Raw genomic sequence first — 461373 nt, forward strand, 5'->3', positions numbered from 1 at the left:
CAAAATCATTGTACTCCTTTATAGCTTTATTTAACTTGTCCTGATTTATCTTTCTTAATTTTTCTGCATTTGCGGATTCATTTACTGCCTTTCTAAAATCCGATGCTGCTTTCTTTAAATCAGAAGTATTATCAGCATTCCTAGTAGATTTAAACGTATCTCTGGCTTTGTTATATGCATCTTTCTTTGTATTTGCATTTCTACCAGAAAATTTAGCTTCTTCTCTAGCTTTATCAACATTAGATTTTAATCTGTTTATTTCTTCTGAAAAAGGCTTAGATGCTTTACTGGAAGTACTTGAAGCTTTTGAAGCACTTCCTGCTGTACCTGCCATTTCTTCGGCAGCATTTGAAGCAGTTTTGGCTCCCTTCTTACCAACAGCCCACTTACCTAGCTTAAATGCACCTTTGGCAGCTTTTGCACCGCCTTTTATTATAGCGCCACCACCTGCGGCATATAAGCCATAATCTAATATCATAGCTTTAGTAATACTTTCAGCATTTGGATTTTTTACAGCATTTAAATTAGCATCTTTAAAAGCAGTTAAAAGCTTCTTTATAATTTCATCAGTATTAAAAGCTTTGAGAAATGCATCTAAGAAGGATTTACCTGCTGTATTTCCAGTTTTATTTATATCATCTCCACCAGAGAAAGCATCTAATACAGCTATTATTCCCCCTCCAAGTACACTTCCTATACTAGAACCCATTTCACTGGCAACTTTATTTATTTTAGGTCTACCATCACCACTCCACCAACTTGAAAGAGGTTCAGCTATAACCTTATCCCAAGCAAGCGTTATCTTTCCCCCAAAATCAGCATTTTTCCACTGGCTACTATCCATTAATTTACTTAACCTCTGCTGGCTTTTCTCAAGTCCACCACCTATAAAAGTACTTACATTTTCTCCAGCTTTTCTGAATAGTTTTCCAAGTTCAGTAACCTTTTTGTCATTTTTATCAAGCCATGTTGTAACTTTAGTTAGCCCTGGTTTTATTCCAGTCCATAATCCATTACCCCATTGAGTTAAAAATTTATTATCCAGAGTATCTTTAAGGGTAGACATTAATCCAAGTGCAGTTTTGGCTTGATTCTGCATCATTCCACCAAATCTTTGATTCATTCCCGTAAGCAATGCTTTTATAGCTTTATCTGATTCAAGCCCTTGCTTACCTATTTCACCTACTTGTTCAGCTGTCAACCCAAGCTGTTCCTGAAGTATTTTAGCAGCTGGAACTCCTGCCTCTGTTAATTGAAGAATCTCATCCCCTTGGACTCTCCCTTTTGCTTTCATTTGCAATTTTGTTATCTATGAGACTTTTTATCCTCATAATCTGGAGGTTTCCCTCATTGGTTATCGGTATGTCATTTCATACCCAGTTCGGCGTACATTTTCAACCAATAAAAAGGACAACCTTTAATATTAGTTGTCGGGTACTCTTGGAAGGATTATATTTATTCACCTTCTACGCTCTACACTACTTATAGCCTTTCGTAATCTATAAGCTTAGCACGGTATTACCATAGGTTTTATTAAAACCTTTAGGATTCACCGTTTTTATCCGATTTATAACTCGGCCAAATAATATTATTAAACCGAGTGCCAAAGTTATTTGATTTATTCCTTCGGCTCCAAGCCCCAGTCCAGATGCAGCATCTCCTATTGTAGATAAATCAGGCAGAATACTTTTAACATCCCACCCAAAGGCAAGCATTTTCTTACTTGCATCAGCTAATTGTGGAAATTCGAAAGGTGTTGCATTCGCCATATTTTGAGCTTGAGTCAGGAATGAATTTGCCTGCTCTGCACTTTTAAGCATTGTAGTAAATGCTATCTGGGTTTGTTCAAAATCCCCAGATAGCTGCATGGGTTTTATTATTCCAGCCCATGTACCACCAACTCCTAAAAGTACACCTTGGAGTGATGTGGCTGCAGATATTACTTTATTTATTCCACTTCTCATTATACTCAATGAGCCAGATACCTTATCTTTAATCATTACAGTAGGAGAAGCTACAAGCCTATTTAACTTGTTTAAAGTTGAATTGATTTTTTCAATCCTGCTGGTAGCTCTATCGTTTATCTTTGCAGAAGGTGACACTGACATTTTATTTAATATATTTGCTCTTTTTTGTGTCTGTTCAAAATATCTGTCAAGAGCACTTATCTTCTTTTTACTTGATTCATCCCCCTGTACACCGATCACAATGTCCAAGTGATATATTTCTCTTTCAGCCAAACTCTCGCCTCCTTCCTGAATGATTTATTTGATTATTTCAAAACACTATAATTTGGCACTCACCTCCTTATCCCATTATCTTCTAAAGGTTTGGTATTTATTTGTAGAATTATCACTTTAAAAGGTAGGTGATAATGGTGATGAAAGTTAAACTTACTTGCCAATGTGGCGAAAGTTTTAATATTGATGCAAATAATTTTAAAGATAAAACTACAATAATCTGTCAAAATTGCGATTCCAAATTTCCTGAAGATAAATTTCAAGATTTCAAAGACTCAATAATAAAACTTAATGATATACATGAATCTCTTAATGAAATTACAGACGGTTATCGTAAACCTCACTGGACTTTTGAATTTGAATGATTATTTTTTATTCCAAGGATAAATATTTTCTAAAGCATCAACAGTTTCTGTCATAATTTCTTTGGCTTGTTTGATTGAAAGATTATTTTCACTAAAAACAGAAAAAATCTTACGTGTTATTTTGTATTTCTCATTTTGATTTAATTCTTCCCGTATAGGAGGTTGGTTCTCCTGTATGGGTTTTTCTCTGATTTCTTGATTTTCCATCATTCTCACCCCTTCCACTAGCTTATGGGGAAATAATTCATCCATACTTATTATCATAGGTAATGCTTTATTCACAAGGAAACTTGCTGTATTCAAGATAGAAAATAATTCAGATTTTATATCTTGACTTTCTAATGGCTGTGCTTGTCCTTCAAGTGCAGCCACTCTTTTTTCTAATTCCTCATACTTTTGTTCTAATGCTTTGTCCACTAGCCTCACCTCCTTATCCCATTATTTGTTAAAGGTTATAATATTTATTTGTAGAATTATCATCTTTGGGAAGGTGATAATATATGGCAGAAAGCTTTGAAAAACAACTTATTTTTGATCTATCCAAGGAGTATGTTTTTAGAACCTTTGATTTCCAAAACAGTACTCCTGAGGATTTAATTAAAAGCTATCAAGATACCTCAGCAAAAATTGAAAAAGTTCTTAAAGAACAGGATTCTAAGAATGATGAATATCGTGGATTATTAAATAAAATCATTAAATAATACTACACCACGCTATGCTGAATAGCTTTTAAGCAAAATTCTAAAATAGAAGTAGCTCTAATTACCACAGTTCCTTTTAAGTTATCTAATATTTTTAGAGCTACTTCCTTTTCCTGTTCATCAAGAAGCCCTGGTTTACCGAAATCATGTGTAAGTATTATTTGTAATTGTTCTTTAGTCATTGAAATTCCTCCTTAATCAAGACATTATTAATAGCTCAATTTAAATTCTTTAATTTGAACCTGAATCAATTCAAGCTCTACCGAACTTAAATTTTGTAAATCTTTTTATTCATCATGCCACCTCCTTCCACCCCATAACAAAAGCACCTGCCATTACAGCAAGTGCTTATTTATGTTCTATTTATTTAGTTGCCTTTAAATATTCAATTTCAATGCAGTTATTGCCAGTGGCAATCTTAACTTTTTTAATATCTTCCTTTATTTCATCCTGACCCTGTTTTAGTTCTTTAACGTCCTTCGAAATGTCTTTAACTGCTGATGAAATCAAGCTGTCCTTATCCTTTATAGAATTACTAATACCCTGAAATCCCCTTACATCTTGTTCCTTGTGTGCTGTCTGCACCTCTGCTATTATATCAATCTTCTTTTCAATACTTTCCAGTTTAATTGAGTTTTTTCTGACTTCGCCTTTAAGACTGCTAACTTCATTCGTAAGATTATTTTGACCCTCAGATAAATTATTTACTTTATCATTGACATCTTTAATATCCTTCTGCATTGACTTTAGTAATTCTAATATTTCCTTATCCAACAAATTCACCCTTTCCACAGCTCACATATTTATTTTATTATATCATATCTTATTGCCTAAATTATACAGCTGTTTTTGTATTTTGTCTTGACACTTCAATTACAATATTAAAAAAAGTGTAGCATAATTTCTTTAACTTGCCTTGTTAAAGATATAAATTCACTTTCAGAAATACGTTTTTCTTTTATAGCTATTATTTCATCAGTCGTGAAGTTGTCCAAATAATTTTTAGAAAGTTCTTTGAGATTATATATAAGTTCTTGAGTGGTAGGTACTCTTCGTAAACTTTCCTCCATCATCATATAGCCACCTCTCTAAGTGGTTTGTAAACCACATGAAAGGTTTTGTTCTTGCTTGGTATGTCCACAGGATATCCATTTTCTTTAAGCCACTTGTTGACTTTATCAGATACAGATTCAGTATATTTGATCACAGTACCCTGCCATGAACCACTACTTTCCCATACAACCTCTTTCTCATGTTCTTCAATATCCAGCTTTTTAATTATCTGTCCTACTGCTCCAAATGCAGGATTGCCTGTTTTAGAATACATTCCAACCATTTTGGCTATCTGTTTGGTATCATAGAACTTTTCCCTTGCTTCTATTTCTATGGGTATGTCCACTCCTGCTTTAGAGAATAATGTTTTAACTACCAGTAATTTAATAGTATTATCTACCCCGGCAACATCTAACAAAGGTGATACAAGCTCTACTGATTTATTTATGGTTTCTAGTTTTTCAGGTTGGTTGTTTTCTTTTAAGGCTTCTGTGTTAGCCTTCTCTGAAATGTAAGCTCCTGTTTGCCTTATAGAAGGAAGAACTTCATCAGTTACCCAATCTGTAAATTTTTCTGCTTCTGGTTTTTCGCTCTTAAATGCTATTTTATAAACTCCGCTTTCAGTAAGAAACTTCTCCCCTGCATTATTTAATTTTCGGATGTTTGCTAAACCAACATCCGAATTTGTAAATTTAACAGCTTGTTTATTATTCATTTTAGTTAGATGATATCTTACCGTTTCCTTCGCTATACCTAGACACTCTCCTACATGATAAGGGTTAAAATAAACCATCCCATTTATCTCAAACACTTCTACGTCATGTCCTTCAAACAGCATTAAATTGTTGCTCATTATTATTACCTCCAATTTATTATTTTAAAAAATGTTTTAAAATAACTCAAAATAGTATATAATAATGAGTACAGAGTACTATTTTGAGTTAAACCCTTTGTTGAGTCGCCAAACTGGAACAAAGGGTTTTTAGTTTTCTTCATTGAAAAACAGATCCTTTACAGTTGAATCAAGTGCTGTTGAAATTCTTTCCATCAATGACTTTGTCACATTTCCATAGTCTCCTCTTTCTATAGCAACTAACTTTTTAGGACTTGTTTTTACTATCTTACATAATTGAGCTTGTGTAAGTCCTTTTTTTATTCTTGCTTTCTTGACTTCCATATTACCACTCCTATTTTGTTTTAATACCATATTGGTAATCTATATTCATATATTATATCCATTTCGGTATGAAGTCAATACTAAATTGGTACTTTTTTAAAAATATTATATAAATATATTCCGTTTTGGATATAATACATATATAATTACTATGAGGTGGTAAAATGAATGTTGGTGCAAAGATCAAAGAAATAAGAGAATCTAAAAATTTAACACAAAAACAATTAGCCGAAAAAATTGGAGTTACGCCAGTTACTATAACTAGGTATGAAAATAACAAGAGAGAACCTAGCATAGAAACTTTAAATAAAATAGCTAAAGCTCTTGATGTAACTATTAACGATTTAGCTGGTGAAAAAGATACCGTTACTAAAAAAGTTTTAAAACAACTCATATCTGGAGGTGTAAATTTAGAACAATTATCTACAGATACAAAAATTCATATAGATAGATTAAATTCCCTACTTAAAAACGATGATGCAACTTGTGATGAAATTCAACAAATAGCTAAATATACTGATTGCACAGATGAAGAAATTGCACAGTGGATTCTATCAGATGCTGTTACAACAGCTGTATATAACAATAAAGACAAAAATAATCATCAAGCTGAATTATTAAAAAAAATTTTTTTAAATGGTAGAATCTCAAAAGACGATTTATTATCAGAATTAACTAATGATGATAAAGATTTTATCAATCAATTCTATCCATATATAAATAATAAAAATAATGAAGATTACATACAAATACCAGGAGGTTTTTTTGCAAAATCTGAGATTTTACATCCTGGTGCATTTTATGAAGCTATCGCCACAATTTGCTATTACGTAGATAAGGACTTCACGAAATTAAATTTATCAGATGATGAATATAAAAGTTTGGGCGAAAAATTAAAAAACCTAGTTGAATTTGAGTTATTTAAGATATCTAAAAGTAGAGACAAATAAACACCCACACTCGCCTTTAAAACGGGTGTGTTTTTCTATGAAAAAGTTTAGTATAAAAATTAGAATTATGCTAATACTATAATTGATCTTAAGCAAAGGAGTAATTGATATGAATTCTATTATTCATAACTTAAAAACTATATTAGAAACATATAATTTACTAATTTCTGCATCAATATCAACAATTATTATTTATAGAATAGTTAGGAGACAAATAAAAAAAAATCCTTTAGTATTTAACTGCTAGAGGGTAGTTAATTAAAGATTAAATAAAAATAATTATTTCAATAAAATTTTTGCAATACGCTTCAAGCGTTGTGCAAAACCCTAGAACAAAATTAAGCTATTAATCTTTGCATTGGTAAGTAAGCATATTTAACTATTTGCTCTGCTCTTTCTTTGCATATAGCATAAATATCATGGTATTCTGTACCATTTTCCATTTCTTCCCTTACTGTATTTAATATCATATCTTCTATAAATGCTATAGTGTCTAATACCTTTCTAGTTGCATATTCTCTTTGTCCTTTTTTAATACCTACTTGGGTGTTTACCAATCTTGAATAATTAGTAAATATTAAATCTGGATTCTTTTCATATGTTTTGCTACCTTGATTAATTGCATATTTTAGTAATTCATCTAGAGAATCCGTCTCACTTCTTCTTACAAGCTTTCCATTCTTTCTTGTTTGGAGCCATTCACTGGATTGCTTTTCTTTAATAAAGGCTTCCATTTTATTAAAAGCTTCAATATATTTTAATTTCCACTGCAAGGCTTTTTGTCCTGTAAATCCCATAACAAGCAAGCTAAATCCATCACGTGTCATAATATATTCTGGGTATTTCTGATTATTTTGTTCATGCAAATAACTACTTTTTATAAAATAATTCCTTATAGGGGTTTCCTCAATTTTGTGGAGACCCTTAATAATATTTTCAATATCTCTTAATACCTGATCGTGCCTTTTATCAAAATTTTTAGCAATAATCCTACTGCTTACTAATGCTCTTTCTCTCTTTGTAAATAACCCTAAATCTATTAATTCTTTCATTAAATTTTCCTCCTAAAATTTATTTATCTAGGAGCGACCGGAACATACCCGGTCATTCCTCTCTCCTAGGAGGTTCAGCATGTCTCACGACGTTCTTTGCCCCAAAATAAAAAACACCCCAAAAGGTGTTTTTTATTATTTTTGAATATAAAAAAGAACCACATGAGTGATTCTTTTATTACTATTATTGTATGCTCTTAGTCGAATACGCTACTTAGCTGCTCTAACTGTCCCAATTGCTGTAAATTAGTTTTAGCATATTGATTATTAGAATCTAATTGTATAGCTTGATTAAAATACTTCTTAGCATTTTCATAATCTTTGTTACCTTCATAGTCTAACCCTAATATATTATATGCATTTGACTTTTCTTCATTAGATTTAGTATTTTCTATATATTTATTTGCAGCACTGATTGATTCGTCATATCTTTCTAAATGTGAATAAACATATGCTAAGGCATAGTAACTTTCATTATAACTAGGAGATATTTTGATCGCTTCATTTAAGATTGTTGCTCCCTGATTTAAGTCTTTATCTTTTCCTTTTCCTTCAATATACATCCAAGCTAGATCATTCATAGAATCTGTCAACACATCTTTTCCATTTTCTTTTTCCCGATATACTTTCCATCCACCATTGTCATTGACAATATATCTTTTATAATTTACTGACGCATCCTTGTTATTATAATTATCATGGCTACTATCAACTACATTAAATTCAACAGCATTTTCATAAGTAATGTTATCTAATTTTTTATTTTTGTACTCATTACCTTTATCTATTTTTGCACCTTTAAAAGTATAAGTTTCTTTTTGAGTTTCAACCCATTTTATAAAATCTTCTTTTTGAAAATTCTTCTTACTTGCCTCTGCCAAAGTATCATAGGCTGCTTCTGCATCTCCATTTTTAATATTGTCATAATAACTATTCAAGACTTGAACAGGATCTCCTTTAGGTGTACACCCCACAAATCCAACTGATAAAATTACTATTGACATTATTGCTAGTTTAGAAAGTAATTTTTTCAACATAATCTCCCCCTTAATTCATACTTTATCAACAATATTGTAACAAATTGTATATATTTTGTCCAACCTATTCCATAATACAAGATTTATGGGGTAATTTCTATTAAAATGCATTTCAAAGAATGTATCATTATTCCACTTAAAATAGCGTTAATTATACTACTTCTTTGTAAGCTTATTTTCTGCTTCTATTTCAAGTTCAGCACTGGCTAGATACAACTTTTGTTCATATTCAGGCATATTATAAAATTCTCCGAATCTTAAATTATGCCTTACCCAAAGAAAATTTATTAAATAAAGTTTGTATCTAGCCCTGATGAGTTTTTTATATCTTCTATATCCTCAGCTTCATCATTGTATCCACTTAAATCAAAGATCTTGTTTATTAAATCATCCATTTCTCCTGCAAGTAATCGCCTTTTTATAACTTCTTTTCCATTACTAACGCTTAAAGCAGCTTTTAATTTCTCATTATTCCAATTAGGGGACACCGTAGCTTTTTCAATTATATCTGCATTAAAATTTTCATCATCAAATACATCTTTTTCAAGCTTAGAGCCTTTTACCTTTTCTGAATGTGTATTGTCCTTTCTTATTTTACTTATCTGCTTGCCTGTTAGAGCCTTTAATTTTATTGGTATTCCAAGCCTCTGTATAACAACTGTCCTTGTAGGTACCTCTATTTCACCTAAAAGCGCATCTATAATATCATCTTCACTCATGTTTTGCATTTTTTCTATATCCATATCTTAAATTCCTCCTAAATAATTATTTTAAAACATAAGAAAAGAACCGCATTTAAGCGATTCTTTTAAAATTATTAACTATTAATTTCTAATATTAAGCCTTTCTTTAATGGCTGATTGTAATACCTGTGAAAAGTTAATTTTATTTTCTTCAGCTATTTTATTTAGCCATCTTGGTAAAGTCACATTTTTGTTGACAGATTTATTCATCATTTCGTTTCTAATATCAACCATATGGGCTGTAATAGGAACAACAAACTGACCTTTAGTAACTTTCACATCTTCAGGATTAGTTGCTGCAGGTATTTTTTCACCTTCATCCTCTAACCCCCACAGATAACCTTCAAGTAAATCTTTTGCCATATACATTGCTTCATCTAAGTTATCCCCAAACGTAGCACATCCTAAATCAGGAAAATTAACACAATATTGATTTTCCTCTCTTTCAAATACAGCTGGAAAAGTATATTTATCTTTCATAAACAACACCTCAATAATTATTAGTATATTTTATTGCAGCAAGAACTATTTAATTCCTGCCTGTTTAAGTATCGCGTTTAAAGTGCCTTTAGGAATATCACCTTTATGATTAGGAACTGGCACTTTATTAGGTTTATCCTTATGTTTGAAATACATATGAGATCCTCTTTGATAAGAATAATACCATCCAGCTTTTTCTAGCTTTTTAACCAGTTCTTTGATTTTCATAATTTTCCTCCTAACACCTATAATTTTAAGCGTGTTGTTTATGCGTGTCAAGATATATAAATATACTTATTTTCATCTAAGCAACTTCTATTTTATCCAAAAGCTCATAACCACTGAAATTGAAAGGTGTTTCCTCTTCTACGAGGTCTCCTGCTTTTAAATTTATTAACTGCAGCTTTGTAGCCATGCAATTTTTTAACCTTATGGATTCATACCCATAAGCTTCGGGGTCGTCAAGTTTAGTTATTATTTCGAATCTCTTGAATCCTCTTTCTATCATATCACTTGTTACTTTATAACCTTTCATGGTTCCAGTACCTTTTTTTATCCCTGATTTATATTGAACCCAGTCCGCCCCCAATAGATTGAGCTCTTTAATATCTGGTTCCACATCTGCTGTACACTCCTGCAGGTTGGTCTGTTTAACTCCATCAACTAAAACTTCTCCAAAACGTCCATGTATCGCCCTTCCTGCCTCTAATACATCTGTCATAATTTATCCCTCCTATTCCTAGCTTATATAGCCAGTTCCGTATATTTTCTTCATTACATTTACGTAATCCGCAGCCCATTTCCAGTAGAATTCATCATCTTTTGCATTTACCTGCAGGTCAGTGTCAACTTCAACTGAAAAATCTCCTATCACTCCATCAATTTGCAGTGTTTCGAAGTACTGCTTTAATGCCGATAAAACAACTTTCTGCCCTAAATCTCCATTAGGAGTTTTTCCTATATAGTCTCTTTTTGTAATAGTTGTATCTGCATTTACTGTGTGCATGAATCTAACAGCTCTAATATATCCAAGAGACTCACTCTGGTCTTCTCCATAGGATTTTAATGTATTCACATCATCAACCACTATGGCATTTGTAGCAATACCATCTCCTGCAAATATCAAAGTTCCTGATTTCAAACATTGTACTATCTGTTCTCTGTTTAATTTTGGGTATACATCTGAAAAGATAGTTTCTTTATTGCAGATACTTTCCTTCATAGTTGCGGCTGCTATTATTCCTGCCACATAACAAGCACTTTCTGCAGGGGTATAAGTTACGCCCTCATAAATGCCCCCATTACCTACATTCACTACGCATTCATCATTAAATGCCTTTGATTGTGTATTGGCAGCATCAATACTAGTACTAGATGAACCTCCAAAACAACCTATAACGTCATAGCCTACAGCTTTATTTCTGTCTATCCATGCCTGAACTGTTGTTTGAAGGGCAGTATCTGCTATACCATCCAATGTAAATACATTTATCTTGTATTGTTCAAAAGCTGCCATAGCATCCACGTAGTTTTCATTTGTTATATTCTCAGTTCCATTGCTGCCACCTTCCAGTGGTTGATTTACTATGCTTGCCAAAGTATCGTTGCCATCTGCAACTTTAGTAGCTTTAAGCCATATATTTTCACTGTCTCCATTTATCTGTTCTACAATTTCACTTATGCTTCCGGATACCTTGAATGTATATAACTGTCCAGTTCCTTCATATAAAGTTACATCTATTAAGGTTTCATCTGCAATATCAGGCTTTACTGAAACATTAAAGTTCCTAGTTGTAGGATATAAAGTCTCAAGTTTTATAACATCCACAGGAGTTCCAGTAGTATCCTTTAATGTTATGCTTGCAGCTTTTTCACTATCATCGCCCATCCTATATAAGAGAAGCTCTGAGGGCTGCCCCAAAAGAACTAATCTCCCAAGTCTATAGGCACTTAATGTACTATTACTTCCAAATGCCTTTATCAATTCCGATTCTGTACTTACAGAAGTAACTTTCTTCATAGGCCCCCAATCGCTCTTGACCGGCATAGCCACAACTCCCTTAGTGCCTTGTGTCAGCCTGTTTTCAGCCATCCATTTAAACCTATTGTAAAACCCTGGTATAATCTGTTTATTCGTTTCACTCCAAGTTCCTGCCACCTTATTTCACCTTCCTTTTTAGAAAATCTTCTATTAATTTCTTAAAACTTTCTTTTGTAAGTTCCTTTTCTTTACAATCAAACAAAGCACCCACTGCCACTTCTCTTTTATGGCCTGTAAGTGCTTTACTATTTTTAATTAAATCCTCAATTGGGTATTTAACTTCTGGCTTAGTTGTATTGACCTCCACTGTAGATATTGGCACACTTGAACTTGTACTACCACTTGATAATGTACTTGTTTTTATATCCACATTTGTAGTTGAAGCTTGTGTCTGAATATTTGCCCCACTAGAAATAGGTTTATCTTTTTTATCATCTACAGCACTATTTACAGATGTAACCGGTGTTGAACCTATACCACTAATTGATGAAGTGTTAGCACCTGTGGTACTTTCAGTTGAAGTGGCTTTATCCTTTACGTTATCTTCTGCCATAAATTACTCCTCCTTTATCGAACCCCTGCCATAGATTTTATTCATGACAGGAATATTTTTTCTCTTGATATTTTCAAGCCTGAAAAAATCCACGCTAAGTTGACCCACAGTAAATGGGTCTGCTTCTCTATCTTCCCTTATGCTGCTTATGGTCAAATACCTTCTATCTGCTATATCCAAAGGTATCTTTGTATCCTGGATTAATTGACTTTCTACAGTATCAATAAATTTATTGGCCATACTTTTATCTCTGCTCACAAAATGGCATCTTATAGTCTTCATAACCCTGTTAGCTCCAAGTGTTGCAGGAGATAAATCAGTTTTAAGTACCCTGCACAATACAGAAGGTACCGCAAAATTTTTTACCCAGTACTCAGGATACACAGGAATATTTATAAGACCATTTATATAATTGGATACAGCTCCAACCCACGAATCTACATAGGATTCACTTTCTTCATGAAGAGCTATAACGTTGAATTTAAGCCCCCTTGCAATAGCATCCCATTCTTCGTCTATAACATCATCACCAATGGTTCCATTAAAAACACATGTATAACTTTCCCCTGTATCTTTTGTTATAGTCTGTAAATCCAATGCTGCTATAACTTTTTCCATCAAACTATCCAGGGTATTGAATGTCAGCCTCTTATCATAAAGCCATATCTGTATGCCTCTACTGTAGGATGTAGGATTGTTCTGTTTATCATCAGAGCCTTGAAGAATTACAGCATAAGGCTTTTCTGTGGATTTATCAGGAACAGTAGGTTCATAACACTCTTTAAGCTCTGGAATACTATCCAGTAACTTTTCCCTTATTCCGTCACGCATATACTAATCCTCCCATAATCTAATCACATCATCTCTGATTTTATATTTATTTTTTTCCATAGTAGGACCTACTGTTGCATATTTCTTGGTACCTGGATGATGCACAAGCTTAACTGGATGATCTGCATCCTTCCAATATAAGGCTTTCTTATTCTTTGGCCTTATTATATGCGGTTTCGAACCATCTTCAAGCACTCCCCCGTATTCCACTCCATGACTTAAAGAAATAGTATATTCCTTATTTTCAACTTTCACATCTCCATGAAGCGACTGTCTGGCATGTGCTGACCTATCTTTCCATGGTGCATTCATTTTAGCTTCATTTTCTAAATTTCTTGCCCAATTATCACAGAAAGAATGCATTAAGGCATTTTTCCTATTTATAAAATCCAGTACATTATCACTAAAAGCCATTACATCACCTTCTCCAAGCCGCAATCATACCCACATATTTCTCCATTTATTATCTGTGGATACACATTTTTTACTTTCATATGACCATAAGAACAGTCAAATTCTATTGAAGTTTTACTGTCTACACTTAAATCTGCTTCGCTGTCTGCAAGCATTCCATAGGCTGTATTTTTATAAGAAGTACCTATTGTACCTGAAGAAACTGTTATACTGCTGTCATAAGTTTTCTGTGGAAATATCCTAACTGTTAAAGTTATATCTTTGGACACTTCTGCAAAATGACCATTTACAATCTCTTTGACAACCTTAGTAAAAGATATTTCTGTAGGGTTTTGAGCTATGCTCCAGTTTATATCCCTTTTTCTTCTCTCTGCTGTAATCATAGGTTTATCTCCACATCTGAACCAATTATAAAACTGCTTCTTCCGGTACACATTGACTTATATTTCTCTGCATTTTTGTAACATAGGTTTGCCACGTCAGTGATAGTTGAATATTGATATCTCTCTTGTCCAACTTGATATTGATTAGGAGTATCGATATTACTCTCCTGCATAGTGGCTTTCATCATCCATCCTTCGCTGGCGGCACAATATATACAGTCTGCATCAGATATTAGAGAATCCAGTTCATCATCAGTGAACGTCTTGCTGTCCCTATCGTTTAGCAACATTCTTAATTTTGTTCTTAAACTATCAGTGGGTGTCACAATATCACCTCCATGAAAATAGAGTCCATTTAAAATTAATGAACCCTATCCTAAAGTTATTTCCTGTACATTTTCATCTATGGCAGCATAACATCCCCTGTAAGCATATCCTACAATCTGCTGTTCCACTAATCTTGAAAGATCCCCCGCCTGTGATTCTATTTGAAGGTCCTGTTTCAAAAGCTCCTTGAATCCTCTCTTAGGTCTTATCAGGTAACACTTTCCATCAGCTACTCCTGGATATGAATAACTCTTTCTTCCAACTTGAGTAGCCCATCCATCATAGTAAACTATTGAACTTATTCCACTTACAGCAGGATAAGTAGTGCCATTTATCTGATATCCACCTTTAAGCGCCATTTCAATATTATCCTTATTCATACTGGATGCAAGTAAAACAGTACCTGGCCTTTTAGCCTTGTTACAATCAATTATTGCCTGGGTCAATGTTTTATAGTACCTTACCCACACGTCCTCATCAGCTGACCCCTGATATGGAGTTTTATTAGCTGTCTTGTAAGTATAGTTGATTATCGGAGAAAGATATATGTGGTTAAGAAGAGCATTATACGCTTCACCCATAGACCTGTTCAGTATATCCACAGAGAAATTATCATTAAAATCCTTCATTTCCTTTGTATATTCAAAACCAGCCGTATAAGTTAAAAGCCTTGCAGTTGGCCCATATTCAACTTGAAGGGCACCAAATTTAACTTCTTCCCCTTCCATATGCTCTGTAAATACTACCGTTCCGGTCAAAGCCCATTTTGCATCTATAAGCTTTGGCATGGTTGGGTCTGAAAGCAAATCATAAATAGGAGAATATAAAAGTGGTATCTGCTCACGTCCAAGTTCAACGTCAAGTACCACTTTTTTTAACAAATCCTTATATTGTGCCAGGCTGTTGCTTCTTAGCATTTCCCCTATAGGTTTTGTAAGAACGTAAGTTTCCATTTCACCATTGACTATCTTTTTAGGAGCTAAATACTCTTTACCATTTAATTTAAAAGGTATTACGGTATCTATAGTCTGTGTTTTCTTTGCTTCTCTTAATGAATCTATACTATAAATTTTTACCATGTTTTATAAGCCTCCTTATACTTGTGGTCCTAATATGAACCATATTACATTGTTGCTGTCTTTGGCAGAGGATACAATCCCAACTTTTTTATTGGTACCAGCAGTTTCAGTTAAAACTTTACTGGTAGCATCAAAGTAAATCGAGGTACCTACTGCAAATTCCTCATCAGTCTTTATCTGATTTGTTTCATATTCTGCCTGTTCAATTGCAAGCACTACTTCTTCTCCCACTGCTGCATCTTGATTGGCAAGTCCAAAGAATCCTCCTATCTGATAAAAGTTTCCTTGTGCAACTTCCTCTGTAGCTGTAAGTCTGACTGATTTACCATCACTGATTTTTCCACTTGATATATTTATTATCGTACTTGGCGTAGGTTGTCCTGTAAATGCCATCTATAATCACTTTCCTTTCCTTAAATTGATATCCTTCTAGTCTTTAATATACCTGATGTTTCGGTTTTATTGTCAATTGAAGTACCTATTCCCGGTGCCATGTCAATATGTTCACCAGATATGAAGCTTTTTACAAAATCATCTTTTAAGATATTATCAATTTCACCTGCTATAATTTCTTTTGTAGCTCCATCTTCAACTTTTAACATCTTTTTAACTAAGTTCTGAGCTATCTCTCCTGCAACTTTTTCTTTTACCAAATCATCTACGACCTTTTTAAATTCTGCTTTTTTAGAATTTTCTACAGCTTCATGGGCTTTTTTAGCTACATCTACTATATCTATCTCACCTGTAACCCCTAGAACTTCCTTTACTTTTTCAAGTGTCTCATTTTCCTTCTTAATAGTATTTACTATATCCATCTCACCAGTTATTTTAAGATTGTCTTTAATCTTATCAAGTAAATTTTCAGCATCAACAGCACTTTTGACATCTGCCATTTCTCCGGCTATTTTTTCTTTTGTAAGTCCCATCTCCCCAAGTACCTGGGAATAGGTAACTTTTCCAGTCTGTAATAATCCATTTAAATTAGCCATAATCTCTTTAAATTCCATAATCGTATTTCCTCCTTTATTATCCATTTCACTTGAAGTTACAGGCTCATATATTCTTTTTTCCATAACTTCCGTCTTATCTCCAAGGGCTATTTTATTATCTTTGTCTATGGAAAATGGTATGCTGTAAAGTTTTGTAGGTTGATCCCTTTGTTCGTGCTCTACTATAACGGTGTTATTATCATATCTGATATTTCTAACCCATACATAGTCTTGACCATCTTTTACGTTTAAAGCACTTTTAACAGATTCCTTCAACTCCTGTTTAAGTTGTTCAAAGGTTCCGTCAAGCTGTTCCCCTTTTGCATCTAAATTATCCATCTCCATACCTACCACATTTGTAGGCATACCTGGCCTGTGAAGTGGTGTCCAATCAATAGACAATGGATTGTATCCCACTACATTTACCCCAGAAGTATCCCTTTTTATCTTTGGATAGCCAAATATACTGACTTCCTTAATTCTTTTGGTTCTTATCCATCTCTTAAGATCAGGAGCAGCCGCATCAACTATTCCCCTAAAATATGCCTTATTGTCTTTCATCTCTGCCCCTACCCAGTGTGTTACAGGGATTTTGAATTCGTTGGACAGGTTTTCTGGTTTTTGGTGCCCCAAAAATCCACTTAATGTATTTTGATTTACATAGTTTACTATATCCTGCAAAGCTTCGGGTTTGTAATTCCAACCTCTCTTACTCTTAGCAGCAGGTATTTCTACAACTACTTCCAGAGGATCTTTGTCCATTGATTTCATTAAATCTATATCTGCCCCTGGAGCTGCTGGAATAGTACCCGGCTTTATTTGAGATATACTTGCATTTATAGGATCTATTTCTCCATAAACTTCACTATCCATCTCTCCTATAGGTTTATATAGGAACATTATTTATCACCTACCTATATTTATATCTCTGTTTTCTTTTTCCATATGCAGAGGCATAAATTAAACATATTAATTTGTATCCAAGCCTCTGCATATCTTTTCCCATTTTCCTCGTATTTTGTAATGTAGTGATGCATTTTTTTCCCTCCTATCTTTTCATATCTTGAAGTGTCTTTCTGAACTCTGTAACAAATTTATTAGTAGCTTTATTGACTAAATCATCTACAAAGATATCATCATCTATTTTTGCATCAACGCATATATTACTCTGAATCAATTCTTCATTGAATACACTTGGATTATCTCTAACAAGCGCATAAATCGCAGTTTCTAAATCATAGATTTGTTTATGTTCTAATCCCACATTGTAAACAAAATTAAATTGTTCAAGTATTTCATGGATAAATACTGATTCTTTCATTGATTGTGGTAGGCTTTTATCAATGTCTATACTTAATTTATCAGCACAGCTTTCACCAATTCTATCCCTATCTCTAGCCAAATTTTCAGTATAATTAACTGTATAGATATGTCCTCCAATTTTAACTTTACCAGGTATATTCAAAACAATTCCTCCTTAATTTTAAGCACAATAAAAGCACCTACTATTTTTTAGTAAGTGCTTATTAAATAATTTCTATTTCTTTAGCAATCTCATTTAGAGATTTACCATTAAAAAACGGATCCTTTAACAGTATATCTACGTCATTATAACTTTTATTAACGTTACCATACGACATTGAAATATTATCATGGCTTAACGGAATAATTGAACCATTCACATTATTATAGTTAAACTCTATATCCTGTGTTAGTGACAATATTAAATCTTTAATTGATTGTGCATTCATAAACATCACTCCAATATATCCTTGTGAATTTTCCTTTCCTTTTCAGTTAACTCTCTGGCAGGTCTTCCAACTATTTTTCCATTTTCCCAAATAATATCATGTGCATGTTCTCCGTTTTTACCATATGGGTGCATCTTAGGATTTCCATGATTAGTTGGATTTATTTGTGTTTTCATTTTCCCTTTATTGTCATATATAGTTCTATTATTAACTTTGCCATCCTTACTTAACTTATCTATAATAGAATTAGGTGTAGTTTCTGCCGGAATCTTACCTTTGCTATCTATTCTCCTAATACCATTATAAGGTATTTTACTGATATCATCAATATACATGGAAGATTTCTTGTAAATATTTTGATACCAACTTTCAAGTCCTGGTTCACTTCCTGGATTCTTATTCCACCTTTTAAGCCTGTCAACAAAATCACTGGGGTTTTCATTTACTGTAAGTGTTACGCAGAGGCAATTCGGGTGGAAGGGATATGCTGGAGCTTTATCAACTGGGTAACAACCAATTCCAAGTCCGTATTCATCAACACCACATATATGGTCGCATATATCATATTTGGGATGTGAACCTGATAGTATAAATTTGACTCCACTGCATGAAGGGCTTACCATAGCACTTTGAATGGTAGCTTCACCGTATGCAGCAGTCATTTCGGTTCTTGCAAGTCTTAGAGATTCATAGCATATATCCTCTGGCACCCTGCTTCCCATTCTTTCCATCATATTAGGATACTGTTTTGCCAATGTTTTTTTGCCAGTTTTTACATACTTCTCAAGCATCCTAGCAGTCTTTACACAGTCTTGCCCTTCAGCCACTGCACCCTGGATTATCTCAGTCATATTGACCCTGTAATGTTTTGATTTACTCCATATCCTGTCTGAAATGTATAAACCCTCATGAGTTCTTGACCAACAGGTTTCTATAGCTCGTTGATTTGCACTGAAATGTAAATTTCTAACCTTAGATGCAGATACCTTAGATACTCCAGCTTCCTGAACTGCTTTAATATCTATGGCCTTTGCATACTCTGTAGCTGCTTCTGCATTTGCCTTGATATATTTTTCAAGATTCATAGTGAGCTGGCCTTCCAGTTTATCCTGCTGTTTCTTAAGAGCAGTAATGAGAGTTTCCAGTTGTCTTCTCCTAATCTTAGAGGTACCTTCTTTTTTAAGCTCATTAGATATATCATGGACAAGTCTTACATACAATGCTCTTATTTCAGTTTCATTGTTAAGTCTCAGGTCTATATACTTACTTCTGGCCTTAAGTGCCCATGTTTTGTAATCACCTGCTGTCTTTTTAAGATCGTCTATTTCCTTACTCATTTACAGTACCCTCCTGAGTACTTAAATTATTTATTTCATCATCAAGCTTTTTCTTTTCATCATCAAGGCCGCCTGAATCCTGCATCCTAAAGTTGAGCATCTTATCTTTAATTATCTTTTCCCTTTCACCAACTATACCCTCATCACTAGATATGTAATCACTCATGGTATCAACATACCCTGAAAGGAAATTAGCAGCAGATTCCACTGAAATAAATCCTCCTGTAATCGCAGTTTCAAGGGCAGTTGCAATATAGTTAAGAGTTTCAGCACTTTCCTTATTATCCTTAGGAGTGACTTCATCCCACCCCAAGGTAACATCATAACTTGCAAAATTACCACCTGCAGATTGAGCAGACATTATGAGTACCATCCTTGCAAGTATACGCCATTGTTCAGTGAATTGTTCCCTCTTACGCCTTATCTTATTGGCCATTATAGGCATCTGCTCTTTTACACTGGCAAGAGCACTTGGAGTATGTACCCCAAATACAAATTCAGGGACTTCACTAACATCAACAATACAATAAAATAAGAGGCTTAACAGTACCTTTGCATCACCTGTGGCACTATTAACCTCTACAAATCCTGCATCTTCATCAGATGCCATAAATAAGACCTCATGTCCATCTAAGTTTATTTTTCCACCATCTTTTGCAAACTTTACTGGATCTTCAACTCCAAAATTATTGGCCAAGAAACTTTTAACATCCTTAAGTTTCATCTTCAATTTAGGAGTACTATGCATTTTGCTTCCCTTTAATGCATGAAGCATAACATCATGATAGGCTTTTAGTAATGGTTCTATAGGTTCAATATCACTCTGCCCATACTTTAGTGTTTCATCAGGTTCATTTTTAAAATGCACTATAGGAATGAAACCCCAAGGATTAGGTATTGTACCTGCTTGTATACCTTCTGGAGTATCTCCTGTTATTTGTATAGTCCTTTCAGTAGCTGTTATGGCTTGAGTGATATCACATTTAAATTTATTGCCCTCTATGTCCTGCCATTCCTGATGGCTTTTTAAAATATATGCGGTTGGTTCCCCTGTGGTAGGGTCAAGTAATATATCCTTAATTTGCTCTGGAGGGATAAAATTATAAACCAATCTATTAGGTTTATCGGGGTATAGTGGATTGGCAACCTCTTCCCTTGTAATCCATACATAGCTGTCACCAAGTTTCAAGGCATCAGTATGTGTCTTAAGCATCTGCGAGGTATTATCAAGAATAAAATCATCAAGAATCTCCTGTGCTGATTCATCTGCACAGTCAAAGTGAGGTACCCCCATAAAACCTACAGTGGAATTTATTATAGGTCTTACAAAAGGAGCACCCAATTTATAGTCGTCATTATTATTCTGATATAATTGCCTTGCAAGTTCATAATCCACCTGTGAACTATCCAATTGATATGTTGATGTAGCAGCTCCACCAGATATACGCATCTGCTCACCTTTCGGATTCAGCAGTTTCAATTTTACACTTTTAATAAAAGACTTTAACCCCATATTCTCACCCCTTTCAATAAAGATAAATCACTACTTGATACTGGATACAATGTTTGGATTAAATATCTAAGTGCATCCATAGCATGGTCATTCTGCTTTAATGGTTTATCCTCACCATGTTTTTGTGCTTTATCATCCCATATATAAGACTCAAATTCTTTTATGAGATTAGGACACCTGTTCTTAACTATATGAATTCTTTCATCATTGAGCCATGTCGTTACATTACTTATTCCATCTATTACGGTATTATCTGCTTCAAGTACGGATATTCCATCTTGTCTAAATAAGTTAATTAGTGATGTAGCTGATGGGTCTATTATTACGTTTCTAGGTTTTATACCTTTAGCAAAATCTTTGTAATCCGATAGGAATAAATTATCTGTCTTAGGGCTACCGCCATCACCTTTGTTATAATATTCATCAACTATGAATATATGTGGTATATGTTCATACAACCTAACTGCGGCTTTCAAATACACGTGGGGATTTGTTATCCCATAATCGCATGGGATATAAAATATTAAATTGTCTCTAGGAACCTCATCTATTGATATACAATGCTTTTTCTCATCAAATCCAGGGTATATAACTCCATCTGCCATTACCCATAACCCTTTGATAAATCGATCATAAAATAATCCCGAATAAGCTTTTTTTATATTTTCCTTATATTCCTCACTTAAAGTTAAATTATCATCTAAATCAAAGTGCCAATGGCAATATTCATTCTCCTTGCACTTATCAATATATTCAGTTCTTATATAGTGATAAGGACTATCTGGATTAGTTGTCCAAAAAGCCTTTGCGCCTTTTAAACTCATTCTTGATAATGCTTGTTTAACGAAACTCTCATGATGCAGCGTTATTTCATCAGCCATCCATCCACCAATAGTGATACCTCTTATCTTCCCCTCGTCATTTGCTTTGGAGCCTCCTCTGCAGTAACATATTTTTGTTCTGCCATCATAATTTATTATAAGTTGGGCTCCACCTTTAGAACTATCCTGATAAGACGCTTTATTTTGGCCAAGAATATATATCATATCTCCTATAACATTTCTATATAATGAATCAGTGCTTTCACCTGACATGAGAAATTTATCATACGGAGAATTCAGTATAAATAAAGTCCATGCTAGATTTACTATAAATGTTTTACCACTCCTTACACTTCCTTCAAGAATATTAATAAAGCCCATTTGATTATTTAATAATTTCTTCACAACATCCTTTTGTTTAGGAGAATATTTATAACTCATTTTTCAAACCTTCCAGCATCTCTTTTAATACTCCATCATTTCCTTTATCCTTATCAGGATTTTTAACCTTCTCCACCTCAGCCCTAAGCTTTTCCATCCTCAACCTCTGTTCTTCTGTTGCCATGTCTGGGTTGTTATGAACCATCTCATCATGTTGCTTGATAAGGCTCCTTAACTCTGCCATAGCCCTTGATTGAGCTTTAAGGAATGTGGCTTGTCTGTCCCATGCAAATTGGAACTCATATTCAAATTCTTTTTCTGATTCATTAGTGGAAGTTTTCTGCGTGCTTCTATCTTTAGTCTTAACCTTGGACTTTTTAAGTTCCTTAATCATTTCCTCTTTACTCTTAACATCCATAATTCTCTGAGACCTTGCTATGGCCGTATATTGAATTATTATATTTTCCCAGAGCATATCCAAAGGATTTTTAATCATAATATCCTGCACCACCTCCATTGTTTCAGGCGGAAAAATCTTAGAAAAAAAGCCATGGGATTCAGCGTTTTTGTTTCCCTTTGGTACGCTGCTCACATGACCTTTTGAATTCTTATTTTGTGGTTGGCCGCCCTTTTTTCGTTTAGTTGCGCAACTATTCCCGTTTGATTGCGCAACTTTATTTTTATTGTCCCAATTATCCTGAGCTTTCCAATTTCTAACCTGACTTTCGGAAACATTTAAAACCTTTGCTATATCCTTACATAATAGTGTTTTACCCGATTCTAAGTACATTTGTTTAGCTTTATCCCGGTTCGGGCTTCTCTGTCTCGGCATCTCTACATTGTCACCACCTGCCTCATTCGTTTTGTTTGGGGGATGAAGAAAGAGCCCTGTTGGGGGGCTCTTTGAATACTATAAAAATATATCTTCTTCAAAACTAGATTCTTCTTCAATTTGATTCTTCAGTTTAACACATTCATCGTAATTGAATATATATTTTTCACGTGATAGATTAATCTTATTACTATGGTTGAAAACAATTAAAAATTCATTAAGCAGACCAAAAGTTTCTTCTTCATTTGTGGTATTTTCATTTTCTATACTTAATATATATTTATCACTATCAAAACTTTCAACAGATCTATATAAATCAATTAAATCATCTTCACTTCTAACCCTCTTTACTATAGAAGAATTTTTGCTAGTCAATAAATCTATCAGCACATCCAAATCTTTATCTTTGCTATAGCATCCAATTGCCATATTAAAATACTTAGTGTGTATAATGCGACGTTTACTTAACCTAGACTTATCCCATTGTTCAAAAATATCACTGCTTATATACCTTTTTCCCGATTTATCTTTATCAAAAAATCCTATATAAACTTCATCATAAATAAAATTTATATTTTTTCTTATATCCAACACTCGTCTATCATAACTCTCATATTTTTTGTCTGTATACGAACTATCATAATATTCAATAAACTCTTTTATAATTGGATAAACTATTGCTTTTCTAAACTCCTTATAATCTATATCATAACAAAAATCTAATACATTATAATACTTAGATATTTTTTCTCCTTGTATCATTGTCCATAAATACACATCTTGTTTCTCCTTTGAATCATAGCAAATATAACTCGCCGCAAAATATTCTTGAAATGACTTGTGAATCCATCTATATTCAACGCCATCTTTTATAAATATCGGAACAGCATGAACAATATCATAAATGAAATCATTTGCTTTAAACTGTATTCCTACCGCCATTGATTTCGCTTTATTTACTATTTTAATAAGCTCCTCCTTGCAATAACTTATCCCTTTGCTTAATGTAATAAATCCTAATATTCTAAGCACCCTATGAAAATCCTCTATATCAAGTTTGCTATTTTTAGGATGTACATAGGCTCCTCCTTTAGTTCTATCATGATCCTGAAATAAAGCATCATATACTTGCCTATAAAATATTTGTTTTTTGTAAGGAACTACCCTTTTATATTGAAAAGCTATATAAAGTAATGAAACCATTAAAGGATTTACCAAAAATTCATCAATTATTCTTAAATTTTCTTCACCATTAAGACTTCTTATTAATTCTTTTGATAGTTCTCCATTATTGTCATATTTACAAATTAATTCGTATGCTTCCTTTTTAGTTAATGCTTTTATATCAAACCTTTGAAAATCTGAAAAACAACTGAGAGCATTTTCATCTCTAGATGATATCACAAAATTATTACTCAAATTTTTTGTAGTTGAAGTTTTTGATATGAAATTTTGTAGATTTTCTGTAACTTCTTTCTTGTTTTCATCTATTATCTCATCATATCCATCAAAGAAAAACACGAAACCACCTTCTTCAATTAAATCTAAAATCTCCTTTTTACTAAAATATTCTTTTATGCCATTAATTTCACTAACAATAAAATCAATTATAGAAGTATCTACTTTTAATTTTCTTAGTTCTATTAACACCGGAATACCCTTATTTTCTTTTATAATACTCAGATATAAATATTTTAATATAGTTGATTTCCCCATTCCAGCACTATCTACCAATAAAACTTTGCTATAATGTGGTACAAAATTATCATGATATCTATCTATACAAATTCTAACATTATCTTTATTATTTGTTGAACATTTTGATACATTTAATGGTATGTATAAATCATCTATAGTCTTTTGCTGATTTTTAAAAGCAATAGTATTCATATATAAATTGCTATTATACGAACGCTCCATATATTCATTAAATTTATCTTCAAAGCCCAATTTATTATTAATATTTAGTAGTTCTAGCCGCGGCTTTATATATGTACTTATAACTAATTTTATCATTTCACTTATACCAGCAGTAACTGCTATCTTTGTAAATTCTTCCATACATTGCTTACCCCCTTGTTTGTATTAACCTTCTACAAAATAACCCAAAATTCCTCCTAAATTTTAGAGGAATTTAACATTTTATGTTGAATATTGGTATTGAAGGAGGTGATTGCTGTGGGTAAAAATCAACATGTTACTTATAATAAAGATGATAACACTTGGAATGTAAAAGGTGAAGGCAATTCTAAAGCAACTAAAATTACCAACACCAAACAAGAAGCTGTTAATATTGCTAGGAAAATAGCCAATAATCAAGATTCAGAATTAGTTATCCATGGAAAGGATAATAAAATCCAATCCAAGGATAGCCACAGACATGATCCTTTTCCACCAAAAGGTTAATTTCTATCATAATTAGGAGTTAGCCTTATCCTATAACCACTAGCTGCGTCAGCATCTTCATTTGTTATTTCAGCTATGGTTGTATGATTTTCTTCGTCAGTTTCAACAACTATTTTAGTATATTTATCTGATAACACATCTATACTCTCCATTATATTCTCACCTCACCCTCCTAACAGCACCCTTGACCCTCCTGTAGCACTCATGCCGTATCAATTTTTCTATATCAGAAAAGGAGAGGTATTCGCCTCTCCCTGGTTTGTCTTTATTTAGTTTTCTATCCTGGTTAAGCTTTTCTTTTAAGATTTCTCTTATCTTCATACCTCTCACCTATTTCTTTTTTACGTAAGAAGAGTATATCTGAAATTTAAATATTAGTGTAAAAAGGAGATATGTTAAACAGATATACTCATAGCAAGTAACTATCTGGAGGTTAGTTACACTTATATTCATATATATGCTCTAACTTTAATATTTATACACTCTCTAATGATTCTCAACTCTTATTCACAGATTTGATATTTTACTCATAGTATGACATTGTAAACAAACTTACGGAGGTACCTATGAGTATCAATGATTCTAATGACAACTCCAATGACAAAGTTGAAAATTCTTATGACTTTGGAGCTTCCATGTATTGCCCATACTGCTCAATGCCCTATACTGGACCAATCCAAGATGAATATATAGATGTAGATCCTTATGATAAAGACTTTGATGAAAATTTTGATGATGACTTCAATCCCGGATATAGACAAAGACGTCGTAGAAGACGTAGGCGTAGACGCAGAAGGCATAGACGTGGGTTCCCTCTTTGGCCATTAATATTTTTCTACGACGACTGGTATTGGTAATAAAAAATATTTTACACTTTATAAATATACTTAATTTAATCATTATAAAAAATAAGCACCCTAAATAATGAGTGCTTATTTTAATAATATTATTTTTTAAGGATAGAATCTTGATACATCAATTTCTGGCGGTTGCATTTTAAGTTTTAAGTGCCCTGCAACCACAGACACAGACTTAAATTTACATTTGGTGGGAACCTAATTTATAAGCCATTTTTTTATTATATACATTACTTGTTACAATCCAATGTCCTATGTGACAACTATTTGTAAACAATGCAAAATAGACACTGCATTAACAGTGCCTATCTCTGACATACACATATATAGTTTTATTTTATTTGCGGTTTCCCGCATTGGTAGCTATACTTTAGGCTATAGCCAAACCTGTATACTTAAGAAAGAATAATTCTATATTTCATGCCACCATTAAAATTAAAAATCAATTCTTTATTCGTAAAACTAATATCCAAAACTCCATCTTCCGTTATCGTGACCATTGGAGCAATAGACTTTACGCCAACGTCACACCCACACTCGAAAAGTGTAATCGTTGATTCTGCTACACCTTTACTTTTGGGTTTTCCCCAATCTTCTTCCTTGAAATCTTCTATGCAGAATACTCTCTCTATTTTATTATTATCTATGATATTACATGCTTTCTCAAAAGAAATGTCCATATTTTCCCCCATACATCCTCTTTAATATTATCCTAATATATAGTACTATTTCCTTTGAGTAAAAGCAAGGCCCCATTTAACCCTGGAGCCAGAGGTTTATTTTAAGAGGGTATTAAAATTAAAATTTAACTTTATTTTCATTTGCCAATCTTCTCGGAGTGTCCCATGTAACTACAGGAGCAACCTCTTTATTTATTACTATATCCCCGTCAGGATTCGTTTTATATATAGACCTATTCTTTTTTACAAACGCACTATCACCTATATATTTATTTGCTTCATAGTTAACTGCCTTTACCACCTCTCGTCTACATGTTAAGGCAACCCTATGTTCACATTTTAAATTACTAAAATTTCTTTGGATGCATTTTTCTACAGTATCTTTTTTAATATTTAATTTTCTAGCAATCTCAGGGGCTGTTAACCCATCTAAATACAAAATCTTAACTTCTTCTTTATTTAACACAGCTCTCAAATCATCAGCTCCTAAAAAAGAATATAGTTCACCCAAACCATAAAAGTGGACATGTTTTATTTTTACCAAATTGAATTCTTTGAATTTCATTTATATTATATACTATTTCTTAATGTATTTTGTCCCAACTTTGTCCTATTTTTGTCTCAAATTTGTCTCATTTTTGTCCTATTTTTGTCTCAAGATTTTTTAAGATTAAAAAAGGCAACAGCATTATTTTTCAGCTATTACCATACACCCCTTCCCACTTAACAATATCCTCCAGTATATCCTCTCGCCACCTATAGGCAGTGCTTCTCACGCCACCATACATTTCATTTGCTATCCACCCAACACCCTTGTTTAGCTTGTACTTATAAATAATAAATTGCATAATTTCTTCTGATAGTGGAGGGACTGTCAGGACTTTCTTCAACAGAGCTGTATTTCTTTTTAACTGCCTTATCCTGGACATATTCTTACGGAATTTTCTATTTACATATTTTAGTTCACTCTTAAGCTCCTTAATTTCTTTTGCATCTTCCTTTTCACTCGAGTGCTTTATATCCCACTGGATACTTTCCTCCTGATCCTGCAGGTCTTTACATTCCAATTCCAAAGCTTCCATCTCTTTCAAATCCCTAAAATAGCCATACAGCTTACCTTCTGTTCTTTTAAATGTTTCTTTGTCCAACATACAGTTCCCTCCCATGTACTTATTTAATTATGTCTAATTTCTAACCCCTCACTTACCCATCTGCTTCAAATCATCCTTAAAAGCCCTGGAATTACAAATCATATTGACATATTCTTTTATTTTAAGCTTCGGAACCTTAGTACTTTCCTTTTTCTTCTCTATATCAACATCAATTTGTTTTATGGTTAGGTTAAGAGAATTAATTTCTTCCTGCAGCAATTGGATTTTATCAAAATACCTTTCTCTTTCCAGAGTTTTGGCATTTACATAATCGACTATGGATCTTTCACTTTCTTCTAAATCTTCCTTCAGTAAATTTATTTCCATCAGAAGATCCTTAACAATATTTCTATTGGTTTTCCCAGGGAACCCAAAGTCTACTTTAATAAGTGTAACAATTACTGATTCATCTTTACTCAAAACAAGGAGTATATCATCCTTCACGTAAAATCTCCTGACTACCTTATCCTCACCAATCCGGTCCTCTATTAAGAAATCAGAATAAGTAAATATCTTATTTACATCCTGTATTATACGTTCATTATTGGCTGCCACATATTCCTGGACAGCAAAGTTACCAGTTATACCTTTCACTCTTTCTACATATCTCGTTTTGCAGTGTTTGGTCAAATCTATATGTTTACGTTCTGCCATTACTTCCATACAATCCCTCCATGCCCATTCTTTTTAAACTAACTTTCTACCGCATATAGGACAATACTTTATCTTAAAATGTCCTTGTGCAAGTCTATGCCTAAATAATACTATTCTAGGTTTATCACCTTTCAGTTGAAATATTACAGCTTCATTAGGTTGTGTTTCTTTACTGTCAGGGCTTTTATTTACAAGAATGCTTTTTCCATATTCACCGTCACAATATTGGCACATAAGCTATTCCTCCTTAACTTATTTACCTCCCATGCCTGTCCCATTCCTTTTTAAAATTCTTATAACTCTTAGCACTTTCCTTCCTGCAATTCCTAACAACTACATAAAGGCCTATTATCCCAACTATACTCAACAGAACCCATGCTCCCAAAAACACATACCCTAATTTTATTAAATGTTCCATCTACTCACCTTTTCCATAATCATCTATTTAACATTTCTAAAAAGCTTTATCTTATCTACCGTATTTAAAAAATCATATATGGTTTTCCTTTTCATTTCTCTTGTAAAGGCCATTTCATAACGCTTAACAAAATCATCTGCTGCAATATCTAATATGTTAAGATTATTTCCACTTTCATTTTTTGTATTTGCTTCATTGGGTGTATTTGCTTTATTGACTTTTGCTAAATTATTTTTTAACCATTCATGAGCCTCATTAACTTTTTTCATTTCTTCATCTTTCCCTGTAATATCAGGATGAACCTCTTTTGCTTTAGCTCTATATGCTTTTGAAAGCTGTTCTTCTGATATCGGAAACTTTTTTTCCATTCCTAAAACCTTAAAGGCTTCATTGGCATTCATCTAATCACCTTCCTTCAATTTAACGCTTACAACCAAAGGATCATCCTTTAGATGCTTTCTAGTATAAACCAAGCTATATGGTAACAAACTTGTCAAACACCCTTTTATACCCCATATAATTAAAAATGGTGCTGTAATTATAACTCCAACAACAGATAAAATAAGTTTGAATAACCCAAGATATGTTTCCTTTATATTCTTAAAATAATATCCTTTATTTCTAAAAACAAATACATACTGAATTCTCTTATTTGGATTATATTTAATTCTAATTTTTTTCAATATTCTCTGCTGCTGAATAGTTTTTATTATAGTCATCTACTCACCTTCTTTAAATTCCCATGTATAATAAATCCAATTTTGCACATACTATCTTTGTGTTCCATTATGTAATTATGTTTTAATGTATGTGTAACATAATTAATCCTTATGCCGGGGATTATTTATCCCCGGTGTTTAGTTTTATTACAAAGTATTTGTATCACGAATCAACTTCTAGCCACTGATCAATTAATCCATACAATTGAACAGCATCCCAGGAATATTCAGCCTCTATACAAATATGTTGACCACCAAGCTCCCCAAATGTAATTCTTACAGTCCCTCCTATTTCATCATCCCATATAAATTCAAAGCCATTTTCAATAGACATTACATTGTCTGGTGTTGCAATGTCTTTAAATTTCATTTCATCTATACTTAAACTTGATTCATCAGCTATATGCTTTTTTAAAGAATTATTGATATCTTTATCCATATCATGGTATATGAATAAGACGTTTTTTAACTCCATATTTACACCTACTTCCTACTTGCATTAAAATTAACCTCTGCACAAGCCTCACAACCCCTGTCAACCAACTTTTTATTATGCCTATGGAATCCCTGGACTATGTCAAAATTCTCTCTAAAAAGCTTGGCCAAGATTCCTATACCCACCTGAATAACGTCCAGCACCTCTTCCATTATCTTTTTCTTATCTCCAGAGGAGAGAGCTTCACACAGCTCTCCTGCTTCCTCCAAAACTTTCTTTTTCCAATCCTGCCAGGTCATTGTCCTGTGGTCTATTTTATTACCTTTGCGGTCTATTAGTTTTCTAAGCACCATTAGCTTTAGTTTCAATGTGTTCACCTTCTCAATTCTTCAATTTGTCTTATATATCCAGAAGCCATAGCTTTATACTGTTCTGGCCTATCTGGTAATAGCTTTTCTTTTAGGCATTGCAAGCTCTTTTCTAGTCTATCTATTTGTTCCTTCTTGGATTTATCCATACATCACACTTCTTTCAATTAGCTTTATCAAATATACTTACTTGCCTATCTGCCTTTTTAAGCATACTGAAATCACTATCATCAAACCCATCAAGTATGTTAGGTATTGGACTCATGGTAGTTTCCCATCCATAACCCATGGTCCCTATTATCTCTTTCTATCCTTTTACATCAGGTGTTCTTAGTTTGTCCCCATCTATTTGCTTTAGGCAGCTATAAATCAACGCAATTATCTGTTCTTTAGAGATTCTCTCCGTCCAGAATTCTCTGCTTTCAATGATGAATTCATAACCTGTAAGAATTGTAAGCTGCTTTGGAGCTTTCTTAATCCACATGACATCATCATCACGCTTTAATTCATCTCCCATATAGTCCGTATCCTCAATGAATAAAATCTTATTTATATTTACACTTGTAAATTCAGGAACCTTCTCTTTGAACTTGTCTTTTATTTTTTGAGCTAGAGGAGCATAGAATTCATTCTTTATCCAATGTCTAGAATCATATTTTCCGTTATTCAATTCTCTTATCTTTTGTATTACCCCATTTCCAGTGGACTGAACATACTGCAAATTAAATCCCGAACATTCTATTTCTCTCACATGTCCAGTGCGGTCATCAATTATCTTTATTCTAGGCATTTTTCTTACTCTCCCTTCTTCTTTTCTTCAACTCCTTGAAGTCTATCCAGCCACTTTCACTGTACTTCAGGCTTCTTGAAACCCACCTGAAATCCATAGTTGGATGAAGATATTTAAGCATTTTAAATTTAAGCTCTCCTTGTGGTGTACTATCACCCTTAACATCAATATAAGTTTCCGTACCATCAAGGTTGTATATTAAAAAATCCAAAGTATACGTAGCCGGTCTTTCCTTTTTGCCCTTATATTCAAAAGCCGGTATAAGAGTAAACTTAGGCTGCAATTCAAAATTTTCTATTTCACCTTTGGCCTTAAGTTTTTTCAGATATTCATAATACCTGGCTTCATCTTTAGAATCAAAGGTTATTCCGTCAACCATTGATTTTTTAGCATTATATTTACTTCTCATGCCATCACCTTCTATTCACCAGATTTTCCGCATATCTAAGCTGCTGCTTAATGTATGGATCATCAATGCTACTTCCTTCTCCACTCATCCAATCGGTAATTCTTTTATTTATATCCTCTATAGCTTGAATTGGCAACTTGTTTAAATTTCTATTCAAATCTTCCATGGATTTAATTTCTATCCTCACATAACCACTTCCTTAAGCTCCATAAATTCCTGAATTTCTGCAATTATATCTTTTAAATCTTCTATTTTTACATCTATACTTTTGGACTGTGGCGTATACAAAGTAACATATTTGCCTTCTATAGAAAAACTTAACTTTTCGCCTTCCAATCTAACTATTTTCAATCTTTTCTTAGAATCTTTCGCCGGTCCTTCGCAGTCCTTCGCCGATTTATCAGCTGGCTTCGCTGGCTTATTATTCACAGCAGCAGTCTCTTTTTCAAACTTAGTATTTTCACACAACTCATTTATTTCATCCTCTGTCATCTTTGTTACCTCTAATTTTTTATTTTCTTCTTTGGTTTTTCTTTTCTTAGCCAATTCCTCCAACCTGAATTTTGCAGTATGCTCTTCCAAGTTAAATTTATTTGCAATGCATTTAATTGTTCCGGGACTTATCGAAGGATAGCTAAAGCCACTTTTCTTCAATTCCTCAAGTATCATTTCATCTGTTAAATTTGGTTTCTTTTCTATTTCTTCCTCTTCACCTTCTCCAAAAATATAATCTGCTGCTTTTTCTGCCACCTCATCAACGGAACTTGGATTTTGAGCTTTCCACCTGGAGTAATAGTTCTCTGCTGTCAACCTAGTTATTCCAAATTTACTAACTGCACCTTTTAATAAATCTCCTTTTTCTTGTCCTTTGTTACTGCTAAAATATTCAAAGCACTTTTCTTTATAGCTCATTAATATTCACTCCTTTTTATTTAACAATGCAATATTCACCGCATATCAAACATCTTTTAATAATTCCACCCGACCTAGTTTTGCCAACACTTTTCCAGTAATGATTGCACATCTTAGGACTTTTCTTTTTCATCTTTCTCACCTACTACACTATTACTCTAAAACTCTAATACAGCCTTTTTAAACCTATCTTAATTTCAAGACGATTAATTATACTACTTGTCCCCTTTCCTTTTGAATTTGCTATGCCTATGGCTTGAATTGGCTGTTATTTATACAATCCTTTGGGACTAAACTTATTTACATTGCATTCATCACAACTTTGAGCAGTGTTTTTAATGACTTTCTTGCTACTCCTCCAGCAGTGCAGACATTTATTTTTAATTAACTTCTTTCCACATTTTGCACAAAAGTTGCATGGCATTTTATTTTTATGGCCACAATGAGGGCATTCAAACATTGTGGAATATTTGGATTTATAAATCATACAACCTGCACCTCTCCCACACAGAACTCCGCATACCTAAAACTTTCCCGTCTGTTGTTTTCATTCTTCTTCCATTTAACTAGCACAAGGTAATCTGTACTATCAGCCACGATACCTTTTATGACTTTATATTTTCCACGACTGATTCCCACTTTTAGAGTTATCTTCTCCCCTAGCCTAAAATCCTTCTTCATCCTCCGAATACTCTCCGTAGTGTAGAATGAATCCCTGGGAAGTGTAGGTAATTTACGTTGTATGGGTAAACCTAATTCAGCCCCTATCATGCTCACAAGCGAAGCACTGCACCCCAATTTCTTCGCCATATCCTTCTTAGGTATGATTTCCCAGTTGTCTCTTATAAAGTCCAAATCTTCTTTTTTTCTTTCGAATGCAACTGCCATTTTTATCACCTCAATCAAACAATTTTCATCTGCTCCTCTACCTGAGGCTTATAGTTCATGAGAATTAATTCAGTCCGGACCGGACACTTGTCTCCATCACTTCTGACCTCAATCTGTGAAGCTGTATTGTATTCAACCCTGTACCATCCGGAATATAATTCATCAATCAATGGATCCGGATAATAACAAACCATGGCTTTGCCTTTTATTTTTTCAAGTCTCCTTCTTAGCCTCAAATGGTCCTCTGGTTGAAATCCACCTGCATAAATATTTTCATAGCCTACATAGGGTGGGTCCAGGAAGAACAATGTATCTTCCGTATCGTAGAAATCAATTACCTCCTGAAAATCCCTGCAGAGTATATTCCATGTCTTGATTATTTGGGCCATCTTAGGTATTAAGTTAACTGCGGACCTGTAAGTCCCAGCCTTGTCCTGAGTCTTTGAAAGTCCCAATCCATTTCTATACTTGTGGCCTCCTCCTGAGAATGTCAATCGCATCTTGTAGAAGAACCTGACAGCTCTCTCTAAACTGTCCTCAGGTAGGGGGTCCCATTTGTATTTTTTATAAAGAGCTTCACTGTATGGCAGCCCATCACATGCATGAAATAATTCTTCCGGTCTATCCCTTAAAACAAGCATGTAGTTTATAAGCTCATCATTTTTATCATTGACAACTGTTATTTTGGCCGGAGACTTAACACTCTTGTAAAAAGTCACAGCCCCACTTCCAAAAGTACAGTCCGCAAATATTTTATGTTTAGGCATAAGCTCCAGGTACCGTTCTTCCTTGCCATGTTTGCCGCCAATCCACTTTATGTTGGTTAAATTCTTAAGTTTCACTATCCACCATCCTCACTTTCTAACAAATTCTCGCATCCTGTAATTATGCTCGGCACCTTTAAAAACTATCTCATTGCTCTCTCTTTTTCCTCACGCATTATTAAACGCTTGTATAATATAAACTCTATTAAGCCTTCCCTAAGTTCTTCTACTGGAGCCCTTTCTATGTCTTTCACGCTTATTTCATTGCTTCCACCCTTCAGGTAATTATAAATCTGCCACCTATTTACCATTTACTATTCCCCTCTTCCAAATATTTCAGGGTTATAACTCCCCTCATGAACATAGTCCAGTTCTCTAATCCTCTGGGTATTGCCATCCCAATACAATTTAACAGTTCCTGTCTTTCCATCCCTGCTCTTAGTTACAATAGCTTCCATGATATTTTTTTCCTCTGTTTCTGCGTTATAGTATTCATCCCTGTACAGCATAATAACTATATCTGCATCCTGTTCTATTGACCCTGATTCTCTTAGATCCGAAAGCATAGGTCTATGGTCCGATCTGGCCTCCGGTGCACGAGATAACTGGCATAAAACTACAATTGGTATTTTTAGTTCTTTAGCCAGATTCTTTAGTGCATCTGATATCCTGCTTAATTCCTGATTCCTGTTTTCACCCTGTCCCTGTATTTTCCCAATGTAGTCTATTACGATTAAATCCAGGTCATATTGCAGCTTGGCTTTTCGGGATTTGGAACGTATTTCATTTACCGTCTGGCCACCTTTATCGTCAAAGTATAATTTCTGCTGGCATATGAAATTGGCAGCACTAGCAAGTTTATTCCACTCAGGTGAAGTCAATTCTCCGGTCTTTATTCTCTCAAGTGGTATTTTTGTCAGACTTGAAAACAATCTGTTCATCAGTTTTTCTTTGGTCATTTCAAGACTAAATACCAACACTGACTTACCCTGTTTTGCCACGTTTTCAGATATTTCAAGCATCATGGCACTTTTACCCATGCTGGGTCTTGCCGCAAGTATCACGTAGTCCCCTGGTTCCAGTCCTCCAGTCATGTTATCTATGGACTTTATGCCAGTTGCCAGGCCTGCCAATCCTCCGCCCTTATTGTAATTTTCTTCTATTTTTTCATAGGCATTCATAGCAACTGTCTTGGCCGTGACTATCTCTGAATCCTTATAGCTGTTTATATCCAGAATCTTACTTTCTGCTTTATTTAAAATATCATCCACACTAGAGTTATTGCAGGCATCCAGCATCATTTCATTGGCTATTTTTATTATTTTTCTTTTATTGCTTTTGTCTTTTACTATCAAGGCGTACTCTTTTACGTTTGAAGTCGGAGTGTAGGCTCCCATAAGCTGTGACAGGTAAGTAATTCCCCCGATTTCTTTCAGCCCGTCTTTCAGCTGCTCACTCACTGTTAACAGGTCCATAGCTGCATTTTTTTCATGCAAATTCACTAGAGCTTTAAATATCACCTTGTGATTTTCTCTGTAAAAATCTTCAGGCGTAATTAATTCCAGAGCTATGTCCATGGCCTGATTATTGTTTAGTATAGTGCCTATAACTCCCCTTTCGGCCTCAATACTACTTGGCAAAGCTGTCACGTTATTCAATTTCTAACCTCCCCTGCACTTAGGACATTCCACCCATTCATTGTTTTGTCTCACCACTCCTTTACCTCCACAAACAGGGCAACACCCTTGATTTACAACCTTGTAAGATGGCGGTTTAGGAGCATTCTTTTCTTTCTTGGAAGTTCCACATTCCTCACTTTTTCCTTCCACAAGCCAATTTTTTAAAATTTTCTCCATGTAGCTTAAAATAAATTTATTTTTGTTCTTGACCATAATCTGCATTGCTTCTTTGCACCAGTCATAGCCATAAGTGTTTATAAATATCTTTAAAGCTGCCAAGTGTGCAGTTATATTTTCACCTGGTTTCAGAACTTCCCAATATTTACAAAGTTCTAAAGCGTTATTATCGAGAGAGAGATCTTTTTTCTCTCTTCTCTCTCTCTTATTATCTAGATCTAGATCTTCTTCTCTCTCTCTCTCTCTTATAGCGTGACTGTCACGTGACATTTCGTGACTATCTTGTGACATCACAATTTCCTCTCCTTCTGTCACGTTTTCTTCACTGTTTTTTGGCTCTTCCAGTAACTCCTGCTGTTTTTCTTTTTCCCTTTGCCTTCGTTTTCTAAGTCTATTTCCTTCTCTGATTTTATCCATACTTTCCACATTTTGATGTTTGTCCCAATTAGTTATTTTTAAATCGTTGTTTTCGGACCTTTGAATCATTCCGAATTTTTTCAAAGTATCCAAGGCAAGTCTTACAGTATTAAGAGGTCTATTAAAGATTGCCGATAACATCTCATCAGTGTAGGGTATATCCTCTGCAAGGAATATATACCCTCCTGCATTTGTCTTGCCTGCCTGTACCAAAAGACGCATCCAAATGTAAAATATAGTATCATGTTCAGGCATTGCATCTATTATTTTAATTTTTTCGTCATCAAACATTGCTGTACTTATTTTAATCCACTTAACTTCTGCCATAATCTCACCTTTTCTACTAAAATAAATTTGTTTCTAATTTCTAAAACTCTGAATAATGGAAAGTCCTATCTAGTTTCTTTGTACTTCTGCAATAAGCACATTTACCACATCTTGTAGGCTTCACAAGCCCATTCTTAACTTGTAAAACACGCTCTATATTCCGTTCAACCTGATTCATGCCTATTTCATAATCTTCTGGCCTGAAACCCAGTATTACCTTGTCGGGTGGTTTTTGTTTGGTTACAGCAATTATAAAACCCTCTAAGTCATTAATTCCTATATTTTGTCTTAAAATTTCTTTGTACACAGCAATTTGGATTAAATAACCCCATCTTTCCACAAATGTAACCCATTCATATTCCTCATCATGTTCCACTTTTTGTTCCTTGAAATCTCTAGTGCTCTTCAAGTCTATAAAATACCCATCTTCAAGATTTAATAAATCCACTTTGATTTTCCATGGGACTCCGAACAATTCTCCAGTAAATATCTTTTCTCTTTCTCCAACATAAGCCTGATTAAAATATTCATCTGTTTCTAGGCAATTTATCATTTCATTAGCCTGTCTATAATTTGCTTTAAGTTCCCCTTTTGTTGTAAATATTTGTGGATGTTCCTGTTTGAATCTATCCAGCGTTCCTTCGAAATGACTGTGGAAGTAACTTCCTACTAATAATGCTGTACTCTCTTCCTCTTTCCATTCTCCATTCAGGGAAGCCAGGGCAGCTGCTTCACAGCCGCCGAAAGCTTTAAATTGTGATACTGACATATATTGTTGGTTGGCTTCCTGAGAAAAGTAATTTTCATCTGTAAGTTTTATAAGTGTAGCTTCCATTACTCATCAGCTCCTTCAAAAGGTGTACCTTTAAATAAATCTTCTTGCATATCTTCTGAAGGGGTATCATCTTTTTTCCTATCTTGTGCAGAATCTTTATTAGCTTTTTTAAACTTATCATCAAGTTTAGTCGTAACTTTTTCAGAATCCACTTCCTCAAATTCTGTATCTATACTATCAGGATTATCAATGTAATCTAGGTTTACCTCCACAGGCTCACCATCAAGTACACCTTTCTTAATTACCGCCTGGTCTGCTTGTAGTGCCAATTGCATGTCTATACTTAAAATACCCCATTTACTTAGAGTATTTTTAAGAACTGTTTTTTCAGCCATTCTATTAAAATTTGTCTGCCAAGGACCATCATTAAATGCTTTAGAAAATCTCTTTGCATGGGTTATTACTTCTTCTTTACTCCAATAAACATATTTCTCAAAACCACTAACCAAGCTGAAATATGCAGCATATCCTATGACCTCATTACTTTCCTTATTTTCAAAATTAAGTTCAATCTTTTCTGTAAGAGGATTCCAGCTTTTTAGTTGTCCCTTATAAATACTGATAGCATTTATATTCTTATATTGCCCTGTTCTTAAACCCAATTGCACAAAACCTTTATATCCCATCTGAAATTGTGCTTTCTTTTTATAAGGAACTATCCATGCAAAGCCTAGATTAGGATCTATAGGTAAATCCAAAGTTGCTGCTATCATTGCGGAAGATACAACGCTGTAAGGCTCTATCCCCTTTAATTTGCCATTAGATACGTTTATGAGACTCGCCATAAACCCTGCAGCCTTTTTACCTAGAATCTCCTGAAATCTCTTTTGCACATTTACATTCGCCAGAATATTTTTCACTTCCACAGGCTTACCATTTATTAGATTACCCACGTTTATTCCTCCTCTGCTATTTCTTTAAATTCATCTATACAATCACTACATATTTCTCTATTTCCGATCCTATAATAAGAATCCCCTGAACAAATATCCTCTCCGCATATGTCGCATACTGTTATTATTTGTGCCTGTGGAGCCTCATATCTGTAATCATAACAACAATCTGGTAACATACTTATACCTCCATTTCCTTTAAAAAATTATCTATAAGTCTGTTTTGAATTTCTGCTACATCTCTAAAACCTTTGTAATATCCTCTTTTATAGTCATCATCATTCTTGCCGACATCTTTTGCATAGGATTTAATATGAATACTATTGTCGTTCCTGATACTCTTTAAAAATCCTATAAGCATATATTTGTCGGTGGCATCTTTATCATAAATTTCTAATTCTTCAGGATACAATTTCTCCAATTTCTACCCCTCCACAACTATTTACTTTTTCTATAGAAGCAATAAATCCTACTCACATAAATTACACTGCTACATAGTATATAAAGAAATCGCTTATCATGCTCTCCTCTAATATTTGATTTTTCCCCCATTCCGGTGTAGAATGGGGATAATGAAGTTTTAATTTTGTGCCCTTTGGCGAGGGCGTTTTTTACTTTTCTGGCATTTCGTATACTTTAGCAATAACATTCTCATCAACATTTAAACAATCCCATAAGCTCTCTTGTATCTCATCCAATACCTCAACAGCTCTTTCTTCGCTTTCGTACTCTCCTAGAGGTCCAGTATCGGCTCTATTTCCGCCTATACTTGCTCTTATTTCAATACTATAAGCCCCAATTGCTTTTATATCTGCCAAAAGCTTTCTATCTTGACTTCTAATCCACATCTCCTATCCCTCCATAAATATTTTTACTTCCTCAACTGTCAGTTCATCAATATCCTTAAAAGTCTCTCCAGATACCGGATCATAAAGTTCTCCGTTGTTATCCAGCTGGCACTCTCTAAGCTTCTTTACTGTAAGTGCATCCATGTTATTCACCTTCCTTTAAGAGCCTTGGATTTTCGTAGATATTGCCTATAACTTCAAAGGTAACTATGGGTGTATTATAACTATTAAAGTAGTTAAAAATTTCACCAACAAATTCATCTTGCCATGTAGCCACAAGCGACCCTTCTTTGTATTTAACTATAGCATTATGGGTGTTAGTCTTTTTAGTTACTTCATTCAAGTTATTTACTATTTCTATAATATCGCCCTCATAAATCTCTACGCCCTTCTTATCTTTCAAACCTGTATACTGCATAACCTCAAAATCTTCTCTATTCTCCCATTCAGCATGTTTAATCCTTAGTACTTCGTCTCCTAAAAGCTCTACTTCTTCCATAGACTTATTTTGCTTATCCCATGCACGAAACTTAAGTTCTCTTTGCATCTGTTACACCTCCTAACTCTTCTTAATCTCCAACGGCTTGTACACATCCTCCTGACACTTGACCTTTTCCACGCAAATTTCCGCAAGTTGAATACCTTCCCTTAAAAGTTCCCTAAGCTTTTTGTTTTCCTTCTGCAGCTTCACAAACTCCTTATCCCTCATCTATTGGCCTCCTTTAAATAACATTTGCCAAGAATATAATTACAGGTATTAGAACAACTATGGTTAATTGATTCTCTGTGTCATCTTCTCTTTTAAATCTGATTGTGTGATATATAGCTAGTGCAATAACTGCCATAAGGCTATAAACTCCTAATACTTGAACTCCTAGCTGTGTCATACTTCCCCTTCTTCCCCTCCATCATTTTTCTCATTTCTTCGTTAACAAACTCGTCCATTTCTTGACTAGCCTCTAAAGTTCTAATATCTGATAAGTCATATAAATCCATACATTCATGTAACTTATCTCTAGCAGCTTCTATGGTCATGACTGCACCTGCTTTCTTCTATTAATCCTTGAACGCACAGCATCCCTTGATATGCCATATACTTTTCCAATTTGCCTATATGTGTATCCTTCACTTTTCAGACTTTCCATACATTCAATATCATCTTGTGTGAATTTGGAATATTTCTTCTTCCTTCCTATTGAATCCCCATTCATTATTCTAAAAGCCTGTTCTACACCAACTGGACGTTGTGAAGCTATTAGAAGCGCATACCAATTTTCCTTCACTGTTCTTCCTCCTCTCTTTTTCCCTATCTAATACCACTCACAATCCTTAGTAATGTGCAACCATACCCCATCCTTTAGGGTTACTTTTAAATAATTCTCCACTCTTTGTATTTTCACTGGTGCATGTTGCTCTGGGAATTCCCATACATCATAAAACTTTTTGCAAAATCTTTTGAAAAGCTCCTTGTCTGCATCATTTAGTCTGTTGTATCCTTTTACCACAGTAGCATCAAACATCTTCTTTACCTCCTCAACTGCCTTCAATCCATTTTTCCTAGCCCATAAATCCAAGTTCTTTTGAGCTTCTTCTCTGGATGAAGCCATTGGCATCATTGGGGATTTTACACGGTGAAGTCCTCCTGCTTTACTCTTTCTAAATGAACCATATTCTTTCATTCCTAAGCCCTGGCTAACAAATACTTCCTTGCCCTTTTTATCTATATACTTCACTTATTCCTACTCCTCTCTATATCCTTTGCCATTTTCACCTCTAAGGATAAGTTCCATACGATACCTTTCTACATCTAGTCCTCCAATTGGAACCATACCATTGTTATAGGTCCAAATAGCGTTTTTTAAATCATCAACAGATAATTTACTTAAATCCATTTATACTCCCCTCCTTCTCCTCCTGCATGGTCGTTCCATACTCTCCAATTCCTTGGAATATTCATCTAAGGGTAAATTTCCTAAATTGTTAGTATAGTAATCAATATTTTCATGCGGGTAATTCAGTTCTTGAATAATAGTTTGAGCCAATTCCCTGCGTGTTACCTGCTCCCCTGCAAATACACCCATTTTAATTTTTCTTGAGTTGGTCATTTTGTCGCCTGCCTTCCTTTGCTTCCCTGCCTCCTATCAAATTCAGAGATTAAATACCCAAGCTCCTCATGCGTGAGTTCCTCGGATACAGCATCCGCAAGTAGTATAGAAAACTTTTTAACAAGTTCTGTCCTGTCCTTCGGTAGTGATACAACTGCTGAATACATATAAGTACCTCCTATCTTTTGATGTATTTTCTACTAATGAGCTTTTCTTTCTGAACTTTAAACATTTCCTGAATGTTTAAATTAAATTCTTTACACATGACTGCTATATAGATTGCACTTGCGTTATATACATCTATGGTTTCTTGAATACTTTCAACTATGTTTTGAACATCTTCCATAGTGCAAGTCTTTGGATTTTTAGAAGTTTTGACCAAAGATATAGCCTGTATTGCTTCGTCAAATTCTTCTACCACTTTTTCCCTTACTGCTGCCCTATGCAAATCAGCAGCTTCTCCATCCAGCCAATTAATATTAAATACATCTCCTGTCACTTCACTAGCAGCTTGAAAATATATGAAGGGATTGTCCAACTCCTTACATATAATTCTTAAATTATCCTTTGTAAGATTTCTTCTGCCTGTTTCTATTGCTGAAATTGTCTTGTCTGATAAAAAACTCATCTGACCTAATTCCTGCTGTGTCATTCCTTTTTCTTCCCTGGCTTCTTTTATCGCAGTTCCTATCATTCTTTATGTCACCTCCCTTCGCTGTAGAGTTTTAGATAGATATTTTTTGAAATGTAGATTTTTACATATTTGTATCTACATCAAATTTTGATATATTTAAGTTAACTAAATGAGTTGGCTATACTACTTCCTTTTTTTATTTCGGTTTCCTCTAGCTCTAGTAGCTTACTTATCGGTACTTCTAGGGCTTTGGATATTGCTTCTAACTTCGGTATAGGTGGTATTATAATTCCGTTTTCATACCGGCTTATAATTGATTGCTCAATACCTGTTATTTCTGCTAGTTCTTCTTGAGTTATATTTTTTTGAATTCGAATGTTACGAATATTTTTTCCTACTTTCATTGCTGTCACCTCCTGCTACTTATAATTTAATTATATGCGTTTTAGGCATATTGTCAATATAAAAATATCTTTTATACGCATATAAAATTGATTTATGTCCATTTCCCTTGCAATATCTCTTAATCTCTTATATCATTAGATTATATAAATATGCTTCTTACGAATATTAATGTACAGGTGATAATATGTTTGATTTAGGTGCTCGTATTAGAGAATTAAGAAAACTAAATAACGTAACTGCTGTTAAATTATCAGCTAAACTTGGTATATCTCAAGGTCAACTAAGCAGAATAGAAAATAATGTTAATACTGCTCAATTTGATACCATTATGAGAATATGTGATTTTTTCTCTATAACTCTTTCTGAATTTTTCAATGATGATAATTCAGAACATATAGTTCTCACTTCCGAACTCAAAGAACTTTTAAACAGTGCTAAAGATTTAACTCCTTCCCAACTTGAAGCTATACAATCAATAATCAAAGCTATCAAGGAAGGGAGGTGAATAATTATGTCCGTAGATTTTGAAAAATTAATTACTGATTACCTACAAGAAATTAAAGCTAAAAACCCAAACCCTGACAATGACCCATATAAAGGTCTTTCTACAGTTATCTGTGAAACATCTGCAAAAGTTTGCGTAGACTTACTTAGAAGATATGAAGAATTAAAATCTAAAGAAGAAAGCTAGATTTCAATTTTTCAGCGATTATCTTAACAATTTCTTCTGTGGTTGGCTGTCCTTGAACTTGCTCTTCAAGTGCAGCTACCCTTTGCTGTAGTTCTTTAACTTGTTGCTCTAAATTGTTCATCACACGACCTCCTTTTGGATTAGCTCTGTTTCTTTATTAAATAAAGGTTTATCATAAAAGTTCGTTATTAACATTAATATATACGCATTTTTAGATACTCCTAATTCTTTAGCTTTGTTTGTTAGTTTTTCATCAAGTTCTTTAGGTATTCTTAATGTAGTTTGATTTCTCTTTGATGAATTCACTATGATTTCACCTCCTATATTTTATATTTTAAAGTGAATTCACTTTGTTGTCAATATAATTCTTATAATATTTCTAAAAAAATGTTATTATGATGTCATACTGCTATCATTACGAGGTGTTAAAATGGCTACAGATAAAAGACAATTCACTTTAAGGTTACAAGAAGAAAATTTTAAAAAAATAAAATATATTTCTGATAAAAATAAACGTTCCATTTCCATGCAGATAGAATATTTAGTTGAACAATGTATTAAAAACTTTGAAAAAGAAAATGGAAATATTGAAGTTAAAGAAGATTGAATTCTACCTTTAGCTTTAAGGATTGGATTTAAAATCTAATCCTTGGTTGGCTGTCCTTGAACTTGCTCTTCAAGTGCAGCTACCCTTTGCTGTAGTTCTTTAACTTGTTGCTCTAAATTGTTCATCACACGACCTCCTTTACTTCGCTTAACCCCAAAAGTTCGCTTATTGATATTTCTAGGGCTTCAGCAAGTTTTAAAACTATATCTATTGATGGATTAGTATATTTACCAGATTCTATTTCACATATATAGGATTGAGATATACCACTTTTTTTAGAAAGACGATATTTAGTGATACCTTTTATTTCTCTTATTTTTTTTAAATTATCACTTAACATTTAATTACCTCCTATACTATTAATTATATCGGTATAGCTAAGTATTTCAAACTAATTATAACGGTATAATTAAGTATTTAAACTGTTTAGCTCTCATTTACTTTAATTATCTTGACCTTACTATAACAAACATATAAAATTATAATTAAGTATACCGAAGTAACTTAAAGGAGCCTTTGTTATGAATTTTGGAACTAGACTTTCTGAACTTATAGATAAATTTAATATTAGTACATATAAATTGAGTAAACTTTCTGGAGTAGCTCAATCAACCATAAGCGATATAGTCAACGGTAGAAATAAGAATCCTTCTCTTGAAACTCTGCTTAAATTTTCGTCATCTTTAAATATAACTCTTTCAGAGCTTATAGGTGAAACTGAACTTAAGTTGACTCCAGATCTTAAAGAGTTAGTAGACGGAGCTAAAGACCTTACCCCAGAGCAATTAGAATTACTATCTAAATTCATACAATCTCTAAAATAAACCGAAAGGAGTCTTTACTATGAACAATGAAGAAAAAATATTAAATGTATTAGACAATCTTTCAAATAAGGTTGATTCAATTCAATCTCAAGTTCAAGAAAATACTCAAATACTCAAAGCTTTAGAGCATAGTTCACAAGAACATAAAGCTTTACTTGATCAACTCAACCATAGGGTCGCATCAGTTGAAGGTAAAATTGATACCATATCAAAAGATTTAACTATGGTGGAAGCTGTTGCTGGCAAGAACATGACCGACATAGCTTTTCTTAAGGGTGTTAGGTAGATGGAACTATATCTCTTTAGCTCGCTACCTCCTCATTTTTCGTTCTTGTAGGAACGCAATTGGGTAAAAAAATAAAGTCTTTAAAATTTAATTCATTGTTTTCACAATATACCATAAGTTTCCCAAAAAACTGCGCTCCGGCACCAGTGCCATCTTTCAATATCTTTGATACCTGACCTCTGTCAATACCTAAAGCTAAGGCAAATGATGTTTTATTTCCCTTAAAACACTGGTTTACTAAATTTCTTAGAGCAGAAATATTAGGCTGCATTATATCATCTCCTTTCGTTCATATTTTCACGTTTCCATACTTGAATAATACCATCTTCCTGTTAAGGTGTCAATACTTTTTACGTGAAAAAAAGTTACACTATAAAATGTTGCTTTTTTTCACGATTGATATAAAATTAATCTAAGGAGTGATTTAATTGTTTGATAAAGTACATTTTAAAAATATATTAGAAACGGCACTTGGTAAAAGAACAAAAGAGGAATATTCTAAGGACAGTGGCGTAAGTCGTGGATATATTTCAAAATGTATTAATATGAAAATATCTAATCCGCCCTCTCCTGAAATTCTAAAAAGATTAGCTTCAAAAGCTCATAATAATGTGACCTATGAAGATTTAATGAGAGCTGCAGGTTATATTGACACTGATAATGAAGATGAATATATTACAACTGATAATTTTAATAATAATCCTTTTGGTAATAAGATAAAAGAATTGAGAGAGGAAATGAACTGGACTCAAGATCATTTAGGTAAATTATTAAATGTTAAAAGGGCTGCTATATCAAAATATGAAAATGGTAAAGTTCCTCTTACGGATGAAATATTAATTAAATTATCTAAAATATTTGATGTTTCATGCGATTATATATTAGGTGTTTCGAACAAAAGAAATGATTCTAAAGTTGAAAATAAAAAATCTTTCATGGAAAAAATTGAAGACCTAAGTCCTGAAAGTAAAGAAGAACTTGAAAAATATATTGAGCTATTAAAATTAAAAGATAGCCTGGATAAGAATAAAGACGAACAATCAGCTACCTTGGATCAAGGCGTTTGTTGAATGAATTGAAGAAAAAGAAGAAAAAATACTGAAACCTTTATAGCTATAAAGCTAATTGGATATAAGTTTAATAAACAAGGGGGGAGATGTTTATGGGATCATTCAAAAATGAAAAAGTTTTGGCTTTAGAAAAAGAAATATTCAATTTAAAATCTGAGTTTGAAAAACTAAAACTAAAATATCATAAAGAAGAAATTAAATATCTTGATTTAAAAACTGAACTATCAGAGTTGGATAATGAAATTAAGATTAAGAAAGAATCTCTAAAAGCTTTAGATTACGCAATTGAATTAAAAACTAAAAGAAGTCATGAACTTAAAGAGACATTAGACAGAAAAGAAATTAAAATAAAAAAGGAAAAATTAAAATCATATTATCGCCATACTTCTAAATAAAATTCGTTATAAATGGAGGTAATTGTTCATGAAGAAGAAATGGTATTTACAAACTTGGATTATTGCATTAATGTTTGCTTTTTGGTTTTTTATAATTCCCGGAATAATAGGAATTATTTTGCTGATTTTAAGTATAAAACAAGATAAATTAATTAAAGAAGACCAAAAAACTTTATTTTTAAAAATTGAAAAATTAAAGAGTGAATCATTAGGCGCTAAAAAAGAAGAGTTGGGAAAAATTAATGTTGAAATTAACAATTCAAGAGAAAAACTAAAAAACATAAATGAAGAGTTAAATAATATTACGGAACTATTCAATAAAAACAAAAATGAAAATAGCAAACTCTCTTCTGATAATGAATCATTATTAAAACAAAATGAAGAGTTATTGCTAAATGTCCATGACTTAAATTCAACAATAGCTGAACAACAGTCATTAATTAATAAAAATAACGAATCTATCAGACTTGCCAAAGAATTAGTTTCTAAAAAAGAAGAACTTGATCACGAGCTACAAGAAAAGCAAAAGGAATTATCTGTTAAGAAGAAAGAAATTGCACATGAATTAGAAGAAAAACGAAAAGAATTAATTATACTAGATGATGAACTTTTATTTCAATCAGTTGGATTATATACTCCTCAATATAACTTAACCAGTTCTACAGCCTATAAAGTTAAACTTGATGAAATAAGAACCTCACAAAAACAAATGGTAAAAAACAAAACGGCAGTATCATTTTTTGATGGCTGGATAGTAGAAGATAGTGTTGCAAAAGGTAAAGCTATGACTAACGATAACATAAAACTTATACTACGTTCGTTTAACAATGAATGTGAAGCTGCTATATCAAAAGTGAAATTCAGTAATATTGAAAGCATGAGAAAAAGAATCAATAAGTCGTTTGAAACTTTAAATAAATTAGGGGAAAGAATGAAAATATCAATAGAACCAGAATATTTAAACTTAAAAATTCAGGAATTAGAACTTGCTTATGAATATGAAGTTAAAAAGCAGGAAGAAAAAGACGAACAATTGGCAATACGTGAACAGATGCGTGAAGAGGCTAAAGCTCTCAAAGAAATTGAAAATGCCAAGAAAAAGATTGAAAAAGAGGAAAATCATTTTCAAAATGCAATTAAAGATATCAATGAGCAATTATCTACAGCTAACCAAGATGAAAAATCTAAATTATTAGATAAATTAAACGCACTTACAATGTCATTGAATCAATTAGGAAAAGATAAAGAAGATATAGCTAATAGAGAGAAAAATACCCGCGCCGGCTATGTATACATAATCTCTAATATAGGATCTTTTGGAGAAAATATATATAAAATCGGAATGACTAGACGATTAAACCCTGATGAAAGAGTTAGAGAATTAGGAGATGCCTCAGTTCCTTTTAAATTTGATGTACATGCTATGATTTTTAGTGAGGATGCTCCCTCTTTAGAAAATGCTCTACATAAAAAATTTGACGATAGACGTGTTAATAGAATAAATGCTAGAAAAGAATTTTTTAAAGTTTCTCTAAAAGAAATTGAAGAAGAAGTAAAGAAAAATTTCAATGAGGTAGTTGAATTTACCAAGATTGCGGAAGCCTGTGAATATAGACAAAGTTTAAAGATGATAAATACAGATGATAACCCAATAGCTTCTTAAAATAGTTAGTTCAATATAAATTTAATAAATAAAAGAGCCTATTTTTTTAAAGGCTCATTTGTATCCGTAAATTTTACATCTATCAATTTTCTTGCAGTTTCCTCTGGAAATATTGTCACTAGTAAATGATTAATTTGATACTCTAGTATAACTATACGTTTAAGTGCCGAAAAAAGGCATATAATTAATCCTAAAATAACAGCACTAATAAAATAAATATACAAAATCTCACCACCTTTGGAGGTATTTTAATGAATGATATAGATCAAAATATGATAACTGCAATATTTAAAGGCATTGAAATCTTTCTAAAAGGATACTCAACCTTTAGAAAGAAAAACTCTGAGCAATTCATTGGTAAAATATTAAACGGAGATTTATCAAAAGAGAATATTGACAAGTTACTAGACAAAATACATTCTGACAATAATCTTAAATTACAGTTACATTATATCATAGATAAAGTAAGTAATGAACTAATTGGAGATAAAATACAATTGTGGGCAAATGCTTATAAGAATTTATCTAACGACATATATACAAATGAATTTTTCTTAAAAACACTTAGCAACATGAGCTATCTTGAATACATAGTTTTGCAAAGTTATAGTGATAATTCTCAACCTATGAACACATACTCTGAGAGTACCACTATAGTTGCTAAAAATAAACTTGTAGCTATGGGACTTCTTATATATAAAAATTATACCAACCCTTTTAACTGGGGTGATCTTAAAACTGGCACAGATATAAAAACAGAATATATACTATCTGAATTCGGAACTAAAATGCTTGAGTTTTTATCTGATTATAAAGATTAGGTTTAGTAAAAATTCTAGTAGATACTCTTTTTTAATTATTTTTTTCAATAATACTTTTGAGATGTCTACATATTTTAGCTTCATCCGAAAATTCGTATTCATTACAGGAGCTAAATTCAGAATCAGTAAATTCTAAAGCTTCTATAATTGTTTGGATTTGTTCTAACGTTAAACTAACATTTATAGTTTGCATAGCAAAAACCTCTCCATATTTTATTACATTATATCACTTCTTAATTTAAAAGAGAAATAATTTCTATATATGATATAATATAGATCAAGAGAATAAAAATGTTTTTTAGTTGGCCATCTCCCAGTGTTTTATCTCTTACAAAAGAGGTCGTTGCGGTTAATTTGACAGCAGAGGAGGTGGCAGTGTGGGTGGATATATTGTTATTGCAGCTATGGTATGCGTTACTATAATCGGCATAGTAGGTATTTTTGCTATGCTTGCATACTTAAAAGAAAAAGCTATTCTTAAATATAAGAACAGCTCTAAAGTTGGCGATAATGAAATTTCAATTACCGTTGACGATAACAAAGATAAAAACTCAAAAAACTAAAAATGCACCCTTCGACTAAGTGCATTTTTAAACGCTAAAAATAGTTAACTTTAAAAACCGTAACGGCTTCTTTTAAATATATTATACCACAATTATATTAAATTTAAACTTGTTTAGCCTTAATTTTAAAATCAAATTATAAGATGTTTATGTATCTATGGTTACTCATTTTATAATCTTTCAAGTAATTTACTTATTATTTTTAATTCCCTTTCTCCTATCAAATTCAGATATCAAGTATCCAAGCTCCTCATGTGTTAATTCCTCTGTTACCGCATCTGCAAGAAGTTCTGCATATCTTTTTTTCAGTTCTTCTTTATTTTTTGGAATTGAAATAATAACTGAATACATTCAAACAACTCCTGTATTAAAAACATATCCATCTTATGTTATGTTAGATTTACTAATATTGTTACTTCACACTAGATAATTTTAAGTTTATAAAAAATGATATAATAAAATAAATGCTACAAAGGGGGTTAAAAGTAATGCTAAAAGTAGCTATATACAGCAGAAAATCAAAGTTTACCGGCAAGGGGGATTCTGTAGAAAACCAAATAGAAATGTGTAAGCAGTATATTATGAATCATTTAGAGGGAGATGTCGATTTTTTAATTTATGAAGATGAAGGCTTTAGTGGTAGCACAATAAACAGGCCTCAATTTAAAAAGTTAATTCAAGATATAAAACTTAAAAAGATAAATTATTTAGTATGTTATAGGTTGGATCGTATCAGCAGAAATGTATCTGATTTTTCCTCTACTTTAGAATTATTGCAAAATTACAATGTAAGTTTCATAAGCATAAAAGAACAGTTTGATACAAGTACCCCAATGGGAAAGGCCATGATATATATTGCCAGTGTCTTTGCACAGCTAGAAAGAGAGACGATCGCAGAACGTGTAAAAGATAATATGCTTGAATTAGCTAAGAATGGTAGATGGACCGGAGGAAAAATACCTTTAGGATTTACCTCTAAAAGAAAAAAATACAGAGATAAATCTGGTTTAGAAAGAGAATTTTCTATTCTTGAAATAAATAAGGAGGAAATGGACTTCGTTAAATTTTTATATGAAAAATATTTAGAAGTTGGTAGCCTCCATAAGTTAGAAGTATATATGACTGAAAATCAAATAAAATCAAAAAATAATATTTTATTTGAAAAATCCACTTTAAAAATCATCCTCCAGAATCCTATATATGTAAAAGCTAATGCAGCAGTAATTGAATATTTGGAATCGAATGGATGGAACATTTATGGTGAAGCAGATAATATTCATTCCTTACTCACATACAATAAAACTAGACAAGTAATAAGAAATGGTAAGCGTACTAAATCCCTCAATCCCGAAAGCGAACGATTCGCTTCTGTAAGCAATATAACGGGAGCACTGGAACCTGACCTATGGTTAAAGGTTCAGAGTCAATTTGATAGAAATAAAGATACTTTTCCTAGATTAGGTAAAACCCATAATGCTTTATTGACTGGAAAATTAAAATGTGGCCGGTGTAAAGAATATATGCTAGTACAACATGGAAGAGTTTCTAAACTTACTGGAGAAAAACTCTTCTATTATGTGTGCTCACTAAAACGAAAATCACACAAAAAATTTTGCGATAATAAAAATGCTAAAGCTGCAGAACTTGAAAGTTTGGTATTATTAAGCTTAAAAAAGCTGGGCAATGAACAAAAAGAATTTATGGATAGGTTGAAAGAAAATTATAATTCTAAATTAAAAGATGATAGCAAAAGCGAAAAAATGTTACTAGATAAAGCTTTAACCGAAAAGAAAAATCAAATTGATAATCTACTAAATATGCTTTCAAAAAGTAAGGATATAGAAGATGTAATGATTGATAAAATTAAATCTATAAAAAATGAATGCATAGAAATCGAAAAGAGGCTAACTGTTCTTGATGATGAAAGCAAAAAGGATAAAGTGGAAAAAATCAACTTAGATTTAATAGAAAATATATTATGCGATTGTGCAGTAATAGATGAGCTCCCACGTGTCAAACAAAAACAGATTATTAATACATTGATAGATGTTATATACTGGTACGGAGACAAAAACAACAACGGAAAAGTATTTATAAAATTTATAGGTTCCGATAAAGATGATTTTGAAGAAATTGAATTACCTGATATAGATTTTTCCAATACTATGTTGCAGTTTTGTTCACCTAGCACACGTAAAACTTATGACCTCTTATTACCCCTTAGATAAATTAAGAAAAATACCTGGTTTAGAAAATGCCAAATTTATAGATCCTTATTCTGGAGGTAAAGGAAATTCTATACGATATTTATCTGTGGCACCAGTTTCTGATGACTTAAAAGTAAACAACGTAGAAAATCTATTTTGTGCAGGAGAAAAAAGTGGATTATTTGTAGGTCATACTGAAGCTATTTGTACAGGTTCTCTTGCAGGACATAATGCTGTAAGATGTGCACTTGAAATGCCTACTTTAATCCTTCCAAAAGACACAGTCATAGGGGATATAATAGGCTATGCAAATTATAAAATACGTACTAAGGAAGGACGAAAAAACAGGTATACTTTTGCCGGTTCGGAATATTTTGAGAGAATGAAAAAAACAGGATTATATACCATAAATTCAGTAGATATTAAAAATAGAATATCTGCCCTTGGTTTATTAAATATATTTAATAAGAGTCTAATTTAAAGGTAAGGTACTTAGATTTGATTTTACATAAATCTAAGTACTTTTTTACATCTTATATATTGCCTGTCTTTCTGTTATTCATGTACAATAAGTTCAAATACATCAGGCCTGGAATAATGACCAAATACATCAAAATCTATTCTGCTCTGAACAATTTTATCTAAGTCCAAATCTGCAACAAGTATGTCCTCCTTATTATAAACAGGTTCAATTACGTATTGTCCAAAAGGATCAACTATACAGCTTCCCCCAGGACACATAATTTCAGGTTGTGATTGCAATTCATAATAATAATTAAGATCTGTTGGATACATACTTTTCTCCACATATTGGTTGCATCCAATTACAAAGCATCTTCCTTCTAAAGCAATATGTCTCATTGTACACTGCCATTCTTCTCTTGAATCTGCCGTAGGTGCTACATAGATTGTCACTCCCTTTGCATACAAAGCCGCACGGGCTAAAGGCATGTAATTTTCCCAACATATTAATGATCCCATTTTGCCATAAGGTGTATCAATTACTGTAAGAGTACTTCCATCCCCTTCACCCCACACACAACGTTCTGTTCCAGTTGGTTTAAGTTTTCTATGTTTTCCCAAAAGTTTTCCATCAGGTCCAAAAAATAAGTTTGTACAATAAAGTGTTCTGTTTATTTCTCTGCTGTCTTTTTCTACAACTCCAATAGATAAGTAGACATCTGCTTCCTGAGCTGCTTTTCCAAGAATATCTGTAATATCTCCGGGAACTGCTACGGAACTTTCATAGTAACGCTGCCAATCTTTACGTCCTTCCATAGTTCTACTTCCTACAACAAATCCAAAAGAAAGTCCCCTTGGATACGCAGAAATAAATGCCTCAGGAAAAACTACAATACTAGCTTCCATTTCCCCTGCTTTCTTAATTAATGTAAGAGTTTTCTCAACAGTATCATCAAGGTTCATAATAACTGGTGATGTTTGAACAGCTGCAACTCTCACTGATTTAATAGAATTTTTTGCCATAATATCACTCCTATAATAATTTAACAAATTATTTTCTCACTGATAAACTTTAAAGGTCAGTGCACTTAACTCTAATGACAACAAAAATAAAGATCCCAAAAACTAAAAATGCACCCTTTGCCAAGTAGTGCATTTTTAAGCTAGAAACACTTTAATTACTTAAAGAGTTCATCCCCACTTTTAAAATCAAATCCAGGATGATGGTCAAATTTTACAGCGCCAACAGATGCTTTTCCCCTTACAGCCTTACTCACAAGTGCTATACCTTCATTTCCAAATCCTGCACAAAGTTCTATAGCCTTTACACCTTGAGAAACCAGTTCCACTGCAGCTGTTTCAGCTTCACTATAGTTCTTTACTCCTACTACAGTTAACTGCAAAACAGGTGTATCTATCACTGTTCTATGAATTTTATAATCAACTTCTGGAGCAACAAATATAAATGCAGCATTGACTTTCATTTTTATGATCATTCCTTTCACTTCATTCAAGGCACAAAACATAATAAAATTCAGTGCTATGAACAAATTTTATTTTATAATTTATCATATATTGATATATATACATGCCTTCCCAATTTAACAATCTTCACGTATAATTATACTATATATGTCAATATCACACTAATGAATTTTCTAAAACCATTTTTCCTATTAAATCTTTTAATCTACTAAGTATATATCAATAATCATTTGTAATATTTTAAGTATCTGCTCCTATATTCAGAAGGAGTACACTTCATATATTTTTTAAATACCCTACCAAAATAACTTGTCCCATTAAAACCTACCTGAAAAGCAATATTAGAAATAGAATCATCTTTACTTTTTAAAAGCAATTCACATGCTTTTAAAATTCTATATTCCATTAAATATTGAAATGCAGCGACAGCCACTATACTTCATTTATCACCCATAATAATTACCTTTTATCTAACTATTTCCACCAAAAAATCCCAACACTGCAAGAAAACCTATCTGTCATACTAGCAATATTAGGTACATTTTTTATCATTACAAAAGGCAATCCTCACAGCGAAAGTTTAAAATATATACAGCCAACAGAAACAAGTATATTATCCTCTGTTGAACCTTTATCTGCAGCCTTTTTATCCGTGATATGGCTGCATGTTCATTTTAGTGTATTCCAATGGTTAGGAACACTATGTATTATAGTTGCAATTATAATTTTATTCGCTGTAAAAAATAAGGATCTGGTATATGAATAAAATTAATCATATTGTATTCTTGAACTATTTAAATTTTATACATAAATCAAACATGTGGTAACTATACTTAATTTATTTTAATATAATAAATCTGAGGTGAATTGTAATGTCACTTTTTGATTCAATAACTCCTAAAGATCTGTCCATTTTAGCAAATCTAATTGCACTTGCACTTACAGAAGGAAAATCTTCTGATGAGAACAATGTATTGGGAAATTTTTTAACTGCAGTTTCATCTAACATACTTAATATTGCATCCCAACAAGAAAATCTTAAATCTTCTGAAGAAAAAAAGAATCAAATTAAAGACCTTCAGAAACAAATTAAAGATCTCAAAAAATGATTTATAGCACATGGATAATTTTTACTATCCATGTGCTTTTATAATGAAATTTTTTACAAAAATTAGAAGGAAATAAAAAATTTATATGGAATAATATGTAATTATAACTTATTTTTAGGAGGAATTCTATCATGAAAAATTTTCTTAAACTAACCTTTATTGGTATATTAATTTTAAGTTTCACAACAATGCCTTGTAAATCCGCCAGCAGCATTAAGCAAAAATATATAAGCTACAAAAAAGTAAAAATATATACTGAAGCCTATAATTACTCTCCAAATAAAAAAGAAGCAATTATATTCTTACATGGTCTGGGAGGTAATCACAATCATGGGGAATTTTTGTATGATAAAAGCAACCCTTATATGACAATAACTTTAGATTATCTAGATCATGGCAACAGTGGTCATATACCCCTGGTTTCATGGAATACTCAACTGGACTTAATAAAAGAAGTTTTAGATTCATACGGTATAAAAAAAGTACATCTGGTAGGGCATTCTTTTGGCGCAGATACGGCCATGATGTTTGCTAAAAAATATCCAGATAGAGTAAAAGATATAGTGCTGCTTGATAGAGCCTACTATAATTTCAAAGATCTTGAGCAATTTAATATGACAAAAAATCTTAGTGCTATTCTAGAATATGATCCAGAATCAGGTTTATCAAAAGATGAGCAGATGCAGTATATAAATATGTTCTGGGATAAGGATATAACCAAAACCTGGAATATAAATAAAAATGTACTGCTGGTTTCCGCAGATACAAAAAATTTCACAGGAGATCCTTCCACAGACACTCCCTCATTAGCAAAAATTATATCTATGATTAAAGAAAATCCATCGGAATTTGGGATAGATCCATCTGAAGCAGAATTGCTTCCAGATATGACAGAAGATAATGTATTAGACTTAGTTAACTTTTTAAAGACAAAATCTGATAAATTTGACCATGTAAATAATAAATTTAGTGTAGTACACACTTCCTACACCCATGGTGAAATGGTAAGGGATTCTAATGCCATGAATGAAATGAGAACTTACGTTATGAACTATCTCAAAAGTAAAAATCATACTATCAAGTGATTCAGAGCTTCAGATGGAGTTTGCAGTCTGGAGTGCTTTCTCCATCTGAATATAAAAATCATCATTTCAAAATCATAAGAGCTATCTTCCATAAAACAGGTGCTATAAGAACAGTGACAATTCCTGAAATAGCCATAGCTAGTCCACTCATGGCTCCTTCAATTTCTCCTATTTCCATAGTTTTAGCTGTACCAATAGCATGAGAAGAAGTACCCATAGCAACTCCAAAGGCAACCTTATCTTTGATTTTTAAAATCTTAAATAAAAAGGGTCCTACAACTGAACCTAATATTCCCGTCATTATAATAGCAATAACTGTAATAGAAGGCACTCCTCCCAGCTGTTTTGACAAAGCCATTCCAATAGGAGTAGTTATAGATTTAGGTATTAAAGACTGTATGAGTACGTTAGATAACTTGAAAAATTTTGAAAACGCAATAATACACACAATTCCCATAATACAGCCGCACAATATGCCTGTAAAAATAGGTATAACATTTTTCTTAAATAAAGAAAATTCTTTATACAAAGGCACTGCCAGTGCCACTGTAGCAGGATATAAAAAAAATGATATTATATCACCTCCAATATTAAAACTTTCATATTTTATATGAAAGCTTGTTAAAAAAAACATTATTAAAGCTATTGCAATTAATAATGGATTAAAAATAGAAATATTGGTCTTTTTATTTATGTACATCCCTATTTCATAAGCAATCAATGATATTAATATTCCAAATACCCCAGTGTTAATTAAATTATTCATTTAAATGCACCTTTCTTAAGAGAATAACTACATAAGCAGTCACAATCCAAACTATTATAGTAGAAATAACAACTATAAACATAAAAATTATCCATTTCCCTTTTAATACATTAAATGATATCATCAGGCCTACTCCTGCTGGAATAAATAAAAAAGACATATGTGACAATAATACATTACTTATATCTTCTATCATTTCAATCTTAATTATACCTGTACATAGTGCTAAAAAAAGTAAAATCAACCCTATGACAATACCTGGAATAGGTATAGGACATATCCTCTCTAATAACTGCCCTAAAAAGCACATTGCTAAAATAATCATTAATTGCCTCAAATATTTCATTATACCACCTACTTACTTTTATGTTTTATTTAATCCCTCCACTATAAATAATTTATTTCTACACAAAACTCTATATTCCTTCTGATTTTTATGCCAATATAGAATTAATAATATTTTTGATATACTGTATTTTATGTAAATTCCTTATTTTTAGATTTAATACAAATTTCTTAAACTTATTATTGAATAAAATTTATTTTAATGATATCATTTACTTGCAAGACTATATTAATCATACTAAATATAGTAAAAACCTGCACTGTAACTATGGTGCAGGTTTTATTTAAACATAAACTATTAATATTTTTCTGTAAATATCTCGAAATATGCTTGAGGATGTGCACAGGCAGGACAAGCTTCTGGTGCTGAACTTCCTTCGTGAATATATCCACAGTTAGAACACTTCCATTTAACTACTTCATCTTTCTTAAATACAGTACCATTTTCTACATTTTTAAGTAATTCTAAATATCTTTCTTCATGGTGTTTTTCAACTTCAGCTATTTTTCTAAAAACCACTGCTATGGCATAAAATCCTTCTTCATCGGCTACATCAGCAAATGCAGGATAAAGCTGGGACCACTCTTCATTTTCCCCTGCAGCAGCAGATTTTAAAACGGTTTTAGTATCCCCCAGAGAAACTGGATAAGAGGCATTTATTTCTACAGATTGCCCTTGTAGATCATTATTTAAAAATTTGAAAAATCTCTTTGCATGTTCCCTTTCATTTTCCGCAGTTTCTAAAAATATATTGGAAATTTGGACATATCCTTCCTTCTTAGCAATAGACGCATAATAAGTATATCTGTTTCTTGCTTGAGATTCTCCTGCAAAAGCTTTCATTAAGTTTTCAGCGGTTCTTGTACCTTTTAAAGATGCCATAAAAATTACCTCCTAAAATAAATTTTATTATTAAACAATTTTTTCTTGATTTGTGGTTATAATAATATCTTATAATATATTTACATTATATTCAACTATTATAAACATCTTAATTTACATATTAACCCTTATTCTTATAAAATGTACAAAATATTTAAACAAAAAATCGGAAACACCCTTAAATAGTTATATTAGTTTAACTAATATGAAACTAAATACAAGGTGTTTCAAAGTGACATATATGTATGTATTATATTACTACATATATGAAAATAATTCTACAAGAAATACTATTTTAAATCAAAATAATCATGGGATTATTCACAAGAATCGCCAAATCAATATTAATTACAATCTTCCTATATAATCTTCTAATAAATATTCAATTGAATAAGAAATATTATTTATATTTTTTAAAAATTTATAAATAAAAAAACTGATATACTTATAATGTGTATTATAATAGATATATAATTATTGAAGAGCCTTTCATTATACAGGTCTATGGTAAAATAGTTTCAAAAATATTCAGATGTGAAGGAGATAGATCATGGATAAAGATAAAAAAATTGCTGTTTTAATCGATGCTGATAATGTATCTGAAAAATATATAAAGTACATTTTTGATGAAATTTCAAATCATGGGACGCCAACTTATAAAAGGATTTACGGTGACTGGACCAAGCCTCAGTTAGCTTCATGGAAAAATGTATTGCTCAATTATTCCATTAGTCCAATACAACAATATGGTTATACTACAGGAAAAAATTCAACAGATGCCGCTCTTATAATTGATGCTATGGATATACTCTATTCAAATAATGTTGATGGGTTCTGCATCGTATCCAGCGATAGTGATTTTACTAAGCTGGCAGCACGCTTAAGAGAAGCGGGTATGTTTGTTATTGGCATGGGAGAGAAGAAAACCCCTACCCCTTTTATATCTGCCTGCGAAAAATTTAAATACCTTGAAGTATTGGCTTCAATGGCTTCAAAACCTGCTGAAAATACAAATAACAAAGAGTCCCAAAAACAGGAAGAACCAAAGGTGGGAATGACAAGTATGGATAAATTAATAGAAGCCATAAAAACTATTATCACCGAAATATCCGATGAAGATGGCTGGGCATTTTTAGGTGAAGTGGGCAGTACCCTTAATAAACGATATCCAGACTTCGATACCAGAAACTACGGTTACTCAAAACTTACTCCTTTTGTGTCTTCCTTAAAACATTTTGAAATTAGATCTATAAGGACCAGTAATCCAAGTATAAGTCTTAAATATATTAGAAATAAAGACTGAAAGAAATTGATTAAAGTTAGGCATAAATTAAGTTTTATACCTAACTTTTACAATCTGAAAATCACATTATTTTAACATAATTATGCCATTATTTCGCTACATTCTCCTGTTATTATTTAAATATATAAATTTAGGAGAGGTGAAATATATATGACTATTATTAAAAATATCTATAATACCTTTGTGAATAGTAAAAAATTTAGACATATTACAAAATTCAGTTGTGTAGGCGGTTTAAACACTATAATTGATTTTATACTGTTTTGTATATTAAATAGTCTGTTTGGTGTCAACTATATTATAAGTCAGATAGTTTCCTATGGTGGCGGTACCTTAAACAGCTACATTCTAAATAAATTCTGGACTTTTAAGGATACAGAAGTAAAAAAGAAAACACTAAAGGAAATTATTCAATTCATTGCAGTTAACTCTGCCTCTTTGAGTATCAGCTTAATAGGATTAAGTATATTAATGGATAATTCTTTCAATTCTCTCTTAGCAAAAATTATTTCTATGGTATTAGCTCAAGGGGTTAACTTTTTAGGATATAGATTTTGGGTTTTTGGCAGATTTATAAATTCAGTGCATACTACTAAAAAGGCAGCATAAAATTTAAATCTTATGAAATAAATTCCTTCATAGTTATTCTTTTCTTAAAAAATTTTCTCTTAATTTCTGCAAAATGGTTTTTAAGTATAAAATATGTTAATTATACCAATAGTATTCTTACATTTTTTAAAAAAGTGTATGTTTTTAATTTAATGAAAAAATTTATATTTCATTTTATATATATGATTATTTGTATTTTTATAATTGGGTTCCACATATATTCATGTTTATCATTGTATATTACTATGTTTCATACACTTATAAAATAAGGTGATTTTTATAGCTATTTTCCATTGTATTGTATGTATTCCAAAAAATATATTACCATAATTAGTTTATATATAATTAAATTTCCTTGACAGCTTATTATATATAATGATCAAATTTGTTTTAAAGCATTTTTACCCCTTTAAATCCATTAACTTAATAATGATACACCCTAAAAATACTGTTAATATAACAACCATAGATAAGCCTAAATTTCTGAAAATGAAATCTAAAGGTGAAAAACAAATTAAAAATTATTATGATAATAGAAATTAGGAGGAATTAAAAATGTTAAAATTCAAACACAAATTGCTTTCAGCTTTAATACTTGCAGCACCATTATTATTAAATACAGGAATTGCCACAAGTGTTCATGCATCCGATGCAAAAAATATATCCCTGCTCTGTCAATCTTCATGCCCTTCAACGGCATCAAATAATTGTACAGACCCTACTAATTGCAAAGATTCTAAAAACTGCACCACATCTTCTAATTGTATAAATGTCAATGGAGTAAACTACGATTGTGGAAACTTTGATTATTCAGCACTTAGTAATTTAGGAGTTAACTGTACAAAATAAAATTAACATCTATTTAAATTAAAATAACCATCTAATAATTATTTAGTCACACGTAAAATATTATTTACGTGTGACATAAATTCTAATATCCCTCGATTTAAAAAGTATTTCATAATCAAATTGATATATATTAATAATCTCCCCTGCCTTCAGTATTTACCTTGAATTTCACATTAACCTGTATTTCAGAATCGCATATCACTTTATCCCAATCCGTACCGGTACCTCTTCCATATTTTGATATTGCAATTTTACCCAAATCTAAAACATCCGTTTTATACTTGCATTTAATATTTTTTATAGCTTCATTAGCTTTTTTTTCTACATAATTTCTCATATCTGATTCATATTTTTTTAATAGCTGAGGATTTGAAGATAAATCGCTGTATAATTCATTGGACATCATGTTCCCTTGTATATCTAAATATATTATAAATTTATATTTTCCATCTTCTTCATAACATTTAACTTTTCTTTTTGAATATGCATAACAATTTATATAATGTTTTGAATCCTTTTGTAATGTTAATATTCCCCTAACTCTGCTTTCCTTTAAAATATTAATTATCCTTGTTTCATTCATATCCGCTTTTCCCACCATAACATCTCCTCTGAATATGGCAAGACCCGTAGTTTCTATGCTATTATCCTTTAACTCTATATAAGGTAATAATACATTTCTTCCCTCTGCATCCACTCTAACTATTAAATCCATAGCAGTATACTGCATAGAAAAAAAGTTGTATTCACGCAGATTTTTTATCATTCCCTCAATATATTCCGCAGCATTAGAGTACTCTTTAGTTTTATATTTGAATATGTCTTCAGCTTTTCCTTTACATACTGCGCATAACGCCCTGTCATTTGTAGCTTGATTCTTTACCCATATATCTAAAAAATTTTTTATCCCGAACATTGCAGTTTCTTCACTAAATAAAAATACTCTATTAAGCCCTAAAGTTGATTTTTTTCCCTCTTTTAATTGTCTATTTTGAATTGTCTGTCCTAAATTGCCATTACTTCCAATAATAGTAGTACTCATTACTTGATTTACATTTTCAAAAGAATATACTAAAAGAGGTATACTATAAGATATATTATTAGAACTCTTTTCTATATCAGCTCCCACTCCCACTGGTATTTCCATGTTTTCTACAAGCATTCCACTTGTGCCTAAAAAACACAAAATAAATATTATAACTACAGCAATATGCAAGAAAACCTTGAATTTATTCATAACTATCACCTTTTAAAATCGAATTTATATTTATAATTCCCTAAAATTATTGAAATATTTATCCGACTAAATCACTTGATTTACTGTCATAACCAGAAATACCGCAGTATTCAAATATATATGAACACTGCGGTATTTTCGATGGTTTAAGACGCTGGGAACATTAAGCTAATTGTATATTTCAGATAAATTTAATATCCTAAATCTTCATTAAATATAAATACGTAAATCCTCGAATCATCAAGTTGGTTCCTTATTAAAGTATACTCGTTACATATTCTACTTTTGCTGCTGCAATCCATACAACGGCCTGTAGTAGTACAGGGGGTATTGCAGTTGAGTCTCCTGGCATTGGCAGGAGCAGACACTCTCTTATTTCTCTCTATGGCTTCTTCTAGATTTTTTACAATTTTATTTACTCCACAGACTACAATAACCTTATCAGGCCCAAAGAGCATAGCTGCTACTCTATTGCCTGTACCATCTACGTTAAACAGTTCTCCTTCTTCAGTTAAGGCATTAACACTAGTAAAAAATGCGTCTGCAAAAAAAGTTTCTCTGTGTATCTGCTTTTTTTGCTCTGGAGTTACACCCTCTGCTGCCCTGTCTAAAAACTTATACCTGCCACCTCTTAGATATTCCAGTATACCGGTTTGCTCTAAGGTAGCAGACCCTCCACAACTCACCACAGAATCTTTTTTCACCAACTGCTCTATTTTACTGAAAAATTCCTGTCTATCTTTCACATAAAACCCATTCATGTTGTTCTTTTTCAATGCCTCAATAGTTCTTTTTATTTTTTTGTCATTTACCCAGAAAATATTTTTATCCATAAGGCCACCTCCAAAATTTACTTCAAACTATAATTATTACATTGTCCTATTCATATAATTGAAATATGACATATTATATATTATAATGATTATATAATAATTAAATACTTAATGCTAGGGGTGCCTTGTGGCTGAGAAACACCAGTTGTTAACCCTTCTACCTGATCTGGATAACACCAGCGTAGGGAAGCGGATTTTTAGAAAAATAATGAGTCGTATTCCCATGGAATGCGGCTCTTTTAGCACCTTAGCTGAGTAAAGGAGGTTTTTAATGTCTTTAATAAAAAATTTTACAGAGATTTTATCTCACCCAACTTCTATTTTTGCACTAATCGCCGTTATTATCTTTATCCTGTTCTGGGCGAAAGTTAAAAATGTTAAATTTACTACGCAGCTTGTCACTCAAATAGGTATAGCACTGGCACTGGCTACCATACTTAAAATATTTAGAATATATCATCTTCCTCAAGGTGGAAGTGTAACCTTGGGAAGCATGGTACCTATACTTCTTATGGCTTTGCTTTATGGCCCGGAAGTTGGTTTTATTACTGGATTTTTATATGGAATTATAACCTTAATACTAGATCCATACATACTTCATCCTATACAAGTTATATTTGACTACCCTCTGCCATTTATGGCCTTAGGTATAGCAGGATATTTTAGGAACAGAAAAATTGTAGGTACATTTCTAGCTATTTTGGGAAGATTTATATGTCACTTTATATCTGGAGTAATCTTTTTCGGAAGCTTTGCACCCAAAGGAATGTCTCCTGCAATTTATTCTCTCACCTTAAATGGCATATTCATAGCTGTTGAAGGTGCAATATGTATTGCAATAATGATAGTACTTCCCGTAAAACATTTAGAAACAATTATAAATAAAAAAATGATATCTAATTGAGCTAACAAGGCTAATAGCTCTAAGGCCATTAGCCTTGAAATTAAATTTTAAATTTCTGCACCATTTCATTGAGACTTTGAGAAAGTTCTGCCTGATTTTGTGCAACTACAGCTACCTGTCTTATTTCTTCAGTTGTCTCATCTAACCTGGATTTTATAGTTTCTGCATTTTCACTAGATTGCTCGGCAATTTGTGACATATTCTGCATTGCTTGATTCACTTGATTCACTGCTGCGGTAATCTCTTCAGACATAGCTGCTATATCCAATGACATGGTGCTTAAAAAACTTGAATCATTTTGGTATTGATCTCCCATGATTCCAAACTCTTCTAATCTGCCATGAATGTTTTCGTTTATAAATCTTAATACTTCATTGCCATTTTCGGATAAATTTTTAAATGCATTTTCAGCCTTTATAACAGTATCCTTTATATTTGTTACAGATTTAGAGGATTGTTCTGCAAGCTTTTTCACCTCTTCTGCCACTACAGCAAATCCTCGGCCCTGTTTACCTGCTCTGGCTGCTTCTATGGCAGCATTTAATGCCAATAAATTTGTTTGCTCTGCTATATCCGAAATAGTGTCTGCCATAACTTTTATATTGTCAACTACAGTTCCTTCTTTAATTGCCTGCAGCATATTATTTTTCTTCTTGAAATATAAATCTTTAGATTCTTTGATGGCTTGTTTCCCTTTTTGCTGAACCAAAGCTGCCCTTTTTTTAGATTCATTTGCATTATTACTTCCCTTCTCTGCTTTTTCAGATAGTTCATTGATACCTGAGTTAACTTCTTCTACAGAAGATGTTATTTCCTCTGAGGAGGAACTTGTGTCCTGAATTCCAACAATTATATTATTTAATGAATTATCTATTTTTTCAATTTTTATAGACAATTCTTCTACGGTTGCAAAAAGTTCTTCACTAGATGCACTAATTTCCTGAGAATTTGCCATAATATCCTTGATAAGACTATCTACATTTAAAAGAGCAGTATTTAAAGCTACTCCTGTTTTACCGAATTCATCACTTCTCGTAATAACAATGGGAGCAGAAAAATCGTACAAAGCAAGTTTTTCTGCAAAGGATTTTATTTTCATCAAAGGAATGTTTATATCCTTTGAAATAATAAGTCCAAGCACCACTGCAAGCAGTAATCCTCCAATCATAAATACGAGCATAATTTTATTGTTTTCTAAATATAAGGAATTATTTTTTAAATTTGCTTCTTCCGCACTTTTCACCTGTTTATTCATTAATTTATCAACATTTCCCACCATTATTTCTCTAAGAGTTAGTATCTTATTATACTCTTTAATTGCTTCATCAAAATTTTCATTATTAATAAAATTAATAATATTATTTATTATATTTTTATATTCATTAAACTGGCTTCTATAGGTTGGCCATATTTGCTTTTCAACATTATTCATAACAAACTTTTCATAGTCAAGCATATTTTTCTCATTTAACGCCATATCACTTTTTATATTCTTCTCCAGTTCACTCCTTTTAGAAGAATCCTTTTCATAGATGAGTTGAAAAATATCACTTTTAATTTCAGTGAAATTTTGTTTCATATTTGTTAACATATAGATTCTCTTCAATTTGTTATTATACATATCATCAGAATTTGAACTTATGGTTTTCAACGACATCATTCCTATAACTCCAACTACTGTAATCAATATAGCAACAATGGCAAAGGATAAAATTAACTTTACTTTCACCTTCGTGTTTTTTAGAAAATTCATATTGATTTTCCTCCTCTGTGGTGTGAATCTGTCAATTTGTAATAATTAACTTATCCTTATAGATTATGTTCAACTTTAATATAGGGTGTAATATTAAGAACATATTTTTAATACTTCATTTATCATATTTTTTCTTATCCCTTTTAAAAACTTTTCTTCTCTCAATGAATTCTTTAGAAAGTTCCATAAGAAAACCAGTTTTACGTTCTTTTGCATTAAATTTATCCTTCAATTCACCGTGTTTTTTAATTTTTATGTAGTATTTCATAATTGTGTATGCTGCTGAATAAAAGGCAATAATTATAATGCCTGCTATGAGACCTGATGCCTGGCCAGGAATAAAAGGCATGCTTAAAATGATAACAATAAGACTTATAACAGTAATCCATGAAATATAGCTGTACTGTTTTTTTTCTATAACATACACATGATTTTTACGCATCCGAATTTGTGAAGCTACAATCATTACATATGTAAAAAGCAGAGAAAATCCTCCACAGCTCACTAAAAATAAATACACCCTTGGAAATAAAAGCCCCAGCATCAATCCTAAAAACATAGCTGCACCAGAAAACGCCATACCTTTGTAGGGAATATTTGTGTTATCCTTTAGCCATCTGGGAGCATAAGCTTCATCTGCAAGAGAGCGAATCATCCTTCCTATACCAAACATAGCCGCCAGCATTGTAGAAAGTATTGCTATAACCATTACTATATTTATCACATTTCCAGTCCAGTTCATTCCCCATCTGTTAAGCGCAGCTACCATAGGACTTACATTTTCACCAAGAATATCAGTAGGAATTAACAAAAGAACTGCATAAATGGAAGCTATATAAAGAATCACAAGACTTAACACAGTATATTTTATAGCCCTTGGAATCGTCTCTTTTGGATTATCAGTCTCTGAAGCTGCCAGGCCTATTATTTCAAAGCCTGCATAGGCAAACATAACCGTAAGCATACTTCCTGCAATACTTTTTATTCCTCCTGGAAGCAAAAAAGAAAGTTTTACACCTTTAACATCCACTGCACCGGTATTCAGCCTTAAAAGACCTGTAATTAAAAGAAGGGCCATAATTATAAAGGATACCACTGCAAGCAATTTAACAGCAGCAAGACCACTTTCCAGCTTACTTAATTTATCAGCACCTAACAAATTAAGCAGCGTAATTATAATGATAATTATACTTCCTAAAAAAGATATGGATATGCCAGGAAACCATCTGCGAATCAAAATAGATACAGCTGCAGCTTCACTGGACATAGCAAGAACCATACCAGTCCAGTAGACCCATCCCACAGTAAATCCAGCTCTTGAACCAAAGGCCTTTCTGGTAAACGTAAAAAAAGAACCAGGTGACGGATCTGCCACTGTCATCTCTGAAAGTGCGGAAAGAATAAAATATACTAAAATTCCTCCTAATACATAGGAAATAATTATAAAAGGACCCAGAGCATGAATAGCCACAGAAGAACCCAGAAAAAAAGAACCTCCAATTATAGTTCCAAGAGCCATCATTGTAAGCTGTAACACAGATAATCCCTTATGCTTTTTTTCCATAGTTCACCTCCAGCTTATATAATTCTAGAAGTAGTATGTCTCAATAATAAAAAAATATACCCAAAATATAAAAAATGGGTACCTAAACCCATTTTATAGAAATACACCAGCTATTTTTTATTTTTCCTTCAACTTTACCCTTATAGTATATAAATTAAATTTATAAAGTCCTTTTTATTTAATTATTAAGAATTTGACCCTGCTTCTTAGCTTCCTTGTGTAAATTAAATCCCTGCCCTAAAACCTCATAAGTATCACTAATTATTATAAATGAGCCTGCATCTATACTTTTTATAAGACTTTTAAATATATTTATTTCAGATTGATTCATAACCACCATCAGAATTGTACGTTCTTCTTCAGTATATCCTCCAAATCCTGATATTTTTGTCACTCCCCTATTTAAATCCTTTATAATGATATCTTTTATAAGTTCCGATTTTTCCGAAACTATAAAAGCTACCTTTGATCCTCCGAAACCTAATTGTATTAAATCAATAGCCTTACTTGTTATGACTAAGGATATAATGGCATAAAGAGCTTTTTCTGCATCAAATACGAAAGCTGCAGCAATAATTACAGCTCCATCTATTATTCCCTGAGAATTACCGATACTTATTCCTGCATACTTATTTATAATGCTTGCCACTATGGAAGTACCTCCTGTGGAAGCATCACTTTTAAAAACCAGTCCAAGACCTACACCCGAAAGTAATCCTCCATATATGCTTCCCAAAAGGGGATTTAATGTAATTGGATGTAGGTTGGTAGTAAAAAATATAAATAAGGGTAATACAAGAGAACCAAAAACAGTTCTCATCATAAATTTTTTATTTAACACCAAAAGACCCACAAAAAATAATACTATATTTCCAACCCATTGGGTAATTGCCGGCTCTATATGTGATATATGTTCTATTAACAGGGATATTCCAGCTATTCCACCGGAAGCTATCTGATTGGGTTTAAGAAATAAATTAAATCCAAGGACTGTTATAGCACATCCCACTATCAACTGAAAACACTGCATAATATAATAATGTTTAGCAGCCTTACCTGTAATAAATCTTCTTCCAGTCATTAAAAACCTCCTTTTTCAAGATAGTATAAATTATAAACATTTATTCTATATATTGAAAAATAAGTAAGCAGTGATCGTTGCTTTATATTTTTGAATTTGCCATTTCACTTAAAGTGTCTGACATTTCGGAAACTTGTTGAACACTAGATGTAATCTCCTGTATTGCCGCCGTTTGCTGTTCCGTAGTTTCAAGAGTGGAATTAGAGGTCTCAATAGTGTTATCCACTGATTCTTGTATTTTTTTAGTTAGATCTACTATGGTAGAAGCTGTCTGCTTTGAATCTTCGGATAATTTTCTTATTTCACTGGCTACAACTCCAAAGCCTCTCCCTAATTCCCCGGCTCTAGCCGCTTCTATAGCCGCATTTAAACCAAGCATTTTGGTCTGCTCTGCTATATTTTTTATAGCATTTAATACACTGTTTATTTCTAAAGAAATACTTTTTACTCTGGTAATTTCCTCATTTAAAACTTTCTGGTTACTACTTACATCTACAGAGGATGCTGCCAATTCCTCCATGGTAGCTGAAATCTGTTCAAAGTTTTCAGAAAGATTTGACGCAACCGTTCCCACTAATATGGATTCATAGCCTATTTTACAAAGTGCATTAGCAACTACATACAGCACTTCAGATGCTGCCTTTACATTTTTTTCATCTACCTTGTAAACATGATTTGAAGCCTCCACATACTTATCCGCATTCACTCCTATTTCAGAGGCAGTATCCCTAAAACGTGATTCTCCTGGATGTGAATACATAACTTGTCCACCTAATATGGTGCCTATGGTTTTGCCTTTTATCATTATAGGTGCAGCAAAATCAATCAGCCCTGCATGACAGGTATAAACATAAGGCTTTCCAAGTCTTGTAGCCTCTTCTCCTCCCCTTTTATGAGACTCTGCACAGCGTGCCTCTCCTGCAGAAGTAGACTGGGTAAGATCCAAACAAAAATTAGTGTAGGAACTAGGTTTTGTTACAGGCTTTCCATTCTTATCCACTGTTACACTTGCAATATTCATACCATCAGCAAAATTATCCTGAAACTTTTGCAATATATTTATATCTATAACATCCTCCACTTCTAATAAATCTAAATCTACTTCTCCATTATCCAATATTTTTATCATTATAATGCCTCCCTTTACAAATAAAATTTTTTATTATAATATACATTATATATTATATACCGGTGAAATTCTTAACTCTATATAAAGTTTTAATACCCACTTTACACTTGTATTTATAAGAATTTTCAACTATAATGTAAACTATATTATAGTATAATATATGATTTTTATCTATATATTTATATTCGTATAACTTATAAAAATTATTATATCTATATATTATATAAAAAGTAATTTAAAAAGATACAGGATTCCTGAATTTAAACTTAATTTACACACAAATTAAGTTTAAAAACAGAAATCCTATAAATTACGGCATTTACTTTAATGCTTTAAAGGGGGGAAGATAAAAATATAACTGCAGCCAGGTAAATACTTAAATTTAAATATGGATTTTTCTATAAGTAATCTAAAATTATCGGCTCTAAACTGTAAATTAAAATAAATAGGGGGTAAAAAATGAGTGCATCATTAATAATTATTATACTTTATATAGCAATGCTATTTGTAATAAGTTCCTTTGCCAAACGAAGAGTGTCCAAAGAGGGAGAAAGTTATACCCTAGCAGGTAGAGAACTTTCAACTCCTCTTATAGCCTGCTCACTTATAGGTCTTGCCATTGGGGGTGCTTCTACCATAGGTGTTGCAGAACAGGCCTATGGTATAGGTCTTGCTGCAGGATGGTACACTGTAGCCTGGGGATTTGCAGCTATAGTTATGGGACTTGTTACTGCTGAAAAATACAGAAATTTCAATGTATCCACGGTACCGGAGCTTTTTGGAAAGTTCTACGATGAAAAAGGAAGATTTATCTGCGTTATATGTCAGATGATTATCCTCATTGTAGTTGTGTCACTTCAGTATATTGCCGGCGGTTCCATTTTATCTTCACTTTTACCTGGCGTATTTACATTAAAATCTGGTATGGTAGTCAGTGCCTGTGTATTTATAGGTATAACTTTTATGGGCGGAATGTGGTCTGCAGGATTATGCAATTTATTTAATGTACCTTTAAAATATGCAGGAGTTATACTCTGTACCATATTAGCGGTAATATCCACCGGCGGATTCCAAAATATAAAATTGAATTTACCACAAAATGTACCTTATTTCAGCTTCACCCAGGGTACTGGCATATGGATAATTTTAAGTTGGTTTTTAATTATGCTGACTCAGGTCATGTCTATGCAGGGACCTGTACAGATAGCTTTTGCAGCTAAGGACTCCAAAACTGCAAAAAAAGGATTTATAATAGGTGGACTATGTATGATTCCCATAGGATTTTTATGTGCGCTTATAGGTATGTCAGCCAAGGTGGCTTTTCCAGATGTAAGTGCAACATTGGCACTGCCTAAGATGATATTGTCGCTAAATCCTGTAGCAGCAGGCATAACTCTTGCAGCACTTTGGGCTGCAGATGTATCTACTGCCTGTAATCTATTATTGGGAGCGTCTACACTATTTTCACAGGATATATACAAAAAATCCATAAATCCAAAAGTAGATGAAAAAAAATATCTTATAATAAATAAGGTATCAGTTATTGTGCTTGGAGTATTTACTTTTGTATTGGCTTCGTCCATGTCAGGTATATTAAAAACTATCTCCATAGGTTTGAGTCTCTGCACTGCCTTTACAATAGTATTTTTATTTACCATATTTTGTCCTAAACTATGCAGAAAGAGTTCCGCTTTTTACACTACTTTAGTAAGCATAATAGTTTTATTTGTATGGCAAATAGTACCTTCATTTAGAATATTCCCTCATGTAATATTTATGGAATGGCTAGTATGTCTTTGCACCTTCCTATTGATAGCAGTACTGGACAGACACAATATATTTACATCTGAACAGTTAAAATCCATTGAAGATGTTGTGTAAATTTAGAATGATCTAAAAATCATACATATACATTGTTAAAACAACATTGGACAGAAAATATATTTTTAATACATTTCTGTCCAATTTTTATTCTATTAATTTTTTGAAACATATTTTTCCCACAAAACTCTAATCTGGTTAAGGTGGTGTAAAATATTTAAAATGTAATCCGCCTTCTTTTGAGAGCCCATAATTAGCCCTTCAAATTCACCTCTATCATTATTAGACTTTTTAAGTATATTGGTAAGTTCATAATTTATCTTTTCTACATCACTTAAATTATTTTTCTGAGAACCTTTTACATTATCAAAATGTTTTAAAAATTCTCCCTGTGACAATACAATGCCATCCATCAATACATCTGATTTTTTAATACCCTGAACTGCACTGGAGACTTTGTCCATTCCTTCCTTTGACTTTCTGCTGAGCTGTTCTATAATTTCTGTCATACCTTTTAGAGAGTTTATTATATCTTTTACATTTTCCTGAGAATTAACAGATAATTTTTTTATTTCATCTGCAACAATGGAAAAACCTCTTCCATATTCTCCTGCCCTTGAAGCTTCTATAGATGCATTTAATGAAAGCAATTTTGTTTGTTTTGCTACATTTGAAATAACATTTGTAAATTGTTCAATACTTTCATACTGTGTCTTTAATTTATCACACAAAATTATAAACTCATTAAACATTTTCTCTATAATATTCATTTCCCCATCCATAAGGGCATTTTGCTCTTTTACATTGCTGACCTTTTCCGATTCTTTAATGGAACTTTTAAAAAGTTTTTCTATTAAATCATTAATATTTTTACTGCTTTCAGCTAAATCCTGGAGATGTTCCTCAACTTTTTTTATCTGACGTTCTGTATAACCCGACTCATTTAAAAGCATGTCTATGTTAGATGTAGATATTTCCTCTTCTTTTATTATACTATTAGTTTCTTTTTCTATTTCTTTATTTAATTCAAATACCTGAGTTATATATGGGAATATGTACTTTGTATTATCTTCATCAATATTTTTGGGATGTATCTTCCTATTAAAATTTTCTGTCATATGCTTAATCACCCCTATTCCACCAACAGCATTACCATAGTTTGATTTAAATGTTTCTTATAATATTGTTCCCCATAACTTATAAATCCGGCAGTATTTCTACAAAATGAAGTCATTTCCCCATCAAAATCTTTCCATATATTATCTTTAATAAATAATAGTTTTCTAAATATACAATTTATAGAAAATACAAAAGAAGGCTTAAAAGATACATTTTTTAATGTTCCTCTCAATACACCAATAGGATCTACAGGTTTTAAAAGATATACAAATGTATTTATCATAAGTTCACTATAAAATGTAATAGACTTATCTTCATTTACTTTCATGGGAGAAGCAATAAGTATGTCATCTTCATATAATTTTCCAAGAGGGTTGCTCATAAAATATTCTGGAAGTCTACTTTCACTTACTCCCACTGCACGAGCATATTCCGCACTTGCAGGATTATTATTAAAAGTCACTACCCTTCTTTTTACCACATCGGCTTCAGTAACTCTCAATATTTTATCCGTTTTTACATATATATTTTCCTTGATAATATCCGTCCTTCTCTTCAAGTTAAAAAACAAGGCAATATTCATAACCCTTTTATTTCCCATATAAATATAAGTCTCTTTGAATTTCTCATTATCCCCTGCACTACCGCCTATAATTTTAAAATTAGATTCTATAAAATAAAAAGTACTTAAAATACTTTCTTCAATTCCCTTCAGTCCATCACACAACAGCAGCATAAATGCATTTTTATTACCTCTTACATTTTCATAGGCCTTTTTAAGCTCATTTATACTCAATATGGGTGGGTATGATATCTCTACCACCTCTACCTCTTTTTTATTATATTGAAAACCGGTAATCACCCCATCTGTATATCCTCTATATGTATATTCTCCTGCAGTTGAACAGAGTATGATATCTTTATAAACATTTTTAGATAATTCTTTTATATTATCCACAGAGGAAAATAAGACAATCCCCTTATCTTCATCAGCCTCTCCCATGAATTTAACAGCTTCCTGCACTTTCGAAAAACATAAAGCTTTCATATCCAATCTCCTTATTTTAACAATTTATGCTAATTTAAATCATACTAAATATTATATCATAATTAATAAGGATTTTCCGTACATAATATGAATTATTTATAATATATAACTAATTTTTATACATTTTGCCATTTAAATTAATTAAATATATAAATAAAAAGATATTCCCACAAGATAGCAGGAGCATGTGATTTCCAGTTACCACAGTGTTAAAGTTATCTTCCATAATGACGATATTACTAATGATTACTTTATAAGGGGGATTATAACTTTGATTACGTTTAAAAATGGAGTTATCAACTTTTCTAACATAATTGGCAATGGTTACGTTAGAAATAAAACATCATCATTAAAACCAATTGAAGATTTATCTGCAAAATTAAATAATAGTTTACTACATGATATAGGCCACATATCCGACGATGCAAAATTACAATATGAATACATGCAAAAATTAACAGGAACAGAAAATAATACGGAAAATAAGTCTACTGCACAAGCCCCAGAAAATATACACAACAGTGGAAATACATTTATATCTGAAAACTCTGTAGATGCCGACTTTATAGAAAAATATGCTTTAAATTATTCAAAAATAAGAAAAGAAATTATGGAACAATTTTCTCCAGAAGAATCAGATGAAAAAATAGCTATTTTAGATAAAGCCTATAATGATGCCATTAACACCGCGGCCCAAAGCGTAACTAATGATTTTCGATATTTTTTTGACTATGCCTCTACAAAATGGAGCTATGGAAATATTTCAAATGATAATAGATTTGATGTAGAAGCCTTTAAAGACAGCCTACTTTCCCTGGCTGACAAAGCCATTTCTGTAGTAAGGCAATCCTTTGAAAATAAGGATTCAGACATATTAAATAATCTGGAATATAATATTGAAATAAAACTTTCCGGTAATGAATCAGTTACAAATATTGAAAATATCAACTATAATGACATAAAAGAAATTCATAATTTTTTAAAGGAATTACCTAAATTCAAAGATCATGTTAGAGAATACTCCTCAGATGGCACATACAATCCAGTTCCCGGCAATTGGTCTACAGAAGATGCAGCAAATGCCATAAACAAGGCATATACTATGACGGAGAACTTACTAAAATCAGGTAAAATTTCTGATTTTGCAGAAAAAAAAGTTTTTAATACCCTGTTAAAGAACATATCAGCCTATCATAAAAGTTTTGCATTTAGTTCTCAATCAGATGAATATCAAAATCAAATCAATAAAGATAAATCTTACTATGAGCTGTTAAAAAAACAATATGAGAAATATGAAAAAAAACTGGAAGAAGTTGAAAAACAGAAAAAAATGAAATTAATGCTGATTTATCTCGAAATAATGTCTCCTATTAAAGATCAGCTAACAGAGGCAAAAAATAGATTGGATGAATCTATGGCTAAGAAGGAGGCCCTAGAACAAAATCCTGAAAGTGTAGTAAATACGGGAGCTTACAAGGACATAAGCAGCCGTGAGATATTCGATGAAGAAGCCCTGTTGAATAATTCTTGAATTTAAATTTTACTATAAGGGAAAGTGCTGAAAAGGTTCATATGGAGAAAAGCCTTCTCATAGGCAAATCCCCTGAACCTCTGAAGCACTTGATATTCCATCACGCCAGTATATTTATTGACAACCCCTGGCCTGCAGTAAAATTTCCATTTTCAGCTTCTTTTGAAATATCCTCTGAACTTTTCTTATCATCCTCATTGACCTTATGTGAATTCTCTTCTCTTGTTTTATCTGTTATATCCCCTACACTATCACCTATATCACTGTTTAATTTGCCAATTTTAGATTCCAGCACATAGGCCTTGCCCCTGAGTGAAGCAGCTTCCGCACTTTTTCTTTCCGCTGACTTCGTATTGCCCCTTTGGGCATCAAGGGAAGCTTCTGAATTCAATACATTGGACTTTCCCATTAAATTTTTTCTTATGGAATTAACATTTCTAATTTGTTTATATGTGCTTGACATATTAAAAAATAAAACATCTCTTGAAAGTTTGTTGCTCTCTTCTGTGCTGGCTGAAACAGATTCTTTTTTTACTTTTACTTGTGGCTGATTATCTTTATCACTGCTTTGTTCTATTTGTTTCTGCTGTATTTGTGCTTCAATGCTCTGTATTTGCTCCTCTAAAGGCGCTATAAGCTGCTGCTTAGTTTTTGGATCCGCATCTCCATTTTTTATATTATCTATCTGTTTTTGAATTACATCTTGCTGATGTCTAAGCAATTTTATCTGATCATCGGATTTATCATTTCTATTCTGTATTACTGCTTGGCTATTGCCGGATATGATTGAATTTATTATATATATCACTTCCTTTTAACTATCTGTAGTTATACCTTAATAGGACTGTGCTTAAGTTAAAGTATTCTTCCATGCTTTGTTATTCTGCTTTCTTCATCCAGTGCTCTTACCTGCTGAGCCAAATTATTTATGCTGTGGTTTAACTCTTCAATTTTTTCCATGAAAACATTATTATACTGTGCTTGTACTACAATTTCCTTCATCTTTATAAGCTTTTCTTCTATGATATTCAGCATTTTTTGCCTATATTGAATCCACTGCAGTTCCTGATCTAATATTTCCTTCAATTTTTCATTTTCATCCATAAATATTATGCCTTTACATCCAGTTTGCTTCCTAAATTAGGATCAACTGCCATACTATTTATCATATCTGTCACATTTACAGCATTCTGCTCTGATGCATTCATAGCCATTTTTGTAATGGCTATACCTGCTGATTGTTTAACACTATACTCACTCATTGCTGCAGAAAGTGCCGCTATATCCATAATATCCCTCCTCTAATATTTACAACCTATATTAGTTTTCGTATATTTTAATATTTACTTTAAATTACTAAATATTTCTTGCAGCCATCTATATACCATAATTAGTTAACGTGAATCATTTGATTTGCAAATTTTTTTAAATCATATATATGGCTAAATCTATGGAAGCCCTACAAGCTCTTTGAATATTCAGAATTATGGAATCCTGCTTAGTATAATTTCTTAAATTTTCAGGATTATTATCATATTCTTCATTTATCCTGTTTATGCATCTTTCAATAACGGATATTTTATTCAATATTACATCATTCATATAACCCTACCTCTCTTTTTTATATTTTGTAATATTACTTCTCTTTCTTCATTTCAAAAATTACACATATTCTATTATTATTTTTACGAACTCTTCTATATCTTTTAAATCATTGTTTATTATTCCATACACCAATTCCCTATCTAACTTTATATAATCATGCACTAAGATATTTCTAAAGCTAGCCATATTACACAGATTTATTTTTATTTTTTCATCAAGTATATTATTTTCATATAAAACTAAAAATATATCTCTGTTATTCTCTGGTTTTCTATATCCCATATCTGATATAACATGATTTCCTATATCAAGAATACATTCAATACTCAAATGAAGAAACCTTTCAGCAGCTCCATATATAAGAGGATCTTTAATATATGTTTCTTTATCATATTTTTTTATAGTTTTAAGTATATTTACATATTCATTTAATTGATTTACCCTTGAGATTACTATTTCTCGTTTAACCATAAATTTTATCCTCCAAAAAATTCTCCCTTTTTTATTTTTTCAATCATAACATTATCATATATATCAGAATAATACTTAAAATCAAAATACTCTCTTAAGGCCAAGGATTCAAAATCCCCTATTTCATCATGATCTTTAATAACTATTCCATTGTAGATTATTTCATATTTTAATAATAAAGGTGCATTGTTTAGAGAAACTATATCTACATCTTTTTTAAAAAAAGCTTTCCCCTCTTCTATAATATCTCCCCTTATATAAGCCTCTTCTATAAGAGAGCTTTTTTCCTCAAAATATATTGCTATATCTATATCACTATTTTTCAAAGCTCTGCCATTTGCTTGTGAGCCAAAAATATAGGCAAATTTTATCTTGTATTTTTTATTTATCCTTTCAATAAAATATTTAGCTTTATCTATAATATAATTCACCATATACCCTGCCTCTCTTTTTTATATTACTTCTTTATTTAATCTGCAAATTCCAAATCCACTTCTTTTCTATTGTTATATTCCTTTTATTTCTTACATTTTATCACATTATCCATGATTTAAACACTTAAAAAATATGAGGGTAACTTATGCATTTAAAAGTAAAATTAATAAAAAAAGATGGCAGCTGCAATATACTGCCATCTTCTTTATTACAAATTTGTTTTTTCTATATAGTGACAATTAACATCAATATGATTTAAAAATAGTAATAACCTTTCATAAATTGGATGAATTTTATCACCATACTTTACTTCTAGATTTTTTCCAATATCTTTTACAGTTTTATTGCCATCTATTTGTAGAAACACATAACTTCCGTACTCATCCATAGTAATTCTTTTATATCCTGGAATTCTGAATTTAAGCTTTCTGAAAAACTTTTGGAGCTTGTGATCTTGCTTTTCAAGTATAGTCACAATATGGTCTTTATCAACTTCATATTCCAAATTATCCGAGATTTTAAATATTATATTTAAAACTTCTTCGTTGTTATTCATTATTTTTTACTTTACTTTTCAGTATAGGTATCATGGACGCTATTACAAGAACTATTAACATTACAAATGCCATTCCATTAGTAGCTGCAAATCCGCTTGGACCATTTCCTTTTACAATTCCTGATACTTGAAGTATTATACCAATAAGTCCTATTATAGATCCACCAGCAACAAGTCCAGATGATAAACTTACACCATTAGAAACTTTAGCTTCTTTCTCTTTCTCAGTTTTAGAAATTTTTTCTACAAATAAACGGACGAATGCACCTATCAATATTATAGAAGTTGTAGATATAGGTAGATAGAATCCTATAGCAACTGTCATTACAGGAAGTTTTACCAAGAATAAAACAGCTCCGATAACAGCTCCAACAATTATCATGACCCATGGTAATTTATTTGACATTATACCTGCAGTCAACGTTGACATCAAATTAGCCTGAGGTAATGCAAACGGTACGTTATCACCAGTCATTGCAAGTTGACTTGAAAGTAATAATATGACACCAGTAACTACTGCAACACCAACTACACTAGCTACGGCAAAATATTTTTGCATTTCATTCTTGTCACCGCCAACTATAAAAGTAACTTTTTGTGATTGACTGTAACCACCCGCTGCAGCTATGGCAGTAACTATAAATGTACCAAATAATAGCAGAGATCTGTTATCTCCAATGTCTTTCCATCCCATTCCCACAAATAACAATGTAACAATAACTATAGAAGCTATAGTCATACCAGATACAGGAAGATTTGAAGTTCCTATAGTACCAGTTAAACGACCGGAGACTATAACAAATAGCAAGGATAACAATAGTGATAAAATACAAACAATTATTGCCATCAATATGTTACCACCAGACACCAGAAAACCACCTATAAAACCTATTAATATACCACCAAGTAATATTAGGTTTTCAGCAGATGAACTACCAGTACCCTTTGAAGACTTGGCATTAACAGTTTCCTTTATAGAAGACCCTATAGTTGGTATAAGTCTTACAGCACTTATCAAGCCGCCAGAAAGCATCATACCCGCTCCGATATATTTTACATAACTACCTGCTATATCTTTAACCTGCATGGCGTTTATAGCAACATGCGGATTATTCCATACAGATGGACCAACTTGTCCTAGAGAAGTAAAGTAACCTATTAAAGGCATAATAGCAAAATTAGATAATATAGAGCCAGCAAACATAGTCAATGCTACTTCCATACCAACTATAAACCCTATACCTAATAATAGTGGGTTAACTTCAATTTCAAATTTCCATTTGTAGAAGGATTCGTTTACATAACTTATAACATTGTTAGCCACATTTAGAAATGAACTGGTTATAACAGTTATAACACCGCCTATTCCAAATCCAATTCCCATGTACTTGATTGATTCTTTAGCACCTTCTGAAGCAACAAGTGTTTCAGATATAGCCATTGACTCAGGATACATTAATTTACCATGTTCTTCAACTATTAAATAATTATAAACAAGGGAAGCTATTCCTATACCAAATAGTGCTCCACCTACACCAACAACAAAACCTTCTAAGAAAGAAACTTTTGAACCTATTAAAAGGACTGCTGGTAAAACAAATATCATACCACTGGCAATGGATTCTCCACCACTTGACATACCTTGAAGTAAGTTTTTACCAAGGATACCTTTTTGTTTAGCAAATACAGCTATAAATACGGAACCTAATATAGAGCCCGGTATGCCAGCGGCAACTGTAAGCCCTGCTTTCATACCTGAATAAGCAGTAGATGCTGCAAATAGTACAGCTAGAAGAATACCTATTATTAACACAGCAGCATTTCCACCAGATTTAGATCCACTAGAAATATAAGGAACATAATCTTTGCCAGATATGCCGCCATAGGCATCTTTAGATAATTTTTTATTCACAATATGTACCTCCTTTTATAACAATAATTATAAATAAGATCAGATATTTATAAGATAATGCCTACTTATATTTCATCACAAAAGCAGAAAAAAATCAATACATTTAATTATTTGATTTTTCATTTTTTTAACTATCTAGGTATGAATATTAAGATTTAAACACTAAAAAAATACGAGAACTGAATCTCGCATTCCATTTATCTACCATAGAATTGATAACACTATATTAATAATTTTAATGACAATGATATAATAACAGGAAGCGTAACTATCATTAAAATCATACTCTGTATAACGGTTCTGGCAGCATACTCTGGATTACAATTATATTGTTCAGCTAATATAACATTTAAAGAACCTGATGGTAATCCAGTTAAAACAGCAATTATTACTGCCACCTCTCCTTTAATACCTATTAATAATAGTATTCCAATCACTGCTAAAGGGAATATCAGCAGCCTTAATAATGATACAAGATAAGAATATTTATCCTTTAATATTTCTTTTGGTCTTATATCAACTAACGTGCATCCAATTATTATCATGGACAGTGGAACCATCATTCCTCCAACTGTGGACAGGGATTCATTTATAAATACAGGAAATCTATAAGGAGATAAGTATATTATAACTGCTGCAAATGATGATAATGTAACTGGACTTTTAAATATTGAACTTATATTAAATTTTCCTTTATTACTTAACAAATTAGTTCCATAGGTGAAGAAAAATATTTGATAAAACATATTATAAATCACGGTATAAAGCATTCCATTACTGCCAAATAATTCATCAGCTATTGGAAAACCTATAAATCCAACATTAGCAAATACAGACATTGTGATAAATATTTTCTTGGTTGAATTATCTGTTTTGAATGTACCTGTAATAAGATGGGTGAGTATTAATGTGGAAATATAATACATAAAGCATAATAAGGCAGCAATTAAAAGCCCTCTGGATAATTCTTTTGAAAATGGATTGGATGCTGATGAAAGAATACTTACTGGCAATATAGCATTTAATAATAAATTGGATAACCCTTTTTGAAATTCATTGGTTATAATACCTGCCTTTTTCAACACAAATCCAAATAGAATCATGAAAAATATTTTTCCAATAATCTCAATCAATGTACTTATTATCATACTGTATATGTCCTTCCATAATTCATAATTGTGCTCAAATAAAACCGTTATATGGCTTTTGAGCAACGCTATTGTGAAGCCATTTAATTAAAGTGGTGAAATCAAAAACAGGTAATTTAACCGCCTTTTGAATTGCTGCTGCATAAGGAGGCATATCACTGCATTCTAATAAAATAGCTCCTGTATCTGGTGCTTTTTTAATGATCTCCATGGACTTTGCAACTACTTCTTGTTCTACAATACTATTATCAAACTCTCCCCTGCCTTCCAATATACATGAAAATTCTGGTTCATGCCTTAGATCTTCAATAATTAATTGTTCTTTATTTACAATTCCGCAATTTTGTAATAGTTTATCCGTTAGGGATGATTTATCTGCAGTTAAAACGCCAATCTTTTGATTTGGTTTTATAATAGCAGTAATCCATGGTATTTGTATCAAACTTGAAATAGCTACAGGTACATCTAGAGCTTCCGATAGTTCTTTTTGAAAATTTCCAAAAAAACCACAAGCTGCACTAATAGCTCGTACTCCTTCTTTTTCCAACTGTTTTCCTGCTTTTATTAAATCATCTAAAACACTTTTCTCTGCTTTAAACAACCTGAGTATATCTAGTCCATCTACTGCCTTTAATCTAACTGGAAAATCAAATGTATAGGCATTGACAATATTGCCTGGTACCATAGGGTACCAGACATGTTCAATATATAAAATGCCGATGGAATAACCTGCTATATTTTGTCCTTTTAACATTTTAACTTTACCGCAAGAATTTACTGAAGATATATATCCATATGTTCTATTATTCATCAACATTCTCTCCCATCTAATTGAGCTGCTTTAGCCTTAAACCTGCTGAATTTCAGCTGACTGATATCAAAGTCTGTTTCTTCACCGGCCGCCATTTGTGCCATTAGCTTTCCTGTAATAGGTGACAGACAAATTCCATCACCTTCATGACCTGCTGCTATATAAAAACCTGGAATTTCATTCACTTCAGATACTATAGGTAAATGATCTTCTACAAAGGGTCTGACACCAGCATAACTTCTTATACAATTGACATCTTTTAAGCAGGGAAAAAATCTCAATCCCCTTTCAGCAATAGCTTTCATAGCTTCAATTTCTGAGCGGTTATCAAATCCTCTAAATCCTCTGTATCCCCCTAATAATATATTCTCAGCATGGGTGTATTCAATATTAAATGCTACATTGTATTCTTCAACTAAAGCACTCACATTTCTTTTGAAATTAATATCATCAAATTTACTCATCATATATCCAAATTCTAATATTTTGTGAAATACAATTTTTTTAGTTTTTTCTGATACTAAATTCATGCCCTTTCTAGGCTGTATGGGAATGTCAATCCCCACCATATCTCCAATTATAGGTGCCCACACTCCAGCACAGTTAATTATTTTCTTAGTAATTATTTCTCCTTCATCAAAAATAATTTTTTCAACTTCATTATTACTTCCTAATTTAATCTCCTTAATATTACAGTATGTAAATACCTCTAATCCCAACTTTTTTCCCTCTTCAATAAATGCAAAACATACTTTATAAGGACTCATTGCCGCATCTCCCGGAGTCCAAATTCCACCTACCATATCCTCTGCTAAATAGGGCTCCATATCCTGCAGCATTTTAGAGTCAATCATTGACATATCATATCCATCTCTCTGCTGCTCAGCCACATAACTGGAGGCAGCTTCATATTCAGCTTCAGTTTCACAAACATACAAACATCCTTTTTGGTCAAATTCAAAATCATAGCTGAACTTTTCTGATAATTCCTTATAATGGGCAATACTTGCAGCTCCCATTTTTGTATCAATTCCGGGTTTTTTATCACATATAAGTGCCACTGCGTCACAATGACTTGACGAACCATGTGCTATATCTCCACTATCAATTATTGCTACACTAAAGCCTTTTTCAGCCAGATGGTATGCAACACTTGTTCCTATTGCACCTGCTCCAATTACTGTTACATCAAATATATTATTCATTGTACTTCCCCCTCTGCAAGTTCTCCAAAAGAAATTGGTCTCACCGGCGGCCTTGCAGTTGAACTCCCTGCTTCCTTAAGTGTAATTCCAAGTTCCTGGCACAAAATTTGCTGAACCAACTTTTCGCAAGTTCTTCCCTGACATAACCCCATGCCAGCACGCACACGCCGCTTTACGCCAGTAACATCTTTTGCCCCTTGTCTGATTGCCTCTTTAATTTCTCCTAAAGTGACTTCTTCACAGCGGCATACTAATATATCATCAGTGAACTTCCCACTCACTACAATACCTCCCTTTTTATGCTGCGAACTTCATCAGCAAACTCCTGCGGTATTTCTAAAGTAACAACACAAGTATGATCATAAAATTTAGGATTCATAGTTTTAACTATCTTTCCACCACAAACAACTTCCCCTTTCCTGTTTACTCCCTTCACAAAACTACCTACTTTGGGAAGGGGATAATACTCATAGGGAAAAGTAACTGCTGCAGTAGTTTCAGAATAGGATTTATCAACAATAAATATTGCCATACCAGAACATTTAGCAACACATATTCCACATCCAACACATTTGTCAAAATCAACAGTAGGCAAATTTATTATAGGTTCACCTATTTTTATAGCTCCTTTTAAACATGCTGCCTCGCACGGATTACAAGGTATCTCCTGTACACACTCTATAACAGCTACAGGCCCTTTACTATACCTTTCATTACCGGGTAATTTTTGAATTGATTTTAATTCTTCATATTCCAAATAACCTGTATCAATTAATGCCATTTTATCCACCTTCTTATAATCTTATTTACAAATTGGTATCCTTATTTTGTCTTCATATTCTTTCATAATTTGTTCTTTTGCCCTAAGACGTCTTTCTCCAAAAGGTCCTAATCTTAAACTTTTCAAACGCTGCCAAATTTCTTTTTTCTTATTTTCTGCAATATCATCATCTATATATCCAAGCTTTTGAGCAGCAGAAATGCCTGCAATACGTCCTTCTTCAAGCGCTGTATTAGCTTCTTCCACACCAGTTGTATCTCCCGCTACATATATTCCTTCATTTGATGTTTCCATATCTTTATTGTGTAGAGGTACCTCACCGCCAAATAGGGCATTAAATGTAAATTGGCATTTCAATAGTCTGGCCAATTCAACAGAAGGTTTTAATCCTACTCCAATTGCAACCACATCAGCTTTAATTATTTTTTCCGTCCCTACAATAGGCCGATACTTTTCATCTACCTCTGCAATTACCACTTCACAAACTTTATTGTCTCCTTTGACTTCAATTATAGTATGTCTAATATATATTGGAACCCCTGCTCTTTTGATCTTAGCAGCATGCACACCATATCCTCCTATTTTAGGAGCTGCTTCAACCAAAGCCACAACTTCACAGCCTGCCTGCATAAGCTGATAAGATACTATTAAGCCAACATTGCCGCTTCCAAGCATGACAACTTTCTCACCTGGCTTTACATGGTTAACATTTACCATGGTTTGTGCCGCACCAGCTCCCATAACTCCAGGCTTAGTCCATCCTTTGAATCTAACTACATTTTCAGATGCTCCAGCTGCAATTATTATTTTTTTAGCTTTAACAGTGATAAGCTTTCTTTTTTCATTATCATTACCTTTTTCTATTCCGACCTTATTACCTGGAAACAATCCTATAACAGTACTTCCAAGCCAAATTTCCACTCCATTCTCTTCTGCTTTTTTCACTAGCTCTCTGCCAATATCCATACCCCTTACACCAGACCTATGAGCAGAAGAACCAAAAAACTTGTGTATTTGCTTGAACAACTGACCTCCAGGTTTCATATTCAAATCTACCATTAAAACTTCAGCCCCTGCCAAAGACGCTTCGATTCCTGCAGCTAATCCAGCAGGACCAGCTCCAACTATTACAATGTCCTTTTCTATCATAATTAAAATCTCTCCCTCCCCAAACCATACTGGGTTTCTATTACCATACCAGTTTTTACAGGAGTAATACATGTTCTTACATTTGGCGTTCCATCTACAATCATGGCACAATCCGTACATTGACCAATTCCACAAAACAATCCTCTTGGTTCTTTGCGTTTTAATGTATACCTGTTAATAAAAATATTATTTGCAAGTAATGCTGCAAGTATAGGTTCTCCCTCCCTAGCCATTATAGTTTTGCCATCAACAGTTATTTCCACCATAGTTGAAGGCTCATTAACATCCAGTACAATATGGTTTTCTACTCTTAAACACACATCCATGACCTGCCTTCTCTTTTAAATTTTTATATTGCTGCTGTAATTGACATTTCTACTACAGCTCCACCTGACATTCCAGCTGCTTGTACACAGCATCGTGACGGATACGGTTTGGTAAAATAGCTTGCATACACTTCATTCATAAGGGGGGCATCTTCCATATTTACAATATATATTGTGCATTGAATAATTTTGTCCATGCTTGAGTCTTCTGATTCCAGGATCAACTTAAAATTCTCCATAATCTGCTTTGTCTGTTCCTTAATTCCTCCTTCCACCAAGTTGCCTTCTTTATCTATTCCAATTTGAGAGGCATAAATCATTCCATTATAAACTAGTCCTTGGACATAAGGTCCTTGTGCTAATGCACAACTATCAATGCTTATTTCTCTTTTCATAACCAAACACCCCTTAAAATTTAATTTCTAATTCTTTATTTACCAAACTTTCAGGTTTTTCATTTTTCGCCAATCTCAAAACTAGCTGTTTTAAAGCTCTCCTTCTACCTTCATAAAATGAATCTTCAGATATAAATGCTGCATGGGGAGTAATAACTGTATTTTCTAATGAAAATAATTCACTTTGTTCATTATCTTCATCCTCAATAACATCTACTGCAGCTGCTTTAATCCGCCCTTCTTTTAAAGCTTTTATTAATGCGGTTTCATCTACAACCTTACCTCTGGCAGTATTTATAAGATATGCACTCTCCTTCATTAATTTTAGTTCTCTCTCTGAAATTAAATGGGTTGTGGATGCCATTAACGGACAGTGTAATGAAACAAAATCTGATTTTATTAACAATTCATCAAATGTTTCTACCTTTTCTGCACCAAACTCTTCTAAATATTCTTTTGTTTTTGTAGGGGCATATACCAAAACATTTAATCCCATGGCCTTTAGCATTGGCATCATAGCTTTGGGAATACTCCCAAAGAAATATAATCCTATTGTTTTGTCCGTTAATCTGTATGTTTTATATCCACATAAAGGATCCCATTTGCCTTTTCTTACCAACCTATCCAGAAATGTTATTTTTCTTACCAAATCAATAATCATTCCAATGGTATGCAGGGCAACTTCTTCTGTACAAAATCCTGGAATATTGGTGACACATACATTATTCTCAGTAGCTGCAGAAATATCTACATTATTATAGCCAATGCTTTGAAGAGTAATTATTTTCAGATTAGGCAGACTCTCTATAATTTCTTTTGTCATCTGCTGGTACTCTACTACTACACCATCAAAATCATAGGCATATTCAATAAAAGGCTTTTTTCCTTCTCTGTCCTTAATTTCAACAAGTTCCAGACTGTCAATGCCCCATTCTTTTAATAAAGAATTTTCATAATCTAAACTGTCATCAATGTTATAATAAAGTACTCTTTTCTTATCCATTATTGTTCCTCCTATTTCTTCCATATTTCACCCAACACTTTATCAATAATTGTTATACCTTTATCTATTTCATCTTCAGTAACATTTAAAGGTGCAGCAAATCTCAGTCCATTTCCATAAACCCCACATGCCAGAGTCAATAGTTTATTCTTAAAGCATTTATCTCTAACTTTTTCAAATAAATCACCTGCCGGAGTGCCATCTCCATAGGAAAATTCTATAGCTACCATTAACCCTAATCCTCTAATATCAGATATGCAGCTGTACTTTTCTTTTAAAACTTCCAGCTTCTTTCGCAAATATGCCCCCATATTATTGACATTCTCTAAAATATTAGCGTTCTTGTATTCCTCCAATACTGCTAATGCAGCTGCAGCACATACAGGATTTCCTCCAAAAGTAGTGCCATGCATACCGGCATGCCATTCATCCATTATCTCCGGAGTAGATATTACTGCACTCATTGGAAGCCCTCCTGCAATTGCCTTTCCCACGGTCATAATATCTGGAACTACATCAAAATTCTCTCCTGCAAACATCTTGCCAGTTCTGCCGTAACCAGATTGAATTTCATCGAATATCAATAAAATTCCATGTTTGGTGCAAATATCTCTAACACCCTGTACAAATTCCTTGGTAGGTACCACATAACCCCCTTCACCTTGTACCGGCTCCATTATAATTGCCGCCACCATCTCCGGAGCCACAACATATTTAAACAAACTATCTAATTCATTTAAACAATACTCTGTTCTTTGCTTTTCATCAAAGCCCTTTGGGCATAGATCTTTAGAGGGATAAGTGGAAAAATAAACTGATCCAACCATAGGTTCATAATATTTTCTATACTTTGAGTTAGATGCAGTAATAGTTGTTGCACCTAAAGTTCTACCATGAAATGAGCCTTTAAAGGCTATTATTGCAGGTCTTTTAGTATATGCTTTAGCCAATTTTAATGCTCCATCAATTGCTTCTGCACCACCATTTGAGAAAAATATTGAATTTAAATTTCCAGGGGTTACTTCAGATAATCTTTTAGCAAGCTTTAGAGTGGTTGGAAAATTAACTAAATTAAATGAACCATTCATCAGTTTTTTGGTTTGCTCTACAACAGCTTGTACAACCTTCGGATGGCAGTGTCCTAATGCATTAACTGCAATACCCTGTACAAAATCCAAATACTCATCACCATTAATATCTGTCATATAACATCCTTTACCGCTTTCCATAATTAAATCTGTAGCTTTAGCTAAAGCCGGACTTAAATACTGTTTATAATTTTCATAATTCATTTTTTACTCCCCTTTATTTACAAATTTTTATACCAAAACATTCAATATTTCATATACATCCTTTTCTTCCAGTTTAATTGGATTTAAAGGTAATAATCTATACTCCATTGTTCCCTTGACTATTTGAGGAAACATCTCTTTTTTTACATTTACCTCGGATAATTTACCAGGTATTTTTAAATCTAAAGCCATCTCCCTTATTCTCTCAATAGTCTTTAAGGCTCCTTCTCTGACAGTGAGTCCCTCAACTTTCTCACCTAACAGTTTGGCTATTCTATAAAATTTTTCTAAATTTCCAACCATGTTCTTTTTGATTACAGCTGGCAACAGCATAGAATTGGCAACACCATGGGGTATATGAACTATCCCTCCCATAGCCTGGGAAATTCCATGTACTGCACCAAGTCCAGCATTTGCAAAAGCTACTGCAGCAAGTGTACTTGCAACAGCCATTTTCCCTCTGGCTTCTAAATTATCAGGTGTAAATACTGCAGTATAAATATTCTTTCCTATAAGCTCTATTGATTTTTCTGCATATGTATCGCTAATTATTGATGCATTTTTTGAAACATAAGCCTCAATAGCATGTGTAAGTGCATCCATTCCCGTACTTGCAGTTACCAATTGGGGCATACTTGTTTGCATGGCAGGATCCAATACTGCAATTTCTGGTATTAGATAATTATGGGTTACTGACAGCTTTATATTATTTTCCTCATCTGATATTACACTTGCAGCAGTCACTTCACTGCCGCTGCCTGCTGTTGTGGGAACCACAATTAAAGGTAGTGATTTATTTTCTACAGTTTTATTTCCATTGAACAAATATTCTTTTACAGATCCTTCATTATTTTTTAACATACATATTGCTTTACAAATATCAATAGTACTTCCTCCACCAACTGCAATTACAACATCCGAGCAGCTGCTCTTTAATACCTCCGCAGCCCTGTCAACTACTTTTACAGTAGGTTCTGGAATAATATCTGTAAATAAAGTTACATCAAAATCTTTATCCATTAAATTAGATATGAATATCTTAAAACAATCTGTTTTTTCAAAAGACTTACCTGAAACTACAAATATTCTTTTAAAATTTAATTCCTTTAATAAACTATTTAATTTTAACGCTGAGTTAACCCCAAAAATAATTTTCGTAGGCATTTTAAATGTAAATTCCATTATTTTATCCCCCTATACAAGTTACTGTGCTAACTTTCTTCTATATTTTCCAGTATTTGCTTCAATCAAAGCAAAAAGTTTATCAAATGCTATACAAATAATCCAATATATTAATGCTGCTACTATATAAGTTTCCATAAATCTCTGGGTACCAGTAGCATAATTTTTAGCAGCTCCCATCATTTCAATAATACTTACCATATATGCCAGTGAGGTGGCTTTCAATATATTAACAAAATGATTGCCAAAAATAGGCACACATACAACTACCATCTGTGGAATTATTATTTTTTGCATAGTTTGAAAGGTTGTAAATCCGATTGAATCACATGCTTCAGTTTGTCCTCTTGGGATGGTATCATATGCTGATATTATCATGTCACACATATAGGGAATATAGGTTATTCCAAATGCAAATATGCCAAACATCAATTTGGGTGGATTTTTTATATCATATTTAAAACCTAAGCTATCTCCTAATGAAACCAGTATAGTGGGCATTGAATAATATAAAATATATAATATCACTAGTACTGGAATACCTTTTAAAAATGAGTTGATAAAGTGTATTACTTTAGACAATAAAAATATATTTTTCTTGACTATAACTGAAAATATCAAGCCAACTACTAATGCCAGAATTGTAGCAGTTACAGCCATATATAATGTAATTGGGAACTTGGATATTATAGGTTTTATACACTGAATCATATATTCCATATCTAAATTCATAGTAAATCCGCCTTTCTTCTATTTGCAACGATTTTTAACTTGCTTTCCTATTAGCTAAAACAGGATTATTATATCTATTAAGTCTAGCTGTTATATTGCTAGAGACAATGGTAAGTATTAATCCCATTATCCAATATATAAATGCTGCCACTATGAAAGTTTCCGTTTGTCCAACACCATAATTGTTGTATGAAATTTGCTTGGCCATTCCCATTAAATCCGTTACTCCTATGGCTATACCTAATGAAGTATTTTTCATAAGTTCAATAATCATATTGGTTGTATTTGGGAGTGCCTTTGCTGCTACCTGTACAAATATTATTCTTCTAAATGTCTGGAACTTAGTCATTCCAATACTTTGTCCTGCTTCTATCTGTCCTTTGTCTATATCCAGATAGGCCGAGCGGAATATTTCAGCAAAAAATGCAGCTTCATTGAGACTAAAAGCAATTATTGCATAAATTATATTGTTCCAATTTGCAGTTGATATTCCAAAACTATCTAAAATCAGTGGAATCCCGATAAAAGCCAATAAAAGTTGGACAATCATTGGTGTACCGCGCATAAATGATATATATATACTGGCAATACATCTAACAACCTTATTCTTACCTACTTTTGCATATGTTAATATCATTCCCACTACCAGTGCTATTACCACTGAAAAAAATAATATTTCTAAAGTAATGGGCAGTGCATTTAATATAATTGGCATTTTACTAATCATAAATTCTAGTTTTTCCACAAAATACCCCCCTACTGAGCATATTTCTTTAATTTTGCCAGAGGAGACCATAACTCCCCGGCATTTTTAGTTGAGTTTATTTTTTAAATACATCTGATAAAGCACCAGTTTGTTTTGCAATCTCCCAAACGTCCTTATTTCCTAACCATTTTTTAGATAAATCAGATAGTTTACCTTCTTCATACAATTTAACTATACATTTATTTATCTGGTCTCTTAAATCAGTATAATTTTTATTTAATACAACTACACATGGAGCACAGTATATAGGTTCTGAACAAAAAAGATCCATTGGTTCTTTTTCCATAATGTCATAAAACATTGTATCCCCGCCAAACCAACAATCCCATTGTCCATTTGCCACGCCGCGGCATCCATCTGCATAAGGTATATAGTTCGAAACCTCTTCCTGTGTGAATTTAACATCAGGATATTTCTTAGCTAAATCATGCAATACTACATATAATCCATCATTAGGAGGATTGGGAACTAATGTTTTTCCATTTAAATCTTCAAATTTAGTAAAGCTATCGGCTTTACGGGATATCAAATTTACAGGATAATAAGATTGTGGATATGACAAAATAAAATTTTCTTGTCTTGCAGGAGTTATAAAATGTGCCGAGCAAGATAGGGCATAAGTACCTGCCTTAACTGCCGCTGCACCTGCATCTGGCTCAACAGAATTATAATGAAATTTGTACTCAGGCAACATATCGTCAACCATAGTCAAAAATTCGTAATCATAGCCTTGAAACTTACCATTATCATCTACATATGTATAAGGTGCCATTCCAGTCAAAATAGCAATCTCTACTGTTTTTGGATTCTCTGCGGTAGGTTTGGCTGAAGTATTATCTGCTGTATTAGATTTACCACATCCCGATAAAAATATGGTAGATATCATTATTGCACCAATTAGCACATTAAATATTTTTTTCATTATCATTGCCCCCCAAATACTTTTATTCTTTAAAATTCATTAACAATTTGCTAACTATACACGGATTTTCCCTCTTCCTTCATAATTCTGGATAAAAATTGTTTTGTCCTTAATTTTTTTGGATTATTGAATATTTTTCCAGGTAATCCTTCTTCAACTATTACTCCATTTTCCATAAACACCACATGTGTCGCAATTTCCTTTGCAAAAGCTATTTCATGAGTTACCACCACCATTGTAATACCTGTCTTAGCTACTTCTTTTATGGTATTTAATACTTCTCCCACTAATTCTGGATCTAATGCCGAAGTTGGTTCATCAAATAATATTACTTCAGGATTTAATATTAAAGCTCTTGCTATTCCAGCTCTCTGCTGCTGCCCTCCTGAAACCTGTGAGGGGTAGTTATGCAGTTTGTCTCCGAGTCCTACACCTTGCAATAACTCTATACTCTTTTCCCTTGCTTCAGCTTTAGGCACCTTTTTTACTACTACTAGTCCCTCCATGACATTTTCAAGAATTGTTTTATTTCTGAATAGATTATACAGCTGAAAAACCATTGCAGTTTTGCATCTTAATTTCCTTATATCCTTTTTAGAGCCATCTTTACAATCAACCTCAAAATTATCCACTGTTACACTGCCAAGATCAGCTCTTTCTAAAAAATTAATACATCTAAGTAAAGTTGTCTTACCAGAACCGCTTGGACCAAGTATTACCACGATCTCACCTTTTTTTACATTCATATTAATTCCTTTTAATATTTCACTTTTGCCAAAAGATTTATGAATATTATTAAGCTGTACCATATAATTCATACATATCCTCCTTGCCGCAATTGGTATTACCGGTAATACCAATTATTAATTTATTAATAATTATATCATGATTTTGATAATTGTCAATATTTTTTCTGCATTTTTAGAAATTTTAATATCAGAGCCTCTATGCAAACCCTATTTTTACCAGAAAAGTAATAATATAAACAAAAAGCTTCACAAGCAAATTCAATCTGAAAAAAGTGGATTCACAACAAATACATACTACACCACAAAATATTGGTGAAAATGTGGACGTTCCTAAAAACCTACGATATAATGTGATTAAATAAAAATGTTCTTGAAATTAAAAGGGCTTATTAAAAAATGCCCTTGACAATATATAAAAAAGGATGTACTGTTGATATAATCTCTTAGTATAATATAAAAAAATCTAAATATTTAATATAACAATAAATTCTCAAAGAAAAAAACTTTGAAAAATGCAGAAAAGTATGAGGATTTTATACAAGTATTAAATTATTTTTCATATAATTAATCTACAATATTAGGAGTAGACTAATGATCTATCAACTGGTACTACCGGTATTACAAATTTAAAGTATTGGAGGTAATCACTATGAGTAAATTCTTATATGCCAATATTGTAGATGATTTAGAATCAAAAATTAAAAAAGGTGATTTAATTGATGGTACAAAATTACCATCTGAAAGATTAATGGCTGAAAAATATAATGTGAGTCGTAATGTAGTTAGAGAGGCTTTTAAAGTAATGGCTGAGAAGGGCCTGGTTGAAATACATATTGGCAAAGGCGCTTATGTATCTATTCCCAAGGAAAATGTAATAACCAGTAAACTGCAAGAAGCTATAAGTATTAGCAAATCAAATCTAAATGAAATTTTGGAAGTAAGAAAAATTTTAGAAGAGGCCGTGGCCAAAAGAGCTATTCAAAAAGCTACTAAAGAAAACATAAGAAATTTAGAAGAAATATATAATAGAATGGAATCTGCAATTGGAGATACATCAAAATTTACACAGGAAGATATTAATTTTCATATAGAATTGGCAAAATGTACAGGCAATTTGACTCTAGTGTTACTTATAAATACATTTAACAATATTTCAGATAAAAAATTATACAAACTAAATTCTTTATACCCTAATAGAGCATTAAAGGCTCAAGCTGAACATAAAGACATGATAAGATCCATAAAAAATATGGATGAAAAGAAAATGATGATGGCTGTAGATTCACACATAAATTGCCTTGCTTCAGAAATGGAAATGTTAAACAGTTCTTTACGGAATAAACATATGGCAGATAAGTTGTAAAAAAGCACCCACCCCTTTCACCTACCAAAATAGGAATAGATTTACAGGGACGTATCTACATTTGAGTTTACAAATCTAAGTGCGCCCCTTGTTTCCTCAATTTATCCGATCGCTACCATTGCTAACACCCCCATCTGTAAGGTATGCAACACAGTATTTAACCCTAAAAATTATTTTCAAAAGTCCGTTATTTTAAGATGAAGTCTCAAAGGAATACAAGACCTTTAAAACATATAATTGAACGTCTTAATAGAACCTTTAAAGGCAGTTATAGGACAACCTGTGGTTTTAATAGTTCAGATGGTTCTGTAGCATTTGTAACATTATTTGCTGCATATTTTAATTTCCTAAGAACTCATTCAGCACTTAATCAAAAGAAAATATTTAACAATAGACTTCTACTATATTCTTTTCCCTATCACCTATCTTTACCCTTACTTCATCCACTTTTCCTGCTTCACCTTTAAGTTTTCTCAAGTCAAATATCAAAAGATATCCTCTATGCAGACTGTATTGATCTAAATATTCTCCAAGTTGGACAAGTCCTTTTTTATGGTATTCTTCCCCTTGCCATCTCTTTAACTCCAATATATACATTTTTTTATTATAGGTTATAACTATGTCAAACCTTTTTTCCTCTCCACCCTGCACTTCTTTAAATGCAAATCCTGTGCCATTTACTATGGGACTTATAAAGGCTAAAAATAATAACCTGCCATCTGCTTCCAAGAAGGATTCTCTTTTTCTTGAGTATTCATGTTTCATAAACTCCTGGAACTTTATAAGTACCTTTTTCACATCTAAACTCCCGTCTTCTTTTATAAATTTTGACTTGTAATTATATTTAGATATTTCAGCATATTCATTATTTCTTATCACTTTCATCATCATGTGGTTATATATCAGCTGCTCATAAATTTTATTATTTATTTTACAATTTCCATTTTCTTCTTTTAAAATACCATATAATGTTCCTAAATTTACTATCTCATCACTTTTTACATATGTTATATCTTCTCCATCTAAAACTATATTTCTTACAAAATCATATAGTTCTCTATTGTTTTCAATATTTTTAATTAAACTCTGAAAATTTGTATTATCATCATTTAAAAGTTTCTTCACAGCCATATCCATATATTCTTTTTTCCACTTCAAATCGCCCTCTGACATTATTTTTTCATCCATTATTTTGCAGAGCTTACTTACAAGGAAAGGATATCCCGAAGTATAGAAATGGAGTCTTTCTGAGAAATATTCTTTATCCAGTACTACCCCTTTATTTTTTACATAGTCATCCAGCATAGTACCTATTTCTTCTTTTGAAAAACTCATGTCCACATCAAAATCCGAGGCTATATTCCAGGGACTGTTATATTTATGTTCTTCATCCGGTCTTATCTTTATCTTTAAACTTTTCACATCGTGCACCCCTGCCAGTATTACGCTGTGAAATGTAATATCCATTCCTTCATTTCTGAGTAGATACTTGTTTCTAAGCATTCCCAAAAAATCTAAAAACAATTGATTGTTACTGCTTTTATCCACCTCATCTATAATAAAAACTACTTTTTTTTCAGCATATTCTACTAGGTCTGTTATGAATTCACTGAATTCATCCATTTTATTTACCTTATTATTATATTTTCTAATAAACTCCACCATATTTTTTTCTTTACTAAACTTAAAATAATTTATTATCTGTGTCATTACACTTTTTAAAAAACTTTTCATTTCATTATAAGTCTCTGAATCTATTGCCTCAAAGCTTATTTTTATAGGTAAATAATTATTATCCTTTTTTAGTTCCCTATTAAGTAAAAATAATGTAGTAGTCTTTCCATACTGCCTTGGTCTATTTATCACAAAATATTTTCCCTTTTCAATAAGTCTAAAAACTTTATCTAATTTATTTGATATATCTACCATATAGTGCATTTCTGGTATACAGGTTCCCGTTACATTAAATTCCTTTTCCATAACTTTTACACCCCACTTGTATCTATTACCAACTTTATCAGTATATTCTGCCATATATTTTTTTAATTCCTGCATCTATCTACTTATCTTCATCTTCTCCCTTATTATAATCTATAACAATAATATCTTTCCATTATAATTTATATTTTTATTATAGTCATAGAAAGTTAACTTTGTACAAACATTTATTCTTTTTTACAATCATCTAAAGACGACAAAAAAGAACATCCACTTCTGACTGTTCTTACAATAATATACATCTTTTTGATCCTTTCAACTATGCTTTTAGCAGATAAACACTTTTATAGATTTTTTTACTCATAGTGTGACCACATTCTTAAAACTTTTATCATCTTCTCTTCTTCTAATACTTCATAAACTAGCCTATGCTGTATATTTATTCTTCTTGAATAAATTCCTTTTAAATCCACCACTAACTTCTCATATTTAGGTGGGATTTGATAGGGATTTTTAATCATTATCTTTAGTAATTCCTTAGCTTTTTTGTCTAATCCACAAGCATCTAATTTTTTAGCATCTTTTACTGCCTGCTTTGTAAAAACTACTCTATATTCCATCCTATATCCTCTAATGTTTTACATTCTTCAACGAGTTCCTTTTTACCTTCAAGAATACTTTCTTTCATCCCAGGTATTGATACAAGATTCAATGTTTCCTGTATTGCTTCCCAATCTTTTAGACTTAACATAACAACATCTCCATTTTTACTAGTTATCTGTATAGGTTCAGAATTTACTATAGTTTGGTTTATTATATTATATATATCACTTCTAACTGAAGTAACATTAAAAGTCTTCATACAACCACCTCTTTAATTACATTATATGGCACGTTTTTACGAACGCCTATACTTTCAGTAATATTTTATATATTAATTAAATTATTTTTTATCTATACTAAATAAAGAATTGAATGAAATACAAAAAGAGATATTTGACAATGATCTTTATAATTTTGTAACAATCTATATGCAAAAAATTCATAGACTTTTTCAGCATTAATAGCTTTGTTACTGTTGTAATATTGCATAAATATCAACTATTTTAAAATTTCACGATTAATGATGCTTTTATTTCTTGCATCCTTTTTCTATTTAACTATTACAAATTACAAAATCATCTTTAACCTTCTAATTAGCTTTTTTGAAATTTCCTCATTTTCTGTTAATATATACCATAACATAAGTTCTTATGCATCTCTCAATAACGGATATTTTATTCAATGTGGCATCATTCATACACTTTTAATAACTTTTCCAAATCATTAAATTCATTAATATACATTTTTTTGATTCTTTCAACTATGCTTTTAGCAACTGTTTCATCATACATATGAGATGTCCTATTTCTATCTAACATCATCTCAATCCACAAATCTCCATTAGATATTATTTTATGCTTAAAAGCCACTTTTATAGTGCTTCTTGGCGATAAAGCTTCATCTAATACTCCTTGATCCTCTAAATATAGCTTCATAACCTTCCAACTCTGCTCGAATGTAAATTCAAATCTTTGAATAATACCATCTATTATTATATCATCTGTAATGTCTTTTTCTAAAGCTTCTCTTAATCGGCTTAATGCATTTGTAAAATCATATATTCTTTGATCTAATCTCTTCATTATATATAATGACACCTTCTTTTAGTATATTTTTTATTAATTCTTCTTTGCTAAGCTCATTAATGGATAATATATCAAAACTTAGACAAGTATCTAATTCATTTATATCCATATTTATCTTTGCTAAAATTAAATGAGTTACACCTTCACCAAATATACATAAATCTATATCGGAATTATGCCTATTATCCCCTCTAGCTCGGGAGCCAAATAATAAAACTTTTTTAACCTCTGTATATCTACTAAAAATCACTTCTAACTCAGTTTTTAATTTATCATCTATCAATTTTAATCACCCATACTAAAAATATTCATTTTTTATCAATTATATCATATAATTCCCTTATCCTCTTTTTATAAAAGCCGTGAAAAATATGTGTCAAATAAGAAAGTAGATAAAATGCATTAAATGGTTGAATCATAATTAAATTCTCCATAAAATTTTTATTAAAGATGGTAAATCATATCTCTTACCTGTGAAAACCTTCTGAAATTTCTTCTATAGTATTATAATTTTCTATAAATCTTCTTCATTATATTTACTACTTTTTCCATTTTATCTTTATTCTTTTCTAAAAAAATTATGATTTCTTCTATACCAGGCTGTTTGTAAACATGTGCTATTCTATTTCTGTATCTTCTATATACATTTAAAAAATCCAGTAAGTTTTTATCTATAATTTTATTTTCATATAGTTTTATTAAAGATTTTTCCATATCATCACTAATCTTATATAATTTTAGTTCTTTTAAACACATAGATGTAAAACTCTCAATTAATATAAAATACTCTAGAAAGGTTTGTTTTATGGATGATTTTATCAAACTACTTAAATCTTCATCTTCAATTTCCTCTAATTTAAATAGTGCCTTATTTAAAAGACTTATTGTTTCCTCTATATTTTTTATCAAATCATACAATCTAAGCTTATTCATCAAAAATCAAATCCCTTTCTCTGAAGAATCTAAAGGTTTCATTTTCCTTATATACCCTTTCCACCTCCATATAATCTAAATTGTATAACTTACAATGATCATCATCATATATAATTTTTCCATTATCATATATACTAACTTTCATATTTAACTGAGTATCTTCTGATTTTAAATCAACTATATCCACATCTCTACCTAAAAGTTTTTCAAGGGATTCTTCCATAATCATTATTACATCAGTAGTAATTTTATTTTTACTTAAAATTGCAATATCTACATCAGAATATTCTTCAAAATTCTCTGTTAAAATACTGCCAAATACCACAGCTGTGTTTATTTTATTTTGTTTAAATATATCTATTGCCTCTTTTGATTTTAGCTTATCTAATATATTTATTTTACCACTATCCATAGTAATCTTGTCACTTCCTTATTTAATTTTGATATTTCTTTTTTTAGTTGTATTACCTTTTCTTCAGGCAGCTCAGTTATATCAACTATATCTGCTATGCCATCTCCTCGTTTTAGCATTTTTTCAGCTATCTTTATTGTTTTTTCAGTTTCTCCTTCTTCTCTTCCTTTTGTCTCAGCAGCCTTAATTTCTGATTTTTGAATACGGAGTCTTTTTAAATCATTTTCATATATTTCTCTTTCTTCTCTATACGGATACATGATATCAAGCTTTTCTATTGCCTTTTTCACTGCACTATCTTCTGCCAGTTGCTGTGGTATTTTTTCTTTATCTATTTCATAGGCTCTATTTAAAAAAACTGCTCATCCTCTGAAAGTACTGAATTTATAAATGAAATTAATATGTCCTTATTTTCAGGGCTTGCAAATAATTTCTTAAATGCAAAATCTACCTTAGGATTTAACCTGCACATTACAAATCCACCTCTTTTCCATGATTCTCGGCCATTTCTTTCTTACATTTTATCACATTATTTAGAATTTAAACACTAAAAAAATAGCTACTATAATTACATGTGATTATTGACAATTTTACTCTTTTCAAGTGCCTGTTACCCTGGTTTATGATACAATATTGATGACTAATCAAAAACTGCACTGAAATAAGGGGGATACATTTCATGAAAAAATATATAAAAAAGGTACAAGCTATTCTTACAGCATTATTTTTTGTTTTTTCTCTGGTAACACTAAATAACTTTACAGCATTTGCGGCATCAAACAATGAAGTTAATGAATTTCCAGCCAAAAAAAATATATCCATATATAAAAATTGGACAGTTGTTTTTACTTCACCTATAAACCTTAATACTATAAATAACGAAAATATTACAGTAACAGATTCAAATTCAAACTTACAGTCTGTGGATATCAAGCCGGGCAATGATAACAAATCAATTATTATAAATTGCCCTGTTGGAGGATATTCTTCTAATCAAACATATTACATTAACATTAGTAATAAAGTGACTTCTGCAAGTAGCAAACCACTTAAGAAACCAATAAAAATGACATTTACTACATCATCTGAAAAAGAAATTTCTAATATTAATACTGCAGTAATATCAAATAATGTTATTCAGATTGACAAAAATGATTCTGAAAATATTGAATCTCATATTATAAATAAAACTGAAAATGAAAATAACAATCAAGTTATAACTCTAGATAGCACAAATACAGGTCTGAGCAGTTCAAAACCTGGAGACATCTTTTTAATGAAACCCACTAAAGACAATCCTTTGGGTTCTGCCTGCAAAATAATTTCAAATAATACTACCAGTGATGGTAAGAATGTATTAGAAATTGCCCAGCCAAGAATTGATGAAGTGCTCTCTGAAGCTAACTTCAATATTGAAAAATCACTGAATGAAGAAAATTTAATATCTTCAACATTTCCAAAGGGTACTACAATAAGTTTTGTAAAAAGCATTGATTCTGGTAAAAGTGATTTAATAGCCTCATTACATAATAATACATTGGCAGATGTATTTCAGGGTGAAGATATTCATATATCACTTCCACCTAAAGAATATTCTTTAGATGGAATAGAAATTGATAATGAACCTTCTATAGTATTAAGGAGTCCTAAAATAATGACAGCATTGGATATAAAAAAGGTAACAGGAATACCCACCGAAGTGAGAAAACTTGAAGCCAGGCTAAATACTACAATAGAATGTGAAGATAATCTTAACGTTAAAGGAAATGGTGAAATACAAGGTAATAATATCAGTAAACTTTTAGGATGCGACAATAGTAATAAACTAGCATTAGGTAATATAACCCTAAGTGGGGTTGATATGAATAATAAAATAATTCTAGGAAGTATGACTTATCAAATAGGAGCCCTTCCGGTTGAAACAATTTATGGTATAGAAAAGATTCCATTTGGCGCTACTATCTTTTTATATTTGACTTTTGATGGCAAAATTGAAGCTGAAGTAAATGTAAATATGAAGGCATCTTGTTATGTTGATAAAGGCATAGATATAAACGGTACTACAGCAAATAACGAAAAATCCGATAATACCAAAACTAATTTCACAATAAACGGTACTGCCAGCGGCGATTTAAAAATGGGAATAGGAGCAGGTATGGGCCTAATAGCAATGGGCATAGTTCCAGCTGATATAACAGCAGATGTCATAGGAGATATTAATGGTACTGTAAGTGGTGAAGCTGATATACTCAACCAGACATATTCCGGAACAATTGACTGCAATGTATCACTAAAATTATTATCAGAGGGGAATTTTAAAATAGCAATAACAGATGGGAATTTATCTAAAGAACTATCTAAAAAAATAAATTTCCTGGATAAGACTTTGTACGATTGGAAATATACATATCCTAAAACCTCTATTATTCAGGACAATGTAACAAAATTAATAGATTATTTGCCTACTACAGTTAATGGAGAAAAGGGAGTTACATTTGAAACAAGAGATCAACATGGAGTTTATAAAAACATGATAAAAGTTGACAAATATATTGATGAAGAAAGCCATGTATATTGGGGGACTGATAATCCATATTATTATTTACCTGCAATATTAAATGTAGATATGGATAATGAACAATTTCTTGCCCACCCTTCAGCTATTAATAATGCCGGAGTTAATCTAGATAATATAACATGTGTAAAATTAAATGGAAACTATGGTAAAGTGAATGTTTCTGGAATTGCTAATTTAAATAATAGCAGTGGTTCAGTTAGATTCTATATTTATAAAGGAAAAGATAACTACAGTAAACCACTATGGCAATCAATAAATGGTGGAGACTTTAATTTAGACATTCCCTACAATGACGGAGATGAATTATATTTTGGCGTAGATGCCAATGGTGATGACTTATATGATTGGGCAATTTGGCAAAACGTAAGATTTCAAGCTAAAAGCAATAATACAAATTAATATCCTAAAAACAGGGGAATCTTCAATTCACTTGCAGGCATAAAAAATCATTATTAGAATTGTTGAAAAAATAACAACTATATGAATGGAGGATAAATAAGATGAAAAATAAATTTATAACAGGAATTTTGATCAGCACTTTTTTACTATTGGCACCTAGTGTAAAAGCAGCAAACTTTACTGACAATCAAACAGTAGACTCTAATAAAACATGGACAATCAAATTTACGGATGAAGTTAGATTTGATAATACAACCAAAGAAGGAATAACTGTAACGGATACCAAAGGTGCCACAATAAATATAGGTATTCAATTGGGACAAGACAGTAAGACAGTTATAGTGACGGCTCCAGAAAGTGGATATACAAAAGGTGAGAGTTATATATTGAATGTTGGAAGCAAAGCCCATTCCATTAAAGGTAAAGCATTAAAGAATGAATATAAATTACATTTTAATATTAAAAAAGATACTAATAATAATATAGTAACATTTAAGGATGCAAATTTAGAACAAGAAATAAGAACTATAATAAATAAGCCTACTGGAGATATTTATAAAAGTGATGTTGAAAACATTAAAGAACTGGATATTGAACTAGGTGGAATACAAGACATAAGTGGAATTGAAAGTTTAACCAATTTACAAAAACTTGATTTATACGGTAATAAAATCAGTGATATAACTGTATTAAAAGATTTAACTAATTTACAAGAATTGAATTTAGGTTATAATAAAATCAATGATATAACTACACTAAAAAACTTGACCAATTTACAAAAATTAGATCTATATGTCAATCAAATAAGTGACATAAGCGCATTAAAAGACTTAACTAATTTAAAAACCCTTGATTTAGAGGACAACCTAATTAGTAATATAAGTATATTAGAAGGATTATATAATTTAAAAATACTTGATTTAGATTATAATAAAATCAGCAATATAAGTGCACTAAAGGGATTATATAACTTACAAAATATTAGTGCATACAAAAATCAAATAAGTGACATAAGCGCACTAAAAGGATTGTATAATTTAAAAACGCTTGATTTAACAGATAATCAAATAAGTGACATAAATGTACTAAAAGGACTATATAATTTAAGAACACTTTACCTGGGAGATAACCAAATTAGTGATACTGATAAACAATTATTACAAAATGCACTTTCAAATTGTACTATTAAATATATAAGAGATTATAAATAAAAAAATACTAGGGACCTTGGGACAGGTCCCTAGTGTGTTATGCCCCTTTGTTCAATATTTTTAGAGCCTTTAAAAAATTTTGTGTAAAGTGAATAAAAAGTACTCTTTCACAGCAATAATTTTAGATGATAAGTTTACAATTATTTACATGAAGGAGTGATTTTTTATGTCGAATATTTCTAAAGAAATTTTAAGGAATTATGTCAATGAACAAAAATTTAAAAGCCCTGATGAAGTATTAGCTGCCATGAAAGAAATGTTTAAGGATGTACTTCAAGAAGCATTGGAAGCAGAAATGGATACACAACTTGGATATAATAAATACAATGTAACTGAAAAACAAACAACTAACAGTAGAAATGGATACTCTAAAAAAACTATAAAATCTGAACTAGGTCCTGTTGAACTCAATATACCCCGGGATAGAAGTGGTGAATATAAACCTAAAATTATTCCCAAGTATAAAAGAAATGTGACTGGCATTGAAGATAAAGTCATGGCTCTATATGCAGCAGGAATGACTACAAGAGATATATCAGAACAGGTAAAAAATCTTTATGACGTAGATCTTTCTCCAGAAATGGTATCCAATATAACAAATAGAATTCTTCCAGTGGTTGCAGAATAGCAAAACAGAGCACTTGAAAAAACTTATTCTTTTGTATTTATGGATGCAATTCACTATAAAGTGCGGGAAGATAAGCGAATTATAGTTAAGGCTGCCTATGTGGTACTTGGTGTAAATATGGATGGACAAAAAGAAGTACTTGGTATATGGATAGGTGCAAATGAAAGCAGTAAATTCTGGCTTTCAGTACTCAATGACCTTAAAAATAGGGGAGTTTGCAATGTGCTTGTATTCTGTGTAGATGGACTGAATGGATTTAAAGAGGCAATAGGAGCTGTATATCCTTTTGCCAAAATCCAGAGATGTATAATCCATCAGCTGAGAAGCAGTATGAAATACATACCATATAAAGATAAAAAGGCATTTGCAAAAGACTTAAAAGCTGTCTATGGTGCAGTAAATGAGGATGCCGCACTTGAGAATCTCATGGATGCAAAAGAAAAATGGGAAGGTAAATATCCAAATGCCATAAAAAGCTGGGAAGACAACTGGGATAACCTTGTAACTTTTTTTATGTTTCCTGATTATATCCGTAAAATCATGTATACTACAAATGCCATAGAGAGCCTTAACAGTCAGTTCAGGAAAGTAACCAAAGCTAAACTTATATTTCCAAATGACGATAGTCTCATGAAAATGCTGTACCTTGCCACGCAGAGAACAAGCAAGAAATGGACTCGTTCCTATGAAAATTGGGATATGGTTGTAAACCAGCTTAATATATTATTCAGCGAAATATTGAACAAAGGAGCATAATCCACCAGGGACTCTGTCCCCGGACCCCTGAGGTTTATCGCATATGTTCTGCCAGGAACGGATAAAACGGATAGTTTTCATCCTATCCGTTCCTGCATAGAACACCAATAGTCGCTCAGGTTGCTCCTCAGCATTGCCCTATATTATTATTGGCATGTATATTATTAACCAAAAGTGGATATAATATACAATATAATACTGATTAATAATTCGCAGTTATCCATATCAATTTGCATTAACTTACAAATCACAACATCTCAAAATTATTTGTCTAAAGAAAGAGAATACACATAATTATTTTCACGGCCTATTTTCATGAAATTCAATTTAAAAAGTATTTTTCCAGTTCCTCCACCTTTTCCATATCAAACAGATTCACAGCTATAATATCCAAGGCTTCATCTGATAAACTATTTATTTTATGGGTATAACCATCTGGAAGTTTAGTAAATTTCTTAACAAGCATTTTAGTAATCAATTCTGACTTACCTTCTTTTCTACCTTCTTTTCTGCCTTCTTTTCTACCTTCTTTTCTACCTTCTTTTCTACCCTCTCTTCTGCCTTCTTCCAACCCTGTTTCTCTGCCTTCCCTTATGATATTATCTATAGTTTTACCTAAATTAGATACCATAGAATCAACCTCCCCTTGACTGGATTTTTCCAATATCTCTTCTATCTTTATTTTAGATTCACTGTCTAATCTCGGCTTTATTATACTTTTAAGCCATGCTTTAAGAATGTCAAATTGTTCTGGAGTTATCTTTTTAAGTACATATGCTGTCAATCTCAGTCTCTTTACCAAATCTTCCTTACTTATTTCCTTGTCAAGCAAAAATACCGTAGATACCATGTTCGCCATATCTTCAAGCTGTTCTTCATTATATCTGTAAATATCAAACAACATATACCTGAAGTCTATTACATTTTCACCAAACAGCTTGCTTCCACTCAATACATCCTTGAAATTTTTACAGGCAGTCCATGTATTTTTACCATTGTAAAGTACCATAGGAATAATAGATGGAAGTTTAAAATCTTTTTTACTCCTGTCATTCTTTGAAGTATTTTTAAGTATTTCTCTCCATATCTCTACCATATAAAATAGTAATCTCATGGGCATCCTGTAATCCACACGAGATTGAAATTCTAAAAAACAGCTATCAGAATGTGCATTACACCTGACAACTATTTTAGACAAATTTAAAATAGTTATACATTTTTTAGAGGTGACTGTCACCCTACGAACTTGCTACTACACCTCTGGGGTACTTGCGAAGGTTTGCCTGAGTTTGCTGTGAGGTACTATCTGCTAACTGATTAACTTCATGACATCACTACTATCTAGATTTGAACTCTGAGAATATAATGCTTTGTTCGCATATACTATTCTTCCGCCTGACTATTTCTAAGCTGAGTCTTTAATCTATCTATTTTAAAAGTATCAGAATCTATTATATTTTGATTCAATAGTCTATCATTCAAATCGCTAATCTTTTTAACTTTTTTGTTATGAGTATTAACTAATTTAATTTTATTAATTACACTTGAAATTCCAATCATTTATAATTGCATTATCGTACACTAAAAGAAAATATTTAACAATAGACTTCCACTATATTCTTTTCCCTATCACCTATCTTTACCCTTACTTCATCCACTTTTCCTGCTTCACCTTTAAGTTTTCTCAAGTCAAATATCAAAAGATATCCTCTATGCAGACTGTATTGATCTAAATATTCTCCAAGTTGGACAAGTCCTTTTTTATGGTATTCTTCTCCTTGCCATCTCTTTAACTCCAATATATACATTTTTTTATTATAGGTTATAACTATATCAAACCTTTTTTCCTCTCCACCCTGCACTTCTTTAAATGTAAATCCTGTGCCATTTACTATGGGACTTATAAAGGCTAAAAATAATAATCTGCCATCTGCTTCCAAAAAGGATTCTCTTTTTCTTGAGTATTCGTGTTTCATAAACTCCTGGAACTTTATAAGTACCTTTTCACATCTAAACTGCCGTCTTCTTTTATAAATTTTGACTTGTAATTATATTTAGATATTTCAGCATATTCATTATTTCTTATCACTTTCATCATCATGTGGTTATATATCAGCTGCTCATAAATTTTATTATTTATTTTACCACCATCCATAGTAATATTGTCACTTCCTTATTTAATTTTAATATTTCTTTTTTAGTTGTATTACCTTTTCCATGGTTCTCGCCCTTTCTTTCCTACATTTTATCACATTATCCATGATTTAAACACTTAAAAAATAGTTATCACAATATACAATTTCAACGCGTCAATATTAGATAATGTTTAATATTGGTTATAAATGTGATAAAATGTAATTATTATAGGAAATTTATTTGATCACTACCATTGCTAACACCCCTATCTTCTATCAAAGTGGGGGATTAAGCACTGCTACGCACCTCGATAAGTTCTTCTAAGGTTTATCTGGAGAAAGGTCTTCTTTATAATCAAACTTCATCTGAATCTAAGGATCACTTGATAATGTTGTATTTAACTATTATATGTTGATTATTCCAAACTTTACTTTTAATCTATATGATGGTAATATATATACTATAATTTAATATTATACGAAAGGAAATGATATTATGAATAACAAAATTAAATTTCTAATTCCGGTTTTATGTGGCGTACTTTTATCTTCTAATCTAGTCATGACAAAAGTACATGCTTCTGAAAATGTTAATGAAATCCCAAAAATATCAACTAATTCTAATACTACAGAGGAAAATATTGTTACTGAACCAATTTTACCCAAACTAAATTTAAAAGAAATCTCTAATGAAATTCTAAAAAATTCATCTCAGAATAACAAAAACTATTCCAACACAAAATCTAATGGGTTAGCTGCTGAAACAAATTATACACCTTTTATCAACTATCTAGACCAAGTATTACAAAATAAATATAATACACCACAAAATGAAAGCGTTGCTACAGCCTTTGAAAAAATAAAACAAGCTAATCCATCTATAGATTATTCATCAAGACTCACAGCTATTGCTTCCCAGTATGTTTATAGTACTACCATTAACGGTGTCACCCAAGATTTTTATGTAATGGAAATTGTGTATACTACTAGTTTTTATGTAGAAGATCATGGTCTTATTATTTATAATCAAAATCACAAAAGTCATCCTCTCTACGATAATGGACTTTATAAAAAAGGATTTGATGGCCTTTGCTATGGTAATCCAAATGGTAACTATACTTATCTAAGTGTTAGAGCTGGGACTTTATCTGCTTATGTTCCAATTTATACAAGCGATGGTTCTGGGGGTAAAATATGGGGAGAATATAGAGATTTTTATTTATTTGACTTTTTCAATCCATCAATTAACTTAAAGACAAGTGGTGGATATGACCCTAACGCAGTTCATCCTTACTTTGTTAGCTGGGTAACTGCAGGAAATAGAATTATTTATGGTAGGGCATTTTGGTTTAATGATAACAGCGGCAGTAATATTCTTAAAAGAATTGATAGAATAACTGGCGCTGAAGTATCAAATAATAATATATCATTTAGAACAAATAATGAATTCGAAAGCGGTACTGCACTAACTTATGATACATATACTTACACCTCTACCGCTCCTGAAAATCCCGGAACATATACAATAGATTTAAATACTTTACAAGTTCTTAATTAACATATTAAAAAGTATCCTGAGCAATATAGATACTGTAAAAACGGATAGGATTAAAACTATCCGTTTTATTCATGCTCTTTTCTATAAGTTTTTTTCACTCCATAAAAAAAATCTACCTCAAAAGTTTAGTCCCCTCTATCCATTTCCTTGTTTCCTCAATTCCTTGTTCCAGTGTATACTTAGGCTGCCACCCAATAAGTTTTTTAGCTTTAGAATAATCACACTTTAATTTCATTATTTCGCTCTGAGGATGAATGTGTTTTACATGATTTATTTTAATTTTAGAACCACATATAATATCTGCAAGTTCATTTATAGTAACATCCCTACCAGTTCCTGCATTAACTATTTGTCCATTTACTTTTTCAGAATATCCAGATTCAACTACAAAATCAGCACAGTCTTTTACATAGAGTAAATCCCTGGTCTGTTCACCGGAACCATATATATTTATATCTCTACCATGAAGTACATTATTTATAAATATAGCCACAACCCCACCTTCACCTCCAGTTTTTTGAAAAGACCCATAAGTATTAAAAGGTCTTATAACCACAGCAGGAAGCTTATATGCATTATAATAAGAAAGCACCATATTTTCCGCGGCAATTTTACTTCCACCATAGGGTGATACTGGTTTTACCGGATGTGTTTCAGAAATTCCTTCATCTTTTGATACATCATATACCATACAGGTACTCATAAATACTATTTTACAAGGATAGGTATCTTCATTAGGATCAAGTACCCAGCTGTTTCCATCCATTCTTCCTCTTTTTCCAAACATCTGATATCTGGCCTTTTCAAGTATATTGAAGGTTCCTAAAGTATCATTGAAAAATGTAGTTTCAGGATCATCGATACTATCCTGTACATTTATAGATGCCGCAAGATGATATATTATATCAAATTTATTCTTAAATACCTCATCCAACTTGTTTTTATCCTTTATATCCCCACCTATAAATTTAAAATGGGTATTATTTTTAAATTCTTCTATATTTTCAAGTGTTCCATTGGAAAGATTATCTAATACAGTAACTGAATCATTTTCATTTAACAATCTTTTTGTAACCCAACGACCTATAAATCCTGCTCCTCCTGTTACAAGTGTATTCATATAATTAACCTCCCCTTGAAGTTACAAATCATTTATAGTTTTATTATCGTCATTTTTCTGTAAAAATTTATAATTAAAATTTTTTATGAATATACCAATAATTTAATATGTTTATCTATTCTAAAATTACTCAGAAAAAAGGTAGACAATGTTGAATCTAGATATACCTTATAATAGAATTTTTTACAATACAAGTACCACAGATTTTTATTTTGATGGAACATCCTTTTCAAAACTGGATCTCACACTATCTGCATCAAACATTAATTTTTTACATGATATCAGTGAAATTTTTGATGAGGTACATATTCAATATGGATATATAAAAGAACTGCTCAATTCCGCCAATCCTGATGATCCTGAATTTATTGAAAATTATGCTCTAAGATATGTAAAGATAAGATCGAAAATTTCAAAAGAATAAACCTTCTGGATAAAAGTCTCTAATGATGCATTAAATTGCACATCAGATAAGCTATCCCTTAACTTTGAAAATTTTTTTAATCATTTATCCAGGAATGGCCAGAAGAAAACTCAGATTCTAAAATATTTGATAGAAAAACATTAAAAAATAATGTATTATCCATGTCAGATGAAGTTATTTCAATAGTCAAACAAGCATTCAAAGACAAAGTATTAAAGGTTATAAAAATCAGGAAAACTGATGCAGCCGATTTAAGTTTTCTTAACTTAATAGACGCACTAGTTTTAAAAACAAAAATATTGTACTTATAGACAAATTACCTGAGAGTTTTAAAGATAAACGGAAATAAAATAAGCATATACCTTTGCAAATACTTATTCTATTGGCAATTACAGCAAAGATGAAACGAAAGGGGGCTGTCGGCATTAGGGAACGTACCTAGGATTGTGTAAAACAAATCAAGGTACGTTATTTAAATGTATGGGTAGCTGGTAATAATGGTAATAATAAGTATGAAATATTACTAGAGAGGAGAAAAGAAAAATATGAATGTATTGGAAATAGCTGATATAGATTTAAAAAAAGAATTGAAAAAATGCAACAGCATGGAAGATTTAGTAGGAAAAAACGGGCTGATGCAAAGATTATTTGGAGGTATAATACAGCAATTCCTAGAGGCAGAAATGGAAGAACATCTTGGAAGAGAAAAATATGATAGGCTATCAGGAGAAGACAAAAACTATAGAAATGGATATAGTTCTAAAAATATTAGAACTAGCTTTGGCGGCGTTAAGGTGGATGTGCCAAGGGATAGGAAAGCTGAATTTGAGCCTAAGATAGTGAAAAAATATGAAACAGTCTGCAATGAACTTGATGCAAGGATTATATGCTAGGGGAATGTCTGTAGATGATATCAAATCAGAAATAGATGAACTTTACGGAATAGATATATCTCCTTCAATGATATCTAAAATTACTGATAAAGTTATGGATACAGCCGCAGCATGGCAGAATAGATCCCTTGATGAGATCTATCCAATAGTATATATGGACGCTATACATTTTAAAGTAAGAGAAGAACATAGAATCGTTAGTAAAGCTGCATATATATGTATGGCACTTGATGTAAAAGGACGTAAAGACATACTTGGTATATGGATTGGTGGAGCTGAAGGTGCAAAGTACTGGCTCTCTGTATGCAATGACCTTAAAAACAGGGGAGTTAAAGATATACTAATAGCATGTATGAATGGACTCAAAGGACTACCACAGGCCATAAAGGCAGTCTTCCCTGAAGTAAATATACAAAATTGTATAATACATCAGATAAGAAATTCTATGAAGTATATACCTTCAAAAAATATTAAAGCTTTTATGAAGGATTTAAAAAATGTATACAAAGCAGTTAATGAGACAATGGCTGTGCAGGCACTTGAAGTATTAGAAACTACATGGGGAGACAAATATCCTGTAGCTGTACAATTATGGAAGAATAACTGGGAAATCTATCCACTTATTTTGATTTTCCACCAGAAATAAGAAAAATAATATATACTACTAATGCTTTAGAAGGCTTCAACAGGCAGCTTAGGAAGTTCACTAAGGTAAGAACTGTATTTCCTACGGACGATTCCCTTATTAAAGCTCTTTATCTAGCCACAGAGCAAATAATGGTCAAATGGACATCGACATCTCCTAACTTGGCTAATACCCTGGCTCAACTGACTATAATGTTTCAAGATAGAATTGAGTCCCATATATAAAGCCTGTACTATTTTGCATAAAAGTGAATAATAATATTATTATTGCAAACAATACTATTATTACAAAGCTACACTATCTCATTATTTAGTTATTCCCTAAAAAATAAAAATTACTATAGAAACGTATCCCATAGTAATTTCCAATTAGCTTTTATCATTTCTATTCTATTTTACACATACCTGTGTATGTTCTCTCGCATTAGCATTTTTTATGCTAATGCGACAGCCCCTATCTATGTTATTATTTGTCAAATTAGGATCTGCTGAAATATTAGACATTATCTCAGTTATCTGCATTGCATTTTCTAATCCTTTATTAATAGTCATTTTCATAATTACTATTCCTACTATATCCTGCCAAAGCTTTGACTGATTCATCACAATTGACATTTCCGCTATATCCATATAAACACATACCTGATAACTATTTTTAATTCAACATGGACTGATTTACAGATTCTTCTATATTTTCAACTATGGGAATCAACTCATACTGCAATAAATCCCCTATAAGTATGGTGTCCTGATTTTCCATAGCCTCCACTATTTCTTCCAATTTTTCATTCAAATCATCTACTGATATTTTCTGTTTCAATACATCTTTTGATACTGCCAATGCCTGCGTCAGCCAGTTAAACCCTTCAGCAATAGCTGTTACAAGATTGAATCCTTTTTGTTCATCCCCACTTTGAAAGTACTCCGCAGCTTTCGCTATCCCAGATTTTAAATTTACTATATAATCACTTGCCGTTTTCAACAGTTCCGTTTTTTCACTCATGTTTTTTATTCCTCCGGTAAATTTACTATATTATTTATCGTATAAAACAATTTATACTTTAAATATTTTTATCTATCCATCGTGATAACTGCATATATTCAGTTCCAATTATATCTGCACCATGGCTGCAGTTTATAAATTTCACCTGTGGATTATGCTCTATTTCCCTTTCAATGGAATATTTAAAATTGAGATATTCAGATCGGGTATTTAAAAATTCACCATTTACACCTTTAACCTTTTTATACAATTTTGACTCATCCTGAACTCGATCTTCAATTCCATATATTTCGCTATAAGAACTAGTATGAGTCCTGTTATTCAAAAAAGCCAAGTCCTGCCCAACAAGTATTATTTCAACAGCACCACCTTTTACTGCTATATCAATGGTTGGAAGTGCGACCGTTTTTGCAGTATTTATTATTATTTCATCTGTTTGATTTCCATCATTATAAAAAATATATTTAGGCCCCATGTATTTTGAAACAGCCCATCTTGAGGCCGTACTTAAAAAGCACAGTGGCACATTGAAGTCTTCACAGCCCTTCAATTGGTTATATACTATTTCCTGACAGTCAATTATACATATCATATCTGGTATTATTCCAGCATCTACAAGAGCTCTCAGGGCACTTCCTACACAAAATATTTTAACTTTTCCATTAATTTTTTTAAGCAAATCAATTTCACAATCAAGAGATGGCCCTGTTGAAACTACAACGGCATCATCCTTAAAAGTATACTTTTTAAAAAATTCTTCCATTGAAAATGCATTCTGCTTAATATTATGTGTATAATTTTCAGACATTATATCTTTATATTTCTCAATTCCCTGCCTTGCCATTATAAAATTTTAAAATATAAATTCAACTTTATCATATTTGTTCGGCAATACTTTTAAACTTGGATTGTATATCATAATATTATCTATATTCTCTATCCCAGACATATTTTTCAAGGCATCAATTCCTATATAAAATCTGACTCTTTTATCTTTCAATATACTTCTCAGCCTCCCTTTCAGGATAAAATCTGCTGTGAAGATATATGCTATCACCTTTAATACAGGTTTTCCATCCTTACTGTATTCCAATTGTATAGTCCTATCTTGCACAATATCACATCCTACTTCATAACTATCCTCAAATTAAATGCATTCTCCATATTCATTAACATAATTTTAAATTAATTTTTCACTTACCAGAAGCTCTCTTACCTCTTCCTTTGTTATAGGAACTGAATCATATGAATTATAGCTTCCTATCCCAGCCTTTTCCCCTGTACTGTAATATTTACTTAACTTATCTGCATAGGTATCTGATATAACAGCATACATACTTCCTAAATCATAAGCATTTTCAGATTCCTCATGAGTCATAAGCTCTTCAAATTTCCTCTCTCCTGCCCTTAAACCTATATTTTCTATTTGTATATTTTTAGGATCAATATCATACTTATTACAAACTTCTTCAATTACTATTTCCACCAAATCCAATAATTTTATAACCGGCATTTTTAAAACAAATGCTTCACCGCCATGAGATTTTTCTGCAGTTTCCATTATTAAAGAGACCGACTGTGATAAAGTCATCATAAACCTAGTCATATTACTGTCAGTAACAGTTATATACCTTTTCTCCAATATCTGCTTCTTAAATAACGGTATAACTGAACCACGTGAACCCATAACATTTCCGAATCTAACAGCTGAAAATCTTGTTTTAACTTTTCCCTTGCTAAAGTTAGCTGCCTGTACTAATTTTTCAGCTAAAAGCTTGGTAGCTCCATATGTATTTGTAGGATTTATGGCTTTATCGGAACTTGTAAAAAGCACAGAATCCACATTATTGTATATAGAAGCTTTTATAACATTTTCCATTCCCTGTACATTTGTCTTAATAGCTTCTGTTGGGTTATATTCACAAGAGGGTACATGTTTCATGGCAGCCAGATTAAAGACTACATCTATATTATTCATTGCCCTTTCCACTCTTTCATAATCCCTAACATCACCAATCAAATATCTGAATTTTGATATATGATCGAGTTCCTTTTGCATTATAAACTGCTTGTATTCATCCCTGCTAAAAATTCTTATTACCCTAGGTTTTTGATAAAGTAATTTTTTTGCAAGTCCTCTTCCAATGGTGCCAGTACCACCTATTATAAGAATATTTTTATCTGTGTAATACCCCATTTAACTATCACTTCCTATATTATATAAATTACATCCTATCGTTATCAAATTAGATATTGATTTTTTCACCATATAATTACTCTATTTTCAGTATATACCTTGACAAGATTCCATTGAGTTCTTTTTCCGCTCTTATTTACGACTGGGATAAACACCATAACTACCTCTTATATGTTTCTTCAATACTCTTCTATTCAATTAAGAGAAACAACAAAATTACAGACTATAGCTAATTCTTTTTCTAATTGTTCTATGACTTTATTTTTCAATAAATCTATTACTTATGTATTTTAAGCACCCATACTAAAGTTGCCCTTTATACAATTATTATTCGACAAACTACCCTTTTTACTGTTTTTCGTTTAATACAGACGAAACTTAAGACTTATTGCATTTAATCTTAAGCTTTATAAAAAATTACTATTATTCTTTTACTTCATCACAATACCAATCATAAAATTTCTTAATACCCTGTTTTATATTAACCATTGGATTATACCCAATAAACTTTTTTGCCTTGCTTATATCAGCATAAGTAACAGGAACATCACCTTTTTGTATACGCACTCTATTAATAATAGCTTTTTTACCTACAATATTTTCTATGGTTTTTATCAAATCAAGAAGAGATATGGTTTGACTATTGCCAAAATTAAATACTTCAAATTTAAAATCTTTATCTATTAATGACACTATTCCATCTACAACATCATCTATATATGTATAGTCTCTTTTACTTGAGCCATCTCCAAACATATTTATAGATTTACCCTCATATATACTTTTTGTAAACATATGTATAGCCATTTCAGGCCTTTGCCTTGGTCCATATACAGTAAAGAATCTTAAACAAGCAATATTTATATCATGTAATCTCGTATATGTAGAACAAAATAATTCTGCAGCTCTTTTAGCCGCAGCATAAGGAGAAATTTGCAGTTCTACATTATCTTCTTCAGAAAATGGTATTTTATGGTTAATACCATAAACAGAGGATGAAGAGGCATTTATAAATTTCTTTACCCCTCTTTCAACACAAATTTGAAGTAAATTCACAGTTCCTTTAATATCCACATCTACATACTCTAGTGGATCTTTTAATGAATTTCTCACCCCCGCCATAGCAGCCAGATGTATTACCAGTTCCACATTATTTTCATCAAATATATTATTTAATAAATCCTTATTAAGTATATCTCCCCTATATAAAGTATATTTATCGCTTTTTAAAGCTTTCTCAATATTTTTTTCTTTTATTTTAGGATTATAATAAGAATTAAAATTATCTAAATTTACTACTCTATAATTTAAATCCAAGAGTTTATCACATATATTGGAACCAATAAATCCTGCTCCTCCTGTAACCAATATTATTTTCATTTTCTTCCAACTCCTTCATATTCAAAACCAAGTTTCTTCATTTTTTCCGGTTCATAAACATTTCTAATATCCAAAAATAATAATCTTTTCATTTTATCTTTAATTCTACTTAAATTCATACTTCTAAATTGATTCCACTCCGTAGCTAAAATAACTGCCTCTGCATTTGTACAAGCTTCATATTCATCTCTACAATAGTTGATTTTAAGTTCTGGATAGAGTTTTTGGCAGTTAGTCATGGCCGCTGGATCATATACATTAACTTCTGCTCCCTCTTCAACCAATCTATTTCCAATATAAAGAGCTGGTGATTCCCTTAAATCATCTGTTTCAGGTTTAAATGATAATCCTAAAAGTGCTATATTTACTCCTTTTAAATTACCACTAAATTTACATTTTATTTTACGAATCATTCTCTCTTTTTGATTTTCATTTACCTTTATAACTGTTTCTACAATACTGGATTTTGCTCCAAATTCTCGTGCCGTATAAGCTAGTGCCCTAGTATCTTTTGGAAAACAGCTGCCGCCATATCCGGGACCTGGATGTAAAAATTTTGAGCCAATTCTACCATCATGTCCCATGGCCTTAGCCACATGATGAACATCTGCACCAATTTTTTCACATATATTAGCCATTTCATTTATAAATGAGATTTTAACTGCCAAAAAAGCATTGGAAGCATATTTTATCATTTCTGCTGTTTCTAAATTAGTTATAACAAAAGGAACACTTATAAGATATAAAACATTATATATCTGTTTCATTATATACTCTGCCCTTTTACTCTCAACACCTATAACCACTCTATCGGGGTGTGTGAAGTCTTTCACCGCAGCACCTTCTCTTAAAAACTCGGGATTGGACACTATATCAAAAATATCATCTGCTCCCCTTCTATCCAAAACTTCTTTTACCTTAGCTTTTACTTTTTTCCCTGTTCCCACAGGAACAGTACTCTTGTTTACGATAATTTTATACCCATTCATGTACTCAGCTACCTCTTCTACAGCCTTTAGTACATATCCCAAATCTGCCGAACCATCCTCTAGTGGAGGAGTACCCACTGCAATGAATATAACTTCTGAATTTTCAACAGCATATTTAAGATCATTTGTAAAACTCAACCTTTCCATATTCACATTTTTCTTCACTATATCATAAAGTCCTGGCTCATATATGGGTATTTCTAATTTCTTTAATCTTTTTATTTTTTCCTCATCTTTATCTAGGCATATAACATTCATGCCAAACTCTGAAAGACAGGCTCCACTAACTAACCCCACATATCCCGTTCCAATAACTGAAATACTATTATTAAACTCAAACATTTAGCTCACCTTCTACATTTTAGATAAAAAATATTTCATTGTTAAATATATTTGTTTCCTTACAACCTATAGACATTTTAAATTTTCCATGTCCTCTCCAAAATATACTCCCCGTATCATCAGTTTCACTTAAAGAATGATATATCCTCAGCATATACTTCTCATCTATTTCCCTATATTCAATCATAGGAACAGTATACAATAAAGAATTATCTCTTTGTATTACAATTTTTTTATCATTATCCTCCAAAATTAGCTTTTCCTCCGTAGCTCCTATGCACCCATTGGCAGATACATTTAAACTTACCATATCTGTTTGATTGAAATTTTTATCTTTTAATTTATATTCTTCTATGCTGCCACCATTATTTGTCTTATATTTTAAGGTATTTATATCAAAAAATTCTGGATTAAAGGTCAATATGCCTGTCCTAAAAAATATTGGACAAATATCTTTAAATCTAAAATTATATTCTATATCTACCCTACTTTCATTCATATATATATAATATATTTTCCAAAGTTCCCCAAACTCCCCAGTTATCTTGGATTTTACAGGTATTCTTATATTAAAGTTCTCCTCTTTATCTGGATATATTATGCTGCTTTTATCTAAATCCGTTATCTGTCTTAGAGAATTCTGCCTTAAAATAGTATGTCCTGAAAAATAATCTGGTGAATACCTTATGTCATCATAATATCCATGCTCAATATGACCTAAGACACTGTTTTTGCTTACATCTTTTAATACTAAATTTTCAACGGTACCCTTTTTTGTTTTTGAAAATTCTATTTTTACACTTTTAGTTTCTATTATGTTATCTTTTATACTCCAGTTGTTATAATTATAATAGAGGTAATTTTTGAATTCACCATAAATATTTTGTCCTGGTTTTAATTCAGGTAGTTCCATTACAATACTACATTGTCTTATACTACCTTCTCTATAGTATTCCACATTTTCAAATTGGAAATTAACAGGATTGCCATTTAAAAATAATTTATGTTTTTCTTCAAATACCTCTCCCTGCTTAAATTTAACATTACATTCATATATAAATCCCGCCTCTACAACAGAACTCCTGGTATTTATTAATTCAAAAGCATAAGCTTTTTTATGAGAGTTCTTTATATCCATTAATTCTCTTTCTATCATGGCCTCTGTCTTACCAATAAGAGAATAATATTCGGTAAACTTTGATTCTGTGGTCTTAGTTCTATAGTCCGAACCATACAGTAAGGATAAATTTCCCCAAAGTTCATCATTATCTTTATTAAATTTACCTAAAAAATTTAAATTTTCATATATTCTATTGCATTCAGTATTCATTTTAGTATTTTTAAGTCCACTTACAGCCCATCTTACTGCATTATATTTAGGCTGCTTTTTACATACTAAGGGGTACTCTGGTGTAGATATACTTATAAATTTACCTGAATTAATTTCTTCTGCCGCATCTTTTGGAAGTATAAATTCAAATTTATCGTGGTTATTTAAAAACTTAAATATTTTTTTGATTCTATCTATTTCTACAGATGCTTTTGGGTTATAAAACCAGTCATAATTTCCAGGTTTGTAATCAAATATTTCTAAATCAGAGCCGTACATACATAAAATTCTCTCTTCTTTTTCATTAAACTGGGCATTTAAATATCTTAAATACTCCTCCATAGTAATCTGCCCAAAAGCATAACGTTGAAACTTCTGAAAAGCAATAGAATTGTTCCAAAGCAAATTTAATTCTCCACGAGATGTTTTTATTTTATGAGATTTATATTTAAACTCTTTGGGATATGTATTGAATAAATTTGAATTATCATAATCCATAATTAAATTTCTATATCCATTAATACAATAAGCTTCTGCTATACCATCTGAATAACACTGTTCATTTACATAGGAAGTTGAAGGTACTTCTCCTAATATGTCTTTATATACTCTATTTCCCATTTCTAAATTTTTTATATTAACTTTTTGAGGAATTAAAGGAAATATAGCCTGTGACACACCTGAACCCAGTATCTCACATCTTCCTTTATTATATAGTTCCTTTAATTTTTCTATAAATGTATAATCTATTTCTTTAATCTTTTTAAGAGTATAAGCTGTAAGCTCTATACCAAATTTTATATTATGAAATTCTTCTAGTATACTTATAATAGGCCAGTAGCATCTATCAATAGCAAGTGCATATTGTTCTTCCGGAATAGAAGAAAAGGCTAAATTTAAATGGAATGCTGTATACAATTTTAATTTTTTCATGTTTATCTCTCCTAAAGAATAAAATTGATGTACTTAAAATTATTCAAATGTAAATTCTACAGACTTTACAGCCTCTTCAGCAAATTTTACAGCTTCATTTTTATCTTTTCCCACAGCTATAACATACCCTACTCTAGTAGTGTGATTGGACTGCTTTTCTATTAAATCTCCTTCCTTTATAAAAAAATCAACCTTTACTATATTTTTCATGTTCTTCACTTTATCAAGGCCAGATATACTTTTTATTTTTCCTATTCCGGGAAAAAAATATCTTTGTGCTACCCCTCTCTGGAATTTAGGTTTAAAACAATCTGTATTTATTGAATTTCCCACTGCCATATCAATATAGGCATCTACTATATCCACTCCTGTGCCTAAAGGCACATGATCATAACAAAAATTTCCGCCGCTTAATCTGGCTGCAATTTCAACCACATAGGCCCTCCCATTACTATAAATCATATCTCCTTTGCCAGGTCCCCAATTTATATCTAACGCTCTAACTGCTTTTTCAAATTCACTATTAACTAATTTTTTGGCATCCTGTGATAACAAAGTAGGTGAATCGCCGCCATTTTCTATAATATTAGGTGAAAATTTTTCTAACATTTCATAATTTCTATCTGCAAATCCTGTAATATAAAATTCATCTTCATACATAATGCCCTCTGTACTTATTTGGTTACCCTCTAGAAATTTTTCTACCATTACATCTCCACTTCTAGAATTACTTTTACTTTCATTTAAAGCCCATGTTAAATCCACTGCTTCAGTTAATCTTAAAACCCCTCTAGCTCCAGAATTATCAACAGGTTTAATAACTACAGGATATGCATATTCATTTATAAACTTTTTCAAATCATTTAATGAATTTATTTTTCTAAAGGGAGGCACATTTATTCCAGCTTTTTTTAAAACCTCTTTCATTTTAAGCTTATCTACCGTTAAACAAGCAGCTTCTATAGGTATATGTTTTACCCCTATTTCTTCTGCAACTTTTGATACCATATGAGGTATATCGCTGGCTATGGTTATCACTCCATCTATTTTTCCATCACAATTTTTCACAAAATCTATCAATGATTTTTTATCTCTTGTACTGATTATATGATATTCATCTGCATATTTAAGTCCCTCCGCCTGGGGATTCATATCCAACACTACAGTGTATATACCTTTACTCTTGGCTCTTGTTATAGCTGGAACCTGTTCTTTTCCCGCCCCTAGTATAAGTAATGTTTTCACTTAAATAACCTCTCTTTCTAAAATAGGCAAGTGAACCTCACCTGCCTATAAATTATATACTATTATTTTACACATTAAACAACATTCCACCATTTGCATTTAAAGTTTGACCTGTTATATAGCTTCCATCTTCACTGGCCAAAAATACCGCTATTCGTCCTATTTCTTCAGGGGCAGCAGGTCTATTTATAGGAATGCCTTTTAATTTTTCTTTTCCAGCTTCCGTAGCCATTTCTTTAGCAGACATTTCAGTTAATACTAATCCCGGTGCTATGCAATTTGTATTAATTCCATCTTTAGAATATATTCTAGCTAAAGATCTGGCTAAACTTATTATACCTGCTTTAGTAGCTGAATAGTGAACTGCTAAATTTCCACCCCACTGTCCCCCTATAGAAGATATATTTATTATCCTACCAAAATTATTCTTTAACATGTATGGAATACATTCTTGGGTACAAATAAAGGCTCCCTTCATATTAACTTGAAACATTTTATCCCATTCATCATCTGTAATACTTTCAAAGGGCTTCTGTTGAAGAATACCAGCATTATTCACTAGTATATGTATTTCTCCAAAATTTTCAACGGCTATATCTATCATTTTTTTAACTTCATTTCTCTTTGATACATCTGCCTTTACAGCTATGGATGTTCCTTTTATATCTTCTATTTCTTTAACAACTTCTAAAGCCTTCTTTTTACTATTATTGTAATTTACTATTATTCTAGCTCCTTCTTTTGCCATCTCTATAGCTATAGCCTTTCCTATTCCTCTGCTGGCACCAGTGACTATAGCAACTTTATCCTTTAATTTCATAAGATCCACCTTCTATTTAAGAATTATAAGGATATTGATCATCTATATAATGTCCACCCTCAATTTCCGGTATTGCCAACTCATTACTATCTATATAACATTCCACTATAACTGTGCCATCATAATTTAAAGCTTCTTTTACAATACCTTTAATTTCACTAGCCTTTGATATTCTTAATCCTTTTATTCCATAAACCTCTGCCAATTTAATAAAATCCGGATTATACTTAATAACAGTAGATGTAGCTTTGCCTAAAAAGGTTTTATCCTGAAATTGTTTAACTAAACCCAGGGTATTATTTTTTAATATAAATATTTTTACTGGCAAATTATACGCCACTGCAGTACCTAATTCTTGCATATTCATTTGAAAACTTCCATCGCCAGTTATGTTTATTACTTGAGCATCTTTTTTAGCATATTTAGCTGCTATAGCTGCCGGTAAACCATATCCCATATTTCCAAGTCCACCAGAAGTTAAATTAGTTCTTGTATATCTATATTTATAAAATTGTGCCGTCCACATTTGATTTTGACCAACATCTGATGTAATTATAGCCTTTCCATTGGTTAAGTTACTTATTTCTTTTATTATGTACTGTGGTCTTACTTTATCATATTCATCAGATAATCTATATTCTCTATCTAAATTAAATTTATATTTTAATTCTGATATATAATCAAGCCATTTTTTTGTATCTATATTAATTTCATTTAATCTATCTATAATTAGTTTTAATACTTCTTTCACATCTCCATTAATAGCTAAATTAGTTTTAACTGTATTATTTATTTCTGCCTTATCCACATCAACATGAATTATAAATTTACCTTCTTGAAACTTATTAATCTCTGTTCCTATAGCTCTTACATCAAATCTATTTCCTAAAGCTATTATTAAATCTGCTTCTGCCAAAATTTTATTGCAAGCTCTACTTCCATAGCATCCCATAAAGCCTAATGCCAATTTGCTATTCAAATCAAAGCTACCAAGTCCCATTAAAGTATTTGCCACCGGTATTTGTGATTTTTCTGCCAATACTTTAAGTTCATTTTCTGCATTGCCTAAAATAACACCACCACCTGCAATTATAACAGGTTTACTACTTAAATTTATTTTTTGTATTAGTAAGTTTATTTTTTTTTGTTCTACAATACTTCTTTTTTCTATTATATCTACCCTATTTAATATATCAAGCTTCTGTAACATACTTCTCTGAACATCCATAGGAATATCTATTAAAACCGGTCCCGGCCTTCCTTCTCTTGCAATTCTAAATGCCTCATCAATAACCTGGTTTACATCCTCCGGTTTTGTTATCATACAAGACCATTTTGTAATTGGCTTTACAATATTGACTATATCAACCTCCTGAAACCCTATTTGTCTTGTTTTTTTTATTCCTTTTAATGATCCTGTACCAACCTGACCCGTTATAGCGACTAATGGTATTGAATCAAAATAAGCATTTGCAATACCCGTAACTAGGTTAGTTGCCCCAGGACCTACTGTAGCCATACACACTCCAACTTCACCTGTAACTCTAGCATAAGCATCTGCCATAAGAGAAGCCGCCTGATCATTTCTAGTAACTACTAAATCTATAGTTCCATCTAATTTTACAGCATCAAGAATTGGTGCTACATTTCCACCCGGGTATTCAAAAATTACCTTACATTTATTTTCTTTTAATTTATTGGCAATCATTTTACTTATATTTATCATAGAGCCTTACTCCTTCCATGAAATTTATGTATTATAATGGCCATTTATATTTGCCAAACTCTTCCTCTAATTTATCATGTATGTATTTACTTTCCATAAATTCAAAAAGTTTAACGTCCAACATTCTTTGACAATTCAGCCAACATTTATTACATCCTAAGCTTTGTTTTTGTAATTCTATAATTTTATTATCAGTAATAATATCTTCTAATGAATGTTCATACAAATTTCCTAGTACTATTTCATCTCTCATATGACATAACGGGATATTACCATTAGGATATACCACAATAGTTTCTCTAACATTTAAGCAAGGTAAATAAACTTTACCACAAAAATAATTATTGGTGTTACTTATGAAACTACTATTATGCAACAAGTCACTAACATCAAAAATGTATTCAGAAAAATTTTTATCGTCATTATCAAAAAAATTAATTGGATACATTGGTTGAATAGCCCACATAAAATTATTTTTATCACAGAATTCCTTAACCCATTTTATGTCCTCATATGTATTCCACGGATTAATAGTTGAATTTATATGTATCTCTGTTTTTGATTTAACACTTTCAATAGTATTCATCAAATTATCAAAACCATCAATTCCTCTTACATTTTTATATGTTTCCTTTGGTCCATCTAACGAAAAAGCTATCTTTTTTATATTAAATTTTAAAACAGAATTAATTATTTTTTCAGTAAATTGTCCATTAGATATTATACAATAATCTACATCTTGAGCCATTTCTAGAATCTTATCATATTGAGGATGTAAAAAAAATTCTCCTCCTTCAAAATATATAATACAATCCTTACGATTAGAAACAAAATTTATTATTGTTCTAATAGCATCTAAACTTATATTTTCATCTTCTTTATTATATATATTGCATGTATTACATTTGGAATTACATCTAGTTGTGCTATATACAAAAATTTGTCTTAATTTAAATTGTGTTTCTTCTAAAAATTTTATTCTTACATTATCATAAAAATCACTTTTCATCTATTAATATAACTTCTTTCTACAAATTGCCATCATTCCATTACCCTTTTCATCATCAGTATATATTCCATTTTTAGAACCATAAACTTTTTCCAAATAAAAATATTTTGATAATATCTCTTTAAATTCTTTTAGACTATATTCTTTTATATGCCAGGGAACTAAAGGTATATCTCCATTATCATTTTGTGGTGTAGTACATATAAAAATGCCATTATTTTTTAGTATTCTTTTTATTTCATGTAAATAATTATCAATTAGGTCTAATGGTATATGTTCAAAAGTTTCCATACTCAACACAACATCAAATTGATTTTCTGAAAATGTAGTCTTTGTAGCATCCTGTACCTGAAATTCAATATTTGAATAATTTTCTTTGTCATATTGAATAACTCTTTCATTTAAATCTGCTCCTATAATATTTTGTGTAATTTTATCAAATATGTATTTTGTTCCATAGCCACTACCACAAGCTATATCTAATACACAATCTTGCTTTTTTATAAATTTTCCAGAAAATCTATATCTTTCAAGAAAAAAATTGCCATTTTCTATTTGATTTTTGTAATTTATACCTGTAGTTTGACCTTCTTCATAAATCTGTTTGGCTTTCTCTCTGATATTAATTAAATATTCTTTATTATATTTAGGGATATTTTTATAAATCTCGACATTAAATTTATCCTTATTAGCTTTAACAAAAGACATAGGTCTTGCTAAATAATTTTTTATTTTTTCCTTATCTTCATTATAAATACATTTCTTTATATTTAGTAATAAATTACTTTTAAAAATTTCAGCTGTAAACTTTGTTTCAAAATCATCTGGAGTACATACAAATTCAACATTTTTGTTTGCTTCTATAATTTTTATCATTGATTTCAATAAATTAACATCAATAAAGCAATTTTGACCTAATGTTTTTATTACATACTTAGATTTTGAATCTTTTAATGCACAAATAAACCTTTCAAGGACATTATCAGCTGAACCGAAATAACATTTTACATTATTTTTACTAGCTATATCAAGAAAAAATTTATTTTTTTCAATATCTGCTACAGTTATAATTATTTTATTTATATTTTCAATTTTCTTTAATTTTTCTATTACATATTCTATTACATATTTATTATCTATTTTCTTTACACAATAATCTTCTGTACCATCCCAACCAAATCTATTAGCTTGAATTATACAATCAAACTCAATTTTATCATGTTTTATACTAGACATATTTATTACCTACTTTCTAATATTAAAAAATGCTACCCTAGAATCATCTAAATTGGATTTTTACATATATAATTTTATTATATTTTTATCAGGAAATTTTTTTATCAAATATTCATATATTTCATTTTGATATTCATTGGAAGAAATAATAATATCTTTAAATTTGATTTGATCAATCTCATCTATACTACAAATGGTAAAATCAGCTATTTGTATCCCATATTTATTTTTATCTGAATCACATATTCCAACTATATTAAGTTTACTAAAATCAATAAGTTGCAAAAATTGTGTGGTATGTGTGCCTGCTCCATATATAATCAACCCATCTGATTCTAAGTTTCTAATTTTATTAATAATTTTAGAAATACTTTTATGTCTTTCTCTTATATAAGTTTTAATAATTTCATTATTAATTTTATATTCATTTATTAGTTGAATTTTCTCTTCTTTTATTTTGTTACAAATAATTTGAATAGATTCTCCAGTTTGTCGATATTTAACTACACCATAACCTAATTTTTTTATAAAATACAATAAATTATTTATGGTGAAATAATTTAAATGCTGAAATGAAAAAAAATCTGAAATATTATTCAAGAATTTTTTATTAATACAAGCCCCAATCTTAGGAACACTACAGAAAAGATATCCATTGTTAGAAATCTTCTTAAAAATATCTTTTAAAACACTCCTTGGATTTTTCATATGTTCTAAAACGTTAGTTAATATAATAAGGTCAAATTGTTCTCCTTTAAGTATATCATTACTAAACATTTCATTTATAACAGGAATATGTGCTTTTTCGCGAAGATATTTTACATTACTTGAGGAAGGCTCTATTCCTAACACATTTTTGTAATCACTCTTAAATAATGTAAGAATCTCTCCTCGTCTACATCCAATATCTAATACTTTATTTATATTATTATACTCAACATTTTCTTTAATAAAATCATATGTTTCATAATATTCTTTGCTAATAAAATTTGATTCATCATTACATTCAGATTGTCTACTATAATATCTACTAAGACTTTTTTCTGTTGGAACTAAATATTGAAAAATAAAACCACACTTTTTACATATGCCTATATTAACTGTTACAGGTAATATTCCATCTAATGTTGATTCATTTATATTATTGGTATAGACTTTATCAATATAATTATTACCACATATAGAACAGTTTACATATTCATACTCTATTTTTTGCATACTTTCTCCTTTATTTATATTATCTAATTAGTTCTCTTATAAATTCAATTTAAAAAATGCTACCATAGAATCTCCTAAATTACATTCTTTAGTAATATCATAATAAAAATTAGATACATTTTTACTATGAATAAATTTTTCTTTAGTAGTAAATCTATCTAAATAAATTCCCTCAGTTTCAACTTCTAACATCTCATATCCACATTTATTCATAATTCTTTCTAATGTATCTGGTGTAAAGTCACACATATGATCCTCGGGATGCTGTCCTATCCATTTATTTAAATTACTTCTAAATGTTATTCCATCTGCATTGGGAACTTTTATTCCTATAATTCCATCATGTTTAAGCCATTTTCTTATCTTTAATAAAATATCAACAGGTTTTACCATATGTTCAAGTACTAGCCACATTGTTATAACATCAAATTTTTCATCTTCAAATTCAATATTTTCTATTGTTCCATTGAATATATTTTTAGTATTTAATAATTGTCTAGCATAATCAGCAGCATATTGTGATATTTCTACCCCATATATATCCCAACCAAAATTTTGTGCATATTCAAGATAAAATCCCATGGCACAACCTATGTCTAATATAGTTCCTGGATTTTTGTATTTATGTATAGTGTTAAATCTTTTTTTTACAAATTCCAGTATATTAGGTTTATCTTTCAAATAATCATAATCTACCTTTTCATTGCCCTTAATATATTTTTCTTTAAAATAATCCTCATCATATACTTTAAATAATTCTTTATTATTAAATCTATACAGCATATATATATGACCGCATAGCATACATTTCACAAGAAAATTATCTTTAACTTTACCTAAAATTTTATAATTGTCATTTCCACATAAATCACAAGTTGATTTATACAATTACAACACCTCTACAATTTTATTGTAAATATACTCAAAATCACATATTTTCAAACCTAATAATCTTAGATTACAATCTACTGGAATATTATTCATATAATGCTCTATTTTTTCTGAATTCAATTTATATTTAGTTCCACAATAATTCCCTATTCCCAATTTTGATATTTTCATAAACTCATTTTCATAAATTCTATCTGAAACTATATCAATAGTAGGTATCCCTAAAAATTTGAATTCATAAAAACTTACTCCATAAAATATAATTCCTAATTTACAATTTTTAATTTCATCAGCCATATTATTAGGATTAATCACTATTTCATAATTATATTTAAAGTTCTTGAGCTCTTTTTGAAACTCCTTTATGTATTTAAAATAAGGTCCAAGGATAATTTTATAAGTATAACATTTATTAATATCCAAACTATTTATTAAATTAATTATTTTAGTGGTTACATTATTAACATCTGTACCTCCAAAAGAAATTACTATTTCATCCTTTATACTTCTTCTGATTTTTCTAAAGTCATTATTTATAAAAACACAATTTAACCCATACAGAACCTTGTCATTTCCTTTAACTTCCTCTTCAAACTCATCACTTTGTATACCTTGAATTATCATTACATCTACAAAATCATCTTTGATATATTTATCTATTAACACTATTTTTTTTATATTTGTTTTGTCTTTTATATTTTTAAAATTATAACCTGTGCTTCCTTCTAACTTTTGCACATCAATTACGAGTATATCTGATTTATAATTGTTTATTAGTTCTATTAATTCTTCTTCTGTTTCTCCATCACTGTAATCATAAATATATCCTTCATCCTCTAAAATACTTTTAGCTGTTTCATCCTTATTTATGACATATATTACTCCATTATTTTTATTTTCATTTAAATACTGTCCTAGTACCATCATTCTTTTTAGATGACCAAGACCTTTTTCTTTAGAAGCTTCAGTTTTAATTAAAAACTTGTAAGTTTTTTCTCCTCTTTTTTTCTGCTGTACATGAGAATTTATATCAAGTAAGTTTCTGTCTTTTTCCACTAATTCAAAAACATTATCTATATTAAACTCTTTGTTTTCACTTTTAAGTTTGTAATATACTTCATTCATAAATCTTAAATCTGCCATATTATCTACAGATATTCTAAAAATATTTTCCGTGTATTTCTTATCCAAATCTATAAATCCTATTTTAACAAGATTTAAATTTTCTCTTATAATTACTCCATAGTTTTCCCTTTCATAGGAAGTTTTACTATTATCATTTAAAAACTTCACACAATCCATGGAATATGAATCTATTCCTTCGTGTATACATATAGTACTAGGTCTTGTATAAGAATAACCCTGTTCTAATGTATATAACTGTTCCTTTATAAATTTTTCATGAATCAAAGGACAATCCCCTGAAATAATCACTATATAATCTGCATTTTTATTTTTAACTGCATTATAATGTCTTCCAACTACATCGTTTATATCTCCATCATATCCATAAAAACCAATCTTCTTTTTTTCAGCATATGTCTTTAAGGATACATCTGAAATATCACCAGTAGTAGATATTATTATTTCATCTATTTCATTCACATTTTTAAGTCTATCTACAACCCAATCTATAAGCATTTTATGGCCAATATACCTAAAATGCTTTTTAGGTAGCCTTGTAGATGTGCACCTTGCCTGTATTAAAGCTATAACTTTTTTTCCTTTTAGCATTATTCTCATCTTCTCCAATGCTTGCTATTATATTAAATCTTCCCAATGTATTGGACTGTCCACATCTATATTTTTATTAACTTTTCTTCCTATAACTTCTTCATAATATTTACTTTCTATACCATCTACTGGCCTTACATAATCCAAATATTCTTCTTTTATAACTTGTCCTTCTTTTAGATTACAAGCTGCAATTATTCCCCTTCTTGCATAATGCCTTTCTGCAAATTCTGCTTTCACTGGAGTTTTAATCCCCACACCCATAGATTTTTCTACTTTTCTTATTTCGATTACCATTTGCTTTAATTCCTTAGGTTCTAATGCATAAAAGTGATCCATACCTTCTAACTTTCTTGAAATAGTAAAATGTTTTTCTATAATATTTGCTCCCAGGGCCACTGCTGCAATAGGAACAGTTATTCCCATGGAGTGATCTGAAAAACCTACTGGAACATTAAACTCCTCCTTTATGGTTTGAATAGCTTTAAGATTTATGTCTTCATCTTTAGGAGGATAATTAGAAACACAATGAAGTATAGCAATATCTTCAGTTTTTCCATTTTTTATTCTATTAAATGCTTCCTTAACCTCATCCATATACGCCATACCTGATGCTAAAATTATAGGTTTTCCTGTATTTGATATGTAATCCAAAAGGGGATAATAATCCATATCTCCTGATGCTATTTTATACCCTTCTATATTTAATTTTTCAAGTAAATCCACTGCATCTTTTTGAAAAGGTGTAGTAATAAACATTATACCTTTTTTATCGCAGTATTCTTTCATTTCTTTATGCCATTCCAGTTTAAATTCAAAATTTTTTACAATTTTATTTGCAGGATGATTTTTAGAAAATAGTTTGTCTGCTGTAAAAGTTTGAAATTTAACTGCATTTGCTCCTGCCTCCACTGCAATATCTACCAATTCCTTAGCCTGTTTTATATCCCCATTATGATTACTTCCTGCTTCAGCTATTATAAAACAAGGATGAGTATTACCTATAATTTTATTACCTATTTTTATATCATTCATAGATTGTTTTCCTTTCTTATAAATCTTCTATACACTTTTCTATTTTGGGTACTACATAATCTATAGTTTCTATAATATCATTGTATAATTTTTTAAAGGCATTTAATATATTTTTTAAATTTTCAACTTCGTATTTGGATTCCTGATATCTAAAATATACAGAAGTCCTATTCATCACATCTGATATTAAAAAATCTATAAAATTAAATGAAGAACTATTATCCAACTCATCATTCAATACAGATATTTTCTTATAGGCATACTTCATTTTACTAATTTTATTACTTAAAAGTGCTGATATAATATTTTCTCTGCATCTTTTTATCTCATCATTTATTTTCATAAGTCCTTTTAATATATTTTTCATATTATCTATAACTTTAATTCTATCAATACCAGGTTGTTTTTTGAATATATCATTTACTACTTTACCAATTCCTTGAGATACTGCATATTTATCAAGTGCTTCTTTAAGTGTAATAGTTTCTACTCCTTTAATTAATGCACCGCCTTCTGTAGCATTTATAAATTTTATATTTTTCATACGTTTTATATATTCTTCCAATGCATCCCTATAACCATTCAATACACGAGTTGTCAAAACTTTGTCTCCATATAGTCCATCAACTTGAATCAAATTTTCATTGCTAATTGTTTTATTATAACTTTGCATCTCAGCTATCTGAGCATGTTCCATATCATTTGTATAGGCAAGATCCTGACCAATAAATATAATCACCTTGCATCCTATATATCTTGCAAAATCCACACATGTATGTGCCACAGATCCTCCAGAATATAGAGAATCTATATTCTTACCAGTTACTTCTTGTATAGATGTCTTTGCAGAACCATATCTGAAAAATATTTTACCTTTTCTTTTATTTAATACCAATTTTGAATTGCTTGTTTCTGTAAAAATCAATGGTATATTACCATAATTAAGATATTTTTTGCACATATCATAAACTGCATCACTGCAATCTACCGAGCACATAAAGTCTGGTATTATCCCCTTTTCCATAAGAGGCTTTAATGTCCTGTTTCCACAAATAATTATTGCATTGTCATTGAAATTTTTAAGTTCATCTATATTCTTTTCAAGGGATGGCCCTGCCGAAACTACCACCGCAGTATAATCTTTAAATTTATCCTTAAATTCATTTAGATAATGACTTGAAGCTATTGATTTTATGTTATTCAGATAACAACTCATAAAACTTCTTCCATGTACATATTTTGTTATTAAATTACCTTCAAACAAAAGTAATACTTCTTTAATACTTCTTAAAAAATACAGATATTCAATTTTATACAATATACTGTAATTTCCATAAGCAGCATATCTTATATTGTTATAATTATTTTCATCACATATAAACTCAATAATATAACTTCTTATATTCTCCTTTTCAAATCCTACTATATCTATCTTATCATCTTTCAGCAGACTCTTAGAATATTGTAATTTGAAAAATTTCTTCAGTATTCTTCTGTCAGGCTCCACTACAAGTACCCTGTTAAATGAATTCAGTTTATCAAAAAGTTTAAGTATATGTTCTCCTGTTCCCAGTCCAAATACTATTATTAATGTATCTATACCTATATTTCCAACTTCGAATAAAAAATTATCTATATCTCTTTCTACATTATATTTGCTTCCTATGTATTTAAAACTGCCATTATAATTCACTTTAAAAATATCCTTATTATCTTTACTCTTTTCAAGTTTTACTTCCTCATCTTTTGTAAATTTATCCTCTAAAATATCTTTAAGATAATCAGTTAAATTCTCCATAATTCCTCCATAACTAAATATACTACTATATTAGTAATTATCGGTTTTATTTTTTACTTCTTTAAATAAAAATAGAGCTTATAGAAAATTCTATAAGCTCTAAATAGCTTATTATCTTAAAAGTTGAAGCACACCCTGAGGCTCCTGATTAGCTTGTGCAAGCATTGCCTGTGCAGCCTGCTGCAATATATTATTCTTAGTGTAATTCATCATTTCACTTGCCATATCTACATCTCTAACTCTGGATTCTGCTGCCTGCAAATTCTCAGATGAATTATCCAAGTTTGCTATAGTATGCTCAAGCCTGTTCTGGTAAGAACCCATCTTGGATCTTGACTTTGATACGGAAATTATGGCACTGTTTATTTTAGTTATAGCAGACTGTGCAGAAGTCTTATCACTTACAACAACTGCAGAAATATTTATAGCATCTTCTCCCAAACTTGCTTTTGTTTGAGCCTTCCAGCTCAAAGTAATTCTTTGGTTAGAATCATTATTGGCCCCTACCTGAATGTCAAGGGTTTGAGCTGTTTTAAGTATATCCTGTTCATTGAACTGGGTAGCATTTGCTATTCTATCTATTTCATCTATCAACTGACCCATTTCATCATTCAATGCTGATCTATCAACAGTAACATTTGTATCACTGGCTGACTGAACTGCAAGTTCTCTCATTCTCTGAAGAATACTGTGGGTTTCATTTAAAGCACCCTCAGCAGTCTGTATTAAGGAAATACCATCCTGTGAGTTTCTTGAAGCCTGGTTAAGACCTCTTATTTGAGCTCTCATTTTTTCTGATATGGAAAGACCTGCTGCGTCATCTCCTGCCCTGTTTATTCTAAGACCTGAAGATAATTTTTCCATTGATTTTGCCCCATTACCTGTGTTTATTCCCATCTGTCTGTGGGCATTCATAGCATTTAAATTATGATTTATTATCATATCTATTCCTCCTTGATTCTAGAAATTCAGACATCCATGTCTAAATTTTATGTTTTATTGTATCCTATTAATAAAATCGTATATATTAATATATACTTTACACTTTCTTATATTTTTTTATTAAAAAAAATTGAAGAGTGTATACCATTTTTATTATAGGCATTTGAAGCATTCTTGCTTTTAAAAAATGCTTTCATATCAGTTCCAAGTTCATCTTTTTTTCTATTGATAAGTTCCGCCATATTACTGTCCAATTTTCTCAATTCAAGCTTTAAAAATACTTCTTTTCCCTCTTCCAAGGTATAATCTATATTTTCAATAGAATCTAATATTTTTTGCCTTATGTTAAAAAGGCTATTCAATTCATCCAATTTCCCCTCTTCTATATACTTCATTATTTTAAAACTGAGTTGCTTGTATTGTGACATAGCTTCAATTAATTGTGAATTCATAATATCATACCAACCTCTTCAACTTAAATTAACTGCTTTGACCAAGTTGTGCCAAAAGCTGCTGCTGCTGTGCCTGGAGCTGTACCAATGCCTGTTCAAGCTTGGAATATTGATCATAATATTTATTTTCCTTGTCATTCATAGCATCTGTAAGCTTGGTTATCTGATCGTCTTTTTCATTCATCCGTTGTGTCAGATAATTGGTAGTATCTGAAAGATCCCCAGATATTCCTGCCTGTTCAAGAAATATACCCTTTCTTCCATTTGAATCTCTTGTAGTTCTTGTATAATCCTGTATTATATCATTTATTCTCTGGAATACTCCTTCATCATTATATCTTTCATCCCTCTGGGATGAAGTCAAATTAGGACTGTAATATTTATTTACACTGGAAGTCTGCTTTGTCAGAAGCTGTGATACTTTATCTCCATTATTCTGGAGGGCACTTTTTAGTTTATCCTCATCAACAATTAATTTTCCATTTTCACTCCAATCAGATGAAGTAGTTATGCCTATATCTGCCATAGAAAGTCCAACTCCCTCAACAGGTGTATATATTGACTGCCTTAACTGTATCATGAAATTATTCAATTCAGAATTATTTTTCAAAAGTCCCTGCTTTGCTTTGTCTTCCCAATTTTTTATATCATCATCCTTCATATCAGCTTTCTGATCATCAGTAAGAGGAGTGTAACTATAATTTCTTTTTTGATTTAATTGGTCATTAAATGCCGTAATCATGGAATTATATTGTTCTACAAAGCCTTCTATATTCTTTACAATCTCATCTGTATTTGAATTAAGTGAAAAACTTATATCCTGATTTAATGTAGTATTTGAATTTAATTGATAATTAACTCCATCAATAACAAAATTATTGCTATTTTTTGTTACTTTAATAGCCACCTGTCCAGGCGAAGTTATAGTTAAAATTGCATCATTTCCATATTCATTTACACTACCTGTTCCAAACAGAGTATTAATAAAATTTCCACTAGCATCTGAAACAGATATTGTGTTATTTGAACCCTCACTTTGAGATGATATGCTGAATTTTCCTGTAAGCTGGCTGTAACTTATATTAACATTTGACTTACTTGATATATCATACATTATATCCTGTATAGTTTTATCTTTTTGTTCACCACTATCATTAAAATCATAGTTAAAATCTACACCATTTACTTTAAAGCTGACTGCTCCATTGACCAAGTCAGACATCTTCTGAGAGGTACTCATCGTAAGCTCCTGATAATTTGAAGCACCAATTACACCATTTGCACTTGCAGTAGAACCCGCTGTAATTATCACCTGCTCTGCAGATTCAGACTTAAACTGCAGTGTATTTCCATCCGATAGTTGTGCTGTTAAATAATTCGAATTTATACCACTACCTGTCAGTGCTGTATTTATTCGAGATACAAGATCACTTAAACCACTCACAGCTCCTGATGATAGCTTAATTCCATAATTTGTTTCACCTATTTTCACATTAAAACTGTCATTAAAACCTTCTATGATTTTATTATCATAACTTAACAAGTTCCCATCAACTTTTACATTGCTTCTAGAAGGATTATCTTCAGTACCACTTGTACCTGAGAGATCCACTGCAATTGGAGTCACAGTAGTACTCCCTGCAGTTATTGTTGCACCTCCAAGTTCATTCTTATCCTTATCCACAACAGTAAAGCCTGAAAAATCACTTTTAGCAGTTAAAGAAGCCTCACTGGTAAATTTCACAGAAGGATCTTCTTCAGAGGCTTTACCGCTTAATGCAGAACTAACTGCAGATGCAAGAGTATCCTTTGTGTAATTCCCCTCAGACAATGTAACTTTATAGGTGTGTCCGTCATAATTTACAGTTATGTCCTTGTTACTGTCGTCTATTTTTATAAGATTTTCAAAATCTATTTTTCCATTGCTGTTTACTGCTGCTGACACTTTGCCTTTTAAAGCGTCATTCTCCTGTACTTTGGAATTTATGGCACTTGCTACATCATTTATACTGCTATATTTTGCTTCAGTATCAAGAGTTATCTCAGTACCATTTATTGTAATTTTATTGTTAGTGCTGTCTATCTTTACTCCATAAACAGGACTGCTCATATTCTGAACTTTTAAAGCTGAATCTGAAACATATGTTGCCTTTTGAGCCAACTGCTGTACATTAATACTGTAATTTCCAGAAACTGCATCTGCCCCTGCAGATACAGTAATGCCATTTGTATCTGCTGAACCTGAAACAGCCAATGCAGATATATTTTTAGAAGACAGCATATAACTACTTCCCTTTAAAACATCAAAATAGGTGCTCTGAAATGTTTTTACAGTACCTATAAGACTTCTATATGTGTCCTGCTGCCACTGTAATAATTGCTTCTGCTGCTTTACTTTATCGACTTTTGCCTGTTCTGTCTTCATTAGACTTTGTACTATGCTTTCTACATCAAGTCCTGAAACAAGTCCTGTCATTCTCATTATATTATTATTATATGACGCCATATATATCTCTCCTTCTTTATTAATTCACAGAAACTAAAAATTCATTTATTCATTCCTACAGACACCTTATAAGCCTTATTCCAAGCATCCTTTACATTTTCTATTAATGGAATCACCTCATCTATTATTTTTACATCTTTTTTGATATTTGCATATACAAGTCTTCTCACTATAAAATCATATACACTCATAAGCGATTGTCCCCAATCTCCTGCTTTTGAAACATCCAGTGTAGCCATAAGCTCATAAAATATGTTTTCAGCTTTAATTATATTTTCATGGGCTTCTTTTATATTTTTATCTACTATAGCCTGTCTTCCTATTTTTACAAACTTAACTGCTCCATCCACCAGCATTAAAAGCAGCTGTTCCTTGGATGCATAATTTATACTGTTGGTTTTATATGCATTATAGGCATTAGCTGTATACATTATTCTAGGCCCTCCTTTTATTCAATTCACAATTCACATTTTTAATTTATAGTTTACATATAACCTATTATAGATTTTTCACAGAAAAATCATCCTAAAATTGTGAACTGTGCATTATAAATATGCATTATTTCTTCACATCTAAAATAGTTCCTCTTTCCCTGTCCCTTGAAATGTTATCCTTTGGTTCTTTAAAAGCCTCTACCTGTACTTCTTCTGTCTTAACAGCTTTTACTAGGATAGGTTTTTTATTTTTTCCCTGTTTATACTTGTTAAGCTCGGAACTAAACCCCCCCTGTCTGTCTTTTCCCCTATCTCTGTAATCTTTGTTTATAAAAATTCCTCTTTTATTGTGGACTTTTCCTGCACTTGTAGTATCTTTTACTCTTTGACGAACTTCCGGGTCTACTTTATTCAATCTAAATTCCATTAAAATCACCCCGTTTTATTCAATTTACAATTCACTATTTTTAATTCACAGTTTACATATAGCCTATTATAGATTTTTCATAGAAAAATCATCCTAAAATTTTGATTTGTGAACTGTGTATTGTGCATTAAATTGTGATTTGTGAACTGTTAACTGTGAATTGAAAAAACTATTAGACTTTCTTGTCCATAAAAAGTCCTGCCAGTTCACATAGTTTATCTACCATATCCACTATCTTTTTGGGAGGTATTTCTTTTATAACTTCCGTGGTATTGTCATCTACTACTTTTATCACAATATCATTTAATTTTCCATAAACCTCATATTCTAGATGAGTAGGTGTATCCTCTAATAACTTATTTAGCTTGTCTACAGCTTTTTTTGTATCTTTTGAATCTATATTTTTATCTCTAGTACCAATATTATCATCTACTGAAACTACATCAGCAGAAATTACTTTACTTTCACTGTTACCAGATGTATCAAAAGATACTTGTCTTCCCTGACCTATATCCTTAACTTCCATGCCAAAACACCTCTTAAAATTTACTTTTTACCTTTTAATTTTTTTAATACACTTATATCTGAAGCTGCTGAATTTTTATTTTCCTCTTCTATCTCCCTGTAAAGTTCTTTTCTAAGTATGGTAACACTTCTAGGTGCAGATATGGAAAGTTTAACAGCACCCTCTTCTATTTTTGTAACTGTTATTTCTATATCTTCCCCTATGAGCAGCGATTCTCCTTTTTTTCTGCTTATAACTAACAACTGACCTCCCCCTTAAAAAGTGGGTATTTTATAGGATATTCCACCTTATCCAGTATTAATTGTTCCCCAATGTTCTCTTTTATATTTATTACTATGGGAGCTTTTAAATTAATAGTTATATTCTCTAATACAGAATTTAAAGTAACTGTATTTACTATAAAAATATCTTCCATATTTTCTATTTTTAATTCAGCTGTCTTATCTTCATTTAGTTCAAATTCATAGTCCTTTAATATATCAAAAGGGGACGCTACTATAATTCCAATATTCTCATCTTCAATAGAATGAAGTATATAAAATAAATTGTTTTCCTCTGCAGGAACCAGTATGAATTTTTTTAAATGTTCAAAACCCGGAATACCTTTTCTAAAAACTACAATATTTTTTTCATCATATTCCAATAACCCGTGGTATTTCGTATTTAACTTCATAAGTCCTTCTCCTTCTTTAAAGCTTCCATTTAATTAAGATAATCCATAAGAGTAGACTGCATTATTTTTGCACTGGTTTGAAGGCAGGCTATATATACTGTAATCATAGTGGCATACTCCACGGTTTTCTCCGTTACATCTATATCCTCTATTTTAGAAAGAGTTTCAGTTAAATTTATCTTTGTAGAACTATTTTGATCACTTAAATCTTCCATCCTTTTTTCTTTTGCTCCTATTTCAGAACGAACCTTAAGTACCTGTTTTGAAGCTGCATCTATATCCGCAAGATCTTCATTTGTAAGTTTTCCTTTTGCTGCTGCTTCATCCTCTTTCCATATATAATACTTCCCATCAGAGCCTAGTATGGCACCAGCTGTATTTTCATCTACGGTATTACCGCTTGAATCTGTATTAGATTCTACCTGTCCAGCTAAGTGATGTACTATTCTGTCCATAAGTGTCCTTATATCATTTCCTTGTCCTTCTCCATACTGCATTACTTCTACTGCTGTAGCATTATAACTTAAAACTACTCCCTGAGACACTTCTATATTTTTATCTAAAGCTATATTGTCCATGGCTACACTTGAAAGTTGTTTATCGGAACTAGATGCCATATCTGATATATCTGTAGTAATTTTTATGATGTCACTTTTATCTACAGCTAAAAATTTTATATTCCCATCATTGGTTTTTACTACATTTATTCTATCTTTAAGATTAGAATTATTCTGTATCTGGCTATTTAAATCTTTTACCACATCATCTACTGTTTTATCTGAAGAATTTACGCTTAATGAATAATCCGTACCTGTTGAATCTGAACTGCCCTTTACATTAAAAGTTATAGATTTTCCAGTCCAGTTATTTACATTAAAATCATCTGATACCACCTGAGGAAGTGCTTCCAATACACTTCCATCCTTGTCTGCATATTTCAAAGAAATACACCCTTCATAGATATCAGTGGTTGTATTGCCATTATCATCTGTTACTTGCCGGGTTATACTATATGTCTCTGTGGTCACAGGCTTTGATAGTCCCTGAGTACCTCCAAATATATATTCTCCTCCCAAATTTGTATTTAAAAGCTGTGCCAGTTGGGATACCTGCTGGTTTACTTCATCATTGATTTTATCCCTGTCATCCTGTCCATATGTTACATTCCCTGCTTTTACTAAATTATCCCTTATATTACCGAGGACAGTTCCTATTTGCCCTAGAGTAACATCTGTAGTGTCCATCCAGGTCAGTGCTGTTTTTATGTTTGTACCATATTGACTGTTTGCAGTTATGGAAGTATTAAGCTGCATTGACTTTTGTACATTCAAGGGATCATCAGAGGGTTTGGAAAAATTTTTAGTAGAGGAGAGTTGCCCTTGTATTTTATTTAAATTATTAAGATTTTTCTTCATATCTGAAAGAAAACTATTTGTAAGGTATTTATTTGTTATTCTCAAAACTTTACCTCCCTTTCTTGTTCAATTCACAATTTTTAGTTCACAATTCACTATTTTAGAGTTCACAGTTTTTTCTTGTTGTTTTAACTATTGAACTTAATATTTTACATATTTCCTTACATTCTTTCAACAGTTTATTTTCTTCACTTACATAATGCGTTCTGATTAATAACTCCATCCAATATTCTGTTTCGTTAGCTTCTTTTAATGCTATATTCGTTTTTGATAAAAAGTCTTTTTTAGATTGCCCTTTTAATCCTTCTTTAACATTTGCTCCAATGCTTGTTCCTGAGCGAAGAAGCTGCCTAAACAAAATATATTCTCTGTTTTTCTCATATAACTGCTTATATAAGCTTACTATTTCAACTGCAAATCGAAAAGATTTTTCTTCTATTAAATTCGAACTCACTTTTAAACTCTTTAGTTAATATTCATCTTAAATATTAACTAAATTAAAAATAAATATACCGAATTCAATTCACGATTCACAGTTCACAATTCATAGAAATTACATAATTATAGATTTTTCATAGAAAAATCCTCCTAAACTGTGAACTGTGCTCTGTGAATTATCGTTTAAGTCCATTTATTACCACATCCAAAAGTTCATCTACAGTGGATATCATCTTTGCATTGGCCTGATAGCAGTGTTGAAACTGTATGAGATTTGTCATTTCCTCATCTAGTGAAACCCCTGATGTGGATTCTCTGGATTGGGTAAAGCTCTCAAGCTGGGTAGCTTCATAATCTACCTGCTTTTTAGCTTCTTCCTCATGCATGCCCACCTTATTTACCAGATTATTAAAATAATTATCCAAAGTTGAACCGCCATTCACACTTCCTACAGCATACACATTATTTAAAGTGTCCTTTGTAGCAAAAATATCTCCTATGAGATCTTCTCTTGAGGAATCTTCTGTAACGCTTTGAATATTCATAAGACTGTTTGCCAATTGTGCTATAGCCAGTGCCCTGTTGCTGTCTGTATCGGTGCCCAGAGAATTTCCATTTGAATCATATTTGGTAGCTATTTTTATCTTGGATGGGTCGTTTAATATATCTATATTTACAGTTATATTGCCTGCATTTATATTGTTTTCATCCTCCTCAGAGTTATTTCCATCAGTATCTCCATTTACAAAGAAATTATTGATTCCTCCCTCAGGGGAACCGCTGTTATCTGCCACCCAGGTGCTGCTTTGACTTACTATGGCATTTACTGAAACAGCAAGGGATTTTGCTAGCCTATTAAGCTCATCTTGATATTCTGCCACATTATTTTGAACAGATACATATCCTTTTAATTCTCCAGAAGGGGGTGTAAAAAGTGCCAGCTGGTTAAAACTTATAGGACTGTCAACTGTGGTACTGTTATTATTTAAACTGCCGTCAATTACTTTGGCGTCTTTTCCAGAAGCATCTTTCCCATCTTTCACCTTGTAGGCAGTTCCTTCATTATTGGCCCAGAGCACCCTGCTTGTATCTAATTTGTCTGCTTCCTCTTCAGTCATACTTACATAAATAGTAACCTTATTATCGTCTGAAAGTGTATCTCCTTTTTTGTAATAAGATACCTCATAGGTGGCTTTTCCAGTGGTTCCATCAGCATCTGTCTTTTTAGTTATGCTGGTGACACAGGAAAAAGTGGCCACGTTTATATTATCTGCATCATTTGCCTGGACTATGTTAAGAGGGGAGCCTCCCTCTGAAATCAAAGGTGCCGCACCATTGTCATCTGCATCTCCATATATGGAACTGTTGGAGGTGGTTACATCTATTCCCTCATACTTTCTAGGATCAATACTTATGCCAAATTTCTCACTTAATTGATCCAGCAGTAGATCTCTACTGTCCATAAGATCATTTGGATTATTGCCGGACATCTTTACATCCTTTATTTGCTGGTTTAGCTGTGAAATCTGAGTAAGCATACCGTTTATATCCACTACTGCACTTTTTATTTCACTTTTAGCATTGTCTTTTATACTTGTAAGCTGAGAATAAACGCTGTTTAAATCATTGGTAAGCTGATATGCCTGTTGAGCTACTGTACTGGTGTTCTGGGGTGAGGATGAAAGATCCTGCCAGGAATTAAAAAACTCACTCATAAGAGAGGATATACCACTGTCTGTGGGCTCATTTAATACATTTTCTACCTGACTTAAATATTTATCCTTAGCAGTATAATGACCGTTAACTCCATTTTCCACTCTTATCTGGTAGTCTAAAAAACTATCCCTTATTCTATCTATGGATGCTACCGTTACTCCCGTTCCCAGCTGTCCTGCAATAGTTGCCGCATTCATGGAAGGCATGGTGTAAGGAGTAGTAGTAACAAGTGTAGCTCTCTGCCTTGAATACCCTTCTGTTTCTGCATTTGCTATATTGTGTGAAGTAACATTTATTGAGGTCTGCTGGGCAAAGAGTCCGCTTTTTGCCGTATTAAATATTGAAAACAACCCCGGCATTTAATCATCTCCTTTTTTTCAATTCACAGTTTTCAATTCACAATTCACAGTTGAGGAAGATTTTTCGTAGAAAAATCCATAATTTAATTTTTATAAATTGTGAATTGTGCTCTGTGAATTGTGAATTGTCTTAATCATCTGCTCCTTCCAATGGAATTATAGGTCTTTGCCTCCACATTTGGATTAAGAGCTCTTAACATCTGATGGGTAAAAATCATACCGTGCTTTATAAGTGCTTCATTGGTATCCTTTTGAAATTGCATTTTTTGAAGTACTTCTACTATGTCTTCATAAATCTTTTTTAAATTGTCGTCCTTTGCTTCTTCTATTATTTCTCTCATAGGTCTGTTTTTAGTAAGTTTTCTTCTCTTCATTTCAAGAAGAGCTACGTTTTTGCTTCTCTCCTCCAGTATTTTTACTATTTTATCTAAATTAAAGGCTTCTCTTCTTACAAGATATCTGTTTTGTTCTCTTAAGGCTTCCAAGAGCTTTTTTAAAACTGTATATTCCTCTTCCATTATATGCTTTAATTCTAAAAGCAAACTGTTTCACCTCCCCTGTGGGGCATATTACAATTTTCCCTTCATAGCTTCTATAATTTTAGCCGCAACTAATTTCTTATCCACATTATAAGTGCCATTTTCCACAGCTTTTTTGATATTTTCTACTTTTTCCTTAGAATTTATGGTTTCATCCCCCTTAACATAAGAACTTAAACTCTTTCCAAGGGATGAAATTTCAATGGAATCTTTTTGCCCTGCAGCCCTGGTTGTTTCATATTCTTTTTTACTTTTTTCATAGATATTCAATATTTTGTTTAAACTGATTCCATTAATCTTCATATAAAATACACTCCTCAAACTTAACAGCTTTACATGTTCTTCTGTAATAATTACTAATATTATCGGGTATATAAATTTAATATTTATACTTTTATAAGAAGATAAATAGGTTAATTTTATGCCAAAATCCCTTTATCTTCCCACTTTAATGAAGCCATAAATTTAATAATATAAAAGATTAAAAGCAGAGAATTACCTCTGCTTAAATTAAGATCCGATGTCCTCTATTTAAGAGAACTAATTCTATCTTCACTACTTATAATGCTCTTTATTCTCACCCCGAAATTTTCATCTATTACAATTACTTCTCCATAAGCTACCTTTTTTCCATTTACCAATATTTCCACCGGTTCTTCTGTTAGTTTGTCCAACTCCACCAGAGAACCTGTACCAAGATTTAAAATATCTTTGATACTCTTTTTAGTCCTCCCAAGAACCACAGATATTTCAAGTGGTACATCCAGTATCAGATCTATATTTCTTGGTATATTACCTTTTGAAGGAGCAGCATCTAAAGACTGAAATACTGCCTTTTGCACCTCCACAGGCTGTTTGTTTATATTGGTTTCTATAGGTTTTTCATATATATTACTTGAAGCTTCCGCCTGCGGCTGCGGACTTTTAGAAGGTGAACTAGTATTTTCAGTTTTAACAGGTGCTGCTGGTTTAGAATCTTCTACTTTTTCTTCTTCCTTTTCTTCTTCCTCTTTTCCCATCATTATGGCAATTATCTTTTTAGCCGTATTCACCGGGAATAACTGCATTATATTACTGTCCACCAATTCCCCAATCTTAAGAGAAAAGGATACTTTTATAATAGTTTCATCCTCTGATATCTCCTGGGACAAAGGTTCTGTAGCATCATCCCATATATTGGATACAGGAGGAGAAATATTTATTTCCCTCATAAACATGGTTGCCATGGAAGTGGCTGCAGACCCTATCATCTGATTCATGGCCTCAGATACCGCACTGGTTTCTATCTCACCTAGTTCTTTCACTTCCCCTTCAATTTTTCCCTCTCCACCCATCATAAGATTTGCTATTACATAGGCATCTGTAACCTTCATAACCAGGAGATTTTCCCCGATTATGCCTGCTGTATATTTAACTTCCAGTGCCACATTTGGAATTTCAAATTCATCTTTTAATTTTCTCAGTGTGGTCAAAGTCACCACCGGAGTAGTTATATTTACCTGTTGGTTTATTATTGTAGAAAGTGCTGTGGATGCAGAACCCATGGATATATTGCCTATTTCCCCAAGTAAATCTTTCTCTACATCTGACAATTCTGACCCATCTTCACTTTCTATTGCTGCTTCCGATGGAGAAGTATTTTCATCTTCTTGTCCCCCATTTAAAAGTGCATCTATTTCTTCTTGTGAAAGGAAGCCATTACTCATAATTTTCCACATCCTTATCTATAATATCCAATATTTCAATCCCCATATTTTTCCCTATTATGCCAGGTTTTCCATAGTAGTATATCTTATCCTCCAGCATAAGTTTCACAGGATCTGTAGTTTTCTCCTTCAATGTCAGTACATCTCCTATATTCAAATTCAAGAATTCATTTACCGTTACTTCTACAGTTCCAAGGACCGCTGTAAGGTGAATTCCTACTATGTTTAATCTCTCTCTAAGTTTTTCCCGGGATTCAGCCAGCACTTCTTCATCTCCATCTTGAAACCAGTATTGAACCACTAGTTTGTCAAGTACTTTTTCTATACTTAAATAAGGAATACATATATTTATGAAGGTAGTACTTTTACCAAGTTCCACTGAAAAACTTATAAGAGCAATGGGATCATTAGGTGCAAGGGTCTGATTCAGTGCAGGATTTGTCTCTATTCCCTCTACTTCCGTTTCCACTTCCATTACATCTTCCCAGGCCAATTTCAAGTTTGATATGAGTCCTTCATTTACCACTTTTATAATATTCTTATCTATATCTGTAAATTCCCTGGCCTTATATTTTCCTGTTCCACTTCCACCCAGAAGTAAATCTATAATCTCAAACACAAACTGAGGGTTTATCTCAAACAATACAGTTCCACTTAAAGGCGGCATTTTAAATATGGTCAAAATAGTAGGGTTTGGCACAGAATGAATAAACTCTTCATAAGTTATTTGCTGCACGGATTCTACTTTTACTTTTACATTGCTTCTAACCTGTGCAGTTAAATAATTGGAAATTATTCTGGCATAGTTGTCATGAATAAGCTCCAGAGTTCTTATATGATCTTTGGAAAATTTCTGGGGACTCCTAAAATCATAAGGTTTTACCTTCTGCTGTTCCTCCTCCTGAGGTACCTCATCCGGGGTAAGTTCCCCTGTGGAAAGAGCCGCAAGAAGGGCGTCTATCTCATTCTGCGATAATACATCTGCCATTTTCTTCCCCCATTTCTCGAGAAAATTTCAAGTATATGAAACTAATAAACGTAAAGGTCAATTTAATCCGAAAGAAGCTTATCTATATCAATCAAGGTAATTATTCTGTCTTTTAAATTTATTATTCCTTTTATATAGGCCTGCTTTTTCTCATCATTTTCCTTTTCTACAATGCTATCTTCTAAATCTAAAACTTCATCTACTTGATCTACACTTATTCCTACCAGTTCATCTTCCATTTCAAGTATTATTACATTTCCTTCGCTTCTGTCATTTTTAGGAATATCCATTAAAAAATTTATATCTAAAAGGGATATCACATTTCCCCTTAAATTTATAAGACCTTTTATATAAGTTGGTGCCTTAGGAACTCTAGTTATTTCCATAGCATCATTTATACTTTGAACTTTGGCTGTTTCTACAGCAAATTGCTCATTGTTTAATCCGAATATAACAACCTGCATATTTACCCCTCCCTTTATAGAGATATACAAGACTATGTATATAAATAACATTTATACATAAAATAGCAGGTTTAACTTTTTTTGTTTAAATCATACAAATATTTATCTGCACTGCATTAAAGTTTAATAAAAATTTTATCCACTTTAATGTTTTCGTTATAAACCATGCTATCTTTATATAAATTCAAAAATTTAAATCTTAAAATTTCACTTTAATTTTTAAGACGCTACAACTTTATTTATAGCTTCCAGTACTCTGTCTGGCTGGAACGGTTTTACTATAAAATCTCTAGCTCCTGCTTTTATGGCATCCATAACCATAGTCTGCTGTCCCATGGCAGAACACATTATTATCTTTGCACTGGCATCAAAAGCTTTTATTTGCTTTACAGCTTCAATGCCATCCATATCAGGCATGGTTATATCCATGGTAACCACATCCGGTTTTTCCTTTTTATATAACTCCACAGCTTTTATACCATTATTTGCCTCCCCTACTACCTCAAAACCATTTTTCTCCAGTATATCCTTTATCATCATTCTCATAAATGCAGCATCATCCACAATTAATATTTTAGCCATTTTTTTCCCTCCAAACTATTTACTACTAATATTATCATATTCCTAAAGCATTAAAAATTTTCTCAAGTGAACCAGGCATAGGGACATAATAAAAATGTCCGCTTATCTTAGAATTATTTTGTATAAACAATGTTTCTATATCCAGCACATATTCATCAAACTGTCCAGACTCTATAAATGTAGTGGAAAGTATTGCTCCCAGCATATCACATGTAACTGCAGGCACTGAAGGTATCATGTACAGTCCCGTAAGTTTGGATATTGCATTCATATAAGAACTGGATGTTATATTGCCTACCTCACAAAGCACTGAGTTTCCCATATCATTTAAATATTCTTCTTTATAACCCATTAACATAGAGATAAGCTCAAGGGCAGTTTCTTTTTCAAATATGAATAATATATTTCCCGGTGCATCTCCTAAAATTCTTACTATAACTCCTACAACTATTTCATCTCCCTCAATACTGGTAAAGATGTCGTCAAAGGGTACTATATTTACATCTGGCACTGTAATATCCACCTTTTTATTTATAAGCTGGGATAAGGCTGTAGCTGCATTTCCCGTGCCTATATTTACAACTTCTCTTAGTGCATCAAGCTGCATGGATGTAAGGCTTTTGTAGTCCATATATATCCTCCTTATACCAGAGCAGCAACATCCAATATCAATGTTACAAGACCATCTCCAAGTATTGTTGCTCCCATGTATTCCTTCAGATTTTGTAATGTTTTTCCAAGAGGTTTTATAACCATTTCTCTTTGTCCAAGCAGTGAATCTACCATGAGTCCCACAGTTTTTTCCCCTACTTTAACTATTACTATATAATTTTTATTGTTTTTAGATTTTTCAACTCTTAGTTTATCATATAACCTTACAAGAGATATTACATTTCCATTGTATATTATGACCTCTTTATTGTTGGTCATTTTTATCAAGTCCTCTTTATAGTCTATAACTCTATCCACATAACTTAGGGATATTGCCATAGTCTCATTTCCTACTCCTACCAACAACACCTGTATTATCTGAAGTGTAAGAGGAAGTCTTATTACAAAGGCAGAGCCTTCATTCTTTTCACTTACCACATCTACAGTTCCCCCCAGGGCGGATATCTTTGTCTTGACTACATCCATACCTACTCCCCTGCCTGAAATATCCGTTACTTCAGTATTGGTGCTGAATCCCTGCAAGAATATGAGGTTTCTCACATCATTGTCTGACATACCCTCGGTGTTTATACCCATATTTTCTGCCTTTTCTCTTACTTTGTCCACAGGTATTCCACTTCCATCATCTACAACTTTTATTACTGCCTTGGTACCCTCCTGATAGGCGATAAGACTTATTTTTCCAACAGGATTTTTACCTTTTGATATTCTCTCCTCTTTTGATTCTATACCATGATCTGCCGCATTTCTAATGAGATGGATCAAAGGTTCCCCTATTTCATCTATTACAGTTCTGTCAAGTTCTGTATCTGCTCCTTCAATTACGAGCTCCATTTCTTTGTCAAGTTCCACAGATAAATCCCTTATCATCCTTGGAAATCTGTTAAATACCGTATCAAGGGGCAGCATTCTAATTTTCATAACCAGATCCTGAAGATCTGAAGTAGTTCTGGCCACTTGCTCTAAAGTTTCATTTAATTCATTCAATTTATAGTTACTGCTTATCTGTTCAAGTCTTGTTCTATTTATAACAAGCTCTGATACCATATTCATAAATTTGTCCAGTCTCTCTAAATCCACTCTCACAGACTGATGCACCTTTTTGTGTGGTTCTTTTTTTGCCGCCTTTTTATTTCCTTTGTCTTTATCAGGTACAAGGGCAGGCTTTGGCTTTATATCCTCTACTTTGGATGAAGCCTCCTTTTGAATTATGGACTTTATTTGCTCACTTTGTTTATCTTTAATCTGCATCTTTTTTATCTTTTCTGCTTCTATATCTATTTTTTCTATGGACACCTCTTCCACTTCAGATATATTCATCAGATTTTCATACACTTTATTTTCATCACTTGTGGTAACAAAGGTAAGGTCTACTTCAAAATCAAAATTTTCATTTTCCAGGTCTTCTGTATTTGGAACAGATTTAATTATCTCCCCCATTTCCTCAAGACTCTTGAATATAAGAAATACTCTAGCAGATTTCAGCAGGGTATTTTCACTAATAGTTACCCTTATCTGATAAGAATTAAATCCTTTATCTCGGGCCTGCTTAACTACGTTTATATCATATTCATTTAATTCTACCTGTATGTTTTTAGTACCCTTTGCACTGTCATTTTGTTTTTCTTCCTGTATATCTTCCTTTGATTCTTTCTCTTTATCATCATTTTGTAAATTAGCTATATTCTCCAGTTCTTCTATGATACCCTTTATAGGAACTTCTTCTTCCACACCATCTTCTATATTTTTTATCATCTGCTCAAGGGTATCCAGACATTTAAATAAAACTGTCACCACATCTTGAGTAACCTTTAGTTTGCCATCTCTAAACCTGGACAATACATCTTCCATTTTATGTGTTAACTCTCCCACTTCATTAAATCCCATGGTAGCCGCCATTCCCTTTAATGTATGTGCAACTCTAAAAATTTCATTTACTTTGTCTATGTTGTGAGGCTCTTGTTCAAGTTGAAGTAGTGACTCATTTAAAATCTGCAGATTGTCCATTGCTTCTTCTAGGAACATAGACATATACTGTGATGTATCCATTTTTTTCCCTCCCTATAGCTTTCTATATATAAAGGTAGAAGCTTTCTCAAAGCCATAATCCTTAAAATTATATATACTTTCAGTAGCTCCAACAAACAATAACCCGCCTTTTTTCAAGGATTGGCTAAATTTTTTATATATGTTGTTTTTTATATCTTGATTAAAATATATTACCACATTCCTGCATACTATTAAATCAAAATTACTTTCATAACTCTCTAATATTAAGTCGTGCTTTTTGAAATTAACTAAACTCTTTATATCAGAATTTATAATATATTTATCATCTCGTAAAGTAAAATATTTACTCAAATACTCCTTACTTACATTTTTTACTTCAGATATTGTATATTCTCCTTTTTTAGCCCTCTCAATTATAGTATTATCTATATCTGTAGCCAGTATTTTATGCCTTGCACCTCTAGATAATTCATTTAGATATATAGCTATGGAATAAGGTTCTGCCCCAATTGAACAAGCTGCACTCCATATCTTTAAAGAGCTGTTTTTGGGGAGCAATTCTTGTTTCAGCATAACTTTAAGTTCTTCAAATATATCAGGATTTCTAAAAAATTCAGATACATTTATTGTAATGAAATCTAAAAATTTTTGTCTTTGAGAACCATCTTTTTTTAAAAGCATTACATATTCATCTATACTGCTTACTCCCACCCTGGACATCAAACTATTTATCCTTCTATGCAGTTGATTTGATTTATAGGCTGACAGATTTATATTGAATTCTTTTAAAACCCACTGCTCAAAATAAGCCATATCCATAAAGTCTACCTCCTACCAGATGTTATTATTTTCAACATTTCTTTTGCTATATCATTTAGCGGTAAAACCAAATCTACTTTTCCCGTTTCATATGCAACTTTTGGCATGCCATAAATGGTACAGGTAGCCTCATCTTGCGATATGGTGATACCTCCATTTTTTTTAATTTCCACAGTTCCTTCTGCACCATCTTTTCCCATTCCCGTTAAAACTACACTAACTATATTTTCCTTATACACCTTTGAGGCAGATACAAATAGTTTATCCACCGCAGGTCTCACTCCCCATATTGCAGGTTCTTTATTCAGGTGTATTTTTTTATCATTCCATACTTCCATATGATACCCGCCTGGAGCTATGTATACAACATTTATTTCAGCAGTCATTCCTTCTTGTGCTTCTACTACTTTTACATGAGAACTTAAATTCAGCCTCTCTGCAAAAGCTTTGGTAAAACCTACAGGCATATGCTGTACCACAAATACAGGCACTCCTATATCTTTTGGCAGTTCTGTTATAACTGAAGTAAGTGCCTTAGGTCCTCCTGTAGACGCCCCCATTACTACAGCATCTATTCTTCCTGGTTGAAATTTACTCTCTCTTGCTTTTTTAGTATTTTCAGCTGAAATACGCACTGTGGCAATCTCTTTATAACTTTTATTTTCAGCTGCACTTATGGTTTTAATAGGACTATTTTGATTGGATGTACCAAAATAAGCCACTTTAATTTTTTGTATCAATTCAACTTTTACTTTATCTATATCAAGGGATATGGTTCCAGAGGGTTTAGGTAAAAAATCAAAGGCTCCTGCTGCTAAACATTCCATGGTGAGCTTTGTACCTTCTTTTGAAATACTACTTAAAATTATTACAGGTATATCTATATTTTTCTTTTTAAGCTCTCCAAGTGCAGTTATGCCATCCATTTTTGGCATCTCTACATCCATGGTTATTACATCTGGCATAGTTTTATAAAAATTAGAAGAAAATTTATCCATAAGATCCTGTCCATTTCTGGCAGTACCTATTACTTCTATGGAACTGTCCTCTTTTATCATGTCTGAGATAATTTTTCTCATAAGTGCTGAATCATCTACTACTAAAACCTTAATCTTTTTCAAACTATTATCACTCCATTAAATTTTAAATTTCTTTTATTCCCATTCCTACAGTACGTATTTTTACCCCACCCTGGGAGGTATCAAATATCATAGTCCTTCCTTTATTACCTCCCAGATCTTCGGATAATATAGGAACAGAACATTTTTCTAATATTTTCTTCACCGCAGCACTATTTCTATTGCCTATATCCATAATCATGCTCTTATCTGAAAAATTAAACATAGATGCTCCACCTGCTATTTTGGCTTTTAAATTTCTTTTATTTACTCCTAATTTTTCTAAATCTTTTATTAAAAGAGGGACAGCTAAATCCGCAAATTTTACAGGGTTTTTTATATTACTGAATTGTGTGCTGTCCGGCAGCATTATATGTGCTAGTCCACCTATACCTTTCACTTTATCATACAAAGCTATACCAACACAGGAACCAAGACCTATAGTTATAAGTCTATGAGGGGAGCCGGCAGTATTCATATCTGCTATTCCTACCTTTATCTCTTTTATCTCCATAAATATTGCACCTTTCAATTTTAAATTATATAAGTTCCTTCTCTTGCTCTGTTAATATTTTAGAAAGATTTAAAAATATTATTATTTTATCATTTATTTTAATAAGTCCCTTAATATATCTTTTAGATATTCCAGCTATTATATCCGGCGGAGCTTCAATGCTGCTTACATTTACATCCCTTACTTCAGATACCACATCAACTATTATACCTATCTTATTTCCGTCTTGTTTTGTAACTATAATCTTAGACTCGTCCCTTTTCTCCTCTCCACTAAATCCAAATTTTTTGGTAAGGCATATTACAGGAAGTATATTTCCCTCATAATTTATGACTCCATCTACAAAATCAGGAGAATCCGGTAATTTTGTAGTTTCTTCATATCCTAGAATTCTCTCTATTTCCATAATATCCGTAGCATAATATTCTTCATTTATACTAAATATTAATACTTTTATTTCTTCCTGGCTCATTCAAATATCCTCCTTAAATAATATTTAAAACTAGCATTTAATTCAATTTGTTACACAATTATAGCATAATTTCATGTATTTATAATAGGTTTTTAGAGAAGAAATTTGTCTACTACAATATTGCCTTCATTAAAATAAGCATGCAAATTTTTACTTGGAGAATCCAACATAACTTTTTTCTTTCCCACTTTGATTACAGTATTGTGATATGCAATATCCGCCCATATATGTCCTCCATCTTCTACATGAAGTACTGTAGACACTCCTGCCATACTACCTACAATTTTACATTTAATTTCTTTTTTCGCTTTTAATGTTCCCCCTCTTGCTACACTTCTTTCCTGCAAAAATTCAATAGAATCATTTGCAGTAATTTCAGATATATACTCCCCCTTTCCAGTGATTACTACGCTTCCGGAACTTTCTATATGAGAATCCTGACAATAGGCTATAGTTAAATTTACAGGAAGAGCAAGACATTCATTTAAATGTTCAATTTCAGCTTCAATTTTTTCTTTTAGATAATTTAACTCTGAGTAGTTTTTTATATTTATAGGTCCCATACCCATAAAACTTGTCCTTATAATTTTTACTATTTCCTTTGCTAAATTTTGTTCACATTCTTCAGGGTCCATATTTAAATCCGCAATTATATTTATTCCAAGCTTTAAAAGTCCTTTAAATTTATTTTCCAATAATATTTTTATTATCTCCCCATCTTTTTTATTTTTGCCAAGTAGATCATACATTTTTATTTCTCTCACGGCTTCAATCATCTCTTCCAGGTTAACCTTAAATTCCAAAAGGTGATCTATGGTTTTGATTTTATTTACACAATCTCCCCCACCATATATTTCCGAGCCCACAATACTTCCATTTATTAAAATATCCCCCACGGCTTTAATCTTAGCTCTTTCTACTTCTTTATATATACTAAGGTTGCCTCCACATTCAACTTCCATTCCTTCTTTTACGTTACCCTGTACTATTACATCTCCTGTAAACTTTATATTACCCGTACTTAAATCCACATCCTTACTGATTTCATGAACCTGATGTACATAAAAAGTACCATTTTTTATAAAAGGCTTTCCTTCTATAACTGCTTCAACTTTATCCTCATCTTTAATCATACACCCTTGTCCTGCAGTAAGTTTTTTATGTTTAGCTTTTTTAAATTTTAAAGTTTTCCCATTTACATCGAATCCATTTTCCCCTTCAAATCCTTTATGCCTTTCAGCAATAATATCACCTTTTTTTACAGTACTTACAATGCCTATACTTTTAAAATCTATATTCCCTCCCACATCCTCTTTGAAGTCTACAGAATCTTGAAAGTTGATATTTATAACATCATCTTCCCCATCTACAGGCTTTTTACCTTTTGCTATTAATACTCTTTTTCCACTTTCTAGAACATCCTTAAAATTTTCCTCAATTATGCCATAAACAATTTTATTACTTACAAGTTCATTTTTTACGTCACTTTCATTGTATTTAGGAGGTTCCACAGTTTCAACTATATAAACTTCCAGATTTAATTTGTTGCTTTCTTTTGTATCTTTAAGTACATAAACATTTTTAGATGTGTAATTAACCTTTGCATAAGCCTCCATGGCATCTCCTGAAATATCTATCTTCAGTTCCCTTTTAGGAACATTTTCTTCTAAGATCACTTCTATATTACTGCTGTTTAAAACTTCACATTCTTCTTTTATTTCAACTCCATCCACAAAAATGGACATATGTTCTCCCTTTACTATTACAGCTGGCTTTTCCCCATCTATAGGGTCTTTTACAATTATCTTACCTTCTATAACTTTTACAGTACCTTGATCCTCATTTAATTTATCCTCTTCTTCCTCTTTAGAAATTTCTTCTACTTTCTCCTCACCATAGGTCACCTCTATTACTACTTTTCTCCTAAAAAAGGATCTTTTATTTTCAAGTACTTTATACTCCAATTTATCCTCTGGTATATTTAATTCATATCTTGCAAGCTGCAGACAATTTTCCAGTGAAGTGTCCTGAAATACTTTTTTCATATTTTCCCTCCTTAAATTTCAGAATATGTAAAGCTTTTTATATCCTTTTCCATCTCATGGTCATATGCATTCATTATACTTATAAGCGCCTTGTTTTCAGGGGAATGGAAGGCTATATTTTCTACCCTTTTTATAGGCAGTACCTTAGGAGAAGTGCCTGATATAAAGAGAGCATCAAACCTTTCTATTTGTTTATAATTTATTTTTTCCTCCTCAACTTCAAGCCCCATATCTTTACAAATTTTTATTATAACATCTCTTGTAACCCCTGGAAGTACATCTCCCACCGGAGCAGTTATTACCTTTTCACCTTTTATCATAAATATATTGGACTTACTTCCTTCTGTAATATTTCCCTCATTATCTACAAGTATTGCTTCAAACACATTATTTTCTTTAATTTTTTCATTGACTTTTTCCCTAAATGCAGTATTTATTACTTTGGCATTGGGATCTTCTCTTTCCCCGTGAAAAAAGATAGTATCTACCCCTGTTTTATAATATTTTAGAGGTGGATAAAAATGTTTTGAAAAATATGCCACAAATACATTTTCACGAGAAAAATTAAAAATAATTTTTATATTTCCAATATAAGCCTTATTCACTTCCACCAGCTTTTTTATTCTATTTTTAATCTCATCTCCTGTAAGCCAGATCTTTAAACCAGTTATTTTACAAGAATTTTCCATGCGCTTTAAATGAGGTTCCAAAAATAGAGGTTTACCATCTATTATCCTTATAACTTCATAGATAGATTTTCCCTTATATGATATATCCTCTAGAGATTCTCCTTTGTTTTTTATTTCATCATTATACAAAAAAAATTTATTTGAATATTGTTCCATTTTAATCCCTTCTTTTAAATAAATTTAATCAAATATTAACATTATTTATATTTTATTTTATCATTATCTGAAAAATTTTTCCTTAAGTATACTAATAAATTGTTTATATTTTATCTGACAACATGTCAAATTCACCTTATAATTTCTTATTTATTTTATCGACATTATTTATTTAAAATACACTCTATGTAAAAATATAAATTATATTTTTAAATATTTTTAAATTTATGATATCATATTATAGTATGAAGGAGTGATTTACTTGGAAAAACTGGCTATATTTGATGTAGATTTTACTTTGACCAAAAGGGAGACTTTAATGGAATTTTACATATTTATGGTGAAAAAGTATCCTAGACTTATAATATATGCACCTTTTAGTATTTTTTCTGCTATTTTATATCTCATAAAACTATTTCCTGCGTCAAAGGCCAAGGAAAATTTCATTGCATTTATAAATGGAATAAGCGAAAATGATATGAAACTTCTAGTAAAAGAATTTTATGAAAAAAGATTAAGTAAAATAATTTATGAAGATGCCCTGAGTACTATAAAAAAACTAAAAAAGAGAGGATATAAAATATACCTTATATCTGCATCTGCAGAGTTTTATTTAAATGAATTATACAGAATAAAAGAAGTAGATAAAATAATAGGCACCAGATTTACTATACTGAATGGGAATCACAATAAAAAAATCTCAGGTGAAAACTGTAAAGGGGAAGAAAAAGTAAAAAGACTTATGAAATCTTTAAAAGAAGATAATATAGATGTGGATTTTAAAAACTCCTATATGTTTTCAGATTCACTATCTGACTTACCTCTTTTTAATATGGTTGGAAACCCCTATCTTATAAATTATAGAAAAAGACACCCTCATATAAAAATACTAAAATGGAGATAATAAAAGGCTGCAAACAACAATATTGTCTGCAGTCTTTGATTTTAGATCAGTTATTTAAAAACGCCTTAATCCTCTGACTCTTCTACCAACTCTGCATAGTGGGCAGATGCTTCTTCAAATTCCTTATCCTCTGGTATAATAAGTTCTTCCCCATTGTCTCCCATCTCTACTTTAAATAAATATACAGAATTATTTTCAGGATTTTGAACTAAAACATACTGATTATCTTTATATTCAAATTCATCAATTATTTCACAAGAAACTAAATTTCCATTTTCATCTTCTAAATCCACCACGAGATTTTCATGTTCTCCACAATCGCAGCCACAATCACAATCATGTTCATGTTCATGCTCTCCACAATTTTCTTCTTTAGAATCGCAGCCGCAGCTATTTAAATTTTCATTATCCATAAAGTCTACCTGATTTACTTTTTAGCACAATTATGTTAAAAATTAGAATATTTTTTGCGCACAGTCTATCAGGAATCTTCACCTCCTTTTACTATTATGTTCTAATTTTAACCTTAATTGCACTATAATAAAAGTATTTTTAAAAAATATTTTTAAATTTAAAAAATGCCGGACTATAAGTCCAGCATTTTTTTATATATTATATTTCATTTGCCAGTTTTTCATAACCTGCAATTCTGTCAAAGGCATCTTTTTTAGTCTTTTCAAATAATTGTTCTGCTGTTTCTGGGAATTGTTTAGCAAGGGAAGAATATCTAACTTCGCCCATTAGGAATTCCTTAAAGTCTGAGGTTGGTTTTTTAGAATCCAAACTAAAGGATTTTTTACCCTGTTCCTTCAATTCTGGGTTGTATCTGTATAGTGCCCAATATCCAGACTCAACAGCTTTCTTAGATTCATTCTGACTTCTACCCATTCCATCTCTTAATCCATGGTTTATACATGGTGCATAAGCTACTATAAGTGATGGTCCTTTGTAAGCTTCTGCTTCCTGGATAGCTTTTAATGTCTGATTTTTATCTGCTCCCATGGCAATTTGTGCTACATAAACATATCCATAAGTCATAGCCATCATTCCAAGGTCTTTCTTCTTGGTTTTCTTGCCGCTGGCAGCAAATTTAGCCACTGCAGCTGTAGGAGTTGCTTTTGAAGATTGTCCACCTGTATTTGAATAAACTTCTGTATCAAGTACAAGTACATTCACATCTTCCCCAGATGCCAGAACATGATCCAATCCACCGTAGCCTATATCATAAGCCCATCCGTCTCCACCGAACATCCAATGGGATCTCTTAATTAGAAAATCCTTATTTTCATATATTTCATTTAATAATGCATCTTCTTTTTTCTCATTTTCCAGTAATTCTATTATTTTATCCGCTCTTTCTCTGGTATCTTTTCCATTATCTGTATTTTCAAGCCAGTCTTCAAAAGCAGCTTTAAGTTCTGTGCTTAAATTACCTTTTAATGCTTCTTTGATATTTAATGCAACCTTATCTCTTACCTGTTTAACTGCAAGGAACATTCCAAGTCCGTATTCAGCATTGTCTTCAAATAAAGAATTACCCCAGGATGGTCCATGTCCTCTGTGATTTTTTGTATAAGGAGTAGCCGGAGCTGATGCACCCCAAATTGATGAACATCCTGTAGCATTTGCTATCATCATTGTATCCCCAAACAATTGAGTTACAAGTTTTACATATGGAGTTTCTCCACATCCTGCACAAGCCCCGGAGAACTCAAGAAGTGGTTTTTCAAACTGACTTCCCTTTACGCTGAATTTATTAAGAGGATTTTCCTTGTAAGACACAGACATTGCATAATCCCAGGCATCTGTTCTATTTAATTGTGTATCTATAGGCTTCATAACAAGAGCCTTTTCCTTTGCAGGACATATATCCGCACAGTTTCCACATCCTGTACAATCAAGAGGTGAAACGGCTATGGTAAAGTTTAATCCTTTTGCTCCAGAAGCAGCCTTGGATTCAAAACCTACTGGTGCCTTAGCCAATTCCTCTGCATTTGTAAGAACAGGTCTTATAGCTGCATGAGGACATACAAAGGAACATTGATTACATTGTATACATTTATCTGCCTGCCATTCTGGAACATTTATAGCTATTCCTCTCTTTTCATAAGCTGCCGTACCCTGTGGGAATGTACCATCTTCCATTCCAACAAAAGTACTTACAGGAAGCTTATCTCCATCCTGTCTGTTCATTGGATAAACTATTTTGGATATAAATTCCGGTACTTCAAGTGCAGCTGCAGCTTCACCTTCTTTTGCATCTTTCCATGAAGCTGGAACATTAACTTTAACTAGGGCATTAACTCCCTTGTCTATGGCTGCATTATTCATATCTACAATTTTTTGTCCCTTTTTACTATAGGAACCTTCCACAGCATCCTTTAAGTATTTCACAGCATCTTCTACAGGTATTATATTCGCAAGCTTAAAGAAGGCAGCCTGACATATCATGTTTATTCTTCCGCCAAGACCAATTTCCTCCGCTATTTTAACTGCATCTAATATATAGAATTCAATGTCATTGTCTGCTATATATTTTTTCATGGAAGCTGGTAATTCACCTTCCAGTTCTTTCTCTGTCCAGTTGGTATTAAGAAGGAATTTCCCTCCTTTTTTAAGTCCTTCAAGTACATTGTACTTATGAACATAGGACTTATTGTGAACTGCAATAAAATCAGCCTTGTCTATAAGATATGGTGATTTTATTTGAGATTTACCAAATCTTAAATGTGAAACTGTTATTCCTCCAGATTTTTTGGAGTCATAAGCAAAGTAGCCCTGAGCATACATATTTGTATGATCTCCTATGATCTTTATAGCACTTTTGTTTGCCCCAACAGTACCGTCAGAACCAAGTCCCCAGAACTTACAAGCTGTGGTTCCCTCTGGTGTGGTATTTATGTCTTCTGCTATATCTAAAGATGTATTTGTAACATCGTCAACTATGCTTACTGTAAATCTATCTTTTGGACTTTCTAATTTTAAGTTTTCAAATACTGAAAGAATGTGTGGTGGAAGTGTATCTTTTGACCCAAGACCATATCTTCCTCCAACTACTACTGGCTGTCCTTCTTTTCCATAGAATGCATTTTTAACATCTAAATACAAAGGTTCTCCTGTTGAACCTGGTTCTTTTGTTCTGTCTAGAACTGCAATCTTTTTAACAGTGTCTGGCATTTGATCAAGGAAGTGTTTTATTGAAAACGGTCTGTATAGATGAACTGTAACCAGGCCAACTTTTTCCCCTTTTGCCATTAAATAATCTATTACTTCCTCTATGGTTTCACAAACAGAACCCATTGCAACTATAACTCTTTCTGCATCTTTTGCACCATAATAGTTAAATATATGGTATTCTCTTCCAGTAAGCTTGGTCATTTCTTTCATATAATTTTCAACTATTTCAGGAAGTGCTTCATAGTATTTATTGGAAACTTCTCTTCCCTGGAAGTATATATCAGGATTTTGAGCTGTACCACGAGTTACTGGATGATCAGGATTTAAAGCTCTTCTTCTAAAATCATTTACAGCTTTATAATCTACCAATTTTGCCAAGTCTTCATATTCAAGTACCTCAATTTTTTGGATTTCATGTGAAGTTCTAAATCCATCAAAAAAGTTTACAAAAGGAACTCTTCCCTTTATTGCAGATAAGTGTGCCACTGCAGCAAGATCCATAACTTGCTGAACTGAACTCTCTGCAAGTAGTGCAAATCCAGTCTGTCTTGTAGCCATAACGTCCTGATGATCTCCAAATATGCTAAGAGAACTTGCAGCTATAGCTCTTGCAGTTACTTGGAATACGCCTGGCAATAACTCACCGGCAATTTTATACATATTAGGTACCATAAGCAGTAATCCCTGGGATGCAGTGTAGGTAGTGGTAAGTGCTCCTCCCTGCAGAGATCCGTGTACAGCTCCCGCAGCTCCTGCTTCTGATTGCATTTCCATAACTTTTACCTGTTGTCCAAAAACATTCTTTTTGCCCTGGGCAACCCACTCATCAACATGTTCTGCCATAGGTGATGATGGAGTTATTGGATAAATAGCCGCTACATCAGTAAAAGCATAGGATATATAAGCTGCTGCGGTATTTCCATCCATAGTTTTCATTTTACTCATAAAAATTCCTCTCCTTTTTAATATTTGATATACAATTGAATTTTTTATAAATTAAGATTGCAGTATAAAACAACTGCATTTTTATAAACTAAATTAAAGCAATATTAAATAACAAATATGTGTATAAAGATAAGTTTTATTTATTTTATATTTTATCAATCTAATATAAAATAATATAGCATAAAGATATCATATATGAGGTATATTAATTTATAATATAACATTTATAGTGATATGTACATACTATTTATTTTATTTATGCTAAATATTTTAAATTATTTATATTTTTCTATTAAATTTATAATTTTATTTGTTGCATCTTGTACGGCACTTGCCTTCATTTTATTTATATAAGTATGCTTTGACATGTCTAATTTTTTTAACTTGTCTAAAAGCAGCTTTGGGGTCATATCCTCTTCCTTAAGTACCATACTGTATCCACTTTTCTCAAAAGATGCAGCATTTAAAATCTGATCTCCTCTACTGGATTTTCTAGACAGAGGAATAAGTAAATTGGGTTTTTTAAGGGCTAGAAGTTCAAATATAACATTTGCTCCGGCTCTTGATATTACTATATCTGCTGCATTCATTATGTGAGGCATTTCTTCACTTACATATTCAAATTGTACATAGCCATTCCTCTCTGTAAGCTTTTCTTCCAAATTTCCTTTTCCACATATATGAATTATATTATAAATTTTCAAAAGTTCATTTAAACAATTTCTCACCGTATTATTTATAAATTTTGATCCCAAACTCCCTCCTATTATGAGCAGCACAGGCTTGTCATTTTGAAAACCGCACATTCTTCTACCTATTATTCTGCTTCCATCTAAGAGTTCCTGCCTTATTGGTGTGCCTGTAAGTACAGCATTATCACCTTTTATAGACTTTACAGATTCCGGAAAAGTAACACAGACTTTGGTGCAATAAGGTGAAGACAGTCTATTTGCAAGTCCTGGAGTTATATCGGACTCGTGTGCAATAACAGGAATACCATTTATGTATGCAGCAAAAACCACAGGTACTGATACAAATCCTCCTTTTGAAAACACAACATTTGGTTTTTCCTTTCTCATTATGAATATGGCTTGAAATATTCCTTTAATTACCTTAAAAGGATCCGTAAAATTTTTTATATCAAAATATCTTCTAAGTTTTCCACTGGAGATTACATGATATTTTATTTTTTCATTTTCTATTATTTCTCTTTCAATGCCACTTTCTGTACCTATATATTGTATTTCATAGCCTAATTCTTTTAACTTTGGAATTAATGCCAGATTTGGTGTAACATGGCCGGCAGAACCTCCTCCAGTTAATATTATCTTTTTCAAAACATGATTCCCCCTTAATACAATGCACAATTCACAGTTCACAATTTATCATTTGCAGTGCTTAGCCCTATTTTTAAACAGTCAGGATGTGCTATAGTCCTCTAGATTATACTTCTAAAATTTAAGGGAAATCTTACAACTTGCAAGTTTAATTTTATAATTCTCGTACATACAGAAAATTCTGTGATTTTTTTAATGTATAATAATCTTAATAGAATTCCATTATAAAGAATATTAAAATTATTATTTAAAAGTGTCAAGTGTTACTGTACACTTTAAATTGTCTCATGTCAACTGCATACCATGTAATTCTATGTTAAATTAAAAATTTATTTAAGTCTACCTTTTTTTTATTTATTTTTTGACGTGAGTCTAAAATCTTTTATTACAAGTTGAAGATTTTTAACACCATTAAATTCATTAATACAGGGTAAAAATATAAAATCCATTTTTAAACTGGTAAAATTATTATTAAAAATTTTATTTGCACCACTACTTCCATAGACTTCAAGTATTAATTTTTTAAATTTTTCTCCCCCATCAAAGGCTATTGCATCAATTTTTTTTAGGCTATTTTTCAATCTGCAAAATAATTTTAATACATTTTTATCCTTTCCCATAAAATAAATTTTAAATACATCTATATTTTTTTCTCCAAATAAAGGAGTGGAATTACCTTTTCCAAAAGGTTCCAGTTTTTTTATATCTTCCAGCACGTGAAAAGATATGTTCTCAAGAGGCAGTTTTTTATCTATCCTGATTTTGGGTATTAAATCCTCTTCTGTAAGATTACAATTTTTATTTAAATTTTCTCTTAATCTATTTATATTTTCTTCTGTTATGGATAATCCCGCTGCCAAAGGATGTCCACCAAACTTTTCCATTAATTCTTTGCATTTTACAAGTTCTTCAAACATGTTATAGCCCTCAATTGATCTGCCTGAACCTTTTGACATAATTCTTCCCGATGTTATTACTATAGAAGGTACATTATATCTGTCTTTAAGTCTCCCTGCCACTATGCCTGCTATACTTTCATGAGTTTCTTTTTCATATACTACAAGTACCTTATCCCTTTTTAAATTTGAATTTTCCACTTTATCTATTATATTATTTAAACTTTTAACCGTCATATCCTGTCTCTGTATATTTAATTCATGAAGTTTTTTTGCAAGTTTACCGGCCTTTTCTGCATCTTTACACAGCAAAAGTTCCAATGCCAAAACTGCACTTTTAAGTCTTCCCGTGGCATTTATACAAGGGCCTATAATAAAACCTATATGGTAGGAAGTGATATTTTTACCTTTTAACGAAGTTTCCTCTATAAGTGCTTTTAACCCCAGATTCTCAGTATTATTTATCATATCAAGTCCCTTTTTAACTATAATTCTGTTTTCATCTATTAGATCAACTATATCACATATAGTTCCTATAGCAGCATATTGAATAAATTTATAACACTGTTCTTTTTTAAAATTAAATTTTTTATAAAGTACCTGAATAAATTTAAAAGCCACCCCTGCACCACAGAGATGTTTAAAGGGATATGAACAATCCTCCTGTTTAGGGTCTATAACTGCATCTGCCTCGGGTATTAAATATGTCTTTTCCCCATTTTCCCGTTCCTCAAAAAATATATGGTGGTGATCTGTAATCACCACGGCAATGCCAAGCTCTTTAGCTCTTTTAACCTGAGCCAGTGCAGAAATACCATTGTCACAGGTTATTATAACTTCACATCCTTCTTCTTTTAACTTTTCTATACTTTTTATATTTATACCGTACCCCTCTTCTATTCTATCCGGTATGTGATATTTAACTTTTGCTCCGCATTTTAAAAGACCACAGTATAATATATAGGTACTCATTACTCCATCCACGTCATAATCACCATATATGGCTATATTTTTATTATCCATTATGGCCTTATATATTATATCCGTACCTTTTTCCATATCCTTCATAGACAAGGGGTCTTGTAAATTGTCTACAGAGGGATTTAAAAAGTCTCTTATTTCTTTCTCTTCTACAATACCTCTATTTGCAAGAATAGTTGCCATAATTTCACTTATTCCTGCCTTTTTTGAAATATATTTTACATCTTTATTACACCTTTTAAGCATCCATCTTCTCTTCAAATATTACATCCCCCCTTCAATTGCAAAAAATACTATTTTAAACCTAACCCCTCAGAATCTGTATGGAAGGCCCATTCATAAATTTACCGGCGACTTCATTTATATGCCAGGGTTTAATTTTGAATGCCTCTTCCCCTTTATCAAGAGAATAGTTCTCATCCATAAGTTCTTTTATGACATTTTCCTTGCAAAACTCAATAGATTTTTCTCTTTTAATTTCATCTTTTAATTTTATACTTTTGATCTTATGCTTTATTTCCTGGTTTTCAAAATGCAAAGTGGAATACTTAAACTTCTCTATAACACTATTTACTGTAGATATAGCCCTATCTATATTTTCCGCAGAAGTTCCCATTTTTATAGAAAAAAGTTTTATTCCCCTTTCATTTTTCATACTGCTCCCCACCTCATAGGCAAGACCCTGGCAAGTTCTTATTTCATTGAAAAGCAAACTCCCCACTCCCTGACCAAAAATGGTATTAAGTACAGGAAGAACCCTGGCTTCTTTAAAGTTCAAGTGATGAATATCAAATATATATTGTATTTTTACTCCTTTTATGCCCGGTACACTTTCTATAAATATACCTTTTTCATTTTTTTCATACAGTATCTCTGAATTTTTATCAGACTCTACAAAACTTTTTTCACAACTTTTTTTCCAATGTCCAAAATAGCTTTTTATAAGATCATAGATATAATTAAATTCCATGGAAGAACAAATGCATATAACACAGTTTTCAGGCACATAAAATTTATGATAAAATCTTTTTATTCCATCTAAAGTGATATTTCTAATACTATGTTCATTTCCTATTATGGTTTCCTTTATGCGCCTTAATTTAAATGAATTTTTAAAAAGCAAGTCTTCACAGTGCTGATAAGAATTATCCTTCCATTCTTTTAGTTCCTGAAATATTATATTCATTTCTTGTTCAAAGCCAACCTTTGGAAAAGAAGCATTTAAAATCATATCGCTGTATAATTCAATTCCCCTATGCAGATCTTCAGAAAAGCAAGTTCCATAATAAATGGTATAGGGATAGTTTGTCATAGCATTTTCAAATCCAAATATCCTGTCAAGCTGAATGTTTATATCATCCTCATTTCTATTTTTAGTGCCCTTTGATATAATATGCTCCAGTGCATGAGCAGTACCTTTTGAAAAATCCTCCCCTTCTTCTAAAGCTCCTGCATTAAATCCTATACAAACAGAAGATACTTTCCCAGGTCTATACTCATATAATAATTTAAGTCCATTTTGAAATATATATTTTTCCACTATTTCACCAGCCTTAAAAGTTAAGAGTTATGATTTAATTTGCTCTTCACCATTCATTCTTAATTCTTAACTAAATCCAACAGCATATCTTTTCTTAAATTTTCTACACCTTCCGTGCCTGAGAGGTTTTCTAAAACTTTAAGGGCAAAATAAGGTGCTGTAGCAGGACCTCTGCTCGTTATTAAATTTCGCTCTTGAACTACTATTTCTTCACTGTAATTATAAGCTTGAAGTTCCTCTTCAAATCCAGGATAAGAAGTTACTTTTCTGTTATAAATTATTCCCGCCTTCTTTAAAACTATAGGTGCTGCACATATTGCAGCTATTATTTTATTTTCCCTGTCAAATTTTTTTACTATCTCTATAACTTTTTCGTTATCTCTTAAATTTACTGCTCCCGGCATACCCCCCGGAAGTATAATGGCCTCATATTCATCTTCATTTATATTTTGAAGTAAAATCTCTGCTTTAACTACTACTCCGTGTGCTCCTTTTACATCTTCTTTGCCACTTATAGAACAAATTCTACAATCTATATTTCCTCTTCTTAAAACATCTACACAGGTTAAAGCTTCTATTTCCTCAAAACCCTCGGCAAGTAAAATTATAGCTTTTTTCATTATAAACCACTCCTTATTATTTTATATATTTAACTTCTGCAATTCTATCTTCCATAATTACAAGCATGACATTCGAACCCCTGCCCCCTCTATTTTGAAGGATAATATTCTTTGATTTTATCTGTTTTTTATTTCCTTTTACAGAAGTTAAATTTAATTTGCAATTTGCTTTTTCTTCCATAACCATAGAGTATATTACACTATCTTCTCCCTTTAAATTTATAGCTGTCACTCCAGAGGCTGACTTTCCCATAGAATTTATAGAGTCTCCCTGAAATTTTATAGCCATACCCTTTTCAGTTATTAAAAGTATTTCATTTTTTTCTTTTCCATACTCCACATTTACAAGAAAATCTTCATTATTTTTAAATTTATGTGCTGTATTCCATCCATTTATATCTTTAAACTCATTCAGTTCTGTCCTTTTTATCATACCATATTTAGTAAAAAAATAAATATATCCGTAATCAAAATTTTCTATAGAAATCATTTTTAATATATCTTGAGCACTTATTCCCATTAGTTCTCTAATATTTATGCCGCTGCTTTCAATTTGTTCAAACATAAAAGAGGGCATAGAAAAAACTCTCCCGCAAACTGTAAATACCAATATATTGCTTGAAGAATTTGTAAATACATTTTTGAAGGTTCTGCCGCTGTTTGAAATTTTAATTATCCCTGATTTATTTATATTTATATAAAAGGTTTCATACCCTGATTCTTCTGAAAGGTCCATTTTTACTATCTTATCCCCTTTAACCAGAGAACAAAGTTCATTGGCAATTATATTTCTATCCTCTAGGGCAAGTTCCGGTACTTTTACAGTAAATTTAAGTCCAATTTTTGTTTCTACTTTAATAAAATTTAAGGATTCATTTCTATTCACCAGCTTTACATCTATAAGTTCTTCTTCTTTTTTTAGCCTTAGTGCCATAAGTTTGGTATACTTTGTAACAAATGCATTTGTTTCAGTTCTCTTTATACCTGCCATATTAGTGAAAAATATAAAATCCTGTGGTGAACTAAAATCATCTATACTATAAACTGCCACAATATTTTCTTCTGAAAGATCAATACCTTTTATTATATTTTCCAGTTTTTCTCCTTTTTCTCTCCACTTAAACTCTGGAATATCCATTCCCTTTATTTTATACATATTTCCTTTGTCAGTAAAAAACATAATTGTATCTTTTGTACTGGAATTTATAACATATTTATTAAAATCTCCCTCTCTATATTCTATATCCTTAACTTCCCGGCTAGAACGATTGTAACTTTTCAAAGAAATTCTCTTTATAAATGCTTCCTTAGATATGGTAATAACTATATCTTCATCTACTAAAATTTCTTTCACATCTATTTTTGCCTCTTCTTCCTCTTCAATAATGACAGTTTTTCTTTCCTCTCCATATTTTTCTGCAATCTCTGCCAATTCCTTTTTTATAACTTTTAAAATTTCCTTTTCACTATCCAATATTTTTGTAAGTTTTTTTATAATTTTTAAAAGTTCTCTGTGCTCCTTTTCAAAGGATACTATTTCAAGTCCTGTGAGTCTATACAGCATAAGTTCTAAGATGGCCTCTGACTGTTCCCTTGTAAATTCAAATTTTTCCATAAGATTTGAAGCTGCATCTTTTTTTGATTTAGAACTTCTGATAGTCTTTATAATTTCATCCATAATTCCAATGGCTTTTATGAATCCTTCCACAATATGGAATCTGACTTTTGCTCCCTCTAATTCTTTTTCAGTTCTTCTTTTTATAATTTGTTTCTGATATTTAATATAGTGTTTTAATATATCCTTTAATCCCAGTGTGACAGGCTTTCCATCTGCCAGGGCCACCATATTAAAAAATATATTGCACTGCAGATCCGTCTTTTTTAATAAATATTTTAAAACTTTTTGAGCTAAATTTTTATCCGTAGATTTTTTAAATTCTATTACCGCTCTTATACCGTTTCTATCAGACTCGTCTCTTATATCGGATATAGGTTCTAAGGCCTTTATGTGCCTTTTATCTGCCGTCATCTCCGAAATAGTCTGAAGTAACCTGGCCTTACTTCTCCTATATGGAAACTCTGTTATTACTATTCCAAGTCTTCCATTATCAAGCTTTTCTATGGAAGTTTTAGCCCTTAAAGTAGCTTTTCCCTCTCCTGTAGTATAGGCACAAATCAGGGACTGTCTACCTATAATTATTCCTCCCGTAGGCAGGTCAGGTCCTTTAATATACTCCATAAGTTTTTCCGTACTTATATCCTCACAGTCAATATAAGCACAGGCAGCCTCTATTACTTCCTTTAAATTATGGGGCGGAATGTTGGTTGCAAGTCCCACGGCTATACCAAAAGCTCCATTTACAAGCAAATTGGGATACCTCGCTGGAAGTACTTCCGGTTCTTTTTCAGAGCCTGAATAATTATCTACCATATTTACTACATCTTTTTCTATATCTCTTACCATTTCCATAGCAATAGGTGTGAGTCTTGCTTCCGTGTAACGCATAGCTGCAGCACTGTCTCCATCCTGACTCCCCCAATTTCCGTGGCCATCTATAATAGGCATTTTGGTTGTAAAATCCTGGGCCAGTATTACCATGGCGTCATAAACAGAAGTATCTCCATGGGGATGGTATTTTCCAAGTATATCTCCTACTATTCTTGCAGATTTATAATAGGGTCTCTCTGGAAATGCCTTTAACATATACGCTCCATAGATTATTCTTCTATGCACAGGTTTTAATCCATCTCGTACATCAGGAAGTGCCCTGTCCTTTGCCACTTCCACCGCATAGGGCATATAATTATCCGGCATGGCTTCTTCTATGGGAATTTTTATTATATTATTATCTTCTGGAATCGATGTATTTTTTGCCAAGAAAATCCTCCTCTTTTCAATTCACAATTTACAGTTCATAATTCACAATTATTGAAGTTTTTCAGGTCATACTGAAAAACTGATTAAATTTATTTTGCCTGAAGGCAAAACTTCATTAATTGTGAACTGTGCATTGTGCATCGTGCATTGTCAATCCTGCATCGTGAATTTTGAATTGTCTAAAATTCTGCATGTTTGTACATATATTTTTTTCTAGGTGCCACCACGTCTCCCATGAGCAAAGACACCATTTTTTCTGCCTTTATCACATCATCTATAGTTATCTGCTGCAGTGTTCTACTTTCAGGATTTAAAGTAGTATCCCAGAGCTGATCCGGATTCATCTCTCCAAGACCTTTATATCTCTGTATCAAAGCTTTAGGACCTATTTCTCTTTTTGCCTGCAGGAGCTGATTATCACTGTAGGCATACTTTACTACCTCCTTGCCTCTTACCTGTTTATACACCTTATAAAGGGGAGGCAGTGCGATATAAAGATGTCCATTTAAAATAAGTTCTCTCATATATCTATATATGTAAGTCATCCAAAGGGCTCTTATATGATACCCATCTACATCTGCATCACTTAATATTATTATTTTGTCATATTTAAGATCTTTTTCATTATAATTTTTCAGTATCCCCGTACCTATGGCAGTATTAAATATTTTTAACTCCTCACTGCCTAGAACATTTTCAAGTTTTTGTTTTTCTGTATTCATTATTTTGCCCTTAGAAGGCATTATAGTCTGAAACCTTCTGTCTCTGGCCTGTTTTGCAGATCCACCTGCCGAATCTCCTTCCACCACTATAAACTCACATTTTGAAGAATCTTTTAAAGTACATACTGCAATCTTACCTGCAAGAGGTGCCGCCCCTTTACCTATTTTCTTCTTTTCCGCATCATTTATCTTTTTTATTTTTTCTCTCCTTGCGGCAGCATGAAGGGCATTATTTATTATAATAGAAGCAGTATTTTTGTTATCCTCTATCCATTCTGAAAGTTTAGTATAGGAAAGCTCATTCATTATAGTATATGCTTCACTATTTCCAAGCTTTGTCTTAGTCTGACCTTCAAACACGGGATTGTTTATACTCACCTTAACTATAGCTGTCATTCCCTCTCTCAAGTCTTCTCCTTCAAATTCCCTGTCTTTTTCCTTTATCAAGTTTAACTTTTTAGCCCATTCCTTAAAGGCTCTGGTCATACCTGTTTTAAATCCACTTTCATGAGTTCCAGACTCTGTAGTTGGAATATTATTTACGTAACTTGCTATGTGATATGTAGTAGAATCTGTAAACTGTATACACACCTCCCCTTTCATTTTTATGCCTTCAACACTTCTCTCTCCTTGAAATAATATAGGCTCTTTGTGAAGAGGTGTTTTGCTTTCATTTAAATATTCTATAAAGTCTAAAAGTCCTCTATCTGAGTGATATTCTTTTTCAACTTTATTTTTTTCTTCCCAATGTATAAGTTTCAAAGTTATACCTTTATTCTGAAAAGCCAGTTCTTTAAGTCTTTCTTCTATTATGTCCAATTTGAAATCTACTGTAGAAAACACCTTGTTATCCGGCATAAATGTTACTTTAGTTCCCGTATCATCAGTATTTCCTATTATTTCAAGGCCTGTTACAGGAGTTCCCGGCATGATTTTTTTAAGTGTGCTATCATAGGCATATTCAAATTTCTGTTTATATATATGTCCATTTTGTTTTACTTCAACTTCCATCCAACTGGAAAGGGCATTTACTACCGCTCCTCCAACTCCATGGAGTCCTCCAGAAGTCTTATATATATCATTATTAAATTTACCTCCTGTGTGAAGGGACGTAAACACCATTTCAACTCCATTTTTTTTGGTTACAGGATGGGTTCCCGTAGGTATCCCCCTGCCATTATCTATTACAGACACACTTCCATCTTCATTCAATATGACACATACCTTATCTCCAAATCCATTGGAAATCTCATCTATGGAATTATCTAGTATTTCCCATATGCAATGGTGGAGACCTTTGCTGCCGGTAGATCCTATATACATACCTGGCCTGACACGTACTGGTTCAAGTTTTTCTAATGAAGTTAATGAATTAACATCATAAACGCTGCTTATTTTATCTCCCACAAAATTCCTCCTTCAAATACTAAGCTGTTCTAAGAAAAAATACCCTCTATTTGTTAAAGAAGGTATGCAACTTTAAAATTATTATATAAATAATACTCAGAACATGCAAATTTATTTTACAGGAAAGGTGATTTTTATAACTGTTCCTATATCAAGTTCACTCCATACATCTATTGTACCCTGATGCATATCAAGTATCCATTTTGCAATAGAAAGTCCAAGTCCTGTACCTCCGCTGGATTTTGTTCTTGACTTATCTGCTCTATAAAACCTTTCGAATATATGGGGAATGTGCTCTTTGGAAATGCCTATACCTGTATCTGCTACGGTTATAACAGCAGTATTTGTATGCTGTATAAAATGGGAATCTAGTTTGATGGTTCCCCCTTTTTTAGTGTATTTGATGCTATTATCCATAAATATCCTTAGTGCCTCTTTAATAAGCTTCCTATCTGCGTATACACTAAATTTTTCATTATGATCACTTTCTATGTGGTGATCTTTATGGACTAATTTTGTCTCTCTTATCAATTCATTAATAAGTTCACTAAGTATAAAATCTTCCTTTTCAACTTTTTGAGCGTTTTTATCTCCCCTTGCAAGGAATAAGAGCTTTTCCACTAGCTCCTTCATGTTTTCCGATTCACTTTTAATTGCATTAATGGATTCTTCTAGAACTTCCCTGTCATTCTTTCCCCACCTGTACAGAAGATTTGCATATCCTTGAATTACAGAAATGGGAGTTCTTAGTTCATGAGATGCATCGGATACAAATTGATTCTGTTGTTCTACAGAACTTTCAATTCTGTCCAGCATTTCATTAAATGTCTTTGCAAGGTCCTTTAATTCATTTTTTGAACCCTTTACATTGAGACGTTTATCCAGGGCATTTATAGATATTTCCCTTACAGTATCTGTCATACTTTTTAACGGAGATAAAAATTTTTTACTGGCTTTTGAAACTACAATGGCAATGATAAATAATCCTATAACATTGGATATAAATATAATACCTCCTAAAATCGACATATAATCATCATTTATTCCCTTATCTATATAGTATTTGAAGCTGGCCATTATACAAACTCCTATTAGTGAGAAAACCATGATGAAACTAAATACATAAGTTATTGTAATTTTAAAAGTTAATGAAAATCTAAATTTTTCTAAAATATTCCAAGCAATATCTTCTATAAGATCATATGAAAATTTAAAAATCATCTTTGAAAATGAAAATAGTATTTTTATGATTTTAAACAGTATTTTATACAGAGGTTTTCTATTATTCATACCTAAATTGATACCCCAATCCACGAATGGTATATATATACTTTTTGTTGAATTTATCATCAATTTTACTTCTTAAATAACGAATATACACATCTACTATATTTGTATCCCCTAAATAATCATATCCCCAGACTTTTTCTAGGATATTTTCTCTGGAAAGTGCAATATCTTTATTTACCATTAAATATTTTAAAAGATCAAATTCCTTTTTTGTTAAATCTATTCCTGAATTTTCATATGTAACAATATGTCTGCCAATATCCATTTGCAGACTACCTGCGTTAATAATATTATTAACTTTTACATTATTATTGCTTTTATGTTTAAACACCACCCTAATTCTTGCAAGAAGTTCCTCTATAGCAAAGGGTTTTGTCATATAATCCTCTGCACCTATATCAAGTCCCATAACCTTATCCATAATCTCATCCTTTGCAGTAAGCATGATAACGGGAATTTCCGAGATTTGCCTGAGTCTTCTAAGTACTTCCATTCCATTGAGGGAGGGAAGCATAACATCAAGTATTATAAGGTCATAGCCTCCTTTTAAGGCTTTTTCCAATCCCACTCTCCCATCTCCAGTCTGATCAACCATATACCCTTCATGTTCAAGTTCCAGCTGAACAAATCTGGCTATTTTTATTTCATCTTCAACAATAAGAATTTTTTTACAGGCCATTATATACACCCCTTTTCAGTTCACAATTCACAGTTCACAATCTATTGTACTTAGTGTATGCTAAATTCATTATACTATAAAATTTAGAGCCTGCTTTATGAAAAATCACAAGCAGGCCCCGGTTTAGGCATTATTAAATTCTTTTGTTATTTTATCTTTGACATCTGTGACTACATTTGTAACCTTGTCTATTTTTCTGTTGATATCTAAATCTTCTCCATTTTCTCTATGAAATTTTATTTTACAACCTGTAACTAGGGCAATTATAAGGGATACTATTGCCACTGGCATTGCCACTATAACAAGTATTGCTGCTAAAGTAGATGGTATATTCAATATGGTCTTTTTATCCTTTGATATTACAAATTTTATTTTATTGGCCCTAGTAATCAATCTTTTTACTTTTCCCATAAAATCTGAATTGCCAGCACATTCCTTTTCCGGTTTAATCTTATCTTGTTCTTCAAGATAGGAAAGTGCTTCAACTATATCCCCATTACATTTTTCCAGTGCCTCTTTTGCTTCTTTATATCCTACATTAGCTCTTCTCCTCAATAGGTCAATCTGTTCAATACTAATTGACATTTTAAATTCCTCCAATTCATTTTTACTATGATATTAAACTTTTTTATCTGCAAATACTTTTTATAGTTATATGATAAAGATTAATGATTAAAACAAAATTAGTAAAAGATTAAAATCTCATTAGAAAATTAACACAAAAATATATTACATCAATAAAGATTATTCTTAAAGCTTCTTTTTTTCTTCGTATTTATTATTGACAAAAATTTTTAAAAGCTTTATATTAAATTTATGGATAAATGATATTTATAAATCATATATATCGAATAATAAGTATTATTATAAGAATATAACTAGGAGGTTTTATTATGTCAAATAACAAAATTTGTGAATCAGCAGATAAAGTATTAGAAAATTTCATAAGTTCTCTAGATAATGTACAAACTTCACACCATAGAGTGGACAGTCAGAAAATCAAATGTGGTTTTGGACAACTGGGAGTATGCTGTAAACTATGTGCCAATGGTCCCTGTAGAATAACCCCTACATCTCCAAAAGGAATATGTGGTGCTAATGCAGATACCATAGTTGCCAGAAATTTTCTACGGGCTGTAGCTGCAGGAAGTGGCTGTTATATTCATATAGTAGAAAATACAGCTAGGAATGTGAAATCCCTTGGAGAAGCCCGTGGGGAAATAAAGGGAATGAATGCCTTAAATAATTTAGCAGAAAAACTAGGTATAACAGAACCTGACCTCCACAAAAAAGCTGTCTTAGTAGCGGATGAAGTATTGAAAGATTTATATAAACCAAAGTTTGAAAAAATGGAAGTTATAAACAAAATAGCCTATGCACCTAGACTTAAGAATTGGGAAGAATTAAATATAATGCCTGGAGGTGCAAAATCAGAAGTTTTTGATGGCGTAGTAGAGACTTCCACAAATCTAAATAGTGATCCTGTCAACATGCTTTTAACCTGTTTAAAGCTTGGAATATCCACTGGAATTTACGGTCTTACCCTTACTAATTTATTAAACGACATCATTTTAGGTGAACCTGAAATAAGACCTGCAAAGGTTGGTTTTAAAGTAGTAGACTCAGATTATATAAACTTGATGATAACAGGTCATCAGCACTCCATGATTGCCCATCTTCAGGATAAACTCATAGAACCTGAAGTTATCAAAAAAGCTCAGGCAATCGGTGCCAAAGGCTTTAGATTAGTAGGCTGTACTTGTGTGGGACAGGATTTACAATTGAGGGGCAAACACTATACTGAAGTTTTTTCAGGTCATGCTGGAAATAATTTTACAAGTGAAGCTCTAATAGCTACAGGAGGTATAGACGCCATAGTATCAGAATTTAACTGTACTCTTCCCGGTATTGAGCCAATAACTGATAAGTTCCTGGTTAAAATGATATGCCTTGATGATGTAAGTAAAAAATCCAATGCAGAATATGTAGAATACTCCTACAACGATAGAGAAAAAATAAGCAGTCATATTATAGATGAAGCACTTGAAAGCTATAAGGAAAGAAGAGCTAAGATTAAAATTAATATTCCTAAAAATCATGGTTTTGATGATGTAATAACTGGTGTAAGTGAAACTTCTCTTAGAGAATTTTTAGGAGGCAGTTGGAAACCTCTTGTAGATCTCATAGCCTCCGGAAAAATAAAAGGTGTAGCGGGAATAGTAGGCTGCTCAAATCTAACTGCCAAAGGCCATGATGTATTTACAGTAGAACTTGCAAAAGAACTTATAAAGAGAAATATAATTATTCTCTCTGCAGGGTGCTCCAGCGGCGGTCTTGAAAATGTGGGGCTTATGTCACCTGGTGCTGCAGAACTTGCGGGAGACAGTTTAAAGGAAGTATGTAAAAGCCTTGGCATACCTCCTGTATTAAATTTTGGTCCTTGTCTTGCCATTGGAAGACTTGAAATTGTGGCAAAGGAATTGGCAGAGTACTTGAATATAGATATTCCTCAGCTTCCACTAGTTCTTTCAGCCCCTCAGTGGCTTGAAGAACAAGCTCTTGCAGATGGAAGTTTCGGACTTGCACTTGGGATTCCTCTTCATCTTGCCATATCCCCATTCATAGGAGGAAGTAAAGTTGTTACAAAAGTTCTCTGTGAAGATATGGTAAACCTTACAGGTGGAAAACTTATAGTGGAGGACGATATAGTAAAAGCTGCGGATAAATTAGAAGAAACCATACTTGAAAGAAGAAAAAGTTTAGGTCTTAATTAAAATTTAAAGGGTGGTTTTTATGAAAAGGATAATGATAAATAAAGATTTATGTACCGGATGCTTAAACTGCACCTTGGCCTGTATGGCACAGCACAACAAAAATGGTAAATCCTTTTTTGATATGGATCTTGAGGACATTTCTCTTGAAAGCAGAAATCATATATCCAAAGGTGAAATGCGATTTGTGCGGTGATAGAGATACTCCAAGATGTGTTGAAAATTGTCCTACGGGAGCAATTTATATGGAAAAGGAGGAAGGGCTTTTATGAAGAATTTAATAAAAAAACTGCACCCCAACAAATATTTGATAATAGGAGCCAATGCCGCTGGAATAAATGCCGCCAAAACCTTGAGAAGACTAGACAGTAATTCCCGCATAACAATTATTTCAAAAGACAAAAGTGTTTATTCAAGGTGCATGCTCCACAGAGTACTTGATGGAAGGTGTACGTCCTAATATAGACTTTATAAAAAATATGGATATAAAAGCTGAAAAGGGAATTTTAATAGATAAGCACTGCAAAACTACAGTGGATCATATATATGTAGCAGGAGATGTGACCTTCACTGCACCAATATGGCCCATAGCAGTAAAACAAGGTATAATCGCCGCTTACAACATGGCATCTATAAAAAAAGAACTGGATGATAATTTTGGCATGAAAAATTCTATGAATTTACTTGGGGTTCCCTGTGTATCCCTTGGGAAAGCCAATGCTGCCAATGTGAATGAAAATGGTGAATACAGCTATAAATTGAGCGTATAAATAATGGGAACTGTATAAAAGGTTTATTTATATTTTTATACAGTTCCCTTATTATCAAATTACACAATTCTTATTTCGTAGAAGCCCGGAATTTTTCAATCTTTCATGGCAGTTTACTGATTTCCCACATAACTGGATTCCATCTGTTTTTAATGCAGTCTTCACGATGGGAACAGCCTACATTAACAATTACTCTTTTAATATACTCTTGATTTTCAAGATACTCAAGCTGTGCTTTTACAATGGCTACATCTGTTTTTAACATATCTGCAATATCTTCTAGGGAATGGGTTTCTCCCTGATTAAATATATTTAATAATTTAATCAACATAAAAAATTCCCCCTCTTAAAAAATAAATAGTCCAATATGGTAGGCAATAAAAGACATAATCAATGCCACAACTATATAATAGCCTACAATGCGCAGAGTCCATTTTATGGAATGACTTTCCTGCTGAGTGGATGCAACAGCCATGATGCATGGTACGTTAAAGAAAAATGCATAAATAAAAGCAAGGGCTTCTGCCTTGGAAATACCACTTATAAGAGCTCCTGCAAGACCTGATGTATTTACAGCTGCCTTACCTGATATGGAACCCCATATTCCTGCCACTGCACCAGAACTGTTGAATAAAGAAGCAAGTACACCAAGTGCTGCTTCCTTCCCCATAGCAGAAGCTATAAAAGCCATAAATGTCTGCCACCTTAGTCCAAACCACATAGTAACAGGTTCTATAAAAGTACCCACTTTATAAATAATACTATCTGTCACATTCCCATCTGGAGTATAGGACAAAGCCCAAAAGAAAACAGATACAAGAACAATAATTTTTAATGCACGTTTTAATACATCACTCATACGATTAAAAACAAATCGGAATAAATTTTTGTACTTGGGCTTGTGATAAGGCGGCAATTCCATAATTAGACCACTTCTATCACTTTCCTTTATCAAAGATTTTCCAAATATTTTAGATGTAACAATCATGTGTAAAAGTGCCACTGCAAATAAGGATATAATGACAAAAACAGCACCTCCTCCAAAAAAAACGCTGCTCATAAGTCCTACAACTCCCCATGTAGCAGCACATGGAATTACCCAGGAAAGAGCCATTGTAATAACCCTTTGTCCCCAAGAATCTATTACCCTAGTTCCAGATACTCCTCCAATATTACATCCGAAACTTACCAAAAACGGCATAACGGCCTTACCCTGTAATCCCAATTTAGACATAGTATTGTCAAAAACATAGGAGATACGTGCCATATAGCCAACTTCCTCTAGAAAGCCAAATACCAGACTTATACCAAATACAAAACTTACCATCATTAATGCAAAAGATATTGCTGTTATCACTCCATCACAAAGCAGGGAAATAATGACTGACGGCATTCCCATATAGAAAAGTCCCTTTGAAATAGGATCATAGAAAATATTGGGGAAATATCCAAACAAACTCATAAAAGGCATGGCGATTGCCATAGAAAGGATAAGTCCTAAAATAATAATCCCTATGGCAAGAGGTTTTCCCCAAGTTTTACTCGTGGCAATTCTATCAAAAAAACCTATTTTAGGTTCCCTTGTTTTACCTTCACTTACATTATATTTAAGTAAATTTTCAATCCACCTGAATTTACACTCTCCTGTTAACAAGCTGCCATTTTTAACTTGTTCCAATATTAAAGATATTCTACCCCAAGTGTCATCACTTACATAAGATTTTACTACGTTCACTGCCATAGAATCCTGTTCTACGAGCTTCGAGGCCAGCCAGGCGGAAGAATAGGTATCAATACCTTCCTCAGGCAGTAATTGAAGTATTTGTTTATACCTGTTCCCTATAGTTACAGTATATAAGTTTAAAATATCTTTTTCATCCAGCACCCCCTGAATTTCTTGTATTTTTTCCAATACTTTAAAAAAGTCATCATAACATTTTTTATCTGCTGCTACAATGGGAACTACGGGAATACCCAACTCTTTGGATATAGCTGCACTATTGATGTTTTTTCCCTGCTGCTGAGCTATATCCATCATATTTAAAAGCAAAACAACAGGAGTTTTTATACCTGCATAATCTGCCAGCATAAACAAACTTCGCTGAAGTTGAGAAGCATCTGCCAGAATACAAACCAACTCTGCCTTTCCACTTGATATATACTCTCTGGTTACAATTTCTTCTTCAGAATTTGCAGATAGACTGTATGTACCGGGTAAATCTACAATAGTATACTTTTTATTATGGTAGGTAAAGTAGCCTTCTTTTTGTTCTACGGTTTTTCCTGGCCAATTTCCTACATGCTGATGTGAACCGGTAAGGGCATTGAACAAGGTTGATTTTCCCGAATTTGGCTGTCCGAGCAGTGCAATAGTCGTGCTGCTCATTTTTCCATCACCTCCAACAGGATCTTTTCACATTCTTTACGATTAATGGCAATCATAGTATCTCTGGCATGTACCAGTATTGGACGTTTATTTTCATTCTGAATCACATTAATGGCACTTCCTATGGTAAGTCCCATAGAAGTAATTCTGCTTAAAAATCGATTATCTCCGTGAACTGATACAATTCTTCCCTCATCCCCACTGTTTGCCATACTCAACTTTTTCAACAACAGTTGTTTTTCGGCAGTTATATTAGATTTTTTCATCACAATCCCCCTTCATGTTTCAATACTCAGAACAATTAAACTATAGATATAATAGCAGTTAGTTAGAGCATTCTAACTAACTGCTATTATACTACATAAAAAATACATTTTCCGCTCCAAAAAGCCCTCACTGCTCCAAAAGGCCAATTATTTTTTTCGATATTCCAGGGGGGGCATTCCCATTATTTTCTTAAAAGCTGCAGAAAATTTACCCGGATTTTCATAGCCCACCATCCCTGCAATCTGTGTAATAGGCAGGGGGGTATCCTTAATTATTTCCGCTGCTGTCTGCATCCTATACTCCCTGCAAAATGCATAAATGGTTTTTCCATATATGGCCTTAAAGCAATTTTTTAAACTGGTAAGACTTATTTGATGTTCTGCCGCCAATTCTTTCAATGTGATATGTCTATCCAATGATTTAATTAAATGCTGCCTTATATGTTTTACCTTTTGCACCTGTTCCATTGAAAAATAAGGCGATATTTTAAAAGAAGGAGAAGGCAGGCTACTAAATATGAGTAACAGTTCCAATATCTTTAATCTCAAATACCCCAGCTGAATTTTAGGTTCCACTTTATAAATCTCCTGAAATATATGTTCTATTTTTACAGGTGCTTTTAAAACCAAACAACCATTCTTAGGACATAATTTATCCCTTAGTTCATATAGATTTATGGAAACTCCCTCTATTATATTAGAAAGCATATCCCGAACCATTTTTATATCAATTAAAATTGATACTCCTTCATAAATGCCAAGAGGAAAGCTGGAATAACAAACCTGATTTTCCAGCATATTTATGGCCATATCTCCTTCCCCCAGATATGCAAAAGAACTTCCCTTGAATTCACATTCAAAACGTCCCCTCCGGCAGTGATTAATCTCAATAACATCTGCCAAAGATTCCGCCATATGAACACAGGTAAATGAACTAAAATTATTATAGACAAGTTCCACTCCAGTAAATAGCTTGAAAGCTGTCATGGTTCCCTGACCTTTTCCATAATCCATGTGATATATGGTTTTTGCTCCTTTTCGTTCCTTTATTTGTACACTCTGGCCATAGAGATCCCTTTCTCTCAGCGTCACCTCCATACCTCCTCCCATTTGTTTTTAAATAACAAAACTCATGCAATTTACATATTTTTAATTATCAGCTCTCCCATTTCCTCTGTTCCTACAATTTTTGAACCTTCTGTGGCAATATCCAAAGTTCTATACCCTTCTTTTAAAACTTTTGATATGGAATTTTCTATATTATGTGAAATCTCATCCATATTAAAACTATATTTAAACATCATAGATATGCTCATAAGAGTACCAATAGGATTAGCTTTATTCTGCCCTGCAATATCCGGTGCAGAGCCGTGTATAGGTTCATATAGTCCAAAAGAATCCTCCCGTACACTGGCAGAAGGCAGCATTCCGAGGGAACCCGTCAGCATTGAGGCTTCATCACTTAAAATATCTCCAAACATATTTTCTGTTAAAATTACATCAAACTGCCCCGGATTTTTAATAAGCTGCATGGCAGCATTATCTACATACATGTAATTAAGCTCCACATCATCATACTCTTTTGCAATTTCAGCTACAACTTCCCTCCACAGTTTAGAGCTTTCAAGTACATTGGCTTTATCTATCAAGGTGAGTTTCTTATTTCTCTTTCTAGCAATTTCAAAAGATCTTCTGGCAATTCTATCTATTTCAAATGTGGAATAGCTTATAGTATCCCAGGCTTTTTGTCCCCCTTCTACATTTATCCTGTCTTTTTCTCCAAAATATGCTCCTCCGGTTAACTCTCTCACTATCATTATATCAAGTCCTTCTCCAAGCACTTCAGGTTTTAAATTTGAAGCAGATTTAAGCTCTGGAAACAATATGGCAGGTCTTAAATTGGCAAATACCCCAAGGGCTTTTCTTATGCCCAGAAGTCCCGCTTCAGGCCTTAAATTTCCGGGCAGTTTATCCCATTTAGGTCCTCCTACCGCTCCTAGAAGTACTGCATCACTGCTCTTGCAAATCTTTATAGTCTCCTCTGGAAGAGGTGTTCCTTTTTCATCTATGGCACTTCCTCCTAGCAGTACCTCTTCATATTCAAAATCAAATTTATATTTATGTGCTGCAGCCTTTAAAACTTTTTTTCCCTGTGCAATTATTTCCTTCCCAACTCCATCTCCTGGTATAATAGCTATTTTCACTTACTTTCCACCTCCTTTTTTATATAGTTTATAAGTCCTTGAGATTCTATTATTTTCTGCATAAACTCTGGAAAGGGTGCTGCTTTATAAGTTTTATTTTTAGTTATATTGGTGATTGCCCCTGAATTTACATCAATAGATATCTCATCATTTTCTTCTATATCCCTTGCAGCTTCTCTGCATTCCATTATGGGAAGTCCAATATTTATAGAATTTCTAAAAAATATTCTGGCAAAGGTTTCTGCTATTACACAGCTGATTCCCGATGCCTTAATAGCTATAGGTGCGTGTTCTCTTGAGGATCCACATCCAAAATTTTTACCTGCTATAATTATGTCTCCTTTATTTATCTTCTTTGAAAAGTCCTTATCCAAATCCTCCATACAGTGAGAAGCAAGTTCCTTTTCATCACTGGTATTTAAATATCTAGCCGGAATTATAACATCTGTATCAATATTGTCTCCATATTTAATAGTTTTTCCCTTTATCATTTTATACTACCTCCTCTGGTGATGAAATTTTTCCTGTTACAGCAGAAGCCGCTGCTACTGCCGGACTGGCCAGATAAACTTCACTTTCTACGTGTCCCATTCTACCTGTAAAATTCCTGTTTGTGGTGGCTACAGCCCTTTCTCCTTTTGCAAGTATACCCATGTGTCCTCCGAGGCAGGGACCGCATGTAGGTGTGCTTACCACTGCTCCCGATTCTATAAATATTTCCAAGAGTCCCTCTTTCATGGCTTGAAGGTATATGCTCTGAGTTGCAGGAAATATAATAGTTCTTACATTGGAATTTACTTTTCTGCCTTTCAGCACTTTAGCTGCCACCCTTAAGTCTCCTATTCTGCCATTAGTACAGGAGCCTATGACTACTTGATCTATTTTTATCTCTCCCACCTCATCAATAGTTCTGGTATTTTCAGGTATATGAGGGAATGCCACTGTAGGAGGAATTTTTGACAAATCTATTTCTATTGTTTTAACATATTCTGCATCTTCATCTGCTTCATATACAGTATAACTTCTATTTGAATGCTCTTTTACATATTCTATAGTTTTTTCATCTACTGGAAAAATTCCATTTTTAGCTCCTGCTTCAATAGCCATATTAGCTATGGTGAATCTGTCATCCATAGATAATTCTCCTACCCCTTCTCCTGTAAATTCCATGGAATTATAAAGAGCTCCATCCACTCCTATCATTCCAATAATATGGAGAATAATATCTTTTCCACTTACCCAGGGGCTTAATTTACCATTTAGTACAAATTTTATAGCTTCTGGCACTTTAAACCATGCTTCTCCTGTGGCCATTCCTGCAGCCATATCTGTGCTTCCAACGCCTGTGGAAAAAGCTCCCAGTGCACCATAAGTGCAGGTATGGGAGTCTGCACCTATTATTACATCTCCACATACCGCCAATCCTTTTTCTGGAATAAGGGCGTGTTCAATTCCCATTTGACCTATTTCAAAATAATTTTTAATATCTTTGTCCTTTGCAAATTCCCTTACACATTTGCACTGCTCTGCTGATTTTATATCCTTATTAGGAGTAAAGTGATCTGGAACAATTGCAACCTTTTCCTTGTGAAAAACTTTATTGCTTCCAATTTTGTTAAATTCATTTATAGCTACCGGGGTAGTTATATCATTTCCAAGTACTAAATCCAATTTTACTTTTATTAATTCTCCCGATTTTACACTATCCAGCCCTGCATGGGAAGCTAGTATTTTTTGCGTCATGGTCATTGCCACATAAATCACTCCTATCAAAATTTTATATTAATTTATATAATATCTACTAATTAGCTGAAATTTTTTGTAAATCCTTTGAATAGGTTTCATAATACAATTTATTTACAGCATTTATAAAAGCTATACCGCTGGCCTCTACAATATCTGTACTTATACCTTTTGCTGAAAATATTTTCCCTTCCTTTTCAATTCTTACAGTTACTTCTCCCATTGCATCTTTCCCACTTCCTACAGCTTTTATAAAATAGTCATTTAAAGTAACGTCTATGCCAGTGGCTTTTTCAATAGCTTTAAATGTAGCATCCACGGGTCCGTCTCCACAGGAAGCTTCGCTTAATTTTTTTCCGTTACATTCAATCTCCACAGTAGAAGTAGACACTACAGTGTTTCCTGTAAAAACTTGATAGTACTTTAATTTAAATACTTCTGGGACATGAAATATTTCATTCTTCACAAGACTTTCTATATCCTCATCTGATATATGCTTTTTCTTATCTGCCAGTTCTTTGAATTTTTTAAAAATTTCATCTGTTTTTTCTACACTTAAATCTTTATATCCCATTTCATGTAAATGCTCTACAAAAGCATGTCTTCCAGAATGTTTGCCTAAAACTATAAAATTTTTCTTAAGTCCTACGGATTCTGGTGTCATAATTTCATAGGTTTCTCTGCAGTTTAACACCCCATGTTGGTGTATACCGGATTCATGAGCAAAAGCATTGGCTCCCACTATTGCCTTGTTTCCTTGAACCTGCATACCTGTCACATGGCTTACTATACTGCTGGTTTTAGTTATCTCCTCTGTTACAATATCCGTATGACAATTGAAACTATCTGCTCTTGTACTGATTGCCATTACAATTTCTTCAAGGGCTGCATTTCCTGCCCTCTCTCCCAGTCCATTTATGGCACATTCAACTTGCTCTGCACCACTTTCAATAGCTGCCAGAGAATTTGCCACAGCCAGGCCCAAATCATTATGACAGTGTACACTTATAATTGCATCTTCAATATTTTTTACATTTTCTTTAATTCCTCTAATAAATGCACCATACTCCACGGGAGTAGTATACCCTACCGTATCTGGTATATTTACCACATCTGCACCTGCTTCTATAACAGCCTCTAAAACTTTATATAAAAACTCTGGTCTTGTTCTTGTAGCATCTTCTGGTGAAAATTCTATGCTGGGACACAACCCCTTAGCATATCTTACCATATCTGCTGCCCTTTTTAAAACTTCTTCTGGTTTCATTTTCAACTTATGCTCCATGTGAATATCTGATGTGGCAAGAAAAATATGAATTCTTGGTTTTAAGGAACCTTTAAGAGCTTCCCAGGCACAGTCTATATCTTCCTTTGAAGCTCTCGCAAGTCCCACTATGACGGGTCCCTGTATACTTTCGGCAATAGCTTTAACTGCCTCAAAATCTCCATGGGAAGCTTTAGGAAATCCAGCTTCTATAACGTCTACAGACAATTTTTGAAGTTGTTTTGCAATAGTAATTTTATCATTTATATTAAGGCTCACCTTAGGTGTCTGCTCTCCATCCCTCAACGTAGTATCAAATATATATATTTTCTTTGTCATAAAAATTCCTCCTTTTTATAATTCAAAATATAAAAAACAGACTTCTCCATGGGGCGAGAAGTCTGTCGCGGTGCCACCCAAATTTTTTCTCAATCAAATAACGGCGTAAACCGATAGAGCCTACTAAAATTTCAGCTTATAACTCCAGGGCGAGTTCAACCTGCATGATTTATGGGTTTTCACCTATTCCCACTCTCTTTTAAATCCATTGACATGTTTACTATTCCCTATCATAGTTTTTACAATGCACGGTTTACAATGCACAATGCACAGTTCACGATGCACAACTTATAGATCTTTTCTTTTTAAATATAAAAACAGACCTCTCATGGGGCGAGAAGTCTGTCGCGGTACCACCCAAATTTTTTCTTAATTAAATAACGACAATACTGCCGGCACAGCCTACTAAAATTTCAGCCTGCAACTCCAGAGCGAGTTCAATGTGTACTATCTATGGGTTCCCACCTTTCCCCAATCTCTTTAAGATATAAACACACCTACTGTTCTCCATCTTAGTTTTTATAATCATCTATATATCTGTCAGTATATTATAAATTAAATTTGCTGTCAATAGATAAATAACTTTTCTATAACAAAAACTTATTTACTTTTTCTTTCAATTCTCCGGAAACCTGTTCCAAATCCACTGTAAGCTTTTTTACATCTTCCATTCTCTCTCTTACCTCAAGGGTAGAAGCTGTTATTTCCTCTGAAGATGCTGCTATTTCCTGTGTAACTGAAAGTATGGAGTCCATAGAAGAACTAACTACATCCTTATTTTCATAAACTTCCTCTATCTGGGCCACATTTTTTTCAATTACCTTTGGCATATTTTCCATAAAGTCAATTACCTTGCCTAATGTCTGTTTTGTTTCATTTATAGTATCAACCTGAGATTCTATCACTTTACTTGAAGTTTCCACGCTTCCTGCAGAAACATTAACCGTATCTATAAGTTCCTTTATGAGTACGTTAATTTGTTTCACAGATTCAAAAGTTTCATCTGACAGTTCTTTAATCTGTTCTGCCACCACTGCAAACCCCCGCCCGGCTTCTCCGGCTCTGGCAGATTCTATGGATGCATTTAAAGAAAGCAGATTTATTTCATTTGAAATTCCTTCTATAGTTTCTACTATGCTTACTATGTCATTGGATTTGTTCAATAATTTTTTTATATTACTGTTGGTTTCTTTGGAAGCTTCTATATTCTCTTTATTTTTATTTTCAAGTTCATTAAGTATGTTTATAATATTTGAATTTAACTGACTGGCCTTAAATACATCTTCTTTCATAGTAATACTGTTTTCTTTCACCATATTTATATTTTCTGACAAAATGCTCATGCTTTCAATACTATTTTGCATGTCTTTTGCGGAATCACTTACAGCTGAAGATACTTGTTCCATTGCGTCTTTTATACTACTTGAATTTTCAGAAGTAACCTCAGTAAAGGAACCTATGTTGACTACTTTTTCATCTATTACAGATGAGGTATTTTTTATCTTTATAAGAACATTTTTTATCTCATCTATCATTTCATTAAATATTTGTGCTATAATTCCTATTTCATCTTTATTCTTTATATTTACTTTTACAGACATATTACCTTTAGATGCCATTTTCATAGAATTTATTATTTCACCTAAAGGTCTTACCTTGTTTTTCATAAGGACGCCTATAAATAGCACAGAAATTAATATTATAATTGCAGATATTGTAACTATGATTATTAAAATTTTATATAGAGGTTTATAAAAATCTTCATCATAACATCCTACATTTATGTACCAGTCCCAAGGTTCAAAATAAGCTACAGCATTTATTTTAGGTCTTTCTCGGGTTTCTCCCGGATTTTTCCAGTTAAAGTGTACTATTCCTCCACTTTTAGGATTCTTAGCTTCATCCATTATAAGCTGTACCAAACTGTTTCCATCTGAATCTTTAATACTTGATATATCCTCTCCCTCCTTGTAAGGGTGCATCATCTCAACTCCCTTACTATTAACAGCATACATATAGGCTTCTATATTTAATTCTAAATTTGAATTAAGTCCCCTTGTTTTTCCATCAGACTGCTTGGGATTTAACATTTTACTTTTAAATACCTCTTGAGCTTCATTCCGTGTAAGCTTTCCTTTTTGAACCTGTTCTTCAAGCGCCTCCATCATTACAATACCCATTTGAATTCTATTTTTTATAGCAGTTTCTCCTAATTTTGTAAGTTCATTTTTAGTATTATAAAAACATACAGAGCCTATTATAATTATAGAGATTACAATTATACCTAAAAACCATAAATAAGAACTAAAAAAACTCCGGCTTAATTTGTCGTTTTTTAGTTCATGCCCTTTAGATCTTTTTTCTTTCATAAGCAACTACCCCTTCCCCAATACAAATACACATTAATTACAAATTGATTTACTACATTACCTTATTATACCGTATACTTGTGTATAATCACAATATAATGTTATAAACCCCTCCATATATTCCTGTATGAGGGGTTTATAACAAAAAATTTCCTTGCATTTTTAACCATTTCATTTTAAAATTTTCAAGCTTCTATTTATCAGATATTTCAACAAGAGGTATTATATTTATTACAGGTTCTTCATAGGGATGAACTTTTTTTATGGTACTAACAGCTTTATATACTATTTTATTTCTACAGCGAAATTCTACCTTACACTCCTCTTCTTTACTTACTTCATTTACGGTGCCTTGAAAAGGATCTGCTCCCTGAAGAGGCCTCCAGTATCCTGTAACCTTAGAAACCGACATACAATTATCATAATTTCCACCTACATTAAGCGCCCCTATATTATTTAAACTTTCCCTCAATTTGTCCACATAATCTTCAGGTATAAAAGTTTCTATTTTAAAATTTTCATAATCCATAAATATCACCTTGAAACCTTAAAATAAACCGCTGAAAAAATTTTTAATGGCCTCTATAATTTTAGCAAAAAATCCTTTAGCTTCCTCAGAAGATATACTTCCCTTCAATTGACTTGCCACACTGTTTAATTGATCTTTCAAATCAGAAAAATTTAAGTTCAAGCCATTTATTTTGCTCATTAGAGATACTATTTTATCTACATCCTCAGAGGATAAATTAAAATTATAATTGTTAACCACATTTTGAACTATGTTTTTTATTTCTCCTTCTGTTTTAGGATTTTCTTTAACTACCTCAGTTTTTATTTCATTTATTAAACCCGCAGCCTCATCTTTCCCTATTTTATCTCCCAAATTTCCTGTGGTTACCAGTTCATCATTTGCAACCTTTTTGGTCTCTTCATCAATTTTATTTCCCGCAGTACTGTTTTCAAAGCCTTTTAAAATACCTGTAAGAGCTGCAGTTCCAGATACATTGAAAGGGGCTGATGCTTTAACATTGGCATTTTTTATCCCTGCGGTTATAAGGGCATTTTTTATCATACTGCTGCTGACCCAATATATATTATTGGTGGATACCTGAAGACCTCCACTAGAAGTTGGTTCTACATAGGCACAAGATATGGATTTAGTTCCTATCTGTTCACTGCTTGCCACATCTCCTAGATACTTTTTTTCCTCATCTATATTTACTTCTATCACGTTAACTTCCTGTTTGTTAACCTTGAAATATTCCAGCATATCATTTTTTTGCTGTTCTGTAAGATTTCCTCCCAAGGTAACCACTTTATATGCATCTGCCTGTACTTTATTTACACCCCCTACTAATACCACCGATAAGACCATAAATAATATCAACAATTTGTTTGTAAATATTTTACATTTCATATTTAAAATCTCCTTTTTAATATACTAATAAATATAATAATATACTACATTTATCAATATAGAAAGTACCAAATTGTAAAAACATAGAGTACTTTAAGAAGATAATATCTTTACTACCTTTGTAATGCCTATGTCGTTTTGAATCAATTTCAAAAAATTATGCTTTGATCTATTATAATTTTCAAAGACCTCAAGGGCTTTTTCTCTGTCATTATAAACCTTCCAGTAGCCGCAGCATACACATTCCTTTTCACTGCAATTTATAAAATCTTCTACATCTTTAACTGGTATACCTAAAAATATCCCCATCTCATGTGGACAAAAATTATATTCATATCTATTTTTAAGAAGGTTTAGCTTGTCAATTAAAGGCATAGAATTTAAATATCCAAATTTACTTAAAAATTCAGCATTATCCCTATCACACAATACTTCAGAGAGCATTTTTCCATTATAAAATAAAAGTACTACGGCATTTTCCTTTCTATTAATTTCAAATACTTTTAAATTTATATTTTCTAAATATTCACTTCCATATTTGCACCACAGATCATACATATTTTTATTCTTATTGGATATAGTAATTATAGAAGATGGTTTGTATCCCGCAATAGTAGGGGACAAGGCATAGGTTATAAGACTCATCATATATTCTTTTTCATCTGCATTGTACATAAACTTAATAAATTCCTGATTTAAACTTCTCACATTCTACCAACTCCCTTTAATATAACACTAGGATTCCAAGACAAAAATATTTGATAAAAAATATATTTAAACTCAGAATCCTACAGGTATTATCATATATCCAATTTTTAAATTTAATCTTATAAAAATTTCGCTATTTACCTATGTTAACATGAAAATATACCCTACAATATTAATAGGCAGCTGCTTCCCGTCCAAAATTTCTGCATTCTTCTTCTGAACTTCCTTCTGGGGCTTCTTGTACAATTAATCCTTCATTTAATAGATTAGCTCCATAGCCTTCCATTCTCTCTACCCAGCTTCTCATCCATTCTCCATCGCCCCATCCATAAGAGCCAAATAAACCTAATTTTTTGCCGGATACGGAAGAAGCAATAGAATCCACAAAAGGCTCCATTTCACTTTCCTCAATAACCTCTGCACCCATGGCAGGAGAACCTAATAACACCATATCTGCACCTTTTACATCATCAACACTGGCTTCTGAAACATGTAAAAGTTTAACTTCTGCACCTTTTTCCTTAGCACCTTCTTCTATTAATTTAGCCATAGCCTCTGTATTACCTGTTCCTGTCCAATAAATAATATTTACTTTACTCATTTTTATCATCTCCTCAAGCTCCTGAAATAGTCGATAATGAAAATCATTATCATATATATAATGATATATCTGTTTATTACAATTGTCAATAGTTACATAAAATATTTCATATAACAAAAACAGGTCATTAAAAGTATACATACTTCTAATGACCTGTTTAAAATATATTCTCTATTCTAACTCCCTGATTAAATTAGCCATTTCTATAGCAGCCATAGCCCCATCATATCCTTTGTTTCCACTTTTAGTTCCTGCCCTTTCTATAGCCTGTTCTATATTGTCCGTAGTGAGTACGCTAAATATAACCGGAATATCACTTTCCAGTGAAACATGAGCTACACCCTTTGAAACTTCACTGGATACATAATCAAAATGAGGGGTAGATCCTCTGATTACAGCTCCTAAACATATCACTGCATCATATTTTCGAGAAAAAGCCATTTTCTTTGAAATCATAGGTATTTCAAATGCTCCCGGTACCCAGGTTATATCTATATTATCCTCTTCTGCTCCATGTCTTTTTAAACAGTCTAAGGCTCCAGACAATAATTTAGATACTATAAATTCATTAAATCTTCCCACAACTATTCCAAATTTTAGCCCTTCTGCATTTAACTTTCCTTCATAAACTTTCATATTTTCAGTCTCCTTTGATATATTAATAATTTAAAATATGCCCCATTTTTTCCTGTTTTGTTTTAAGGTAAAAAGTATCATAGGCAGATGCCTTCATTTGGATTGGTACTCTTTCTGTGATATTTATACCATAATTGGATAACTGTTCTATTTTATCTGGATTATTTGTCATAAGTCGTATATTTTCCACACCTAAGTCTTTTAAAATTTGTGCAGCAGCATAATAATCTCTTAAATCCTCCTCAAAACCCAGTGCAATATTTGCTTCAACAGTATCTAGACCTTTATCTTGCAGTGCATAAGCCTTTAATTTATTAATTATACCTATGCCCCGTCCCTCCTGATTCATGTATAAAAGAATGCCCTGTCCTTCTTCTTCAATTTGGGTCATGGCTCTTGCATACTGCTGCCCACAATCACATCTAACAGAGCCGAAAGTATCTCCTGTAAGACATTCAGAATGTACTCTGCACAAAACTGAATTCCCTTTTGAAATATCCCCTTTTACAAGTGCCATGTGATGTTCTCCATTTATTTTGTTTATATATCCATAGGCTACAAATTCTCCATATTTTGTTGGCAGCTTTGTATGCACTACCTGTTCTATAAACTTTTCCCTTTGTTTTCTATACTCCTGCAGAGCCTTAATTGTAATAAACTTTAATTGGTATTTTTCCGCAAATTCTATTAGTTCGGAAGTCCTCATCATGGTACCGTCATCTCTCATGATCTCACAACAAAGTCCACATTCTTTCAGATTTGCTAGTTTCATAAGATCAACAGTAGCTTCTGTATGTCCATTGCGCTCTAGAACTCCATATTCCTTTGCACGTAGTGGAAACATATGTCCAGGTCTTCTAAAATCCTCTGGCTTTGCACCTTCTTCTACAGATTTCAATGCAGTTATGGAACGTTCTGCAGCTGAAATGCCAGTAGTTGTACTTACATGGTCGATTGATACCGTAAAAGCTGTTTCATGGTTATCTGTATTATTTGAAACCATCTGTGGAAGGTTTAATTTAGAAATCATTTTACTACTCATAGGCATACAGATAAGTCCTTTTGCATGTGCTGCCATAAAATTAACATTTTCCTGGGTTGCAAATTCTGCTGCACAGATTAAATCTCCTTCATTTTCCCTATCTTCATCATCAGTCACCAGAATCATTTTACCCTGTTTAAGATCTTCTAAAGCTTCTTCAATACTATTAAATTTATTGCTCATAATTTTCAACTCCTCTTTTAAAAATACTATTAATCAATCATGTTACTTTAGTTACAACACAAATCTAAATTTTTGCTTACCAAAACCCATTTTCCTTTAACAGTTGTTCTGTTATGCTTGAATTTTTTACGGGTTCTGTTTCTTTTCTTAAAATAAGATTTTCAATGTATTTTCCTATCAAATCACATTCTACATTTATTTCATCTCCTGCACTTTTATACTGCAGAATAGTTTGTGCTTTAGTATGTGGGATTAGGGATACACTAATACAGTCTTCATGCACTTCTGCTATGGTAAGGCTCACTCCATCTAAAGCCACAGAACCTTTTGAAACCATATATTTCAATAATTCCAAAGGAGGTTTTATAACAAGCCAGGTGGCTATATCCTCTTTTTTTATATCCTTTACCCTGCCGATTCCATCTATATGACCTGTTACTATATGTCCTCCCAGTCTTTCTCCTACCTTCACTGCCCTTTCTAAATTCACATTACTGTTTCTTCTTAAAAGTTTTAAATTGCTCTTTCTTAGTGTTTCAGCCATTACATCTACTGTAAAAGAATTTCCTGTAAAACTTGTTACCGTAAGGCAGGCTCCATTTACAGCTATACTGTCTCCTAATTTAACCTCTTCTAAAACTTTCCTGGAAGAGATAGTTATTCTAGAAGAATTTTCTCCATTTTTTATTTCCAATATTTGTCCAATTTCCTCTACTAAACCTGTAAACAATATTCCCCTCCCCTTTTTTAATTACTTTTCTACATATCCTTGAATCATCATATCTTCTCCTGATTTTAAATAGCTAATATTTTTTAATTTAACGGCTTTATTTAAATCTTCAATACCTTTTCCTTCTACAGAAGTTTTGGCCTCTAATCCACCTATTATTTTAGGGGCTATAAAATAAATAACTTTATCTACAATTCCTGAACTTAAAGCAGAAAAATTAAGTGAGCCCCCTCCCTCTATAAACAAACTATCTATACCAATATTTCCTAACTTTTCTATTAGAATCTTTAGATTCACATGACCAGATTCATCTTTAGGACAGATAATTACATCCACTCCCATTTTCTCAATTTCATACTTTTTATCTTCATCATATCCCTCTGTACAAGCTATTATGATTTTCCTATATTTAAGTGTATCAAAAATCTTACAATCCAGAGGTATTCTTAACTTAGAATCTAAAACCACAGCTATAGGACTTTTACATTTTTTCTCAAGTCTTGTGGTTAAAAGTGGATTATCCGAAAGTATGGTACCTATCCCCACTGCAATTGCCATAACCCTATTTCTTATGTGATGTACAAAATTTCTGGATTCTTCACAGGTTATCCACTTTGACTGTCCTGTAACAGTTGCTATTTTACCATCTAAAGTTACTGCAGATTTCAATATTACAAAAGGAAGCTTATCACTGATATATTTTATAAATATTTCATTTATATTTAAGGCTTCTTTTTCTAAAACGCCTGTAACCACTTCTATTCCCTTATTCCTTAAAAACTCTATGCCTCTACCTGAAACTAGTGGATTAGGATCCTTTAATGCAACCACTACTTTTTTTATTCCTGCTCTTACTATAGCTTCTACACAGGGTGGAGTTTTGCCGTAATGAGAACAAGGCTCCAAAGTCACGTATATCTGCCCGCCTGCAGCTTTATCACCTGCTTCTTTTAATGCATATACCTCTGCATGAGGTCCTCCATAAAATTTGTGATAACCTCTTCCTACTATGTTACCTTCTTTTACTACAAGGGCTCCCACCTGTGGATTTGGATTCACAAAACCTTCTCCCTTTGATGCCAGCTCTAAAGCAATTTCCATATAATGTTCATCTTTATTGTCATAATTCATAAAATTGAATCCTCCACTCCAAAAGAATATTATTACTTTTTATATAAATTTTACAAGTAAAAGGGCAAAACCTATGCAGTTCTTATGTACAAGCTACCAATACCAGTATCTCAGCTTCTCAAATATGGAAATACACTGCCTGCCCCTGGATAAGTTACAGCTATAAGCAATTATCTTCAGATTTTTCTCATGCAAAAATCCCCCTGAAAATACTTTCAGGGGGATAATAAACACAATAAAAACAACCTAGCACATAAAATACATACTACAAAAAACTTCCACTTTCTCCATCCAGACTTTACTGTCGGTACTGGAATCCAACCAGTTCCTGCTGATAATCAGCTCGCGGACTATACCGCCGATCGGGAATTTCACCCTGCCCCGAAAGCATATTATTAAGTTTTAACTATGATTTTAATATATACTTCTTTTTTTCACTTGTCAATAGAAACTTTTAAAAAAATTGTAATCTTTAATACAATTTTATTGACTTAAATTATAAATACTACAAAAATTTACATTGATAACTAACAATAACTTAAGATTTTACTATGACAACATATTTTGCTCCTGAAATTTCATCTGAGTAAGTAGTTATAGTAACTCCCTCTGAAATATTGTACTTTTTGCATATTTCATTTAAAATCTGGGTTATATCATACTCACTTGAATTATAATTCAATATTTTTACACTTACAGAATTTTCCCCTTGTGATAATACCTCTTCTACTGCACTATAAAAATCATTATAGTTATCAACAACTTTTATATCATTGCCGTAAACATCCTTCTCCACTACATTAAGATTATCAAAACTGTATTCTGTGCTGGTACATTCAGGATAATCATCTGTATTCCACCTATGATTTTTGGCAATCTGATCATCGGTTATGTTAAAATAGGAGTGAGAAAGCCTATTTGAGCCATCACTTATAACGGGATCATCCCAGGTAGAATCCAATTGATAATACTCCCCCTGTATTTTCACTATATTCCATGCATGTCCAATCCATTCAGTACCATTATTTGCATCCCCTATCACCATCCTGCACTCTACCCCTGCCGCCATAAGAAGTCTATCTAAAGCATCTGCATAACCCTGACATACTCCAACTCCATTTATCAAAACGCCATAAGCCGTATAAGAGTCTTCCGGCATATTACCTTTATATGCTCTTTCATCATATTTACTGTTATTAACTACATAGTCGTGAAGTACCAGTTCCTTTTGATAGTCTTCCATATCAGAAGTAATTAAAGTATCTATAATTTCACTAACCTTTTGCTGCACGATTTTCTCTTTTTCTATTAAATTTTCCTTTGTATCTGTATATTTAAAATTTATAGTAACCTTTGTAGGACTTGTATATTCAACATTGCTTGCTGCCCCTGAATATCTTGTCCTTAAATCAGAATAGTCAATTAATATCTTATTTATAACATCTAGGTTATATTTATCTTTGTCATAATTACTTATATTTAAAATTAAAGTATCTTCATAATTATGCAATGCATCTTTTAATGCATTATAGTATTGTGAATAATTTTCTATATCAATTGAGTTATTTGAATTACTTTTCTGTACTGTAAAATTATATTTTACCCCTTCATTTAATTCTTTACCTTCAACAGATTTTAATCCACTATCTATTACCAGAACATATTGTTTTCCCTCTGCATATGAACTTATAGGAGAAACCTGTATTGTATCTGAAGAGGTATTTACAATATTAACTTCTAAAGGCGTACTACTCCCCTGTTCATATACTTTTATAAAATTTCTTGCAGAATCTAAATCAATATCTTTATTAAAAGTAATAGTCCAGCTCTTTTTATCGCTCACAGTAGAAATGCTATTATTGTTCCAAATTTTATATTCTTCTGCAGCGTAACACTTTTTACCACAAAATAACAATATAACTAACATACCTATTATCATAAACTTGTATATTTTTTTAAACACTTTATCACCTCCATATAATATTTAAACAAAACTTTTTTAATCAAGTCTAGGTGGAGTTTGCTATTTGAAATAAATAGTTTAGAATAACTATATTATAGTTATATTACAAATCAATTAACATTTTTGAACATTTTTATTAACACATTCTATGTTTTAAAACTTTAATGTGTTTTACCTCTTTTTGAATTGTTGTTGATTTTAATGTGCCTTATTTAACCATTAATTAACTGGTTACAGTACATATTGTAATATATGCCCTTTTTCCCTATTAAATCACTATGATTTCCCACTTCCACTATTGTTCCTCCATCTATTACCATTATAATATCTGAGTCTCTAATAGTACTCAGCCTATGGGCAATTATAAAACTGGTTCTTTTCCGTATAAGTTTACGCATAGCTTTTTGTATTTTAAGTTCCGTTCTTGTATCCACATTACTTGTAGCCTCATCTAAAACAAGTATGTAAGGATCTGAAAGTATAGCTCTTGCTATAGCTATTAGCTGCCTCTCTCCCTGACTTAAATTGCTTCCCCCTTCCTGTAACATAGTATCATACTTATGAGGAAATTTTTCAATAAACTGATCTGCACCTGCTGCCTGTGCTGCCTCTTTAACCTGAGAAAAATCTGCATCCAATCTACCATATTTAATATTTTCAAGTATTGTACCTGTAAAAAGATATGTATCTTGAAGAACTATGCCAAAACACTTTCTAAGACTATCTCTTGTATAATTCCTTATGTCTATTCCATCAATTAAAATTTTTCCACTGGATACATCATAAAACCTGACAAGCAAATTTACAATAGTTGTCTTTCCTGCTCCTGTAGGTCCAACAAGGGCAACACTTGTGCCCTGATTAATATTAAAATTTATATCCTTTAATATTAGAAAATCTTTTCTATAACTAAAATTTACATTTTCAAAAGTAACCTGTCCGCTTGTATTTTCAAGAGTTACAGCTTCAGCAGTGTCTTTTATCTCCTCTTTTTCATCCAATATATCAAATACTCTCTCGGCACCGGCAACAGCAGACTGAAGTGTATTAAATATGCTGGCTATATCATTTAATGGTCTTGCAAATTGTCTGGAATAACTTAAAAAACTGGCTATAATTCCTATGGTTATAATATTTTTTACAGCCAGAATCCCCCCTACACCAGCTACAGCGGCAAAACCTATATTATTTATTACATTCATAATAGGCATTAAGAATCCCGACCAAATTTGAGCTTTCAATCCTACCTGACTTAGACTGTAATTTATTTTTTTAAATTCTTCTATGGCCTTCTGCTCATGATTAAAAGCTTTTACCACATGGATGCCGGATATATTCTCCTCTATATGTCCATTGAGTTTTCCAAGTTGTACTTGTTGCTCTTTAAATAATACACTGGTATTTTTTGCGATACCCTTAGTAAGAAAAAATACCATAGGCACTGTAATAAGAGTCACAAAAGTCAAAATAGGACTTAAAACAAGCATCATAATAAAAGATCCCAGCACTGTCACCACTGCTGACATAAGTTGAGTAGTGGATTGCGATATGGTAGAACTTACATTTTCTATATCATTAGTCAATCTGCTCATTATCTCTCCATGAGTATTCCTATCAAAAAAAGAAATTGGTAATTTTTGAAGTTTGTCAAATAGACTTCTTCTAAGATTCATCACTATTTTCTGAGCAGTGCCAGCCATAAGCCACCCCTGAAAAAAAGTCAAAATGGCATCTAATACATATGTAAATAAAAGCAATATGACCATTACAGATAGTATATCAAAATTCACTTTTCCCTTTAATTCTGACATAGCATCAATAGACTTTCCTATAAGATAGGGTCCAAGAAGTCCTATGATAGAATCTATTATTACAGATATAAATATTATAATTAAAAGTTTTCTTTCACTTCCAAAATACTTCCAAAGTCTAAATAATGTTTTCTTAAAATTTTTTGGTTTTTCCACAGGACCAATACTTCCTCTTCCTCTTCTTCCTCTTCTCGGTCCCAGAGGCATTTTTATATCTTCTTTATTATATTTCCCCTCCATATATCTAAATTACCTCCTTTCCAACCTGAGACAAGAAAATATCTTTATAAACTTCACAATTTTTCATAAGCTGGTCATGGTTTCCCATACCCACCAACTTTCCTTCATCCAGCACAATTATCTTATCTGCAGATATTACAGATGATATTTTCTGGGCAATTATTATACAGGTTAAATTATTTGAATATTTTTTAAGTTTTTCTCTTATCTTAACTTCAGTTGCTGCATCTACAGCACTTGTACAATCATCAAGTATGAGTATTTCAGGTTTTTTAATCAAGGCTCGAGCTATGGAAACTCTCTGTTTTTGACCTCCTGAAAAATTCACTCCTCCCTGTCCAAGTTTTGTATTGTATTGTTCCGGAAATCTAGAGATAAACTCATCCGCTTCTGCAGTTTCAGCTGCCTCCTTAACCTCTTCCAGCGAGGCATTCTCTTTACCCCATCTTATATTTTCCAGAACACTTCCTGTAAACAGCATTGTCTTCTGGGGTACAAGGGCTACTTTTTCTCTTAAAATTCTTTTATTTATATCCTTTACATCTACTCCATCAACCTTTACCCTTCCAGATGCAGCATCATAAAATCCTGGAATAAGATTTACAAGACTGCTTTTACCTGAACCTGTAGCTCCAATAATGCCTAGAGTTTCCCCCGGCATGCAGGTAAAACTAATGTTATGGATAACTTCATGGCCATTTGCATAAGAAAAACTCACATCTTCAAAATCTACCCTTCCACTTTCTCTTAAATTTGAAACACCCTCATTAAAATTAATACTGCTTTTTTCCTCAATTATTTCAAAAATACGTATTGCAGAAGCTTTGGATCTTACAAACATATTAAAAACTGCAGATATCATCATAATTGAAAATAATATTTGGGTCATATAATTTGTAAATGCAATTATTTGTCCTACCTGCATACTTCCACTATTGACATATTTCCCTCCAATCCACAAAACACATGCTATTCCTATATTTATAACTAGGCTTCTAGTAGGAGAAAATACGGCCATTACACGCATTGCAAGGGCAGATAATCTTCCTAACTCCTCATTTGCCTCTTTAAATCTTTTATTTTCATAATCAAACCTGCTGAAGGCTTTTACTACCCTTACACCGGATAAATACTCTCTCATCACAGAATTTACCCTATCTAAAGCTATCTGGACCTTCATAAAATACGGGTACCCTATATTCATATTGAAAAATATAAACACAGCTACAATTGGTATTACAATGAAAAGTATTACTGCCAGGTGTAAATCAAGCCTTGATGCCATAATAATACTTCCAATACACACAAGAGGTGATTTTACAAATATTCTCATAAGCCCATTTACAAAATTTTGCACTTGAGTTACATCATTTGTAAGACGTGTTATAAGAGAACTGTTTTCAAATTTATCAATGCTGTCAAAAGAAAAACTTTGAATCTTTTCAAATAAATCTGCCCTTAACTCCGCACTGAACTCTTGAGACACCCTCCCAGATAGTATATTGCGTCCCGAAGCTCCCAATGCTCCTACAGCTGTGACCATAAGCATTATCAAACCTTTTTGAATTACATAGTCCATCTGTTTGTTTGCTACGCCTATATCAACTATTTTAGACATTATAGTGGGCTGCATCAAATCACATAATGCCTCAATAGAAAGAAAAAATATAGCAAGGCAGAATCCTTTCCAGTAATTATTTATATATTTTTTCATAAATTCCAATTTATACACCCCTAACATTATTCTATCCATTAATAATATTATTTCTAGAAGATAAATTCAAATATAATAATTTTAAATAATGCAAAAATGAAGATTATATTGTATAATTATCTAAAAATATATTGTTTTATTATGTAAACTCATATATGATTCTAAAATTTTATTCCCGGAGGTGGTAACTTTGAACAAATTTTTAAATAAAATTTCCTATTATTTCAGAGACAGCTATGGTATGGATAAACTTTCTAAACATCTTTATATTGGAGGAATTATAATTCTCCTTATAAAACCTGCCTACACATTAGGCCTTGTATTTATAATATACAGCAGCTGGAGATGTATTTCAAAGAATAAATATAAAAGGTTCAGGGAGTTACAGGCTTACGAGAATTTTATTTCGCCTTTAATTTATAAAGTAAAAAATTTTATAAATTCAAATAATCCACATAATCCCTATAAAGTATTCAAATGTCCAAATTGTGCTCAAAAATTGAGAGTGCCTAAAAAAAAGGGGAGAATAACTATAACCTGCAAAAACTGCGGAACTTCATTTAAAGGTAAATCTTAACAAATAAATGTAAGGTGAGCATTATTAATTGAAAAAATGCTCACCTTACATCTTAATTATATAATTCATTTTAATGTTTATTGGCTAAATGTAACTTTTCAAGTATTTGTTTTCTGATTTCAATAAATTCGGATTCATTTCTATTTCTAGGTCTGTTAATTTTCACTTCTACCACATCCTCTATTTTTCCTGGACGTGGAGTCATAATTACTATTCTATCACTGAGATAAATTGCCTCATCTACATCATGGGTAACAAGTACCATAGTTGTTCCTCTTTTCTGCCAGAGTTCTATTAATTTATCCTGTAAATCCATTCTCGTAAAAGCATCCAATGCACCTAAGGGTTCGTCAAGAAGAAGTACTTTAGGGTTATTTATAAGTGCACGGGCAAGAGAAGCCCTTTGAGCCATCCCTCCTGAAACCTGGTGAGGATATGATTTCTCAAATCCCTGAAGTCCTGTAAGTTTTATATATTCTCCAACTTCACTTTTATGTTCTCTATAAATCTTTCTGGCTTTAAGTCCTGCTGCAATATTATCTTCAATGGTTTCCCAGGGAAATAAATTTGCCTGTTGAAATACATATCCTCTTTCAAAATTAGTGCTTTCTATCTTTTTATCATCTAAAAACAATTCTCCAGACTGAGGCTTATCAAGACCTGCTATAAGTCTCATAAGCGTTGTCTTGCCACACCCGGATGATCCTACAAATGAAATAAACTCTCCCGCTCTGATACTTAGATTTACATTACGCAAAGCTTCAACTAAATTGCCATTTGCATCTATATAAGTTCTATCTACATTTTTTATTTCAATAGCAGCATTATTGAAAGCTATAGATCTTGTCATTTTAACAGCCCCCTTTGCCATATAAGTACCCTATCTCTAATTTTAAATATAATTGCCAATACGATAGAAAAAACTACTGCCATTATGACTATGGCCGCATAAACTTTTGCATAGTTGGACCAGCCTTTAGCCCAGTTTATATACCACCCCAGCCCTGCCTTTGCCCCTAACATTTCAGAAACCACCAGTGTAGTAAATGAAAGTCCTGTAGCTGTATAAATACCTGTAAATATAGATGGCATGGCACCGGGTATAGCTATCTTAAATATTAAAAATCTTTCATCTGCTCCAAGGGTCTTAGCTGCTTCAAAATAGGATTTAGGTATATTTTCTATACCTCCAGAAGCCATAAAAGCTACTGGAAACCATACACAAAGTACAATTAGAGCTGCTTCTGAAACCAAAATTGATGGAAATATTATCATTACTACAGGTATCCATGCTACTGCAGGAACTACTCCTATTACTTTAAGTACAGGGAAAAACCAATAATACCACTGTCTGTACCATCCCATTAGAATTCCTGTTACCAACCCTAAAAATGTTCCTACTATAAAACCTATAACTAAAAGTCTCATAGAATAAGCAGTACTCATCAAAAGTGTGCTCCAATCTTCAACAATTACCTGAATTATCTGAGCTGTTCCAGGGAAAAATGGCAGAGGCAGTATATTAGTTTTAGTAGACAATATATCCCATGCTGTAAATCCAATTCCTATAGCAAAATAAAATTGGGCTTTATGATTAAACTTTGCTCTTAGTCTTTCATTTGAAAAAGATAGGATATATAATACTCCCAGGTAAACTATAAAGAGTATCAGCATAATTCTATAGGGTAGTACATTAACTGCCTGCACTGTAGGCAGTGCAAAGTTTTCAATTAAAGCCACAACAAAAGCAATAATTTGTAAAACTGTCCAAACTTTTGATTTGGGTTTCCAGTTTACTGTATCAGGTGCTTTTACTACATCTATTTTATCAGTGCCCTCTGGTAAAATTTTTGATTTGGATACAGCCTTTGAATTCACCAATTCACTTAAAATGCTCACTTTAATTCTCCTTCCTACTAGATATGTGAAAGTATGCCAATACCTTACTTGCCTGATGCATCATAGTATACATCATTAGCAAATTTTTCAGGATCTGTATCTTTTTTTAAGAATCCAGTTTTATTTAACTGCCCTACAAAATATTTAACATCTTCTTTTGCAGCATCCGTAGTATATTGGAAATCATAATTTTTTATAAGTTCAGTAACAAGTTTTACATCCGTAGTTGATACATATTTTTTATCAACTTCAATTTTGGCAGCTTCTTCCGGATTTTTTGCTATCCATTCATCTGCTGCTTTATACGCTCTTACAAGAGCTGCAATTTTTTCCGGATTCTTTTTGATTTCTTTATTAGATGCATATAAAAAACAACATGATTTTCCTTTAAACAATGGATCCTGTGCAATATCCGTTATAACTTTATAGTTATTATCTCGTTCAGCTAGTGTAGCAAATGGATCCCATGCAGCAAAAGCATCCACATCGCCTTTATCTACAGCTTTTGTCAATTGATCAAGTGGATAAGGTACCCATTTAACATCTTTGGTGATCAATTCCTGCATTAGCCAGTACAAGAGTAGTAATAGCCATTGGAGTTCCTCCTATTTCATCCACCCCTATTCTCTTTCCCTTCAAATCATTTGCAGTTTTTATAGGGGAATTAGGAGGTACAACCAATTTAATACAACCTTTATGCAGTCCGCCTATAACTTTAATATCAAGGCCTTGTTGAACTGAAGGAAAAAATTGAAAATCACCATTGGTAACAGTGAACTCACCACTTGCAAGTCCGGTTTTTTGTTGCTCAAATGTTCCACTTACAAGAGTCACATCGAATCCTTCTTTGGCGAAAAATCCTTTTTCCTTGGCTATATAAGCTGGAGCACCACAAACTCCTCCTCCAAGGGCCTGAATTTGAAGTTTTCCATATTTGTATTTTCCTGTAGATTCAGTAGAAGAGTTATTTTGTCCACATGCAGTAAAAACTGGAATAGAAGCTGCAATTAAAAAATAGCAGCCAAACTTTTAAATCTTTTCATGATAATCCCCTCATCTTTCTATTTTAATACTTCCTGAAGCTGTTCCGAGAAAGTTTTTTCAAATGCCTGCTCCAAATCCCAAATAAGATCTTCTGCATCTTCAAGTCCTATGGAAAGCCTTATTGTATTGGATTCTATATGTGAAAATTCTTTTTCCTCCGGAGTAAGCTCACTGTGGGTTGTCTTAGGTGAATTTACAATCAAGGATCTGGAATCCCCTATATTGGCATGATAACTAAATAATTTTATTGAATTTAAAAATTTATCTATTTCATCATCTGTGCCTTTAAGTCCAAAGGAAAATACAGATCCAGCTCCTTTAGGTAAGTATTTTTTACTGAGTTCTTTATAGGGACTATCATTTAATGAAGGATATTTTATCCACTGAACATTATCGCTTTCTTGTAAATAGCTAATTATTTTTTTAGTATTTGACAACTGCTTTTCTATTCTTTCAGATAAGGTTTCCAGGCCCAATAACACCAGATAAGCATCAAAAGGACTAAGTGCTGCACCAAAATAATTCAAATAATTAAGCCTTATTCTTGTAATAAACGGAAAATCCGGAAATACCTCAATAAAATTCCTTGCTCTACCTTCAGGGTCTCTTAGAGTATAGTACGGTTCCAAAAATTGTGGAAATTTGCCATTTTCCCAATTAAATTTGCCACTTTCCAGTATAATTCCAGCGATTACATTTCCATGACCATTAAGTGCTTTTGTAGCGGAATAAATTACAATATCGGCTCCATATTTTATTGGATTAAGAAGATATGGTGTAGCTAATGTATTATCTACAATTAGTGGTATATCATATTCATGAGCCACCTTTGCAATTTTTTCTATATCTGCTACAGCAGCATTTGGATTACTTATGCTTTCTACGAATATAGCCTTAGTATCTGGTTTTATTTGCTTTGCAAGAGCTTCTGGATTATTGAAGTCTTCAAATTTATCTATTTTGATACCAAATTTAGGATATAACTTTTTAAAACCATCCAATGTTCCTCCATAAAGATAAGGAGTTGTAAGTATCCTTCCTCCATCTTCAGCTACATTAAGAAGTGTATATGTTATAGCAGCCATGCCGGAACTTAGTGCAATGTCACCAGCTGCTCCATCTAAAGCAGCCACCCTTTTTTCTAATACTTCAACTGTTGGATTACTGAGTCTTGAATAGATAAATCCCAGTTCTGAAAATGAGAACAATTTTCCTGCCCTTTCTGTACTTCCTAAATCAAATGCTGCAGTTTCATAAATTGGAACTGATACAGAGTGATTATGTTCTTTAGAATTATAACCCCCTCTTATTTTTATGGTATCAAATCTTAAATTTTCTTTTGACATTAAAAAACCCCCTTAAAAATTTATTAAAATTGATTTTACATAAAAAGGCTGCATCTTTTTAGGGATGCAGCCTCTGGTTTACCAGTGAGCTTTGCAAATATTATTTTTTAAAACTGTATATTATTTTAATTATATATGACTATATAGCCAATTATGCAGATCTTTTATTACTTCATCTCTATTTACCTCTCTAAGCATTTCATGCCGTCCATTTTCATATATTTTATAAGTTGCATCTTTAATACCATATTGCCTATATATTTTAAACAGTTCTTTTATACCTTTTCCATTATCCCCAAAGGGATCTTTACTCCCCGATATTGAAAATATAGGTAAATTCTTAGGTATTTTTTCGATAGTAGAAGGCTTGTGTATATCCTTTAAGGAATTAAATAAATCCTCAAAATAGCCGACCTTATATTCTACTGCGGCATAAGGAGAATTTAATGTATCTTCAAGCATTTTAGAATCACTCGTCAGCCAATCATAATCTGTTTTAGACGGTTGAAATTCATCATTAAAATGTTCAAAAAATATATTTGAAGCCTCAATACTCACAGCCTTTCTTCCAATCTTTCTGGCCTCTTTACTTGCTGTTTCAATTAACTCTGCTATTTTTTTTATGTGAATTGGCCCTGTAGTCCCGGAATATATAATTCCATTTACTTCACTGCCATATTTATAGGCATATATCTGAGCTAGAACTGAACCCAAGCTATGACCCAAAAGAAAATTTGGCAATGCCGGGTTTTGCCTTTTCACAATATTTGTCAATAATTTTATATCTTCAACCATCCAATTTATCCCATCATCTCCCATATATCCTGCACTTTCTGCATAGGATGCTTCGTTTATGTCTCCTGCTGTTCTACCATGTCCACGTCCCTCATTAATATATACAATAAATCCAGCTTTAACCATCTCCTGGCTAAATTCTCTATAATAATCAGTAGTTTCTCCCATACCATGGGCTACTTGTATAACACCATATATATCCTTACCTTTAGCCGGATACCACTTTTCAGTAAAAATATCCACTCCCTGGGCATTCTTATAAAAAAATGTTTCAGATATATATACAGTATTTGATTTCACAGTTGGAGTTACTTCTATATTATTTATACCCATATATTACACCTCTATATTTTTAAAATTACCTATTTTAGACTCTATCTAAAGCCTGCTGAAAATCTGCTATTATATCTTCAATATCTTCGATTCCCACAGATACCCTGATTAATTCAGGTGTTACTCCTGCTTCTCTTTGTTGTTCTTCCGATAATGCCAAATGGGTTGTACTTGCAGGATGGATTACATAGGTTCTTACATCACCTAAATTAACAACTATGGAAGCTAATTTTAAATTTTCTCCTAAAGTCTTTGCCGCTTCAATTCCTCCCTTTACCCCAAAAGTTAAAATTCCACTTGCTCCCCCATTTAGATATTTTTCTGCTCTTTCATATTCTGGATCCCATTCCAGATAGGGATATCTAACCCACTGAATTTTAGGATGATTCGAAAGGTATTTAGCTAGATTTAAAGCATTATATGAATGTCTTTCCATTCTTAAATGTAATGTTTCCAATCCCATATTTGTTAAAAATGCATTAAATGGAGCTGGCGCGGCACCAAATTCTTCAACTAAATTGGTTCTTAATTTTCCTGAGAAAGCACGTTTTCCGAATTCATTGACAAATATCACGTTGTAGGGACCAGTAGGAGTAGTATAATCCGGAAATTTTCCATTTGCCCAATTAAAGTTTCCTCCATCAATAATTATCCCTCCAAGGGACACTGCATGACCATCTGAGTATTTAGTAGTAGAATGAACCACTATATTTGCTCCATACTCAAAGGGATTTATAAGATAAGGTGTTGCTATAGTGTTATCAACGATAAACGGTATATCTAATTTTTTTGCCACAGAAGAAAATTTATCAAAATCCAATACATTAAGTCCTGGATTTCCTATGGTTTCCCCAAATATCAGTTTAGTATTTTCTGTTGCTGCCTCTAAAATCTCTTCTTCAGAAGCTGTGGGGTCTACAAAGGATACATTAATTCCTAATTTAGGTATAATTGTGTTAAAAAGGTTGTATGTGCCTCCATATAGGTTTGAATTTGCAATAATTTGATCTCCTGAATTTGCAATATTTATTATGGAATAGACCACTGCTGATTGTCCCGATGCAGTGGCAATTGCTTCAACACCGCCTTGTAATTCTACATATTTTTTTTCAAGTGCTGTCACCGTTGGATTTCCTACTCTTGTGTACAGATATCCTCCCTGTTTATTTAATGCTGTTACATCTGCACTCACTGCCGCTACATTTGCCACTTCATCAAAAGTGTCATATTTATATGATGTACTTTGAACTATTGAAGCTACCCTTGGATCACCTGACTTAGGCGAATATCCTCCTTGTACTGCTCTTGTTCCTATTTTAAATTTTTCACTCATGAAAATCTCCTCTTTTCTAAATTTAGATATACTTTCATAAAGTACTATATATAATAAAGAAGAGGCCAAATTCTAAATATCATAGAGATTACACTTAAAAAACTCTATGATAAATAAAATTTGACCTCCAGTTTGTCTAGCCAATCAAATAAAAAAACTTTCTACAGAGAAACTATAGAAAGTTATATTAACTGTTTCTCTCATCTTTCAGGTTTAACCTGCTGGAATTAGCACCATTGAATATATAAAAATATTCAGGTTGCCGAGTATCATAGGACCAGTCCCTCCACTACTCTTGATAAGAAATTTTCTTTTGAACTTTAATCATTAACTTTTAAATTTGTAGTTAATAATATACTTTTTTAATCATTTTGTCAATAGTAAATTAGAACATATCAAGTGATTCTTAGGTTTAGGTGGAGTTTGCTGTAGAGAACTGCTTATCTCCATCTAAACCTTAGAAGAACTTATCCAGGCGCGTAGCAGTGTTTATCTCCCACTTTGAAGAAGATGGGAGTATTAGCAATTCTAGCGTTCGGATAAAGAGACAGGATAGTAATTCCTGTCTCACATGTTTAACTATTCAACTTATCCCCTTCACTGATTAAAAAATCCTGGCATGTACTGCCTAACTCATCAAAGGACCATAATCCAGTAGAATTGAATTTATACCCAGCATAAGTTTCATAGTCATTGTAGTCCACATTATAGGTTTGTATTAAAGGATATATAGGCTTGTCTAGACCATAGTATTGGTAATCCTGAATCATTTTATCCATACATGCAGTGACCGACCATTTCATTTCTCCCCAGTAACACTGCGGAGCAGCAAAATCGCAATATTTATTGAAAACTGAATAAGGTATATCCTGGTGATAACTTGCTATTGGAAAAGTAGTATAGCCAATAATAGCATTAGGACATTTACTCCTTACAATCTGGCATATTTCTTCTGCTTGTTCTGTCTTACCTGACACCGCATCTTCAGGATCAAAAACATAATAATCGCTATTATTAAGGGCATCTACTATTATATTAGCTTCTCCTTCAACGTCATCAAAATGGTTATATCCCCAGGTACCTACTTTAAATCCTGCTTCTTTAAAATTATTGACATACTTTAAAAAATCCTCTCTAAAATTCATGCCTCCGCCAGAAGCCCTTTCCCCTTCATTATACTTAATACAAACATTAGCTATTCCCAATGATTTTAATTTGGATATTAAATTATCTATACCTCCATATGCATCCACTTCATTTTGAAGCTGCCATATCCATGCAGATGTAGAAGTGACACTTGATGGAGCAGTTTCCGCAGAAGCATTTATTATTAGATTTAAATTCACCTTTTTATCATATCCTTCAACCTGGCCTTGATAAACATAATTTCCTGGTATATTTAAATTTCCAAGATGCTTGTCCCAAGTAACACTTACGGACTTTTTTTCTCCATTAGACATGTTGGCAGTAACCACATCCGGCAATTGATAGCTATCCCTTTGATTTATAGATACACTTATGTCATTTATTGAGGTTATTATTGAACCGGTTTTAAAAGTCATATTAAAGGAAGCTTTTAAAGTTCTATTATACGCAGACATCAATCCAGTACCTACACTTAACGAATATTCGCTGTCTGGATCATAGGAAGTACTGCTCGATATATCCACATAAAAATTATTCTCGCTTAATGATATGTTTATTGGAACTTCTTTATTAGTTTTTTTGTCTACAATCTTTATGTTTTCCTCAGCGGAGGATAAAACTATAGGCTGATTGAATTGTATTCTCCAGGTTTTATTTACTGATACATCATTAGCCTCATCCACATTGGATGCTGAAGTAACAAAATTATTCTCTACGGTGGTAGAACCAGAAGAACTTTGTGATATTGAATTCTCACTCATATTTTTTTCATAAGAGCCAGACACATTCTGGGACGTTGAGGATTTGGCTCCGTTCTGGACTAACGAAGAATTGTCACCATCCTGTGGGCTTTGAGTATTAGATGCATTCTGAATTGATGTAGTTTGAACTTCAGAGGTAGGGGAAACATTATCTGCTAGCACTAAATTACATGGATTTAGCTGATACATCGCAATAATACTTGCAAACATTAAAAAATTTTTTAGTATTTTAACCAATTTTCTCTCTTCTTTCTATGTATGTAAATTTTAAAAAACACCTTTTTTCATTTTATTACTTTAAAATGAACTTTTTATAAACATAATATAGATATTTTGTTACAAAAGTAAATTAATTCTTTAAAAAATAAATTTTATAATTTATTATAATAAATTTTTATTTTTGAATAATTTCTCTTTTAATATGTAATAATAATTACTGTAAAAATCAAAAAAATTCAGGAGGTATAAATAATGATACAAATGAACACTAATACTTTAAATGAACAGAGAGTCAATACACAACAGCTAAGATTTACCCCAATATCATCAAACCACTTAAATTCATGTACTGCTTATAACTACGGACTTCCTATGCAGTCTTACAATAACCCTCAAGCCATGGGAACTCAGATAATGAGTTGTGGAATTAGTCCTTATCAGATGATTACACAACCATATACCTTATCATACCAGGGTGCCCAGATGAGAAGTGGAAATTTTAACAACATGGTTCATCATCATCCAATCACAAGAAGCATTATGGTTCAGCCTACGGTAGATATTTCAGAAACATCCAGTGACATTATGATATCTGCATATGTATCAAATACACCATTAAACGATTTAAATCTCAATGTTAGTAACGATTCATTAACCATTTCAGGCACGCTGTCAAATGGAATCAATCATTTTGTACTAAATAGAACAGTTCCTCTTTCCACAAGTGTAAGAGCAGAAGCTGTAGAGGCTACTCTGCAAAGCGGAGTTCTTGAAATCAGATTGCCAAAATCAGAAAAACTCGCTAGAACAGTTCATACTTGTCAAAACACCGGCAATATGATAACAAATAATTAATTCTATATGTACTTTTAATTATTTAAAAGAGTGCCCTACATAAAGAAAATTCTATTAAAATTGGAGCTGTTGGAGTATTTTTTACCTACAGCTTCAATTTTATTTGCCTATATTTACATATTTACTCCTCATTAAATTCTAAAATCATATCATACCATTTAGCTCCTCCATGTACTGATTTTGATATACCTTTATTTTTATATCCAAATTTTTCATAATATTCAATAAGATTATCTTTACAGGTTAATATAATTCCTTTACGTCCTGACAATTTTGATGATTTTATCATATAATTCATCAACTGTGTAGCAATTCCCCTGTGGCGATAATTTGGCACTACATCAAGTCCAAAAATAGTCTGATAGTCTCCTTCTGGCACATGTAATGTAGAATCCTTATAGAGTTTATCATAGATAACAGTACCATTTATCACACATCCATTTATAAATCCAATTATTTCATTATCAATTTCTGCTACAAAAAAGCTCTCTGGGAATGTTTTAATACGCTCTTTTAAAGATGATTTCGCAGCCGCTTCTGCCTGTGGGAAACACTCTGCCTCCACTTTTGCTACTGAGTCCAAATCATTTATATTTACTTTTCTAATTGTAATATTCATTATACTCTTCCTTTCCATATTTACTTTCACGGCAAAATCAACCATTATAATCTTTACAATGGTTGATTTTTATACCTAAAAATATTTTACTATTTCCAAACTTCCTCTGCAATTTTCTTTACAAGCCTTATTTTATTCCACTGTTCTTCTTCAGTAAGTATATTACCTTCCTCAGTAGATGCAAATCCACATTGAGGACTTAAACAAAGTTGATTTATAGGAACATATTTAGAAGCTTCTTTAATTCTTGCTTTAACAGTTTCCTTATCTTCTAATTTAGGAGACTTAGAAGTAATAAGACCTAAAACTACCTGTTGATTTTTTATAAATCTAAGAGGTTCAAAGCCTCCTGCACGTTCACTATCATACTCCAGATAGAAAGCATCTACAGCTACTGTTCCAAACAAAATTTCAGCAATAGACTCATACCCTCCAGAAGATGCCCAGGTGGAATGGTAGTTACCTCTGCAAACATGCATTGTAATAATCATATCTTTTGGATGATCTTTAATGGCCTCATTATTTACACGGGCATATAGTTTTGCTATTTCTCCAGCATCAACATTTTCTCTTTGGCGTGATTTCCAATAGTCCGTATCACAAAACATACCCCATGTACAATCATCTAATTGAAGATTACGACATCCAGCTTCATAAAACTGTTTAATAACATCTCTATAGGCTGCGGCAATATCTACTATAAGTTCCTCTAAATCCTTATAAAATGATTCGGTAATTTTTTTATTCTCTCTTCGCTGCATTTCAGCAAGAAATTGTGCAGGAGCCGGAATAGTCTGTCTTGCTATTGCATCCTCTCCTGCAATACTCTTCAAGAATTTAAAATGTTTTACCATTGGGTGATTTTTGGAACTGATTTTTCCCGTTAATTGAGCAGTTTCAGCCCTAGTTTCTAATCCATTGAACTGATATCCTTTTTCAATGACATGCTTCTTTACACCTTCCAAGCCCCACATAAAGTCAAGATGCCACCAGGAACGTCTAAATTCTCCGTCAGTAACTGATTTTAAACCTACTTTTTTCTCCATTTCGACCAGTTTTATTATTTCTTCATTCTCTATTTTATGTAAATCATTTTGAGAGATTTCCTTATTCTCATACTTAGTACGTGCCTCTTTAATAGATTGTGGTCTTAAAAAACTTCCTACTATATCCCATCTAAAAGGAGGAGCATTCCTTACTACTGTATTTTCAAATGTTACACTCATTTTTTATTATCCCTTTCATGAATTTAATATTTTTAATTACACTTTAAGATATCTTAAATATAACATACTATCACTTAACTAGCGTAACTGAAAAAAACTATTGCCAGTTATAAATATTTACTATAGCTGGCATAAAAATATCTATGATACTACCTCTCAAAATTATTGAATCCAAATCTCCTTTGCAGTTTCAACAATAAGTTCCAGTTTAGCCCACTGCTCTTCTTCTGTAATAAGATTGCCTTCTTCTGTAGATGCAAAACCACACTGTGGACTTAAACAGAGCTTATCTATATCTACATACTTACAGGCTTCAAAAATACGAGCTTTTAATTCTTCTTTACTTTCAAGACCTCCATGTTTTGTGGTAACAAGTCCTAATACTACTATCTGATCTTTTACAAACCTTAATGGAGAAAAATCTCCCGAACGTTCATTATCGTATTCAAGAAAAAAAGCATCTACCTTGGTATTTGAAAAAAGTTCTTTGGAAACAGGTTCATACCCACCTGCTGCAAACCACATAGAATGAAAATTTCCTCTACATATGTGAAGTACAATTGTCATATCCTTAGGGCAGCACGAAATTGATTCATTAATCAACCTCACATAATCTTTGGCCAGTTCATCTGGATCTACACCTAACTCTACATACCGGCTCCTGTGAATTTCACTGCACAATGTACCCCAGGTGGTATCATCTAGCTGAAGATACCTGCACCCAGCGTCATAAAAGGCTTTTATGGCATGTTTATAGACATCAATGATATCACAGAGAAATTTTTCATTATCTTTATAAAATCTATTTGAATTATAACTTTCTACAAAATGAAAGAGTGCAGGAGAAGGTATTGAAAATTTAGGAATACACCCCTCTGTAATACCCTTTAAATATTTAAAATGATCAATCATGGGATGATTTTCAAACTTTATATTGTCAATAACACGAAATGTTTCAGCTTTCATGAGTTTATTGTAGGAATTGCTGCCCTGATTTATTTTAATCCTTTCAGTTCCTTTGATTCCCAAAAAAAAGTCCAGATGCCACCATCCCCGCCTGAACTCTCCATCAGTAACAGCTCTCAGTCCTATTTTTTTTTGTTTTTTTACAAGTTTTGCAATTTCTATGTCTTCCACTTCTTTAAGTTCTTCTTTTGAGATTTCTTTTTTTTCATATTGTCTTCGGGCTAATCTTATTTCTTCTGGGCGCAAAAAACTTCCTACAATGTCATATCTATATGGGGGAATATCTCTTTTTCTACCTATAACTTGATTATTCATAATTTCCTCCTTCTCACTATAGTAAGCAGTAATTAAACTCCAAATATTTAGTTGCAATATCATAGTTTAAAATTTCTATATACTTGGCTGCAATTTTACTAAGTTTTATATTCTTATGGGAAATCCATCCAATTGTAACTATTTGATCACTTTCAATTGGAATAGATTGAATTTCATCTCCATTAAAGGCTGGAACTAACACTCCTGTTCCTACAGTGTATCCATCACTTCCTGTTAATAAGTTAGATAATGTTGCCCTGTCATTGACTACAATACTCTTATTGGTATTTGAAAAATTCAAAATCTCCTCTGAAAAATTCAATGAATTTTTTTCTCCTTGATCAAATACTATAAAAGGAAAGGAAGCCAAATCCTCCATTGTAACAACCTTTTTATTTAATAATGGATGATTCTTACCCACAAATACATGGGGTGTTACATTAAATAAAGGTGTGAATTTAATATTACTGTCACTAAAAAGTTTATTCATCACCTTTGAATTCAAATCATTTGTATATAATATACCTATGTCGCTTTTTAATGTTTTTACATCTTCAATGATCTCATAAGTTTTAGTTTCCTTTAAGGTAAATTCATATTTTGAATTATCATTGCTCTTCATAAGCTTTATAAAGGCGTCTACCACAAAGGCATAGTGCTGAGTTGAAAGGGAAAAATGCAATGCTTTAAATCTTTCTCCATGATATCTATTTTCCAATACCTCTGTCTGCTCTATAATCTGACGTGCATATCCTAAAAATTCCGCCCCATCTATAGATATACTAATTCCTCTGTTGGTTCTCTCAAAAATGCCAATTCCAAGTTCCACCTCCAATTCCTTTATGGCCTTGGAAAGACTTGGCTGGGATATAAAAAGTCGCTTTGCAGCTTCGTTAAAAGAACCACAATTGGCAATTTCTATTGCATACTTTAGCTGCTGCAGTGTCATAACATTTCTCACCTTCTTTTAATTCATTTTTAATACTATAAATATAATACCATGACAAAAATATTTTATATATAAGATATAAATAAAATGACTACACCAGCCTCCTGATTTTTCTCTTGAATTAACACAATATTAAAATTATAATAATTATATTATTATTTTCAGAAAGGACATACTAAAATGAAAAATTATAAAATAAATACAAAATGCGTACAGGCCGGTTATAGACCCGGCAATGGAGAACCACGTCAAGTTCCTATTATCCAAAGCACGACCTTTAAATATAATACTAGTGAAGATATGGGAAAATTGTTTGACCTTGAAGCCAGCGGCTATTTCTACAGTAGGCTGCAAAATCCAACAAATGACTATGTGGCTCAAAAAATTGCCGACATGGAAAGCGGTACTGCTGCCATGTTGACTTCTTCAGGGCAAGCTGCCAATTTTTTTGCCCTGTTTAATATTTGCAACTGTGGAGATCACATTGTTGCCTCTTCCAGTATTTACGGAGGCACTTTCAATTTAATTTCCGTAACCATGTCCAAAATGGGCATTACCACTACATTTGTTTCTCCTGATTGTACAGAAGAGGAATTAAATGCTGCCTTCCAAACTAATACAAAGGCAGTTTTTGGTGAAACAATTGCTAATCCCGCCCTTACTGTACTGGATATTGAAAAATTTGCAAAGGCTGCCCATGCACATGATGTTCCACTTATAGTAGATAATACTTTTCCAACACCTATTAATTGTCGTCCTTTTGAATGGGGTGCTGACATTGTTACCCATTCTACTACAAAGTACATGGATGGACACGGTGCCGCTGTGGGAGGAGTCATTGTAGACTCTGGAAATTTTGATTGGATGGCTCATGCTGATAAATTCCCGGGACTCTGTACACCAGATGACAGTTATCATGGTATTACCTATGCTGAAAAATTTGGCAAGGAAGGAGCTTTCATTACCAAATGTACTGCTCAACTGATGCGTGACTTTGGTTCTATTCAATCCCCACAGCATGCATTCATCTTAAATCTAGGACTGGAAAGCCTTCATGTCCGTATGCCGCGTCACTGCGAAAATGGACAAGCTGTTGCAGAATTCCTCCAAAATCATCCAAAGGTTGCCTATGTTAATTACTGTGGTCTGCCAGGTGACAAATACTATAAGATTGCACAGAAATATCTACCAAATGGTTCCTGTGGTGTTGTTTCATTTGGTTTAAAAGGTGGACGTGAAGAAGCTGAAATCTTTATGAAAAACCTTAAGCTTGTGGCTATTGAAACCCATGTAGCAGATGCCCGTAGCTGTTGTCTAAATCCTGCAACAAGTACACACCGCCAGATGAATGACGAAGAGTTAAAGGAAGCTGGAGTTCCAGCAGAATTAATCCGTATCAGCTGCGGCATTGAAGACAAAGAAGACTTGATTTATGATATTTCACAATCACTAGATTGTATTGAATAGGTTTACTTATAATCAAGTGCTTCAGAAGTTCATATGGAGTTTGCTATAGAGAAATGCTTATCTCCATATGAACCTTAGAAGAACTTCATGTTAAAATCAATAAAAACACAGAAAACTATTTAAAACTTTCTGTGTTTAACAAACTCATTACTCTTCTATATGAAGTTTAACCCTTTCTATTCTTTTTTCTTTCACTTCCTCTATATCAAATGTAATATTTTCATACTCAAGTACAGGCTGCTCTCCATCCTCTGGTATGCGACCTATAATTTTAATCAATAATCCTCCTAGTGTATCGTAATCTTCAGAATCTTCATTCAGATTTAAATGCAAATTCTCATTTAATTCATCTATGGAAATACTGCCTTTCACCATGAATGTTTTATTATCAATTTTTTTTACACAGGGCTCATCTTCATCGTATTCATCGTTTATATTTCCCATTACTTCTTCAATTAAGTCTTCTATAGTTACTATTCCTGAAAATCCTCCATATTCATCTATCAATATAGCCATATGCTTTCTATAATTTTGAAGTTCCTTAAATAGCTCGTCTATATTTTTTCTTTCAGGTACAAAATATGCAGGATGAATTATATTTCTTATATCTACATTTTCAAAGCCTACTCTATGGGCTTCAATTATAAAATCTTTCATATAAAGTATACCTATAATATTATCACTGTCTCCTTCAAATACGGGAATCCTAGAATACCTTTTTTGGAGCAGTTCATCTATATATTCACTCAAAGGCTTATCTATATTTATTAAGTATACTTCTGTTCTAGGTGTCATTACTTCTTCTGCCAATTTATCGTCAAATTCAAATATACTATTTATCATTTCTTTTTCAGTGGAATTAATAACTCCATTTTCTTGTCCTATTTCTACCAATGACCTAATCTCTTCTATTGAAACTTTCTCTTCCAAATTACTACTGTTCATTCCCGTAATTCTTATTAAAAGATTAGTAGATATTGAAAGCAGTTTAACAAAAGGTATCGCCAATTTTGATACAAATAAAATTGGTCTTATGGAAAGCATGGCAATTTCCTCTGATTTTTGTAGTGCCACTCTCTTTGGAAACAATTCTCCAAAAACCAGCATGATATAGGATAAAATAATTGTTACTAAAAAAAATGAGATCTCTTGACCATAAGGAACATTAAGTTTATCTAGATAATTTCCAATTCTGTATGAAATACCAGTTGCTGCTGACGCACTTGAAAAAAATCCTGCAAGGGTAATTCCCACTTGTATAGTTGATAAAAACTTAGTTGGCTCCTTCAATAACTTTTCCAATAGTTGTGCCTTTTTATTACTCTGTTCCGCTAAAAGCTTTATCCTAGTTTTATTAAGTGATACAATTGCCATTTCTGCAGATGCAAAAAAAGCATTTAACAGAGTGAGTAATGCAATCAATCCTAATTGAGGCATTAAACCGGCAGGTTCTGGGTCTGATTCCATTTATTTCTTCCTCCTTGAAATAAAAATTTATTAGTTAATATTATCATAATAAAATATAAATATCAACCCATTTACTAATTTTACCAAGGAATAAACCCTTCTATTATAATTGAATAACACCTTTTTTACTCCCTAGGATCTTTATTACAGGACTTACATTTGCCAAAAAAGTCTACACTATAATCTTCCACTTGAAAATCATACATATCATAAATTTGTTTTTTTAATTTATCAAGCATATAATATTCCCTGTCAGTAACTCTGCCATCAATTATTTTTCCACAATCTGAACAGATCAAATGATAATGATTATGTCCTAGATGATTACACAATTCATATCTTGTATATCCATCCCCTAAATCCACTTTCCTTATAATTTTCATCTTCTCCAGCATTACGAGGGTTCTATAAATAGTTGATTGGCCTATATTTAATCCCTTTTGTTTTAGAATTCGATTTATATCTTCACTATTCATATGAAGATCTTTATGCCCAATTATAACATCCATTACAAGCTGCCTTTGATCCGTATATTTGTATCCAAATTCATGGAACTTTTCTTTAAGATTATCCATTCCAAATTCTTTTTTCACAAAAACATCTCCAATAAATTTAAAAGCACAAATGATATTGAACATCATTTTCAATTATAAGATAATAGCTATATAAAGTCAATCCAAAATTTATATTTAAAAATCCTTATTGATATTGAATATCAATATCGTTTATGTTATCATTGAATATATTTATAAAACTACATAAGGAGGAATTATTTTAGTATGGCAACTCGCAGAGAACCTAAATTTAAATTATGCAGAAGATTAGGCGTAAATATCTATGGACATCCCAAAGCTATGGACAGAGTAAAAAAAGTAAATTCACGGCACGGCTCTAAGATATCTGAGTATGGCCGCCAACTATTAGAAAAACAAAAGATCAAAGCATATTATGGATTATTTGAAAAACAATTCAAAAGATATATAAGACGTGCAGAAAAAAGTAAAAATGTAACAGGTACTGCACTTCTAAAAATTTTAGAATGCAGACTTGATAATATAGTGTATAGAATAGGATTTGGAAATTCTATAAGACAATCAAGACAAATGGTAAACCATGGTCACATATTAGTCAATAACAAAAAAATCAATATACCTTCCTATGAAGTACATGCAGGTGATGTAATTTCCCTAGTACAAAAATCTAGAAATAATAAAGAGTTCTGTTTTAATTTTTTAGACCTAAGAAAATTTGAGTTACCCTACATAGAGAAAAATTTTGATAATTTTCAAGGAATATTGATAAGGCTTCCTGAAAAAGAAGAATTACCTATAGAAGTAAATGAAATTGCAGTAGTGGAATTGTATTCAAAATAAATGTGTATTTTAATAACGTAACTTCTCTATTTGGATGATAGCTGGATTCATATATAAATCCAGCTGATTTTACTTATGGCCAATAAATTTACTACCAGACTAATTTTTATAATTCTTCAATACCTCAAATATTCTCTTTGAAATGGCATCATAGCCTGCGGCATTGGGATGAAAATTATCAGGAGCAAGATAACTTGTAGTATTATATTTAAAAAGGTCATATGTAGGCACATATACAGAATTATTATCTTCAGACACCAATTCATCAGTTTTATAATTCCAATTATTTAATAATTCTACCTTATCTGGAGTTATGTCACTACCAAAGGGATTGTACAGGCCAATAAACACAATAATACAATTTTGATTTTTACTTCTTATTAATTTAAAAATACTTTCTAAGTTATTTAAATATTGATTTTCAACTGACTTTGCATCATTTGGTGCTGAAGATGATTCTTTCGATTCTGGTAAACTTGAATCCACAGAGGATATATCTACATTTTTAAAGTTTTTAATCTCATTACCTCCAATGGAAATAAATATAATACTGGAATTCTGTATATATTTCAGTGTCTGCTCACTATGCACAACATTAAGAAGACCAGATGAAGTATCACCATTAACTGCAATATTAGTAAGTTTTAGGGGTTTTGAAGTTTTAGCTTTCCAGAGCTTAACAAAACCGCCTGCAAAACCTTCATTATTTTCATCTCCCGTTCCCTTTGCAAGAGAATCCCCCATGACTAACACATTATATGAGTTGGCATCCAATTGATTCATAACTTCTTCAGTTTTATTTTCACTATTTTCACTATTATTCTTAATATCACTTTCATTTACAGAACTATTTGTAATGGAAAGTGAATACGCAAAGCCTATGCTGAATATACAAGTACTTGCTGCTGCAATAGCTAATATGGTGAGCCATTTTACCTTTTTATACATAATACTCTGTCTCCTTTCCCATATCTAAACTAATACATCTTGCTTGGTAAATACAATAAAACTAATTACTAAAGCTATTAATGACCATATACATAACACACCCACAGAAAAGGAAAGGCTCATTCCCGCTATTGGTTCATAAGATGCTGTTAAATATTTAGGTAAATCTAAATTAATGGCAAAGAAATACTTGACTAAAGGCCAATCAGATAAAAACAACTGAAGAAATTCACCCCCAATTAGCGAAGCTAACATTATACCAATAGAAGTTGCCGTACTTCTAACTAATGTAGAAATCATAAAGGCTAAAGTTGCAATATTCACAGAAGAGAACCATCCTAAAGAATATATTAGAATTGCATATTGCCACTGATACACCTTTACTACTCCTGACGAATCCAGTTTATCTGCTATAACCCTAAAGCCAGTTGCTACAGGTTCATTCCATCCCCAACTATGAAATATAAAAGATGATACTAAAATACACATAATAACTGCCTCTAAAATAACTATACAAGATAAAATCAAAACTGCAATATACTTACTTAATAATATTTTCCATCTAGGAACAGCCCTGGTCAATAGAACTTTTATAGTCTTTGAAGAAAATTCTCCAGATACCACATCTGCCGCTAAAATTACTATAAGCAAAGGTAAAAATAAATAAACAGCCTGCTGCATAAATTCAATAGTAAATTTTCCAGTATTTGGGGTAATGGGGTTTATATTATGCTCCAAATAATACTCCAACTGCTCAATTTGTATATTTATAGAATTTTTTCTATTATCATTTATATATGGCCTATTTAAAGTATCTTGCAAATCCAATATTTGCTGATTCACTAATGACTTCCAATTATAACCCTGGGCTTGTCCTGAGGCTTTTGTATACCTTTGTATTGTATTTTTATAAGAAGAGTTCTCTCCATAACAAAAAAGTGATACCAATATTAACAAAATGACTGAAATAAGTATAAGCTTCTTTTTAGATAGCATTTTAACTACTTCGTTTTCCACTAATTTTAACAAATTAATCATCCTAACTATTAAATTATTTCACTTTGTCTTGTCAGACTTAAAAATAAATCTTCTAGAGTTTTGTGCTTTTTATCTACATATTTTAGTAATAAGCCCTGTTTTAAAAAATAAGAATTTATTTCTTCCAATTTAGCTGAATCCACAGCAGCTTCAAGTCTGTCTTTAACTATTTTGCTTTCCAACGCCCATACTTCACTTAGTAATTCTTTTCCCTTTTTATTGTCATCCAGTATCCAAAATACCTCTTGATTATTTAAAAGTTCACTTACATCTGCATTTTTTAAAATTGTTCCATTCTTAATTATAGTTACTTTATCACATATGAGTTCTATTTCAGAAATAAGATGGCTGGATACAAGTACGGAAATGCCTTCTTCTTTTGCAATTTTCTTTATTAAATTTCTCATTTCACTTATTCCAGATGGATCAAGACCATTGGTAGGTTCATCTAAAATAAGAAGCTTAGGGTTATGCATTAATGCCTGTGCAATCCCCAATCTCTGTTTCATTCCCAGAGAATATGTGCTCACTTTATCTCTTATTCTATTTTTTAATCCTACTAGTTCTACTGAACTGATAATATCATCATTACTGACATCTTTACTCATAGATGCCAACATATTTAGATTATCAATGCCACTCATGTAATTGTATAAATCTGGTCCCTCTATTATACATCCAACATTTGACATAGCTTTTACATAATCATTCACAATAGAATGTCCACATATTTCAATTCTTCCAGAAGTAGGTTTTAAAAGACCTACGATCATCCTCAAAGTGGTAGATTTACCTGCTCCATTTGGACCAAGGAAACCTAAGACCTCACCTTCTTTTATTGAAAAGCTTATCCCATTGATAATGCGTTTCCCTTTTATAGTTTTGCATACATTATCTAAAAGCAGCACTTCTTCCCTCATATGAAGCCCTCTCTTTCTTTCAAATAACTCTTATACCTTTAATTATTAATTATTGTCCAATTATCTTTACTAAAGCCCTCTTTTTTCTCATTCCATCAAATTCTCCATAAAATATTTGCTCCCAGGGTCCAAAATCCAGCTTTCCCTCAGTTACTGCCACTACTACTTCCCGTCCCATAATAGAACGCTTTATATGGGCATCGGCATTGTCTTCATACCCATTATGATAGTACTGGTCATGAGGTTTTTCAGGTGCAACTTTCTCCAAAAAATTTTCAAAATCCTTATGCAGTCCACCCTCATCATCATTTATAAATACACTGGCCGTTATATGCATGGCATTACATAAAAGCAGTCCTTCTTTTATACCGCTTTCTTTTAAACACTTCTCTATTTGTGGAGTTATGTTGATAAAGGCTCTTCTTTTTGGAATATCAAACCATAATTCTTTTCTATAACTTTTCATAAATAATCACTCCTCGTAACTAATATATCTATTTTACATCAATTAAAGTTTTCTAAACAGTTAATTTTTATTGAAAACCAAATATATATATACTAATATTATATATGAGGTGATTTTAATAAAAGATAGAATATCCATAACAGATTTAGCAAGACTTAGAAACGTAACCACTGAAACTCTAAGGCACTATGATAGAATAGGTCTTTTTAAACCCACTTATGTAGACCCCAAAACTGGTTATAGATATTACTCTGTGCTGCAATATGAAAAATTAGGTACAATTAAAGAACTGCGCCAGCTTGGCATGAGTCTTAAAGAAATAAAAGAATATTTTAATAACAGACATGTAACCAAATCCCTTTCTATACTTACGAATAAACATGAAGAGTTAAAAGAAAAAATAAAAGATTTACAGTTATTGGAAGAAACCCTTTCTGAAAAGATAGAATTTTTAAGGAATGTTATTGCCGAGTCCAAAATGAAAGAAATCATGATCAAACAAATACCTGAAAGAGAAATTATTACTTTTGGCAAGGCTATTAACAATGAAATAGAATTAAGCTATGGATTTCTTCATCTTGAAAATACCCTTGAAGAAATTTCACCCATTTTAGCCAGTAATAGATTAGGGTTCATTATATCAAAATCTGATATTGAATCCTGTGAGTTTAATAAATCCAGTGACATTTTTGTATTTACAAAATCACCTAACCAAATTAATAAAAAAAATATACAGAAAATAAAAGCGGGAAAATATGCTTGTATTTATAACAGCGGTAAACCTTGGGATAGAGAAGAAAGTATAAAAAAGCTGCTGCAATTTATCCATTACAACCATTATATTATAGATGGTGACTTTATAGAAATAGCCCAGGTAGACATTACAGTAACAGATATTGTAGAAGAAGAATGTTTTGAAATTCAAGTTCCAATCAAAAACTCTATAGATACCTAAAAGCTTAATTAACTTTTTAATTAGGCTATTTTTATCTTCTAAAATAATTAGAATTTGATATTGACCCTTGTGCAGCACAAAGCTTTATAATTACTATTAATAAAATTTAATCATAAAAGGGGAAATCACCATGAGAAAAAGTTATGTAAAAAATTCAACAAATACCTTAAAAAAAGTACTTCTGTGTGCTCCCACATATTTTGAATTTGAACCCATTAATGTAATAACAGAGAAATGGATGGAAAAAGGTGAAAAATCCAATAGGGATATTTGTTTGAGAGAACACGCAGAAATTGTGCAGGCTTATAGGGAAAATGGAGTAGAGGTAGTTTTAATGGAGCCAGATCCTAATTTACCCTACCAGGTATTTGCCAGAGATTTTGGAGCTTGCATATCTGAAGGTTATATAATGGGGAAATTGAGAGAACCTATACGCAAAAACGAAACTACAGCTTATGAAAATAAAATGAAAGAACTTGACATTCCCTGCGCTGCCAGGTGTACTGCAGGTGCCTTTGAAGGTGGGGACTTCTGGTTTTTAGATGACTATGTAATGGCTCAGGGTATAATTGCAAGAACAGATTGGCATGGATTTGAAAATATCAAAACCCAGGTACAGGAATTAGGTTATGAATTAATTTCCATACCTGCATTAAGACAAAATCTGCATCTTGACATGTGCTTTAACATAGTAGCAGAAAAGGTAGCTGTAATATGCAAAGAAGCTCTCCCCTACAACTTTCTAAGAATGCTGGAAAAACGGAAATTCACCTTGATTGATGTTCCCCAGGAAGGGGTTTTCAAACATTACTGTAATCTTCAATGTCTTGGAAATGACAAAGTATTAACTTTTATCAATAACAAGGATGTAAACCACAAACTAAGAGTACTTGGTCTAGAAACCATTGAAGTGGATCTGGTTGAAATATTAAAAGGAGGAGGAGGTCCTCACTGTATGACATTTCCTTTGGAGAGAGAATAAAGGTATATTTTCGTTAAAATGCTTTGAAATAAATAATCAGCAAAGCACACCTTGTTATAATAACTTAATAGGATATTTTTAAAGACTTAGCTGATTATCTATTTCTACATGATGGTAACTTATTATATCTTCAGACAACATAAGATTATTAAATTGTATTTTTATTCTCCTAATTAAATCTTTATCTTTTTGTAAATTCAAGCCATGATATCTTGCACCATTGTACTCACCATCATAAGTAAGAACATCCTCTACAGAACGATTCTTATTATATATCTCCTTGATTTTTCTACATTCTTTATCCTTGGAATTTATAAGTAAAATAGAATAAAAAATAGCACAAGCTGCACCAAATTCAATCATAGGAGTAGGTATGTTAAACTTTTGTGCCAAAGTGATAGTTCCAAAAATTCTTTCTCCACACTGTAATTTTCTCATAGGATCACGTCCTACACGAATACAATTATCTTTAAAAGAACTCCTACATCTTTTAATGAAATTCGAGATAAATCCATCAATATATTCAGATAATTCGGAATTATCTTTAATAAGAGAAGGCTTAATTTCTTTTTCAATAATACTCCTCACCAATGAAAGTACTTTTTTATCCCCCATTCCCTGTCCAATTGTTTTGTAACCAAGTAAAGCAGAATACCATGCTATTATTGCATGAGGACCATTTGAAAGTCTATTTTTTATCTGCTGCATTTTTTCAATATTATCTACAACTTTAACCTGCCGTAATCTCTCAAGTAAAGGACTTTCATTACTTGCATACAACGGAATATATGGTTCGCTGCTAAATAAAGATACATTAAATCTTGAGATATATTTATCAAATTGAGACATAATAGATAATTTTTTTGATATATCTCCAACCTTTAACAGAGTTTTTTCATCAATTTTTTTTACTGTTTTTTTAGGATTAATTAAAACACTTTCACCCTCTTGAAAGTATTTGAAGAGCCCTGTAATATCCGGTTGAAAATAAGAAATAGTCCTTTTAAGATTTGATAATTTTTTTTGAATTTGTGTAAGTAATGTTTTTTCAGGTATTGCAGAAACCATTCTATTTACAACAGTCTCACAGAAATATGTTCTAGATATTGTTTCTTCTGCTTTTTCTTCACCCACTAAATTCTTAAGGGCATTTTTAACATTTTTTCTAATAAATTTTGCTCCTTTTATTTTATTTAGAACCACAAGTATTGTAAGATTGGTGTTATTTTTGCTATAGCGTTCAATAAGACCTTTAGCTATAATTTCAGACTGGGACTTCACTGCCGTTTCTGGAATAGCAAGACCGATGATTTGAGACTCCGTATACATCTTTATCATTTCCGTTTCATCATCCATATCAATAATATGAACATTGCTTATACTTTGAAAATATGCCCTGCTTTCATACTTCACATTAAATTTTCCTAATGAATTTATTAATTCTTTAATTACAACTTTTTTAGTTGCTCCAATTATTTCCTTAGGCCTGGTATAACCATCCCAGTGGGAAAAAATCTGTGTAAGATATCCTCCTCCTATTGCACCAAAACCGTGAATTCCTGCTTTTACATACCCAAAGCTTTGTGGAAAATGTTCATTCAGTTTGGGCATGGACATTTTGGGTGTAAATTTAACTAGATCTTCATGAAATTCTACCATACTATTATATGCTTTAAAAACACGATTTTTTATGTGTTTTTCAGGCTCCTTTATATCTTTTATAAATATAGGGATTCCTCCTGAATCTGCTGCTGCAATCAGACCATTTTGAGAGTCTTCAAATATAAGACAATGTGATGGATGACAGTTTAATTCATCTGCTGCTTTTAAAAATATTTCCGGATCAGGTTTCCCTTTTGTAACCTCGTTACCACATACAATAACATCAAAAAATCTCATCACTCTTGCATTTAAAAGATATTCTTCTGCTATGGCCCTTCTGCTTGAAGTTGCAAGAGCAATTAAAATCCCGCTTTTCTTCAATCTTTCCAGTACATCATATAATCCTTCTTTGACAGGTATGCCATTATGTCTTATATATTTTACTTCGTATTCATCAGCTTTTTTTCTTATATCCTCATAAGGATAATTCTCTCCATATTGTTTTTTTGCAAGTTCTTCTGCCATTTTGGCATTGACTCCCAATGAATCTAAAAGAAGCTTGTCTGTCATACTCTCTCCATATATAAGTTTAGATGACGACTTTAACATATTAATTCTCAGTCTTTCAGTATCAAACATAGTTCCATCCATATCAAAAATTGCTGCATAAATTTGTTTACTTTCAAAATTTATAAGACATTCTCCTCTCTGTACTTTTGACATCTAACAACTTTATTATATATAACAAGTTGTTAGATGTCAAATTCAGTTACTTTCGTTTCAACTCTATTTTAATATTTTTATCTACACCATTTTTCTTATAAGTAAATCCCAAATACAGCTTTTTTATATCTTTAAAATATGGACTTTGAAAATTTGCTGTTATTTCCTTAGTTCCCCCATTGTTATCTCCTTCTCCAAAACTTTTGCATCCATACACATTACCTTCATCATCTTGAAGATAAGGGTTTTTAAATGTCCAATCATTTGGTATAAAAAAACTGCCATATGCACTGATAGGATATAAATTTACACCCTCTATTATTATAGAAGAATTTTCACTTGTTTCTCCTGCCTTTACATATTTAATTTCTTTGGCATTTATGAATTTATCATCAATTTTTACATTTATGGACCAGTTTCCATTGACTATTTTAGGGGACTTATGAAAAATCCTATAAACATAGCCATGTCTATAATAATCCCTCACACTCATAATATCCCTATCAGAGCAGTAAGTAAATTTAATATTGATGCTCTTTGGAATGGTACTTAACTTTGTGCTTCCTGTAGATTCAAATCCTATTACCATTTGTTTTTTTCTGGAACTTTGAAAATCCTCTTGATCTGTAAATATTTTACTAGAGCCATTATAAAAAACTATCTGGTCATATGTTTTTCCTGTATTTTTTTTATCATTTATAATTTCATCAAAATCTCTTCCATCTTTTTATAGCCTTATGAATATGGGTCTTTACTGTACCAATGGGGCATTCAAGTATATCTGCTATTTGTGAAACAGTTAAATCTTCAAAATATCTAAGTATTATTACTACTTTTAATTTGCCATCTAACTTATCAATAGCTTTGTATAAGTCTAACCTGTCCTCTAAATTTTTATCTTCTCTGCTTCCTTTACATATGTTGGCAATATTAATACCCAAAAGGCTGACCCTTTTCTTCTTGTTTAAATAATTTATACATTCATTTATGAGTATTCTCATAATCCAAGTATTAAAATATTTACCCTCTTTCAATTTTTTAATTGATACATAGGCTTTATAAACAGTTTCATCTAATATTTCTAATGAATCATGTTTATTTTTTGTATAAAGATAAGCAGCTTTGTACAGAATCTCTTTATTAATTTTCATAAGTTCACAAAAAGCATTTTCATCACCACTTTTTGCATTTTTAACTAATGTCTCAACATTCATCTATAGTCCTCCAAACAATTTATCAAGTTATAACCGGTAATAACTTTCACTTATTAGACCATGAAGTGTTCAATTTGGTTTTATCTTTTCAAAAATTTTTTCAAAAATTTATGATATAATATGTTTAATTGTAGATATTCCCTTTTCCCGATTGCTAGATAGTGACTTTATAGTTCAATTATGAAATGCTTTTAAAGATAAGTAATAATGATAAGCAGGATAAGTTAAATCAAAAACTAAAGATTCTCTTATTAAGGAGGTAATCATGTTAAGTATAATTGTAGCTCTTAATGAAAATTACGCAATAGGATATAATAATAAGCTTATATATCACATATCTGGAGACTTAAAAAGATTCAAAAAAATCACCTATGGTAAAACAATTATAATGGGACGAAAGACATTCGAATCTCTTCCAAACATATTATTAAATAGAAAACATATTATTATTACAAGAAATCCTAACTATAACATTAAATCCGAAAATGTATTCGTAGTACACAATATTAAAGATGTGATAAAATATGAACACTCTAAGGAAGAATACTTTATAATAGGAGGAGGGGAAATCTACGCCCAATTACTTCCTTATTGTACCAAATTATATTTAACTAAAATAGCTTCTGAAGAAAAAAAAGGTGATACATATTTCCCTAAGTTTAATATACATAATTATAATATAATTGAATATGAAAAACACAATGAAAATAATATTGAATACAATTTCATAACTCTTGAGAAGATTTAACATTAATTTTATCATATACTCGGTACAAAAATGGACTATTTGTAGTTGAACTTAAATTACCCAAAAACTTTATAAAGGTAGAAATTTGACACATTTCTACCTTTGTTTTCTTGCAGATTATTCTCTTTAACACTGAAATTGTTTGCCAAGATCAGTTTAGTTTCTATTGCAATAATCTAAACTCCCCACTTCAGATTTCGTACATCTTTAATTGTATCTACCATATTTTCTAAAAAAAATTTACTTCTCCAATCCCAATGCTCACTTATTCCAAGTTTATTACATACTATTTTTCTAATATATTGTGAAGGAAAATATTTATTAAATAAAACATATCTTCTGCCAAAATTATCTTCATAGAAAATATACGGATTATTATGTTTTATCACTACATTCTTTACATCATAAAAAGATTTTACCAATTCATGCTTAGTATCATCCTTTATAATCTCACCAATAATATCCCCATTATAAGGTAAAATATGTAAGTGTACATGATCTACACAACATCCTCCCCTTTTAAACTGAGAAATGGCCCCATGTTCAAACATAATAGCAGGAGAATTATAGACATTGATAAATACTCTTTTTACTGCCTTGACTAGATATTCTAATTCACTAAATAATTCTTCAGGGCATGTTGAAATAGATATAAAATGCTGTTTAGTGACAATTAATAAATATCCTTTAATGAATCCACCTAAAGTTGGCATAACAACCCAGTTTTTTGTTTCATATACTATTCTATCATTTAATCCAATAGCTGGATAAGTAATTTTATCTATAAGATTATTATAATCATCATTATTTATTTCTGAACAAAAACTGCACCCAAACAAATTACACGCCTTCTTTAGTTTTATTGTTTATAAACATCATCCCAATATCATTATCAGATAATTCAAGAATAGCAAAAACTTCAATTCCTTTATTATTAAGTTCTTTCTTCCCCTCATGATCAGTCCTATTTACTAAACAAAAAATACCTATGTTTTTATGAGGACTTGGGAAATGTTCTATACTTTCTATAATCTGTTTTGCCGTGACTAAAACATCATGAACTATTATAATGTTTTCATCGGACTTAAATGTACCTTCCCAATATTGCTTTTTAATTATTCTTGGCTCAGGAAGCATTTTAACAAAAGCTTTATTAAGTTCCTCACTAACTCCTAATCCCAATAAAAAGTTTCCATTTTCTGATACAACTATTTTTTCTACTTTATTTATATTTTTACCAAGTTTTTCTTTTATAAAAGCCGCTAGCATACTACAAATATCACGATTCAATGAACTATACATTATATCCACAAAATTTATGTAATACCGCACAGCATTATACACCAGTTCTGCTGATTCATAATCAGATCTTTTTACTAAAACAAATGGTTGAATAATAATTGCCTTTAATTTATCTTGGATTTCTTCAAGGGTGCCTTCTTTCATAAGTCTTATTTTAAGAATTTCAAATTGAACATCTTCGAACTGTTCTTTTGTTAACCCTAATTGATTCATAAAATATTTTATTCTATCATTGCTACGTTTTTTTTAAAATGTACTTTCATTTTTAAAATATTCATACATTAGGTTATTTATATCTCTATTTTGTTGACTTTGTTTCTCCTTAAGAAGTAAATTGGGAATAAAAATCCTAAAATTGCAATATTGAAATATATTAATAAGTCCTGTAAAACCTAATGTCAATAATATAAGTTGCCCAAATAATCCGCTTAAATTGTTAATTCCATTTGTACATAAAAATTGAATGGAGGTACTTATAATCATAGCAATAAATATACCAAAAATAATAACATCCTTAATCCATCTTTTCATTCATATCACTTTTCCCTACTTAATATACTATTAAATTCTTGTATAATTTCCTCCATTCTTCCACATGTAAGTCGTCCTTCTGGACATTTATTATCAACTACACAACTTGGTCCCATTTTATTAAATAAACAGGGCATTTCATTTCTTAAAGTTTTTAACATTTCTCTGGCAATATTTCTAATTTCCCATTGTGCCCTATTACAACATCTCAGTTTGAAAAATAACATTAATTCCCTAGCATTCATTGTAGTCATTACATCTAGAGTATTCCCACTTAAACAAAGATAAATCTGTTCTTCTTTATTTAAACCCAAATTATTTAATTGTTTTTTAATTTTACTGGTTTTATTAAATGCTTCTTTATATCTGAGCAATAAGCTTTCATTCCCACAAATAGTTTTAGGAACAATATATCTATTTGAATTTACATACATCAATGATGGAATTATAATTGACTGCATTCTATGCCTGACAATATGTGTTATACCAGATAATGATAAATTGTGAATTATAAAAGAACATGAAATTTGCTCAAGTTCCCTAGGTCGACTACTACGTAAAATGTTTTCCAATATGACGTCATATTCTCCCCTATTAGTGTTATAATCGCCAGTTAAAGAAATATTTAAATTATGAGTTAATGTATATGCACCTATCATACTTTTTAATGCATTTTCTGTAGACATTTGAATGAGTTCAGTGGAACCATTTACTATTTGAGGTAAGCCCTGTTCTTTTAAATTTTCACTTTGTTTTTGTCTATGAGAATATTCAGCACAAAAAGAAAAATCTTTAAAAATCTCTTCTGAAACACTTGGAAATCTTTCATTTAATTGTTCTATTATCTGATGAGCAATACTTTTTAATTCATTTATATTTTTACCACGACCAAATAATATTTCCTGTAAAATATGAATAAGTTCTCTTGCATTCACAGTACAATAGAAATTACTAAAAAAACAGTATGGTAGTACAAAACGGGCATCTTCTTTAGGAATTCCTTGTGTAACAAAATAATTATACTCTGAAAACAGATAATTCACATAATTCTTATATATTTCCCGTGTTTTTTCAGTTAAATATTCTGGAATATAATAGCCCATATTACTAAAATCAACATATCTTCTTGATTTTACAGTAAATGACGCTAATCTAAATTCAATAAAAAATTGTTCTACAACGGCGGAGACATTACAAAAAGCAATAGTAAAAACAGCATGTTCAATAATTGATTTATGACCTGAATTAATAACATTTTTAATTAATTTACGATCTTTATCTATATGTATGGATTTCTCGAATATATCCATTGAATTTCCACTAGTAGTGGATATACGTGCTGCACTGGCACAAACACGTTCATTTTCGTTATTGTAACTAATTATATTAGCTCTGGAAATATATGACATTATGGTTCTCCTTTTAAAATTATTACTATATTTAAAAATTCATTTTTAAAGAGCAAATATATTATAGCATAATTATTTCAAATAATTATATCACGCAGTAATATTATTTACAACTTTGTAAAATTTCCTCCATATATTCAATTAAGAATATATCAATAGTCACTATTAATATTATTTCTACATATTAATAAACTAGAACAATTATTTTATGGAGAATCCTATGAATTTATATCCCTATGAAAACTATTTTTTCCTTCGCAGCCCCAATGTCACATATAGTATTACAATCAACAGGGCTGCCCGCAGACTTACTTTATATAAAAATGGCAAGGTATACAAAACATATCCTGTAGCTGTTGGCAAAAGTGGGACTCCTACCCCTGCAGGAACATTTAGAATAATAAATAAACAGATTAATCCCGGTGGACCTTATGGTGCCCGCTGGATGGGATTAAGTGCAAAAGGTATAGGAATACATGGTACAAACAATCCCCATTCCATAGGCAGTTATGTATCCAACGGATGTATAAGAATGTATAATAAAGATGTAATTGAACTATTTAATATAGTTCCAGTAGGCACTGTAGTAAGAATTATTTAGATTCAAAATTATTTCTATAGGCATAGTCTTTTTAAAATATCCTGTTGATTTTTTACAACAGGATATTTTAAATTTGTTAATTATTTTTTTCTATTGAAATGTTAATTTCAACTGGAAGATCATCTACAAATAATTCAACACATAATATCTTGTCACTAGCGGCAGTGGCTTTAAATTTACCGTACATTAAAGTAGGTGTGGATATTTCTATATTAACACCCTCTTCTGAAAATAAAGTACAGGCTCTTGCAGTTACCATATTGGTCATCTCTGAAATAGCACTTTGAGCCATTTCATTCAATTCTTCAACAGGCATTCCCATCATCATTTTGGAGGCAATATTTTTTGCACTTTCCATGGTAACTCCATATATAATATTCCCTTTGAGATCTCCTACGATTCCAATTATGATTAATACCCCAATACTATCTATGGTTTTATTCTTAACACTAAGTTTGCCTTTTTTTATATTACCTACACCAAGCTGAGGCATTATATCTATAAATGAATCTATAAATGGATTTATATACCTGACATCCATTCTCCCGGCCTCCTTTGAAAACCTATATTTATATAAATATCCCCAAAGTTTGTTTTAGCTGTAGAAGAAGTAGTAGTGTCTAGTTCTGCTTTAGATATATTTATAGAATTTCCATAAAATATAGTCGGAGGTGCTACTCTTAGCCCCATTAATTTATTGGTCCTATTCATTACAGAAGATGCATTTCCTGCTATCATATTGGACAATTCCCCCATGATATTCAACATTTCCTCTGAACCTTTAGGTTTTCTCTTCAACATAAATGTAGAAAAGCTTTCTGCAGTATCATAAGACATGTCCAGTAACATCCTACCTGAATATTTCCCTATAATGCCCATAACAATAGATACTCCTTTAGATACATGTTCTACATTTGATTTGTCCTCTTTTTCAAATTCAGGAATGGACTTTACCAGTTTATTGAATATATCCATAAAAGCTTCTTTATATACTTTATAATATACAGCTTCCAGTTCCTTAAAAAGCTCTTCATCTGCCATTATTCTATTTATTAATAGAGAAAGCTCTTCTGGATCTGCAGGCTTTTGAATGTATCCAGAAGCATGATTTTTTCTTGCTTTTTTTACTATTTCATCATCCATCATAGAACTTACTATTATAACATTTATATTTGAATCTATATTATGAATTGCCCTGGTACATTCAATACCATCTGTTCCAGGCATAGTCATATCCATAGTTACAATATCCGGTTTAAGTTTACTTACTACTTCAATTGTTTCTTCCAGTGAAGTTGCCTCTCCCACAACTTCAAAACCATTTTCAACAAGCATATCTCTAAGCATTGCAATCGAAAATGGAGAATCATCTACAATAACTATTCTAGTTTTTTTCATTTTTGCACCAGCCTTCCTAATTTTTGTACAATAACATCTTCTATAATATATCAATTATGGAGATAACTTTTTATTATTTTCTACTACCTTTATTATGTTCAAAAATGTTTTATTAACAGGGGTATCCATGTCATATTTTTTCCCTAATTTGCAAACAGTTCCTGCAAACATATCTACTTCTGTTTTTCTTCCATATGTAATATCTTGAAACATTGAAGTTTTGCTGCTTGGATTCATAGTATCTAATACTTTATACCATTTGTCAATATCTCCTTTATCTAAATTAACCCCCACCTTTTCAGATAATTTTACTACCTCCCACATGGCAGATTCCATAAGTTCTCTGGCCTCTTTTACCTTTTGAAATACACCATAGGTACCTTTAATTACTGCTGATGCTTGATTTATGCCTACATTTATCATAAATTTCCACCACAGTGAATGCATCATATCCCTGGGAATTTCATAGGAAATTCCCGCCTTACGAAAAATTTCTTCAACAGCTTGTACCTTTTCACTATAAGTTATATTCTTTTTCTCTCCAAAAATTATACTGCCATAGCTTGAAAAATGAATATTATTTTCCCTGCGGTTAGCATCAATGGCAATACATAGTGAATACAGCACCTTGTCCATGCCATATTGCTTTCCTATAATTTCTTCACTGGTAATTCCATTCATAAGGGAAATAATAATTGTATCTTTTCCTACATGATTCTCAATATCCATGACAGCCTGTTCCAATTCATTTGCTTTTACTGAAACAATAATTAAATCCGCTGGTTCACATTTTTCCTGGGGAGATACATATGTAAAATCATATTTTTTACCATTAATTACAAATCCATTCTTTTTATATCTATCTGCCCTTTCTCCTCCTGCTATAATCTTTATTCCTTCTGGATTCATGTCATATAATTTACTGTTATACGCACATCCAATGGCACCCAGCCCTATAGCAGATATATTTTTTATGCTTTTCATAAAAATATCTCCTCTCTTATATCAGATATACTTAAAAAATAGCTGCCTTAATATCTATTGTAAAGCAAATGCTTCCTTTATAGTATACTTTTTTCTAAAATCATAAAATATTTATATATTATTTTTTAAAAATATTTGATAAGCTTTCTAATAATTTTTTTGGTTTTAGTGCCAAAAGGAGGATATACCATTGATAGCAAAGAAATTTTGCCTTGCTTCATATAGGAACGTTCATGGGTAAATGCCATAAAGCCATAATATCCATGGGATTTTCCAATACCACTGTTGTTGAATCCCCCAAAAGGCAGATTGATATTACCAGCATGCACTACTACATCATTTATTACTGCATCTCCAGATTCAGTATTATCCAATAAATAATTCACTGCTTTTTTATCTCTGCTAAATATGTAAATAACTAAGGGTTTAGGTTTAGATTTTATATACTCTAAGGCTTCATCCATAGATTCATAGGATATAATCGGAAGTACTGGACCAAATATTTCTTCTTCTAATATTTTAGAATTTAAATCTACATTAGTGATTATGGTAGGATATATAAAATTGTCACATTCATTAAAATATCCCCCACATCTTATCTTTGCCCCTTTATATACAGCCTCTTCTACAAGTTCTTTTATTCTAAAAAAATGTTCTTTTGTAATTATTCTAGAATATTTTAAATTATCCATATCCTTTTTAAAAGTACCATAATACTGAATAATATATTTAACCATCAGTTCAGTAAATACTTCTTCTTTATTTTGTGGAATCAATAAATAATCAGGAGCTACACATATTTGGCCTGCATTTAGACATTTGCCCCAGGCTATCCTTCCGGCAGCTTCATCCAAATTCGCAGAGGGATGAATTATTACGGGAGATTTTCCTCCAAGTTCCAAGGTAACAGTGGCAAGATTTTTGGCGGCAGCTTCCATAATCATCTTTCCCACAGTAGGGCTTCCCGTAAAAAATATATTTTCAAAAGGCTTTTCCAAAAGCATTTTAGAAATTCTATAGTCTCCTTCAAATACAGCCACTTCATCCTCTTGAAATATACATGAAATCATTTTTTTTATACAGTTTCCTGTAAGAGGTGTATACTCTGAAGGTTTTAATATTACACAATTTCCCGCTGCAATAGCAGAGACAAGTGGTGATATTGCCAGCTGAAATGGAAAATTCCAGGGAGAAATTATTAGAGAAACACCCTTTGATTCATATTTTATTTTGCACACAGCTCCAAAATATGTAATAGGAGTTTTTACTTTTTTGTCTTTCATCCATTTATGTAAATTTTTCATGGCATGGTTAATCTCCCATATAACGGGATAAATTTCTGTCAAAAGCACTTCTTCTCCTGGCTTTTTAAAATCATCATAGAGGGCCTTTTCAATTTCTTCCATACAATTTATTATATAGCTCTTCAGCATTTTTAATTTTTTAATTCTATCCCTGGCACTACTTCTTCTTAACTTCCATTTATTATTTACCTGTAAATTAAAAATCCTATCCATTTCTTTTTTTATTTCAATTAAATTTATATCCACTTTTATAACCTCTTTAAATATTTATAAAATTAATAACAATTTCAATCAAAGATATACTGTATATTGTACTTAAAGAAATTGTTGTGATATCATTATAATGTTGGTTTAAAAACATAATATTGCTTAATATAGAATACTTTGAATCAGGCGGGTGAGTGTAAATGAAAAAACAGGAATTAAAATCCAATATACTCCTTTTAATAACAGCAGCCATATGGGGACTAGCTTTCGTGGCCCAAAAGGTGGGCGCAGAGTATATAGGACCCTTTGCTTTCAATGGAATTAGATTTGCACTGGGAGGCATTTCTCTAATTCCCCTGTTATTATACTTTAGTAAAACTCAAAATCAAACTATAAACAACTGTAATAAAAAATATACATTTATAATTGCTGGAATAATAACTGGATGTGTACTTTTTTTGGGAGCCTCCCTTCAACAAATAGGTCTAAATTACACTTCCGCAGGAAAAGCTGCCTTTATAACAGGATTATATATGGTATTTGTACCCATTATAAGCATTTTTTTTAAAAAAAATATACCCTTAACTATCTGGGTCAGTGTAGTTATGACTGCAATTGGTTTATACTTTTTAAGTATTAAAGAAAATTTTTCCATAAGCCAAGGAGATTTATTAGAAATTATAGGTGCACTTTTCTGGGCATTACATATATTAGCTATTGATTACTTTATCAAAAAAATAGATGCATTAAAATTATCTTTTGTACAAACTCTAACTTGCTCCATACTCAGCATAATAGCATCGCTTATTTTTGAGAAAACAGCTATTTCCAGTATATATAGTGCTCTTATCCCTATACTTTACGGTGGAATATTCTCTGTAGGAATAGCCTATACCCTACAAATAGTAGGTCAAAAGCACGCCAGGCCTTCCCATGCGGCAATAATACTCAGTATGGAATCAGTTTTTGCAACCCTTGGAGGTATGATACTTTTAAATGAACATTTACAATTAAGAGAATATCTGGGCTGTTTTTTAATGCTGTCAGGAATGCTTTTATCCCAGGTTTCTAATTTTAATAATACTAAGACAGTCAAGGAATAATTACCTATTTAATTACCTGATCTAGTTACATTAAATTTTACCTTATTTACACTATCTCTATTTAAATCCACCTTAGGTATGGTAAGGGTAAGGGTTAAGAATACTGCAATAATAGGTAATATAGTTAAACTAGATAGAGCTGTATGAATTCCATAGTTATCTGATATCCATCCGAGCACAGGTGAAATTACCCCTCCCATGGTAACTGCCAACCCCAGTGTAACACCTGATGCCAGTCCCATATGGTTTGGCAAATACTTTTGGCCCAATACCACCATAGGACTATAGGGTGCATAGAGAGAAAGACCTATTGGAATTAGCAGTAAAGTCGCTAAAATGACATTTCTTACATTTATAAATACAAAGAGAAGTGGTATAAGTGTAAGAAAACCTGTCATTATTACTTTTCTGTTCCCAAATTTATCTGCCATCCGTCCTGCAATAAGAGTCCCAACCGCACCTACAATTATAAGTGTAGACAGCGCTATACTCCCGCCTCTTTTAGACTGATTCAATACATGTATCCAATAGAGAGGCAAAAATGCATTAAGTCCAAAAAAAATCATGGCTCTACAGGTAAGTGTTGCTGTTAAGCGGCTAAAAGGCTTCCATTCATCTGCTGTATTCTTAGCCTGTACCTCTCTTTTAACCGTGACTTGTGCTTTATTTTTTGTCAATTTCGGTAATTGAATCAAAAAAATTATACACATAATTAGAGCAGGCAGAGATAATATAATTGTTCCTTTTAAACCAAATAACAATAAAACTTCTGTAGTTATTATGGGACTTACAGCAAACCCTATATTTCCTCCCGCAGCAAATCTGCTTACACCTGTTGCTTTATTTTCTCCAGCAAAAGTATTTGCAAGCTTAACTCCTTCTGGATGAAAAGAAGCTATTCCAACCCCACTCAATGCTATAAATACAGCCATAACCCAGTAATTGTCCACAACACCTGACATCCCAAAACTAATTCCTGCCAGTAATACTCCAAGAGGTAATGTCCAAGGTACAGAAATTTTATCTGAACATATGCCAAATAGAGGTTGTATTATGGAAGAACTCACATTAGCTGAAAAAATTAGAAAGGCAGCAGCAGCATAACTAAAATGCTTGTCAGAAACCAAAAAAGGAAGCAGTGCAGGTAATGCACCTTGATAAAAATCCGCCACAAAGTGTCCAAAAGTCAAAAGATTACCATAAAATCGATTCATTGTTAGCTCTCTCCTTTACCTACAAGCTACAGGGCTATCTATAATATATCTAAAATAACTGATGATTTTTTAAAGATGCTTTATGATATACTTGCTGAGTTTATAGGAATTAAATATATATGTAAATACTTCAAAATTTGTATAAACTTATTTAGCTATTGATTAATAACATTTATAGTAGCATAAAAAATTAATAAATACAATAATAACTATAAAGCAAATTACAGGCAAAAAGAGAACCTATATTTCAAGATTCTCTCTTTTTTATATTATTTAAATCTTTATCTAATTAAAGAACACACATCATTTGCAAACTGTACAGGATCATCTACAGAGAGCCCCTCAATTAATAATGCCTGGTTATAAAGCACATTGGAAATCATTTTTAATTTGTCTTTATCCTCTGTAAATGCCTGTTTAACAGCATTGAACATTTCATGGTTTGTATTTATCTCAAGAATTTTATCCGCTTTAATATTTTGACTTTCTGGCATCATATTAAGTACTTTTTCCATCTCAATCGAAAGTTCGCCACTGCTTGCAAGACAAACAGGATGGGTTTTCAAACGTTTGGATGCCTTTACTTCCTTCACCTTATCCTTTAAAACTTCCTTCATAAAATCAAATAACTCTTTATTATCTTCTGTTTCCTTATCACTTTCCTTATTGTCTGATTCAAATCCCAAATCCTTGCTGGAGACAGATTTAAATTCTTTTTCGTTGTATTTTACAAGTATTTTAATGGCAAATTCATCTACATCATCAGTAAAATATAATATTTCAAAACCCTTATCTTTAACCAATTCAGTTTGAGGCAGTTTATCAATTTTTTCTATACTTTCTCCTGATGCATAATATATGAATTTCTGCTCATCTTTCATGCGAGATATATATTCATCAAGACTTACAAGCTTTTTCTCTGTGGAAGAATAGAACATAAGCAGTTCTTTAAGTACATCTTTATTCATTCCAAAATCAGAATACACCCCATATTTAAGCTGTCTTCCAAAGTTTTCATAAAATTCATTGTATTTTTCCCTATCATTTTTCATCATAAGTAAAAGTTCACTTTTAATCTTATCTTTTATTTTCTTAGCAATAAATTTAAGCTGTCTGTCATGCTGCAAAAGTTCTCTTGAAATATTAAGGGAAAGATCCGCAGAATCTACCAACCCCTGTACAAAGCCAAAATAATCCGGTAATAAATCAGCACACTTTTCCATTATCAGCACACCATTTGAATAAAGTTCTAATCCCTTTTGAAATTCCTTTGTATAGAAATCATAAGGTGTCCTTGCAGGAATAAAAAGCAAAGTATTATAGCTTGTTACTCCTTCTACACTGGCATGAATTGTTTTAAGAGGTTTTTCATAGCCAAAATGTTTATCCATATAAAACTGCTCATAATCCTCAGGCTTTAGTTCGTTTTTATTTTTTCTCCAGATAGGCACCATGCTATTTAAAGTTTCATCTTCAAAATAGTCTTCATAATCCTTGTCGCTGCCTTCTTTCAATTTACTCTTTTTCACCATCATTTTAATAGGATATTTTATAAAATCAGAGTATTTTTTTATTAAGGATTTTATTTTATATTCGTCTAAAAATTCACCATACTTTTCATCCTCTGTATCCTGTTTAATTTTCAGTATGACTTCAGTTCCCACATCTTCTTTTTCACAGCTTTCAATAGTATACCCTTCTACTCCCTTTGATTCCCATTTATATGCCTTATCTGAATTAAGGGCAAGGCTTTTTACCGTAACTAAATCAGATACCATAAAAGCAGAATAAAAGCCAACTCCAAATTGACCTATAATATCTACTCCTTCTTTCAATTCATTCTCATTCTTAAAGGCAAAAGAACCACTTTTTGCAATAGTCCCCAGATTATTTTCAAGTTCTTCTTCTGTCATGCCTATTCCCGTATCAAAAATTGTAAGTGTTCTGTTTTCCGTATCTGCAGTAATTCTAATATAAAAATCCTCCTTGTTAAAACTAACATTTTCATCAACAAGCGAACGATAATAACTTTTATCAATTGCATCACTGGCATTGGATATAAGTTCTCTTAAAAATATCTCTTTATTGGTATAGATAGAGTTAATAACTAAATCAAGCAGCCTCTTTGATTCTGCTTTAAACTGTTTTGTAGTCATTTTATCATTTCCTTTCTTTAATATGTAAAATGTATGGCTTTAAATTTTAATAACACATGGATCACATAAAATCTATGTAAATATACGTACTTTTCGTCCATACTATATTATTACATAGATACTATTTATGGTTTTCATATAACCTTTACCTTAAAGGTGTTTAAATTTATTTTTGTTAGCACTTATAATACTTGAGTGCTAATTTTATTTTAGCAATTATTTTTTCTTTGTCAATACATTTTTAAATTAAATTTTCCTTTAAATCTATTTTAACTATTATATTTTCCACATTTTTTATCTTTTTCTCTGGTAAACTCAATAAGAATTCAATAAAATAATTTTGCCATTCCGATTCCATATTATGCCTATATTTAATTAATTCTTCATAGGATAAATTCAGAGAATTACAGTTTAAATCATCATAAAACACTGTTTTCCCAAGTACAGCCAGGGACATATCATTAAGTGTGCTAAATACTTCTATATATTCACTGCCAAATAGACACTCAGAATCCAATAGATCTATGTAGTCTTCAAGGGACTTTAAATTTGAAGCTATAATATTAATTTTATCCTTAACATAGCTACATTCCATTATCTCCTCTACAATAGAGGCAAATTCATAATCATTCATTTTGCTGCCTTTTGTAAATACAATTTTATCTTCTCTGGATTTTTCCTTTTCTATAATGATCATATTTGACAGATTTCCATTATCATAAGCTTTTAAAAATCGTATTATAAATGGATTTTCATACCTTTTTATATAATCTATAAGCTTTTTATCTCTAATATTAAATTTAACGATTACCCCTTTAAAGATTTCCTTTAAGATACTTTTTAGTTCCTCTCCATTTTTTTCAAGTAAACTTCTTTTCATTATTTCCCTGTCATGTGGTGAAATTTCAAGAGTAATTTCATTGTTTCCACACAAAAATACAAAAATAGATTGCTCCAAAAGCACTTGAAATACATTGATTGGAGACTTTATAATATCGATTCTATATTTTCTACCATAATCCCTGAGTATTTTTCTAATGGAGGATTGTTTAAAAAAATTACAAAAATCAGTTTCCATTTTTAATTTTTCAATATACTGTTTTATATAAAAAATCCCTGTTAAATTCATATTGTCAAATGTAAGTGGGTAATCAATACTGCAGGGTATATCATAAGCCCCAAAGACCTCGTCATAATTATCAAAAAAGTCTTTTAGATTATCTATTGTATCATTATAAACCTCCAGAGGAATGTTGAGTTTATTTTGTTTTATATTTTTATAAAGCTTTCGGCACTCTTCAGTATATTTTTTAACAATTTCAACACCTTTTTTGTATATGAAATTAACATCTCCTGTATAAATTAAATCAGAACATATCTCTTTTTTTCCATAACACTGCATATAGGCATTTATAGAATAGTATATAGAACTTAAAATATTAAGGGCATTGTCCTCTTTTATAGAACTACTTTTTCCTTTTGTATACCTTATAATTAATTCTTTGAAAATTAAAGGAACACCTGCTTCCATACTCTTGGGCAAAGTCTTCAATACTCATCTCCCTCCTCATCTTCTATACTGATAAGTTCCCTGCCATTTCTAAAATTATTTACAATTCTTTCAATACCCTTTCCTTTCATAAGTTCCGTGGAACCATTATAAACCTTGTTAAAAAGAAATATTACAGCTTTAAATATTTCTTCATCTCCTAAAAAATCTGATGTGTGATTTTTTATATAATGGAATATTTCATATATATCATTAATATTTTCAACCAGATTGTGTTGATTTATATAAGGAGAATATGCAAGCTCTCTTACAATATATTTTAAAATATCCATATCAAGTTCCAATCTACCCTGGGCTTTCAAAGTAATATTTCTTGTTTCTATAATATCTTTTACATCCCATTCTTTAAGAAAAAGATTGCGTTTTTTAAGATGTTCATTTAACTTTAAGATTTCAGTGATGCCCTTTGATTTTTCAACATCATTAATAGAACTAAACATTTCGGGTAGGTTCATAATTATCACTCCTTAAAAAATAAAACAAAATACTTGACATATGATTCATAATATGATAAGATAATATTATGGTATAATTGTGTGTTTTGATATATTTTATTATAACACACTTAAATAGAAATTCAACATAGCGGCAGTTAATTTTGCTGTTTTTTATTTTCTAAGTATTAAAATTAAAGGAGGTTGCATCCTCCTTATATAACTTGCCAGGGATTTTGTTCCCCTTCCATAAATAAGGTACAACTTAAAATGGAGTTTTCTACCATATCGCTTACGGATTGATCCGTATAAAAGGCCGTATGGGGTGTAATAATTACATTAGGATAGGATTTTAAAATTGCCAACTGCCTATTATTTAATATTTCACACTTTAGATCATTGTAATATAAATCTGATTCGTGTTCGATAACATCTAAAGCCGCCCCTGCAATTTTTTTCTTTTCAATGCCTTCTATTAAGTCCTCTGTATTAATAAGGGAGCCTCTGGCTGTATTAATAATGAATACCCCCTCTTTCATCATATCTATAGAATTTTTATCAATGATGTGATAATTATTTTTTCTGGCAGGAATATGTAATGTAATGATATTGCTGCTTTTTAAAAGTTCTTCCAGAGATACATAGTCAGCATATTTTTTCACATCTTCATTCTCATGGGAACTATGGGCTATTATTTTACATCCAAATCCACTTAAATTTTTAATTACCCTTTGTCCAATTTTCCCCGTACCAATAACACCCACAGTTAAATTATGAAGTTCTCTCCCCTGTACACCTTTTAAGGAATAATCCTGCACACTTGTACATTGCATAATAACTTTCATCTTCCGTATTGTCATTAAAATTACCATGACTGTGTGATCTGCTACACTGCTTGGAGAATAGGTTACATTTCCTACATGCATATCCAATTGTCTGGCCTTTTCAATATCTATATGATCATATCCAATAGTTCTTGTAGATATAAACTTTACCCCCATTTCATGAAATTTTTCTACAAGTTCTCCTGAAACAGGGGTAGTAACTATGCTTACACATTGAAACCCTCTGGCCAGTTCTGCATTCTCCATATTGGGAGCATCATCACATAACACCACTTCAACTTTATACTTTTTACTGAATTCTTGAAAATACACGGTTTCATCAGCCCTATAACTATAAGCTAGTATCTTCATCCTCTTTCACCTTCCTTTGCTAGAGAATATTATACCATATTAATAATTCACGATGCACAATTATCTCATATTGTATATAATTCACCTTTGTTTTATACCGTTTATCAACAAATCACAGTATTCTTCTGTAATTTCATCTATAGACTTTTCATACTTTTTATATGCAGCATATCCTTTAGAAAATTCTGTTTCTGGTATATTAAGTTTTTCTATAATAAAATCCCTAAGCAGTACCATATTTCTAAATATATAAAATATCATAATGTTTTTATCCAAATCCATACGTATTAGCTTTTTGTCTTGCAGTATATCTAACATATCTATAAATTCTTTTCGATTCATGATTAAATATGACTTAAATTGACTGCTTTTACGGGCATAGAAAAGAAAGCTGGCATAATTGTAATACATAAAATCAAATTGTAGTACATGAAGTACAATTTTCTTTGAAAGAGTTATTGCATCTAATTGCTCTTCTTCCGGGTTAAAATCAGTTACATAAGTCAGCTGCTTGTTTAAGGTATAATCAATAAGAAATATATACAAATCCGTTTTATTATTAAAATACCTGTAGAAACTTCCTTTAGCAATTTTTAATTCATTTATAATTCTATTTAAGGAAGATGACTCAAAATCCTGATTTGCAAATTCTTTAATAGCTACCTGTATAATTTCTTCCTGCCTTTCTTCTGGCAAATTAAAAAAGGTTTTACTAGGCAAGTTTACCACTCCTAATTTTATAATTTTATAATTGATAAAACTTAAGTAAAATATATCCAATTATGTAATCTCTTCAATATCAATTATAACATTTATGAAAAAGTTTTCTAGTATTGACAATGTAAAGGGTGTAATGGTATAATCTACTATGCTGACCGAATGGTCGCGACTTATAATTCTCATTTAGGAGGTTTTTTCTATGAAAAAAGGAGGCTTAGTTTTCACATTCCTAGTTATAATAATAAGTTTTTTTACAGGATGCGGTAATATAGCTGCATTAACTGGAGATGATTTAACACAAAAAAGCAATTCTAATTTAATCGTTCAGGGAAATATAGAAACCAAGGAAGTAAATATAAACTCTAAAGTTGCAGGAAAAATAACAGCTATAAAGGCAGATGAAGGAGACAGTGTAAAAAGTGGACAAGTTTTAATAACTATAGACAATAGTTCATTGGTTGCAAAGGAAGCCCAATCCCAAGCTGAAATTGAAGCGGCCACCGGACAAATGAAAGCAGCCCAGGCAGCAAAAGAAGCAGCTCAGGCTAAACTTTCACAGGCTCAAAATGGAGCAAGACCAGATGAAATTGCTTCCGCCAAATCCCAATACGATTTAGCTAAAGCTACATATGACAGAATAAATACATTATTTCAACAGGGATATACAACCAAAGAAAATTTAGATAAAGCTGAAACATCTATGAATGTAGCAGAAAATCAATATAATATTGTTAAAGATGGAGCAAGAACTGAAGATATAGCAGCATTACAGGCACAGGTAAGCCAGGCAGATGCAACAATACAAGCATATCAGGCTCAAATTAAACAAGCCCAGGGTGGAAAAAGTGAAGTACAAAGTTATATAACAGATACTACAATTACAGCACCGGCAGATGGAATTATAAATCAAAGAAATGTAGAAGTTGGTGAACTGGTGTCCACAGGTATGCCCCTCCTTGTAATAACAAATACAACTACTCCATGGATTGAATGCAATGTAAAGGAAACAGACCTTTCAAAGGTAAAATTAAATCAAACCGTTTCAGTAAAACTTTCAAGTTATCCTAAACAAAAATTTAAAGGTAAGGTAGTAAGAATAAATGAAAAACCGGATTTTGCAGTTAAAAGAGCTACAAATGACAACGGAGATTTTGATGTATTATCTTATGGGGTTAAGGTTGAATTGACATCTGTAAACAAAACCCTTTATCAAGGTATGACAGCCTTTGTTGATTTTGGAAAGTGAAGTGATTGACTCATTATGAAGGGTAAAATATTGAATTTTATAAAAACAAGTTTAAAATTAAAACAAGTTTTCATCTTTATTTTCTTTATATTTGTAATTCCTATTGCCAGTAGTTTCATTCTAGGAAATGAAATGCATGAAGGTGAAATCAAAAATATTCCAACCATAATTGTCGATCATGATAATTCTTCCTACAGCCAGATGCTTGTTAAAGAAATAAAATATAATGAAATATTTAATGTAAATAATTATGGTGAAAATGATTATGATGTTAAGACTTCAATAGAAAATGGTAAAGCCTCAGTGGGTGTTATTATTCCTCAATCTTTTTCAAAAGATTTAACAGAAGGAAATGCCCCTAAAGTTCTTGTATTTTATGATGGTTCACAAATGTCAATTACCAGTGCTGCTAAATCCAGAATGGATGAAATACTTTTATCTATAAAAACGGCGTACATACAGCAAACTATGCAGGGAAAGCTTGGAATAATGCCAGAGGTATCCAGAAATTATATAATGCCCATGTATTTTAACTATAGAATTTTAAATAACCCTGCTAGAAATTACAGTAACTTTTTAAATATAGGAATGCTGATTTCTATTGCTCAAGTGTGTATTGTAATGCTTGGAGCAGTTATTCCAAAAAAAGAAAAATACTATTTACCTATATGGATTAAATCTATTTTAGCAGGCTTGGCAGGTGCAGCTTCCATCCTGCTAACCTTATGGATACAAGTGAAATATTTTGGAGTGCCCTTTAGAGGGACATCTAAAGAAGTTATTATACTAACCACATTATTCTCTGTTGCAATAGCAAGTTATGGCGTTTTGGTAAGGCTTATCATAACACAAGAGTTGCTTTCAATACAAATTAGTGCAGTAACAGTGCTGCCTACAAGTGTACTTGGAGGATATACTTTTCCACTACTTGCAATGCCCAAATTTTTTCAGGATTTATCAAATATCCTTCCCTTCGTGCATTATGCAGATCCTATGAGAAGACTATTCCTTTTAGGCATAGAAATGAAATATATCACTCCAGAAATAATTTGGTTTATGAAGTTTATACTTTATATGTGGTTATTTTCTTTGGGAGTATTCTACATAAAGAAAACAATCAAAAAAGTAATTACCAATACTAAAGACAATGAAAATAACACCCAAAATACTGGAGAGGTGGTAAAGGTATGATTAAAGGAGAATCTATTAAAGTTACAGCAGAAAAAATAAAGAATATTGGAATCATTATAATAACACCTATTTTTTTCACCTGTCTTTTCTGTTCAGTATTTAGCAAAGTGTTTGTTGAACAAATACCTCTTGGTATTTTAGATTTAGATAATTCCTCCACTTCCCGAACTATTACAACACAATTTCAAGATCATGCAGGTTTTAAAGTTGATTACTACGCTCAATCCTATGATAATATCAATGAAAAATTAAAATCCGGAAAAATTCAAGCAGCTATTATAATACCAAAGAATTTTGGCAGGGATGTATCGGAAATGAAGGCTCCAAAAACTATACTGTTAGTGGATGAGACCAATATAGTTATAGGAAATAATGCATTATCCTATGGCAGTGCCATATTAAATACTTTAAATGCAAAAATTCAGCTCAATGTTCTACAAAATAACAACATGATGCCTTATGTAGCCCAGCAATCAATTAGTTCTTTATCTTTTGTTGAGCGTATACTATATGATCCACAGATGTGTTATGGTAAGTATTTAATTTATGGTCTTATAGCAGTGGTAGTTCAACAATGTTATTTAGCTGTAATAACACCTATTTTAATTGTGGAGAAATCCAATATAATAAAAGTTAAACTTCGTTCAAAAAAAGGATTAAAAAAGGTGGCAGTTATCTGCTTGAGAATTTTTTTATGTATATTATGTGCTTACATAGGATTTGCCATCAGTTTATATTGTGCTGGAAAATATTTTAGTATGCCTCTTAGAGGAACTATAGTAAATTATTTTAAATTGATAACCATATTTATTACAAATCTTACTGCAGTATCCTTTATATTGTCTATAATTTTCAATAAGGTTTCATACTTCACCAGATTCTCCATGTGTTTGTCTGTTCCAACATTTCTTACTGCAGGTTATACCTGGCCCGGATATATGATGCCTGGCGGATTTAGTCATATTGTTAAAGTCCTATGGCCTATTATATATACAGCAGATCCTTTAAGATCCATAAGTTTAAAAGGAACAAATAATATGGAATTTTTACTTCCATATATACAACAAGGAATTCATTATGGATTAATATGGCTTCCCATAGGAATATTACTTTATATTGTTAAAATTATAATACTTAAATATATGTATAAGAGGTTTCCTATTTCCATAGAATTATTAGAACATTAATAAATATCAAGAACAGCTTTGCCTTAAGATGATCCTTTACTATGAAATGAAAAGAAGCAGGTGGTTACAATAGATAGAAGTATTTCAAATTGTAATATCTTAATATATGTTTCCTAAAACTACTCTATTTAAATATTTTCTTCCCACTGCTTCTGCTTCTTTCATGAAGTTTATATCCGTAGGAGGATTTTTAAATTTATACCTTGGAAAATATCTTGAAAGATGCAGAGGAATATTATTATCTATAGAGCTTAAGAACTTTGAAATACTTTCCACTTCCTTTAAATCATCATTTTTTTCACTTACCAAAAGTGTGGTAATTTCAACATGGCAAACTCCTGCGGCTTTTTCAATAGTTTTTAGTACCGGCTTTAGACTTCCCCCGCAGAGATTTTTATAATACCTATCATTAAAACTTTTTAGATCAATATTCATGGCATCTATATAATGAAGAAGTTTATCTAAAGGTTCCTCGTTTATATAGCCATTAGTAACAAGTACTACTTTCAAATGGGGCTTTTTTTCTTTTAATAGTCTGGCACAATCATATACATATTCATACCATATTGCAGGTTCATTATAAGTGAAAGCTATGCCTATATTATTCTTTAATTTCACTGCAGTTTCCATTAAATCTTTTTTAGATATAAACTCACTCTTAGCTCTGAACTGGGATATAGTATAATTTTGACAAAAATCACAGGTGAAATTACATCCAAAGCTCCCTACTGAAAAAATATAGCTGTGCGGTTTAAAGTAATGAAGAGGCTTTTTCTCTATAGGCTCCAGTGCCCCAGAGGTAATTTCTCCATAATTTATAGTAAAAAGTTTTCCTCTTTCATGTATTCTCACATTACACTTTCCAAATCCCCCCTCTTCAATTACACAATTGTGTGGACATAAAAAACAGTGAACCCTATCTTTAAATTTTTCATAAAATAAAGCTTCCACCTTCATAGCATCACCCTTCTTCTCAATGTTCTTTATAACGAACCACTTTAAACCTTTCTATTTTATATTCTTCATCAGGTTTTATACCTGCCTTTTCCAGAGCAATTAAAAGCTGTTTTTCCACTGTATCTACCCCTTCTAAATTAGGAAGCAAAAGTCCCGTTTTTCTCCCTTTTCTCACAATGACACCATATTGCTCCGGATCCAATTCTTCCTTACAAGAGGGTTCAGGTTCTGTTAAAATATCCACTGAAAACACAATATCTAAAAGTTCCTCTTTTTCCACTTCATAAAATCTTGGATCATTGAAGGCCGCTTCAACAGCATTACGTATAATTTCTTCTGCCACATTATCTGCAGCAGGGAATATTGTACCTATACATCCTCTTAAATCTCCATATTTTTTTAAGGACACAAATACTCCTCTTTTAACATTTATCATTTCATCTGTTATATAATCCGGAATTTTTTTAAGCACTCTTCCCTTATTTAAATAAAATTCAACACTTTCTCTTGCAAGTCTTACATAGGGATTGCTTTCCTCTTTTCTCTTTTCCAGGGCATGACTTTGAAGTAATTCTAATTGCTTTAATTTTGAGGTATCCTTTGATAACACATTAAACCTCATCACTCCATAACCCACTCCAAAAGTTCCCTCATAACTTAAAAGTTCCCCATTAAATTTACTCTTATCTAAAGCTCCCAGTAAGGTTAAAACAGAATTTCTCCCACACTCTGCTGCATTAGCTATATTCTCCCTATCCATATTAAAAATATCCTTCACATATCCATCTTTTAAATTTTCAAGAAACTCCATATCAAATTTTTCTCCAAAAGGACTGTACCCATAAGGTCCTTCTTCTTTTAATTTATGGGATAAGTCTCCACTTGCTATAAATACAACTTCTTCTCCTGACTCTTCTACTGCTTTATTTATATACATGCCAAATTTATATAGATTAATATCACCTAAAGGTGCATAAGTTATGTGTACAAGTTTATAGTCCTTATAGTATTTATCAATAAAATACAGAGGAACTATAGCTCCATGATCTAAATAAATAGAAGTATTATATTTATTTAAAAGAGAATTGGTAGCCATTACAACAGGTATATGATTTTTATATGAAAGTTCATATATTTTACTGGTAATGGATTTGTTAATTTGTAACTCCATAGAAATGCCTGATGCACCAAAGTTTTTTAAATCCCCTGATATTTTATTTTCATAGCTTAAAGAAATAGCATCTTTAAACATGACACCATGGGGAGTCACAAGTATAATGGTATCTGGAGCCTTTTTGGCAATCTCTTTTCCTATTACATTAAAACCATCACCGGTATTACCAATCCTTTTCTCCTGCCCTTTTCCTATCTCTGGAATTACAATGGGGGGATGGGGCAGTAAATAAAATCCTTTTAAGCTCAAAGAATCACCTCCATAAATAATATTTACACTTTTCTATAATAATATTAGAAAATTAAATATTATGCAATATATAACCAATAAGACAGTTACATAAATTAATTTTTGAATAAAATTTTTCATAAAACTCAAACTAACTTTATATGATGTGTAAATTACTATATTTTATAAAATTAAGGGGTGTTTCATTTGAACAAAAAATTAAATCTACTTATATTTAGCGGAGATTATGACAAAGCTCTTGCGGGACTGATTATAGCCAATGCTGCCAGAGAAATAGACATAGATGTATCAATATTTTTTGGTTTTTGGGGACTTCTCCTGGTACGTGATCCTAAAGCCCCTCCTTGTGAAAATAAAACTGTTTATGAAAAAATGTTTTCCATGATGACGCCAAATGGCATTGAAGAACTGCCATTATCTAAAATGAATTTTAGCGGCATAGGGAAGGAAATGCTTAAGGCCATGATGAAAGAAGAAGATACTCCAAGCATCACAGCTTTTTTAAAAGGAGCCATAAAAAAAGGAGTAAAATTTTATGGTTGTAAACTTTCAGTAGAAATTATGGGATTTAAAAAGGAGGAACTTCTTCCTGAAGTCGAAATAATCGAAGCAAAAGATTATTTAAAAGATGCCGTTAATTCAAATATGCAGTTGTTTATCTAAATATAATTTATGAATAAAATATAAGTTTTAAAAAATTGTGTCCTAATTTTACTCCATAAAAAATAACCACACTGCCGCAAATTATACTTATTTTCCCAAGTATATTTTCATTGAGATTATTTTTAAAAATCGAAAAAACTGTGGCAAGAAAAATAAACCATATAAAAGATGCCAGGCATACTCCGGTAATAAAAAATTTACAGGCATATAAAGGCATGGATGCCCTAAAGCCCCCCAGCAGCAGTGAGCCATCTATTATAGCCTGAGGATTAAGCCAGGTTACTGTAAAGCAGGCCGCCACCAATTTACATAAGGGCATGTCTACATTTATATTATCCTTTGACAGTTGAGGCTTGGACTTAATAAGTAATATTCCTATATAGATAACAACAATAGTTCCTAAAAGAAAAATCAACAGCTTTAAAAAATAAAAATTATCTATAAGTATACCTATTCCAAAAAAACTTGCAACAGATAAGGTTATGTCAAAAAATATAGTAATAAATGCTGTTTCATAAGCTCTTCTTTTATCCATAGCCACAGCTGTATTTATCACGTATAAATTTTGCATTCCTATAGGTGCCACATAGCTAATTCCAAGTATAAATCCTTGTATTAAATATTTCATCATAATTATCTTCCCCTTGTTGAATTGATTTTTTAGTGTCTTAAAAGAGACATATTACAAATTATAATAGTAATAGCATCTGTTATCTCCATCCAAGAAAATAAAACTTATGCCAACCAAACACACAAAGATAGTTGTTAAATCTTAAAATCACTTGATTTAACAACTATTTTGTTCTTTTTCCAATTTTCTAATTATATGGGATAGTTTTTTAAGTCCCATTTCCATTTGATCCATTAAAGCATAAGAATAAGATATTCTCAGATTTTGATTATTAGAAAAGCTATACATGCTTCCAGGATTAATAAGAATTTTTTCTTTTATTGATTCTTGGAATAATTTATTTATAGATATATTGGAGTTTAATTTAAGCCATATGTAAAATCCACCTTGGGGAATATTCCATGAAGCTATGTCTTTAAAGTTATCCTTTAGAATTTCTATAGTTTTATCTCTACGAAATTTAAGTTTTCTCCTGAACTCTTTAAGATGTTCCTCATATAATCCACTGCTTATCCACTCCATTAACACCATCTGAGATATAGAACTGGAACCATAATCAGTTTGCATTTTTATATCCGCCAGTCTTTCTATTACACTTTCAGGGCCTACAATCCATCCAATCCTAAAGCCGGGCGCAAGACATTTTGAAATACTACCAAGATACAGTACATTTCCATTTTTATCTCTACTCTTAAGAGGCATGGGAGGAGATTTTTCTATCCACAATTCTCTATAGACATCATCTTCTACAATGGGAATTCTTAAATCCCCGCAGTATTTTAAAATTTTTATACGCCTATTTTCACTCATTACAATTCCTGTTGGATTATGAAAGGTAGGAATGGTGTATAACATTTTATCAGCATTCTTTCCTCCATTTTTTTGTATTTCTTCCAGAATAATTCCTTCACCATCCATTTTCAAACCGGTCAGATTCATTCCAAGAGATTGGAATATGTGCAAAGATTTCAAATAGGATGGATCTTCTACCAATATTTTAGATCCTGGAGGTAAAAGGGATAGTGATATAAGCTGCAATGCTTGAAGTGCTCCAGAAACAATAAGTATGGAAGACGGCGGTACTTGTATTCCATATTTTCTCATATATTCACTAATTACCCGTCTTAATTCCAACAACCCTTTTGCTTCAAGATAACCTAAAGAAGTAATTCTATTTAAACATCTATTTAAAACTTTATTCATCATATGCCTGGGAAATAAATCAGGACCTGGTTCTCCTGTTCCAAGTCTAATTATATTCTCTGTGTATTCCAATCTATTAACCATTTGAATGGTACGGAGATTAGGCTTATGAATACTTCCTTCAATATAATTCTTCCAATTTAATTCTGGTTTTGAAGAAAGCAGAGACCACGTATTATTTATTATTGTAGTACCTCCTCCTTTATTGCCTTCAATAAGTCCCCTACTTTTTAGCTCATCCAAAGCTTCAACTATAGTACTTCTGTTTACCTCAAATATCTCTGCAAGTTTTCTTTGAGAAGGAATTTTAGTCCCTATGGCAAAGTTTCCTCTGGCTATTTCACTGATTATATAATCTACAATTTGTCTATATAATGCTTTAGAAGAATTTTTGTTAGGTTTCCAATTAATATCTATCACTTATATTGCACCTTCTTTAGTCTAAACACTTACTACATAATATCATAAAGGTACATTTTTAAATATATGTAATTAAAATTTACTAAAATACTATTGATAATTAAATTTTGGGAAAAATCCATTTAATTCTTTCATTAAGAATTAAAACTAAAATGGAATTTATTGTATTTATTGATTTCGCAGCGAATACACTGAATCCTCCTATTAATGCAAAAGCGCCAAATGTAATATTATATAAATTTGCTATTTTAATATTCATATCTATTATTTTATAAGAACTTTTAGACAATGTAATTAAATCATTCAATCTACCCATATTATCTTCAAATATTATACAATCTGAATTTAACTTGATTTGATCACAGGATGAATCTGCAAAGCTCACGCTTACATCTGCAGCCCTCATTGCAGACACATCATTTAAACCATCTCCTACCATCATCACTATATTATATATTTTCTGCTTTTCTATAATCTTTACTTTTTCTTCATCATTACAATCGCCATAGATATTATTTATATCTAATGTATCAGAAACATATTTACCTCTGTCATAACTATCACTTGTCAATAAAGATAAATTTGTTATACCTTTAAGTTTAAGCTTAGGAATTAATTCGTAAGAACTATGCCATATACTTTCTCGCATTATGATTATGCCTGTAAGTTTGCCATCTAAGCTAATGAGAATAGGTGTATATAGCTTATTCTTATAATGTAAGTATTTATCCAGTACTTTATCTAAAGCTATGTTATTTTCCATGAAAAATTCATCATTTCCTATTAGAACTGTATGATTATTGTATACGGCTTTTACTCCTTTTGACGGTATCAATATGGAATTTTGTACATTTTCTAAGATATAATTATTTCTATAAAATTCATTTTCTACTAAAGAATCCTCAGCTACCTGCATTTTATCTATATTATGTAATTTTTGTAACTGACTTTTGAAAGTATTAGATATAGGATGATAATTAGATGCTTCACAGGATGAACATATTTTAAGTATAGCTTCATCAGTATAGTTTTTATCAAAGGACTGTATATCTATAATCTCCATATTTCCATAAGTTAATGTACCTGTTTTATCAAAAACTATACTGTCGGTATCTATAATTTTCTGAAAGGTGTTGGGATTTCTAAGGTATATATTATACTTACTCAATAAATGAATATAATTTTTTATTCCAGTATTTAAAGCTAATTCAGATGATTCCGGGCACAAAACCAATATTATTGATAAAACATTCAATATATCTCTTGTAAATATATAACATGTAATTCCTAATAAAGCAGCAATAACTACAATTCTATCTTGAAATTTGACTACTCTCTTATTTAAATTTAATTGTTCAAAAGAGATATCATCTTTATTTGACACCTGTGGAATTTTTGTTATGCGAACTTTTAAATTACCAGATAAAACTACAGTACCCTGGTATACTGTATTTCCTTTACTTATAGGAAATACAGTGGGTTGGCCTGTGCGATAAAAATTGCTAATGAAACTACTGCCATCTAAAACTTCTCCTTCCGCTGGAACTAGTTCACCCTTGTGGATATATATAATATCGTTTAACTCTACTGAATGAATTGAAGTTAACATCTCATCACCAGTACTTGTGATAATCCATGCGGTATTAGGAGGGGTAACCATATTATGCTTTAATAATTTCTGACATTTTAAGTCAGCAGATAATTTTATGTAATTGTTAAAATCAATTAAAGCAATTAATAATAAACCTTCTGTACTTTCTCTTAAAACAGTAAGACACATAGCCGCTAATTTTAAGATGAATTCTGAATTTAAATAAATATGTTTTGTAAACTTCTTATAAACGTTTTTGAGAAAAGGATATCCCGCTACAATAGTAATTGCAGAAGCTGTCCCTAACGCCCTTATACTACTGCTAATAAAAAATTTCCCAAATATAGAATTTTTAATTCTAAATAACAAATAGACTAAACCAGACCATACAAGTTTAGTCTTAACTTTATTTGTTTTTTGCTTAATCTCATAATATGAATTATAGGAATCCAGATTTTTAGAGTCATAATTTATTTTAGATGATAAAACTTGTTCTATACTATGTTTAATTAATTTCATATTTGTTTTTGCTTCATCATATACTATGAGAATACTTCCAGTATTGCAGCTTACATTACTATATTTTACTCCATATATATTTCCAATATATATATCCGTATATTTAGCTAATACTTTGTTTCTATAGATTTTATTAGTTTTAAATCTAATACGCCCAGGTAATATATTTACTTCTTTCAATTTTAAGATACAGCCTCCTTTTTAAAGTTAAAAATTATCAACTTTATCAGCTATACTTTCTAACTGTTTTTTTAACGCAGACATTTTATTCAATGTATGCCTTTGTTCTTCTAAAAATTTAAAATCCTTTTGTCTATCTATTTTAGAAACTGTATTACACATATTATTATTTTGCTTTTGCACTTCTATTTTTATTTCATCAATAAAACTTCTTGTATTTTCCTTAATTGCCAGAGTATTTCTTATTATTTTCATGGCCATAGGCCTTATATTATTTTTTACGTTGTGATAAAATCTATAGCTAACTAAACCAGCTGCAAAGCCATATAAAAATTTTTTGTTTAACATAATTAAAATCCTCCATGGGCAATTATTACAATTTTATTCTTTTATTGATTAAAGTTCTATGAATTTGATTCTACTCTATAAATAAGTGCTTTTAAAATTTATAATTATCAATGTTTAAACATTACTAACCTCATTATACGTTTATACAACTTCTTATTATTTGTCCTCTCAAATTCTTGGAAAAAGAAGTCATTAAAACTTTTTATGGAATTACACCACAATGTTAATATTTTCTCTTCAGAGGATGGATTATTTTTAATCTCCTCTAAACTAGAAATCAACAAATCTTGTAATATTTCTTTTACTTTATCTAAATTATTATTTAATAATACTAAATTAGCTGAATTATCCTTATTATCTTTCATACACTAACCCCTTGTGAACAATATTTTAGTATATTAATTTATAAAAATATAACTTGTGCTTCACATATGACAAATTATTATTTTTTTCGATATTATAAAGTTTTAATCTAAATTTTAAAGTTAAAATTGAAATCAAAGTATTAAAACTATAAAATATTATGGACTTTAATGGATTTAAATAATCCATAATTGATAATAACATTCCAATTATATTCAGTGTTAAAGCAACATTTTTAGTTTGAATATCTATTTCACTACAAAAATGACTTAGTTCTATTATTAAAGGTAATTTATCCATATAATTATATTTAAAATTAATATTACCTTTTAACATATCTGTCATAGCAGCATAATTCTTATATACGCATATAACCAGATCATGATATAAATATTCCTGAAATTCTCCTAAAAATTCATTTGTAACCAGAAAAGCTTCTTTTTCTTTTGTTTTATTATTAAAACCATAGTTAGCATTATATTTCAAAACCTCATAATCTAATATATCTATTCCCAAATAATAGCTAATATAGTTTATAACAACATTTTTACAATTTCCAATTATGGATATATTGCTAATTCCTAACAAGCGTATATTTTCTATAATTGATTTCATTCTATCAGAAACAGGATTCTCTAATTGCTTTAGTATTATAAGTTTCTCAAAATCCATTCTATCTAAATGTGATAATGATTTATTGTACTTATAAAACTTATTTAAAAATAAGCTGCTATCTATCAATAAAGTATTTACATCCTTTATTAAATAAAAAGAATGATAATCTTTAAAATATATACCATTATATTTTAGTTTGGATGATGCATAATAACATGAAACTAAAGCTATAGAAAATAAAATTCCCGGATAGCCTAAAATAAACACTGAAAAAGCTTTAGATATACTATTAGTAACTAAAAGTGTAATACCCGACATAATTAATGAAATATTTATTATCTTCTTAGAACCTATATATTCATTTCTATATATTTCTTTAGCCCGTTTTTTCTCAAATAATGATAGAGGATTTAATGCATGGAATATTATTTTACATAATGAACCATTATTTACATCTTCAGCAATCTTTAATTTACTTTTAATATTCAAACATTTGTCTAAAATAATTATAATTTCATTTTCAGATATATGGGCAGTATCATAATTAATAAGGACATTTCCAGTTACTTTACTTGGTTTAACAGAAAATATACCCTTTGATCTGATTAGTATAATTTTTATATTAAACGCTATTTTATCATTTCTAAAGAGATTAGATATATTAGCTCTAAGCCTTCCCGGTAGAGAGGATACAATTTTTATCCTGTTATAATTTAAATTGATCATTTTACACTTTCGGGTTCATCCATGTTAGCCATGTGTTTTTTCCTGCGTTGATACTGTACCTCCGCTACTATATCCTCTAATCCTTCTTTAGCTCCACAGGTTAGTTCAGTTACTTTATCCGTTACTGCAAGAACTGAAGCTATAGTTCCCACTGCCAGTTTTCTTAGAGGATTAAATATTATTTTTTTCATTGAAATATCAATTCTATCATCTTCAATATGATCATCATTTAATTTTTTATCCTTTATATTAATATTATCAAGCTTAGATAATATATTTTCAACATTTTTACTCATATGGCTAAAATTATCGTTCATAATTTTAATACTATTTTTTACATCCAGTTTATCATTTTGCAGCTCTTCTACTTTCTCGTTTATTTTACTATAGCTTTGCTGTAAATCAACAAGTTCCTGCTGCATTTTCTTCTGAAGCTCTTCAATTTTTTCTGTTGAACTGTTTTTTCCTTCCATTGAATGTGTCCCGTTATTATCCATTTGCTTACAACCTCCTTAAACTATATATATTTTATTATGCTCGGATCTTCTTTTTCTATACCCGAACAAGGTAATTTTAACCATAGAATATATCTGTAATAATTCATGATTTTATAAAATATTTTAGGCATAAATTAATATAATGAATGGCATTATATATAATATAAAATTTAAAATAATTAGTGTGGAGGAATTTAATATGAAAGTTCGCAGAGGAGCAATCCCAACCTTTCTGGGAACAGCAGTTACAGCTACTGGAGCTGCTTTAACAGCTATGGAAATAGTACCGTTGGTTGCCGCTGGAGCAGTTGGTTTTGGATTAGCACATATAGTCCTTGGAGGAATAGAGATGAGCAGAAATAAAAATAATAGGACAAAAAGGATGAATTAGATATAACGTTAATTTTCTTATCATTTTTATGACATTCACAAAGAAGCCTTTGACTACTGCCAAAGGCTCTTTACAATTTAATTATGCAATTGAAGCTATTTCTTCCATATTCTCAATGCTGTTTATAGATGTAATATATACTTTAATTAACTGGTTTCTTAAATTTACTTTTGTATTAATTAAAAATCCTTCTATTTGCTTGTAAATTAATCTCTGATGTCTCTCTATTTGATTTTGAAGATTATTGTTATGCAATATTTTTTTACCGGAAATTATTTTTTCACATAAATTATTTATCACTATGTTAGAAAATAATGCATCGAACATACATGAGATTGTAAAATCCATAATTTTTTCACTGACTTTTGTCACTATTTGAGTAGTTGTAAAATTCTTAATAGTATTTTCAAGAAAATTACCGAACTTATTGAAATCAAATGAATTTATACATTCATAATTTACACATATACCATTCATATTATTCTTAAATTGCTCATTAATTTTTAATATTATATTTTCTAAAAAATTTTTAATTGTTTCAGGAGATAATACCAGTTGCTGAAACATCTCTTTATTATGTACTAAGGGCTTATCAGCTATAATCACTGAATAAGTTTCAGCTGATTTTAAGCATTTCGAAAAGAAAATGTCTAATTCTTTTTCTATTAACAAAATATAAGTTTTTTCAAATTCACTTACATAATATTTAAAATAAATACTTGAATCTATCATAATTATCTCCTTTTATTTCAATAGTTTTATATCAAGTGATTCTTTTGGATTCAGGTGGAGTTCGATTATTGATTTTCATTTTACGCTAACAAGGTAAAAGCAATATAAAATCTATGTTAAATAAATTTAAAAATATTAAGGAATAGCTGGCAAAATATTGGGGAAACTTATTTAGATATATACTAGATTAACTTTAAATAAAGATAATGGGAGAGTGTTTTATATGTTTAACAATAGGGCAAATATCAAAAAATTAGATGACTACATTTTATATAAAAGAGTAAGAATGCCTGTCAAATCTGTATATAGAAATGAAAACATGTCAAAAAAAATAACTAATTTCATTATGTCTATTAAAGGAGTAGCTGAAGCAAAAGCTAATCCCATAACAGGCAAAGTACTTATAATATTTGATGAAAATATGGTATCAGAAAGCTATATAGAAAGCCAAATTAACATCTATATAAGAAAGTCAAAAATAAAATATAACTCTAATGTAATCAAAATCAATAGAACTTATGAGGAAATGTCAGAGTCTATTGCCTTTGAAGATATTAGAACTCCCCCACTTAGCAAAAGTACACCAGCTGACGGCCTAACAACATGGCATACCATGGATAAAAGCCAGATAGAGAATATGCTTAAAACAAATTTTCAATCTGGTCTAACCAATAAAACTGCAAAAGAAAAGATTAAAGAATTAGGCTTAAATGTTCTATCAGAAAAAAAGAAAAGTTCTTTAATTTCTAAATTTATAAAAAATTTAAATGAATTTTCAGTAAAGTTATTTTTAGGTGTTAGTGCTGTTTCATTTTTTTTAGGCCAAATACCTGATGCCATAGCTGTACTTGGTATAGTACTTATAGAAACCATACTTGGAACAGCCCAGCAGTATAAGGCAGAAAAATCTTTATATTCTTTAAAAGATATGCTTGTACATAAAACTAAGGTACTCAGAAATAGTAAAGAAATCCATATAAATGCTAAACATCTAGTACCTGGTGATGTTATCTTACTGGAAGCAGGAGACAAAATTCCCGCTGATGCTAGGATAATTGAATGTAATGATTTAAAAACTACAGAAGCTTCACTAACTGGCGAATCCACTGCTGTAGTTAAGTCCATAGATGCCTGTAACAAATATACTGAACTAGGAAACAGATATAATATGTTATTTATGGGCACCGATGTAATATGTGGAAGAGGAAAAGCAGTTGTAGTGGCTACAGGAATGAATACTGAAATTGGGAAAATTGAAGCAATGCTTCAGAACATAAAATCGGAGGCTACTCCTCTCCAATTGAAAATACAAAATTTTACTACAAAATTAACTAAGGTATGTTTAATTTCGTGTGCTGTTATCGGTTTTGGAGCACTGCTGGCTGGCAGAAGTCTAGCTCAAGTATTAACCATGGCCGTAAGCTTCTCCATGGGGGCATTGCCTGAAAGTCTTCCAGCTATTGTAACTGTTTCAATGGCTCTGGGAGTACAGAGAATGAGCAAACACAATGCAATTGTAAGAAGATTAAATTCAATAGAAACTTTAGGTTCTACTAATGTAATTTGCTGCGATAAAACAGGAACACTTACCATGAATGAGATGACAGTGAAGAGAATTTATACAGATAAATGTTTATACGACGTAACCGGTTCAGGATACAGTCCAAAAGGAGAAATTAACCTTATTGAAGGTGATCCAACAAAAAAGACTAGTTTGGAAAAATTGTTAACTGCAGGAGTAGTTTGTAATAATGCTTCTTTAGTAAATAAAGAAAATAAATGGATCATAGAAGGAGATCCAACAGAAGGAGCACTAATAACCGCTGCACATAAGCTGGATTTAGATGAATATGTAATAAGAGAAGCCAATCAGCGACTAAAAGAAATTCCTTTTGATAGCTACAGACGGTTTATGACAGTAGTGGTGGAAAACCCTGATGGGAAAACAGCATATTGTAAAGGTTCTTTAGATTGCATTATAGAAAAGTGTAAAACAATATATGATGATGAAGTTGAAAGATTGCTAACATCAACAGATAAAGAAAAATTATTATCTGTATGTGATGAAATGGGTGAAAATGCTCTTAGAGTTTTAGCTTTTGCATACAAAAAAGTAGGTAATAAATCTTCCGAAGATATTGATAATAATTTTGTCTTTCTAGGACTGGTAGGAATGGAAGATCCTCCTAAAGAAGGTGTTAAAAAGTGCATACAAAAATGTCATAATGCAGGTATTAAAGTTGTAATGATTACGGGGGATCATAAAAATACTGCATCTGCTATAGGGAGAGAACTGGGTCTATTAACTGACGGATTGGTTATGTCAGGAAATGAACTGGAGAATATGACTGAGGAAGAACTAGATTCTAAAATTCAAAAAATACAAATTTTTACCAGAACATCACCAGAACAAAAACATAGAATTGTAAAAGCCTTTAAGCGCTTTGGATATGTGGTTGCCATGGCCGGTGACGGAGTAAATGATGCACCAGCCATAAAAGAAGCCAATGTAGGTATAGCCATGGGAAGCAATGGAAGTGATGTGGCAAAAGACGTTGCATCTATAACCCTTGTTGATGATGACTTTTGTACTATAGTAAACGCCATTGAAGAAGGAAGAACTGTAAATAACAATATAAAAAATTCAATGAGATATTTATTGGCAGGCGGCATAGGTGAAATAATAGCTATTGCATTAGCTTCAACTGTAGGAGGAATTTTGCCTCTTATATCCATACAAATATTATGGGTAAATGTAATTTCAGAAAGTATTCTAGGCTCTGCACTGGCAACAGAACCTTCCAGTGAAGAAGTTATGGATAATCCACCTATAAAAAGATATGAACCATTAATTGATAAGAAACTAGGATCACAGATTGTTAGAAGAGGTATTGGAATAGGTTTAACCACTTTCGCAATATTTGAAGGTTCCATATTATTAGGTGCTGGATTAAATAAGGCAAGAACTTTAGCTTTTTCCAGTTTAGTATGTTCTCAGCTTGCTAATGTTTATGATTGTAGAAGAAACAAATCAACGCTGCCTAATAGGTATACTAGTATTGCATCTGCTTCTTCCATAGCTATGCTGCTAGGTACCATATACATACCATTTTTAAATCCTTACTTTGGAACCCAAGCTCTTACTCTAATGGATTGGGGGGCAATAGCTGGGGTAACTATGCTCAGCAGGATATAAAATTATATAATGCTTTATATTAACTAAATCAATTGTTAATTAAAAAATAAATGCTGCTGTTCAAATACTTTTTAAAGATATCTGAACAGCAGTATTATTTTTATAATAATCCATATGTGTTAATTAACTTTAAATTCAGATATTCTACTTTGTAATTCTATCACTATTTGTGTCAATGATTGGGCAGCACCCGCCACCTGTTTCATAAGGGCAGTCTGTTCTTCTGAAGCTGCTGCTACATTTTCAATGTAATTAGAAGATTTAGTCGAAACATTAGAAATATTTTGTACTCCCTTCACCATATTATCAGAATGACCATATAATCCTCCAATAACCTCTTCTATTTGCCCCATTTGTTCTGAAACATTTTTAACAGAGCCTGCTATATTCTTAAATGAATCACTAGCTTCATTTACCATACTTTTCCCCGTATCCACTGATATATTTCCCTTATTCATGGCTATAATTGTACTTGTGATATCTTGTTGTATTTCCATTATAATATTGTTAATTTTCCCTGCTGCAGTCCCTGATTGTTCAGCTAATTTTTTAACTTCTTCAGCAACAACTGCAAAGCCTTTTCCCTGTTCTCCTGCTCTAGCAGCTTCTATTGCAGCGTTTAAAGCAAGAAGGTTCGTTTGTTCAGATATACTATTTATTATAGTAATGATACTATCTATTTCTTTAGATTTTTCACCTAGTGTATTTATAACATGTGTTGATTCAGAAACTTGTAAACTTATATTCTCCATTTGCTCTATTACATTATTCATTATATCGCTGCCATTTTGAGCTATTTTAGTAGAATCAAAAGATAATTGAGTTGTTAAGTTCACATTTTCTTTTATATTTTTTATACCATTATGTATTTGCTCGACTGATTTGGATATATCTCCTGTCTCTTTAGTTTGCAATCCAATGTGATGGGATACTTCCTGTATTGATACAGCTACCTGTTCAGCAGCAGTCTGAGTCTGCTGTGCACTTGCAGTCAATTCTTCAGATGTACCTACAATGTGATCAAGGTTATGGATAATAGAATGAAAAGTTGTTTTCAAATTTGATGACATTTTATTTAAATCTTGAGCCATATGGCCTAATTCATCTTGGGAATTAACATTCAAGGTATATGTCAAATCTCCATCACAAATATTAGAAGTTAATTTAGTAACCTGACCTATATTTTTCGTAATATAGCTGCTATAAAAAAATATGACAACAGCAATAATTATTATTAAAAGTACGCTAAGCAGAACAAGTGTAGTCACCAAGCTGTTTAGTGGACTATATAATTCTTTCTGTGAGACGGTGATGCCCAATACCCAATTTGTTGAAGTTATAGGTGTATAATAGATAATCCTTTTATCATTACCATCCATATAAGAAGCATTACCATTTTTTCCACTTAGTATGTTTTTGCTGATAGCTGAAAACTTGGAATCATCTGTTATCTTGGATTTCATTACTTTTTTTCGGTCTACCCCAGCAATGTATAAGCCGTCACTCGTGGTCAGAAAAACTTTTCCTGATTCACCAAATTTAATTTCATCCACCATTTTTTCTAAATTGGTTAAATCAATATCCGCACTAATTTCTCCAATAAAATTGCCCTTTCCATCAAAAAATGGTGCTGAGGCAGTTGCCATAGTAATTTTGGTATTATCATCATAAAAAGGAGGAGTCCAACTTACTTTATTCTTTGTGGTTTTTCCTGCCTTATACCAATCCTGAGAAGAATAGTTATAATCATCTTTCATATAATTTTCCGTATATACAACTTCATTACTATCTTTATATGCATAAGGGCCAAAAAATTTTATATTCTCTTTATACTTATAAGGTTCAAACCATACTCCTACTCCAAAAGTATCTTCATTAATTGCAGCATATTTTTGTACCAAATTTTTGTATTCATCTTCAGGCACGGTGTTTGGTGAAATTTCAACAGTTCTTGCTAAAACTTCAGCAATTCTGCTGTGGGAAGCAATTCTGTTATTAACTGATAATTTTAGTTCATTTATTTTATAGGATATTTGTCTATTAATTTGCTGACTTATAATTTTTCTTCCAGTATAATAACTTAATACGGATAATATAATTAATACCATTACTGTAACAGGAAGAATAGTTATAATAGTTCTTGTTCTAATACTTTTAATTTTTATCAATTTACTTCACCTCCAATTAATCATTTTACAGTCTTTTATTACTTAATTTTTAATACATTACTTTTCGACACAATTATTCATAACTTTACATTTTTATTATGTTAAAAGATTTTAACATATAATTTACATCATCGCCAACGATACATGATATACTTATGTCATAAGTATCTTATATACTTATTTTTCACTTTGTTTTAATAATATAATAATTCGGGGGCATGTATAATGTCATGTAAATCATTAAATAATCTCCATGATAAAGAATTTTATGAGCTATTAAAGATAATTGAAAATGCAGATATTTCTACTGTATATCAGCCCATTGCATCTTTAACAGATGGAAGTATTATTGGATATGAAGCATTAAGTCGTGGTCCTGAGAACTCCTTATTGCAAAGTCCTGGCAAATTGTTTTCTGCTGCTAAACTTCATAATAGAACCTGGGAGTTAGAACTTTTGTGCAGGACAAAAGCTATCGAAAGGGCATCGGATATCCCGGATGACAAATTTCTCTTTATTAATGTGGATCCATATATTTTTAAGGATGAAAAATTCAAGCGTGGATTTACAAAAGAATTTCTTTCAAAAAATAATATATCTTCTGAAATAGTAATTTTTGAAATAACTGAAAAAACTTCCATAGAAGATTATAAGAATTTCAGAGCCGTACTTAATAATTATATAGATCAAGGATACAAAATTGCCATTGATGATACTGGTTCCGGTTACTCAGGTCTTAAAATGCTGAGTGAGATACAACCACATTACATAAAAATCGATATGGATTTAATTAGAAATATCCACGAAGATACTTTTAAACAAGCATTAATAGAATGTTTTGTACGATTATCTGAAGTGACTAATATGAAACTAATTGCCGAAGGTATAGAAAATAGAGAAGAACTTAAAACGTTGATTAATCTTGGAGTTTATGCAGGACAGGGATATTTTATCAGTCCGCCTGCAGGAGCATTTTTAGATATCCCTGATCATGTAAAAAATACTATTTTATCTTATCATAAAATGAAAAATGCCAGATTTATTTCTTCTTCAAATAATTACATCGGTAAGATTACACGTTTAGACAAACCATTTAATACAAATACTACTTGTAGGATTATAAAAGAGTATTTTCATAATAACAATACTATCACAGGAGCATGCATTGTAAATGATACATTTCCTGTGGGACTTATAATGAAACATTCTTTAGATTCAGTGTTTGCAACTCAATATGGTGCTGCTATTTTTTCCAAACGTCCCATAACTTTGGTTATGGATTCCAATCCTATAATAGTAGATTATTATATACCTGTAAATCAAGTTTCTAAAATTGCCATGGAACGAGAAATTGATAATATATATGACTATATCATTGTAACTAAAAATAATAAATATTATGGAATTGTTACCATAAAAACACTCCTTAATTATACTACAATGCTAGAATATAATTATGCAAAACAGCTTAATCCCTTAACAGAACTGCCTGGTAATTCAATTATAGAAAATAAACTTAGGGATATTCTTTCCTTTAATAAGAAATGCTGCATTTTATATTTTGATTTAGATAATTTCAAAGTCTATAATGATACCTATGGATTTGAAAATGGAGATAAAGTAATTAAATTTACATCTGAGGTAATAAGATCAGAAATCGGAGGTTTATTTCCTTATAATAGCTTTGTAGGCCATATTGGAGGGGATGATTTCTTTTCTATAATAGAAAATTCCTTAGATAACTGTTTACAATTATGTGAAAATATTATTAAAAAATTTGATACAGGTATATTGGATTTTTTAAATGAAAAAGATAAAGCTAACGGATATATTAAACATATAGACAGGAAAGGAAATGAAGATATATTTACACTTCCTTCCATATCTATTGCAGGCATCTATGGTAATATTGGAAACTTCTCCAGTATTGAGGCCATTGGTGAAAAAACAGCATCTATAAAAAAAGAAGCTAAAAGTATAAAAAAGAGTTGTTATATAATAAAAGAGTGTTACTAAATTTAATAGATAATTATTTGGAAGCCTTTTCCTTAATCTCATTAAAATATTCTTTTGGAGGATATCCTGTATCTAACTTTAATCCTTTTTCCGCGGACTTCAGGGCTCCTTTTTTATCCGCTGACTTTAATTGCGCCTCTGCCAGGTAGTACCAATAAAAGCCAGCTCCTGGCATTTCCTTTACCTTTTGCTCATAATAAGGTACCACCGACTGTTTAAAATAATCAGGACAATCAATTTTTTCTGGAACAAAGATTTTTCCATTCCACTTTAAAATATCTATCATGTAAGCATCCCCAGTATCATGCTGCCACACAGCTATATCTTTTATATCTTTTCCTGGAACATCTACTATATCTAGCTTAGAATAATATACCCCCTCATCTGAAACTTTACTCAACACATTGTTATTCCATTGATACACAAAAATCTCTCCTGCAGTTCCCTCAATTCTTCTACTTAAAAGTACTTCTTCTCTTCCATCTCCATCTATATCTGCAGTTAATACTAAATCCAATTTGAAGCCCTGTCCAGATTCATCTAAAGCTTTAAACCATTTCTCTCCCACTTTTTTAAGAACGAGTAAATTTATTTTTTCATCTTCACTAATTGGTTGTCCTGATGATTTATAAGCAGTTATAATTTCTCTTTGGCCATCATTATCTAAGTCCTTTAATAAAATATTCTCTTCTTCCTTTGTATTACCAGAGGTTACAATTTGTGAATTTGCAGGTAAAAATCCCTCTACTATATTTACATAGTCTATATTACTTTGTTCTTTTTGCAGTAATTCTCCTTCATTTTTTAACACTGCAGCTTTAATAGGTGCATTGGTTATACCAGTTATGCACACAGCTATTAAAATACAAATTACAGCTATTGACCATTTATATGGACTTTTTTTGAATTTTTTCATCATAATTATCCTCCTCTTTATATTTGAATTGCCTTTAATTATCCCTGTGGCTCCAGGAATATATTTTATATCTGATACAAACTTTGCCATATCGATAATTGTCTTGCCGTATTCCCCTTGTTCTTTCTCTTTTAAATGAGATAATACATAAGCATCACAAGCTAATTCACAATCCTCCCACATTTTGTGAAGGAAAAACCATATTATAGGATTGAACCAGTTAAGTATTCCACAAAACAACATTATCCAGCTTATAAAAATATCTTTTCTTTTAAAATGGGAGAGTTCATGTAAAAAAATATACTTTTTCTGTTCAACAGAAAGCCTATGTATAAAATCTGAACTAATTAAAATTTTAGGTTTTATATTCCCAAAAAGAGAAGGTACCTTTACATATCTATCACAAATTATTGGTATATCTCTTGAAATATTCATAATGGATTTACATTTCTCCAGCACCTTAAGTGTATCTTTATCCTCACAAAAAGGCTGTTTATATACTTTAAATATAAATATACAATTTATAAATAATATAATAAGAAAAGCAAAAACAGCACCTGACACCCAAATTATACTGGCTATATTAAAATAGTAGTTAAAATCTTTAGATACTGTTTCTTTTAAACTGCCCTCTTCATTTAATTTTAACCCTGAAACTTCACTGACATTTTGTAAATTAATTTCACTTACACTTTCCAAATCATTGGTAGTTTTAGATGAATTTGAGTGTGACTGAATTTTTTCAGCAGCAAATTCTATATTATTAAATTTACTTAAAGGAGTTTCAAACCCTGTAGGTATAATTAATCTTATAATAAGCAAGAACCATATATAATATTGCCAGAAAGCATTGAGCCTATTTTTAAACACCCCTTTTATTACAAAGATGATAATTGCAATTACACTTCCTATGACAGATGATAAGATAATCATTTTAAATATAGAAGAAAGATTCATATAAATCATCTCCTTCTGCTATCTTTTTCATCTAGTATTTTCCTCAATTCCTCTATCTCCTCCTCTGATAATTTTTCGTTTTTTATAAAATTAGAAATTAATAGATGAATTGAGCCGTTATAAACCTTCTTGACAAAAGATTTTGTTTCTGTTTTTCTACATTCCTCCTCAGACACCTTAGGATAATATAAATAAAAAGGTGTATCTTTTTTCACTTCAATGGCATCCTTTTTTACTAGTCTACTAATGAGAGTATGAATAGTCTTTGGATTCCATGAAATATATTCTTTTAAAATTTCAATTATTTCGCTAGAAGTAAGGGGTGATTTTTTCCATAATACTTTCATTATCTCCCATTCTGAATCAGATATTTTTGGTGTTTTACTCAACATTTTCCCTCCTTTCGTACTACAGATGTAGTCTTCAATGATATATTACACCTGTAGTACGCATTTGTCAACTACATTATAAAAAAATTACAATAAAAACCCTATAAGATTAAACTCCATATAGGGCTTACAATGTTATATTTTTTTTACTTTTAAGACAAACTGCTGTAAAATATCATTCTCATTCTAAAAGACTGGAAGCTGCTGCACTAATCTCTTCACTATTTGCAGATATTTCTTCAGTAACAGAGGAAATATCATTTATAGAGCTATTGACACTTTCCATCTTTGTATTTAAAACCTTTGATACTTTATATATTTGTTTTATAAGCCCAATCATCACAGCTTGATCATTTTGTGTGGATGAAGCTACATCTTTTGATTCATAAGATAATTTTTTCACTTCATCTGCAACTACAGAAAATCCCCTTCCCATTTCTCCGGATCTTGAAGCTTCAATAGCAGCATTTAAAGCTAAAAGATTTGTCTGATTTGCAATATCTACAATTTGTTCTGAAGCTTTGGAAAATTTATTTAATTTATCCCTTATTTCCCTGATATTATCTTTAAGTATATTAGTTATATTTAATACCTCTGCTATATCGTTAGATATATTACCAATAGCTACTGCACTTTCTCCATTACCCTTTGTAACTTCTTTAACTGAAAGTATTATTTCTGAAACTTTCTTCTTTAATTCCTCCGCATTTTTAACCTTTTCCTCAGATAATCTATTTAATTCTTCCAATGCCTTCATTTCTTCATTTTTATAATTTAAAAGCTGCTGCTCATGATTGACTTCCTGTTTATTATAATCAATACAATTATAATATGCATTTAATCCATTATGTATTGCCCTTGCCATATCCCTGCATGTGCCATAGCCACAGGAAGAACAGTTGATATTTTTCTGTGTTTCAGTAAATTTATTTAAACGTTTAAATATTTCATTATATTGAACTTCCGTTGGTTCCTCTATATCAAATACAGCCTGATTTTTATTATATACCCTCATAAAATCCTCTAATTTTAGGGTTTTATCAAACATACCAGAAAGATCCTCTTTATTTCTTTTTATAAATGATCTATTATTTTTGGGAAGCTTAATTTTTTTCAGATTGTTAAACTTATTGTCACAGTCATCAATAGACAGTTTATTCTCATATGGTACGGCACTTCCAAAATTACATCCATTAGAACAATTTAAAATATCTACAATCAAAGGAACTGATTCTCCTTTTGCAATACGCTTTCCATACTCATTTAAGTAGTCATAGGCAGAATGTTCACCTTCAACTTGACGAACCCAGGTATCCTGAACTCTGGCCTCGATATTTTCCTTTAAACCCCCGGGTCTGCTAAATAAGAATCCCAATTCACATTTAATATCATCAAAATCACACTCTTTATAAGAACTTATATTTATAAGATTTTTATTTAGATACTCCAAAAGTTTTTTAAAAGTCACATTATAATTTACATACCCAAAAGTATTTTTATGGTGAATTTCATCTGACTTTCCTATACAGGGTGATATAAAGGCAATATTATCAGCAATATTTCTATATTTTTTCATATAAATGGAAGTACATATCATTGGGCTCTGAATTGGCGCCAAAAAATCTATTAACCCCGAATTATACTTTTCTATATAATTAACTATAGCTGAACAGGGTTGTGCAATAATAGAAGATAATTTATTGTCCTTTATAGCTTTTAAATATGCCCATACAGTTATATCCGCCCCCAAAGAAACATCATATATAAAATTGATACCTATGGACTTAAAATATCCAAACAACTTTTTATAATTTTCAATATTAACTCTAATAGAAGGTGCTACTATTAAAGATATTTTTTTCCCCGATGACAAGTCATTAAAAAAATCTTCAGTATCGTCATTAAAGTCTCTTGCAAAATGGTCACATACCTTTATACACTCACCACAATGTATACATTTTTCTCCATTTATTTTTACTTTGTTTTTTCCTTCTACTATATATGCGATGTTAGCACCTATCACAGGGCAATTAACTATACATTTATTGCATCCAACACACTTTTCCTCTTTTAAATAAATCAATTTATCATATTCATACATTTTAATACTACCCTACCCTCTACATAATATGTATAGCTTTTCAATTAAATTTTACCATACTTCTCAGCAATTTGGCAAATTACCAAAAAGTATAGTTTGTATTAAATTTTAAATAGTCAAGCTCCATTCAACATATTAATTTTTAGTTATAGATTGTACTGTTATTACAGGAAACCTTTTACCATCCGCATCAGGTCCAGGATTATTCTGCATGCTTCCATCCAGTACTCCAGTAACAGTAACAGGTACTGGTTTCATCTTATCTGATCCATTATTAAGTTCAACTTGATGCTTAACTATATTCCATGCATTTAATTGTGATCCCGTACCGTCAAATACCCACTTATCTCCTTCTCCATCTTTATTATCCGTAGCAATATTCCCATCAAAATAATAAAAAACCCATTCACCATTTTCTTGAAAAGTTATTCCAAGTCCTGATAACGCCATTAGCCTCATATATATCATAGCTGCAGTATCTTCTTTAAGCCCTGCTGCAAAATCATCTTCTGTAGTAATATATCCTGTAAATGTCTGCAGCTGTGGATTAGAAGCATTTTCTGATTCTGACTTAGATTGTGATTCCAATTCAGCTTTCAATATTGCTGCAGATTTTGATATTGATGCTGATGTGCTGGAATTTGCTGAACTTTCAGGTTGAATTTTATCCTCTGCCTTATCTGAAGATTTAGTTTCAACTTGATTTGAATTTTCTCCATTTTTTGATACAGTACCTTTAGATTTATTACTAGTATTTGAATTAGTAGTAGTATTAACAATATCAGATGATTTCAATGATTTACTCTTTGTATTCCATATAATTGCCAATACAGATATGCAAATAATTACAGATATTCCTATAATAATTATTTTTTTTATTTTCATTAACATTTCTACTATAAAATTATAGCAGTTTTCACCCCCCCATTTAATTTTAATTTGCACTTATGGATTCTACAGTTATTACAGGAAAGTTTTCACCATCTGCATCAGGTCCAGGATTTGTCTGCGTATTTCCCTTTAATATTCCCTTTATAATAACAGGTACAGGACTTATCTTATCCGAACCGTCATTCCTTTTAATCTGTTCTTCAACTATATTCCACGCATCTAACTGCGATCCTGTACCATTAAATATCCATGTACCCCCTTCTCCATCTTTATTATCTGTAGATATATTACCATCAAAATAATAAAAAACCCACTCACCATTTTCTTGAAAAGTTATTCCAAGTCCGGATAACGCCATCATTTTCATGTGTATCATATGTGCGCTATCCTCCTTAAGACCAGCTGCAAAATCATCCTCTGTAGTAATATATCCCGTAAATGTCTGTACTTGTTCTTCTGAACCATTTAATGTATTTATTTTATTTTCAATGGCTTCTGGAACTACTCCCGTTCCTCCTAAAATTTCTACTTTTGATGAGGAAGTTAAATTGGTCTTTAGATAATTTAAGGCATTTGATGTAGCTGTAGAATTTTCTTCATCTACTAACACAAGAGGAGAATTATCTCTTCCTGCTAAAGCGGATGCTGTAAGGGCATCTGCATAGCCATTTCCACTGGCACTTACCACATAAACTTTATCAAATTTTATATCACTTTTAAATGAATCAAGTACTTTGAGATTTGTATCAAATCTATTATTTCCTCCATCTATCCTGTTAACTCCATTGACAGCCTTATATGTAATGTCATTTATAACAGAAGTTGTACCAACTACAGTGGAATTGGATTTATGAGAGTTTACAAAATCCGTAACTGGCTTTATACTATTCAGATCATTGGTACCAAGCAATAGTATTTTACCCTGTGAAGCTGCAATAGAAGCCACAGTCAATGCATCTGAGAATCCTTCTCCTCCAACTAATACTACATCAGAAGCATCCTCTCCCTGTTTCACAAGTTCATCAGCTACAGCTGTATTTGTAGCATACCTGTCATCTCCTTTTAATTCAATAATATTATAGGATTTCTTTAATAGCTCCCTAATTTCCTTAGAAATTACTGCGTCTCCTCCTATGATATATACATTTTTTGGTTTCAATGCAGAAAATGCAGATTGCGTGCAAGGATTCAAACTTTTTAAATTTGTTAAAAGAATAGGTGCATCTAACTTCTTAGCCAACACAGAAGCACTTATTGCATCTGCATACCCTTCACCTGACACCAATACCACATTATCTGTACTGCTCCAATTTGACAGGGCACCTTTAGCAGCGGTGTCATATCTATCCTGTCCGCCTATTCTGCTTACCCTGTTTTCCTCTGCTTTAACTGTTGAATTTATAGAATTTCCTAAAACTGAAGCTGTCAAACCTGCCAAAAGTACTAAAGACACTAATTTTTTGCTTTTCATAATTTTATTCCCCCTTAAATTTAAAATGAAAAAGGCCAAAACCTTCTTTTTATACTTAAAGAAAGTTTCAGCCTCTAGCTTTCTAGTTAGCTACAAAATCATACAATCATATAATTGTTATTGAATATGTTAATATAATTTTTGTCTATTGTCAATGAATAAAATATGTAGATTACATGTAGAAATTATCAATATTTTATTAATTAAATATTAATATTCAGTTAATTGATCTAAATACTTTTTTAATTATAAATCATTGACACCAACTTCCCATCATGCTAGAATACAAGAAATTGTATTTCGTTGACCAGAAATCTGGAGACCAATAATCTATTTCTATGGATTATTGGTCTTTAATTTTATCTTAAATTATAAGGATATGGTAGAATGATTAAGAATGCTTCATTAAAAGTTTACGGTATGACTTGTACATTATGTTCCACTACAATAGAATGTGCTGTTTCTGAAATTGAAGGTATAGATAAAATAAATGTAAGCTATGCTGCTGAAAAAGCAAAATTTCAGTACGATAATGATAAAACAAACTTAGAGGACATAAAACAAAAAATAGAATTATTGGGTTTCTCCGTGGGAGAGGAAAATGAAAAAAATACAGATAAAGGCCTTACAAGACAGGAAATTGAGAGAAACAAACTTAGAAATTTATTTATAATATCCGCTATTTTAAGTACTCCATTAATAATAGGCATGATACTTGGCACCACAGGTTTCTGTCACAATACTTTTGACCCTAATTCAGCTAACAAGTGGGGAAACACTATTGAAATTTTAAGATTAAAGTCCTCACAGCTCCACAACTGGAAATTTCAGCTTACACTGGCAACTATAGTTCAATTCATAATAGGTTTTAGATTTTACAAAAGTTCCTTTTATGCATTAAAGGCTAAAGCATTTACCATGGACCTATTGGTTGTCATAGGAACTACCGCTGCATATTTTTACAGCTTATACATTGCACTTTTTGAAACTGTAACATATACTTTAGGAATGGTAAATTTATATTTTGAATCCTCCGTTACTATAATTACCCTTGTACTTCTTGGAAGATATCTGGAATCCATTGCAAAAAGTAAAACAGCTGCTTCAATAAAAGCCCTGAACAAGCTCCAGCCCAAAACAGCCAGAATATTAAAAAACAATATTGAACATGCAGTTCCTATTGAAAAAGTATCCATAGGTGACATTCTAATGGTAAAACCAGGTGAAAAAATACCTGTAGACGGCATTGTACTTACAGGTTACTCTTCTGTTGACGAATCAATGCTTACAGGAGAAAGCGTACCTGTTGAAAAGAAAAAAGATGATTTGGTAACAGGTGCTTCTATAAACAAAAATGGTACTTTTACTTTTAAGGCTACTAAAGTTGGCAACGATACTGTATTCTCAAACATAATAAAGTTAGTCGAAGAAGCCCAGGAAAGCAAAGCTCCTATTCAAAAAATTGCAGATAAGGTATCAGGATTATTTATACCTGCTGTACTCACTGTATCAGCCCTTACATTTATTATATGGTATTTTGTGATTTTCAATCAGCAGATATTTATTATAGACATTGCTATAATTCATGCTGTTTCAGTTTTGGTAGTATCCTGTCCATGTGCATTGGGTCTCGCCACACCTGCTGCATTGATGGTAGGAATGGGAAAAGGAGCAGAGAACGGAATATTAATTAAAAATGGTGAAAAGCTAGAACAATGCTGTAAAATCAATACTGTGGTATTTGACAAAACGGGAACTTTAACCACAGGAAAACTTCATATTACCGATATTATTCTATTTAATAAAAAACAAATTTCATCTTTAAATATCATCAAAGAAAAAGATCTGATGATTTTAGCTGCAGCAGCTGAAAAACCTTCTGAACACCCTCTCGGAGAAGCCATATACAAATATGGAAAATATAATTATGAAGATGAGATAAGTACTCTGGATTATTTTAAGTATTTTCCAGGCAGGGGTATAACTGCACTTGTAGATGACAAAAAGGTTCTTATAGGAAAGGAAACCTTTTTAACGGAAAATTCAGTGGATTTATTGGAACTTGAAGATAACTTAAGTAAACTTCAAAAACAGGGAAAAACATCTGTGCTGATAGCAGTTAACAATATTTTAGCTGGAGTTATTGCCATGCAAGATAAAATAAAAGATACTTCAGCAGATGCCATTAAATCTCTTAACAAAAAGAATATAGAAGTTTATATGATCACAGGAGATAATAAAAATACAGCTCTATCAGTTGCAAATAAGCTTGGCATAAAAAATATAATAGCAGATGTACAGCCGCAAAACAAAGCTCAGGAAATTTCCAAATTAAAAGATAAAGGAAAAGTGGTAGCCATGGTGGGAGATGGTATAAACGATTCCCCTGCTCTTGCTACAGCAGATATAGGATTTGCCCTGGGATCAGGTACTGATGCTGCCATTGAAAGTGGTGACATAGTACTTTTAAAAGAAGATTTAAGAGCCTTACCGGAGGCAATAGAACTTTCAAGGATAACTATGAGAAAAATAAGACAGAACTTATTTTGGGCTTTTATTTATAACATAATTGCCATACCAATCGCAGTAACAGGACATTTAAATCCTGTAATAGGTGCTGCAGCCATGTCATTTAGCTCCATATCTGTTTTATTAAACTCACTAAGCCTTAAAAGATTTAAATTTTAGTTCATTCCAATACTGGTGGTTTCTGCTCCAAATTCTTCTTCAAGTTCCTTTTTCATGAAATAAATTGAAGTCAATATCACCACTCCATCAGTTATTGGATATGCAATAATAGCACCCTTCACGCCAAAAATTTATACAAGAAACAGTGCAAGAGGTATAAATATTATAATTTCCCTATATATAGATAGTAAAAAGCTTTTTTGGACTCTCCTATTGCCTGATAATAATACATGGTAACATAATATATTCCAAGGAGAGGGATCATTGAGATACTTATTCTAAAAACACTGACAGTTTGGTAAAGCAGTGCTTTATCCTTTAGGAAGAATAATCCTATTATTTCATAGGAAAAAAACAGAAAAATTGCCCAGAACACTATAGAGAGCACAATAACAATCTTAATAGAACTTTTTAAAACTTCTTTAACTCTCTCATATTTTTCAGCTCCAAAATTATATCCTACTATGGGCTGCATTCCAGAACTTATACCTATAATTGCACTATAGATAAACATAGATACTTTTTCAACTACTCCCACAATAATTATGGCAGAATCCCCACCAGTACTATAAATCACATTATTTAACACCCCAGCCACCACTGCATCTGAAATCTCAACTATAAAAGTGGAAAACCCACAGACAATTATTTGATTTAAGATATCTATGTTTAAATATTCCAGAACAGATTTGTTTGAAAATTGAATATGAAGTGCCTTACTTATATCAATAAATTTAAATAATGCAAACATACAAGAAACAATCTGTGCCACTACTGCAGCAATAGCACTTCCCTCTATTCCCATTGCCATATTTGCAATAAGTATATAGCTAATTAAAATTAAAAAAGTTAAAGTTAAAATAAAAGAATTCACTATTATTTTTTCAATTCAGATATATCTTTTTTCCCTATTATCCTGGCGGCATAAGTTGACGTTCCAACTGCTATTAAAAGGCCAAGAGCAATAAAAAATCTCTGTATGGGAAATTCTACTGTAAGTGCACCTATGGCATTTGTACCTATATACCTTCCTGCAAACACTATAGCAATTATATTATAAAACTCACCTACAAGTAGAGAAAAAATTGCAGGAACAGCAAATCTAAAAAGTAATTTGTTTACTTTATCATTTAAAAAACTTTTGTCATCTGCTCCCATAAAACCACCTCAATTCCTGAGGTCTGAGCTAGCCAGACTTCTAGGTTAAATTATAACCTTTCAGCCCGGTGGATTTCATCAACTAAAATGCTGCTATAAAAGTACTAATATGCTATATGAATAAAATATATTTTTTATGGCAAAAGCATAAAAAGCCATGTTTTTTATTTATTTATACCTCTTTTATTACTATAAGCACTACACCATACCCTTGAATTTTAGCTTGTATATTAAATACCGTACTTTTTTTATACTCTTAAAACGTATTTGAGGGAAAGAGGACTTATAAAGTATTTCCTTTAGCTTCTTTGCTCAGCCTCTTTGGCTTGCCCATATCCGCCCAGTAATTATAGGAAGAACCCACTTTTTCATTTATATCATAAGTTATTATTCGCACAGCAGAAGATATCCCCACAACATTTAATGAAAATTTCCTTTCAGTAATATCCTTACTGCCTCTAAACTTAGAAAAATTTTCAGAAAAATTAATATCTTCTATGTCCTCATGATAACTATAGAGCAGAATCTGATATTCTCTATAACTTTTAGTGACTATTAATCCTTTATCCTTTGCAACTAAAGTATTTCCCATTTTATTCATTAAAAAAATTGCTTTTTTTATTTATAATACTGTTAATTGTAAAAGGAAGCATGTATGTTGTATCATAGATAAAATTCACATTATCCCCATAAAAAAATCTACTTTTTAAAACTTCAAATTCATGGTTTTTAAGCAAAAATCCAGTTATTTCTTCTACACAACTTCCATCCATTTCAGATATAAATTGAAATTTAAAAGAAGTAAAATCTATAGTATCAAGCTCACTAAAATAATCTAAAAAGGATTTTAATACTTCTTTAAATTCTTCCTGTGCAAAAGCTGTATTATCAAATACCAATTGTCCCTATTCCAGTTATAAAAATCAGAGCCTTTAAATATACCCATGTCCTCACTAAATACATTTAGAACTCTTGCATATTTTTCTTCATAATTAAATCTGTCATAATCTTCAAGATAATAGGTTATAAATTGAAGACTATCTGAAAGCTCCTGAAAAACTATTTTTTTGTTTCTTAAAAATTTCTTCATCTACTTTGAATTTTTTTCTGTATTGGGAAGGTGTACATTTAAATCGAATTTTAAAATGTTTATTAAAATACCTTGTATGTGAAAATCCTACTTCCTCTGATATTTCAGATATATTTTTATCAGTATCTAAAAGAATTTTCAATGCTTCATCAACTCTAGTTAAATTAAGTAAATCTGTAAAACTGTATCCTGTAGTATTATTCGCTGTAAATACTATGGGCTTCATCTATATTTATTATTTCTATATCCTTCTCCACCAGTTCATACTTATCTGAATCTATGGTTACATAAAATTTGCCCTTAAGTACATAGAGTATTTCTATAGAATTGTGCCAGTGTATGGGATATTCAATTATATTGGCACAGGAAATTAAAACAGGTACATCTTTTGGATAATTTATATATTCTCTTCTCATAAGATAATCCCTCCAAATATATAGAAAATAAGGACATATACCTTTTTTTAGGAATATGCCCATTAGTTAAATATTTTATTTCCTTCTCTGATTTTTTCTAGAGGCTTTTACCTGCTTTCTTTTTTTCTTCTTTTTATCTGCAATTTTTCTTTGAATATGGGTTCCATTTTGTGGTTCAGATTTAATATTCTGCTGAAAGCATGGCCAATACTCCAAATCTTTAATGGTATCTCTTATAAATTCATATCCTCTCCTCTTTAAATTTAAAATTCTTTCATCATCTTCAATATCAAAATTCTCTTCTACCTCTTCTAAAGATATGTAGAAATTTTCTATTAAGTTATCCTTATACGCTTCCTTAATTTCCTCATATAATTCATCTGGACATATTTCACAACAGCTGCTTACCAGACTGCCCCAAACAACAGAACGTTCTCTTTTCAATTTTTCTTTCAATAAACTTCTATAATATTTAATTATTTCATCCTTGGATATAACACCTTCCACCCATAATACAGGAAATGTCTTAATTGCAGCAACTCTTATATACTCATTAACATTTTCATTTTCCAATAATTCTTTTACTGGCTGGACATTTCCTTTGCAGACAGATGCTAAAATTCTATGTAAATCTTCTGTGACAACATCGCCAAATATCTTAAATACAATTTCATCCGGTAAACTAATTAAATCTATGATTAAGGAAAAACTTTGTTCTTCATTAAACTGTGCCAATAAATATGCTGCATATATATGCAAGAAATAATTAGGTTTTCCTAGAATCTCATTATAGTTATCTTCAGCAGATCTCAGTATTTCAATTAATTCAGGAATAAACTCTTCTTTTCTACTTATTATCTGTCGTATCTGTTCCTCTGGAAATTTGCCATTAGCGTATTTAATTTGTTCTAACAATGCATTCATAAAAGCATACTCTCCCCTCTGCAATATTTACTTTTAAAATTGTCACTACATATATCCCTTTATATATCTTATGATTTGGGGAAACCTTTATTTCTATTATATACTACTGATTATGCCTTGTCAGCAGTCTCTATTTCATATTATTTATCAGGTGATTCTTGAGTTGAAATTGTAAACCAATATATATTATTCGTTGACAATTCACTGTCCAGTTATTATAATTATATTGTTACTATTTTTTATAATTCAGTTAACGATACTTGAAAGGAGTAAAAAAATGAACTTAAAAATAAGAGATATTACCATAATAGCTATTTTTACAGCTTTGACAGCTATTTTAGCTCAAATTTCCATCCCCCTTCCCTTTAGTCCCGTGCCAATTACTCTCCAAGTAATGGCAGTGTACATATCTGCAATAATATTAGGTAGTAGACTTGGAACACTATCTCAGATTATATATATACTTTTAGGTGCAATCGGCATTCCTATTTTTGTAAATTTTCAAGGGGGATTAAATGTGGTATTTGGCCCCTCAGGAGGGTATCTTATATCTTATCCCATTGTAGCTTTTATTGTAGGAAAAATATCCGATAAAAGCTTATCCCATATACAATCAACTACGCTGCTAATTACATCCCTGCTGATTTGTTATGGAATGGGAATAGTCCAACTGTCATTTATAACAAATATCGCAATTAAAAAAGCCCTAGTAATAGGTGTTCTTCCCTTTATACCTTTAGATATTATAAAAATTGCATTAGCCTATTTATTAGGAGGCAAAGTAAGGATGGCTCTTATAAAAACCCATCTCATAAAATGTTAACGCTTAGAGCCCATCATCTGTTATGCATACAGGGATATAAGGGATATGGCTACAGCAAGAATTTTACTGAAAATATGGATAAAATAATTTGCCGGTTAAAAAAGATACTCTTACCAGAATAAAAGTTATAGCTGGTGTAGATGAAATTTGTTCCTGCTGCCCAAACAACACAGAAGAAAAATTATGCCGATATGAGATTAAAATTAAATCCATTGATAAAAAGATATTAAATTTGTTAGATTTAAATTTAAATGAAATTTATACTTATAAATATATTTTAAATACTATTCATGAAAAAATAAATCATAAAAATTTTGAAAATATATGTGGCACCTGCCAGTGGTTTAAATATGGATATTGCCAAAAAGGACTGGGGCTATAATAAAAAAACGCAAAAAATTTTTGCTTAAACTGAATAAAGAACACTCTTTCCAGACAATAATTTCAAATGATCAAGTGATTCTTCGGATAAATTCACGATTATTTCTATGGAAGGGTGCTTTTTATATTGTATTTTATATTTACTCCATTTATGTACATTTCAAAAAAAATTTTAAACAAAATAAACATTTTGTACAATTAATTATAACATTATTATACATTTAAATCTGATTTTTATCTAAATTTTTAATTAAAATCATTTCTTCCAAAATATTCTGCCAATTTTCACATTATTTTGCTCAAAAAATGCTGACTGATTTACTTTAAATTTAAAACAAAGAATATTATTACATAAGAATCGAACTAAATGTTTAAAAAGTGCAATATTATAAGTTGAGGTGAAAATTTTATGAAAATATTATCAAATTGGAGTATTTTTAAAAAACTGTTACTGTCATTTGTTGTAGTGGCATTATTGGGATCTATAATCGGCATTACCTGCATTACCAGAATGAAATTAATAAACAAAGACCTAAATAATATATACACTGTAAATTTAAAGGGAATAAATTTATTCTACAAGCTAAAAATAAATATGCCAAGTGATAAAGAAGATGATATGCTAATTGTTATAGCTCCTGAGAATAGAAAAAATTTAGAAGCTGCAATAACTAATATGAATAATATATCAAAACAAAATGATGAACTTATTTCAAGTTATGCTTCCCTCATCACAGATACTGAGGCTAAACAACTAATTTATGAGCTTAAACAGCGCATACAAGCATGGAACAATTCCCGTGAAAATTGTATTAAATTAGCACAAGATGGAAATTATACAGGTGCTCAAGAAGAATTTTTAACAGCCTCAAAATATAGAAAAGAAGTACTGTCAGTACTTGACAGAGGTATAAACTTAAATATGAAATTGACACAAAATGATTACAACAACAGTATTAAACATTATAATTCAACTTTAAAATTTACAAATATATTAGTCATATTCACTTTAATTATTTCCATAGTCCTAGGAATTATAATTTCAAGATATATAAATACCCCCCTTTTACAAATTAAAGAATTTTCAAAAAGATTTGCTAAACTTGATTTTTCTACAAAAATAAATACAAGCCATAGGGATGAATTTGGTGAAACTGTTGAAGCACTCAACACTGCACAAGAAAATATAACTACTTTACTCAAAAAAATCATAGAAGATTCTCAAGAAATGAGCAGTTCCAGTGAAGAGCTATATTCTACTGCAGAAGAACTCTCTTCAAAAACCGAAAATATGTCTGGTGCTATAAAAATTATAACAGACAGCATACAAGAATCATCCGCTGCATCAGAAGAAATAAATGCTTCCATAGAGGAAATTAATTCGAATATAAATGAATTATCTCAAAAAGCTTTAGAAGGAAGTGCCGATGCAAATGCAGCAAAAAAAGCAGCTATAACTATAAAAGACAATGGAAAAACTGCTGTTGAAAATGTACATACAATATATAAAGATAAAAAATATACAATAATGCAAGCCATCGAACATGGAAAAATAGTTGAAAACATACATATTATGGCCAATACTATTGCCGATATAGCAGAACAGACTAATCTTCTTGCCTTAAATGCATCCATTGAAGCTGCTCGTGCCGGAGAACAGGGAAAGAGTTTTGCCGTAGTTGCAGAAGAAGTGGGAAAACTTGCAGAAGAATCTTCCCAGGCAGTGGGTGCTATTGAAGATACTATTGAAAAAGTAAGAGAAGCTTTCAAAAATCTTTCTGCAGGCAGTCATGAAGTACTGTCCTTTATTAACGAAAAAATAAATCCACAATTTGAGTTATTTGAAAATATGGGAGAACAATATTACACTGATGCAAAATTTATAGATAATATGTCAGAAGAAATAGCTTCTATGTCAGAAGAGTTATCCGCCACTATATCAGAAATCAGTAAAGCCATATACAATATGGCATCCAATGAAGAAAAATCTTCTAAGTATGCCTATGATATAAAGGACAGTATTTATGAAACAACCAAAGCCGCAGAAAAAGTTGCCGCGGCATCCCAAACCCAGTCAAAAATGGCACAAGAATTACATACTTTAGTACAGAAGTTTAAAATATAATTATAATTTTTTCTACATACTCAAAAATGCACCTGAAAGTGTTAGTTTTATATCTAACATTTAGGTGCATTTCAATTTAGTATAGTTCATTTTTTATCTAAATTATTATTAATTAACTTTAAATTTATTTACTATGTGGGTAAGCTTCTCTGCAAGTTCTGCCTGGCTTTCAGAGGAGGCAGATATATCTTCAATAGCTTTAGTTACCTCATTTATACTGCTCGATATTTCCTGTGATTCAGAAGAAGATTCTTCTGCTGTTGAAGCAACTCCCTGAATGGCGTCATTCACTTTAGACACCAATTGTTTCATATGTTTAGAGGCACTGTCAATTTCCTGTGATATATTGCTTATGAATTCTGCATCTTTTTCATACTGAACTCCTGTATTCATAAGAAACTCATAGCTAGGTTTTACATTATTGGCTATATAATCTAATATTTCTTCTCCACTTTTAGAAAGATTTTTAAAAGCAGTTTCCACTGAAAAAACCATTTTATTAATAGTATCTATAGTACTCGAGGATTGTTCTGCAAGCTTCCTGACTTCATCTGCAACAACAGCAAATCCCCTGCCATGTTCGCCAGCCCTTGCAGCTTCAATAGCTGCATTTAGTGCCAGAAGATTTGTTTGTTCAGCTATACTGGAAATAGAAGCAGCCATAATTTTAACTTCAGATACCACCTTTCCATCTTCAATTGCTTTTATAATATTACCTTTCTTGTCATTATATATATTTTCTCCTTCTTCTATATTCTTAGAAGCTGTTTCTTTTATATTTGCAGCGCGCTTTTTTATTTCCAATGAGGATTTTGCAGATTCTTCTGCTTTATTTGAGAGTTCAGATATACTACTTTCCATTTCCTCTGAGGATTGACTAATATTTTCTGTAATACTACTTAAATTTTGAGCTCCTTTAGCTATATGATCTGTAGCTTCATTCACAGATATCATCATAGAAGAAATCTCCTGAGCAGTGGCAGAAAGTTCTTCACTAGAAGCACTCATATCTTCCGTTCCGTGTAATATTTCCCCTACTAATCCCTTTATGCTCTCATTTGCATCATTTAATTTTTCAGCTATTAGCCCTATTTCATCCTTGCTGGATGAATTTATAGTTTCACTTAAATCACCTTTACTGATTAGCTCTGTAAAAGATAATATTTTAAAAACTTGTGATGAAATTGAAGAAGAAATTTTAAAGCTTACAACCAGAGATATAATTAAAGCTGCTGCAACTATTAGAATTATTATGTACAGCGAGGTATTATATAAAGAAGTATTTTCCATATTGCTGTCTTTAGCTTTTTTATCTACAATCTCAACCAATTGTTCAATACTTTTTGTTAACTTGTCTCTATAACTGGCTGCTTCTTTATTTAAAGCCATGGCATCATCATATTTGTCATCAGCCATTAATTTTACAATATCATTACAAATATTTCTCCAATCAGTTAATTCACTTTCTAATCTAACCAATATATCTTTTTCCTGATTGGTTAAATTTCCTTTCTTATATTCATTTAATATACTGTTGTTTTCACTTTTCAGATTATCCATAGAAGTTATTGTATCTGAAACTTTACTATTATCTCTACTCTCTACTAGATTTATTATACTAAGGCGCAGGTGCAGCGTATTAGCATCAAATTTATCAAGATTTCTAAGAGTTCTTAAATTATTACTATAAAGCTGATTAGAACCTGTATTTATTTTTCCCATATTAATCATACTAATCAAAGCAATTATTACGATAAATAAAACTATGCTTAAAAAACTTACTAGCAATTTACTCCTGATTCTTAAATTATTAAACTTCTTCATAGTTACCCCTCCTAAAATGCAAACAATTGATATTAATTAATTTTTGATATTAATTAATATCAATTGTTGATAATGTCCTTATTATATCACTTTGCTTTTATATTTACAATACTATTAATACATTATTTGAATTTATTTATCTCATTAAATACTCGGTAATCCATGATTTTAAACGTTCTATAAAGACACTCCTTCACAATTAATTTTGACACCACAAATAAAAACAGCAAACTTTAATATTAAATTAATTTTAAAGTTTGCTGTTTTTATCTATGGATTAAATGAGTTTAACTATGAAAATTTTTCGTTGGAAAGTACTGGAACAAATCCTTCTTCCATCCATTTTGCATTAGATGAAAGATACTTATTATTATATTCACTATCTTTCAATGAAGCACGGGAAAAAAATTTCTGGCTGTTAATAAACTCTTTTCCTCTTCTATCAATACTTGTATAATAACCATTTGAGCCTAAAATTCTAGCTTTCACTGTATCAATTAGAGAAACTTCTAAAATTTGTTTTACCTTTTTCTTTACGGAAATATCTTCAACAGGAAATAATAACTCTACTCTTCTATCTAAATTTCTACTCATTAAATCCGCACTGGATAAATAGATAGATTCTTCTCCTTCATTATAAAAGTAATAAATACGGCTGTGTTCTAGAAACCTTCCTACTATACTTCTTACAGAAATCCTATCACTTATTCCCAAAATTCCTGGGGTCAGGCAGCATATTCCTCTAACGATCAAATCTATAACTACTCCCGCACAGGATGCTTCGTATAAGGCTTCTATAATTTCCTTATCAACTAAAGAATTTATTTTAATTATAATTCTGGCCTTTTTACCTTCTCTGGCATTTTGCCTTTCCCTATTAATTAAATATAAAAATCTTTCTCTTAAGTGCAGAGGAGCTAAACTCATTTTAAATAATTTTGTTGGACTTGAGTACCCAGACAACATATTAAATACTCTAGAGGCATCTTCACCAAAATAAGGATTTGCCGTAAATAAACCCAGATCTGTATATATTCTAGCAGTTATGTCATTATAATTTCCAGTAGCCATATGAACATACCTTTTAATACCATCATTTTCTTTTCGGACAATAAGCAATAACTTGCAGTGAGTTTTAAGTCCCACAAGTCCATAAATTACATGACAGCCTGCCTTTTCTAAATGTTTTGCCCAATGAATATTATTTTTTTCATCAAACCGTGCTTTTAATTCCACAAGCACTGTAACTTGTTTGCCATTTTCAGCTGCTTCTATTAGAGCATCAATAATTGGAGAATTTCCACTTACACGATATAGTGTTTGTTTTATTGCAAGAACTTTTGAATCTCTGGCAGCTTCCCTTACAAGGTCAACTACAGGCTCAAAACTTTCATAAGGGTGGTGCAATAAAATATCTTCTTTTGAAATAGAAGAAAATATACTCTCTCCTTTTGAAAACTGGTGTGAAACATATGGTTTAATAGGAGGGTATTTTAAATGTTCATAATTTTTCATATTACTTAATTTCATTAAAAATGTTAAGTCAATAGGTCCATTGATTTCATATTCCCTGTCTTTTGATATTTCCAATTCCTTTTCTAAAATTTTAAGTAGTGACCTATGAATACCATTTTCCACCTCAAGACGAACGGTACTTCCACGTTTACGTTGTTTTAAGGATTCTTCAATAGTTTCAAGTAAATCCTCTGCGCCTTCTTCATCTAGAGTCAAATCGGCATTTCTTGTTATTCGATAGCAACTGCAATCTAAAATAGGATATCCACTAAAAAGCTCATTTAAATTCATCTTAATTATATCTTCTAAAAATACAAAAATCTTTTCAGTGATATTTTCATTATCAGAAGGGACCTCAATAAAACGTTCAAGTACAGAAGGCACTTGAATTGTTGCAAAAATGCCTTCATGCCCTTTTTTATCATCCTGTAGAAGTAAAGCAATATTTAAACTATGATTTAATATAAGTGGAAAAGGTCTACTTTGATCAACTACCATAGGTGTTAGTACAGGATAGATATTTTTTAAATAATACTCTTTTAAATATGTCAATTGCCTTTCACTAAGTTCTTTAGGTTTTAAAAAAGCAATATTTTCTTTTTTTAAATGAACTTTTAAAGACCTGTTATAACAATTTATTTGATCATAGACTAACTTGTGTGCCCTAATTAGAATCTTCTCCATTTGTTCCAATGGAGTCAGTCCAGAAGGGTCTGGCTTATCAAAACCTGCCTCAATTTGAGTAGCCAAGGAACCCACCCGAACCATAAAAAACTCATCTAAATTGGAACTTACAATAGATGCGAATTTGAGTCTTTCAAAAAGAGGATTACTATTATCCTTTGCCTCTTCAAGCACTCTCTGATTAAATTCAAGCCAGCTAAGTTCTCTATTAATAAAATTCTTTGGTGAACTATATTTACTCATTTTAATATATCCCTCCTTGATCATATAATAGGTCTTACTCCAACAACCTCCTCAAAGAAATCTACATTCTTTTTAAAATTCCACTCTTCTAAAATTATTTCATCTTCACTTTCCAAATTAAAAAATAAAGTTTCCCCAGATAATACAAGCTTTAACTTTTTTATTTTTTGCAGATGAGAAGAATCCAGACACTCAGCTAATTTTAAAATTGCTGCCAGAGTAGATACAATTATCTTGGACTTATCATCTAATACTTGATAACTATTATGAGCTCTCATAGGAATTTCATAAGAATGATATCTGGCTATATTGGCAATTAAATCTATTTCTTTACTCGAAAATCCTAAAATATCTTGATTTTTTATAATAGTATAAGAATGAATATGGTGATAAGTATTATTTATTATGTTCCCCACATCATGAAGAATAGATGCCACCTGAAGATACATTCGTTCTTTATACCCTAATTTATGCAATTTATAAGTCTGATCAAATATGCTTAAAGATATTTTTTCTACAAAAGCAGCATGTGGTTTATTTATTCCATACTTATTTCCAATATGCCAAACTGAACTTATAATATCCCGGAAAGATTCCTCTTTACCTGTGGTACCCATAAGTTCATCTACTAAATCATACAATATCCCCTGCCATAATGATATTTTGGGGATATATATCCTGTCACTATTGGTAATTTTAAAAAAATAGTAAAATATTGAAATAGAAGGCATTAAAAGTTCTGTTTCTTTTTTAGATAAATTATAGGTAAACATAAGTTCGTCCTCACTCATGTCTTTAATTTTATGGTATAATTCCAAGAAATTTTCCTTCAAAATAAAATCTTTATTAATACTTTCATCATTTGATTTGTTTAAACCTTCTATCATTTTAATGACAGTTTTTAGCTCTCCTCCCAGTCCAATAAAACAGTCCGTCTCATATTTTAATATAACATCTTTTAATAAATAAAGTTTACTCTCAATATGTTGTTCCATAACCTTTGAAAAATGTAGTGTTTTTTTTTCTAATTCCCATAGATTTTCTTTAAGTCTCAGTGCACCTAATTTCTTATATTCAGCAAATTTAAGTTGATTTTTCTTATATATCAACATCTCCAGTCCGCCAGAAGTAACATTTACAATTAAAGTGTTTTTTAAAATTTTAAAGTTTGATTTTAAAAAATGTTTTCTAATGGCCTTAAGCATAAAAAACCGCTCCTCCGCAGCGGTAATAGCCTGTACATTAATCCCAACCCTGAGCCTAATTTTCTCCAGCACATATTGTTTATTTTCTGCCTCTCTAATTCCACTAGTAGAAACAGCCTTATAGTGTCTAACATTATAATCCTTCATTAAATTTACAAAACCTTTTAAAGTATCACAAGTTTCATGAATAGTATTTATAGAAATTCTTCCCGATATAAAGGTATCCCTTCCATTTTGCGTGGGCTTTATAACACTTTCCAGAATTTTTATATTAGTCTTTTCATCCACTTGTGTAATACTCATCCTTAAGTAGTTTGATCCTACATCAATAACTGCAATAGGTTCATTTAAAATTCCTGTCATCATGCAAAATCTCCTCATATATAACAATTTTATACAAAAATAGACTTATTACCTTTAATAGTATATGTACAATGTTAAATAAGTATTTACTTCGTGTTAACAAAATTTAACCCATGTAAATGAAACAATGTTATCTTATCATTATTCTTTATATGATATACTCTTTATTAACCCATAAAGTTATATATGAAAAAGGAGATAAGATTAATGATTAGACTAGGAATTATTGATATAGGATCCAATTCTATGCGTTTGGTAATAGCCCATATTCATGAATATGGTTCTTTCAAAATAATAGAAGAATCAAAGGAAACCATAGGTCTTGGAAAAGACATGAATTCAAAAGGAGAACTTAACATTATAAGAATGAATAAAGCAATATCTGCATTATACTCCTTTAAACATCTTTGTACATATAAAAATGTAACCCACATTATACCAGTTGCCACAGAAGCTGTACGTAAAGCATCCAATCAGACAGAATTTTTAAATAGAGTAAAAAATGAGCTTGATATGGAAATACGTGTATTATCAGGTAAAGAAGAAGCCTATTATGCTTACCTTGGTACGGTAAATAGTATAGATTTTTCTGAGGGTCTTTTAGTTGATATAGGAGGAAGTAGTACTGAACTTATTTGGGTAAAAGAAAGATATATAAAAGAATCTATTAGTTTACCCATAGGCGCAATAAATCTTACTGAAAAATTCTCTCTGTCAGATTCTATTGATAAATACATCGAAAGTAAATTAATAAAATTTATACTTTCCTATTATAATGATGTTCCCTGGTTAAAAAACTTAAATAATATCCAATTGATTGGCATAGGAGGCAGTATTAGAAATATAGCTCGAATTAATCAAAAAAAAGATAATTACCCTTTAAATAATCTTCACAATTATAAAATAAAATCAAATGAGGTAAAAGAAATTTATGAAAATATAAAATGTAAAGATTGTAACGAACGCAAGAAAATTAAAGGGCTTTCCAAAGACAGGGCCGATATATCCTTAGGTCCTATGGCTGCCTTATTAACTCTGCAAAAATTTATTCATTCAGATGAACTATGTATAAGTTCAAACGGTATAAGAGAAGGGTTGATTTATGAATATATTTTAAAAGACAAAATTCCCCTAGTCAATGTATTGGATTTTTCTTTGAATAATTATATCTCAAATCTTCATATTGATAAAATTTATGTCATGCAGATATGGACTATTATACAAAAGTTATATAAGGGTGTAAAATCTCTAATTAACGCTTCTCCTGAAAATTTGTATAAAATTTTAAAAACAGCTTCTTTATTATATAATTGTGGAATTAATGTAAGCTATTACGGTCGCTTTAAACATTCTTTTTATATAATATCAAATTCTAGAATTAATGGTCTATCTCATAGGGAGCAGCTTATTTCCTCTTATGTGGCAGCTTCCCAGGGAAAGGGTACCTTAAAAATACAAAGCGATCATTATGGAAATATAATTAATGAAGAAGATATTGAAATAATTGAAAAGCTTTCAGTTCTTTTAAAAATATCTAGAAATCTTCATAAAATGACAGATAAAAATATTGATAAAATTCAATGCACCCTACTACAAAAAGAAGTAATTATAAATATTACAGTTCCATCAAAAATATCTTTTCGATTAGAAGATGCCTATGATTTTGAAAAATTTTTCAATCGAAAATTAACTTTGGAAATACAATAATATTGAATATTTTTCTCTGGTATTTCATATAATTTAAAATAAAATTATGGTTATATTAGGAGAAAAATATGAAAGTTATTGAAAGCTACTTAAGCAAATCAGAACAAATATTGGTTTTAAACAAATATAATGTACATAATATTGCTCTGCACCAACAAAAAGTAGCGTACTATGCCTTAAAGTTATTCGATTATATAAATAAATATTATTCCTTTACAAAAGAACATAGAGATATATTGTATTATAGTGCTCTTTTACATGATATAGGGTATTTTATCAGTAAAAAGTTCCATCACAAACATACCAAGCAGCTTATTTTAACGGATCCAATACTATGCAAAATACCAGATGACATAAAAATACTAATTTCTTTTATTGCAAGTGGACATGGTAAATCAATTGACTCCGGTATAAAAGTTTATTCCGATGAAGTTGAACTAAAAATACTTCAATTGATTGCTTTATTGAGAATTGCCGATGTATTAGACCATACCCATAAATTGAAAATATCCTTAGAGAAAATTGAACTTAAAAATAAAATTTTGAAACTTTCAATTAATGGAGAAAATGTTATTAAAATTATAAATAAATTTGAAAAAAAGTCCTTTTTGTTCGAGAAGGTGTTTAATATGCCAATAGAATTAGAGCACCATTACGATGATTTTAATTCCATCTGAATTTTGTAAAACTTTTATTTAAATCCTAATATAATATTGTATCTAAAATAATAGTCTGTGTATTTTTAGAATATTTCACAGACTTTGATTATTTTTAGTTATTATTTAATTTTCAAATTTGATTCTCCATTTTCTATTAATATTTTACTGCTTATTAAGAAAAAACTTTGAATGAACATAAATATACCCGTACCTATAAGTAACCATTCTATTTTAATCATATCTGATATTGGTCCAAATATAAGCATTCCAAGGGGCATCATAGAACTGGATATCATAGTCAGCACTCCAAATACCCTACCCAAAAAATCCTCCTGTACTTTCTCCTGCAATAATACCATAGAAGGAGTATTAAATAGTGGTATAGCTATTCCAACTAGACCCATAAAGGTTAAATACAACACAAAATTAGGCGTAACTCCAAGAAAAAAAGTACATGCTCCTATGAGAAAACTTGACAATGTCATGGTATAAATTCTATTTTTAAATCCTCCCCAGTAGGCCATAACTATCCCTCCCAATATCATACCACTAGAAAAAGCAATTTCAATTGAAGTTAATCTCCATACATCATTTCCAAAACTTCGTGATACCTGCAGAGGAGTTAAAAATGCAGCAGGAGCCGATAAAAAGAAAAATCCAATACAAAATAAAAAGAACTTTTTTATATACTCATGATTTTTAATATATGTAATTCCTTTTTTCATATCTATAAAATAACTATTGGTCTGTTTTCTTAATGCTTTATTATGGGCAGGAACATGTAAAAATAAAACTAGCATAAAAATTGCTGCAGCCGCAGTGACAACATCTATAAAAAATATTATCTCTATTTTAGTTATAGTAAGAAGTGCTCCACTAACCATAGGAGATATCAGCATAACAATTGATTGTATACTTCCATTTACAGCATTAATTTTAGTAAGTTTATTTTCAGGTATAAGCTGCGGGATAAATGCGCCTATTGCAGGAGTTTGAACCGCTGTTCCAAGAGCTCTTATGGCAGATATAACAAACAACAGCCATACTTTGTCATATCCCAGAAGAAATAATATTGCCAGAATAAACGTTGACATTGCAATAAAAGAATCAGATAAAATAATTAATATTTTTCTATTATACCTATCAGCCCACACCCCTGCAAGAGGAGAAAGAAAGAATATAGGGAGAAAACCACTGACAATTGATATGGTCATCATAATTCCAGACTGTGTTTTTAATGTAATAAACCATATAATCGCATATTGAACTAAGGATGTTCCAAAAAGGGATATGGTTTGACTAGCCAAAAAAATCATTATGTTCTTTTCCCAATTTTTATTCATATATAAACTTTCACTCCCATCATATTTAATCACATTTCATTATACCAGAAAATTTTTAGGTACATATCTTAATGGGATGAAATTAAGCACTAACTTTAAGAAGTATATTTTGATAAAATGAACACTTTCCTGCAAATACAATAATTAAAGATTATAAAAAAACAAAGTACATCTATATATACTTTAATAAAAATTAAACATTATACTTTGGAAATGAATCATACTATAAAAAATCACAATAGAATATAGGGAATATATAAAAATTTTTTATAGTTTCTTAAAAAATAAATGTATGTCCATAATAAATTAATAAAAAATAAGTACTACAAATATAAATAACTCAATAGTCATTTCCTTTCTCCCACTGTAGTTTATCTAAATTGTAGGCCAAATATTCTGCTATATATTTCTAATCTATCATATTTTCTACCATAATATTATAAAAATAATAAGCCAATTTTAAATTTACATAACCCATATAAGATGATATAATTTAGTTAATACAAGAAATAAATTTCATTTTAGGCTTAAATCAGAATATTTATTGAATGATTTTACAGATGATTTGCCTAAAAATGAATAAATAAAATCATAAAATACCTATTAAGTACTGTATTATATGTTTAAATCGGCTAAATACGGTTGAAAATATTTTGTAATCTGAAATGTTAAATTTTTATCATTCCAATTTTCAGAAAACGGTTTCGATTGTTAATATAACTACTAACTTAATTTATAGCAATTATTTTTAAAAATTTATATTAAATTTAAAATGCAGTACTTAAGGAAAATATTTAAAAGGAGTATTTAAATGATTACAGTTATTTTAGATGGTAAAGAAATAAAGGCAAAGGAAAACTCAACTATATTACAGGTAGCAAGAGATAATAATGTGGATATACCTACACTATGTTATCTAAAGGATTGCATGAATATTGGTAAATGTGGAGTCTGTCTTGTGGAGGCAAACGGTAAAATTATAGTGGCCTGTGCCACAAAAATTGAAGAAGGTATGGTTATCGATACTAAATCAGAGACTGTGAAGGAGAGAATTAAAAAGAGAATATCTTCACTTCTAGATACCCATGAATTTAAATGCGGGCCATGCCCAAGAAGAGAAGATTGTGAGTTTTTGAAACTTGTAATCAAAACCAAAGCAAAGGCTTCAAAACCATTTTTGCCGGAAGATAGAGAAAAATATATAGACTCAAGAAGCAACGCACTTGTGCTAGATAGGACTAAATGTATATTGTGTGGTAGATGTGTAGCAGCATGTAAGGTACATTCTGGTACTTCTGTAATGCAATTTATCAAAAAGGATGGCAAGAGAACTGTTGGAATTGAAAATAACCCTTGCTTTGATAATTCAAATTGTCTATTATGTGGACAATGTGTTATTGCATGCCCTGTAGGTGCTTTAACTGAAAAACCTCATATATCCAGAGTACAAGAAGCGCTAAAAGATCCTAAAAAACATGTAATAGTTGCCATGGCACCTTCTGTTAGAGCCGCTATTGGTGAATTATTTAACATGGGATTTGGCAAAGATGTAACAGGTAAAATTTATACTGCTTTAAGAATGCTTAATTTTGACAAAATATTCGATATAAATTTTGGAGCTGATATGACTATAATGGAAGAAGCTACAGAACTTTTGGAAAGGATAAAAAATGGAGGTCCTTTTCCAATGTTTACATCCTGCTGCCCTGCCTGGGTAAGACAGGCTCAGAATTATTACCCTGAATTGCTTGAAAATCTTTCATCTGCAAAGTCACCACAGCAAATATTCGGCACTGCAACTAAAACTTATTATCCATCTATATCCGGTATAGAAGCAAAAGACATATATACTGTTACAATAATGCCTTGCAATGACAAAAAATACGAAGCAGATCTTACTGATATGGAAGTCAATGGTATGCGATGTATAGATGCTGTGCTGACTACAAGAGAACTTGCTAAAATGATTAAAGCTGCCAAAATTAAATTTACCTCTCTTGAGGATAGTGAAGCAGATGCTGCTATGGGTGAATACAGCGGGGCTGGTGTCATATTTGGTAATACCGGTGGAGTTATGGAAGCTGCTCTTAGAACTGCAAAAGACTTTGCAGAAAATGTGGATCTTAAAGATATAGAATATACCCAAATTAGGGGATTAAAAGGCATAAAAGAATCTTCTGTTGAAATATCCGGCAACACCTATAATATAGCTGTAATTAACGGTGCTGCAAATTTATTTGATTTTATAGATTCCGGAAAAATAGGAGAAAAACAATATCATTTTATAGAAGTTATGGCCTGCCCTGGCGGTTGTATAAATGGCGGTGGACAGCCTCATTTAAATTCACTCAACAGAGAACTTATAGATTACAGGACCTTGAGGGCCTCTGTATTATACAATCAAGATAACCACCTGCCAAAGAGAAAATCACATAAAAACACCGCAATAATAAAAATGTATGACACTTATTTTGGTAAGCCAGGACATGGACTTGCACATGAGCTTTTACACTTTAAATATACAGAAGATTCCTCTGAATCTAAAATTGTTTAAAAGATAGAAAATTACAAGTAAATCTATGCCCCTTTACAAACTTGTAACTTTAACAAATACTGATATTTTATATCAGCAAATATTATGCCAATATATTTTTTATTGTGAGGAGTTTGCTATAACTAGGTATTTTATAAAACCTAAAATGTCCTTATAAAAAATGTTGTAAAAAACAACATTTCCCTCAAACAACACCGTTGTTTTTTACAACAGTGTTGTTTTTTCATACGCTTTACAGAAAGTTTCTAAATCTTTTAATTTTATAATATCTAAACAGTTGTATAATTTATATACTTATGATATAACTTCTTGTAAGAATCACTTAATATGGAGAATATAGCTTATGAAAATTTTGTTTATGAAAATTACTTTAAGAGCCTCCTGGGTACATTCACTAAAAGAAAAGAGAATGATTGTAAAAAGTATAACTCAAAAACTAAAAAATAAATTCAATATATCCGTATCAGAAATTGCCAAACAGGATACTCATAAAACCATAATTATAGGCATTGCAGGAATATGTGCAACTATGGCTCAGGCAGATTCTACCATGGAAAATATTATAACTTTCATAGAAAATAACACTGATGCTGAGATAATTCATATTGAAAAAGAAGAACTTAAAATATAAGCAATATATATAATTTTAGGAAAGAAAGGGAACTAAAGATGAATCCACTAAAACATATTTTAAAAGATTTTAAAGTTATTATTTTAGATGGTGCTCTCGCCACAGAACTTGAAAAAATAGGCTGTAATATAGATGATTCCCTATGGTCAGCAAAAATACTTTATGAAGATCCCAAAATAATAGAAGGTGTACATTATGACTACTTTGTATCAGGAGCAGATTGTGCTATTACCTCGAGTTACCAGGCTACTATTCGTGGTTTTATGGAAAAAGGCTTTAAAGAAGATGAAGCCATAGAACTTATAAGGCTTTCTGTACAAGTAGCAAAAAAAGCACGAGATAGATTCTGGAAAAATCCCTTAAATAGAATAAACAGACCCAAACCGCTAATTGCAGGTTCAATAGGTCCCTATGGAGCCTATCTCGCAGATGGTTCTGAATATATAGGCCATTACAATATTTCCGAAGAAGAATTAATGGAATTTCACAGACCCAGAATGAAAATTTTAATAGAAGAAGGAGTTGATATTCTGGCCTGCGAAACAATTCCAAGCCTTGTAGAAGCTCAAGCCATTTTAAAACTACTGGAAGAATTCCCTTCAGTTTGCAGTTGGATAAGTTTTAGTGCCAAAGATGAATTAAATATAAGTGAGGGAACCTCTCTAGCTAAGTGTGCCAAATATCTGGATTCAAACCGCCAAGTGGCTGCCATTGGAGTAAATTGTACTCCACCTAAGTACATAAATTCATTGATTGAACAAATTTCAAAAAATTCTTCAAAGCCCATAATAGTGTATCCAAATTCCGGAGAAGAATATGATGGTATCACCAAGACCTGGCATGGAGACTCCTCCAGCAAAGCTTTCAGCTGCAGTGCCAAAGAATGGTTTGATGGAGGAGCCAGACTTATAGGCGGCTGCTGCAGAACAACTCCTGAGGATATTAAATCTACCTGCAAAGTTCTTAAAAACAACCTTTAAAAAATAATGGTTCCAGTGGAGATAACCATTTCTCTATGGCAAACTCCATCTGAACCCCTAAATCACTTCATAAATATTACAGTTTCAAATTTTCATAAATAACCTCTCCAATATATTCATATCCTTTGTCACTGGGGTGGGCCGTGTTTTTTCCGCTATTTCCAGAATAGTCATTCTTATCCACTCCAAATAGTCCTAATTTTTGTGCAGCAGTATAATCTTCAAAATAAGCCTTGTAAATATCTATAACACCTACATTATATTCATCTGCTATTTCATACAATACTTTTATGTAATCTGGCCAATTATTTGTCCATGAATCTGCAGGCTTTTGGTTTGACACCAGGCATACATCACTTCCTCTTTTCTGCCAATAGCTCACTAACTCTATCATACTTTCCTTATACTCTTTAAAAGAAACTCCATTTCCCGCTTCATTAAGTCCAAAAGATAAAAGTACCAGATCCGGTTTCTGGGAAGCATTCCACACCTCTTTTGTGAAATTTCCTTCAAAATAACTTGCCATTTTACTGGAAATTGCTATTTTATCAATTTGAACTCCCATTTTGCTGGATGAAGCAACTGCACCCTCTATAAAAATATTTGAATTTGTACTTGGAATTACCCTCAATTCATGTTTTTCATCATTTAAACCAGAATAATGAACTTTATTTGAAAAAGTTACTGATTGTCCTAAACAATTTATAATTCCTACTTTTTTACCATCTATTACTATGTCTGCTGTACCCCCATCCTTTGCTCTGGAGTATAATAATTCCAAATCTGTTCCAATAAATTTTAAAGTCAAAGGGGATTTATTCCCAGAAGAAATTGCGAAACATCCTCCAAAACCTCCTACATTAGATGTGAATTCTTTAGATGCACCAGAGACACTCCATCCACTACCCAGTGTCCACCTTGGCTTAGTTCCTTCAGGCAAGGCGCCTTCATAAACACTAATAAATCCTTCTCCTGCATTTCCATATTGGTTTTGTAATAATGATTTCATTACACCTACCCAGGACTTGTTTATCTCATCGCTGGAATATTCCCCTCTTGTATTGGATTCACCTATGCAGTATATCTTTACCCTTTTTCTATTGACATTTTTTAATGCATTTTTATATTTATACAGACTGCCTTCTATATTATATCCATATTCTCTATAGCTTATCTGTTTCTTGGTTGTTTTTTCTTCATAGCTAGTGTTAACTGGAAAATTGGTTTTCACCCATGAACTCATAGGAAAAATCACACAAAATAAAACTATGAAAACAATAATAAATATTTTTTCTCCCATAATTATTCCTCTTTTAAAATTTTTACCTTTCATCAATATTATTAGCTTTTTCTATAATATTATTGGTATTGCCTTGCATATTAAACTAACTGGTGTTATAATTCACATTATTTATCCAAAGGCTATCATTTTTATACTTCCACCTTCTTCAAATTGGGAGATAGTACGTCTTTTGATAATTGTAATTTATAATTAATGATACTTTTACTCAGGAGGAGAAATAATTGAAATATGGCTTTTAATTGGCTTAAGATTTATTCAGGGATTGTCTGGTGCAGCAGGCCTTGTAATCTCCCGGGCAATTGCAAGAGATTTATACCAGGGCAATGAACTTACAAAATTCTTTTCACTGCTAATGGCCGTAAATGGTGTGTTCCCTATTTTATCTCCTATCTTTGGAGGCATGGTATTAAAATTCACTGACTGGAAAGGTATTTTTATAGTTCTTGGCATTATTGGTACAATTTTATTTTTAGCTACCCTTTTATATTTTAAGGAAACACTGACAATTGACTATTCACAAGAAAATGATCCTAAAGTTATATTTACTGCACTTAAATCTTTGATTAGCGATAAAATATTTATGAGCTACGCCTTAGTACAGGGATTAGTTACAGGTGCCATGTTTTGTTACATTTCCGGTTCTTCTTTTGTGTTACAAAACATGTTCAGCTTATCTGCCCAGGGGTTCAGCCTGGTATTTGCAATTAACGGTATCGGCATAGTATTTATGTCTCAAGCTGCAGGTAGACTGTCCTATAGATTAGGAGAAAAATTATTACTTCAAATAGGCTTATCTATTGCGGTCTTTGGCAGTATAGCCCTATTTATAAGCTTGTTTCTACCAAAACACTTATTAGCCGTAACTATTCCACTTTTCTTTATAGTATCAATGGTAGGTATGGTAAATCCCCCTGCTTTTTCTCTAGCAATGCAGAACCAAAAAAAATGGGCTGGAAGTGCTTCTGCCATACTGGGACTTGGCATGAATCTAATTGGAGGATTACTTTCTCCTTTAGTAGGTATAAGAGGAAACCAAACTTATGTACCTATGGCCTTACTTATTTTAATTTGTAATATTGGTGCCTTTTTAATTTTTTATTTATATCTAAACAGGCAAATTCCATATAATAGCTCTAACGGCATCTAAAATTTTATTCCTCAACAAGCCTGTATCCTACTCCAACCTCTGTATATATATACTCAGGTTGAGAAGGATCCTTTTCTAGTTTTCTCCTTAAATTGGCCATGAAAACTCTAAGTGACTGTGTTTCATTTCCAAGGGATGTTCCCCAGATTTCCCTGGTAATAAAATTGTGAGTCAATACTTTCCCTGAATACTTACAGAGCAATTCCATTATTCTGTATTCTATGGGGGTTAAATGTATTTCATCATCATTTACAGTTACACGTCTCTTATCAAAATCCACAAAAAGCTGTTTTACTTTGAAAGTATGCATTGCTGTATTTTCCTTTTCATTCGATATACTATGCCTTAAGGATACACGAATTCTAGCTAAAAGTTCCCCTATTCCAAAGGGCTTGGTTAAATAATCGTCAGCTCCTTTGTCAAGAGCTTCAACCTTTTGTCTTTCCTTTTCTCTGGCAGATACAATTATAATTGGAATATTTGATAATTCTCTTATTTTTGATATAACTTCAATTCCATCAATATCTGGAAGGCCCAAATCAAGTATTATAATATCTGGATTATTTGCCATGGAAAGTGCAATGGCCTCCTTTCCCTTGTCCGTTTCAATATATTTATATCCTTGCGATGATAAGGCTGCTGCTATAAAATTTCTTATAGGTTTATCATCTTCAACTATAAGAATATAAGGCTTATCTTTCATAATTAATTTCCTCTCTCTTTTCTTTTGGAATATTAAATTTAAAAACAGCTCCTCCTTCTTTTTTGTTGTAGGCTGTAATTTTTCCTCCATGTAGCTCCACTATGGACTTACAAATGGCAAGCCCTAGACCTACTCCCCTTCGTGAATCGGATACTTTACTTCCATTTGTAAAAAATCTGTCAAATATATAAGGTAATATTTTCTCAGGTATACCATTGCCATTATCGGCTACTTCAAAAATTACATCTTCACTTTCCTCGTAAACCTTTATCTCTACAAGTGAATGTTTGGGAGAAAATTTAACAGCATTGTCAAAAAGATTTATAAGTACCTGTTCAATTAAACTCCCATCCATGGAAACCATTATAATCTTTTCAGGAATATTTACTTTTACCCTATGGTATTTGAAGCATTTGGAACTTCTCTGAACTGCCTCGGATACTACTTCTTCCACCAATTCCATATTCTTAGCTATATTTACATTTCCTTCGTCAAATCTTGTCATACTTAGCAGGTTTTCAACTAATCTTATAAGCCATTCCGTATCATTATAAATTCCAATTAATAAATCTTTTTTTGTATTTTCATCTATGAATGCACCATTTTCCAGTATTGTACTTACAGAGCCCTTTATACCTGCAAGGGGGCTTCTCAAATCATGGGAAACTGATCTTAAAAGATTGCTCCTAAGTCTTTCCCTTTCAATTTGAACTTTAGAAGCTTCCTGCTGACTTGAAAGGATTTCTCTATCTAAGGCCACCGCCATCTGTCCCACAATAGTTTGAACAATAAACTTCTGTTCCCTGTCAATAATTCCCTGAGAGGAAGAGATTCCAATTACCCCCAGCACCTTGTTATGTACCTTTACAGGTGTGTAATACACATCACATTGACCAAAAACATCCGTACCTTTTCCCGATTCCTTTCCATTTAAAAAAGTCCAATAAACTATTTTCTCATTATTTAAAAATATACTTTTACTATCTGATTTATTTTCATTATATATTAAAAGGCTAGATAGTTTATCCTTTTCTTCTAAATACCCTACTACATTTCTGTTAATTAATCTGGAAATATATTCTATACCTGTGGAAATCACATCATAGGTACCCACTGTACTTAATAATTTACTGCTGGCCCTATAAAGTATTTCCGTTCTCTTTTCTCTGATGTAGGAATTATAAGCCTCCTTTTGTATTCTATTTGTAAGACTGCCAATTACAAATGAAACTATAAGCATAATTGCAAATGTAGTTATATAATTTTTATCGTAAAACTGCAGTGAGCCCTTGGGCTGTACAAATAAATAATTAAATATCAATACCCCTACTATGGAAGATATTATTCCCATTAAGTATCCCTTGGTCTTTATATATACCACTATAACCCCTAAAATAAAAATCATAATCTCATTCACATCAGTAAATCCCATATAATTAAGGAATTTTGCAATTACAGTTACAATTGTCATAATAATTATGGTCTCAATAATTTCTCTAAATGATAACATTTCATTACTGAATTCTGAAATAAAATTACTCTTCTCTTTCTTGTAAAAAGGACTTGGTATAATGTACACATCAATATAGTCATTGGAATCCATAATTTTATCTACCAAATCCCTTTTATAGAAATGAGATATACTGGTAAACTTTTTATGATTTTTTCCTATTATTATTTTAGTAACATTTCTCAATTCAGCATATTGTATTATCTGTTTATCCACACTATCTCCATACACTGTGACCATTTCTCCTCCAAGCTGTTCTACCAAATTGAAGTAGGAATTCAATCTTTTCTTCTCCTCCCGGCTCAATGTTTGGGATTTTATAGACTCTACATACAATACTATGAATTTTGAATTATAACTTTTTGCCATTTTTACAGCAGTTTGTATCACTTTTTCCGAAGATGGAGAGGGACTTATACAGGCCATTATCTGTTCAGAAGACTCTATTGAAGTGTTCTCCTCCTTTGACATTATTTTCACCCCCTCCACAAACTTCTAAATCTATATTCCTTTCAATTATACCCAACTAACATTCATCTATTATATAAGGTATGGTAACTATAGCTATATTTCTTCTCTTTAAAAGTATGGTTTTAATCAATAGTGCAGTTTGATTATGGAGTATGTTACCCCACCATTTGGTGATGACAAACTGCGGTATTACAACAGTTACCGTATCTTCAGGCCCCGCATAATATTCCTCTGACTCTATAAATTTAACAAGTGGTCCTATAACACTCCTATAGGAAGATTTTTTTACAACTATAGGTATGTCAATATCATACTCATCCCATTTTTTTAAAAGCTTATTGGTACTTTCGCCATCTATGGAGACATGAAATATTATTATATTTTTAGATATAGTTCTTGCATAATTTAAAGCCTTTAAAAATGATTTGTTTAAGGTATCTATAGGAACTATTACATATCTTTTCTGCTCCGAAAAATTAACTTTTTTAGGCATTTCATCCACAGACAACTTTAACTGTTTCGCAACCTTTCTATAGTGTTCATTTATTTTCAGCATTATATAAACTAATGCAGGTATAAGTATAAAAACTATCCATGCACCGTGTTTAAATCTAGTCACTCCTATAATAATGGTTGTAATGAAAGTTAATAATCCTCCTACTCCATTTATAACAGCTCTATACTTCCATCCTCTCCCCTTATTTCTAATCCATCTTGTAAACATGCCAAATTGAGACAATGTAAATGATATAAACACTCCTACCGCATAAAGAGGCAATAGAAAATGAGTATCTCCTTTAAATATTATAACCAGTATAGATGACAATACCCCAAGTACTATTATACCATTAGAATAACTAAGTCTTTTTCCCCTCTTTGTAAATTGTCTTGGAGCATACCCGTCCTTAGCTATAAATGCCAGTAAAAGCGGCAATCCAGTAAAAGCAGTATTGCTGGCCATGATAAGTATAATTGCCGTAGTACATTGTATTACATAAAACATGATATTGCCCCCAAATATTTGGTGTGAAATCTGGGCAACTACAGTTACTTTTGAATTTGGAACAGCATGATAAAGTGTAGCCAGGTATGAAATTCCCCCAAAAACCATAAGCACTATCAATGATAGAAGCAGCAGCACAGTTTTAGCATGTTTTTGAGAAGGTTCTTTAAAACTTGGCACACCATTACTTACTGCCTCTATACCTGTTAATGCAGTACATCCTGCTGCAAAAGCATTTAAAAGTAAAAACCAGGTTACCTCTCCTGAAACAGCAGGTACATTGTAAACGGGTTTTGGAACATACCCTCCAAAGTGTACTTTAATTATTCCCCATAAAATCATAAACAATATTGAAAATATAAATAAATATGTGGGAACACCAAATAATTTTGAAGATTCTCTTATACCTCTTAAATTCCCAATAACCAGAAATATTATAAGTATCAAAGTTATGGCTACTTTATGAGAGAGTAGGGCAGGTACAGCAGAAGTTATGGCTGCAGTACTTGCTGAGGCACTTACAGCTACAGTTAATATATAATCTATAATTAAAGAGGCTCCTGCTACAAGCCCTGTATTTCTTCCAAAATTATCCTTTGCTACAATATAGGAGCCTCCCCCTTCTGGATAGGCATCAATAGTTTGTCTATATGAAAACGTAAGCATAAACATTAAAAACACAATACATAATGACACATAAAGCATATAATTATATGACAATATACCAATAATAGGAATAAGCTTCCATAATATTTCTTCCCCGGCATAAGCTACTGAAGAAATTGCATCGCTGGACATTATAGGCAGCCCCCAAAATACATTAAACTTTTCTTGTGCTATCTCTTCAGTTTTTAGTCTTTTACCTGTTAAATTATCTAATAAATTACCTAACTTCAAGCTCATTTTTAACACCTCTATGAGTAAATTTTCATCTTTTACTGCTATGATTTATTATATTATCATCTTGGATATAAATCTGTTATTAAGATTGTGTCGGTGTATATAAAGATTTTATAAAGATTTTATAAATATTTGATATATAAAAATATTCTATTTACAGTGTTTAAATTTGTAATAAAAACCAGTATAATGGTATAGGAGGATATAAAATGGTAGTTTTAAACGCTTTAGAAAGTGTATTTAGTATTGTCTTGATGATTTCTACAGGATTTTTTTTATGTCATAAAGGATGGTTTGATGAAAATACCTCTAAACTTTTTTCCAAAATAGTATGTAATCTAGCTATCCCTTGCCTTATGATATCTCAATTTAATGAAAGTTTTGACAGACATAAATTGATTACTCTTGGCAGAGGGGTATTTGTTCCATTTACATCTATGGCAATTTGTTATTTGATTGCTGTGGTAGTTTCTAAAATTATCAAAGTAAAAAAAGGACGAATAGGTGCCTTTAGATCCATGTTCTTTGTATCTAATTCTATATTTATTGGACTTCCAGTAAATATATCTTTATTTGGAACACAAAGTGTACCTGATGTTTTACTATATTACATAGCAAATACCGCTTTTTTTTGGACTATTGGCTCCTATGAAATAAGCAGAGATGGAGAATACGGGAATGCACATATATTTTCTTTTGATACACTGAAGAGAATTATGTCCGCCCCCCTTTTAAGCTTTATCCTGTCAGTTGCACTAGTTTTATTGGATGTTCATCTTCCAAAATTTATCCTGGATACTTTCAGGTATTTCGGCAATTTAACTACCCCTTTAGCTATGCTATTTATAGGGATAACCATTTACTCTGTTAATTTGAAACAATTTAAGTTTAGTATTGACATGTTAGTATTATTTTTAGGAAGATTTCTCATTTCACCAATGACAGCTTATATACTGTGTGCCCTTTCAGGTACTCCTTCACTTATGAAGAAAGTATTTGTTATACAAGCTGCCATGCCAGCAATGACCAATACTGCTGTAGTTTCAAAGAACTATAATGCGGATTATGAATACGCATCTATAAATGTAGTAATAACCACAGTTTCCAGCATGTTGATTATTCCCATTTATATGCTGCTATTAAGCTGATTGTAATTATTTCATTAAGTGGAGATGATATTTGTGAAAAAGAAAAAACTTTTTAAAAACACAAGATATACTGCTATTACAGTAATTATGTTATTGATTTTTTCAACTATGGCTGGAAGACTTTTTTTCCTTCAGGTGGTACAGGGGAAACAATACATGGAACAATCTAATAACAGAGCTATAAGAGAAATACCTGAAGCCGCTCCCAGAGGGGATATTTTGGATTGTAAAGGAAATAAGCTTGCTACAAGTGCTCAAGGTTATGTACTTGTATACAATCAAACAGATGAGAGTGATAAAACCTTTTTTTCTACCATGGACAAAGTATTTAAAATACTGGATGAAAATGGGCAAAACCAGCAGGATGATTTTGAACTTAAGGTGAATCCTTTTCAATTCCAATTTAGAAGTGATGATGAAAATACCCGAAATTCCCTGGAGATAAAATTTAAAAGAGATAGAGGATTAAATGAGGCCATACAGAAAAAAATTAAAAGTAAAAATGAAGATATTTCAGATGATAATTTAAAAACACAGGTTAACAAAGAACTTTTAAAAATATCTGCAGAAGATACCTTTAAGGCACTTTTAAAAGAATATAAAATTCCAAATGGATATTCACTGGAAGAGCAGAGAAGATTTATGATTATAAGGGATACATTAAAGATGCAGAGTTTTTCTGGCTATAAGCCAGCAACAATAGCAAATAATATAAGCAAAGATACCGCCTTTAAATTTTTACAGATGTTAAATGAACTTCCAGGGGTAGACGTAAACACCCAGCCTATAAGATCATACCCAAATAAGGATCTGGGTTCTGCTTTCTTAGGGTATATATCAAAAATAGCCTCCAACTATGAAAAATATAAAGACAAGGGCTACGACATAAGCAGTGATTATGTGGGTCAGGGAGGACTTGAGGCGGCTTTTGAAGACAGATTAAAGGGCTCCAAGGGCGGCAGAATAGTAAAACTTAATAAAAATGGAAGGGTACTTGAAGAACTTGGCAGCAGAGATTCCTACCCTGGACAAACCCTGCAGCTTACCATAGACAAAGATGTACAGGCAGCGGCAGAAAAATCACTGGATGAGAGGATGGAAGAATTAAGACAAAATGCTTATGGCCAGGAAAGAGCTGATACTACAAATGCAACCAGAGGGGCAGCTGTAGCTATCAATGTAAATACAGGAGGTATAATAGCTCTTGTCAGCAGACCAGGATATGATCCAAATGATTTTTCAATCCCTGGAAAACTTACTACGGAACAATATAACCAATATTTCAATCCCAACTTAGAGGAATTCGGAATAAAATATATTAGACAGAGAAACATTACAGCTAATTATGCTGGAAAAAGTGAGGATGAAGTACTGAATATACTTTTTCCTATTGATAAAAGCATAAAAAACAATACTACCATAAGACAGGATCTATATGACATATACCCAAAGCCTTTTTATAATTATGCAACCCAATCTCTAATACCTCCAGGTTCCACATTTAAACCCATGACTGCCATTGCAGGGCTGGAAAGCGGTGTTATAACACCTTATTTCAGTTACTATGATAATGCTACTTATAATCAAGGTGGAAGGATTGCAAGATTTGACTTAGATGGAGCAAATGGATGGGTAAACCTCACGACTGCCATACAAAAGTCCAGCAACCCCTATTTTATGGAGGTGGCAAGACTTATTAGAAATGCTTTTGGAGATGATACCCTGGCTAAATATGCCTGGAAATTCGGCCTTGGAGTACCTTCAGGCAGTGAAGAAAAACCCTCTACTGGTATAGAAATTTCAGAAAATTACGGTCAGGTATATAATACTGTATTCAATGAAAATACCTTTGCCAGGAATTACCTTGCAAATACCATGTCGGTACTTAAAAATGGAGTAGATGATAGAGGCAGCAGCATAGTTAAAATAGACCTATACGATAATGAAAATGATTCTGACAAGGTTAAATCATTAAAAAATGATATAAAAAACCTAATACAAAATTCCATAAAAAGTGGAAAGACTGCCTTTGATAAAGAAAAGTACAAAGAATTATTTTCAAAGCTCACATTAGAAGATTCAAATAACAAAAAAAATATCAGTGATAAGGATATGGATAGTTTAATTCAGGCCATATACTACATAACTGTTTCAGATGCCAATTCTCAGCTGGATGTGCCTGCTAATATAGAAAATGCTGCTATAGGACAGGGTTTAAACCAGTTTACCCCCCTTCAGATAGCAAATTATATTGCCACACTGGCAAATGGAGGGACAAGATATAAACTTCACCTTGTGGACAAATTTTTAGATTCTGATGGAAATGTTATTGAAAAGGTTAAACCTGAAGTTCTTGAAAATACGGAAGTTAAAGCTGAAAATATAGAGGCGGTTAAAGCGGGAATGGAAGCAGTTAATGAAAAAGGTACTGCAGCCAAAGCCTTTGCAGACTTTCCCATAAAAACTGCGGGAAAGACAGGTACTGCAACTATAGTCAGTCAGGAACATCAAACTCAAATTGGAAGAACGGACTATGCAGAGTATGTGGGTTATGCACCTCTAGACAAACCTGAAATAGCCGTATATGTAGTGGTATTTGACGGAGGTATGGGCTCCGGTTCTGCCTATATAGCAAAAGATATTTATTCTGCATATTTTAGCAAACAATTAAGCACCAGCACCAGTTCCGTAAATAATTAGATTGAATACTGCAGAATATTAATATAATTCTGTAGTATTTTTATAATATCATTTTATCAAGATCATATGAGCCATTTTTTTATTTCCCTCTGAGTTCAAATGAAGACCATCTATATAATATTCTTCTTTTCCTCCATCATCTTTTTTTACAAATTCACTGTAGAAATCAATGGTTTTTATATTATAGTTTTTACAGAAGCTTTTTAAAGAGTTATTAAGTTCTTTCAAGTCCCTGTTTATATTTTTAAAATCACCGACAAATCCCCATCTGTCCAGAGCAGCTTCTACACAAATAGGTACAGAAAGTCCTACCAAAGGTTTTATATTATTACCCATACTTTGAAAAACTATGGAAGTTACATTTGCCATTACCTGCCCTACTGGCAAATTCCATATAAAATCATTTGTTCCCCCCATAATTATTACATGGGATGGTTTCTCAAGTATTACATCACCGTATACTCTGGAAAGCATACCCGCAGAAGTATCACCAGATATTCCCTTGTTTAAAACTTCAATTTTTAATCTTTTCTCCAACAAGTTAGTCCATACTTCCCTTCTTCTAACACCATAGCCATAAGTTAAACTATCTCCAAGACAAACAACTTTTATTTTCACCACTCCCCTTATATTAAGTCATTTTTAAGTTTATCATAAAACTATTCCAAGCCTCAATCAAATTATCAAGGCTTAGAAGATTAAACTTTAATTTACCATATTCAGTGCTCTTTTCTGGACAGCCAGTGCAGCTTCCTTAAAGGCTTCTCCGATAGTTGGATGGGCATGTACTGTAGTAATTATCTCATCTACAGTAGCTTCAAGTCTAAGTGCAAGAGCTCCTTCCGTTATAAGATCCGTAGCCCTGAGAGCTAAAATATGAACTCCAAGTATTTCCTCGGTTTTTTTATGTGAAATAATCTTGATAATTCCTTCTGTCTCACCGGATATCATGGATTTGCCATTGGCGGCCATTGGGAAAATACCAACTTTATAATCTATGTTCTTTTCCCTAGCCTGTTCTTCTGTAATTCCAACTGAAGCTATCTCAGGTTTGGTATACACGCAAGCAGGTATAGTTTTATAGTCTATAAAAACATTTTTACCGGATATATTCTCTGCAGCTATAACGCCCTGCTCAGAAGCAACATGTGCCAGCATGTTTTTCCCTGTACAATCTCCTATAGCATATATATTGTCTACATTGGTCTTCATTTTATCATCTACACATATATGCCCTTTTTCTACTTTAACTCCAATTTTATCTACATCTAAATCTTTTATATTGGGACGTCTTCCTATGGCCACCAATACTTTTTCTGCTTCTACACTGGAATTTTCATTTTCTTTTGAAAAATTCACTTTAAGATTATTCCCGCTTCTTTTTATTTCGGTAACTCTGCATCCGGTATTTATAGCAACACCTTGTCCTGCCAACTTATTGGAAACAAGATCTGAAATCTGTCTATCTATAGGAGGCAGAATAAATGGAAGCATTTCTACAACAGTCACTTTGCTTCCAAGCTCACTGAACAAAGTTGCAAATTCAATTCCAATTACTCCCCCTCCTATGATTGCTATTGAATCTGGAATAGATTCAAAATTCAATGCACCTGTGCTGTCCACTACTCCATCCAAATCAACTCCAGGTATAGGTGGTATAAAAGGCAGGGAGCCTGTTGAAATTATAATATCATCAAAATCAACTTTTTCAACGCCGCTATCCTTTTTCACAACCTCAATGGAACTTTTTGACTTAAAACCAGCAATTCCCTTGATGACCTTTACCTTATTTGCAGAAAGAAGTCCCTTTACTCCTGAAACAAGTTTTTTGGTTATCTTGCCCTTTCTTTTCTGCACATTGCCCCAGTTTATACTTACATCACCTACATCAATTCCAATATCACTGCTATTTTTAATCTCAGTAAACACCTCTGCAGAATGAAGAAGTACCTTAGTTGGTATGCATCCTACATTAAGGCAGGTTCCGCCCAGTTCTTCTTTTTCAACAAGTATTACCTTGTGTCCAAGCTGTGCACTGCGGATTGCGGCTATATATCCTCCTGGGCCTCCTCCTATGACAACCACTTTTTTAGATAAATTCTTCTGCTGATTTTCCTGTTTTTCAGGATTTTGTTTCTCTTTTTTCTGTTCACTGTCTTCTGCCCCAGATTCTTTTAACAAATCTGAAATATCTTCATCCGCCCCTGCAATTATAGCTACTGCCTCAAGGCATTTTGCAGTTTCTCCTTCTTTAACCAGTATTTTTCTCAATATACCGCTTTCCCTAGCTTCCACTTCATTTGTAAGCTTATCAGTAGTTACGTCAAAAAGAACTTCTCCCTTTTTAACTTCTTCTCCTTCACTTTTATGCCAGGATTCTATCTGCCCTTCTGTCATTGTAAGTCCTAGCTTTGGCATTACCTCAATGCAGCCCATTAAAATACCTCCTAAATATCTAAATTTGTTTTGAATATGAGAATTACTCTATAAAAGCAATAATTCCGGTTTTTCTATATATTCTTTGATTTTTTGCAAGAATTTAGCTGCATATGCACCATCTATTGCTCTATGATCCGCTGTAAGGGATAATTTCATAAGTGGTTTTACTACTATTTTTTCTCCTTCTACTACAGGAGTATCTACTATTGTATTAACTCCAAGAATAGCAACCTCAGGCTGATTTATAATAGGAGAAAAAGAATCTATACCAAGCATTCCAAGATTTGTTATAGTAAAAGTGCCTCCTGTCATATCATCAGGGCTAAGACTATTACTCTTGGCCTTTTTAACTATTTCCTTAAACTCTTCTGCTATTTGCTTCAATCCTTTTATATCGGTATCCTTTACTACAGGAACTATAAGCCCTTCATCCAGTGCAACTGCTACTCCCATATTTACATAATCCTTCAAAATAAATTTACCTCCCGATATGGAGCAATTTACAAGAGGAAATTGCTTTAATGCTGCCGAAACTATTTTTATAAGAAAATCGGTATAAGTTAATTTAAAGGTATCCTTTAAATTATTTTTAAGTCTTTTAAGCTCAGAAATATCAATATTTATATTATAAGTGACAGTAGGTGATATCTTCACACTTTCGCTCATTCTTGCAGAAATCACCTTTCTCATAGATGACATATTAATTACTTTTTCACCACGTCCTGCTGCCTTGCTGGTTACTGCTTGATTTTCAGGCTCTTGTACAATAGTTTTTTCCTTCTGTTTAGCCTCTTCTGCAGCCTTCAATACATCCTCTTTCATTATTCTTCCTTGTTTATTTATACTGCTCAAATCCACATTTAATTCTTTTGCAAGTTTCGCAGCAACAGGAGATACCTTTACTCTATTTTTATCTATATATTCTTCAACATCTTTCTTAACTATCCTGCCAAGTGGACCTGTTCCCGTTATAACCTCATAATCCACTCCACTTTTTTTTGCAAGATTTTTAGCTAAAGGTGATATTCTTATCCTGCCCTCTCTCTCAACAGGAATATCTTCCCTAATAGAAGGCTCTTCTACCGGCACTACTTCCACTTCTTTTCCCACTGATTCTTTTAACAAGGAAGAAATATCTTCATCTGCTCCTGCAATTATAGCTACAGGTTCAAGACATTTTGCCGTTTCTCCCTCTTTAACCAATATTTTTCTCAATATACCGCTTTCTTTAGCCTCAACTTCATTTGTAAGCTTGTCAGTAGTTACATCAAAAAGTACTTCTCCCTTTTTAACTTCATCTCCTTCACTTTTATGCCAGGTTTCTATTTCCCCCTCTGTCATTGTAAGTCCCAGTTTCGGCATCACTTCTACACAACTCATTAACTTCCCTCCTAACTCTACATTGAATACTAAAGCTTATTAGAACAACTTTTTAACGGCATTAACTATTTTATCTGAATTTGGTATTACATAGCTTTCCAGTTTTGGTGTAAACGGTATAGGAACATCCAAACTACCTATTCTCACCACCGGTGCATCCAGATAATCAAATACTTCTTCACTTATAACAGCTGAAATTTCTCCACCATATCCTCCTCTTTTTGTTTCTTCTGTAACTACCACTGCCCTATTTGTCTTTTTTATTGAATTAAATACTGTGTCTTTATCAAAAGGATATAATGTTCTTGGATCTATTATTTCTACTTCTATACCCTCTTTTGAAAGTTTATCCGCAGCAGCTAAAGCTTCATGTACCATCCTTCCAGTGGCAACTATAGTGGCATCCTTTCCCTCTCTTTTTATATCCGCAAGTCCAAATGGTATTGGTTTGCTGTTTTCTTCAAATTCTCCCTTCATTGCATATAAAATCTTGTGTTCAATGAATATAACCGGATTCTCATCATCTATGGCAGTAAGCATCAATCCATATGCATCCTGTGCAGTTGAAGGATATACTACTTTAAGTCCGGGTACATGAGTTACCCATGCTTCTAATGATTGTGAATGCTGTGCAGCTGCCTGTGTTCCTGCACCACATGGTACTCTGACTACCATTGGAAGTTTTATCTTTCCTCCAAACATATATCTCATTTTTGCCGCCTGGTTTACAAGCATATCCATTCCTACTGTAAGAAAATCTATAAACATCAATTCCGCAATCGGTTTTAGCCCTGTGGCAGCTGCTCCAATTGCACAGCCAATAATGGCACCCTCTGAAATAGGGGTATCTCTTACCCTCATTTCTCCAAATTCATCATGCATACCCTGGCTTACTCCAAAGCACCCTCCAAAAGGTCCTACATCTTCACCAAAGAGAAGTACACTCTTATCTTCTCTCATCTTAACTGACATTGCTTCCTTTATAGCTTGAGAATAAGTTATTTTTTTCATATTACTCAACCCCCTCTTTGATATCAGTATATACATCTTCAAATACGGAACTTAATTCCGGTTCCGGACTGTTAAGTGCAAAGTCAACTGCTTCTTTTATCTGGTTATCTACAGATTCTTTCATAGCTTTAAGTTTATCATCACCTAAAATTTTATTTTCCAGAAGATATCTTTCAAACCTTGGAATAGGATCTTTTTTAATCCACCCTTCCTGCTCTTCCTTTAGTTTATACGGAGCAGAATCTCCTTCAAAATGTCCCCTCTGGCGATAAGTTTTACATTCTATAAGAGTAGGTCCTTTTCCAGCTCTTGCCCTTTCTACAGCGGTTTTAGAGGCTTCATACACCTCAACTGGATCATTTCCATCTACTACAACACCAGGTATGCCATAAGCTTTTGCCCTGTCGGCTATATCATTTATATTCTGATGTCTTTTCTGACTTACCGATATTCCATATCCATTATTTTCACAAACATACACCACTGGAAGTTTCCATGCACTTGACAAGTTGAGAGATTCATGGAAAGTACCTTGATTTGTAGAAGCATCACCGAAAAAGCATACGCAAACCTGGTCTGTACCTCTATATTGAATACTCATTCCAGCTCCTACAGCTATGTCTTGTCCAGCTCCTACAATACCGTTTGCACCCAATATACCTTTTGTGGCATCTGCAATATGCATTGATCCGCCTTTACCTTTACAATACCCAGTGGCTCTGCCAAAGAGTTCTGCCGCCATATATTTAAGTTCTCCGCCTTTCGCTATTATGTGCCCATGTCCCCTATGGGTACTTGTTATATAATCTGCATCAGTTAAATTTTCACAAACAGCAGACGCTATTGCTTCTTCACCTATATAAAGATGTACAAAGCCAGGAATCTTTCCTTCTGCAAAGTTGTCTTTTGCCATATTCTCAAATGCCCTTATTTTCAACATTTTGTCGTAAATATCTATGAGAGTGTCACTGGCTATGATTTTCTTTTCTTCTAATCTTCCCAAAATAATCACCTCTGAATTAATATTTGTTTTTTATACTTTTATATAAAGCAATATCCATGCCAATGCTTTAAAGCAGAATATAAGCCGTTTATATATTCCATTTTCTTATTTTGGGATATCATATTGAAAAAACGTTTTCAATATGGGAAAAATAAAATAGTCCAAATAAACTATGGATAGAGTAGCTTATTTGAACTATTTTTCTATTTCATTTCAAACTCCAGATTATATTTTTTTATTTTTCTGTATAAAGTAGATTTTCCCATATTAATTAGTTTGCTGGCATTTACTACATTTCCATTACAATACCTAAGTGCCTTTATGATAAGTTGTTTTTCTACCTGATCCAGTGTTTGAATTTCTGGTTTAAATTCATTATATGAATCACTACTGAATTTCATATCATCTTCTGTACTGCTTTTCTTATAGTTCATAATATAACCTGGCAGCAGTGCTTTGGTTATTCTGCCCTTCTCCGATAAATAATAAACTCTTTGCACTACGTTTTCAATCTCCCTTACATTTCCCAGCCATTCATAATTTTTAACCACATCCATAAATTCCTCATCAATATTATTTATCTTTACCTTGTTTTTTTGTGCTAACTTCTCTAAAAAAAACTTGATGAACATTTCTATATCTTCTCTTCTTTCCCTTACTGGAATTAAATTTATATTAAATACATTTAATCTGAAATATAAGTCACTTCTAAAATTTTTTAACTTCACCTCTTTGAAAAGGTTTCTATTGGTAGCAGCTATAACCCTTACATTTAAGTCTCTTTCATACTTTCCGCCAATTCTTGTTATGGCATGATTATCAAGTACTCTTAGAAGTTTAGGCTGAATTTCAAGTGGAAGTTCACCAATTTCATCTAAAAATATAGTTCCTCCATTTGCCAATTCGAATTTTCCCGGATTACCTTCTTTTGACGCCCCCGTAAAAGATCCCTTTTCATATCCGAACAATTCACTTTCTACTAGATCTTTTGGAAGTGCAGAACAATTTATGGCTACAAAAGGTCCGCTGCATCTTTTGCTGCCATTATGAATTGAATGTGCAAATAATTCCTTTCCTGTACCACTTTCCCCTGTTATAAGAACAGTACAATCATTTTTAGCAATTCTCCTTGCATCCTCAATTATGCCCTTCATTCTGGCATTTTGTGTAAGTATATTGTCAAAATCATACTTAGAAGAAAATCCGGCTATTTTGTTTACCATAGTACGCACGGTATCAGCTTTTTTTACAAGTATTACAAAGCCAGTATGTTTTTCATTCATCACAACAGGATTTATGCTTACATTGCACTCTACTCTTCTATTTTTTACATACATGGTAATCTCCCTGTAAGTTATCTTATTTAACCTTTTTATATCACCCATATCCTTTATTACATCTTTCAGGAGAGATTTCATAAATAATTTATACATTTGATTTTTATCAATTCCTAATATATTGCATATATTTTCATTAAAATATTCCAATTTGAAATCATTATCTATGACAAGTATCCCCTCTTTTATAGAATTAAAAGCTACTTCAGTCCACTTTCTATGCTCAGCTACGGAAAATTGTTCTTGTATGGTATTAGAAGCCTCTACAACTATTCCCAGTGTATGGGTATGAAAATCTTCAAAACTCCCGGATAAATCAATACAGCCTATTATATTTCCTTTGCTGTCGTGTATTGGAGAAGCAGAACAGGTCCACTTTTGCTGTCTTTTGGAATAATGTTCTGCACCAAGTGTTTGAATTGGTTTATCCAGATAAATACATGTGCCAATTGCATTGGTACCTACATCTTCTTCTTTCCATCTTCTCCCTTCCAAAAAATCCAGATCTCTATTTTGTGCCATTATCTTCTCATTGCCAAGTATCTTAAGTATAACTGCATTCTCATCTGTCAATATAATAGAATAGTTTGTATTTTTTAGTATTTCATATAAATTCAGCATTATAGGCAAACAAATCTCTATGAATTCTTTTTTCTCATCAAGTATGGCGTCAAATTCATCTTTGGGAATAATATTGGGTGGATTATTATCCTTTTCCACACCATATTTTTTACACCTTATCCATGAACTTAAAATATCTGGTTTGATATCTTTAGGTATTTCATTGAATTCTATAAACCTTCTTCGCTGCTCTTGAACTTTTTCTATATAATTCATAGTCTACCTCCTAAACTCTTCTATATAAAACAAACCCTTTCTTGATTTTATTATACAATATTTTTATATTCTAGTAATAAAAATTTGGCAATAATAAAAGATAGACACAATAACTGTCTATCTTTTATACTAAAATTAATTCTATAATCTTTCAATTATTTTATTTTCTCAAGGGTCTTTATTCCTTCATAAGCCCTATAGGAGCTTCTTACATAAGGTGCTGAAGCTACAAATTTAAATCCTTTCTCAATTGCAATTTGTTTATATTTTTCAAACTGTTCCGGAGAAATATATTCATAAACGGGTATATGGCTTTTAGAAGGTCTCAAATACTGACCTATTGTCATTATATCACAGCCTACCTCCAACAAATCATCCATTACTTTCATAACCTGTTCCTCGGTTTCCCCAAGTCCCACCATAATTCCACTCTTTGTATATACACCTTTATCAAAAATCTTTACCTGTCTCAATAATTCTATGGATCTACTGTAAACTGCCGTTGGTCTAACCTTTCCATAAAGTATCTCTACAGTTTCAACATTGTGATTGAGTATATCCGGTTTTGCATCAATTATCTTTTTTAAAGACTTCCAGTTGCCTCTTAAATCCGGTATTAGAAGCTCGATTGTGGACTGGGGATTCTCTTTTCTCATTCGTTTTATAATTTCAACAAAATGATCTGCTCCTCCATCTTCTAAATCATCTCTTGTAACAGAGGTTATTACAGTATGTTTAAGCCCAAGCTTTTTACTGGCAATAGCTACATTTTTAGGCTCTTCTATATTCAGTGGTTCAGGATGTCCCTTATTAACTGCACAAAATCTGCAGTTTCTCGTGCACGTATTACCCAAAACCATAAAAGTAGCTGTGCTGCTTTTAAAACATTTTCCTATATTAGGACAAACTGCACTTTCACAAACTGTATGAAGAGAAAGATTTCTTACCATATTTTCCATCTTAGTCAATACTTTTTCATCAGGCACCTTCATCTTGAGCCATTCCGGTCTTTTTCCCACTATAACCACTTCCCTTTCAATCAAGTTATTCTTAGGTTCAGATTGCTGCGTTCAAATAAATTATCTACAGTTTCTTCCTTTATCAAATCCGTTTCAAAAATCATTTTAAAATTATTTTCAATCTTTTGAACCACATCGTTGTAATCTACATTGGCTGTAAAATCTTCCAGAGAACATACTCCAAATTCTTTTATTCCACAAGGTACTATTAATTTAAAGTGCTCTTTGTTTACAGAAATATTTATGGCAAAACCATGCCTTGTTATCCATTTCCTTATTCCCACTCCAATTGCAGCTATTTTCCTGTCGCCTACCCAGACCCCGGTATATTTAGGTTTTATGCCAGCTTTTATACCATATTCTCTAACTGTGTTTATAAGAATCAATTCAAGCTGTCTAAGATACAAGTGTATATCCTTTTGAAAATTGTTTAAATTCAGTATAGGATAGCCTACTAACTGTCCCGGGCCGTGATAAGTAACATTCCCTCCCCTGGAAGTATGGCACAAATCAATGCTGTACTTGTCCAATTCATATTTTGAAGCAAGTATGTTGTTTTTTCCACCACTTTTGCCTATAGTAATTACAGGTTTATGTTGAAGAAGCAGCAAAATTCCATCTATATTGTTTCTAATCACAAAATCAAAGGCCTTTTGTTGAATTTCAATTCCTTCTGAATAGCTTATTAATTTATGAAATTCTTTAACATAGCATTTTCTCAATTTAAACAATCCCTTCCAAAATTCATCTTCCAAGTTCTCTTTACTATCATATACAAGCACAATTCATGCCAATGCACAAATGTTGGATTTACTTGTATCTAATATATGTGCAAAATTCAAATATGGGAAAAAATAATACCATAATGGGAACAATGAAACTGATATTCCCACTATGGTATATAATTAAATTCACCCAAACTCACACTTATTATAAAATACTTGAATTGAATCCCCTGCCATCTACTTCTGAAGCATCTATTATTGAGATTAAAGCATCCCTGTCTATTTTCTGTACCCAATACTTAAACTGGGGCAGTCTCGATATATGTACTATACAGTATATAACTTTTCTCTCCCTGCCTGTATTTTCCCTATTAAATAGAGTATTAATTTTCACACTAATCTCCCCATTTTTATTTATTTTAACCATGTTTAATGCAACAATATTTTCTCCAAATTTTCCCCATTATACTCTTTGGTAAATATAAATGGTAAAAATACCACACCACATATAATTATATTCAACACTAAAGATTTAGGTGTAAATACTATTCCACTTAAATTGTTACTCGTAAGCGCCATGGAATTATTTATCAAATGAATAATTATAACCGACCAAAGATTGCCTGTCTTCATATAGGCAAAACCAAAAAAAATTCCAATAAACATGCAATAAAAAATATGAAATATTACACAGTAAACAGGAGTCTTGGGGCTATAAAACATAAAGCAAAGAGGTAGATGCCATATTCCCCATATAATTCCAAGTACTATGACCCCAAATCTTTTTCCAAATAAAATTTGAAGCCTTGGCTGCAGATATCCCCTCCATCCCAGTTCTTCTCCAAAAAAAATTACAAAGGATATAAGAATACTAAGCAGTACATTAAAAGGAAGAAATCCTAAAATACTTATACTCTTTTTTATACTTTCAATAAAATTACCATAAAACGCTCCATTTATAATTGATATTAAAAATTGAATTCCTATAAATGCTAAACATAAGATTAAAACTTTCTTAAAATTCTTTTGAAAAACCATATTGATTCTTTCAAAGCAATTATCTTTATTATTAACTATCAAGGAGAAAAGAATGACACTAAATATATATACCAGTATATTTAATACTTTGGATACATACTTAGGAAAGATAAAAACTCCACCAATTAAAACAACTATAGACAAAATACATAAAACAATATAGATTTTTAAAAAATTACTCAAGGTTCTATGTATATTGTCTTTTTTATGGATAATTATTAATATAATAGCCACCAAGGCAGGATAAAGCATCTGCACCAATCCAAAACTTGACATGATATCTTTATCAAGGTGCTTGTACACCCAAAACATAAGTATTCCCATGGAAAATGTAATCACAAAGGTGGTTAATAAAAAGACTACTATTTCATTTTTAATTCTAACCAATTCTATTTTCATACTATTCCCCCTAATAATTCTTACTGCACTTAGTCCTGCAAATTAAATAGTAAGTATATTATATCATTTTATACAATATTTTGCTATTCATCTGTAAGTGATCCATGTTTTGAATATCCTGAATTGTAAAACGAATTGCAGCCCATTAACTTTATTTGAGTTATAAAATTTTAAGTTAAATATATATGTCTAATTTTTTTACCTATGAAGAAAGACTTGAGTTGCAGAAATATCTGAAAAAAAGTCTTTCCTTTAAAGAAATCAGCTGCAAATTGGATAAAAATCCAACTACGATATCAAGAGAAGTACGTAAATACTGTTCTGAAGTTGCCACCGGTTATCCTGGTTTCCCTTTTAATTCCTGTAAGAATCGTTTTAACTGTCGAATGAAAAAAGTTTGTGGCAAGGAATGCTCCAGAAAATCAGATATCTATTGTAAACTTTGCACTTCGTGCAATGACAACTGTTCTCAATTTGTAGAAGAGATCTGTACCGCCAGATTCAGAGTTCCCTACGTTTGTAACGGATGTGAAACGATTGGTAAATGTACACTTTTGAAGAATATTTACGATGCGGAGCATGCCCATATTAAAGCTTATGAAGCTATTTCAAAGTCACGAAGTGGCTTGTGTGTATCTGAAGATGAAATCAGCAGACTTAATAAGATTATTTCACCTCTGGTTCAAAATGGTCAGTCTGTGAATCAGATCTATATCAATCATAAGGATGAACTGATGTGCAGCGAAAAGACCATTTACAATTATATTGATGCATGCCTGTTTGATGTCAGGAACATTGATCTTCCCAGAAAAGTTAAGTTTGGTGAGCGATACAAGAAGCCTGAATTTAAAGTAGATAAAGGCTGCCGCATCGGTCGCAATTATGAATCATTTGGAACTTTTATGGATAAGAATCCTGACATAGCAGTAGTACAAATGGATTCTGTCATTGGTAGTAAAGGGGGTAAATGTCTTTTAACTATTCATTTTGTAGAATGCAGTCTTATGCTTGCTTTTTTAAGAGAAGCAAACACATCAAAATCTGTGATTGATGTATTCAATCAACTTGATAGTACCCTTGGGAAAGACTTGTTCAGCAAACTATTTCCAGTTATTCTTACTGATAACGGAAGTGAATTTTCTAATCCCAAATCGATTGAATATAGTAATACATTTCCTTTGCTGCGTACGCATGTATTTTACTGTGATGCGGGAAGTCCCTATCAAAAAGGAGCTATTGAAGTAAATTATGAACTTATACGTCGTGTACTTCTAAAAGGAACGAGTTTTAATCAGCTTAAACAGGATGATATTAATTTAATGATGAATCATATCAATTCCTACAAAAGAAAAAAGCTAAATAATCGTAGTCCCTACGAAACATTCAGCTTTTATCATGGAAAAGAAGTTTTACATAAGCTTGGATGTGCACCAGTTGCCCCCAGTGATATCATGTTAAAACCTGCTCTTCTCAAAAAATAATAAATTTGCGTGCCGCCAACCATCTATTTGTCTAAGGAATAAAGGGGTGGATTCTCCGATTACAAAAAAATCGAGAGGGAGTTGACTCCTCTTTGGCATGCCTGTGATTATTATAATACTCCAATAAAAGTTGAAGATCAAACTGCATTTGTTTACAAAAGTGGCTTCTCGTTTACAAAAACTGTGATTCCAGTACAAAAGTGGCATTTCGTTTACAAATATTCAGTTGTCGTTTACATATATTGCTTCTCACTTTACAAAGTGGCTTCTTACCTTACAAGTAAGTTTTTAGTTCAATAATCTACAAGCACACTTGTCGTTTTGATAAGTATACTTGACATAGATATTATCATATGATACCATCTAACTAATGGAGGTGTTACTTTGAACACTAATATAAAATTGAATAATCGTTTAAAGGTTGCACGTGCTGAACTTAATATTTCTCAAGGTCAGCTTGCCAGTATGGCTGGAGTAAGCCGTCAAACAATAAGTTCTATAGAAACAGGCCAATACTGCCCCAGTGCTAAATTAGCACTTATTCTTTCAAAATGCCTACAAAAAAATTTTGAAGATTTATTCTACTTGGAGGAGGAATAAAAAATGTTTAAAAAAAGTAACAAAGAGAATGAAGGTACCCCTATTTACGGTATTGTAGATGAGAGGACAAAAGCTATTGTATATCGTGGAGATGCTTATACCGGCAGATTTATGTTGTTTGCAATTCTCATAGATGCCTTTATAAGGGGACTGCACTTAAATAGTTCGTTTATATCATCAAACTGGGATTTAATATTAATTGTAATAATTGGAGGCTTAATATCGACAATTTACCAGATTAAAAATAAAGTTCTTTCCTATGGCTCTTCTGCCCGTGCTTTTATTGCCATTGCATTATTTACAGCACTTATTGCATTTTTAATAATATCTTTTTTATAATTACACCCCTATCCATCAGATTTAAGTGGTAATTCCAGCATTCGTATAAAATAGTTTATATTTTTGTTATATTTTAGTTAGTTAAAATTAAGAAATATGTTGTAATATAAATCATATAAGGTATTTTATACGCATTATGGTTTCATATGGATAGGAGATAAAAAGAATGACGAGAAAAAATAAAAGAACTAAACGTATTAAAATTTTAAGAAATAGATGTCTGCTTTTGTTAGGGACAGTTGCAATTCTTATTATATCATATAAAAGTTATAATTATTTTCATATCAATAAGATAAAAGATGGTAAAATAATATCTACTGCCCAATTAAGCACAAATAAAACTTATAAAAATGAATCTTTTAAAAAGGCTAACGAAAATAATGACCAATCAAATGACAATAAAGAAACTAATATTAAAGAAAATACAACTGAAAATAAAGACGATAGTACTAATAAGAGTAATTTATCTAATAATGTAGAAAATAATACTGATGGTAATGTATCAAGTGATGGAAAACAATATGCTTATGATGCACAAAAAGTAAAGGATATACTGGACAACAAGTTTGAAAGTGATGGTGAAAAAATTGCATTTCTCACTTTTGATGATGGTCCATCTACTTCTGTAACACCGCAGATATTAAATACATTAAAAGATTATGGTGTAAAAGCTACATTCTTTTTAATAGGACAAAATATACAAGCAAATGAAAGAAGCAAGCAATTAGTAAAGCAAATATTTGAAGATGGACATGCTATTGGAAATCATACCTATTCTCATAACATGAGAAAATTATATCCTGGAAATAAGCTTGATGTAGATTATCTTATGGGAGAAGTTGAACAAACTGATACCGATATAAGAAATATTGTTGGACAAAGTTTCAATACAAGAATATTTAGACTTCCCGGAGGATATATGTCAAGAGTATATTACAATGATCCTAATCTAAATGAACTTAATGCAAGATTAAAAGAAAAAAATATGTATAGCATAGATTGGAACGCCTATGACTTTGACGCAGAAGGTAGATGGAAGAATTCACAAGAACTTTTAGAGTATGTAAAAGAAAGTGTGGGCACAAAAGAAAAAGTAGTTATATTAATGCATGATACTTATGGTAAAGAAGAAACAGCTAAGGCATTGCCCCAAATTATAGAATATTTAAAAGCTCAAGGATATGAATTTAAAACAATTAATTAAAAATTATTTTTGACGAATTTTTGACGGCAAAAATAGAAACTCTAACTTAAACTTAAGTTGGAGTTTCTTATTTTTATATTAACATTAAGTTTTATTAAATTCTACTTTAGTTCAATAGTAAATCTGAACGCATTATTTATTTTATAGAAATTCTCTAATCCCATAGTACCTATTTTATATTTCTTATTTTGAGAAATTCCCTTAAAGCACATCTCAAATTTATATTGATTCAAAGGATCTTCCTGAGTAGAAAATCTATTTTCAGGTTCGATTAATTTCCCTTGTTCATCGAATAAACACAATCCCTCAGACCCGGTTATAGGAATTTCTCCTTCTGCAGTATATGAGATTTTAAGCGTATCATTGTCCCGTTCAATATTGTTAACTATAAGTTTTCCTAAATTTCCTTGTGGTAATTCAAGTGGTAATTTATCTATATCATATGTTCTCGGGTCAGGTTTATAGTTATCATTATATTCAAATGGTATAAATGTTAAATATTTTGTATTCCTATTTATCAAACTATTAAAATGCATCTCTCCTTCAGATCCATCTGAAGAACCTCCTCTAGCTTTTATTTCATTTCCCTTGTCATCCAATAAAAAATAGTGCCATTTTTCAAGTGCTCCCTTGAACTCTACAGACGTAGATATAGGAGATACACTTATCCTCTTAATAAAGAGAGTATCTTCTCCAAGATTTATATTCTTGTTCATTTCATAACTCTTAGTTTCTTTCTGAATATCATTTTTATTAACCTTAATCTTAAACTTCCAGTCACCCTGCAGCTCACCTATTGATTTCACATCCATGTCTAAATAAAATGTGTCAGTAATATTTTCTCTCATTGTATCCAATTCTAAAACTGCATCATATCTTTTATTATTAACAAACTCCCCAGATTCTCCATATCCTCCTCCTAACCTTTTTCCATTTATCTTAAATTCTATTAAACCCATATTGGGATTTTTAACCATTTCATCTATTTTTTTATCACTAATTATAGAATATGAAATCCATATTTCATTGTTATCACTTACTATTTCATTAACTCTAAATTCAACACCTTTATCGTAAGAAGATAAGTTAACATTATTAGTATATTTTTTGTAGTTTGTATAATCACCTCTCAGCATTTGCATAGTTTGAATTATTGAATTCTGTATATTGGTTGCTAATGTTGGATTTACTATAGTAAAACTACCTAAACTTATTAATAAAAGTGCTACTGCAATATATTTTCTTATTTTATTAGGGTTTAATTTTTTCTTAATATTATTTTTTATTCTTTTAGAAGTAGCTTCATCTAATTCGAAATCTTCAATACTATAATTCTCTACTTTTACGTAATTTAAAAGATCATAATCCACTTCATTCATATTCATTATAATTTCATAAAAAGTAGTCATTTGGCTATTTCGAATTATCTTATCTTCTACGCTGTCTTTTTCCATACTTATATTCTCTTCCAACTCTATAGTTTGTTGATACTTACTAAATTTTCTCAAATAATCAATAGCTTTATATTTAGACACCGCTATTAGCCATTTATTGAATGATGTAACACTGGGATTATATTTTGATATGTTTTTCCAAACCCCGATAAAAATATCACTCACACATTCTTCAATATCTTCTTTAGTGGCAATATCATTCAAAATACCAAGTACAATTTTATAAACCAAATTCAAATATTTAGAATATATATAATCCAATGCCATCTCATTTCTACACTTTAATTCATCAATAAAATTATTTTCATTTATTTTCATTCTATGATACCTCCTGAAGAACTCTTCATTAAATAAATACGAATATTAATTAAATTTCTATCATAAAAAACAAAAAAAATCCCCCTTCTAGGAGGAAAATTTAATAATTAGTTTTTCATACTATTTATTTATCACTGTATTTACATAAATGTAATTACTTTCAATGTCTCATATACTATAAATTCACAGTCTATATAAAAATAATTCCCAAAAGTATTATACTAACATAATATAAATATTGAAATAATATATAAGGAGAAAATAAACATTGGAAAATTATTATTGTCCTTTTGACTATTATGATGATTACTATGACTATTTTAGACAACGTATTACTCCTGAAGTAATACAATCACATGTTGGGCAAACTGCACTTGTTGATATTAGGGGGCGTGGCACAGTCACAGCGCATATAAATGGTTACAATCGGCGTACGGACATAGTATCTTTAACCATATTTACGCATTCTGGTAACCAACCTATTCGTGTTCACCGCCGTGACATATTACGTATTACTCCAATTCATGTACCTCCACCTCAAGGCGGAAGACCCCCTCAGGGAAGGCCACCTCAAGGCGGAAGACCGCCCCAAGGAGGAAGGCCACCCCAAGGAAGGCCACCTCAGGGCGGAGGTCGATATTTAGCTGAAGATTTCGAGTAGTTATCTCAACTCCTTTTTTTACTTGAATGCGTAATTTATTAAACATCAAAATTGAAAACCTAGTAGGATTTTTTTCCCACTAGGTTTCTATTATCATACTTTATTTTAAACCCTGCTCATAAGCTTCAACCATTTTCTTAACCATGTTTCCGCCTATAGAACCGGCTTCTCTTGAAGTAAGATCTCCATTATATCCATTTTTTAGATTTACTCCTACCTCTCTAGCTAATTCCATTTTAAATCTATTTAAAGCTTCTCTAGCCTGTGGAACTACTAAATTATTACTGTTACGTGCCATAACCAACACTCCTTTACATAGTAATTTTTACTGCTTATACTTAAAGTTTGTACATTTCTATAAAAAATACTCCAGGTAATTGGATGAATACATGGAATATAAAAACTATTCTGTAATGTAACATGAATATTATTAATTATCAGGCTACACTTTTCTTATTCATGGTCATTTATCGTTAATAAGAATATCCGATATAATATAAGATACGTATTGTTAAAAAAATAGTATGATTATTACTCAATCATACTATTTGGAGTGTGAATTTGAAAAAAATTAAATTATATTGGTTGTAAAAAATTAATTAAGGCAATTAACCTTATAAGTATATGATATATGATTTTATCATACATGTAAATGATTTCAGATATAAATATTTATATAAATCAATCGAATATATAATTTAAGTACACAAATATTTAGTATTTAAATTTTTATTGAAATAGAGGAACTACCAAATTATAGATAATTCCTCTATTTCTTGTTTTAACAGCATTTTATTAACCTTAAAAAAGGAGATGAATGTTTTTATGAAAAAAATCAAATTAATACTAAGAGAATTAGAAAGACAACGAGAGCTACTTGAACAGAAAATGAATGAAGGTAAAGATTTATCTAACCCTGAAATAATTAAAGAAAGTCAAAAGTTAGATTTAATTTTAAATGAATATGCAATTGCCATTAGGAATTTAAAAATATAATTATAAATTAGCAGAGTATAGATTAATTTCTATGCTCTTTTTAGTCCTACGACATAGCTTCTATGTGGTAATAAAAGTAAAACCTATCAGAAAAATCTCTGCTAGGCTTTACCTTTATTATCTGGAGTGTGAATTTGGAAAAATTAAACTTACATTAGGTTGTAAAAAATTAATCAGGAATGTTGACCTCATAAATATATAATATACTATTTTACAATATATGTAAATAAGTTTTAGGCAAAAAATATAGTGACCTGTTAAGACTATTAATAAACTATCCTTATATTAAAATATTTCTTGCTCCATCTTGAAATTCATATTTACTCATAGCTCCTTCTAAGGCATTATTAAAAGCTATATTGTAAAACTCATCCACTTTGTCTAGAGTACAATAATCATGTGACATCCGAAATATTTTTTTCCTTTGTGTGAACTTTAAATAATAAACATTAATATAATCAGGGAAGGAGAGGTGCTAACCTCTCCAAGGGATAATTACAAGCAAATGTTTTAATTTCATCTAAGGTTATTCCCTTAGAGTACTTATAATTATATACGGTATTTGTTACGGTCTAATGTCATATATAACAACTATTTGTAAACAAATTTCATTATTTTATAAAAATAAGATAAGCACTAGTTTTCCCAGTGCCTATCTCCCACATACATATATATAGTTTAATTTTATTTACGGTTTCCCGCATTGGTGGCTATATTTAAAGGCCATAGCCAAACCCTTTTGGTACCCCTATATACCCATGTAACTCAGAATTCTGTATCTATTCATACCTAGAATACATATACACTCCACCAATGACAATTATACTCCCTATAATTTGTGAAATCTGTGGGATTTCCCCATAAATCAATGCTGCCAGTATGGAAGCAAATACCGGTTCTAACAATTTAGCTGAAGATACATAAGAGGGACTTAAATACTTAAGACACCAGCTAAATACACTATGGCCTAATAATGTACAGGAAATGCCAAGTAAAAGTCCAAGAATGATTTCATTGATTCCATACCCATAAATTGGCGTATAACTTATAAAATCAAATATAATAAGTGTAATAAAACATGCACTATAGGTTACAAATGTGTATACCGTGGTGCTAAGATGATCCCTTTGTTTCCTTCCAATTAATGTGTATACTGCAACCATAACAGCTGCAAGCAGTGCCAGAGCATCTCCATACAATACATTTTTTCCGCCGCCATAATCATTTGCGGCAATTACTATACTTCCTAAAAAGGTAATTATAATTGCAAGTATTCCATATCTATTTATTCTACCTTTAAATACAAGCACAAATCCAAGGGCAGAAAAAATAACTTCCGTACTTACGAGCACTGTGGAACTGGCAACTGATGTGAATTTCAAGGATTCAAACCAAAGTGAAAAATGGACTGCCAGGAAAAATCCGCTTAGTATATTCCACAAAATATCATCTTTTTTTAATTTTAGAATTTCTCCACGAAATTTCATTCCTATTAAAGGAAACAGGATGAGAACTGTCCACCCCAAACGATATGTAGCTATAACCAGGCTGGGAGCATTTGAATATTTTATAAATATGGATGAAAAAGATACTCCAAATACTCCCATCAACAAAAGTACTTTAGGGTTAATTCTAGTCAATTGTTTTTCCAAAGCTTTTTCTCCCCTTATCAAACATTTCTTCTAATTTAAATAAAGCTTGTTTTCATTTTATCATACCCTTTTTCAATAAGAAATCCATATTCATGAGGATCATAATTATTTAGGATAAGTTTATTAAGACCTATTTTACCCTTTTCATAAAGATGGACCAGTTTTGCACTGGTTCCAGTACCACAGGGTGAGCGATCTACCTGTGCATCTCCAAATATAAGAACATTTTTTAAATTTGCTTCTGGATTATGGGACATTCCGTAAAATTCAACTAAATCTACTGTAGTTATATCAAGATATGGATGTGTAATCTCTATTGACTCATTGATTTACATGTTCAAATATCCACCGCTGTCCATAAATTATGCTTTTTCCTTTAAGAGATTCTTCAAAGAATAATCAAGATAAAATATTCGATGCTGAAAGACAAATCATACTTAACCTGGCTGATAAAGAAAGCTGTATTATTGTAGTCTAAGAGATCATAAAAACTGCATGAATATATTCATATATGCTCCAAAAGAAGCACGTTTTGAAAACTGTGTAGGGCTGAATCCTGTATTGAACAGGACTTAGTCCTTTTAATTTACCCCTAATAAGTTAATATGCCATCAAGTTTTACTTCTTGAACTCATCCAGAATTCTATAAGCACCTCCCCAGCAACTGCAAACAGAAATACTACCCAGGAGTATTTAAAGCCAATTACAAAGCCAAATACTACAAAAAGCGCTGCTGCAAATAACCAAAGTGCTCCAGACAAAAGCCCCCTTTGTTCCATAACTTTGGGATCCTTATAGACTTTAGCATAATTTTCCCTCCACACTTTTTCTCTTTCCAGTACCCAGGGTTTATGTCTATCCTTTTCAGTAAGCAGTAGAAATACCAGCACACAAAGTCCCGGGATCACAAAAGGTATAAGACTTCCAGATACAGATTCAAGCACCATTCCTTTCATAAAATACAACGTAGCCGAAATACAAGCTCCAAAGGCAATTGCAGCTGATGAAATTCCATATACCAGAGCACGCTTCCACTTCATAGGAAAATCACTGTCCGTTTCCTGGGTAAGACCCAAAAATACAAACATAGCTGTGGAGATTGAAATAAATACCGATAAAATAGATACTCCCGTAGATATATCACCTGTACTAAAATAAGCAGTAAATGCAGAGATTATTGCAAATAGTGCAATAGCACCTGCAATTACATACCCTGCAGCATGTTTTTTATCAATTGGTATTTTTGAATGTACATACATCTTGTCAATTACCTCCTTTCTCTTCTGGCGGCTGATCTGATCTGCAATCTCAGTAATATCACCTAGTTCAGCCGATGCCTTATCAAAGGCCTGATCAGGAGAATCACCCTTGCTTTTAAATTCTTTAATACGCTCCTGCAAATTGATTGCAATTTCTTCCTTAAAATCCTTAAGTTCTGGGGTATCTTCATAATCTTGAAATAACCTATCTATATAAACCTGTACTTTCATATCCATTTATCATTCCCCCTCCAACAATTTATTGAGTATTCTCTGTGAAAATTCCCAATCTTCTTTATTTTGTCTGTACAGTTCCTTTCCCTTTCCAGTAATTCTGTAGTATTTACGGCGCCCTCCCTGGGATTCATCTCCCCAATAAGCAGTAATATACCCACCCTGCTCCAGCCTTCTATAACTTGAATACAAAGTTGCTTCTTTTAATTCAAACTGATTCTCAGCTTTTTCCATAATTGCTTTATGAATTTTATACCCATAACTGTCTCCTTTAATCAAAATGGATAAAACAATAGTATCTGTATGTCCCCGCAGTAGATCTGATGGTGTTTTTAAGTCCATCCTATCACCTCCCATTGTATTTCTTTGATTGCCCAATTACAATATATATCAAACTACTATGACTGTCAATATACTTTGATGGAAATTATATATTTTGAAGATTTATTACAGTTTGACTTATATAAAATTAAGTATTATAATGTGACTAATAAGTCATATGACTTATTAGTCACATTATATGGAGGTATAGTGTAATGCCAAAAAAAACATTTTTAAATTTGGAAGAAAAAAAGAAAGAAAACATAATGCGTTCTGCTGTAAATGAATTTTCAGAGCAAGGTTTTGAAAAAGCAAATGTAGGTAATATAGCTAAAAACGCCAATGTATCAAAAGGTAGCATATACCAGTATTTCAACAATAAAAAAGAACTATTTTTCTTTTCAGTAAAATGGTCTACAGATTTTATCGGTAAAAAATATGGTAACCATTTTATCTCTGATAATAAAGATATAAATATTTTTGATTTATTCCATAAAAATTCTAAATCCCTGTGGGTTCAGATGAGAGAGGAAAGAAAACTTATAATATTTGTCCAGGATGTATTCCTTGGAAAATATAAAAATTTAACTGATGAATCCATGTCCTATATGATGGATATTTTAAATGAATATACACTAAAATTAATCCAAAATGGTAAAAAAAATGGTTCTATAAGAAAAGACATAGATGACAACATGCTTTCCATATTCATTACAGCGGTATCCATGGGATTTAAAGAACACATGATGAGAAACTCAAGGGAAAATGGAAGAGATATTATAGATGAAGATTTTGAAATAAATGAGAAAGAGATTAAGTCCATGATTGAGCTTTTAAAGAATGGAATGGGAGGAAAATAAAATGTTCATGCAGGTTAATAATTTAAAGAAAAGCTATAAAACAGGTAATATAGTTACTCCTGTCTTAGACAATGTAAATTTGTCTCTCGACAATGGGGAAATTGGTGCAATTCTTGGTCCTTCAGGCTCCGGCAAATCCACTCTGCTCAATATAATAGGCGGACTGGATTTTTGTGATCATGGATCAGTTATAGTAGATAACACAGAAGTCACCAAACTTTCGGATAAAAGGCTTACTGAATATAGAAGAAAGAAAATAGGATTTATATTTCAGTTTTATAATCTTATACCCCACCTCACTGTAGGTGAAAATATTGAAGTTGTTTCAAATATAAGCAAACATCCATTGTCCACAGATGAGATATTAAAGGATGTAGATATGCTTGATAAAAAATACAGATTCCCAAATGAACTCAGCGGAGGTGAGCAGCAGAGAACTGCAATTGCAAGAGCTATAGTTAAAAATCCATCCCTTCTTTTATGTGACGAGCCTACAGGAGCACTGGACTTTTTAACTTCAAGGGAAATATTGAAACTGCTGCAGAAAATCAACAGAAATTTTAGTACAACTATACTCATGATAACCCACAATGAAGCTATAAGTTCCATGGCCCATAGAATCTATAAAGTGAGAAGTGGAAAAATTTTAGAAAACAAAATAAATAAAAATATAATTCCTGCAGAAAGGATTGAATGGTAATGGTCATAAATAAAAAAATTAAAAGAACCATTATGGAAAATAAGTCACAATATATGGGTACTCTGCTGCTTATCATTTTAAGCTGTGTTCTATTTACTATGTTCAACTTGCTTTCCAGCAATATATCAAGTATATCATCTTCTTTTGAAAAAAACTACAACCAGGAAGATGCAGATTTTATTTTGGATAAAAGATTAAACAATCTAGATTCTCTTAAGGCAAAATTCAACATGGACATAGAAGAGACTTTAACAGTTGATTATACAATGTCAAATAACAACATTCTTAGGACATTCAGTCAAAATACAAAAATAAACATTCCCGCAATCATTGAGGGAAAAAACTTAAATGGAAATGATATTCTGATTGATCCTGCTTATGCAAAGGCAAATGCTCTCAATATCAATGACCACATAAAAATCTATGGGAAATCCTTTAAGATATCAGGCTTTATGTCACTACCCAACTATATATACCCTCTGAAATCGAAAACGGATTTAATAAATGATCCAAATAGTTTTGGAATAGGGGTAATAAGTAAGAAGGATTTTAGTAATTTTAAAGGCGAAAACAGTTTCTATAGTATAAAATTTAATGACAGTGAAGGAAATGTGGATTCTAAAATACTGCAGTTTAAAAACTACCTAAAAAGTCAAGATATAATTGTACTTCAGTGGACAAATACCAGTGAAAATCCAAGAGTAACCTATGTAAGTGCAAAGCTCAACAGCATAGATCAAATAAGTTCCTCCATGCCAATTGCCTTATTACTCCTAACCTGCATACTCACAGGAGCTGTTATATGGAGGATGCTAAAAAAGGAATCTGCAATTATAGGAACCCTTTATGCTCTTGGATATAACAAGGGGAAAATCACAAAACACTACCTTATGTATCCCCTACCCATTGCATTTACAGGTGGACTAATTGGAACCGTACTTGGAGCCATCTTCTCAAAACCCATGGTCAATTTAATGCTTCAGTATTTTAATATGCCTATGGACTCCATAAACTTTACCGCAAAATATATAGTATCAAGTATCCTTCTACCTGTAATTTTTCTAGGAACTTGCAGCTATTTTGTAATAAGATCCACCCTCAAATATTCTCCCATACAGTTGATAAGAAACAACTACGGGAAAAATAAGGTAGGCTTTATGGAAAGAAAATTAAAACTTGACAGATTCAAATTTTCCACCAAGTTCAAGATCAGAGAACAGCTTAGAAACATACCCCGAAGTATATTTCTTTTATTTGGTGTTATATTTGCAACAATGTTTCTGCTCTTTGGATTTGCCGCCAAAAGTTCTATGGACTATCTTATGAAGGATGCTTTCAATGAATCATTTAAATACAATTATGCCTACATTTTTAATTCTATCCAAAGTGGAGAACCTACAGCAGGTGAAGCCTTTTGCGAAATACCCTTAAACTTGAAATATGACAACAAGATGAATATCACTCTATACGGAATAAGCCCCAATTCAAAATACGTTTCATTGAAAGACAGTGCAGGAAATAAGTTGGATACGGATAAAGTTATTGTCACAAGACCCCTTGCAGACAAACTTGGATTAGGGCCAAATGATACTGTAAATGTTATAAACAAGCTTGATTCAAAAGAATACAACATAAAAATAGATGATATCGCAGAAACTTATTTGGGGCAATATGTATATATGCCAATAGAAAAATTTGATCATATGTTTGGCTATCTACCTCACAGCTATATGGGCCTTTGGAGTTCAGACAAACTGAAAATTTCAGAAGACAAGCTACTTACTACTGCTTCAGTGGAGGATATAAAAAAATCTTTTAATGCAATGATACAGCCCCTTAAATTAACCATAGGCTCTATATCAGTTATATCCTTCATAATAGGTCTCATAGTTATATATGTAGTAACTTCTTTAATCATAGAAGAAAACAGAAAAAATATAGGACTGCTTAAAATATTGGGATATAGAAAAAAAGAGATTTACTCTCTCATATTAAACAGTTCTTCACTTATGGTTTTTGTAGGTTATATTCTGGGAATACCACTGATCCTTGTATTTTTGAACTCACTATTTAATTCTGCAACCAAAGATATGAGCATTTCATTTCCTGTAACTATAAACTATATATACATCATTTTAGGGTTTATCATAATATATCTGACCTATGAATTGTCCAAAACTCTAAACAGGAAGAAAATCAACAGAATTTCAATGACTGACTCTCTAAAATCGGAAAATGAATAAAAAATATATTCATGAAAAGCTGCTTCAAAAAATTTTTAAAGCAGCTTTTCATGATTTTTCCATAATTGAATTAACATAAGTTATTATTTCATCTATATTCTTCTTTCTTGTAAAATCCACTGGTTTGTCATATACGGCAAGCATACCTATTTCATCAGTTGTCAATTCTTCTTTCTTTTTATTCTTTATCTTCCATTTCAGTAATGTCATAAGAAATTTATCAAAAGTGTTCAATTTACTATAATTAAATCCTCCCCTTAAATAAAAGAACTTAATATATTTTTGTTGATCTAAAGTAAAATTTTTACCTTTAACTTCACTTATTACACTATCTCTTGGTGGTGATGCCCCTGTTGCAAAAACAACTATCTTTTTATCTTTAAGTTTATCAATATTTTTTGTTATTAACCCTACCCCATTTATACCTACTGCATACAAACTCCCTCCATAAATTATGATATCATATGCAGTCACCATATTTATAGTAACTTTTGATATATCAAAAATATCAGCTGATAACTCTTCTGCAATCCATTGTGCATATTTCTTTGTAAAACCTGTTTTTGACTTGTATATTACCACGGTTCTCATTATTTACACCTCGTCATAACCTAATACACCCTTACTTACAACTGCAGTTCATTTCTAAAATAATAATATCATTACATATATCCATTTACAATAATTTATATATTCCAATTTTAAGTAATCATTTATTTATCCGAAGCATCGAGTTTCTTCCAATGGATTAAAGGATTTAGAGGTAGAAAAAAGGCACCAGGAATATGGATACAACATTTTTAAGCAATGTTGAAAGTGCTCTAGTCATATTTGCAGTTATAATTCTCAATTCAATTTTAGGTACTATACAGCAGGTTAAAGTTGAAAAATCACTGGATAGTTTGAAATCTCTCTCCTCCCCTAGAGCGAAAGTGCTGAGAAATGGAACACAGGTAGAACTATCTTCTAGGGAAGTTGTAGCAGGAGATACATTGTATCTAGAAGCAGGAGACTATGTAAGTGCAGATGGCAGAATAATAGAAAATTACAGCATTCAGGTAAATGAGAGTTCACTTACAGGAGAATCAGAAAATGTGTTAAAAACAACAAATACAATAGAAGAGGAAAATGTACCTATTGGACATAGAAAAAATATGCTTTTTTCCGGCAGCCTTGTAACCTACGGAAGGGCAGTTATGGTTGTAACCAGTATAGGTATGAATACGGAACTTGGAAATGTAGCTTACCTTTTGAAAAATACTGAGGAGAAAAAAACACCCCTTCAGATAAATTTGGACAATTTCAGCAAAAAACTTTCAACCATCATACTTATCATATGTGCTTTAATCTTCATTTTAGATGTATTCAGAGGATACTCAATCGTAGACTCCATAATGTTTTCAGTAGCACTGGCAGTAGCAGCCATCCCGGAAGCTTTAAGCTCCATTGTCACTATAGTTCTTGCCCTGGGTACTCAAAAAATGGCCAGAGAAAATGCCATTATAAAAAACTCAAGACTGTGGAGAGACCGGGAAGTGTTCCCGTAATATGTTCAGATAAAACAGGAATTCTGACACAAAATAAAATGACTGTAAAAAAACTATATGTGAATCATAAAACATTGAATTTCAAAGATTTAGATATGAACAACAACATAGAGAAAAAATGGGTATAACAGGTACGGAAGTATCCAAAGATGCAGCTTCTATGGTTTTAACAGATGATAATTTTGCCACCATAGTAAAATCAGTTTCAAACGGAAGAAATATAAATACTCCTATTCTAACAAAAACTTTTGGAAAGGAAATATTGACTTAATGTCCAATTATTGCTTTATATACCATAATTTTCTTCTGTATAGGATTAAATATGGGAGACAAAATACTTGCAAGTACCATGGCATTTTCCACATTATGCCTATCAAGACTATTCCATGGATTCAACTGCAGATCTAAAGAATCAATTTTTGAAATTGGCATATTTTCCAACAAATACGTATGGATTGCCTTTGGATTAGGACTAGTACTTTTAAATTCAGTGCTATTTACACCTTTATTGAGGAATATATTTCAAGTTAAAGAACTCACCCTAAATCAACTTGGCATTATATACCTGATGTCTTCCATACCTTTTATATCGGTACAAGCTTACAAATTTATATTTGTGAAGTCTACAAAGACCCTTTAGAAACATTCAACATAAAATACCCGCTGCTAGCTAGTGGGTATTTTATATATCAGAGATAGTACTTTTCAATTTTAACCTATTAAACTTAAGTATCTTATACTTTTCTACCACAAGAGTACAAGTCTTTATGGAATGAATTATAAAAACGTTAAAGGTCAAGATAACATTATTCTTTTAAATCTATAATATTTACACTAAAGTGTTCATTTGTATTTAAATCCTTAACCTGTATCTTATCATCTTTATCCGTACTTATACTTTCAAGCCACACAGGATTATTTTTATACTTTACTTCTATAATTCCTTTAGATTCAAGTATTTCTTTCACTCTATTTTCATCCAAGCCTATCATCTCCTATATGTAGTTTTACATATAAATTGCTGAATTATACTCCTCACAGATTATCTTAATAACTTTTTTAAAGATGAAAAAGAAATTATCATAAGCAACAGAATAGTTTAATACTTATACCATAATCTGATAAACATTAATATCACAATATTGTCCAAATTTATACCCTGCTTCTTTAATTTTCCCACAGTAGGTAAATCCAAATTTTTCGTGGAGCCTATCACTAACTTCATTGCCTGCAGTTATAATAGATATGATTGTATGAATTCCATCAATTTCTTTCGCAAGATTAAGAATTGCTTCCATTAACTGTTTCCCGATCCCAATTCCTCTATAGTCTTTATGAATATAGATAGAAAGCTCCACACTTCCATCATACGCTTTTTTCTCTCTATAAGTAGACAAGCTTGCATATGCAATAGCTTTTTCATATTTTTCACATACCAATAAAGGATGTGTTTCAATATGATCATAAAACCACTGCTTCCTATCTTCTAGAGTTTTAGGTTCTAAATCAAAAGTTGCTGTACCATTTAATATGGCCTCATTATATATATCTAGTAAAAAAGGAATATCTTGTTCCTCTGCCTTTCTTATCATAAATAGCTTCCTCCAGTCTTATCCATATTTATTTACTTTATTACATCATGGCTATAAAAAATGTAGAGAAAATAACCAAATTATTGACTTTTGACAGTAGAACATTTCAAAAATCTATATTAATTATAGCAAATGAAGTCAATAAAGTTAATCAAGTTCTTCTAAGATTCAGGTGGAGTTTGCTTGTAAGAGCTGATCTACTACCAAATTTATTAATTTCAAAATAAATATTAAACCAATTCATGTTTGCAATAGGACAAAATTGTGAGGGCTACAAACAAAGGAATGGAAATAATCGCTGCGCCAGTTATTACATATGGTGCCCATAAACTAAAAGAACCTAATTTAAGAAAGGTAAGTCCCACAAGTTCACAGCCAAAACTATTTCCAAGACCTGTACCCCCAGATGGCAAAATCATTCTAATCCAATTCATAATATTGCTTCCGGAAATAGAACTAAGTATAAGGGGCAATATACAAAATACAACGCTTATTATAATTGAATTGGCTATATTCTTACATCTTGCAGATAAAAACAGTGTAAAGCTGACAACTGCAATAAGTGTCAACATGCCTGCCACTGCAGTAATCATCTGGGTTTCACCAACACTTATAGGAGGAAGACAGATAGCTTCTACACTTTGAAGTGATGCCTTTAGACTATCCCATCCAAACACCTTGTTTTCAATAATACTAAATATAGAAATACAAATTGCAAAGGTTATGCTGCAAATCAAAATAGCAGAAATTACTTTACATACAGAAAGTTTTACTTTGCCATATTTAGTACACCTCAATATACTATCTGCTCCTGTCTGATACTCTGCAGAGAATATTGGTGCAGTAATAAATGTGCATATAATTACTAAAAGAAAAATCAATATAATAAGATAGCTTCCAGCATCACTGCTGCCATAGCCATATATGAATTTAAAAGGTTTATCTACTTTTTCATACATAGAAAGCGCCTTCTTTTGTGATACAGGATCCAAAACTCCATTTTTTATCTGTTCAGTATATTTTTTATAGAAATTTGCCGCAGCTTCTTCGGGAGAAATCTTACTTAAATCTACAGGTGCCTTTGTATTTGGGTCTGCATATACACTCTCCAACCGATCTATTATATATCGAACCGGAAGTATCTTTTCATTATAGATATCTTGGGGAATATCCTCACTATAAATACTTCCATATTTCTTTGTAACTTCCTGGTAATTTTCAACTGCTTTATGTATTTTATCTGGTGTAATCTCTCCCTGTACTATAATTCTTTTATTTGCTTCTATGGCCTTTGTTCCAGAGGTGTTTACAATTTCTCCAATTTTATCAATATAGGTATAATGAACATATGATATGGGAAAGTATGACATAATTCCAGTCAATAAAATAGCTGCCAACAGCAAAATCCATGTTGAACGAGTTATTAACACCCTCTTCAATTCCAAATAAAAAATGCTCATATCAAATTTTCTCCTTTCCTGTTCCATCTTCAGGGAAAAGCCATAAATACAAATCCTCAAGCCGTGGAATAGCATGTTTTGAATTAGGAACATCTGGTGTATTTGACAAGTACCTTATAGAAAGATTTCCATCTTCCTCATTTAATACATTTACAATACGGGCAATTTTTTCATAATGGGTAAGTTGTCTAGGTGATATTATGCTCTCCCATACCTTGCCTTCAACAGTTTTTACAAGTTCTTCAGTAGTCCCCGTGGAAATGATTTCTCCATCTTTCATAATGGCATTGCAGGTAGCAATATATTCCACATCAGAAACAATATGAGTAGAAATCAACACAATTCTATCTTGAGCAAACTCAGAAATAAGTTTGCGAAATTTCACACGTTCTCCTGGATCAAGACCACTGGTTGGTTCATCTAATATTAAAACTTCCGGATCATTCAAGAGGGCTTGTGCAATACCTACCCGTCTCTTCATTCCTCCAGAAAGTTTAGAAATTTTCTTTTTTCTAACTTCAGTAAGAGTAAGTATTTGAAGCAATTCATCTATTTTTTCTTTTGTATCATATTTAGTAAGGCCTTTTAAAGCTGCAATATATTTCAGATAATCCATCACTGTAAATTCAGGATAGAAACCAAAATCCTGGGGTAGATACCCTAAAATATCACGATAAGCTCCCTTAAGTACACCAATTTCAATCCCATCATATAATATCTTTCCTGAAGTTGGTACCATAATGCCAGCAATCATTCTTATTAAAGTAGTCTTTCTAGCACCATTTGCACCAAGAAGTCCCCATACACCAGGGGATATATTCAAGCTTACATTGTTAACAGCAATTTTATCTTTATATTGCTTGGTCAAATTACAAATTTCAAGTTCCATGGTTATCACTCCAATCTAGAAATTAAATTTATTAAACGACAGAATAATCATATATCTTGTTTGATTTTGCTATTAATTGATATATTTGAAAAGCAAGAATTACTGCAAAAAAAATACTAAGTACAATCCATCCGATTAAAGATGTTTGATAGTAAACCTGTGGTACTAATCTATGGAATAAGGATTGTAAAGGTAATATAAGCAAACAGAAAATTTCACAAATAAATACACCATATTGCTTATGATTACAGCCGAGAATAAAAATACAACCACAACAACATATTAAGAATGGCAATAGTAAATAAAATATTATAAAAATAGTGGAGATATTCACTTTATTCAACATAATAAGGACAATAGTAATCAAAAAAACACTATCCCCAATGGCAATGATAATTAGTCTGCTTGATACTAATTTAGATATTGATATACATGCAGCTAATTCCACTTCATACATCCTGTATTGTCTTGATCTATGGAGAAATGGTAAACCAGTTATAGTAATAAAAACTGCATAGAAACAAAGCAGATCTGGAATATGACGATTCACAATATATTTAAAATCTCCATCAAAGATTATATTTAGCATCAAAAACATGAAAATCAATATTACTCCCTGATACATCCATACTTTTCTACCTATAAATAAAATTTGACGAAATAAAAATTGAATATACCCAATTCTCTGTCTTCCTTTATAATTTTCATATTCTTTACACACTACGTTGATAGTCTCATTAACATGATTCTGTGAATATATTGGATATGTATTAAGAACCTTTTTTAAATCCAAACATAGTTTTTTATTCATGAGCCTGTTCTCCTTTTCTAACATTTTTCTTAATTTGTTTCAGTGCCGCCCGTAAACGCGATTGTACAGTTCTAAGTGGTATATTTTCTATTTCTGCAATTTCTCTCATGGATAAATCCTGTGCAAACCTTAGTAATACAATTTCTCTATATTTTTCAGGCAAATTTTCTACCAGACACTTCAAGTCCAAATCAAATTCAGTTTGTGCAAATCCATTTTCCATATATGCCAGATTTTCAGGCAGAGACTCCATTCCCTTTTTACGCCAAATATCAATACATACATTTGAAGCTACTTTATATACATAAGATTTAAATTTTCCACAATGAATATATTTTTTAAAATAGCGAATAGTCTTTAAAAATGTTTCCTGAGTAGCATCTTCTGCCGCTTGACGATTTGGTGTATGCCAAAGGCAGTATCGAAATACATCTGGATAATAAAGATTAATCAAATCTTCCAAACAAATTGTATTGTCATTTTCAATTTTTTGTAATATATTATATTCCTGAATCAAGTTTTATCCTCCTAATATCCCTCAAAAAACATCCTCTACATTATATAACGTTTATAAATGCCCAAATGATTTAAAAATTATCAATCAGGTCCAAACTATTTATCTAAAGAAAGATAATACATAAAATTTTTACATGATTTTTTAAAATTATTTGTGATTTTTCACACTAAAAAAGTACAGTCACAATGTTAATGACTGCACAAAATACAATTATATTAAATGTTAACCGTCTTCATAGCTCTCATGGAATTCAATACCGCAAGTAAAGTTACTCCCACATCTCCAAATACAGCTTCCCACATAGTACCTAAACCCAATGCTATAAGTACCAATAAGATTACTTTAATACCTAATGCAAAGATTATATTTTGCATTACGATGTGTCTAGTTTTCCTGGCTATTTTTATGGCTGAAGCAATCTTTGAAGGCTCATCGGTCATTATAACTACATCAGCAGCTTCAATTGCTGCATCAGATCCTACTCCTCCCATTGCTATACCTATATCCGCTCTGGCTAAGACAGGAGCATCATTTATACCGTCCCCTACAAATATCAATTTGCCTTTTGATGATTTTTCTTTATCAAATAATTCCATCTTTTCAACTTTTTCGTCCGGAAGAAGTTCAGTATAAACTTCATCTAGCCCTAACTGTTTGGCAACTTTAGTTCCAACTGTTTTATTATCGCCAGTGAGCATAACTATTCTCTTAATACCTATATCCTTTAAAGCCTTAACTGCTTTTGCTGAATCTTCCTTAACTTCATCAGATATTATTATATATCCTGCATATACTTTATCTACAGCAACATGAACTACTGTACCCACTGTTTCAACCTGTTCATAAATTATATTTTCTTTATTCATCAGTTTATAGTTACCCACTAGCACTTCTTTACCTTGAATCATAACTTTTACGCCATGACCTGATATTTCTTCATAGTTTTCTATTGAATCTTTAACTATTTCCTCTCCATAAGCATTTAATATAGAAGTTGCTATTGGATGGTTAGAATAACTTTCTGCATGGGCCGCATAAGCTATAAGTTCATCTCTTGAAATATTGTTTTGTGATTTTACCTCCGTTACCCTAAATACACCTTTTGTAAGTGTCCCTGTTTTATCAAATATTACACCCTCAACACTATTTAAAGCTTCAAGGTAATTTCCACCTTTAACAAGTATCCCATACTTTGAAGCCCCACCTATTCCTCCAAAGAAACCAAGAGGTATAGATACCACTAAAGCACAAGGACAAGATACTACCAAGAATGCTAATGCTCTATATATCCACTGTGAGAAAGTAGCACTTTCAATAAATAATGGAGGTAGTACAGCTAAGGCTACGGCTGAAAAAACCACAATAGGAGTATAGTATCTAGCAAACTTTGTAATAAAATTTTCAGTTGGAGCTTTTTTACTACTTGCATTTTGAACTAAATCAAGTATCTTTGCAATAGTAGAATCTCCAAATTCCTTTTCTACTTTAATAGAAAGCAATCCATTTTTATTAATGACTCCTCCTAGTATACTGTCTCCTGCTCTTACTTCTCTTGGGACTGACTCACCAGTTAAAGCAGATGTATCTACCATTGAATTCCCTTCAACTACTTTACCGTCTAGGGGTACTTTTTCTCCTGGTTTCACCAATATGATATTGCCCACACTAACCTCTTCCGGTGATACTCTTTTAATATCATCGCCTATCTTTAAATTAGCAAAGTCAGGTCTTATATCCATAAGATCCGTAATAGACTTTCTCGAACGATTAACAGCTATTCCCTGAAACAGCTCTCCTAACTGGTAAAAAAGCATAACTGCTACACCCTCTGGATATTGGCCGATAGCAAAAGCTCCAATAGTTGCTGTACTCATTAAAAAGTTTTCATCAAATATTTGGCCCCTGCTTATATTTTTCAATGCTCTTAAAACTACTTCTCCTCCCACAAGTATATAGGTTATTAAATACATTATAAGTTCTATGACATTTGAGAATTTAAAAGCAGTTGCTATTCCAAAAATTGCTGCACCAACAACCAATATAAACATTTTCTTTTTGCTGTTTTCTCCGTGCTCTTCTTTACGTTCATAAATTTTATTTTCGATCTCAACAACATTGGCATCTGGTTCTATTCTTTTAACAATTTCTTTAACTTTGAGAATAATGTCATTTTGCTTGGATGGGTTCTCTATATCTAAGATAAGCTTTGTGTTGACAAAATCTACCATGGCAGATTTTACGCCCTTTATATTATTAGATTCTGTTTCTATCTTTGCAGCACAGTTTCCACAGCATAATCCTTGTAATAATAATTCTTTTCTCAATTGTTTGTGTAAGCTTTTTTCAATTATCTTTACATCAGGTTCTAGTTTTTTTACCACATCCTTAGCCGCCTCAATCAGTTCTTTTGTTCTATTAATTTCCCCGATCTCCAAAGTTAACATTTTAGTTGGAAAGTTTACATTAGCAAAGTTGATTCCCTCTATTTTGCTAACCTTCTCTTCTATCTTGGCAGCACAGTTAACACAATCCAATCCTTCCAACACAAACTCTCTTTTCATATTGGAGTTAAACTCCTTCGCTGTAACACTGGCACTACTTTTAATAATATTTTTAGTTACCAATTTTATATTGTTCCTATTAGCATTTTTAACTACTTTATCCATTCTCCCTTCCCCCTAATAGTTTAAAATTTTCCCATATATAAATTAATACCCAGTAAAAAAATCTTACTATGATCATCATCTAAAATAAACAATAAGCTTCTTTTCCATAATCCCTACATCTCTTATGAATACATAAACATATGAGTTATTGTTCATATGTTTATTATATGCAATTATCTCATTAATGTCAATAAACTATAAGTTTCAAGTTTAATTTTATTATTAATAGGACAAAAGAGTTTTTGAATAAAGTTCTTTAAAATAAGAGGTCAGATTATTTTAATCTAACCTCTATTTTTGTATTGAAGTAAATTGGTATGGTTTTATATGATATTGCTCCATACATTAGTTAGCCTTTTTCCATTGTCTTCATAGTATATATATGCTGGCTGCCAGTAATTTCCTATATATTCACGCTGACGAGTGTTTACAGATACAAGTATTTTATTTGGAATATCTGTTTTGGATATTTTTATTATATTATATCTTCCCGGGACACCTGGCCATAAACCATTTTTTCCAACGCTTAAAGCTCCGGCTCCAATCATAATCATGTTGGGATTTATATTTTGAGGATTTAAATAGTCAAGGCTTATACTTCTATGAACATGACCATGTAAATAAATCTTGAAATTCTCATTTTGCAGTACATTTGCAAAAGGAATATTATTGTCATATCCACTTATAATATTTACAGGATGATGCCCTACTGCTATTTTTATTACGTTATTTTGAGGCAGTTGTCTTGAAGCCTTTATCAAACCTTCCGTATCAAAATAAGTTATTTTACGATGAAAATGGTCAATCTGAGCTGAGGTATTCAACATAAAAAATGCTAATTTTTTATTATCTATAAAATCTCCTAGTATAACTTTAAGCTGCTCTTTAGGGTTCTCTGGGAAAGGTACTTTATATAATCTTTCATATAGATATTTACTATAGTTTGTAAATTTTTTATACCACTCTTTACTATCTCTTCTTAAATAAAATAAGTCAGTTCCAATATTAGTAACTACTTTATCTTTAGGTCTGGGAGTACCAATGGCTAGATGATAGCTATTCATAGTGACATTCCAACTCAAATCATGGTTTCCAGGTACTATGATTATATTTTTATATGGTACATTAAGCTGTTTGCTCAATATATCTATAAAATGAAATGCCTTTTCAAAGGATGCTTCTGAATTACCACCTTCAACAAAATCTCCACTAAATACTATATAGTCGATATCATTTAAGCTTAAACTGTTTTCAGGACTATCAAAATACACCTTTTTTAAATCAATAATTAAAAGATATGCCTCATTTTTTTCATCAAGATCCAGTATATAGTGTAAATCACTTAGATCCAGTATTATTCCTTCTCTTTTAGCCTCTCTACTAATTTCCTTCTGTAATGGAGCTTTTACTTTCTCCTTCAATTTATAATCCACAGCCTCATCCCCAAATTTAATAGTATTTAATTTCTAAAATTTCTATATTACTACTATATAATACTCATCAATGTAGACAAGGTTCTAATGATTTACTTTCATGTTCTAATCTTAAAATTTGGAAAATATTCCTATGATGTCTCTTGATAATTCCCTTGATTTTATATGTATTATTAGTTCTTCCACAGCAGCTATGCTTGCAATAACACAAATCACATATCCTATAATATTTATATCCAAAAATCTATATAAATATGGAAAACAAAACAAGAGCAATCCTGTTATTTTATTGGCGTATGTGTGAAGAATAGCAAAGGTATGATATTTGAGATAGACTATAAGCAGTGAAATAACTCTAATAAAGAAAATCCATATTATCCATATTAATATTTTCATTGGAATGCGTATTATTGGTAACAAAGCAATAAGTGCAGAACTCATAAATACAATATCTCCAATACTATCAAGTATTGTTCCCAGCTTAGTTGTTGAATTAGTCTTTCTTGCAATATATCCATCAACAATATCACTAAATCCACATATAGAATACACAATCCAAAATAAAGGACTAAATGGTTTTAGAAATAATAGGATTACGGATAGTACCATTCTTAATATGGATATGATATTTGGTATACTTTTCATTTTATGCTGTTCTCCCCTGTAAAATTACGAACAATTTTCCTCATAAGTTTTAATAATTCTTCCCTCTCCTCCCATGTATCCAGACATCCCATTATTTTATTATAAACTTTTTCTTCCAATTCAACATGTTCCTTTTGTGCTAATATCCCATCTTCAGTAAGCACTAATCTATAAGAACGTTTATCTCTACTGCTTATAGTTCTTTTAATAAGATTTCGCTTTTCCAGTCTATTTATCATGCTTGTAAGAGTACTTTTAGGAATGTTCAAAACTTCAACTATATCTCTTATAATAACATCCTCTTTTTCAAAAATAATTCTTAAGACTCCTATCTCCGTGGTACTTAGCCCCTGTATCCTTGAAAATCGTGATTCTGCATTTTTATAGTCAGATACCATTATCATAGAATGCCATATGCTACTTAACTCTCTAATCTGTTTTTCATACTTTTTGTCCAAACTATCACCCCACAATTATTTCTAAGCAGATGCACTGATAACAAAACTTTTATAATTTATCTTTTTAAATTCAAAAGGTCTAAATCCGCATCTTCTTAGAAGTTTTTTCATCTCTTTTAAAGAATATATTTTATAATCCCCATTATGACATATACCAAATATAAAATTCAATACTTGCCTTATTAAAGGTGGAGCAGTAGGATCCCCTATAATCAATTTTCCATCTGCTTTTACCACCCTTTTCATTTCCAAAAGTACTTTTTGGGGATTAGGATAATGATGAAATGAAGCATTACATAAAATTATATCAAAAGTATTATCCGGCCAAGGTATAAATTCTGCATCTCCAACTTTTAATAGGATATCATCATTAAGATTCCTCCTAGCCACTTCAATCATTTTATTTGAAATATCAAGTCCACATAAATGTAATTTTTTATTTTCATATAATCGTGATAATATATTTCCAGTACCACAGCCTACATCTAATAAAATTCCATTTTGAAACTTATCTATCCTTTTAATAATTTCATCATACATCACTCGTACAAATCTTCCATCAAATCCATCATCATAGTTTTCTGCCTGTTTATCAAAATTCATTCTAGAGTTTTCCTTAAAAGTATTTTTATTATTCATCATATATCCTCCTCTATATTAGTACTATAATAAAATAATACTATTAACGTATTATTTTATTATAGTACTATTTTTCAATATTGAAGTCAATAGGTCAAAAATCTCCCCATTAAAAACAACATTTGATTTTGATCATAAAAAAATAGTAGTCTCAACGGATAATTGAGAGCTACTATTTTTTCAAACTTTCCATAAAAATATTATCTTATATGTTTAATCATTTACTTTTTGAGGTTCATCATATTTTTTATCAAAGTTTTCTACAGTTAAACTCTTCATTCTTTGATCTTCATAGGGCTTATCATTATAATCTCTTTTCTGTGACACTATTTTGTATACTTCTTCAATACCTTCTATAACTTTTCCAAAGGCAGCATACTGTCCATCCAGGTGGGGTGCATTATTTGCCATTATAAAAAATTGTGAACCCGCTGAATCGGGAGCCATTGTTCTAGCCATGGAGATCACTCCTTTTTCATGCTTTAAATCATTTTTAAAGTTGTTAGATGAAAATTCACCTTTAATTGAATAACCAGGGCCTCCCATTCCTGTGCCCTCAGGATCTCCTCCCTGAATCATAAATCCTGGTATAACCCGGTGAAAAATTGTACCATTGTAAAATCCTTTTTCTGCCAATGATATAAAATTATTTACAGTATTAGGTGCAATATCTGGATAAAGCTCTATTTTTATAAATTTCCCATTTTCCATTTCAATTGTAACTATAGGATTTTTCATTTACTTACCCTCTTTCTATAATATGTAATACAGCATATGCCGCATTTATACAATAAACTTTATTAAAACTACTGTCAAGTGAATAATTTTCATTAACTGAATAATTTATTTTGAAAATTAATCCATTTATATTATAATATTAGTAAATTTAAATGCATTGGAGGCATATCATGAAATTTAGTGAATTCAAATATGAAAGACCAGACTACGATGAAGTCAAAAAGTCCATTAACTCTCTTGTTGATGAATTAAAATCAGCTAATAGATGTGAAAAACAGCTTGAATGTATAAACCATATAAATAATATAAGAAATCACCTGCAGACCGTGGGAACCCTGGCTCAAATACGACACAGTATAAATACAAAAGATAACTATTATGATAAAGAGAAAAGCTATTGGGATAAATATTCCCCTCTATACGATGAACTGGACTCTACATTTTACAAAGAACTGGTTCAATCAAAATTCAGAAAAGAATTGGAAGAAAAACTAGGCAGGCAATTTTTCACTCTGGCTGAATTTTCTTTAAAGTCTTTTTCTCCCAAAGTAATAGAAGACCTTCAGCTTGAAAATAAATTGTCATCGGAATATACCAAACTGCTCGCTTCTGCAAAGATCCCTTTTATGGGTGAAACAAGAAATTTATCTGGTCTCACCCCCTTTATTCAAAGTAAAGATAGACAAATAAGAAAAAATGCTTCAGATGCCAAATATAAATTTTTTACAGATCATGAAGATGAAATTGACAAAATATATGATGATCTGGTAAAGGTGAGAACTAAAATAGCACAAAAATTGGGCTTTAAAAGCTTTGTGGAACTAGGTTATATAAGAATGAAAAGAAGTGACTACACTCCTGAAATGGTAGCTAAATTCAGAAAGCAGGTGGAAAAGTACCTTGTACCTGCAGCTTCAAAGCTTTATGATAGACAGATAAAAAGATTGGGACTTGAAACTCTTACCTACTATGATGAAAAATTTGAATTTACAACAGGAAATGCCAAACCAAAAGGCAGTCCGCAATGGATAGTTTCAAATGCCAGTAAAATGTACTCTGAATTATCTGCAGAAACTGGAGAATTCTTTAGCTTTATGCTGGAGGGAGAACTTTTAGATCTGGTAACTAAAGAAAACAAGGCTGGAGGCGGATACTGCACCTATATACCAGAATATAAGGCACCTTTTATATTTTCAAATTTCAACGGAACTTCAGGAGATGTGGATGTTTTAACCCATGAAGCTGGCCATGCCTTTCAGACTTATCTATCCAGATGGATTGAAATTCCAGAGTGCATATTTCCAACCTATGAAAGTTGTGAAATACATTCAATGAGTATGGAGTTTTTCACCTGGCCCTGGATGAATCTATTTTTTCAGGAAGATGCAAATAAATACAGATTTGCCCATCTTGAAAGTGCCGTGAAATTCATACCTTATGGAGTTACAGTAGATGAATTTCAACACTATGTATATGAAAATCCAGAGGCAACCCCTGAAGATAGAAAAAAAGCCTGGAGGAATATAGAGAAAAAATATCTGCCCCATAAAGATTATACCGGCTGTGACTTTTTAGAAAATGGAGCATGGTGGTTCCAGCAGTCCCATATATTCAACGTACCTTTTTACTATATAGATTACACTCTTGCCCAGATATGTGCCCTTCAATTCTGGAAAAAAGCAATGAACAATAGAAAATCTGCCTGGGAGGACTATATAAGGATATGCAAAGTTGGAGGTACAAAGTCCTTTTTGGAACTTGTTGAAATCGCCAATCTCAAGTCCCCTTTCCATGATGGATGCATAAGTTCAATTATTAAAGCTATAAATAACTGGTTCAATTCAATAGATGATAAAAAACTATAATTTAAATTTTCATAATTCAATCAACTTTATAACTAATTTTTTATAAAAATATAAATATATGCCATAGGTTTAAAGCCCATACTTTTATGATTTTATCAAAAAAAATAGCAATTTAAAATAAATTTTATTCTATATGCTTGTTATATTATTAACATTGATAATTTTACTTATAAAAAAGTATTGACAAAAACATATATACGGTTTAGAATTAAACTCATCGAAGAAAAGCTATGATGGAGACAAGTAGGAAAAATATTCCACCAACAGTGAACTGGGGACAGTGTGAACCCAGGAGGCAGGATTTTTTTGAATAACACTCCGAAGTTGCAAACCGAAATATTTGTGTATTTAATTTAAACCTCTTAAAGCAGGTTCAAATAAAGTAGGAGCGTCGTATTCCATGCGTTATTTGGATACCAGTATTAGCTGGAAAGAGACCAATTATATTATGGTAAATTAGGTGGCACCACGGATAAGCGTCAATTCGTCCTATTATTAAGACGAATTGACGCTGTTTTTATATCTAAAATAAATTATAAAAAGTCGGCTGACTACACTTTTGTAGGGGAATTAAAACTTCAGTATTTCAGCTTTGTAAATAAAATTCAAAAAGATAATTATTAAACTTATTGTATTAGGAGGAATATTATATGTGTACGATCATGTGTTATACAGGAACAGATATGAAGCATGGAAAATTTGCAGAGGCTCTTCAAAGAACAGAGTCCAGAGGGCCGGACATGATGGAAATTCTTACTTTGCCCTCTGGTATTTTGGGCTTTCAAAGACTTTCTATTATGGATTTAAGTTTTAGCGGAATGCAGCCATTTACCAGAAAAATGGATGCAGCTATCTGTAACGGTGAAATTTATGGCTTCCGTGAGATTAAAAAAGATCTTATAAAAAAAGGACATAAATTTATTTCCGATAGTGATTGCGAAATATTACTTCCCATGTATTATGAATACGGGCTGGATATGTTTTCAAAATTGGATGCGGAATTTGCAACTGTTATCTATGATGGAAAAAAGGACAGCTACATTGCAGCTCGTGATCCAATTGGAATTCGTCCTTTATTTTATGGCTATTCTGAATCAGGTAAAATTATATTTGCAAGTGAAGCAAAAAATTTAATTGGTCTTACAGACAAAATTATGCCATTTCCACCAGGACATTATTATACTGACGGTAAATTTACATGCTATTGTGATATAGCAGCAAAAGAGAGTGACTATTGTAAAGATGACTTGGACGTTATATTCAATAAAATTCATGATAAATTAGTGGCCGCTGTGAAAAAACGTATGGATGCCGACGCTCCTGTAGGTTTCTTATTAAGCGGCGGCTTAGACAGCTCATTGGTATGTGCAATTGCCCAAAAAATGAATCCTAAAAAACCAATTAGAACATTTTCTGTAGGTATGACTGAAGATGCCATTGATTTAAAATATGCAAAAGAAGTTGCAGATTACATTCACAGTGATCATACCGTTGTCTATATGACAAAAGAAGAGGTACTCAATTCACTAGATGAAGTTATTAAAATTCTCGGAACCTATGATATTACCACAATAAGAGCAAGTATGGGAATGTATTTAATCTGCAAGAAAATACATGAAATTTCTGATATAAGAGTTCTTCTCACCGGTGAAATTTCCGACGAATTGTTTGGATATAAATATACCGATTTTGCCCCAAATGCGGAAGAATTTCAAAAGGAATCGCAAAAGAGAATTCGAGAACTTTATATGTACGATGTACTTCGTGCAGACCGCTGCATCAGCTCAAATTCCTTAGAAGCAAGAGTACCCTTTGGAGATTTGGATTTCGTAAAGTATGTTATGTCCATAGACCCTGAAAAGAAATTAAACAAATACAACATGGGTAAATATCTTTTAAGACGTTCATTTGAAGGAAGTTATCTGCCACATGATATCTTATACCGGGAAAAAGCAGCATTTAGTGACGCTGTAGGTCATTCCATGGTGGACTATTTAAAGGAATATGCAGAAACATTCTATAGTGACGAAGAATTTGAAAAAATATGTGAAAACTATGAATATCATGCTAGACCATTTACAAAGGAATCATTGTTATATAGGGAAATTTTTGAAAAATACTATTCAGGCCAAGCAGAAATGATAGTAGACTTTTGGATGCCAAATAAAGAATGGGAAGGCTGTGACGTAAATGATCCTAGTGCGAGAGTATTATCAAATTACGGTGCCAGCGGTAAGTAATTTATGACAAATAACCAGCATGCCAGACTATTAAGTTAGTAACATGCTGGTTTGCTTATAGCCTATCCTTAAATAAATTTGCCCATTCACTTGCCACAGCATTTTTTGTACTTTTTGCCACTACCACAGGGACAAGGGTCATTTCTTCCCACTTTAGGTTCTTCTCTTATGTAAGTATCTTGAATCCCCTGCCAAAGATCACAATCCCCGTTATTTCCTACATTATTAAATAACTTTTCCCCTCCTATGCCTTCAAGGGCCATTTCAAGCCTGCCTCCACGGCTTTTAAAATATTTCTCATGTTCTTTAATCATTTTATTTCTCTCACTACCATTAAATGCTTTTTCAAAAAAATCTTTTAACTCCTCATATAAATTAGAATATTTTTTTGAAAGTGATATAACATATTTTCTATATTTATTTATATGCGTTAAAAATTGATGTTCCGCCCCACGAATATAAAGTTCTGAACCCATTGACTCCTCAGGCAATATTTTACTGGATACAAAACTCACAAAATCTTCATGGTACTCCTCATCTTTTTCCAGACTCAAAAGTTCTTCTTGAAATTTACAGAATCTATCCACCTTGAATTTAAGTTTTCTTATTTCTTCATTACCCGGTGTAATTTTTTCTGCCTTTTCTAAGATTTCTTCAGCAAGTCCAAACATTTCGGCTTCAACCATCCGTTTGGAAATCATAAGTAATATCCATGCTACATGTTCTTTTTCATCTTCTTGTTTAATTACTTCTTCTGATAACTTTTCAAGATTTTCTTTCATACTTTCAAAATTACCTTCTTTTAAATCTATAATGAAAATGGCAAGATAAGCACTTATAATAAAGTTTTCATTTTCTTTTCTTTCAATTAATTCATAAAGGACTTCTTTAGCTTCTTTAATATTGTTTCCTTCCATGTGTGCCTGGCTAAGACCCATCCATAAGGAAATATTGTCTTCATCTAATTCTATGGCTTTTTCAAAACTTTTAATTGCCTTTTTATGCCATCCTCTCATTAAATATGTCTTAGCTAGATATCCGGCAAAACTTGCATTATCAGGTTCTGCTTTCACAAGTTCTTCAAATATCTTTATGGCCTTACCATTATTGTTATTTTCAATACAAACCTCACCAAGAAAACTTTGTATTACCAATATGCTTGGAAACTCCTTATGTAATTCCTCTAAAATTTTAATAGCCTTTTGATTTTTACCTTCTTTAAAGAGTTCATTTGAAGCATCAAATCGTTCCTTTGCATTGCCAGGTATATTAATAAAACTATCATACTCTTTTCTAGTTTTTTCATTACTTAATATTTCATAAGCCTTTCGAATTTCCATAGACTTTTTTGCAAATCTTTCTGACGGGTATTTTCTAACCATTTTAAAATAAGATTTTTTTATTTGTGCAGAATTGGCATCCTGGCCTATTTCTAAAATGTCATAATAGGTATTCATTCAATTTATCTCCTCAATTGTTTATTAAAAAGTTTCTTTTATCATACTAATAATCCTTTAAATTTTTCACTTTCCAAGATTCGGATAAATAGTATCGGTTTTATTATACCATATTAAGGCACCGCTAAGAGACTATATATTCTCCTTTTTTATCTCCAATAAATAGTTTTTTCTTATTCTTTATTTTTATATCTCCTGATGTAGGTTTATGTCCCATTAAAATCTTATTTAAATTATTGACTTCTAAAATATTCACCTTAATCTCTCCACTCTAAACTGTTAATTTGATAACACCAGTAAACACCAATATACCAAGTAATAAGCCTGCTATAATTCTGTATATTGCAAATATTTTCATTGGTTTCCTCTTTAAATAGTCAATAAATTTTTTCATCACTATAAGGGCTACAATAAATGACACAACAAATCCTAATATTAATGAGATCCACAAAGTGGTGCTCATTATTGAGTAATTAAATTCAAACAGATCCTTTCCTGTGGTTCCTATCATAGCTGGAATTGCTATGAAAAATGAAAATTCTGCTGCTATGGGTGTTGATAATCCTGCAATCCATCCACCCATTATTGTAGATGCACTTCTTGACATACCTGGCCATACGGCAAGTATTTGCAATAAGCCTACTTTAAATGCTTGTATAGAGGTTATACTATCTATACTTTTCACTCTGAATTTTCTATTAGCATGTATCTTTTCAACTGCCAATAATAATAATCCTCCAGCTATAAATCCTGCTATAACTGCCTCTGGTGTAAATTTGGATTTTATTTCACTGTAAAATATCAGTCCTACAATTCCCATAGGAATAGAGGCCGTAATAATATTTATTCCAAATCTAAATCCTGTTTTTCCTTTTTCTCCTTTAGTACCTATAAATGTAAAAAATTCTATTATACTATCTTTTATCTTTCCCCAATACAAAACAACCACTGCCATTATGGCACCAAGCTGGATTACCACTTCAAACATCTTTGCAAACTCCCCATTAAAACCAATTGCCCATCCAACTAATATCATATGCCCTGTGGAAGATACTGGTATAAACTCAGTAATACCTTCCACTATTCCTATTATAATTGCTTTTAATATAAATACTATATCCATAAATAATTACTCCTTAAATATTATTTATTAAATTCAACTTCATTCCCTGTTTCTCTATCTAGTCTATCACAACAAATTATACTATAGTATCTATAAAGCTTACAGAAATATGACATAACTGTAAGCTTTAATATTTAAACATATAAAAATAGTAAATCAAGCAATTTTTAGGACCAGATAAAATTTGCTTATAAGGAATATACATCCTTATCTGAACCTTATTAACATTCATTAATTCTTATATTTAAAAATTAATATCGCCTAGTATATTTTTGATGAATTCAATACATATTCACCACAAAAGAAAAATAGAGCAGACTATCTATTCCATTTTCCACTTTGCTTTACTTTTTCAACTAAAAATCTGCCTCTTTTTACAAAGTACCTAATCAGAAATTATTTTTATGTCTAATATATCAAGTAAACTTTTTGCTATTTTTATCTTCTCTTCTTTTCTACCTTCTTCTCTCCCCTTTTGTGTATAATGTATTTTTCTTATTTCATCAACAGACATATTGAATACACCTCCCTGGTATTTTTTTAATTGCTTATATTTGTTTTCCAGCTCTGAATCTTCAATCAAAAACAAATATTCCAAAAAATCTACTAATACCTTCACCTGTTCATTGTTTTTTACTTTATCATAACTTTTAAGTTCCCCTGCAAGCTCTATTTTTGCATTACATATTTCTTCATCTGTTACTCCTGTATTTAATAATTTTTTACCCATTTTAAATACCAATTTCAACGGATTTTCATTCCTTATACTTTCAAGTTCTATTTGTTCAACATCCATAGTCCTGAAATTATATACAAGTACATCTTCTGAAAGTTCCGGCAATTTATATACATATCTTTTATCTTTTCCTCTTTCTCTTTTATAGGTATAGATTACTGCTGCCACTATTTCCGACTTGTCATCATATTTATATCTAAATCTATCCCATATCCTGTAAAAATATCTGAACATCCTCTCCCCAAAAACTTCATATCCACTGCTGTAACTTTGTACCTCCACATGTATAAATAGTATTTTACTTCTCCCACATTTTAATTTGGTTTTTATGATTTTATCCGAAATTATTTTTTCACTACTCTCTTTATCAAATATCTCTTTTTGTATTTCATTTAATTCTTTGTCCAAAAACTCTGTTCCAAGTTCCCATGCTATTTCACAAAAAAGTTCTGGAAAAAGCAGTTCTACTATTTCTACTTCAAAGGTTTCCAATATTGTCTTCCATGCTGTATCAAAATCATATTTTTTTGTCAAATCTTGTTAAGGTTCAACAAGCAGTAAAGATAAATCTTTAAGGATTAAAAATGGATTTAAATACAATCCTTGTTAAGGTTCAACCAACCACCTTCTTAACCTTATAAAATTGTGTTCATTTAAATACAATCCTTGTTAAGGTTCAACTTATACTGCCTGAAAAGCCAAATATCCATAAGCATTATTTAAATACAATCCTTGTTAAGATTCAACAATTACCAATATTTTTACCTAAAGTTTTTAATCTTATTTAAATACAATCCTTGTTAAGGTTCAACTTTTTAGTAAGAGGACTTAACCATTTTGGCAGCTCTATTTAAATACAATCCTTGTTAAGGTTCAACACACTATATTTTTGAATATCACCTTGTAGTATTTTAGATTTAAATACAATCCTTGTTAAGGTTCAACTTGTATCCCCATCAATTCCTCTATTCTTTATAGATATTTAAATACAATCCTTGTTAAGGTTCAACCAGCAAAGATTATGGAATTATAAGGAGGAAATTTAAATTTAAATACAATCCTTGTTAAGGTTCAACTTTCCTATATTAATCAACATTTTATTTTCTCATGTTATTTAAATACAATCCTTGTTAAGGTTCAACCTTGTGGTATTAAAACAATCCTGTCTGGTACTCCATTTAAATACAATCCTTGTTAAGGTTCAACCTAGGATATGCATTTTTATTCTTTTTAATAATTCTTATTTAAATACAATCCTTGTTAAGGTTCAACCAATGTAAATTAGCCATTCTTTATTTTTATTATAACCCTAAATACATTGGCAATAAAGAGTTTGTTCGAAATTTTTCCAACCGTTTTTTATTTTTCAAAATCATCATAAAAAAAGCCTCAAACATTGTATTTAAATGAATAGAGGTATTTTTATTTTAGAAGTCGGTTGGAAAAATATTTAACTATTTCTTTTTATTTTTAAATATATTATCCATAATTTCTCACCAGAACCTCGTCAATTTCTCCCCTCTTATTTCCATTAGAATTAATAAAGCGTTTTGCCTGTATTATTTTAGTATTATAATCTTTATATAAATCTAAAATAAAATCTGTTGAAGAATTAGACAGTAGAAACTTAATTCCCTTGGAATTTAATTTATCACATACATTTCTTAGTCTCCATTGTTCATCCCTATTAAATCCCCCTTTAGCATAGCCAGTGAAATTCGAACTATTTGATACAGGATCATATGGAGGGTCGAAATATACAAAAGCTCCTTTTCTAATAGATTTGAGAGTTTCTTCATAATCACAATACTTTAATTTAATATTGGCTTCATTTAGGTACTTACTAACAGCTCTTATAGTTATTTCATTAGTTATATTAGGATTTTTATAATTTCCAAATGGAGAATTGAATTGTCCTGCCATATTAACCCTAAACAATCCATTATAACAGGTCTTATTTAAATAATGAATTCTTGAAGCTCTTTCTACTTTTGTGAGTTTCGAATAAATACTTGTCTCTCTATCTAATCCTCTAATTTTATAAAAATAGTCTGGCGTGTTTTTATGTTTTTTTAAATCCTCAATTAACTCATCAACATTATCTCTTATAGCCATATATAAATTAATCAGCTCTTCATTTATATCACTTACAACTGCTTTCTTAGGTTGAATATCAAATAAGACTGCTGCTCCGCCAAGAAAGGGTTCATAATAAGTTGATATATTTTTAGGAATATATTTTTTTAACTCAGGCAATAGTTGCCTTTTACCGCCAGCCCATTTAACAACAGGTTCAACTAACTTATCGTATTTCAATTTTACTCCTCCATCCCTACTTTATATACCAATTATTATAACCTATTATAAAAAACAGAACATATGTTGCTAAATAAAATGTTAATAAAAAATAAAAACCCCCAGAAATTCTTAAAGTGGATCCCTTTGCCAAGGCAACTTTTTAATATATTTATAATTCCTTTCAGGATTAAAGGTTGAATATCTATAATTACAAACAAATTTTGGTTAAAGAGTAAGCTTTATTATTTTCAGTTAAAAGCATTTTTCTCCAGATCCTTAGCCATTTTTCGTAATGATTCTATAGACCTTGAAATATTTTGAATAGAAGATTTAACTCCAGCAATCAGCTTACTTATATTACCAATCATATCATTAAATGATTTTGTAATGTAAGCAATTTCATTGTTTCCTTTTATTACTGTTTTTACAGAGAAATCCCCTTCCTCAACCTCTTGAATAATTTTTCAACCAGTGGTTTGGTTTGTTGCAAAGGTTACTATTTTGCTATTTGCAGTATCCTTATATACCCCGGATTGAAGTGCATAAATTTTGTTAACCCAAGGGCTTTTAGTAGCATTTAGCTCCTTATTATTGTTACTTTTATCACTGCTTGAAACAACAAAATGTTTACCATTTTTATTATCTAAATAAATAAATTACTTTTGTCCATCTTTTTCAACTGCATCTTTATACCAGCCGCGTTTTTCAGCGAGCCAATCAGGACTTTTTGCAAGTTCATTTGTACTATCAAGCCATGTGACCAGTTTTTTATTTCCAAGTAAAATTTTATTTGGTCCTAAGTATGTAAATGCTGCTGATTTATGGGAGTCTTGAAATGATTTAAAAAGATACATCGTATTATCATAATATTTATCTGGTTGATTAAACTACTTCTTGTACCATTTCCGTATTTAAAAACATATTTACTGAACTAGTATAAACATTTAGAAAACTTCTAATGATAACTCCAAAAATAAAGATAAAAACAGCAAAATAAATATTCATGTGAACTCTCCAATTTTTATGTAATTTTACAGTACATACATTCATTTACATTATTAATCTGTTTTTCTGGCAATTGTTTTACAGGGATTAATATTTGGAATTCTCGTTATAATGTTTTTCAAACAATCAAGCATAGATTAAATTGACACCTCTATAAAGAACAATATATACTGGAATTATATAAAATGGCAGATGTAATACAAACTCTTAAAATTCAGGAGGTTATCAATGAAAAAATTTCTTCTAGGTCTTTTTGTACTGTTTTTCATAATTTCTGTTAACCCACTCAATGTTTCAGCTTCATCAGAGGAAATAGCTCTGTCCAAATTCAACATAGAAACTACCATAAAAGAAGATGGTTCTATTGATATGGTTGAACTTATAACTTACAATTTCAAGAAAAAATTCAATGGAGCTTATAGGGACATATCCATCAGAAACACAGATGGTATATATGATATAAAAGTGTCATTTATATCCGAAGCCGGACAGGAAACACCTTTTAGGAAGGTAACTGACGCCAAAAACGGAGATAACAATGTGTTTGAAATATCAAAACAGAATAAGGATCTCTACAGGCTCAAAATCTACTCACCTTCAAAAAATGAAGAGAAAACTTTTAAAATAGTCTATACCATGAAAAATGTTGCCACAAAATACAAGGACACAGCTGAGCTTTTCTATGAATACTGGTCAGATTACAACGAAACTAAAATAGATAATCTAAAAATTCACATTAACTTGCCGTATAATATGAAAAATCAAGATATTAAAGCTTACTACCATACTGTTTCAGCTGGAAATATATCTGTCAAAAACGGGACTGTAGAGTACATCTTTCCCCATATCAATTCAAAAGAGCTTGTAGAAGCAAGGGTGCTTTTCCCCGCTAGTTCAATTCCACTGTCCCCTAAAACAAAGAATGAAAATGCCCTGAACAGAATTTTAAACGAAGAAGCAGACTACAGGGAAAAACAACAGCAGAAAATAGCCCTTGCCCTTGCAAGAAAAAAGACTTTCAATTATGTAAGTATAATTTCAGTATTGTTTTTTCTCATATTCATTCTCATAGTATGGAGAAAATTTAGAAATAATAACCAGGATATATACAGTATATACTCTCCACCAGAACTCCCTGAAGAATGTACTCCTGCAGTAGCAGCTTATCTGGTGAACAGGACTGCAACTGGAAGAACTATATATGCAACCTTACTTGATTTATGGAGAAAGGGTTATTTAACTATTAAAAAAGCAGAACCTGAAAACAAAAAAGATAAAATTAATTTCTCAATCAATAAAGTTGAAAAAGATAGTGGAGAACTTTTAAATCATGAGAGATATTTTATGAACTGGTTATTTGACAAGCTTGGTAACGGTAAAAGTGTCACTACATCCTCCATAAAAAAAGCCAACAAGAAATCTCCCTTTTATCATGATTCCCAGGAATGGTCAAATCTCATAAGAGAAGAAGTCAAATCTAGAAATTATTATGACAAAAAAGCCAACTGTGCCGGCATATGGTTAATTGCATTTTCCATTATAGGAATAATTATTTCCATTGTATCTCTGGCTTTTGGAGCTGGTATGGGAATATTGAGCTTGCTTGCATCGGTTATTACTATGATCTGCGGAGTATATTATTGTGTCAAAAAAAGCCCCAAAGGCCAGTCTAGATATAATAACTGGATGAAATTTATAAAATACATTAAAAATACGGACTTCACCTATGATCTCAATACCCATTATATAGAATCCTATATTCCCTACGCAGAAGCCCTAAATATTAAGAAAGAGAGTATGTCAAATCTCACGGCATCCTTTCACAATCCTTCACAAAACATGGGCTGGATATACTATTACCTTCTCTTTGACAGCATGAATTTAAATAGGAAGGAACAATTCAGTTACTATATATACGCTTCCTTCAATACCGGATCCTCAGGCAGCTCAAGTTCTGGTTCAAGTAGTTCCAGTTCAGGCAGTTCCGGTGGTGGAGGTGCCGGTGGATTTTAATTGATTGTGTTATAAAAACGCCTTTACAGGCCATATTGATATTAGATTTAAACAAGCAGCAGGTAGTTAATTGTTTTCTAACACAGTTAACTACCTTTTATTCTCTTCTCTCTTAGAATCCACCGGCTTATCATAAATGAGCAGATTTAATTTTCTCAGGTAAATGAAATTCATATAATTCCATAGTGATCTAACGCATGCCTTATTCCATCTTCTTCTATGTCTTTTGCAACAAATGATATCAAATAGTGCAGGTGTTCTATCCAGTGCTAACAATCTATGAATACACGCAGAAGCATCAATTTCTTGTATTTTCAGCCACGCCTGTTCTGCACCAATATCTTTTAATTCATCATAAGTAAATATGCCTACTTCATTCAACTGCCTTTCAATTTCTTTTCCGATATTAGGCAGTCCTGATAATTATCCCATATATGCCTAATAATATTTTATCTGCGTTTTATGCTCAAAACATGAGTTAACGCTGCAATTATTTGAAAAATTATTCCAACGGCACACACTCCAATCCATCCAGACAATCCCCATAGTAATGTCCCCAGTAATGACCCTAATGCCCCACCACAAAAGTAAAATGTCATATATACAGCATTATTACGACTGCGAGCCGCAGCATCTAAAGCATTTATGCGTGCTTGATTTGAAATTTGACCAGACTGAATGCCTAAATCCAATAGGACTACTCCAATGACAAGTCCCCATATTTGATATCCAAAAATTAAAAAACAAATATATGACAAAAGTGAAAGTATTATAGCTATAGTTAAAGTAAATTGAGGACTTTTTTTATCAGCAATTCGTCCCACTATTGAAGCTGCCAAAGCTCCTAAAACTCCCACTAATCCAAACATTCCAGCAGCTTGAGCTCCTAAGTTGTAGGTTGGTGATTTAAGTAAAAAAGATAGTGTAGTCCAAAATATGCTGAAAGTCCCAAACATCATTGCACCAATTAACGAAGATTCCCTTAAAACCGGCTGATTTTTCAGTAATCCAATTAAAGATTTGAGTAATTTTCCATAACCCATAGAAGTATCTGGAACAGATTTGGGAAGCCACAAATTGAATATTATAATTAGTAATCCCATCATCCCTGCAGCTATCCTATAAACAACCTGCCATCCTAAAGTTGAACCTATAATTCCACTAAAAACACGAGATACTAAAATGCCGATCAAAAGACCACTCATTACAGTTCCAATCACCTTACCTCTTTCTACTGGATTTGCCAGATGTGCAGCTAAAGGCACAATCAACATTGGAATAATAGAAGTTAGTCCAACCAATAGAGAACTACCCAATAACCAATATATGTTTGAAGCAAATGAAAGAGAAATCAGCGATATTGCTGAGCAAAATAACATTGTAATGATTAAACCTTTACGTTCTTTAATATCTCCCAACGGAACCAGGGAAATCAGTCCCAGGGCATAGCCAATTTGAATCAACATGGCTGAAATTCCAATCATAGATGATGACACATTAAAGAATCTAGAAAGTTCTTCTAGCAAAGGCTGAGAATAATATAAATTAGCTACACTAACTCCACAAGCAATTGACATCAGTACAATTAAAAATCTGCTCATCTTAACCTCTTTATGTATATTTATATCTGCATGCTGGTTCATAAAAATCAATCCTTCAGTTACATCTCATATTAACGTTTAAAACATAGTATAAATGTCAAAGTATTATCATGATAATCTGCATTTATAGTACTTAGTTGTAATTCCATCAGCTCTTTGGCAATGGCCAAACCCAAACCCGAAGAGTACTTAGAGCGATTACTATCAGCCTTGTATGTACGGTTAAAAAGTTGTAATACATCTTCCTCACTTAAAGGCTCACAATCGTTGCTGATGCTGATATTAACATACTCATCCGTTACTCCCAAATCAACTTTGCAGTATGATTTAGCATAGCGTATGACATTTTGGAGTAAATTCAGCAATACCCTATTGGTAATTTTTTCATCCAACAACACCAAGGGAACTTTTTCATCAAGACTCAACTGTAATAAGATACCTCTATCTTCAAAGTCTTGATAAAACAGTAATAAACTATCACACAGCAGCTGATATAATGAGTGTGGATTTAACTGCACTGGATACTCCTTGGCATCAATTAAAGACAAATCATATAATGAATCCACCAGGTTGTTTAAAGTTTTCAATTTATATTGCACAGTCTCTAAATATTTTTCTTTATCCTTTTCCGATAGGTCTAAATGTAAAATTATGTCAATATATCCCATGATGGAGGTTAGTGGTGTCCGTAAGTCATGAGAAAAGTTAGCTAAGATTTTTTTGTACTGCTGCTTTTCTTTAATATTTTTCAATTGTAATGCCTTATAGCAATCAACTAAATGATTAATTTCAATAGCCAGCTTCTCTGTTGTCTTATCAGGGGCAGCCAACTTAATTTGTTCATTACTTTCAGAAATAAGTTTGTTCAACTTGTTAGTTTGTGAAATTAATGCATGGATATTCATTCTAGTAAAATAATATTTTATCACACAGAGGATAGTTATAACTAACAGTATACACACAATATAAAGCATAACTCTCCTCCTTCCCTTAGGCTAAATCCTTTTTTTTGAAAATTGTCTGTCCAATAATCAAGCTTATAAAAATAATCATCAATCCCAGCACCCAACACTTCACATCAAAATAAACATTATTGGACATATAATGGACTAAATTATTATCAAACAAGGTAGCAGGTGTCCATTTAGAGATGGTCTTTAAGGCACTTACTCTGCCCACTAAAGTATTGATTGAGACGCCTAAAATTCGATAAATAAATAACAAAATAAGCAGATTTAAAATTTCTGAAACCCCATTAACGGCCAAAACATACCCTAGAATAAAACTAGAAGCAACAATGGGAAATATATTGCTAAAGGCAATTAAAAATTGACCTAGAGTTGAATTATTTGCCAAATCAAAAATGACATTACCACTTAAAATAGTAACTGATAAAATAATAGTGCCCATAATAATTACCCCAAAAGATAAAGTAATCAATTTTGCCCAGAAAACAGCCTGGCGAGAATGTCCAAAGGAAACTGCTGCACACATTTTTGTCTTACTTTTTCGTGTTAATATTAAAATAACCAACAGGCATAAAATAATAATCAAAGTAGGCATACCCAGCACGTTGCTATAATAGAACATTCTTGTGCCATAGGGAAAAGTTGGTTCTTTAAATCTAAAATGCTGTAATACCCCTGCAGCAGCCATGACAAGAAAAGTACTAACTATAATAAGTCCGTAGTATGGCTTTGAACGTATTAAGCGGTAGAATTCACTTCTAATTAGATTCAACATTCTCATCACCTCCTACCAGACCTAAGAAATATTCTTCTAAATTCTTACTTTTAACCGTCATTTCTAAAATATCTACATTACCTTCATTTAAGAGCCTATTAATTTTTTGACGCTGCGGAATATAATTATAAATCTCCAACTGCTCACCGGCTAAAACCCTATAGTCCATATCTACAAAATGATTTTCTAATATAAAGCAAGCTTTCTTAGCATCATTGACACGAAGAAAAATAAACTGCTGACTCATTCCCAATAATTCTTTCCGGGATAAATCTTGAACAACTTTACCTTTATTTAAAAAAACAAAACGTGTGGCAATTGATTGAAGCTGTGATAAAATATGACTTGAAATCAAAATTGTAATTTGATGTTCTTGATTTAATTTAAGAAACAGTTGACGCATTTCAACCATTCCTTCAGCATCCAAACCATTGGTTGGCTCATCTAAAAGCAAAAAGTCCGGTGAAGACAATAAAGCCAATGCCAATGATAACCGCTGTTTCATTCCTAATGAATATTGGGAAAATTTCTTCCGATTATGTTCTGCAAGTCCTACCCTATTTAATACCTTCCCAATTACTGCCTTTTCAGGAATTCCACGCAGCAAACGGTAATACTCTAAATTTTGGTGGGCATTAAAGTTATCAAAAAATACATCAGTTTCAATCATGACACCCATTCTCCTGCGGGAATTATGCTTTCCATAGGGTTCGCCAAACAAAGTAATCTCACCTTTTGTAGGAAATATTTCCTCAGCAATCATCTTGAATAAAGTTGATTTACCAGCACCATTTTTTCCGATAATAGCACATATTTCCCCTTTATATAGTTCAAAGTTAGTACTTTCCAAGGCAACCTGATCTTTATACCTTTTCTCTAAATTAGTTGTTTTTAAAATTGGTGTTTTCATCTTCAATCCTCCTTTACACTTCTTAGTTTACAAACTGTTTTTTAAGAAGCCTTAAGCAAATTATAAAGAAATCATAAAGATGGTACCTAAACTAGTGAAAAACCAATTCCCCAAATAGTTTTGATATATTCTTCACTGGTAATAGCAGAAATTTTTTTACGAATATTGGATACATGGACACTGATACTATTGTCATTTCCCTGATAAATATCGTTCCACAACAGTTCATACAGCTTAGCTTTGGAAAATACTTGTTTGGGATGTCTTAACATAATTTTTAAAATATCGAACTCAACATTGGTAAGATTTAATTCCGATTTTTTGACCATTACCCTATGCTGGCTTTCATCCAAAGTAAGTTCTTTCCAGCTTAGACAGTCTCCTGTTTGTTGTAAATAATTTTTACGTAGTTGAACTTCAATTCGTGCAGCAACTTCTTCACGGGCAAAAGGTTTAACCATATAATCATCTGCACCTAATTTTAGCAAGTTCACCTTATCTTCAATAATACTTTTCGCAGAAATAATAATAACCGGAATAGATGATTGCTTTCTAATTTCCCTCAGCAATTCTTCTCCAGTTAGTCCTGGCAGCATGATATCCAACAAAATTAGATTAAAGGATTGTTGTTGAAGCCTTAATTGAGCCTCTGTACCAGAAAAACAGCACGTTGCTTTGTATCCTTGTTCTTTCACAATTAATTCCAATATTTTATTAATATCATTATCATCCTCCACAATCAATATTTCTATTTGTTTCAAATACTTCACCTCATTGTACTACTATTTCTCTAATCCATAATTTTTATTATAAACACCTTCAAGAACCTTTTTCAAAAAGGATACCTTCATTCTCCATCATATCTACTCTTTTAGTATTAATCTAATACTAAAATTATGCAAAAATCATACTTGTTATTTTAAATATAAGAGTTAAAATGATTATATCATACAAATTGAAAGGAGTAATTAAAATGAATGAAGTTTATAACTATCTAAAAGATATCGGTACCTATTACCTAGCAACATCCGAAGGCGATCAGCCAAGAGTTCGACCTTTTGGTACAATAGCTATCTTTGAAGGAAATCTTTACATTCAGACTGGAAACGTCAAAAAGGTATTTGCACAAATGAAAAAGAATCCTAAGGTTGAGATCTGTGCTATGGGAAAAGACCAAACTTGGATACGTATTACAGCCACTGCTGTCCGGGATGACAGAGTTCAGGCTAGACAACATATGCTTGATGAATATCCAAATCTTAAAAATATGTATGCTGCTGACGATGGAAATTGTGAAGTACTTTATCTTAAAGATGCAACTGCCACCATATATTCCTTTACAGAAAAACCTAAAATCATTAACTTTTAAACTTACATTTAATAAAATTATATTTTATTATAAATGACATATTTATACTAATTACGTCATACAAAGTACAAAAACAAAATATTTATATTGAATTTTGTAAAATTTGTGTGTAATATAGTTTATATAAATATTGATAATAGCACACTTATCGAAAGGTAGGGTCGCAAAGCTATGGGTCTTAAGAAAATTATTTTTCTATGATTGCCAGGTTGCCAAAGTTTATCTAACTATAAAAAATCATGTATATTTTGGTGCCTATTATTAATAGTAAATAATGGGCACTTTTAATTTTATAAAAATAAAATTTATAAAGTGCCATTTTAGGGAGGACATAAATTGGGAGTAAAATTAAGTTATATTGATGTATACCATGGATCAAAAGTTGTTTCAAATGATTTTTATCTTGAATACTTTAGAAAACAAGACAAGGATATTAAGCACCTACTTACAGATGTAATGGGAAGAGATAAAAGATATATGCTAGATGATGGTGAGTCGGCCTTTCAACTAACTATAGAGGCAGGAAAATCCGTGTTAAAAAAAGCCAATCTTGAAGGAAAAGATATTGATGCAATTATATATTCCTCCATATTGCCAGAATATATATCACCTGCAACGTCAATTTTAATACATAAGGAATTGAATATGAGTGCTAATGTAATGTGCCTTGATGTCAATGCAAATTGTGCAGGTATGACTGTTGCTCTTGAAAACATGTCAAATTATCTTATGTCATCAAAACGTGCAAAAAGAGTTCTTATCATTGGATGTGATGATGATAATGCTATTATAAATCATGACAATGAACTGTGCTATGGTAATTACGGTTATGCAGCATGTGCAATAATTTTAGAAAAAGTTGATGAGGACTATAGTTCTAATAATTTACATGGTATGTTGCATTATGTCTTTTATATGTTTTTCTGTTATGAAATTGATTGGTATAAACAACGAAATAACTTCAAATACCTTGATTGTACTTGGAATACTTGTTGCTATTTATGGAGCAGTATTTTATAAGTGCTATAAATGGGTAGTTGCTTGTGACAGTATTAATCCAAAAGCTTTAAATGTAACTAAAATCTTAGTCTTAACAATAACGTATTTTCAATATTTATATCTTAATTTTACTATGCATTTGAATTCTGTGTGGTTAATAGCTATCTTTTTTGTTATCCTCGGAGCTCTGTTTTTTGATCTTAAAATGATAATAGCTTCAGTAGTATTAAGTGCTTTATGTATTGTAATAGTATTTATTCATAATCCATCTATTCTTAAGTATGAAAAATTGGCAAGTGCAGAAATATATATGACTATGGTTACTGTGGTTATTACTTTTGTACTTCTTTTTATAATGGTTTATATGGCATCAAAGCTCTTGAAATCAATTAGTGAAAAAGAAGCTGAAATTAGAGAAGAAAATGAAAAATTGCTTAAGTTATTTAAAAGAATATCTGAGATTTCAAATACTGTCTTATCATCTAGTGAAAATTTAGGTGCTGCTATTACAGAACAGACAAGTTCTCTTGTTGAAGTTTCAGATGTAACAAGCCTCGTATCTCAGAATTCAGATGAAATGCTTGACAAATCAAATAACAATGAAGATATACTCCATACTTTGTTAAATACAAATGAAGGTGTTGTTCATAAGATTGAAGACAGCAAAAGTAAAATAAATAATCTTATAGGAATTACAGAAGAAAATCAAAAGTCCTTAAATGCTACTCTTTCAATTATTTCAAATATAAAAGATGAAATAGCAAATACATTTGAGTCAACTAAAGACCTTGAAGAGAAATCTGCTAAAGTTGATGAAATATTGAATCTTATCGGAAATATATCTGAGCAGACCAATCTTCTTGCTTTAAATGCTTCAATCGAAGCAGCAAGAGCAGGTGAATACGGCAAAGGTTTTGCAGTAGTAGCAGACGAAATCAGGAAACTTTCTGAAGACACAAAACAATCCTTAGATCAGGCAAGTACAATAGTAAGTGAATTAAAGGACAAAATTAACATAGTACAGGATCAAATGAAGGGAAATAACAAAAAATCTCAGGAAGGAAACAGCATTATAAATGAAACCGTAAATAGAATAAATGATATGAATGATCATTTAAAATCATTTAGCAGTAATATCATTGATATAAATGAAGCCTCCAATACTTTATTCTTACAAACTAAAAATGCTGTAAAATTCAATAAAGAAATATCAAATATAACTAAAAACACAATATCACAATATAACACTGTAGCTGAAACAATTTCTCAAAATGCTTCTACATGTGAAGAAATTGAAGCAAATATAAATGAGCTCAAAAATATAGCTGAAGATATGAATAAACTTGTAAAATAAAAAATAATAAAAACAGTATATGGAATAGTCATAGATTTTGTGAGAACATACACAGATCTATGACTATTCACTAACCATAAAACGAGTGTGCGGTAGTAATCAATCCTGGTGCTAAATATTTTCACACGTCGATCCTCTTATAATATCCTCAACCTTAACATTTGGATTGTGATATCTTGTACGTCCGATTGTGCTTTTGCCATACTCTATCGCCTCATATGGACACCACTGAATACAGGCAAGACACCGCTCACAATGATGCTGCCAAATCGGATTTCGTTCTTCCATTTTTATATTGTTTACAGGGCACACTCTAGCGCACAGACCGCAGCCGCTGCATTTTTCGCTCACCTTAAATTTTTCGTCCCATTCGGAGATGCCTTTGTATAGATAATTGCGATTTACCATCTTACTAAAAAGCCTGGCCTTTCTTTTAACCGGATGAAGCTTGCCATCAGCAACTGCCCCGGCAGCTTCATCCGCCTTTTCCATTGCTTTTTTTATCAGCTTTTGTACAACGTCGTGAGCAAAGGCCTGATACTTCACAATATAATTCCCCGGCATCTTTACTCCAGTTGCGTAGGACAGATAAACACCCTTTTCTTTCAAGATATCGTCCAGCATTCCCAAAGTGTCTGCCCCGTTTCCGCCGAAATTTATAAATGCAAAGCAGTAAGTTCCTTTAATGATATTGACCTTTTGTACAAAGCGTTTTACAAGTCTCGGTAACCCGATATAAAAAACGGGAAAAACGAAACCAATGGGATTATCAGGGCCACCAGCAGGCTCATCCGTCGCCCCTACAGCCATAGACTTAATTGTGCAGTTTCCAAGTCCCTTTGCGATTTGTCTAGCTATTGTCAGCGAATTGCCCGTAGCGGAAAAATAATAAATTGTCGGATTCATTACATACTCCTCCTTCATAGATCATCTGTAAAAGTAAATATTTTTTAATTTTATTATCTAGCTTATTAAATAACAGTAATTGTAAAATCAAATAAGTCATCACTTTATGATATAACATTTTCGCTGAAAAACAGAAAACTATCAGTAAAGGATGACTTCAGTTATGATTATAACATTAAATATTGACAGCGAAAACATCTATTATAAAATTTATAAAGCAGTTGAAATTGCAGTTACTTTTTGAAGGAGGATTATTCCTCACTTCTCTTTTAACATTTATAGTATTACTTATTAAAGAAATAAAAAAATAGTAGCCCCGTCTTCAAATGGAGACTACTATTTTTTGTTTCAAAAATTTAGTAATACCAGTTGCCTGAGCAACCAGATTGTACACTACAGGATGTTAACAGCATCCTGTTTTTATTTTACTACTATTCTTTATTTATATTATAACACATTTTACAATTTAAAATCATATACTTATAAAATTTTTATCAATATTAACTTCAAGTCAATCTCTCAATGCCGCTTATATCAACCCATTACGCAAAAAAGCTACTTTATTTGTGGTAAGGTTCTCCCTTCATTATCCTAAACCCCCTATAAATCTGTTCAAGGAGCATTATTCTAAAAAGTTGGTGTGGAAAAGTCATTTTTGAAAAACACAGTTTATAATCAGCCCTTTTCAAAATTTCACTGGAAATGCCAAGGGAACCTCCAATTATAAAGGCAATATTGCTTTTTCCTGAAAGTCCTAGATTTCCTACAAACTTTGAAAACTCTTCAGAACCCATCATACTTCCCTTTAAATCAAGAGCCACCACATACATATTGTCATTTATATACTTAAGTATTCTCCTACCTTCCTTTTCCTTTATAATATCCTGTTCACTACTTGAAGCATTGTCAGGAGTTTTTTCATCTTGTACTTCTATTATATTCAATCTACAATATCTAGAAAGCCTTTTTGAATACTCTTCCACTGCAGCTTTAAGATATTTTTCTTTCAACTTTCCTACGGCAATTATGGTAATGTTCATGTTATCTCCACTTTCATATATTTTGTCTAGTTATGAATCACTTGATTTAAATATGCCTTAATTGATTTAAAATACTTTTATACTCTTCTTCAAGCATTTCCTTATCACAATTTGGCAGTGACATTTTAGAAATAATTTCAGTAAGTCTCATCTGCAAGATGGACTTTTCCATGTTGCAATTACTGCTGTTATTTTTCAGCTCTTGCTTCTCTTCAAATTCTTTTAGATTCCCATGAAATTCTGTTATTTGTCCATTTTTCAATAACATTAAGCTGTCTGCCACCGAATTTATAAATTTATTATCATGGGATACAAATAAAACTGTACCTTCATAGGTTTTAATAATATTTTCAAGAGCCTCAGTAGATTGCATATCAAGATAATTTGTGGGCTCATCAAGAAGTAATACATTAGCCTTTGAAACAAATAATTTTGCAAATGAAACTTTTATCCTTTCCCCTCCGCTGAGTACGCAAACTTTTTTATATACATCATCACCAAAAAATAATAATCTTGCCAAGATTGTCCTTACAGAACTTTCACTTTGAATTGAATCTTCCATTACATTTTCAATTAAGGTTTTATTATAGTCTAAATTTTCAAACCTCTGACAGAAGTAACCTATTACCGCCTTAGGTACAGCATATATTGGATTAAAGTGATTATTTATAAGATTTAGCAGTGTAGTTTTTCCCGAACCATTATTTCCAACCAGAGCAGTTTTACTTCCATTGTATATTTTAAAATCAGTATTATTTAAAATAACATTACTGTCATAGCTGAAACATATTTTATTTCCAGATATGACTACTTTATTTCTAGGAGGATCAGTCAGTGAAAAATCAAACTTTACTTCTGGAATTTTATCTGGTTTTTCCTTAACCTCCAGTTTCTTCAGACGGGTTTTTATAGTTTTTGCCGTCCCTTCTACTTTTTTTCTTTTTTCATTACTCTCTCTCTTGTGAAGTCTTGCTTCTGAATTTCCCATTCTCTTTGGGGCTTTTTTCATAGATTTTGATTTATTTTCTCTCCCTGTAATAGCCTTCTGAAGCCTTGATTTTTCACTTATATATTTGTCATATTCATTTTGAATGCTTTTCCTCTCTCTAAACTTCTGTTTTATATATGAGGAGTAATTTCCCTCATAAAAGACAAGTTTTCCATTTTCTATTTCAATAATTTTATTGCAAAGTGAATCCATAAAGTCCCTGTCATGGCTTATTAACATAAATGTTTCTATATTGGACAATTTCTTTTGTAAAAGTTTAATACCATCATAATCAAGATTGGAAGTAGGTTCATCTGCCAGAAGCAGCTCCCCCTCCTTACTCAATGCAGCTGCAATATTGAGTTTGGTATATTCTCCTCCACTTACATTGTCTTTATCAATTTTTTTATCCACTTTAAACTCTTTTAATATTTTTCCATCAGCTGTTATGTCCTCATTTGAAAATTGTTTAATATATGCTATGGAACAGTGCCTGTAAATGATCCCCTCGTCTTCTTTTGCATTTCCTGCTAAAATATTCAAGAGAGTACTTTTACCTGCACCATTTCTCCCTACAACTCCTATCTTATCTCCACTTTCTATTTTTAAATTCTTAAAAGATAGAATCAATCTATCTCTATAATATTTTTTTAAATTCCTAGCTTCTAAAATAAGCATAAAAAAATCTCTCCTTTGCAAAAGCTGGAAAGATAAATGAAAAACAGGTACATAAATAATACACTACAATTAAACTTATAGTACTGTTATTATAATACTTATATTATTGTTCCATTTAAACTAATCCAGCAAAATAAAGGCATGCCTTGCCCATAAAATTTAAATTTAACTTTTCTTAAAGCTGAATTAGTTTATTTTCATTAATTACATACCCTGCCCTTTCATAATATTAATTACATTTTATCAGATTTAATTTAAGATATCAATTATAAAGATTAATGTTCTTCCACTTCATCCCATATCATTTTAGCTCTTGGAAATGGCATCAAGGCTCTGTCCAGTATACCCTGAACATAGGCAATAAGTATACCATAATTAACTATAGGTACTTTAAACTCCCTGGCAGTATTAATTCTATGCAGCATTGCAGATTTATTTAACATACATCCTCCACAGTGAACTATAAGAGAATATCTCTTTATGTCATCTGTAAAAGATACTCCCGAGGAAAACTCAAAATCTATTTTTTTACCTGTAATCTGCCTTATCCATCTTGGTATTTTCACTTTTCCTATATCGTCAGACTGTCTGTGATGGGTACACCCCTCTGCTATTAATACTTTATCTCCGTCTTTTAATTTGCCTACAGCCTTAACCCCTTTTATAAGTTCTATTAAATCACCTTTAAATCTGGCAAATAATATAGAAAAAGAAGTCATCAAAATATCCTTTGGTGTATCTGCAGCTACTTTTAAAAATGCCTGGGAATCTGTAACCACTATTTTAGGTTTTTTACCTAAGCTTTCCAATGTTTCTCTAAGTTCATATTCCTTGGTAACCACTGCAATGGCATCACTTTCAAGTACATCCCTTATGGTTTGCTGCTGAGGCAGTATAAGTCTCCCCTTAGGTGCGGCCTTGTCTATAGGAGTAACCAGCACCACAAAATCTCCAGGACTTATTAAATCCCCAATTATCTTGAATTTATCCTCTTCCTTAGGCAATATACCGGCTATCTGATTTTTTAATTCTTTTATTCCCTTTCCTGTAACAGCAGATACAGCTATAAGGGGAATATCCAATTCCTCCTTTATATTTTTAATATCTTTCTCATCTATATTAGATATATCCCACTTATTTAAAATCCCCATAAAAGGAATTTTCTTACTTTTGATTTCATCAATTATATATCTGTCATACTCTGTAATCCCTACCGTTGAATCTATTACTACCAATGATATATCTGTCTTATTCAAAACTTCCAAGGTCTTTTTCTTCCTCAGTTCTCCAAGCTGTCCACTATCATCCAGTCCTGCTGTATCAATTATGACACAGGGGCCTATAGGAAGAATTTCTATAGATTTATACACCGGATCCGTAGTGGTGCCTTTCACACTGGATACAATAGCTATATCCTGCCCTGTTATGGCATTTATAATACTTGACTTACCTGCATTCCTCCTTCCAAAGAGAGTTATATGTACTCTAACGGAACGAGGGGCTTCATTTAAACTCATTTGTTATCCTTAGTGAGAGAAATTCTCTATAAGCTTCAAACTCTCACTAAATTCACCTCCTCTTTATATTCCTGGTATTCCAGGCTTTGTAAGTTGATATGGATTTATTATTTCATCTATCTTTTCCCTTGGAAGTACTTCCTCTTCATATAAAATTTCTCTTATTGTCTTATGTTCTTTTAAAGCTTTCTCTGCCAGCTTTCCAGCCTTATCATAACCTATATAATGTACAAGAGCCGTTGCCAGGGCAGTAGATGCTTCCAGGTTTTTTCTGCAATTTTCTTCATTTACTTTAATACCCTTAATACATTTTTCTCTAAATATTATAACTGTTTTTTCTAAAAGTTCCAATGATTCAAGCAAACACTCCGCAATTAAAGGAGTAAAAGCATTTAGTTCCAGCTGACCTGAGCTGCTCGCCATGGTAATGGCAGTATCGTTTGATATTACCCTTATGCTTACCTGGGCTGTCATTTCAGCTATAACCGGATTAACTTTTCCCGGCATAATAGTGGAACCGGATTGAACTTTTGGAAGTATGATTTCTCCAATTCCCCCTACAGGCCCTGAATTTAAAATTCTTAAATCATTTGAAATTTTTAAAAGGTTAACAGCCAGAGACTTCAATAATCCTGAAACTTCCACAAATATATCACAGTTTTGAGTTACATCCATGGGATAATCTGACCTTGCAATTCCAAGTCCCGTTAAATCCTGAAGTACATCTGTTATCTCATATATAAATTTATTGGTGGCATTAAGCCCTGTACCTATGGCAGTACCCCCTATATTAACTTCTCTAAGTCTTTCTTCCACCTTATATATTCTCCACCTGTCTCTGGCTATTGCTTTTGCATAGGCTCCAAATCCCTGTCCTACCATCATAGGCAGTGCATCCATAAGCTGAGTTCTTCCAAGCTTTATTATGTCTGAAAATTCATTTTCCTTTACCTGCAATTCTTCCTGCAGATCAGCCAGACAACTGCTCAGCCTTCTTATGCTCCTGATGGCTGAAATTCTCAAAGCCGTGGGATAAACATCATTAGTGGACTGTGACATATTTACATCATTTAAGGGATGCACCAGATTATAATCTCCCTTTTTCCCTCCCAGTATTTCTATTGCTCTATTGGCTATGACCTCATTTACATTCATATTTGTAGATGTGCCGGCTCCTCCCTGAAATGCACTTAGGAAAAATTGGTCATTAAAATTTCCTTCCATAACCTCTTCACTGGCTTTAATTATGGCTTCTGCCTTATCTTCTGGAAGTTCTTTTAAATCTTCATTTACTATAGCAGCTGCTTTCTTTATAAGTGCAATTTCTTTTATCAGATTTAAATTTACGGTTTTTCCTCCCAGATTGAAATTTTCAAGAGCCCTTTTGGTATTAATGCCAAAATAAGAAGAATTATCAATTTCTTTTTCTCCGAGTAAATCCTTTTCTATTCTAATTTGCATACCAAACCTCCTAATACTAAGCTGAAAATTATTATATAATTATTTTTCTAGGGTTTTCACAAGAGGTAAAAATTTTTTGTAATTGGCAATTATGCCTAAGTCTAATTCTATTTCTATGTTCATATTGGCCTTGCTTATCAATATTTCATCATATATATTCAATTCATACTGTTTTTTATAAAGGCTCTCTAGTTTTTTCCTTATATCCTTCTTTTCTTTTTCACATGGATTTCCTATCTTATAGGACAAAGATTGTATATCTTTATATATTTTATCCTGAATATTATTTACATAACAGTTCCTTATTACAGATAAAATTCCCTTATGGTACCTGTGTACATAAACCAAACAATTGAAGGCTTTATATTTACCTGATGTAAACAACCAATATATAGGCCTTTTTTTATATATTTGAACATGGTCTTTAAAAAAATCATTTATAAAATATCTTCTTAGGGTGTCTTCATCTGTTTCCCCTTCCTTTTTTCCAAGGGTGTTTGCTATAAAACTTAAATTTTCACATAAAGTTTTTTTGCCAAAAACCACAGATACAAACTGTATAAATCTATCTACTATATCATTTTTAAAACAGCTGTTACAAAGTATGGGAATAATATTATCTTCATCTGGTAAATACCTTGTGAAATCTGTATTTTTCTGCCCGTCAAAACTATAGATGCCTTCATCAGAACAGATAATACCCTCTCTATCGATAGAATACCTGCCAAACATACATCCCACCCCATAGGAAATAAATGATTTAACATCCCTTTTTTTATCCGCTCTCCTAATAGTAATGTCTTTATCCAAAATTTCCGGTGTCAACTCATCCTGCAGACCATAAATACCGATAAATATTTTATTTAGTTCTTCTTCCTTTTGTTTTAACCTGTTGAACTGATTATTTGCAAATGACTCCCAAATATTAAATGCACGGTATATATAATACTGCTCCTGTGAATCATAATTGCCGGATAGATCCTTTTTATCTCCACATACCAACATAAAAGGATGCTTTTTAAAACTCCAGGATGTCTCAAAAAAATCCCACTCCATTTTTGATATACTTATACATTCTTCACACAGGTCATTAATTTTCTTTTTCATATCTGGATTTTTTTCAATATATATGGGAATTTGCTTAACCGTTCCTGCAGTGAGATTTAAAGTGGGAGATATAAATTTAAATATATTCATCATTATCTTGGTGTTAAAAAAAGCCAATATATAATTATAATCCTCTGGATTTTTCACAAATATGGAATCTGCAGACTGGTCAAAAATAAATCCTTTATTTAAAACTCTTATGGTATTATTTCCTGAGGTTATTCTCTTCCAGCTTATACCCTTCTTGAAAAAAAATTTTTCATTTCTTATAAGGGAACCTTTCTCCCTTCTTACCTTTTCTCCATTGTTTCTCCAGTAGATTACCTCTGAAATATTGCCATACCATTTTCGGGCTTCTCCTCCCATCTGATAGGGTATCCAATATTTTATATTATTACTTTCTCCCTTGAAATTTATAAGTTTATATTTTACTTCAAACCAATGTCTTATATATTTATTATTATTTCCAGTTTGCATACCGGTACATGGAAAGGCCACATCTCCTATTATACTTGCCCTGCTTAGTATTTCAATTTCCCCTCTGGTAAGCCAATACCCAAACCTGCTTCCGGGAATGCTTTTCATTTTGTCTTGATTTAAGGTAAATCTATAATTCACATGTGGATCATCTACAGCTTCCCTAACCTTAACAGGTTGATTATTAGCTCCTTTAAAATCTGACAACTTAATATAACTGCCTTTCATATTAACTTTATAATTTCTTAAAGTAAATGTACATATGGGTACTGTGGCTTCTTCAAATCCTGAATACTCCAATTGAATTAAACTAGTTATACTTTTATGGTCAATTATCTTTTCCCTCAACTTTTGATAAGACTGTATAAACATCCATACAAAAGGAGTCATAAATGCCAATTGACCATTATATTTTACCTTCGAAAAGCCATATGCCATAAAAGCAGAAAATATATCGCTTTTGGCCTCTGGATAATTTTTTCCAATATACTTTGCCAGAAGTTCAGGTAAATATTTATTACTGATATAAGGAGGATTTGTTACTAAAATATCATATGTATACCACATTATGCGAGCCTGTTTTATTAATTTTGACAGCTCTCCAATAATTTGTTTTCTTCTTTTTTCCCTAAGTAAGTTACTTTCTCCTAAGCTTTTTATATATTCCAGTCTATTTAATAGAATATCCTCTTTAAACTCTCTTAATTCTATAAGAGAGCCATATATCTTTGCATCCTTAAATTGGTCTATGAAATTTTTTAAAATATTATAATGTGTATTATAATTATCACCTAATACATACTTTATATCCTCATCACTGAAATTATTAGTTTCCCTTATAGATACTATATTAAATTTTACAGCTTTTCTCTTAATTTTTTCAAGAAGACATCTGTCATATTTCATTCCTTCCATACCAATAATGAAACAGGCAAGCTGGCAGGCTCCATCATGTATATCCATACCATAAATATTATTTTGTATAATCATCTCCGGTATTTCATCTTCACCATATCCACATTTTCTATATATCTGATATAATAATCGAAACATATATACCAGTATGTGCCCAGATCCACAGGCAGGGTCAACACATTTTATGTCCCTGGCCTTTAAATCCTTATCTATGTAGGATTTTAATTCCTGCTGCGGCTCCAAATTTTCTATATAAAATTCCCATCTTTTTTTTAAGGCCTGATGTTCTGGGTGAGCTTCTATCCAGTACCTTCCCAGTGAATTCTGAACCATATATTTTACTATCCAGTCTGGAGTGAACAGTTGAGTGGCGTAAGGTATTTCTTGTTTTGTATATTTTTTTTTTGAGCTTATTATTCTATTTTGTTCCTCAGATATGTAATATTCATAAAGCCATCCTATAATCTCCACATCATACCACAACTTTTCTGGTATGGTATGGATAAGTCTAAATACAAAATTTTTTTCACCTAAAAGTTCCTCTGGAAATAGTAATTCTGTATAATCCGGCCATCCTTGAAATACAAAAGGTAGAAACTCCTTTAAATCACTGCATCTTGATAATACCATATACTTTAGTAGGCCTTCTGCATCCTCGCTTAATCTCATGCTCTGAATTTTTTTCAAATCCAGAGAAAAATTTATTCCATTAATATTCTGCATTGAATTATATTCATTATATTTTACAATAAAGGTTTCAGGTATGTATTTATTAACTTCCATAAATCTTAAGGCAATAAATCTATTGAACCAGGAATAGGCAATTTCTTCAATAACTATGTCATAGCCTTTCTCTCCATTTTTATTTAAGGATTCTATTCTGTTTATGATCATTTCTATCTGCAGCTTTTCCTTTTCACTACATATTGTTTCTTCAAATCCTCTAATTGTATGTAGGTTTTCAATATAATCCTTTTCTATACCTTTTGTTGCAGCCCTTATTTTAACTTTTTCTACAAGTTCCTTTCTGCTTTTAACTGCAAAATTTTTTAATACATTCTTATTCATATACCATATCCTCATTTTTAAATACTTATAAACAAAAACACTATTAAAATCAACGAATTTTAATAGTGTTCTTTAATTTTAAGCTTTATTAAAATCCTTTTCCTCTTCAGAATTTAATGTATCCTTAATAGAGTCAAATATTGATTTTATAGTCTTACTGGTGAAGTCCTCTATTTCATTCATTATTTCATCTTTACTTTTTAATTTAGATATATATACATCCAGCTCCCCTTTATGCAGATCTTTTATGGTTCTAACCACTGCATACTCTCCGCTATTATCCTCAGGTATTATGGAATCCCCTGATTGAAGAGTTAGATATATAGGGTTGGTTGTCTTTATCTGACTATGGAATTCCTTTGAAGTCTCCAAAATATCGTCTGAAATAATATAAAAATTTACAATAATTTCCATGATATTGTATACCCTCCTGTTTTCAATCTGTTTCACTGTATTATATTATTTCAAATTAGAAAATGTTACCTTTGAACTTTTAAGCTAGCCTTTTTTATTTGAATACGATTTAACTAGTATTGCAGATACAACTGCAGTAATTGGAACTGCAAAAACTAACCCAATGCTGCCTGCCAGAGCTTTTAATATCTCTGCGGCTATAATATCCTGATCTATGGCAGTAGAAATAGATGTACTATAGGAATATGCAGAAACCATAATCATTATATACATGGCTCCTCCTGCATAGGCAAGTATAAGGGTATTTGCCATAGTACCCATGATATCCTTCCCCACATTCATCCCTGACTTTATAAGCTCTTTTACAGTCATATCCGGTTTGGCACTTCCAATTTCTTTTATGGAAGAGGCTATAGACATACTTACATCCATAACTGCCCCTAAAGCCCCCATAATTATGCCTGCAAAAAGCAATCCTGAAAAGTCAAAATTGGCATTTTGTGCCGTATATATAATGGATTGCATTTCTTCATCGGTAAGTCCATTAACCCTTATTATAAAATTTGAAAATACTGCTATAATTCCTGCAATCAAAACTCCTCCGGAAGTTCCTATAATAGCAGCCAGAGTCTTTTCATTTTTTCCACTTATTATGAGAAGATTTACTACAATTACAAAAATACATACTAGAGAAGACACCAATGTAGGATTAAATCCCTGTATTATAAGAGGTATAAGTACTTTTATTACCACAAATCCAGTTATAATCAATGTTATAATGGATTTTAGTCCTTTTTTCCCTCCAATAACCGCCAAGGATATAATAAAAAACAATGCCAGTCTGTATAAGTACTTATACCTTACTATTTCATATATATAGGCATCTTCTACATTTCCTTTTTGATCATACCTATCTATGTTAACTAATACTTCATCTCCTACTTTTACAAAACTCTGAGTACTGCTGCTCTCATCTTTAATCTTTCCCCCTACAAAATTTTGAACTGTAATTACCTTGCCTTTAAGTTTTCCTGAGATTATTTTAACATCTGCATTGGAAAATCTCTCAGAACCCTTATTTTCTGTGGAATGTATTTTGATAACTTTTCCATGAACAGCACTGTTATCTCCATCTTCACCGCTTAAAGATGACCTTACAAAAAATATAACTATGAGTATTACAATAAATGCTATTAAAAAAATTACATTTTTTTTATCCCTCTTTAATATTTTAACTCATCCCTCTCAACATAAGCCATCTTATAAGCTATTGTTCCTCACTTTTAATTTTTATACTATCATTTTCTACATCTATAATACTAATTGTATTTTCAATATTATCATTAAAAAGTACTTTATCTACAAAATAAGGTTTTATATCCTGCTGAACTATTCTAATTATTTCTCTAGCTCCGTACTCCAGTGATACCCCTTTTTTAGACAGCCATCTATAACATTTATCTGTTACATTTATCTTTATATCTTTAGATAAAAGCTGTTTTTCAAACTGACCTACAACTTTTTTTGCAACTAAATATGCCATCTTATCATTCATTGAATTAAAGTATATTATATCATCTAATCTATTTCTAAACTCTGGAGAAAATATCCTATTTACCTCTTCACTAATAGCATCTTTTTTTACAATTCTCTCTCCAAATCCCATAAGTGCTTTTCCCACAGATCTGGCACCGGCATTTGAGGTCATTATAATTGTGGTGTTTTTAAAATCGGTTTTCTTTCCTGTATTATCCGTAAGAGTTGCATAATCCATGATCTGAAGCAGTATATTCAATACATCTGGATGAGCCTTTTCTATTTCATCCAAAAGCAACACGCAATAAGGAGTTTTTCTTATAACATCCGTCAAAAGTCCTCCTTCTTCGTAGCCTACATATCCCGGCGGGGAGCCTACAAGCCTAGCTACTGTATGCTTTTCCTGATACTCACTCATATCAAATCTAATAAAAGGAATATTTAAAGCCTTTGCCAGCTGTTTACTTATCTCTGTCTTTCCCACCCCTGTAGGGCCCACGAATAAAAGACTTGCCACAGTTTTATTATCTTCATTAAAACCCGCTCTGGATCTTTTTATAGCCCTTACCAGAGAATCTATAGCTTCTTCCTGACCAAACACTTTTTTCTTAAGAACCTTATCTAAATCTTTTAACACCTTGGTTTCATCTTGAGATAATGTCTGCTCCGGTATTTTAGCCATGGCAGCTATAGTTTTTTCTATGTGTACTTTATCAATAACTATTTTTTTATCATCACTGCTGTGAAGTCTTACATAAGCCCCTGTTTCATCTATTACGTCAATAGCCTTGTCTGGAAGGAATCTATCATTTATATATTTTACAGATAAGTCTACTGCAGATTTTAAAGCCTCTTCTTTATAAATTACATTATGAAATTTTTCATAATGTTCTTTTATACCTGAAAGTATGCTGTAAGTATCCTCTACACTAGGCTCTGGTACTTCTATTCTTTGAAATCTTCTAGCCAGTGCCCTGTCTTTTTCAAATATCTTTTTATACTCATCATAGGTAGTTGAACCTATAAATTTAATCTTTCCACTGGTTAAAAAAGGTTTCAAAATATTTGCTGCATCTAAAGACCCTCCAGACACAGAACCTGCCCCTATTATAGTATGAATCTCATCTATATATACAATAGGTTTATCTTCCTTTTGAATTTTTTTAAGTGTATTTTTTATTCTATCTTCAAAATCTCCCCTATATTTGGTCCCTGCTAAAATAGACCCCATATCCAGAGAATATATCTTACTATCTTTTAATAAATTAGGTACTTTATTTTCCACGATTAGTTTTGCAAGACCTTCTGTAATGGCAGTTTTACCTACCCCTGGCTCTCCAACATGAATAGGATTATTTTTATTTCTCCTTGACAGCACCTGTATAGTCCTGTAGATTATATCCTCCCTTCCGATTAGTGGATCCATGTCTCCCATTTTAGCTTTTTGTGTAAGATCTACTGCAAAATCTCCTATATTTAAAACACTTTGTGTATCTTCTTCATCTACTAAGTATTTAGAATCTTCTTCAATGTTATAATCAAACATAGTTGCTGAGATTCCATGGGTTATATAATTTAATATGTCAATTCTCCTTATGCCCTGTTTCCTAAGAAAAAAACTGGCAAAACTCTGTTCCTCATCATATATGGATATAAAAATATCCCCCAGCTTTATCACTTCTTTTTCAGCAGCTAAAACATGTTCTCCTGCAGAAGTCAATATATTTTGAAGACCTATGGTTTCAAGAGGTTCTTTTTTTTCTGTAGTTTCTATATTATCGTTGAAATACTGTAATAAATCTCTTTTGATATTCTTAACATTACCTCCACAACTTTCTATTATATCTATTCCTTCTGGAAAAAATAACGCAGCATACAATACATGTTCAGGCGTAAAGTATTCATGTTTACAATACCTTGCTTCATTATAAGCTGCAGTTATAATTTCATTTACTATTTTATCTAGTTTCATAACAACTATTCCTCTTCCATACTAAATTTTAGTGGAAATCCACTATTTCTTGCCATACTGATAGCCTGCGCCGTTTTAGTAACAGCTATATCATAAACATATATGCCAGCTATACCTATACCTTTTCTGTGAACATCATACATTATTTGTACAGCCTCTACATCACTCTTTTTAAATATTTTTACTAAAACATTCACTACAAATTCCATGGTAGTATAGTCATCGTTGTATATAATAACCTTATACATAGGTGGTCTTTTAATTTCAACTTTTGAATTTTGTTTTAAAATAGTTTTTTGCGGCATCTCAAACAACCCCATAAGCTTTTAAAATATACTTATACTTAAAATCATTTTAACACACTTTAAATTTAAAGTGTATAATATTTAAATTAAAGAAGCCCTTTGCAAGACCAATCACTTAATTAATCCTGAAAAAGCTCCCTCTATACAATTAAAATTGTTTTTCAATATATATATTACTTTCTTTTTGCTCTACAATAACCTTAATTGTCTGATCTTTATTTATATAAAATGTAACCGGTATATTTAAAGTTCCCTTTGGACTTTCCTTTAATCCCAAAACATTTATTACCCCTATCTTCTTATTATGCTGACATTCTTTATGTTCTCCCTGATAGATTTCTATACTTATTTCCCTCTCATTATCCTGTGAATTTGTAAATGTCACAGTTTCCTTGTATGGAATTGCCACATTCTTTGGAATAATCTCTACAAAATCTCCCTTATCATCTTTTAGCCCTAATGCATGGGAATTTATAAGAGTTACCTCCAATTTTTTATTTTGGGAAGCTCTGTTGTTTAAATAAGCTCCATAAATAGCTGCTCCCTGACAAACTGCAAGTTCTGGATTTATATCTCCGTATATTTTTCCATCTCCTACAACATCATTTATGATCTCATCTATAAATTTTATTTTGCTGGAGCCTCCTATTTTTATTACCTTGTCAACACTTCTAGGGCTTATTCCTCTTTCTTCAAACATCTCTCTTATAATTCTCTTTATTTTCTGGGTATATTCTCTAATACAATTTTTTAGTTCGTACAGAGTAACAGTACAATCTACAAAATTTCCCGGCGGCACATCAAAGGCCTGTATATACGCACTATTGTCAAAAGATAATGCCTCTTTTGCCCTTATAATCTGCTCCATCAATTTATTTTTAGCTATGTTCTGCTGCCTTTTATCCTTACAGGCAGAAAGTCTGATTCCCTCTCTATCTACTATATAATTGTAAAGTTCCTCATCAAAATCCATACCTCCTAGTCTATCATCACCACTTGTGGCTAAAACATTAAAAGATATTCTATTTGAGGAATTATTTAAATTAAATAGTGTCAGGTCAAAAGTACCTCCTCCAAGGTCAAATACCAATATATTTTCATCTTTTAAGGCATCACTGCTTAAATGAAGTCCGTAAGCCAGTGCTGCAGCTATAGGTTCTTGAATTATTCCTATTAAATTCAATCCTGCCATTTTAGCGGCCTTTATTGTATTTGAAATTTCATTTGCCCTAAAATGATAGGGAACAGTTACTACCACTCCTTCTGATTTAAACTTGCCCTGTGGAAACATTTCCTCCACATTTCTATAAAGGTATTTTAAAATTTCTGCTGATATCTCTATAGAATTATAATCCTTATCTCCCAGTTTTATGGGAGCGTACTCATTTCCAATTAGACGTTTTACCCCTCTGCACATATTTTCAGGATTCATAATTCCTTTCATAAATGCAATTTTTCCTATAACAAACTGACTCCCATCATTATATACTACAGAAGGAATGTTATATTCTCCTTTCAGAGAATAAACTTCTGCTTTAGTTCCAGTCCATCTGGCAATGGAACTAAAAGTTGTTCCTAAATCTATTCCTACTACAGGTGAATGTACACTATCATAAATCACTAAAATATCCCCCCATTTTAAGTCAACTTCATTACTTCAGTTTTATTTATCCCGCTTTGTATTTCTTCAATTGTTACTTTCACTTCTTGAGAACGTCCTACTTCAAAGGTAATTTTTATTTCCAGTTGATATTTAGCCACAGCTTTAAGTCCCATAACTCTCACAGTTCCTACATGCTCATTGTCTCTGGCTCTTTTAGCTGTACCCTGATATACTTTAACATCAATTTCTGTCTGGTTATCTTCGTCTGTTGTAAAAGTCAATGTTCTCTTTGCCGGTGTCTTCTGATTCTGGTGAATAAGTACAACAAAATCTCCTCTTGAATCTTCTACCCCAAGTGCATGGGCAGCTGCAGTTTCTATTTTTATGTTTTTATTGTAGTTTAAATTATTTGAAATATAGGCAGCATATATAGCCGCTCCTTCCCCCACACACAAACTAGGATCAATATCTGAATAAGTCTTGCCCTCTCCCACTTCATCTTCTATTATTTTATTCATTATTGGTATCTTACTGGATCCACCAACCTTTATTATCTTGTCAACTTCATAAGGAGCTATACCTGCACTTGCTATAGTCTTTTTTATAATATTTTTGATTTTAGATATGTAGGGTTCTATGGAAGTTTCAAAATCTCTCCTGGTATATTCAGCATCTACATGTACTCCAGGCACTACATCAGGCACTGCAACATAAACACTTTCTGTAGCACTTAAAGTCTCCTTGCTTTTTATAATTGAATCAAGAAGTTTTTTCTTCCCTATTTTTTTTATCTTTTCATCTTTTACACTTCCAAAATCAATTTTCTCCCGATGAATTACATAGTCCATAAAAGCCCTGTCAAAATCCATTCCACCTAATCTGTCATCTCCCCCTATGCCTAAAACATCAAAAGACAGATTCTCATCATCTTCTTTTACTTTTATTATAGTCAAGTCAAAAGTACCCCCGCCAAGATCAAATATTAAAAGTTTTTCCTCTCTATTTAAATGTTTATTTGAATGATGAAATCCATAGGCCAGTGCCGCTGCAATAGGCTCCTGTATAATTCCCAGTAATTTAAGCCCTGCCTCTTTAGCAGCTTCAGAAGTATTCTGAAACTGATGAGCTTTGAAATAATAGGGAACTGTAACCACTACCCCTGAAGCTTCGTACACTCCAGAGGGAAACATGGATTTTACATTGTTATATAAATTTCTCAATATCATAGAAGATATCTCTATGGGATCATGTATTTTACTTCCAAGCTTTATTTTTGCATTTTTATCATCCATGAGTCTTTTAACTCCTACAATTACATTGTCAGGATTTAATATACCACTCATAAATGCTGTATTTCCAAAAATATATTTACTGTTTTTTTCATCATAATAAACTACGGATCTTATCATTCTTTCACCCTTTGGACTGTAGGTTTCCGCCTCTTCTCCAGTCCATCTGGCAATGGAACTGAATGTAGTTCCAAGGTCTATTCCAATTACAGGTGAATTTTGAGCATCATAGGTCAATTTTCACACCTCTTCCTTTTTAAACATCTTTAAATTCCTACATTATACAGAAGTATTTTCAGGTGCCTTAAATTTATAAGCTATAACTTGCACTTGCCTTACAATATAATTAATACCGGTACTGTATATATCTTCTAAGTATTCATATCCTTTTCTAATAACTTCTGCCACAGTTTCGTCCATTTCCTGTATTCTTGTATATTCTATGTCTATGGCCTGATGTAAATTAAAATTTATGGTCTCACTTTTATTTGTCTTTATCTCTCTTATCTTGATATTTTCCAGCAACTCTTTTAATACCTTATCCATATTCTCATATATGTCTGATATTATATATTTCAAAGCTGTTATATTGTTTGTATTCAAATATTGAATGCCGGAATCCACCCCATCAATTATAGGTAACAGCTGGGAATTTATAAATTTAAAATATGACCTCACAATAGAATCCTTTTCATTTCTAATACTAGTTATGATATTATAATTTGAATTAAATATATTGGTAATTTGCTCTTCTGTTAAATTTTGAAAATCCTCTATAAAGAATAGCTTATCATAACTTTTTTCCTGAATATTTTTCATTTTATTCAATCCCATATTCAACATGTTTCTGCACATTTTATTTATCATATTTATACCTTTTATTCTATTTGTTAAAAGTTCTTTGTCTTTTTCCTCCAACATATCAATTTTATGCTCTATACTGGCATTGAATTCTTCTATAATACGGGATATATCCATACAATTTTTTTCAAGGTATACGACTAATTCCTTATTCCTTACAATCCATGTTTTATACTCCAATAAACTCTTTTCATAGGCTATATCATCACTTTGAAGCTGTTCTTTATACTTTTTAATTTTTTGTAATTCTCTCTGTTTTTTTTCTTCAATATCCGTACCTATAGATGATTTAAAATTGAAATTATCTATAAGAGGAAATATATAAGAATTTACAAGAACAAAATATATCTCAATAAGACTATCCCTTTCTTTTATACCATCTTCTATTATATTACGGTTAGCATTTATATAGCTTTTAACTTGTTCTTCTGTTAAATTTTCAAAACCATCCACATTGAAAAGCTTATTGCAGCTTACTTCATCTATCTGGATCATTTTTTCTAATTTTATATTCAATTCATTTTTTCCTGATTCTTTTTCAATATTTTCATAGCCTTTTTTAATATACGCCACAAGTTCCTGGATTCTGGATATCCATTTTTTATAGTCTAATATTACATTTTCATATAATACATGCTGGTTTTTAAATTTCTCTTTATATTTCCCAACTTTATCTGAAGAAAACTGAAATGTTATATTATGTTCTCCTGAAGAATCAATTGCCGTTTCATCTATTTTTTCTCCTATTTCAGCTTGTTTTTTATCTTCACCTTCTTCTATAATCTGATTTCCCTTTTCCTCTGACTTTTCAATGTTTTCAGTTTTCTCTTCAAATGTATGTTCTTTTTGTATTTTTTCTACATTTTCAGGTGAATTTTTAGCTAACTCATTTAGAATTTTCATATGGATGTAATCTTCTTCAAGGGGCTTTTTATAATCCCTATAGTTTTTTTCAAAATCATTGGATTTTTCATCATAGACATTATTTTCTTTTTCATTATCCAATAAATTTCACCACCTTAAATTCTGTCTACTTTAAGTGTTATTTCATTGCTCTCATTATTACTTGCACAAGTTGCTTTTATCCTGATCATATTTTCTTCATTAACTTCAAATTGAACCGTTATTTTTTCCTTTCCTTTAACCGCTTTTGGTATATTCTTTAATTTAAATTCACCTATACATACAGCCTTGTCAGTATCATCCTCATTTTTCTCATTTATATATTCAATATCCTCATCACATTGATATATGATTATATTAAGCTCCGTTTGATTGTCAAATTGTGTAGAATACTCCTTTTCCTCTATAACAGACCCTTCCTCTGGTATTTCCGTTCCCTTTTCTATAAGCTTAGAAAACCTCATACCGGAAATCATAATACCTAGATTATGAGTAACTATCTGGTTTATATTTATATCTCCTTCTGGTTTTTCCTCATAATTGTCTATACAATCTGAAGGAACCGATAGTGTAGCTCCAAAAATAGCAGCCCCTTCTGCCACTATGGTTATAGGATTAAAATTAGAATAAGGTTCAACTCCGAACATTTCCTTTATTTTTTCTTTTATTATAGGAACAAGAGTAGACCCCCCAACAAGTATGATTTTATCTATATCGTCAATAGTAAGCCCTGCATTTTCTAAAGCTTTTTTTACAGTATCCTCAGTTTTATAAATTAGATTCTCTATTCTATCGTTAAATTCTTCCCTTTCAATTTCTACATCTACATTAAGCCATTCCCCTTTTTCATTTTGAATTATATTAGGTATCATAACATTGCAGGCATCTGCTTCGCTTAATTCTATCTTGGTCATTTCTGCAGCTTCTTTTAGTTTTTGCATGGCTTCTTTTAATTTTTTTCTGCTTACTCCCTGATCTTTTTGTGTATCTAAAAGGTCCATACCACATTCATCCTGGAATTTTTCATTAATAAGTTCCATCAATTTTCGATCAAAATCATCTCCGCCTAGTTTATTAATGCCTTCCTTTGCAAGTATTTCATAGTTGGCATTTCCCTCTTCTTGAGTTTCAGCTTTTAAGATGCATACATCAAAAGTTCCACCACCTAAGTCGTATACTAAAATGTTTTGATCCTTCGAGGAATTAAACCCATATCTTATAGCCGCTGCTACAGGTTCTTCCAGTAGGTACAATACCTCAAGACCTGCAATTTCAGCAGCTTCCATAGTTGCTCTTTTGGCATTATCTGTAAAATTAGCTGGTACACATATAACTGCATATTTCAATTTTCCCATGGAATCAAAATCTTCCGAATTCATAGCAGCTTCCACTATTTTTTGAATTATTTCTGCGGATATCTGCTGAGGGGTATATTCCTCATCAAATATCTTAACTGTATAGCCATCTTCCCCCATATGCCTTTTTATAGATTCTATAGTATTTTCTGAGTCTATTATAGCCCTTCCCTTGGCCTGTGACCCCACAATTATAGTTTCACTATCTAAAAATGAAACTACAGAAGGTATATACTCCTTGCCATCTATTTTAATAATTCTGCTTTTACCTTTTGTATATACGGACGCAATAGAAGTAGAGGTTCCTAAATCAATTCCTAAAACATACGAACTCTTTGTTTCCACTATACCCATAATTACCCTCCTATTTCAAATGAGCTTTTGCATCAATTTTTATTTTTTTGCCCTTTAATTTGCCTTCAAGTAAATATTTATTTATTAAATCCACATCCATATTTCCACCATCATTTCCTGAACTGTCCATGAGTTCCCTATATTCCTCTGTCATAGGTATTTCAATACTTGTAAATGTAATTATCATATTTTCATCTATTTCAAATAAAGCACATACCGGTACATTCTTCTCAGAAACATTCACTATGTCAAGTTCCAATTCTCCCAAATACTGATTTTCTTTTACAGATTTAGATTCTCCCCGATAAATTGTTATAACTACACTTTTTTGAAGAGGTGTTGAAGTATATCCAAGCACTGCTCCTTTGGCAGGCAGTGTAGACCCTCTTTTAATTATAGGCCTAAAATATAATTTACGATTTTCATCCAGCATATCTATTCCATAGGTAAATACCACTTTTTCTTTTACTATAATTTTTTTGTCTAAATTGACTCCATTAATTTCATTAACTCTATTGACTTCATTGGTTCTATTAACTTCATTATTTATCTGTGCCATATCATAAGTTTCGGGTACACACAAACTTGCAGCCATTATAGCTGCACCTCTTGAAACCACTTCATCCACATTAGGTGCTACATAAGGATCTTTAACTGAATCTCTCACCTTTTCCTTCACTATAGGCATTTTTGTAGAACCCCCTACAAGGAGCACTCTATCTATGTCATCCCTAGTAAGATTGGCTAGTTTAAGTACATTATAAATTTTATCAATAGTTTCCTCCATCAAGGGTTCTACAAGCTGGTTGAATTCATCCCTTGTCAAAGTCATTTCAAAAGAATAGTCATCTATTAAATTTGGAATTATTATTTCAACTTCTTCCAAATCAGATAAATCCATCTTTGCTTTTTCTGCATTTTCTCTTATCTTCATAAGGGCAGAAATATATTTTTTATCTTTCTTTGAAGTAATATCCTCCCCTAACTCATCATTTATTTTATCATATATCCGGCTGCAGATTAATTCATCAAAATCATCTCCACCAAGCCTTGAGTTACCATCGACAGCCAATACTTCAAACTCATTTTTATCTACTTTCATTATTGAAATATCAAATGTTCCCCCACCTAAATCGTACACCATTATAATTTGGTCTCTCTGCTGATCAATACCATAGTCTAGAGCAGCCGCTGTGGGTTCTGGCATAAGTCTTAGTACATTAAGTCCAGCCCTTTCCGCTGCTCTTTTGGTAGCTTCCCTTTGTTCTGAAGTAAAGTATGCAGGTACAGTTATTACTGCCTGATCTATTTTCTCTTCTAATATGCTGCCTGCTTTTTCTTTTATTGTTTTCAATATATAATAAGCTACATCTTCTGGTGTAAACATTTCTGTTCCAAGATCATAGGCGATATCTTTTCCCATATCCCTTTTAGTGGAACATACAGAGGTCTCTGGAGACAACATCATTCTGGCCTTAGCTTGACTTCCTACAATAATTTCTCCATCTCTTATAGATAAAACAGAAGGAAAAATATTCTTTCCATCAATAGGTATTACTTCCGCTCTTCCCCTTTTCAAATATGAAACCACTGAATTTGTAGTTCCTAAATCTATACCTACAACTACTGACACATAAATTCACCCTTTCAAATTGTTTCTCATATGAAAATTCAATATTAGTCTAATTACCTTCACTGTTTAAATTTTACCATTATATTATTCACTTTTCCAAAACTTTTTATTTTTAAGTTTATTGTAAACCGATTTTTTAATACACACATAAATAAAAAAAGCACATTTACATTTGTTGAATAATATCAAATATATCCTGGTAAATTCAGATATTTGAAAACAGACAACAAGTCAAAAATGCTTTGAATATTTTTTTAGACGTAGAAACAGACTCCATTTAAAGTTTAACTATAACAAGGAGGCTTGTTTAACACTATACTGTATACTGTAAAACAAGCATTTAACTAGTCATTACTTTGAGTATAATTTACCCCAAATTCTTCGCATAATACAGCTAACCCACCTTTAACCCCCTTATTTATTTCTCCAAATTTCCATGTTCTAATATATTTATATAATTCTCCTATAACCACAGCAGTTTCATCAGAAAATTTTTCACTTAAATCATATTTTAATAATTCTTGATTATTATTTGCGTTAACTATTCTAATATAACAACTAATGCCTTGTCCAAATTTTTGATTCTTAACTCCTGCCCTATATATTGCAGCTGCAAAAGTTATATTACAAATGTCAGAGGGTACATAAGCTAAATCTACAATTATTTGTTCACCTTTTCCATCTCCTAAAAGATTATCCCCTAAATGTTCAACAGCTCCCGAAGGATGTTTTAAATTGTTATAAAATACAAAATCCGAATCCTTATGAACTTTTCCACCTTTCCCAAGGCAAAAAGCTGCTATATCTAAATCAATATCCTTATTACCTGAGTTTGTATCCCACTGCAGCTCTATCAATATTTTTCTTAACAAATCATTATCTCCTATAAAATCCATGTCTTCCGTTTTTTTAATCATTATCCCCATAATATGCCTCCACTTAAACATTAAGCACTTTTATTTTCGATTTCATTATACTTTTGCAAGAGATACTTGTCAATTTTCATCAATTTAATAATCTAAAAATTATTAGTAATGAAATAACTCTAACTTAAGTAAAGGATTACTATAATGAATTTACTCTTCTTCCCACACTCTTTCACCTTTTCTATTAATATAAATATATTTATCATCACATATTACCATAGCAAGCCCGTTAGAAAAATTATTTATGTGTTCAAATTCAGGTTTGACTATAAAGTTACCTGATTTATCAATACATCCCCAACTATCTTCTACTTTTACAAAAGCTCTTTCTTCTTTAAAATTAAGTGCATCATCAAAATTAGGTTTTATAATAACCTTATCTTCTTTATCTATATATCCCCACTTTGCGTCTATTCTTACATTAGCTAGTCCTTCCGAAAAGCCATCTGCAATATCATATTTAGGCTCTATTAATAGTTCTCCTGATTTATCCATAAATCCATATTTGAAATTCGACATAATTTGAGCTAGATTTTCATGAAAATCAAAAACACAATCAAAATCACATTTTAAAACCACCTTACCCTTGGTATCGATATATTCCCAATAATCTCCTTCATTTACTCTGGCAATTCCCTCCGAGAAGCCAAAAGCGTTTTCATAAATAGGTTCTATAACACAATTTCCTCTTTGATCCATGAATCCGTACTTTTTATTTTTCATAACAAGTGCCAATCCATTAGAAAATTCATCAATAAACCTAAATATTGGCTGTACTACTACATTTCCTTGTCTATCTATAATCCCCCATCTATCATTTATTCTTATAGATGCAAATCCTTCGCAAAAATTCCATGCTTCATCATAGATATAATCTATTACCCTATCTCCTTTTGCATTAATATATCCCCATTTGCTATCCATCTGAACCGAAGCCAAACCTTCGTTAAAATCCCATGCATATTGAAATACAGGCGGTATAATAATTTTGCCAAGTTCATTAATATATCCCCATTTGTCATTAACCTTAATTCTAAATAAATTTACACATTCCTCCATATAAATTCCCTCCCATTCGTAAGTTTTTGAATTTTATATAACTACTCATTTAAATTTAATTTTAACACATCTGCAAATTAAATAAAATAAAAAAGTCAGAATCTTCAACGTTTAACATTGGATTATTCCCTAATTTAACATTCTAAATAGATAATTTTTTTAATATAAATAATATAGCTATAAAAACCATATTATATGATTAAAGTATTTATATTATAAAATTTATATGGTACAATAGATGTCATAAATAAGTTCTTCTATAACCTGATTTATGTCTTATAGAAATCTTTATCATATATAAAAGGAGTAACCAATATGGATAATTTAACAGTTTTTCTAATAGGGGCCCTTCAAATCACTTTACTAGATATAGTTTTAAGTGGTGATAACATAGGTGTTATAGCCCTAGCCACTAGAGATTTACCAAAAAAACACGCTAAGTCTGCATCAATTATAGGAGTATTTGCTGCAATTTTTTTAAGAATAGTATTTGCTTGTCTAATTACTTATATACTTCTTATAAAATGGCTTCCAATAAAACTAATTGGAGGAATACTGCTTATAAAAATCACATGGAACTTTATAAAACCAGAACCACCAAAATTGGAAGAAGCAGCTGTAAATACATCAAACAAATATTGGAGCGCAGTATCTAGTATAGTTTTAGCAGATGCAGCCATGAGTTTAGACAATGTACTCGCCATTGCAGGTACAGCCCAAGGGCACATAGGTCTTATAATATTTGGTCTTGCACTAAATATTCCCATTATATTTTTCGGAAGTCAATACGTAGCAAAAATTATGAATAAACATCCTATAACCATATATATAGGTGGTGCAATACTTGCCCATACATCCTTCAAGATGCTTCTTGAGGACAACCTTCTACATAACTTTACTTCTCCTATGATGATAAATATAATATCTTTCAGTGCCGCCATAATAGTTCTCTTATATGGATTATATACTATAAACAAACCTGTATCCTACTCTCTGAAAGAATTTAAGGATCAACACTTTTAAACTTTAACAATATAAGGATCTGTGGTAAAACAACCTGTATTTTACAATAGATCCTTATAGATTTTCATCACCTTCATTATACAGATCACTATATACTATTTTAAACACCTCCAATGATTCTTCAATTTTATTTTTTAAAAGATTTTTTCTTTTTTTAAATTCACAGATTCCAAGGTCTGTTATTTTATATATTTTCTGCATTTTATTTTTAGAGTGATCCCAGTTCCCTTCAATCAGTTTATCTTTTTCTAGTTTTTTTAAAAGGGGATAAATCCCTCCAGTGCTTGGAATCCATCTGCCTCCAGTCCTCTCTCCTATTTTGTGAGATATATCATTTCCATTGGTAGCATTAATATTTAAAATATAAAGTACATATATAGGGAGAAGACCTTTTGTAAAAACCTGACCTACAGCATCCTGTTCTTTTTTTATTTTTTTCAACTCCAAAAGTTTTTTCTTATACTCCTCATATAAAAGCTTCTCTTTTTCCTCTGTCTCTCTTTTAAAATTAAATTTACCCATAAAAATTATTCTTCCTCAAACAATATTAATCCCACCAGTCCCGGCCCGCTGTGCACACCGGATACAGGACTTAAAGCCCCTCCAAAAACTGAAGAAACTATATTTGGATGTTTCTTTAATTCCTGAAACATTTTCTGTGAATCTTCTAAAGCACATCCATGCACAACACATAATCTGCATTTTTTAGTTTTGAGGATATTTTCTCCAATCTCAATCATTTTATTTAGAGACTTCTTTCTTCCCCTTACCTTATCATAAGTATAATATTTACCGTCATTTATATCAATAGATACTATAGGTTTTATATTTAAAAGTTCTGCAATAGTTCCTGCCACTTTACCTATTCTGCCGCCTTTTTTGAGATATTCCAAGGTATCCACTACAAAAAATAAATTTAATCTTTTTCTTATATCAGGTATTTTATCAACTATTTCACTAAAACTGGCACCTTTTTCTATAAGTTTTCCACACTCTTCTATTATTACTCCTTCTCCCATAGAAATGGACTTAGAATCAAATATGTAAGTTTTTATTTCAGGATGGTTTTCGCTAACCACTCTTATTCCATTATAAATCCCTGTTAATCCAGCAGAAAGCGTTACAGCTATGGCATGGGTATATCCTTTCTCCTCCAATTCTTTAAATACCTTCTCCATTTCATCCATAGAAGGTATTGAAGATGTAGGTATCTCCCTATGTAAATTATTATACACGTATTCTGGGGTTATATCTATTTTATCTATAAACTCTCTATTTTTATATATTATTCTGTAATGAAGCATTTTTATATTGTATTTTTTTACAATATTATCAGGCAAATCACTGGTGCTGTCTGTTATCAATGCAATTTTTTCCAATTATTATTCCTCCTATTTTTCAATATATTAAAACATATTTAGTGTCTATATTTTAAAATATACATAATTATATCATTTTTTTAGTTATTATCAATACTGATATATCAGTATTGATAATAAAATTTAAAATATAAAAGAACTTAAATTTTTAATTTGCTTAAAGGTTACAGCCACCGTATCCCTGTGAATAAGTTCTTCTAAAGTTCAAATAGAGAAAATCCTTATTTACAATCAAACTCTATCTAAACCTTAGAAGAATTGCAGCAGAGTATCAAAATTCTAAGTTCTTTTAAGATTTACTTGATTTTTTAACTTCGTAATAATCTACATCTATAATTTTTTTATGAGAAAAATCAAAGGGTTCCTCTTTATCCTTCTTTATGTTCTGTTTATCTTGGCTTTTAAATACATAATTTTTTTTGTCTTTAAAATATCTTTTTACTTTTAAAATCAAGAACAGTAAAACTCCTGCCACTGCTAATAAAGGTACTATTCTTATAAATACAACCACTATTATTAAAGCCAATATTATTTTCCAAACCACAGCAAAATTTTTACCTACAAAGTCCATATTATTTCCTCTCTTTTCTATTTGAAAAAGTTAAATTACCTGCCACTTTTTCAGTTATCATTTATATTTTATATTATAACACAAAATCCTTAAAAGAGGTATGAAATACCTCTTAACAATTATTAATATTTTCACTTTTTTTTGTGAATATTCTGCAGTTTTTTTTTAAATTCATTGAAATCCGTTAATATCAATACGATTAAGCTAACAGGTATAATAACTATAAATATAATAACTATAAGCTGGAATATACTTTTTAGTATCATAGTTGAATTTTTCCTTTCAAAACAAAATTCTCCTACATAAATACTATGCTTAAAAGTTAGTTATATTATTGATTTAATGAAAATAGAGACAGAACGCACACACTCCATCTCTATTTTCTAATTTTTATTCACTTTTTCTCTGTGAAGGTCTTTATTAAGTTGTGATTTAGCAAATCATCACAATACTGTAATTCTTTGGTGTATTGATTTTTTTCTTCTTTCAATTCTTCCGTTTCATTTATCTTTTCTCCTGACTCCAAACTATAATATGTATTAGTCCAGGATACATATAAGTTTTTCCCATCTATAAAAGAGCCATTTCTAAAAATAACTTTTTCATCATCTCCATTGAGCATGTCCTTTCCAAACATATAATTTCGAGGTAGATTGTATAGATTAGCCAATGTAGGATATAGATCCATCTGACAGCTGTACTTATGATTTACTCCTGCATATTCATCCTGTGGAAAATGCAGTAATAAAGGTACTTTCTGATATTTAAACCAGGTAAAATCATCACTTTCCTCTTCATTTTCAAACTTGAAAAGCTCTTCTGCATTGTCCTTTGGAATAGCAAAATGATCACCATATAACGCTATTACAGAGTTATCCATTATTCCCTGCTGTTCAAGAGCATCTAAAAATTCTCCCAACTGGGCATCTGTGTAATGTATTGCCTTCAGATATTTTCCTATAAAGGTTCCTTCATACTCTCCTACATCAAATTCTCCATACTTATCTACAGCCTCATATGGAAAATGGCTGGTCAAAGTAACTAAGAATCCATAATAAGGTTCTTTAAAACTCTTTAACTTCTCTAGAGATTGATTTAAAAATGATTTGTCACTAAGTCCCAATCCTATTTTTTCATCTATATTAAAACTATGTTCTCCAAAAAAGTCATCAAAATTTTGTGCCTTATACATAACATTTCTATTCCAGAATCCTTCACTATTTCCATGCATGGCTGCCGTATAATAATTTTTATCTTTTAGGGCACTTGCCAGAGAATCATATTTATTTCCACTATAAGTATAGTAGGCAGAACCTGATTGTGCAGGATAAAGTGAATTATTTGACATAAATTCCGCATCGGATGTATTTCCCCCTGCAACCTGATAAAAATAATTATCAAAATACATGCATTTATTTACCCATCTATTCAGATTGGGGGTTATCTCCTGTCCATTCACTTTTTGGTTTATTACAAAATTCTGCAGTGCTTCAACCTGAATTACTATTAAATTTTTCCCCTCTGCTTCTCCTTTTAAATTAATTTCTCCCGTACTCTTATTATTATTTTCTAAAAAGTTTTTAATTTCATTTTCTCTATCCTCAGATAATTTTTTAGAATTCTTAACGCTGGTACTTATATAGTTATATGAATCCACCATGTGAAAATTTATATTTCCTATCATAGTAGTAAGATATATTCTATTACTCATAGCCGTTAATAATGTAGGCTGCACTTTAGACACCCAACGAAAAATAGCAGCATTAACACTAGCACCTAAAATGAACATTGCCAAAAAACTTACTAATCTTTTTGATATAGGCTTTATGTTTTTTATTCTTCTTTTATAGAACCTAACTGCAGGTAATAAAATGAATATATCCAGTAGGTAGTATAAATCTTTAATATTTGCCACACTTCCTACACTATCAGATACTCCTTGAAGTAATTTAGCATTTTTTACTGCTGCTAGTGTAGTAATATCTTTAAAATATCTATAATACATCAAATCCGCTATAAGTATTAAACTTACCACCACATCTGCTATATATAAAAAAGTAACTCTGCTTTTTTTCTTAAAGATAAGAGAAAAGCTGACCAGTATCAATGCTGAAGCTGCTATGGGGAAAAATACAAGCCCACTCAGATAGCTAGAGGATATATTTCTAGCATATGACATGACTTTTATACAGATTAATGTAAAAAATAAAATTATATCTATATTATTATTTAAGAAATTTAACAATACCTTAAATAACTTATTATTTTTTATATATTCAAGATTCATTTTTCTTCCTCTTTCTATAGAACTATTTTAAAACTTAAAAAAGATTTTACAATACTTACATGACATTAACATGTCAAGTTTATTAATAAATTGTTAATAATTCTATAATATATTCTAAACAAATCTATATATAATTATATTTTATCCATTATAAAATAAAATCTTACACCTGTATCTGTATTTTCTACACCATACTGAAAATCATGAAGCATCAGTATATTTTTTACTATGGAAAGCCCTATACCTGTTCCCCCCAATTCTCTATTTCTAGATTTATCCACTTTATAAAAACTGTTCCATAAATTATTCAATTCCCCTTCTGGTATATTTTCTCCTGTATTTTCTATGGATACAATAATCTTATCTTTTTCCTTATCTTCTATAACAAAATTTATATATCCCCCTTCTTCTGTATTTTTTATGGCATTAGTTGTGAAATTATCTATAACTTGTTCCATCTTATCCCAGTCTGCATATACTCTGATTTTAGGTATCATATTAAAATTTATAGTTATATTTTTATCTTTTATAACCTTAGAAAATTTTTTCAATGAATACATTATAAATTCATCCATAAAAAATTCTTCTTTATTAAGTTTTAAAACACCGGATTCTAAATGAGAAAGATTTAACATATCTGCCACCAAATTTGCCATCTTATTACTTTCATCTATTATAATATCAATATAATGATCCTTTTCACTAGATTCAAATATATTATCTTTCAAACCCTCTGCATAACCTCCTATTAAATTTATAGGGGTCTTGAGTTCATGAGAGGCAGAGGCTATAAATTCTTTCCTGATTCTTTCTATTTCTCTTTCTTTTTCTATATCTTTTTCTAGTTTCACATTAGCCTCTTTAAGAGAGGTCAATGCCTTATCCAGATTATAAGCTAAAAAATTCAATGTATCTGCCAGATTCCCTATCTCATCTCTGCTTTTTACAGTGCATTTTTTAGAAAAATCCATTAAAGCCATCTTTTTTGCAGTATCATTTAATTTAACCAAAGGCTTTGAAACTGTATTTGTATATATTAAAGATGATATTAAAATAAGCACTATTGCGCCCATATAAAAATAAATATAGAATTCTTTTATTACAGAAGAAGCTTCATCTACCGGCTGAAGAGAAGTTACTGCAAATAGTATTTCCTGTCTATTATTATCGGGAACTACGGTTATTATATTTTTTGTTCCATTGATTTTCTTTTCTGTAATAAATGTTATAGATTTATTATATCTTTTTATTTCATCTAGTAAGTTTGAATCTCTTATCCATGTAACTATGATATTCTGTATGATTTTTATTCTTTCTTCATCATATCCCCTATCATCTAATTTTGTTATAAAATTTATTTTTCCTTCACTATCCATTATAACTATTTTAGCATTATTGCTATCTTCAAATTTCCTTATAAGCTCTGTTACTTCATTATCATTTTCTGTATTATTATAAAGCGCTCTGAACTTTTTAACTTCACTTTCTATTATTCTTTCCTTCTTGTTTATATAAAACTTACCAAAGAACAGAGACTGAAAAGTTAAGGTACTGCTTATAAATATAGTAAATATCAAAGCAGTAACTATAAATAATTTCCATGTTATATTTTTTCTTATTTTCTCTATAAGTTTATTTTTATATATGATGCTCCTTATTTTCATTCCTTCTTTACCTCAAATTTATAACCTACACCCCTGACAGTTGTTATTAAATAAGATTTAACACCTAACTTTTCTCTCAGTCTTTTTACATGGGTATCTACTGTTCTTAAATCTCCATAGTAATCTATGCCCCATATGGCATCCAAAATTTTTTCCCTACTTAAAACTATATCCTTATTCTTAATTAAATAGCATAGAAACTCAAATTCTTTTGGAGAAAGATATATATTTTCTCCATCTATTTTTACTTCATGGCCCTCTTCATTTATAAAAAGTCCGTCATAGGTATTGTCTTTAACCTGATTAATTTCATCATAATAAGTCCGTCTTAAAAGGGCTTTTATTTTAGCCACTAAAATTTTGGGACTTACAGGCTTTGTTACATAGCTGTCTGTTCCAAGTTGAAACCCCAAAAGCTGATCTTCATCCTCCCCTCTGGCTGTAAGCATAATTATAGGCACATTTGAAATCTTTCTAAGTTCCCTGCATACAGTCCAGCCATCCATCAAAGGCATCATTATATCAAGTACCACTAAATCCACATGATTTTCTTTAAATTTTCTAAGTGCTTCCTCTCCATTTTCCGCTAAAAGCACTTTCAAACCCTCTCTTTTTAAATATGCTTCTATAAGAAGTCTCATTCTTTCCTCATCATCTACCATTAAAACAGTTTTATTCATTCTAAATATCTCCTAAAATATTAATTTTTTGATCAAGTAATTCTTAGGTTCAGGTGGAGTTTACCTATGAGAAATGCTTTTTTCCACCTGAACCTAAGAATTACTTATCCAAACGCATAGCATTGCCTATCTTCCATTTTAAAGAATACGGAAGTATTAGCTAATTGATGCGTTTAGGATAAAATCCTATACTTTTTAAGTATAGGATTTTAAATAGTTTTTATCAATATGAATTATTGCTTGATTTTCTCTGTGTATTCATATAACTCATTTACACTCTCTGTTAAATACTTATCCACCACCGAAGCTTCATCTACATGTAATGTAATTTGATCATTTGTATCTTTCAATATGGTATCTATAGTATCTATTTTTTCCATAACTTCACCTACATTATCTATTTGCATGGACATTGTATCCGTTAAATTCTTTACTATATCCTCTAAAGTTTCAAAGGAATTTAATGTATCGTCAATCTTCTCTTTGGCTTCTACCGAAACCTTAATTCCATTTGAAATCATATCCGTGTTTTTTTGGGCATCTTTCAAAACATTTTTAGTTTCTCCGTTAATAGTGTTTATAAGCATGGATATATCTTTGGTACTGTTGCCGGTTATTTCAGCTAGTTTTTTCACCTCTTCTGCAACAACCGCAAATCCTCTTCCACTTTCTCCAGCTCTAGCTGCTTCAATAGCTGCATTTAGAGCCAACAAATTAGTTTGATTGGCTATTCCACTTATAAGGTTGGTTATATCATTTACTTCCTTAAATCTGTCCGCTAATTTACTCATGCTGTCAAATGTTTCTTTTATTCCATCCTCTAGTGAGGTTATTATACCCATAATAGATTCTACTGCTTCTTTTCCTTTTATAGATTTTTCAATAATACTTTCAGTTATATTATGAAGCTTATTTCCTTCTTCATACAACTCGCTGGTAGATTCTTTGGTTTGATTTGTTATGGAAGATATACTTTTCATATGATTTTTTATATCCTCTGTAAGTTCAGCCAAAATTTCATGTTCACTATTTACTGCATTATGTTGTTCTATTATATTTTCTAATTTTTTATGCAGTTCATTTAAGAATTCAAAGGTTTGTCGATTTATATCATTTTTTTTCTTTTCATATTTTTGTTGGTAGTGAATTTCAATATCACGAGAATTAAAATTAGAGGTAGAATTATCTTTATCTTTTAACTTAAAAAAACTCATATTACTCATCTTTCCCTTCTATAATTTAAAAGATTGCTTTCTAAATTATTCTATTTGTTATTATAATAATATAAGAAATAAGTCGATTTGTACAGCATTGATTAATACATATGTAAATAATAAAAACATTAAAAAGAACACATTCTTTTTAATGTTTTTAGAACATTTAAATCTAAGAATCACTTATAGTGCTGATATAATTGTTGTAAATATTTTCAAGATACTTATCTGGTTCAGGCATAGGGTACTTTTTCCCCTTTTTGGATAATCTTTTATGTTCCTTATACCGTTTTACTATACTGTTCCAATCTTCCGGATAATTTTCCTTAAATGTTTTTATGAATCCTTCCAAATTTAAACTTTTACCTAAATCACTAAATATTTTCTCTATCTTATCTTTTTTATCCTTTATTATTTGTGATTTTACAACATGTTTTTTCCCCATAATAACATTCACCTCTTTCTTAATATACTATATTCTTCTCTTTTTCAATAATTCCTTTTATATTTATATAATTTTAAGAAAAATTTAAATATTTATAAATATCATAATAGTTATTTAAAATCTTCATTATAATATTGCACAATTTTAAAACAATCTAAACAAATTCCTTAACTTTACATACAATTTTATCTATAATTCTATCCACGCACTCATTCATAATAAGATGTTTATCTTCATCAAAAATCAACATTTCCTTATGGGGAGCTTTTATCAGTTTAAAAACCTTTTTAGTATATTCAAAGGGAAATAAAGGATCTTTTTTTCCTACTAAAACTACAACAGGACATTTTATACTGCCATCATATACCTGCTTTAAATCAGCACAAAACAGACTAGTTAAAAAATAAATCGGATATTTCATAAACCCAATGGGATCACGCTCTAGCTTGCCATATATTTCTTTATCTCTTGTAACCTTTTTTACATCAAGATAAAAAGAAACATGCAGTTGTAATCTTGGAACTACTTTTCTTCCCATTTTCATTGTCATAATAATTAGATTATATATGTGCTTAAAACTATTTGGGAATCTTGTTACACAAATTGAATCTGGAAGAGCTGGAATTAAAATATTATGAGGGAAAGCAGCTTTAATTCTGTTATCAAGCCCCGCTAATGCTATAGTTAAAATTCCCCCCTGACTTGAACCCATAATAAATATCTTATTATTAAATCTACCAATTGCATAGGAAATAGCATCCTTTCCATTTTGAAGCATTTCATCAAAACTATACAACTCTTTCACTCTTGGACTTTTTCCATGACACACCAGATGCACTCCAATAACATTGAAACCATTTAATGAAAGTAAATTTAAAAATTCTTCATAGAATAAAGGGTGAGTCATTGTTCCCGGAAAAAAAATTATGCAAGGGTCTTCCTTTTTACTCTTCCATATGGATAGTACAATGGGAACAGAATTAGACTTTATAGTAACTTCCTCATAATATTCTGGCCTGGATACACCTTTTAAAAGCACCTCGTCATAGTCTTTCATTATTTCACCTCCAGCTGGTAATCAAATAATTTTTTATTCTAGATAAAGTCTACTTCTCTGCAATAATTTATCATATTTCTTATATAAAAATTATCAACCTTAGGCCAATAAAACCCCATGTTCCTTAAAATTAAAACGGTCTTTTCACAAACTATTTCAAAATCAGTATTTTTAGTAGATTCTAATACCCTGGAATGAAGTAGTATATTCTCAACATAATTTGTCAAGTTTTTGTTTTCATGATTCTTATATAAAAAATCCAAAAATTTATTAAAAGGCATAACTTCCAGATTAAAACCACAGTATTTTAACAATTCACGTAAATCAAATAAACTTATATAATTATTATTGTAGATGTGAAATATATCATCTTTCAAATTTTTTTCGTTCATTATTAATATAAATGCTTTACTTACATAATCAATAAAAGAAAAATCAAGTTTTTTTAATTCAATATCCGGAACTTGTCCTAATTTTATAAGTGACTTTATTATTTTATAAAAACCATTATCGTTCATATTTTCCTGGAACTTTCCTGTCTGGGAATTACAAATAAGATTTCCTACTCTATAAATATTACACATTAATCCTCTGCTTCTGGCCATTATCAACTTTTTTTCCGCTTCAAACTTTGTCTGTATATAATAGTTGCTATCTTCTTGTCCCACATCATGGTCATATTCAGTATAAATATAATAATCTACACCAGGTATTTTTCCGCTAGCCACACCTACTGTTGAAACATGATGAAAATCCTTTTTATTGCCCTTAAGTGCAAATTCAATTAATCTTTCAGTACCCTCTACATTCACATTATAAAAATCATCATAATTTCCATAGTGTTTAACATTTGCAGCTGCATTAACTATACAGTCTATTTTTTGTAACAAATAATTATATTCTTGAGTTTCAAGTGCAAAATTTTTCTCTAACAGATCTCCACATAATACATTAATTTTATCCCTATAATTTTTAAAAATATCTTCCTCAAAATAAAATTTCAATTTTTCTCTGATTCTTTTTTCACCATCTTTTTTACTTCCAGACCTTATCAATAAATAGATAATACTATCAGTATTTTTTAGCAGCTGATAAAGTAAATTTACACCCAGGTATCCGGTACTTCCTGTTATCAGGATATTTTTATACTTGTTCCTAATAAAGCTGGTAGATAAATCGCAATATGATTCGATACTTTTTTTATATCGATAGATTTTATCCTCATATTGACTATAATTTCTATCTTCTTTTTTCTCTCCAATAGAAGATTTAATTCCCTCGATAATTTTCTTTAGATTATCTTTCTTGTATAAAATGTTTTCTGATAGTTTAGATATAGTCTGAAATTGAAATAAATCATTTATTTCAATTTCAAAATCCATGGACATTTTGGATATAACCCTCACAGCTTTTAGGGAATTTCCACCCAAGTCAAAAAAATTATCCAAAATTCCTACTTTATCTATACCCAGTATCTCTTCCCATACCTCCACCATTCTTTTTTCCATTTCATTTCGCGGAGGAATGTATTTTATGTCCATAGAGGAAATCTGATCAGGTTCAGGTAGAACTTTCCTGTTTACTTTCCCATTTATCGTTAAAGGAATTTTATCTATTTTTATAAAAAAAGCTGGAATCATATAATCTGGCAGCTGCACGGACAAATAATACTTTATATCATTTATATATAATTCCATATCTGAAACATAGTAAGCACACAGGTATTTATTTTTATTAAAATCTTCCCTGTCAATAACTACAACATCTTTTATAAATTCATATTTTAAAAGCCTGTTTTCTATTTCTGCCAATTCAATTCTATAAGCACTTATCTTTACCTGTTGATCCATTCTCCCTAAAAATTCAATATTTCCATCTGATGTCCATCTGGCAAGATCTCCTGTTTTATACATTCTTTCTCCTATCATAAAAGGATTTTTAACAAACTTTTCTTCAGTAAGTTTCTTTCTATTTAAATAACCTCTTGCCAATCCTCTGCCGGATATACATATTTCTCCCTGTGTACCTATGGGTTGAATTCTATTATATCTGTCCAATATATAAATTTGTATATTGGAAATAGGTTTGCCTATTGGAATATTGTAATGTTCCTTATCTACGACAACACTGGTTGTTACTACTGTATTTTCCGTAGGTCCATAATTATTGACCAATGTATAATTGCAAGGTTTGAAAAATCTAAGTTTGTCACCTCCTGTTAATAAAAACCTCAAAGAATTATTTTCAATTTCCATGAATTGCTCACAGATCTGTGTAGGGAGAAAACTTATTGTGATATTATTATTTTCAAAATATTCATTAAGTCTTATAATATCTAATCTTAAATTGCTGCTTATAATATACACTGCAGCTCCCTTGACCAAATAAGGAAACAATTCCCATACAGATGCATCAAATCCAAATCCTGCATACCTTGTAGAGTTATCCAATTCACTTATTTCATAATAGTTGTTATGCCAGTTACATAAATTCACCAGAGATTTATGCTCTATCATTACCCCTTTAGGTGTCCCCGTAGTTCCCGAAGTATAGATAACATAAGCTAAATTTTCCGGTAATACTTTAACAGAAGGATTACTGCTGCTAAATTTGCTTAAAATATTAAGATCATGTTGATATTTGTATTTATGTACTGTCTTAGACTGCTTTCCCTGTAAACTCTTATCAATATATATAATGGCATCAAATCTGTACTTTGTAAGTTCATTTTCAATAGTACCTATCTTATCTGAAAAGACAACTTTACTTATTTCTTCAAATTCATATTTTAAATCCCTAAAATAATTTCTTGATAAAAACAGTTCTTCAGTCCAGTCTGTCTTGGCTTTAATATCCTCATTTAAATGTTTATATTTAAATTCCTCCAGTGAATTTACCAATTCATATTTTAAATCCTGATCCATTATATCTCCTATAAAAACCTTTCCCTCTTTATTAATGAGATCTACAGCTTTTTTTAAAACCTTTCTAAAATAATTATGTCCATGAAAGCATTGAATAACACTATTTATGATTATAATATCAAAATCTTTCTGATGGATTTTATCAATTTCATGTGCCATCAATACATCTAATTTAATATTTGTAATATTTTCTTCTTCATTTCGCTTTATATTTTTATTGATTATTTCACTTGACATGTCTGTACCATAATATAAGCCTACCAAAGGAGCTATTCTATACATGGAAATTCCAGAGGCACAGCCTATCTCAAGCACTTTGGTATCATTTTTTAAAAAAGGCATTAGTTTTTTTAAAACATTATCCCCATATTCATCCATTTCCTTCTTTGTGAAATTTTCACCGGTATAACTATTAGTCCATCCTCCTCCTGTGATTTCATCCTCAGCTCTACTCCCTACGTATTCCCAGAGCTTTTTATCCATTAATCCATTTTTTTCTTTCTCCTCTTCATTGTATACATCATCTGTATCAATACAAATATAGGCACTTAAAGTTTCACACTCCCATTGAAGTCTGTTTAAGGTTCTTATATGCTTTTTACCGGAAATGATTACTCTGGCACCCGAATCATTTATAATACTTTTTATTCTTTCTTCCGGAGTATCTGCATCAATTGGAATATATGCCCCTCCGGCTTTTAAAACTGCCATAACTGAAATCACCTGGTTTATTGAATTCTCAAGTAAAATGCCTACAAATTCATCCGCATGTATATTTCTGTCATTCACCAGATAATTGGCAATGGAATTAGCTCGTTCATTTAGCTCCATATAAGTAATTTTCTCATTTTCATGAACCAGGGCAGTTTTATGAGGAAATTTTTCTACCTGTTGCTGAAACATTTCAACTATAGTATCCTTTGAATTAAACTCCAGTGTATTATTATTAAAATCACACAATAGGCACCTTTTTTCATCTTCACTGGAAACTTCAATATCCATAAGCTTTGCACTGGTATTATCCACCACAAAAGTATAATAGTTAATTAAGTTATTTCCTATGCTTTCAATAATTTTTTTGGAAAATAATACCGAATTATATTCAATATTGAGAAGGATGGACTGTTTAAGAAGATTAAATGAAAAAATCATATCTGACTTTATATATTCTATATTACTTTTATCTTGAATATTTTCCAGTAACACAATGGTTTTAAATAATGGTGTATACTCGTCATTTTTAATATTTAAAATATCTGCAATTTTATCTAGGGGAAAATTTTGATTTTTATCTGCTTCTATGACGGTTTTCTTTACAATTCCCAAAAAATCCTTAAAACTCATATGACCATGTATATAGGTTCTTATAGCCAATATATTATTAATATATTCACCTTTTTCTTTTTGTCTGAAAATCGGCATTCCAACTATAATATCTTCACTGCCTGTATATGTGCTAAGCAAAAATTCCACCCCTGAGAGCAGTATCATAAATAATGCATGCTGAGAATTCTTACTAATTGATAATAAGCGATTAAAAGTATTCCCCTTAATTTCAGCATGAAAGCTTGTCTTTAAATACTGGCTCAATCTAGGCCTTGTGGAAGTTGTTAAAAATCCACTCATTTCTACATCTCCCTCCAGCCTTTTAATCCAGTAATTTTTTTCATCTTCAAACTTTCCACTAGATATTAAAATATTCTTTGAATATTTGCCCACAGCCATTTTTATCACCCCTAAAATATTTCATTTACAATTTGTCTAAAAATCAAATTCCACTTCATCTAAAGAAGCTTCTTCAAGCAATTTAAGATTATATTCTATATCAATTTGTTTTAATTTTATATCTGGATTTTTAACCACAGTTTTTAATATATTAATGTAGTCTCTTACGAATCTTTCCATAGTATCCCTCTTAAAAAGTTTCACACAATATTGTACATTTAAATTTATAACATCCTCCCTTTCTATTGCTTCAAAAGTAATATCAAATTTACACTTTTTATTTTCATCAAAAGGTGTTAATTTAAGTCCATCTATCTTAATATCTGGAATATCCATATTTTGCAGTGCAAAAACTGTATCAAATATAGGATTTCTAGCCGCTTCTCTAGTGGTAAGAATACTGTCCACTAAATCGTCAAATTGATAATCCTGATTTTCAAAAGCCTCTAAAACATTATATTTTACTTCATATAAGAACTCCCTATAGGATTTGTCCATAGAAGCATTATTTCTAAGTGCAAGCATATTAACAAACATTCCCACAATATTTTGTAAATCTGAATTAGGCCTACAAGCTACCGGAGAACCTACAACTATATCTTCCTGTCCACTATATTTTGATAACAAAATATAATAGCCAGATAATAAAACCATAAACAAAGTGTTTTCAGCTTTCATACAAAAATTCAAAATACTAGAGGTCAATTTTTCATCCAGAGTAACTTTAAGTATATCCCCTTGAAAACCCTGGATTTCAGGTCTTTCATAATCTGTAGGCATATTTAAAATCGGCACTCCTGATTTAAATAAATTATTCCAGTATTTTTCCTGCTTTTTCATATATTCAGATTTACTGAATTGTCTCTGCCAAACTGCAAAATCTCTATAGTACAGCTTTGATTCACTTACTTTTAACCCATTATATAAGTCTGCAAAATGCTTAAGTAAAATTCCCATAGATGTTCCATCTGAAATTATATGATGCATATCAATAATCATCACATATTTATCCTCATTGATTTTTAAAAGAGCTGCCCTCAATAAAGGAGCCTTATCTAGATCAAAGGGCCTCACAAAATTTTCAATGAACATTTCAACACTATCTAAATTCAAATTTTTATGATACACTTCAAATTCCACATTTGAACTTATTTTTTGAACAGGCTCTTCATTTTCAATATGAAAGGATGTCCTAAATGCCTCATGAATTTTAATCAATTCTTTAAATGTATCGTCAAAACGCTTAGTGTCCACTTTTCCATGGATAACAACTGCAAAAGGCATATTATAGTTTATATCAGAGCGATTTAATTGACTCAATATATAAAGCCTTTTCTGTGCTGAAGATAAGGGATAATACTCCATCTCTGCTGCCTTGGGTATTTCATAACAACATTTAATATTATCAGACTTACTGTGAGTTAAATATCTGGCAAAATCATATATTGTCTGATATTTTAATACCTGTGAAATATTAATTTGTTTTCCTATTTTTTTATTTAAACTATTTACAATCTTTACAGCCATTATGGAGTCTCCCCCAAGTTCATAAAAACTCTCAAATATATCTATTTCTCTAAAGCCAAGTTCTTTTCCCCAAATCCTAGCTAATAATATTTCAATATCAGAATATTTCTCGTTTTCTTTCTTTCCTTTTAAAATCACCTCATAATCCTCTAATTTATTTTCCAAGTGAACATTTTTTTCAATACCATCAGGTATTTCCAGCCAACATCTCTCTTTTTGAAAGGAATAAGTTGGTAAGCTTATTTTTTTTCTCCTTTCATTTTTATAAAATCTGCTCCATTTAAAGTCTGCTCCTTTAACATACATACTGCAGATCTCTTTTAACACATCCATGGATTTACTGTGGTGAAAAAATCTATTCATTACATCTTCCAAACTAATATTAATCTTTTCTCTTTCACCAGTTAAGATATTACAGCCATAGAAAATATTACTGTTATATTTAACGGATTCATAACTATCAGTGCAGCACAAATAATCCAGTTTTTCTCTTAAATCAAGAGTATCTTTTGAAATAACAGCTATCCTAAAATTATAATGCTTTCTGCCTGTTGAGGCAGTATAACAAATATCCTTAAAATTTATGTCCTTTGCATTCTTTAAAAAAGTATTATATTTTAATATAAGTTCCTTTAAAGTTTTTTCTGTTTTAGCAGATATCACAAAAATATTATGTTCAAAATTAACTTCTGGTTTTTCTAAATTATTTTCAAAAGGAGCTTCTTCTAAAACAATATGACAATTTGTCCCACTGAATCCAAATGAACTTACCCCTGCCCTGAGGGGGCCGCTCCTGATGTTCCACTTTTTTAATCTATCATTCACATAAAGAGGACTGTCTTCAAAATTTATGCTTTTATTGGGGGTAAAAAAATTTATGCTTGGTGGAATATATCTGTGCCTTATAGACAATACAACTTTTATAAAACTTGCAATTCCTGCACAGTCATATAGATGGCCTATGTTAGATTTTACAGAGCCTATTCCACAAAATTGCTTTTTATGGGTGTATCTTTCAAATGCCTTTTTTATTCCATCAATTTCAATAGGGTCTCCAAGCTTTGTTCCGGTTCCATGAGCTTCAATATAAGAAATGGTCTCAGGATTTATCCCTGCATTCTTCCATGCTTTTATTATTACACTAGACTGGGCTTTTACATTTGGTGCAGTTATTCCAATTGACTTTCCATCCTGGTTAACTGCACTTCCTTTAATAATTGCATATATATTATCTCCATCTTTTAAAGCTTTGTTTAATGGTTTTAAAAGTACTGCAGCTACTCCCTCTCCTATACCTGTACCATCTGAATTTTCATCAAAAGCTCTAGTCTTACCATCTGAAGATTCTATCCCTATTTTTTCACTACTTTCAAGAGGCATAATATAAACTTTTACTCCTCCTGAAAGAGCTAATTCACATTCTCCATTTTGTATAGATTTGCAGGCCATGTGAATAGCTACTAGAGAAGAAGAGCAGGCAGTATCAATCAGCATGCTTGGTCCTTTTAAATCAAGCATGTAAGAAATTCTGCTGGGTATAATTGAGGAAAGATTTCCCACTATAGAAATAGCACTATTTGATTCATCAATTCTAGAAATCATATCTCCATACTTGTCTCCCTGAAAATCTCCTATGTATCCTACAAACACACCAGTATTACTTCCAACTAACCTATTGCCCCCGTATCCTGCATCTTCTATAGTCTTCCATGCAGTCTGAAGAAACAGCCTTTGACTGGGATTCATTAAGCTCGCTTCCTTAGGTGTTAAACGAAAAAACCTACAGTCAAATTTGTCAATTTCATCTAAATATCCTGCTTGTAAATATTTTATTTTATCTTTTGACATTCCAATGTAATTGAGATATTTGTCAATATCTTCTTTTCTTTTTTCAGGGAAATTACCTATACAATCTTTTCCATCAACTAGATTACTCCAAAATTCATTCAAATCCTCAGCTTTCGGAAATGTTGCCGCCATACCTATTATTGCAATATCTTTAGTTGAAGTAATTCCTATAAATTCACTGCTATATGATTCTATTCCATTGAAACTTTCCACAGATAATGAATTGTGTTCCATTTATAATAAAACCTCCAATTTTAACTACTATTCTTATGATTTTATTACATAAGAAGATATTTGTTTCATATTTATTTCATTTAAAATTTCATTCAGTCTTTCTTTTCTCTCTTCCATAGGCACTTTTTTTGTATCAAATACCATTTTCAACATATCTAAAGCTTCCTCTACTTTCTCCAAATTAGATTTACATGCTGATTTTTCAATATCTTCTCTCATCTTTTTAATTTGTCTGTAGGGTATAATTACTCCCTTATAATATTCAGTGCCGTTCCAATTATTATTTTCAGTACAGATGGCAGCAGCTAGACACCTGTCAATTAACTTCAGAGCAGTACTTTTTTCTTCATTATAAATATTCAATAAAAAATCTTTTCTTAAAATTTCAAAGTTTTCTATGGATTCAAATGAATGTACAGTTATATCACTTGTTATCTGTCTGGTTAAATTTTTTAAAACAGTTCCAGGGCCCATATCCACACAAATATGAATGGATTGATCCTTTATGTAATTTATTGATTGCTGCCACATTACAGGATTAGTCATTTGTGCTGTTAAATTATATACAATATCCTCTGTCTTCATATAAGGTTTTCCAGTTACATTTGATATTACAGGCCATTTAAAATTATTGTATTTATATTCTTTTAATGCCTCTTTTAATTTATAGGCAGCACCATACATGATATCACTATGAGAAGGAACACTAACTTTTATAGGTATTACTTTTCCCCCTAAATTTTCTATTTCAACTTTAAAAATTTCAAACATATTATCCTGCAGGGACACTGCTACCTGTTTCGGGCAATTATAGCATGCAATACATATTAAACTATTTTTTCTTTCATATATTGACTTACATATTGTCCTAATATGCTCTACTTCCATTCCATGTACCACAGCCATCATTCCCCCGCTTATGGCAGCTGCTTCCTGCATCAACTTTCCTCTCAAGCTCACTATTTCAAGTGCATCAGAAAACTTCAGCACTCCACTGCAAGTTAATGCGGAATATTCCCCCAAACTGTGTCCTGCACAAAACTCAGGATTGATACCTATTTCTTTCATATATACTTGAAAAGCTGCATAACTTACAGTTAATATTGCCGGTTGAGTAATTTCAGTTTTACTTAATTCTTCAATATCTCCCTGAAAACACATTTTAGCCACATTATATTCCAAAGTATATTCAGCTTCTTGAAAAATTTGCTTTACCAAAGGGTATCTATCATACATGGCTTTTCCCATGCCTACATATTGTGAACCCTGTCCTGGAAATAAAAATGCTAATTTACTCATTTTACACCTCTCATATATTGCTTAAAATACTATTTGCATAATCATTCATCATTTTGCTTATTCCATGTGCACTTAATTTTAAATTATTGTACTCACAGAAAAATTCTATCTCATCATCTTTTGTATTCATTTCCATAAGAATGTCATAAACATTAAGCAGCTCTACATTGCAGCTCATAAATTCTCTATTGTATAGCAATATGGCATATGATGATTTATCTCTTTCAAGTCTCACCTGGTCTACATCATTTATAGAATACCAAAAGCCTCCTTCTGATATTTTATCTGGAGATAAATGGGAAAATTCTTTCATTTTTGAGATATTGTAACTGCCCGAATAAACCATATCTTCTTTATGGATCATAAGTTGAATTGAAACCACAGGCTCTTTTGAAACCCTAGAAAGCATAAAAATATACAATGATGTCATAAAATCCTCTACACTAATATTTTTATTACGGCATAAACCCTGTACACTTTTATACTGCTCTTGGTATAACTTGAATTGAAACATCACCGGCGCAGATATAATATCTCTACGTTTATTAATAAACTCCTCTGGAATTTTAAGTATAGGTAAAGTTATAGCTTGTCCTTTTTCTAGAAAAGCTGCAAGCTTTGCAATAGTGGGATATGCAAATAAGTCCATAACTGAGATCTTTTCGGGATATATACTCTCTAATCTATGAGTTATTTGATTTAATATAATTGAACTGGCTCCTATATCGAAAAAATTATCATTTATATTTATGGAACTTACTGGTAAAAATTCCCCACAAACACTTACTAAAGTTTTTTCTATTTCTGTGATGGGATTTTCATATATTTTGTCTTTACATAGTCTTTCCTTAAGATATTCCATTTCTTTTAAAACATCATTATATTCTCCTTGAAGATACATCTCACCCAACTTGTATCTTTGAATTTTTCCACTGGTAGTTTTGGGAATATGTTTTACCGGTATGATAAAATCCAAATTTACTCCCCGATTATAACTTATATACCTTTTAAGTTCTAAAGCTAATGGCATAAATTCTTCAATTTTCTTTTTAAACATTATAAATGCCAGTATAACATCTCTTTGAAACCTATTATCGAAAACGCCACATAGGGCAATTTTACCAAGTTCAATTCCCTCTACTCCTTCAGATGCCTTTTCTATATCATGGGGATAATAATTCTGTCCATTAACAAAAATAATATCTTTAGCTCTGCCAGTAACAATTAGACGGTTGTTCTCTATGAACCCCAAATCACCTGTATCCAGCCAACCATCTTTTAAAATAAGTTTAGAGGTGGCTTCTTCATTGTTATAATACCTTTCTGTTACATTATCACCCCTTATTTGAATATTGCCCAGAGTTTTATCAGGCAGAATTTCATTATTATCATTACAAATTCTTACACTGCAATCTGTTACCGGACTTCCCAAATCTGCAAGTCTTATACTGCCATTGCCCTTACCTTCAATTACCTTATCTCCAACAGATAAACTGCCTCTTAAAACATGTACACTTGCCATTTCTTCATTAACAGAAGGAAATGTTACTGCAAGGCTTGCCTCTGCCAGACCATATACATTAAATATTGATTTTTTATTTAACTTATAACATTCCATTTTATTTAAAAATTCCTCACAAAGATCTATAGAAATAGGCTCCGCTCCATTGAATATTAGACGAATACAGGATAAGTCCCATTCTTCAGCAGATTCAGGTTTAAAGTGAGATAAGAAATATTTGTATCCAAAATTAGGAGATGAGGTTAATGAAATTCTATGCTGGTTGACTTTATGCATCCAAAGATTGGGTCTTCTGATGAATAAAGTTGTAGGTATTATATATTGGTTTATTTTTAACATTGTAGTGGTCAGATGAAATCCTATCAATCCCATATCATGAGTTAGAGGCATCCAGCTCAGTGCCCTGTCCCCATCTGTAAGTTTTGCACAGTTTATTATGGCATTAATATTGGTCAATAAATTTTTATGAGTTAGCACCACCCCTTTTGGATCTCCCGTAGAGCCTGATGAAAATTGAATAAAAGCTATATCATCCAAAGAGGATTGCATTAATTGGCCGCTGCGTTCATTTTCTTTTATTTCCTCTAAAAAAATAGTATTGTGTTTAATTGCTTCATACTCTTCAGTGCTGTGATTTTTGAAAAGATACTTTTCTATTGATAAAAAAATCTTTTTATCTGTAATAAGAAAGGGATTATTTAATATTTTCCATACCTTTAATAATTTAAGTCTATATTCATCTTTATTTGCAACAGTAATAGGTACTGGAATAATTTTCCCCAGTATGCATGCCCAAAATACAGATATAAATTTTTCGTCATCCTCAATCTGAAAAACCAATTCAAACCCAGGTTTAATTCCATCCAATTGAAGTACTCCAAGAATTTTACAAGCCTCTAAAAACAGTTCATCATAATTCAAATGCTTTTCCTTGTTTTTCCCAGATACAAAAGTAATTCCATTAGGACTTTTTTTTGCCGACTCAATTACTTCCAGCAAACTATTGTATACCATATAAAATCTCCTTTAACTAATAATCTACATCAAGGCCTCCATATAGCCCGACTCTTAAATAACTTCTTCTAATCTCTATTCATTAAAGCTTCACTTAGGGATATTTTATTTATATATTTTTTTAGTAAAGTAATACTTGTAAAGTAGGAACCTAATATAACTGCAGCTATAAAACAATAGTCCTTAATTGTTAACCCTATTTGAAGATAGGACTGCATATTTGCTATTAGACTGGGATAAATAGCTTTTAAAGCAATATAACTTAAAGGAATGGCTATTATTGAAGTAAATATAACTGTGTAAAGGGAAGTACTTAAATACAATTTATCAATTTCCTTTTTATTGAATCCAAAAATTTTAACCAGAGATATACTTAGGGTACTTTTATCAATCATAAGCTTTAACAGCAAATATAAACTTATAACAAAAAGCATGGTTGAAATTGCTATAATTATTACAATCATAGGTAACATTATTGAAGTCATGCTTTTAGCTGATTTTATAACATTTTTATTTGTTGTAAGCCAGTATACATAATCTTCATTAATGTTAAGTTTATCCTTTGATATATAACCATTAAAATAATTCTCTGATTCATTTATTAAAGAATTTAATTGTTTTTGATTCATAAATACATATAGACCAGAAGAATATTTAACAGTTCCCTTGACTTTTAGATTATATATTTTTGTCTCTGTAGTATCCTTTAAATTTATAGAATCTCCCACTTGCAGTCCAAATTTTTTACCTACGCTTTCAGATATGTATAGCCCCGGATCATCATCTTTTATTTTAAAATCATAAAAATTGGTATCTTCCTTTATTCCTTGAAGCACAATATCCATATCCTGTGATAAGACTTTATAATATATTGACAGATTCTTAAGTGTAATTTTTTCAGTCCTTTCATTTTCTGTGATTTCAATAGGAAGTTTTAGTATATACATGTATTCAAACTTTGATTCATTTTCAATGTCCTTTATATATGTAGAAATGCCAGTATTAATTCCAATGCCAAATACAAGCAGAAAAGTAGCTATGGACATTCCACAAAATAAAATTATATTACCTTTTATTTCTCTTAAAAATTCTCTTAATCTAAATTTTGTTATGAACTTGAATTTTTTAATTTTAATTGTGTTTAGTTTGTTTTGTTTTTTTTCTCTCCTCAGCAGTTGAAGAGGTGAACTTTTCAACCTTTCCGATAAAGTTTTGTAATTAACTATAATTACTATTAGAATTGGAACTACTATACCTATGAAAAATAGATAGGGAGGATACACTCTCCTTATAATGGGAAGACTATAGTATGTTGTTATAGTCTGCGAAAAAGAGGCTTCTATTATAAACCCTATGCATGTACCTGCAATAGCTCCTACTGAAACTATAATTATGGGAAGAATCATAAAATGTCTTAAAAGCTCTTTTTTTACATATCCCAATGCATAAAGAGCTCCAATTGTAGGACTTTCCCTGTCAATATTGTTGATTATGGACATAGATATCATAAAGGCTATCATTATAAACAATATAAATCCAAACATTACTGCAATATTTTTATTTCTCTGGCTGTCATGCATATATCCATTTATTCTAGGATTATCTGTTGAATTTATAAAAGATATTAACTTTCCGTCCCTTTGCAAAATATTTTTTACCTTGTGATATGATATTCCATTTAATCTAAATGTATAGGAATATTTTTTATCTTTTAATTCAATAAAATCTTCACTGGTTAAAAAACCAATGCCAAAATTTTTGGGATTTGCCACCACATCCTCTAATTTTTCAATCACAAGAGTATAATCTGGAACCGCTGAATAACCCTCTATAATATATTTTTTATTACCTACCTCCAAGCTGCTTCCCAATGCATAGTTATTTTCTTTTCCAAAGTGGGTATCTATAATCACCCTGCCATTTTGTCTTGAATTTTTACCTTCTACCATAGATACTTTATTTATATATTTTCTCTCTTCAAATAACCTTATCTTCTGATTGTCATTTATTTTATAGTCAACATAAAAATTTTCATCTACAGTTACACCTAATTTTCTGATTTTTTCTAAGATCCCATTGTCCAATCGTGACTCTATTTCAAAGTTACCATCTTCAATATTATTTTTTAAAGCGGCTTCTCTGCCGCTTTCAATAATACAATCCGATGAGTTCGCAAAACCTACAATTGCCATAGAGCTTATTAAAACCAGAAGCATCATTCCTACATATTTAACTATATTATCTTTAAATTCCCTTAATATTCTTTTGTTTAATATCATAAATCTAGCTATCCTTGTTAAAAAAATTTGATTTACCAGTTAATATCCTTTGCAGAAATTACTTCTTCATTTTCATAAAATTCCTCAATGCCTCCATCTCTTACCCTAACAACCTTATTAGACATGTGTTTTATAGCATCATTATGTGTCACTATAATCATTGTAGTGCCATATCTCTTATTTACATATTCTATTAATTCAAGAATTTCTTTGGATGTTTTATAATCTAAAGCCCCTGTTGGTTCATCACAAAGCAACAGCTTTGGATTTTTAATTAGTGCCCTAGCTATAGCTGTTCTCTGTTGTTGCCCTCCCGATAACTGCCTTGGAAATTTATCTCTATGCTCCCAGAGTCCTAATGTTTTTATTAATTCTTCTTTATTTAAAGGTTTTTCTGTAAGATATTCACACACTTCAATATTTTCTAGTACAGTAAGGTTTGGTACCAGATTATAAAATTGAAATACAAATCCCAATTTACTTCTTCTGTAAGAACATAGACTATCAGACTCCAAAGTTGAAATTTTTATTCCATCTACTATTATTTCTCCTGAATCTATGGTTTCCAATCCTCCAATTACATTGAGAAGTGTGGATTTACCTGAACCAGATGGCCCCAACACAGTACATATTTTCCCCTGTTCTAACTGAAAGCTTGTACCTCTTAAGACTTGTATCTTACTTTCTCCATATCCATAGGCCTTCATAGCATCTTTAATCGTTAAAAACATTTATTTTACTCCATCACCTTACTTTCACTTGATTTTAATGGTTTCTCCAACTTCATGATCCAAAGGATTATTCAGCACAATGACTCCATCTTTTATGTGTTTTCCCGTAACCTCTACATAGGAATCCGATTCCGTACCCTTTGCCACCGATACATGTTTAATCAAATAGCCTTTATTTTTCTTTTCTGCTATGTATATACAATTATTATCATTTTTATCTTTAAAAATACTTTCATAGGGAACTTTATATACATTGTTTTTTTCTTCTAAAATAATATCTGCTGTTGCCTTCATACCTATCTTCAATTTATGATTTAAATCCTTTATTTTTATCTTTACCTCAAATTTTGCCTCTTCATCATTAGAATCATCCTTGAGCTTAAGCATATCATTATCTTCTTCTTTAGCTATGTCCTCTATTTTTATAATTTCCCCTTGAATAATTTTATCCCCGGTTGAATCTGTTTTCACTTTCACTTTTTGTCCATTTTTAACTTTATCAATATCGGCTTCCTTAACTTCCATAATTGCAACTATATTATCTGTGCTTTGAATTTGAAGTAAACTTCCAGAGGCAGGATTCCCTTCAACCCCATTAACACTGCTGATTATTCCATCAGCAGGAGCCAAAACTGTACAATCTGAAAACTGTTGTTTTTTTCTTTCAATTGCTATTTGCTGCGACTTATCTTCATAGAGGAATTTAGCCTGTTCATAATTACTTTTAGCAGTATTCAAATCCAAATTCACCTTATCCTTTATATTGTTTAAAGCTACCGAAGATTCACTATAGGTATCCTGGGCATTTTTAAAGGAGATTTCACTTTTATTTAAATCCTGCTCTGATATTGCACCACACTGAAATAAAACTTTGTTATCTTCATAAGTATTTTTCTTGTCATCAAGATCCAGCTTTGCTGCATTTACTGCCCCTTCTGCAGCTGCAATTTGCGAATTTTCACCTTCCCTACTTAATTTTTCTGCATTGTCATAGGCTTTTTGGGCATTATCCAGTTTACTTTTATTTGTTGCCTGTGTAGTTTTTAAGGAAGCTTCCATTTGTTCAATTTCTTTTTGCAAGTCTTTGGTATCCAGTAAAGCTAATATGTCCCCAGACTTTACCTCATCCCCTATCTTTACTTTAATTTCCTTAATTATATTAGATGAAGTTGTATAGACTTCAGCAGTATTGTCACTTTCAATTTGGCCTTTAACATTTATTTTATTTATACTGCTTCCTTTTTTAAGTACCGTATAAGCATCACTCTGTAGACCTGACTTTAAAATACTTGCCATTACTACAGTAGTAGATAAAATTAAAATAATTATTATAAATATAAAAAATTTTAGTTTCCTATGTACATTGAAATTAACACTAATCACCTCTTTAAAATAACAATTATTGATAATGAATTTCAATATCAATAATTATTATATCACTGATAATATTAGCAGTAAAGATAAATAATTCAACATATTTTTACTTTATTTTCTTTTTTAATTTTAAAATACTCATAGAATATACCTTTTACATATAATAAAAGCCATGTACATAAAATAAGTTCAGATAGAGAAAAGCTTTTTACGAGCAAAACTCCATCTGAACTGCTGAGTGATTTAATACATTTTATAACAATCTATTTAATTCTTACATTTATAGATCTAATTTATTTTCTATAAAATATGCTATAGCATAGAACATAGCCACTATTATTATTATGGATAAAACTATAAGTGATATATTTAAATCAATTCCCGAGGGTAACACATCTATAAATATATTATTTACATTTTTCACTTTCAAATTAAATGTTTGTGGAAATATATTTAAAAATATATCTTCCAATTTAACTTGTACTAAAGACAATAATATAAATATACCAAAAGCACCTAATTTACCGAACTTCCTATTTTTTATAGCCACCCTTCCAAGTGTTACGGATAGATATACGGTAAGTAAAAATGTAATATATACTGCTAGAACAGACAATATGGCTAATACCCAAAATTGAGGGGTAAAGGCATTAATAAATTGTCTGAGGGCTGTAATATCCAATGCTATAAAATTCTGGGTAAGTTTTAAAATCTGCAGCAGGATGACTGTAAAGATTCCAACAATAATAGAAACTATAAGACATTGGATAATAGCTGTTACAATTTTATTCATCAATATATTCTTTCCACTTTTAGGTGTTGTAAATACAAGATAGGATGTATCTCCATATAAATCCCTGCTAAATATAGTTATATTCCATATTAAAACCACCACTGACGCAACAATCCCTATAAGTAAGCTTAAAAAAAATATAGCATCGGAACTCCATACATTTATTCTGGTAAGCAGTGCCAAATTTAAAATTATTATGGTAGAAACCATTATTATAAAATCTTTAAAACATCCCTTAAGATCATATTTTGCTAATTTAAACATTACTAAACACCTCTCTGTATATCTCATCTATGGACATTTTCCTTTCAGCTCTAAGCTCTTCTGCATTACCTGACAGTATTATTTTTCCTTCAGATATAAAGGCTACATCATCAAACAATCTTTCAATATCACTTACCAGGTGAGTAGTTATAACTATGGAACTATTCTCCGTATAATTTTCAAGTATTGCATCCAATATCTTTTCTCTGGTTACAGGATCCACTCCTCCCAAAGGTTCATCCAATATATATAACTTTGCTTTTCTGGAAAGCACCAGTGTAAGATAAAATTTTTCACACATACCTCTAGATAAAGTCTTAACTTTACTATCCCCTTCCAGGTTCATAAATTTTAAAAGTTCTACAGCTCTATTTTTATCAAAATCATCATACATATCCTTAAAAAAATCTATGGCATCATTTATTCTCATCCATTTGAAAATATAATCCTTATCCGGCAAATATGACACCTGGGATTTTGTCTTTACTCCAGGTTTATTTCCATTTATAAGTATTTCCCCAGAGCTCTGCTTTAATATTCCTGCTGCAATTTTCAAAAAAGTAGTTTTGCCGCTTCCATTCGGTCCCAAGAGTCCTGTTATTTTTCCTTCCTCAACTTCCAGATTAAGTCCATTTAAGGCTGACTTTCTAAAATAAGATTTCTTTAAATCCTTACATTTTAAAAGTGGTTCCATTTTTACACCTCCTGTACTTTTTCTTCTACAATTTTAATTATTTCATCAGAAGAAAACCCTAGTTCCTTCATTCCCTTTATAAAATTATATATAATATCTCTTGCCATTTCCCCTTTTAATTTTTCTATCATAGATACATCCTCCCTTAAAAAAGTACCCATTCCTCTTTGTTTATATGCAATATTTTCTCTCTCTAGTTCCAAATAAGTTCTCTGAATGGTATTTGGATTAACCTTTAAAGAAGCAGATAATTCCCTTACAGAAGGAATTTTATCCCCAGGTTTTAATTCCTTATTTACTATTTTCCTCTTTATAATATTCATTATTTGAATATATATGGGTGTATTAGGTTCAAATTCATCATTCATTTTATCACCTCCACGCACTATAGTGTTCTATTATAATAATACACTAATTCTATCATTTAGTCAATATTTTTAAATACCAAAAGTTTAAGTAAGCAATGAATTAACCTGTATGGCAACAAAAAATAAACGGCCACTAGTTACAATGACCGTAATCATGTATTCTTTGTTACGAAGATACCATTTTTAAATATTTTCTCAACTGAAAAAGAAAAAAAGTAAATGATTATAAATATAAAGGGGAAGGTATAACGACCTTGACCTTCCGTGATAAAATATACAGAAGTGAACATATAAAAACAAATCAAGCTATAAAGATCATAAGAATTAATATTTTCTTTTTTTAATAAGTTAACAATTACTTTTTTGCTGTATATAATTATATATATAATTGCTATTGTAAATAATATTGCTTTTGTCAAAAATACATAAATAATTAATAATATTTCAATATATCTATTTAAACTTGCTCCATTTAAACTAAAAAATATATCGTCAGCAATAAAATATGTATTAAATAATCTTTTAAATCCAAGTTCTACAAATTGTAATGGGTGATTGATTATCCATTTTTTAGCTGATGTAGTTAAAATTTTATTTTTTTGCGTCACATTAGCTTCAATATATTCTTTTTTTAATACAACTGAATTTTCTACTTTTTCAGCGGATATCCATCTACCATATTTATTTTGTGAATTATTATTTATGTAAAGTACAATACCTCCATTATTTGAAATAAAAGTAAGCTGACCTATAAATTTTGTATTTCTATATATCCATGGTGAAATACAAATAATACTGATTAGTAATATTATAGTGGTATGTTTTAATACGTGTACAATACTATACTTTAGAAACAACTCTACTATAAAAATAACTAAAAAGAAAATAATAAAAAAAGGCTTTATCATAGCGTTAATAGCTACAAGTATTCCAATTAAAACATATTTTAATTTAGTATTACTATAATATATCAATGTTATTGTAAGTAATATGGTAGTAAATAATATTTCAGTTGCTATTATACTAGTATAAAAAATATTATTAGGGAAGAAAACAAATACCGTATAAATAACTTTTCGTCTAATTTCACTTAAATTTATTTTATTCAATATTTTGTAAATTAATATATAATTTATAAGCGTCAAAGTTATATTAAAAATTTTAGCTACTGTTAAATCAACCCCAAAAATTGAATATATAAATCCTAAAATAATTGAATATCCAACACTTGTATATGTATCTCCCCATTCACCACCCTCAGCAATTTGTTGTGCAAGTTTATTGTAGTAATCAAAATCAGAAAATGGTTGTGTATTAACTGTTATAACCCAAATAATGCAAATTAACAATCCCAATATTGCTATTGTATTATAATAATTTTTTCTAAGAGTATTCATTGGTATCACTCCTTAAATTTTATAATTATTCAGATTTTATAAGTTCTAGATGTTGTTAAAGTAAGCTAGAGGTGTAGTCAGCAAAACCGACAAATCTCACTTTAATAAAATCCATAAATATTATTTTTATGGATTTTATTAAAAGTATTGAAACCTGAGTAATTCATAATCTAATATCTTCTGTTATTCTCCCATCACTTATATATACTTTTCTGTCACAATATTGAGCAACCTTGGTAATCCTTCTAGCACCATAGGTTTCACTCGATTGTTTATGCACTCTTTTTATTTGGACAGCAAGCAAAGCATTATCTCTTTTTCTTTTAGTAATAGGTCTTTTTAACCAATCGTAGTAAGAGCTTCTCTTAATATCCAGTACCTCACACATCTTTTCCACATGAAATTCGGAGTTATTGTCATAAATGAATTTATATCTTATTTCTCGGGCCTTGTGAAGATACGTATAGCCTTTTTTAATATGGCATTTTTCTCCTCTAAATCAGGCCATTTTCTTTTTAAGTAATCTTAACTCTTCATCCTCTCCGAAGCTTTCCTTTACCAGGAAATGCGCTATCCCCATGCGTTCCATATTCCTTTACTCATCTTCTAACTGCTGCTTCACTAACACCGATTTCCCTTGCTACATGAGTCACTTTTCTACCTTGTTCTGTAATTAATTTTATTATTTCTTTTTTATATTCTACAGAAAACTCTCTTCTTTTCCCCATTTGTTAGACACATTCTTTCCCATGTGTTTATTATACAGTCTTTTCTATGTGTCTACCAAATCGGGTATACTCCAATATCTTAAAACGATTGAATGTTAATATTAAAGCTCTACTTGATTATTTGAAAAATAATCTCTTACTTACAGGTATCGTGTTCTTAATTATACTTGGGTGGTATCGTACAATGCTTCATTATACTTCTATAATCAAAAGCACTCTTAACAAGAATTAGTACAGGTGAGAACTTAAACAATTACTTGAAACTACCAAACGGCATATAAAAAAGTCATTATTTAGCAGACGCTACTTTGCAGTCAAATACTGTGAAACATTGTCAAAAGGCGGCTTTGGAAATCAAAGCCGCCTTTTGCCTTTTTTAGTCGGACATTTATTTGCCCTCTTGACTTTCAGCCCTAATTCGTATTATGCTATATATAGTACGAATTAGGATTATATTTTGCCAAAGAAAGGGAGGTCATAAATGAAAGAATATCGGGAGGAAATCAGACGGATTATGATTTCTGTCAACGTGATTGATGGAATCTATGCTATTGGTGCAAAAAAAATAGGAATTAAAGACAACACTCTCTCTTTGCTTTATGCGTTAGATGACGGGAAACCTCATTCGCAGAAAGAAATTTGCGAACATTGGCTTATTCCCAAAACAACAATTAACACTATTGTCAAGGAATGTGTTGATGCAGGATATATTGTTTTAGATGCGAGTAATCACACGAAAGAAAAGGAAATCCGTCTTACCGATAAAGGACAAGAATATACAAGAACAATACTTAATCAAGTTTACGAATTAGAACGGCGGGCTATGGAAAAGACTCTTGCCAGTTATTCGCCGAAATTCGTGCATGCAATAGAACAATTTACAGCTTATTTGAAAGAAGAGGCCGAACATTTCAGCTATGGAGAGTGAATGATATGAACAGTACAGACAAGGAAGAGATTTTTCCTTACCGCATACGAGATTTGACAACGAATGATATAGATCAATACAACGCATTACTCCGTTATGCTTTTCAAGTAACGGAGCAGGATTTGATAAATGCAGGTTGGCAAGGTGATGAAATTAAGCAATCAAAATTTCCTGTATTAGAGCGTGCCGATATACTCGGCTGTTATGACGGTGAGACCCTTGTTTCGCAATTTGCCGTATATCCCCTTAATATGAATATTTATAATGAAATCTACCCCATTGGATTTGTCACCAGTGTTTCCACCTATCCCGAATATTCCGGGAAAGGTATTATGTCAATACTGATGAAGAAAAGCCTGATACGCATGAGAAAAAAAGGGCAATCGTTAGCGCTGCTATACCCGTATTCCATTCCGCTATATAGGAAATATGGATGGGAGATTATATCTAACAAAATTTCTTACAGCATTAAGGACAGGCAAATACCTTCAAAATCAAAAGCTCCGGGAAGCGTTCACCGTGTGAACTGGGAGAATGAGGATTTTATGAACCTGCATATGCAGTTTGCAAAGCAGACACATGGTTGCCTATTCCGTAATGCTTTAGCTTGGGAGGAATATTGGCGGTGGGATTACGACGATACGGTAGTTGCGATTTATTACAGCGTGGAGAACAAGCCTCTTGGATATATGGTGTACCTAATTCGGAACGATATTATGCATATCAAAGAGATGATTTATCTCAACCGGGAAGCCCAAAAGGGATTGTGGGAGTATATACACGCTCATGACTCTATGATTGACGAAGTGCGTGGAAATACCTACTTCAATGAACCCGTTGCGTTTGATATGGACGACGGAGATATTAAAGAAACGATACGCCCTTACATTATGGGGCGCATAGTAGATATAGAGGAGTTTTTTTCTCATTATCGCTGCGATCCTTTAGAAAAGAATGTATGTATTTCTTTTGAAATCACTGATGGGATATTGGATTGGAATAACCGTACATTTAACATTCTGTTTAACGAGGGGCACTGTTCACTGACAGACCAAAAAGCTGATTACCATGTTGCCCTGTCGATTGCCACTCTGACGACTTTGTTGCTCGGCTATAAAACCGCGATACAGCTTTATCGCACGGAGCGTATACAAGGGGACGAACATTCAGTGCGAAGATTGGACGATGTAATTTTGCACGAAGCTCCCTATATTTCAGACTATATTTAATGCTTCAAAGAAAGGATTTGTTATTTTGTTTGCACATATAAAGCCGAGAACTTGTGTGATTGCACTTTTAGGAAGTGCAATCGAATTAACCCCCTAATTTTGGACAGAATCTAATAAATTCTTCATTTATCTTAAATTTAGACCCTTATTTGAATATTTGTTAGGTTTTCTCCAAAATAAAGGTTATAAAATTCATGTGGAGCCATAAATCTTAAACTTGAGTGTAATCTCTTATTATTGTAGAATTCCATAAATTCATTTACTATTTTATATGCTTCCGCATAGCTTTCAAATTTATTAATTCCTAAACATTCATCCTCAAGTATTCTGTGAAATGATTCTACATGTGCGTTTTTATTTGGTGTCTTCACTGGTATTCTCTCATGTTCAATTTTAAGTTCTTCACAGCATTCATTAAATTTATGGCTTATAAACTGAGGTCCGTTGTCTGTTCTTATTACTGGCTTTTTAGAACCTTCCTCAAACAAGTTTCTTCTTATTAAGCACTTTCTAAGTAGTGCGGCAGCATCTTTAACCTCACAGTGTAAACCCATGTGGTAATCTATAATGCTCCTATCAAAGATATCAATTAAATTTAGTAAGTAGAAGAACTTATCTTCACCTTCTATGTAGCCATATTTTATATCCATTTCCCATAATTGATTTGAGCCTGTTATAGTTCTGTTGACTGCAATATATGGTTTGTGTTCCTCAGACCGAGTCCTTCAGATTTCACCTCACGATGGACACCCTTGTCTTTGACTAATGGTTGCTACTACCAAGCCCCACAACGGACTTTCACCGTCAAGCTGTTGCCCAATGCTGGGCGCACCTAAAAAATGACTATGGTTTGAACCATAATCATTTAAAATACGTAATTAAATTTATTTAGCATATACAGATTTATATAAATAGAATACTATCATTTACCATATATGAAATAGCTCCTCTCTTGTGTCCTGGAAATACAATAGCTTTTATTTTTATATTTCCTATATTTAATACATCTCCATCCTGTACTTTTATATATTTTGTTCTGTTTTTCTTCTTCTTATTGAATTCCATATATTTTAATTTTTTATCAAACACTTTTGAGGGTATGTAAATATTTGAATTTTTGAATAATTTAATACCTCCCATGTTATAGAAATGGGGATAAGTTATAAATACATTAGAAATAGATTCAGGTTTAATGTCTATTTTACCTAATTCCCTATTTACAACACAGGGAATAAAACCCGAATTAAAACATACAGCAGCTCCATAATTAGAATAAATAAAAAAGTTAGAAACAAGTGTTCTCACTACATATACATTACCTGATATCTTACGAGTCTTACCTAATTTAAATACCATATGTTTTCTCTCCTATTTATACCCTTCGTTATTCATGGTAAAATATTTTTTCTAATTGTATCATATCCCATTTCTATTAATTTATACACCGTATTATCAATTCACAATTCACAATTTACAGTTCACAATTATAGATTGATTTCAGTTATTTAATAATTCACGTGTATTAGCCAAAATTTTATATTTTTGTCACTCCATCCAAGATCCCAAGGTACTTTATTTCTGTCTGTATTATGACAGCTTACCAGAGAATATCCTCGGCAGTCTGCACCTGTCACCATTGATATATGAGTAATATCCCCTTTTTTTTCATATGCTACAAAATCTCCTGGAAGAAGCTTGTAAGAAGCCTTATAAACTTTCTCATAGCTGCCATGGGCAATAACTGAAGCTCTTCCACTGTATATCATATAATCTTTAAATCCATCTGCATTCAGCCAGGCACTAGTGGCTCCTGAACTATCATAATTCCAGGAACGATTTTTTCTGAATTTGCCTCCTTCATGTAATATTTGGGATGCAAAATTGGCACAATCTCCCCCCTGAGAATTATAATTTCTATATTTTTTATTATATACATAACCATGTTTTTTTTCTGTAGCTATGCCGCAGTATTTATCCGCATATTCCACTGCAGATTTTCTTCTATCTCCTATGCTTGAAAGATCCCTTTCATTTTGAGATAGTATATATTGTTTTATGGAATCAACCTTTAAATTATCTAAATTAAGAGAATCTGCAAAAGGATCTTTATACCACTCTTTAGTTATTATCCATTTATTGTCCTTTTTGGCTACATTTAATACATGAGAGGTTCCTATTCTACATCTATTTATAATTTCAGGACAATTTTCATATACATATTTATATTCTGTTGAGCATATCAAATTTACAGAAAACTTGTCACCTTTTCTCCTAATTCTTTTTATTACTATATCAGGAGTAATATCTGTGAACTTCACTCCCTGCTTTTCTTCCCAATTTTCAAGATATTTTTTCTTGGTCTCTTCATGTTCATAGGCCCAGGTGCCATATTTTGTGTTTTTGTCATAGCTAACTTCTATTAATTTTAAATCTCCATTTAATATGGCCTTATTTCTATTTCGAAATATTTCCTGTATGGAATTTGATATTTCTTCTTTAATAAGAGTTTCCTCTTCCTGTGCTCTTATATAAGGCGATATGCAAAATATAAATAGAATTATTACAATAAACTGTATAAAATGTTTCTTTGGAAAAAATTTCATAATTGTACTCCTCATATAATTATAATTTAACAGTTATCAGAGTTCATATAATTTTACAATTATTATTCCCATTAAAAATAATAATCACTCTGTAAATTTCAGGTGTTAAATATGTTAATTTATAGCTTTTCATCTATTTTTTTTATACAGTTTTTCACCATTTCATCTTCACAGGGTACATTTTCATACCAGAATTTATCATTTTTATTCTCATGTCTAAAATATTTAGTTTTCAAGATTATTTCCGGTCTATACTCAAAATGCAAAATATCAAAGTGACTCCACTTACCTCCCCAAACAAAATTATTTTTTTCAAATATTTCTACGATCTCTTTAGGATATTCTTTCAGTCTGCTATCTCCCTCTTCCTTGGATACCCACTTCCAATAATCTCTTCTATCTCTAGCGAGATCTATAGCTATTCCAAAAGCATGAGGACTTAATAAACTAGTTCCGGAAATACACCTATAATTAAATGTACCACTACCTGGAAATAAGCATCTTGAAATATCTGCCCTTTTTTGTGACAGCGGAATAAGCTCCTTCATAACACTTTCCAGAGATTTTGAAGCATCATTGTTTCCATTAAACTGAAAACTACCATATCCTAGGTTAACTCTTTTTAAATTAGCTTCTACAGAACTTTTATTGAGTCCATATACTTCCTTTAATAGTGGATAAACTCTAAATCTCCCCGGATCCATATCCTTATCCATAACTTTATTTATGAATTCCTCTGGATAGGACTGTTCCATCATATCCTGCAGATCTGTGTTATTCAACTTTTCTTCAAAACTTTTTTTCTTTTTATCATCATATAAAACTCTTTTACCGGATTTAGTAATCAAATATACATCTTCATTACTGTCTTTTTCTATATCAACTATATAATCCTTATATGCCATCATAAGACATAAAATATCCTGTTTCATTGTAATATCATAATTACTTGACAGAGCTTTTACAGGACTTACCCACAGACAGCTGAACATTATGATTAAAATCATTTTTTTCATAAAATATGTCCTCCAATCTTTGAAATATATAGAGTAAATATTACCTTTAATTTATGTTGTACACTCTATATTAAGCTTATACATTGGAGTTATTACCGAATTTAGCTTATATAAATATTGTAGCCAATGGTATAGAAATTTTAACATTTTACATGCAAATTTCTATACCACTGGCTACCTATCTAATATAAGGTAAAATAAGTTTCACCATGCTTTCAATTAAATTTAACTCTTTAGGAGAGCATGTCTCCAGTAACTTATGTAATACACTGCTGCTTTTTTTATCAGCTGCTGAATTATATTCTTTAAATTCCTCTTTTATAATATTTTCATTATTTTTACATTTATCCTTTCCATATATCAAATAATCTGTTGTTACACAAAGAGAATTTGCTATTTTAACTAATGCTGTAAGACTCATTTGTCGTTCACCTCTCTCTAGTTGTCCAATATAAAGTGCGGAAAGATCCACAATTTCAGCAAATCTTTCTCTTGTTAAATCTAATTTTTCTCTATTTTCACGAATTCTAATCCCCATTTCCTGTTTATTAATTATATTTATCTTCTTCATTTGTCTTCACTCCTGTCTAACCTCTTAAGATAACTTTATACATAACCATTAATTAGATAAATAAGCTTACTGTAAACAAATATTATTTGCATTTAGCATATTTATTGTGTAAAATTAATTATGTAATTAATCTGCAAACTTAAATTTTAGAATAAGATACAATTATATGTAAATTAGGGAGAAGCTATCTGATATTTCAAATTTTAAACTATACATTTGGAGTGTTAAATTTGTCAAAAAAAGATATTTATAAACTAAGAAAAAAATTAAATTTATTAATTCGTGAAAGAGATAATTTAGATCGAGAAATTTTAGAAGTAAATAATAAACTGGACAAAATTATAGGAGAGCTTATGCATGAAAATATAAAAAGTACTCTGGATACAGAATAACTTCTCAAAAATCTAGTTTGTAGAATTAAAATGATAAAATCGTTGATGATTTACAATTTATCAACGATTTTATTATTTTTGTTTACTGGAACTATATATTTATAATTTTTTTATTTAAACTTCCCTGTAGATATTCGCTCATAGTTCTATATTCTACAGTTCCTCCCTTTTTATCTACGAATATGGCATCTGCATAAACGTCAGCCGTATCTATGCAGGTAAATACCACTTTGTCATGAGCCAGGGCCATATGCCTTAATTTAAACCCTTCTCTTGTACCATCATATCCTTGAGTAGGTATATTTATAACTATATCTATTTTATCTTCTTTAATATAAGATATTGCATCTTCTATAGAAAGCTTGCTGCATTTTATGCCATTTTCCTTTAAGAACTTAAATGTTCCAGAAGAAGCAATTATATTAAAATTCAAAGAATTATACTTCTTAATTACCTCTAGAGAACTGCACTTATCCCTGTCATTTATACATACATATAAATTGCCTTTCTTAAAAATTTCAACTCCCGCAGCTTTAAATGCCTTGTATATTGCCTTATCTTTATCGTAGTCAACTCCTAGAACCTCTCCTGTAGATTTCATTTCCGGTCCCAAAGCTACATCTACTCCAGGCAGTTTTTTACTGGAAAATACAGGCATTTTTACAGCAAAAATATTACTGTATTTATACATATCCTGTTTATAATTAAATTCTTTTATTTTTTTACCCAGCATAACTTCCACGGCTATTTCCACCATAGGAACATCAGTAACCTTACTCAAAATAGGTACAGTCCTTGATGCCCTTGGATTTACTTCTATTACATATATTTTATCTCCATCAAAAGCGTATTGAACATTTAAAAGACCTTTAACATTTAATTCTCTAGCTATATTTACCGTATACTCTTCTATTCTCTGACACACCTTTTCAGGTAAATCGGAAGCAGGATATATAGCTATGCTATCCCCTGAATGTACTCCTGTTCTCTCCACATGTTCCATTATCCCTGGGATTATTAAATCCTGTCCATCTGATATGGCATCCACTTCTATTTCCCTTCCAAGTATATATTTATCTACAAGTACAGGATGCTCTTTAGATAAATTTACCGCTTCTTTTAAATACCTTTCTAATTCTTCAGGATTATAAACTACCTTCATAGCTCTTCCGCCTATTACATAAGATGGCCTTACAATAACTGGATACCCTATTTCAGAAACCAGTTTATAAGCTTCTTTCAAACTGGTTACAGACCCTCCTATAGGAGAATTTATATTGAGCTTTTTGAGGAGTATTCTGAATTTTTCCCTGTCCTCTGCCAGATCTATGGACTCAAAAGAAGTTCCAAGTAAATTTACTCCCCTGTCATTTAATTTTTTAGATAAGTTCAAAGCAGTTTGTCCCCCAAATTGTACTATAACCCCATCCACTTTTTCTTCATTTATTACATTCATCACATCATCTATATAGAGGGGATCAAAATACAATTTATCTGAAATGTCAAAATCCGTACTTACGGTTTCAGGATTGTTATTTATTATAATAGCTTCATATCCTGCCTTTTTTATAGCCCATACACCATTAACACAGCAGTAGTCAAATTCTATACCCTGTCCTATTCTGATAGGACCGGAGCCTATTACAAGTATTTTTTTATTATCTGAAATAACATTATCATTTTCAAGATCATAGCAGGAGTAATAATAGGAAGTTTTAGCTTCAAATTCACCGCTGCAGGTATCTACCATCTTATATACCACTCTTATGCCGTTTACTTCTCTAAGCTGCTTTAAATCTTCCAGCTTCATACCCATCAAATTACAGATGTATTCATCTGTAAATCCCATTAATTCTGCTTGATGAATGATATCTACATTTGGTACATTACTTACCAATTTATTTTCCATATCTATAATATTCTTTACTCCATATATAAACCATTTGTCTATTTTAGTTATTTCATAGAGTTCATCTACACTTATTCCTTTTCTAAGAGCTTCTGCCAGAGCAAAAAGTCTCTCATCATCTTCTTTTTTTAATTTATCTATTATTTGAGATAAATTCATGTCTTCAAATTTATCCAGTTTTAACCCCACTATCTTTCCTTCAAGACTTATTACTGCCTTTAAAAGAGCACTTTCAAAACTCCTGTCTATTGCCATAACTTCACCAGTAGCTTTCATCTGGGTTTTGAGAGTTCTATTGGCAGTCTTGAATTTATCAAAAGGCCACTTAGGCATTTTAACTACACAATAATCTAGTGCCGGCTCAAAAAGAGCACTGGAATTTCCTGTAACATAATTTTTTAGTTCATCTAGAGTATACCCAAGAGCTATCTTAGCCGCTATTTTAGCTATAGGGTATCCTGCAGCCTTTGAAGCCAGTGCACTGGATCTGCTCACCCTTGGATTCACTTCTATAACCATATATTCATTGCCGCTTGGATTTAGTGCAAATTGAATATTGCACCCTCCTTCTATTTTCAACTTTCTTATTATCTTTATAGAAGATCTTCTAAGCATCTGATATTCCCTGTCCGTAAGGGTCTGTGACGGTGCAACTACAATACTGTCCCCTGTATGTATTCCTACAGGATCCAGGTTTTCCATATTACAAACTACCATACAATTATCTTTTTTATCCCTCATTATCTCATATTCAAGTTCTTTCCATCCAGCCAGACTTTGCTCTAACAATATTTGATTTATAGGACTTTCCTCCAGCCCATTTTTACATATTTCCAGGTATTCCTCATAATTGTCTGCAATGCCTCCTCCAGTTCCTCCAAGAGTATACGCTGGTCTTATTATAATAGGTAAACTAACCTTGTCTAAAAAAGATTTGCACTGCTCTAAATCTGTAGCAATAGTACTTAAAGCTATGGGTTCCTCTATTTCTTCCATTAAATTTTTAAAACTTTCCCTGTCCTCGGCATTTTTTATTGATTCAGTTTTTATTCCAAGAAGCTCCACATTATACTTTTTTAATATACCAAGTTTGCCAAGTTCCATAGCCAGATTAAGAGCTGTCTGTCCCCCAAATCCCGCCAGAACCCCATCTGGTCTTTCTCTTTTTATTATTGCCTCTAGTGATTCAACAGTCAAAGGTTCTACATAGGTTTTATGTGCAATATTTTTATCTGTCATTATAGTAGCAGGATTACTATTTACAAGTACTGTTTCTATACCCTCTTTTTTTATGGCTTCACAAGCTTGTGTTCCCGAATAGTCAAATTCTGCTGCCTGGCCTATTATTATAGGACCTGAACCTATTATTAAAACCTTCTTCAAGTTTTCTCTTAACGGCATTATATCACTTCTCCTTGTTATTTATACTAAAGTCATCAAACTTAAAAATTTATCAAACAAATAACTTGTATCAGTAGGTCCTGGAGAACCTTCAGGATGAAACTGAACTGAAAATATAGGTAAAGTTTTATGTCTAAATCCTTCTACTGTATTATCATTTAAATTAACATGAGTTATTTTTATATTGTTTTTATCTAAACTATCCCTTTTAACAGCATAGCCGTGGTTTTGGGATGTTATAAAGGATTTATCCGTATCACTGTCATACACACCGTGGTTGCCACCCCTATGCCCAAATTTCATCTTATAAGTGTCTCCTCCAAGTGCAAGAGACAAAAGCTGATGTCCAAGACATATGCCGAATATAGGAACAGTACTTATCATCTTTTTTATTACTCCTACCACATCATATACATCTTTAGGATCTCCCGGTCCATTACTTAAAAGTATACCTTTAGGATTTATGCTCATTATGTTTTCATAAGAAGTGTTATATGGAAATATAGTTATATCACAATTTCTACTCTTTAGATTTTCAATAATATTATTTTTTATGCCAAAATCTAACACTGCCACTCTAGGGCCATTTCCCTTAATCTTTTTTATAGAGGAAGTACTTACCTGAGCCACCAACTTTTCATCATCATAAAAATTCAACATATTTTTTATTTCATTTATAGATTCATTCTTGCTGCATATGACACATTTCATAGTTCCACTGGCTCTTATTTTTTTAGTTATACTTCTAGTATCTATACCACTGATACCTACAATATTGTTTTCTTTTAGGAATCCTTCAAAACTATTTTCACTTAAATAATGAGATGTGTCATTATACATATTCTTTACTACTATACCTTTTACCTGTATTTTTTCCGATTGACTAGAATTATAATTTATACCATAGTTGCCAATGTAGGGATAGCACATAGTTATTACCTGCCCTGCATAGGAAGGGTCTGTGAGTATTTCCTGATATCCTGTCATTGAAGTATTAAATACCAACTCTCCCACAGTTATCCCCATCTGCCCTATGGCCTTTCCCATAAACACAGTGCCATCTTCTAAATATAATATGGAATTCATAATATTACCTCTTTTCAAATATTTCCTGGGCTCAAAGTTGCTACCATAACTGCTTTTATAGTATGTAATCTATTTTCCGCTTCCTCAAATACTATGGAAATTTCCTCATTTTCAAATACATCCTCTGTAACTTCCAATGCCTCATAGCCAAATTCCCTATATATTTCCTCTGAAACTTCAGTCTCTCTATTATGAAAAGCTGGAAGACAGTGCATAAACTTAACTTTTTTGTTCTGGCAGGCTTCAATTAACTTCATATTTACCTGATAAGGCATTAAAGTTTCTATTCTTTTTTTCCAGAGGGATTTTTCCTCACCCATGGAAAGCCACACATCTGTATATATAATATCTGCCCCTTTTACACTTTCATATATATCTTCACTAATTAATATATATCCCCCGTTTTCTTTGGCCATCTTTTCACATTCTTTTACCAGTTCACCTTCTGGAAAAAGTTCTTTGGGAGTTATTATTTTAAAATTCATTCCCATTTTTGCAGCGCCTATCATAAGAGCTTTTGCCATATTATTTCTTCCATCACCAATGTAGACAAAATTTATATCTTTCAAAGGTTTATCTACATTTTCCTGTATAGTTAAAAAATCTGCTAGAACCTGAGTAGGGTGATCTTCATCTGATAGTCCATTCCAAAGGGGTATGCCCGAATACTCTGAAAATATCTCCATATCCTTTTGAGAAAATCCTCTGTACTCCACCCCATGAAACATTCTTCCCATTACTCTGGCAGTATCTTTTATAGACTCTTTTTTACCTATATGGCTTCCTGTAGAACCTATATAGGTTACATTTGCACCTTGGTCATAAGCACCAACTTCAAATGAACATCTAGTTCTTAAAGAATCCTTTTCAAATATTAATGCAATATTTTTTCCCTGTAGTCTTTTCTTTTCTTTTCCGCTGTATTTTTCTTCTTTTAATTTTTTAGAAAGTTTAAGCAGGTATTCTATTTCTTCTGGCATAAAGTCCTTTAAAGTTAAAAAACTTCTACCATATAAATTGTTCAAAATATCTCCTCCTAAGTTAATCTTTATAGGCATCAAACCCAAACCATTTTACAGAAAGCTTGGATAGAGTTCCATCCTTTTTCATATCTCCGATTATTTTATCCACTTCATTTTTAAGAGAATCATCTTCTTTTCTATAAGCTACACCCATAGGCTCTTTACTTAATATACCCTCTAGCATTTTAAATTCGTCTTTTTTCTTCTGGATATAATATCCTCCTACCTGTTGATCTATTATGGTAGCATCTACTCTGCCTATTGACATATCTTGAAATGCTTCAGTTACCTTATCATATTTTTTTAATTCTTTAACCCCTTTTATACCATTTGCTACATTTTCTCCAGTAGTTCCAAGTTCACAGGCTATAACTTTTCCCTTTAAATCATCTACTCCCTTTATATCTTCTCTTCCATTCTTAACTGTAATAACCTGTCCGCCCACTACATAAGGTGTAGAAAAATCAGTAGTCTTTCTTCTCTCATCCGTTATACTTATAGAGGCAATGGCTGCATCAAATTTTTTGGAATTAAGGGCTAGTATAATTCCATTGAAATCCATAACCAAAAACTCTGCTTTTACCCCCAGTCTCTTTGCAACCTCATTGGAAAAATCCACATCAAATCCCACCAGCTGACCATTTGAATCTCTAAATTCCATAGGAGGATATCCTTCTTCAGTTCCTATAACAATTTTTCCTGACTTTTTTATATTTTCCAGTAGGTTAGAACTTGTATCTTTTTTAGTGCTACTTCCACAACCTGTAAATAATATTGCACCAAATATAACAGTAATTATAATTGCAGTTATTTTTTTCATTATCAGTCCCCCAAATTTAAATAAGTTCATTTCATTTTTCTTTAAAAAGTTTTTTATTCTGTGATTAAACTCACTTTAACTTTTTATAATTTAATTGCCTAATATACCTTATAATTATACATATATACTAATAATAATTCAATACAATTTTAAAATTTTTTATTTCTAAATAGTTTTTATAATACATGTCACTTGTTATCCCTGATATTTATACATATACATTCATTAAATTTGAATTGTAACCTATAAAAATACATTTCTTTATAATCTATGTAACCTAAATATTTTTAATCCCTGAATATTTATTTATTCCAATATAAATTAACGGGAAACATTTATTACATTATTTACTAAACTACCTATTTTTTCTATATAACATTCTATACTATCTCCTTGTTTTAACACCTTGATAGGAGAAAAGCCCATTCCTACACCACTGGGTGTACCCGTTGCTATAATATCTCCTGCCTTTAAACTTACTCCTTTAGATAAATCACTTATTATATAAGGTATATCGAAAATTAGGTTTTTTGTATTTGAATCTTGCCTTAATTCCTCATTTACCCAACACTTTATATCTAAATTTATAGGGAACGGTATTTCATTTTTATGTACTATACAAGGCCCCATAGGACAAAAAGTATCCAAGCTCTTTCCCTTAAACCATTGAATATGACTTCCCTGAAGATCCCTTGCTGATATGTCATTTATTATGGTGTAGCCAAATATATATTTTTCTGCTTCTTCTTTTTTTATATTTTTCCCATTTTTTCCTATTACCACCCCAAGTTCAACCTCATAATCTACCTGATTGGTAACCTCACTTGAAAATTCTATTGAATCTCCATTACCTATCGCCGGTGATGCAACTTTGGTAAAATATATGGGCACTTTTGGTATTTCATTACCTGTTATTCTGGTTAACTTTATCTCCCTTGCATGCTCCTCATAATTTTTCCCAAGACAAAATACATTTCTTTTGGGATAAGGTATGGGTGCTTTTAATTTAACTGTATCTAGAAATACCCCCTGCAAAGATTTACTTTTTAAAAATTCTTCTACCTCATTCAATTTATCTTCATCTAAATATTTTATAAGCTCCACCATATCTTTGGGAGGATTTTCTTCCCCAATTTCATAAAATATACTCTCAAAATTCAAAATACTTTTGTCTTTTAAAATTCCTATGTTTTCTTTTCCTTTGTAATCATAAGTTACAAATTTCATTTTACCACCTCTTTTAAGATATAATTTTTTACTATAATAGCTCTTATTTTATCATAATTTATGCTATCTGGAAGTAATTCTTTTATGGGTTTCAACTTAGATATACCAACTTTATCTATGACCTTTAAAACTTCTCTTTCCTCTGAATAGGTAAACAACTCTTCAAATTTTATATTTATATCCATAACATTTTCTTCTTCAAAATATTTTGTAATATGAGTAAGTATTGTAGATAGGGTGAGTTGTCTTTTTTTCGCAATTTCTTTTATGCCCATATTGTCTCTAAGCATATTAATTGTTATATGATGGGTTTTGGGTTTGTCATTTTTTCTTTCACTTTTACTGGTAATACTACCTTTAAATGACCAGTTGGGCTCAATTTTATTTTCCTCTATATATTTTTTTATAATATTTAAAAATCTTTCACCATATTTTTTTAATTTTAAATCCCCCACTCCTGATATATCCAGTATTTGATTTGAATCTATCGGATACCTTATACTTAGTTCCTTTAAAGTTGCATCTGAAAATACCATATAGGGTGGAATAGATTCTTCCAAAGCTATTTCTCTTCTTAAATTTCTAAGTATTTCAAATAGATCATTATGGGCGGTGATTTTATTTGCTTTAACTGATTCTTTTAAAATTACTTTTTCTTCACCTTTTAAAACTTTTATAGACTGGGCATTTAACACCACAGTTGGATATTCTCCTTCTTTTAAGGTTATATACTTATGAGCTATAATGGTATTTATAAAATTTGATAATGCTTCTTTTGAATAATCTTTCATTATGCCATAAGTGGATAGTTTATTAAATCCATAATGAAGTACCTTTTTTTGAGAAGAACCCCTTAAAACATCCACTATCATATTTACTCCAAATTCCCTTTTCATCCTATATACACAGGAGATAACCTTTTGTGCATCTAGGGTTTTATCCACATATTCCCCGGAATTTATACAATTACTACAATTATCACACTGATTATAATTTACCTCCTCTCCAAAATAATTTAATATGAATTTTCTAAGACAACCATTATAATGCACAAAATCTATCATATGCTGAAGCTTTTTATATTCATTTATTCTTCTTTCTGGAGATTGTATGCTCATTTCTATTAAATATTTCTGGGTAATTACATCCTGCGCGGAAAACATTAATATACACTCACTGGATTCTCCATCACGGCCTGCCCTGCCTATTTCCTGATAATAACTTTCTATATTTCCAGGCATATTATAGTGAATTACATATCTTACATTTGATTTGTCAATACCCATTCCAAAGGCATTGGTAGCCACTATTATATTCGCCTTGTCATATACAAAATCTTCCTGATTTATTTTTCTGTCCCTGTCTGGCAATCCTGCATGATATCTTGTAACAGATAAATCATTTGCCTTAAGTTTTTCATATATATTATCCACTTCCTTTCTGGTGGATGCATATATTATTCCAGATTGTGCTTCATTTGTTTTAACATAATTTAATAAATATTGTAATTTATTTCCAGTTTTAAGACATGATATCTTTAAATTTTCTCTGTCAAATCCTGATATAAAAACAGCCTCTTTTTTCAATTTTATCTGGTTTACAATATCTTCTCTCACTTCTTCAGTGGCTGTGGCAGTAAATGCTGTAACCACCGGTCTTTTAGAAAAGTTTTCTATGAATTTACATATATGTGTGTAGCTTATTCTAAAATCATGTCCCCACTGGGATACACAATGTGCTTCATCTACCGCCACCTGCGAAACTTCTATGGTTTTCATAAGCTGATAAAATTCTGGAGAATCTAATCTCTCCGGTGCTACATATAATATTTTTACTTTTCCATTCCTTAAATCTGAAAATATACTTAAAATTTCTTGCTGAGAAATAGAACTATTTATATAAGACGCCCTTATACCTAATTCACTTATGTTATCTACCTGATCTTTCATAAGAGAAATTAAAGGAGATATGACGATAGTTACCCCTTTAAAAAGCACTGCAGGTATTTGATAACATATAGATTTTCCTCCGCCTGTAGGCATAATTGCCAGGGTGTCTCTTCCACTTAATATACTTTCAATTACTTCTTTCTGATGCTTTTTAAAAGTTTCATAGCCATAATATTTATGCAGAACTTCTTCAGCATTGCCAATCACTATCACTCACCTCTATATTAAAATTTATTTTATATATTATAGCATATATAGGCTTATGTGTTTTAAAGATGTATATATTTAATCCCAGATGATCTTTAGAAGTACCTTGCAACTTTCTATTCCTTATCAGGTACTTTAATTAATATTATTCCTCCAATAATAAATAAAAGTATTATACTAAAAACTCCATAATTGCTCTTTCCTGTAATTTGGGTTACTATTCCTACTAAAACTGTGTATAAAATAGGCATATACACAAATAAAAATATAGATAATAACCCCAACATAAAGCATTGTCTTTCCTTTGCATTTATCAGCAAGCCTTCCATAAAAATAGTATACATATTTTATAATCTCACTTTTAATGTTAACTCATCGAATTTTGGGGTTATAAAAATTAATGAATTATACTCATTAATCTACTAAATAATTGGGTATATTATAAAGTAACTTCCTACTGCCTTATAAAATCTATAAAGTGTTTCATTATTTCTGTTAAATATTTATTTTTATGATATATAATTTTAAATTGTCTTTTAAATTTAATTTCTTTAACAGGTATTTCACAAAGTGTTCCGAGGACTAATTCATTTATTACTGAACATCTTGAAATAACTGATATCCCCAGCCCTTCTGAAACTGCAATTTTTATAGTATCTGTATTATTACATGTCCATGAAATTTGCCATTTCAGATGATTTTCCTTCATCTTATCTTCAAATGTCCTGCGAGTCCCACTTCCCCTTTCACGAATAATAAATTTTTCCTTTTCAAGCTCATAAGGTTCAATACAAGTAAGCTTTGCAAACCTATGACCACTTCCACATATGAGTACCAATTCATCCTCCATAAATGGCACATTTATAATATCTGTATGGGTTGTTTCTCCCTCTACAAGGGCTATGTCAATTTCATCCTGAAGAAGCATTTTTTCAACTTTTTCAGTATTCTCCTCATATACTTTTATATCAGTTTCAGAATTTACTTTTTGAAACTGTGAAATAAGTTTAGGTAGTACATAAGCCCCAATAGTAACACTTGCACCAATACGGATAGAACCATTTTCACCTAAGGTTTTCATATCATTTTCTAATTCCATATTCAATTTAATAATGTATCTGGCATAACTTAATAATTTTTCTCCTGCCTGAGTTATATAAAGCTTTCTTGACAACCTCTCAAAAAGCCGCACACCATAGTGGCCTTCAAGTTCAGAAATTACCTGGCTAACTGCTGACTGGGATATAAAAAGCTGCTCTGCCGCTTTAGTCATATTCATTTTGTCACACACAACAACAAATATATTAAAATGTCTTAAAGTCATAATATTCTCCTTATATATTAGCATTTACTTATTATAATGATAATATAATAATATTTTACTTACATAATATCAAGGTATATCATAAAAGTCAGACAGGAGGAATATATTATGGAAGAAATAATTAACAAATTATATGGAATTATATTTACACTGATTATAGCAATTCCTGCATGGCTCATTGGAAATATGTTTCCAATTATAGGCAGTCCTATACTCGGAATTTTATTTGGAATGATTTTAGCATTTTGGAAAAGGCCAAACTATCTTAATGAAGGTATAATATACACTTCAAAAAAATTGCTTCAATATTCTATTATTCTTATGGGATTTAGCATGAATCTTTTTAATGTTTTTAAAGTGGGGAAACAAACGGTTGTTTTAATGATTTTTACCCTCTCGGCATCACTTGTTACCGCCTATGTTATAAGTAAATTATTAAAAATAAATAATAAGACAGCAGCACTAATAGGTATTGGTTCTTCTATATGTGGTGGTTCTGCTATTGCAGCAACAGCTCCAGTAATAAATGCAAATGATCAGGAAGTTGCCCATTCTATATCAACTATATTTCTTTTTAATGCTATTGCTGCTTTTTTATTTCCTCTGATTGGACATCTATTCAATATGAGCAATGAATGCTTTGGCCTGTGGAGTGGCACTGCAGTTAATGATACTTCATCTGTAGTGGCTGCTGGCTATTCTTACAGTAATACAGCTGGCAATCTGGCGGTTATAGTAAAACTTACAAGAACCCTTGCAATTGTTCCCACTACTTTGTTACTGGCAATTTATACATCCAAAAAAGAAACTAAAAACAAAAAAGTATCTTACAGTATGATTAAAATATTTCCCTGGTTTGTACTGGGATTTATAGCTGCATCAGTAATCAATACATTTGTGCCATTTCCAGCTGGAGTTACTAAATTTTTATCACAAACCGGAAAATTTATAATTGTAATGGCAATGGTGTCTGTGGGACTAAATACTAACATCAGAGAGCTTGTACAAAATGCTGTAAAGCCAATTTTTTTAGGTTTTATGTGTTGGATAGTTTTGTCACTTACTTCACTTGGAGTTCAACATTTTATAATGTCAATTTTTTAAAAATGATAAGATTCAGATGGGGAAAATAAATCATTCCTCTACAGCAAACCCCATCCGAATCCCAAAATCACTTGTAACAATCTACAAATGTATATTTGTGAACTAAAATTTAATACTGTTGTAATCTAGACTTCAGTATTTCCTTAGGCTGGAAACCCACTATTCTATCTACTGATTTACCATCTTTAAAAATCATCAGTGTTGGTACACCTTGAATTCCATATTTTTGAGCCAGCTCAGCACTTCTATCTACGTCTACTTTGAACATTTCTACTTTTCCTTTCATCTCTTCGCTTAATTCCTCAAGAACTGGAGCAATCATTTTGCATGGTCCGCACCAAGTTGCAAAAAAATCTACTAATACTGTTTCACTACTATTTAAAACATTCCCTTCAAATTCACTGCTATTTATCACCTTAGCCATAATTAATAACCTCCTTACCAAATTTTATATAATCGTTATATTTATATATTACGATATTGCAATATAAAGATCAATAGTTTTTTTATTTTTTTCTTCAATATCCATAATTTCTAAACAAGTTTAATACTTTAAATTCAATAATTTTTTATAAACACTGGAGTTTTCATTCCTACAAAAGCAAATAGCATACTGGATAATCTCTTGTACACATGACTTAGGAATACTAATTGAATTTTCCCTGCTGTAATTTAAAAAACATGTCAATTGATTGTATATCACTTCAGCAATTTTAATTCCAATAGGATTTTTATGGTTAATATCCCTAATCATATCAGAGAAACCTTTCAACTTTTCCCTGGAAACATCAATTTGTATCCAGTTTGCAGGGAAATTCATAAATATGCTATTATACGTAATACCATTATCATCTCTATCATAGTTAAATTCATTATGAAATAATGCATCTAAAGATGTCTGCTCTACCCGAATTCCCGCATTTAATATTACTTCACCATAATTATAATCCATATTATCCAAGTTAGCTTTTATTAATAATCCATATTCATATTTATTAATAAAATTTTCTGAAAGTACTTCCTCCTTCCAATGGATATTTAACACCTCTCCATTTTCTTTAAAGGGAATAAAAAACTGAAAAGCTTCAACTGTACTATTTTTTCTAATATAATGAGCCGGTATTTCAATGAGTTCTTCTTTTCCTTCATCTCTATAGCTTATAATAATATCGTATTTAACATCTAACATAACTTTTTTTATATAATCTATTATAGTATCTACATGCATTTCCTTATTTAAATATAATTTTATTTCCGTACCAACATCTATATTTTCCTCGCCTTCAATAAAAAAGCATCCATCGTAATTAGGTATATAAAGTTTTAAGCCTTCAGTGCCGTTGAAAAAGTATTTGGTTCTTACTTCTATTTCCCTGCATACCATAAATGAAGACAAAAAACCTATTCCAAAATTACTAATAGGTTCATAACTGATATTTAAACTCCTATACTCATCACCTGAATAGTAGCTTCTGCCAATATTGGTAAAATACCTTTCAATTTTATATCTGTCCATGCCTGTTCCATTGTCTTTAATTTTAAAATATAGTCCAGCATTTTTATCTTTTCCAAATTCAATACGAATTGATTTCATAAAATCAATTTCCTCTTTAGCTTCTCTAACCGCTGTGGCATCTATGGAATTTTGAATTAATTCTCTTGCAAATACCTCTTTTGAAGAATATATATTGTCTCCTGTTAACAAAGGCAGCAGAGTTGGTATATAGGCCTCAAAATTACAACTATCAAGTGTATTCTTAAAATTATTCTTATCTATTTTAGGAATTAAATAATACATTTTAAATCCTATTGATTTAAAACAATGTTGAAACTTATCTAGTATTAAATCAAATTCTTTAACAAATAAAACGGCAATTTTATATACTGTAGCCTCATTGCACAAAAACTTTACATAGGCACTTCTTCTATCAGCATTGGATTCAATAGTTATTCTTGGCGCAGGAACATTTGCATGAAACTTATTTTCTTCCATTTTAATATTTACCTTATATTTAATATTTTCGTTATAAAAGTCATCTGCATATTCTGTGAATACCAAATACAAATCTGAAAAAAATATACCAATCATACTAAAGGCTAAATACTGTTTAGTAATTTTATTCATATTTTCATTTAACAATTGATTACACTTATCCGCTAAACTTTTTAAACTTTTTATTTTAAACAAAGAGTGAAAATCTTCATCACTGATATTAAAATGGGGACATGATAAAAAATTATCGAATATTTCTTTCAATATTGATGATGCATACTCTAAATATTGTGTATCCTTTTCTATAATACTTTTATAGTTTAATGTTCTACAACTAACAGAATATAATAAAAACAGAATATTCCTATAATCCCTATCCAAATATTTATAAACATCACAAAATCCAGTTATTGATTCACTGATCCAGTTGATTATTTCCCCACAAGTTTTATAAATTTTAAATAGTTTTTCAAGAGATGTCATATATAACATATACGCATCATAATTTGTAAATTTTAATATCTCTAAAAGTTTAACCACTCTACCTGAAATATTCTTCGAAGGAATCTGCTTTTTAGAAATAGGCTCTAGTGATTCTCCATTGTAAATAAATTTATGTTGAATTAATTTGATATCCTCTCTTTGCTTATAAAAATCAATTATGCTAAAGGTATGCCTATCCTTTCTATCTGTACCAACAGACCCCCCTGCAAACACATCAATAATACTTTCTGTTGTTTCATAATAATCATCTGTAATAAATGGACGCTCTAAATCAAAATGTTTGTGTCCATGTAAAACAGTTTTTACATTCATATATTTTAAATGTTGAATGAAAGCAGTATAATTTCTAACCAGACTTGAATCTCCATACTTTTGTGCTACTTCCGGGAAAAGATAAAAATGATGATGAAGCATGGCAACTATATTGTATCCATTTAATTTTCTAATCTGTCTCTCAATATCTGATATCTGTGCCATAGATACTTTTCCATAATCATCATATTCGTTTGCCACTTCACCTTCCAACAACTCAATTAACTGTTTTTTATCAATTCCCTGCTTTTTTAATGTTTCTGATTTAATATTTTTATCTATCATATTCAGATATGTTTTGTCAAAAATTTTCTTCTTCTCAATCTGACAGGAATTAAATCCAATAAAAACTATTTTTTCTTCATAATAGGGCCTTAACACTGAATAATTTTTTGTATTATAATATCCTGGTATATTAATATAAAATCCTTTCAGGAAACCATTATATTTACTCCATCTTAATTCATAATCATCTACTCTAATTAGATCATGATTACCCGGTATAAATATAAAATCATCTTTTGTTAATTTATATTCATCTTGATTGAGATTGATTTGTTCTAACAAAATATTAAAAAAAATTACAGCTTCACTAATTAATTTTTCATTAATCTGTACTTGCCCATCAAAAATATCCCCTGTTACAACTACACTTCTAACAGTACATAATCCATTATGGGTTATGTCATAAACAATTTTATATGCTATTTCTTCAGATTTGATATAGGTTTTTCCTATGTGAATATCTGATAAATGCAACACTCTAAAAGCTGACATTTTAATCTTTCCTCCCCATCAAGTGATTCAGAGGTTCAGGTAAACTTTGCTATAGAGAAATACTCATCTCTATCTGAACCTTAGAAGAACTTATCCAGGGGCGTAACAGTGCTTATCCTCCACTTTGAAGAGATGGGGTATTAGCTAATTGCCGCCTTCGGATAAATTACGACAAATGACCTGTAGTCAATTTATTTAGGATTGGTATTTATAATGTAAATGTAGCATAGGCATATTCTATTTAAAGCATAATAATGTAAAATAGACGTTAAAATATTTTAACATCTATTTTACACTTTAAATTTCTAGATTCTTGTTTACTAATCTCTGTTTTATTTTGGCAGTAATTAAGGAATATACTACTGGAACAACTATAAATGTTAGAAAAGTAGCTGTTAAAAGACCAAACATTATAGTTACAGACATTGGACCAAATAATGCACTTTTTGAAAATGCTAGTGGTATAAGTCCTGTAATAGTTGCTGTTGAACTTAATATGATTGGTCTAAATCTTTGGCTTACAGCCTGAAGACAAGCTTCATCTATAGAAAGTCCTTCATCTCTTCCATCATGTATATATTCTATAAGCAATATTGCATTTCTTATAACTACTCCGATAAGACTTATTATCCCCATTACAGCCGTCAGTGACAGAGGCATTTTAAATATTAAAAGTCCTATTGTCACTCCTATCAACGATAATGGAAGAGAACACATTATTACAAGTGGCTGTATAAAGGATTTAAATTGAATAAACAAAAGTACATAAATTATCAATATAGTGAATACTCCTGCTATGGCAAGACTGGTAAAATTCTTTTGTATCTGATACTTTTCTCCGTCATAAATAACTTTTACATCATTTAAATCCATTTTATCGATTTTTTTACTTAATGTATTTTCTACATCTACCGAATTATATCCTGTCTTTATGTCACTATATACTGTTATTGTCTTATCCTTTTCATAATGCTTTATCTGATCCAGTTCAGGGCTTAAAGCCACCTCTGCCACCTGTGACAACATTACTTTATTATTGGTAATACTTGATTTAACCTGCAAGTTTTCAAGCTCCTTTACAGATGAAATATTGCTCTTAACCAAAATGTCATATTCACTGCCATTTTTTCTATATACGGAACTACTGTAGCCGCTTAAGGCAATGTTCATCTGCTGGAGTATATCGGATTTTAACAGTCCAAGTTGTGATGCTTTAGTATCATCTATATTCACTTCATATTCATAAGTCTTTTTTGCAGCATCATCTCTTACATTTAGGGTTCCTGGTATACTCTTTAACTGCTGCTGTATTTTATTTGAAGCAGCATAAATTTTATCCAGGTCATCTCCTGTAAGTCTCAACCTTATTGGCGCTCCTGTTGGTTCAGCCTGCTCCAAAAGTTTTACCGTAGCTGTACCCTCATAAATTTTACTATCTAACAAACTTTGTATATGTTCAGCTAGTTCCTGTCTTGTTTCAAATTTTTCAGTCTTATCTATATTTATCCTTACCATAATTTGCGCTGTATCCTTTGAGAGTGCCACTGTGGGCAAGGTAATATAAAATTTCGGCATACCACCACCTATGGCTGAAGTATATCCTGTGACCTCCTTTTGTGCTTTTAATATATCCTCTACATGTTTTACCAAATTGGCTGTACTATTTATGTCATCAACTTTTTCATTTGAAACATCTATGTAAACTATATTTTTGTCCACATAAGGAAAAAACTGCATTCCAAGGGTTTTTATTATACACATAGATACTACAAATACCCCTATGGCTGCCATAACAACGGTCTTTTTATGTGAAAATCCATAAGTTAAAAGCCTGTGAAACATTCTACGAACTTTACTTTCCCTGTTCACCTTTTTACTTTTCTTAAAGACTAAAGAAGACATAGCAGGAGTTACAAATAACGCCGATAGGTAAGAACAAGTTACACATATCATTACCACTTGAGGCAACGATTTTAAAAATTCTCCCACTGCCCCAGGTATTGTGAGTAGTGGAGCAAAAGCTCCTACAATAATCAATGTTGAGGTAAACACAGGTACAAATAATCTTTTTATACCATGCAAGGCAGCCTTATCCCCTGTCATACCCTGATCTATTCCTACCTGTATAACGTCTCCTATTACAACAGCATCATCTACCAGTATTCCAAGAGCTATAATAAGTGCTGTAGTAGACATCTGCTCCACTTTAATTCCAAGCACATTCATTACCACAAAAGACATTGCTATAGATATAGGAATAACTGCAGATACTACTAAAGAATTTCTAAGCCCCATTCCTATGAGAATTGTTATAATTACGAGAATAACACCCTCTCTGAGATTTTTCATGAAAAATGAAACTGAATCACTTACATCTTCAGGTTGAAATGTAACTTCATCTATGGTTAAATCCTTTGGCAGCTGCTTTTTTATCTCATCTAGTTTTTTCTTTACATCATCACCTATAAGTACTATATTCTTATTATTCTCAAAATACCCTGCCAATAGCACTGCACCAGTTCCATTATCAGTAAATTTCAATTCAGAATCATCATCATAATCCATATATACTTTTGCTATATCTTTAATTTTCATAGTTTCTCCAGTAGTGCTTGAAACTCCTACAATAGTATTTTCTATATCCTGCAGTGAAGTAAACGTACCTGGTGTATTAACCTTTATTTTTCCCGTACTTAGGTCTAAAGATCCCGAGGGAATATCTATATTTTGTGCTTTTAATACACTGCATACATCTTCAATGGAAATAGAATATTTATTTATTTTACTCCAGTCCACTTCTACCTTTACCTGTTTATCCTGCTTTCCATCTACATCAAATCTTGAAATACCACTTATATCACTTAATTGCTTTTTTATGTCCTCTGCATAATTTCCAAGCTGTTCATAAGAATAGTTTTTACCAGATACACTTATAATCATGCCAGCTGTTTCTGTGAGGTTGGTATCTATTTTACTATCCTGGCATCCTTCTGGAAGATCAGACTTTAAATCTTTAATCTTGTCTCTCAAATCCCTCCAGGCTTTATCCTTATCCGCATTATTGTTTAAATATACAATAACTATAGAAGCACTATTTTTTGAATATGATTCTACATAATCATAACCATCTATCTCCTCAACCTTGTCTTCAATTTTCTTTGTAACCAATTTTTCTATATCACCTGGAGAATCGCCAGGATATATTGTAGTAATCATGGCCGCTGGAGATGAAACATCTGGACTTTCTTGCTTAGGAGTTATATAGTAGCAGTAAAAACCACCTATAATGATTACAGCTACTAAAAACAATACTATTTTTTTATTTTTTATGGCAGCTTTAATTAATCCCATAGTAGATTCCCCTTTACTTTACTGTAACTTTATAGCCAGCTTTTATATTTTTCATACCTTGAACAATAAGTTTATCTCCTAATTCTAAACCTTCTACTGAGACTTTATCTTCGTTTGTATTTCCCAGGTCACATTCTTTCTAATAGCATGTCCACTTTGTCCTACATAAACATAATCTTCTCCATCATTTAAAATACTACTAATGGGAATCCATATAGAATTTTTTGTTCCCACATTAATGTACACTTTTACGTCTTCTCCTATATAAAACTTACTATTATCTATTGGGTTTAGCAGCTTAATTTGAGTACTGTATGTACCTGATGTTTCATCTGCCATTTGAACTATATTTATGATTTCTCCATTTACTGTAGTATTATCTATCTTTACCTGAGCTTTTGTACCAATAGTTACCTTCTTCACATCCTCCTCAGATAGTCCCACAGTAACAACCTGATTTTCACTTCTTAATAAAATAACAGGATTGCCAGCTGCCTGCATTTCACCTTCCCTGCAAAGTACATCTACTACATAACCATCAATATCTGCAGTCAGTGAGGCATCTTGAACCAAGTTAACTTTTGAATCATAATCAGCTTTTGCTGTATTTAATTGTGCTAAAAGAGCTTGCTTATCTTCTTCTCTGGAGCCATTTTGAAGCTGCTGCAGGCTTTGTTTGGCGCTATTTAAAGCACTTTCACTGCTATCTAATTGAAGTTTAATATCATCAACCTGCTGCTTTGGAACTGCGCCGCTTTCATATAATTTCACATTTTTATTATATAAATCTCCATAATAGCTATAATTATCTTGGGCATTCTTTACTGCTATTTCAGCTTTATTTATATCTTCTGCTTGAGAACCATTTACTGCTTTATTATACTGTGCAGAAGCTGCATTCATCTGTGATTTGGAAGCTTCCATTGCAAAATTCAAATCACTTTTATCAAGCTCTACTAGGTTATCTCCTTTTTTTACATGCTGTCCTTTATATACGTATATTTTTGAAATCTTAGCAGAACTTTTAAAAGAAAGCTTTCTCACTTCACTGCCTCCTGTTATTCCCTCATATTCTAAAGAAACAGGATAATTTTCATTTTTCATCTCCAAAATCTTTACAGGATAACTCTTGCTGCCAGTTTCTTTTGAATCATCGCCTTTACCGCATCCACTTAGTACAATTACAATCACAGACAAACATAAAAAGGACAAAAATATTTTTTCCATGCTATCCCCCCTAATCCAAATAAAACACTTGTACTTTTATAAACATGTGTTTATTATAGAACGTATGTAGTATAACTTCAATCATTAATCTATTACTGATTTGAAGGTTATTCAACATATAATCAACAAGTGTTGTATAAATATTGGAATATTTTTGGGGAGGTTTACCATGGAAGAAAAGAAATTGGACAGACGTATAAGAAAAACTAAACAAAGTCTGTTTGAGGCCCTAACAAAGCTCATGTCTAAGAAAAAAATTAATAATATTACAGTAAAGGAACTTACTGATTTAGCAGATGTCAATAGATCAACTTTTTATCATTATTACAGAGATATATTTGATATGGTGGATAAAATAAGAACTGAATTGATTGATGATTTCAGCAAAACCTATGATAAATTTTCAAAAGAAGCCACCACCTATGATGATTTATTATCTTTTTTTATATATATTTTTGAGTTCGTTCAGATTAATGATGGAATATTTAAAATATTTCTTTGTGATGATATGGACTATACTTTTATAGAAAAACTTAAAGATGCTATAAAACACTGTGAAATTCCTCTAGATGATACATCCCCAGAATTAGAAACTCATTATTGTATGCCTTTCATCATATCAGGATGTATCGGGGTAATACAACAGTGGTTGAATGATGATATGAGTGCTTCTCCTAAATACATGGCATCAATTATTGTTAAAATGCTTAAAACACCCTTTACATGAAACAATCACTTTTTCATAACCAAATTTTATTTTTTGGCACTCAGCTTAACACTCAATAAATATTAGAGTATCCATCGAGTAAAATACTCCACTTAAGTAAATACTACAAAGGAAAGTGATAATAGTCTTTGTATTTAAAAGTATAAGGTATCATATTTTCAAAAGCCTTTACTTTTTGTAATTTTTAAATTCACCAATTTTGTAGGAGGAATTTTTTATGGATAACAATAAAAACAGAGTGAAAGACAGGCCAAAATCCAATGCTGAAAAAAGGAAAATGTGTTCTGAAGCAGGTGCCGAAATAGGTATTGAACAGGGCAAAAAAATAGGCTCTCATGCAAATGGGAAAAAATACACAAAAAGATCAAAATTATCTCATAATAAATAAGGAGTGATACTATGGCTAAGAAAAATCCTTCTAGTAAAAGTCACAAAGTTGCACAATCTCCAACATCCACTAATTATACCAGGGATGTAAAAAATAAAGCAATTAAAGATAGTCCCTATGGAAAAGATGAACCCTCCACACGTACAAATTATAAATAATAGATTTCTTAGATTTTCAAGGATTTTTGGGAATGTGAGTAAATTTTATTATTATGCTAAGTGATCCAAAGGTTCAGATGGAGTTTGAGCATAAGGAATATTTTCTCCAGCTGAACCACCTTACAAGAGCTTATCCATGGGCGCGGCATTGCTTATCCACTACTTTGAAGAGTTTGGGAATGTTAGCTAATTAACCGCGTTCGGATAAGAAACACTGCACTTAATAAATTTTGTACAATCAATTTGTCCCTAAACTCAAAATAGATTATTATGTTCAATAAATCTAGTAAATTGTCTTTTAATTGTATACAAAAATTTTTTAAACAAATAACTTGTATTATGCATCTAAAAGATATATAATAAATACATCTTTTAGATGTACAGGAGAAGATTAAAATGATGAATGAACTTTTTATTTTAGGTGAATTAATGGAAGAACCTCAAAGTGGTTATCATTTACGTAATGCACTGCAAGTTTCTTTAGGACATCATCGAAAAATCAGCTATGGCGTGATTTATCCCCTACTTGAAAAACTAGAGAAGAAAGGTTTTTTAGAAATAACCAACGTAGAATCAGACAAAAAAAATAAAAAAATTGCCACTATTACAGAAAAAGGAAAAGAACGTTTTCTTGAACTAATGAAAATGCCTGTTCCTAAGGGTGCTCACAATGCGGATATATATTTAATAAAGCTTGATGTAATGCAGCACCTTGCTCTAGATGAACAAATACAATTATTAGATCAATTCTATCAGGAACAAAAAGACATCATGGAAGATACACAAAATGCACTTCGAAAATTAGCTGAAAAAGATTCAAAAGATCACTGGTATGCAAGTAGGAAGTTTGAGTTACGACTACGACAAACCACTGTGGCAATTGAATGGATTGAAAAGTTTAAACATGAATTGAAGAAAGAATGGTGAGCAGCATGACAAAAGAAATAAAAATAGCCTTATTAATGGCTGCTAGCCTCTTTATGGAGATCTTAGATGGAACAATTGTAACCACCGCATTACCTAAAATGGCACAATATTTTCATACGAGTTTGTCAACAATTGCTTTACTGGTCAGTGTGTATTTGATTACAGTGGCCATTTTTATCCCGTTAAGTGGGTGGATGGCTAATCGATTTGGAAAAAAGAAAATTTGGATTATTGCTGTTATCATCTTTACCTTTAGCTCGTTAAGCAATGCATTAGCACCTAATTTTTCTTTCCTTCTGCTAATGAGAATTGTACAAGGAATTTCTGGTGCTTTGATGACACCTACAGCAAGGTTGATTGTATTAGAAAAGACACCAGCTTCACAGCTGTTGAAAATGGTTAGTTATCTTATTTGGCCTGCATTGATAGCACCAGCAATAGCACCAGTGGTTGGTGGATTTATTATTACTTACTGGAGCTGGCATTGGATTTTCTTGATTAATATTCCAATAGGTTTAATTATCGCATTAATCGGTATAAAATTAATCGATACTGATAAGATAAATAAGACAAGCTCTTTTGATCTTTTAGGATTTATAGAAATTGCCTGTTCATCCGGCATAATTCTAATTGGAGCAGAGCTGGCCACTCATGGAAAAAACTATTGGTTTAGCTCATTAGGATTAATTATTTTAGGAGTAATACTAGGCTTTATGGTTTTCAAGCACTTGAAAAAAGCATCCAATCCATTATTTTCACTTGATGGATTAAAAATAACTTCTTTTAGAATCTGTCAGACAAGTGGTTCTATTTTATGGCTATCTGTGGGGGCAATGCCCTATCTATTAACAATTTTTTTACAAACAATCTTTCATTGGTCCGCAGTAAAAGCAGGCAGTTATGTGCTGTTTATTTTTATTGGAAATATTGGAATCAAACCTTTTACCAATCCAATTATTCGTAAACTAGGCTATCGTGGTGCATTATTGTCGTCATTTGGAATGGTATTTATCACATCCATTGCTTTAGCATTTATTGAAACCACTACTTTGCCTATTTGGATAATGTTTCTTGCATTAGTCTCAGGGGTAGGACGCTCACTAGCCTTAACTGCTTATAATGGATTGAGTTTTTCTGAAATAGACCCTCAAGATAGAAATAGTGCAAATACTTTAAATGCTGTTGTTTCAACATTAGCTCAAGGTATGGGAATATCACTCATTACAGTAGTTGTAAATTTATTTCAATTTTTCTTTTTAATTAATACTGCCTATGAATTAGGTTTTATCTTCCTTGGTCTATTGATGCTATTCCCAGTAATTGAAGTACTATTTCTACCTAAAAATATTGGTCATGCAACAATCAGCTAGGTTTACTAACTACATATGAAAAAACACTGAATAGGTTGCTACATAGTATTTATTAAAAACTACATTTATTTTACTTATTGTTAGTGTTTTCCATCTTGATTCTACCCTTTCTATTTTTCCTCTATTTAATTTTACCTATTATTTATATATACTGTATTATGTGTAACTAAAAATTTAATCTTATATTTTTAGCTATAAAAAAATAGGTATAAGGCCTTATATATCAAGGTTTTATACCTGTTTTATGAGTTACACACAATATACATTCTGTAGAACCCCGCAAATTTTATATGTGCTAGCGTTATACTTTAAAATATTAAGATTCTCCTATCTGCTGAATTATTTTGCTTTCTTTATTGAGACTTTGAATTATTTCTAAAGCACTCTTTTTCCAAAATTATCTTTTACATATTTTCTAAAATAGAAGTCTCTTGAAAATATTTGTAAAATAAAATTTGCATTAAAAAAATTATTATGCAAATACTTATTAATGTAATACTTATGATTAGCTTTAGAATAGGCTTTAACATTTAACTACAGCTACTACCGTGGCAACTGAAATCATTGCAAAAATACCGCTACATAATGTACCAATGCCGCATCCAACACTGGTAGGTGGATTAGTATATATTCCAAGTGATATTCCTGAAGATTCTTGAGGTGTTATTGTTCCTGTTTTTTCAAAAGTAACTTTTTCCATAATTATTCACTCCCTAATTTTTAATCTATATAATACCTGTATGAGTAACTATAAAGGATAACGTATTCTAAATGCTAAAGACATTAAGAATGCTGTTAATAAGGTTCAACTGGAAATAAACATTTCTCTGTAGCAAACTCCACCTGAACCTCTGAATGACTTCATTAAACCAATCTCTTCCCTTTAATTACAAGAAATAAACCTCATTCCCCATAGTTTCGGCCTCACCCTTGTCATGGGTTACCAATATAACTGTTCTACCTGTTTCCCTCTGGTGAATTAAAAATTTTTTTATTATACTGCTTTTCAATCTGTCATCCATGCCCTTAAAAGGCTCATCCATTAAAATCAAGCTGCTTTTATAAGCAACAGCCCTTGCCAGGGCAACTCTTCTTTTCATTCCCCCGCTTAATTTGTCTGGAAGTTTATCTTTATACTCCAATAATTCCACCATGTCTAAAAATTTATTTACAGCTATGTCCACTTCCATTTTATCCATGGTGGATTTTAGCACGAATGCAACATTTTCATATACTGTGAGATGTGGAATAAGCCTATCTTCCTGGAACACATAGGATATATTATCATTTTTCAATATAACTTCACCGCTGTAATTTGTTTCAATACCGCTTATAATATTTAAAAGAGTGGTTTTTCCACAGCCTGAAGGCCCCAACACAGCTGTAACTTTGCCTTTTATAAATTTTATATTTAAATCAGAAAAAATAGAAACTCCATCATAGGACTTATTCAAATTTTTAATTGTCACCTCATAATTGTGTTCATTTTCCACTACCATATCTCTGTCACCTTTGTAAATAATATTTAAATACCTTCTCAAACATAAAACTTAAAATAACTACCACAATAGTCCAGGCAAATAACTCTGCTGTCTCCAAAGTGGTTTTGGCGCTTAAAAGATTCAGCCCTATAGAGTATCTTGGAATGCTTAACACCTCTGAAGCCACTGAAACCTTCCAGCCAATTCCCATACACATAAGTATTCCTGATACAATATAATTTTTTATGGAGGGCAAATATATATCTTTAAGTACATATTTCCTTTTTACTTTAAACACATTTGCCATTTGTATAAGGCTTTTATCTATGCTTTTTATTCCCTGAAGCACATTGGTATATACTATTGGAAAACATATAAGTATAGCTGTAAAAATCACTACATTAGATGAATTAAACCACACCAGAGCTATAATAATTATGGATATGACAGGAGTTGCCTTTACAGTGATTACAACAGGTTCCAAAAGTTCTTCCACAAATTTGTTAAGTCCTGCTGTTAACCCAAATACAATGCCTATAATCACAGAGAGCAAAATTCCAATTATCACCCTTATTACACTGCTTAAAACACTTTTCCAGAAATAAAATTTACCCATAAGCAATACAAGAGATTTTAATACTTGAAATGGAGAGGGCAGGAGAAGTTCCTCATTTATAAAGACAGAACATACATGCCAAATTAATATCCAAAATATTAATATACCTATTTTTTTAATTATTTTTGTTTCCGCTGTAATAGAAGTTTTCATCTGGAATTGTTCCTCCAATGGACTTTGGATCATTTTCATTTAACACTTCATAAAATTTTTGAAGATCATCCTTACCTTCTTTAGCACTAATAAATACTATATTACATTTTGGAATTGCCTCTTCTGCCACCTTGGCCTTTGGAATCACACCATATTTTTCTACAAGCTTTGATGCTTCTACTTTATTATTATTTACAAAATCCACAGATTCCTTATATTCCTTTAAAAAAGCATCCACATCCTTTGATCTACTATCTATAAAAGATTTTCTAAATATCAAAGTTCCCATTATAAGCTTGCCTTTTCCCTGAGATACCTTGTCCCATTCTTTTGTCAAATCTATAGGTACTTGAAGTTCATTGTCTTTCATTTTAGCGGTGGTTACAAAAGGCTCCGGTAGTACTGCCAGATTAACCTTTTTAGATGCCACTGCAGCAGCCAGATCACTGTGATTCATCTTGTAATCCACTATTACATCCTTTCCTGCAGTTAATCCATTCTCTTTCAATATATAGTTCAATGCAAATTCAGGTACAGAACCTTTTCCACTGGAATAAATAGTTTTATCTTTTAAATCCTTTATATCCTTTACAGTATTTCCGTTTTCCACAATATATAAAATTCCCAGTGTATTTATACCTACCAATTGAATCTGTCCTTTTGTCTTATTGTATAATACAGATGCCAGATTAGAAGGCACAGCAGCAGCATCTAATTGTCCATTTACAATTTTAGATACTATCTCATCCGGGGAATCGTATACAGTAATATCATAGCTATTCTTATTCTTCATAAGTTTTGCCATACCCATGCCGGTAGGCCCCTTTAATGCCGCTATTTTAATTTTAGTGGATTCTCCAGAGCTATCAACTCCATTGGAACAACCAGTAACAAATAAAACAGAAATTACAAATATTAACATCATTCCAATAATACCTATTTTTCTTTTCATAAAAAATACCTCCCTTACTAGTGTCTAATTAAAATTATACACTATTAATTAAATATTTCATGATTTTTATGGAAGTTATTTTCTCTTTATCCTATGTTTTTGAGGCCTTATGGTAATATCTGTTACAGCTATATTTGAGTCTTGCATCAATATTGATTTTACTGTATCTGCTATAACTTCACTATCTATATAGAAATCAGTATCACTGTCATCTTCACTAAAATTTGCATTTCTATAAAAATTACTCTTTGTCATATCAGGATGAACAGAAAGTACCTTCACTCCAGTTTTTCTGATTTCTGCAAAAAGACTTTCTGAAAAGTGGGTTAACCCTGCCTTTGTAGCAGCATAAGCACAGCCATAGGTGCTTACATATTTTGCAGTAACTGAAGATATATTTATAATCATGCCCTTGTTTTTCTTTAAATCTCTTAAAAGCATATTACAAAGCACCATAGGTACCTCCAGATTGGTTGAAACCATCAAGTGTATTTTTTTAGGATTTAATTCTTCATGAGGGCCAAAATATCCCACCCCTGCATTGTTTACCAATAAACATACCTGGCTTTCTTTTTTAATTTTCTCTATAATTTTTACAAGTGCATTTACCTCTGTAATGTCGTAGACTTCCTTAATAAAATTAGAATCATAAAAATCTACTTTAGAAAAATCTCTTCCAAAACCATAGACTTTATAATCCATTTTAAGAAGCCTTTTTGAAATTTCAAATCCTATTCCTGAAGAAGCCCCTGTTACAATTGCAGTTTTCATGGTTCACCTTCCCTATGTACAAAATATCTTTTCTTTTTTAACATAATTCCTTACCATATTATACATAAAATCTATCATAGACTTATGATGTTCCTCTGAATAAGTATATATACCATCTATAGTTTTAAAGGGATACGAAAGTAAAATAGAATTAGGATTAATTTTCTCCATCTTCTTAAAATAATCCTTTGCAATTCTAAATACTCCAATACTTACATCTTCAATGTTGGATTCTGAAACAACTTTGAAGGTATCCTCTACACACCTTGTATAATACTCTTTCCATCCAGGCACATAAAGAAGTGGATCAAAACAGACTCTTACCTTCCACCCCTTAGAAACAGCACATTTTAAACTACTTAATCTAGACTTTAAGCTTGGAGTATTACCCTCGTATTTCCCTATAATCTCCTCTGGAGAAAGAGTCCATGCCAGTATCACATTGGATCTTGGTGCTATATCTTCTATACTTTTAAAATTAGAACTTTTAGTTCTCACTTCTATCTTTAAGTGAGGGTAAAGATAGCTAAACTCTATCCATTTCCTGGTGAATCCAGTTATATTTTCGAAAGCTAAAAGATCTGTATCATAAGATATACAGATATATACTGGATGCTTTTTCAAAAAACACTTAAGTTCAGTAAAAATATCATTTAAATTTACAAATATCACTATATTAGCCGAAGGATACATTCCTTGCAGATAACAATATTCACAGTTGTAAACACAATTCATCATGGAAGAAGTGTAATAAAAATGATCATTTCCAAAACTCTCACATACTCTGGCTCCCTTATAAATAAGGTTTCCATCTTTACAGGCCAATATAATTTTGGGACTTTTCTTTTGAAGAACAAAATCTTGATTATGCCTTGAGAACACATCTTTGTAGTGATGTATTTTTATTATACTGGAATTTTTAAATTTAGATAATATATATTTGGTATTTTCATTATCTAAAGCTTTTTCTTCCACATAAATATGAGAAAAACTACATAGATTCAAGCTGCCATATAAGTCTTTCAAAATACATCTTCCTTTCAACTTTAGTTTTACAGTAAATTTGAGTAAAAGGTTCAAGAACCAATATCAAATTATCATTTCTAAGTTTATACCCTTTGGCCAATCTTTTAAGCTTATGCTGCATAGAAACAGACAAATTTAAATTGCTTGCTATTTCATTTATGTAATCCATATCCTTTTCATCCAATATATCGAAAGGTTTTGCATACTGATTATAAATATCCTTTATCCATGTACATATTTTCTCTGAGCTTCTATGGATTAGCTCTGTAACTTGTAATGCTGTTAAGTTATGGCTATTTAAATAATCAGATACTACTTTTAAACAATATATTCTATGGGGAGGAATAAATATGGATACTGCCTGAAAAAAAGCGGCTCCTTCCATATCTACAAAATCCCCTTTTACATCTTCAGCATCCTGCTCTTTAACTATTTTAGGGAAACTCTCCAAGTTTCCTTCTTTAAAAGGGTGTTTGAAAATCATATCTGGATAAAAATCCCTGTCTGATGTATTTTCAGTTATTTTATTGCAAAGTATTGTGGTGCCAATATCAACAGTTTTATATTTACTGCCGCATATACCTATATTTACAAAGGTATCATAAGCATTAGCTTCGAATTTATCTATAATATGCATACAGGCACAAGCCGTATTTATAGCTCCTCCCTTAGTTACCACAAGGACAATTTCTTCATTTTTAAACACCTGGAATTTATTTATAAGGTTATACTTTTTTAAAGCAAAGCCATCTATAAAAGGCTTTGCTTCACAATACAATGCTGTTACTATAAAAACCATATTCTCTTTTTCATCCTCTCCTCATAATTTCATTTGTATTATATGCTTTTTAACAGTGTTTCCAAATAATTATACCTCAAAATATCCCAAGTGGTAAACAAATTAGTTTTCTGTCTTTTACCTGTTACTTTACTCCTCTGTATAAATATCTTTTAATTTTAAAACTCCATTCCCTATAAACTTCATTATATTGTTCTTTCACCGTTTCTAAAAATTCATCCAATACTCCTAACTTGTATAGACCTTTCATAAGGTGCCTTGGATAGTTTCCCCCTCTTGAATAATTGTTTCTAGGATCTATAACTTTTATAGAAAAATTATTATTAATATATAAATCCTTACACCGTATATCCAGTTTAGTAAATTCAAGTTTTTTAAATTCCATGAGCAATTTGATAATCTCACAGGATATTTTTTTATTTATACCGTTTTTTCTAATATAATAGTCAAGCCTTTCTCCTGGTACATAATCTTTTATAATATAGTAAGGTCCATGAGAATACACCTGGGGAAAATATTTACTCTTTTCAGTTTTCTTTAAAAGTTCATATTCATTTTTACAGATATCTTTATCTTTAAATATTTTAATCACTTTATTATCTTCCAGTAAATATACTATACCATTGTGACCGCAGCCTAAAAAGTCTCCCGCCCTTAACATATTTTCGGCTGTTTCATCCAATTGAACATAATACCCATCTCTCCTTGCCATAATCCATACCTTTCCATATTAGTACTATTACTATTGTATGAAAACTTTTATCTTAATTTGATAATATATATAAAATTATTCCTTAAACTGAAAACAAAACTGTAACATTACTTACAGTTTGTTTCTTTAAATCAAATAATTTTTTTAATCTTCTCCCCAGATATTATATCCTCTACCGGACATATGTTTAGACACAGATGACATCCTGCACATTTATTTTTTAATAATGAAGGTTTCCTATTTTCATAGTCCCATTTTATGGCCTGATGGCCTCCATCATAACAAGATATATAGCATCTGCCGCAGCCTACACAGTTGTGATATGTAAACTCTGGATACACTACATAACTTCTGTCCAATTCATCTGCTGGAACTACATTTTTGAGTGCAAAACCCACTAAGTCTTCTAACATATTAAATCCTTTTTCCTCCATATAGTAAGATAATCCGCTGATTAAATCTTTTATTATTCTGTACCCATACTGCATAATTGCCGTAGTAACCTGAATATTTGAAGCTCCCAAAAGCATAAATTCTAATACATCTTCCCAGTTTTCGATTCCCCCCATGCCACTTATAGGAATGCCTTTTAATTTAGGACTTTTAGCCAAATCCTGTATAAATCTAAGAGCTATAGGTTTTATGGCCTTCCCTGAATATCCAGATACTGATGATTTTCCCCCTATTATAGGATAAGGTGAAAATTTATTTAAATCTACCCTGGTTATGCTCTTTATGGTATTGATAGCAGCTATTCCATCGGCTCCCCCCCTTATAGAAGCAGCTGCAGGTATTGTCATATCTGAAAGATTAGGTGTCATTTTAGCAAGTATAGGCAGTGAAGTCCCCTTTCTCACTGCCCTGCAGTAATTTTCCACAAGCTCAGGGCTCTGCCCTACATCCGCCCCCATGGACTGTAAAGACATCTGTGGGCAGGAAAAATTACATTCAATTATATCCGCTCCTATTTGAGTAACCATCTCTGCTAATTTGGTCCACTCCTCTTCAGTTTCTCCCATAATGGATGCAACTAAAACTTTTTGGGGATATTTTTGTTTTAATTTTCTCATATGCTCCAAATTTTCTTCTAGAGGATGGTCTGAAATCTGCTCTAAATTTCTAAAGCCTACAAAAGGTGCATTTTCTTTACCTATTATATCAAATCTTGGAGATACTTCATTTGGAATGTAAAATCCAATGGTTTTAAATACTACACCTGCCCATCCCATATCCAGTGCCTTAGAACACATTTCAAAATTATTACCTACCACAGAAGAGGATAAAAAAAATGGATTTTCACACTTTATACCACAAAATTCTATTGAAAGATCCTTCATTTATTTAACCCCCTCCAGTTTTGAATGCTTTTTATATAAAAATTCATGTACCATCTTTATTTTTATAGGTCTATCAATCTTACCTCTTATACAGTTTTTCTGACAGTACATCTTATTATTACAGGCCACACCACATTCTCCCGCCCTATTCAAGTCTTCCATAGTTTTATAGTAAGCTCCCTTATAATTTCTAAATCTTAAAGACATTATAATATCCGATGGAGCCTTTTTGCCTGGACATGCTTTACTACAGGGCGGATCATAACATAAAAGACATCTTGTTGCTTCTTCCATTATCTGTTTGTATTTTATATTATCTTCCATCTAAAAGCCTCCTATCTCTACCTTAAACTATATTTTCTTCTTCCTCTTTAAAAATTTTCCCCAGCCAGGTTCTCCTAAAAATTCTCCATCTTTAAATATCAGCCTTCCCCTTGAAAATGTCATAACCGGGTATCCTTTCAATTTCACTCCTTCCCATATGGTATGATCCACATCTGAATGCATATTCTCCTTGGAAATAGTAAAGTCCTTATGTGGATCATATATAACAATATCCGCATCTGAACCCACTGTAATACTGCCTTTTTCAGGAAAACATCCATATATTCTAGCAGGATTTGTAGAACATACTTCTACTACCTTATTAAAAGAGACTCTTCCTTTATTAGCTTCACTTAACATGTAGGGATACATATTTTCTATTCCCATACATCCATTTGGTATATTAGTGAAATCATCCTTTCCCCAATCCTTTTCATAGGATTGAAATGGGCAGTGATCTGTAGCTATAGTTGCAATATCTCCAGTTTTTATACCCTGCCATAGGGCATCTTGACTTTCCTTCCCCTTTATTGGCGGAGAACATACAAAATTTCTCCCATCTTCCCTTTTATAAACCTGATTGGTAAAATATAAATATTGAGGACAAGTTTCTGCATATATTTCATATCCTTCATCCCTGGCCTTTTTAACTTCTTCCATCCCTTCCTTATTTGCAAGATGAACTATATATAAAGGAGCATTTAATGCCTTAGCCCAGTGTATTGCCCTTTTATCTGCTTCTGCTTCTACAAATTCCGGTCTTGAAAGATAATGATACCAGGGAGAAGTTTTTCCCTCTTTTAAAAATTGCTCCATCCTTATATCTATTAAATCAGGATTTTCTGCATGAACTGCTATAATGGCACCTACCTCTTTGGACTTTTCAAGCATCTGACACAGTACTCCATCATCTGCCATCAGCCCTTCCTTTTTATATACCATAAATACTTTAAAACTAGGTATTCCATAATCTACACAGGTTTTTAATTCCTCTAAAATTTCCGGTCTTAAATCCGATACCACCAGATGAAAAGCATAATCAACACAAGCTGCAGGTGCACATAATTCATCCCTTTCTTTGGCAGTTTGAATTAATCCATACCCCTTTTTCTGAAGTGCAAAATCAAAAACTGTAGTTGTTCCGCCGCAGGCAGCAGCTCTTGTACCTGCTTCATATCCATCTGCTGATACCGTCCCTCCAAAGGGCATTTCAAGGTGGGTGTGAGCATCTATGGCACCTGGAAGTACATACTCTCCTTCTACATCAACTATTTTGGCATTTATATCTTCAATCTGACTGGCTACAGCTGCAATTTTTCCATTTTTTATTCCTATATTTGCCCTATAGGTATCTGATGCCGTTATTATAACACCATTTTTTATAATTATATCCATTATTTATCACCTCATAAAATAATCTGAACCTAAGAATTACTTGATTCATTTGCAAGCTCTGCAGCGGACTCTGGCTCCTTTGAAGAAGCGCTTAATAAATAGTAAATCACAAAAGATACTGCAAAGCCTACAAACCAAGCATAATTAGCCAACCCGTTTAAGCTTGGAATTATCTTGCCTATAAGAGCTGCAAATATGCCTACAGCCAGTGAAATAACAGCCCTTAAGTTAAAACCTTTGTTATAAGTATATTTCCCCTTTGTTAGGTATAGATCCTTAAGAACTAAATTTTTCTTTTTTATAATCCAATAATCACAAATAATTATTGCTGCTACAGGTCCAAGAATTCCAGAATAAGTTCCAAGCCATGCATATATATATCCACTAGGATCAGACAGTAATTTCCATGGCATTATAAGTATTCCAATAATACCTGTAATAAGACTTCCCATTTTGAAAC

At 31.5% G+C, this 461373-nt stretch carries 462 protein-coding genes, 10 pseudogenes, 1 CRISPR repeat array, 4 riboswitches and 3 other annotated features (2 of these 480 cut by a window edge); of the genes and pseudogenes, 93 read left to right on the forward strand and 379 right to left on the reverse strand.

Annotated elements, in window-relative coordinates; genetic code table 11:
• Nucleotides 1-1294: the beginning of a transglycosylase SLT domain-containing protein gene (locus CKL_RS09540; protein WP_242649466.1), read on the reverse strand. Its footprint begins 2441 nt before the window's first position; only the first 1294 of its 3735 coding nucleotides appear in the window; it begins with the start codon at nt 1292-1294; its stop codon lies beyond the left edge, outside the window.
• A gap of 205 nt (nt 1295-1499) precedes the next feature.
• Complete coding sequence (locus tag CKL_RS09545) at nt 1500-2240, reverse strand: hypothetical protein (RefSeq protein ID WP_012102239.1); 741 nt, start codon at nt 2238-2240, stop codon at nt 1500-1502.
• A gap of 140 nt (nt 2241-2380) precedes the next feature.
• Here CKL_RS09545 and CKL_RS20290 point away from each other — a divergent pair, with 140 nt between their 5' ends.
• Nucleotides 2381-2605 (forward strand): hypothetical protein, encoded by a 225-nt coding sequence (locus tag CKL_RS20290; RefSeq protein WP_041700797.1) that lies wholly within the window; start codon nt 2381-2383, stop codon nt 2603-2605.
• Here CKL_RS20290 and CKL_RS09555 read toward each other — a convergent pair whose 3' ends face one another.
• Nucleotides 2606-3022, reverse strand: a complete 417-nt coding sequence (locus CKL_RS09555) for a hypothetical protein (RefSeq protein ID WP_242649412.1) — start codon at nt 3020-3022, stop codon at nt 2606-2608. It abuts the gene before it with no gap.
• Nucleotides 3023-3105: 83 nt separating this feature from the next.
• On the opposite strand from CKL_RS09555, the gene CKL_RS09560 reads away from it, so the two are divergent.
• The gene (locus tag CKL_RS09560) at nt 3106-3306 is read left to right on the forward strand and encodes a hypothetical protein (protein ID WP_041700798.1); all 201 of its coding nucleotides are present in this window, start codon (nt 3106-3108) and stop codon (nt 3304-3306) included.
• 2 nt (nt 3307-3308) lie between these two features.
• Here the strand turns inward: CKL_RS09560 and CKL_RS09565 are convergent, their stop codons facing one another.
• From CKL_RS09565 to CKL_RS09585, 5 genes are all read right to left on the reverse strand, one after another.
• Entirely contained in the window at nt 3309-3488 is a 180-nt protein-coding gene (locus tag CKL_RS09565; RefSeq protein WP_041700800.1) for a hypothetical protein, read from the reverse strand.
• Between the two features lie 181 nt (nt 3489-3669).
• The gene (locus tag CKL_RS09570; protein WP_012102242.1) at nt 3670-4089 is read right to left on the reverse strand and encodes a hypothetical protein; all 420 of its coding nucleotides are present in this window, start codon (nt 4087-4089) and stop codon (nt 3670-3672) included.
• Between the two features lie 98 nt (nt 4090-4187).
• Entirely contained in the window at nt 4188-4382 is a 195-nt protein-coding gene (locus tag CKL_RS09575; protein ID WP_148204837.1) for a hypothetical protein, read from the reverse strand.
• Nucleotides 4379-5212 (reverse strand): BRO-N domain-containing protein, encoded by an 834-nt coding sequence (locus tag CKL_RS09580; RefSeq protein WP_041700802.1) that lies wholly within the window; start codon nt 5210-5212, stop codon nt 4379-4381. The genes CKL_RS09575 and CKL_RS09580 overlap by 4 nt, the downstream gene beginning before the upstream one ends.
• A 129-nt stretch (nt 5213-5341) precedes the next feature.
• Nucleotides 5342-5536, reverse strand: a complete 195-nt coding sequence (locus tag CKL_RS09585) for a helix-turn-helix transcriptional regulator (protein ID WP_041700803.1) — start codon at nt 5534-5536, stop codon at nt 5342-5344.
• A gap of 164 nt (nt 5537-5700) precedes the next feature.
• Between CKL_RS09585 and CKL_RS09590 the strand changes: the two genes are divergently transcribed.
• Complete coding sequence (locus CKL_RS09590) at nt 5701-6486, forward strand: helix-turn-helix domain-containing protein (protein WP_012102326.1); 786 nt, start codon at nt 5701-5703, stop codon at nt 6484-6486.
• 338 nt (nt 6487-6824) lie between these two features.
• Here CKL_RS09590 and CKL_RS09595 read toward each other — a convergent pair whose 3' ends face one another.
• The 22 genes from CKL_RS09595 to CKL_RS09700 form a co-directional block, all read right to left on the reverse strand.
• Nucleotides 6825-7538, reverse strand: coding sequence for a Rha family transcriptional regulator (locus CKL_RS09595; RefSeq protein WP_012102247.1), 714 nt, complete (start codon nt 7536-7538; stop codon nt 6825-6827).
• Nucleotides 7539-7735: 197 nt separating this feature from the next.
• Nucleotides 7736-8575, reverse strand: coding sequence for a tetratricopeptide repeat protein (locus CKL_RS09600; RefSeq protein WP_012620535.1), 840 nt, complete (start codon nt 8573-8575; stop codon nt 7736-7738).
• A gap of 287 nt (nt 8576-8862) precedes the next feature.
• Nucleotides 8863-9318: a phage tail assembly chaperone gene (locus tag CKL_RS09605; RefSeq protein WP_012102328.1), complete on the reverse strand. Its 456-nt coding sequence runs from the start codon at nt 9316-9318 to the stop codon at nt 8863-8865.
• Between the two features lie 81 nt (nt 9319-9399).
• Nucleotides 9400-9798, reverse strand: a complete 399-nt coding sequence (locus tag CKL_RS09610; protein WP_012102329.1) for a type II toxin-antitoxin system HicB family antitoxin — start codon at nt 9796-9798, stop codon at nt 9400-9402.
• 45 nt (nt 9799-9843) lie between these two features.
• A complete protein-coding gene (locus CKL_RS09615) occupies nt 9844-10026 on the reverse strand; it encodes a type II toxin-antitoxin system HicA family toxin (protein ID WP_012102330.1) in 183 nt (60 codons plus the stop codon).
• Nucleotides 10027-10102: 76 nt separating this feature from the next.
• Nucleotides 10103-10519, reverse strand: a complete 417-nt coding sequence (locus CKL_RS09620; protein WP_012102331.1) for a phage tail tube protein — start codon at nt 10517-10519, stop codon at nt 10103-10105.
• A gap of 18 nt (nt 10520-10537) precedes the next feature.
• On the reverse strand, nt 10538-11956 hold the full coding sequence (locus CKL_RS09625) for a phage tail sheath family protein (protein WP_012102332.1): 1419 nt from the start codon (nt 11954-11956) through the stop codon (nt 10538-10540).
• Between the two features lies 1 nt (nt 11957).
• Entirely contained in the window at nt 11958-12392 is a 435-nt protein-coding gene (locus CKL_RS09630) for a YqzN/YkzM domain-containing protein (RefSeq protein ID WP_012102254.1), read from the reverse strand.
• 3 nt (nt 12393-12395) lie between these two features.
• Nucleotides 12396-13223: a hypothetical protein gene (locus CKL_RS09635; protein WP_012102255.1), complete on the reverse strand. Its 828-nt coding sequence runs from the start codon at nt 13221-13223 to the stop codon at nt 12396-12398.
• A 3-nt stretch (nt 13224-13226) separates the two neighbouring features.
• Nucleotides 13227-13637, reverse strand: a complete 411-nt coding sequence (locus CKL_RS09640) for a hypothetical protein (protein WP_012102256.1) — start codon at nt 13635-13637, stop codon at nt 13227-13229.
• Nucleotides 13637-14020, reverse strand: coding sequence for a hypothetical protein (locus tag CKL_RS09645; RefSeq protein WP_012102257.1), 384 nt, complete (start codon nt 14018-14020; stop codon nt 13637-13639). Before CKL_RS09645 ends, CKL_RS09640 begins: the two co-directional genes overlap by 1 nt.
• Nucleotides 14017-14346 carry a hypothetical protein gene (locus tag CKL_RS09650; protein ID WP_012102258.1) on the reverse strand — a complete coding sequence of 110 codons (330 nt, stop codon included), beginning with the start codon at nt 14344-14346 and terminating at the stop codon, nt 14017-14019. Before CKL_RS09650 ends, CKL_RS09645 begins: the two co-directional genes overlap by 4 nt.
• 45 nt (nt 14347-14391) lie before the next feature.
• The gene (locus CKL_RS09655) at nt 14392-15426 is read right to left on the reverse strand and encodes a phage major capsid protein (RefSeq protein ID WP_012102334.1); all 1035 of its coding nucleotides are present in this window, start codon (nt 15424-15426) and stop codon (nt 14392-14394) included.
• Nucleotides 15427-15441: 15 nt separating this feature from the next.
• A complete protein-coding gene (locus CKL_RS09660) occupies nt 15442-15819 on the reverse strand; it encodes a DUF2190 family protein (protein ID WP_012102260.1) in 378 nt (125 codons plus the stop codon).
• Nucleotides 15820-15839: 20 nt separating this feature from the next.
• Nucleotides 15840-17315 carry a hypothetical protein gene (locus tag CKL_RS09665; RefSeq protein ID WP_012102335.1) on the reverse strand — a complete coding sequence of 492 codons (1476 nt, stop codon included), beginning with the start codon at nt 17313-17315 and terminating at the stop codon, nt 15840-15842.
• 148 nt (nt 17316-17463) lie between these two features.
• Complete coding sequence (locus tag CKL_RS09670) at nt 17464-17880, reverse strand: hypothetical protein (RefSeq protein ID WP_012102262.1); 417 nt, start codon at nt 17878-17880, stop codon at nt 17464-17466.
• Nucleotides 17881-17941: 61 nt separating this feature from the next.
• Nucleotides 17942-18166, reverse strand: coding sequence for a hypothetical protein (locus tag CKL_RS09675; RefSeq protein WP_012102263.1), 225 nt, complete (start codon nt 18164-18166; stop codon nt 17942-17944).
• A gap of 5 nt (nt 18167-18171) precedes the next feature.
• Nucleotides 18172-19503, reverse strand: a complete 1332-nt coding sequence (locus CKL_RS09680; protein WP_012102264.1) for a hypothetical protein — start codon at nt 19501-19503, stop codon at nt 18172-18174.
• Complete coding sequence (locus CKL_RS09685; RefSeq protein ID WP_012102265.1) at nt 19496-21016, reverse strand: phage portal protein; 1521 nt, start codon at nt 21014-21016, stop codon at nt 19496-19498. The genes CKL_RS09680 and CKL_RS09685 overlap by 8 nt, the downstream gene beginning before the upstream one ends.
• On the reverse strand, nt 21007-22278 hold the full coding sequence (locus CKL_RS09690; RefSeq protein ID WP_012102266.1) for a PBSX family phage terminase large subunit: 1272 nt from the start codon (nt 22276-22278) through the stop codon (nt 21007-21009). The genes CKL_RS09685 and CKL_RS09690 overlap by 10 nt, the downstream gene beginning before the upstream one ends.
• Entirely contained in the window at nt 22268-23050 is a 783-nt protein-coding gene (gene terS, locus CKL_RS09695) for a phage terminase small subunit (protein ID WP_012102268.1), read from the reverse strand. The genes CKL_RS09690 and terS overlap by 11 nt, the downstream gene beginning before the upstream one ends.
• A 78-nt stretch (nt 23051-23128) precedes the next feature.
• On the reverse strand, nt 23129-25111 hold the full coding sequence (locus tag CKL_RS09700) for an NACHT domain-containing protein (protein WP_012102269.1): 1983 nt from the start codon (nt 25109-25111) through the stop codon (nt 23129-23131).
• Between the two features lie 117 nt (nt 25112-25228).
• Here CKL_RS09700 and CKL_RS09705 point away from each other — a divergent pair, with 117 nt between their 5' ends.
• Nucleotides 25229-25456, forward strand: a complete 228-nt coding sequence (locus tag CKL_RS09705; RefSeq protein WP_172634756.1) for a DUF2188 domain-containing protein — start codon at nt 25229-25231, stop codon at nt 25454-25456.
• Here the strand turns inward: CKL_RS09705 and CKL_RS20725 are convergent.
• The gene (locus tag CKL_RS20725; protein ID WP_172634757.1) at nt 25453-25608 is read right to left on the reverse strand and encodes a hypothetical protein; all 156 of its coding nucleotides are present in this window, start codon (nt 25606-25608) and stop codon (nt 25453-25455) included. The genes CKL_RS09705 and CKL_RS20725 overlap by 4 nt on opposite strands.
• A 7-nt stretch (nt 25609-25615) precedes the next feature.
• On the reverse strand, nt 25616-25777 hold the full coding sequence (locus CKL_RS20730) for a hypothetical protein (protein WP_172634758.1): 162 nt from the start codon (nt 25775-25777) through the stop codon (nt 25616-25618).
• A 245-nt stretch (nt 25778-26022) separates the two neighbouring features.
• On the opposite strand from CKL_RS20730, the gene CKL_RS09710 reads away from it, so the two are divergent.
• A complete protein-coding gene (locus tag CKL_RS09710; RefSeq protein WP_012102271.1) occupies nt 26023-26313 on the forward strand; it encodes a hypothetical protein in 291 nt (96 codons plus the stop codon).
• Nucleotides 26314-26708: 395 nt separating this feature from the next.
• Here the strand turns inward: CKL_RS09710 and CKL_RS09715 are convergent, their stop codons facing one another.
• From CKL_RS09715 to CKL_RS09855, 38 genes are all read right to left on the reverse strand, one after another.
• A complete protein-coding gene (locus CKL_RS09715) occupies nt 26709-26993 on the reverse strand; it encodes a hypothetical protein (protein ID WP_012102272.1) in 285 nt (94 codons plus the stop codon).
• A gap of 118 nt (nt 26994-27111) precedes the next feature.
• Complete coding sequence (locus tag CKL_RS09720) at nt 27112-27558, reverse strand: helix-turn-helix transcriptional regulator (protein WP_012620539.1); 447 nt, start codon at nt 27556-27558, stop codon at nt 27112-27114.
• Nucleotides 27559-27688: 130 nt separating this feature from the next.
• Nucleotides 27689-28144: a hypothetical protein gene (locus CKL_RS09725; RefSeq protein ID WP_012102274.1), complete on the reverse strand. Its 456-nt coding sequence runs from the start codon at nt 28142-28144 to the stop codon at nt 27689-27691.
• 48 nt (nt 28145-28192) lie between these two features.
• Nucleotides 28193-28807: a hypothetical protein gene (locus CKL_RS09730; protein WP_012102275.1), complete on the reverse strand. Its 615-nt coding sequence runs from the start codon at nt 28805-28807 to the stop codon at nt 28193-28195.
• A 24-nt stretch (nt 28808-28831) separates the two neighbouring features.
• The gene (locus tag CKL_RS09735; RefSeq protein WP_012102276.1) at nt 28832-29032 is read right to left on the reverse strand and encodes a hypothetical protein; all 201 of its coding nucleotides are present in this window, start codon (nt 29030-29032) and stop codon (nt 28832-28834) included.
• Nucleotides 29033-29054: 22 nt separating this feature from the next.
• The gene (locus tag CKL_RS20735) at nt 29055-29216 is read right to left on the reverse strand and encodes a hypothetical protein (RefSeq protein WP_155814023.1); all 162 of its coding nucleotides are present in this window, start codon (nt 29214-29216) and stop codon (nt 29055-29057) included.
• Nucleotides 29217-29239: 23 nt separating this feature from the next.
• Nucleotides 29240-29617 (reverse strand): DnaJ domain-containing protein, encoded by a 378-nt coding sequence (locus CKL_RS09740; protein ID WP_012102277.1) that lies wholly within the window; start codon nt 29615-29617, stop codon nt 29240-29242.
• Entirely contained in the window at nt 29618-29935 is a 318-nt protein-coding gene (locus CKL_RS09745; protein WP_012102278.1) for a hypothetical protein, read from the reverse strand.
• 163 nt (nt 29936-30098) lie between these two features.
• Entirely contained in the window at nt 30099-30410 is a 312-nt protein-coding gene (locus CKL_RS09750; protein ID WP_012102279.1) for a hypothetical protein, read from the reverse strand.
• An 8-nt stretch (nt 30411-30418) separates the two neighbouring features.
• Entirely contained in the window at nt 30419-30748 is a 330-nt protein-coding gene (locus CKL_RS09755; RefSeq protein WP_012620541.1) for a MazG-like family protein, read from the reverse strand.
• Nucleotides 30745-30888, reverse strand: a complete 144-nt coding sequence (locus CKL_RS20740; RefSeq protein ID WP_155814024.1) for a hypothetical protein — start codon at nt 30886-30888, stop codon at nt 30745-30747. Before CKL_RS20740 ends, CKL_RS09755 begins: the two co-directional genes overlap by 4 nt.
• Before the next feature lie 14 nt (nt 30889-30902).
• A complete protein-coding gene (locus tag CKL_RS21545) occupies nt 30903-31028 on the reverse strand; it encodes a hypothetical protein (RefSeq protein WP_278184159.1) in 126 nt (41 codons plus the stop codon).
• An 18-nt stretch (nt 31029-31046) separates the two neighbouring features.
• Nucleotides 31047-31529, reverse strand: coding sequence for a putative metallopeptidase (locus CKL_RS09760; RefSeq protein ID WP_012102281.1), 483 nt, complete (start codon nt 31527-31529; stop codon nt 31047-31049).
• Nucleotides 31522-31938 (reverse strand): DUF1064 domain-containing protein, encoded by a 417-nt coding sequence (locus CKL_RS09765; protein ID WP_012102282.1) that lies wholly within the window; start codon nt 31936-31938, stop codon nt 31522-31524. The genes CKL_RS09760 and CKL_RS09765 overlap by 8 nt, the downstream gene beginning before the upstream one ends.
• A gap of 4 nt (nt 31939-31942) precedes the next feature.
• Nucleotides 31943-32125, reverse strand: a complete 183-nt coding sequence (locus tag CKL_RS09770) for a DUF6877 family protein (RefSeq protein ID WP_012103625.1) — start codon at nt 32123-32125, stop codon at nt 31943-31945.
• Complete coding sequence (locus tag CKL_RS09775; protein ID WP_012102283.1) at nt 32122-32850, reverse strand: hypothetical protein; 729 nt, start codon at nt 32848-32850, stop codon at nt 32122-32124. The genes CKL_RS09770 and CKL_RS09775 overlap by 4 nt, the downstream gene beginning before the upstream one ends.
• Nucleotides 32851-33333: 483 nt before the next feature.
• Nucleotides 33334-33738: a hypothetical protein gene (locus tag CKL_RS09785; protein ID WP_012102285.1), complete on the reverse strand. Its 405-nt coding sequence runs from the start codon at nt 33736-33738 to the stop codon at nt 33334-33336.
• Nucleotides 33739-33752: 14 nt separating this feature from the next.
• Complete coding sequence (locus tag CKL_RS09790) at nt 33753-34580, reverse strand: DNA adenine methylase (protein WP_012102286.1); 828 nt, start codon at nt 34578-34580, stop codon at nt 33753-33755.
• Nucleotides 34581-34645: 65 nt separating this feature from the next.
• Entirely contained in the window at nt 34646-34813 is a 168-nt protein-coding gene (locus CKL_RS20745) for a hypothetical protein (protein ID WP_012102287.1), read from the reverse strand.
• Nucleotides 34814-34816: 3 nt separating this feature from the next.
• Nucleotides 34817-36151: a replicative DNA helicase gene (gene dnaB / locus CKL_RS09795; RefSeq protein ID WP_242649492.1), complete on the reverse strand. Its 1335-nt coding sequence runs from the start codon at nt 36149-36151 to the stop codon at nt 34817-34819.
• Nucleotides 36152-36163: 12 nt separating this feature from the next.
• Nucleotides 36164-37102 carry a phage replisome organizer N-terminal domain-containing protein gene (locus CKL_RS09800; RefSeq protein ID WP_012102289.1) on the reverse strand — a complete coding sequence of 313 codons (939 nt, stop codon included), beginning with the start codon at nt 37100-37102 and terminating at the stop codon, nt 36164-36166.
• Nucleotides 37103-37142: 40 nt separating this feature from the next.
• Nucleotides 37143-37937: a PD-(D/E)XK nuclease-like domain-containing protein gene (locus CKL_RS09805; RefSeq protein WP_012102290.1), complete on the reverse strand. Its 795-nt coding sequence runs from the start codon at nt 37935-37937 to the stop codon at nt 37143-37145.
• Nucleotides 37937-38830 carry a recombinase RecT gene (locus tag CKL_RS09810; RefSeq protein WP_012102291.1) on the reverse strand — a complete coding sequence of 298 codons (894 nt, stop codon included), beginning with the start codon at nt 38828-38830 and terminating at the stop codon, nt 37937-37939. The genes CKL_RS09805 and CKL_RS09810 overlap by 1 nt, the downstream gene beginning before the upstream one ends.
• A 2-nt stretch (nt 38831-38832) precedes the next feature.
• Nucleotides 38833-39009, reverse strand: coding sequence for a hypothetical protein (locus tag CKL_RS20750; protein WP_012102292.1), 177 nt, complete (start codon nt 39007-39009; stop codon nt 38833-38835).
• A gap of 2 nt (nt 39010-39011) precedes the next feature.
• A complete protein-coding gene (locus CKL_RS09815; protein WP_012102293.1) occupies nt 39012-39251 on the reverse strand; it encodes a hypothetical protein in 240 nt (79 codons plus the stop codon).
• Nucleotides 39252-39441: 190 nt separating this feature from the next.
• Nucleotides 39442-39678, reverse strand: coding sequence for a hypothetical protein (locus CKL_RS09820; RefSeq protein WP_012102294.1), 237 nt, complete (start codon nt 39676-39678; stop codon nt 39442-39444).
• A 3-nt stretch (nt 39679-39681) separates the two neighbouring features.
• Nucleotides 39682-39822 carry a hypothetical protein gene (locus CKL_RS20755; RefSeq protein ID WP_012102337.1) on the reverse strand — a complete coding sequence of 47 codons (141 nt, stop codon included), beginning with the start codon at nt 39820-39822 and terminating at the stop codon, nt 39682-39684.
• A 1-nt stretch (nt 39823) separates the two neighbouring features.
• Complete coding sequence (locus tag CKL_RS09825) at nt 39824-40225, reverse strand: YopX family protein (protein ID WP_012102295.1); 402 nt, start codon at nt 40223-40225, stop codon at nt 39824-39826.
• Between the two features lie 12 nt (nt 40226-40237).
• Nucleotides 40238-40387: a hypothetical protein gene (locus CKL_RS20760; RefSeq protein WP_155814025.1), complete on the reverse strand. Its 150-nt coding sequence runs from the start codon at nt 40385-40387 to the stop codon at nt 40238-40240.
• A gap of 13 nt (nt 40388-40400) precedes the next feature.
• Nucleotides 40401-40523: a hypothetical protein gene (locus CKL_RS21550; protein WP_265873540.1), complete on the reverse strand. Its 123-nt coding sequence runs from the start codon at nt 40521-40523 to the stop codon at nt 40401-40403.
• Nucleotides 40524-40527: 4 nt separating this feature from the next.
• The gene (locus CKL_RS09830) at nt 40528-40713 is read right to left on the reverse strand and encodes an aspartyl-phosphate phosphatase Spo0E family protein (protein ID WP_012102338.1); all 186 of its coding nucleotides are present in this window, start codon (nt 40711-40713) and stop codon (nt 40528-40530) included.
• Nucleotides 40710-40961, reverse strand: a complete 252-nt coding sequence (locus CKL_RS09835; RefSeq protein WP_012102297.1) for a sigma factor-like helix-turn-helix DNA-binding protein — start codon at nt 40959-40961, stop codon at nt 40710-40712. The genes CKL_RS09830 and CKL_RS09835 overlap by 4 nt, the downstream gene beginning before the upstream one ends.
• Before the next feature lie 27 nt (nt 40962-40988).
• Complete coding sequence (locus tag CKL_RS09840) at nt 40989-41411, reverse strand: hypothetical protein (protein ID WP_012102298.1); 423 nt, start codon at nt 41409-41411, stop codon at nt 40989-40991.
• A gap of 6 nt (nt 41412-41417) precedes the next feature.
• The gene (locus CKL_RS20765; protein WP_012102339.1) at nt 41418-41570 is read right to left on the reverse strand and encodes a hypothetical protein; all 153 of its coding nucleotides are present in this window, start codon (nt 41568-41570) and stop codon (nt 41418-41420) included.
• Nucleotides 41571-41783 carry a hypothetical protein gene (locus tag CKL_RS09845; RefSeq protein ID WP_012102340.1) on the reverse strand — a complete coding sequence of 71 codons (213 nt, stop codon included), beginning with the start codon at nt 41781-41783 and terminating at the stop codon, nt 41571-41573. It abuts the gene before it with no gap.
• On the reverse strand, nt 41780-41950 hold the full coding sequence (locus CKL_RS20770; protein ID WP_012102341.1) for a hypothetical protein: 171 nt from the start codon (nt 41948-41950) through the stop codon (nt 41780-41782). The genes CKL_RS09845 and CKL_RS20770 overlap by 4 nt, the downstream gene beginning before the upstream one ends.
• Before the next feature lie 11 nt (nt 41951-41961).
• Nucleotides 41962-42477, reverse strand: a complete 516-nt coding sequence (locus CKL_RS09850; protein ID WP_012102342.1) for a helix-turn-helix domain-containing protein — start codon at nt 42475-42477, stop codon at nt 41962-41964.
• 101 nt (nt 42478-42578) lie between these two features.
• Nucleotides 42579-42821: a helix-turn-helix domain-containing protein gene (locus CKL_RS09855; protein ID WP_012102344.1), complete on the reverse strand. Its 243-nt coding sequence runs from the start codon at nt 42819-42821 to the stop codon at nt 42579-42581.
• A gap of 185 nt (nt 42822-43006) precedes the next feature.
• Between CKL_RS09855 and CKL_RS09860 the strand changes: the two genes are divergently transcribed.
• Together CKL_RS09860 and CKL_RS09865 are read left to right on the forward strand one after the other, a co-directional pair.
• Entirely contained in the window at nt 43007-43327 is a 321-nt protein-coding gene (locus CKL_RS09860) for a helix-turn-helix domain-containing protein (RefSeq protein ID WP_012102345.1), read from the forward strand.
• Between the two features lie 6 nt (nt 43328-43333).
• Nucleotides 43334-43513, forward strand: a complete 180-nt coding sequence (locus tag CKL_RS09865) for a hypothetical protein (RefSeq protein WP_012102346.1) — start codon at nt 43334-43336, stop codon at nt 43511-43513.
• Here the strand turns inward: CKL_RS09865 and CKL_RS20775 are convergent.
• Complete coding sequence (locus CKL_RS20775) at nt 43497-43634, reverse strand: hypothetical protein (RefSeq protein WP_012102347.1); 138 nt, start codon at nt 43632-43634, stop codon at nt 43497-43499. The two genes, CKL_RS09865 and CKL_RS20775, sit on opposite strands and share 17 nt — an antisense overlap.
• Nucleotides 43634-43819: a toxin-antitoxin system HicB family antitoxin gene (locus CKL_RS09870; protein WP_012102348.1), complete on the reverse strand. Its 186-nt coding sequence runs from the start codon at nt 43817-43819 to the stop codon at nt 43634-43636. The genes CKL_RS20775 and CKL_RS09870 overlap by 1 nt, the downstream gene beginning before the upstream one ends.
• 124 nt (nt 43820-43943) lie before the next feature.
• Here CKL_RS09870 and CKL_RS20295 point away from each other — a divergent pair, with 124 nt between their 5' ends.
• Nucleotides 43944-44120: a hypothetical protein gene (locus CKL_RS20295; protein ID WP_012102349.1), complete on the forward strand. Its 177-nt coding sequence runs from the start codon at nt 43944-43946 to the stop codon at nt 44118-44120.
• Nucleotides 44121-44244: 124 nt separating this feature from the next.
• On the opposite strand, the gene CKL_RS09880 is transcribed toward CKL_RS20295, so the two are convergent.
• Nucleotides 44245-44460, reverse strand: coding sequence for a helix-turn-helix domain-containing protein (locus CKL_RS09880; RefSeq protein WP_012102350.1), 216 nt, complete (start codon nt 44458-44460; stop codon nt 44245-44247).
• A gap of 181 nt (nt 44461-44641) precedes the next feature.
• Here CKL_RS09880 and CKL_RS09885 point away from each other — a divergent pair, with 181 nt between their 5' ends.
• Nucleotides 44642-44944: a helix-turn-helix domain-containing protein gene (locus tag CKL_RS09885; RefSeq protein ID WP_012102351.1), complete on the forward strand. Its 303-nt coding sequence runs from the start codon at nt 44642-44644 to the stop codon at nt 44942-44944.
• A 19-nt stretch (nt 44945-44963) separates the two neighbouring features.
• Nucleotides 44964-45230 carry a hypothetical protein gene (locus tag CKL_RS09890; RefSeq protein WP_012102352.1) on the forward strand — a complete coding sequence of 89 codons (267 nt, stop codon included), beginning with the start codon at nt 44964-44966 and terminating at the stop codon, nt 45228-45230.
• A 16-nt stretch (nt 45231-45246) separates the two neighbouring features.
• Here the strand turns inward: CKL_RS09890 and CKL_RS09895 are convergent, their stop codons facing one another.
• Nucleotides 45247-45501 carry a hypothetical protein gene (locus CKL_RS09895; RefSeq protein WP_012102353.1) on the reverse strand — a complete coding sequence of 85 codons (255 nt, stop codon included), beginning with the start codon at nt 45499-45501 and terminating at the stop codon, nt 45247-45249.
• A 157-nt stretch (nt 45502-45658) separates the two neighbouring features.
• On the opposite strand from CKL_RS09895, the gene CKL_RS09900 reads away from it, so the two are divergent.
• The 4 genes from CKL_RS09900 to CKL_RS09920 all read left to right on the forward strand — a co-directional run bounded on the left by CKL_RS09900 (nt 45659) and on the right by CKL_RS09920 (nt 49179).
• Nucleotides 45659-46300, forward strand: coding sequence for a helix-turn-helix domain-containing protein (locus tag CKL_RS09900; RefSeq protein ID WP_012102305.1), 642 nt, complete (start codon nt 45659-45661; stop codon nt 46298-46300).
• A gap of 92 nt (nt 46301-46392) precedes the next feature.
• Entirely contained in the window at nt 46393-46695 is a 303-nt protein-coding gene (locus CKL_RS09905; RefSeq protein WP_012102354.1) for a hypothetical protein, read from the forward strand.
• Between the two features lie 28 nt (nt 46696-46723).
• Nucleotides 46724-48358 (forward strand): SNIPE associated domain-containing protein, encoded by a 1635-nt coding sequence (locus tag CKL_RS09910; RefSeq protein WP_012102355.1) that lies wholly within the window; start codon nt 46724-46726, stop codon nt 48356-48358.
• A gap of 251 nt (nt 48359-48609) precedes the next feature.
• Nucleotides 48610-49179 (forward strand): hypothetical protein, encoded by a 570-nt coding sequence (locus CKL_RS09920; RefSeq protein WP_012102356.1) that lies wholly within the window; start codon nt 48610-48612, stop codon nt 49177-49179.
• Nucleotides 49180-49210: 31 nt separating this feature from the next.
• Here the strand turns inward: CKL_RS09920 and CKL_RS20780 are convergent, their stop codons facing one another.
• The gene (locus CKL_RS20780) at nt 49211-49372 is read right to left on the reverse strand and encodes a hypothetical protein (RefSeq protein ID WP_012102357.1); all 162 of its coding nucleotides are present in this window, start codon (nt 49370-49372) and stop codon (nt 49211-49213) included.
• Between the two features lie 184 nt (nt 49373-49556).
• On the opposite strand from CKL_RS20780, the gene CKL_RS09925 reads away from it, so the two are divergent.
• Nucleotides 49557-49742 (forward strand): hypothetical protein, encoded by a 186-nt coding sequence (locus CKL_RS09925; RefSeq protein WP_012102358.1) that lies wholly within the window; start codon nt 49557-49559, stop codon nt 49740-49742.
• Between the two features lie 189 nt (nt 49743-49931).
• Here the strand turns inward: CKL_RS09925 and CKL_RS20785 are convergent, their stop codons facing one another.
• Complete coding sequence (locus CKL_RS20785; protein ID WP_172634760.1) at nt 49932-50093, reverse strand: hypothetical protein; 162 nt, start codon at nt 50091-50093, stop codon at nt 49932-49934.
• Nucleotides 50094-50230: 137 nt separating this feature from the next.
• On the opposite strand from CKL_RS20785, the gene CKL_RS09930 reads away from it, so the two are divergent.
• Nucleotides 50231-51970: a recombinase family protein gene (locus CKL_RS09930; RefSeq protein WP_012102360.1), complete on the forward strand. Its 1740-nt coding sequence runs from the start codon at nt 50231-50233 to the stop codon at nt 51968-51970.
• Nucleotides 51945-52430, forward strand: coding sequence for an FAD-dependent oxidoreductase (locus tag CKL_RS09935; protein WP_012102361.1), 486 nt, complete (start codon nt 51945-51947; stop codon nt 52428-52430). Before CKL_RS09930 ends, CKL_RS09935 begins: the two co-directional genes overlap by 26 nt.
• Before the next feature lie 74 nt (nt 52431-52504).
• On the opposite strand, the gene CKL_RS09940 is transcribed toward CKL_RS09935, so the two are convergent.
• The 3 genes from CKL_RS09940 to CKL_RS09950 all read right to left on the reverse strand — a co-directional run bounded on the left by CKL_RS09940 (nt 52505) and on the right by CKL_RS09950 (nt 54302).
• Nucleotides 52505-53434, reverse strand: coding sequence for a carbon-nitrogen hydrolase family protein (locus CKL_RS09940; protein ID WP_041700806.1), 930 nt, complete (start codon nt 53432-53434; stop codon nt 52505-52507).
• Between the two features lie 155 nt (nt 53435-53589).
• On the reverse strand, nt 53590-53895 hold the full coding sequence (locus CKL_RS09945; RefSeq protein ID WP_012102363.1) for a DUF6506 family protein: 306 nt from the start codon (nt 53893-53895) through the stop codon (nt 53590-53592).
• Nucleotides 53896-54122: 227 nt separating this feature from the next.
• Nucleotides 54123-54302, reverse strand: a complete 180-nt coding sequence (locus tag CKL_RS09950; RefSeq protein WP_081427977.1) for a helix-turn-helix domain-containing protein — start codon at nt 54300-54302, stop codon at nt 54123-54125.
• A 6-nt stretch (nt 54303-54308) separates the two neighbouring features.
• On the opposite strand from CKL_RS09950, the gene CKL_RS19840 reads away from it, so the two are divergent.
• From CKL_RS19840 to CKL_RS09960, 3 genes are all read left to right on the forward strand, one after another.
• Nucleotides 54309-54662 (forward strand): EamA family transporter, encoded by a 354-nt coding sequence (locus tag CKL_RS19840; RefSeq protein ID WP_012102364.1) that lies wholly within the window; start codon nt 54309-54311, stop codon nt 54660-54662.
• A gap of 106 nt (nt 54663-54768) precedes the next feature.
• Complete coding sequence (locus CKL_RS09955; protein ID WP_012102365.1) at nt 54769-55005, forward strand: hypothetical protein; 237 nt, start codon at nt 54769-54771, stop codon at nt 55003-55005.
• A 131-nt stretch (nt 55006-55136) separates the two neighbouring features.
• The gene (locus CKL_RS09960) at nt 55137-56090 is read left to right on the forward strand and encodes an alpha/beta fold hydrolase (protein ID WP_012102366.1); all 954 of its coding nucleotides are present in this window, start codon (nt 55137-55139) and stop codon (nt 56088-56090) included.
• A gap of 61 nt (nt 56091-56151) precedes the next feature.
• Here CKL_RS09960 and CKL_RS09965 read toward each other — a convergent pair whose 3' ends face one another.
• From CKL_RS09965 to rbr, 3 genes are all read right to left on the reverse strand, one after another.
• Nucleotides 56152-56856, reverse strand: a complete 705-nt coding sequence (locus CKL_RS09965) for an LrgB family protein (protein ID WP_012102367.1) — start codon at nt 56854-56856, stop codon at nt 56152-56154.
• On the reverse strand, nt 56849-57202 hold the full coding sequence (locus CKL_RS09970; protein WP_012102368.1) for a CidA/LrgA family protein: 354 nt from the start codon (nt 57200-57202) through the stop codon (nt 56849-56851). The genes CKL_RS09965 and CKL_RS09970 overlap by 8 nt, the downstream gene beginning before the upstream one ends.
• Nucleotides 57203-57499: 297 nt before the next feature.
• Nucleotides 57500-58084, reverse strand: a complete 585-nt coding sequence (rbr, locus tag CKL_RS09975) for a rubrerythrin (protein WP_012102369.1) — start codon at nt 58082-58084, stop codon at nt 57500-57502.
• Nucleotides 58085-58634: 550 nt separating this feature from the next.
• Between rbr and CKL_RS09980 the strand changes: the two genes are divergently transcribed.
• The 3 genes from CKL_RS09980 to CKL_RS09990 all read left to right on the forward strand — a co-directional run bounded on the left by CKL_RS09980 (nt 58635) and on the right by CKL_RS09990 (nt 60845).
• The gene (locus tag CKL_RS09980) at nt 58635-59387 is read left to right on the forward strand and encodes an NYN domain-containing protein (RefSeq protein ID WP_012102370.1); all 753 of its coding nucleotides are present in this window, start codon (nt 58635-58637) and stop codon (nt 59385-59387) included.
• A 150-nt stretch (nt 59388-59537) separates the two neighbouring features.
• The gene (locus CKL_RS09985; RefSeq protein WP_012102371.1) at nt 59538-59996 is read left to right on the forward strand and encodes a GtrA family protein; all 459 of its coding nucleotides are present in this window, start codon (nt 59538-59540) and stop codon (nt 59994-59996) included.
• 555 nt (nt 59997-60551) lie between these two features.
• The gene (locus CKL_RS09990; protein ID WP_012102372.1) at nt 60552-60845 is read left to right on the forward strand and encodes a hypothetical protein; all 294 of its coding nucleotides are present in this window, start codon (nt 60552-60554) and stop codon (nt 60843-60845) included.
• A gap of 130 nt (nt 60846-60975) precedes the next feature.
• Here CKL_RS09990 and CKL_RS09995 read toward each other — a convergent pair whose 3' ends face one another.
• Both CKL_RS09995 and CKL_RS10000 read right to left on the reverse strand, forming a co-directional pair.
• Entirely contained in the window at nt 60976-62082 is a 1107-nt protein-coding gene (locus tag CKL_RS09995) for a Ger(x)C family spore germination protein (RefSeq protein WP_012102373.1), read from the reverse strand.
• Nucleotides 62083-62273: 191 nt separating this feature from the next.
• Nucleotides 62274-62915 (reverse strand): lactate utilization protein, encoded by a 642-nt coding sequence (locus CKL_RS10000; RefSeq protein ID WP_012102374.1) that lies wholly within the window; start codon nt 62913-62915, stop codon nt 62274-62276.
• Between the two features lie 106 nt (nt 62916-63021).
• Nucleotides 63022-63120, forward strand: a riboswitch (TPP riboswitch).
• A 66-nt stretch (nt 63121-63186) separates the two neighbouring features.
• Here CKL_RS10000 and thiT point away from each other — a divergent pair.
• Complete coding sequence (thiT, locus tag CKL_RS10005; protein WP_012102375.1) at nt 63187-63819, forward strand: energy-coupled thiamine transporter ThiT; 633 nt, start codon at nt 63187-63189, stop codon at nt 63817-63819.
• A gap of 40 nt (nt 63820-63859) precedes the next feature.
• Here the strand turns inward: thiT and CKL_RS10010 are convergent, their stop codons facing one another.
• The 4 genes from CKL_RS10010 to CKL_RS10025 form a co-directional block, all read right to left on the reverse strand.
• Nucleotides 63860-65572: a methyl-accepting chemotaxis protein gene (locus CKL_RS10010; RefSeq protein WP_012102376.1), complete on the reverse strand. Its 1713-nt coding sequence runs from the start codon at nt 65570-65572 to the stop codon at nt 63860-63862.
• A gap of 115 nt (nt 65573-65687) precedes the next feature.
• Entirely contained in the window at nt 65688-67136 is a 1449-nt protein-coding gene (locus tag CKL_RS10015; protein ID WP_012102377.1) for an amino acid permease, read from the reverse strand.
• 178 nt (nt 67137-67314) lie between these two features.
• Nucleotides 67315-68217: a YitT family protein gene (locus tag CKL_RS10020; RefSeq protein ID WP_012102378.1), complete on the reverse strand. Its 903-nt coding sequence runs from the start codon at nt 68215-68217 to the stop codon at nt 67315-67317.
• An 82-nt stretch (nt 68218-68299) separates the two neighbouring features.
• Nucleotides 68300-69346: a PocR ligand-binding domain-containing protein gene (locus CKL_RS10025; protein WP_012102379.1), complete on the reverse strand. Its 1047-nt coding sequence runs from the start codon at nt 69344-69346 to the stop codon at nt 68300-68302.
• Between the two features lie 459 nt (nt 69347-69805).
• Between CKL_RS10025 and CKL_RS10030 the strand changes: the two genes are divergently transcribed.
• Nucleotides 69806-71227, forward strand: a complete 1422-nt coding sequence (locus tag CKL_RS10030; RefSeq protein ID WP_012102380.1) for a sodium:solute symporter family protein — start codon at nt 69806-69808, stop codon at nt 71225-71227.
• Between the two features lie 95 nt (nt 71228-71322).
• Here CKL_RS10030 and CKL_RS10035 read toward each other — a convergent pair whose 3' ends face one another.
• Entirely contained in the window at nt 71323-72285 is a 963-nt protein-coding gene (locus CKL_RS10035) for a methyl-accepting chemotaxis protein (protein ID WP_012102381.1), read from the reverse strand.
• A 14-nt stretch (nt 72286-72299) separates the two neighbouring features.
• On the reverse strand, nt 72300-73334 hold the full coding sequence (locus tag CKL_RS10040) for an FIST signal transduction protein (protein WP_012102382.1): 1035 nt from the start codon (nt 73332-73334) through the stop codon (nt 72300-72302).
• A gap of 271 nt (nt 73335-73605) precedes the next feature.
• Between CKL_RS10040 and CKL_RS10045 the strand changes: the two genes are divergently transcribed.
• Nucleotides 73606-74865, forward strand: coding sequence for a hypothetical protein (locus CKL_RS10045; RefSeq protein ID WP_242649413.1), 1260 nt, complete (start codon nt 73606-73608; stop codon nt 74863-74865).
• A gap of 100 nt (nt 74866-74965) precedes the next feature.
• Here CKL_RS10045 and CKL_RS10050 read toward each other — a convergent pair whose 3' ends face one another.
• From CKL_RS10050 to CKL_RS10155, 23 genes are all read right to left on the reverse strand, one after another.
• Complete coding sequence (locus CKL_RS10050; protein WP_012102384.1) at nt 74966-75673, reverse strand: FlxA-like family protein; 708 nt, start codon at nt 75671-75673, stop codon at nt 74966-74968.
• 47 nt (nt 75674-75720) lie between these two features.
• Nucleotides 75721-75969: a hypothetical protein gene (locus tag CKL_RS10055; RefSeq protein WP_012102385.1), complete on the reverse strand. Its 249-nt coding sequence runs from the start codon at nt 75967-75969 to the stop codon at nt 75721-75723.
• Nucleotides 75970-75974: 5 nt separating this feature from the next.
• Complete coding sequence (locus CKL_RS10060; RefSeq protein WP_012102386.1) at nt 75975-76154, reverse strand: YjfB family protein; 180 nt, start codon at nt 76152-76154, stop codon at nt 75975-75977.
• A 136-nt stretch (nt 76155-76290) separates the two neighbouring features.
• Complete coding sequence (locus CKL_RS20790) at nt 76291-76467, reverse strand: hypothetical protein (RefSeq protein WP_012102387.1); 177 nt, start codon at nt 76465-76467, stop codon at nt 76291-76293.
• A gap of 60 nt (nt 76468-76527) precedes the next feature.
• Nucleotides 76528-76941, reverse strand: coding sequence for a type VII toxin-antitoxin system HepT family RNase toxin (gene hepT, locus CKL_RS10065; protein WP_012102388.1), 414 nt, complete (start codon nt 76939-76941; stop codon nt 76528-76530).
• A gap of 5 nt (nt 76942-76946) precedes the next feature.
• On the reverse strand, nt 76947-77375 hold the full coding sequence (mntA, locus tag CKL_RS10070; protein WP_012620553.1) for a type VII toxin-antitoxin system MntA family adenylyltransferase antitoxin: 429 nt from the start codon (nt 77373-77375) through the stop codon (nt 76947-76949).
• 209 nt (nt 77376-77584) lie between these two features.
• On the reverse strand, nt 77585-77932 hold the full coding sequence (locus CKL_RS10075; protein WP_012102390.1) for a PqqD family peptide modification chaperone: 348 nt from the start codon (nt 77930-77932) through the stop codon (nt 77585-77587).
• Nucleotides 77925-79844 (reverse strand): OPT family oligopeptide transporter, encoded by a 1920-nt coding sequence (locus CKL_RS10080; RefSeq protein WP_012102391.1) that lies wholly within the window; start codon nt 79842-79844, stop codon nt 77925-77927. Before CKL_RS10080 ends, CKL_RS10075 begins: the two co-directional genes overlap by 8 nt.
• Nucleotides 79845-80065: 221 nt before the next feature.
• The gene (locus CKL_RS10085; RefSeq protein ID WP_012102392.1) at nt 80066-80992 is read right to left on the reverse strand and encodes an AEC family transporter; all 927 of its coding nucleotides are present in this window, start codon (nt 80990-80992) and stop codon (nt 80066-80068) included.
• Between the two features lie 34 nt (nt 80993-81026).
• Complete coding sequence (locus tag CKL_RS10090) at nt 81027-81803, reverse strand: aspartate/glutamate racemase family protein (protein ID WP_012102393.1); 777 nt, start codon at nt 81801-81803, stop codon at nt 81027-81029.
• The gene (locus CKL_RS10095) at nt 81803-83008 is read right to left on the reverse strand and encodes an NAD(P)/FAD-dependent oxidoreductase (RefSeq protein WP_012102394.1); all 1206 of its coding nucleotides are present in this window, start codon (nt 83006-83008) and stop codon (nt 81803-81805) included. The genes CKL_RS10090 and CKL_RS10095 overlap by 1 nt, the downstream gene beginning before the upstream one ends.
• A complete protein-coding gene (locus tag CKL_RS10100; protein WP_012102395.1) occupies nt 83005-83289 on the reverse strand; it encodes a (2Fe-2S)-binding protein in 285 nt (94 codons plus the stop codon). The genes CKL_RS10095 and CKL_RS10100 overlap by 4 nt, the downstream gene beginning before the upstream one ends.
• A complete protein-coding gene (locus CKL_RS10105; RefSeq protein ID WP_012102396.1) occupies nt 83289-83789 on the reverse strand; it encodes a 4Fe-4S binding protein in 501 nt (166 codons plus the stop codon). Before CKL_RS10105 ends, CKL_RS10100 begins: the two co-directional genes overlap by 1 nt.
• 21 nt (nt 83790-83810) lie before the next feature.
• Complete coding sequence (locus CKL_RS10110; RefSeq protein ID WP_041700808.1) at nt 83811-84938, reverse strand: NAD(P)/FAD-dependent oxidoreductase; 1128 nt, start codon at nt 84936-84938, stop codon at nt 83811-83813.
• A gap of 2 nt (nt 84939-84940) precedes the next feature.
• Nucleotides 84941-85264, reverse strand: a complete 324-nt coding sequence (locus tag CKL_RS10115) for a (2Fe-2S)-binding protein (protein WP_012102399.1) — start codon at nt 85262-85264, stop codon at nt 84941-84943.
• Nucleotides 85265-85287: 23 nt separating this feature from the next.
• Nucleotides 85288-85659, reverse strand: coding sequence for a RidA family protein (locus CKL_RS10120; RefSeq protein WP_012102400.1), 372 nt, complete (start codon nt 85657-85659; stop codon nt 85288-85290).
• Nucleotides 85660-85672: 13 nt separating this feature from the next.
• Complete coding sequence (locus CKL_RS10125; protein WP_012102401.1) at nt 85673-86662, reverse strand: C-terminal binding protein; 990 nt, start codon at nt 86660-86662, stop codon at nt 85673-85675.
• An 11-nt stretch (nt 86663-86673) separates the two neighbouring features.
• Entirely contained in the window at nt 86674-87954 is a 1281-nt protein-coding gene (locus CKL_RS10130) for an aspartate aminotransferase family protein (RefSeq protein ID WP_012102402.1), read from the reverse strand.
• A 27-nt stretch (nt 87955-87981) separates the two neighbouring features.
• Nucleotides 87982-89136 carry an iron-containing alcohol dehydrogenase gene (locus tag CKL_RS10135; protein ID WP_012102403.1) on the reverse strand — a complete coding sequence of 385 codons (1155 nt, stop codon included), beginning with the start codon at nt 89134-89136 and terminating at the stop codon, nt 87982-87984.
• A 21-nt stretch (nt 89137-89157) separates the two neighbouring features.
• Nucleotides 89158-89868: an amino acid ABC transporter permease gene (locus CKL_RS10140; protein WP_012102404.1), complete on the reverse strand. Its 711-nt coding sequence runs from the start codon at nt 89866-89868 to the stop codon at nt 89158-89160.
• Between the two features lie 34 nt (nt 89869-89902).
• Nucleotides 89903-90613 carry an amino acid ABC transporter permease gene (locus CKL_RS10145; RefSeq protein ID WP_148204841.1) on the reverse strand — a complete coding sequence of 237 codons (711 nt, stop codon included), beginning with the start codon at nt 90611-90613 and terminating at the stop codon, nt 89903-89905.
• A 76-nt stretch (nt 90614-90689) separates the two neighbouring features.
• Nucleotides 90690-91556: an ABC transporter substrate-binding protein gene (locus CKL_RS10150; RefSeq protein WP_012102406.1), complete on the reverse strand. Its 867-nt coding sequence runs from the start codon at nt 91554-91556 to the stop codon at nt 90690-90692.
• 50 nt (nt 91557-91606) lie between these two features.
• Nucleotides 91607-92365, reverse strand: coding sequence for an amino acid ABC transporter ATP-binding protein (locus CKL_RS10155; RefSeq protein ID WP_012620560.1), 759 nt, complete (start codon nt 92363-92365; stop codon nt 91607-91609).
• 589 nt (nt 92366-92954) lie between these two features.
• Here CKL_RS10155 and CKL_RS10160 point away from each other — a divergent pair.
• The gene (locus CKL_RS10160) at nt 92955-93668 is read left to right on the forward strand and encodes a FadR/GntR family transcriptional regulator (protein ID WP_012102408.1); all 714 of its coding nucleotides are present in this window, start codon (nt 92955-92957) and stop codon (nt 93666-93668) included.
• A gap of 384 nt (nt 93669-94052) precedes the next feature.
• Here the strand turns inward: CKL_RS10160 and CKL_RS10165 are convergent, their stop codons facing one another.
• From CKL_RS10165 to CKL_RS21290, 9 genes are all read right to left on the reverse strand, one after another.
• Complete coding sequence (locus CKL_RS10165) at nt 94053-95648, reverse strand: AAA-like domain-containing protein (protein WP_172634796.1); 1596 nt, start codon at nt 95646-95648, stop codon at nt 94053-94055.
• Between the two features lie 314 nt (nt 95649-95962).
• On the reverse strand, nt 95963-96226 hold the full coding sequence (locus CKL_RS10170; RefSeq protein ID WP_012102410.1) for a Txe/YoeB family addiction module toxin: 264 nt from the start codon (nt 96224-96226) through the stop codon (nt 95963-95965).
• Complete coding sequence (locus tag CKL_RS10175; RefSeq protein WP_012102411.1) at nt 96211-96468, reverse strand: type II toxin-antitoxin system Phd/YefM family antitoxin; 258 nt, start codon at nt 96466-96468, stop codon at nt 96211-96213. Before CKL_RS10175 ends, CKL_RS10170 begins: the two co-directional genes overlap by 16 nt.
• A gap of 430 nt (nt 96469-96898) precedes the next feature.
• Complete coding sequence (locus tag CKL_RS10180; RefSeq protein WP_012102412.1) at nt 96899-97291, reverse strand: nucleotidyltransferase substrate binding protein; 393 nt, start codon at nt 97289-97291, stop codon at nt 96899-96901.
• A complete protein-coding gene (locus CKL_RS10185; RefSeq protein ID WP_012102413.1) occupies nt 97263-97577 on the reverse strand; it encodes a nucleotidyltransferase family protein in 315 nt (104 codons plus the stop codon). The genes CKL_RS10180 and CKL_RS10185 overlap by 29 nt, the downstream gene beginning before the upstream one ends.
• A 221-nt stretch (nt 97578-97798) precedes the next feature.
• Entirely contained in the window at nt 97799-98227 is a 429-nt protein-coding gene (locus CKL_RS10190; RefSeq protein ID WP_012102414.1) for a HepT-like ribonuclease domain-containing protein, read from the reverse strand.
• Nucleotides 98220-98639, reverse strand: coding sequence for a type VII toxin-antitoxin system MntA family adenylyltransferase antitoxin (gene mntA, locus CKL_RS10195; RefSeq protein ID WP_012102415.1), 420 nt, complete (start codon nt 98637-98639; stop codon nt 98220-98222). Before mntA (CKL_RS10195) ends, CKL_RS10190 begins: the two co-directional genes overlap by 8 nt.
• On the reverse strand, nt 98621-98929 hold the full coding sequence (locus tag CKL_RS21285; RefSeq protein WP_012102416.1) for a hypothetical protein: 309 nt from the start codon (nt 98927-98929) through the stop codon (nt 98621-98623). The genes mntA (CKL_RS10195) and CKL_RS21285 overlap by 19 nt, the downstream gene beginning before the upstream one ends.
• 59 nt (nt 98930-98988) lie before the next feature.
• Nucleotides 98989-99111, reverse strand: a complete 123-nt coding sequence (locus tag CKL_RS21290; protein WP_242649414.1) for an Rpn family recombination-promoting nuclease/putative transposase — start codon at nt 99109-99111, stop codon at nt 98989-98991.
• A gap of 207 nt (nt 99112-99318) precedes the next feature.
• On the opposite strand from CKL_RS21290, the gene CKL_RS10205 reads away from it, so the two are divergent.
• The 3 genes and pseudogenes from CKL_RS10205 to CKL_RS19855 all read left to right on the forward strand — a co-directional run bounded on the left by CKL_RS10205 (nt 99319) and on the right by CKL_RS19855 (nt 104211).
• Nucleotides 99319-101616, forward strand: coding sequence for an Ig-like domain-containing protein (locus CKL_RS10205; protein WP_012102417.1), 2298 nt, complete (start codon nt 99319-99321; stop codon nt 101614-101616).
• Between the two features lie 101 nt (nt 101617-101717).
• Nucleotides 101718-102827, forward strand: coding sequence for a leucine-rich repeat domain-containing protein (locus tag CKL_RS10210; protein ID WP_012102418.1), 1110 nt, complete (start codon nt 101718-101720; stop codon nt 102825-102827).
• Nucleotides 102828-102993: 166 nt separating this feature from the next.
• Nucleotides 102994-104211, forward strand: a pseudogene (locus CKL_RS19855) (IS256 family transposase).
• A gap of 322 nt (nt 104212-104533) precedes the next feature.
• On the opposite strand, the gene CKL_RS10225 reads toward CKL_RS19855, so the two are convergent.
• The 3 genes and pseudogenes from CKL_RS10225 to CKL_RS10230 form a co-directional block, all read right to left on the reverse strand.
• Nucleotides 104534-105409: an Rpn family recombination-promoting nuclease/putative transposase gene (locus tag CKL_RS10225; protein WP_070104658.1), complete on the reverse strand. Its 876-nt coding sequence runs from the start codon at nt 105407-105409 to the stop codon at nt 104534-104536.
• A gap of 185 nt (nt 105410-105594) precedes the next feature.
• Entirely contained in the window at nt 105595-105771 is a 177-nt protein-coding gene (locus tag CKL_RS20795; protein WP_012102422.1) for a hypothetical protein, read from the reverse strand.
• A gap of 35 nt (nt 105772-105806) precedes the next feature.
• A pseudogene (locus tag CKL_RS10230) lies at nt 105807-106354 on the reverse strand (AAA family ATPase); the annotation flags it as partial.
• 488 nt (nt 106355-106842) lie between these two features.
• On the opposite strand from CKL_RS10230, the gene CKL_RS10235 reads away from it, so the two are divergent.
• Nucleotides 106843-107904 carry a hypothetical protein gene (locus CKL_RS10235; protein WP_012102425.1) on the forward strand — a complete coding sequence of 354 codons (1062 nt, stop codon included), beginning with the start codon at nt 106843-106845 and terminating at the stop codon, nt 107902-107904.
• A gap of 112 nt (nt 107905-108016) precedes the next feature.
• On the opposite strand, the gene CKL_RS10240 is transcribed toward CKL_RS10235, so the two are convergent.
• Nucleotides 108017-109024, reverse strand: a complete 1008-nt coding sequence (locus CKL_RS10240) for a dTDP-glucose 4,6-dehydratase (protein WP_012102426.1) — start codon at nt 109022-109024, stop codon at nt 108017-108019.
• 148 nt (nt 109025-109172) lie between these two features.
• On the opposite strand from CKL_RS10240, the gene CKL_RS10245 reads away from it, so the two are divergent.
• The 4 genes and pseudogenes from CKL_RS10245 to CKL_RS21715 form a co-directional block, all read left to right on the forward strand.
• The gene (locus CKL_RS10245) at nt 109173-109448 is read left to right on the forward strand and encodes a hypothetical protein (protein WP_012620564.1); all 276 of its coding nucleotides are present in this window, start codon (nt 109173-109175) and stop codon (nt 109446-109448) included.
• A 161-nt stretch (nt 109449-109609) separates the two neighbouring features.
• Nucleotides 109610-109759 (forward strand): hypothetical protein, encoded by a 150-nt coding sequence (locus CKL_RS20800; RefSeq protein WP_155814026.1) that lies wholly within the window; start codon nt 109610-109612, stop codon nt 109757-109759.
• 324 nt (nt 109760-110083) lie between these two features.
• Nucleotides 110084-110894: pseudogene (locus CKL_RS10250) on the forward strand (IS256 family transposase); the annotation flags it as partial.
• A gap of 39 nt (nt 110895-110933) precedes the next feature.
• Nucleotides 110934-111211 (forward strand): annotated as a pseudogene (locus CKL_RS21715) (transposase); the annotation flags it as partial.
• A gap of 165 nt (nt 111212-111376) precedes the next feature.
• On the opposite strand, the gene CKL_RS10255 reads toward CKL_RS21715, so the two are convergent.
• The 43 genes from CKL_RS10255 to CKL_RS10465 all read right to left on the reverse strand — a co-directional run bounded on the left by CKL_RS10255 (nt 111377) and on the right by CKL_RS10465 (nt 154534).
• A complete protein-coding gene (locus CKL_RS10255; RefSeq protein WP_012102431.1) occupies nt 111377-111616 on the reverse strand; it encodes a YjfB family protein in 240 nt (79 codons plus the stop codon).
• 25 nt (nt 111617-111641) lie between these two features.
• Entirely contained in the window at nt 111642-111989 is a 348-nt protein-coding gene (locus tag CKL_RS10260; RefSeq protein WP_012102432.1) for a DUF8042 domain-containing protein, read from the reverse strand.
• Nucleotides 111990-112047: 58 nt separating this feature from the next.
• Entirely contained in the window at nt 112048-112833 is a 786-nt protein-coding gene (locus CKL_RS10265) for a motility associated factor glycosyltransferase family protein (RefSeq protein WP_012102433.1), read from the reverse strand.
• Between the two features lie 9 nt (nt 112834-112842).
• Nucleotides 112843-113103, reverse strand: coding sequence for a hypothetical protein (locus CKL_RS10270; RefSeq protein WP_012102434.1), 261 nt, complete (start codon nt 113101-113103; stop codon nt 112843-112845).
• Nucleotides 113104-113169: 66 nt separating this feature from the next.
• Nucleotides 113170-114186, reverse strand: coding sequence for an SDR family NAD(P)-dependent oxidoreductase (locus CKL_RS10275; protein WP_012102435.1), 1017 nt, complete (start codon nt 114184-114186; stop codon nt 113170-113172).
• 423 nt (nt 114187-114609) lie between these two features.
• A complete protein-coding gene (locus CKL_RS10280) occupies nt 114610-115566 on the reverse strand; it encodes an NAD-dependent epimerase/dehydratase family protein (protein WP_012102436.1) in 957 nt (318 codons plus the stop codon).
• The gene (locus tag CKL_RS10285; RefSeq protein WP_012102437.1) at nt 115563-116897 is read right to left on the reverse strand and encodes a UDP-glucose dehydrogenase family protein; all 1335 of its coding nucleotides are present in this window, start codon (nt 116895-116897) and stop codon (nt 115563-115565) included. The genes CKL_RS10280 and CKL_RS10285 overlap by 4 nt, the downstream gene beginning before the upstream one ends.
• A gap of 19 nt (nt 116898-116916) precedes the next feature.
• Nucleotides 116917-119160, reverse strand: a complete 2244-nt coding sequence (locus tag CKL_RS10290; protein ID WP_012102438.1) for an alpha-amylase — start codon at nt 119158-119160, stop codon at nt 116917-116919.
• A gap of 39 nt (nt 119161-119199) precedes the next feature.
• Nucleotides 119200-120405, reverse strand: a complete 1206-nt coding sequence (locus CKL_RS10295; protein WP_012102439.1) for an ATP-grasp domain-containing protein — start codon at nt 120403-120405, stop codon at nt 119200-119202.
• A 67-nt stretch (nt 120406-120472) separates the two neighbouring features.
• A complete protein-coding gene (locus tag CKL_RS10300) occupies nt 120473-121225 on the reverse strand; it encodes an SDR family NAD(P)-dependent oxidoreductase (protein WP_012102440.1) in 753 nt (250 codons plus the stop codon).
• A 16-nt stretch (nt 121226-121241) separates the two neighbouring features.
• Nucleotides 121242-122951, reverse strand: coding sequence for a biosynthetic-type acetolactate synthase large subunit (gene ilvB, locus CKL_RS10305; RefSeq protein WP_012102441.1), 1710 nt, complete (start codon nt 122949-122951; stop codon nt 121242-121244).
• A gap of 31 nt (nt 122952-122982) precedes the next feature.
• The gene (locus CKL_RS10310; RefSeq protein WP_012102442.1) at nt 122983-123960 is read right to left on the reverse strand and encodes a radical SAM/SPASM domain-containing protein; all 978 of its coding nucleotides are present in this window, start codon (nt 123958-123960) and stop codon (nt 122983-122985) included.
• Nucleotides 123961-123963: 3 nt separating this feature from the next.
• Complete coding sequence (locus CKL_RS10315) at nt 123964-125196, reverse strand: methyltransferase domain-containing protein (RefSeq protein ID WP_012102443.1); 1233 nt, start codon at nt 125194-125196, stop codon at nt 123964-123966.
• Nucleotides 125197-125256: 60 nt separating this feature from the next.
• Nucleotides 125257-126414 (reverse strand): class I SAM-dependent methyltransferase, encoded by a 1158-nt coding sequence (locus CKL_RS10320; protein WP_012102444.1) that lies wholly within the window; start codon nt 126412-126414, stop codon nt 125257-125259.
• Nucleotides 126415-126450: 36 nt separating this feature from the next.
• Complete coding sequence (locus CKL_RS10325) at nt 126451-127302, reverse strand: class I SAM-dependent methyltransferase (RefSeq protein WP_012102445.1); 852 nt, start codon at nt 127300-127302, stop codon at nt 126451-126453.
• Complete coding sequence (locus CKL_RS10330) at nt 127303-129048, reverse strand: cytidylyltransferase domain-containing protein (protein WP_242652482.1); 1746 nt, start codon at nt 129046-129048, stop codon at nt 127303-127305.
• Between the two features lie 18 nt (nt 129049-129066).
• Nucleotides 129067-130074, reverse strand: coding sequence for an N-acetylneuraminate synthase family protein (locus tag CKL_RS10335; RefSeq protein ID WP_012102447.1), 1008 nt, complete (start codon nt 130072-130074; stop codon nt 129067-129069).
• 16 nt (nt 130075-130090) lie between these two features.
• Entirely contained in the window at nt 130091-131872 is a 1782-nt protein-coding gene (locus tag CKL_RS10340; RefSeq protein ID WP_012102448.1) for a motility associated factor glycosyltransferase family protein, read from the reverse strand.
• 111 nt (nt 131873-131983) lie between these two features.
• Entirely contained in the window at nt 131984-132814 is an 831-nt protein-coding gene (locus tag CKL_RS10345; RefSeq protein WP_012102449.1) for a flagellin N-terminal helical domain-containing protein, read from the reverse strand.
• Between the two features lie 107 nt (nt 132815-132921).
• Nucleotides 132922-133266 (reverse strand): flagellar protein FliT, encoded by a 345-nt coding sequence (locus CKL_RS10350; RefSeq protein ID WP_012102450.1) that lies wholly within the window; start codon nt 133264-133266, stop codon nt 132922-132924.
• A gap of 28 nt (nt 133267-133294) precedes the next feature.
• Complete coding sequence (gene fliD, locus CKL_RS10355) at nt 133295-135772, reverse strand: flagellar filament capping protein FliD (RefSeq protein WP_012102451.1); 2478 nt, start codon at nt 135770-135772, stop codon at nt 133295-133297.
• Nucleotides 135773-135813: 41 nt separating this feature from the next.
• Nucleotides 135814-136203, reverse strand: coding sequence for a flagellar export chaperone FliS (fliS, locus tag CKL_RS10360; protein ID WP_012102452.1), 390 nt, complete (start codon nt 136201-136203; stop codon nt 135814-135816).
• A 127-nt stretch (nt 136204-136330) separates the two neighbouring features.
• Complete coding sequence (locus CKL_RS10365) at nt 136331-136633, reverse strand: hypothetical protein (protein ID WP_012102453.1); 303 nt, start codon at nt 136631-136633, stop codon at nt 136331-136333.
• Between the two features lie 172 nt (nt 136634-136805).
• Nucleotides 136806-137159 (reverse strand): flagellar protein FlaG, encoded by a 354-nt coding sequence (locus CKL_RS10370; RefSeq protein ID WP_012102454.1) that lies wholly within the window; start codon nt 137157-137159, stop codon nt 136806-136808.
• Nucleotides 137160-137179: 20 nt separating this feature from the next.
• The gene (csrA, locus tag CKL_RS10375) at nt 137180-137401 is read right to left on the reverse strand and encodes a carbon storage regulator CsrA (protein ID WP_012102455.1); all 222 of its coding nucleotides are present in this window, start codon (nt 137399-137401) and stop codon (nt 137180-137182) included.
• Nucleotides 137395-137832 carry a flagellar assembly protein FliW gene (fliW, locus tag CKL_RS10380; RefSeq protein ID WP_012102456.1) on the reverse strand — a complete coding sequence of 146 codons (438 nt, stop codon included), beginning with the start codon at nt 137830-137832 and terminating at the stop codon, nt 137395-137397. Before fliW ends, csrA begins: the two co-directional genes overlap by 7 nt.
• Nucleotides 137833-137861: 29 nt before the next feature.
• Nucleotides 137862-139292 (reverse strand): flagellar hook-associated protein FlgL, encoded by a 1431-nt coding sequence (gene flgL, locus CKL_RS10385; protein WP_012102457.1) that lies wholly within the window; start codon nt 139290-139292, stop codon nt 137862-137864.
• A 55-nt stretch (nt 139293-139347) separates the two neighbouring features.
• Nucleotides 139348-139701: a four helix bundle protein gene (locus CKL_RS10390; RefSeq protein ID WP_012102458.1), complete on the reverse strand. Its 354-nt coding sequence runs from the start codon at nt 139699-139701 to the stop codon at nt 139348-139350.
• Nucleotides 139702-139861: 160 nt separating this feature from the next.
• Nucleotides 139862-141760, reverse strand: a complete 1899-nt coding sequence (gene flgK / locus CKL_RS10395) for a flagellar hook-associated protein FlgK (RefSeq protein ID WP_012102459.1) — start codon at nt 141758-141760, stop codon at nt 139862-139864.
• Between the two features lie 134 nt (nt 141761-141894).
• Nucleotides 141895-142302 carry a flagellar protein FlgN gene (locus CKL_RS10400; RefSeq protein ID WP_012102460.1) on the reverse strand — a complete coding sequence of 136 codons (408 nt, stop codon included), beginning with the start codon at nt 142300-142302 and terminating at the stop codon, nt 141895-141897.
• Nucleotides 142303-142329: 27 nt separating this feature from the next.
• Nucleotides 142330-142602: a flagellar biosynthesis anti-sigma factor FlgM gene (gene flgM, locus CKL_RS10405; protein ID WP_012102461.1), complete on the reverse strand. Its 273-nt coding sequence runs from the start codon at nt 142600-142602 to the stop codon at nt 142330-142332.
• A 224-nt stretch (nt 142603-142826) separates the two neighbouring features.
• Nucleotides 142827-144005, reverse strand: a complete 1179-nt coding sequence (gene fliY, locus CKL_RS10410; protein ID WP_012102462.1) for a flagellar motor switch phosphatase FliY — start codon at nt 144003-144005, stop codon at nt 142827-142829.
• Complete coding sequence (fliM, locus tag CKL_RS10415) at nt 143998-144993, reverse strand: flagellar motor switch protein FliM (RefSeq protein WP_012102463.1); 996 nt, start codon at nt 144991-144993, stop codon at nt 143998-144000. The genes fliY and fliM overlap by 8 nt, the downstream gene beginning before the upstream one ends.
• Nucleotides 144994-145055: 62 nt before the next feature.
• Entirely contained in the window at nt 145056-145457 is a 402-nt protein-coding gene (locus tag CKL_RS10420) for a chemotaxis protein CheW (RefSeq protein ID WP_012102464.1), read from the reverse strand.
• 219 nt (nt 145458-145676) lie between these two features.
• Nucleotides 145677-146039: a response regulator gene (locus tag CKL_RS10425; RefSeq protein ID WP_012102466.1), complete on the reverse strand. Its 363-nt coding sequence runs from the start codon at nt 146037-146039 to the stop codon at nt 145677-145679.
• 34 nt (nt 146040-146073) lie between these two features.
• Entirely contained in the window at nt 146074-146670 is a 597-nt protein-coding gene (locus CKL_RS10430; protein ID WP_012102467.1) for a chemotaxis protein CheC, read from the reverse strand.
• A gap of 11 nt (nt 146671-146681) precedes the next feature.
• Nucleotides 146682-148760 carry a chemotaxis protein CheA gene (locus CKL_RS10435; protein ID WP_012102468.1) on the reverse strand — a complete coding sequence of 693 codons (2079 nt, stop codon included), beginning with the start codon at nt 148758-148760 and terminating at the stop codon, nt 146682-146684.
• A gap of 12 nt (nt 148761-148772) precedes the next feature.
• On the reverse strand, nt 148773-149540 hold the full coding sequence (locus tag CKL_RS10440; RefSeq protein ID WP_012102469.1) for a CheR family methyltransferase: 768 nt from the start codon (nt 149538-149540) through the stop codon (nt 148773-148775).
• A gap of 5 nt (nt 149541-149545) precedes the next feature.
• A complete protein-coding gene (locus CKL_RS10445) occupies nt 149546-150661 on the reverse strand; it encodes a protein-glutamate methylesterase/protein-glutamine glutaminase (RefSeq protein WP_012102470.1) in 1116 nt (371 codons plus the stop codon).
• Nucleotides 150662-150683: 22 nt separating this feature from the next.
• Nucleotides 150684-151172 (reverse strand): chemoreceptor glutamine deamidase CheD, encoded by a 489-nt coding sequence (locus CKL_RS10450; protein WP_012102471.1) that lies wholly within the window; start codon nt 151170-151172, stop codon nt 150684-150686.
• A 25-nt stretch (nt 151173-151197) separates the two neighbouring features.
• Nucleotides 151198-151644: a chemotaxis protein CheW gene (locus CKL_RS10455; RefSeq protein ID WP_012102472.1), complete on the reverse strand. Its 447-nt coding sequence runs from the start codon at nt 151642-151644 to the stop codon at nt 151198-151200.
• Between the two features lie 92 nt (nt 151645-151736).
• On the reverse strand, nt 151737-153689 hold the full coding sequence (locus CKL_RS10460; protein ID WP_012102473.1) for a flagellar assembly protein A: 1953 nt from the start codon (nt 153687-153689) through the stop codon (nt 151737-151739).
• An 11-nt stretch (nt 153690-153700) separates the two neighbouring features.
• Nucleotides 153701-154534: an aminotransferase class IV gene (locus tag CKL_RS10465; RefSeq protein ID WP_012102474.1), complete on the reverse strand. Its 834-nt coding sequence runs from the start codon at nt 154532-154534 to the stop codon at nt 153701-153703.
• A gap of 262 nt (nt 154535-154796) precedes the next feature.
• Here CKL_RS10465 and CKL_RS10470 point away from each other — a divergent pair, with 262 nt between their 5' ends.
• Nucleotides 154797-155438 (forward strand): HAD-IB family hydrolase, encoded by a 642-nt coding sequence (locus CKL_RS10470; protein WP_012102475.1) that lies wholly within the window; start codon nt 154797-154799, stop codon nt 155436-155438.
• 65 nt (nt 155439-155503) lie between these two features.
• Here the strand turns inward: CKL_RS10470 and CKL_RS10475 are convergent, their stop codons facing one another.
• The 11 genes from CKL_RS10475 to CKL_RS10525 form a co-directional block, all read right to left on the reverse strand.
• Nucleotides 155504-155851: a DUF1292 domain-containing protein gene (locus CKL_RS10475; protein ID WP_012102476.1), complete on the reverse strand. Its 348-nt coding sequence runs from the start codon at nt 155849-155851 to the stop codon at nt 155504-155506.
• A 199-nt stretch (nt 155852-156050) separates the two neighbouring features.
• On the reverse strand, nt 156051-159560 hold the full coding sequence (gene nifJ / locus CKL_RS10480) for a pyruvate:ferredoxin (flavodoxin) oxidoreductase (RefSeq protein ID WP_012102477.1): 3510 nt from the start codon (nt 159558-159560) through the stop codon (nt 156051-156053).
• Between the two features lie 275 nt (nt 159561-159835).
• Nucleotides 159836-160897 (reverse strand): undecaprenyldiphospho-muramoylpentapeptide beta-N-acetylglucosaminyltransferase, encoded by a 1062-nt coding sequence (locus tag CKL_RS10485; RefSeq protein WP_012102478.1) that lies wholly within the window; start codon nt 160895-160897, stop codon nt 159836-159838.
• A 350-nt stretch (nt 160898-161247) separates the two neighbouring features.
• Entirely contained in the window at nt 161248-163035 is a 1788-nt protein-coding gene (recJ, locus tag CKL_RS10490) for a single-stranded-DNA-specific exonuclease RecJ (RefSeq protein WP_012102479.1), read from the reverse strand.
• A 43-nt stretch (nt 163036-163078) separates the two neighbouring features.
• Entirely contained in the window at nt 163079-164314 is a 1236-nt protein-coding gene (locus CKL_RS10495; protein WP_012102480.1) for a M16 family metallopeptidase, read from the reverse strand.
• 59 nt (nt 164315-164373) lie between these two features.
• The gene (locus CKL_RS10500; RefSeq protein WP_012102481.1) at nt 164374-164934 is read right to left on the reverse strand and encodes a DJ-1 family glyoxalase III; all 561 of its coding nucleotides are present in this window, start codon (nt 164932-164934) and stop codon (nt 164374-164376) included.
• A 16-nt stretch (nt 164935-164950) separates the two neighbouring features.
• The gene (locus CKL_RS10505; RefSeq protein ID WP_012102482.1) at nt 164951-167812 is read right to left on the reverse strand and encodes a DNA topoisomerase IV subunit A; all 2862 of its coding nucleotides are present in this window, start codon (nt 167810-167812) and stop codon (nt 164951-164953) included.
• Between the two features lie 179 nt (nt 167813-167991).
• Nucleotides 167992-169941, reverse strand: a complete 1950-nt coding sequence (locus CKL_RS10510; RefSeq protein WP_012102483.1) for a DNA gyrase/topoisomerase IV subunit B — start codon at nt 169939-169941, stop codon at nt 167992-167994.
• 111 nt (nt 169942-170052) lie between these two features.
• A complete protein-coding gene (locus CKL_RS10515; RefSeq protein ID WP_012102484.1) occupies nt 170053-171294 on the reverse strand; it encodes a sensor histidine kinase in 1242 nt (413 codons plus the stop codon).
• Nucleotides 171224-171910: a response regulator transcription factor gene (locus CKL_RS10520; protein ID WP_012102485.1), complete on the reverse strand. Its 687-nt coding sequence runs from the start codon at nt 171908-171910 to the stop codon at nt 171224-171226. The genes CKL_RS10515 and CKL_RS10520 overlap by 71 nt, the downstream gene beginning before the upstream one ends.
• 123 nt (nt 171911-172033) lie before the next feature.
• Nucleotides 172034-172495: a DUF4342 domain-containing protein gene (locus tag CKL_RS10525; protein WP_012102486.1), complete on the reverse strand. Its 462-nt coding sequence runs from the start codon at nt 172493-172495 to the stop codon at nt 172034-172036.
• A 308-nt stretch (nt 172496-172803) separates the two neighbouring features.
• Between CKL_RS10525 and cooS the strand changes: the two genes are divergently transcribed.
• From cooS to CKL_RS10540, 4 genes and pseudogenes are all read left to right on the forward strand, one after another.
• Nucleotides 172804-174684 (forward strand): anaerobic carbon-monoxide dehydrogenase catalytic subunit, encoded by a 1881-nt coding sequence (cooS, locus tag CKL_RS10530; RefSeq protein ID WP_012102487.1) that lies wholly within the window; start codon nt 172804-172806, stop codon nt 174682-174684.
• 19 nt (nt 174685-174703) lie between these two features.
• A pseudogene (locus CKL_RS19860) lies at nt 174704-174953 on the forward strand (4Fe-4S dicluster domain-containing protein).
• On the forward strand, nt 174950-175141 hold the full coding sequence (locus CKL_RS20805; RefSeq protein ID WP_012102490.1) for an FAD-dependent oxidoreductase: 192 nt from the start codon (nt 174950-174952) through the stop codon (nt 175139-175141). Before CKL_RS19860 ends, CKL_RS20805 begins: the two are co-directional and overlap by 4 nt.
• Nucleotides 175125-175430 (forward strand): annotated as a pseudogene (locus CKL_RS10540) (FAD-dependent oxidoreductase); the annotation flags it as partial. The gene CKL_RS20805 and the pseudogene CKL_RS10540, both read left to right, overlap by 17 nt.
• 124 nt (nt 175431-175554) lie before the next feature.
• On the opposite strand, the gene CKL_RS10545 reads toward CKL_RS10540, so the two are convergent.
• The 20 genes from CKL_RS10545 to CKL_RS10640 all read right to left on the reverse strand — a co-directional run bounded on the left by CKL_RS10545 (nt 175555) and on the right by CKL_RS10640 (nt 198207).
• Nucleotides 175555-175782, reverse strand: a complete 228-nt coding sequence (locus tag CKL_RS10545) for a hypothetical protein (protein ID WP_012102492.1) — start codon at nt 175780-175782, stop codon at nt 175555-175557.
• A gap of 15 nt (nt 175783-175797) precedes the next feature.
• On the reverse strand, nt 175798-177837 hold the full coding sequence (feoB, locus tag CKL_RS10550) for a ferrous iron transport protein B (protein ID WP_012102493.1): 2040 nt from the start codon (nt 177835-177837) through the stop codon (nt 175798-175800).
• The gene (locus tag CKL_RS10555; protein WP_012102494.1) at nt 177834-178103 is read right to left on the reverse strand and encodes a FeoA family protein; all 270 of its coding nucleotides are present in this window, start codon (nt 178101-178103) and stop codon (nt 177834-177836) included. Before CKL_RS10555 ends, feoB begins: the two co-directional genes overlap by 4 nt.
• Before the next feature lie 147 nt (nt 178104-178250).
• A complete protein-coding gene (locus CKL_RS10560; protein ID WP_012102495.1) occupies nt 178251-179201 on the reverse strand; it encodes a helix-turn-helix domain-containing protein in 951 nt (316 codons plus the stop codon).
• Between the two features lie 41 nt (nt 179202-179242).
• Nucleotides 179243-180307 carry a 3-isopropylmalate dehydrogenase gene (gene leuB, locus CKL_RS10565; protein WP_012102496.1) on the reverse strand — a complete coding sequence of 355 codons (1065 nt, stop codon included), beginning with the start codon at nt 180305-180307 and terminating at the stop codon, nt 179243-179245.
• Nucleotides 180304-180798: a 3-isopropylmalate dehydratase small subunit gene (gene leuD / locus CKL_RS10570; RefSeq protein WP_012102497.1), complete on the reverse strand. Its 495-nt coding sequence runs from the start codon at nt 180796-180798 to the stop codon at nt 180304-180306. Before leuD ends, leuB begins: the two co-directional genes overlap by 4 nt.
• 1 nt (nt 180799) lies before the next feature.
• A complete protein-coding gene (gene leuC / locus CKL_RS10575; RefSeq protein ID WP_479723175.1) occupies nt 180800-182056 on the reverse strand; it encodes a 3-isopropylmalate dehydratase large subunit in 1257 nt (418 codons plus the stop codon).
• 52 nt (nt 182057-182108) lie between these two features.
• Nucleotides 182109-183653 (reverse strand): 2-isopropylmalate synthase, encoded by a 1545-nt coding sequence (locus tag CKL_RS10580; RefSeq protein WP_012102499.1) that lies wholly within the window; start codon nt 183651-183653, stop codon nt 182109-182111.
• Nucleotides 183654-183699: 46 nt separating this feature from the next.
• Nucleotides 183700-183896, reverse strand: a binding site (T-box leader).
• 83 nt (nt 183897-183979) lie between these two features.
• Nucleotides 183980-184176, reverse strand: a binding site (T-box leader).
• Between the two features lie 64 nt (nt 184177-184240).
• Nucleotides 184241-186022: a methyl-accepting chemotaxis protein gene (locus CKL_RS10585; protein ID WP_242649416.1), complete on the reverse strand. Its 1782-nt coding sequence runs from the start codon at nt 186020-186022 to the stop codon at nt 184241-184243.
• 193 nt (nt 186023-186215) lie between these two features.
• Nucleotides 186216-186551, reverse strand: a complete 336-nt coding sequence (locus CKL_RS10590; protein ID WP_012102501.1) for a YqfO family protein — start codon at nt 186549-186551, stop codon at nt 186216-186218.
• 18 nt (nt 186552-186569) lie between these two features.
• Nucleotides 186570-187439 (reverse strand): DUF1002 domain-containing protein, encoded by an 870-nt coding sequence (locus CKL_RS10595; protein ID WP_012102502.1) that lies wholly within the window; start codon nt 187437-187439, stop codon nt 186570-186572.
• Nucleotides 187440-187532: 93 nt separating this feature from the next.
• The gene (locus CKL_RS10600; RefSeq protein WP_012102503.1) at nt 187533-188147 is read right to left on the reverse strand and encodes a DUF3793 family protein; all 615 of its coding nucleotides are present in this window, start codon (nt 188145-188147) and stop codon (nt 187533-187535) included.
• 172 nt (nt 188148-188319) lie between these two features.
• A complete protein-coding gene (locus tag CKL_RS10605) occupies nt 188320-188748 on the reverse strand; it encodes a flavodoxin (protein ID WP_012102504.1) in 429 nt (142 codons plus the stop codon).
• Nucleotides 188749-188919: 171 nt separating this feature from the next.
• Nucleotides 188920-189384 carry a 6,7-dimethyl-8-ribityllumazine synthase gene (ribH, locus tag CKL_RS10610; protein ID WP_012102505.1) on the reverse strand — a complete coding sequence of 155 codons (465 nt, stop codon included), beginning with the start codon at nt 189382-189384 and terminating at the stop codon, nt 188920-188922.
• Nucleotides 189385-189406: 22 nt separating this feature from the next.
• The gene (locus CKL_RS10615; RefSeq protein ID WP_012102506.1) at nt 189407-190609 is read right to left on the reverse strand and encodes a bifunctional 3,4-dihydroxy-2-butanone-4-phosphate synthase/GTP cyclohydrolase II; all 1203 of its coding nucleotides are present in this window, start codon (nt 190607-190609) and stop codon (nt 189407-189409) included.
• A gap of 76 nt (nt 190610-190685) precedes the next feature.
• Nucleotides 190686-191339: a riboflavin synthase gene (locus CKL_RS10620; protein WP_012102507.1), complete on the reverse strand. Its 654-nt coding sequence runs from the start codon at nt 191337-191339 to the stop codon at nt 190686-190688.
• Between the two features lie 21 nt (nt 191340-191360).
• Nucleotides 191361-192470, reverse strand: coding sequence for a bifunctional diaminohydroxyphosphoribosylaminopyrimidine deaminase/5-amino-6-(5-phosphoribosylamino)uracil reductase RibD (ribD, locus tag CKL_RS10625; protein ID WP_012102508.1), 1110 nt, complete (start codon nt 192468-192470; stop codon nt 191361-191363).
• Nucleotides 192471-192746: 276 nt separating this feature from the next.
• Nucleotides 192747-192863: riboswitch (FMN riboswitch) on the reverse strand.
• Between the two features lie 145 nt (nt 192864-193008).
• Entirely contained in the window at nt 193009-194433 is a 1425-nt protein-coding gene (locus CKL_RS10630) for a transglutaminase domain-containing protein (RefSeq protein WP_012102509.1), read from the reverse strand.
• A 212-nt stretch (nt 194434-194645) separates the two neighbouring features.
• Nucleotides 194646-196484, reverse strand: coding sequence for an ABC transporter ATP-binding protein (locus tag CKL_RS10635; RefSeq protein WP_012620583.1), 1839 nt, complete (start codon nt 196482-196484; stop codon nt 194646-194648).
• Between the two features lie 4 nt (nt 196485-196488).
• A complete protein-coding gene (locus tag CKL_RS10640; protein WP_012102511.1) occupies nt 196489-198207 on the reverse strand; it encodes an ABC transporter ATP-binding protein in 1719 nt (572 codons plus the stop codon).
• A 181-nt stretch (nt 198208-198388) separates the two neighbouring features.
• Here CKL_RS10640 and CKL_RS10645 point away from each other — a divergent pair, with 181 nt between their 5' ends.
• The gene (locus CKL_RS10645) at nt 198389-198775 is read left to right on the forward strand and encodes a hypothetical protein (RefSeq protein ID WP_012102512.1); all 387 of its coding nucleotides are present in this window, start codon (nt 198389-198391) and stop codon (nt 198773-198775) included.
• 70 nt (nt 198776-198845) lie between these two features.
• Here the strand turns inward: CKL_RS10645 and CKL_RS10650 are convergent, their stop codons facing one another.
• From CKL_RS10650 to CKL_RS10685, 8 genes are all read right to left on the reverse strand, one after another.
• Nucleotides 198846-199646, reverse strand: coding sequence for an ABC transporter ATP-binding protein (locus CKL_RS10650; RefSeq protein WP_012102513.1), 801 nt, complete (start codon nt 199644-199646; stop codon nt 198846-198848).
• Nucleotides 199622-200674, reverse strand: coding sequence for an ABC transporter permease (locus CKL_RS10655; protein ID WP_012102515.1), 1053 nt, complete (start codon nt 200672-200674; stop codon nt 199622-199624). Before CKL_RS10655 ends, CKL_RS10650 begins: the two co-directional genes overlap by 25 nt.
• A gap of 44 nt (nt 200675-200718) precedes the next feature.
• Nucleotides 200719-201240: an ABC transporter substrate-binding protein gene (locus CKL_RS19865; protein WP_012102516.1), complete on the reverse strand. Its 522-nt coding sequence runs from the start codon at nt 201238-201240 to the stop codon at nt 200719-200721.
• A complete protein-coding gene (locus tag CKL_RS21555; RefSeq protein ID WP_012102517.1) occupies nt 201212-201508 on the reverse strand; it encodes an ABC transporter substrate-binding protein in 297 nt (98 codons plus the stop codon). The genes CKL_RS19865 and CKL_RS21555 overlap by 29 nt, the downstream gene beginning before the upstream one ends.
• Nucleotides 201509-201735: 227 nt before the next feature.
• The gene (locus CKL_RS10670; protein WP_012102518.1) at nt 201736-203064 is read right to left on the reverse strand and encodes an O-acetylhomoserine aminocarboxypropyltransferase/cysteine synthase family protein; all 1329 of its coding nucleotides are present in this window, start codon (nt 203062-203064) and stop codon (nt 201736-201738) included.
• A gap of 129 nt (nt 203065-203193) precedes the next feature.
• Complete coding sequence (locus tag CKL_RS10675) at nt 203194-204192, reverse strand: alpha/beta fold hydrolase (protein WP_012102519.1); 999 nt, start codon at nt 204190-204192, stop codon at nt 203194-203196.
• Between the two features lie 34 nt (nt 204193-204226).
• Nucleotides 204227-205525 (reverse strand): O-acetylhomoserine aminocarboxypropyltransferase/cysteine synthase family protein, encoded by a 1299-nt coding sequence (locus CKL_RS10680; protein WP_012102520.1) that lies wholly within the window; start codon nt 205523-205525, stop codon nt 204227-204229.
• Nucleotides 205526-205722: 197 nt separating this feature from the next.
• Nucleotides 205723-205830, reverse strand: a riboswitch (SAM riboswitch).
• 270 nt (nt 205831-206100) lie between these two features.
• Nucleotides 206101-207669 (reverse strand): Ig-like domain-containing protein, encoded by a 1569-nt coding sequence (locus CKL_RS10685; protein ID WP_012102521.1) that lies wholly within the window; start codon nt 207667-207669, stop codon nt 206101-206103.
• A gap of 234 nt (nt 207670-207903) precedes the next feature.
• Between CKL_RS10685 and CKL_RS10690 the strand changes: the two genes are divergently transcribed.
• Nucleotides 207904-208506, forward strand: coding sequence for an Hsp20/alpha crystallin family protein (locus tag CKL_RS10690; protein ID WP_012102522.1), 603 nt, complete (start codon nt 207904-207906; stop codon nt 208504-208506).
• A gap of 121 nt (nt 208507-208627) precedes the next feature.
• On the opposite strand, the gene CKL_RS10695 is transcribed toward CKL_RS10690, so the two are convergent.
• The 4 genes from CKL_RS10695 to CKL_RS10710 form a co-directional block, all read right to left on the reverse strand.
• Nucleotides 208628-209125 (reverse strand): GNAT family N-acetyltransferase, encoded by a 498-nt coding sequence (locus CKL_RS10695; protein ID WP_012102523.1) that lies wholly within the window; start codon nt 209123-209125, stop codon nt 208628-208630.
• 89 nt (nt 209126-209214) lie between these two features.
• Nucleotides 209215-210351 (reverse strand): 5-methyltetrahydropteroyltriglutamate--homocysteine S-methyltransferase, encoded by a 1137-nt coding sequence (locus CKL_RS10700; protein ID WP_012102524.1) that lies wholly within the window; start codon nt 210349-210351, stop codon nt 209215-209217.
• A gap of 162 nt (nt 210352-210513) precedes the next feature.
• Complete coding sequence (locus CKL_RS10705; protein ID WP_012102525.1) at nt 210514-211632, reverse strand: 5-methyltetrahydropteroyltriglutamate--homocysteine S-methyltransferase; 1119 nt, start codon at nt 211630-211632, stop codon at nt 210514-210516.
• Nucleotides 211633-211648: 16 nt separating this feature from the next.
• Complete coding sequence (locus CKL_RS10710) at nt 211649-212581, reverse strand: LysR family transcriptional regulator (protein ID WP_012102526.1); 933 nt, start codon at nt 212579-212581, stop codon at nt 211649-211651.
• A gap of 180 nt (nt 212582-212761) precedes the next feature.
• On the opposite strand from CKL_RS10710, the gene CKL_RS10715 reads away from it, so the two are divergent.
• Nucleotides 212762-214048, forward strand: a complete 1287-nt coding sequence (locus tag CKL_RS10715; protein ID WP_012102527.1) for an O-acetylhomoserine aminocarboxypropyltransferase/cysteine synthase family protein — start codon at nt 212762-212764, stop codon at nt 214046-214048.
• A 147-nt stretch (nt 214049-214195) separates the two neighbouring features.
• Here the strand turns inward: CKL_RS10715 and CKL_RS10720 are convergent, their stop codons facing one another.
• The gene (locus CKL_RS10720; RefSeq protein WP_012102528.1) at nt 214196-215515 is read right to left on the reverse strand and encodes a hemolysin family protein; all 1320 of its coding nucleotides are present in this window, start codon (nt 215513-215515) and stop codon (nt 214196-214198) included.
• A 125-nt stretch (nt 215516-215640) separates the two neighbouring features.
• Nucleotides 215641-216108, reverse strand: a complete 468-nt coding sequence (locus CKL_RS10725; RefSeq protein ID WP_012102529.1) for a Fur family transcriptional regulator — start codon at nt 216106-216108, stop codon at nt 215641-215643.
• 186 nt (nt 216109-216294) lie between these two features.
• Between CKL_RS10725 and rpsD the strand changes: the two genes are divergently transcribed.
• On the forward strand, nt 216295-216888 hold the full coding sequence (gene rpsD / locus CKL_RS10730; protein ID WP_012102530.1) for a 30S ribosomal protein S4: 594 nt from the start codon (nt 216295-216297) through the stop codon (nt 216886-216888).
• 99 nt (nt 216889-216987) lie between these two features.
• Here rpsD and CKL_RS10735 read toward each other — a convergent pair whose 3' ends face one another.
• From CKL_RS10735 to CKL_RS10750, 4 genes are read right to left on the reverse strand one after another with little or no spacing between them, the layout of a single operon-like run.
• Nucleotides 216988-217836 carry an SGNH/GDSL hydrolase family protein gene (locus CKL_RS10735; RefSeq protein WP_012102531.1) on the reverse strand — a complete coding sequence of 283 codons (849 nt, stop codon included), beginning with the start codon at nt 217834-217836 and terminating at the stop codon, nt 216988-216990.
• Nucleotides 217837-217860: 24 nt separating this feature from the next.
• Entirely contained in the window at nt 217861-218865 is a 1005-nt protein-coding gene (locus CKL_RS10740; protein WP_012102532.1) for an ABC transporter permease subunit, read from the reverse strand.
• Nucleotides 218866-218882: 17 nt separating this feature from the next.
• On the reverse strand, nt 218883-219794 hold the full coding sequence (locus tag CKL_RS10745; RefSeq protein ID WP_012102533.1) for an ABC transporter ATP-binding protein: 912 nt from the start codon (nt 219792-219794) through the stop codon (nt 218883-218885).
• A 49-nt stretch (nt 219795-219843) separates the two neighbouring features.
• Nucleotides 219844-220260 (reverse strand): secondary thiamine-phosphate synthase enzyme YjbQ, encoded by a 417-nt coding sequence (locus CKL_RS10750; protein ID WP_012102534.1) that lies wholly within the window; start codon nt 220258-220260, stop codon nt 219844-219846.
• A 70-nt stretch (nt 220261-220330) separates the two neighbouring features.
• Here CKL_RS10750 and CKL_RS10755 point away from each other — a divergent pair, with 70 nt between their 5' ends.
• Both CKL_RS10755 and CKL_RS10760 read left to right on the forward strand, forming a co-directional pair.
• The gene (locus tag CKL_RS10755) at nt 220331-221215 is read left to right on the forward strand and encodes a MerR family transcriptional regulator (RefSeq protein ID WP_012620593.1); all 885 of its coding nucleotides are present in this window, start codon (nt 220331-220333) and stop codon (nt 221213-221215) included.
• 130 nt (nt 221216-221345) lie between these two features.
• The gene (locus tag CKL_RS10760) at nt 221346-222197 is read left to right on the forward strand and encodes a dimethylarginine dimethylaminohydrolase family protein (protein ID WP_012102536.1); all 852 of its coding nucleotides are present in this window, start codon (nt 221346-221348) and stop codon (nt 222195-222197) included.
• 78 nt (nt 222198-222275) lie between these two features.
• Here the strand turns inward: CKL_RS10760 and mtlD are convergent, their stop codons facing one another.
• The 3 genes from mtlD to CKL_RS10775 all read right to left on the reverse strand — a co-directional run bounded on the left by mtlD (nt 222276) and on the right by CKL_RS10775 (nt 225736).
• Nucleotides 222276-224522 (reverse strand): bifunctional mannitol-1-phosphate dehydrogenase/phosphatase, encoded by a 2247-nt coding sequence (gene mtlD / locus CKL_RS10765; protein ID WP_012102537.1) that lies wholly within the window; start codon nt 224520-224522, stop codon nt 222276-222278.
• A 46-nt stretch (nt 224523-224568) separates the two neighbouring features.
• Entirely contained in the window at nt 224569-225111 is a 543-nt protein-coding gene (locus tag CKL_RS10770) for a hypothetical protein (protein ID WP_012102538.1), read from the reverse strand.
• A 118-nt stretch (nt 225112-225229) separates the two neighbouring features.
• Entirely contained in the window at nt 225230-225736 is a 507-nt protein-coding gene (locus CKL_RS10775) for a sigma-70 family RNA polymerase sigma factor (protein ID WP_012102539.1), read from the reverse strand.
• A gap of 265 nt (nt 225737-226001) precedes the next feature.
• On the opposite strand from CKL_RS10775, the gene CKL_RS10780 reads away from it, so the two are divergent.
• Nucleotides 226002-226484 carry a dihydrofolate reductase gene (locus CKL_RS10780; RefSeq protein WP_012102540.1) on the forward strand — a complete coding sequence of 161 codons (483 nt, stop codon included), beginning with the start codon at nt 226002-226004 and terminating at the stop codon, nt 226482-226484.
• Nucleotides 226485-226660: 176 nt separating this feature from the next.
• On the opposite strand, the gene CKL_RS10785 is transcribed toward CKL_RS10780, so the two are convergent.
• The 4 genes from CKL_RS10785 to thyX are packed head-to-tail and all read right to left on the reverse strand — an operon-like array spanning nt 226661 to nt 229726.
• Complete coding sequence (locus CKL_RS10785; protein ID WP_012102541.1) at nt 226661-227323, reverse strand: HIT family protein; 663 nt, start codon at nt 227321-227323, stop codon at nt 226661-226663.
• A 1-nt stretch (nt 227324) separates the two neighbouring features.
• Nucleotides 227325-227999 (reverse strand): hypothetical protein, encoded by a 675-nt coding sequence (locus tag CKL_RS10790; protein WP_012620594.1) that lies wholly within the window; start codon nt 227997-227999, stop codon nt 227325-227327.
• A gap of 33 nt (nt 228000-228032) precedes the next feature.
• Nucleotides 228033-228317: a hypothetical protein gene (locus CKL_RS10795; protein WP_012102543.1), complete on the reverse strand. Its 285-nt coding sequence runs from the start codon at nt 228315-228317 to the stop codon at nt 228033-228035.
• A gap of 5 nt (nt 228318-228322) precedes the next feature.
• Nucleotides 228323-229726, reverse strand: coding sequence for an FAD-dependent thymidylate synthase (thyX, locus tag CKL_RS10800; protein WP_012102544.1), 1404 nt, complete (start codon nt 229724-229726; stop codon nt 228323-228325).
• A 220-nt stretch (nt 229727-229946) separates the two neighbouring features.
• On the opposite strand from thyX, the gene CKL_RS10805 reads away from it, so the two are divergent.
• The gene (locus tag CKL_RS10805) at nt 229947-230327 is read left to right on the forward strand and encodes a L,D-transpeptidase (RefSeq protein WP_012102545.1); all 381 of its coding nucleotides are present in this window, start codon (nt 229947-229949) and stop codon (nt 230325-230327) included.
• A 76-nt stretch (nt 230328-230403) separates the two neighbouring features.
• Here CKL_RS10805 and CKL_RS10810 read toward each other — a convergent pair whose 3' ends face one another.
• From CKL_RS10810 to CKL_RS10825, 4 genes are all read right to left on the reverse strand, one after another.
• On the reverse strand, nt 230404-230868 hold the full coding sequence (locus CKL_RS10810; RefSeq protein ID WP_012102546.1) for a chemotaxis protein CheX: 465 nt from the start codon (nt 230866-230868) through the stop codon (nt 230404-230406).
• Nucleotides 230850-231725 (reverse strand): response regulator, encoded by an 876-nt coding sequence (locus tag CKL_RS10815; RefSeq protein WP_012102547.1) that lies wholly within the window; start codon nt 231723-231725, stop codon nt 230850-230852. The genes CKL_RS10810 and CKL_RS10815 overlap by 19 nt, the downstream gene beginning before the upstream one ends.
• Nucleotides 231726-231779: 54 nt before the next feature.
• On the reverse strand, nt 231780-232709 hold the full coding sequence (locus tag CKL_RS10820) for a ketopantoate reductase family protein (RefSeq protein ID WP_012102548.1): 930 nt from the start codon (nt 232707-232709) through the stop codon (nt 231780-231782).
• Nucleotides 232710-232834: 125 nt separating this feature from the next.
• A complete protein-coding gene (locus CKL_RS10825) occupies nt 232835-234259 on the reverse strand; it encodes an aldehyde dehydrogenase family protein (RefSeq protein ID WP_012102549.1) in 1425 nt (474 codons plus the stop codon).
• A 161-nt stretch (nt 234260-234420) separates the two neighbouring features.
• Between CKL_RS10825 and CKL_RS10830 the strand changes: the two genes are divergently transcribed.
• Nucleotides 234421-235323: a DMT family transporter gene (locus CKL_RS10830; RefSeq protein WP_012102550.1), complete on the forward strand. Its 903-nt coding sequence runs from the start codon at nt 234421-234423 to the stop codon at nt 235321-235323.
• 8 nt (nt 235324-235331) lie between these two features.
• Here the strand turns inward: CKL_RS10830 and CKL_RS10835 are convergent, their stop codons facing one another.
• The 6 genes from CKL_RS10835 to CKL_RS10860 all read right to left on the reverse strand — a co-directional run bounded on the left by CKL_RS10835 (nt 235332) and on the right by CKL_RS10860 (nt 242622).
• Entirely contained in the window at nt 235332-236537 is a 1206-nt protein-coding gene (locus tag CKL_RS10835; protein WP_012102551.1) for an MFS transporter, read from the reverse strand.
• Nucleotides 236538-236818: 281 nt separating this feature from the next.
• Complete coding sequence (htpG, locus tag CKL_RS10840; RefSeq protein ID WP_012102552.1) at nt 236819-238693, reverse strand: molecular chaperone HtpG; 1875 nt, start codon at nt 238691-238693, stop codon at nt 236819-236821.
• 241 nt (nt 238694-238934) lie between these two features.
• Entirely contained in the window at nt 238935-240245 is a 1311-nt protein-coding gene (locus CKL_RS10845) for a DUF6179 domain-containing protein (RefSeq protein WP_012102553.1), read from the reverse strand.
• Entirely contained in the window at nt 240242-240718 is a 477-nt protein-coding gene (locus CKL_RS10850) for a DUF6323 family protein (RefSeq protein ID WP_012102554.1), read from the reverse strand. Before CKL_RS10850 ends, CKL_RS10845 begins: the two co-directional genes overlap by 4 nt.
• 194 nt (nt 240719-240912) lie before the next feature.
• Nucleotides 240913-241893, reverse strand: coding sequence for a D-isomer specific 2-hydroxyacid dehydrogenase family protein (locus CKL_RS10855; RefSeq protein WP_012102555.1), 981 nt, complete (start codon nt 241891-241893; stop codon nt 240913-240915).
• 81 nt (nt 241894-241974) lie between these two features.
• Entirely contained in the window at nt 241975-242622 is a 648-nt protein-coding gene (locus CKL_RS10860; RefSeq protein ID WP_423200917.1) for a TetR/AcrR family transcriptional regulator, read from the reverse strand.
• Between the two features lie 190 nt (nt 242623-242812).
• On the opposite strand from CKL_RS10860, the gene CKL_RS10865 reads away from it, so the two are divergent.
• The 3 genes from CKL_RS10865 to CKL_RS10875 are packed head-to-tail and all read left to right on the forward strand — an operon-like array spanning nt 242813 to nt 246237.
• On the forward strand, nt 242813-243859 hold the full coding sequence (locus tag CKL_RS10865) for an HlyD family secretion protein (RefSeq protein ID WP_012102557.1): 1047 nt from the start codon (nt 242813-242815) through the stop codon (nt 243857-243859).
• A gap of 15 nt (nt 243860-243874) precedes the next feature.
• Complete coding sequence (locus CKL_RS10870; RefSeq protein WP_012620599.1) at nt 243875-245050, forward strand: ABC transporter permease; 1176 nt, start codon at nt 243875-243877, stop codon at nt 245048-245050.
• Nucleotides 245047-246237 (forward strand): ABC transporter permease, encoded by a 1191-nt coding sequence (locus CKL_RS10875; RefSeq protein ID WP_012102559.1) that lies wholly within the window; start codon nt 245047-245049, stop codon nt 246235-246237. The genes CKL_RS10870 and CKL_RS10875 overlap by 4 nt, the downstream gene beginning before the upstream one ends.
• Nucleotides 246238-246336: 99 nt before the next feature.
• Here CKL_RS10875 and amrS read toward each other — a convergent pair whose 3' ends face one another.
• Together amrS and amrA are read right to left on the reverse strand one after the other, a co-directional pair.
• Nucleotides 246337-247194, reverse strand: coding sequence for an AmmeMemoRadiSam system radical SAM enzyme (amrS, locus tag CKL_RS10880; RefSeq protein WP_012102560.1), 858 nt, complete (start codon nt 247192-247194; stop codon nt 246337-246339).
• Nucleotides 247195-247210: 16 nt separating this feature from the next.
• The gene (amrA, locus tag CKL_RS10885) at nt 247211-248617 is read right to left on the reverse strand and encodes an AmmeMemoRadiSam system protein A (protein WP_012102561.1); all 1407 of its coding nucleotides are present in this window, start codon (nt 248615-248617) and stop codon (nt 247211-247213) included.
• 186 nt (nt 248618-248803) lie between these two features.
• Between amrA and CKL_RS10890 the strand changes: the two genes are divergently transcribed.
• Nucleotides 248804-249280 carry a DsrE/DsrF/DrsH-like family protein gene (locus CKL_RS10890; RefSeq protein ID WP_012102562.1) on the forward strand — a complete coding sequence of 159 codons (477 nt, stop codon included), beginning with the start codon at nt 248804-248806 and terminating at the stop codon, nt 249278-249280.
• 7 nt (nt 249281-249287) lie between these two features.
• Here CKL_RS10890 and CKL_RS10895 read toward each other — a convergent pair whose 3' ends face one another.
• From CKL_RS10895 to CKL_RS10925, 7 genes are all read right to left on the reverse strand, one after another.
• On the reverse strand, nt 249288-249911 hold the full coding sequence (locus CKL_RS10895) for a LysE/ArgO family amino acid transporter (RefSeq protein WP_012102563.1): 624 nt from the start codon (nt 249909-249911) through the stop codon (nt 249288-249290).
• A 156-nt stretch (nt 249912-250067) separates the two neighbouring features.
• Nucleotides 250068-251534 (reverse strand): aminotransferase-like domain-containing protein, encoded by a 1467-nt coding sequence (locus CKL_RS10900; protein WP_012102564.1) that lies wholly within the window; start codon nt 251532-251534, stop codon nt 250068-250070.
• 100 nt (nt 251535-251634) lie between these two features.
• The gene (locus tag CKL_RS10905; RefSeq protein ID WP_012102565.1) at nt 251635-253824 is read right to left on the reverse strand and encodes an HAD-IC family P-type ATPase; all 2190 of its coding nucleotides are present in this window, start codon (nt 253822-253824) and stop codon (nt 251635-251637) included.
• Nucleotides 253825-253851: 27 nt separating this feature from the next.
• Nucleotides 253852-254172, reverse strand: a complete 321-nt coding sequence (locus CKL_RS10910; RefSeq protein WP_012102566.1) for a hypothetical protein — start codon at nt 254170-254172, stop codon at nt 253852-253854.
• Between the two features lie 107 nt (nt 254173-254279).
• A complete protein-coding gene (locus CKL_RS10915; protein WP_012102567.1) occupies nt 254280-254537 on the reverse strand; it encodes a hypothetical protein in 258 nt (85 codons plus the stop codon).
• A 25-nt stretch (nt 254538-254562) separates the two neighbouring features.
• A complete protein-coding gene (locus CKL_RS10920) occupies nt 254563-255876 on the reverse strand; it encodes an HMA2 domain-containing protein (protein ID WP_012102568.1) in 1314 nt (437 codons plus the stop codon).
• Nucleotides 255873-256373 carry a hypothetical protein gene (locus tag CKL_RS10925; RefSeq protein WP_012102569.1) on the reverse strand — a complete coding sequence of 167 codons (501 nt, stop codon included), beginning with the start codon at nt 256371-256373 and terminating at the stop codon, nt 255873-255875. Before CKL_RS10925 ends, CKL_RS10920 begins: the two co-directional genes overlap by 4 nt.
• Before the next feature lie 199 nt (nt 256374-256572).
• On the opposite strand from CKL_RS10925, the gene CKL_RS10930 reads away from it, so the two are divergent.
• Entirely contained in the window at nt 256573-256764 is a 192-nt protein-coding gene (locus CKL_RS10930; RefSeq protein WP_012102570.1) for a hypothetical protein, read from the forward strand.
• A gap of 81 nt (nt 256765-256845) precedes the next feature.
• Here CKL_RS10930 and CKL_RS10935 read toward each other — a convergent pair whose 3' ends face one another.
• Nucleotides 256846-257496 carry a hypothetical protein gene (locus CKL_RS10935; protein WP_012102571.1) on the reverse strand — a complete coding sequence of 217 codons (651 nt, stop codon included), beginning with the start codon at nt 257494-257496 and terminating at the stop codon, nt 256846-256848.
• Between the two features lie 223 nt (nt 257497-257719).
• Here CKL_RS10935 and CKL_RS10940 point away from each other — a divergent pair, with 223 nt between their 5' ends.
• Entirely contained in the window at nt 257720-260692 is a 2973-nt protein-coding gene (locus CKL_RS10940; protein ID WP_012102572.1) for an HAD-IC family P-type ATPase, read from the forward strand.
• A 119-nt stretch (nt 260693-260811) separates the two neighbouring features.
• On the opposite strand, the gene CKL_RS10945 is transcribed toward CKL_RS10940, so the two are convergent.
• Nucleotides 260812-262860, reverse strand: coding sequence for a methyl-accepting chemotaxis protein (locus CKL_RS10945; RefSeq protein WP_012102573.1), 2049 nt, complete (start codon nt 262858-262860; stop codon nt 260812-260814).
• A 225-nt stretch (nt 262861-263085) separates the two neighbouring features.
• On the opposite strand from CKL_RS10945, the gene CKL_RS10950 reads away from it, so the two are divergent.
• On the forward strand, nt 263086-264876 hold the full coding sequence (locus CKL_RS10950; RefSeq protein ID WP_012102574.1) for a GGDEF domain-containing protein: 1791 nt from the start codon (nt 263086-263088) through the stop codon (nt 264874-264876).
• Nucleotides 264877-264889: 13 nt separating this feature from the next.
• Here the strand turns inward: CKL_RS10950 and CKL_RS10955 are convergent, their stop codons facing one another.
• The 5 genes from CKL_RS10955 to CKL_RS10975 form a co-directional block, all read right to left on the reverse strand.
• Nucleotides 264890-266749, reverse strand: coding sequence for a M56 family metallopeptidase (locus CKL_RS10955; protein WP_012102576.1), 1860 nt, complete (start codon nt 266747-266749; stop codon nt 264890-264892).
• Nucleotides 266750-266754: 5 nt separating this feature from the next.
• On the reverse strand, nt 266755-267141 hold the full coding sequence (locus CKL_RS10960; RefSeq protein WP_012102577.1) for a BlaI/MecI/CopY family transcriptional regulator: 387 nt from the start codon (nt 267139-267141) through the stop codon (nt 266755-266757).
• 178 nt (nt 267142-267319) lie between these two features.
• Nucleotides 267320-269239, reverse strand: a complete 1920-nt coding sequence (locus CKL_RS10965; RefSeq protein ID WP_012102579.1) for a [Fe-Fe] hydrogenase large subunit C-terminal domain-containing protein — start codon at nt 269237-269239, stop codon at nt 267320-267322.
• A 135-nt stretch (nt 269240-269374) separates the two neighbouring features.
• Entirely contained in the window at nt 269375-270124 is a 750-nt protein-coding gene (locus CKL_RS10970; protein WP_242649417.1) for a hypothetical protein, read from the reverse strand.
• A gap of 49 nt (nt 270125-270173) precedes the next feature.
• Nucleotides 270174-271601 carry a cell wall-binding repeat-containing protein gene (locus tag CKL_RS10975; protein ID WP_012102581.1) on the reverse strand — a complete coding sequence of 476 codons (1428 nt, stop codon included), beginning with the start codon at nt 271599-271601 and terminating at the stop codon, nt 270174-270176.
• Between the two features lie 387 nt (nt 271602-271988).
• Here CKL_RS10975 and CKL_RS10980 point away from each other — a divergent pair, with 387 nt between their 5' ends.
• Nucleotides 271989-274289 (forward strand): heavy metal translocating P-type ATPase, encoded by a 2301-nt coding sequence (locus CKL_RS10980; protein ID WP_012102582.1) that lies wholly within the window; start codon nt 271989-271991, stop codon nt 274287-274289.
• Here the strand turns inward: CKL_RS10980 and CKL_RS21560 are convergent.
• From CKL_RS21560 to CKL_RS11015, 9 genes are all read right to left on the reverse strand, one after another.
• Nucleotides 274286-274411, reverse strand: coding sequence for a hypothetical protein (locus CKL_RS21560; protein ID WP_278184423.1), 126 nt, complete (start codon nt 274409-274411; stop codon nt 274286-274288). The two genes, CKL_RS10980 and CKL_RS21560, sit on opposite strands and share 4 nt — an antisense overlap.
• A 41-nt stretch (nt 274412-274452) precedes the next feature.
• Nucleotides 274453-275163: an MATE family efflux transporter gene (locus tag CKL_RS10985; RefSeq protein ID WP_012102583.1), complete on the reverse strand. Its 711-nt coding sequence runs from the start codon at nt 275161-275163 to the stop codon at nt 274453-274455.
• Between the two features lie 2 nt (nt 275164-275165).
• On the reverse strand, nt 275166-275447 hold the full coding sequence (locus tag CKL_RS10990; RefSeq protein ID WP_012102584.1) for an MATE family efflux transporter: 282 nt from the start codon (nt 275445-275447) through the stop codon (nt 275166-275168).
• Nucleotides 275448-275730: 283 nt separating this feature from the next.
• Nucleotides 275731-276039 (reverse strand): transcriptional regulator, encoded by a 309-nt coding sequence (locus tag CKL_RS21295; RefSeq protein WP_242652484.1) that lies wholly within the window; start codon nt 276037-276039, stop codon nt 275731-275733.
• Nucleotide 276040: 1 nt separating this feature from the next.
• On the reverse strand, nt 276041-276346 hold the full coding sequence (locus CKL_RS21300; RefSeq protein ID WP_012102586.1) for a hypothetical protein: 306 nt from the start codon (nt 276344-276346) through the stop codon (nt 276041-276043).
• Nucleotides 276295-276537 carry a hypothetical protein gene (locus CKL_RS21305; RefSeq protein WP_242652557.1) on the reverse strand — a complete coding sequence of 81 codons (243 nt, stop codon included), beginning with the start codon at nt 276535-276537 and terminating at the stop codon, nt 276295-276297. Before CKL_RS21305 ends, CKL_RS21300 begins: the two co-directional genes overlap by 52 nt.
• Complete coding sequence (locus tag CKL_RS21310; protein ID WP_041700811.1) at nt 276485-276763, reverse strand: helix-turn-helix domain-containing protein; 279 nt, start codon at nt 276761-276763, stop codon at nt 276485-276487. Before CKL_RS21310 ends, CKL_RS21305 begins: the two co-directional genes overlap by 53 nt.
• Nucleotides 276735-276953, reverse strand: coding sequence for a cupin domain-containing protein (locus tag CKL_RS21315; RefSeq protein WP_012102588.1), 219 nt, complete (start codon nt 276951-276953; stop codon nt 276735-276737). Before CKL_RS21315 ends, CKL_RS21310 begins: the two co-directional genes overlap by 29 nt.
• Before the next feature lie 75 nt (nt 276954-277028).
• A complete protein-coding gene (locus CKL_RS11015) occupies nt 277029-277877 on the reverse strand; it encodes a DUF1186 family protein (RefSeq protein WP_012102589.1) in 849 nt (282 codons plus the stop codon).
• Between the two features lie 277 nt (nt 277878-278154).
• On the opposite strand from CKL_RS11015, the gene CKL_RS11020 reads away from it, so the two are divergent.
• The 3 genes from CKL_RS11020 (at nt 278155) to CKL_RS11030 (ending at nt 281206) form a co-directional block, all read left to right on the forward strand.
• Nucleotides 278155-278700 (forward strand): biotin transporter BioY, encoded by a 546-nt coding sequence (locus tag CKL_RS11020; RefSeq protein WP_012102590.1) that lies wholly within the window; start codon nt 278155-278157, stop codon nt 278698-278700.
• Nucleotides 278701-278788: 88 nt separating this feature from the next.
• Entirely contained in the window at nt 278789-279082 is a 294-nt protein-coding gene (locus CKL_RS11025; protein ID WP_012102591.1) for a DUF1284 domain-containing protein, read from the forward strand.
• Nucleotides 279083-279490: 408 nt separating this feature from the next.
• The gene (locus CKL_RS11030) at nt 279491-281206 is read left to right on the forward strand and encodes a methyl-accepting chemotaxis protein (RefSeq protein WP_012102592.1); all 1716 of its coding nucleotides are present in this window, start codon (nt 279491-279493) and stop codon (nt 281204-281206) included.
• A gap of 108 nt (nt 281207-281314) precedes the next feature.
• On the opposite strand, the gene CKL_RS11035 is transcribed toward CKL_RS11030, so the two are convergent.
• From CKL_RS11035 to CKL_RS11045, 3 genes are all read right to left on the reverse strand, one after another.
• On the reverse strand, nt 281315-283030 hold the full coding sequence (locus CKL_RS11035; protein ID WP_012102593.1) for a methyl-accepting chemotaxis protein: 1716 nt from the start codon (nt 283028-283030) through the stop codon (nt 281315-281317).
• A 291-nt stretch (nt 283031-283321) separates the two neighbouring features.
• A complete protein-coding gene (locus CKL_RS11040; protein ID WP_012102594.1) occupies nt 283322-285472 on the reverse strand; it encodes an RNA degradosome polyphosphate kinase in 2151 nt (716 codons plus the stop codon).
• A gap of 20 nt (nt 285473-285492) precedes the next feature.
• A complete protein-coding gene (locus tag CKL_RS11045) occupies nt 285493-287043 on the reverse strand; it encodes a Ppx/GppA phosphatase family protein (RefSeq protein ID WP_012102595.1) in 1551 nt (516 codons plus the stop codon).
• A gap of 204 nt (nt 287044-287247) precedes the next feature.
• Between CKL_RS11045 and ppx the strand changes: the two genes are divergently transcribed.
• Together ppx and CKL_RS11055 are read left to right on the forward strand one after the other, a co-directional pair.
• The gene (gene ppx / locus CKL_RS11050; RefSeq protein WP_012102596.1) at nt 287248-288747 is read left to right on the forward strand and encodes an exopolyphosphatase; all 1500 of its coding nucleotides are present in this window, start codon (nt 287248-287250) and stop codon (nt 288745-288747) included.
• Between the two features lie 68 nt (nt 288748-288815).
• Nucleotides 288816-289424: an HD domain-containing protein gene (locus tag CKL_RS11055; protein ID WP_012102597.1), complete on the forward strand. Its 609-nt coding sequence runs from the start codon at nt 288816-288818 to the stop codon at nt 289422-289424.
• Between the two features lie 101 nt (nt 289425-289525).
• On the opposite strand, the gene CKL_RS11060 is transcribed toward CKL_RS11055, so the two are convergent.
• Nucleotides 289526-290749, reverse strand: a complete 1224-nt coding sequence (locus tag CKL_RS11060) for an MFS transporter (protein WP_012102598.1) — start codon at nt 290747-290749, stop codon at nt 289526-289528.
• Nucleotides 290750-291560: 811 nt separating this feature from the next.
• On the opposite strand from CKL_RS11060, the gene CKL_RS11065 reads away from it, so the two are divergent.
• The 3 genes from CKL_RS11065 to mmuM all read left to right on the forward strand — a co-directional run bounded on the left by CKL_RS11065 (nt 291561) and on the right by mmuM (nt 294914).
• Nucleotides 291561-293303: a ferredoxin hydrogenase gene (locus CKL_RS11065; protein ID WP_012102599.1), complete on the forward strand. Its 1743-nt coding sequence runs from the start codon at nt 291561-291563 to the stop codon at nt 293301-293303.
• Nucleotides 293304-293646: 343 nt separating this feature from the next.
• Nucleotides 293647-293934, forward strand: a complete 288-nt coding sequence (locus CKL_RS11070; RefSeq protein ID WP_012102600.1) for a DUF503 domain-containing protein — start codon at nt 293647-293649, stop codon at nt 293932-293934.
• Between the two features lie 38 nt (nt 293935-293972).
• The gene (gene mmuM / locus CKL_RS11075) at nt 293973-294914 is read left to right on the forward strand and encodes a homocysteine S-methyltransferase (RefSeq protein WP_012102601.1); all 942 of its coding nucleotides are present in this window, start codon (nt 293973-293975) and stop codon (nt 294912-294914) included.
• 76 nt (nt 294915-294990) lie between these two features.
• On the opposite strand, the gene CKL_RS11080 is transcribed toward mmuM, so the two are convergent.
• Complete coding sequence (locus CKL_RS11080) at nt 294991-296214, reverse strand: SGNH/GDSL hydrolase family protein (RefSeq protein WP_012102602.1); 1224 nt, start codon at nt 296212-296214, stop codon at nt 294991-294993.
• A 265-nt stretch (nt 296215-296479) separates the two neighbouring features.
• On the opposite strand from CKL_RS11080, the gene CKL_RS11085 reads away from it, so the two are divergent.
• Nucleotides 296480-297364 (forward strand): MFS transporter, encoded by an 885-nt coding sequence (locus CKL_RS11085; RefSeq protein ID WP_012102603.1) that lies wholly within the window; start codon nt 296480-296482, stop codon nt 297362-297364.
• A 4-nt stretch (nt 297365-297368) separates the two neighbouring features.
• Here CKL_RS11085 and CKL_RS11090 read toward each other — a convergent pair whose 3' ends face one another.
• The 3 genes from CKL_RS11090 to CKL_RS11100 are packed head-to-tail and all read right to left on the reverse strand — an operon-like array spanning nt 297369 to nt 301954.
• The gene (locus CKL_RS11090; protein WP_012102604.1) at nt 297369-298067 is read right to left on the reverse strand and encodes a response regulator; all 699 of its coding nucleotides are present in this window, start codon (nt 298065-298067) and stop codon (nt 297369-297371) included.
• Complete coding sequence (locus CKL_RS11095; RefSeq protein ID WP_012620611.1) at nt 298057-300066, reverse strand: ATP-binding protein; 2010 nt, start codon at nt 300064-300066, stop codon at nt 298057-298059. Before CKL_RS11095 ends, CKL_RS11090 begins: the two co-directional genes overlap by 11 nt.
• Nucleotides 300067-300103: 37 nt before the next feature.
• Nucleotides 300104-301954, reverse strand: coding sequence for an APC family permease (locus tag CKL_RS11100; protein ID WP_012102606.1), 1851 nt, complete (start codon nt 301952-301954; stop codon nt 300104-300106).
• 206 nt (nt 301955-302160) lie between these two features.
• On the opposite strand from CKL_RS11100, the gene CKL_RS11105 reads away from it, so the two are divergent.
• Together CKL_RS11105 and CKL_RS11110 are read left to right on the forward strand one after the other, a co-directional pair.
• Nucleotides 302161-303099, forward strand: coding sequence for an AEC family transporter (locus CKL_RS11105; protein WP_012102607.1), 939 nt, complete (start codon nt 302161-302163; stop codon nt 303097-303099).
• Nucleotides 303100-303123: 24 nt separating this feature from the next.
• Complete coding sequence (locus CKL_RS11110) at nt 303124-305799, forward strand: penicillin-binding transpeptidase domain-containing protein (RefSeq protein WP_049759123.1); 2676 nt, start codon at nt 303124-303126, stop codon at nt 305797-305799.
• 48 nt (nt 305800-305847) lie between these two features.
• Here the strand turns inward: CKL_RS11110 and CKL_RS11115 are convergent, their stop codons facing one another.
• The 10 genes from CKL_RS11115 to CKL_RS11160 all read right to left on the reverse strand — a co-directional run bounded on the left by CKL_RS11115 (nt 305848) and on the right by CKL_RS11160 (nt 316987).
• Nucleotides 305848-306417 (reverse strand): GDSL-type esterase/lipase family protein, encoded by a 570-nt coding sequence (locus tag CKL_RS11115; RefSeq protein ID WP_012102609.1) that lies wholly within the window; start codon nt 306415-306417, stop codon nt 305848-305850.
• Between the two features lie 87 nt (nt 306418-306504).
• Nucleotides 306505-308235: a dihydrolipoyl dehydrogenase gene (gene lpdA / locus CKL_RS11120; protein WP_012102610.1), complete on the reverse strand. Its 1731-nt coding sequence runs from the start codon at nt 308233-308235 to the stop codon at nt 306505-306507.
• A 48-nt stretch (nt 308236-308283) separates the two neighbouring features.
• Nucleotides 308284-309618, reverse strand: coding sequence for a 2-oxo acid dehydrogenase subunit E2 (locus CKL_RS11125; RefSeq protein WP_012102611.1), 1335 nt, complete (start codon nt 309616-309618; stop codon nt 308284-308286).
• Nucleotides 309619-309657: 39 nt separating this feature from the next.
• A complete protein-coding gene (locus CKL_RS11130) occupies nt 309658-310629 on the reverse strand; it encodes an alpha-ketoacid dehydrogenase subunit beta (RefSeq protein ID WP_012102612.1) in 972 nt (323 codons plus the stop codon).
• A gap of 1 nt (nt 310630) precedes the next feature.
• Nucleotides 310631-311569, reverse strand: a complete 939-nt coding sequence (locus tag CKL_RS11135) for a thiamine pyrophosphate-dependent dehydrogenase E1 component subunit alpha (protein ID WP_049759168.1) — start codon at nt 311567-311569, stop codon at nt 310631-310633.
• A gap of 266 nt (nt 311570-311835) precedes the next feature.
• The gene (locus tag CKL_RS11140) at nt 311836-313806 is read right to left on the reverse strand and encodes a sigma-54-dependent Fis family transcriptional regulator (RefSeq protein WP_012102614.1); all 1971 of its coding nucleotides are present in this window, start codon (nt 313804-313806) and stop codon (nt 311836-311838) included.
• 155 nt (nt 313807-313961) lie between these two features.
• Nucleotides 313962-314825, reverse strand: coding sequence for a lipoyl synthase (gene lipA, locus CKL_RS11145; RefSeq protein WP_012102615.1), 864 nt, complete (start codon nt 314823-314825; stop codon nt 313962-313964).
• 20 nt (nt 314826-314845) lie between these two features.
• Entirely contained in the window at nt 314846-315547 is a 702-nt protein-coding gene (gene lipB, locus CKL_RS11150; protein WP_012102616.1) for a lipoyl(octanoyl) transferase LipB, read from the reverse strand.
• 208 nt (nt 315548-315755) lie between these two features.
• Complete coding sequence (locus tag CKL_RS11155; protein WP_012102617.1) at nt 315756-315977, reverse strand: DUF2179 domain-containing protein; 222 nt, start codon at nt 315975-315977, stop codon at nt 315756-315758.
• Between the two features lie 2 nt (nt 315978-315979).
• Complete coding sequence (locus CKL_RS11160) at nt 315980-316987, reverse strand: CPBP family intramembrane glutamic endopeptidase (protein WP_012102618.1); 1008 nt, start codon at nt 316985-316987, stop codon at nt 315980-315982.
• Nucleotides 316988-317172: 185 nt separating this feature from the next.
• Here CKL_RS11160 and CKL_RS11165 point away from each other — a divergent pair, with 185 nt between their 5' ends.
• The 4 genes from CKL_RS11165 to CKL_RS11180 all read left to right on the forward strand — a co-directional run bounded on the left by CKL_RS11165 (nt 317173) and on the right by CKL_RS11180 (nt 320611).
• A complete protein-coding gene (locus tag CKL_RS11165) occupies nt 317173-318468 on the forward strand; it encodes an IS30 family transposase (protein ID WP_012620620.1) in 1296 nt (431 codons plus the stop codon).
• A gap of 384 nt (nt 318469-318852) precedes the next feature.
• The gene (locus CKL_RS11170; protein WP_012102621.1) at nt 318853-319068 is read left to right on the forward strand and encodes a helix-turn-helix transcriptional regulator; all 216 of its coding nucleotides are present in this window, start codon (nt 318853-318855) and stop codon (nt 319066-319068) included.
• A 3-nt stretch (nt 319069-319071) separates the two neighbouring features.
• Nucleotides 319072-319407: a hypothetical protein gene (locus CKL_RS11175; protein WP_012102622.1), complete on the forward strand. Its 336-nt coding sequence runs from the start codon at nt 319072-319074 to the stop codon at nt 319405-319407.
• Between the two features lie 166 nt (nt 319408-319573).
• Complete coding sequence (locus CKL_RS11180) at nt 319574-320611, forward strand: polysaccharide deacetylase family protein (RefSeq protein WP_012102623.1); 1038 nt, start codon at nt 319574-319576, stop codon at nt 320609-320611.
• A gap of 101 nt (nt 320612-320712) precedes the next feature.
• On the opposite strand, the gene CKL_RS11185 is transcribed toward CKL_RS11180, so the two are convergent.
• From CKL_RS11185 to CKL_RS11195, 3 genes are all read right to left on the reverse strand, one after another.
• Nucleotides 320713-322383, reverse strand: a complete 1671-nt coding sequence (locus CKL_RS11185) for a sigma-70 family RNA polymerase sigma factor (RefSeq protein WP_012102624.1) — start codon at nt 322381-322383, stop codon at nt 320713-320715.
• 512 nt (nt 322384-322895) lie between these two features.
• A complete protein-coding gene (locus tag CKL_RS20810; RefSeq protein WP_155814027.1) occupies nt 322896-323090 on the reverse strand; it encodes a hypothetical protein in 195 nt (64 codons plus the stop codon).
• A 54-nt stretch (nt 323091-323144) separates the two neighbouring features.
• A complete protein-coding gene (locus tag CKL_RS11195; RefSeq protein WP_012102626.1) occupies nt 323145-323342 on the reverse strand; it encodes an alpha/beta-type small acid-soluble spore protein in 198 nt (65 codons plus the stop codon).
• A 527-nt stretch (nt 323343-323869) separates the two neighbouring features.
• On the opposite strand from CKL_RS11195, the gene CKL_RS11200 reads away from it, so the two are divergent.
• Nucleotides 323870-324040 carry a Spo0E family sporulation regulatory protein-aspartic acid phosphatase gene (locus CKL_RS11200; protein ID WP_012102627.1) on the forward strand — a complete coding sequence of 57 codons (171 nt, stop codon included), beginning with the start codon at nt 323870-323872 and terminating at the stop codon, nt 324038-324040.
• A 280-nt stretch (nt 324041-324320) separates the two neighbouring features.
• Here the strand turns inward: CKL_RS11200 and CKL_RS21565 are convergent, their stop codons facing one another.
• The 5 genes from CKL_RS21565 to CKL_RS11220 form a co-directional block, all read right to left on the reverse strand.
• Nucleotides 324321-324446 (reverse strand): hypothetical protein, encoded by a 126-nt coding sequence (locus CKL_RS21565; RefSeq protein WP_278184162.1) that lies wholly within the window; start codon nt 324444-324446, stop codon nt 324321-324323.
• Nucleotides 324447-324819: 373 nt separating this feature from the next.
• A complete protein-coding gene (locus CKL_RS11205) occupies nt 324820-325692 on the reverse strand; it encodes a DMT family transporter (RefSeq protein ID WP_012102628.1) in 873 nt (290 codons plus the stop codon).
• A 35-nt stretch (nt 325693-325727) separates the two neighbouring features.
• Nucleotides 325728-326021 carry a proline racemase family protein gene (locus tag CKL_RS11210; RefSeq protein ID WP_081427980.1) on the reverse strand — a complete coding sequence of 98 codons (294 nt, stop codon included), beginning with the start codon at nt 326019-326021 and terminating at the stop codon, nt 325728-325730.
• A gap of 282 nt (nt 326022-326303) precedes the next feature.
• Complete coding sequence (locus CKL_RS11215; RefSeq protein ID WP_012102630.1) at nt 326304-327188, reverse strand: permease prefix domain 1-containing protein; 885 nt, start codon at nt 327186-327188, stop codon at nt 326304-326306.
• A gap of 3 nt (nt 327189-327191) precedes the next feature.
• Nucleotides 327192-327527, reverse strand: coding sequence for a PadR family transcriptional regulator (locus CKL_RS11220; protein WP_012102631.1), 336 nt, complete (start codon nt 327525-327527; stop codon nt 327192-327194).
• Nucleotides 327528-327721: 194 nt separating this feature from the next.
• Between CKL_RS11220 and CKL_RS11225 the strand changes: the two genes are divergently transcribed.
• Genes CKL_RS11225 through CKL_RS11235 form a run of 3 tightly spaced genes read left to right on the forward strand, consistent with a single transcriptional unit; the run spans nt 327722 to nt 331309 of the window.
• Nucleotides 327722-328366: a TetR/AcrR family transcriptional regulator gene (locus tag CKL_RS11225; protein ID WP_012102632.1), complete on the forward strand. Its 645-nt coding sequence runs from the start codon at nt 327722-327724 to the stop codon at nt 328364-328366.
• Between the two features lies 1 nt (nt 328367).
• On the forward strand, nt 328368-329066 hold the full coding sequence (locus tag CKL_RS11230; RefSeq protein WP_012102633.1) for an ABC transporter ATP-binding protein: 699 nt from the start codon (nt 328368-328370) through the stop codon (nt 329064-329066).
• Entirely contained in the window at nt 329066-331309 is a 2244-nt protein-coding gene (locus tag CKL_RS11235) for an ABC transporter permease (RefSeq protein WP_012102634.1), read from the forward strand. Before CKL_RS11230 ends, CKL_RS11235 begins: the two co-directional genes overlap by 1 nt.
• A 48-nt stretch (nt 331310-331357) precedes the next feature.
• Here the strand turns inward: CKL_RS11235 and CKL_RS11240 are convergent, their stop codons facing one another.
• The gene (locus CKL_RS11240) at nt 331358-331900 is read right to left on the reverse strand and encodes a flavodoxin domain-containing protein (protein WP_012102635.1); all 543 of its coding nucleotides are present in this window, start codon (nt 331898-331900) and stop codon (nt 331358-331360) included.
• A 205-nt stretch (nt 331901-332105) separates the two neighbouring features.
• Between CKL_RS11240 and CKL_RS20815 the strand changes: the two are divergent.
• Nucleotides 332106-333496 (forward strand): annotated as a pseudogene (locus CKL_RS20815) (HAD-IC family P-type ATPase).
• A gap of 166 nt (nt 333497-333662) precedes the next feature.
• Here CKL_RS20815 and CKL_RS11250 read toward each other — a convergent pair.
• From CKL_RS11250 to CKL_RS11305, 12 genes are all read right to left on the reverse strand, one after another.
• Nucleotides 333663-333848, reverse strand: a complete 186-nt coding sequence (locus CKL_RS11250; RefSeq protein WP_012620626.1) for an H-type small acid-soluble spore protein — start codon at nt 333846-333848, stop codon at nt 333663-333665.
• A 114-nt stretch (nt 333849-333962) separates the two neighbouring features.
• A complete protein-coding gene (locus tag CKL_RS11255; protein ID WP_012102640.1) occupies nt 333963-334448 on the reverse strand; it encodes a GNAT family N-acetyltransferase in 486 nt (161 codons plus the stop codon).
• Nucleotides 334449-334678: 230 nt separating this feature from the next.
• The gene (locus tag CKL_RS11260) at nt 334679-335908 is read right to left on the reverse strand and encodes an ABC transporter permease (RefSeq protein ID WP_012102641.1); all 1230 of its coding nucleotides are present in this window, start codon (nt 335906-335908) and stop codon (nt 334679-334681) included.
• A gap of 1 nt (nt 335909) precedes the next feature.
• On the reverse strand, nt 335910-336797 hold the full coding sequence (locus CKL_RS11265; protein ID WP_012102642.1) for an ABC transporter ATP-binding protein: 888 nt from the start codon (nt 336795-336797) through the stop codon (nt 335910-335912).
• A 31-nt stretch (nt 336798-336828) separates the two neighbouring features.
• Nucleotides 336829-337608: a hypothetical protein gene (locus CKL_RS11270; protein WP_012102643.1), complete on the reverse strand. Its 780-nt coding sequence runs from the start codon at nt 337606-337608 to the stop codon at nt 336829-336831.
• A complete protein-coding gene (locus tag CKL_RS11275; RefSeq protein WP_012102644.1) occupies nt 337601-338125 on the reverse strand; it encodes an RNA polymerase sigma factor in 525 nt (174 codons plus the stop codon). The genes CKL_RS11270 and CKL_RS11275 overlap by 8 nt, the downstream gene beginning before the upstream one ends.
• Before the next feature lie 215 nt (nt 338126-338340).
• Nucleotides 338341-340791 carry a heavy metal translocating P-type ATPase gene (locus CKL_RS11280; protein WP_012102645.1) on the reverse strand — a complete coding sequence of 817 codons (2451 nt, stop codon included), beginning with the start codon at nt 340789-340791 and terminating at the stop codon, nt 338341-338343.
• A gap of 323 nt (nt 340792-341114) precedes the next feature.
• Nucleotides 341115-342224: a metallophosphoesterase family protein gene (locus CKL_RS11285; protein WP_012102646.1), complete on the reverse strand. Its 1110-nt coding sequence runs from the start codon at nt 342222-342224 to the stop codon at nt 341115-341117.
• A 111-nt stretch (nt 342225-342335) separates the two neighbouring features.
• A complete protein-coding gene (locus CKL_RS11290) occupies nt 342336-342869 on the reverse strand; it encodes a CDP-alcohol phosphatidyltransferase family protein (RefSeq protein WP_012102647.1) in 534 nt (177 codons plus the stop codon).
• Nucleotides 342866-343327 (reverse strand): MarR family winged helix-turn-helix transcriptional regulator, encoded by a 462-nt coding sequence (locus CKL_RS11295; RefSeq protein ID WP_012102648.1) that lies wholly within the window; start codon nt 343325-343327, stop codon nt 342866-342868. Before CKL_RS11295 ends, CKL_RS11290 begins: the two co-directional genes overlap by 4 nt.
• Before the next feature lie 21 nt (nt 343328-343348).
• Nucleotides 343349-343969 (reverse strand): class I SAM-dependent methyltransferase, encoded by a 621-nt coding sequence (locus CKL_RS11300; RefSeq protein WP_012620631.1) that lies wholly within the window; start codon nt 343967-343969, stop codon nt 343349-343351.
• 210 nt (nt 343970-344179) lie between these two features.
• The gene (locus CKL_RS11305) at nt 344180-344704 is read right to left on the reverse strand and encodes a peptidylprolyl isomerase (RefSeq protein ID WP_012102650.1); all 525 of its coding nucleotides are present in this window, start codon (nt 344702-344704) and stop codon (nt 344180-344182) included.
• Nucleotides 344705-344874: 170 nt separating this feature from the next.
• On the opposite strand from CKL_RS11305, the gene CKL_RS11310 reads away from it, so the two are divergent.
• Together CKL_RS11310 and asnB are read left to right on the forward strand one after the other, a co-directional pair.
• Entirely contained in the window at nt 344875-346569 is a 1695-nt protein-coding gene (locus CKL_RS11310; RefSeq protein ID WP_012102651.1) for a M3 family oligoendopeptidase, read from the forward strand.
• A gap of 221 nt (nt 346570-346790) precedes the next feature.
• Nucleotides 346791-347064 (forward strand) — a binding site (T-box leader).
• A gap of 155 nt (nt 347065-347219) precedes the next feature.
• Nucleotides 347220-348809, forward strand: coding sequence for an asparagine synthase B (gene asnB / locus CKL_RS11315; RefSeq protein ID WP_012102652.1), 1590 nt, complete (start codon nt 347220-347222; stop codon nt 348807-348809).
• A gap of 86 nt (nt 348810-348895) precedes the next feature.
• Here the strand turns inward: asnB and CKL_RS11320 are convergent, their stop codons facing one another.
• The 7 genes from CKL_RS11320 to CKL_RS11340 form a co-directional block, all read right to left on the reverse strand.
• Nucleotides 348896-350266, reverse strand: a complete 1371-nt coding sequence (locus tag CKL_RS11320; RefSeq protein ID WP_012102653.1) for a tetratricopeptide repeat protein — start codon at nt 350264-350266, stop codon at nt 348896-348898.
• Between the two features lie 124 nt (nt 350267-350390).
• A complete protein-coding gene (locus CKL_RS21570; RefSeq protein WP_278184163.1) occupies nt 350391-350522 on the reverse strand; it encodes a hypothetical protein in 132 nt (43 codons plus the stop codon).
• Nucleotides 350523-350537: 15 nt separating this feature from the next.
• Nucleotides 350538-351389, reverse strand: a complete 852-nt coding sequence (locus CKL_RS11325; protein WP_012102655.1) for an undecaprenyl-diphosphate phosphatase — start codon at nt 351387-351389, stop codon at nt 350538-350540.
• Nucleotides 351390-351774: 385 nt separating this feature from the next.
• Nucleotides 351775-352659 (reverse strand): Rpn family recombination-promoting nuclease/putative transposase, encoded by an 885-nt coding sequence (locus tag CKL_RS19885; protein WP_012620633.1) that lies wholly within the window; start codon nt 352657-352659, stop codon nt 351775-351777.
• Between the two features lie 54 nt (nt 352660-352713).
• Nucleotides 352714-353397: direct repeats of the CRISPR family, unit length 30 nt; unit sequence ATTTAAATACAATCCTTGTTAAGGTTCAAC.
• Nucleotides 353398-353604: 207 nt separating this feature from the next.
• A complete protein-coding gene (locus tag CKL_RS11335) occupies nt 353605-354441 on the reverse strand; it encodes a DNA adenine methylase (protein ID WP_012102658.1) in 837 nt (278 codons plus the stop codon).
• 230 nt (nt 354442-354671) lie between these two features.
• Nucleotides 354672-354884: a HAMP domain-containing protein gene (locus CKL_RS21795; protein WP_172634797.1), complete on the reverse strand. Its 213-nt coding sequence runs from the start codon at nt 354882-354884 to the stop codon at nt 354672-354674.
• Nucleotides 354885-355079: 195 nt separating this feature from the next.
• Nucleotides 355080-355277, reverse strand: coding sequence for a hypothetical protein (locus CKL_RS11340; RefSeq protein WP_041700814.1), 198 nt, complete (start codon nt 355275-355277; stop codon nt 355080-355082).
• A 379-nt stretch (nt 355278-355656) separates the two neighbouring features.
• Between CKL_RS11340 and CKL_RS11345 the strand changes: the two genes are divergently transcribed.
• On the forward strand, nt 355657-357441 hold the full coding sequence (locus CKL_RS11345; protein ID WP_012620634.1) for a DUF2207 domain-containing protein: 1785 nt from the start codon (nt 355657-355659) through the stop codon (nt 357439-357441).
• 261 nt (nt 357442-357702) lie between these two features.
• Here CKL_RS11345 and CKL_RS21320 read toward each other — a convergent pair.
• From CKL_RS21320 to CKL_RS11375, 6 genes and pseudogenes are all read right to left on the reverse strand, one after another.
• Nucleotides 357703-357855, reverse strand: a pseudogene (locus tag CKL_RS21320) (TfoX/Sxy family DNA transformation protein); the annotation flags it as partial.
• A gap of 35 nt (nt 357856-357890) precedes the next feature.
• Nucleotides 357891-359084 (reverse strand): MFS transporter, encoded by a 1194-nt coding sequence (locus tag CKL_RS11355; RefSeq protein WP_012102662.1) that lies wholly within the window; start codon nt 359082-359084, stop codon nt 357891-357893.
• A gap of 29 nt (nt 359085-359113) precedes the next feature.
• Entirely contained in the window at nt 359114-360016 is a 903-nt protein-coding gene (locus tag CKL_RS11360) for a sensor histidine kinase (protein ID WP_012102663.1), read from the reverse strand.
• Between the two features lie 16 nt (nt 360017-360032).
• On the reverse strand, nt 360033-360785 hold the full coding sequence (locus CKL_RS11365; RefSeq protein ID WP_012102664.1) for a hypothetical protein: 753 nt from the start codon (nt 360783-360785) through the stop codon (nt 360033-360035).
• Nucleotides 360769-361695 (reverse strand): ATP-binding cassette domain-containing protein, encoded by a 927-nt coding sequence (locus CKL_RS11370; protein WP_012102665.1) that lies wholly within the window; start codon nt 361693-361695, stop codon nt 360769-360771. The genes CKL_RS11365 and CKL_RS11370 overlap by 17 nt, the downstream gene beginning before the upstream one ends.
• Before the next feature lie 86 nt (nt 361696-361781).
• Nucleotides 361782-362465, reverse strand: coding sequence for a response regulator transcription factor (locus CKL_RS11375; protein WP_012620638.1), 684 nt, complete (start codon nt 362463-362465; stop codon nt 361782-361784).
• A 203-nt stretch (nt 362466-362668) separates the two neighbouring features.
• Between CKL_RS11375 and CKL_RS11380 the strand changes: the two genes are divergently transcribed.
• From CKL_RS11380 to CKL_RS11390, 3 genes are all read left to right on the forward strand, one after another.
• Nucleotides 362669-363064 carry a pyridoxamine 5'-phosphate oxidase family protein gene (locus tag CKL_RS11380; protein ID WP_012102667.1) on the forward strand — a complete coding sequence of 132 codons (396 nt, stop codon included), beginning with the start codon at nt 362669-362671 and terminating at the stop codon, nt 363062-363064.
• Nucleotides 363065-363192: 128 nt separating this feature from the next.
• Nucleotides 363193-363281: riboswitch (cyclic di-GMP riboswitch) on the forward strand.
• A gap of 119 nt (nt 363282-363400) precedes the next feature.
• A complete protein-coding gene (locus CKL_RS11385) occupies nt 363401-364084 on the forward strand; it encodes a beta-ketoacyl-[acyl-carrier-protein] synthase family protein (RefSeq protein WP_012102668.1) in 684 nt (227 codons plus the stop codon).
• Nucleotides 363993-365417 carry a methyl-accepting chemotaxis protein gene (locus CKL_RS11390; protein WP_081428015.1) on the forward strand — a complete coding sequence of 475 codons (1425 nt, stop codon included), beginning with the start codon at nt 363993-363995 and terminating at the stop codon, nt 365415-365417. Before CKL_RS11385 ends, CKL_RS11390 begins: the two co-directional genes overlap by 92 nt.
• A 111-nt stretch (nt 365418-365528) precedes the next feature.
• Here CKL_RS11390 and CKL_RS11395 read toward each other — a convergent pair whose 3' ends face one another.
• The 17 genes from CKL_RS11395 to CKL_RS11475 all read right to left on the reverse strand — a co-directional run bounded on the left by CKL_RS11395 (nt 365529) and on the right by CKL_RS11475 (nt 389784).
• Nucleotides 365529-366323: an EFR1 family ferrodoxin gene (locus CKL_RS11395; RefSeq protein WP_012102670.1), complete on the reverse strand. Its 795-nt coding sequence runs from the start codon at nt 366321-366323 to the stop codon at nt 365529-365531.
• Between the two features lie 560 nt (nt 366324-366883).
• Nucleotides 366884-367363, reverse strand: coding sequence for a 23S rRNA (pseudouridine(1915)-N(3))-methyltransferase RlmH (rlmH, locus tag CKL_RS11400; RefSeq protein ID WP_012102672.1), 480 nt, complete (start codon nt 367361-367363; stop codon nt 366884-366886).
• Between the two features lie 46 nt (nt 367364-367409).
• Nucleotides 367410-369029, reverse strand: a complete 1620-nt coding sequence (gene abc-f / locus CKL_RS11405) for a ribosomal protection-like ABC-F family protein (protein ID WP_012102673.1) — start codon at nt 369027-369029, stop codon at nt 367410-367412.
• A gap of 275 nt (nt 369030-369304) precedes the next feature.
• Nucleotides 369305-370546: a [FeFe] hydrogenase H-cluster maturation GTPase HydF gene (gene hydF, locus CKL_RS11410; RefSeq protein WP_012102674.1), complete on the reverse strand. Its 1242-nt coding sequence runs from the start codon at nt 370544-370546 to the stop codon at nt 369305-369307.
• 63 nt (nt 370547-370609) lie between these two features.
• A complete protein-coding gene (locus tag CKL_RS11415; RefSeq protein WP_012102675.1) occupies nt 370610-372007 on the reverse strand; it encodes an aspartate ammonia-lyase in 1398 nt (465 codons plus the stop codon).
• Between the two features lie 39 nt (nt 372008-372046).
• The gene (gene pglX / locus CKL_RS11420) at nt 372047-375574 is read right to left on the reverse strand and encodes a BREX-1 system adenine-specific DNA-methyltransferase PglX (RefSeq protein ID WP_012102676.1); all 3528 of its coding nucleotides are present in this window, start codon (nt 375572-375574) and stop codon (nt 372047-372049) included.
• A 78-nt stretch (nt 375575-375652) separates the two neighbouring features.
• Nucleotides 375653-375988, reverse strand: coding sequence for a hypothetical protein (locus tag CKL_RS11425; RefSeq protein WP_012102677.1), 336 nt, complete (start codon nt 375986-375988; stop codon nt 375653-375655).
• An 84-nt stretch (nt 375989-376072) separates the two neighbouring features.
• Nucleotides 376073-377218 (reverse strand): YibE/F family protein, encoded by a 1146-nt coding sequence (locus CKL_RS11430; protein ID WP_423200918.1) that lies wholly within the window; start codon nt 377216-377218, stop codon nt 376073-376075.
• A 37-nt stretch (nt 377219-377255) separates the two neighbouring features.
• A complete protein-coding gene (gene clpA / locus CKL_RS11435; RefSeq protein WP_012102679.1) occupies nt 377256-379496 on the reverse strand; it encodes an ATP-dependent Clp protease ATP-binding subunit ClpA in 2241 nt (746 codons plus the stop codon).
• 5 nt (nt 379497-379501) lie between these two features.
• Nucleotides 379502-379801 (reverse strand): ATP-dependent Clp protease adaptor ClpS, encoded by a 300-nt coding sequence (locus CKL_RS11440; RefSeq protein ID WP_012102680.1) that lies wholly within the window; start codon nt 379799-379801, stop codon nt 379502-379504.
• Between the two features lie 148 nt (nt 379802-379949).
• Nucleotides 379950-381422 (reverse strand): Hsp70 family protein, encoded by a 1473-nt coding sequence (locus CKL_RS11445; protein WP_012102681.1) that lies wholly within the window; start codon nt 381420-381422, stop codon nt 379950-379952.
• A gap of 17 nt (nt 381423-381439) precedes the next feature.
• Nucleotides 381440-382930, reverse strand: coding sequence for an Hsp70 family protein (locus tag CKL_RS11450; RefSeq protein WP_012102682.1), 1491 nt, complete (start codon nt 382928-382930; stop codon nt 381440-381442).
• A gap of 42 nt (nt 382931-382972) precedes the next feature.
• On the reverse strand, nt 382973-384559 hold the full coding sequence (locus tag CKL_RS11455) for a nucleotide exchange factor GrpE (protein WP_012102683.1): 1587 nt from the start codon (nt 384557-384559) through the stop codon (nt 382973-382975).
• 14 nt (nt 384560-384573) lie between these two features.
• Nucleotides 384574-386166 carry an Hsp70 family protein gene (locus tag CKL_RS11460; protein ID WP_012102684.1) on the reverse strand — a complete coding sequence of 531 codons (1593 nt, stop codon included), beginning with the start codon at nt 386164-386166 and terminating at the stop codon, nt 384574-384576.
• A gap of 10 nt (nt 386167-386176) precedes the next feature.
• Nucleotides 386177-387799, reverse strand: coding sequence for an Hsp70 family protein (locus CKL_RS11465; protein ID WP_012102685.1), 1623 nt, complete (start codon nt 387797-387799; stop codon nt 386177-386179).
• Between the two features lie 344 nt (nt 387800-388143).
• Nucleotides 388144-388725 carry a TerD family protein gene (locus CKL_RS11470; protein ID WP_012102686.1) on the reverse strand — a complete coding sequence of 194 codons (582 nt, stop codon included), beginning with the start codon at nt 388723-388725 and terminating at the stop codon, nt 388144-388146.
• A gap of 150 nt (nt 388726-388875) precedes the next feature.
• Complete coding sequence (locus CKL_RS11475; RefSeq protein ID WP_012102687.1) at nt 388876-389784, reverse strand: WG repeat-containing protein; 909 nt, start codon at nt 389782-389784, stop codon at nt 388876-388878.
• 315 nt (nt 389785-390099) lie between these two features.
• Between CKL_RS11475 and CKL_RS11480 the strand changes: the two genes are divergently transcribed.
• Nucleotides 390100-390807, forward strand: a complete 708-nt coding sequence (locus CKL_RS11480; protein WP_012102688.1) for a TerC family protein — start codon at nt 390100-390102, stop codon at nt 390805-390807.
• 54 nt (nt 390808-390861) lie between these two features.
• Here the strand turns inward: CKL_RS11480 and CKL_RS11485 are convergent, their stop codons facing one another.
• The 21 genes and pseudogenes from CKL_RS11485 to CKL_RS21800 form a co-directional block, all read right to left on the reverse strand.
• A complete protein-coding gene (locus tag CKL_RS11485) occupies nt 390862-391329 on the reverse strand; it encodes a PadR family transcriptional regulator (RefSeq protein WP_012102689.1) in 468 nt (155 codons plus the stop codon).
• A 5-nt stretch (nt 391330-391334) separates the two neighbouring features.
• Nucleotides 391335-392186, reverse strand: coding sequence for a DegV family protein (locus CKL_RS11490; protein ID WP_012102690.1), 852 nt, complete (start codon nt 392184-392186; stop codon nt 391335-391337).
• A 289-nt stretch (nt 392187-392475) separates the two neighbouring features.
• Nucleotides 392476-392757 (reverse strand): hypothetical protein, encoded by a 282-nt coding sequence (locus CKL_RS11495; RefSeq protein ID WP_012102691.1) that lies wholly within the window; start codon nt 392755-392757, stop codon nt 392476-392478.
• A 394-nt stretch (nt 392758-393151) separates the two neighbouring features.
• A complete protein-coding gene (locus CKL_RS11500; protein ID WP_012102692.1) occupies nt 393152-395044 on the reverse strand; it encodes an LTA synthase family protein in 1893 nt (630 codons plus the stop codon).
• Nucleotides 395045-395178: 134 nt separating this feature from the next.
• Entirely contained in the window at nt 395179-396708 is a 1530-nt protein-coding gene (locus tag CKL_RS11505) for a HAMP domain-containing sensor histidine kinase (RefSeq protein ID WP_012102693.1), read from the reverse strand.
• Entirely contained in the window at nt 396705-397388 is a 684-nt protein-coding gene (locus tag CKL_RS11510; protein WP_012102694.1) for a response regulator transcription factor, read from the reverse strand. Before CKL_RS11510 ends, CKL_RS11505 begins: the two co-directional genes overlap by 4 nt.
• A 233-nt stretch (nt 397389-397621) precedes the next feature.
• Nucleotides 397622-398611, reverse strand: a complete 990-nt coding sequence (locus tag CKL_RS11515; RefSeq protein ID WP_012102695.1) for a methyl-accepting chemotaxis protein — start codon at nt 398609-398611, stop codon at nt 397622-397624.
• 163 nt (nt 398612-398774) lie between these two features.
• Nucleotides 398775-399047 carry a hypothetical protein gene (locus CKL_RS11520; RefSeq protein ID WP_012102696.1) on the reverse strand — a complete coding sequence of 91 codons (273 nt, stop codon included), beginning with the start codon at nt 399045-399047 and terminating at the stop codon, nt 398775-398777.
• 154 nt (nt 399048-399201) lie between these two features.
• Entirely contained in the window at nt 399202-400104 is a 903-nt protein-coding gene (locus CKL_RS11525; protein ID WP_012102697.1) for an alpha/beta hydrolase, read from the reverse strand.
• Nucleotides 400105-400142: 38 nt separating this feature from the next.
• Nucleotides 400143-404753: an AMP-binding protein gene (locus CKL_RS11530; protein WP_012102698.1), complete on the reverse strand. Its 4611-nt coding sequence runs from the start codon at nt 404751-404753 to the stop codon at nt 400143-400145.
• A 36-nt stretch (nt 404754-404789) separates the two neighbouring features.
• Nucleotides 404790-408362, reverse strand: coding sequence for a condensation domain-containing protein (locus CKL_RS11535; RefSeq protein ID WP_012102699.1), 3573 nt, complete (start codon nt 408360-408362; stop codon nt 404790-404792).
• Nucleotides 408363-408395: 33 nt separating this feature from the next.
• Complete coding sequence (gene fabD / locus CKL_RS11540) at nt 408396-409661, reverse strand: ACP S-malonyltransferase (protein ID WP_012102700.1); 1266 nt, start codon at nt 409659-409661, stop codon at nt 408396-408398.
• A 10-nt stretch (nt 409662-409671) separates the two neighbouring features.
• Nucleotides 409672-412197 carry a non-ribosomal peptide synthetase gene (locus CKL_RS11545; protein ID WP_012102701.1) on the reverse strand — a complete coding sequence of 842 codons (2526 nt, stop codon included), beginning with the start codon at nt 412195-412197 and terminating at the stop codon, nt 409672-409674.
• A 68-nt stretch (nt 412198-412265) separates the two neighbouring features.
• Nucleotides 412266-414476 carry an ABC transporter permease gene (locus CKL_RS11550; protein WP_012102702.1) on the reverse strand — a complete coding sequence of 737 codons (2211 nt, stop codon included), beginning with the start codon at nt 414474-414476 and terminating at the stop codon, nt 412266-412268.
• 32 nt (nt 414477-414508) lie between these two features.
• The gene (locus tag CKL_RS11555) at nt 414509-415207 is read right to left on the reverse strand and encodes an ABC transporter ATP-binding protein (RefSeq protein ID WP_012102703.1); all 699 of its coding nucleotides are present in this window, start codon (nt 415205-415207) and stop codon (nt 414509-414511) included.
• A 24-nt stretch (nt 415208-415231) separates the two neighbouring features.
• Entirely contained in the window at nt 415232-416503 is a 1272-nt protein-coding gene (locus CKL_RS11560; protein WP_148204842.1) for an efflux RND transporter periplasmic adaptor subunit, read from the reverse strand.
• Between the two features lie 358 nt (nt 416504-416861).
• Nucleotides 416862-417638: a hypothetical protein gene (locus CKL_RS11565; protein ID WP_012102705.1), complete on the reverse strand. Its 777-nt coding sequence runs from the start codon at nt 417636-417638 to the stop codon at nt 416862-416864.
• Entirely contained in the window at nt 417631-418332 is a 702-nt protein-coding gene (locus tag CKL_RS11570; RefSeq protein WP_012102706.1) for an ABC transporter ATP-binding protein, read from the reverse strand. The genes CKL_RS11565 and CKL_RS11570 overlap by 8 nt, the downstream gene beginning before the upstream one ends.
• A gap of 2 nt (nt 418333-418334) precedes the next feature.
• The gene (locus CKL_RS11575; RefSeq protein WP_012102708.1) at nt 418335-418700 is read right to left on the reverse strand and encodes a GntR family transcriptional regulator; all 366 of its coding nucleotides are present in this window, start codon (nt 418698-418700) and stop codon (nt 418335-418337) included.
• A gap of 152 nt (nt 418701-418852) precedes the next feature.
• Nucleotides 418853-420097, reverse strand: coding sequence for a hypothetical protein (locus tag CKL_RS11580; protein ID WP_012102709.1), 1245 nt, complete (start codon nt 420095-420097; stop codon nt 418853-418855).
• 235 nt (nt 420098-420332) lie between these two features.
• Nucleotides 420333-420825, reverse strand: a pseudogene (locus CKL_RS21800) (transposase); the annotation flags it as partial.
• 481 nt (nt 420826-421306) lie between these two features.
• Here CKL_RS21800 and CKL_RS11590 point away from each other — a divergent pair.
• Nucleotides 421307-421753 (forward strand): MarR family transcriptional regulator, encoded by a 447-nt coding sequence (locus CKL_RS11590; protein ID WP_012102711.1) that lies wholly within the window; start codon nt 421307-421309, stop codon nt 421751-421753.
• A 5-nt stretch (nt 421754-421758) separates the two neighbouring features.
• Nucleotides 421759-422982 carry a GNAT family N-acetyltransferase gene (locus tag CKL_RS11595; RefSeq protein ID WP_012102712.1) on the forward strand — a complete coding sequence of 408 codons (1224 nt, stop codon included), beginning with the start codon at nt 421759-421761 and terminating at the stop codon, nt 422980-422982.
• Between the two features lie 137 nt (nt 422983-423119).
• Here the strand turns inward: CKL_RS11595 and CKL_RS11600 are convergent, their stop codons facing one another.
• The 5 genes from CKL_RS11600 to CKL_RS11620 form a co-directional block, all read right to left on the reverse strand.
• The gene (locus CKL_RS11600) at nt 423120-423677 is read right to left on the reverse strand and encodes a DDE-type integrase/transposase/recombinase (protein WP_341271440.1); all 558 of its coding nucleotides are present in this window, start codon (nt 423675-423677) and stop codon (nt 423120-423122) included.
• Between the two features lie 208 nt (nt 423678-423885).
• Nucleotides 423886-424338, reverse strand: a complete 453-nt coding sequence (locus CKL_RS11605) for an MBL fold metallo-hydrolase (protein ID WP_012102714.1) — start codon at nt 424336-424338, stop codon at nt 423886-423888.
• A gap of 149 nt (nt 424339-424487) precedes the next feature.
• Nucleotides 424488-425585: an amidase domain-containing protein gene (locus CKL_RS11610; RefSeq protein WP_012102715.1), complete on the reverse strand. Its 1098-nt coding sequence runs from the start codon at nt 425583-425585 to the stop codon at nt 424488-424490.
• Nucleotides 425586-425704: 119 nt separating this feature from the next.
• The gene (locus CKL_RS11615) at nt 425705-426601 is read right to left on the reverse strand and encodes a M15 family metallopeptidase (protein WP_012102716.1); all 897 of its coding nucleotides are present in this window, start codon (nt 426599-426601) and stop codon (nt 425705-425707) included.
• Nucleotides 426602-426779: 178 nt separating this feature from the next.
• Nucleotides 426780-427172: a helix-turn-helix domain-containing protein gene (locus tag CKL_RS11620; RefSeq protein WP_012102717.1), complete on the reverse strand. Its 393-nt coding sequence runs from the start codon at nt 427170-427172 to the stop codon at nt 426780-426782.
• 230 nt (nt 427173-427402) lie between these two features.
• On the opposite strand from CKL_RS11620, the gene CKL_RS20315 reads away from it, so the two are divergent.
• Entirely contained in the window at nt 427403-427564 is a 162-nt protein-coding gene (locus tag CKL_RS20315; protein WP_012102718.1) for a hypothetical protein, read from the forward strand.
• Nucleotides 427565-427655: 91 nt separating this feature from the next.
• On the opposite strand, the gene carB is transcribed toward CKL_RS20315, so the two are convergent.
• From carB to CKL_RS11660, 8 genes are all read right to left on the reverse strand, one after another.
• A complete protein-coding gene (gene carB, locus CKL_RS11625; RefSeq protein ID WP_012102719.1) occupies nt 427656-430874 on the reverse strand; it encodes a carbamoyl-phosphate synthase (glutamine-hydrolyzing) large subunit in 3219 nt (1072 codons plus the stop codon).
• Between the two features lie 21 nt (nt 430875-430895).
• Nucleotides 430896-431960 carry a glutamine-hydrolyzing carbamoyl-phosphate synthase small subunit gene (gene carA, locus CKL_RS11630; protein WP_012102720.1) on the reverse strand — a complete coding sequence of 355 codons (1065 nt, stop codon included), beginning with the start codon at nt 431958-431960 and terminating at the stop codon, nt 430896-430898.
• Between the two features lie 14 nt (nt 431961-431974).
• On the reverse strand, nt 431975-432985 hold the full coding sequence (argF, locus tag CKL_RS11635; RefSeq protein WP_012102721.1) for an ornithine carbamoyltransferase: 1011 nt from the start codon (nt 432983-432985) through the stop codon (nt 431975-431977).
• 16 nt (nt 432986-433001) lie between these two features.
• Nucleotides 433002-433802 (reverse strand): ABC transporter substrate-binding protein, encoded by an 801-nt coding sequence (locus CKL_RS11640; protein WP_012102722.1) that lies wholly within the window; start codon nt 433800-433802, stop codon nt 433002-433004.
• A 321-nt stretch (nt 433803-434123) separates the two neighbouring features.
• Nucleotides 434124-435029: a fumarylacetoacetate hydrolase family protein gene (locus CKL_RS11645; RefSeq protein ID WP_012102723.1), complete on the reverse strand. Its 906-nt coding sequence runs from the start codon at nt 435027-435029 to the stop codon at nt 434124-434126.
• Entirely contained in the window at nt 435026-437185 is a 2160-nt protein-coding gene (gene recQ, locus CKL_RS11650; RefSeq protein ID WP_012102724.1) for a DNA helicase RecQ, read from the reverse strand. The genes CKL_RS11645 and recQ overlap by 4 nt, the downstream gene beginning before the upstream one ends.
• Nucleotides 437186-437301: 116 nt before the next feature.
• A complete protein-coding gene (locus CKL_RS11655; RefSeq protein WP_187147899.1) occupies nt 437302-437514 on the reverse strand; it encodes a hypothetical protein in 213 nt (70 codons plus the stop codon).
• 125 nt (nt 437515-437639) lie between these two features.
• Nucleotides 437640-438509 carry a LysR family transcriptional regulator gene (locus CKL_RS11660; RefSeq protein ID WP_012102726.1) on the reverse strand — a complete coding sequence of 290 codons (870 nt, stop codon included), beginning with the start codon at nt 438507-438509 and terminating at the stop codon, nt 437640-437642.
• A 108-nt stretch (nt 438510-438617) separates the two neighbouring features.
• On the opposite strand from CKL_RS11660, the gene CKL_RS11665 reads away from it, so the two are divergent.
• Nucleotides 438618-439613, forward strand: coding sequence for a YeiH family protein (locus CKL_RS11665; protein ID WP_012102727.1), 996 nt, complete (start codon nt 438618-438620; stop codon nt 439611-439613).
• A 109-nt stretch (nt 439614-439722) separates the two neighbouring features.
• Here the strand turns inward: CKL_RS11665 and trxA are convergent, their stop codons facing one another.
• From trxA to CKL_RS11685, 4 genes and pseudogenes are all read right to left on the reverse strand, one after another.
• On the reverse strand, nt 439723-440037 hold the full coding sequence (gene trxA / locus CKL_RS11670) for a thioredoxin (protein ID WP_012102728.1): 315 nt from the start codon (nt 440035-440037) through the stop codon (nt 439723-439725).
• A gap of 120 nt (nt 440038-440157) precedes the next feature.
• Nucleotides 440158-443199, reverse strand: coding sequence for an ATP-binding protein (locus CKL_RS11675; RefSeq protein WP_012102729.1), 3042 nt, complete (start codon nt 443197-443199; stop codon nt 440158-440160).
• A 297-nt stretch (nt 443200-443496) separates the two neighbouring features.
• Nucleotides 443497-446550: an efflux RND transporter permease subunit gene (locus CKL_RS11680; RefSeq protein WP_012102730.1), complete on the reverse strand. Its 3054-nt coding sequence runs from the start codon at nt 446548-446550 to the stop codon at nt 443497-443499.
• A gap of 13 nt (nt 446551-446563) precedes the next feature.
• Nucleotides 446564-447777, reverse strand: a pseudogene (locus tag CKL_RS11685) (efflux RND transporter periplasmic adaptor subunit).
• 169 nt (nt 447778-447946) lie between these two features.
• Here CKL_RS11685 and CKL_RS11690 point away from each other — a divergent pair.
• The 5 genes from CKL_RS11690 (at nt 447947) to CKL_RS11700 (ending at nt 451347) form a co-directional block, all read left to right on the forward strand.
• On the forward strand, nt 447947-448504 hold the full coding sequence (locus tag CKL_RS11690; protein ID WP_012102732.1) for a TetR/AcrR family transcriptional regulator: 558 nt from the start codon (nt 447947-447949) through the stop codon (nt 448502-448504).
• A 217-nt stretch (nt 448505-448721) separates the two neighbouring features.
• The gene (locus CKL_RS20320) at nt 448722-448892 is read left to right on the forward strand and encodes a hypothetical protein (RefSeq protein ID WP_012102733.1); all 171 of its coding nucleotides are present in this window, start codon (nt 448722-448724) and stop codon (nt 448890-448892) included.
• An 11-nt stretch (nt 448893-448903) separates the two neighbouring features.
• The gene (locus CKL_RS20825; RefSeq protein ID WP_172634762.1) at nt 448904-449050 is read left to right on the forward strand and encodes a hypothetical protein; all 147 of its coding nucleotides are present in this window, start codon (nt 448904-448906) and stop codon (nt 449048-449050) included.
• Nucleotides 449051-449446: 396 nt separating this feature from the next.
• On the forward strand, nt 449447-449977 hold the full coding sequence (locus CKL_RS11695; RefSeq protein ID WP_012102734.1) for a PadR family transcriptional regulator: 531 nt from the start codon (nt 449447-449449) through the stop codon (nt 449975-449977).
• Nucleotides 449978-449982: 5 nt separating this feature from the next.
• Entirely contained in the window at nt 449983-451347 is a 1365-nt protein-coding gene (locus tag CKL_RS11700) for an MFS transporter (protein WP_012102735.1), read from the forward strand.
• A gap of 523 nt (nt 451348-451870) precedes the next feature.
• On the opposite strand, the gene CKL_RS20830 is transcribed toward CKL_RS11700, so the two are convergent.
• The 12 genes from CKL_RS20830 to CKL_RS11755 all read right to left on the reverse strand — a co-directional run.
• Entirely contained in the window at nt 451871-452047 is a 177-nt protein-coding gene (locus CKL_RS20830; RefSeq protein WP_012102736.1) for a hypothetical protein, read from the reverse strand.
• Between the two features lie 187 nt (nt 452048-452234).
• On the reverse strand, nt 452235-452846 hold the full coding sequence (locus tag CKL_RS11705) for an ABC transporter ATP-binding protein (RefSeq protein WP_012102737.1): 612 nt from the start codon (nt 452844-452846) through the stop codon (nt 452235-452237).
• A gap of 7 nt (nt 452847-452853) precedes the next feature.
• A complete protein-coding gene (locus CKL_RS11710) occupies nt 452854-453597 on the reverse strand; it encodes an ABC transporter permease (protein WP_041700815.1) in 744 nt (247 codons plus the stop codon).
• Complete coding sequence (locus CKL_RS11715; RefSeq protein WP_012102739.1) at nt 453560-454549, reverse strand: ABC transporter substrate-binding protein; 990 nt, start codon at nt 454547-454549, stop codon at nt 453560-453562. The genes CKL_RS11710 and CKL_RS11715 overlap by 38 nt, the downstream gene beginning before the upstream one ends.
• Nucleotides 454550-454624: 75 nt before the next feature.
• Nucleotides 454625-455320 (reverse strand): SDR family oxidoreductase, encoded by a 696-nt coding sequence (locus CKL_RS11720; protein ID WP_012102740.1) that lies wholly within the window; start codon nt 455318-455320, stop codon nt 454625-454627.
• Nucleotides 455321-455332: 12 nt separating this feature from the next.
• Nucleotides 455333-456346, reverse strand: a complete 1014-nt coding sequence (locus tag CKL_RS11725) for an SPL family radical SAM protein (protein WP_012102741.1) — start codon at nt 456344-456346, stop codon at nt 455333-455335.
• A complete protein-coding gene (locus CKL_RS11730; RefSeq protein ID WP_012102742.1) occupies nt 456312-457145 on the reverse strand; it encodes a 5'-methylthioadenosine/S-adenosylhomocysteine nucleosidase family protein in 834 nt (277 codons plus the stop codon). The genes CKL_RS11725 and CKL_RS11730 overlap by 35 nt, the downstream gene beginning before the upstream one ends.
• Nucleotides 457146-457269: 124 nt before the next feature.
• On the reverse strand, nt 457270-457857 hold the full coding sequence (locus CKL_RS11735) for a protein kinase (RefSeq protein ID WP_012102743.1): 588 nt from the start codon (nt 457855-457857) through the stop codon (nt 457270-457272).
• Between the two features lie 131 nt (nt 457858-457988).
• A complete protein-coding gene (gene preA, locus CKL_RS11740; protein WP_012102744.1) occupies nt 457989-459194 on the reverse strand; it encodes an NAD-dependent dihydropyrimidine dehydrogenase subunit PreA in 1206 nt (401 codons plus the stop codon).
• Nucleotides 459195-459518, reverse strand: a complete 324-nt coding sequence (locus tag CKL_RS11745; RefSeq protein WP_012102745.1) for a hypothetical protein — start codon at nt 459516-459518, stop codon at nt 459195-459197.
• A 27-nt stretch (nt 459519-459545) separates the two neighbouring features.
• Entirely contained in the window at nt 459546-460913 is a 1368-nt protein-coding gene (gene hydA / locus CKL_RS11750; RefSeq protein WP_012102746.1) for a dihydropyrimidinase, read from the reverse strand.
• A 29-nt stretch (nt 460914-460942) separates the two neighbouring features.
• A protein-coding gene (locus tag CKL_RS11755; RefSeq protein ID WP_012102747.1) for an NCS1 family nucleobase:cation symporter-1 crosses the window boundary here: on the reverse strand, nt 460943-461373 show its 3' end. 1069 nt of this gene lie beyond the right edge of the window; only the last 431 of its 1500 coding nucleotides appear in the window; its start codon lies off the right edge, out of view; its stop codon occupies nt 460943-460945.

The sequence above is a fragment of the Clostridium kluyveri DSM 555 genome (assembly GCF_000016505.1).
GTDB classification, from domain to species: Bacteria; Bacillota; Clostridia; order Clostridiales; family Clostridiaceae; genus Clostridium_B; species Clostridium_B kluyveri.

Excerpts from the sequence above, each read along its gene's own strand:
- CKL_RS20785 (WP_172634760.1), bottom strand. The coding sequence starts at position 50,093 with ATGTATTCAGTTATTATTTCAATTCCAAAAAATAAAGAAGAACTGAAA.
- preA (WP_012102744.1), bottom strand. The coding sequence starts at position 459,194 with ATGAAGGATCTTTCAATAGAATTTTGTGGTATAAAGTGTGAAAATCCA.
- CKL_RS09960 (WP_012102366.1), top strand. The coding sequence starts at position 55,137 with ATGAAAAATTTTCTTAAACTAACCTTTATTGGTATATTAATTTTAAGT.
- CKL_RS20765 (WP_012102339.1), bottom strand. The coding sequence starts at position 41,570 with ATGGATTTAAGTAAATTATCTGTTGATGATTTAAAAAACGCTATTTGG.
- CKL_RS10770 (WP_012102538.1), bottom strand. The coding sequence starts at position 225,111 with ATGGTAATAGGATTTGAATCTACAGGAAGCACAAAGTTAAGTACCATT.
- CKL_RS11370 (WP_012102665.1), bottom strand. The coding sequence starts at position 361,695 with ATGAAAACACCAATTTTAAAAACAACTAATTTAGAGAAAAGGTATAAA.
- CKL_RS11160 (WP_012102618.1), bottom strand. The coding sequence starts at position 316,987 with ATGAAAATAGAATTGGTTAGAATTAAAAATGAAATAGTAGTCTTTTTA.
- amrS (WP_012102560.1), bottom strand. The coding sequence starts at position 247,194 with ATGAAGGTGGAAGCTTTATTTTATGAAAAATTTAAAGATAGGGTTCAC.
- CKL_RS19865 (WP_012102516.1), bottom strand. The coding sequence starts at position 201,240 with ATGCAGGAATTGATCACCAAAGATGTTAAATGGGTACCTTATCCACTT.
- CKL_RS10085 (WP_012102392.1), bottom strand. The coding sequence starts at position 80,992 with ATGATAATAAGTACATTGATTGAGATTATTGGAAAAATATTTTTCATG.
- CKL_RS10240 (WP_012102426.1), bottom strand. The coding sequence starts at position 109,024 with ATGAATACACTTGTAACAGGAGGAGCAGGATTTATAGGTCGTTGGGTT.
- thyX (WP_012102544.1), bottom strand. The coding sequence starts at position 229,726 with ATGTCATATATTTCCAGAGCTAATATAATTAGTTACAATAACGAAAAT.
- CKL_RS11605 (WP_012102714.1), bottom strand. The coding sequence starts at position 424,338 with ATGGTATTTAAATTAGGTAAGACTCGTAAGATATCAGGTAATGTATAT.
- CKL_RS10720 (WP_012102528.1), bottom strand. The coding sequence starts at position 215,515 with ATGGAATCAGACCCAGAACCTGCCGGTTTAATGCCTCAATTAGGATTG.
- CKL_RS11055 (WP_012102597.1), top strand. The coding sequence starts at position 288,816 with ATGAAAGTTATTGAAAGCTACTTAAGCAAATCAGAACAAATATTGGTT.
- leuD (WP_012102497.1), bottom strand. The coding sequence starts at position 180,798 with ATGATAAAGGGAAAAACTATTAAATATGGAGACAATATTGATACAGAT.
- CKL_RS09970 (WP_012102368.1), bottom strand. The coding sequence starts at position 57,202 with ATGAAATATTTGAGGCAATTAATGATTATTTTAGCAATGTGCTTTTTA.
- CKL_RS10335 (WP_012102447.1), bottom strand. The coding sequence starts at position 130,074 with ATGAATGATATAAAAATAGGTAATAAAATTATAGGTAATACTCATCCT.
- CKL_RS09735 (WP_012102276.1), bottom strand. The coding sequence starts at position 29,032 with ATGTGCCAATATTGTGACGGTGAATATGGAAAAAGCATTCTTGTAAAT.
- CKL_RS10340 (WP_012102448.1), bottom strand. The coding sequence starts at position 131,872 with ATGGAGAATTTAACTGATTATCTTAAAGATATTTTAGAGGATAAATTT.
- CKL_RS10450 (WP_012102471.1), bottom strand. The coding sequence starts at position 151,172 with ATGGAGATAAAAGAGATAAAGGTAGGAATAGCAGATATGAATACTGCC.
- CKL_RS11645 (WP_012102723.1), bottom strand. The coding sequence starts at position 435,029 with ATGAAATTTGTAACTTATGATTACAAAGGAAAAGAAAACATAGGAATT.
- CKL_RS09805 (WP_012102290.1), bottom strand. The coding sequence starts at position 37,937 with ATGGAAGCTACACTTATAAAACTTACAGATGAAAATTACTTTTCTCAG.
- CKL_RS11530 (WP_012102698.1), bottom strand. The coding sequence starts at position 404,753 with ATGGCTGTGGGCAAATATTCAAAGAATATTTTAATATCTAGTGGAAAG.
- asnB (WP_012102652.1), top strand. The coding sequence starts at position 347,220 with ATGTGTACGATCATGTGTTATACAGGAACAGATATGAAGCATGGAAAA.
- abc-f (WP_012102673.1), bottom strand. The coding sequence starts at position 369,029 with ATGCTTATTTTAGAAGCTAGGAATTTAAAAAAATATTATAGAGATAGA.
- CKL_RS10805 (WP_012102545.1), top strand. The coding sequence starts at position 229,947 with ATGAATTTATATCCCTATGAAAACTATTTTTTCCTTCGCAGCCCCAAT.
- CKL_RS09855 (WP_012102344.1), bottom strand. The coding sequence starts at position 42,821 with ATGAAAGTAGGAAAAAATATTCGTAACATTCGAATTCAAAAAAATATA.
- CKL_RS11015 (WP_012102589.1), bottom strand. The coding sequence starts at position 277,877 with ATGAATGCATTGTTAGAACAAATTAAATACGCTAATGGCAAATTTCCA.
- CKL_RS10990 (WP_012102584.1), bottom strand. The coding sequence starts at position 275,447 with ATGGGAGCAGATGACAAAAGTTTTTTAAATGATAAAGTAAACAAATTA.
- CKL_RS10165 (WP_172634796.1), bottom strand. The coding sequence starts at position 95,648 with ATGGAAAAGGAATTTAATGTAACGGGAACCTGTATACCAGAAATGCAC.
- CKL_RS11080 (WP_012102602.1), bottom strand. The coding sequence starts at position 296,214 with ATGGGAGAAAAAATATTTATTATTGTTTTCATAGTTTTATTTTGTGTG.
- CKL_RS09820 (WP_012102294.1), bottom strand. The coding sequence starts at position 39,678 with ATGTGGATTAGAAGTCAAGATAGAAAGCTTTTGGCAGATATAAAAGCA.
- CKL_RS10020 (WP_012102378.1), bottom strand. The coding sequence starts at position 68,217 with ATGACTGGAAGAAGATTTATTACAGGTAAGGCTGCTAAACATTATTAT.
- hydF (WP_012102674.1), bottom strand. The coding sequence starts at position 370,546 with ATGAGTTTAAATGAAGCCCCTCGTTCCGTTAGAGTACATATAACTCTC.
- CKL_RS09965 (WP_012102367.1), bottom strand. The coding sequence starts at position 56,856 with ATGAATAATTTAATTAACACTGGGGTATTTGGAATATTAATATCATTG.
- CKL_RS11575 (WP_012102708.1), bottom strand. The coding sequence starts at position 418,700 with ATGAATGATGAATTTGAACCTAATACACCCATATATATTCAAATAATG.
- CKL_RS11510 (WP_012102694.1), bottom strand. The coding sequence starts at position 397,388 with ATGAATAAAACTGTTTTAATGGTAGATGATGAGGAAAGAATGAGACTT.
- CKL_RS09955 (WP_012102365.1), top strand. The coding sequence starts at position 54,769 with ATGTCACTTTTTGATTCAATAACTCCTAAAGATCTGTCCATTTTAGCA.
- CKL_RS10580 (WP_012102499.1), bottom strand. The coding sequence starts at position 183,653 with ATGACAAAGAAAATATATATATTTGATACTACGTTGAGGGATGGAGAG.
- CKL_RS21305 (WP_242652557.1), bottom strand. The coding sequence starts at position 276,537 with ATGAAGAAATTTTTAAGAAACAAAAAAATAGTTTTTCAGGAGCTTTCA.
- CKL_RS11265 (WP_012102642.1), bottom strand. The coding sequence starts at position 336,797 with ATGGAACTTGAAATTTGTAATTTGACCAAGCAATATAAAGATAAAATT.
- CKL_RS10105 (WP_012102396.1), bottom strand. The coding sequence starts at position 83,789 with ATGGCATTAATTGATACAGGTTATTTGGAATATGAAGAATTAAAATCA.
- CKL_RS10110 (WP_041700808.1), bottom strand. The coding sequence starts at position 84,938 with ATGATAGAAAAGGACATTGTAATAGTTGGAGCTGGTCCTGCTGGATTA.
- CKL_RS09885 (WP_012102351.1), top strand. The coding sequence starts at position 44,642 with ATGAATTTTGGAACTAGACTTTCTGAACTTATAGATAAATTTAATATT.
- CKL_RS09640 (WP_012102256.1), bottom strand. The coding sequence starts at position 13,637 with ATGGCTTTTAGTGATAATGTACTGGATTTTATAAATAGGAAAAATGCC.
- CKL_RS10980 (WP_012102582.1), top strand. The coding sequence starts at position 271,989 with ATGATTAAGAATGCTTCATTAAAAGTTTACGGTATGACTTGTACATTA.
- htpG (WP_012102552.1), bottom strand. The coding sequence starts at position 238,693 with ATGACTACAAAACAGTTTAAAGCAGAATCAAAGAGGCTGCTTGATTTA.
- CKL_RS11225 (WP_012102632.1), top strand. The coding sequence starts at position 327,722 with ATGCCAAAAAAAACATTTTTAAATTTGGAAGAAAAAAAGAAAGAAAAC.
- CKL_RS09710 (WP_012102271.1), top strand. The coding sequence starts at position 26,023 with ATGAGTATCAATGATTCTAATGACAACTCCAATGACAAAGTTGAAAAT.
- CKL_RS10265 (WP_012102433.1), bottom strand. The coding sequence starts at position 112,833 with ATGGCAAGGCAGGGAATTGAGAAATATAAAGATATAATGTCTGAAAAT.
- CKL_RS10920 (WP_012102568.1), bottom strand. The coding sequence starts at position 255,876 with ATGATCAATTTAAATTATAACAGGATAAAAATTGTATCCTCTCTACCG.
- CKL_RS11165 (WP_012620620.1), top strand. The coding sequence starts at position 317,173 with ATGTCTAATTTTTTTACCTATGAAGAAAGACTTGAGTTGCAGAAATAT.
- ribD (WP_012102508.1), bottom strand. The coding sequence starts at position 192,470 with ATGAATTATGACAATAAAGATGAACATTATATGGAAATTGCTTTAGAG.
- CKL_RS09945 (WP_012102363.1), bottom strand. The coding sequence starts at position 53,895 with ATGAAAGTCAATGCTGCATTTATATTTGTTGCTCCAGAAGTTGATTAT.
- CKL_RS10780 (WP_012102540.1), top strand. The coding sequence starts at position 226,002 with ATGTTAAGTATAATTGTAGCTCTTAATGAAAATTACGCAATAGGATAT.
- CKL_RS09660 (WP_012102260.1), bottom strand. The coding sequence starts at position 15,819 with ATGGCATTTACAGGACAACCTACGCCAAGTACGATAATAAATATATCA.
- rbr (WP_012102369.1), bottom strand. The coding sequence starts at position 58,084 with ATGGCATCTTTAAAAGGTACAAGAACCGCTGAAAACTTAATGAAAGCT.
- CKL_RS10590 (WP_012102501.1), bottom strand. The coding sequence starts at position 186,551 with ATGGATTATGAAAATTTTAAAATAGAAACTTTTATACCTGAAGATTAT.
- CKL_RS10925 (WP_012102569.1), bottom strand. The coding sequence starts at position 256,373 with ATGGATAATAACGGGACACATTCAATGGAAGGAAAAAACAGTTCAACA.
- CKL_RS09560 (WP_041700798.1), top strand. The coding sequence starts at position 3,106 with ATGGCAGAAAGCTTTGAAAAACAACTTATTTTTGATCTATCCAAGGAG.
- CKL_RS11040 (WP_012102594.1), bottom strand. The coding sequence starts at position 285,472 with ATGAGTAAATATAGTTCACCAAAGAATTTTATTAATAGAGAACTTAGC.
- CKL_RS20800 (WP_155814026.1), top strand. The coding sequence starts at position 109,610 with ATGTCAGATGAAGTTATTTCAATAGTCAAACAAGCATTCAAAGACAAA.
- CKL_RS09910 (WP_012102355.1), top strand. The coding sequence starts at position 46,724 with ATGAAGAAGAAATGGTATTTACAAACTTGGATTATTGCATTAATGTTT.
- CKL_RS10440 (WP_012102469.1), bottom strand. The coding sequence starts at position 149,540 with ATGGATATGGCTTATTTTGAGCAGTGGGTTTTAAAAGAATTCAATATA.
- CKL_RS10635 (WP_012620583.1), bottom strand. The coding sequence starts at position 196,484 with ATGGAGGGGAAATATAATAAAGAAGATATAAAAATGCCTCTGGGACCG.
- CKL_RS09745 (WP_012102278.1), bottom strand. The coding sequence starts at position 29,935 with ATGACTATAATAAAAACTATTCAGCAGCAGAGAATATTGAAAAAAATT.
- CKL_RS11360 (WP_012102663.1), bottom strand. The coding sequence starts at position 360,016 with ATGCTTTATATTGTGTGTATACTGTTAGTTATAACTATCCTCTGTGTG.
- CKL_RS09880 (WP_012102350.1), bottom strand. The coding sequence starts at position 44,460 with ATGTTAAGTGATAATTTAAAAAAAATAAGAGAAATAAAAGGTATCACT.
- CKL_RS10560 (WP_012102495.1), bottom strand. The coding sequence starts at position 179,201 with ATGGAGGTGACGCTGAGAGAAAGGGATCTCTATGGCCAGAGTGTACAA.
- CKL_RS11570 (WP_012102706.1), bottom strand. The coding sequence starts at position 418,332 with ATGGAACCACTTTTAAAATGTAAGGATTTAAAGAAATCTTATTTTAGA.
- CKL_RS09860 (WP_012102345.1), top strand. The coding sequence starts at position 43,007 with ATGTTTGATTTAGGTGCTCGTATTAGAGAATTAAGAAAACTAAATAAC.
- CKL_RS09825 (WP_012102295.1), bottom strand. The coding sequence starts at position 40,225 with ATGCAAAGAGAACTTAAGTTTCGTGCATGGGATAAGCAAAATAAGTCT.
- CKL_RS10120 (WP_012102400.1), bottom strand. The coding sequence starts at position 85,659 with ATGAAAAGAGAAATAAGCATTGATAGTTGTGCATTAGCACAAGGACCT.
- CKL_RS09565 (WP_041700800.1), bottom strand. The coding sequence starts at position 3,488 with ATGACTAAAGAACAATTACAAATAATACTTACACATGATTTCGGTAAA.
- CKL_RS20805 (WP_012102490.1), top strand. The coding sequence starts at position 174,950 with ATGAAGAATTTAATAAAAAAACTGCACCCCAACAAATATTTGATAATA.
- CKL_RS20795 (WP_012102422.1), bottom strand. The coding sequence starts at position 105,771 with ATGATTGGAATTTCAAGTGTAATTAATAAAATTAAATTAGTTAATACT.
- CKL_RS09740 (WP_012102277.1), bottom strand. The coding sequence starts at position 29,617 with ATGAATGCCAATGAAGCCTTTAAGGTTTTAGGAATGGAAAAAAAGTTT.
- CKL_RS10370 (WP_012102454.1), bottom strand. The coding sequence starts at position 137,159 with ATGGAAGTTAAGGATATAGGTCAGGGAAGACAAGTATCTTTTGATACA.
- CKL_RS11730 (WP_012102742.1), bottom strand. The coding sequence starts at position 457,145 with ATGGTTTTTATAGTAACAGCATTGTATTGTGAAGCAAAGCCTTTTATA.
- CKL_RS10955 (WP_012102576.1), bottom strand. The coding sequence starts at position 266,749 with ATGAATCTTTCTTCTATATTTAAAATGATTATCTTATCATCTGTCATA.
- CKL_RS10500 (WP_012102481.1), bottom strand. The coding sequence starts at position 164,934 with ATGAAAAAAGCTATAATTTTACTTGCCGAGGGTTTTGAGGAAATAGAA.
- CKL_RS09715 (WP_012102272.1), bottom strand. The coding sequence starts at position 26,993 with ATGGACATTTCTTTTGAGAAAGCATGTAATATCATAGATAATAATAAA.
- fliS (WP_012102452.1), bottom strand. The coding sequence starts at position 136,203 with ATGTATACAGCTAATGCCTATAATGCATATAAAACCAACAGTATAAAT.
- CKL_RS11500 (WP_012102692.1), bottom strand. The coding sequence starts at position 395,044 with ATGAATCTTGAATATATAAAAAATAATAAGTTATTTAAGGTATTGTTA.
- CKL_RS11680 (WP_012102730.1), bottom strand. The coding sequence starts at position 446,550 with ATGGGATTAATTAAAGCTGCCATAAAAAATAAAAAAATAGTATTGTTT.
- mntA (WP_012620553.1), bottom strand. The coding sequence starts at position 77,375 with ATGGTGAATTATATTATAGATAAAGCTAAATATTTTATTGAAAGGATA.
- CKL_RS10895 (WP_012102563.1), bottom strand. The coding sequence starts at position 249,911 with ATGATGAAATATTTAATACAAGGATTTATACTTGGAATTAGCTATGTG.
- CKL_RS10315 (WP_012102443.1), bottom strand. The coding sequence starts at position 125,196 with ATGTCTAGTATAAAACATGATAAAATTGAGTTTGATTGTATAATTCAA.
- CKL_RS10790 (WP_012620594.1), bottom strand. The coding sequence starts at position 227,999 with ATGAATCAATTAGGGTTAACAAAAGAACAGTTCGAAGATGTTCAATTT.
- feoB (WP_012102493.1), bottom strand. The coding sequence starts at position 177,837 with ATGAGCAGCACGACTATTGCACTGCTCGGACAGCCAAATTCGGGAAAA.
- CKL_RS11320 (WP_012102653.1), bottom strand. The coding sequence starts at position 350,266 with ATGAATACCTATTATGACATTTTAGAAATAGGCCAGGATGCCAATTCT.
- cooS (WP_012102487.1), top strand. The coding sequence starts at position 172,804 with ATGTCAAATAACAAAATTTGTGAATCAGCAGATAAAGTATTAGAAAAT.
- CKL_RS10710 (WP_012102526.1), bottom strand. The coding sequence starts at position 212,581 with ATGACACTGCAGCAGCTAAAGTATGCAATAGAAATTGCCAATTGTGGT.
- CKL_RS10425 (WP_012102466.1), bottom strand. The coding sequence starts at position 146,039 with ATGGCTAAAATATTAATTGTGGATGATGCTGCATTTATGAGAATGATG.
- CKL_RS10310 (WP_012102442.1), bottom strand. The coding sequence starts at position 123,960 with ATGAAAAGTGATTTTTATGATAATGTAAGAATAAAATTTTTAGAAGAA.
- CKL_RS10675 (WP_012102519.1), bottom strand. The coding sequence starts at position 204,192 with ATGGGTATAAATAATATAGAAGTAACTCCAACTGTGAAATCAAATACT.
- CKL_RS11425 (WP_012102677.1), bottom strand. The coding sequence starts at position 375,988 with ATGGAAATTATTGTAAATTTTTATATTATTTCAGACGATATTTTGGAG.
- CKL_RS10140 (WP_012102404.1), bottom strand. The coding sequence starts at position 89,868 with ATGAATTTAGATATGGAATATATGATTCAGTGTATAAAACCTATAATA.
- rlmH (WP_012102672.1), bottom strand. The coding sequence starts at position 367,363 with ATGAACATTACCATAATTGCCGTAGGAAAGTTGAAAGAAAAATATCTT.
- CKL_RS21565 (WP_278184162.1), bottom strand. The coding sequence starts at position 324,446 with ATGTCACATGATTATTGTACTCTAGACAAAGTGGATGAGTTTTACAAT.
- CKL_RS09630 (WP_012102254.1), bottom strand. The coding sequence starts at position 12,392 with ATGGCAGAAGATAACGTAAAGGATAAAGCCACTTCAACTGAAAGTACC.
- CKL_RS10615 (WP_012102506.1), bottom strand. The coding sequence starts at position 190,609 with ATGAGCAATAAATTTAATAGTATTGAAGAAGCTTTAGAAGATCTTAAA.
- CKL_RS20730 (WP_172634758.1), bottom strand. The coding sequence starts at position 25,777 with ATGAAGATAAGAGAAATCTTAAAAGAAAAGCTTAACCAGGATAGAAAA.
- CKL_RS09890 (WP_012102352.1), top strand. The coding sequence starts at position 44,964 with ATGAACAATGAAGAAAAAATATTAAATGTATTAGACAATCTTTCAAAT.
- CKL_RS10330 (WP_242652482.1), bottom strand. The coding sequence starts at position 129,048 with ATGAGAATAATGCTAAAAGGAAAAAAAGTTATAGCTTTAATACAGGCA.
- CKL_RS09785 (WP_012102285.1), bottom strand. The coding sequence starts at position 33,738 with ATGGCAGTTGCATTCGAAAGAAAAAAAGAAGATTTGGACTTTATAAGA.
- fabD (WP_012102700.1), bottom strand. The coding sequence starts at position 409,661 with ATGAGTAAATTAGCATTTTTATTTCCAGGACAGGGTTCACAATATGTA.
- CKL_RS10525 (WP_012102486.1), bottom strand. The coding sequence starts at position 172,495 with ATGTCAATTAGTATTGAACAGATTGACCTATTGAGGAGAAGAGCTAAT.
- CKL_RS10060 (WP_012102386.1), bottom strand. The coding sequence starts at position 76,154 with ATGGATATAGCGGCACTTTCTGCAGCAATGAGTGAGTATAGTGTTAAA.
- CKL_RS11140 (WP_012102614.1), bottom strand. The coding sequence starts at position 313,806 with ATGAATTATATAGAAAAAGTTCAAGAGCAGCGAAGAAGGTTTATAGAA.
- CKL_RS20775 (WP_012102347.1), bottom strand. The coding sequence starts at position 43,634 with ATGAACAATTTAGAGCAACAAGTTAAAGAACTACAGCAAAGGGTAGCT.
- CKL_RS11615 (WP_012102716.1), bottom strand. The coding sequence starts at position 426,601 with ATGAAAAAAATGATTTTAATCATAATGTTCAGCTGTCTGTGGGTAAGT.
- mtlD (WP_012102537.1), bottom strand. The coding sequence starts at position 224,522 with ATGTCAAAAGTACAGAGAGGAGAATGTCTTATAAATTTTGAAAGTAAA.
- CKL_RS11395 (WP_012102670.1), bottom strand. The coding sequence starts at position 366,323 with ATGAATCCGACAATTTATTATTTTTCCGCTACGGGCAATTCGCTGACA.
- CKL_RS09765 (WP_012102282.1), bottom strand. The coding sequence starts at position 31,938 with ATGAGAAGTAAATATAATGCTAAAAAATCAATGGTTGACGGAATAACC.
- CKL_RS10175 (WP_012102411.1), bottom strand. The coding sequence starts at position 96,468 with ATGAAGACTTTTAATGTTACTTCAGTTAGAAGTGATATATATAATATA.
- CKL_RS11565 (WP_012102705.1), bottom strand. The coding sequence starts at position 417,638 with ATGTTTAAATTAGCAAAATATGATCTTAAGGGATGTTTTAAAGATTTT.
- CKL_RS10115 (WP_012102399.1), bottom strand. The coding sequence starts at position 85,264 with ATGGATGTGTGTTTAAGAGTAGAAAACCATATTGTACTGGATGTTAAT.
- CKL_RS10935 (WP_012102571.1), bottom strand. The coding sequence starts at position 257,496 with ATGATAGATTCAAGTATTTATTTTAAATATTATGTAAGTGAATTTGAA.
- CKL_RS11440 (WP_012102680.1), bottom strand. The coding sequence starts at position 379,801 with ATGCCGCAAAAAACTATTTTAAAACAAAATTCAAAAGTTGAAATTAAA.
- mntA (WP_012102415.1), bottom strand. The coding sequence starts at position 98,639 with ATGGATAGTGGTAAAATAAATATATTAGATAAGCTAAAATCAAAAGAG.
- CKL_RS10455 (WP_012102472.1), bottom strand. The coding sequence starts at position 151,644 with ATGAGCCAGGAAGAAATAAAAGTATTAATATTTAGTATAAATGAAGAA.
- CKL_RS11280 (WP_012102645.1), bottom strand. The coding sequence starts at position 340,791 with ATGGATAAAGTAGTTAAAAATGCTAATAGGAACAATATAAAATTGGTA.
- CKL_RS10775 (WP_012102539.1), bottom strand. The coding sequence starts at position 225,736 with ATGAATGTTGAGACATTAGTTAAAAATGCAAAAAGTGGTGATGAAAAT.
- CKL_RS10075 (WP_012102390.1), bottom strand. The coding sequence starts at position 77,932 with ATGAATAACAACGAAGAAGTTTTAAATATAATATTTAAAATCTCGGAT.
- CKL_RS20825 (WP_172634762.1), top strand. The coding sequence starts at position 448,904 with ATGGCTAAGAAAAATCCTTCTAGTAAAAGTCACAAAGTTGCACAATCT.
- CKL_RS11255 (WP_012102640.1), bottom strand. The coding sequence starts at position 334,448 with ATGATAAGAAAGGCAGAGGAACAAGATATTCCTTTTTTACTAGATATA.
- CKL_RS09645 (WP_012102257.1), bottom strand. The coding sequence starts at position 14,020 with ATGATTACAGCAGAGAGAAGAAAAAGGGATATAAACTGGAGCATAGCT.
- CKL_RS11590 (WP_012102711.1), top strand. The coding sequence starts at position 421,307 with ATGAAAGAATATCGGGAGGAAATCAGACGGATTATGATTTCTGTCAAC.
- CKL_RS10930 (WP_012102570.1), top strand. The coding sequence starts at position 256,573 with ATGAAAGTTCGCAGAGGAGCAATCCCAACCTTTCTGGGAACAGCAGTT.
- CKL_RS09995 (WP_012102373.1), bottom strand. The coding sequence starts at position 62,082 with ATGAATAAATTCAAGGTTTTCTTGCATATTGCTGTAGTTATAATATTT.
- fliY (WP_012102462.1), bottom strand. The coding sequence starts at position 144,005 with ATGAGTAATGGCTTCCTTTCACAAGAAGAAATAGATGCACTTTTAAAT.
- CKL_RS10180 (WP_012102412.1), bottom strand. The coding sequence starts at position 97,291 with ATGAAGAGATTAGATCAAAGAATATATGATTTTACAAATGCATTAAGC.
- CKL_RS09580 (WP_041700802.1), bottom strand. The coding sequence starts at position 5,212 with ATGAGCAACAATTTAATGCTGTTTGAAGGACATGACGTAGAAGTGTTT.
- CKL_RS10235 (WP_012102425.1), top strand. The coding sequence starts at position 106,843 with ATGAATAACAAAATTAAATTTCTAATTCCGGTTTTATGTGGCGTACTT.
- ilvB (WP_012102441.1), bottom strand. The coding sequence starts at position 122,951 with ATGATAAATATAAGTAAAATGATTGCCAATAAATTAAAAGAAAATAAA.
- CKL_RS10275 (WP_012102435.1), bottom strand. The coding sequence starts at position 114,186 with ATGGGGTATTACACAGATAAAAATATTCTTATAATAGGTGGTACTGGC.
- CKL_RS10850 (WP_012102554.1), bottom strand. The coding sequence starts at position 240,718 with ATGAACCTACCCGAAATGTTTAGTTCTATTAATGATGTTGAAAAATCA.
- CKL_RS10155 (WP_012620560.1), bottom strand. The coding sequence starts at position 92,365 with ATGGTACAGCTTAATAATATTCATAAATCTTTTGGCAAAAGTGAAATA.
- CKL_RS10095 (WP_012102394.1), bottom strand. The coding sequence starts at position 83,008 with ATGAATAATATATTTGATGTAACAGTAATTGGAGCAGGTGCAATAGGA.
- CKL_RS20810 (WP_155814027.1), bottom strand. The coding sequence starts at position 323,090 with ATGTTTAATAAATTACGCATTCAAGTAAAAAAAGGAGTTGAGATAACT.
- CKL_RS11105 (WP_012102607.1), top strand. The coding sequence starts at position 302,161 with ATGGTAGTTTTAAACGCTTTAGAAAGTGTATTTAGTATTGTCTTGATG.
- CKL_RS10595 (WP_012102502.1), bottom strand. The coding sequence starts at position 187,439 with ATGAAATGTAAAATATTTACAAACAAATTGTTGATATTATTTATGGTC.
- CKL_RS11515 (WP_012102695.1), bottom strand. The coding sequence starts at position 398,611 with ATGAGTAATATGAGTTTTTTTAAGTTAAAAGATAAAGATAATTCTACC.
- CKL_RS11070 (WP_012102600.1), top strand. The coding sequence starts at position 293,647 with ATGAAAATTTTGTTTATGAAAATTACTTTAAGAGCCTCCTGGGTACAT.
- CKL_RS10030 (WP_012102380.1), top strand. The coding sequence starts at position 69,806 with ATGAGTGCATCATTAATAATTATTATACTTTATATAGCAATGCTATTT.
- CKL_RS10585 (WP_242649416.1), bottom strand. The coding sequence starts at position 186,022 with ATGAAAGAAAAAAGATCTAAAGGGCATGAACTAAAAAACGACAAATTA.
- CKL_RS11655 (WP_187147899.1), bottom strand. The coding sequence starts at position 437,514 with ATGGAAGGCTTGCTGATAAATGCAAAGGAAAGACAATGCTTTATGTTG.
- CKL_RS10960 (WP_012102577.1), bottom strand. The coding sequence starts at position 267,141 with ATGTTGAGTAAAACACCAAAAATATCTGATTCAGAATGGGAGATAATG.
- CKL_RS09940 (WP_041700806.1), bottom strand. The coding sequence starts at position 53,434 with ATGGCAAAAAATTCTATTAAATCAGTGAGAGTTGCAGCTGTTCAAACA.
- fliW (WP_012102456.1), bottom strand. The coding sequence starts at position 137,832 with ATGAAGTTAAATACGAAATACCACGGGTTATTGGAATATGATGAAAAA.
- CKL_RS21315 (WP_012102588.1), bottom strand. The coding sequence starts at position 276,953 with ATGAGAAGAGAATATATAAATTATCCAAAAGATGTACCTGTTTTAATT.
- CKL_RS20290 (WP_041700797.1), top strand. The coding sequence starts at position 2,381 with ATGAAAGTTAAACTTACTTGCCAATGTGGCGAAAGTTTTAATATTGAT.
- CKL_RS10745 (WP_012102533.1), bottom strand. The coding sequence starts at position 219,794 with ATGAGGGAAGAAGTGCTGCTTTTAGATAATGTATGCAAAACTATAAAA.
- CKL_RS11715 (WP_012102739.1), bottom strand. The coding sequence starts at position 454,549 with ATGAAAAGAAAAATAGGTATTATTGGAATGATGTTAATATTTGTAATT.
- CKL_RS21290 (WP_242649414.1), bottom strand. The coding sequence starts at position 99,111 with ATGTGCAGGTTAAATCCTAAGGTAGATTTTGCATTTAAGAAATTATTT.
- CKL_RS11300 (WP_012620631.1), bottom strand. The coding sequence starts at position 343,969 with ATGATGAATAATAAAAATACTTTTAAGGAAAACTCTAGAATGAATTTT.
- CKL_RS10150 (WP_012102406.1), bottom strand. The coding sequence starts at position 91,556 with ATGAAAAAAATATTTAATGTGCTAATTGGTGCAATAATGATATCTACC.
- CKL_RS11065 (WP_012102599.1), top strand. The coding sequence starts at position 291,561 with ATGATTACAGTTATTTTAGATGGTAAAGAAATAAAGGCAAAGGAAAAC.
- mmuM (WP_012102601.1), top strand. The coding sequence starts at position 293,973 with ATGAATCCACTAAAACATATTTTAAAAGATTTTAAAGTTATTATTTTA.
- CKL_RS10000 (WP_012102374.1), bottom strand. The coding sequence starts at position 62,915 with ATGGATAAAAATATTTTCTGGGTAAATGACAAAAAAATAAAAAGAACT.
- CKL_RS11415 (WP_012102675.1), bottom strand. The coding sequence starts at position 372,007 with ATGCAAATTAGAATAGAAAAGGATTTACTCGGAGAAAAAGAAATTGAT.
- CKL_RS11555 (WP_012102703.1), bottom strand. The coding sequence starts at position 415,207 with ATGTTTTTAACGATTAAAGATGCTATGAAGGCCTATGGATATGGAGAA.
- carA (WP_012102720.1), bottom strand. The coding sequence starts at position 431,960 with ATGAATTCCATATTATATTTAGAAGATGGCACTGTGTTTATGGGAAAG.
- ppx (WP_012102596.1), top strand. The coding sequence starts at position 287,248 with ATGATTAGACTAGGAATTATTGATATAGGATCCAATTCTATGCGTTTG.
- CKL_RS21295 (WP_242652484.1), bottom strand. The coding sequence starts at position 276,039 with ATGGGAAATACTTTAGTTGCAAAGGATAAAGGATTAATAGTCACTAAA.
- CKL_RS11660 (WP_012102726.1), bottom strand. The coding sequence starts at position 438,509 with ATGACTTTAAGACATTTTAATATATTTGTTGTTGTGTGTGACAAAATG.
- CKL_RS10460 (WP_012102473.1), bottom strand. The coding sequence starts at position 153,689 with ATGAAAAAAGTATTTCAGGACACTTCACTGGAAAATTGTCTGCAGCTT.
- CKL_RS11695 (WP_012102734.1), top strand. The coding sequence starts at position 449,447 with ATGATGAATGAACTTTTTATTTTAGGTGAATTAATGGAAGAACCTCAA.
- CKL_RS11220 (WP_012102631.1), bottom strand. The coding sequence starts at position 327,527 with ATGGACTTAAAAACACCATCAGATCTACTGCGGGGACATACAGATACT.
- CKL_RS11185 (WP_012102624.1), bottom strand. The coding sequence starts at position 322,383 with ATGAAAATAAATGAAAATAATTTTATTGATGAATTAAAGTGTAGAAAT.
- CKL_RS11045 (WP_012102595.1), bottom strand. The coding sequence starts at position 287,043 with ATGATGACAGGAATTTTAAATGAACCTATTGCAGTTATTGATGTAGGA.
- CKL_RS11505 (WP_012102693.1), bottom strand. The coding sequence starts at position 396,708 with ATGAAAATAAGGAGCATCATATATAAAAATAAACTTATAGAGAAAATA.
- CKL_RS09930 (WP_012102360.1), top strand. The coding sequence starts at position 50,231 with ATGCTAAAAGTAGCTATATACAGCAGAAAATCAAAGTTTACCGGCAAG.
- CKL_RS10260 (WP_012102432.1), bottom strand. The coding sequence starts at position 111,989 with ATGAGTGAAAAAACGGAACTGTTGAAAACGGCAAGTGATTATATAGTA.
- CKL_RS20740 (WP_155814024.1), bottom strand. The coding sequence starts at position 30,888 with ATGGATAAATCCAAGAAGGAACAAATAGATAGACTAGAAAAGAGCTTG.
- CKL_RS09620 (WP_012102331.1), bottom strand. The coding sequence starts at position 10,519 with ATGACAGATGTATTAGAGGCAGGAAGGGCGATACATGGACGTTTTGGA.
- CKL_RS10435 (WP_012102468.1), bottom strand. The coding sequence starts at position 148,760 with ATGGATACATCACAGTATATGTCTATGTTCCTAGAAGAAGCAATGGAC.
- CKL_RS10345 (WP_012102449.1), bottom strand. The coding sequence starts at position 132,814 with ATGATAATAAATCATAATTTAAATGCTATGAATGCCCACAGACAGATG.
- CKL_RS11135 (WP_049759168.1), bottom strand. The coding sequence starts at position 311,569 with ATGTTGAAAATAAGGGCATTTGAGAATATGGCAAAAGACAACTTTGCA.
- CKL_RS11180 (WP_012102623.1), top strand. The coding sequence starts at position 319,574 with ATGACGAGAAAAAATAAAAGAACTAAACGTATTAAAATTTTAAGAAAT.
- CKL_RS09575 (WP_148204837.1), bottom strand. The coding sequence starts at position 4,382 with ATGATGATGGAGGAAAGTTTACGAAGAGTACCTACCACTCAAGAACTT.
- CKL_RS10605 (WP_012102504.1), bottom strand. The coding sequence starts at position 188,748 with ATGAGTAAAGTAAATATTATTTATTGGACAGGAACAGGTAATACAGAG.
- CKL_RS10010 (WP_012102376.1), bottom strand. The coding sequence starts at position 65,572 with ATGAATTTTCTAAAAAACACGAAGGTGAAAGTAAAGTTAATTTTATCC.
- CKL_RS09615 (WP_012102330.1), bottom strand. The coding sequence starts at position 10,026 with ATGAAAATCAAAGAACTGGTTAAAAAGCTAGAAAAAGCTGGATGGTAT.
- CKL_RS09610 (WP_012102329.1), bottom strand. The coding sequence starts at position 9,798 with ATGAAAGATAAATATACTTTTCCAGCTGTATTTGAAAGAGAGGAAAAT.
- CKL_RS11640 (WP_012102722.1), bottom strand. The coding sequence starts at position 433,802 with ATGAAAAAAATAACTGCAATTATAATTACTGTTATATTTGGTGCAATA.
- CKL_RS09750 (WP_012102279.1), bottom strand. The coding sequence starts at position 30,410 with ATGGAGTTAAAAAACGTCTTATTCATATACCATGATATGGATAAAGAT.
- CKL_RS21550 (WP_265873540.1), bottom strand. The coding sequence starts at position 40,523 with ATGGCAGTTATTGCACTAGCTATATATCACACAATCAGATTTAAAAGA.
- CKL_RS11560 (WP_148204842.1), bottom strand. The coding sequence starts at position 416,503 with ATGGCAAGTATTTTAAAGTCAGGTCTACAGAGTGATGCTTATACGGTA.
- CKL_RS10875 (WP_012102559.1), top strand. The coding sequence starts at position 245,047 with ATGATTAAAGGAGAATCTATTAAAGTTACAGCAGAAAAAATAAAGAAT.
- CKL_RS11250 (WP_012620626.1), bottom strand. The coding sequence starts at position 333,848 with ATGATAGGCTTGGATGAAAATAGAGTGAAAGAAATACTTGAATCTAAA.
- hepT (WP_012102388.1), bottom strand. The coding sequence starts at position 76,941 with ATGGTTAAACGAGAAATAGTAATCTCAAGGGTAAATCAATTAAATGAA.
- CKL_RS10750 (WP_012102534.1), bottom strand. The coding sequence starts at position 220,260 with ATGAAAAGTTATAGAAAAGAATTATGGTTTGATATTCCAAAAAGAAGA.
- CKL_RS20760 (WP_155814025.1), bottom strand. The coding sequence starts at position 40,387 with ATGAGGGATAAGGAGTTTGTGAAGCTGCAGAAGGAAAACAAAAAGCTT.
- CKL_RS11035 (WP_012102593.1), bottom strand. The coding sequence starts at position 283,030 with ATGAAGAAGTTTAATAATTTAAGAATCAGGAGTAAATTGCTAGTAAGT.
- CKL_RS11240 (WP_012102635.1), bottom strand. The coding sequence starts at position 331,900 with ATGAGAACCGTGGTAATATACAAGTCAAAAACAGGTTTTACAAAGAAA.
- CKL_RS10280 (WP_012102436.1), bottom strand. The coding sequence starts at position 115,566 with ATGAAAATAATATTGGTTACAGGAGGAGCAGGATTTATTGGTTCCAAT.
- CKL_RS10035 (WP_012102381.1), bottom strand. The coding sequence starts at position 72,285 with ATGACAGAAAATTTTAATAGGAAGATACATCCCAAAAATATTGATGAA.
- CKL_RS11745 (WP_012102745.1), bottom strand. The coding sequence starts at position 459,518 with ATGGAAGATAATATAAAATACAAACAGATAATGGAAGAAGCAACAAGA.
- CKL_RS10915 (WP_012102567.1), bottom strand. The coding sequence starts at position 254,537 with ATGAAAGATAATAAGGATAATTCAGCTAATTTAGTATTATTAAATAAT.
- CKL_RS09895 (WP_012102353.1), bottom strand. The coding sequence starts at position 45,501 with ATGCAGCCTAATATTTCTGCTCTAAGAAATTTAGTAAACCAGTGTTTT.
- CKL_RS10160 (WP_012102408.1), top strand. The coding sequence starts at position 92,955 with ATGAGTAAATTCTTATATGCCAATATTGTAGATGATTTAGAATCAAAA.
- CKL_RS11195 (WP_012102626.1), bottom strand. The coding sequence starts at position 323,342 with ATGGCACGTAACAGTAATAATTTAGTAGTTCCACAGGCTAGAGAAGCT.
- CKL_RS09775 (WP_012102283.1), bottom strand. The coding sequence starts at position 32,850 with ATGAGCTATAAAGAAAAGTGCTTTGAATATTTTAGCAGTAACAAAGGA.
- CKL_RS10205 (WP_012102417.1), top strand. The coding sequence starts at position 99,319 with ATGAAAAAATATATAAAAAAGGTACAAGCTATTCTTACAGCATTATTT.
- CKL_RS11380 (WP_012102667.1), top strand. The coding sequence starts at position 362,669 with ATGAATGAAGTTTATAACTATCTAAAAGATATCGGTACCTATTACCTA.
- CKL_RS10690 (WP_012102522.1), top strand. The coding sequence starts at position 207,904 with ATGATACAAATGAACACTAATACTTTAAATGAACAGAGAGTCAATACA.
- CKL_RS20320 (WP_012102733.1), top strand. The coding sequence starts at position 448,722 with ATGGATAACAATAAAAACAGAGTGAAAGACAGGCCAAAATCCAATGCT.
- CKL_RS10695 (WP_012102523.1), bottom strand. The coding sequence starts at position 209,125 with ATGAATATTACAATTAGAAAAGTAAATATAAATGATTTGGACTCAGTA.
- CKL_RS11235 (WP_012102634.1), top strand. The coding sequence starts at position 329,066 with ATGGTCATAAATAAAAAAATTAAAAGAACCATTATGGAAAATAAGTCA.
- CKL_RS11550 (WP_012102702.1), bottom strand. The coding sequence starts at position 414,476 with ATGATATTAAACAAAAGAATATTAAGGGAATTTAAAGATAATATAGTT.
- CKL_RS10520 (WP_012102485.1), bottom strand. The coding sequence starts at position 171,910 with ATGGCCTGTAAAAAAATTCTTATTGTTGAAGATGAAATAAAAATAGCC.
- CKL_RS20725 (WP_172634757.1), bottom strand. The coding sequence starts at position 25,608 with ATGGAGAGTATAGATGTGTTATCAGATAAATATACTAAAATAGTTGTT.
- CKL_RS10350 (WP_012102450.1), bottom strand. The coding sequence starts at position 133,266 with ATGAATTCACAATTAATTGAAGCTATGTCACAATACAAGCAACTCAGT.
- CKL_RS10190 (WP_012102414.1), bottom strand. The coding sequence starts at position 98,227 with ATGAATAAGCTTAGATTGTATGATTTGATAAAAAATATAGAGGAAACA.
- CKL_RS20750 (WP_012102292.1), bottom strand. The coding sequence starts at position 39,009 with ATGTTACCAGATTGTTGTTATGATTACAGATATGAGGCTCCACAGGCA.
- CKL_RS10015 (WP_012102377.1), bottom strand. The coding sequence starts at position 67,136 with ATGGAAAAAAAGCATAAGGGATTATCTGTGTTACAGCTTACAATGATG.
- CKL_RS10545 (WP_012102492.1), bottom strand. The coding sequence starts at position 175,782 with ATGTTGATTAAATTATTAAATATATTTAATCAGGGAGAAACCCATTCC.
- CKL_RS09865 (WP_012102346.1), top strand. The coding sequence starts at position 43,334 with ATGTCCGTAGATTTTGAAAAATTAATTACTGATTACCTACAAGAAATT.
- CKL_RS09680 (WP_012102264.1), bottom strand. The coding sequence starts at position 19,503 with ATGAGTAAGGAAATAGACGATCTTAAAAAGACAGCAGGTGATTACAAA.
- CKL_RS11620 (WP_012102717.1), bottom strand. The coding sequence starts at position 427,172 with ATGAAGAAGATAAATATAATTAATAAACAGGAAATGGGGATTAGAATT.
- nifJ (WP_012102477.1), bottom strand. The coding sequence starts at position 159,560 with ATGAGTAAAATGAAAACTATGGATGGAAATACCGCAGCAGCTTATATA.
- CKL_RS09675 (WP_012102263.1), bottom strand. The coding sequence starts at position 18,166 with ATGAATGCACAATCAATTAAAGATTTAATATTGTCACTAACACAGGAT.
- CKL_RS09990 (WP_012102372.1), top strand. The coding sequence starts at position 60,552 with ATGTTAAAATTCAAACACAAATTGCTTTCAGCTTTAATACTTGCAGCA.
- CKL_RS10125 (WP_012102401.1), bottom strand. The coding sequence starts at position 86,662 with ATGGATAAGAAAAGAGTACTTTATTATAACATTGATGACAGTTTAGAT.
- CKL_RS10055 (WP_012102385.1), bottom strand. The coding sequence starts at position 75,969 with ATGGATGAAAATGAAAAATTGAAGGAAATATTAGATCAGGAACTGCAG.
- terS (WP_012102268.1), bottom strand. The coding sequence starts at position 23,050 with ATGCCGAGACAGAGAAGCCCGAACCGGGATAAAGCTAAACAAATGTAC.
- CKL_RS11595 (WP_012102712.1), top strand. The coding sequence starts at position 421,759 with ATGAACAGTACAGACAAGGAAGAGATTTTTCCTTACCGCATACGAGAT.
- CKL_RS10285 (WP_012102437.1), bottom strand. The coding sequence starts at position 116,897 with ATGTTTGAGTTTAATAATAGTATTTCAGTTATTGGAACGGGATATGTG.
- CKL_RS10970 (WP_242649417.1), bottom strand. The coding sequence starts at position 270,124 with ATGAAAATAAAAAAAATAATTATTATAGGAATATCTGTAATTATTTGC.
- CKL_RS11520 (WP_012102696.1), bottom strand. The coding sequence starts at position 399,047 with ATGGGGAAAAAACATGTTGTAAAATCACAAATAATAAAGGATAAAAAA.
- CKL_RS11305 (WP_012102650.1), bottom strand. The coding sequence starts at position 344,704 with ATGAAAAATCCTATAGTTACAATTGAAATGGAAAATGGGAAATTTATA.
- trxA (WP_012102728.1), bottom strand. The coding sequence starts at position 440,037 with ATGGCTAAGGTGATAAATAGCAGTGAATTTGAAGGGAATGTTTTAAAT.
- CKL_RS11060 (WP_012102598.1), bottom strand. The coding sequence starts at position 290,749 with ATGAATAAAAATTGGGAAAAGAACATAATGATTTTTTTGGCTAGTCAA.
- CKL_RS10300 (WP_012102440.1), bottom strand. The coding sequence starts at position 121,225 with ATGAAATTAAAGGATAAAGTTGCTATAGTCACTGGTGCCAGCAGAGGA.
- CKL_RS09600 (WP_012620535.1), bottom strand. The coding sequence starts at position 8,575 with ATGTTGAAAAAATTACTTTCTAAACTAGCAATAATGTCAATAGTAATT.
- CKL_RS20295 (WP_012102349.1), top strand. The coding sequence starts at position 43,944 with ATGGCTACAGATAAAAGACAATTCACTTTAAGGTTACAAGAAGAAAAT.
- carB (WP_012102719.1), bottom strand. The coding sequence starts at position 430,874 with ATGCCGTTAAGAGAAAACTTGAAGAAGGTTTTAATAATAGGTTCAGGT.
- CKL_RS10700 (WP_012102524.1), bottom strand. The coding sequence starts at position 210,351 with ATGAGTGTAACATTTGAAAATACAGTAGTAAGGAATGCTCCTCCTTTT.
- CKL_RS11460 (WP_012102684.1), bottom strand. The coding sequence starts at position 386,166 with ATGGGTATAGTGGAAACAAAGAGTTCGTATGTTTTAGGAATTGATTTA.
- CKL_RS10465 (WP_012102474.1), bottom strand. The coding sequence starts at position 154,534 with ATGGAACAATATTCAAATAAATTTTTTTTGTATAATGATGAAATAAAA.
- CKL_RS09985 (WP_012102371.1), top strand. The coding sequence starts at position 59,538 with ATGACTATTATTAAAAATATCTATAATACCTTTGTGAATAGTAAAAAA.
- CKL_RS10795 (WP_012102543.1), bottom strand. The coding sequence starts at position 228,317 with ATGAAAAGATGGATTAAGGATGTTATTATTTTTGGTATATTTATTGCT.
- CKL_RS11525 (WP_012102697.1), bottom strand. The coding sequence starts at position 400,104 with ATGAAAGACTATGACGAGGTGCTTTTAAAAGGTGTATCCAGGCCAGAA.
- CKL_RS10430 (WP_012102467.1), bottom strand. The coding sequence starts at position 146,670 with ATGGACTACAAAAGCCTTACATCCATGCAGCTTGATGCACTAAGAGAA.
- clpA (WP_012102679.1), bottom strand. The coding sequence starts at position 379,496 with ATGAAACTAGATAAAATAGTAAATGAAATTATAACTGCAGCTTATAAT.
- CKL_RS11130 (WP_012102612.1), bottom strand. The coding sequence starts at position 310,629 with ATGAAAAAAATAACTTATTCTCAAGCTATAAAGGAAGCAATGTCAGTT.
- CKL_RS09685 (WP_012102265.1), bottom strand. The coding sequence starts at position 21,016 with ATGGGGTTAAAGTCTTTTATTAAAAGTGTAAAATTGAAACTGCTGAAT.
- CKL_RS11310 (WP_012102651.1), top strand. The coding sequence starts at position 344,875 with ATGAAATTTAGTGAATTCAAATATGAAAGACCAGACTACGATGAAGTC.
- CKL_RS11535 (WP_012102699.1), bottom strand. The coding sequence starts at position 408,362 with ATGGAACACAATTCATTATCTGTGGAAAGTTTCAATGGAATAGAATCA.
- CKL_RS09920 (WP_012102356.1), top strand. The coding sequence starts at position 48,610 with ATGAATGATATAGATCAAAATATGATAACTGCAATATTTAAAGGCATT.
- CKL_RS10255 (WP_012102431.1), bottom strand. The coding sequence starts at position 111,616 with ATGGATATAGCGGAAATGTCAATTGTGATGAATCAGTCAAAGCTTTGG.
- CKL_RS10830 (WP_012102550.1), top strand. The coding sequence starts at position 234,421 with ATGAAAAAACAGGAATTAAAATCCAATATACTCCTTTTAATAACAGCA.
- CKL_RS09585 (WP_041700803.1), bottom strand. The coding sequence starts at position 5,536 with ATGGAAGTCAAGAAAGCAAGAATAAAAAAAGGACTTACACAAGCTCAA.
- CKL_RS11675 (WP_012102729.1), bottom strand. The coding sequence starts at position 443,199 with ATGTCAGCTTTTAGAGTGTTGCATTTATCAGATATTCACATAGGAAAA.
- CKL_RS11340 (WP_041700814.1), bottom strand. The coding sequence starts at position 355,277 with ATGTATCTTTTTAAATCATTTCAAGACTCCCATAAATCAGCAGCATTT.
- CKL_RS10870 (WP_012620599.1), top strand. The coding sequence starts at position 243,875 with ATGAAGGGTAAAATATTGAATTTTATAAAAACAAGTTTAAAATTAAAA.
- fliM (WP_012102463.1), bottom strand. The coding sequence starts at position 144,993 with ATGGCAGATGTATTATCGCAGAATGAGATAGACGCCCTTCTTGCGGCT.
- CKL_RS20830 (WP_012102736.1), bottom strand. The coding sequence starts at position 452,047 with ATGGAAAAAGTTACTTTTGAAAAAACAGGAACAATAACACCTCAAGAA.
- CKL_RS11480 (WP_012102688.1), top strand. The coding sequence starts at position 390,100 with ATGGATAATTTAACAGTTTTTCTAATAGGGGCCCTTCAAATCACTTTA.
- CKL_RS09760 (WP_012102281.1), bottom strand. The coding sequence starts at position 31,529 with ATGCCTAGAATAAAGATAATTGATGACCGCACTGGACATGTGAGAGAA.
- CKL_RS11215 (WP_012102630.1), bottom strand. The coding sequence starts at position 327,188 with ATGGATATGAAAGTACAGGTTTATATAGATAGGTTATTTCAAGATTAT.
- CKL_RS09690 (WP_012102266.1), bottom strand. The coding sequence starts at position 22,278 with ATGAGTTATAAATATTCTCCTAAACAAAAGGATGTTGTGAAGAAATTA.
- CKL_RS11735 (WP_012102743.1), bottom strand. The coding sequence starts at position 457,857 with ATGGCAAGGAGAGATGGGTATTATGTTCAATTGGATGAAACAGCCGAA.
- CKL_RS20780 (WP_012102357.1), bottom strand. The coding sequence starts at position 49,372 with ATGCAAACTATAAATGTTAGTTTAACGTTAGAACAAATCCAAACAATT.
- CKL_RS11230 (WP_012102633.1), top strand. The coding sequence starts at position 328,368 with ATGTTCATGCAGGTTAATAATTTAAAGAAAAGCTATAAAACAGGTAAT.
- CKL_RS09635 (WP_012102255.1), bottom strand. The coding sequence starts at position 13,223 with ATGCGTGACGGAATAAGGGAAAAGTTACTGGATAGTATTCCAGAGCTT.
- CKL_RS20755 (WP_012102337.1), bottom strand. The coding sequence starts at position 39,822 with ATGGATGCACTTACAGTAAAGAAGCTTAGAGAGTGCCAGCTGGATAAC.
- CKL_RS11110 (WP_049759123.1), top strand. The coding sequence starts at position 303,124 with ATGATATTTGTGAAAAAGAAAAAACTTTTTAAAAACACAAGATATACT.
- CKL_RS10760 (WP_012102536.1), top strand. The coding sequence starts at position 221,346 with ATGAGAAAAAGTTATGTAAAAAATTCAACAAATACCTTAAAAAAAGTA.
- CKL_RS11690 (WP_012102732.1), top strand. The coding sequence starts at position 447,947 with ATGGAAGAAAAGAAATTGGACAGACGTATAAGAAAAACTAAACAAAGT.
- CKL_RS09950 (WP_081427977.1), bottom strand. The coding sequence starts at position 54,302 with ATGGAATATAGAATTTTAAAAGCATGTGAATTGCTTTTAAAAAGTAAA.
- CKL_RS11545 (WP_012102701.1), bottom strand. The coding sequence starts at position 412,197 with ATGGTATACAATAGTTTGCTGGAAGTAATTGAGTCGGCAAAAAAAAGT.
- CKL_RS10475 (WP_012102476.1), bottom strand. The coding sequence starts at position 155,851 with ATGGATAATGAAAATTTAAATAGCTGCGGCTGCGATTCTAAAGAAGAA.
- CKL_RS10130 (WP_012102402.1), bottom strand. The coding sequence starts at position 87,954 with ATGAATTATGAAAATTATAAACAGTATTTAAGTCCGGCTTTAGCTAAA.
- CKL_RS10940 (WP_012102572.1), top strand. The coding sequence starts at position 257,720 with ATGTTTAACAATAGGGCAAATATCAAAAAATTAGATGACTACATTTTA.
- CKL_RS10555 (WP_012102494.1), bottom strand. The coding sequence starts at position 178,103 with ATGAAAAAATCTAATATAACTGCCGAAAAACAACTGTTGTTGAAAAAG.
- CKL_RS21545 (WP_278184159.1), bottom strand. The coding sequence starts at position 31,028 with ATGGGTTATGGATGGGAAACTACCATGAGTCCAATACCTAACATACTT.
- CKL_RS11090 (WP_012102604.1), bottom strand. The coding sequence starts at position 298,067 with ATGAAAGATAAGCCTTATATTCTTATAGTTGAAGATGATAAACCTATA.
- CKL_RS10735 (WP_012102531.1), bottom strand. The coding sequence starts at position 217,836 with ATGTATAAAAAGGTAAAATGGCTCACCATATTAGCTATTGCAGCAGCA.
- CKL_RS10820 (WP_012102548.1), bottom strand. The coding sequence starts at position 232,709 with ATGAAAAGCATAAAAAATATATCTGCTATAGGGCTGGGTGCCATTGGA.
- CKL_RS10910 (WP_012102566.1), bottom strand. The coding sequence starts at position 254,172 with ATGTTAAACAAAAAATTTTTATATGGCTTTGCAGCTGGTTTAGTTAGC.
- rpsD (WP_012102530.1), top strand. The coding sequence starts at position 216,295 with ATGGCAACTCGCAGAGAACCTAAATTTAAATTATGCAGAAGATTAGGC.
- CKL_RS20790 (WP_012102387.1), bottom strand. The coding sequence starts at position 76,467 with ATGAATGATGTAATATTGAATAAAATATCCGTTATTGAAAGATGCATA.
- CKL_RS09845 (WP_012102340.1), bottom strand. The coding sequence starts at position 41,783 with ATGACCAACTCAAGAAAAATTAAAATGGGTGTATTTGCAGGGGAGCAG.
- CKL_RS11270 (WP_012102643.1), bottom strand. The coding sequence starts at position 337,608 with ATGAATAAAAAACTATGTTTGGATTTAAAAAAGGTTCTTAATACATAT.
- CKL_RS09850 (WP_012102342.1), bottom strand. The coding sequence starts at position 42,477 with ATGATAGGAACTGCGATAAAAGAAGCCAGGGAAGAAAAAGGAATGACA.
- CKL_RS10865 (WP_012102557.1), top strand. The coding sequence starts at position 242,813 with ATGAAAAAAGGAGGCTTAGTTTTCACATTCCTAGTTATAATAATAAGT.
- CKL_RS09905 (WP_012102354.1), top strand. The coding sequence starts at position 46,393 with ATGGGATCATTCAAAAATGAAAAAGTTTTGGCTTTAGAAAAAGAAATA.
- CKL_RS10815 (WP_012102547.1), bottom strand. The coding sequence starts at position 231,725 with ATGAAAAAAACTAGAATAGTTATTGTAGATGATTCTCCATTTTCGATT.
- CKL_RS09800 (WP_012102289.1), bottom strand. The coding sequence starts at position 37,102 with ATGGCAGAAGTTAAGTGGATTAAAATAAGTACAGCAATGTTTGATGAC.
- thiT (WP_012102375.1), top strand. The coding sequence starts at position 63,187 with ATGTCTTTAATAAAAAATTTTACAGAGATTTTATCTCACCCAACTTCT.
- CKL_RS09700 (WP_012102269.1), bottom strand. The coding sequence starts at position 25,111 with ATGGAAGAATTTACAAAGATAGCAGTTACTGCTGGTATAAGTGAAATG.
- CKL_RS11700 (WP_012102735.1), top strand. The coding sequence starts at position 449,983 with ATGACAAAAGAAATAAAAATAGCCTTATTAATGGCTGCTAGCCTCTTT.
- leuC (WP_479723175.1), bottom strand. The coding sequence starts at position 182,056 with ATGACCATGACGCAAAAAATACTAGCTTCCCATGCAGGGCTGGATAGT.
- CKL_RS10040 (WP_012102382.1), bottom strand. The coding sequence starts at position 73,334 with ATGAAAGCTTTATGTTTTTCGAAAGTGCAGGAAGCTGTTAAATTCATG.
- CKL_RS10025 (WP_012102379.1), bottom strand. The coding sequence starts at position 69,346 with ATGATAAAAATATTGGATAATGGAGAAGTAGATTTAGATTTATTAGAA.
- pglX (WP_012102676.1), bottom strand. The coding sequence starts at position 375,574 with ATGAATAAGAATGTATTAAAAAATTTTGCAGTTAAAAGCAGAAAGGAA.
- CKL_RS11720 (WP_012102740.1), bottom strand. The coding sequence starts at position 455,320 with ATGAAAACTGCAATTGTAACAGGGGCTTCTTCAGGAATAGGATTTGAA.
- CKL_RS11155 (WP_012102617.1), bottom strand. The coding sequence starts at position 315,977 with ATGGTTAAAATAAATAAAAATGGGGAGATTAGTGTGAAAATTAATACT.
- CKL_RS10855 (WP_012102555.1), bottom strand. The coding sequence starts at position 241,893 with ATGAAGATACTAGCTTATAGTTATAGGGCTGATGAAACCGTGTATTTT.
- CKL_RS10680 (WP_012102520.1), bottom strand. The coding sequence starts at position 205,525 with ATGAGTGAAAAATTTAAAATAGGAACAAGAGCAGTACAAGGAGGATAT.
- CKL_RS09730 (WP_012102275.1), bottom strand. The coding sequence starts at position 28,807 with ATGGAAGTAATGGCAGAACGTAAACATATAGATTTGACCAAACACTGC.
- CKL_RS09655 (WP_012102334.1), bottom strand. The coding sequence starts at position 15,426 with ATGGTAAAAATTTATAGTATAGATTCATTAAGAGAAGCAAAGAAAACA.
- CKL_RS10320 (WP_012102444.1), bottom strand. The coding sequence starts at position 126,414 with ATGCAAAAAATAGAGTATGAATATGTAAACTGTTCTATATGTGGTAAT.
- CKL_RS11020 (WP_012102590.1), top strand. The coding sequence starts at position 278,155 with ATGAACTTAAAAATAAGAGATATTACCATAATAGCTATTTTTACAGCT.
- CKL_RS11475 (WP_012102687.1), bottom strand. The coding sequence starts at position 389,784 with ATGGAGGAATGTGTAAATTTATTTAGAATTAAGGTTAATGACAAATGG.
- CKL_RS11290 (WP_012102647.1), bottom strand. The coding sequence starts at position 342,869 with ATGAAAAGTATACCAAATATCATATCCATATTAAGAATGGTACTATCC.
- CKL_RS09590 (WP_012102326.1), top strand. The coding sequence starts at position 5,701 with ATGAATGTTGGTGCAAAGATCAAAGAAATAAGAGAATCTAAAAATTTA.
- ribH (WP_012102505.1), bottom strand. The coding sequence starts at position 189,384 with ATGAAAGTTTATGAAGGAAAGTTAAATGCAGAAGGGCTAAAATTTGGA.
- CKL_RS11580 (WP_012102709.1), bottom strand. The coding sequence starts at position 420,097 with ATGAATACTCTTAGAAAAAATTATTATAATACAATAGCAATATTGGGA.
- CKL_RS09720 (WP_012620539.1), bottom strand. The coding sequence starts at position 27,558 with ATGAAATTCAAAGAATTCAATTTGGTAAAAATAAAACATGTCCACTTT.
- CKL_RS10670 (WP_012102518.1), bottom strand. The coding sequence starts at position 203,064 with ATGTCAAAAGAAAATTTAAGATTTGATACCATAAAAATAAGAGGGGGT.
- CKL_RS11325 (WP_012102655.1), bottom strand. The coding sequence starts at position 351,389 with ATGGATATAGTATTTATATTAAAAGCAATTATAATAGGAATAGTGGAA.
- CKL_RS10950 (WP_012102574.1), top strand. The coding sequence starts at position 263,086 with ATGTCATGTAAATCATTAAATAATCTCCATGATAAAGAATTTTATGAG.
- CKL_RS10650 (WP_012102513.1), bottom strand. The coding sequence starts at position 199,646 with ATGGCAAAGGGGGCTGTTAAAATGACAAGATCTATAGCTTTCAATAAT.
- CKL_RS11610 (WP_012102715.1), bottom strand. The coding sequence starts at position 425,585 with ATGAAATTTTTTCCAAAGAAACATTTTATACAGTTTATTGTAATAATT.
- CKL_RS11200 (WP_012102627.1), top strand. The coding sequence starts at position 323,870 with ATGAAAAAAATCAAATTAATACTAAGAGAATTAGAAAGACAACGAGAG.
- flgM (WP_012102461.1), bottom strand. The coding sequence starts at position 142,602 with ATGAAGATTAATGGAATCAGTTTAAACAAAATATTGAATATCTATGAA.
- CKL_RS11365 (WP_012102664.1), bottom strand. The coding sequence starts at position 360,785 with ATGTTGAATCTAATTAGAAGTGAATTCTACCGCTTAATACGTTCAAAG.
- flgK (WP_012102459.1), bottom strand. The coding sequence starts at position 141,760 with ATGCCGGGGTTGTTTTCAATATTTAATACGGCAAAAAGCGGACTCTTT.
- CKL_RS11175 (WP_012102622.1), top strand. The coding sequence starts at position 319,072 with ATGTTTAAAAAAAGTAACAAAGAGAATGAAGGTACCCCTATTTACGGT.
- CKL_RS10135 (WP_012102403.1), bottom strand. The coding sequence starts at position 89,136 with ATGGAATTTACATTTAAAATGCCTACGAAAATTATTTTTGGGGTTAAC.
- hydA (WP_012102746.1), bottom strand. The coding sequence starts at position 460,913 with ATGGATATAATTATAAAAAATGGTGTTATAATAACGGCATCAGATACC.
- CKL_RS09980 (WP_012102370.1), top strand. The coding sequence starts at position 58,635 with ATGGATAAAGATAAAAAAATTGCTGTTTTAATCGATGCTGATAATGTA.
- CKL_RS11355 (WP_012102662.1), bottom strand. The coding sequence starts at position 359,084 with ATGAACCAGCATGCAGATATAAATATACATAAAGAGGTTAAGATGAGC.
- CKL_RS11710 (WP_041700815.1), bottom strand. The coding sequence starts at position 453,597 with ATGAAAACTTCTATTACAGCGGAAACAAAAATAATTAAAAAAATAGGT.
- CKL_RS10420 (WP_012102464.1), bottom strand. The coding sequence starts at position 145,457 with ATGCAGGTTGTTATATTCGGATTAAACAATGAGCAATTTGCTGTAGAA.
- CKL_RS09935 (WP_012102361.1), top strand. The coding sequence starts at position 51,945 with ATGACCTCTTATTACCCCTTAGATAAATTAAGAAAAATACCTGGTTTA.
- CKL_RS10090 (WP_012102393.1), bottom strand. The coding sequence starts at position 81,803 with ATGAATAATAGAACATATGGATATATATCTTCAGTAAATTCTTGCGGT.
- CKL_RS11100 (WP_012102606.1), bottom strand. The coding sequence starts at position 301,954 with ATGAGCTTGAAGTTAGGTAATTTATTAGATAATTTAACAGGTAAAAGA.
- CKL_RS20735 (WP_155814023.1), bottom strand. The coding sequence starts at position 29,216 with ATGGAACATTTAATAAAATTAGGGTATGTGTTTTTGGGAGCATGGGTT.
- CKL_RS10245 (WP_012620564.1), top strand. The coding sequence starts at position 109,173 with ATGTTGAATCTAGATATACCTTATAATAGAATTTTTTACAATACAAGT.
- CKL_RS09665 (WP_012102335.1), bottom strand. The coding sequence starts at position 17,315 with ATGTTCCTATATAAACCTATAGGAGAGATGGATAGTGAAGTTTATGGA.
- lpdA (WP_012102610.1), bottom strand. The coding sequence starts at position 308,235 with ATGGGCTGCATTGAGGTAATGCCAAAGCTAGGACTTACAATGACAGAA.
- CKL_RS11495 (WP_012102691.1), bottom strand. The coding sequence starts at position 392,757 with ATGGACTTTGTAGGTAAAAATTTTGCTGTGGTTTGGAAAATAATATTG.
- CKL_RS21310 (WP_041700811.1), bottom strand. The coding sequence starts at position 276,763 with ATGAAGCCCATAGTATTTACAGCGAATAATACTACAGGATACAGTTTT.
- CKL_RS20745 (WP_012102287.1), bottom strand. The coding sequence starts at position 34,813 with ATGGTAAATAGGTGGCAGATTTATAATTACCTGAAGGGTGGAAGCAAT.
- CKL_RS11485 (WP_012102689.1), bottom strand. The coding sequence starts at position 391,329 with ATGGGTAAATTTAATTTTAAAAGAGAGACAGAGGAAAAAGAGAAGCTT.
- CKL_RS20770 (WP_012102341.1), bottom strand. The coding sequence starts at position 41,950 with ATGTATTCAGCAGTTGTATCACTACCGAAGGACAGGACAGAACTTGTT.
- CKL_RS10365 (WP_012102453.1), bottom strand. The coding sequence starts at position 136,633 with ATGGAATTTAGATTGAATAAAGTAGACCCGGAAGTTCGTCAAAGAGTA.
- CKL_RS09595 (WP_012102247.1), bottom strand. The coding sequence starts at position 7,538 with ATGAAAGAATTAATAGATTTAGGGTTATTTACAAAGAGAGAAAGAGCA.
- CKL_RS11705 (WP_012102737.1), bottom strand. The coding sequence starts at position 452,846 with ATGGTAGTGGAAAATGAACACAATTATGAGGTGACAATTAAAAATTTG.
- CKL_RS09725 (WP_012102274.1), bottom strand. The coding sequence starts at position 28,144 with ATGTTGGACAAAGAAACATTTAAAAGAACAGAAGGTAAGCTGTATGGC.
- CKL_RS10810 (WP_012102546.1), bottom strand. The coding sequence starts at position 230,868 with ATGGATGTCAGGTATATAAATCCATTTATAGATTCATTTATAGATATA.
- CKL_RS10290 (WP_012102438.1), bottom strand. The coding sequence starts at position 119,160 with ATGAAAAAATTAAAATTGTATACAGCATTCCATTTAAATTTAGCCTTT.
- CKL_RS11260 (WP_012102641.1), bottom strand. The coding sequence starts at position 335,908 with ATGAGCATTTTTTATTTGGAATTGAAGAGGGTGTTAATAACTCGTTCA.
- CKL_RS10170 (WP_012102410.1), bottom strand. The coding sequence starts at position 96,226 with ATGGAATATAGAGTAGTTTTTACAAAGCAGGCAGTAAAAGATGCTAAA.
- CKL_RS11030 (WP_012102592.1), top strand. The coding sequence starts at position 279,491 with ATGAAAATATTATCAAATTGGAGTATTTTTAAAAAACTGTTACTGTCA.
- CKL_RS09605 (WP_012102328.1), bottom strand. The coding sequence starts at position 9,318 with ATGGATATAGAAAAAATGCAAAACATGAGTGAAGATGATATTATAGAT.
- fliD (WP_012102451.1), bottom strand. The coding sequence starts at position 135,772 with ATGGCGTCATATAATAATAATATAATGAGAATGACAGGACTTGTTTCA.
- CKL_RS11665 (WP_012102727.1), top strand. The coding sequence starts at position 438,618 with ATGGAAGAAATAATTAACAAATTATATGGAATTATATTTACACTGATT.
- CKL_RS11125 (WP_012102611.1), bottom strand. The coding sequence starts at position 309,618 with ATGAGTTGTGTAGAAGTGATGCCGAAACTGGGACTTACAATGACAGAG.
- CKL_RS10965 (WP_012102579.1), bottom strand. The coding sequence starts at position 269,239 with ATGTATGAATATGATAAATTGATTTATTTAAAAGAGGAAAAGTGTGTT.
- CKL_RS11390 (WP_081428015.1), top strand. The coding sequence starts at position 363,993 with ATGAAATTGATTGGTATAAACAACGAAATAACTTCAAATACCTTGATT.
- CKL_RS10715 (WP_012102527.1), top strand. The coding sequence starts at position 212,762 with ATGAAAAATTATAAAATAAATACAAAATGCGTACAGGCCGGTTATAGA.
- CKL_RS10210 (WP_012102418.1), top strand. The coding sequence starts at position 101,718 with ATGAAAAATAAATTTATAACAGGAATTTTGATCAGCACTTTTTTACTA.
- CKL_RS09830 (WP_012102338.1), bottom strand. The coding sequence starts at position 40,713 with ATGACCATAGAAGCTGCTAGAGATAAGTTACATGAATGTATGGATTTA.
- CKL_RS10835 (WP_012102551.1), bottom strand. The coding sequence starts at position 236,537 with ATGAATCGATTTTATGGTAATCTTTTGACTTTTGGACACTTTGTGGCG.
- CKL_RS10705 (WP_012102525.1), bottom strand. The coding sequence starts at position 211,632 with ATGAATAATCAAGTTATAGGTAGAAAAAGAGATATTCCCCCATATAGA.
- CKL_RS11345 (WP_012620634.1), top strand. The coding sequence starts at position 355,657 with ATGAAAAAATTTCTTCTAGGTCTTTTTGTACTGTTTTTCATAATTTCT.
- CKL_RS11470 (WP_012102686.1), bottom strand. The coding sequence starts at position 388,725 with ATGGGGATAATGATTAAAAAAACGGAAGACATGGATTTTATAGGAGAT.
- CKL_RS10975 (WP_012102581.1), bottom strand. The coding sequence starts at position 271,601 with ATGAAAAGCAAAAAATTAGTGTCTTTAGTACTTTTGGCAGGTTTGACA.